Origin of the sequence: Streptomyces yunnanensis (assembly GCF_029011865.1) — a bacterium.
GTDB lineage: Bacteria > Actinomycetota > Actinomycetes > Streptomycetales > Streptomycetaceae > Streptomyces > Streptomyces yunnanensis.
In genome coordinates this window covers 5,708,944-6,165,593 of the sequence record NZ_CP095749.1, presented here as the reverse complement: position 1 = coordinate 6,165,593, position 456,650 = coordinate 5,708,944, and the positions used below count along the sequence as shown (strand labels likewise).

Genomic DNA, 456,650 nt, shown 5'->3' with positions numbered 1-456,650 from the left:
GCGAGGCGACGCTGGCGACCGGGGACAGCGACGTCTGAGCCGGGTCGGCGGAAACGATCACGCGAGCGTCAAGGTCGAACTCGTCCATGAATTCACAGCACCTTTCATTCCGTAAAACCAACCGCCCGCCGAGGAAACGAGGAAGGGATTCCAAAGGAGTTTCCGAGGCGGTCAGAGAATGAATGTAATGAGGCCGAGGACGCTCTTGAACCCGCCGACCTTCCAGTTCTTCCCCCACCATGTGGCGGGACGGTCCGCCCGGCCGTCCGGTGCCCGACCGTCAGCGACCCTGCAGGGCGTCCAGCCCAACTGCCATGCAGAGCGCGAGTGTCCGGTCCAACCCCGGATCCTGGATACGGATGACGTACCGGCCCCGGATCCCCCACTTCCGCTCGACCGCCAGGACGGGCCGCCCGTCCCGGACGAAGTCGAAGTGGTAGACGAACGGCACCGGCGGCACAGTGACGAGCGGCACGACGAGATCGACGACGTCCCACATGCGTCGCGCAAGCGCCACACCGACCCGCCGCTCCTTGCCGACGGCGGCGGCCTTCTCCCCCTGCGTCAGATGCCAAGTGGACCGCAGAAAAGACGCCTTGAAGTCCTTGCGGAAGCTGCCGACGAGATCCCCACCGGGCCCCGTCACGTCGTACGTGGCCCCGAGGTCGATCACCTCCCGCGCCGTGAATCCGCCGATTTCCCGGGAACGGCCCTCATCGGTCCACAAGGTCAGCTGCTCCTGCAACGCGAACCGCTTCTGCTCCGCGAAGGCGATGACCTCACCACTTTCCGGAAGCGTGAACACATACCGGTTCACGAGCGGGGCGATCTTCTGCGTCATGAGGATTTCGTCGGGCTGCCACATGCAGGAACCGTAAGCATCGACAGCACGCACACTCGTGCATCTCAAGGCGGAGCAGACCCCCTCCGACCGGAGGGGTGAGGAGGGCCGAGTGGCCACCTCTCTCCTGAATTCCCGCGTGAATCCCCCAGCCCCCAGCCATAAACCGCCCCGCCGACTCCCGAGGGCATCGCCGGGCCTGAGGGAGCCGGTGGCGCTCAACTGCCCTTCCGGCCCGACCCGATGGCGTCGTGGACGAGCGAGGGGTAGTCGTCGAGGGAGATGTCGGCGGAGATGTCGTGGCCCTCCTGGAGCATGGCCGTGAGGGCGGCCAGGTCGTTGAGCGCGGAGTTGCGGGCCGCTATCGCCTCCTGGGTGAGGGGCGCCAGGAACGCGCCCGTTCCCCGGCCGCCTTCCTGACAGCGCGAGACATACGGCCGCAGCTTCTGCTCGTACCGGGCGAAGGCTCGGCGGTGGTCGCCGGCCGCGAGGGCCAGTTCGCCGGCGAGGACATAGGCGCCGACGATCGCCGAGCCCGTGCCCATCCCGCCGACGGTGGCGCCATAGGCGGCGTCGCCGAGGAGCGCTATCCGCCCTCTCGACCACGTCGGTGCGTCGACGCGGCTTATGGCGTCGAAATAGAGGTCGTCGGCATCCCGGACGGTCTCGACGAGTTCCGTGGTGCGCCAGCCCGCGCCCTCGTACGCCTGGACGAGGGCCTCGCGCTGGGCCTGTGGGTCGCGGCGGTCGTGGCCCAGCCGCTCGGAGGCGAAGACGCAGAACGCCTCGCCCCCGTAGGAGGGGTCGTCGGCGCGGCGGGGCACGCGGCCGACCGTCACCAGTCGGCCGGGTTCGTTGTAACCGACGGCGTGGGCGGCTAGGTCCGGCGCCGCGCCGTGCGGGAGATCCCAGCCGGCGACGTAGTAGCCGAGGTGGCTGACGAAGTCCTCTTCGGGGCCGAAGGCGAGCCGGCGCACCGTGGAGTGCAGGCCGTCGGCCCCGATGACCAGGTCGAAGGTGCGGGGCGGGGCGTGCTCGAAGGTGACATGGACGCCGTCGGCGGTTTCGGTGAGAGAGGTGAGGGAGTCGCCGAAGAGGTATGCGGTGGTGGTGCCGGCGGCAGGGGCGGCGGTGTCGTCGTGAGGGATGGGAGTGGGGCAGCTGTGGTCGTAGAGGATGCGGGAGAGTTCCGAGCGGAGGATCTCCACGTCACCGCCGGCGAACTCGGGCGGGAGGGCCGCCACATGATTCCCCCGGGCGTCGATGAAGGTCAGGGAACTACCGCCGGTGCGGCGCCGCCCGATCTCCTCCAGGACGCCCATCTTCTGCAGTACCGCCAGGTGCGCCGCACCGCGGAAGTCGACCGCGAAGCCGCCGCCGCGGAGGGCCGGTGCCAACTCGACCACGGTGGGGCGGTAGCCATAGCGGGCGAGCCAATGGGCGAGGGCCGGGCCCGCGATGCTGGCGCCGGAGATGAGGACCGTGCGGGCCCGCGCGGCGGGGGTCGGCGTCGGTTCGCACCTTTCGCGCGTCCCGTGCGTCCCCCGCGTCTCACGTGCCTTGTCCGTGCGGTGCGGTGTCGTTGTGCGCGTCATCGGACGCTCCCCCCTGTGTCTGCGTGGCGTGGCGACACAACAACTGTATCCACCGGACACAGATCTGTATACCCCCGGACACAGTTTTAGGATGCGGAGGTGGCTGGAGACGAGAAGAGCAGTGCGTTCGGGGATCAGGCGGGCAGCGTCGAGCTGCTGTGGGGCGGGCGCGAACGGCCGAGCCGGGGCCCCAAGCCGGCGCTGAGCCTGGAGCGGATCACGCGGACGGCCATCGGCCTCGCCGACACCGGCGGGCTCGGCGCGGTCTCCATGCAACGGGTCGCGGCGGAGCTGGACTTCACGAAGATGTCCCTGTACCGGTACGTGCCCGGCAAGGCGGAGCTGGTCGCCCTGATGATCGACACGGCGATGGGCGAACCGCCGGAGCCGGCGGGCGCCACGGCCGACGACTGGCGGGGCGCGCTGCGGGACTGGGCGCAGCGGCTCGCGGCGGTCTTCGCCCAGCACCCATGGCTGCTGAGCGCTCTCGTCGGACCGCGGGTCATGGGCCCCAACGAACTCGGCTGGACGGAGCGCGCGCTGGCGGCGCTCGCGGGCACCGGGCTGACCGGCGGCGAGCAGCTGGACGCCGTGCTGGTGGTGAGCGGGCACGTCCGGGCCATCGCGCAGGTGTCGACGTCGATGGGGGTGGGCGGCGCCCCCGCGAAGGAGCCGGAGGCGGTGCTGAGCGCCGCGCTGAACGAGCTGCTCGTCGGGCGGTCCGAGCGGTTCCCCGCGCTGAGCGCCGCGCTGGCGGATGTCGCCGGGGGCCAATCCCGTGATCAGGCTTGGGAGTTCGGGCTGGAGCGGATCCTGGACGGGCTGGAGGCGTACGCAGGTCGGGGGTGAGAAGCCCGCTCGCCCTGCGTACGCCCCGCGGGGCCCCCGTCGTCGTGCTACGCGCGGGGCCCTCGTCGCCGGGCTACATCCCCAGTCGCACGTTCTTCCGCGGCTGTTCCTTGGCGCCGGTCAGGAGGCCGTGCAGGGTGGCGAACTCGTCGACGCACTTGGCGGTGCCGTTGACCACGCAGTCCAGGGGGGCGTCGGCGACCACGACCGGGACGCCCATCTCCTCGCGGAGGCGGCGGTCCAGCCCCCGGAGCAGGGCGCCGCCGCCGGTGAGGGCGATGCCGCGCTCGATGATGTCGCCGGAGAGCTCCGGCGGGCAGTCGTCCAGGGTGTTGTGGACGGCGCGGACGATGGCCTCGACGGGTTCGGCGAGGGCGGCGCGGATCTCTTCGGAGGTGATCTCCTGGAGGCGCGGGAGGCCGCTGAGGTGGTCCCGCCCGCGGACGGTGTAAGAGTGGGGGGAGGGGCGCGCCGCCCTGTCCGCGAGCGACTCGGCGTCGGACGCGGCGTCGGACGCGGGGTCGGATACGGAGTCGGAAGCGGCGCCCACGGTCAGACGGGTGGCGAGCGGGCGGGCGTCGTCCGGGGTCCAGACCGCCGAGCCGATGGCGATCTTGATGTCCTCGGCGGTGCGCTCGCCGATGGCCAGGCCGTGCTCCTTCTTGATGTACGTGGAGATGGCGGCGTCCATCGCGTCGCCGGCGACCCGCACGGACTGGGCGGTGACCAGGCCGCCCATGGAGACCACGGCGACCTCGGTGGTGCCGCCGCCGATGTCGACGACCATGCAGCCGACCGGTTCGGCCACCGGGAGGCCCGCGCCGATCGCGGCGGCCATCGGCTCCTCGATCAGGTGCACCTCGCGGGCGCCGGCGCCCCGTGCGGAGTCGATGACGGCGCGCCGTTCGACCCCGGTGATGCCGGAGGGCACGCAGATGACGACCCGGGGGCGGGAGAAGCGGCGGCTGGGCAGGGCCTTCTTCATCAGGGCGCGCAGCATCTGCTCGGCCGCGTCGAAGTCGGCGATGACGCCCTCCCGGAGCGGGCGCATCGCGGTGATCCCGGAGGGCGTGCGGCCGATGGTGCGTTTGGCCTCCGAACCGACGGCGACGACGTCGCCGGCGGCGTTGACGGCGACCACGGAGGGCTCGTTCAGCACCACGCCTTTGCCGCGCGCGTAGACGAGGGTGTTGGCGGTGCCGAGGTCGATGCCTATGTCGTACGTACCGGACGAAGTGCTGGACGCCATGGGGAGTTCGCTTGCTCTCTCTCGGGAGGACATTGCGCCGCAGAGAGCGTCATTGACGTGCCAATGACGGTAATTGCGGGCAATTATCTAGACTACTGGGGGTGCGGAATGGTTCCTGCGGGGGCGGATGCGCCCGGCTGCGGAAGCGGTCGGGGGCGGGTCGTCAGGGGTCGGGGGGCAGTGCCTCGGCGAGGTCGTCGAGGGCGTCCAGGAGCAGCTCGGTGGCGCGGACGGCGACGCCCTCGTGCTCGCCCTCGGCGCTCCACCGCTCCCAGGCGGCGTGCGGCTCGCCCCAGTCCATCGCCTCGCCGTCGCGGACGGCCCGGGCGGCGCGGTCCAGGGCGGGACGGAGGGCGGCGGCGAACGCGGCGGCGCCGGGCGAGGGCCGGGCGTCCCGGTCGGGCGGGTGCGCCTCCAGGATCATCGTGACCCGGCCCATGGTGGCGAGCGCGGCGCTGGCGGCGTGCGCCCCGCCGAGCGGGAGGCCGCGGTGCCGGACCGGCTCCTTCTCGGCGCGGGCCTCGGTCGCCTCCCAGGCGGCGCGGGCCGCGCGGGCGTCCAGCAGGGCCTCGCGGACCTGCCGGGGCCGGCGCTCGGCAGGCCGGGCGTAGCCGTCGACGACGGCGAGCGCGTAACGGCCGTTGGTGGTCAGCCAGTCGGCGAGGCGGTCGCGGAGCCGGGGCGTCTCCCAGGCGGGGAACAGCGCGTAGGACAGCATCGCGAGGACCCCGCCGACGAGGGTGAGCACGAGGCGTTCCTGGACGGTCTGTTCCCAGCCGGCGCCGACGATGCCGAGCAGGAAGACGACATAGGCCGCGATGCAGGCCGAGGTGACGGAGAAGCCGGTGCGCATCAGCAGGTACATCAGGAAGACGCAGAGCAGGGCCAGGGCGGCGCTGACGTAGGCGCCGGGGTGGGCCAGCGCCATCAGGGCGCCGGCCAGGGTCACGCCGACGACGGTCCCGGCGAAGCGGGCGACGCCGCGGGAGTAGGTCTGGGCGAAGTCGGGGCGCATCACCATGACGGAGGCGAGCGGGGCCCAGTAGCCGTGGCCGAAGTGGAGGGCGGCGCCGAGCAGGTAGCCGGCGGCGGCGACCGCGGCGACGCGGAGCGCGTGCCGCAGGACGTGCGAGGACCAGCGGGCCTCGCGGCGCAGGGCGCGCAGGGCGACCGGGACGAGCCGGGGGACGCTGGGACGCAGCAGGTGGCCGCGTTCGGCTTCGGTGGTGGGGCGGGTGGCCTCGACGGGCTCGTCGGTGAGTTCGACGGCGTCGGCGAGGAGGGAGATCAGGCGGTAGGCGGTGCGCCGGGCGGGCCCGCGGAGCATCGGGCCGCTGGCCGGTACTTCGAGGGCGGCCATCGCCTCCGGTGGCAGCCGGACCGGGCGGGCGTGCCGTACGGCGTGCGCGACGGCGTCCAGGACGGTGGCGGCGGCGCCCAGGAGTTCACGGGCGCGGTCGCGTTCGGGCCCCTCCAGGGGGGCGCCGACGACCGGGTCGGCCAGTGAGGCGAGGACCGGACGGACGCGTTCGGCGAGGCCGCGCGGGCCGTGCAGCTGTACGGGGCGGCGGCGGGCCTGGCGGGGTGTCACGGTGGCGGCGGCCCGGGCGTCCATCAGGGGCGCGGGGTCGAACGGGGCGACCGGGTCGTGCCGCAGCCGGCGGGCGTAGTCGGCCTCGGCGGCCAGCGCGTCGGCGAGGGTGTCGCGCTGGATGCCCCAGGGGCGCACCGGGAAGAGGACGATGAGGGCGGCCTGGACGAGGCCGCCGCAGGCGATCAGAGCGGCGTGTTCGAGGGCGCCCAGGACGGACGTCGGGAGGGTGACGGTGATCAGCATGATCGCCACGGTCTGGGTGCCGACGAGGCCGGAGACCGGCCCGATCGCCCAGGCCATGCCCGCCAGGAGGGTCCAGCCGGTGAGCAGCAGGACGAACCAGACGACGTGGGCGGCGGCCAGGTAGCCGAGGAAGGTGGAGATCGCCAGCGCGCCGGCGACGGCCAGCGCCAGGACGGGGCGGGGCCGCATGCTGCGCTGGAAGGTGACGATGCCGGCGGAGAAGGCACCGAAGGCGGAGGAGACCGCGAGGGCGGGGTTGCCGCGCCACAGGCACAGGCCGAGGACGACGGCCACGCCGACCGTGCCGCGGATCGCGATCAGCGGGGTGAGCTTGGCGCGTTCGATGGTCAGCCCGGAGCGGGTGGCTTCCTTCAGCGCACGCGACCAGGTCATAGCGAGAGAATACGGGCCGGGAGCAGGGGCGGCCGGGTGCCAGGCTGGGGGTGCCCCCGGCGGTAGCCGGGGGACGGTGCGGGAGGTCGAGCCGGACGCCTTCGCGACGGGTTCCCGAGGGGCCGCTGCGGACCCTCGCAAGGGCGTGCGGCGGGGTGCCGGAGGCGGCGGCCGGCGCCGGGGCGCGGACGCACGCCCGGTGTGCCGGAAGGGGGCGCGCGGAGGCCCATTGGCCGCCCGCGTTGCGCCTCCACCAGGAAAATCACGGTAAACCGGATCTCCGTTGCGCGTAAACACCACAGGTCAGAGGCGGTCGGCCAGTTTCGTTCCCGAGGGTGCGAGCAAGCAGACACCCCAGGAGGGAAACCTGTCCCGGCCCCGCCCCCTCTTGTTGGCCGGTCGGGACAACTCCCGGCCCGTTCGCCAAGGAGAAGGTCCCGTGCGCAAATCCCTTTTCAAACCGGTGATCGCCTTGATCGCCCTGACCGTACTCGGCACCACGGCCGGCTGTGGGACGAGCGACGACTCCCAGGGCGCGCCCGTACGGTTCAGCGGTCCGCGGTCGGGTGCCGCCATGCAGACCGCGCCGGCCGACAAGAACTCGCTGGTGCAGATGCCCACCCATCCGATCAACTTCCAGGAGACCAGCAAGGTCGGCGGGGCCGGTGGGAACACCCCGATAGCCGTGACCACCTACCACGGGAAGAAGTCCGGCTTCACGGGGAAGGTGTGGGTCTGGGCGCCGCCGGAGTACTACGAGAAGAAGAACGCGAACAAGGGCTTCCCGGTCATGGAGGCGCTGCCCGGCGCCTACGGCTACCCGGTCAACTACTGGATCGGCTCCGACCTCAAGCTGGAGGAGAGCCTCGCCACCTGGTCGAAGGCCGGCAAGAGCCTGCCGTTCATCGTGGTGATGCCGGTGCTCAACCCCAACGACAAGCAGTACTACGACGGCAGTGACATCCCGGGCCAGCCGAAGATCGGCACCTGGCTGAGCAAGGACGTCCCCGACCTCGTCCGGGAGAACTTCCGCACCCTGAAGACCCGCAACGCCTGGTGCATCATGGGCTCCTCCTCGGGCGGCTTCTCGGCGCTGAAGAACGTGCTGCAGAACCCCAACGACTTCAAGGTGGCGATCCCCAACGGGCCGGACATCGTCCCGGACTCGCCGCTGTGGCGGGGCCACCTCAAGGAGATGCGCGAGAACAACCCCGAGGTGCTGGCACGCCAGCTGAACGCCCACGGCGGACCCGACGTCTATCTGGCCTTCCAGGACGGCTCCAAGGAGTACACCGTGCTGCCGAAGGTGCGGAAGTTCCTCGCGCAGTACGGGCACGGGCACGTGAAGACGCGGCTGCAGATCGTGCCGAACGGCACGCACAGCGGCCAGACCTACGTCACGGGCCTGGGCATGGGCACGATGCAGTGGGTCAGCGCCCACATGCAGGGGCCGACCGGCTGAGGACGGGCCGACCGGTGGGCGGTCGCGGCGGACGCTTCGGTCCGCGGCGACCGCCCTCGTCGTAGGGCGGGGCGGGCGGTTCACTGCCCGCAGTCGACGTCCTGGAGCGTGATCGGGTGCGACTCCAGGCCGACGTAGGCGGTGAAGCTGCGGGTGGCGCCGCCGCCCCAGCCGGTGGTGACGGTGGCCCAACCGACGCCCGCGGACTGGGCGGTGGTGACCGGGCCGACGGTGATCGCCCGCGGGCTGTTCTGGGCGCAGAGCAGCAGGTCGTAGCCGTCGGTGTGGGCGGCGCGGTCCTTGAGGTAGTCGGAGACCTGGTGCGCGCGCTGGTGCGGGGTGGGGCCGTGCTGGCCGTAGAAGCCGGTCAGGAAGCGGTGGATCTCGGCGGCGGTGTGGCGGCCGTCGGGGTCGCTGCGGACGGTGGCGGCGGCGGGTGCGGTGGCGGCGAGGGTCAGGCCGAGGGCCGCGGCACAGGCGGCGACGGCGGTGACGGGACGCGATGCGGTACGGGACATGGCAGGTCCTCACCTTCAGGGCGTGTGACGGCGTAGACACACCTGTCCGGCGCATGGTTGCGGCGCCGGACGACCCGAAAGAAGGGGGACGGGTGTCCGCATCCGGCCGCGCCGCCCGGCGGCTCTGCGGCCCCTGCCCCCGCCCCGGTCAGGACACCACGTCCTTGCGGGCGAAGCCGCGGAAGGCCAGTGCGACGAGCACCAGCGCGTAGGACACCGACACCGAGGCGCCCTGGAGCATCCCGGACCATTCCAGCTGGGGTTGGAGGGCGTCCGCCCAGGAGTACTGCCAGTGCGCGGGCAGCACCGCGCGCCAGTCGCCGAGCGCGGTGACCTGGTCGAGGACGTTGCCGACGATGGTCAGTCCGACGGCGCCGCCGACCGCGCCGAGCGGCGCGTCGGTCACCGTGGACAGCCAGAACGCCAGCGCCGCGGTGACCAGTTGGCTGACGAAGACATAGCCGGTCACCAGCGCCAGCCGCAGCACCGCGTCGCCCGGGGCGAGCGCGCCCCCGGTGGGCAGTTGCAGCGGGCCCCAGCCGTACGCGGCGGTGCCCACCGCCAGCGCGACCAGCGGCAGCAGCAGCATCGCGGCGGCGCTGAACACCAGCCCCACGGTCAGCTTGCTCAGCAGCAGCCGGGCCCGCGGCACCGGCGCGGCCAACAGATAGCGCAGCGACGCCCAGCTCGCCTCCGAGGCCACGGTGTCCCCGCAGAACAGCGCGACCGGCACCACCAGCAGGAAGCCGGCGGAGACGAACAGCGCGGTGGCGGCGAAGTTGGCGCCGGAAGCGGTGGCGGTGGTCATCAGACCGATCCGGCCGGTGTTCCGGGTGCCGGGATCGCCGCCGATCGCGAACGCCGCGACCAGGACGAACGGCAGCAGCGTCAGGATCGCGCCGATCACCAGGGTGCGGCGGCGGCGCAGCTGGCGGCGGGCCTCGACGCGCAGCGGCAGGGTGCGACGGGCGCGGTAGCCGGGCGCCGCCGCCGGGGTGGTCGCGGTCATCGTCCGTCTCCTCCGATCAGGGTGAGGAAGGCGTCCTCCAGGCGGCGGTGCGGGCCGACGCGGTGCACCGGGACCTCCAGCCGGACGAGTTCGGCCAGCAGGTACGGGGTGCCGTCCGGCGCGGCCAGTCGGACCAGCAGGCCCTCGTCGGCGCGGACCGCCGAGACCACGCCGGGCAGCGCGTCGATCTTCTCCACCACCGCGTCGGGCAGCGGCGCGGCGGCGCCGACGTCGATCAGCACGGTGTCGCCCGAGCCCACGATCTCGCCGACCGGGCCGGCCTGGACCAGCCGGCCGCGATCCATCACGACCAGGTGGGTGCAGCTCTGCTCGACCTCGGACAGCAGATGGCTGGAGACGATAACGGTGCGCCCGGCCGCGGCGTAGCGGATCATCACCTCGCGCATCTCGCGGATCTGCGGCGGGTCCAGGCCGTTGGTCGGCTCGTCGAGGATCAGCAGGTCCGGCAGGCCCAGCATGGCCTGGGCCAGGGCCAGGCGCTGCCGCATGCCCTGCGAGTAGGTGCGCACCGCGCGCTCCAGGGCGTCGCCCAGGCCGGCGATCTCCAGCGCCTCCTCGGTGTGCGCGTCGGCGGCGGGCCGGCCGGTCGCCTGCCAGTACAGGTCGAGGTTGGCCCGGCCGGACAGGTGCGGCAGGAAGCCGGCGCCCTCGACGAACGCGCCGACCCGGGACAGCACCGGCGCGCCCGGCCGGACCGCCTGGCCGAACACCCGGACCTCCCCGCCGTCCGGGCGGATCAGCCCCATCAGCATCCGCAGGGTGGTGGTCTTGCCGGCGCCGTTGGGTCCCAGCAGGCCCAGCACCTGGCCGCGTTCGACCCGGAAGGTGAGGTCGCGGACCGCGTACCGGTCGGTGGACCTGGCGTAGCGCTTGCTCAGCTCGGTGATCTGCAGCGGGACGTCGGCCAGGGCCGGGTCGGGGGCGGGTGCCGCGGTCCGACGGCGGGCGGTGAGCAGCAGCAGCGCGGCCACCACCGCGGCGACCGCGGGCAGCGCCCAGGTCCAGGCGGGCAGCGGGGCGGCGGCGGTGCGCACCTCGGGCGCGGTGGGCACGCTCAGCTCGCCCGTCGTGGCGGCGGTGCCGCCCCCGCCGCCGGCCAGGGAGACGGTGTAGGTGGCGGGCTCGACGGGGGTGGCGTAGCCCAGGTCGGTGGCGGAGAGCACCAGGCGCAGCCGGTGCCCGGCCGCGAAGTCATGGTCGACGGCCGGGAGTTGGAGCCGCACGGTGCGACCCTCCCCGGCCCCTTCGATGCGGTACGGCGTGACCAGTTGGGACGGCAGCAGTTGGCGGCGGCCGTCCGGGGCGACGTCGTAGAGCTTGGCGAAGACCACCGCGTCCGGGGAGCTGGAGCGGATCCGCACGGTGGCGGTGGGGCTGCCGGTGAGGCGGACGGCGGTGCGCAGCGGCGCCGAGTCGAAGTGGGCGTACTGGCCGGGGAAGTCCAGGGAGAGGCCGCCGGCGCCGAGCGCGGAGAGGGTGCCGAGGGCGCCGGGGACCGCGGAGATCGCCGGCGGGGCGGCGCCGGCGGGGTTGGCGAAGCGCTGTTCCCGGCCGGTCAGCGGGATGTGGCGGGGGTCGTGGTCCAGGCCCGGGTAGTCGTCGGCGCCGGCGCCGCGCAGCCGGACGGTGCCGTCGGTGGAGTTCACTCCCCCGCTGCGGCTGATCCGGAACGCCGGCCCGGTGTCGGCGTGGGGGTCGCCCTTGAGGTAGCGGTCGAACCACGCCGACGTGCGGGCGGTGAGCCGGGCGGTCTCGCGGTCGCCGCCGTCGTGCCCGCCGGCGATCCAGTCGACGGCGACGGGCGCGCCGTTGTGGCGGAGGGCCCGCGCCGTGGCGTCGGCCTGGCCGAGCGGGAACAGCGAGTCGGTCTGGCCCTGCATGAGCAGGGCGGGCACCTTGATGCGGTCGGCGACGGCGGAGGGGCTGCGGGCCGCCAGCAGTTGGCGGGCCGCGGCGTCCGGTGTGCCGCTGACCGCGACCCTTTCGTACATCGCGCACAGGGCGGGTTGGAACCGTCCGCAGCCGCCGGACGCGGCGGACGGGTCGGACGGACCGGATGCGTCGGACGAGGCGGAAGGGGCCGAAGGGGCGGTCGGGGCGCCGGTGGCGGAACCGGCCGTGCCCGTGGTGAAGAAGATCCCGGCCCACAGCTTCTTGAACACCCCGTTGGGGAACAGGGCGTCGGCGAGGTTCCAGTAGGTGATCTGCGGGGCGATGGCGTCCACGCGCGGATCGTGCCCGGCGGCCAGCAACGCGATCGCGCCGCCGTACGAGGCGCCGGCGATGCCCACGCGCGGGTCGCCTGGCTTGTCGAGCCGCACCTCGGGACGCTCGGCGAGCCAGTCGATCAGCCGGCTGACGTCGGCGACCTCGCCGTTCGGGTCGTTCAGCCCGATCTTGCCGGTGGACTTGCCGAAGCCGCGCGCCGACCACGTCAGCACCGCGTAGCCGTCCCGGGCCAACTGCTCGGCCTCGGCGCGGACATCGGACTTGCTGCCGCCGAAGCCGTGGCCGAGGAGGACCGCGGGCCGGCGGCCGACGGCGCCACCGGCGGTGAAGAAGGAGGTGTCGATCCGCACCGTGCCCGGGCCGCCGGGCGTCTCGGGCATCGTCAGGAAGTGGTCCTCGCGGTGCACGGAAGGTGGGGCGTCCGAGGCGGCGGCCACCCAGGTGCCGCCTCCTATGAGGAGGGCCAGCGCGCCCACGGCGGCATGGAGCCGGCGCCCGCGCAGTCGAAGATCCATGGCTGAATCCTAGGTACCGGCCCGGGTGGGCGACCCGTCCCCGGGGCGGAACCGGGCGCCCTCCTGATGGAGTAGCGCCGTTCGGGCCCGTACCGCGTCCGTGGTACGGGCCCGAACGGCGCTGCGTCCCGCCGCGGTCAGTACTGCGGCGGGCCGAAACCGCTCTGCGGGGGGTGCGGGGGCTGCGGCACGCCGGGCGGCATGGGCGGGCCGCCGACCGGGGGCATCGGCGGCGGGCCGGGCTGCTGCCAGCCGGGCTGCTGCCAGCCGGCCTGCGGCGGGGCCACGGGGCCCGGGACGAACCCGGGGGCGACGAAGGCGAGGGCCGGGGACGGCGGCTGCCAGGCGGGCGCGACCGGCTCGCCGCGGACCGTCAGCGCGACCAGCGCCAGCGAACCGAACAGATCGAGCGCCAGCTGGACGTAGATGATGATGCTCAGGCCCGGCATCGTCTGGCTCATCTCCAGGAACGTGCCGGAGTTGAGGAACGAGACGACCGTCAGCACGGCGTTGGGCAGCAGGGCGATGGCCAGGCCGAGGGCGAGACCGCGGGCCGCGCAGCCGCGGGTCAGGCAGTTCAGGCCGGCGATCGCGGTCAGCAGGAAGAACACCACCGCGTACCAGCCGGGCGCGAGCGCCAGCAGCGAGGACAGCACGCCCTTGCCCAGGTAGAGCATGGTGAAGGTCGCGGAGCCGCCCTGCACCAGCATGTAGACCTGGTAGACGACGTAGCACAGCGCCATCGCGCCGAGCACCAGACCGCCGAGCACACCGCCGGCCTGGCCCGGGCGGGCCGGCGGCTCGCTGGGGGCCGGGCGCGGCCAGGAACGCATCCCGGCGAGCAGCACGACGCCGGCGACCAGGGTCAGCAGGAACAGCGGCAGGCTGCTGAGGAAGACCCCGTCGAAGGTGGCGGTGCCGGTCTGGGCGTTGCGGAACCAGCGCTCGTCGCTGGTGTGGTTGCCCACGCTGACCAGGGCCTGGAGGGCGGTGGCGAAGGTGACGGTGGTGGCCACGGCCAGCAGGCCGCCGGCCGACCGGCGGCCGGTGAACGCCGCGCAGGCGGCGGCCAGTTGGAGCAGTCCGAAGCCGAGTTGGACGGGATCGGTGACCTCGTTGACGCCCGGTCCGCGGGCACCGATCCAGCCGTCCCAGACGCCGGCCACGCCGAACGCGCCGATGTCGACGGCGAGCCAGTACGCCGTCCACAGGAAGAACAGCAGGCAGAGGATGCCCCCGGTGATCCGTGCGCCCTTGGCCAACGCCATGCCTTGTGCCATCTCATCCCCCGTCGTGTCGGTGCCGCGCCGCCGGCCTCCGGCGGCGCGAGGAGCACCGTAGCAACGCCCGTCCGCACGGTCTCCCCCTGGGCGGCGGCCCGTTGCCGGGGGCGGGGGACTCCCTGCCGGCGGGGGTCCGGCAGGGAGTCCGGACGGGAGCGCCCGTGAGGGGGGCGCCCCGCCGGCCGGGGTCCTGGGTGCCGCTCAGTGGTTGCGCGGGAAGCCCAGGTTGATGCCGCCGTCGGACGGGTCGGGCCAGCGGGTGGTGACGACCTTGCCGCGGGTGTAGAAGTGCACGCCGTCGTTGCCGTAGATGTGGTGGTCGCCGAAGAGCGAGTCCTTCCAGCCGCCGAAGGAGTGGTAGCCCACCGGGACCGGGATCGGCACGTTCACGCCGACCATGCCGGCCTCGACCTCCAGCTGGAAGCGGCGGGCCGCGCCGCCGTCCCGGGTGAAGATCGCGGTGCCGTTGCCCCACGGCGAGGAGTTCATCAGCTCGATGGCCTGCTCGTAGGTCTCGACGCGGACGACCGAGAGCACCGGGCCGAAGATCTCGTCGCGGTAGGCGTCCATCTCCGGCGTGACGTTGTCCAGCAGCGAGACGCCGATCCAGTGGCCGTCCTCGTAGCCCTCGACGGTGTAGCCGGTGCCGTCGATGACGACGTCGGCGCCCTGGGCGGCGGCGCCGGTGACATAGGAGGCGACCTTGTCGCGGTGGGCCTTGGTGATCAGCGGGCCCATCTCGGAGGCCGGGTCGTCGCCGGGGCCGATGCGCAGCTTGTCGGCGCGCTCCTTGATCTTGCCGATCAGCGGGTCGGCGGTGTCGCCGACGGCCACCACCACGGAGATCGCCATGCAGCGCTCGCCGGCCGAGCCGTACGCGGCGTTGATCGCGGAGTCGGCGGCCAGGTCGAGGTCGGCGTCCGGGAGGACCAGCATGTGGTTCTTGGCGCCGCCCAGCGCCTGCACGCGCTTGCCGTTGGCGGTGCCGGTGGTGTGGATGTAGCGGGCGATGGGGGTGGAGCCCACGAAGGAGACGGCGGCGACGTCCGGGTGCTCCAGGAGGGCGTCGACGGCCACCTTGTCACCGTTGACGATGTTCAGCACGCCGTCGGGCAGGCCCGCCTCGGCGGCCAGCTCGGCGAGCTTGAACGCGGCGCTGGGCACCTTCTCGCTCGGCTTCAGGACGAAGGTGTTGCCGCACGCGATGGCGATCGGGAACATCCACATCGGCACCATGGCCGGGAAGTTGAACGGCGTGATGCCGGCGACCACGCCCAGCGACTGCCGGATCGAGGCCACGTCCACCCGCGTCGAGACCTGGGTGGACAGCTCGCCCTTGAGCTTCTCCGGGATGCCGCAGGCCAGCTCGACGATCTCCAGGCCGCGGGCTACCTCGCCGAGCGCGTCGGAGTGCACCTTGCCGTGCTCCGCGGTGATCAGCTGGGCCAGCTCGTCGCGGTGCGCGTCCACCAGCTCGCGGTACTTGAACAGCACCGAGGTGCGCTTGGCCAGCGAGCTGGTGCCCCAGCTGCGGAACGCCTCCTTGGCGGTGCGGACCGCGGCGTCCACCTCCTCGACGGAGGCGAAGGCGACCTGCTTCTCCTGGGCGCCGGTGGCCGGGTTGTAGACCGGCCCGAAGTTGCCCGAGACGCCCTCGACGGGCTTCCCGCCGATCCAGTGGTTGATGGTCTTCATGCGAGGGGCCTTTCGTACGGTGCGGCAGAGCGGATGTCAGAGGTGGCGGCGGCGCGCGGCGGCGTGCTCGTCGTACGCCTTGCGGGCTGCGACCGCCGCCGGACGCGTCGCGGTCTCGGCAACGGGTACATCCCACCAGGCCTGTGCCGGCGGCGCGCCCGGCACAGTGTCAGTCGTTTTGGTCTCCACGTAGACACATGTGGGCGCTTTTGCGTCACGCGCCTCGGCGAGCGCGGTGCGCAGCTCGGCGACCGTCGTGGCACGCAGCACCCGCATGCCCAGCGAGGCGGCGTTGGCGGCGAGATCGACGGGCAGCGGAGCGCCGGTGTAGGTGCCGTCCGCGGCGCGGAAGCGGTAGTCCGTGCCGAAGCGCTCGCCGCCGGTCTCCTGGGAGAGACCGCCGATGGAGGCATAGCCGTGGTTCTGGATGAGGACGAGGGTGATGTTGATGCCCTCCTGGACCGCGGTGACGATTTCAGTGGGGTTCATCAGGTATGTACCGTCGCCGACGAGCGCCCACACCGGCCGGTCCGGAGCGGCCATCCGGACGCCGATCGCGGCCGGGATCTCATAGCCCATGCAGGAGTAGCCGTACTCCAGGTGGTACTGCCTGCGGGACCGGGCGCGCCAGAGTTTGTGCAGGTCGCCGGGGAGGGAACCGGCCGCGTTGAGGATGATGTCGGACGCGTCGACGACCGCGTCCAGCGCGCCGAGGACCTGGGTCTGCGACGGCTGCGCCGACGGGTCGGCGGCCTCGTAGGCGGCATCCACCCGCCGCTCCCAGTCCGCCTTCGCCGCGGCGTACTCCGCCTCGTAGGCCGCCGCGACCCGATGGCCGGCAAGGGCCCCGCGGAGCGCGTCGAGCCCGGCGCGGGCGTCGGCCACCAGGGCCAGGGCGCCGAGCTTGTGGGAGTCGAACGCGGCGATGTTGAGGTTGACGAAGCGGACCCCGGGTTCGGCGAAGAGGGTGGCCGAGGCGGTGGTGAAGTCGGTGTAGCGGGTGCCGACACCGATCACCAGGTCGGCCCGCCGGGCCAGCCCGTCGGAGGTGGCGGTGCCGGTGTGCCCGATGCCGCCGACGTCCGCCGGGTGGTCGTGGTCCAACGACCCCTTGCCCGCCTGGGTGGACGCCACGGGGATGCCGGTCGCCTCGACGAACGCCCGCAGCGCCTCCTCCGCCTCGCTGTGGTGGACGCCGCCGCCCGCGACGATCAGCGGTCGGCGGGCCGCCCGGACGGCCCGGACGGCGTCCGCCAGGGCGTCGGCGTCCGGCGCCGGGCGGGGCACCCGCCACACCCGGTCGGCGAAGAACTCCACCGGCCAGTCGTACGCCTCGGCCTGCACGTCCTGCGGCAGCGCGAGGGTGACCGCGCCGGTGTCGACCGGGTCGGCGAGCACCCGCATCGCCTGGAGGGCCGCCGGGATCAGCGCCTCGGGGCGGGTGATCCGGTCGAAGTAGCGGGAGACCGGGCGCAGCGCGTCGTTGACCGACACATCGCCCGCGAAGGGCACTTCGAGCTGCTGGAGCACCGGGTCGGCGGGCCGGGTGGCGAACACGTCGCCGGGCAGCAGGAGCACCGGGAGGCGGTTGACGGTGGCCAGCGCGGCACCGGTGACGAGGTTGGTGGCGCCGGGCCCGATGGAGGTCGTCACGGCCTGCGCGGAGAGCCGGTCGCACTGCCGGGAGTAACCCACCGCGGCGTGCACCATGGCCTGCTCGTTGCGCCCCTGGAGATACGGGAGTCGCGGCGGCGCGCCGGCCGCCCCCCGGGGCGCCGCGCTGCCGGACTCCAGCAGCGCCTGCCCGATACCGGCGACGTTGCCGTGCCCGAAGATGCCCCAGCAGGCGCTGATCAACCGGTGCCGGCGGCCGTCCCGCTCGGTGTACTGGTGGGCGAGGAACTCCACCAGCGCCTGCGCCACGGTGAGCCGCCGGGTGCCGCCGTCCGCCGCCGCGCCCTGTGCCGCGACGGCCGTCGGATCGCTCGTCGCACCATCGACGGGGACGGTGACCGGGGCGTTGCTCGGGGCGTGGGACGAGGCGTCGCCGGGGGCGTTGAGGGGGGCGGTCATCGCGGGTCTCCTGCCGGTGCTTGGTACAGAGGGAGTCGGGGGTCGACCGGCTGCTGCGGCCAGGTCGCGCGGATCCAGCCATGGTCGGGGTGGTCGCAGATCAGCCACTCCCGCTTCTCGCCGGGCCCCGCCATGACGTTGAGGTAATACATGTCGTGCCCGGGGGCGGCGATGGACGGGCCGTGCCACCCGTCCGGGATCAGCACCGCGTCCCCGTTGCGGACCTCGGCCAGGACGTCCGTACCGCGCCCGCGCCCGGAGGGCGTCACCCGCTGGTAGCCCAGCCCCTCCGTCCCGTGGGCGGCCGCGATCTCGAAGTAGTAGATCTCTTCGAGCTCGGACTCCTCCCCGGGGCGGCACTCGTCGTGCTTGTGCGGCGGATACGAGGACCAGTTGCCGCCGGGGGTGAGCACTTCCACCGCGATCAGCCGGTCGCACTCGAACACGCCGGCCGCGCCGAAGTTGTTGACCTGCCGCGAGCAGCTGCCGGTGCCGCGCAGCTCCACGGGCACGTCGGACGCGGCGCCGTAACGGGCGGGCAGCCGGCGCTCGCAGCGCGCCCCGGTGAGCGCGAACCGCCCGCCGGCCCGGCTCTCGATCCGGACCTGCGCGTCCCGCGGTACGTAGGCGAAGTCCGTCACCCCGCTGAACACGCTCTCCCGCCCGGCCAGTTCGAACGTCCCGCCGGCGGGGACGCCCGCGTCGCCGGCGCCGTCCGCGGAGGCGTCCGCGCGGACCGTGCAGCCGCCGGAGAGGGGCAGCACGATCCATTCGCTGTCGGCGGTGGCGAAGGTGTGCTGGCCGCCCGGCGGCAGTTCGAGGATCCGCAGCGAGGAGTAGCCCCAACCGGCCTTCTCGGGCGAGACGTCCAGCGCATACGGCCCGTCGGCGCCGCGGCCCGCGACCAGGTGGAACCCACCACCGGCTACGGGCGCGGGGGCGGCCACGCCTCCGCCGTCCACGGCACGCGCCGCATCCGTCCCGTCCCCCGTACCTGCCGTACCTGCCACACCTGTCCTCTCTGCCGTACCTGTCACATCTGCCGTATCCGCAAACTCAGCACTCATGACTGCAAGTCTCCTCCTCGCCACTGACAGTGAAGTCCTTCTTCGCGCGGCGCCGCGGCCGCAGTACGCCCACGGCTACGGAAGTCCCACGACTACAGAAGCCCCACGGCCGTATCGACCGCGGCGGCCACGTCGCCGTCCGCCGGGTAGAGCAGCGAGCGGCCGACGACCAGGCCGTGCACGGTCGGCAGCCGGAGCGCCTTGCGCCACTTCTCGTAGGCGGCCTCCTGCTCCGCCACGGTCCCGCCGACGTCGCCGCCGAGGAGAACGGCGGGCAGGGTGGACGTCTCGCAGACCCGGGCCATCGCCTCGGGGTCGTCGGTGACGGGGAGCTTCAACCAGGTGTAGGCGGAGGTGCCGCCGAGGCCGGAGGCGATGGCGACGGAACGGGTGACGGCCTCCGGGCTGAGGTCGTTGCGCACCACCCCGTCCACCCGTCGGGAGAGGAACGGTTCGACGAAGGTGGGGAGTTCTCGTTCCGCCATCGCGTCGATGGCCCGGGCGGTGGCCTCCAAAGTGGTCAGCGACCCGGGGTCGTCGTAGTCGATGCGCAGCAGGAGCTTGCCCGCGTCGAAGCGGAGCCGGGCGATGTCCTGGGGACGGTGGCCGGTGAAGCGGTCGTCCATCTCGAAGGAGGCGCCCGCGATGCCGCCCCGGTTCATGGAACCCATGACGACCTTGCCTTCGAGGGCACCGAGGAGGAGCAGGTCCTCCAGGATGTCGGCGGTGGCCAGCACCCCGTCCACACCGGGCCGGGACAGCGCCAGGACCAGCCGCTCCAGCAGGTCCAGGCGGTTGGCCATGGCCAGTTGGCGGTCGCCCACGGCGAGCGCACCCCGGGCCGGATGGTCGGCGGCGACGATCATCAGTCGGCCGTTGTCGCCGAGCAGCGGGCGCCGGGCGCGGCGGGCGGCGGCCTCCGCGACGGCTTCGGGATGCCGGGCCCGCAGCGTCGGGAGGTCACTGATCCGAGGAGTCAAGGCTCAACTCACCTTCTTGAGGACATGAGTGGGGGCGGGGCTTACGGAAGGGGCGGGAGAAGGGGTGGGTGGGACGAGCGAGCGCCCCGTTCACCGCCCGGCAAGGAACTCCTCGACCTCGCCGGCCGTCGGCATCGCGGACGAGCACGCCAACCGGGAGGCGACGATCGCCCCGGCGGCGTTGGCGTAACGCATCATCGGCGCCAACTCCCAACCGGCCAGCAGCCCATGGCACAGCGCCCCGCCGAACGCGTCACCGGCCCCGAGCCCGTTGACGACCTCGACGGGGGTGGGCGGCACCTCGGCGGTGCGTCCGTCCCGGTGGACGGCGAGCACCCCCTTCGGCCCCTGTTTGACGACGGCCAGTTCCACGCCCCTCTCCAGCAGCGCCTCGGCGCACGCCTTCGGGTCCCGGAGGCCGGTGGCGACCTCGGCCTCGTCGACGTTGCCGACCGCGACCGTCGCATGCTTCAGCGCGGCCTCGTAGTACGGGCGGGCGGCGGCCATCGCGGCGGCCCCGGTCGCCCCGCCGTCCCCGGAGGCGCCGCCCTCCCCGCCCCAGAACATCGGCCGCCAGTCGAGGTCGAAGACGGTGGTGCCACTGCGGCCCCGGGCCTCCAGCGCGGCCAGGGTGGCGCCGCGGCTCGGCTCCTCGCACAGGCCGGTGCCGGTGATCCAGAAGATCCCGGCCGCGGAGATCGCCTCCCGGTCCAGCTCCTCGGGGTGAATGACCAGGTCGGGGGCCTTGGGGCGACGGTAGAAGTAGAGCGGGAAGTCGTCCGGCGGAAAGATCTCGCAGAACGTCACGGGCGTGGGAAGGTCCGCCACCGGGGTCACCCAGCGGTCGTCGACGCCGAAGTCGCGCAGCGCCTGATGGACGTACTCCCCGAACGGGTCCTGTCCGGTGCGGCTGATGACGGCGCTATGACGCCCCAGCCGAGCGGCCGCCACCGCCACATTGGTGGCGGACCCGCCGAGGAACTTCCCGAACGTCTCCACCTGGGCGAGCGACACCCCGGTCTGCAACGGGTAGATGTCCACCCCGATGCGCCCCATGGTGATCAGGTCGTACGGCTCGGTCATAGACGCCCCTTCGGGTCGCCCGGCGCGGCGGTGGGGTTCCCCGCTCGGGCGGATCCGAGGGTTCGGGGGAGGCCGGCGCGACGGGTCGGTCGATCGGAACCGACTCTCCCCGCCGGTTCCAGCTCCGACCAAAGGTCTAACGGCCAGCCACAAACCCTGTCAACAGTTTGTCCTTACATTATGACGTCAGCCACCCCATCCCGGCCATCGAACCCGCCGCGCCGCCGGCACCAACAGGGCCACCTGGGGCACCTGGGCCCCGAGGGCCGCCCGGGGCACCAGGGCCGCCCGGGCCGCCCTCGTCCCGTCAAGTCCTTAAGTCCTTATGTCAGGACGAAGTCTTGACACTCCCCAGGGCGGCAGAGAGGCTGTGCCCCACAACCCACCCCAGTGCCTCCCGGTCATCGCCGACCGGCGAGAGGAGAGCCGCAGCATGTCCGCACCCCGTGCCGCCTCGCCCGTTCTGGACCGCCTCCGCATCGGTTCCGCCCCCGACTCCTGGGGCGTCTGGTTCCCCGACGACGAGCAGCAGGTCCCGTGGCAGCGCTTCCTGGACGAGGTCGCCGAGGCCGGCTACGAGTGGATCGAACTCGGCCCCTACGGATACCTGCCCATCGACCCCGCCGCCCTACGGGAGGAGACCTCCCGGCGCGGCCTCAAGGTCTCGGCCGGCACCATCTTCACGTCGATGCACCACGGCCCGTCCGTCTGGGACAAGACCTGGACCCACGTCTTTGAAGTCGCCTCGCTCACCCAGGCGATGGGCGCGAAGCACCTGGTCGTCATCCCCTCCTTCTGGCGGGACGACAAGACCGCCGAGATCATCGAGTCGCCCGAGCTGACCGTCGAGCAGTGGAAGCACCTGACCACCGGCATGGAGCGGCTGGGCAAGCGGGTCCGCGACGAGTTCGGCCTGGACATCGTCGTCCACCCGCACGCCGACACCCACATCGACACCGAGGAGCACGTCGAGCGCTTCCTCGACGTCACCGACTCCGACCTGGTCAACCTCTGCCTGGACACCGGCCACTACGCCTACTGCGGCGGCGACAGCGTCAAGCTGATCCGCACCTACGGAGAGCGCATCGGGTACCTCCACCTCAAGCAGGTGGACCCGGACATCCTCAGCGACGTCGTCGCCAAGGGCACCCCGTTCGGCCCGGCCGTCCAGCAGGGCGTGATGTGCGAGCCGCCGCTGGGCGTCCCGGCGCTGCCGCCCGTCCTGGAGGCCGCCCAGGAGCTGAACGTCGACCTCTTCGCCATCGTCGAGCAGGACATGTACCCCTGCCCGCCCGACCAGCCGTTCCCGATCGCCCAGCGGACGCGCCGCTTCCTGCGGTCCTGCGGGGCGTGAGCGACGCCCTGTGCTCCACCGCCCACGGGAGGCCCGTGGCGGACGAGGAGGACAGGGAGGCCGGGGAGAACGGGGAGAACGGGAGGACGGCAGGCGAGCCGCACCGAGCGCGCAGCGCACAAGAACGCGTGGCACATGACGACGCGTGGCGCAGGACCACGCGTGGCGCAGGACGACGCGTGGCACATGGACAGGGACGACGAGATCGACGAAGGGCGTGAGGGACGGATGGGCGAGATGGGCGAGACGGGTGCGCAGGGTTCGCGCGGGACGCTGGGCGTGGCGGTCATCGGGACCGGGCGCATGGGGGCCGACCATGTGCGACGCATCAATGACGTGATCAGTGGGGCCAGGGTGGCGGCCGTGGCCGACATCGACGCCGGCCGGGCGGAGCGGCTCGCGCACGGCATCGAGGGAGCCACCGCGTACGCCGAACCGGCCGCCGCCATGGACGATCCCGGCGTGGACGCCGTGCTGATCGCCTCGCCCGGCCCGGCCCACGAGGCGGCGCTGCTCGACGCCTTCGCCCGCGACCTGCCGGTGCTGTGCGAGAAGCCGCTGACCCCCGACGCCGCCTCCGCGCTGCGGGTCCTGGAGGCCGAGCAGAAGCTGGGCCACCGGCGGGTCCAGGTCGGGTTCATGCGCCGCTACGACGCCGGCTACCGCGCCCTCAAGTCCCTGCTGGACAAGGGCGCCTACGGCCGCCCGCTGATGCTGCACAACAAGCACCGCAACGTCGACACCCCGCCCGGCTTCACCAACGCGATGATGATCAACGACTCGGTGGTGCACGAGATCGACGTGACCCGCTGGCTGCTGGACGAGGAGATCACCGCCGTACGCGTACTGCGGCCGGCACCGACCGACAACGCGCCGGAGGGGCTGAGCGACCCGCAGCTGATCCTCTTCGAGACGGCGGGCGGCCAGGTCGTGGACACCGAGCTCTTCGTCAACTGCCGCTTCGGCTACCAGGTCAGCTGCGAGGCGGTCTGCGAGGCCGGCACCGCCCGGATCGGCGACGACCACGGGGTGTACGTCAACACCGCGGGCCACTGGGGCGGCACCATCACCCCCGGCTTCGTGGAGCGCTTCGAGGACGCCTACGACCGGCAGGTGCAGCACTGGGTGGACGCCACCCGGCGCGGCGAGGTCGAGGGCCCCAGCTGCTGGGACGGCTATGCGGCGGCCGCGGTGTGCGAGGCGGGAGTGCTGGCCCAGGCCACCGGCGACCGGGTCGTCGTCGAGCTGATCGAGCGGCCGGACCTCTATCGATGAGCGGGCGGCGCAACCGCGTCATGGCCGTGGCCGAACTGCGACCCGGAGGCGAAATGGGGCTCAAAACGAGGCTCGTCGACGAGTTATGAAGCGCGGCAGAGCCATGACCTCCGGAAAGGACTCCGGAAGGGACGCCGGAAAGGACTCCGGAAAGGACTCCCGAAGGGTCATGCGACCGTGAATGAATCGCCGCTACGGGCGAGTTACCCCTGTGGGCGGGCCGAGGCCGCCGGGAAAGGGGCTCCGTAGCGGAGCGGTTCGTACGGCTGGCGAGCGTGGTCCGACCGGCCCCGCTCGCCCCCCGTTGTGTGTTTCCCGTTCGCCGGCAATCAGTTGCCGCGCGCCGTCGGCGCTTTCTGCGTGGGCCGTCCGCTCCTCACGCGCGCCATCCGCGCCCACCCGACGCGCACAAACGAGCAAACAAGCCACCGAAAGGCCGCACCATGTCCACTGCGCACGGTCCATGCACGCCCGAAAGGGCAGGGCAGGACCACGGCCGCCCCGGCTCCCCATCCCCCGCCGCCAAGCGGTTCATCGTCGCCATCGCCGCCATCGCCGCGCTCGGCGGCGCCCTGTTCGGCTACGACACCGGGGTGGTCTCCGGTGCACTCCCCTTCATGGAGCAGCACTTCGGCCTCACATCCCTCAGCGAGGGCGTCATCACCAGCGCGCTCCTGATAGGCGCGGCGTTCGGCTCGCTGATCGGCGGCCGGATGTCCGACGGACTGGGACGGCGCAACTCGCTGCTGTGGGCCGGTGCGGTGTTCATCGGCGGGGCGGCGGCGGTCGCGGTGGCGCCGACCGTGCCGATCATGACCGTGGCGCGCTTCGTGCTGGGCCTCGCCGTCGGCAGCGCCTCCGTCATCACCCCGCTCTACCTCTCCGAGATCGCACCGTCGCACATCCGCGGCCGGCTGGTCTCGTTCAACTCCCTGATGATCGTCAGCGGTCAGCTGCTGGCGTACCTCGTCAACGCCGTACTGGCCCACTGGGAGGCGTGGCGCTGGATGCTGGGACTGGCCGCGCTGCCCGCGGTGGCGCTGTTCCTCGGCGTCCTCTTCCTGCCCGATACGCCGCGCTGGTACATCAGTCGCGGTCGGCAGGACGAGGCTGCCGCGGTGCTGCGCCGTACGCTGGCCGCCGACGACGTCCCGGACGAGCTCGCCCGTATCGCACAGGCCCGCGACCTGGAGACCGACACCCGGAGCGGCGCCTGGCGGGAACTGCAGCTCCCCTGGGTGCGACGACTGCTGCTGGTCGGCATGGGGCTGGCGATCGTCCAACAGATCACCGGCGTCAACGCGGTCATCTACTTCGCGCCCAAGATCCTGGCGACGACCGGCCTGGGCACCAACGCCGCGATCACCGCCACCATCGCGGTCGGCGCCGTCTCGGTCGTCGCCACCGCGATCGGCATGTCCCTGATCGACCGGGTGGGCCGGCGTCCCATGCTCCTGTGGGGACTGTCCGGGATGACGGTGTCGCTGGCCCTGCTGGGGGCGGCGTTCCACCTGCCGCACTCCACCGCCGTCAGCTACCTGGTCCTCGGTCTGATGGTCCTGTACATGGGCTTCATGCAGGCGACCCTCAACACCGGCGTCTGGCTGCTGCTCGCCGAGATGTTCCCGCTGAAGGTGCGTGGACTGGCCATGGGCGCGGCGGTGTTCGTGATGTGGCTGGTCAACTTCGCGGTCGCGCTGGTCTTCCCGGTGCTGCTCGACGCGGTCGGCGCCGGGGTCACGTTCTGGCTCTTCAGCGCGATGTGCGTGCTCTCGCTGATCTTCTGCAAGCGGTACGCCCCGGAGACGAAGGGGCTGGCGCTGGAGGACCTGGAACAGGAACTGCGCAGGACAGCGCAAGGAGCCGCCCCGGAGAACGCACCGGACAGCACCCCGGAGAACGCACCGCAAAGCGCCCCGGGCGCATCCCGCTGAACCACCCGACCGGACGACGGCACGACGACACGACGGCACGACGGCGCGACGGCACGGCATGAAGGGAGCGAGGTGAACGAAGGGAGCGCTGAGGTGGCGGAAGTGACGGAAGATCAGAATGAACGGAACTGACGGTTCCCGGGACACTTCCGGCCAATCCCTGCACCTTTCGGAACCACACTTCGTCCTCCCCGCGTGCAAAGGGGTGCGCTCACATCCAACGCATCCAACGGGGGGAAGCAATGGAATTCGTGAAAGCCAACACAACGGGCTTCAAGGAAGCCACTGACGAAGCCACAAGCAAAGCCACAAGCGAAGCCACCTGCAAAGCGGCAAGCAAAGCCGCAAGCGATGCCACGGGCGCCGCGACCGGCACGGGAGCCGTGCGGGGCGTCGGCCGGGTCCTTAGGCGTACGGGGACCCTCGCGGCGACTGCGGGGCTGTTGACCGCCGGACTGCTCACCGGCCCGGCGGTCGCCGCCGGCCCGGCCGGACGGGCCGACTCCACGCAACCCGCCACGTTTGCCGCCTGCGCGTTCTACAACGGGAACGCCCTGACCGTCTACGGCCAGCACGGCGACCGCGTCAGGCAGGCCCAGTGCCTGCTGGCGAACCGCCACTACCTGACCTGGACGGACGTGACCGGCAACTTCGGCGCGAAGACCCGGACCGCGGTGAAGAAGTTCCAGACCGCACACCATCTGGCCGCCGACGGCAAGGTCGGCACGGGGACGTGGCGGGCGCTGTACTCCTGATCGTTCCCGTCCGTCCCTGATTCCCGAGGCGTCCCTGACGCCGTACCACGAGGTGGCGGTCGGTCTCCCTGACGGGGATCGGCCGCCACCTCACCGCGTGGCGACCGACGTTCGAGCCGGCGGGCGGCGACGGCCCGTGCGGTTCGCCCCGTTCGCCCCGTTGTGATCTTTCCGTCCCACCCCTGTCACGGCTGTCACCGTTGCGCGGGCCTTCCGTCACAGCCCTTCAACAGCCCCTCGCCGAGGGTCACTCACCGTCGTTGTTCCGGCGCAGGGTGAGTGATCGCCCCGCCGTACGCAGCCCTCCGCCGGCTCGCCGGGCCGACCCTGCGTGCGGCGCCAAGGAGGTGCGCAGAGATGACCGATCGAAGGCTCTGGTCGTACAAGGAGATCGCCGCCCATATCCAGGTGCAGCCGGACACCGTGCGTTCCTACCGCAAGCACGGCTTGCTACCGGATCCAGATCTGGTGGAGGGCGGCAGACCGTACTGGTTCGCCGATACCGTCAGAGCCTGGGTGGCGCGGCGCCCGGGCCATCGCGGACGGCAGTGAGCGCCTGAGTCGGCGGGCACGGCCCGGCATCCGCCAGGACCGCCGGGCTGCGCCCGGGCCCGCCAGCCCGCACCCCGCCACCCGCTCCGTTACGGCGCCGCCCCGACGCCGTCCCACGGCGGCGCCGTCGAGCCCCTGATCTCCAGTTCCGGGGTGACGAGTTGATGGTCGGCGGGTGCGTCGGGGTGCGCCATCCGGTCCAGCAGGCAGCGTGCGGCGCGACGACCGACCTCATGGCTGGCGTTGTTGACGGAGTTCAGCCAGAGGTGGCGGATGCGGGAGAGGTAGGTGTTGTCGTAGCCGACGAGGGAGAGGTCGGCGGGCACATCGAGGCCCAGTTCCCCGGCGGCGGACAGCACGCCGATGCCGCAGAGGTCGTTGAACGCGAAGACGGCGGTGGGGCGGCGACCGCCACGGGCCGGGCTGAGCAGTCGTACGGCGGCGCGGTAACCGCCCTCCTCCGTCCCGTCGCCGCTCTCCACCACGGCGTTCGCGGCCAGCCCGTGATCGCGCATCGCGGCCTCGAAGCCGCGCCGGCGCAGCTCGCCGACCAGCCCCTGACCTGCGAGATGGGCGATTTTGCGGTGCCCGAGGCCGATCAGGTGCTCGGTGGCGAGGCGGGCGCCGCGCTCGTCGTCGTTGGCGACGATGTCGGCTCGCGGCAGCCGGGGTTCGTGGTTGCCGGCGATGACGGTCGGCAGCCGCTCGGCGACCTCGGCGAGTCCCGTGGTGTCCGGGAGGGTGCCGACGACGACCAGGCCGTCGACCCGGAGCTCCTGGAAGGCGCGGGCGAACTCCTGGCCGGTACGCCGGTCCAGCCGGCCGTCGGCCATCAGCATCCGCAGGCCGTGGGCGTGCAACAGGGAGTTGAGGCCGTCGAGGACATCCACGAACCACGGGTTGCGCATGTCGTTCAGCAGGACGCCGATGGTGTGCGTGCGCCGGGCGACCAGACTGCGGGCGGCGGCGTTGGGCCGGTAACCCAGTTCGTCGATGGCCTCCAGGACGGCCTGTCGCTTGGCTTCGCTGACCCGGGGTGAGCCCTGGAGGACGAGCGACACCAGCGATTTGGAGACACCGGCGCGCTCGGCGACACCACGGATCGTCGGAGGCCGGTCTACACCGGAGCGCTCCTTGGAAGGCTCGCCCGGCGAGTCATTGGACCGTTCCATGACTGGAAATCCTTCCACCGGGTCGAGCCGCCGTCAATGCGGGCACCTTCACCTTGAGCACCACCGTCACCACCGTCACCACTGGCGCAGCCACCTCCAGCGCTAGCGCCAGGCTCGGTGACGGTGCGCAGAGTTGGCTGCCGCCGAGGGGTTGACATCCGGACATACGGACATGCAGGGTGCCGGAGACGCAGCACTTGGACCGTTCCAACTCCTACGCCCGGATCCCGACCACCACGTTCGCTGCCCCACCCCTTCCGGAAGCCCGCCCGCCCCACCTGCGGCGCCCTCTCCGGACGCCGCCCCGGTCGGCCCCCTCAGCCCCGGCCCCCTCGGCCCTCCCTCTCCCCCTCACCCCTCTCCCCACCCCACCCGCCTCCCGCCACCCCTCCCCCGAAGGGAACCCCCATGAAGATCGGCCTCATCGGCACCGGGCGCATCGGTGCGTTCCATGCCGCGACCCTGCTGAAGGTCCCCGGTGTCACCGGGCTGGTGGTCGCCGACGCGGACGCCGCCCGGGCCACCGCACTCGCCGACAGCCTGGGCGTACGGGCCGCCGACAGCATCGAGGCGATGTACGCCGCGGGCGTGGACGCGGTGGTGATCACCGCCGCTACCAGCGCGCACGCCGCACTGATCCACCGGGCCCTGGACGCCGGTGTGCCGGTCTTCTGCGAGAAGCCGGTGGCGTTGGACGTGCCGGGCACCCGCGCCGTCGTGGAACGCGCCGAAGCCGGCACCGTGCCCGTGCAGATCGGCTTCCAGCGGCGGTTCGACGCCGGGTACCGCGCCGCCCGTGAGGCGTTGCGCTCCGGCGAACTGGGCTGGCTGCACACCCTGCGCGCCTGCACCAGCGACCAGTCGCCGCCGCCGGCGGCCTTCATCCCCACCTCCGGCGGGCTGTTCCGGGACTGCAGCATCCACGACTTCGACATCATGCGCTGGCTGACCGGCCGCGAGGTGGTCTCGGTCTACGCCCAGGGCGCCAACCGCGGCGCGGACTTCTTCGCCGAGGGCGACGACGTCGACACCTGCGCCGCGCTGCTGCGCTTCGACGACGACACCCTGGCCACGGTCACCGCGACCCGCTACAACGGCGCGGGCCATGACGTCCGGCTGGAGGTCTGCGGCTCCAAGGGCGCCCGGTTCGTCGGCCTGGACGACCGGGCACCGCTGCCGTCCGCGGAGACCAGGCTGTCCTGGCAGCGGGCGGACGCCCCGTACGCCACGTTCATGGAGCGGTTCCACGACGCGTACGTGACCGAGCTGGCGGTCTTCGTCGAGGTGGCCGCGGGCCGTGCGCCCAGCCCCTGCACCCCGGCCGAGGCGCTGGAGGCGCTGTACGTCGCGGAGGCGTGCGACCGCTCCCGGCGGACCGGTCGGCCGGTGGCCGTCGCGGACGTCCGGGCCCCTGAGGGCGGCGAGGCGGCGCCCGCGGCGTGACCGGCGCCGACGTCATGACGCAGCGGCTGGCGGCCGGCCCCGGGGCGGAGTGGGGCGTGCTGCCGTTCGTGGCGCTGGTGCTCGCCGCGCTGCTGGTGGGGGTCTCCAAGACCGCCGTCGGTGGCGTGGCGACGCTGAGCGTGGCCCTCTTCGCGGCCGTGCTCCCGGCCAGGGAGTCCACCGGTGTCCTCCTTCCGCTGCTGCTCGTGGGCGATGTGCTGGCCGTCCGTGCCTATCGCGGGCACGCCGACCGGGCCGTGCTGCTCCGGCTGCTGCCGTCGGTGGCTGCCGGGTTGGTGCTCGGGGTGGTGTTCGTCGCGCGGACCAGCGATGTGGTCATGCGGCGCACCATCGGCGTGCTGCTGTTGACGGTCGCGGTGCACCACGGGTGGCAGCGGGCCCGGACCCGGTTCCGCTCCCGGGCTCGGGCGCGCGAGCAGGGGCCGGAGCAGGGCCAGGACCGGCAGGACCGGGGGCGGCAAGGCGTCGCCGAGGACGCTCCGACGGTCCGTCAACATCGTGTGCGGACGGTGTTCTTCGGGCTGGTCGCCGGGTTCGCCACCATGGTCGCCAACGCCGGGGGGCCGGCGATGTCGCTGTACCTCCTCTCGTCCGGTTTCGGGGTGCTCGGGTTCCTGGGCACCGGTGCGTGGTTCTTCCTGATCGTCAATCTCGTCAAGGTGCCGTTCAGCGTGGGGCTGGGGTTGATCACGGCGGACGGGCTCGCGCTGGACGGGTTGCTGGCGCTCGCCGTGGTCGTCGGTGCGGGTGTCGGGCGAGCGCTGGTGCACCGCATCGACCAGGGCGTCTTCGAGCGGCTGGTGCTCGTCTTCACGGCCCTGGCCAGCGTCGACCTGCTGCGCTGAAGAGGGCGCGCGTCATACGGACGGGGCGATGTGTACGAGCAATGCGGACGAGCAACGAGGGCGAACGATGCGGGCGGGGCGATGCGGACCGGGCGACGCGGCGGCGGCTCGGTGCGGTGGCGTCAGCGCGCCGTGGCTCCGCCCGCCCCCTCCGGCAGCGCCGTCCGCCACTCGTTGGCCCGTATGACATGGCCCTTGGGGTACTCGACGTCGCACTCTCCTCCTAGGGTGAAGCCGGCCTTGCGGCACACCGCGTTCGACGCGGCGTTGGCCACGGAGGGGAAGGCGTGGACGGTGCGGTGCCGGCCTTCGGTGGCGGCCTCCGCGAGGACCTGCCGGACCGCGGCCACGGCGATGCCACGGCCCTGGAACCCGGGGAGCACGCCCCAACCCGCCTCGTAGACCGCCTCGCCCTGCCATTGCGTCTCCCAGAAGCCGACCGTGCCCACGGCCTCGCCCTCCGGCAGGAGCAGGACGCGGTACATCCGGCCCGGTCCTTCGCCGGCGAGGTAGCGGCGATGGCGCCGGGCGACCTGCTCCTCGGTCTCGGGGCCGCCCAAGTGCCGGGTCATCTCAGGGGCGTTGGCCCGGCGCAGCAGGTCGAGGCCGGCGTCCGTCCAGGGCTCGATCCGCACCTGCGGCGCGGCCTGCCGTGCGGCGTGCGGTGCTTGGGTCTTCCGTTCCGTCGTCATGACCCCAACGCTACGGGCGACCACTGACAGTCACACCGCTGCGGTGGATGACGCCTGGTCATCGCCCTCTTCCCGACCGACCTCACAGCCGACCTCGCGGCCGATTCCGCGGTCGGGGCACGGCGGTTCGCCGGGGACCCGGCGGCCGGCCCTGGTGCGCAACGCGCGGCGGTGGGCGCCCCATTGGACCGCGGCACCGGCGGCGGCGACGAGGACGGAGACCGAGAGGCCGATGCCGGCGGCGCAGAGGCGATTCCCGGCGGCGGCGCTGCCGAGGTAGCCGAGGCCGATCGAGTAGGCCGTCCACAGCGACTCGGCGAGACCGGCGCCGATCAGGTACTTGCGCAGCGGGTAGCGCAGCACTCCGGAGGCCAGCGCCCCGGCGATCCGCCCACTGGGCAGGAACCGCACGGCGACCACGAAGGGCGCCCCGTAACGCCGGATCCGCCGGGAGGTCCATTCGAGTGCCGCCCGACGGTGCGGGCGGCGCAGCATCCAGGCGCGGACGGGGCCGCCGAACCGTCGTGCGGCGAGGTACATCAGCACGTCGCCGAGGAAGGCGCTGCCGGCGACGATCGCCAGGACGAGCGGGAGGGAGGCGCGCCCGTCGGAGGCGAGGACGCCGGCGGAGACCAGCAGGCCGGAGTTGGGGACCAGTGGCGGCAGGGTGGTGAGCGCCAGCAGGCCGTAGAGGGCGAGTATGCCGTCCATCCGGCCGCCTCCTCGGATCCGCTCCCCGAGTCCGTATCCAGGCTGACGCGTGACGCGGTGGGCGGCAACGCGTGCGGTTCGGGACACCCGGGACTGGATCCATACCCCTAGGGGGTATAGAGTGACGAAAGTCGGAAGGACGACACCGGCCGCCATCGCGCCCCACGGGCCACTTGGGCACCACACTGAGCGCAACGGCCACATCGCCCACACCGGCGCATGTCGGCACATACGGCACCACAAGGAGAATCCCATGGCCGAGAACAGCTCCTGCTGCACCCCTGAAGGCTCCTGCAACACCGGCGGCGGCACCGCCGTCCAGGTCGGCGCGGTGACCGCCACCTACAAGGTCACCGGCATGACCTGCGGGCACTGCGAGGGCGCGGTGTCGTCCGAGATCGGCGAGATCGCCGGGGTGAGCTCGGTGCAGGCGGTCGCGGCGACCGGCCTGGTGACCGTCACCTCGCAGGCCCCGCTGGACGAGGCCGCGGTGCGCGCGGCAGTGGACGAGGCGGGCTACGAGCTGGTGGGTCGGGCCTGATTCCGGCCCGGCGGCTTTCGCGATACCTTCACGAGGCGCAGGACGCGCCCGCTCCGGCGGGACGACCTGCGCCTCGCGCGTTTCGAGGGGTGCAGCCGCCCCACCGCGGACACCGACGGTAATCGCCGCAGACCGGACGATCAGCGGCGAACGGTCACAACTTCGGGATGCGGCCACGAAACTTCACATCGCTTTTACAACTGACACAACACCCATACCTCAGGGCGCCGATCTGCAAAAGGAAGCCCTTGACCGCATTCGCCCCCATATGGCATGAGACTCAGATCACACTCTTCGGAACGTAACCATTGAGGGGGGTCGCGAGTCTAACCGGGCAGTGCAGGCACCCCGGCGGGGCTTGCACTGCGACAGCCGTGCAAGGTCTTGGGGGACCGCGCCCGGCTCCGCGTTGGCCGGGGCGACGCGCCCGGGGAGCTTTGAGCGGCCCTCCCGAATGTGCGCGTCCCGGCAGAGCGCGGTGCAACCCGGAACGCCCGGCCGGATCCCGTGGGGGGAATCCGCACCGGGACATGGGAAGCGCCCCGCACTCTGGACCCGTGGGGGGATCCGGAGGCGGGGCGCTTTCGTCTGCCCGCACACGCCGCGGCGCAGGTCGCACAGGACCCGGCGATGCGTTTACGCGATTATCGATCACCAGTGGGCAGCGGTCGGCGCTGATCCGGCCGCTGCGTGGTGGCCGGGGTCAGCGCTCCTGGACGGGCACGAAGTCGCGCTCGACGACGCCGGTGTAGACCTGCCGCGGACGGCCGATGCGGGAACCGGGCTCGGTGATCATCTCGTGCCACTGGGCGATCCAGCCGGGCAGCCGGCCGAGCGCGAAGAGCACGGTGAACATCTCGGTCGGGAAGCCCATGGCCCGGTAGATCAGGCCGGTGTAGAAGTCGACGTTCGGGTAGAGCTTGCGCTCGACGAAGTAGTCGTCGGCCAGCGCGTGCTCTTCCAGCTTCAGGGCGATGTCGAGGAGCTCGTCGCTCTTGCCGAGCGCCGAGAGGACGTCGTGCGCCGCCGCCTTGATGATCTTCGCCCGGGGGTCGAAGTTCTTGTAGACGCGGTGCCCGAAGCCCATGAGCTTCACGCCGTCTTCCTTGTTCTTCACCTTGCGGATGAAGGTGTCGACGTCGCCGCCGGCGTCCCGGATGCCCTCCAGCATCTCCAGCACCGACTGGTTGGCACCGCCGTGCAGGGGGCCCCAGAGGGCGTTGATGCCGGCCGAGATCGAGGCGAAGAGGTTCGCCTGCGAGGAGCCGACCAGGCGCACGGTGGAGGTCGAACAGTTCTGCTCGTGGTCCGCGTGCAGGATCAGCAGCTTGTCGAGCGCGCTGACCACGACCGGGTCCAGCTCGTACTCGGCGGCGGGGACCGAGAAGGTCATCCGCAGGAAGTTCTCGACATAGCCGAGGTCGTTGCTCGGGTATACGACCGGGTGGCCGACCGACTTCTTGTAGGCATAGGCCGCAATGGTCGGGAGCTTGGCCAGCAGGCGGATCGTGGAGATGTTCCGCTGCCGCTCGTCGAACGGGTTGTGGCTGTCCTGGTAGAACGTCGACAGCGCGCTGACCACGGACGACAGCATGGCCATCGGGTGGGCGTCCCGGGGGAAGCCGTCGTAGAAGCGCTTGACGTCCTCGTGGAGCAGGGTGTGGTAGGTGATGTCCTGCTTGAAGGTCGCCAGCTCGTCGACGGTGGGCAGCTCACCGTTGATGAGGAGGTACGCGGTCTCGACGAACGTGCTGCGCTCCGCGAGCTGCTCGATCGGATAGCCGCGGTAACGAAGGATGCCCTTTTCGCCGTCGAGATAAGTGACCGCGGATTTATATGCCGCGGTGTTGCCGTAACCGGAATCCAGGGTCACCAGACCGGTCTGGGCGCGCAGCTTCGAGATGTCGAAGCCCTTGTCGCCGACCGTGCTGTCGACGACCGGGTAGCTGTATTCGCCGTCCCCGTAACGCAGTACTACAGAGTTGTCGCTCACGTCATCCCTCACCGACGTTGTGCCTCTTCTTCGAGGTGCCCTGACTGCCTATACCTTCCCCCATTTGGACGTTGGATGTGCACTCGGGGTCGGCCATAGGGCCTCAACGCGGCACTCAGTGCCGCGTTGGAGTCCATCCTGCTCCCCTTCGCCCCGATTGGGAAAGAGGGGCGACCTCAGATCGCTCCGGCGAGCCGGTGATCCAACGCGGTGTGCCTCCGACCGGCGGATACCGTGCGTACGGCCTGTCCGAGGGCCCTGCGGGAGCCGACCAGCACCACCAGGCGTTTCGCCCGGGTCACGGCCGTATAGAGCAGGTTGCGCTGGAGCATCATCCAGGCGCTGGTGGTGACCGGAATCACCACCGCCGGATACTCGCTCCCCTGGGAGCGATGGATCGTCACCGCGTAGGCGTGGGCGAGTTCGTCCAGTTCGTCGAAGTCGTACGGCACCTCCTCGTCCTCGTCCGTGCGGACCGTCAGCCGCTGCTCGACGGTGTCCAGGGCGGTGACCACCCCCACCGTGCCGTTGAAGACGCCGTTGAGGCCCTTCTCGTAGTTGTTCCGGATCTGGGTGACCTTGTCGCCGACGCGGAACACCCGGCCGCCGAAGCGGCGCTCCGGCAGATCCGGGCGGGCCGGGGTCACCGCCTGCTGGAGCAGGCCGTTGAGCGCCCCCGCGCCGGCCGGGCCGCGGTGCATCGGGGCCAGCACCTGGACGTCCCGGCGCGGGTCGAGGTCGAACTTCGCCGGGATGCGGCGCGCGACCACGTCCACCGTCAGCCGGGCGGCCTCCTCCGCGTCCTCCTCGGGGAACAGGAAGAAATCCGCAAGACCGCTGGTCAGCGGGGGGACGCCGGAATTGATGCGGTGCGCGTTGGTGACCACGCCGGACTGCTGGGCCTGGCGGAAGATCTTGGTCAGCCGGACGGCCGGCACCCGGCCGCCCCGACCGGGCCCCGACTCGGCCAGCAGATCGCGCAACACCTCGCCGGCGCCCACCGACGGCAGCTGGTCCACGTCCCCCACCAGCAGCAGATGGGCGCCCGGCGGCACCGCCTTGACGAGCTTGTTCGCCAACAGCAGGTCGAGCATCGACGCCTCGTCGACCACCACCAGATCGGCGTCCAGCGGGCGGTCCGCGTCGTAGGCGGCGTCCCCGCCCGGTTTGAGCTCCAGCAGGCGGTGGACGGTGGAGGCGTCCGCCCCGGTCAGCTCCGCCAGCCGCTTGGCCGCCCGGCCCGTGGGCGCCGCCAGCACCACCGTGGCCTGCTTGGCGCGGGCCAGCTCGACCACAGAGCGGACGGTGAACGACTTGCCGCAGCCCGGGCCGCCCGTGAGCACCGCGACCTTGCTGGTCAGCGCCAGCCGGACGGCGGCCTGCTGCTCGGGGGCCAGCTGCGCCCCCGTGCGCCGCGCCAGCCACGCCAGCGCCTTGTCCCAGTCCACGTCCTGGAAGGCGGGCATCCGGTCCTCGTCGGTGCGCAACAACCGGGTCAGCCGCCCGGCCAGGGAGAGCTCGGCGCGGTGGAACGGCACCAGATAGACAGCGGTGACCGGAGCGCCGTCCTCCGGGCCGGGGACCTTCTCCCGCACCACGCCCTCCGGGTCCGCGGCCAGCTCGGCCAGGCAGTCGATGACCAGGCCGGTGTCCACCTGGAGCAACTTCACCGCGTCCGCGATCAGTTGCTCCTCGGGCAGGAAGCAGTGGCCCTGGTCCGTGGACTGCGACAGGGCGTACTGGAGGCCGGACTTGACCCGGTCCGGGCTGTCGTGCGGGATGCCCACCGACTGGGCGATGCGGTCGGCGGTCAGGAAGCCGATGCCCCAGACGTCGGCGGCCAGGCGGTAGGGCTGGTTCTTCACCACGGAGATCGACGCGTCGCCGTACTTCTTGTAGATCCGCACGGCGATGGAGGTGGACACGCCGACGCCCTGGAGGAAGACCATGACCTCCTTGATGGCCTTCTGCTCCTCCCACGCGGCGCCGATCAGCTTGGTGCGCTTGGGGCCCAACCCGGGCACCTCGATCAGCCGGCCGGGGTCGCTCTCGATCACGTCGAGGGTGTCGATGCCGAAGTGCTCGGTGATGCGGTCGGCGATCCGGGGGCCGATGCCCTTGATGAGGCCCGAGCCCAGATAGCGGCGGATGCCCTGGACGGTGGCGGGCAGCACGGTGGTGTAGTTGTCGACCGTGAACTGCTTGCCGTACTGGGGGTGGGAGCCCCAGCGCCCCTCCAACCGGAGCGACTCCCCCGGCTGCGCCCCCAACAGCGCGCCGACGACGGTCAGCAGCTCCCCGGAGCCACGGCCCGTGTCGACCCGCGCGACCGTGTAACCGTTGTCCTCGTTGGCATAGGTGATCCGCTCAAGGACCCCTTCCACCACGGCTGCGTTGACCATGCCCCGACGGTACCGCCGAGGGGTGACAGCGCGGCGGGCGCGGCGGGTGCCGTGCGGCGCGCGGCACGGGTCAGGCGACGTGGGCGGTGAAGCGGGCGATGACCTCCGTGAGGACCTCGGCGCCGTCGCGGGACCACAGGGACGGGTTGAAGATCTCCACCTCGATCGAGCCCCGGTAGCCGGCCGCGTCGACGCGCGCACGGAACCGGCGCAGGTCCACCGCGCCGTCGCCCAACTGCCCCCGCCCCAGCAGGACGCCCTCCGGGAGCGGCGTGATCCAGTCGGCGAGCTGGAAGGCGGCGATCCTGCCGGGCACGGCCTCCGCGCCCGTGGTGGGGCCCGGGCCGCCGGCCCGGGCGAGCTGGGCGTCGATGGTGTCGTCCCACCACAGGTGGTAGGTGTCCACCACCACGCCCACCTGGTCGGCGGGGAACCGCTCGGCCAGATCAAGGGCCTGGGCGAGGGTGGAGACCACGCACCGGTCCGCCGCGTACATCGGGTGCAGCGGTTCCAGGGCCAGCCGGACGCCCCGCTCGGCGGCGTACGGGGCCAGTTCGGCGAGCGCGTCGGCGACCCGCTCCCGGGCGCCGGGGAGGTCCCGGCTGCCGGGCGGCAGCCCGCCCGAGACCAGGACCAGGGTGCCGGTCCCGAGGGTCGCGGCCTCCTCCACGGCGGCCCGGTTGTCCGCCAGGGCCGCCCTGCGCTCCGCCGGGTCCTCGGCGGTGAAGAAGCCGCCCCGGCAGAGGCTGGTGACGGCCAGGCCGGCGTCCCGTACGAGGCGGGCGGCGGCCTCCGGCCCGTAGGCGCGCACCGGTGCCCGCCACAGGCCGACGCCCCGCAGGCCCGCCCGGGCGCAGCCGTCGGCCAGTTCGGGCAGTGACCACTGGCGGATGGTCTCCTGGTTGAGGCTCAGGCGGGCGAGGAGGGACGCCTCGCTGCTCGTCACGGGGTGCTCGCCTCCTCGGCGCCGTGGACGGCCAGCAGGGCGCGCATCCGCGCGGCGGCCAGGTCCGGGTCGGGGAACAGGCCGAGGGCGGCGGCGAGTTCGTGGGCGCGGTGCAGGTGGGGCAGGGAGCGGGCCGCCTGCAGGCCGCCGACCATGGTGAAGTGGGGCTGGTGCCCGGCCAACCAGGCGAGCAGCACCACGCCGGTCTTGTAGTAGCGGGTGGGGCGCTGGAAGAGGTGACGGGCCAGGGAGACGGTCGGGTCCAGGACGGCGCGGAAGCCGGCCGGGTCGTCGGCGTCCAGGCGGCGGACCGCCGCGGCGGCCAGCGGGGCGAGCGGGTCGAAGACGCCCAGCAGGGCGTCGCTGAAGCCGTGGGCGTCGCCGGCGATCAGTTCCGGGTAGTGGAAGTCGTCGCCCGTGTAGCAGCGCACTCCCCGGGGGAGCCGGCGGCGCAGCCGGACTTCCCGGGAGGCGTCCAGGAGGGAGACCTTGACGCCGTCCACCGCACCGGGGTTGTCGGCGATGATGCCGAGGAGCGTCTCGGTGGCGGCGTCGAGGTCCGGGCCGCCCCAGTAGCCGGCCAGCGCCGGGTCGAACATCGGGCCGAGCCAGTGCAGGATCACCGGGCGGGTGGTCTGGCGCAACAGGTGCCCGTAGAGGTCGCGGTAGGTGTCCGGGGCGGCGCCGAGCGCGGCGAGCTGGCGGGAGGCCAGCAGGACGGGCTGGGCCCCGGCGTCCTCGGCCAGGGCGAGCTGTTCCTCGTAGGCGGCCCGGACGTCGGCCAACGTGGCCCCGGTCGGCGGGAGTTGATCGGTACCGGTGCCGCAGGCCAGGCGACCGCCGACCGCGCGGGCCTCGGCGGCCGTGCGGCGGATCAGTTCGGCGGCGCACGGCCAGTCCAGGCCCATGCCGCGCTGCGCGGTGTCCATCGCCTCGGCCACGCCCAGTCCGTGCGCCCAGAGGTGGTGGCGGAAGGCGAGGGTGGCCTCCCAGTCGAGGGCGGCCGGGCCGTCCGGGGTGGTGTCGGCACGCGGGTCGGCGACCACGTGGGCGGCGGCGAAGACCCTGCGGGAGCGCGGCTGCGGGGGCCTCCCGGAGGGGGCCGGTGGGTTCGGGGGGTCCGGGACGGTCACCGGGTCAGCTCCGGTACGGGCAGCCGGCGGCCCTCCGCCGAGGAGCGCAGGCCCAGTTCGGCGAGTTGGACGCCGCGGGCGCCCGCCCAGAGGTCCCAGTGCCAGGGACCGTCGGCGACCACGTGCCGGAGGAAGAGCTCCCACTGCGCCTTGAAGGCGTTGTCGAACTCGGCGTTGTCGGGCACCTCCTGCCACTGGTCGCGGAACGGCTCGGTGGACGGCAGGTCGGGGTTCCAGACGGGTTTGGGGGTGGTGGCGCGGTGCTGGACGCGGCAGCGGCGCAGGCCGGCGACGGCGGAGCCCTCGGTGCCGTCGACCTGGAACTCCAGCAGTTCGTCGCGGTGCACCCGGACCGCCCAGGAGGAGTTGATCTGGGCGAGGACGCCGCCGTCGAGTTCGAAGAGGGCGTAGGCCGCGTCGTCGGCGGTGGCCTCGTAGGGGGCACCGGACTCGTCCCGGCGGCGCGGGAGGTGGGTGGTCACCCGGGCCTGGACGGCGCGGACCGGCCCGAACAGCTCGTGCAGCACGTACTCCCAGTGCGGGAACATGTCGGAGGCGATGCCGCCGCCGTCCTCGGCGCGGTAGTTCCAGGAGGGGCGCTGGGCCGGCTGCCAGTCGCCCTCGAAGACCCAGTAGCCGAACTCGCCCCGTACGGACAGGACCCGGCCGAAGAAGCCGCCGTCCAGGAGGCGGCGGAGCTTGCGCAGCCCGGGCAGGAAGAGCTTGTCCTGGACGACGCCGTGTTTGACGCCGGCCTCCTGGGCGAGCCGGGCGAGGGCCAGGGCTCCGGCCAGGCCGGTGGCGGTGGGCTTCTCCACGTAGAGGTGCTTCCCGGCGGCGATCGCTTTCCGCACCGCCGGCTCGCGGGCGGCGGTGACCTGGGCGTCGAAGTAGATCTCGACGTCGCCGTCGGCGAGGACGGCGTCCAGGTCGGTGCTCCAGGTGAGGCCGTGCCGGTCGGCCAGCGCCCGGACCCGCGGCGCGGAACGACCGACGAGCACCGGTTCCGGCCAGATCACCGTGCCGTCGTCCAGCGGGAGTCCGCCCTGGTCGCGCAGGGCCAGGAGGGAGCGGACCAGATGCTGGTGGTGGCCCATGCGCCCGGTCACGCCGTTCATGGCGATGCGTACGGTCCTGCGGGTCACGGCCCGACCTCTCTCGCGCTCGGCGGGTGGGATGGGTGCGGTGTGGCGGGTGGGGCAGGTGGGGCGGCTGCGGAACGCTGCGGGGGGCGTGCCGGGTGGTGCGGGGTAGTACGGGGGAGGGGTGTGCGGAGGGGGCCTGTGGACGGTGAGCGCTTTCTCCGAGAGGGGACGCTAGCCTGCGTGACAGGTCGCCAACAAGGGTGCCGCTCGGCGCTCGTTGAGGCGTTCGGGAGGGTGTGATGGCGGTGGCGGAGCCGGAGTACGTCGTCGGCGCCCCGATGGGGATGCGGCCGGCGTTCGCCACCCTCGGGGTGCCGGGGATGCCGGTGGGCGACGTGGTGCGGCTGGCCGTGGCGTGCGGCTATCAGGGGGTGGAGCTGCGGGCGCACCCCGAGGAGCCGGTGCATCCGCTGCTGGGCGTACGGGAACGGGCGGCGGCGCGCGGGCAGTTCGCCGACGCGGGTGTGGAGGTCCTGACCGTCGCCGGGTACGCGAAGGTCGCGGCGGAGTGTTCCGACGCCGCGGCGGAGGCGGAGCTGGCGCACGAGCTGGCCGAACTGGTGCTGCTGGCCGCCGATGTGGGGGCCCGGTACGTCCGGGTCTTCCCCGGTGGCGGCGGCCGTCCGGCGGCGCGGGCGGAGGCGGACGCGGTCCGGCGGCTGGCCGCGGTGGCGCCGCTGGCCGCGGAGCGCGGGGTGCGGGTGCTGCTGGAGACCCATGACTCGCACCGCACCGGTGTGGCGGCGGCCCGGATCCTGGAGGCGGTGGACGATCCGCACGTGGGGGCGGTGTGGGACGTGCTGCACAGCTGGCTCGGTGGGGAGGCGCCCGCGGTGACCCGGGCCGCGCTGGGCCGGCATCTGGGGTATGTGCAGGTCAAGGACGTGGCGTCGGCGGCGGATCTGACGCCGCTTCGGCTGGGGGCGGGGGTGCTGCCGCTGCCGGAGGTGGTGGCGGCGCTCGGGCCGGGGGCCGGCGGGTGGCTGTGCTGGGAGTACGAGAAGCGGTGGTATCCGCGGGCGGCGGAGCTCCCGGGACTGCTGGCGGCGGGCCGGGCGCATCTGGCGCGGCTGCTCGACGGGGCCGACGGGCGGGACGGGCACGGCAGCCGGGGCGGGGCCGGGGGCGCGGGCGGCGGCTGACCGGCCGGGCGCCTCTCCGGTGGACGTCCGGGGCCGCCGCGGGGGCCCGCACCACACCGCGGCCCGGCCCGCAATCGCTGGGCGGCGCCGTGCTGCGCCGTCGTTGACCGGCAGTTGTTTTCCGGCTATCCGTGTCTCCTTGGAAGTTTCCTTCACCTGTTCGAGGAAGCCCCCCGGAAGGAGCGCAGATGCACTCCAGACGTACCGTCCTGACCACCGCCGCCGCGGCGGCCGCGGCCGCCACCCTGGGCACCGGCGCCGCGCACGCCGCCCCCTCCCCCACCCCACCGCCCTCGCGCGCCACCCTGGACCGGCTGCGCCGGCTCATCTCCCGGATGACACCGGAGGAGAAGGCCGGGCAGCTCTTCGTGATGCGGGTCTACGGGCACTCCGCGACCGACCCCGACCCGGCCGACGCCGAGGCCAACCGCAAGGAGCTCGGCGTCTCCAACGCCGCCGAGCTGATCGCCGCGTACCACGTCGGCGGGATCATCTACTTCGGCTGGGCGCACAACACCCGCGACCCGTACCAGGTCGCCGAGCTGTCCAACGGCATCCAGGAGGCCGCCGCCGACCTGCGGGTCCCCGTCCCGGTGCTGATCTCCACGGACCAGGAGCACGGGATAGTGGCGCGGATCGGGGCGCCGGCGACGCTGCTGCCCGGGGCGATGGCGCTGGGCGCCGGCGGCTCCGTCGAGGACGCCCGCACGGCCGGGCGGATCTCCGGACAGGAGCTGCTCGCGATGGGCGTCCGGCAGGACTACGCGCCGGACGCCGACGTCAATGTGAACCCCGCCAACCCGGTCATCGGCGTACGGTCCTTCGGGGCCGACCCGCAGGCCGTGGCCCGTATGGTCACGGCCCAGGTGCACGGCTACCAGGGCGCGGGGGTGGCGGCCTGCGCCAAGCACTTCCCCGGGCACGGCGACACCGACACCGACAGCCACGTCGGGCTGCCGTACATCCACCACTCCGCCCAGGAGTGGGAGCGGCTGGACGCGCCGCCCTTCAAGGCGGCGATCGCCGCCGGGATCGACTCGGTGATGACGGCGCACATCGTGGTGCCGGCCCTCGACCCCAGTGGCGACCCGGCGACCCTCTCCCGTCCGATCGTCACCGGGATCCTGCGGGAGCGCCTCGGTTACGACGGGGTGGTGGTGACCGATTCGCTGGGCATGGAGGGCGTCCGGGTGAAATACGGGGACCACCGGGTGCCGGTGCTGGCGCTGAAGGCCGGGGTGGACCAGCTGCTGAACCCGCCGGACCTGTCCGTCGCGCACGGCGCGGTCGTCCGGGCGCTGCGGGACGGGGAGCTGAGCGAGCGGGAGATCGACGCCAAGCTGCTGCGGATCCTGCTGCTCAAGGAGCGCCGGGGGCTGTTCGCCGACCCGTACACCTCCCGGCAGCAGGTGGACCGGGTGGTGGGTGTGCGGGCCCACCGCGCCGCCGCGGACCGGATCGCGGACCGCACCACGACGTTGTTGCGCAACGACGACGGGCTGCTGCCGCTGTCCCGGCGGCGGACCGGCCGGCTGCTGGTGGTGGGGGTGGACCCGGATGCGCCGTCCGGCACCGGCGGCCCGCCCACCGGGGTGCTGGCCGAGGAGCTGACCCGGCTGGGCTTCGAGGCCACCGCGCTGTCCACCGGGACGGCGCCGTCCCGGGCGGTGATCGCCCGGGCGCGGCAGGCGCTGGCCGGGCGGGACGCGGTGGTGGTGGCCACGTACAACGTCACCGCGTCGTCGGCGCAACGGACGTTGGTCGCCGAGCTGTTGGCCACGGGGAAGCCGGTGGTGCAGCTGGCGGTCCGCAATCCGTACGACATCGCCCTGTTGGACGAGGTGCCGGCGGCGCTGGCGAGCTACTCGTGGACGGATGTGGAGCTGCGGGCGGCGGCCCGGGTGATCGCCGGGCGGCGGGCTCCGGTGGGCCGGCTGCCAGTGCCGATAATGCGCGCGGACGCGCCGCAGACCGCGCTGTACCAGATCGGGCACGGGCTGCGGTACTGAGCGGGTCGCCGGGGCATCGGGGCCCGGCGGGCGTGCGCCCTCCGCTCGGACGGAGGGCGCACGCCCCGGCGCGGCACGTCGCACACCCGATGCCCCGGATGCGACGCGGTACGGGCCTACGGCCGCAGGGTCATGTGCGGGGAGAGCTCGGGCCGGTCGAGGGCGTTGTTGTCCGGGGCCTGGGCGACGGCCCGGCCGCCCGCGGGCACCGGCAGGCCGGCCCAGCCGAGGAGTTCGGCGGTGGCCTTCGTGCGGTCGGCGTCCTTGAGCTTGGCGATGTTGGCGCTGTGGTTGCCGCCGGGGACGGTGAAGAGGTACGAGTCCCGGGCGCCGCGGCCGAGTTCGAAGTGCTTGGCGCTCCACGGGTCGAACTGCCCGTTGACGAACATCATCTGCGTGGCGTGGTGCCGGACCCAGCGGTCGACGTCCGGCATGGCGCGCCGGTCGAACCGCATCGGGATCTCGCGGGGCACGAAGCTGCGGGAGTTGTTGATGCCCGGGTAGCGCAACAGGCCGCGCAGGTTGGGGTAGTGGTACTTGGGCTCACCGAGCTGGGTGCCCGCCTGGTAGTAGTACGGCTGGAACTTCTCCATGCCCTGGTCGGTGTAGGAGTCAAAGCCGCCGACCTTGTCGATCCAGGTCCACAGGGCGTCGGTGGTGACGTCGGGCGCGGGCACCTCGGCGCAGGCGGTCTCGGCGGGCTGGTACTGCCAGAAGCCGAAGACCAGGTCGGTGACGAGGACTTCGTAGGCCCGGTCGGCGTTGCCGACGAGGGTGAAGGTGCGCTTGTTCTCGCCGGCCCACTTCTCGTAGCGGTTGACCATCTCGTCGCGGCGCAGCAGCGCCTCGCGCTCGACCTTCCCGACGGCGGCGCGGCACTCGGGGGTGCCGACGCCGGCGAAGAAGCGGTCGTAGGCGGCGGTGTCGTCGCGGTCGGTGTTGTCGGGGGCGACGTAGGCGACGGTGCCGTTCATGTCGTGCGGGAAGAAGCGGCGGTAGTAGGTGGCCGTCATGCCGCCCTTGCTGCCGCCGGTGGCGATCCAGTTCTTGGGGTAGAGCGTGTGCAGCGCCTGGAAGACGCGGTGCTGGTCGGTGGCGGCCTGCTGGATGTCCAGCTTCTTCCAGTCGGTGGGCACCGGGCGGGACGGGGTGAAGTAACGGTACTCCAGGGAGACCTGGTTACCGTCGATGATCTTGGTGGGCTCGCTGCGGGACGGTGTGGTGCTGACGTTGTAGCCGGAGGTGAAGAACACCGTGGGGCGGTCCACCGACTTGTGCAGCAGGGTCAGCCGCTGCTGGAAGGTGCCCTTCTCCGGGTGCCGGTGGTCGACCGGCTGGGTGTAGTCGAGGACGAAGTAGCGGTAGCCGTCGACCGGCTTCTCCTCGATCAGGCGCATCCCGGGGATCGCGAGGATCCGGTCCTTGATGTCCGGGCCGCCCGGTCCGGCGGCGGTGGCCGCCCCTGCCGGTGCACTGACGCTCGTCGCACATAACAGTACGGCGAGCGTCAGCAGTCTTCTCTTGCCCTTGCGCATGGGCCCTCCCCTGGGGATGTCAAAAGGTCGGGCCGAACCTATCTGCGCGGCGGGGCCGCCACCAGCCCCCATTGGGGCGCAGCGGATCATCCGCGGTCACGACGCCAGAAGGTTCTCCGCGGCCTCGCGCAGTGTCGCCCTGATGGCGCGCCCTCCGCCGCCGCACGGGGCCGCGGGCCCTCGCGGCGGCGGCGGAAAAGCCTTTCGGGCGGCCTCGCGGTGCCTGGTACGGTGACCGCGGCAGTGATCCTTCGTAGAGGAGTCCAGACATGGTGGGTGACGACGACATCTCCGGGTGAGACCCGGATCTGATCGACCACCGGCAGGCGCACCGTTGGCAGTGCGGCCGTTGTGGTCATCTCGCCGTCCCCTTTTTCCCTGTCTCCGGCGCAGTGCCCTTCGCGCGGTGTTTCCGTACCGCGGTGGTTTCCGTATCGCGGTGTTTCCGTACCGCGGTTGCCCCATGGAGCGCCCTGCCCGCTTTCCCCCATGAGGTCATCCCCATGTCCGACGCCTCCGTCATCTGCTCCCAGCTGACCTTCTCCTGGCCCGACGACACCCCGGTCTTCGCGGGCCTGTCCTTCACCGTGGGCGCCGGCCGTACGGGCCTGGTGGCGCCCAACGGCTCCGGCAAGAGCACCCTGCTGAAGCTGATCGCCGGTGAACTGCGCCCCGCGGCGGGGTCGTTGAGCGTGCACGGCACGATCGGCTACCTCCCGCAGACCCTCCCCCTGACCGGCGAACCGACGGTGGCCGAGGTCCTGGGCGTCGACGCGGTGATCCGCGCCATCGACGCCGTCGAGTCCGGCGACGTGCACGAGGAGCACTTCACCACCATCGGCGACGACTGGGACATCGAGGAGCGCACCCGCGCCCAGCTCGACCGGCTCGGCCTCGCCCACCTCGCCCTCGACCGGACCCTGGGCACGCTCAGCGGCGGCCAGGTCGTCAGCCTCGGCCTGGCGGCGCAACTGCTCAGGCGCCCCGACGTGCTGCTGCTGGACGAACCGACCAACAACCTCGACCTGGCGGCCCGCCACACGCTCTACGACGTGCTCTCGGAGTGGAACGGCACGCTGCTGCTCGTCAGCCACGACCGGGCCCTGCTGGACCGCATGGAGCGCATCGCCGAACTCGACCGCGGCGAACTGCGGCTGTACGGCGGCGACTTCACCCAGTACGAGCAGGCCGTACGGGCCGAGCAGGAGGTCGCGGAGAAGAACGTGCGCAACGCCGAGCAGGAGCTGAAGCGGGAGAAGCGCGAGCTGCAGCAGGCCCGCGAGCGGGCCGACCGCCGTGCGAGCAACGCCGCCCGCAACCTCAAGAACGCCGGCCTGCCGCGCATCTTCGCCGGGAACATGAAGCGCGGCGCCCAGGAGTCCGCCGGCCGGGCGGGCCAGATGCACGCCACCCGCGTCCACGAGGCACAGGCCCGGCTCGACGAGGCGGGGCGCGCCCTGCGGGACGAGCAGCGGCTCGTCCTGGAGCTGCCCGACACCGACGTCCCCGCCGGACGCACCGTCGTCCTGGGCGAGCGGATGCGGCTCCGCCGCGGCGGGCGGGAACTGTTCGCGGCGGACGGCGTGGACCTCACGATCCGCGGGCCCGAGCGGATCGCGCTCACCGGCCCCAACGGCGCGGGCAAGACGACCCTGTTGCGGCTGCTCTCCGGCGACCTCGCCCCGGACGGCGGGAACATCAGGCGCGCCGACGGGCGGATCGCCGTCCTGTCGCAGCGGCTGGACCTGCTCGACCCGGACCGCACCGTGGCCGAGAACTTCGCGGCGTCCGCCCCGCACCGGCCGGAGGCGGAGCGGATGAACCTGCTCGCGCGCTTCCTGTTCCGCGGCCCCCGGGCGCATCTGCCGGTGCGCGTGCTCTCCGGCGGCGAACGCCTGCGCGCCACGCTCGCCTGCGTCCTGTGCGCCGAACCTGCCCCGCAGCTGCTGCTGTTGGACGAGCCGACGAACAACCTCGACCTGGTCAGCGCCGGCCAGCTGGAGAGCGCCCTGGCGTGCTACCGCGGCGCGTTCGTGGTGGTCAGCCACGACGAGCCGTTCCTCGAACGGATCGGCGTCGACCGGTGGCTGCGGGTCGCCGACGGCGAGCTGACGGAGACCGGGGCACCGCACGCCTGAGCCGCCGCCGTGCCGCCCACGCCCACGCCTGAGGTTCGCACCCTCGGCACCCGCAGGGTCCTCGACGGCGTCGGCTGCGCCGGGCGGGCCGCGAGATCCGGTTGAGCGCCGCGGTGGGCGGGCCCGGCGGCCCCGACGGCGCTCCTTGCGAGCACCCGGGTCACCCGTCAAGATGGTGACGTGATTCTGGATCATGTCTTTGTGTGCGGCAACCCGGCGCTGGACTTCGCGGCCACGCTCCGGGCCCGCCGCACGGCGCGGTTCGAGATGTTCGCGACGCCGGACCGCCTGGACGCGTGGTACCTGGAGTCCGGCCTCGTCGACTCCGTCTCGCCCGCCCGGCGGGCCGACGTGGAACGGGCCACGACCGTCAGGGAGGCCGTCTACCAGCTGATCACGGCCCGGCGCCGCGGCACGGACTTCGACGACGAGGCGCTGGCCGTGGTCAACGACGCGGCCCACCGGGCCCCCGCGACGCCCCGGTTGACCCACTCCGGCCGCTGGACGGCGGCGACGCAGCGCGAGGCACTGTCCACCGTCGCCCGGCACGCGGTGGAACTGCTGAGCGGCCCGGACGTCCCGCTGCTCAAGGAGTGCGGCAACCCCGAGTGCACCCGCGTCTACATCGACCGCTCGCGCGGCAGCCGCCGCCAGTGGTGCGGCATGGAGTCCTGCGGCAACAAGATCAAGGCCGCCGCGTACCGCGCCCGCAGGAAGACCGCCGCCACCACGGGGTGACGGCGGTATCGGCGGTCCCGGACGCGACAGGCCCTAGGACACGGTGACCGGCTCTCCCCCGGCCTTCGGCGGGGGTGCCCCCGCCTCGCCGGTGAAGGTCCGCCACAGCTCGGCGTAGCGGCCGTCGCGGGCGAGGAGTTGGGCGTGCGTGCCGTCCTCGATGATCCGGCCGCGGTCGAGCACCACCACCCGGTCGGCGCGGGCGGCCGTGCTGAGGCGGTGGGCGACGATCAAGGTGGTGCGGGCGCCGGAGCCCGCCGTGGGGCGGTGGCCCGCGCGGCGGCCGGCGAGGCGGTCGGTGGCCTGGTTGACGACGGCCTCGGTGGCCAGGTCCAGGGCGGCGGTGGCCTCGTCGAGCAACAGCACGTCGGGGTCGGTGAGTTCGGCCCGGGCCAGGGCGAGCAGCTGGCGCTGGCCGGCGGAGAGGTTGCGGCCGCGCTCGGCGACCTCGTGGAGGTAGCCGCCGTCGAGGGTGGCGATCATGGCGTGCGCGCCGACGGCCCGGGCGGCGGCCTCCACCTCGGCGTCGGTGGCGTCCGGGCGGCCGTAGGCGATGGCGTCGCGGACCGTGCCGGGGAAGAGGTAGGACTCCTGGGGGACGACGCCGAGCCGGCGGCGGTAGCCGGTCAGGTCCAGCTCGCGCAGGTCGGTGCCGTCGATCCGGACCGCGCCGGAGGTCGGGTCGTAGAAGCGGGCGACGAGCTTGACGAGGGTGGACTTGCCGGCGCCGGTCTCGCCGACGAAGGCGACCGTCTGCCCGGCGGGAATGGTGAGGTCGATGGCGGCCAGGGCCTGCTCGTCGTGGTCGCCGTAGTGGAAGTGCACGTCGTCGAAGGCGAGGTCGCCGCGCAGCGCGGTGACCGGGCGGGGCTGCTCGGCGGCCGGCGTGGACGTGGGCTGGGCGAGGAGTTCGCGGATCCGGCCGAGCGAGACGGTTGCCTGCTGGTAGCCGTCGAAGACCTGGGAGAGCTGCTGGACGGGGGCGAAGAACAGGTCGATGTAGAGGAGGTAGGCGACCAGCGCGCCGACGGTGAGGGTGTGCCCGCCGATCCGGTCGGCGCCGACGACCAGGACCAGGGCGGACGCCACCGACGACAGCAGCTGGACGAACGGGAAGTAGACGGATATCAGGAACTGGCCGCGCACCCGGGCCTGTCGGTAGGCGTCGCTGTGCGCGGCGTACCGCTCGGCGCCGTGCCCCTCGCGGCGGAACGCCTGGACGATCCGCAGTCCGGCGACGCTCTCCTGGAGGTCGCCGTTGACGGTGCTGATCCGCTCGCGGGCCAGCTCGTACGCCCGGACGCTGCGCTTGCGGAAGACGTACGTGGCGAGGACCAGCGGGGGGAGGGTGGCGAAGACGACCAGGGCCAGCTGGACGTCGAGGGCGAGCAGGGCGAGCAGGATGCCGAAGAAGGTGAGCACCGAGACGACGGCGGTGACCAGGCCGGTCTGGAGGAACGTGGACAGCGCGTCCACGTCGGTGGTCATCCGGGTCATGATCTTGCCGGTCAGCTCGCGCTCGTAGTAGTCCAGGCCGAGGCGCTGGAGCTGGGCGAAGATCTTCAGGCGGAGGGAGTACAGGACCCGTTCGCCGGTGCGGCCGGTCATGCGGTTGGCGCCGATCTGGGCGACCCACTGGACGACGACCACGGCCAGCGCGAGCCCGGCGGCGGTCCAGACGCCGGCCAGGATGCCGCGCCGGACGCCGTCGTCGATGCCCTGCCGGATGAGGACCGGCAGCAGCAGCGAGGCGACCGCGTCCACGGCGACCAGCAGCAGGGCCAGGGCGAGCGGCCGGCCGAAGCCGTGCAGCAGCCGGCGCAGGCCGTAGGAGCGCTCGGCGCGGACGGCGGCGGCCTCGTCGACGTCCGGGGTGTCGGTGGCCGGCGGCAGCGCGGCGACCTGGGCGAGGAGTTCGGGGGTGGCCGGGCTGCCGGCCACCGCGGCGGCGATGCCGGGCCCGGCGGCGGTGGCGGTGCGGGCGGCGGTACTGGCCGCGCCCTGCTCGGCCTCCTGCTCGCGGCGGACCCACAGCTCGGGGGTGATGCCGCCGGTGGCGGCGGTGGCGAGGGTGGGGTCGACGGGCTCGTCCTGGTCGACGTCGACCAGGGCTTCGCGGCGGTGCGGGACGGTGGCGCCGGGGTGCGGCCGGTCGCCGACCGGGCCCGGCGTCAGCAGGCCGGTGGTCCCGGACGCGGCGTACTCGCCGTCGAAGTGCCCCGCGCTCTCGGCTCCTCCCCCACTCTCCGCTCCTCCCCCACTCTCAACTCCGTTCGAGCGGGGGGACCCCCCTGCGCGGGGGGCCTCCCCGGCGCGGGGGAGATCCCATCCGGCGAGTTCGCCCGCCGGGTCGTGCGGGACGCCGCCCAGCTCCTCCGGGTCGGTCAGCAGCCGGCGGTAGAGGGCGCAGCGCTCGGCCAGCTCCTCCTGGGTGCCGAGGTCCACCAGCCGGCCGCCGTCGAGGACGGCGACCCGGTCGGCGAGCGCCAGGGTGGAGGCGCGGTGCGCGATCAGGAGCGTGGTGCGGCCGGCCATGACGCCGCGCAGCGCCTCGTGGATCTCGTGCTCGACCCGGACGTCGACGGCGGAGGTGGCGTCGTCCAGGACCAGCAGCCGGGGGTCGGTGAGGATGGCGCGGGCCAGGGCGACGCGCTGGCGCTGGCCGCCGGAGAGGGTCAGGCCCTGTTCGCCGACCTTGGTGTCGTAGCCCTGGGGCAGCTCGGATATGAAGCGGTCGGCCTGGGCGGCGCGGGCGGCGGCGCGGATCTGCTCGTCGGTGGCCTCGGGGTGGCCGTAGGCGATGTTGTCCCGTATGGAGTCGGAGAACAGGAAGCTGCTCTCGGGGACCAGGCCGATGGCGGCGCGCAGCGATTCCAGGGTGAGGTCGCGGACGTCGTGGCCGCCGACCAGGACGCGGCCGGCGGTGACGTCGTAGAAGCGGGGCAGCAGCAGCGAGACGGTGGACTTGCCGCTGCCGGAGGTGCCGATCACGGCGACCGTCTCGCCGGCGTCGATGCGCAGCGAGAACGCGTCGAGCACGGGGCGGACCGGCCGGCGGGCGGGCTGCTCGTCCGGGGCGGCCTCGCCGGCCGCCTCGTCGCCGGCCGGGGTGTGGTGCGGGCCGTAGCCGAAGGTGACCCGGTCGAAGACGACGGTCGCCGGGGCGTCGGCGGGGAGGGCGTGCGCGTCCGGGCGCTCCTCTATGGTCGGCTCGGTGTCGATGAGCTCGTAGACCCGCTCGACGCCGGCGCGGGCCTGCTGGCCGACGGTGAGCATCACGGCCAGCATCCGGACCGGGCCGACCAGCTGCGCGAGGTAGGTGGAGAAGGCGACGAAGGTGCCGAGGGTGATGTGGCCCTGGGTGGCCATCCAGCCGCCGAGCGCCAGCATCGCGACCTGGCCGAGGGACGGGACGGCCTGGAGGGCGGGGGTGTAGCGGGAGTTCAGGCGGACCGTGCGCAGCCGGGCGGCGAACAGCCGGCGGCCGACCTCGCGGAGCTTGCCGGTCTCCTGCTCCTCCTGTCCGAAGCCCTTGACGACCCGGACGCCGGAGACCGCGCCGTCCACGACGGAGGCGACCTCGGCGGCCTGCCCCTGGGCGTACCAGGTGGCGGGGAAGAGGCGGGTGCGGCTGCGCCGGGCGATGAACCACAGGGCCGGGGCGACGGCCAGCACGATGACCGTCAGCAGCGGGGAGAGGATCGCCATCACGGCCAGCGAGATGACGAAGAGGAGGACGTTCCCGATCATCATCGGGAGCAGGAACAGCAGGCCCTGGATGAGCTGGAGGTCGCTGGTGGCGCGGCCGACGACCTGGCCGGTGCTCAGCTCGTCCTGCCGTCGTCCGTCGAGCCGGGCTATCGCGTCGAACATGCGGGTGCGCAGGTCGTGCTGGACGTCCAGGGCGAGCCGGCCGCCGTAGAAGCGCCGGAGGTAGGTGAGGGCGTAGACCACGACGGCGGCGACGATCAGGAGGGTCGCCCAGGGGGCGAGGGCCCGCTCGTGCCGGACGATCACGTCGTCGATGATCAGCTTGGGGATCAGCGGGACGAGGGCCAGGACGGCCATCCCGGCGAGCGAGGCGCCGAGTGCCAGCACCACGTCCTTGCGGTACCGCAAACAGTCCCGGATCAGTCGCCGGGCCCAACCCTGTCGTGCCGATTCCGTCCCCGCCACCCGATGCCTCCCATGCGTCGTCTGCCGCATGAACCAACACCGGGGGCGGCCGATTTCATCCCGCCGTAACAAATCGGCGGGACGCATCCGGCCGCCCCCGGTGCGGGACGGGGTCAGGGCGTCGCCCTGGTGACCTCCAGCTCGCTGAGGCCCGGACGGGGGGCGGGCTTGCCGCCGGGGGCCGGGCGGGTGTCGCCGTGGACGACGACGCGGACGTAGCGGGCGGGGCTGCGGCCCGCGCCGCCGGTGCCGGTCCAGTGCCGGCCGTCCCGGGAGACCTGGACGGCGTAGGACGCCGGGCGGGTGGCGGTCCAGTGCGGGGTGATCCGGCCGACGGTGACGGTGCGGCCGAGGTCGACGGTGAGGGTGCCGTCGGCGGCGTCGGGGACCCAGGCGGTGGTGGCGTTGCCGTCGACCGCGGCGCCGGCGTACAGGCCGGGCTCCTCGGAGGTGGCGGTGGCGGTGGCGCACCGGGCGACGTCGGTGGTCGCGGCGAGGTCGGGGCGGCGGGTCTTGAGGACGGCCGGGACGCCGCGGCTGACCAGCTTGTCGCCCTCGGGGGTGGCGAGCGGCAGGGCGGGGCCGGCGATGAGCCGCACCGTGGTCTGGTGGGCGCCGAGCGCGACGTCGAAGGTGCGGCCCTGCCAGTGCAGGCCGCGCAGGGTGACGCCGGCGGACAGCTGCGGCGGCAGCATCGGGTCCAGGCGGACCCGGTCCTCGGTCATCCGCAGGCCGGTCAGGCCGTGCGTGAAGACCTGGAGGAAGCCGCCCTTGCCGGTGAGGAAATCCTGGGCGGGGCGGCCGGCGTGCGGGTCGCCGGCGCCGGCCTTCGCGCCGCGGGCCTCGGAGAACTCGGCGAACGGCCCGCGGACGAACGGCCTGATGGCGCGCTGGAGGTAGGTGTACGTGGCGCAGCCGGGTTCGCCCAGGGCGGCGGCGTCGATGGCGTGCACCGAGTCGGTCATGGCCGGGCCGTCGGGGTCGGTGCGGGCCGCGTAGTAGTCGAGGGTGGCGCCCGCCTGCTGCCGGGTCATCGGCCACTGCAGGGGGTACATCAGCAGCACCGTGTCGGCCTGCTTGATGGTCGTCCCCTTGTACCCGGCGTACTGCTCGAAGATCTTGCGGTTGCCGTCGTAGGGGATCCGCAGCTTGTCGGCGACGGTCCGCCAGGCCGCGGGGACCGGTTCGCCCAGGAGGGTGGCGGCGCGGGAGGCGTCGCGCAGGGCGGTGGCGGCGCCGGCGTTGGTGAAGACCGCGTCGTCGACGCCGTTGCTGTACTCGTCCGGGCCGGCCACGTTCTTGATCGAGTAGCTGCCGTCGGCGTTGCGGGTGGCGCGGGAGGCCCAGAAGTCGGCGATGCCCGCGAGGACGGGCCAGCCGCGGGACTTCAGCCAGGCGGTGTCCTTGGTGGCGAGGTAGTACTGCCAGGCGGCCAGCGAGATGTCGCCCATGAGGTGGTTCTGGGTCTTGCAGTGCGGCGGGTCCCAGCTGTGGCACTCGGTCCACAGGTCGCCGCTGCCGCCGCTGGTCCAGGAGTAGAAGAGCCCCTGGTAGCCGAGGCGGCGGGCGTTGGCGCGGGCGGCGTCGCGGGTGCGGTAGCGGTAGTCGACGATCGACCGGGCGAGGTCGGGGTGGGTGGCCAGCAGCCCCGGGTACATCCACGTCTCGGCGTCCCAGAAGATCTCGCCGGCGTAGTTGTCGCTGGTCAGGCCGGTGGGGCCGATGCTGTTGGTGCTGCCGGGGCGGGTCGCGGCCAGCAGTCCGTACTCCGCGGAGCGGACCCAGGACTGGAGCTCGGGCTGCCCGGCCACCTCGATGTCGCTGCGCCACAGCTGCTGCCAGGCGGCGCGGTGCCGGGCGGACAGCGCGGACCAGCCGCGGTCGGCGGCCCGGCGGGAGGCGGTCTCGGCGGCGGCGCGGGGGCCGCGGGAGGTGAGCGCGGTGTCCACGCCGACGTACTTGGTCAGCTCGTAGGAGTGGCCGCGGCGGACCGGGAAGGTCAGCCGCTGGTGGGCGCTGAGGGACTCGGCGGCGGTGGCGGCGGAGCCGGTGGCCCCGGCGCGCGGCCGGGCGTCCGGTACGCCGGGCCCGGCGCGCAGGGTGGAGGCGACGGCGCCCGCGGTCCCGGTGCCGTCGGTGCGGAAGCCGACGGAGACCGTGCCGGGTCGCTCGGCGCGGGCGCCGGGGGCCGGGCCGTCGGGGCGCAGCCGGCGGGCGCCGCGGCCGTCGAGGGTGTCGGTGACGGTGCTCTCGCCGCTCCAGTGGGGCGTCATCCGCAGGCGGACCGCGGCGGTGTGCGCGTCGGCCCGGTCGGCGAGCACGTCGTAGACCAGGTCGGTGGCCCGGCCGTCGGCGGCGGTCCAGGTCAGCGAGGTGCGGACGAAGCCGCAGCGCAGCGAGAGGGTCTGCCGGTAGTGGCTGATCCGGCCCGGGGCGGTGGCCGAGGAGAACGTCTCGGCGTGCGGGCCGCCGGCGGTGACGTCGAGGGTGGTCCAGGTGGGGAGGGCGGCTATCGCCTGGCGGCCCTGGAGGTCGGCCGGGCCCTTGGCGTAGAGGCCGGAGACGAAGGAGCCGTCGTACTCGGGGGTCTTGAGGGGCCAGCCGGTGGTGCCGCCGGGGGCGGCGTAGCCCATGCCGTTGGGCGGGACCCGTTGGCCGAGGTAGCCGTTGCCGACGTAGGCGTGGTGGCTGTCCTGGGGGTCGATGGCGGTGGCGGTGGGGGCCCAGCCGTCGGCGGTGCAGGAGGGCTGCCGGGCGGCGTCCGGAGCGGGCCGGGCGTCCGCGGCGGTCGCGGTGGCCGGGGCCAGGGCCGCTATCAGCGTGCCGGCGAGCAGCGCGGCGAGCGGTCCGCGGGGGCGGCGGGCGCCGCCGGGGCCGTCGGGAGGGGCGGTGGGTGGGTCGTGGCGTTCCGCGCCGTCGTGTCGCGCGGCCCGCTGCGGCGTCCGCTCCGTGTGGTCCATGGCTGCTCCGTCCCCGCGCGGCCGGTACCGCGCTCCCAGGCACGGACCCAGCCTCGGCTCTGTCCAACGTCTGCGCACGCTACGGGCCGAAGATCCCCGCGTCACCGTTAAATGCACGATCCATCGATTTCCGGCCGCGGCCATCGGTTTCCGGCCCTCCGCAGGCCCCCGATTGGTCAATACGGCGCGCGTACGGCACACTTTTAGACTGACCAGTCAGATCAAAAGGAGGGCTTGTGGAGACCACCCGCCAGGGGGCGGCCGTCAACGCCCGGGGAATCGGAGTGAAGGGCCCACGTGGGTGGGCCTTCAGAGGCGTCGACATCGCCGCGGAACCGGGGTCGCTGATCGCGGTGGAGGGCCCGTCGGGCTCCGGCCGCACCTGCCTGCTGCTCGCGCTCACCGGACGGATGCGGATCACCGAGGGCCACGCCACGGTCGCCGGCCTCCCGCTGCCCAAGCGGATGGGATCGATCCGCGGCCGTACCGCGATCGCGCACGTGCCCGGCATCGCCGACCTCGAACCGGCCCTCACCGTCGCCGAGCACCTCCAGGAACAGGCCCTGTTGGGCCACCGCGGCACCCCGCTGTGGGGCCGCCGCCGCAAGGAGGCCACCCGGGCCCGGGTCGACGCCGCGCTGGCGGCCGCCGGACTCGACCCGGACACCCTGCCCAAGGGACTGCGGACCTGCGTCCGCGACCTGGAGCGACTGGAGGCGCTGCGACTGTCGGTGGCGCTCGCGGTGATGCACCAGCCGCACCTGCTGGCCGTCGACGACCTCGACCTCAAGCTGTCGGCCGACGAGCGGGCCGCGGCCTGGCAGATGCTGCGGGACGTGGCGCTGACCGGCACCACCGTGGCCGCGGTCGCCTCCGACGCCCCGGCGGACGCGCTGATCGTCTCCACCGCCGCGCCCGCCACCACCCCCCACACCCGCCAGCCCGAAACCCACGAGGAGGAAGCGGCGCATGCGTTCGCCGAAACTGGCCGCGCTTGAGCTCAGGCGCTTCGGCCGGGGGAAGCTCCCCCGGCTGGGCCTCGTCGCCCTGATGCTGATCCCGCTGCTGTACGGAGCGCTCTACCTCTGCTCCTTCTGGGACCCGTACAGCCGCCTGGACAAGATCCCGGTCGCGCTGGTCAACGAGGACCAGGGCGCCACCGCCGACGGCAAGAAGCTCACCGCCGGCGCCGACCTCGCCAGGAACGTCAAGGACAGCAAGACCTTCGACTGGGAGGAGGTCGGCGCCGCCGACGCCGCCAAGGGTCTGGAGAAGGGCGACTACTACCTCTCGCTGACCGTCCCCAAGGACTTCAGCCAGAAGATCGCCTCCAGCGGCGGTGACGACCCGCAGACCGGTGCCCTCCAGGTCCGCACCAACGACGCCAACAACTACATCGTCGGCTCGATCTCCAAGACCGTCTTCTCCGAGATCCGCGCCAAGACCTCGTCGAAGTCCACCCGGGCCTTCCTCGACAAGATCTTCGTGTCCTTCTCCGACCTGCACGACGAGACCGCCAAGGCGGCCGACGGCGCCGGCAAGGTCGACGACGGCCTGGGCACCGCCCGCGAGAAGACCGGCGAACTGGCCGATGGGCTCGGCAAGTTGAACGACGGGGCCGGCAAGCTCGACAAGGGGGCGGGGGAACTCGACAACGGGCTCGGCAAGCTCGGCAAGGGTGCCGGGGACCTCAACAACGGCGCGGGCCAACTCGGCAAGGGCGCCGGCCAGCTCCAGAACGGTGCCTCGCAGGCCGCCGCCAAGTCCAAGGAGCTGAGCGACGGGGCGCGCCGCGTCGCGGATGGCACCCAGCAGCTCGTCGACAAGGTCGACGGCCTCGCCAAGAAGGACCTGCCCTACCTCAAGCAGCACGGCCAGGAGATCGCCAAGGGCGCACAGGTCGTCGTCAACGTCACCGAAGTACTCGACGACATCCTCGGGAAGCTGACCGACGCCGACAACGCCGCGGCACAGGCGCAGAAGACCGCCGACAACAACCAGGCGCTCTACGAGAAGCGGTGCACGGGCGGCAGCACCGATGCCGACTGCGCGACCATGAAGGCGAACGCTGTCGGCGCCGCCAACAGCGCCGGCGAGACCAAGCAGCTCAAGAACGCCATCGCCCAGCTCGATCTGGGCCAACTGCGCACCAAGCTCCGTGAGGTGCACCAGGGCGCCCAGATGGTCGCCGACCAGGTGCCGGACCTCGTGAAGAACGCAGACGGCCAGCTCGCCCAGCTCAACGAGCTCAACGCCGGTGCGCACAAGGTCGCCCAGGGCGCCGGGCAGTTCGCCGGCGGCCTCGGGGCCCTCGCCAACGGCGCGGGCGACCTCGCCAACGGCGCGGGCCGGCTCCACAAGGGCGCCGGCGACCTTGAGAACGGCGCGGGCCGGCTGCAGAACGGCGCCGGCGACCTCGCCGACGGCATGGGCCAGCTCCACAACGGCCTCGGTACCGCCCACGACGGTGCCGAGAAGCTCAGCGGTGGTCTGTACAAGCTCAAGGACGGCGCCAACCAGCTGGCCACCGGGCTGCACAACGGCGTCGCCAAGATCCCCGACTACGACAAGAAGGACCGCGACGCCCGCACCGGAGTGATGGCCGACCCGGTCGCCCTGGCCGCCAAGTCGATGCACAAGGCGCCCAACTACGGCACCGGACTCGCCCCGTACTTCATCCCGCTCTCCCTCTGGGTCGGCGCGATGGTCGCGTTCATGCTGCTGGCGCCGCTCGGCAAGCGGGCGCTGGCCGCGGGTGCGCCCGGCTGGCGGATCGCGCTCGGCTCCTGGCTGCCGGCCTTCGCCATCGGTGTCGTCCAGGTGCTGGCCCTGATGGCCGTGCTGCACTGGGCGCTGGGTCTGGAGATGGAGCGCGCGGGCGCCACGATCGGGTTCCTGATGCTGGGCACCGCCTGCTTCACCGCCCTCATCCAGCTGCTGAGCGCCTTCTTCGGGCCGGCCGGCCGGGTGCTGACGCTGGTCGTCCTGATGCTCCAGCTGACGTCGGCGGGCGGCACCTACCCGGTGCAGACCAGTCCGGGATTCTTCTCCTGGATCCACCCGTTCCTGCCGATGAGCTACGTCGTCGACGGACTGCGCCGGCTGATCACCGGCGGTGACCTGGACGTCGTCTGGCAGGGCAGCGTGGTGCTCGCCGCGTTCACGCTGGGCGCGCTGGCCCTCACCGCCCTCGCGGCCCGCAGCCGCCAGGTCGTGCGGATGAAGGACCTGCACCCGGAGCTCAGCCTGTGAGCACCCGCTCCGGCAAGGGGGGCGGCGCCATCTCCGGCGCCGCCCCCCGCCGTACCTCCACCCGCCGCCGGCTCTTCGACGCCGCCGTCACGCTCATCGCCGAACAGGGCTTCTCCGCCACCACGGTCGAGGAGATCGCGGACCGCGCCGGCGTCGCCAAGGGCACCGTCTACTACAACTTCAGCAGCAAGAACGTCCTCTACGAGGAGCTCCTGCGGGACGGCGTCGACCTGCTCGCCGACTCCCTGCGCACCGCCGCCGACGACACCGTCGCCCGCGGCGGCACCCGGGTCGACGCGCTCGACGCGATGATCCGCGCCGGCCTGGACTTCATCGCCGGCTCCCCCGCCCTCACCCAGCTCTACGTCGCCGAGCTCTGGCGCACCAACCGCACCTGGCGCGCCACCCTCACCTCCGTACGGGGCCGCGCCCTGGCGGTCGTCGAGTCGGTGCTGCACGACGCCGTGCGCACCGGGGAGCTCAGCGACGAGCTCGACATCCCGCTCACCGCCTCGGCGCTGCTGGGGATGGTGCTGGTCGCCGCGCTGGACTGGCAGTCGTTCCAGCCGCAGCGGTCCGTCGAGGAGGTGCACGCCGCGCTGTCCCAGCTGGTGCAGGGACGGGTCGCGACGTGACCTGACGGGGTCGGTCCGCCAGGCGCCCGGGACCCGCGCTTCCCCCCCCCGGGTCCCCCTGCCCCCTTCGCAGGTGAACCAACTACGCTTCCCCGACGTCGGTGAAGTCGACCGGAACGCGCGGCCTCGGCCCGGCCGTGCCGCGGCTATGACGACACGCCAGAACGGCGGGCACGGCCCGGCGAAGCGACACGGAAGGGACCTCCATGACGGACTCCGCAGCCGGCCCCCCGAACGGGAACGCGGGCGCCGACCCGGGCGGCACCGCGGGCGCCCCGCAGGGGGCCACGGGCGGCCGACCGCCGCTGCCGCCGCCGTACCCGCCGAGCACCGTCCCCGGCCGGCAGCCCGGCGCCGACGCCCCGCCCAAGGTGGTCCCGACCTCCGCCGACCACGCCCTGGAGATCGGCCGCGCCTACTTCCCTCCGGTCGGCTCCCCGGGCGGCCCGGTCTCGCTCCTGGTCCACGAGTTCGACGAGGGGTACCTCGTCCACGCCGGCTGGCCCGCTCCCGAGGACCCCACCGCACCGCCGGCCAGCCCGGGCGGCACCAACATCGTGATCACCAAGAGCAACGGCGACGTGACCACGGTCCCCAACTTCCCACCGGAGTCCGCCATCGCGGTCTACCGGCAGTGGTACCGCCCCGGAACGGCCTGACGCACCGGGATCTCGCCCCTCGTCCCTCGCCCCTCGTCCGTCGCCGGGCGACGGGGGCCGGGACGCACAGCACGGCGATCACGACGTGCACATGGCGGACGCCGACCACGACGCCGACCACGACCGGCGTCCGCTGCCGGACGCGGAGGACCCGCACCACAAGCACCTGGACCTCGAACCGGACTCCGAGCAGCAGGCGCTGCGCGAGCACGCGCCCGTCCACCGCATCGAGCTGGACCACGTCCACGACCGGATGCGCGACTGGGCGGACCGCCGACCAGCCCCGCACACCATCGACCAGGCCACCGCCCACGTCCTGAACTGGTGGGACCGGGCCGCCGCCGGGGCGGTGGTGCGGGAGGTGCACCGGCGGGTTCCCGGCAGCGTGCTGCTCGACGCGGCCGGCGAGTCGGCGGAGGGCCTGCTTCGTGAACTGCTCGCCGAACTGGGCGTGTTGGAGAAGTGCCACTACTCCTTCGCCTGGGGCAGGAGATCAGGAGGCTGGGCCGGGACCACCTGGTGCTGATCGACCAAGCCCTCTCCGCCGGCCCCACCCGCCGTTCCGCCCAGCCCGGTCTGGTGGTGCAGCGCCTGGCCGAGCAGCTGCGGCTGACCACCGGCATCGGTGTGGTCCTCGCCGTGCCCCGGAGCACAAGGTGCGCAAGGGTCGGATCACGCTGCGCCTCGCCGCCCCGGCCGGGGCACAGGCACCGGCCTCCCCGAGTTCGACGACCAGGGCCTCGCCCTCCAGCCGTCCCACGAGGACCACCTCCAGGAGGTCCGGTGGCCGGAGGACCTCCCCGAACAACCCGACGAGGAAGGCCCGTTCCACCACCTCGGCAGGTGGATGGGCGGCTACGTCGTCCTCGACGGCCCGACCGGGCACGTCCTGCGCTGCCCCGTCGAGCACGACGACCCCACCGCGGAGAACGGCGTGCGGGTCGCCACCGACCTGGAGAACTTCCTGACGATGGCGGGGCTGTTCGTCACCGGACGCCGCATCCTGACGGAGATCCAGAACCGCGACGAGGCCCATCTGATGCGCCAGCACATCGACGACGCCCTGTTCGCCGTCGACTGGGAGTGCTCCGACGCGGGCGCCTGGCAGTACCCGCTCCACGAGGAGTGAGCGCCCCGGGAGACGGAACCGCCGGCGGGACCGGAAGAGGCCCCGCCGGCGGTTGGGTACCGTCCGCGGTCGATCAGCCGCGCGCGTCCGCGATCTGTCGGGACATGATCGTGGTCAGCTCGTAGGCGGTGTGCGAGGCCGCCACGGCCGTGATCTCGGCGTGGTCGTAGGCGGGGGCCACCTCCACGACGTCCGCGGACACCAGGTTGCAGGACGCCAGCCCGCGCAGGATCTCCAGCAGCTCGCGGGAGGTCATGCCGCCCGCCTCCGGCGTGCCGGTGCCCGGGGCGTGGGCCGGGTCGAGGCAGTCGATGTCGATGGAGACGTACAGCGGCCGGTCGCCGATGCGCTGGCGCAGCTGGTCGGCGACCTCGTCGGCGCCGCGCCGGTAGATGTCCGCCGAGGTGACGATGCCGAAGCCCATCTTCTCGTCGTCGGTGAGGTCCTTCTTGCCGTAGAGCGGACCGCGGGTGCCGACGTGGGAGAGGGCGGAGGTGTCGAGGATGCCCTCTTCGACGGCCCGGCGGAACGGGGTCCCGTGGGTGTACTCGGCGCCGAAGTAGGTGTCCCAGGTGTCCAGGTGCGCGTCGAAGTGCAGCAGCGCCACCGGGCCGTGCTTCTTGGCGACCGAGCGGAGCAGCGGCAGCGCGATGGTGTGGTCGCCGCCGAGGGTCATCATGCGGGCGCCGGTGCCGAGGATGTCGTCCGCGGCGGCCTCGATGGTCTCCACGGCCTCGTTGATGTTGAACGGGTTGGCCGCGATGTCCCCCGCGTCGGCGACCTGCGCCAGCGCGAACGGCGAGGCGTCCTGCGCCGGGTTGTAGGGCCGCAGCAGCCGCGACGCCTCGCGGATCGCGTTGCCGCCGAAGCGGGCGCCGGGGCGGTAGGAGACGCCGCTGTCGAAGGGGACGCCGACGACGGCGACATCGGTCCGGCCGCCGACCTCGTCGAGGCGGGGCAGCCGGGCGAAGGTCGCGGGCCCGGCGTAGCGCGGGATGCGGGAGGAGTCGACGGGGCCCACGGGCTCGTGCGATGCGGTGGTCATGGCGCCGAGAGTAGGGACCGACCGACCACCGGGACATGGACATTTGCGGACCTCGGAGCCTCCGCGTTCGACATTCCGTCCAATGCCCGCGGTGTCCGTCGCCCGGCGCCCGGCGCGGCCGGCCGGTGTCCGCGCCTCGGAACGCCCCGCCCCCGGAGATCCGTACGGGCACAATGTCGCTATGCCGATAGCCGCTGCAGCCCCCTCGCGTGCCGAACTCGTCGACCATCTGGTCCGGACCCGGATCGCGGGGAACGTCGCCACCCCCCGCGAGAACAACCTCCTCCACTACCGCAGGCTCGCGAACGGCGACCGCCACTACTGGTTCGGCCTGGAGCTGGGCGACCGCTGGACGGACGAGCAGGACGTGCTGGCCGTGATGGCGGAGCGCTGCGGCGTCAACGACGACCCGGACCACCGGCAGGGCCAGGACACCATCGACCCCGAGCTGACCGTGGACGCCCTGGACCGCGCCGCCGCGGTGCTGCGCAAGGCCGCCGCCGACCGCCAGCGGGTGCTGTTCGCCACCGGCCACCCGGGCGGCCTGCTGGACGTGCACCGCGCCACCGCCCAGGCCCTGCGCGAGCACGACTGCGAGATCATGGTCGTCCCGGACGGTCTGCAGGCCGACGACGGCATGGTCTTCCAGTTCGGGGACGTGGCGATGCTGGAGCGCGGGGCGACGCTGTGGCACACCCACTCCCCTGCGCCGATGGCCGCCGTCCTCGACGGCCTGGAGCGCGCCGGCCGCCCGCTGCCGGACCTGGTGATGGCCGACCACGGCTGGGCCGGCTGCGCGGGCCAGCGCGGCATCCCCACGATCGGCTTCGCCGACTGCAACGACCCGGCGCTCTTCCTCGCCGAGTCCGAGGGCACCGTCCAGGTCACCGTCCCGCTGGACGACCACGTACTGAGCCCGCGCCACTACGACCCGCTGACCGCTTACCTACTGGACGCGGCAAGGCTCGACTAAAGGCTCACTAGACTGAACGGCTCCCCTCGGTGGCGTCACGCTCAGCGCACCGTCCTGATCATCACGGTCAGGACCGGTGAGGCTGCTGAGGGCTGGCTCTGGCCGATGCCTTCGTATCCCCAGGCTTGGTAGAGGCGGTGCACCTTTCCGTCTCCGGCAGCGGGGTTGACCATGAGGGTGACGTACGGCTCGTCACATTCGGCGAGAAGGGCATCGTGGATGCGCCGAGCGGTGCCGGTACCGCGCCAGGGAATGCGCACACCGATTTCCTTCAGGGCCACGGCATGCCAGTCGGTGTATTCAGCCGACGGGGTGGGACTGACGCGCTTCCACCAACGGTCGTCGGAGTCAACGGTGTTGGCGTACGCATAGCCAATGGGATCGTCCTGATCGTAGGCGAGGACAGCCACCCAGCCGGGTTCCTTGGAGTGGCGGTCAAGGCGCTCGGCGAAGGCCGAGACGGCGTAGTTCGGAAGGTGCAGGAGGTCGGCGCGGACATCGGCGTACACATCCAGGAGATGTCGCCGGGCCGGTTCGAGCGAGTGGAACGTACGTAGCTCGATGGTGGACGTCATGCAGATTCCTTCCGGGTGGCGTGCGTGTACTGGCTCCACTTGCGGACGGCCGAGCTGTCCGGCGCCAGGGCGTGAATCTTGGCGTTGAAGCTGCGGAGCATCTGGGCGACCCGCGGGTGGTGGGCAGCGCTTTCTGCGGAGATCGACATGGCGGTCGAGACAGCCGGTTCCATGTCGCCTTGGCCAAGTTGGGCGCATGCCAGGCGAGTAGTGGCGATGGCCTTCGACCGTTGCATGTGCGGGCGGAGAGCCGCCAGACACCGGTGCGCATGCGCTTCGGCCATCTCGTATTCGCCGAGTGCCAGGTACCCGGTGAGCGCAAGGGAATCCAGCTCCGCCTGGTCGTAGAACGAGGTCATCCATACGGGACGATCGGCACTGGGATCGGCGCGCTCCATAGCGTCCTGGGCCTGACCGAAGCCGCGCCGGGTAGCCGTGCCATTTCCAGCTACGCCTTGAATGGCAGCCTGCCTGGCCAGAGCGAGGGAAGCGAACAATGGATCGCGACGCGTGATGGAGAGGCTTCGGGCAACGTCATTTGCAGCCAGAGCTTCGACTGGGCGCCCCATGTGCCGGTACAGCGTCCCGGCGTGCGACCAAATTCTGAACTTGATGGCCGGATCGGCAGCCAATTCGGCAAGGGCCTGCGCTTCCCGCATGTGAATGATCGCGTCTGCGTAACGCCGACCGTCGATGGCCGCCCACATCGCCGAGGAGCGGAATGCCGCCGCGCATCCGTAGACGTAAGCGCGGACCCGTTGACTCGCGCTCCCGGAATTCTGAAGGGCCAGGGCCTCATCGGCGAGCGTCACCGCTTTCCGCTCGATGCCGAGCCGGCCACCGTGGCGGTGGTCGCTCACGATGATCTCAGTAAAGCGCTGCTGGAGCCGGACGGCGTCGCTTGCTCCGATGCGGTGGCTGGAGGCGAACGCGGGTGCGACCGAGGCGGCGGCCAAGGCCGTCCCGGCTGTAAGGAAACGACGACGTTCCACGGCGCCCTCCGGCGGTGGTGCGGGCGCGGGCGACGGGGCACGGCCCCGCGGCACGAACCCTAAAGCGGTGGCAGGCAGGCCGGTGACCTTCTCCAGCGCGACCCGGGTCGCCGACTTGGGCCACCGTACCCGGCCCGCCTTCCAGTCACGGATCGACGAGCCGTCCAGCCCTCCGACCCTGCCGGTGAGGTCGCCGACCGCCGAATTCACTGCCTCGGCCAGCGAGTTGGAGCTGTAGCCATGCTCCTTCATCCAAGCCTCGAGCACCGCGTTCCGCGAGGTGTTCATGTACGCACGGTAGCCCCGTGATCACCAGTGCGTCAGCCAAAGGGCGAATCAAATCGCCCTAGGGCCGCGCCGAAAAAGTAGCCCAATCTCCCTAATCACATCGCCCCGGCACGGCGTTAGCTCGTCATAAGCCGACGGACCCGCATCAGCAGCGCTTGGAGGACGGAACCCCATGTCGACTTCATCAACCGCTCGCCGCGCCCTCACCAATGCCACACCGCCCCCTCGTTCGGAGCACGCCTTACGAACCGACACTAGCCCCCTGCCTCCCGAAGCCAACACACTCCGTCGTCAGCAGGGTGATCCCGTCGGTTGGAACGCCGTCCCGCCCCTGAACGTGTGGACGGTCGATGAGATCACGGGCAATGCGTGCCCGTGCTGCCACAGCGTCTACAGCCTGGCGCGGGAGAAGATCAACGGCGCTGATGGGCAGCATGCCTGCCGGTTGTGTGCCGCCCTGCTCGGCATCCCCACAAGCGCGGAGGCCACACTGTGAGTTCCGGGAAGCTCAAGAAACTGCCGGAAGTCGGAGATGAGGTCGAATACGCCCCAGGGCGGATGGCCATCGTGACCGACATCCGCGAAGGCATCCCATATCTGCGAAAGCCGGGAATCCGGGAATGGCGGGTGCAGGATCCGACATCTTTAACGGTGATGCGGACACGTGCCGAGCGGATCGCGGCCAACGACTTTTCATGAGGAAAGGAATGCTGCTGGCTCTGCCCGGTCAGGGCAGAGCCAGCAGCCGTAGGGGAACTGCACATCGCACCACGTGTAACCGGGTTCTGCGGTATCGCCGTCCTCAGTTGCGTCACATGGGTCCACAAGCAGTCCTCGGGGCGATCCGGCAGCCGAGGCTTGTGAGCGCACAAGACTTCATCGGCGAAGTCAGCTCAAGACTCCCAGCCCGCCTGATCAGGCGCCCTGCACGGGCCAATGCGGGGGTGGGTGGCGGGGTGCCATCCCCCATGGGCAATGACACCCCGGAGCCGTAGACCGTTCCCTACCTCCACGGCACCCGGACGACCCCCTCCTGGATCACCGACACCACCAGCTGGCCGTCGGCGGTGAAGATGCGGCCCTGGCCCAGGCCCCGCCCGGCCTGGGCGGTGGGCGACTCCTGGTCGTAGAGCAGCCACTCGTCGGCGCGCAGCGGGCGGTGGAACCACATCGCGTGGTCCAGGCTCGCGCCGACCACGTCGCCCACCGCCCAGCCGCCGCGGCCGTGCGCCAGCAGGATCGAGTCCAGCAGCGTCATGTCGGAGACGTAGGTGACCAGGCAGACGTCGAGCAGCGGGCGGGGGATCTCGCCGTCGTCGTCGAGCTTGCCGTGGGTGCGGAACCAGACCTGGGAGCGGGGCTCGCGCGGCTGCCCGACGGTGACGTAGGGCGGCTCGTCGACGTACCGCAGGTCGATCGCGGCCCGGGCCTCCAGCAGCCGCTCGGCGACCTCCGGCGAGAGGTACCGCTCGGCGTGCCGGGGCAGCATCTCGGCGGCGGTGGGCAGCTCCAGCGGATCCGGCGCGGCCGGCATCGGCTCCTGGTGCTCCAGCGCCGCCTCCTCCTGCGCGTGGAAGGACGCGGTGAGGTGGAAGATCGGCTTGCCGTGCTGGACGGCGACCACCCGCCGGGTGGTGAAGGACCGCCCGTCGCGGATCCGGTCGACGGTGTAGACGATGGGTGCGCCGGGGTCGCCGGGGCGCAGGAAGTAGGCGTGGAGGGAGTGGGGCGGACGGTCGGCGGGGACGGTGCGCCCGGCCGCGACCAGTGCCTGGGCCGCGACCTGGCCGCCGAAGACCCGGGGCACGACCGAGGCGCGGCTTTGGCCGCGGAAGATGTCCTGCTCGATCCGCTCCAGGGCGAGCAGATCGAGCAGCGACTGCAGTGCGTCGTTCACGTGCGTGCGGCCCTTGCGCCCTTACAGGCCCATGGACTTGGCGATGATGGACTTCATGACCTCGCTGGTGCCGCCGTAGATGCGGTTGACGCGGTTGTCGGCGTAGAGGCGGGCGATCGGATACTCGTTCATGAAGCCGTAGCCGCCGTGGAGTTGGAGGCAGCGGTCGATGACGCGGTGGGCGACCTCGGTGCAGAAGAGCTTGGCGGAGGCGGCCTCGGCCGCGGTCAGCTCACCGGCGTCCAGGGCCTCCAGGGCGCGGTCGGCGACGGCCTCGGCGGCGTCCACCTCGGCCTGGCAGGCGGCCAGTTCGAACTTGGTGTTCTGGAAGGAGGCGACGGTCTTGCCGAAGACGGTGCGCTCCTGCACGTACGCTTGCGCGAACCGGACGGCGGCCTTGGCCTGCGCGTACGCGCCGAAGGCGATGCCCCAGCGCTCGGAGGGCAGGTTCTGGCCGAGGTAGGAGAAGCCCTTGTTCTCCTCGCCGAGCAGGTCCTCGACGGGCACCTTGACGTCGACGAAGGCCAGCTCGGCGGTGTCGGAGACCTTCAGGCCGAGCTTGTCGAGCTTGCGGCCGATCGAGTAGCCCTCGGACTTCGTGTCGACGGCGAAGAGGGAGATGCCGAAGCGGCGGTCGTCCTCGCGCGGAGCGGACGTGCGGGCGCAGACGATGACGCGGTCGGCGTGCACGCCGCCGGTGATGAAGGTCTTGGCGCCGTTGAGGACGTAGTGGGTGCCGTCGGCGGAGAGCTTGGCGGTGGTCTTCATGCCGGCGACGTCGGAGCCGGTGCCCGGCTCGGTCATCGCCAGGGCCCACATCTCCTCGCCGGAGACGAACTTGGGCAGATAGCGCTTCTGCTGCTCCTCGGTGGCGAGCATCTGGAGGTACGGCAGGCCGAGCAGCACATGGACGCCGGAGCCGCCGAAGCTGACGCCGGCGCGGGCGGTCTCCTCGTACATCACGGCCTCGAACTTGTGCGAGTCGATGCCGGCGCCGCCGAACTCCTCGGGCACGCGGATGCCGAAGACGCCCAGCTCGGCGAGCTTGTAGTAGAAGTCGCGGGGCGCCTGGCCGGCGGCGCACCAGTCGTCGTAGACCGGTACGACCTCGGCCTCGATGAAGGCGCGTACGGTCTCCCGGAACGCCTCGTGATCCTCGTTGAACACCGTCCGGCGCATGCCCTCGGCCTCCTTCGCCACCCTACTTGGCTAAGCGTTTGCTCAGCGAAAGCTACCCGCCGGTCACCAAAGCTGTCCAGAGGTGGGACGGGCCCGCGGCCGACCGCGGAAGCGGTGGGCGACGGGCCCGGCGGGGCTTGCCGCTCAGCCCGCCCGGCGGGACGCCGCGACGCCCTCCACGACCACCGGCGCGACCGCGGCCCCGTCGGCGTCGACCGCGCCGAACGCCCCCAGCGCCAGCCGGTGCAGCAGCCGCGCCATCTCCGCGCGACCCGGGAGTGAGCCCGGGCGGCCCAGGTGCGGGGTGGAGTTCAGCAGCCCGAAGACCGCGTGCACGGCGGCCCGCACCTCGGACTCCGCCGACTCGGGATGGACCTGCCGGACGACCTCCACCCACAGCTCGACGTACTGCCGCTGGAGCTGCCGCACCCGCTTGCGGTCGGCCTCCCGCAGGCGGTCCAGCTCGCGGTCGTGCAGGGTGATCAGGGGCCGGTCGTCGAGCGCGAAGTCGATGTGCCCGTCGATCAGCGCGTCGAGCACCGCCGAGGGGGTCTCGCCGCCCTCCTCGATCCGCATCCGGCCGCCGGCCAGCAGCCGCTCGCTGATCCCGACGAGGAGTTCGGCGAGCATCGCGTCCTTGCCGGCGAAGTGCCGGTAGAGCCCGGGGCCGGAGATGCCCACGGCCGCCCCTATCTCGTCCACGCCGACGCCGTGGAAGCCGCGCTCCGCGAAGAGCCGGGCGGCCTCCTTGAGGATCTGCTCGCGGCGGCTGGTCGGGGCGGGGGCGTGCGCATTGCTCATGCCGTCGATTGTAGACAGCCGGGTTAGTGGTCGTTAACCTGAGGGAGAAGAGGTTAACGCCCATTAACCCGCCTGGCCCCGGACACACCCCGCGGCACCCGGCGGGCAGCCGACCGAGCGAGGGGGCCCATGGCGATGGAGGCCATCGAGCAGGCACCGGTACTGACCGGCACCGACGACCCGGCGTCCGACGCCTGGCGGGCCAACGAGGCCGCGCACCGCGAGCTGTCCGGGCAACTGCGCGAGAAGCTGGCCGCGGCCCGGCTGGGCGGCGGCGAGAAGGCCCGGGCCCGGCACACCGCCCGCGGCAAGCTGCTGCCCCGCGACCGGGTGGACGCGCTGCTGGACCCCGGCTCCCCGTTCCTGGAGCTGGCGCCGCTGGCGGCGGACGGGATGTACGACGGGGCCGCGCCGGCCGCCGGGGTGATCGCCGGCATCGGCCGGGTCAGCGGCCGGGAGACCCTGATCGTCGCCAACGACGCCACCGTCAAGGGCGGCACGTACTACCCGATGACGGTCAAGAAGCACCTGCGCGCCCAGGAGGTGGCGCTGGAGAACCGCCTCCCGTGCCTGTACCTCGTCGACTCCGGCGGCGCGTTCCTGCCGATGCAGGACGAGGTCTTCCCCGACCGCGAGCACTTCGGGCGGATCTTCTACAACCAGGCCCGGATGTCCGCCGCCCGCATCCCGCAGATCGCCGCGGTCCTCGGCTCCTGCACGGCCGGCGGCGCCTACGTCCCGGCGATGAGCGACGAGGCGGTGATCGTGCGGAACCAGGGCACGATCTTCCTCGGCGGCCCCCCGCTGGTGAAGGCCGCCACCGGCGAGGAGGTCACCGCCGAGGAACTGGGCGGCGGCGAGGTGCACTCCCGCACCTCCGGCGTCACCGACCACCTCGCGGAGGACGACGCGCACGCCCTGCGGATCGTCCGCACCATCGTCGCCACCCTCGGCGACCGCCCGCCGCTGCCCTGGTCCGTCCGGCCCGTCGAGGAGCCCAAGGCCGACCCCGCCGGGCTCTACGGCGCGGTGCCGGTGGACTCCCGCACGCCCTACGACGTCCGCGAGGTGATCGCCCGGATCGTCGACGGCTCCCGCTTCGCCGAGTTCAAGGCCGAGTACGGCACCACCCTGGTCACCGGCTTCGCCCACGTGCACGGCCACCCGGTGGGGATCATCGCCAACAACGGCATCCTGTTCTCCGAATCCGCCCAGAAGGGCGCCCACTTCATCGAGCTGTGCGACCAGCGCGGCATCCCGCTGCTGTTCCTCCAGAACATCTCCGGCTTCATGGTCGGCCGGGACTACGAGGCGGGCGGCATCGCCAAGCACGGCGCGAAGATGGTCACCGCGGTCGCCTGCGCCCGCGTCCCCAAGCTGACCGTCGTCATCGGCGGCTCCTACGGAGCGGGCAACTACTCGATGTGCGGCCGCGCCTACTCCCCCCGCTTCCTGTGGATGTGGCCCAACGCCAAGATCTCGGTGATGGGCGGCGAGCAGGCCGCGTCCGTGCTCGCCACCGTCAAGCGCGACCAGTTGGAGGCGCGCGGCGAGGAGTGGAGCGCGGCGGACGAGACCGCCTTCAAGGACCCGATCCGCGCCCAGTACGAGAACCAGGGCAACGCCTACTACGCGACCGCCCGGCTGTGGGACGACGGCGTCATCGACCCGCTGGAGACCCGCCAGGTGCTCGGCCTGGCGCTGACCGCCTGCGCCAACGCCCCCCTGCCCCAACGGGACGACGCAGCGCCGGCCTTCGGCGTCTTCCGGATGTGAGAGGACCTATGACCAGCTTCGACACCGGCCTGTTCGACACCGTCCTGGTCGCCAACCGCGGGGAGATCGCGGTCCGCGTCATCAGGACGCTGCGCGCGCTCGGCATCCGCTCGGTCGCGGTGTACAGCGACGCGGACGCCGACGCCCGGCACGTCCGCGAGGCGGACACCGCGGTCCGGATCGGCCCCGCCCCCGCCGCCGAGAGCTATCTGTCCGCCGCCCGCCTGCTGGACGCCGCCGCCCGCACCGGCGCCCAGGCCGTCCACCCCGGCTACGGCTTCCTCGCCGAGAACGCCGCCTTCGCCCGCGCCTGCACCGACGCCGGACTGGTCTTCATCGGCCCGCCCGCGGACGCCATCGACCTGATGGGCGACAAGATCCGGGCCAAGGAGACGGTCCGCGCGGCCGGCGTCCCGGTCGTCCCCGGCTCCTCCGGCAGCGGCCTGAGCGACGCGGAACTCGCCGCCGCGGCACGGGAGATCGGCATGCCGGTCCTCCTCAAGCCGTCGGCCGGCGGCGGCGGCAAGGGGATGCGCCTGGTCCGGGAGGCCGACCGGCTGGCCGACGAGATCGCCGCCGCCCGCCGCGAGGCCCGCTCGTCCTTCGGGGACGACACCCTGCTGGTGGAGCGGTGGATCGACCGGCCCCGACACATCGAGATCCAGGTACTGGCCGACGGCCACGGCAACGTCCTCCACCTCGGCGAGCGCGAATGCTCCCTCCAGCGCCGCCACCAGAAGATCATCGAGGAGGCGCCCTCGGTCCTGCTGGACGAGGCCACCCGGGCCGCGATGGGCGAGGCGGCCGTCCAGGCGGCCCGCTCCTGCGGCTACCGCGGCGCCGGCACCGTCGAGTTCATCGTCCCCGGCAAGGACCCGTCCGGCTACTGCTTCATGGAGATGAACACCCGCCTCCAGGTGGAGCACCCGGTCACCGAGATGACGGTGTCCTTCGACCCGACCGGCGCCGGCGGCGGGCTGGACCTCGTCGAATGGCAGCTGCGGATCGCCGCCGGGGAACACCTCCCCTACGCCCAGGAGCACCTCACCTTCACCGGGCACGCCATAGAGGCCCGGATCTGCGCCGAGGACCCCTCCCGCGACTTCCTGCCGACCGGCGGCACGGTGCTGACCCTGCGCGAGCCGAGCGGCGACGGCATGCGCACCGACTCCGGCCTCACCGAGGGCGCCGAGGTCGGCAGCCGCTACGACCCGATGCTCGCCAAGGTCATCGCACACGGCCCGGACCGGGCGAGCGCGCTGCGCAAGCTGCGGGCCGCGCTGGCCGCCACCGTCACCCTCGGCGTGCCCACCAACGCCGGCTTCCTGCGCCGCCTGCTGGCCCACCCGGACGTGGTCTCCGGCGAGTTGGACACCGGACTCGTCGAGCGGGTGGCGGCCGACCTGGTGGGCGACGCGGTGCCGGACGAGGTGTACGCGGCGGCCGCCGCGGTCCGGCAGGCGGCCCTGGAGCCGGCCGACGACGGCGGCTGGCGCGACCCGTTCGCCGCACCGACCGGCTTCCGGCTCGGCGGCGCGCCCGCCCCGGTGCGGCACTGGCTGCGCGTCCCCGGACAGGACCCGGTGGCCTACGATGTCCGGCCCGGCGTGGCCCCGGAACACTTCGAGGTCACCGCGGACGAGGTGCGGATCACCGTCGAGGGCATCCGGCACACCTTCCACCGCGGCGGCGACTGGCTGGGCCGGGACGGCGACGCCTGGCACGTCGGCGACCACGACCCGGTGGCCGAGGCGCTGCGCGAGGCCGCCCGCGGGCACGGCGTGGACACCCTCGCCGCCCCGATGCCCGGCACCGTCACCGTCGTCAAGGTGGCCGTCGGCGACGAGGTCACCGCCGGGCAGGGCCTGCTGGTGGTGGAGGCGATGAAGATGGAGCACGTGATCTCCGCGCCGCACGCCGGGACGGTCACCGCACTCGACGTCACCCCCGGCAGCACGGTCTCCATCGACCAGGTGCTGGCCGTCGTGGCCCCCCACGAGACCGCCGACGGCGACGCCCCCGACGACCCCGACACCCCCGGCACGGACGAGGAGGCGACGGCATGACCACCGACGGCGCACCGGCGACCGGACTGCCCATGGAGGTGGCCGCGGAGGGCCTGCCCACCCGCGTGCGGATCCACGAGGTCGGTCCGCGCGACGGCCTCCAGAACGAGCAGGCGGTGGTCCCCACCGAGGTCAAGGCGGAGTTCATCCACCGGCTGGCCGCCGCCGGCCTGCCGGTCGTCGAGGCCACCAGCTTCGTCCACCCCAAGTGGGTGCCCCAACTCGCCGACGCCGAGCAGCTGTTCCCGATGCTGGGCGACCTGGACCCGCGGCGGCTGCCGGTGCTGGTGCCCAACGAGCGGGGGCTGGAGCGCGCCCTGGCGCTGGGCGCCCGCCGGATCGCGGTGTTCGGCAGCGTCACCGAGTCGTTCGCCAAGGCCAACCTCAACCGCACCGTCGACGAGTCGCTGGCCATGTTCGAGCCGGTCGTCCGGCGGGCCCGGGACGAGAACATGCACGTCCGCGGCTACCTCTCGATGTGCTTCGGCGACCCCTGGGAGGGCCCGGTGCCGATCGCCCAGGTCGTCCGGGTCTGCCGGGCCCTCCTCGAACTGGGCTGCGACGAGTTGAGCCTGGGCGACACCATCGGCGCGGGCACCCCCGGCCACGTCCAGCACCTGCTCGCCGCGCTCAACGAAGCCGGGGTGCCCACCACCCGGCTGGGCGTACATTTCCACGACACTTACGGACAGGCTCTGGCCAATACCTTCGCCGCGCTCCAGCACGGCGTCACCACCGTCGACGCCTCGGCGGGCGGCCTGGGCGGCTGCCCGTACGCCAAGAGCGCCACCGGCAACCTCGCCACCGAAGACCTCGTGTGGATGTTGCACGGCCTCGGCATCGAGACCGGCATCGATCTGGGGCGGCTGACCGAGGCCAGCGCGTGGCTGGCCGGGTTCCTGGGCCGCCCCAGCCCTTCACGCACCGTCCGCGCCCTCTCCCACAAGGAGTGAGTGACCCATGTCCCTGGACCACCGCCTGCCCGAAGAGTTGGAAGAACTCCGGCGCACGGTCGAGGCGTTCGCACACGACGTCGTCGCCCCGGAGATCGGCGCGTACTACGAGCAGCACGCCTTCCCCTACGACATAGTCCGCCAGATGGGCCAGATGGGCCTGTTCGGCCTGCCGTTCCCCGAGGAGTACGGCGGGATGGGCGGCGACTACCTGGCGCTCGGCATCGCCCTGGAGGAACTGGCCCGGGTCGACTCCTCGGTGGCCATCACCCTGGAGGCCGGGGTCTCGCTGGGCGCCATGCCCGTCTACCGCTTCGGCACCGAGGAGCAGAAGCGGGAGTGGCTGCCGAAGCTGTGCAGCGGCGAGATGCTCGGCGCCTTCGGCCTCACCGAGCCGGACGGCGGCTCGGACGCCGGCGCCACCCGCACCACCGCGGTGCGCGAGGGCGACGACTGGGTGATCAACGGCAGCAAGTGCTTCATCACCAACTCCGGCACCGACATCACCGGCCTGGTGACGGTCACCGCGGTCACCGGCCGCAAGGACGACGGCTCCCCGCTGATCTCCGCCATCGTCGTGCCGTCCGGCACCCCCGGCTTCACGGTCGCCGCCCCGTACTCCAAGGTCGGCTGGAACGCCTCGGACACCCGTGAGCTGTCCTTCTCCGACGTCCGGGTCCCGGTCGGCAACCTCCTCGGCGAGGAGGGCCGGGGCTACGCACAGTTCCTGCGGACCCTCGACGAGGGCCGGGTCGCCATCGCCGCACTGGCCACCGGCCTGGCCCAGGGCTGCGTGGACGAGTCGGTGCGGTACGCCAAGGAGCGGCACGCCTTCGGCCGCCCGATCGGCGCCAACCAGGCCATCCAGTTCAAGCTGGCCGACATGGAGATGCGCGCCCACACCTCCCGGCTGGCCTGGCGCGACGCCGCCTCCCGGCTGGTGCACGGCGAACCGTTCAAGAAGGAGGCGGCGCTCGCCAAGCTCTACTCCTCCGAGATCGCGGTGGACAACGCCCGCGAGGCCACCCAGATCCACGGCGGCTACGGCTTCATGAACGAGTACCCGGTCGCCCGGATGTGGCGGGACGCCAAGATCCTGGAGATCGGCGAGGGCACCAGCGAGGTCCAACGCATGCTGATCGCACGGGAGTTGGGGTTCTAGCAGCGGTCCCCGCTCCCGAGCGGGGAACCCCTTGGGGGGCGGGCGAACAGATCCCCTAGGGGCCCACAACGCCCCCTGCGGGACCACAACGCGGCGAGCCCGGGAGGTTGTTCCCGGGCCCGCCGCGCGTGCGTCACCTCAACGGCGCCCACCACACGTTCACAGCGGCCAGTCGTTGGCAGGGTCGTCCAGCCATGCGCGTTGCCCATCGCGGGTGACGGTCAGGCCGAATCGGTCATGGCCGGGTCGGCCGGTCTCGTCCCACCAGCGGTAGGCGGTCTCCGCCTCGTCCCAGAGTCGCCGGCCGCCGTGCTGCCAGACCCGTGCCACCTCACCGTCGCGGAACTGAACGCAGGCCCACGATCGGTCGGCGAGGCCATACAGCCACACGGGCCGTGCTCCGTCCCGCTTCTCGGCCACGACTTGGAGGCAGTGCGGCACGCGCAGACCCAAGGCGAAGCGGTGGGCGCTGAACGGCTCGCCGACGAACTCCTCTTCCGTGAGGCTGGTGGAGGTTTCTTCACCGTCGGCCACGCTGCCGGGGACGTACTCCCGATGTATGACGGGTGGGAGCCGCTGGGAGCGGAGTTTCATGAACTCCACCGGTCCGGTGAACCGCCCCGCTGCGCTCGTGCCGTCGCGAGCGACTTCCAGGCGAGCCACGGCGTCGCCGTTGCTGTAGTGGGTGCCCCACGGGCTGACGATGACCCCGCCCGGTCGGCATTGCCGCACCCACGTGTAGGGGATGGATCGCAGACCGCACGTCACGGTGATCCGGTCGTACGGCGCTCCCTGCTCGTAGCCTGCGGTGCCGTCGCCATGCACGACGCCACCCCCCAGGCCGAACCGTTCCAACGCCTCTCTGGCGGCCGTGGACACCGCCTCGTCCACCTCGACCGTGACCACGTTCTCCGGGCCGACGCGGTGGGCCAGGAGGGCCGCGTTCCAACCTGTGCCCGTACCGATCTCCAAAACACGATGGCCACGGCGGAGGTCCAGGTCCCGCAGCATGCGGAACACCACGGACGGCATCGATGCGGAACTGGTGGAGACCCTTCCGGGTTCCGTGCCGGAGTGGCCGCCGTCGTCCCACTGCGTGACGATCGGGCAGTCCGCGTCGGCGTACGCCTGCCATGCCTCCGGATCGTCCGCACGGGAGATGGCCACGCTCTTCCCGGCCGCCATGCTCCACGGCCAGATGAGATCCGGCAGGAACGCGGAGCGGGGGACCGCTTCGAATGCCGGGGCCCAGTCGGCGGACAGGGCCCCGCCGACCATGAGGGCGCGCCCCAGTTCGGAGCGGCCGGGGCGTCCCTGGTGTGCGTCTGTCACGTTCAGTCGACCTTGGGCGGGTTGGGAACGCCGGGTCCCCCGTCGGGGGTCGGCGCCGGGTGGGGGCCAGGGTAGGGCTCGCCGGGAAGTTTGTCGCCGCCGCTGTTGCTGAGAACCATGAACACCGAAGTTCCTCCTTGTGGTGTGGTGCTTGACCGGCCGCCCGACTACCGCTGCCCTCCAACGCGACAGGCACCAGCCGATTACTCGCCTACTCATCTACTCGGCGATGCAGTCAGGGCAGTTCACAGGCCGAAGCCACTCGACCGCCTCGTCGCCCTGGCCGCCTTCGCCATATCGTGCCCGCTGCACCTCGCCGACCCAGACGAACTCATGGACGGTGATCACGTCGTCTCCGACGGTGCCCGCCATATGGTCATCGAGGCACAGGCGCCGCGACGGCACCTCCGCCGGCCCGTCGGCGCGAGCATGCCGGAGCTTCACCTCGTCCACGGTCACCAGCCGACCCTCGCGGTGTGGTGGGCGAGCAGCCACTGGCAGTCCCGCGCGCGCTGGTGCACTTCGGCACACGGAGGCAGGACACCCTGTCCGAAAGGGTGGGCCAACTGCTGCTCGATCTGATCCATCCGCTTCGTGAGGTGTTGCGTCTCGAAACTGTTCGGCATCCGGCACGCGGCGGTCCTTCGCATCACGTCGAGGAGCAGCGCAACGTGGCCGCGCAGTTCCTCGTCCGTGTCGGCCAGTTCTTCCCGGCTCGGCCGGCTCGCGCCGAAGCCGAGCGCCCGGCGGATCGTGTCGGCGATCGTGTTTGCGTCGATCGGTACGTCGAGTGTGGCGTTCGACGGCCTGTCCATTCCCTGCTCCGATCTGGTGGCGATGCATAGAGCGTGCTCTCAGCGCGACGATGCGGGAATGACCAGCAGGGGTTACCGAGGCGGTAATAGACTCGTTGCCGGTGCAGCATGACGATTGATCGTGCCTGGGATCGCTCTGGAAGAGGGCCCTATGGACACCCACGTAAACCCGCTCGACAACGACGTGTTGGGGCGTGACGACCTACGCCGAGCACTCGACGAGCATGACTTTGCAGCCGCGTTCACCCTGATCAAGAAATGGGCCGGCCTGAGCCAAAACAAGATCGCGACAGCATGCGATCTCACGCCAGGCAAGGTGTCCAACATCATCTCTGGGCAGCACCACGTCACATCAATCTCAGTTATCCGGCGCATTGCGGACGGCCTCAGAATCCCTGGTGCCATGCTCGGGCTCTCCCCTCGTCCCTGGGAGGGGCAGCCATCGGCACCGGCGCCACCCGTAAAGGATCGCTCACCCTCCGAGGACTCACTCTCCGAGGAGGTGCCGTGGCGTCCTGACGCCACCGTCGGCCTCGCCGACCACCTAACGAGGAGCGATCTCGTGCTCAACCGCCGCACAGCTACGCGCGCCCTATCCGCAGCGGCCATCACGGGTGCCGCATTGCTCGACTCGCTCGAAGGCTGGCTCCAACCCGCAGGTGCAACCCCTCGCGCCGCCCGCCGCGGCCGTCTCGGCGCACGGGACCTCGACGCGCTAGAGACCACCGCGCAAGCCTTTCGCGCGTGGGACCACCAGTACGGCGGAGGGCTGCGCCGAAAGGCTGTCCTCGGACAACTCAGCGAAGTGGCAGCCTCACTCGACGAGCACCAAGACGCCCGAATTGAACGGCGCCTGTACGGCGTCATGGCCCAACTCGCTGGCACGGCCGCAACGATGGCATGGGACTCCGGACTACAGCGCCGGGCGCAGGACTACTACCGTCTCGCACTACGCTCCGCGCATGCCGCTGGAGACACTCTGTACGGGGCCAACGTACTGGCCGGCATGGCACGACAGATGCTCTGTGCCGACCATCCCCAAGATGCCCTCGAACTAGTCCGCTTCGCCCAGGACGGTGTCCGCACCATGGCAGGGCCGAGACTGCGTGCGATGCTGCACACCCGCGAAGCATGGGCCTATGCAGCGATGGGGCGACGCGTGGCGTTCCAACGCGCGAGCGCGCGAGCAGGCGAAGCCCTGTCCTCTTCGGGCGCTGAGGAGCCTTACTGGATCAGCTACTTCGACGCCGCAGAACTCGCCGGCGTAACCGGCGGCCGGCTGCTCGAACTCGCCCGCATCGACCCCCACGGGCACGCGCCCACCGCAGCGCGGGATATCCGCACCGCGCTCGACCAGCGCGGCCCGGAAGCCAGCCGGAGCCACGCTCTCGACTGGATCGGCCTTGCCGAGTGCAGCTTTCTGCTGGGAGACGTCACCGGAGCAGCGGAGACCACACGCCATGCCGTCAGTGCCGCCGCGCATACCCAATCAGGACGAGTCCGTCATCAACTCGCACAGCTCTACCCGTATACGGTCGGCAGGCACGTCCCCGGACCACTGCGTGAGGCCCGGGACCAGATCCGCGATCTGCTGGCGACGTAGGGAGACACGGAGAGAATGACCACCATCGCCGTAACCGGCCACATGGACCTCACAGACGACACCGTGCCGCTGGTGCAAGAGGAACTGCGGAGCTTGCTGCGCGAGCACCGACGTGAGTTGGTGGGCGTCACCTGCCTCGCACGTGGCTCGGACACGCTGTTCGCCGAGGCCGTGGTTGAGGCCGGCGGTCGGCTGATCGTCATCCTGCCCTCGCAGGACTACCGGCAGGCCAAGGTCAAGCCCGACCACGCGCCCTCCTTCGACCGCCTCACTGCTGTGGCGGAAGTGGTGACCATGCCGTACGACACGGCCAACCGCGAGGCATACGAAGCAGCAAATGGAGAACTGCTCAAGCGCGCCGACCGCCTGGTAGCGGTCTGGGACGGCGCAGCCCCTTCCGGAAAGGGAGGAGGCACGGCGGACACCGTCGAGCAGGCACGCAGCGCCGGTGTGCCGGTGGACGTTGTCTGGCCGAGCGGCGCCCGGCGTGGGGCGTAGAGGAGGCCATTCCCGGGCCCGCCGCGCCGCCGCGACACGTCACCGCCCCCGCCACGCCCCCGCCGCTCTCACCGCCCGTCAGGCCACGGCACCTCCGGCGCCCGGTAGTAGTCGATGCCCAGGGCGTCCCAGCGGGGGCCCTGGGCGGCCAGCCGCGTCCGGTACGCGCCCCAGTCGTGCGTCCGGGCCGGCGACCAGCCCAGCTCGGCGATCCCGGGCAGCCGCGGGAACGCCAGGTACTCGATGTTCGACGAGGTCGTCAGGGTCTCCGACCACAGGGGCGCCTCGACGCCCGCGACCGCACCGGCGGGCGCGCCCTCCAGGTACCTCCCCGGGTCCCAGTCGTAGGCGCGCCGGACGTTCACATAGCCGGCCCAGTTCAGGCCGAGCGGGGTGTCCTTGTCGTACTTCATGTCGAGGTAGGCGCGGTCGGCGGGCGAGAGGATCAGCCCCGTGCCGTGCCGCGCGGCGTCGGCGACCTGCTGCCGCTCCTGCGCGCCCGTCTTGTCGTAGCCCCAGTACTGGGCGAGGGCGCCCCTGACCGGGTGCGCCCCGGTCAGCTGGTGCCAGCCGATCACGGTCTTGCCGTACTTGGCGACCACCGGCTGCACCCGGTCCATGAAGGCGACGTAGTCCGCGTGGCTGGTGGAGTGCGCCTCGTCGCCGCCGATGTGGAGGTAGCGGCCGGGGGTGAGCGCGGCGATCTCCCGGATCACGTCGTCGACGAAGTCGTAGGTGATCTTCTTGGGCACGCACAGCGAGCTGAAGCCGACCTTGGTGCCGGTGTAGAGCGGCGGCGCCTGGCCGTTGCAGTTGAGGTCGGCGTACGAGGCGAGCGCGGCGTTGGTGTGGCCGGGCATGTCGATCTCGGGGACGACGGTCAGATAGCGGCTGGCGGCGTAGCGGACGATCTCGCGGTAGTCGTCCTTGGTGTAGTGGCCGCCGCGGCCGCCGCCGACCTGGGTGCTGCCGCCGTAGGTCGCCAGCCGCGGCCAGGAGCTGATCGCGATCCGCCAGCCCTGGTCGTCGGAGAGGTGCAGATGCAGCTTGTTGATCTTGTACTGGGCGAGCTGGTCGATGTACCGCTTGACCTGCCCGACGGTGAAGAAGTGCCGGGAGACGTCCAGCATCGCGCCGCGGTAGGCGTAGCGCGGGGCGTCGGAGATCGTCCCGCCGGCGATCCGCCAGGGCCCGGGCTGCCGGGTCTCCTTCTCCACGGCCGCCGGCAGCAGCTGCCGGAGGGTCTGGACGCCGTGGAAGAGGCCGGCCGGGCGGGCGGCGCTGATGGTGACCGCGCGCCCGCCGGAGGTCAGCCTGTAGCCCTCCGCGCCGAGGCCGCGGGTGTCCCGGCCGCCGAGCCTGAGGACGATGCCGTCGGCGCCGCCACGGGTGGTGACCGGCAGCGAGAAGCCGGTGGCCGGCCGCAGCAGCCCCGCCAGGTAGCCGGCGATCCGCTGGGCCTCGCCGGAGTTGCCGGGCACCCGGATCCGGGTGCCCTCACCGATCGTGTACGCGTCACCGGCCGGGCGGACCGAGGCGGGCGCCGGGATCACCCGGTCCAGCGGGGTGACGGCACGGGCCGCGGCGCCCTGCGACGGCACGGCGGCGGTCGCCGTGCCGGCAGCCGCGACCAGCAGCAGCGAGGTCAGGAGTCTGCGTCGTCTCATGGACGGTCCCTTCGGCGAGCTTCGAGCGCGGCACGTCTCTGGCTGGGGCGTTGCGGACGGCGCGTTTCCCTGGGCGCACGTTCTGACTGGCGTGGAGCGACCGGACGGTGACCATGCGTACCGCGCGCCTGGTTACCGGTCAAGGTGTAGACCAGTTTCAAGGCGCGTTCTGGTATACGTGCCCGATATCGGGCAGATTTCTTGCGAATCTTGGCGAGGACCCGCAATATCGACGGGTGCTCGAACGCCGTCCGTCCCACGAGGACCTCATCGACCACCTGGTCCGCAGCACGCCGCTCCAGCGCGGCGAGGCGGCCCGGGTGGTGCTGGACGTGCTGGCGTACTTCGACGAGACCACGGAGGGCTTCGTCCGCCGCAGACACCGCGAGCTGCAGTCCCAGGGGCTGCGGAACGAGGCGATCTTCGAGCGGATCGCACACGAGCTGCCGCACCGCGCCGTGTCGCCCCCCGCGCTCTCGCTGCGCCAGCTGCGCCGCCTGGTCTACGGCTGACCGCCGGGACCGACCAGCGCCCGCCGGTGGACGGCCGGGCACCCATGAACGCCAACGAGAAGGGTCACCGTATGTGCGGGATCGTCGGATACATCGGCAAGCGCGATGTCGCGCCGCTGCTCCTTGAGGGCCTCCAGCGCCTGGAGTACCGCGGCTACGACTCGGCCGGTATCGCCATCCACGCCAAGGGCACCGGCAAGGCCGCGGGCGGTCTGAAGACCGCCAAGGCCAAGGGCCGGGTCCGGGAGCTGGAGTCCCGCCTGCCGAAGCGGTTCGCGGGCTCCACCGGCATCGCGCACACCCGCTGGGCCACCCACGGCGCCCCCACCGACGAGAACGCCCACCCGCACCTGGACACCGAGGGCAAGGTCGCGGTCGTCCACAACGGCATCATCGACAACGCCGCCGAGCTGCGCGCCCGGCTGACCGCCGACGGCGTGACCTTCGCCTCGGAGACCGACACCGAGGTCCTGGCCCACCTCATCGGCAGCTCCACCGCCGCCACGCTGGAGGAGAAGGTCCGCGAGGCGCTCCGCCACGTCGAGGGCACCTACGGCATCGCCGTCCTGCACGCCGACTTCGCCGACCGCATCGTGGTCGCCCGCAACGGCTCCCCGGTCGTCCTGGGCATCGGCGAGCACGAGATGTTCGTCTCCTCCGACGTCGCCGCGCTGGTCTCGCACACCCGCCAGGTCGTCACCCTCGACGACGGCGAGATGGCCACCCTGAAGGCCGACGACTACCGCACGTACACCACCGAGGGCTCCCGCACGACGGCGACGCCGGAGACCGTGGAGTACGCGGCCGAGTCGTACGACCTGGGCGGCCACGACACCTACATGCACAAGGAGATCTCCGAGCAGGCGGAGGCGGTGGACCGGGCGCTGCGCGGCCGGATCGACGACCGCTTCTCCACCGTCCACCTCGGCGGCCTCAACCTCGACGCCCGCGAGGCCCGCGCGGTGCGCCGGGTGAAGATCCTGGGCTGCGGCACCTCCTACCACGCCGGCCAGATCGGCGCCCAGATGATCGAGGAGCTGGCGCGCATCCCCTCGGACGCCGAGCCGGCCTCCGAGTTCCGCTACCGCAACCCGGTCGTGGACCCCGACACCCTCTACGTCGCCGTCTCCCAGTCCGGTGAGACCTACGACGTGCTGGCCGCCGTCCAGGAGCTCAAGCGCAAGGGCGCCCGGGTGCTGGGCCTGGTCAACGTGGTCGGTTCGGCGATCGCCCGGGAGACCGACGGCGGCATCTACGTGCACGCCGGCCCCGAGGTCTGCGTGGTCTCCACCAAGTGCTTCACCAACATGGTGGTCTCCTTCGCGCTGCTCGCCCTGCACCTGGGCCGGATCCGGGACCTGTCGGTCGCGGACGGCAAGCGGATCATCGAGGGCCTGCGGAAGCTGCCGGGCCAGATCGACGAGATCCTCAAGGGCGAGGACGACATCAAGAAGCTCTCGGCGCTCTACGCCGACGCCAAGTCGATGATGTTCATCGGCCGGGTGCGCGGCTACCCGGTGGCCCGCGAGGCGTCCCTGAAGCTCAAGGAGGTCTCGTACATCCACGCCGAGGCGTACCCGGCCTCCGAGCTCAAGCACGGCCCGCTGGCGCTCATCGAGCCGGCGATGCCGACGGTCGCGATCGTGCCGGACGACGACCTGCTGGAGAAGAACCGGGCCGCGCTGGAGGAGATCAAGGCCCGCAGCGGTCGGATCCTCGCCGTCGCCCACCAGGAGCAGGAGAAGGCCGACCACACCATCGTGGTGCCGAAGAACGAGCCCGAGCTGGACCCGATCCTGATGGGCATCCCGCTCCAACTCCTCGCCTACCACACGGCGTTGTCCCTGGGCCGGGACATCGACAAGCCGCGCAACCTGGCCAAGTCCGTGACGGTGGAGTAGTCCCCCGCGAGCGCTGGCTCCGCGTGCGTGCCACCATACGCACACGGAGCCGGCGCCTCCCCTTTTGCCGGCGTCGCCCATTACGCCGGCGGGATGCCGCCACCCCGGGATCCGTCACTTCCCGGCCGGCAGCACGTCGCTGTGACCGTTTTCTACCCGTCACCAGCGCACGAGCAACCTCCGGACGGCAACCGGACGCCCACTGCCCACAATCCCCATGACGCCCCCTCAACTGTGGACATACCGCGGAGAGCCGATCAACGGGGGGCGCACGCAAGGGAGTTCGCCCGCACTCCGGGCGGGGCGGCTGCGCGCCGGCGTCAGGGAATGACCATGACCGGGCGCTGCGCGCGGCGCGCCAGCCGGCCGGCCACCGAGCCGAAGATCCGGCCGACGAGGCCGTGCGTCGAGCCGACCACGATGGCGTCGGCCTCGTACTCCCGGCCGACCTCCTCCAGCTCGTGGCAGATGTCGCCGCCGCGCTCGACGAGGATCCAGGGGACCTCGGCGAGGTGGTCGGCGCAGGCCAGCTCCAGCCCGAGCACCTCGGTGCGGTGATCGGGGACGTCCACGAAGACCGGGGGCTCGCAGCCCGCCCACACCGTCGTCGGCAGCCGATTGGCCACGTGGACGATGATCAGGCCCGTGCCGTGGCGCCGCGCCATACCGATTGCATACGCCAACGCGCGTTCGCTCGACGTGGAGCCGTCGAAGCCGACCACGACGCCGTGCCGGAAGGCGGGATCGCAGGAGTGGTGCTTCTGTTCCGCCGCTTCGAGGTCCGCCATCGGATCGGCGACCTGCTTGCGGTCCGCGGGTTCAGGGGTTTCGTGACCGGCCATGGGTGTCTCGGCGAGAACGTCCTCTTGCGGAGGGGCGAACGGGGAACGGCGATTGACTTGATCCGGCAGTTGACCTGGGCGGCTCGATCAAGGAGCGGGAGCCATAGTTCAAAGAGGAACGATACGACTGGGAATCATCTTTCCAAGCCGATACCCCAAGAGTACGGCGCTACTCCTCCACTGCCCAGAACGCACACGGACCCCCGGGGAGCCCGCACGGGGCGCCCCGGGACCGCAAGCGTTCCCCGGAGCATGCCGGAGCGTGGCGCGGATGGCAATGCCCCGGCCTGCCCCCGTACGTACCCCCGGCGGCCCCTCGTGATCGCCGGCGGAACCGCCCCCGCCGACCGTCCGCGGCGATCTCCACGCCGCCGACGCCGTCCGGTAGATCACCCGACCCGGTGAGCGGCGGCGTACCCCGGGGCGCATCCGGATGCGCCCCGGCACCCGTCACCTTGATCGCGCGCGGGACCGCCGGGACGGATGCGGGCGGCGGTGCCGACGGCCCCGCGGCGGCGGCCGGCGCGCGGCGCGGGTCGTCAACGCGGCCCGGACGGACGGCCGCACGGCGGCCTGTCGCAGGCATCGATCACCAGGGGGACAAAAGTGAGCGTATATAGACAGAAAGGCAAGGGTGGAGGCGCGTTGAGAGGGGGCGTACATCGACCGTTAGAGGCGTTCGCAAGTCTGTGCACGACCGTTTTCAGCCAACTTCCGGCCTGGATCCTCACCTTGCCCCAGACCCCCCTCAACCCGGGTGTGAGCAGGGAGGAAAGGACCGCCGGGCATGGTTGTGCCCTACTGCGAACGGGCAGAGCCGAGACGCGCACTTCCCATGCAGGCCCGACGAGTGGAACGCTTCGTGATCGAATGCTTCGCGCCAAGTTGCCATATCGACATACCAGTGGGTGGTGAACTTGGCACTCCATCCTCACGGGACACAGTAGATTCGATCTTGGTCAGTGACGGCGGGGGAACTGTGCAGGACCGAGAGGGCGAGACGACCGAGGGGGGCTTAAGTGCCATGAGCCAGGACTCCGCTGCCGTACCAGATGCCGCACGCAAGCTCGCCGCCCGACGACGCCGCGAAATAGTCGCGGTGCTCCTCTTCAGCGGCGGCCCCATTTTCGAGAGCTCCATTCCGCTCTCGGTCTTCGGCATCGACCGCCAAGACGCCGGCGTTCCGAGGTACCGGCTGCTTGTGTGCGCCGGCGAAGATGCGCCTTTGCGCACGACCGGGGGGCTCGAACTATCTGCCCCCTACGGGCTGGAGGCGATCTCCCGTGCCGGGACGGTCGTCGTACCGGCCTGGCGTTCCATCACGCAGGCCCCGCCGCCCGCGGCGCTCGACGCGCTGCGCCGCGCGCACGAAGAAGGGGCCAGGATCGTCGGGCTGTGCACGGGGGCGTTCGTCCTCGCCGCGGCCGGACTGCTCGACGGCCGACCGGCCACCACCCACTGGATGTACGCGCCGACGCTCGCCAAGCGTTATCCGTCCGTCCATGTGGATCCGCGCGAGCTCTTCGTCGACGACGGCGACGTGCTCACCTCCGCCGGCACCGCCGCCGGAATCGACCTGTGCCTGCACATCGTGCGCACCGACCACGGCGCCGACGCGGCCAACGCGCTCGCCCGCCGACTGGTCGTCCCGCCCCGGCGGACCGCGTCCGACCTCGGGCACCAGCGCTACCTGGACAGGTCATTACCAGAGGAGATCGGCGCCGACCCGCTCGCCGAGGTCGTCGCCTGGGCGCTGGAGCACCTCCACGAGCAGTTCGACGTGGAGACGCTGGCGGCCCGCGCGTACATGAGCCGACGCACCTTCGACCGGCGGTTCCGCTCCCTCACGGGCAGCGCGCCGCTCCAGTGGCTGATCACCCAGCGGGTCCTCCAGGCCCAGCGGCTGCTGGAGACCTCCGACTATTCGGTGGACGAGGTCGCCGGCCGCTGCGGGTTCCGCTCGCCGGTCGCGCTGCGCGGCCACTTCCGGCGGCAGCTGGGCGCCTCGCCCGCGGCCTATCGGGCGGCCTACCGCGCCCGTCGGCCGCAGAGCGGTGCACCCGAGCCCGCGCTGCGTCCGGAGCGGGCCGAGCGTCCCGAGCGCGAGCGGGCGGCGCTGGGCGGCGAGCGGTTCTCGGCCGCCGCACTGGGCGGGCACGGTCTGGCCGCCGAGGTGGCGGACGCGACCAAGCCGCCGTCGGAGGGGTACGCCACCCGACTGCCGGAGACCCCGGTCGGCCGGGGGGCCGGTCGGCCCGTACTGCCCGGTCAGCGGGAGCGCCCCGTAGGGTGAGACGTATGAACGATCGCATGGTGTGGATCGACTGCGAGATGACCGGACTCTCGCTGGCGAGTGACGCGCTTATCGAGGTGGCCGCCCTGGTCACCGACTCGGAACTGAACGTGCTGGGTGACGGAGTGGATGTGGTGATCCGTCCCCCGGCCGAGGCGCTGACCACCATGCCGGAGGTGGTGCGACAGATGCACACCGCCTCCGGGCTGCTGGCCGAGCTGGACTCCGGAACGACGCTGGAGGCGGCCGAGGCACAGGTGCTTGACTACATCAAGCAGCATGTGCCGGAGCCGAGGAAGGCGCCGTTGTGCGGAAACTCCGTCGGTACCGACCGCGGCTTCCTGCTGCGCGACATGCCGACGCTGGAGAGCTACCTGCACTACCGGATCGTCGATGTGTCGTCCGTGAAGGAACTGGCCCGGCGCTGGTTCCCGCGGGCGTACTTCAACAGTCCGGACAAGAACGGCAACCACCGGGCGCTGGCCGACATCCGCGAATCCATCGCGGAGTTGCGCTACTACCGGGAGGCCGTGTTCGTGCCCCAGCCGGGGCCGGACTCGGAGACCGCGAAGGCCATCGCGGCCAAGCACAAGCTGCCTGCCGAACCGGAGTCGGCGGCACAGTGACGCAGCTCGCTCCCGGGGACGCGAAACCTGGGAGCGAGCACCCCTCCGGAACCTGTACACTTTTTCTCAGCCGGTGGGGAAAAGGAACCACACAGCACCGGTCTTGGTGGGTATAGCTCAGCTGGTAGAGCACCTGGTTGTGGTCCAGGATGTCGCGGGTTCGAGTCCCGTTACTCACCCCACTGTCGAGGCCCCCGATCTTCGGATCGGGGGCCTCGAGTGTTTCCGGGCGGATGCCGCCGCCGGCCGGGGTGGGCCGGCCGGGCCTCAGTAGCCGACGGTGAAGCGCTCGCCGAGGTGGGCGGGCTGCTCCAGCTCGTCGAGGAGCGCGACGGCGTAGTCCTCGGTGGAGATCCGGCTGCTGCCGTCCGCGGCGACCACCAGGTCCTCAAGGGCGGTGCGGTAGGTGCCGGTGCGCTCGCCGGGCTCGATGGTGCCGGCCGGGCTGAGGTTGGTCCACCGGACGTCGGAGACGGTGCGGTAGAAGTCCAGCGCGTCGCCGTGCGCGTGCATGATCTGCAGCAGCGGGATCGGGAGGCCCTCGGTGTCCCAGACCTGGACGCCGTCGGGCTTGCGGAGCGAGCCGGCGCCGCCGACCGCGACCAGTCGGGGCATCTCCCCGCCCAGCATGCGCAGGCCCTCGACCAGCGCCTCGGCGGCGGGCCGGATGGTGGCGATGTGGCCCGGGCCGTCGCCGCCGCCGACCGCGCTCACCACCACGTCCTGGCCCTTGGCGACCTCGGCGACGGATTCCGGATCGAGCACGTCGCCGTAGGTCACGGTGAGGGCGGGGTGGGTGATGGTGACCTTCGCGGGGTCGCGGACGGCCGCGGTGACCTGGTGGCCGCGGCGCAGCGCCTCGTCGAGGATGCGGCTGCCGATGGTGCCGGTGGCCCCGAAGAGAGCGATCTTGGACATGGTGGGTTCTCCCGGTGGTTCGGTGGGGGGCGAGGTGCGCCCGCGTGGACCGCGGTGTTCCGGCCTCCGCGGTGCGGCTGCCGTTTTCCGCCATCAGTCGTGCTGACGTCTCCTACGCTAGGGGTATCAACGGGAGATTTCGGGGTAGCGAGGCGACGGGTCATGGTGAAAAAGCGACAGGACCCCCGAGAGGACGCAGAGACGATCCGTGAGGTGCCGTTCTCCGCGCCGGCCGGGCGGCCCGCCGGCGTGGAGGTGCTGACCCTCGCCGAGCTGCGCGAGCGTGCGGACGCCTGTCGACTCTCCACCCCGCACCGGCCCGGATTCCACCATCTGCTGGTCCTGGACCGCGGGCGGCTGGTGCACTGCGTCGACTTCAAGGAGCACCGCCTCGCACCCGGGGACCTGCTGTGGTCGCGCCCCGGGCAGGTGCAGCACTTCGGGGACCTGACGGGCGCGGAGGGGCGGTTGGTGCTCTTCGAGTCCGGGTTCCTGGACCCGGCGACCGCCGCCGCGGCCCGGATCGAGGACTGGTACGGGCCGGCCGTGCTGCACCCCGAGGGCGCCGCGGCCCGGGCGCTGGACGAGGCGCTGGGGCAACTGCACCGGGAGTTCGGGGCGCTGGGCGGGCTGCCGCTGGAGGTGCACCTGGAGGTGCTGCGGCATCTGCTGGCCGTCCTGGTGCTGCGGGCCGCGCATCCGGCCGGGGAGGCGGACGGGGCGGCCGACGGGACGTGCGAGGCGGGCGAGACGTATCTACGGTTCCGGGACGCGGTGGAGCGGGGGTTCGCCCGCAGCCGCCGGGTGGCCGACTACGCCCGGGCGCTGGGCTATGCGCCGCGCACCCTCTCGCGGGCCACCGAGGCGGCGGCGGGGGTCGGCGCGAAGGAGTTCATCGACCGGCGGGTGGTGCTGGAGGCCAAGCGGCTGCTGGCGCACGGCGACCAGCCGGCCTCGCGGATCGCGGACCGGCTGGGCTTCGCGGACGCCACCAACTTCAGCAAGTTCTTCCAACGGCAGGCCGGGATCACGCCGATCGCGTTCCGGGCCGCCGTGCGGGGTGGCGACTGACCGGCCGCCGTCGGCCCCCGGGAGGGGTGGGGCGGGGCGCGGCGGGTGGGGGTGGGGCCGCCGCGCCCCGCATCAGGGGCAGTCCGGGGCGCGGAACGGGCCCGGACCGGTGGGGGGTCAGCCGGTGTAGGCGCCGAGTGCCTTGGTGAAGGCCAGTGGGGCCTGGTCGAGGGAACTGCACGTCGGCTGGGCGGAGTTGGTGGATCCACCGGGGCAGGGCCGGTCGCGGTTGGCGGACCACATGGCCAGCCAGGCCAGGTGCTTGCTCTGGGCGAACTTCACCAGGGCGGCGGCGTCGGCGGGCTTGAAGACCTCGCCCTGGACGTCGTTGACGCCGATCATCGGGGTGACCGCCACGGTCCTCCAGGCGTCCGCGTCGCCCAGGCCGAGGGCCTTCTTCAGCTGGGCCTGGGTGGCGGTGGCGGCCTGGGTGGCGTACGTGCCCATGTCGCCGTGGTAGGAGGAGCCGTAGTCCATCGCCATGATGTTGACCGCGGAGATCCGCGCGCCGTTCTGCTTGGCGTTGGCCAGGAGGTTGACGCCGTCCTGGGTGAGGCCCTCGGGCATCACCGGCAGGGTGAAGGAGACGTCGAGGCCCGGGTGCTGCTTCTGGAGCTGGGCGATGGCCTGGGCGCGGCGGGTGTTGGCGGCCGTGTCGGGCAGCGCGCCGCCCTCGATGTCGAAGTCCACCTTGGTGAGCTTGTACTGGTCGACGGCCTTGCCGTAGGCGGCGGCCAGTTGGGAAGCGGAGGAGCAGGCGGCGGCCAGCTCGGTGCCGTTGGCGCCGCCGAAGGAGACCCGGACGTCGCCGCCGGCCTTGCGCAGCGCCGGTATCTGCTTGGCCACCGCGTCGCCGCCGAGGTCGCCCGAGCCGCCCCACTTGGCGACGCAGCCGCCGCCGGAGGTGAGGAAGGCGAGGGTGAAGTGCTTGACCCCGGTCTGCCGCGCGGTGCCGGCCAGGTCGAAGGCCGGGGTGAGGGAGGTGTCGACGTACGGGGCGAAGCCGGCCTTGGCGCCGGCGGCGGGGGTGCCGGGCCGCGGGGCCTTGGTGGCCATCGCGGAGCCGGCGACGACGAACCCGCCGCCGACCGCCAGCGCGCCGGCCACCGCCGCGCCGATCACCACGGTCGTACGGCTCGTCCGGCGCCGGTGTGCCGAGGAACTCATCTCGTGCCTGCCTGTCGTCACATGGGGGGGTGGGGGCGCACCGAGGGGGAGGTGCGTCCTGCACGCTAGCGGCAGCGAAACGGACAAATGCCGGGTTCCGTATGGCGGTTGGCGGAATTATGGCCCCCTTAAGGAAGCGGAAGGGGGTGGTTAAGAGCCGGCGCCCCGGCCCGGGGAGCCGACGCCCGGTGCGGCGGTGCGGGCGGACCGCCGTCCGCGGGCGCCGAACACCCGGCCGCCGATCCGGCGCCGCAACCGGTGGCCGCGCCGGGCGCCGGCGGGGGCCCGCCGCCCGTCCAGGGCCAGCCAGACCCGGACCTCGGTGCCGCCCAGCACCGAGCGCCCGACCCGGACGTCGCCGCCGGTGGACTCCGCCAGCCGGCGGACGATGTCCAGGCCGAGCCCCGTGGAGCCGCCCCCGGCCGCCGCCGGACGGTCCTCCCGGCCGCCGCCCGACCAGCCGCGGCGCAGCGCGGCGGCCGGATCGGCGATGCCCGGCCCGGCGTCCGAGACCAGCACGATCACCGCGTCGTCGGCGTTGTGGACGTCGACGGCGAAGGCGGTGCCCTCGGGGGTGTGCCGGAAGACGTTGCCGAGCATGGCGTCCAGGGCCGCGGCGAGGTCGGGGCGGGCGACCGGCACCCGCACCGGGCGGTCCGCGCCGGCGACCCGGACGGTGCGGCCCTCGTCCTCGGCCAGCGCGGACCAGAAGTCCATCCGCGCGCGGATCACTTCGGCCGCGTCGCAGCCGGCCGCGGCGGCGGCCTGTGCGGTGTGCTCCCGCTGGGCGCGGGCGGTGCGGATGATCTGGTCCACCTCGTGCTCCAGTTGCTCGACGGCGGCCCGGGTCTGCTCGGCGGCCGGGCCGTCGCCGAGCGAGGCCGCGTTGAGCCGGAGCACGGTCAGCGGGGTGCGCAGCCGGTGCGAGAGGTCGGCGGCCAACTCGCGTTCGTTGGTGAGGAGTTGGACGACCTGGTCGGCCATGGAGTTGAAGGCGCTGGCCGCCGAGCGCAGCTCCTTCGGGCCGTCCTCCTGGACGCGGACGCCGAGGTCGCCGCGGCCCAGGTCGTGGGCGGCGGCGGACAGCCGCTCGGCGGGGCGCACCATCCGGGTGCCGAGCCGGTCGGCGACCGCGACCGACCCCAGGACCAGTGCCAGGCCGACGCCGGCCAGTACCGCCCAGGAGGTGGCCACGCCGTTGGTGAGCGCGCCGTCGGGGACGTACACCTCGACGACGGCGATGCCGGAGGCGACCGCGGTGGGCTGGAGCAGCGCGGTGCCGCCGGGGACCTCGGCGATGGAGGCCCGGCCGAGCCGGACGGCGGCGGCGACATCGGCGGGGGAGGCCCGGCGGACACCGACCTCGGTCGGGCTGCCGCCCTTGGCGGCCGCCGGGACGTGGATGCCGATCCCGCCGCCGGGGCCGGTCTCGGCGCTGGCCAGGGCCCGTTCCAACTGGGTGCGGTCGGTGGTGATGGCCAGGACGGGGCCGATGGCGGCGGCCTGCCGCTCGGCATTGGAGTAGGCGCGGTCGGAGGCCATCTCCTTGACCACCAGCCCCAACGGGACCGCGAAGGCGACCACGACCATCGTGGTGACCGCCAGGGCCACCTTGACCAGGGCCCACCTCACGGCGTCCCGCCTCTCCGCCCCTTCGGCGCGCCGCCCGCGAGGCGCGGCGGTGCGGCCGCCGCGGCCGCCGGGCGGGGCCGCCCCCGGCTCACCGGGGCGGCTCCAGCTTCACCCCGACACCGCGCAGGGTGTGCAGGTACCGGGGCCGGGCCGCGGTCTCGCCCAGTTTGCGGCGCAGCCAGGACAGGTGGACGTCGATGGTCTGGTCGTCGCCGTAGGACTGCTGCCAGACCTCGGCGAGGAGTTCCTTGCGGGGCACGACCACGCCGGGGCGCTCGGCGAGAAAGGCCAGCAGGTCGAACTCGCGGCGGGTGAGGTCCAGTGCGACGCCGTCGAGTTCGGCCTGGCGGCGCAGCGGGTCGATGGACAGCCCGCCGACCCGGGTCGCCCGTGAGGGCGGTTCGGCCCCCGGCGCCCCGCCCCGGGACCGGCGCAGTACGGCCGCCATCCGGGCCGAGAGGTGCTCGACCGAGAACGGCTTGGTGAGGTAGTCGTCGGCGCCGTCGTTGAGCAGCCGGACGATCTCGGCCTCGTCGTCCCGCGCGGTGGCGATGATCACCGGGACGTCGGTGATGCCGCGCAGCATCTTCAGCGCCTCGCCGCCGTCCAGATCGGGCAGACCGAGGTCGAGGACGACCAGGTCGAAGCCGACGTGCGCGACCTCGCGCAGCGCCTCCAGGGCGGTCCCGACGCTGCGCACCGCGTGCCCGGCCTCGGTCAGATGCCGGATGAGCGCGGAGCGTACGAACTGGTCGTCCTCGACCACGAGCACTCGTGCCATGGGCGGCACCGTACGCCATACGGGCGCGTTCCCCTGCGCACGGTTGACGACCGGACGGCGTCACCCCCGGTGGCGGGCGGGCGGATTCGCCCCCACCGGCGCCACGATGACGGCCTCCCGCGGCCCGTACGGGCCCGGCGCCCTAGGGCCTGTCGTCAAACTCCCGCCTGCCTCGCGACGCCTGGCACGCACGCTCTCCGCGTTGTCGGGCTCATCCCGGTACGCCCGGTACCGGGATGACCCTCCGCCTTGAGATCGCACGCACCAGACGCCGCGAGGCCCGCCCTCCGGGCGAACGACGGGAGTTTGACGACAGGCCCTAGCCGGGACCCACCATGTTGGTGTCGCCGACCTGCGGGTCGATGAGTCGGGGGCCGAACAGGCCGCTCCCCGAATGGTCCGGATCGGCGCTGGCCGGCGCGCTGAACACGGCCAGCGTGATGAGGGTTCCGACGATGAGGGCTGCGACACGGCGCATTGCACGAGCCTCCCGAGAAGTCGCTGATCTTTCGCTCACTCTGCCCGGGTTCCTCCACTTATACGCGCTAAATCCCTCTTGTGGCGGTTATATGACGCGGCGTCGGATCGGGAAAACCGAGGCGCCGCCCCGGCCCCGCACCGTCAAGCCCGCGTGGACGGGGTTGTTCTTTCCGCCGGCCGGCATGGTCCTATAGGGGGCATGGACAGAGGGAGTTCGGGGCGGGGCCTGGTGCACGCGGCGGCCTGGACGCTGGCGACCGGCGCCGCGGTCGCCCTGTCGTGGTTCGGCGTGCACACCGTGCTGTCCGGCACGGTGTACGACGCGCCGCGGGCGCTTCCGCTCTCCGACCAGGTGGCGTCCTCAGCCCTGCCGCAGGTCTCCTCCACTCATCGGCCGAAGCCGTCCGCCTCGCCGTCCGCGAGCCCCTCCTCCTCCCCCGCCGACGACCGGCCGCCGCGGACCGCGGCCCCGTCCCGCTCCCTGGACGCCCCCTCGTCCACCTCCTCGGCCCTGCCCGGCAGCGGCACCCCGGCGCCCACCGGCGACCGGATCCGCGGCTACGTCACCAACGGCGGCCGGGTGGTGCTCTCGCTGGGCGCCGACTCCGCCGAGCTGGTGTCCGCGACACCGAACGCGGGCTGGCAGATGCAGGTGTGGAAGCAGAACCAGTGGCTCCGGATCGACTTCACTGGCGGCGGCGCGCACACCTCGGTGATCTGCACCTGGAACGGCCATCCGCCACTGGTGGAGACCAGCAACCACGCGGCGTAGCACGGGAGTTGACGCGCCGCCGGACGTCCTTACGTGAAGACCCCGGCGGGCGGGGACGGCGAGGCGACCGCGGTGGCGTCGGTGACCGGGGCCGCGCCGCCGGTGAAGTCCAGCAGCGCCCGGCCGTGCTCGACCCGGCCGGCGTGCGGGTCACCGGCCGCCCGCCGGGTCAGCTCGGCGACCGGCAGCGACCGGTCCGCGGCGAGCAGCACCGCGTTGCCGAACCGCCTGCCGCGCAGCACGGCCGGCTCGGCGGTCAGGGCCAGCTCGGGGAAGACGGTGTGGACGGTGGCTATCTGGCCGCGCAGGAACGCCAGCGGCGGCCCGTCGGCGAGGTTGGCCGCGTAGTGGCCGCCGGGCCGCAGCGCCCGGCGCACCTCCGTCACGAACTCCACGCTGGTCAGGTGCGCGGGTGTGCGGGCGCCGGCGAAGACGTCGGCGATGACCAGGTCCGCCCAGCCGTCCGGGATCCTGGCCAGCCCGGCGCGGGCGTCCGCACCGCGCACCCGTATCCGCCAGGTGCTCTCCAGCGGCAGCCGCTCACGGACGAGCTGGACCAGTGGGGTGTCTATCTCCACGACCTGCTGGGTCGACCGCGGCCGGGTCGCGGCGATGTACCGGGCCAGGGTCAGGGCGCCGCCGCCGAGGTGGACGACGCGCAGCGGCGCACCGGGCGGGGCGACCAGGTCGGCTATGTGCCCCAGCCGCCGCTGGTAGGAGAACTCCAGGTACGCCGGGTCGTCGAGGTCCACGTGGGACTGCGGGGCGCCGTCTATCAACAGCGTCCAGCCGCGCGGCCGGTCCCGATCGGGTCGGAGTTCCGCGACCCCGCCGCCCACCGTTCCGGTGACGGACTCCGGGCCGCGCCCGCGCCTACTTCTCGCCATGCCTCCAGTATGGCGGTCCGCCGTGGCACGATATCCGCAGGTCAGGGTCGGTGCGAGAAGCCAGGCGGCGGACCGCCCGACGGCCGGAGCCGCGGGCAGCCCGCCTGGTGTGCCGCGACCCGAGCCGGTCCGATGTCCCTTCGGACCGGCTCCGGATCACTTGTTGACGCAGTGGTTACCGAACGCCGGGTTCAGCAGCGCGACGAGGACGTTGACGCTGTTGCCGCACACGTTGATCGGAATGTCGATCGGGATCTGGATGACGTTGCCGCTGAGGACGCCCGGCGAATGCTTGGCGATCCCCTTCGCGTGCGCGCCCCGGCCATGGTGACGGCCCTCCTTGAAACGGCCGTGGCTCTTGCCGTGGTGCCCGCCCTCGTAGGCGGTGGCGGCGCCCGCGCCGCTCAGCACCAGGGCTGAGGTGGCCGCGGCCATCGCGGCGGTCTTGACGAACCGCTTCATCCCATTCTCCTTTTCAGCTCGCGTATGGGGCATCGGACACAACGACCAATATGGGTTACGGATACGGCCGATACCACTTAAGCGGATTCATTAGGCTGACTGGCTGGCGGACGACCGGTGGAAAACGGGGGTGGGATCGCGGCGCGCCTGCCGCGATTTCCAACATGATTTCTGCCAGAGTGCTCTCCTGTTTGACTGATTGAAGTCGGAGAGGACCACATGCCGAAGTCGATGGACCGCACCAGGTGCGGCGCGGTATGCGCGCTCGCGACCCTGGCTTTGTCGGCCGCTCTGACTTCGGCTGTGGCCGCCCCGGCTCCCCCGGAATCCCCGCGCATTCCGTTCGCCGAGCGCTTCCACAGCACCGGGCACGGCGGTTTCGCGCGGGCCGCCGGCACCTCGGTGACCTGCCGGCCCGTGCCGCACCGGGCGGGGCCCGCCGGCCCGCCCTGTGCGGCGTCCCGGCGGGCCGGCCGCACCACCGTCGCCCGAACGGCGTACCTCGACAGCGACGACGACCCGCGCACCGTCGGCTCCAGCAGCGCCCGGCTACGGCTGCCGGCCGGCTCCCGGGTGCGCTACGCCCGGCTGTACTGGGGCGGCGACCTGCGTCCCGGCGGGCCCCGGGCGGCCCGGGACACCGGTCAGGTGCTGCTCGCCGGGCCCCGCGGCCGGTACGAGGAGGTGCGCGCGGACGGCCCGATCGGGCGCCGCAGCACCGCCCGGACCGACGCCTACCAGGCGTCCGCGGACGTCACCGCCCTGGTGGGGCGCGGCGGCCCGGGCACGTACACGGTGGCCCGGACGGCCACCGGGCACCGGGCGGCGCGGGCCGGGTCCTGGGGCGGCTGGGTGCTGGTGGCCGCCTACGAGAACCCGCGGGAGCCGCTGCGGCGGCTGACGCTGTGGGACGGATTCGAGGCGCTGGGCGGGAAGCGCCGGGCGCTCGCGGTGGAACTGCCCGGGCTGCGCATTCCGGCGCATTCCCGGGGACGGGCCGGGGTCGTGGCCTACCGCGGAACGCCCGGCACCCACGGAAAAATCTCCGCCCGGGCCGGTCGCATTACTCCGGTCGCGCTCCATGGTGCGGCCGATCCAGCGAATGTGGGGCCGCAATCGATGCGCCCGAATTCCGGTCGGCGGGCGCCGGGTAGGGGCACATACCACAACGCCCTCGGTTTTGATTCCGATGTCTTCGACCTGACGCCGGCGCTCCGGTCCGGAGGCGACCGGCTGGCATTCCGCTTCACCACCCGAAAGGCGGGTTATTTGCTCGGCGCGCTCTTCGTCCAGGCCGATCTCCGGCGCTGAGCGGCGGGCTTCGGCAATTCCCGCGGAGTTTTTGACAGCTCGGTAATCAGGGGAGCAGTGCGCGTGCCGCCACAAGACCCGCCGTCCCAGGAGCGGCTCACGGTCCTGCATGTGTCCCAGCCGGTCGACGGCGGGATCGCCCGGGTCGTCGCCGGCCTGGTCCGTTCCCAGGTGGCGGCCGGGCTGCGGGTGGTGGTGGCCGCGCCGCCCGGCGGCACCCTGCACGTGGAGGCCGCGGTCGCGGGCGCCGAGGTGGTGCTCTGGCCGGCCCGCGGCGCCCTCGGCACGGCGCTGTCCGCGTCGGCGCGGCTGGCCCGGCTCGTCCGGCGCACCGGCCCGCACCTCGTGCACACCCACGGTGCCCGGGCCGGGTACGCCGTCCGGCGGGCGGTGCGCGGGCGGATCCCCACCGTCCACCAGCCGCACTGCTGGCCGTTCGAGGATGGTGGGCCGGCGGGCCGCACGGCGCGGGTCTGGGAGCGGTACGCGGCCCGCTGGACGCACCGGATGCTGTGCGTGAGCGAGGCGCAGCGGGCGCGCGGGACGGCCGTGGGCGTGACCGGCCGCTGGGTGGTGATCCCCAACGGCGTGGACCTGCGGCGGTTCGCTCCCGCCGACGACGACGGCCGGGCGGCGCTGCGCACGTCCCTGCCCGCGCTGCGCGACGCGGTGCCGGCCGGGGCGCCGCTGGTGGTGTGCGTGGCGCAGCTGTTCCCGCAGAAGGGCCTGCCGACGCTGCTGCGGGCCTGGCCCCAGGTGACGGCGGCGGTCCCCGACGCGCGCCTGGCGCTGGTCGGCGACGGGCCGGACCGGGCGGCGCTGCACCGGGCCGCGCCGCCCGGAGTGCTCTTCACCGGCGCCGCCGACAGCGTCGCCCCCTGGTACCAGGCGGCAGACCTGGTCGTGGTGCCGTCCCGGTGGGAGGGCATGGCGCTGGTCCCCCTGGAGGCGATGGCGTGCGGCCGGGCCGTGGTGCTCAGCGACGTCGGCGGGGCCCGCGAGTGCCTGCCGGCCGACGCCGCGGACGGCTGCCTGGTGCCGCCGGGCGACCCGGCCGCGCTGGCCCGGGCCGTCATCACCCTGCTGGCCGACCCCGAACGGCGGACCGCGCTCGGCGAGCGGCTGCGGGACCACGTGCGGATGGCCCACGACGGGCAGCGGGCGGCCGGCGCGGTGCTGAACCTCTACCGCGAACTGCTGGCCGTGCCGCCCGTCCTGACCGTGCCGCGGGCCGAGCGATGACCGCCGAGCGCGCGGACGCTCCCCCGGCGCACGCGGGACGGCACGCCCGGCCGCCCGCCGGGGCACTGCCCCGCCCCGCCGCCCCGGCCGCCGCCCCGGTGGCACCGGCGCCCCCGGCCGGGCCGCGCCGCGCCGGGCCGTCCCCGTCCTGCTGGCGGCGGCCGACGCCCTGGCCACGGCCGGCGCGGCCCTCCTCGTCGACACCGACCCGGCACTGCTCGCGGGCCTGGTGCCGGTCCTGCTGCTGCTCAACTCCCGGGCCGGGCTCTACCGTCCCGGCCCGGCCCCGGCCGCGCTGGACGAGGTGGCACCGCTGCTGGGCCGGGCCGCCGCCGGCTGGTGCGCGGCGGGCGCGGCGCTGGCCGCGCTGCACCCCGGGCTCGCGCTGGGCCCGGTCGCCCTGCCCGCCGCGGTGGCCGCCCAGGCGGCGCTGGCCGGCACCGCCCGGGCCGTGGTGTACCGGGCGCGACGGGCCACCGCCCGGCGCCGGCCGCGGTCGACGCTGCTGGTCGGCCCCGAGCCGGTCGCCCGGCAACTGGCCGCGGCGCTGCTGGCGCACCCCGAGTACGGGCTGCGCCCGGTGGGCGTGGTGCCGACCGGGCCGGCCGCGCCGCAGGGCGCCCCGGCGGGCGCGGCGCCGCCGCTGCTCCGCTCGTCCGACGCGCTCACCCGCGCCGTCATCCGGTACACCGTCCGCGACGCGGTGTTCCTGGTGCCGCCGGAGAGCGACCCGTACGCCGCGGCGCTGCTGCGCCGGTTCCTCGGCCAGGGCACGGCCGTCTGGCTGGCCGGCGCCGCCGCGGCCCGCGACGGCCGGCCGCCGGGGCCCGGCGCCGGCCACCTGTGGGGCTTCGCCTGCCGGCCGTGGGAGGCCGGCCGCGCCCGGCCCGGCGGACCGGCCAAGCGGGCGCTGGACCTCGTCCTGGCGTCGGCGGCGCTGCTGCTGACGCTGCCGCTGCTGCTCGGTTGCGCGCTGGCGGTACGGCTGGTGGACGGGCCCGGGGTGTTCTGCCGGCTGCCCCGTCTGGGCCAGGACGGCCGCCGCTGCGCCCTGCTGCGGTTCCGCATCGCGCGCCCCGGCACCCCGCCCGGCGGCCTGGGCCGCTGGCTGCGGCGCACCTCGCTGGACGGGCTGCCGCAGCTGTGGAACGTGCTGCGCGGCGAGCTGAGCCTGGTCGGGCCGCGCCCCGAACGCCCGTCCCGGGCCGCCGAGTTCGCCCGCCGCCACCCCGGCTACGCCGCCCGTCACCGGATGCCGCCGGGCCTGACCGGCCTGGCCCAGGTGCACGGGCTGCGCGACGGCGCCCGTGCCGAGGAGCGGGCGCGCTTCGACAACCTCTACATCGACGGCTGGTCGCCGGGAGGGGACCTGCGGATCCTGCTGCGGGCCGCGGCCCGACCGCTGTTCCGGCGGGAGGACGGATGACCCCGACCGGCCGCCGCCCGCAGCCGCGGCACCGCCGCGCGCGGCCCCCCGACGAGGCCGACCCGGCCGCTGACCAGGCCACCCTGGCCGCTACCCCTGGAGGGATCCGGTGAAAGTCCTGCACGTCATCACCGGCCTCGAAGTGGGCGGCGCCGCGCAGCAGCTGCGGCTGCTGCTGCGGCGGCTGCCCGCCCACTGCGAGGTCGTCACCCTGACCCGACCCGGCCCGCTCGCCGAGGCCATCGAGGCGGACGGCACCCGCGTCACCCACCTCGACATGACCGGCAACCGCGACCTGTCGGTGCTCCCCCGCCTGGCCGGCCTGATCCGCGCCGCCGACCCCGACCTCGTCCACACCCATCTCTACCGGGCCTGCGTCTACGGCCGGATCGCCGCCCGGATGGCCGGCGTCCGGGCGGTGGTCGCCACCGAGCACTCGCTGGGCGACGCGGTCATCGAGGGCCGGCGGCTGACCCGCGGCGTCCGCACCCTGTACCGGGCCACCGAACGGCTGGGCTCGGCCACCGTCGCGGTCTCCGACACCGTCGCCGCCCGACTCCGCCGCTGGGGCGTCCCCGCGCGGCGGATCCACGTGGTGCCCAACGGCATCGAGGCGCACCGCTTCGCCTACGACCCGGCGGCCCGGGCCGCGCTCCGGGCCCGGCTCGGCCTGCCGCCCGACGCGTTCGTGGTCGGCGGCGCCGGCCGGCTGGTGCCCGGCAAACGGTTCGACGTCCTGGTCCGCGCGATCACCCAACTCCCCGGCATCCACCTGCTGCTGGCCGGCGACGGACCGGAGCGGGAGCTGCTGCAGCGGATGGCCGGGCAGTTCGGCTCCGGCGACCGGATCCACCTGCTCGGCGCCTACGGCGGCGCGGACGGCCCGGTGCCCGGCGACGGGCCGGACATCCCCAGGATGCTGTCGGCCATCGACGTCTTCGTCTCCCCTTCCCCCGACCAGGCGTTCGGCCTGGCGACGCTGGAGGCCCTGGCGTCCGGTCTGCACGTCCTCTACGGCAGCTGCCCGGCCGTCGACGACCTCCCCGACGACCAGGCCCCCGGCGCCCACCGCTTCGGCCACGGCGTCCACGAACTGGCCACCGCGCTACGGGAGTTGCGCCGCACCGAGCCCGGTCGGCTGCCCGTACCCCCGGTGGTGCGCCGCTACGACATCGACCGCAGCGCCCAGCAGTTGATGGTCGTCTACGAGGAGGCCCGCGACGCGGCGCGCCGGGCCCGCCCGGCGGCGAAGCTCACCGCGCCGCCCGTCGGCCCCCCGCCCCAGGGGCTGCCCCCGGGCTTCACCCTGCCCGACCCGTCGCCGGCCCCGGCCCCGGACGGGCACTCGCTCTCCAAGCGCTGACGGGCGACAGCGGCGGCACACGAAGCGGTGGAGGGCGGCACCGGCCGCCCCTCCACCGCTTTTTGTCGCCGGCCGCCTCACTGGCAGCGGTCGACCGCCTCGATCGTGCGGGCCGCCTCGCCCAACGCCGCCCGCAGCACCGCCGGGTCGGTGGCGTCGGCGTACGCGCCGTCCGGCGGCACCAGCCAGCCGGTGCCCTGCACCGGCGGCTCCGGTGCCGCGCCGCCCTCCGGCCCGCCCAGGGGGATGCCGCGCCCGGACGTCTGCGTACAGGCGCTGCCCGGCACGTCCCATCCGGCGGCCGTCCCCGGCGGGACCAGGAAACCGAGCGTGTCGCAGGCGCCGTCGTGCAGCACCGGGCCGACGCCGTCCCGCAGCCGCAGGATGTCCACCGCCTCCAGTCCCTGCCGGGCCGGCACCGTGACCAGGTCACAGGGCTGGGCGACGATCCCGGGGGCGATGCGCCCCTCACGGCCCGCGACCCGGCCCGCGGACTCCTTGCCGACCCTGCTGACGCCGGTCTCCCACACGGAGAACCCCTCCTCCTGCACGCGCCACACCCTTTACACCGTCTTCAACGGAGAAACGCGTCAACAGCTACGGCGGCGGAACGCTGCAAAGGATGGCACTTCATGGCGGATCGCGGGTGAGATATTCCGGTTTGTAGCCAAACACAGGGTGGCGGACCCGTCACAGCCGGTACCGTCGTCCCGCCGCACCGCCAGGACGCGGCAAGGTCACACGATGGCACGGAGGAGGGCCGGCCTGGTGGATCGGGGTCGGGCCCGGCCGTGATCCACCGGGCCGACCCTGGGGCACGGAGAGGTCCGCCATGGCGTCGCAAGCTCAACGTCCAGCGTCGTCCCGCACCGCACCCGCCCGCCCGAACACCGCCTTCCGACAGCTGCGCGGCCGGCTGTCGCCCGGCGAGTTCGCGGCGGCGGTCCGACGGTCCGCCCGTGAGATCGGCGAGCAGGTCTCGTGCGACGCCCGCTATGTGGGCCGCGTCGAGTCCGGGGAGATCCGGTGCCCGAACTACGCCTACGAACGGGTGTTCCGGCACATGTTCCCGGGGCTGACGCTGCCCGACATGGGGTTCGCGCCGCGGGAGACGGTACGCGGACGGCGGGCGCCGAAGGGGCGGGCGGCGTCGGGCGCCCCGGTGGAGCCGGTGCTCGCACCGGGGACCCCCGCGTCCCTGGCGACCGACCCCGACCACCGCGATACCCGTATCCAGAACTGCGAGGAGAGCGACGTGCTACGTCGCGCGTTCATCACCGGCGGCCCGGCGGCCGCCCTGGGCCTGGCCGGCCTCTGCCCGCCCGGCCCCCCGCCGCACGCATCGGTCCCCAGGCCGTCGAGCCCGCTCGACCAGGGCAGAGTGCCATCGCCCGACGGCTTCGCCGCGACCGTGCCCGGGCCCCGAACCGCCTCCGGCAGCCGGGCCGGCGCCGCCGAGGCCACCGCCGTCGAGGAGGCCGTCCGCCGGATCCGCCTACTGGACGACCGGCACGGCGCCGACGGCCTCTACCAGCGCGCCGCCCAACCCCTCCGCATCGCCTACGAGCTGCTCGACGCCGGCATCCAACGCCGCGCGGTCTACGACCGGTTGCACGCCGGCGCCGGCGAACTCGCCATCTCCGTCGGCTGGCTGGCGCACGACTCCGGCCGCTTCGAGGACGCCCGCTCGCACTACGCGGAAGCGCTGTCCACCGCCCGGGTCTGCGGCGACGCGGCCCTGGAGGCGCACGCGTTCTGCAACACCGCGTTCCTGGCCCGCGACGCCGGCCGGCCGCGCGAGGCGGTGCGGGCCGCGCAGGCCGCCCAGCAGGCCGCCAAGCGGCTCGGCTCGCCGCGGCTGCGGTCGCTGCTGGCGCTGCGCGAGGCCGGCGGCTGGGCCGGGCTCGGCGACCGCACCGGCTGCACGCAGGCGCTGGCCCGGGCCGAGCGGCTGTTCGCGGCCGGGCCGAGCGAACGCGACCCGGAGTGGATGACCTTCTACGGAGAGGCCGAACTGGCCGGCCTCACGGCGCAGTGCTGGTCCGCGCTGGGCGAGCGGGGGCGGGCGGCGGAGCTGGCCCGCCACGCGGTGGCACTGCAGGATCCGCACTTCACCCGCAACATCGCGCTGTTCACCGCGGAGCTGGCCGGCAACCTCGCGGCCAGCGGCGCCGCCGAGGAGGCCGCAGCGGCGGCCCTCCAGACGCTCGCCCTGCTGACGCAGGTCCGCTCGGCCCGGATCCGGGCGATGCTGGACGCCCTCGCCCGCGCGCTCCGCCCGTACCGCAGCTGCGCCCCGGTCGCCGCGTTCCTGGGGCGGTACCGGGCGGCCGGCGACGCCGCGCGGTGCCAGCCGTCCTGACCCCCCGGTGCAGGCACCGGCTCCACCGGTGCGGCCGACGCCGCGCCCCCAGCCGGGTGCCGGCTCAGTCGAGGTGGCCGGTGTCGTTCCAGCTCACCACGGCCGGCTCGCCGTAGGCCCAGCCGAGCACCGACAGGGACGTCGGCGCCAGCCGGAGCCGCGCCGCGAAGGAGACGTCCAGGCCCAGCCAGCGCGCGCCCAGCACCCGCAGGATGTGGCCGTGCGCGAAGACCAGCACGTCGCGGTCGGCCGAGCGCGCCCAGTCGACCACCGCGTCGGCCCGCGCGGAAACCTCGGCGAGCGTCTCGCCCGCCGGCACCCCGTCCCGCCAGATCAGCCAGTCCGGCCGGTCGGCCTTGATCTGCGCCGGGGTCAGCCCCTCGTACGCGCCGTAGTCGATCTCCAGCAGCGCGTCCCACTCCTGGGCCCGCGGCCCGAAGCCGGCCAGCTCGCAGGTCTCCTTGGCGCGCACCAGGGGGCTGGTGCGGACCTCGACGTCCGGCAGGCCGTCCCAGGGGGCGTGGTGCAGCCGCTCGCCCAGCAGCTTGGCGCCCCGGCGTCCCTCGTCGAGCAGGGGGATGTCGGTGCGTCCGGTGTGCCGGCCGGAGACGGACCACTCCGTCTGTCCGTGCCTGGCCAGGAGAATGCGCGGTGCCATGGGTCGTACCTCTCGCCGGATTCCCGGCTTGTCGTCGTGCTCGGCTGGGCGCGGGCGGCGCTGACCGCGGCCCTTCCATCATCGCGTACCCGCCGGGAAGCCGGCCGGGGGCCTCGGCCGAGGGCCCGGCGCCGGCCGATCCGCCGCGCCGGGGAGGATGCGCGAGCTTGGGGACCGGTGCCCGTACCGGGGGTGTGAGATGCCAGACTTCGGCGGGTGAACGTTTCCCGCGAAAGCCGACCGAGCCTGCGGAAGCAGTTGACCGAGCTGCGCGGACCCGGCGTGCGCCCCCGCTCGCTGGACGCCCGCGCGCTCGCCGCGCTCGCCGCCAACCCCGGCTGCCGGCGCCGGGCGCTGCTGGACGGCGCCGGCGTCGACAAGGGCGCGCTGGCCCGCGCGCTGGGCTCGCCCGCGGCGTACGGCCAGTCCCAGTTCGCCCTGGTCCGCGGCAACTCCTTCGAGGCCCGGGTGAAGGCCGACGGCGGCCTGGAGCTGTTGCGGCTGGTGTGCGAGCGGCTGGCGCCGGGCACGGCGGCACCGGAGGACGGCGCGGTCGCCCGGCCCGACCTGTCCGCGGCCGGTCCCGAGGGCCGGGCGGCGCGCACCGCGCTGGCGCTGCGCGAGGCGACCGCGGCCGGCGGCTGGGCGCTGCTGGACCACCCCCTGCTGGCCATGGAGGTCGCCGGCTCCCCCGCCTACGTGGAGCCGGACGCGGTGGTGGTGCACCCGGACGGCAGCTGGACGGTCGTCGAGATCAAGTCCTTCCCGATGATCGACGGGACCGCGGACGCCGCCAAGGTCGGCGCCGCGGCCCGGCAGGCCGCCGTCTACGTCCTCGCCCTGGAGGCGGTGGCGGAGCACACCGCGGCGCACACCGGCCGCCCCGCCCGGGTCCGCGACCGGGCGCTGCTGGTCTGCCCCAAGGACTTCTCCAACCTCCCGACGGCCGCCGCCGTCGACGTCCGCAAGCAACGCGCCACCACCCGGCGCCAGTTGGCCCGGCTCACCCGTGTCGAGGAGATCGCCGCCGCGCTGCCCACCGGGACCACCTTCGACCTGCGGCTGACCGACGACGGCCAGACCCCGACCCGCCCGGCCGCGGAACTGGCCGAGGCGGTGGACGCGGTCACCGCGGCCTACGCCCCGGAGTGCCTGGCCGCCTGCGAACTGGCCTTCCACTGCCGCCGGCGGTCCCGCCAGGACGGCGCGGTGGAGAGCCTGGGCCGCGGCCTGCGGGGCGAGTTGGGCGGACTGCGCACCATCGAGGAGGCGCTGGCGGCGGCCGGCGGCGCACCGGGGGCGGACCCCGACGACCCGGCCGTGCAGGCCCTCCGCACCGCCGCCGCACTGCGCGCCGCGGCGCTCTCCGGCCGCGCGCCCCGTCAGGGAGAGGACACATGTCGCTGATCGAGACGCTGGCCCGGATGGAGGCGGTGGCCGCGGGCCGCGCCCAGCCGCTGACCACGGTCCGCCACCGCCACCTCGCCGAACGCCCGCTGGTCCTGGTCCCGTTGACCACCGCTGGCGAGGCCGGCGCCCCGCTGGGCGCCCTGGTCGGCACGGACCGGGAGAAGCCCCTGCTGCTGACGGTCCCCCAGCCCCGCGACCGCGACCTGCGGTTCGGGTTCCTCGCCGACCTCGCCGAGGCGGTGCTGCCCTATGTGGACGGCTTCGCCGACGACGTCGAGTTCGAGGAGCGCAAAGAGACCGACGCGGAGACCGGCCAGAAGGTCCCGGTGCAGGTCGAACTGTGCACCGACGCGCCGCAGGTGATCGTGCCCAGCGCGGCCGGCATCGACTACGTCCGGCTGCTGGGCCGCTCCATGCGGTTCCGGCGGACGGCCGAGCAGGAGCCGGAGACGCCGCACCCCGCGCCGCCGCACGTTCCGCTGCTGGGCCGCTGGTTCACCCACCTCGGCGAGCGGGCCCGAGTGCCCGGCGCCGGTCTGCTGCTGTCCATGACGGGCCTGCTGACCCGCCACTGGGCGACCGGCCAGAGCGTCCTGGAGGACCAGCACCTGGGCGCGCTGCTCGCCTGGATCGCCCCTCCGCCCGGCGTACCGGCCCCGCAGGCGGCCGAGTACGCCGAGGCCGCGCGCGACGCGGACGGCCAACTGCGCTGCCCGCCGGCCGGTCCCGCCACCGACCCGGCGTTCGACAACCGGCTGCTGGCGCCCGCGATGGCCGGCTACGACGCCGGTCTGCCCGGCGCCGAGGAGGCCCTGCGCACCCTCGTCGAGAGCCAGCTGCGGCCCACCTGGGACGCCGTCTGGCAGGGCATCGACCTGCTCCGCGGCCTCCCCGAGGGCGCCCGGGTCGCCGACCGCTGGAAGCGCGACCGCTGGTCGTACACCGCCCACCGCGACCGGATCCGGGCCGGGGAGCCGCCGCAGCCCAAACAGGACGACGCGGTCACCGCCGCCCGGAAGCTCGCCGCCCGGGAGGCCGCGCAGGCCCAACTGGACGCCCAGGAAGCCCTGGACGACCCCCTGGTGATGGCCGCCCGGCGGCTGGCCGGCGAGGCGCTGTACGGCACGGTCACCGCCGTCGAGATGGCGTTCTCCGAGGGCCGGCGGCCGATGCCGCGCCCCCTGGTGACGCTGCACACCGACGACCGCCCCCAACTGTCCGAGGGCGTCAGGGTCCACCGCCCGCTGGCCGACGGCCGCACCCAGACCGCCGAGTTCGTCGGGTACGCCGCCGGCGGGGAGGGCGCGCCGGTGGTCCGGCTCACCGGCGGGATGGGCCGCGGCCGCACTCCCGAGCCGGGCTCGGTCCCGGAGCCCGGCGAGACGACCTGCTGGACGCTCTTCGAGCACGCCCCGCGCGGCGGCCCGGGCCTGCCGGAGCCGGAGGACACCCCGTGGACGCACGGCGGCCCGCCGTCCGGCCCCGGCGACGCGCCGCCCGCCGCGCCCGACCCGGTGACCCTTGAGGACTTCCTGTGACCGGATCGCCCCGCCGCCGTCGGCCTCCGGCGCCGCGCGGCCACCGCCCGACGCCCGCCCACTCCCCGGAGAGCGCCCCGGCATGACGCCCCCTCAGCCCCTGCCCGTCCCGCCGCCGGTCGACCCCGCCACTGCGGCGGCCGAGGCCACCGCAGCGATCCTCCACGACACCCTGCACAGCCCCCGGCGCGGCGTGGTCGTCGACTCCCCGCCGGGCGCCGGGAAGTCCACCCTGGTGGTCCGCGCCGCCCGCGAACTGGCCGCCGCGGGCCGCCGGTTGATGATCGTCGCGCAGACCAACGCCCAGGTCGACGACCTCGTGCTGCGGCTCGCCGCGAAGGACCCCGAACTCCCCGTCGGCCGCCTGCACAGCAGCGAGCCCGGCGCCTTCGACCCGGCCCTCGCGGACCTCCCCGCCGTCCGCACCTCCGCCAAGATCGCCGACCTCACCGCGCTGGACGTCGTCGTCTCCACCGCCGCCAAGTGGGCCTACACCAAGGTCGAGGAGCCCTGGCGGCACGCCATCGTGGACGAGGCGTACCAGATGCGCTCGGACGCGCTGCTGAGCGTCGCCGGCCTCTTCGAGCGGGCACTGTTCGTCGGCGACCCGGGCCAGCTGGACCCCTTCAGCGTCGTCGGCGCCGACCAGTGGGCCGGCCTCTCCTACGACCCCTCCGCCAGCGCCGTCGCCACCCTCCTCGCCCACAACCCCGACCTGCCGCAGCACCGGCTCCCGGTCTCCTGGCGGCTGCCGGCCTCCGCCGCGCCCCTGGTGTCCGGCGCGTTCTACCCGTACACGCCGTTCCGCAGCGGCACCGGCCCCGGCGACCGGCGGCTGGCGTTCGGCGTGCGCGGCGACGGCTCGGCCGTGGACCGCGTGCTGGACGAGGCCGCGGAGTCCGGCTGGGGCCTGCTGGAGCTGCCCGCCCGGCACACCCCGCGGACGGACCCGGAGGCGGTCCGCGCCGTCGCCGGGGTCGTCCGCCGGCTGCTGGACCGCGGCGGGGCCGCCACCAGCGAGCTCCCCCAGACTTCGTCCGGGGGGACCCCCATGCACCGGCCGGAGCCGCTGACGGCCGCCCGGATCGCGGTCGGCACCGCACACCGCGACCAGGCCGCGGCGGTCCGCGCCGCCCTCGCCGGGCTGGGCGTGACCGGTGTCACGGTGGACACCGCCAACCGCCTCCAGGGCCGCGAGTTCGACGTCACCGTCGTCCTCCACCCGCTCTCCGGCCGCCCCGACGCGACCGCCTTCCACCTGGAGACCGGCCGCCTGTGCGTGCTCGCCTCCCGACACCGGCACGCCTGCATCGTCGTCTGCCGCGCCGGCGTCACCGAGCTGCTGGACGAACACCCCGCCACGGAACCGGTCCAACTCGGCGTCACCGTGAAGTTCCCGGACGGCTGGGAGGCCAACCACGCCGTCCTCGCCCACCTCGCGGAACACCGGGTCGCCTGGCGCCCCTGACCGGACGGAGTCCGGCACGCCGCCGGAGGCGGCCCGGAGTTACGGCCCCGGACGGCTGGGAGGCCAACCACGCCGTCCTCGCCCACCTCGCGGAACACCGGGTGGTCCTGCAGGCGTGATCGTCCCGCGCACCACGGCTCCGGGCCCCCTTGCGCGGAGCGGGACAATGGAATGCGGCAGACAACGATGGAGGTAGGTACATGTCCGAGCCGCAGTCGGCTCCCGATCCCCGCGGTACGGCGCCCGCCCCCCGCCGCATGAAACCCGCGCAGCTGCTGTTCGAGCCGCCCGAGGCCACCGCCGATCCCGAGCACTTCTTCGGGCTGGAGTCGATGGAGGACCCCGGCGCTCTGCTCGGCCGCGCGACCGAGCTCACCATCGCCTTCCGGGCGGCGGCGGACCGCGCGACGGAGTTCCAGGCGATGGCCGCCGCGCAGCTGACCGACCCCCGTCGCTTCGACCGGCTGCCGCTCGCGGAGGTCGCCGAGCGGGCCGACTGGACCGAGGACTACGCGCAGAAGATGGTCGAGTTCGGCCAGAGCCTGATGCGCAGCGGCAGCACCGTGCCGCCCGACATCGACTGAGCGCCGGTGCCGGGCGTCGGCGGGTGGGCACGTGCGCGCCGCGGGGGCAAGGGGCCGGGCGGCCCGGGAGCCTTCGCGCATCGGCCGGCACCCCCGTCGATCGCCCCGGCCCCCGTCACATACGTCACATCCACCACAGGCGCCCCTCTCGGCTCAGGACCCAAGATCATGAGCCGCTGGCATATGCGGGGAGGGGAAGATACTCCCCGCCGCCCCGCCCTGTCCTGATTTCCGCCAATCGACTCGGCACGGGCGCGGGAAGTCGATAGAACCTGTCCCATGAGCGACTGGCTGCCTGAGACTCCCCGGAACCTGGCCTTCCCGACGACGGCGTATGTGACCCTCGCCGGGGCCGACTGGCTCGCCTCCGCCAGCCCACACCCGGAGGGGATGCACATGCTGTGGGCGGAGCGGCCCACGGCGCCGAGCGTGCTGCCGTGCGGGGCGGTCTTCGACGTGATCAACGCCCCGGCGCTCTTCGGCCGGCGCATGGTGGACCGCCTGTGGTCGGCCGGCCCCGGGTCGGGTCCGGTGGCCACGCACCGGGGCCGGATCCTGCTCTTCGCCTCCCCCGGCACCGCGCAGCGGCTGCCCGCGCTGCTGGCCTGGGAGGAGTGGGGCAGCGCGGTGCCGCACCTGCTGTGCCACGGCAGCGGGGACGCGGTGACGGTGCCGCCGCTGCACCCCCGTCCCCGTACCGCCCGCACGGGGACGGCGCGGGCCGCGGGCGCCGGGCGCGGGCGGGCGGTCGGGCACCCCGCCGAGGGTGCCGAGCCGGGCGATCCCGCGGCGTCCACCGGTTCGCGCTGGCTGGTGGCGCCGGACGTCCGCGACCCCTGGCTGCCGGGGCCCGACGTGCTGTTGTGGGCCTGTGTGCGGGCCGCCCGCGGCGGGCTCGGCGCGGACCAGGAGACCGCCCGCCCGCACCAGGAACCCGCCGTGCACACTGCGGACACCGCGCTCACGGGCGGCTGAGGACCATCGATTTTTGCCCTCCCCGGCCAGGATGCTAATGTTTTCCCCGTCAGCAGGCGCCGCTAGCTCAGTTGGTTAGAGCAGCTGACTCTTAATCAGCGGGTCCGGGGTTCGAGTCCCTGGCGGCGCACAGACGGTCGAAGGCCCCCACTCCGGTGGGGGCCTTCGGCGTGCCGGGGGTCATGCGGTGCTGCGGGTGACCTTGACCGCCCATTCGCCGTCGGTGGTGCGGCCCTCGACCTGGATGCGCACGCCGTCCTCGGTGTCGTTCATGCTCTCCCCGACGCCGAGCGGGGCGTCGGCGAGCGGCGGGTAGACGGAGGAGCCCCGGCAGGCGGAGGTGCCGGGGTGGCCGTCGAGCACCTGGACGGGGCCGGAGCCGGACGCGGTGGTGCTGCGGACGCGGTAGACGAGGACGCCCTCGGTGCACAGGGAACGGTCGTTGCCGCCCGCGACGCGGGCTTCCATGGCGAGTGCGCTGTCGGGGCCGGTGCGGACCACCAGGAGGCGGGGGCGGTGGCGGTCGTCGGGGTCGTCGGGGGCGGAGAGCGGGCGCAGCGCGTGCATCCGGGGGTGGTCCAGGCCGACGCAGTCGACCTGGGCGTCGGTGATCCAGCCCAGCCGCCACTTGTGCCAGCCGAAGGGGTCGGGGGCCAGCCCGAACTGGCTGCCCATGAGGTCCCAGTCGCCGACGTAGGTGTCCCAGTCGCCGTGGCCGTTCTCGGGGCGGTGGTAGAGGTCCGGCAGGTCGAAGACGTGGCCGGTCTCGTGGGCGAGGACGTTGCGATCGGGCGGGCTGTGCTCGAAGACGGTGACGAAGCGGCGGAGCTCGACGCCGTCGGCGTGCATGGGCTGGTCGAGGTTGACGACCTTGGTGGCGTCCGAGTCGACGCCGGGGGCGCCGGGGTCGGCGGTGAGGTAGACGAGGTCGTAGCGGCTGAAGTCGATGACCGGGTCGGCGGCGGCGACCGCGTCGCGGAGGTAGGCGGAGCGGCGGCCGGAGTCCCAGTCGCGTTGTATGCCGTACGAGGTGGAGGGGTGCGGCATGCGGACCCAGCGGTTGTGGACGTGGGTGCGCAGGCGGAACTTGCCGTACGAGGCGCGCTCGAAGAAGCGGGAGGTGGCGGGGAAGTAGTCGCCGGAGAGCTGCTGGGGGGAGGTGGTGGGCCTGGCGTCGGGGAAGGACAGGAAGATCATCACCGCGTCGAGGTGGCGGTCGGGGCGGGGGTAGGCGCTGTCCCAGCCGTCGACGCCTTCGGAGTGGTGGGCCTCGGTGCGTCCCAGGGCGCAGGAGAGGGCGGCTTCGGAGGCGGTGGCCGGGCCGGCGACGATCGAGGTCGCGATGAGCGCGCTCAAGGAGGTGGCGACGGCTGCGACGCGCCGCATGCGGCGGCTGTCCACCCCGTGGGGTGTCTGTACGCGCGGCACGTAGACCTCCAGGGGTGGATTCGGGACACCCACTTACCCTGTGGTGATTTCATGGTCTTCGTCCTGATATGGCAGCCCGAATGAGTGACCCGCGCGCCTCCCCCGCCTCGTAACGGAAAGTCACAAGCGACTAAAGGTGCAATAGGGGCGAACAGAGCCGTGCAGAATTGGCTGAACTTCCGTCATGCGTGCGGATGGTCACGGCTTCGTCGCTGGATCGGCCCTCGTGCCAGCCTCTATGATCGCCACACTTTCCAGCGCGAGGTCCCCCCTCCGTCACGAGACAAGCGCCACGCGGGAGCGAGCAGTGAGCGGACACCCCGACAGCACGGGCCGCATGCCCGGAGCGACACTGCCCTCGGTGACGGAGCGTGATGGTTCGACCAGAGGCCCCGATGCCCGGACCGCATCGCCGCCCTCCCCTGCCGCTGCGGACGGCGCGACCGGCCCGCCGTCGTGCGACGCCTCGGCGCGCTGCGACGGCACCGCCGCCTCGCTCGGCGACTACCGCGCCGCCTTCCACACCGCGAGCCTGCCGATGGCCGTCCTCAACCGCGACGGACTGGTGCTCGCCGCCAACCCCGCGCTCGGCGAACTGGTGGGCGCCGACCCGGACGAGCTGATCGCCGCCAACGCCGCCGACCTCACCGACCTGGGCGCCGACCCGAGGGTGTGGGCCGCCTACCGCGAGGTGCTGTGCGGCCGCAGCGAGCGGCTGCGCTGCACCCGGCGGCTGAAACGGTCCGACGGGGCGTCAGTGTGGGTGGAGGTGACGGTCGAGCCGGTCGCCGAGGGGCAGCCGGGCGGTGCCGAACGGGTGCTGCTGTCGGCCGCGGACATCAGCGACCGGCACGATCTGCTGGCCCGGGTGCGGCATCTGCAGATGCACGACCCGGTGACCCGACTGCCCAACCGCACGCTGTTCTTCGAGCGGCTCACCGCGGCGCTGGAGGCGGCCTCCTTCGAGCGGTCGGGCACCGGCCGGATCGGGCTGTGCTACTTGGACCTGGACGGCTTCAAGGCGGTCAACGACACCCTGGGACACCGGGTCGGCGACCGGCTGCTGAGCGCCGTGGCGCAGCGGCTGACCCGCTGCGCGGAGAGCGCAGCGGAGCGCGGGCCGGGCCGCGGCGGGCATCTGGTGGCGCGGCTGGGCGGCGACGAGTTCGCGCTGCTGGTCGAGAACTCCACCGGCACCGACCAGCTGGCGGAGCTGGCGCAGTCGCTGCTGGACGCGCTCCAGCGGCCGTTCGACCTGGCCGGGCAGCGGCTGTCGGTGTCGGCGAGCATCGGCGTCGTGGAGCGGGCCGCCGGCGGAACCACCGCGACCGGGCTGATGCAGGCCGCGGACACCACGCTGTACTGGGCCAAGGAGGACGGCAAGGCCCGTTGGACGCTCTTCGACCCGGAGCGCAACGCCCACCGGATGACCCGGCAGGCGCTGTCCAGCACGCTGCGGCCGGCGGTGGACCGGGGGGAGTTCACCCTGGAGTACCAGCCGCTGGTCGGGCTGGGCGACGGCCGGGCGCAGGGGGTGGAGGCGCTGGTGCGGTGGCGGCACCCGCAGTTCGGGGTACTGGCGCCGAATCGGTTCATCGCGCTGGCCGAGGAGAACGGCGCGATCGTGGAACTGGGCCGCTGGGTGCTGGAGCGGGCCTGCTATCAGGCGCGGGCCTGGCAGCTGGCGCACCCCGGGGGGCAGCCGCTGTTCGTCAGCGTGAATGTGGCCGTGCGTCAGGTGTGGGACTCCGACCTGGTCGCGGACGTCGCCGGGATCCTGGCGGAGACCGGGCTGCCGCCGGGGCTGCTCCAGCTGGAGCTGACCGAGTCGGCGGTGATGGGCTCGGCCGGCCGGCCGCTGCAGGCGCTGCAGGCGCTCAGCGACATGGGCGTGCGGATCGCCATCGACGACTTCGGCACCGGCTACTCCAACCTCGCCTACCTCAGCCGGCTGCCGGTGTCGGTGCTGAAGCTGGACGGGTCGTTCGTGCACGGCTTCCGCTCGCAGGAGCACCCCAATCCGGCGGACGAGATGATCGTGGAGGCGCTGGTCGCGCTCGCGCACCGGCTCGGGCTCACGGTGACCGCGGAGTGCGTGGAGAGCGCCGAGCAGGCCGAGCGGCTCCGCCGGATCGGCTGCGACACCGGCCAGGGCTGGCTCTACTCCCGGCCGGTGGCCCCGGACCGGGTGGAGGCGCTGTTGGACGCGGGGCGCGCCTGCGGCTGAGCCGCGCCCCGCGCGCCCGGTCAGCCCCGCGGGAAGTCGTAGGCGTCCGCGATCAGGTCGTAGGAGCGGCGGCGGACCTCGCCGGTGTGGGCGTTGGCGGTGATCATCAACTCGTCGGCGCCGGTGCGCTTGGCGAGGTCGTCGAGGCCCTGGCGGACGGCGTCCGGGGTGCCGTGGACGACGTTGCCGAGCCAGCTGTCGACGAAGTTCTGCTCGACCTCGGTGAAGCGGTGGGCGGCGGCCTCCTCGGGCGTGGGGACCAGGCCGGGGCGGCCGGTGCGCAGCCGGATCATGGCGAGCGCGCCGGTGCGGACCTGACGGAGCGCCTCCTGCTCGTCCTCGGCGGCCAGCGCGGAGACGCCGATCAGGGCGTAGGGCTCGGCGAGCGTCTCGGAGGGGCGGAACGAGGCGCGGTAGAGGTCAAGTGCGGGAAGGGTGTTGGCCGCGGAGAAGTGGTGGGCGAAGGCGAACGGCAGGCCGAGCGTGCCGGCCAGGCGGGCGCTGAAGCCGGAGGAGCCGAGCAGCCACAGCGGCGGGCGGTGCGGGGACTGGACGCCGCCGGGGGCGGCGGCCTGGACGGGGCCGGGGACGGCGTGGATCCGGGAGTACGGGTGGCCGTCGGGGAAGGAGTCGTCGAGGAAGCGGGTCAACTCGGCGAGCTGCTGCGGGAAATCTTCGGCGCCCTCATGGAGCCGTTCGGTGCGGCGGAGCGCGGCGGCGGTGGCGCCGTCGGTGCCGGGGGCGCGGCCCAGGCCCAGGTCGATGCGGCCGGGGGCCATCGCCTCCAGGGTGCCGAACTGTTCGGCGATCACCAGCGGGGCGTGGTTGGGCAGCATCACGCCGCCGGAGCCGAGTCGGATGCGGTCGGTGTGCGCGGCGAGATGGGCCAGGAGCACCGCCGGCGAGGAGGAGGCGACGCCGGGCATGGAGTGGTGCTCGGCGACCCAGTAGCGGTGGAAGCCGCGGCGCTCGGCGGTGCGGGCGATGTCGACGGCGGTGCGGACCGCGGCGCCGGCGGTGGAGCCGGCGCCGACCGTCACCAGGTCGAGCACGGACAGGGGGACGGGTGCGGTGCCCAGGGCGGTGCCGGGTATCCCGTCGCCCCCGGGCCGGTCGTCGGTGCTCGGGGTCTGCTGGTCTTCGCCGCTCACGGTGCGGGTCCTCCTCGCGTCGCGCGTGGTGACGTCGTCGGGGGTTCCGACGCCGGTGGTCTGCGAGCAGGACAACCGGAGCAATGCTCCGGTTATTCCCGGGCGGGGACGGGAATTCCGTGCGGGCGGGGCGGCGGGACCTACGCGCCGACCGCGCGGGAGAAGAGGGCGCCCAGCTCCGGGCGGGCGAGCGGCCGGTCGAGCAGCCGCAGCCCCTCCCAGACCGTCACCTGATTGGCGGTGAGGACCGGTTTGCCGAGCGCCGCTTCGAGGGCGGGCAGGTGGGCGGCGGTGTGCAGGGCGGTGTCCGGCAGCAGCACGGCCTCGGCGTCCGGGTGATCGCCGGCGCGGGCCAGGGCCAACACCTCGTCGCGGCCCCAGGTGCCGACCTCGGCGGCGGTGATGATGCCGCTGCCGCGGGTGGCGACGACCTCGGCGCCGGCGGCCTTGAGGAACGCGTGGAAGTACGCGGCGACGTCGGCGGGGTAGGTGGCGGCGATCGCGACCCGGTGGACGCCGAGCGCCTGGACGGCGTGCGCGAAGGCGAAGGAGGTGCTGGAGGCGGGCAGCCCGGCGATGGCCGACAGCTCCCGCACCTGCCGCTGGGCGCCGTCCCAGCCGAAGACGAAGCTGGCGCTCGTACAAGCCCAGACGACGGCCTCGGCGCCGCGGTCCCGCAGCGCGCCGACGCCGGCCGCGAGCCGGGCCGCGGAGCCCATCTCCAGCAGGGCGTCGACGCGGTGGGCGTCCTCGCCGATGTCGGTGTGGACGAGCGGCAGGCGGACCGCGCCGCCCAGGAGGGCCTCCAGGCGGGGGTAGTCGTCCTCGGCGGAGTGGCCGGGGTAGAGGAAGCCGACCGATGCCATGCAGTTCTCCTTCTCCGTTGACCGGGCTTCTCGGAGCGCCGTAGAGTTCCCTCGTCCCACAAGGGATCGGTCCGGGCTGGACCGCAACCCTCAGGGTTGGAAGCCCCCTCCCTGAGGAGGGGAGCGGAGTCACGCAGTTCTCCCTTGCGGATGAACTAGGGCCCGAGTTCATCGGGCAAGAAGGGCGGCGGATCGCCGCCGTCCACCACTTCCCCTTCGGGAGGTGCAGTGGTGCCGGCGAAGGCGGCCTCGGGCGTGGCCTGCGGCCCGCCTTCCGGTACGCCGGCAGACGGACAAGTCATGGCGGCCGGGCCACTGCGCGCCACCGGGTCGAGCAGCGCCTGGTACGGGCCGACGGCCTGCACGCCGATGGCGCGCAGCGCGGCCCACATCGTCACCTGATTGGCGGAGAGCACGGGCATCCGCAGCTCCGCCTCCAGTTGGGGGATGACGTCGTAGGTGGGGAGGTTGGTGCAGCTGATGAAGAGGGCGTCGGCGGCACCGACGACGGCCGCGCGGGCCATGTCGACGACGTCGCGGTAGGGGACCTTCCAGATGTGCCGGGTGAGTCCAAGGTAGGCGCGGCCGGTGACGGTGATGCCGGCCTCGCCCAGGTACTCCTCCAGGGAATCGGTGACCGATTTGGTGTACGGGGTGACGACGGCGATGCGTCGCGCCCCGATCTCCTGGAGCGCCGCGATCGCGGCGCCCGAGGTGGTGAGGGCGGGTACCTCCCCCGCCTGGGTCATGGCCGCGCACATCGCGCGTTCGCCGGCCATGCCGCCGACGAAGCTGCCGGACGTACATGCATAGGCGATGACCTGCGGCGATACCGCGCACAGCGCCCGGACGGCGGCGTCCAGGGTCTCGTGCTCGCTGACCAGACGGGCCAGGTCGAGGCTGACCTCGACGGGTACGAAGGGAGTTCGGGTCAGGTGGAGGGACACGTCGTCGGGGACCCAGCGCCACAGCTCGCGGTCGAGCGCGAAGTCGAAGGGCGCGACGACGCCCACGCCGAGCTGGGGCTGTGGGCCACCCAGGAAAGAGACGTCCATGAAGGCCCCTAGAAGGCACGAAGGGCTGGAATGGCAAGGCCAGTGGCCGGGGGGAGGTGATGCAGCCGGATAAGCCGGGACGTCGGGACAGAGCCGTTGTTGACACGGTAGATACGACTTCTTAGCGTGGTCAATCCTCGCATCTCAGGCATCTGTCGGCGCCCTGTTTCGTGAGACGGGGCACTCGTTTCAGAACGGTTTCTCTGGCCTATGTCCGATCGCACCGGAAGCACTGGCAGCACCCCCAGCACCCCCAGCACCGTCAGCACTGGCAGCACTGGCAGCACTGTCCTCGTGTTGGGTTCCGATCCGCTCCCACGGCTGGACCGGCTCACCGGACGGGCCGAGGTGGTCTTCGCCGACGAGCAGACCCTGGCCGGCCTACTCCCCACCGCCGATGTGCTGTTGGCCTGGGACTTCACCTCCGACGCGATCCGGGACAGCTGGCCCGGGCGCGGCCCGCGGCCCCGCTGGGTGCACACCGCGAGCGCCGGCGTGGACCGGCTGCTGTGCCCGGCGCTGATCGCCGACGACACCGTCGTCACCAACGCCCGCGGGGTCTTCGAGCAGCCGATCGCCGAGTACGTCGCCGGACTGGTGATCGCCATGGCCAAGGACTTCTACGGAAGTTGGGAGCTCCAGCGGCAGCGGCGCTGGCAGCACCGGGAGACGCTGCGGCTGGCCGGGACCCGCGCGGTGGTGGTGGGCGCGGGGCCGATCGGCCGGGCCGTCGGCGGCACCCTGCTGGCACTGGGTGTCCAGGTCGATCTGGTCGGCCGTCGGGAGCGGGACGGCGATCCGGAATTCGGCCGGGTGCACGCCGCCGGGGCCCTGAACGGGCTGTTGCCGCATGCCGATTGGGTGGTCTGCGCGGCGCCCCTGACGGAGGAGACCCGGGGGATGTTCGGGGCCGCGGCGTTCGCGCTGATGCCGCGCCGGGCCCGCTTCATCAACGTCGCGCGGGGGCCGCTGGTGGACGAGGAGGCGCTGGTCGCGGCGTTGCGGGAGTGGCGGATCGCGGCGGCGGCGCTGGACGTCTTCGCCCACGAGCCGCTGGGCGCGGACAGCCCGCTGTGGGACGTGCCGCACCTGATCGTCTCGCCGCACATGAGCGGCGACACCCTGGGCTGGCGGGACGTGCTCGCCGCGCAGTTCCAGGACAACTTCGACCGGTGGGCGGCCGGGGAACCGCTGCTCAACGTGGTCGACAAACACCTCGGATACGTACCGGTGCAGTGACCCCGCGGGCCGTCCGGGTCCGGCCCGCGGCGGTCCGTGCCCCGCCCGCCGTCCCGCCCGGGGCGGCCGACGCTCGGAGGACGCATGACCAACGGACCGACCCGCCTCGCCGACCTGACCGCCACCCGCCTGACGGCCGGCTACGCCGCCGGCGAGTTCTCCCCCGTGGAGGTGACCCGGGCCGTGCTGGCGCGCGCCGAGGCCGCCCAGGCCGCCGTCAACGCCTTCACCCGGATCGACGCGGAGCAGGCGCTGGCGCGGGCGGCCGAGTCGGCGGAGCGCTGGCGGCGCGGGGCGCCGGCCGGGCCGGTGGACGGGGTGCCGGTCACCGTCAAGGACGTGCTGCTGATGCGGGGCGCGCCGACGCTGCGCGGGTCGCGGACCGTCCGGGCGGAGGGCGCGACGTGGGACGAGGACGCGCCGGCGGTGGCCCGGCTGCGGGAGTCCGGGGCGGTGTTCGTCGGCAAGACCACCACCCCGGAGTTCGGCTGGAAGGGTGTCACCGACAGTCCGCGGCACGGGGTGACGGGCAATCCGTACGACCCGGGGCGGACCGCGGGCGGCTCCAGCGGGGGCGGTGCGGCGGCGGTGGCGCTGGGGGCCGGGCCGCTGAGCCTGGGGACGGACGGCGGCGGGTCGGTGCGGATCCCGGCGTCGTTCTGCGGGATCTTCGCGCTGAAGGCGACGTACGGGCGGGTGCCGGCGTATCCGGCGAGCCCGTTCGGGACGCTGGCGCACGTGGGGCCGATGACCCGGGACGCGGCGGACGCGGCGCTGATGATGGACGTGATCTGCGGCCCGGACTGGCGGGACTGGTCTCAGCTGGCCCCGCCGACCGGGTCGTTCCGGGAGGCGCTGGCCGGGAAGGTGGCGGGGCTGCGGGTGGCCTACAGCCCGTCGCTGGGCTGGGACGTGCCGGTGGCTCCGGAGGTGGCGTCGGCGGTCCGGCGGGCGGTGGACGCGCTGGCCGGGCTCGGCGCGGACGTCGAGGAGGTCGACCCGGGCGTGGCGGATCCGGTGGCGGCGTTCCACACGCTGTGGTTCAGCGGCGCGGCGCGGCTGGTGCAGCCGCTGGGGCCGGCCGACCGGGAGCTGCTGGACCCGGGGCTGCGGGAGATCTGCGAGCAGGGCGCCCGGTACGGCGCGCTGGACTATCTGGCGGCGGTGGACGTCCGGATGGCGTTGGGCCGGGCGATGGGCCGTTTCCACAGCGTCTACGACCTGCTGGTGACGCCGACCGAGCCGATCACCGCGTTCGCGGCCGGCGTGGAAGTGCCGCCCGGTTCCGGCCACGCCCGGTGGACGGGCTGGACGCCGTTCACCTATCCGTTCAACCTCACCCAGCAGCCCGCCGCGACCGTGCCGTGCGGGGTGGACGGCGACGGGCTGCCGATCGGGGTGCAGTTGGTGGGCGCGCGGCACGCGGACGCACTGGTGCTGCGCGCCGCGCACGCCCTCTACGAGGCGGGGGCGGCCGGGATCCCGGCGCCGGCGGTGCCGTAGGGGCGGGCCCCTACGGCGGGGGTGCCCTAGGACGGGGTCCCCTAGGGCGGGGGCGAACAGATCCCGTAGGGGGTGGGTACGCCCCCTACGGGGCCACAACGCGGCGGGGGCGGAGGGAATTCCGACACCCCCGGGCGCACGGAGCGCCCGCGCGCCGGGCCCCATGGTGGACGCGGCGCCGGGCCCCGCATCGGGCCCGGCGCCAGGACGGGCGTCAGGGCGGGCGTCAGGCCCGGCGGAAGGCGAGGGTCTCCCCCAGCGCCCCGGCGCGCCACAGGTCCTGGCAGGCGTCGGCCATCCGGTCCAGGCCCTCGACGACCGCGCCCCAGACGATGCCCGGCACCCAGCCCGCGTCACCGTTGATCAGCAGGTTGTTGCGTTCGTAGAAGAGCGCGAGGTCGACGACGGTGGCGCGGCCGCGGTGCTTGGCCGCGCTCTCGTAGCCGTAGGAGGCGGTGCCCAACTGGGTGTCGCTGAAGGTGAAGTAGCACAGGTCGCCGGGGATCGGGGTGACCGTGGGGTTCTCCAGCGGCGGCTCCTCGGGGGCGAACGGCGGGACCAGGGCGTAGATCTCGTTGCGGGCGTACTTGGCGTGGTAGACGTCGCCGCCGAGCGGCAGCGCGTCCCAGATGGCGGCGCACGTGAGCGGAGCGCGATCGTCGAGCAACTTGGCCGTGCAGCTGACGCCGCGCTTGTCCAGGGAGACTTCGATGAAGCGATCGGTCATATCCCGAGCGTAGGGGGCAATACCGGCGTACGGGAACATCTCCCGCGGCGGTGTGAAGGGCTCGAAACCATCGGCATAGGTGTGAACGGTTCGGGTAGCCGCGCGCCCATGGCTCCACCACAGAGCACAACCTCAGACAATCAGGGACCACATCCTCAAGGCCACACCCCCTGGAGACCCGAGATATCAGGACAACGGGCCAGCGGTCTCCGCCGCCGGTCGCTGCTCGCGGGGGTGGCGGCGCTCGGCGCGGCAGGTGCGATCGGCGCGGCCAGCGGCTGCAGCCGGGTCCCGACCGCGCAGGCGCAGGGCGGCGGGCGGCTGTTGGAGCGGCTGCGCGCCAAGGGCTCGGTGACGCTGGGGCTGGCCGGCGAGCAGCCGTACGGCTACATCGGCACCGACGGCAAGATGACCGGTTCGGCGCCCACCATCGCCCGGGTGATCTTCAAGCGGCTCGGCGTCCCGCGCGTCGAGCCCTTCCCGACCGACTTCGGCTCGCTGATCGTCGGCCTGAACTCCCAGCAGTTCGACGTGGTCGCGGCCGGGATGTACATCAACCCCGACCGCTGCGCGCAGGTCATCTTCGCCGATCCCGAGTACCAGATGCTGGACGCCTTCATCGTCCGCAAGGGCAATCCGCTGAAGCTGCGCACCTACAAGGACATCGCGCGGACCGGCGCGCGGATGGCCACCGGCGTCGGCTACGCCGAGATCGACTACGCCAAGGAAGCCGGGGTCACCCACATCACCACGCTGCCCGACCAGTTGGCGGGGCTGCTGGCGGTCGAGCAGGAACGGGTGGACGTCTTCGTCGGCACCGCGGTGACGGTCCGCAACGTGGTGAAGCAGTCGCGCACCACCAAGGCGGAGGCCACGCCCGAGGTCACCCCGTATGTGAAGGGGAAGCCGGTGATCGACGTCGGCGGGTTCGCGTTCCGCACCCCGGAGACCGACCTCCGTGACGCGTTCAACCGCGAGCTCCACAAGATGAAGCGGTCCGGGGAGCTCCTGGACCTCATGCGGCCCTTCGGCTTCACCGCGCAGCAGATGACGGAGATCACCGCCAAGGAGAAGTGCCGGCCATGAGCGACATCACCTGGGGTCTGTGGGAACTCCTCCTCAAGGGCGTGTGGATCACCGTCCAACTGACCGTCTACAGCGCGGCACTGGCCGCCGTCGCGGCCTTCGGCATCGGCCTGGCGCGCACCCACCGGCGGTGGATCGTGCGGTTCCTGTCCGGGGCCTACTTCGAGATCTTCCGCGGCACCTCCGCGCTGATCCTGATGTTCTGGATGTTCTTCGTGCTGCCGATGGGTTTCGGCTGGCAGCTGGCCCCGATGTGGGCCGCGGTGCTGACGTTGGGGCTGACCTACGGCGCGTACGGGTCCGAGGTCGTCCGGGGCGCGATCGCCGCGGTGCCGCCGGGGCAGCGCGAGGCCGGCGTGGCGCTCAGCTTCTCGCCCGCGCAGACGCTGCGGAAGATCGTCCTGCCGCAAGCCTGGCCGGGCATGGTCCCGCCGTTCAACAACCTGCTGATCGAGCTGCTCAAGGGCACCGCGCTGGTGTCGATCCTGGGCGTCGGCGACATCGCCTTCGGCGCCTCCCTGGTGCGCAACGCCACCGCGCAGAGCGCCCCCGTCTACACGATCATCCTGGTGATGTACTTCGTCCTGGCGTTCGCCCTGACCCGCGGGATGCGGGCGGTGGAGCGGCACGCCAAGGCCGGCATCGGGCAGGCGCCGGCCGGGCGGTCGCGACTGCGGCCCGCCACCGGCCCGACCGTCACCGGTGCCGCCGCTCCCGCGGAAGGTGAGGCCCGATGAAGTTCGACTGGTCCGCGGTCGGCGCCTTCCTGCCGACGTTCTGGAACGGCGTCCTGGTCACCCTCCAGGCCCTGGCGCTCGGGTCGCTGATCGCCTTCGGACTCGGCCTGGTCTGGGCGTTGGCGCAGCGCTCGTCCCTGAAGGTGGTGCGCTGGCCGGTGACCGCGCTCACCGAGTTCGTGCGCAACACCCCGCTGCTGGTGCAGCTGTTCTTCCTCTTCTACGTGATGCCCGAGTGGGGTGTCACGCTCAGCGCCCTGGCCACCGGCGTGATCGGGCTGGGGCTGCACTACTCGACGTACACCGCCGAGGTCTACCGCTCCGGTATCGACGGCGTCCCGGCCGGCCAGTGGGAGGCGGCGATCGCGCTCAGCCTGCCGCGCCGCCGCACCTGGACCGCGGTGATCCTGCCGCAGGCGATCCGCCGGGTGGCGCCGGCCCTGGGCAACTACGTCATCGCGATGCTGAAGGACTCGCCGATGCTCTTCGCCATCGGTGTGCTGGAGATGCTGGGCGAGGCCCGGCAGTTCTCGTCCCAGACCTTCCAGACCGTCGAGCCGTACACGGTCGTCGGGGTCGCCTTCATCGCCATCGCCTACCCCGCCTCCCTTCTCCTGCGAGCCCTGGAGCGCCGCCTTGTCCGCTGACCACAGCACCCCGAACACCCCGCCCGCCGACGGCACCGACGCCGCCTCCGCCTCCGGACAGACCGAGCTGATCCGCTTCGAGGCGGTCACCAAGCGGTTCGGCTCGCACACCGTCCTCGACGCGCTGGACATGAAGGTCTACCCCGGCAAGCACGTCACCCTGATCGGCCCGTCCGGCTCCGGCAAGACCACGATCCTGCGGCTGATGATGACGCTGCTGAAGCCGGACGAGGGGACCATCAAGCTGGGCGACCGGTACCTCACCCACGAGGACAAGGGCGGCAGACTCGTCCCGGCGAGCGACCGCTACAGCCGCGAGATCCGCAAGAACATCGGCATGGTCTTCCAGCAGTTCAACCTCTTCCCCAACATGAAGGTGCTGCGGAACATCACCGAGGCCCCCGTGCACGTCCTCGGCATGGACAAGGACGCGGCCGAGCAACGCGCCCGCGAGCTCCTGGACCTGGTCGGCCTCACGGCCCACCTCGACAAGTACCCCTCGCAGCTCTCCGGCGGCCAGCAGCAGCGGGTCGCCATCGCCCGGGCGCTGGCCATGCGCCCGCAGGTGCTGCTGCTGGACGAGGTGACCTCGGCCCTGGACCCGGAGTTGGTGGCCGGCGTCCTGGACCTGCTGCGGGACATCGCCCGCAGCACGGACATCACCATGCTCTGCGTGACGCACGAGATGAACTTCGCCCGGGACATCTCCGACTGCGTGATGATGTTCGACGCCGGTCGGGTCATCGAATTCGGCCCGCCGGAGCAGATCTTCACGGCTCCGGAGCACGAGCGGACCCGGGAGTTCCTGAGCGCGGTGCGGTAGGCGGCGCCGGCGGCGGTGCCCCGAAGGGCGCCGCCCGGGGGCGTGCGGAGGTACGGCACGTGGTGCGCGTCTCCGCACGCCCCGCCCGCGTCCCGTCGGCCCGGTGGGCAGGGTGCCGGGACCGCGCACCGCGCATTTTTGAGACATCCGTGACCATTGCGCCGCAGGTGACGGGTGAGGTGTATGAACATCAGACGGAAAGACGTACATCAGGTGGAAGGGCGGGGCGTGCGAGCCTCAGGCGAAAACCCGACACTCCGTCAACTCCGCACGTCACCACCGGCCGTCAACCCCGAACGTCAGCGGACCGGCCGGTCGGCTCCGGTCCGCCGTTGTCGCCGGTCCGCGGGGCATCCCACGCTCCGCTCATGACCTGGGCATATGCCAGAGTGTAGGGCGCCTGCACAGACGCGTGAACCAATCCGGTTTTCGGTCAAGACCCCCTCCATCCGGGCCCGTTGACCGCTATCGTGATACGAGCCCGTTGTCCGGAAGCGAACCGCGTTCCACGTGGTCGCACCCGCCGACAACGGTCACGACGCAAGCGGTACCAACCTCCTAGGGGGACACCGTGGCGCTGAAGCCCGAGCCGACCGCGCCGTTCCATTCGGTGCAGCACGCCCTACGCGTACTCGAAACGATCTCGCGGCACGCCGATGGCGTGACCGACGCGCAGATCGCTCGCGAGACCGGCCTGCCGGCAGCCCACCTCACACAGCTGTTGTCGATGCTGCGCCGCGAAGGCTACGCCCAACAGCTCGCCGACGGCGCGTATGTCGTCGGCGAGTCGTTGCTCCTGCTGGGCTCGGACTCCGACCGCAGCCGCGCCCTGCGCGACAAGCTCCAGCGCACGCTGGACCAGCTGCGCGATTCGGTCGGGGCGGCGGTCTACATCAGCCGGTACATCGACGGCGAGGTGAAGATCCTCCACTACGCCGACGGCCCGCTGGCCCCCAAGGTCAACGAGTGGGCCGAATTCCGCCGCACGGCACACGCCAGCGCGGTCGGCAAGTGCCTGCTGGCCCAGCTCGACCACGACGGGCGGATGGACCACCTCTCACGCCACAAGACCGCCCGGCTCACCTCCCGGACGATCACCAACGAGAAGGTGCTCTTCCACAAGCTCGACAGCCAGCCACCGACCGTCCCCGTCCTGGACCTCCAGGAGTACGCGGTCGGCACGGTCTGCGCCGCGGTGCCGATCACCGCCGGCAAGACGGTCGGCTGTCTGGCGCTGTCGATGCCGCTGGAGAACGCCCACCGCCTGCGGCAGGCCGCCGACACCCTCAACCGCAAGGCCGCGCCGGTCCTGCTGTCACTGGCGATCTGAGCACCGGTGCCGGCAGTGAGGACCCCGGCACAGGGCCCCTCCGGGCCCGATCACCAGGGTGGTCATGAGCACCCCTCTCGACCAGGTAGTATTTCTTTCGTCAGCAGGCGCCGCTAGCTCAGTTGGTTAGAGCAGCTGACTCTTAATCAGCGGGTCCGGGGTTCGAGTCCCTGGCGGCGCACAGCGAATAGGTCGCTGACCTGGGGCTTCTCGGTTCACCGAGAAGCCCCTTTCGCATGCCGTGATGACGCGCGCCCTGACTGTCGCGTGACGCAATCCGTCCGCGTACGTCCATATCTGTCCGCGTCCATCCGTATGGGTCAACGCTCCAGAAGATGCTCCCGGCCGTGATCGCGGTACTGCGACAGGAGGGCGGCACGGTCCTCGTCCGTGAAACGGCGGTAGCGCAACGGTGCGGAGCCGGGCCGTCCGGAGCCGGGCCGTTCGACGTGGCCGTCCGTGGCTCGCGTGCGAAGGCGCGTCGGGGGCTCGATCGGCCGCCACCAGACCGGGTCCGGGCAGGAGAAGCCGGCCCGCCGGAGCGCGACCCGATGGATCTTGTTGGTCGCGGTGACCGGCAGCGCGGCGACGGCCCGCACGAACCGGGGCGCCATCTTCGTACCGAGGTCGGGCTGGGCGGCGAGGAAGGTCGCGAAGTCGTCCAGGTCGAAGGCCGTGCCGTCGGGCAGCGCGAGCGCCGCCATGACCTGGTCGCCGGCGACCGGGTCGGGCACGGCGTAGACGGCGGCTCCGGTGGCCGGGGCGTAGCGGGCGAGGATGTTCTCGATCACCGCGGCGGCCAGGTTCTCGCTGTCCACCCGCAGCCGGTCGTCCGCCCGCCCGGCGAAGTGGAAGAACCCCTCGGCGTCCCGGAAGAACAGGTCACCGGTCCAGTACCAGCCCGCGCCGACGCCGTCCCCCGGCCGGCCCCGGGTGCGGGCGGCGGTGGCCTCCGGGTTGCGCCAGTAGCCCTCGAAGGCGCTGCGCCCCCGATTGACCAACTCCCCTATGGCCTGCGCGCCGTTGAGCAGCCGGCCGGCCGGGTCCAGGTGGGCGCGCGGCAGTTCGTCGCCGGTCTCCGGGTCGACGACGGCGAGGTCGTCCCCGGGGGCGGGGCGGCCGACGGCGCCGGCCGGGGTGTCCGGGGTGCGTTGCAGGGACGCGCCGCCCTCGGAGGAGCCGTACCCCTCGATCAGACGGACACCGAACCGGTCGGCGAAGCGGGCGACGTCCACGGCCCCCGCCTCCGTCCCGAACCCGGTGCGCAGCGGGTGGTCGCGGTCGTCGGGGGCGGGTGGGGTGGCGAGGAGGTACTGCACGGCCCGGCCGACGTAGGTGAAGTAGGTGGCCCCGTAGCGGCGTACGTCGGGGAGGAAGGCGGAGGCGGAGAAGCGGCGGCGCAGGGCGACGGCCGCGCCGCCGGCGAGCGCCGGGGACCAGCCGGCGATCACCGCGTTGCCGTGGAACATCGGCATGCACAGATAGTGGACGTCCTCCCTGCGCACCCCGAAGTAGGCGACCAGGGAATGGCCGGCGGCGGCGAGCCTGCCCTGGGTGCACAGCGCGGCCTTCGGCGCCCCGGTGGAGCCGGAGGTGAAGTAGAGGAGCATACGGGTGGCGGGGTCCGGCCCGCCGGCCCGGCCGTGCCCGGTGGCACGGAGCGCGGACCCGAGGACGTCCTCCGGCCGCGCGCCCTCGTAGGGGGCGAGCAACTCCCGGTAGGCCGGAGCGTCGGGGTCGCCGTCGGTGAGCAGGATGCGCTCGGGCGGCAGCGGCAGGTCGAGTCCGGCGAGCAGCGGCAGGTGGGCCCGTTCGGTGATCAGCAGCGCGCAGTCGGTGTGGGCGATGTCGCGGACCAGCTCCGGGCCGCGGCGGGTGGGGTTGATGCCGGCGACGGCGGCTCCGGCGAGCGCCGCCGCGCCCAACCACAGCGGGAACTCGGGGACGTTGTCGAGCAGCACCCCGATGTGCGGCTCCGCGCCGCGCGGCAGTACGTCCCCCAGCAGTGCGGCCCGCGCGGCGGCGGCGCCGGCGACCTGGTGATGGGTGAGCGCCGCGTCCTGGTACGTGAGGGCGATGCGGTGGTCGCCCCACTGCGCCTGGAGCAGCTCGGCGATGGTGCGGGCGCCGGGGCGGTCGGGGGCGGCCTCGGCGGGGCTGCCGGCCGCGTCACGGCCGGGCGGACGGCGATCGCGGGCATCGCGGGCGAGCGGGCTGTCGCTGCGGGAGCTGTCGGCCACCATGTCGGCGGAGCATAACTGACGTAGCGTCAGATGTGGAGGGCAAGGGCGGCCGGTCGTTCCTCCGTCGCGATCGTGCCTCCGTCGTGGTCGTGCCTCGGTTGGGTGGGCGGGGGTTGTCAGTGGTGTGTGTGAGAGTGGCGGGCATGCAGACGACACCTGATGGACGCCCCGTTCCTCCCCCGCATGCCGGGGAGCGCGAGAACCTGGAGAGCTGGTTGGACTTCCACCGCGCGACGCTGGAACTGAAGTGTGCGGGCCTCGACGACCGTCAGCTGCGGCTGGCCTCGGTGGCACCGTCGTCGATGACGTTGTTGGGGCTGGTTCAGCACCTGGCGGAGGTCGAACGCCATTGGTTCCAGCGGGTGTTCGCGGGTGAGGATGTGCCGCTGGTGTACGGGGAAGATTCGGGTGACGGCTTCGCGCTCTCCCCGGACCGGGGGATCGATGCGGCCCTGGACCTCTGGCGTGCGGAGGTCGCCCGGGGCAAGGAGCTGATCGCCGATGCGTCGCTGGAGGACTCGGGTGCGCTCCCGGAGCGGGAGGCCGGGTACGTCGGCGACCAGGGGGTGTCGCTGCGCTGGATCCTGGTCCACCTGATCGAGGAGTACGCGCGTCACAACGGGCACGCGGATCTGATCCGGGAAGGCATCGACGGCGCCACGGGCGCCTAAGGTCGACTGCCGGCCACCGGGTCGGCGCCGGCACTCACCGGGGCGGCGGGGCGGCACCACTCCCCGCCGCACACCGGATATCGGACACCAGGCACAGCACACCAGGCACCAGGCACCGCGAGTCTCAAGAATCGCGGGAGCGCCGGGTACCGCGTGAGTACCGTCGAGGTCGCGGGAGCGCCGGGTGTCGCGGTGGTGGGGCCAGGGGCCGGCCCCGACCCGTCGGGCGGGGGCCTAGGCCGCCTCGGGGAGGGGGCCGCCCGGTGTGGGGGCGGCGGCGGTTTGGACGAGGGCGGTGTAGGTGCGGCGCAGCGCGATGAGGGATTCCTGGGCCTCGCGGTAGACGGCGGCGTCGGGGCCGCCGCGGTGGGCGAGGGTGCGGACGGGCGCGCAGTGCCGGTCCATGGCGCTGAGCCAGGCGCGGTGCTGGGCCGGCAGGTGGCGGCGCAGGTGTTGGCGTCGGCCTTCGCCGGGGCGGCGTCCGCCGATGCCCAGGACGGCGTCGGCGGCCTGGAGGACCGGGGGTTCCAGGGCGCCCTGTTCGGCGAGCGCGGCGAGCACCGCGCGCTGCTGGTCGGTGGCCGGGGCCGCCGCCAACTCCGCTGCTTCGGAGTGGAGTTGGGCGCGCAGGGCGTGCTGGATGCGGACCAGGCGGCGCAGTGCCGTCGGTGTGGAGGAGTCGTCGGGGGCGCGGCCGGCCAGGGTGTCGGCGAGGCGGAAGAGCCAGATGCCGTGTGCCTCCAGGCGGGTCGCGGCGAGCATCAGCCGGTCCAGGCGGCTGAGCGGCTGGCCTTCCGGGGCCCAGCGCACGATCGGGACGAGTTGTTCGGTGCGGGCCAGCTGGTCGATGGGGATGTGGCGGCGTGGTTTGCGTTCGGGGGCCCAGTTGTGGAGCGCGAGGGTGGGCAGGGCGACGAACTGGTCGTGGTCGATGCGGTGGGCGATGGCGGCCCAGAGTTCCAGGAACGCCTCGTTGGCGACCTCGCGGGCGGCCGGTGCCTGCGGGTCGAGGGCGCCCCAGCCGCAGGACACGGCGATGACCGCGACGCGCATCGCGGCGGCCTCGGCGTTGCGCGGCGAGAGGCGGGAGACGCGCTGTCGCAGGGCGGTCAACTCGTCGGCGCGGTCGGCGCGGTCGACGATGTCGACGGCGGTCGCGCGGTCGGTTGCGACGGCGGCCTCGCGGGCCAGGGCGTCCAGTCGGGTCCAGGTGCCGATCATGGAGCGTACGGGGGGCCGCTCGGGGAGGAAGCCGTGTGCGCAGGGGTCGTGCGGGGCCGGGGCGCCGGTGGTGTCGCCGTCGGTGGGGGTGGTGTCGGCGGGGGTGGTGCAGCCGGTGCGGGTGCCGGGCGGGCCGGCCTGTGCCGGGATACGGACGGCCGGGTCGGCGCCGGTGACCGGGGGTGCGCCCGCTTCGGTGGCGGTGCTCGCGCGTATGGTGCGGCGGACGTCGGGGGTGGTCGTCATGGGAGTGGGAGTCATCAGCACTTCCCCGCTAGCAGGCGGGCCAGGTGGGCGTCGATATCGAGATGGCGGCCCTCGTGGCCGGGCGGGACGATGGCGGTGGTCTGTTCCAGCCAGGCGGTGAGTTCGGTCGTGCGCACCGCCAGCTCGCAGACGCTGTCGTCGGTGGCGAGTTCGATGTGCACGCGGTGGGCTCCGCCGGCGCGGTGGGTGGGCCAGACCCGCACGTCGCCGTGTCCGACCTCGTCGCGCAGTCCGTCGATCAGCAGGTCGCGGGCGAACAGCCAGGTGGCGACGGTCTCGCCGCGGCTGATGAAGGCGACCTCGACCTCGTAGGGGCGGTCGCTGCGGTAGCTGAACCGGCCGGCCACCGGAACCGTTTCGTCCGGCCCGAGGAGGAGCTGCATCTCAAGGGTGCGCTTGGCTGTCGACACCACGACGATCAACCTTTCCGAGGAGGGGCGAGTCCCGGGGCCCCGGGTCGGGGCTCGCGTCCTAGCAGACGTCGGCTCGCGGGATGGGGTTGCAGGCGAGGGCGGAGTAGTGATGGACGCCATGATCCGCGGGGGGCGGGTGGGCGCGGCCGGTGGTCCGGTGCCCGGGCCGGGTGGGGCGTGGTGGGTGCGGTGTGGTGGGCGGGGTGTTCGGGGGGCGTCATGTCCCTTCACCTCCGGGCCGACTGGTCGTGGGTTCCGCGTGCCCGGCCCGGTCCCGCCGTGCCCCGGCGCTGGCCTCAGCCTCTCAACTGGCGGGAGATACCGCATGTTGACGGGGCAACTGCGGCACTGCGGCCATGGATTCGATCTTCACAGAGCGAGGTGGGCGGCCTTGTAGGCGAAGGTCCTGATGTCGCGGGACTTTCGGCCCGGGCCGGAAGGGCGGGTGGTGCGGTAGGGGCGGGTGGGGTCGGCGGGGTGGGCGCGGGTGTGCGGGCGGGTCGGGTGGCGGGCGGGCGCGCGGGTGACGGGGATCACAGGGGTCGTGGGCGTGGGGGGCGGATGGGTGGGTACGGACCACCCCTGGAGTTCGTGTAGAGTTTTCTTCGTCAGCGCGCGCCGCTAGCTCAGTTGGTTAGAGCAGCTGACTCTTAATCAGCGGGTCCGGGGTTCGAGTCCCTGGCGGCGCACGTAGGACTGAGGCCCCTCGCATTGCGGGGGGCCTCAGTCGTGTTGTGGTGCGGTGTCATGGGCGTCCGGGGTCGCGGGGCGCGGCGGGGGTGCGTGGGTCGGGGGGCGGCCGACGGCGGCGGCGTCGCCGGTCGCGGGGAATCGCGCCGGGCCGCTGTCCGGCAGGCCGGGGTGGCCGCCGCAGAGCCAGCAGGTCAGCAGCAGGACGGTCCAGACGATGCCCGCCAGGAGGCGGGTGGTGGCGGCTGCGTCGCGCAGGGGTTCCTTCCCCGTGGCGGTCGCCGGGGCGGTCCTGTGCGGTGTGTCCGTCGGGGCGGCGGGCCGGTCGGGGCGGTTCGGGGCGGTGGTTTCCTCAATGTTCGTCGGCACTGCCGTTCCCCTGGCGTTCGCGGCGGAGGCGGAGTCGGAGGCGGAGCAGCTGGCCGGCGATGACCAGGGCCGCGCCGCCCGCGAGGACGAGGCCGACGGCGGAGGTGCTGCTCAGTTCGCGGTGGGCGGCGATCTGCCGGGGGTCGGGGCCGGCGGGGTGCGGGCCGACGGGAGGGGTGCAGGGCGGGGTGGTGGCGGCCGGGGCGACGGCGGTCGGCGCGGTGGCGGGGCCGTGTGCGGCGGAGGCGGCGTACGCGGGTGTCGTGGTCAACGCGCACGCCGCGATCGCGGCGCAGAGTGTGAGCTGCGGTGAGCGCATGGTGCACCTCCGGATACTTCCGAAGGTCCGCCGGTGTGCTGCCGGGCGCATCCGGGGCGGGGCCGGGCTGCGCCGTTCGGGTGGGCGGGGCCCGGCGGGGTGGGGTCAGACCAGGTCGACGAGGTCGGCGATGGAGTCGACGACGCGGGAGGGGCGGAACGGGTGGCGTTCGACGTCCTCGGGGCGGGTCAGGCCGGTGAGTACGAGGAAGGTTTCCATGCCTGCTTCCAGGCCGGCGACGACGTCGGTGTCCATCCGGTCGCCGATCATGGCGGAGCTCTCGGAGTGGGCGCCGATGGCGTTGAGGGCGTGGCGCATCATCAGCGGGTTGGGCTTGCCGACGAAGTACGGTTCGACGCCGGTGGCCTTGGTGATGAGGGCGGCGACGGAGCCGGTGGCGGGCAGTGGGCCTTCGGGTGAGGGGCCGGTCTCGTCGGGGTTGGTGGCGATGAAGCGGGCGCCGTTCTCGATGAGTCGGATGGCCTTGGTGAGCGCTTCGAAGCTGTAGGTGCGGGTTTCGCCGAGGACGACGTAGTCGGGGGCGTGGTCGGTGAGGATGTAGCCGATGTCGTGCAGGGCGGTGGTGAGGCCGGCTTCGCCGATGACGTAGGCGGTGCCGCCGGGGCGCTGCTCGTCGAGGAACTGCGCGGTGGCCAGCGCGGAGGTCCAGATGGATTCCCAGGGGACGTCCAGGCCGATGCGGTTGAGGCGGGCGTGGAGGTCGCGGGGGGTGTAGATGGAGTTGTTGGTCAGGACGAGGAAGGGCCTGCCGGACTCGCGCAGTCGCTTGATGAAGGCGTCCGCGCCGGGGACGGGGACGCCTTCGTGCATGAGGACGCCGTCCATGTCGGTGAGCCAGGACTCGATCGGCTTACGCTCTGCCACTGCCACTCCTGTGGTGCGTGTTGACCAGGGCTGGCCGGTTGGCCAGGGCGCCGGCCGGCCGGGTGGCGGCCGACGGCCCCAGCCTAAGTCAGCGGTGGGCCGCTGGTCCCGGTCGGTGGTGGTCAGCTTCCGGTTGCCGTCTTCCAGGCGTTGATGTAGGTGTCGAGGTTCTTGTCGATGTCGTTCCAGTCGGGTTCGAAGACGTCGACACCGTTCATGATCTTGGCGAGGGCGGCGGCGTTGGGGTCGGTGGCTTTGACGTCCTTGCGGGAGGTGAAGCCGCCGCCGACGGCGGAGACCTGTTGCTGGACGGGCTTGCTGATCAGGTAGTCGAGGAACTTGCGGGCGTTGGCAGCGTGCGGGGCGTCCTTGACCAGGCCGGCGGCGTAGGGGAGGGCGAAGGTGGTGGGTCGGGCGCCGGGCTTGGGGGCGGGGAAGAAGATGCCCTGGTGGGGCATGGACTTCATGTTGGCGTAGTTCATCTGGACGTCGCCGTTGGCGATCAGGAGTTCGCCCTTGTCGGTCTTGGGGGCGAGTTGGCCGGTGGAGGAGGACGGGCCGACGTTGTTGGCCTGGAGTTTCTTGAGGAAGTCCATGGCCGGGCCCTGGCCGCCGAAGTCGTGCAGGGCCTTGATGAGGACGGCGGTGCCGTCGCCGGCGACACCGGGGGTGGAGTACTGGAGCTTGCCGGCGAAGCGGTGGTCGGCGAGGTCCTGCCAGGTGGCCGGGGGTTGCGGGAGTTCCTTCCTGTTGTAGATGAAGCAGAAGTAGTTGTTGACGATGGAGACCCACTTGCCGCCCGGGTCCTTGTCGGCGGCGGCGACCTGTTCGGAGCCGTGCGGGCGGTAGATGTCCAGCAGGCCCTTGTCGTCGGCCTGTTGGATGAACGGGGGCAGGGTGACGAGGACGTCGGCCTTGGTGTTGGCGCGTTCGCGGGCCAGGCGCTGGACGGCGGCGCCGGAGCCGGACTCCACGTAGTTGACCTTGATGCCGGTCTGCTTCTCGAAGTCCTTGAAGACCTTGTCGTAGAAGCCGTCGCCCTGTTCGCTCTTGAGGCCGTCGGCGCTGTAGACGGTGATCTCCTTGGCCTGGGCGTCGGCGGCGGGGGTGCCGCAGGCGGTGACGGAGCCGGCGAGGGCGAGGACGGCGGCGCCGGCGGCGAGGGGGCGGTGCGGGCGGCTGGGCATGGTGGGTGCTCCTGGGGGACGGTGCGCGGGCGGGGCGGAGTCGGGGGGTGGCGTGGGGGTCAGCGGTAGGTGGCTCTGGTGCGGATGCGGGAGACGCCGAGGAGGACGAGGAGGGTGGTGGCCATGAGGGCCACGGCGAGGGCGGCGCCGGTGAAGAGGGCGCCGCGGTCGGTGGCGGCGAAGATCTGGACGGGCAGCGGCATCCAGTCCGGGGGGTAGAGCATCATCGTGGCGCTCAGTTCGCCCATGGACAGGGCGAAGCACAGGCCGGCCGCGGCGGTCAGGGACGGCAGCAGCAGGGGGAGTTTGACGCGCCACAGGACGTAGGCGGGTCGGGCGCCGAGGCCGGCGGCGCTCTGCTCGTAGGCGGGGTCGAGGCGGGCGAGCGCGGCGGTCACGGACTGGTAGGCGAAGGCGGTGACCAGCACGGTGTGGGCGATGATCACGATCTGCGGGGTGCCGTTGAGGAGGAACGGGGGTTGGGAGAAGGCGACGAGGAGGGCGAGGCCGACGACGACGGAGGGGACGGCGACCGGCAGGAGGAAGAGGGCGTCGAGGGTCCGGCGGGCGCGCCGGCCGAGCTTCTCGGCGGCCAGGGCGGCCCAGGTGCCGGTGGTCAGGGCGGCGAGGCTGGCGGCGAGGGCGGTGAGGACGCTGGTGGTCAGGGCGGTCAGGGCGTCGCCGTGCGCGATGTCCTGATAGTGCGTCAGGGTCGGGCCGGAGGGGAGGGCGCCGCTCCAGCCGTCGGCGAAGGAGGCGGCGGCGATGACCAGCAGGGGGAGGGCGAAGACGGGGACGAAGAGGAGGAGGAACACCGCCCAGATGGTCCGGCGGGCGGCTGCGCTATGGACGAGCACGGTCGGCGCCTCCGGTGGCGAGGGCGGGGACGGGGACGGGGGTGTTCGGTGCGGTGGTGTGGTGCGCAGCGGCCGGTTGCCGGGCGGCCTTGCGGCGGGTGGCGGTGCCTGCGGTGCGGGCCATGACCGTCCGGTAGAGGGCGTAGAGGGCGGCGGACAGTGCGATGTTGATGACCGCGACGACGCAGGCGCCGGTGTAGTCGCCGTCGAGGATCGCCTTGGTGTAGACGAGCATCGGCAGGGTGACGACGTTCTTGGCGCCGGTGAACAGCACGATCCCGAATTCGTTGAGGCACATGACGAGCACCAGGGCGCCGCCGGCGGCGAGCGAGGGCAGCGCCTCGGGCAGGATCACGGTCCGCACGATGCGTCCCGGGCGGGCGCCGAGCGAGCCGGCGACTTCCAGCTGTGCGGTCTCCACCTGCGCGAACGCGGCGAGCAGGGGGCGCATCACGAACGGGGTGAAGTAGGTGGCCTCGGCCAGCAGGACGCCCCATGGGGTGTGCAGGAAGTCCAGGGGGCCGTGGGTGGCGCCGGTGAGGTCCGTCCACAGGCCGTTGGCGATGCCGACGGTGCCGTAGAGGAACAGCAGGGCGAGGGTGATCAGGAAGGAGGGGAAGGCCAGGAAGATGTCGATGAAGCGGGCCAGTGCCCGGCCGCCGGGGAACGGGACGAAGGCGATGACCAGGGAGAGCAGCAGGCCGAGGAGGAGCGCGCCGAGGGTGGCGCCGGCCGCGATCAGCACGGTGTTGGTCAGCGCGTCCTGGAAGGAGGTGGCGGCGAGGACGGTGGTGTAGGGGGTGGTGGACGGCCCGCCGCCGCTCTCGGGGGTGAGGGACTGGCGGACCACCAGGGCGAGCGGGTAGAGGAACACCAGCGCGAGGGCGGCGACGGGTGGCAGGGCCCACAGGGCGGTGGTCCGGGTGCGGCGGGGCCCGGTGTCCGGTGTGGTGCGGTCAGGCATGGCGCGGTCCGCCGTCCGCCGGGTCGGTCGGGGTGTTCGCCGGGGTGCCGGCCGGGGCCGCGGGCTGGATGTCGGCGGGGATGAGGGCGGCGTCCTGGGGGGCGAAGTGCAGGGTGAGTTCGGTGCCCAGTGGTGGGGTCTCGCGCAGTTCCCGCAGGTCGGCCATGAGGCGGTGGCCGTCCACCGTGAGGTGGAGTCGGTGGGTGGCGCCGCGCCACTGGACCTCGGTGACGGTGCCGCGCAGGGTGTTGCCCTGTGGGTCGGGGGCGGTGCCGAGGCCGAGGAGGTGCGGGCGGACGCAGAGGGTGGCGGTGGCGCCGGGGGTCGCGTCCCCGGTGGGGACCGTCAGGTGGCGGCCGGCGAACTCGACGCCGTCGGCGCGCACGGTCACCGGCAGCAGGTTGGCGGTGCCGACGAAGGATGCGGTGAAGGCGGTGCGCGGGCTGCGGTAGAGCTGGTGCGGGGTGCCGCACTCGCGGAGCCGGGCCGATTCCAGGACGGCGATCCGGTCGGCGAGGGTGAGTGCCTCCACTTGGTCGTGGGTGACGTAGAGGAGGGAGACGTGCGGCAACTCGCGGTGTAGGCGGGCGAGTTCGGCGAGCATGTCGGAGCGCAGCTGGGCGTCGAGTGCGGACAGCGGCTCGTCGAGGAGGAGGACGCGGGGGCGGATGGCGAGGGCCCGGGCGATGGCGACGCGCTGCTGCTGGCCGCCGGACAGTTCCCGGGGGTGCCGGTCGGCGTAGCCGGCCATGCCGACCATGTCGAGGGCTTCGGCGACGCGGCCGGGGATCTCGGCGCGCGGGGCCCTTTGTGCTTTGAGGCCGAAGGCGACGTTCTCGGCGACCTTCATGTGCGGGAAGAGCGCGTACTGCTGGACGACCATGCCGATGCCGCGCTTGTAGGGCGGCAGGTCGGTGACGTCGTGGCCGCCGATCAGGACGCGGCCGGAGGTCGGGCGGACGAATCCGGCGACGGCGCGCAGGGCGGTGGTCTTGCCGGAGCCGGACGGGCCGAGCAGGGCCATCACCTCGCCCGGTTCGACGGTGAGGTCGAGGGAGTCCAGGGCGGTGGTGCGGCCGTGGGTGACGGTGACGCGGTCGAAGCGGATGCCGGAATCCGTGGCGGACACGGCCGACCCGGCCGCGGTGGCCGGCGCGGCGGGTCGGGCGGGGGCGTGACGGAAGGTGTCGCCGCGTAGCGGCGCCTTTGCGGGGTGGTGGCCGGGCGACGGGCGGGCAATGGGGGCGGGCATGTCACACCACTCCCAGCAGGGCGGGCAGTTCGGCGACCGAGTCCAGGACGTGGGTGGCGCCGGCGGCCTGGAGTTGCGCGGTGTCGTGGGCGCCGGTGCGTACTCCGGCGACCACCGCGGCGCCGCTGCGGCGTCCGGCGATCATGTCGTAGGAGGTGTCGCCGGCGACCGCGATCTGCCGGACGTCGTCGGCGGCGCCGGTGTGCAGCAGGGCGGTCAGCACCATGTCGGGGTAGGGGCGGCCGCGTCCGCCGGCGTCGGCCGGGCAGAGGGTGCGGGCGACGAGGTCGCGCCAGCCGAGGGCGTCGAGGATGGCGTCCTGGGTGACCCGGGCGAATCCGGTGGTGAGGACGACGGTGCGGCCGGCGGCCTGGAGGGCCTCGATGGCTTCGCGGGCGCCGGGGACGGGGGCGATGCGGCCGGCGTCGACGAGGGTGCCGTAGGCCGTCTCGAAGGCGTGGTTGGCGCGCTGGGCGGCTTCTTCGGTGGCCCGGGGGTCGCCGTCGGGGGCGGCGAACAGGTGCTGGAAGACGGAGATCTTGGATTCGCCCATGGTGGCGCGTACGTAGGCGAGTTGCTCGGCGTGCCGGGGGGTGCCGGGTTCGACGCCCATCCGGCGGGCGGCGGTGTCGAAGGCGCGCTCGACGAGGCCGTCGTCGGCGACGGTGGTGCCGGCCATGTCCAGGACGACGAGCCGGATGGCGTCGGTGTGCGGGGCGGGGTGTGTCAAGGGGGTCACCATCCCAGTGCGTTCGCGGTGGTTTCGGCGATGGCCGGGGAGCAGGTCATGCCGCGTCCGCCGGGTCCGGTGATCAGCCAGACGCCGTCGCGGACCTGCTGGCGGTGGACGACGCGGCTGGTGTCGGTGCACTGGGCGTAGACGCCGGCCCAGCGGTGGCGGATGCGGGGCAGCGGGCGGCCCAGGATCGTCTCGACGACTCCGGTGAGGTGCTCGTAGGGCTCCTCGACGGTGTCGAAGGCGAACGGGGTGTCGTATTCGTGGGTGTCGCCGATGGTCAGGCCGCCGTCGGCGCGCTGGACCATCAGCAGTTGCATTTTGTGGGCGGCGGCGGTGGGGGTCTGTGCCTGGTCGGCGTTGAGGGCGTCCAGGGCGTCGCCGCGGTAGGCGGGGTAGTAGCGGAAGCTGTCGGCGTCGGCGACGGAGGTGGTCAGCGGTTCGCCGAGCGGGTCGGTCTGCATCATCTGCAGGCGCACCCGGCGCACCGGCAGGTCGGGGACGAGTTCCCGGACCAGGCCGCCGAGCCAGGCTCCGGTGCACAGGATCACCGCGTCGCCGTGGTGGGTGGCGCCGTGGTCGTCGCGGACCGCGCGTTCGCCGACCACGTCGCGGACCTCGCGGCCGCCGAGGTAGGTGTAGCGGCCGGATGCCGACAGGGCTTCCTTGAGGGCGCGTTGGGCGACGCGGGGTTCGACGGCGGCGTCCCGTTCGCACCACAGGGCGGCGGTGAAGTCGCCGCGCAGTGCGGGGTTGAGGGCGCGGGCCCGGTCGGCGTCGAGGAGCCGGTAGCCGCGGGCGGTGGCGTCGGGGCGGCGGGTGGCGGCCTCGGCGACGGCGTGTTCGGTGTCGTTGCGGACGACGGTCAGTGAGCCGATGGCGCGGAAGCCGATGCCGGGGACGCGGGCGCCGATGCCCTCCCAGAGTTCGCGGGCGCGCAGGGCGGTGTCCAGTTCGGCGCCGCCGGCCCGGCCGCTGACCCAGATCTGTCCGAAGTTGCGGACCGAGGCGCCGCGGGCCTCGGCTTCCCGTTCGATGTGGAGGACTTCGTGGCCTCGTTCGACTGCGTGCCAGGCGTGCAGGGTTCCCAGCACGCCGGCTCCGACGACTATGACTCGCATGCCCCAGACGGTCGCGTCGGCGGGTGGCCCGCGGGGGACGATTTGCCGACGCGTTGGTTAACACGGGCTCAAACTTGGCCTAGACCCGTTATCTTCTCGTGACATAAAGAGCGGGATTTCGCCGTCGTCCGACCCGCCGCGGGGCCCGTCAGGAGTCCCGGGCGCCGCCCAGGTGCGTGGTGAACGAGAACCGGTCGCCCCGGTAGAGGGAGCGCACCCGTTCCAGCGGGCGGCCCTCGGTGTCCCGGGACAGCCGGTGGATGAGCAGCATCGGCAGCGCGCCGGGCGTCCCGATCAGCAGCGCCTCGCGCGGGGTGGCCAGGACCGTCTCCAGGCGTTCGTCGGCGTCCCCGAAGCCGATGCCGAGCCGCTCGTGGAGGTAGCCGTAGAAGGACGAGTCCGGCTCGAAGTCGGCGGCCAGGTCCGGGACTCGGGACACCGCGACATAGGTGCTCTCCAGGCCGACCCGCTCGTCGTCGGCGAGCAGCACCCGCTCCATGTGCCAGACCGCGTCGCCGGCGCCGAGGCCGAGGTCGCGGGCGAGCGCCGGCGGGCTGGGGAAGCGGTCCAGCGAGACCAGGTGCCGGCCGGGCGTGCGGCCCTGGCGGCGGACGCCCTCGGTGTAGCTGGCGAGGGAGAGCGGCTGCTCCATCTTGGGTCCGGCGACGACCGTGCCGCGGCCCATCCGGCGCAGTCGCCCCTCCAGCACCAGTTCCCGCAGGGCCTGGCGCAGCGTCTCGCGGGACACCTCGAACCGCAGCGCCAACTCGCGCTCGGTGGGCAGCGGTTCACCCTCGCCCAGCTCCTCCAGCAGGGCGGCGATGTCGACCTTCGCCGCGTAGTACTTGGGAATGCGTCCGTGCTCGGGAATGCCGGACCGGATGGGTGCGCCAGGATCCTGGCCGTACGGAAACTCCACCCGGCGATCTTCGCACCAGCGGCGGGCCGGGGGGCCGGCACCCTCGGCGTCCCTCTTCCGCGTGGCGGACACGGCCCGGGGCGCTGCCTAGGGCTGTCGTCAAACTCCCGTCGCGAGGCAGGCGGGAGTTTGACGACGGGCCCTAGCGGAACAGTCCGGTCAGCACCAGCTCCGCGGCGCCGTCCGCGACGGTCCGGGCCCCGCCGCGGGCCCGCGCCACCGGCACCGCGGGCGCCGCCCCGGGGTCGCTCCCGGGCGCCGGCGGCCGGCCGCGCAGGGCCGCGTGGTCGGCCAGCTCCCGGGCCACGCCGTCCCGGAACACCTCCGGGTGCGCCAGGACGGTGCGGCCGCCGAGCAACACCCGGTCGATGTCGAGGAGTTCGACGAGGTTGGCCGCGGCCACGCCCAGCACCCGGGCCGCCGCCGGCAGATCACCGCGGGCCACCGCCGCCAGGCACAGCGCCTCGACGCAGCCGCGCCGCCCGCAGTCGCACCGCGGCCCGTCCAGTTGCAGCACCTGGTGGCCGAACTCGCCGGCGCCGGTGTGCGGTCCGCGGTAGAGGCTGCCGCCGAGGACCAGCCCGGCGCCGAGCCCGGTCCCCAGGTGGAGGTAGGCGAACGAGGCGCCGCCGACCTCCTCCGGCGCCCGGCTGAGGCCGAGGGCCGCCGCGTTGGTGTCCTTGTCGAGGACGACGGGCAGGCCCAGGCGCGCGGCGAGCGCCTCCCGCAGGGGGAAGCCGTCCCACTGGGGGGCGCCGGTGACCTGGCGCAGGACGCCCGTGGCGTGGTCCAGCGGCCCGGGGCAGGCCACCCCCGCGCCGAGCACCGGTGGCCCGCCCGCCGCCTCCCGCAGCGCCGCGACCTCGCCGGCGGCGGTGGTCAGGACGGCCTCGGCGCCGGCGCCGAAGTCCAGCGGCGCGCGGCGGACCGCGGTCGGCCGGCCGGCGAGGTCGGCCAGCACGCAGACCATCTCGTCGCGGTCCAGGTGGACGCCGACGGCGTGCCGGGCGCCGGGGACCAGCCGCAGCACGGTGCGGGGCTTGCCGCCCGTGGAGGCCCGGCGGCCCGCCTCGACGACCAGGCCGTCGGCCCGCAGCCGCGCGGTGATCTTGCTGACCGCCTGCGGGGTGAGCCCGGTCCGCTCGGCCAGCTCCAGCCGGCTCGCGCCCTCCTCCCCCGCCGCGCGCAGCAGCCCCAGCAGCAGGGCGGCGTTGTGCCCGCGCAGGGCGAGGAGGTTGGCGCCGGGCGCGGCGGCGCCGTCCGGGCGGGCGCCGATGTCCGGGCGGTCGAGGTCGTGGTCGCTGCTCACCCCTCCATTCTCCGCACTGCTTGCACTTTGGCAACAGCGTTGCGAAAGTGGAGGGCATGAGCGACCCCGAAGCACGCACCGCCCCCCACCGCGTCGGCCTGATCGGCTACGGCCTGGCGGGCTCGGTCTTCCACGCCCCGCTGATCGCCGCCACCGACGGGCTGGTGCTCGACACCGTCTCGACCCGCAGCCCCGACCGGCAGGCGCAGGCCCGCGCCGAGCACCCGCAGGTCCGCACGGTGGCCACCGCCGAGGAGGTCCTGGACCGGGCCGCCGCCGGCGACCTCGACCTGATCGTGCTGGCGTCGCCGAACAAGACGCACGTCCCGCTCGCCACCGCCGCGCTGGAGGCCGGCGCCGCGGTCGTCGTCGACAAGCCGCTGGCCGCCACCGCCGCCGAGGCCGAGCGGCTCGCCGCGCTCGCCGACCGCCGCGGGCTGCTGCTCTCGGTCTTCCAGAACCGCCGCTGGGACAACGACTTCCGCACCGTGCGCAAGCTGCTCGCGGACGACGCACTGGGCGAGGTCCAGCGCTTCGAGTCGCGCTTCGAGCGCTGGCGGCCCCGGCCCAAGGGCGGCTGGCGCGAGTCCGGCGACCCGGCGGAGCTGGGCGGACTGCTCTACGACCTCGGCAGCCACCTCGTCGACCAGGCCCTGACCCTCTTCGGTCCCGCGGTCTCGGTCTACGCCGAGGCCGACATCCGCCGCCCGGGCGCCGAGGCCGACGACGACACCTTCCTCGCCGTCACCCACGCCGGCGGCGTCCGCTCCCACCTGTGGGCGAGCGCCACCACCGCCCAACTAGGGCCGCGCTTCCGGGTGTTGGGCAGTCGCGCGGGCTATGTGAAGTACGGCCTGGACCCGCAGGAGGCCGCCCTGCGGGCCGGCCGGCGCCCGGACACCGAGGGCGCCGCCTGGGGCGTGGAACCCGAGTCCGACTGGGGCCGGCTCGGCGCCGGACAATCCCCGGTGACCGGCGGCGGGCAGCCCGTCGCGACCCTGCCCGGCGCCTACCCGGCCTACTACGCGGCGATCGCGCGGGCCCTGCGCGAGGGCGGCGCGCCACCCGTGACCGCCACCGAGGCCGCGGCGGCGCTGCGCGTCCTGGAGGCCGCCAAACGCTCCGCCGCACAGGGCGTCACGGTCCGGATCGGAGCCGGCGCATGACGGCCCCCGGCACCGCCCACGGACCTGACGAGGTCCGCGAACTGACCGCCCAGGAGGAACGGCTGGTCCTGGACACCTTCGGCAACGACGAGGCGTGGGAACTGGGCTCCCTGCTGGTCGGACTGGCCCGGGAGCGCGGCGCCGCGGTGACGATCGGGATCCGGCGCGGCGCCCAACGGCTCTTCCACTGCGCGCTCCCGGGCACCTCCGCCGACAACGACGCCTGGATCGACCGCAAGTCCGCCGTCGTCGAACGGTACGGGGAGTCCTCCTACCTGGTCGGCGCCCGCTTCCGCGCCAAGGGCCGCACCTTCGAGGACTCCTCGCGCCTCGACCCCGACCGCTACGCCGCACACGGCGGTGCCTTCCCGATCCGCCTGCGCGGGACGGGTGTGATCGGCGTGGTCGCGGTGTCCGGCCTGCCCCAGGCCGACGACCACGCCCTGGTGGTCGAGGCCCTGGAGCGCTATCTGACAACGGGCTGACACCCGCACCGCCCCACTCGCACCAGCCCCCACCGGCCCGCTTCCCACCCCACAACGGGAGGTGACGGGCCGGAGGGGCAGGGGGTGTCCGGACGTCAAGCGCAGCAGTCCGGACACCCCCTGCCCCGCAGGCCCGTCACCGCACCCGACACCCCCCGCGCCGCAGGCGCAGAGCGAGCAACCCCCACGGCGGGGAGGCCGACAACGCACGGGGCAGCCGGCCGCAGGCCCACCGCGGGGGAGCCGACAACGCGCGGATCAAGCCGACCGCAACGCCTGCCGCTGACGCCCCAGCCCGTCGATCTCCAGCTCCACCACATCGCCCGCCCGCAGGTACGGCTTGGGCTCGGGCCGCCCCATCGCCACCCCCGCAGGGGTACCGGTGTTGATCACGTCGCCCGGGTACAGGGTCATGAACTGGCTGACGTAGCGGACCACTTCGGCCACCGGGAAGATCTGCTCGGCGGTGGTGCCGTCCTGCTTCAGCTCCCCGTTGACCCACAGCCGGATGCCCAGCGCCTGCGGGTCCGGTACCTCGTCGGCGGTCACCAGCCACGGGCCCAGCGGGTTGAACGTCTCGCAGTTCTTGCCCTTGTCCCACTGGCCGCCGCGCTCGATCTGGAAGGCCCGCTCGGACACGTCGTGCGCCACCGCGTAGCCGGCCACGGCCGCCAGCGCCTGCTCGTCGTCCGCCAGGTAGCGGGCGGTCCGGCCGATGACGACGGCCAGCTCCACCTCCCAGTCGGTCTTCACGCTGCCGCGCGGGATGAGGACCGTGTCGTCGGGGCCGACGACGGTGTCCGGCGCCTTCATGAAGATGATCGGTTCCTCGGGGGTGGCGGCCCCGGTCTCCCGCGCGTGGTCGTGGTAGTTCAGCCCGATGCACACGACCTTGCCGATCCGGGCGACCGGCGGGCCGATCCGCAGACCGGCGGTGTCCCGTACGGGCAGGTCGCCGGCGGTCGCGGCGGCCCGGACGGCGGCCAGCGCGGCGTCGTCCGCGAGCAGCGCGCCGTCGATGTCCGTGACCAGGCCCGACAGGTCGCGCAGCAGGCCGGACTCGTCGAGCAGCGCCGGGCGTTCGGCCCCCACCGGTCCGACACGCAGCAGCTTCATCGTCACAACTCCCGTGGTCGAAGGGTCGGCCCGGGAGGGTCCTCCCCGGCCGGCCGATGGGGGACGGCCATCGAGCGATTTGGCCGATCCTCCAAGAACGGGGTCCACTCCGCAAGACCCCGTTCACGGACTGGACCGTTACTGAGGGGTAGTAACGACCGGGTCGGTGCCGGCGTCGGCCGGACGGCGCTCGGCGTCGGCCTGCCGGGCCGATGCGCCCGCCCGCGCCGCGGTGTTGGCCCTGGCCCGCGCCGCCTTCTGCCGCGCGGCCCGGGTCCTGGGCCCGCCCCGCCGCACCGGTCGCCGGGACGGGGGCTGCGGTGCGCCGTCCACCGACGCCGCCGGACTCCCCGCAGGGGTCCGCTCCCCCTCCACCGCCGGCCCGCGGCCCTTCTCCGCCTTACGGTCCCCCGCCGGCTTCCCTTCCCCGGCCGCCTCGCGGTCGGCCGCCGGCTTGCGGTCGCGGTGCAGCAGGGCCCGCTCGCAGGCCGTCCAGGTGGTGGTCGTCACCATGTAGAGGCCGGCCGCCAGCGGCACCACGGCCACGGTGAGCAGCGTGCCGAAGGACAGCAGCGGCATCAGCTTGCCGAGGGCGCCCAGGCCCGGGGTCGCGGTGCCCGCGGCGGGCGCCGGGGCCGCGGCCGCCGCCGCCCGGGCGCGCCGGTAGTTCCAGGTGGCGACCGCGGCGATCAGGACGAACAGCGCGAGGTAGACCAGCCCCTGAGGCCCGGTCACGCCGCCGTCGGCGAGGGCCTGCCGCCACGTCCCGCCGAGCGGCGCGCCCAGCAGTGTGTGGCTCAGCAGGGTGTCGTTCCCGCTGGTGAACAGGTGGTACGTCACGAAGAAGACCGGGAGTTGGAGCAGGCTCGGCAGGCAGCCGGCCAGTGGCGAGGAGCCGGTCCTGGCGTAGAGGTCGCTGATCGCCTGCTGGAGCCGCTCCCGGTCGTTGCCGTACTTGCGCTGGAGGGCGGCGATCTGCGGGGCGAGGGCGGAGCGGGCCTTCTCGCCGCGGGCCGCGGCGCGGGCGAGCGGGTGCAGCGCGGCGCGGACGCCGAGGGTGAACAGGACGATGGCGGCGGCGGTGGCCGCGGTGCCGAAGAGCGGTTCGATGGCATGGGCACCGCGCGCCAGCGCGGCACCGAGGATGTCGAAAACGGACATGGGTGAGCCCTCCACGGGTCTCGTCGTGCCGGAATGGAGAGACGGCGTGACGAGCCGCGCGGGCACGCACCGGCGCAGCGGCAAGGCAGATCGGGTCGAGCCGCATCAGGTCACAGCTGATCGGCTCGGGTCACGTGCACGGTCGTCCCGGGCAAGTGCCGCAGGACGGTCGGACGTCGAGGGGAGTGCGCCGGAGCGGCTACGCGGCCGCCGGGAGGGCGCGGCCGGGTGCTCGCGGGCGCGGACGGCCGGCGGCGTCGGGGTCGCGCTGTGGCAGGAAGGCCGTGCGGCGCTCGCGGTCGCGGATGGCCGTGCGTATCCGGCCCGGGGGGACCGGGCGGGCGGCGACGGCCAGGGCGAGGGCGCTGCACAACAGCAGCAGCACCGCCGCGGTGGTCGCGGCGGCGGCCAGCGACGTCGTCAGACCGCTCTGTTCGAGCAGGAGCTCGGCGAGCAGGAAGAACAGTGCGCTGGTGTAGAGCCGCCAGGCATCGACGATGCGGTACATCCGGCGTCCCCCTCCCGCGCTCCCCCGCGCGTAGCCCTCGGTGCTCCCGGTCGTCGGTCCGACCGTCCGTTCCAGGGTAACCGCACCCCCGAGCCGCTGCGACAGCCAGTTCGAGAATTCACCCCCGCCGGTGAACGGTACGCCGTCGGCAACCGGGGGCGCACCAACGGTCGGTGGCTGCACACGGGGCCGGCCGCCGCGGCACACTGCCACGACGACCGGCCCGCAACGCGTGCCCGCCTCCGGGGGCCGCCCTCAGTCGCTGCCGGACGCGGCGGCCCCGGCCCGGGGGAACTCGTCCTCCAGCGCCAGGACTTCGGTGTCCGGCCGGTCGTCGCCGCGCTCCCGCGGGCCGAGCCAGGTCACCGCCAGGGCCACCGCCACGTTCACCGCCAGCCCGACGATCCCGGCGTTCACCCCCCACACCGGGTCGTGGCCGCCGAAGACCAGGACGCACACCAGGGCGAAGCCCGCCACCAGGCCGCTCACCGCCGCATACATCGTCAACCGCCGCCACACCAGCCCCAACAGCAGCATCGGCACCAGCTGCGCCATGCCCTCGTACGAGATCAGGGAGAGCCGGACGAGGGTGTTGGGCGCGACATAGGTGAGCACCAGCGCGAGCGCCCCGGCGACCACCACGACCAACTGCGACCAGAGCTTCTGACGGGACGCCAGCCGGGGTACCGCGCCCAGTACGCTGCGCCCCCACATCGTGCCGATGACCAGCATGAACACCGCCATCGGCACGATCGAGGAGAGCGCCGCGGCCACCCCGATCACCCCCACCGCCCAGGCCGGCAGGGAGTCCTCGACCATTGTGAACAGCGCCAGGTTGGACCCGGCGCCGGTCAGCCCCGGGACGACGAACAGCGCCGCCAGCCCCAGCAGCATCGGCACGAACAGCAGCACGTTGTAGAACGGCAGGTACATGGCGTTGCGGCGGAGCACGTCGGCGTTGCGGGCGCCCAGGTAGCCGGCCACGGTCGTCGGGAAGATCACCACGGTCAGGGAGTTGATCAGGGTGGTGGTGATGAACCACGACTGGCCCAGGCCGCCGGAGGCGTGGCCGGGGAAGGTCAGCCACTGCGGCTTCTCGGCGACGATCCGGTCCAGGAACGGGCCGTAGCCACCGAAGTAGTGCAGCGGGACGTAGACCGCGAGAAACCCGAGCGTGGCGATGACCAGCACGTCCTTGAGGACCGACACCCAGGCGCTGCCGCGCAGTCCGCTGACGACCACGAAGCCGGTGGTCACCGCGAAGCCGATGAAATAGGCCCAGTTGAGGCTGATCGTGCCGTAGGAGATGGTCGAGACGACCACGCCCATGCCGGTGATCTGGAGCTGGATGTAGGGCAGCAGGCAGACGGTGGCGAGGACAGCGACGGCGGCGCCGAGCCACGGCCGGCGGTAGCGGTGGGCGACGATGTCGGTGATGCCCACCAGGCCGTGCCGGCGGGCGTAGGCCCACAGCATCGGGCCGACGACGTAGCCGATGGCGTAGCCGCAGGACATGTAGGCCAGGACGTAGAGCACGGGGGCGCCGAAGTTGTAGCCCCAGCCGGCCGCGCCGAGGTAGCTGAAGCTGGTGTAGCTCTCGCCGGCCATCAGCACCCAGATGAAGACGGTGCCCAGGCTGCGGCCGCCCACCGACCACTCGGTGAGGCCCGCCCGTCGCCCACCACCGCCCTTCCCTGGAAGCCCTTCGGGCTGCCCCTCTGTGCCGGATCCCCGGCCGCGGACCGCGAGCAGTCCCAGGACGACGGTCAGCACCATGAACGCGGCGAAGATCGCGGTGGCGACGGTGGCGTTCACGCGCGCCCCCCGGTCAGTCCGTCGTCCCGGCCCTGGCCCCGCTTGTGGTCGCCGCGGCGTGCCAGCCACACCGACACCGGGGTCAGCAGGGTGGCGAGCGCCATCCAGAAGAAGAGGAACGGCAGGCCGAGGACGGTCGGGGTGACCCGGTTGACGAGCGGCAGCACCACCAGGAACAGCACATACGGCAGCAGCAGCCAGAGCAGCGCGGGGCGCTTTCGGGATCCCGGGGGCGGGCCGCCGGGGGACTGGTTTCGCACGTGGGAAGAGCCTATCCGCTGCGCCGGGCCGGCATCCCACGTTGTCGGCCTTCCCGCCGTGGGGGCTGCTGTTTTCCGCCTTCGGCGGAGGGGTTTGTCGGGCCGGGGACGCCTGGTGGGTGGTGGGGGCCGGGGGCGGTCCTGCGGGGGCGGGTTGCCGGACTGCTTCGCTTTACGTCCGGCAACCCGCCCCCTCCGGCCCCCTCCCGCTGATGTGGACGCCCCCGCCCGGTGGGGGTGAGGGACGGGGAAGGACCCGGCGGCTAGCCGCCCACTACCTGGGACACCGTGTAGATGCACAGCCCCGCGAGGGCGCCCACGACCGTGCCGTTGATGCGGATGAACTGCAGGTCGCGGCCGATGTGCGCCTCGATCTTCCTGGAGGTGTGCTCGGCGTCCCAGCTCGCGACGGTCTCGGTGATCAAGGCGGTGATCTCGCTCCGGTACGTCGTCACCACATAGACGGCGGCGCCCTCCAGCCAGCCGTCGACCTTGTCGCGCAGCCGCCCGTCGGCGGCCAGCCGGCCGCCCAGGGACAGCAGCGCCGCGCGCACCCGCAGCCGCAGTTCGCTGCGCTCGTCCTCGGCGGCGGCCACGATCATCGCGCGGACCGCGCCCCAGGCGGAGGCGATCAGGTCCTGCACCTCGCCGCGGCCCAGCACCTCGGACTTGAGCCGTTCGACCTTCTCCCGGGTGCCCGGGTCGGAGCGCAGGTCGGCGGCGAAGTCGGTCAGGAAGCGGTCCACCGCGCCGCGCGCCGGGTGCTCGGGCATGTCCCGCATCTCGGTGACGAAGCGGAGGAGCTCCTTGTAGACCCGGTCGCCCACCTTGCGGTCGACGAACCGGGGGGTCCATCCGGGGGCGCCGCCGGAGACCGCGGCGACCACCGAATCCCCGTGGTCGACCAGCCAGTCGTGGGCGCGGGCGCAGACCAGGTCGACCACCCGGGTGTGGCCGCCCTCGGCGACGATCTTCTCCAGCAGGGAGCCGATGCCGGGCGCGATCTCCTGGGCGTCGGCGCGCCGGGTGATGGCCTCGCCGACCACCGCCTGGACGTCGGAGTCGCGCAGCACGGTCAGCGCGCCGCGCAGCGCGGTGGACAGCTCGGCGGTGACCCGGTCGGCGTTCCGCGGCTCGGCGAGCCAGTGGCCGAGCCGGGCGGCGATGCCGACCGACCGCAGCCGGCGGCGAATCACCTCGCCGGAGAGGAAGTTCTCCCCCACGAAGTCGCCCAGGCTCCGCCCGAGTTGGTCCTTCTTGGAGGGGATGATCGCGGTGTGCGGGATCGGCAGGCCCATCGGCCGCTTGAACAGCGCGGTGACCGCGAACCAGTCGGCCAGCGCGCCGACCATGCCGGCCTCGGCGGCGGCCGCCACGAAGCCGGTCCAGCCGCCCGCACCGGCCGCGCCGGCCCACTTCGCCAGGACGTACACCGCGGCGACGGCCAGCAGCAGGCCGGTCGCCAGGGCCTTCATCCGGCGGACGCCCTGCCGCTTCTCCTCGTCGGCGGCGCTGTAGCGGAAGCCGCCGGGCGCCGTCCGGCCGCCCGGGGAGGGCACCGGCTGCGCGGCCCGCGTCCCCTCGCTCCCCTCCGTATGAGCGCGTTCCATCCGTTCCACCACTCCCACCGTCTCCCCCGTCCTGCGTACGCCGTCGGGTCCGCGGCGCCCGTGCCGTCGGGTTCCGTCCCTACCCGGCCGTACGCCCGTATGTGTCCCACAGTGCCCTACTCCCGGAACCCGGCACGAGTTCCCCGCGCCCGGGACACCCGGTGCGGAGCAGGGCACCGGGCGGCCTCCGGGGGGTACGTGGGATCATTGACCACCGGCCGGAACGCGACGGTGCCGCTGTTCACCGGGCGTCCTCGGCCCGCCGCCCCGCCCCCAGTCCGCCCGGAGCGTGCAGCTCCGCCAGCCCCCAGGAGACGCCTGCGGCATGACCAGACGTGTGGGTTACACCCTGCTCGCCGGCCTGGTGGCAGTGGTGGTGCTGATCTCGGCGGCGATATTCGTCGGCTTCGACGGCACCCCCGGCACCCGGGGCGGCGCCCCGCGCGAGCCGCAGACGTCGGCCGCACCGGCGGTTTCCGGCCAGTGGGTCGGCACCTGGTCGGCGGCCGTGGCCGCGGCCGAGCCCGGTACCCAGGACGGCTACGCGCAGATGTCGATCAGGAACGTCGTCCACACCAGCGTCAGCGGGTCCAGTGCCCGGATCCGGCTGTCCAACCTCTACGGCACCCGCCCGCTGCCGTTCAGCCATGCCTCGCTCGCCCTGTCGGCCGGCAGCGGCAGCCCGATGGCGACGGCCGGGAGCATGCGCCGGCTGACCTTCGACGGCAAGCCGTCGGTGACCATCCCGGTCGGCGGCGAGATCACCAGCGACCCGGTCCGCCTGGCCGTGCCCGGCAACGCCGACCTGCTGGTCACCATGTACTCCCCGGCCCCCTCGGGACCGGCGACCTACCACCCCTACGCCCGCCAGACGTCCTATCTGGCGCGCGGCGACCACACCGAGGACGCCCCCGGCACCGCCTACACCGAGCAGAGCCCCTACTGGCGCTATCTGACCGGCGTGGACGTGCTGAGCACCCGGGCGCGCGGCGCGGTGGTGGCGGTCGGCGACTCGATCACCGACGGCATCACCTCCACCCCGGGCGCCAACCACCGCTGGACCGACTTCCTCGCCGCCCGGCTACGCGACGAGCCGGGTGCCCCCCGCTACGGCGTCCTCAACACCGGCATCAGCGGCAACCGCCTGCTCACCGACAGCAACCGCCTCTCCCCCACCAACGGGCCGAGCCTGCTCTCCCGTCTGGACCGCGATGTGCTGTCCCGTACGGGGGTGCGGGCGGTGGTGGTCGAGATCGGCATCAACGACCTGTTCAAGACCCCGCGCCAGCTCGACCCGGAGAAGGTCGTCGCGGGCATGCGGGAGGTGGTGCAGCGGGCGCACGCCCACGGGCTGCGGGTCACCGGCAGCACCCTCACCCCGTTCGGTGGGCACCGCGGGTACTCCCACCAGCTCAACGCGGTACGCGAACGGGTCAACGACCTGATCCGCTCCGGCGGCGTCTACGACGAGGTCGTCGACTTCGACCGGGCGCTGCGCGACCCGGCGCACCCGCTGCGGCTGCTGCCGGCGTACGACTCGGGCGACCATCTGCACCCCAGCGACGCCGGTTACCGCGCGATGGCCGACGCGGTGGACGTCGACCAGCTCCGGCAGGCCGCGCCCGCCGCGCTCTGACCACCACGGACCGGACGGGCCGACGGGCCCGGTGGACCCGGTAGACCCGATGCCCCGGGTCGGTGCGGTGCCGTGCCGTGCCGTGCCGTACGGCGGAACCGGTCAGTCCAGTTCCCGGCGTCCCCGGCGCTCCTCCTTCAGCCGCCGCCGCTCCTCCTTGCGCTCGGCCTTCAGGCGCCGCTCCTCGTCCTTGGGCAGCTTGCGCTCCACCCCGACGCCGCCCATCAGGGCCACCCCCGAGACGATCACCCGGGGCGCCCCGGGGTGACCCGGGATCCCGTCCTCCTCGGAGTCGAAGCCGCCCATGATGCCCAGGCCGCGCATCTCGACCTCGACGCCCGGCGGCACGATGACATTGACCCCGCCCATCACCGCAAAGACGTCGATGTGGACCTCCGACCCGGCGAAGTCGGCCTCGCGCAGATCGAGTTCGCCGCCGCCCATCAGGCACAGCGCGGTGAACCGGCGCCCGATCGTCCACCGGCCCTTGCGCTCGAAGCCGCCCATGACCGCGATGCCCGTCGTGGAGCCCTTGGCGTCCTCGCGGATCCGCTCGGACCAGACCGTCACCGCTCCGCCGGACGCCGGTTCCTTGCGGAGCGACAGCGGCTGCGCGGGCTGTGCGGCCACCGGCAGGTCGGCCGTGATCTTCTCCAGCTCCCCGTACGTACGGGCCTGGTGGGTGGCGTCGAACCGCTCGTCGAACTCCGCCATGTCCAGCCGGCCCTCGGCGAGGGCGTCCCGCAGGATCTCGACTACCCGGTCGCGGTCGGCGTCGGAAGCACGAAGCTGAGGGAGCCGTTCGTCAGTCATACGGACAGATTAGGGCCTGTCCGGTGGATCAGGGCCGCAACGGGTCGGGCGCGGCCGGGCCCGCCCCGCCCGGATCGCGGCGGGCGGCGCCCCCGCCCGCGTACAACTCGGCGATCAGGGCCCCGATGTCCGGTTCGCGAACCGCCAGGTCCACCAGCGGATAGCGGGCGGCGATCGCCGTCACCAGGGGTGCCGCGCTCCGCTCGGCCGGGAACGCCAGCCACTGCCGCGGGCCCTCCACCTTCACCGTGCGGGCCCCGGGAACGCCCTCGATCGGCGGGAGTTCCTCGGCCAGGTCCACCACCAGGGTGCGCTCGCCGTCGGCGGCGGCGCGCAGCCCGGCCAGGTCCCCGTCGAAGACCAGCCGGCCGTGGTCGATGACCATCACCCGGCGGCACAACTGCTCGATGTCGGTGAGGTCGTGGGTGGTGAGCAGGACCGTGGTGCCCCGCTCGGCGTTGATCTCCCGCAGGAACGAGCGGACCTTGGCCTTGCTGACGACGTCCAGGCCGATGGTCGGCTCGTCGAGGTAGAGCACGTCGGGGTCGTGCAGCAGCGCCGCGGTGATGTCGCCGCGCATCCGCTGGCCGAGCGAGAGCTGACGGACCGGTACGTCCAACAGCGGCGCCAGGTCCAGGAGTTCGACGCAGCGGTCGAGGTTGGCGCGGAAGACGGCGGTCGGGACCCGGTACATCCGGCGGACCAGCTCGTAGGAGTCCTTCAGCGGCAGGTCCCACCACAGGGTGGTGCGCTGCCCGAAGACCACGCCGATCCGGCGGGCGAGGACGGTGCGTTGTCGGGAAGGGTCGATGCCGGCGACCCGCAGCCGGCCGCCGCTGGGCACCAGGATGCCGGTCAGCATCTTGATGGTGGTGGACTTCCCGGCGCCGTTGGGGCCGATGTACCCGACCATCTCGCCGCGCGACACCTCGAAGGTGAGGCCGTCGACGGCCCGCACCTCGTGCCGGGTGCGGCGCAGCCGGCCCGCCCGGCGGCGGACGGTGAAGACCTTCTCGACGCCGGCCAGCTCGATCAGCGGCTCAGCGGCCACCCCGTCCATCGCGACAACTCCCTTTCCTCTGCGCTTTGTTGATCCGGAACGTGATGTCCGGAATGTGATGCCCGGCATGTGGTGTCCGGCGTCTGGTGATCGGTGTTCGGTGTTCGGTGTTCGGTGTTCGGTGTTGGATATCCGGTGTCAGCTGCCGGTGCTGCGGTAGGCGCGGACGCCGCGCCGCCAGGCCAGCGCCGCGCCGGCGACCATCAGGGCGGCCACGGCGGGCCCCAGGAAGGCGGTCCAGGGCGGCAGCCCGAGCGGGTAGGGGCGGCCCAGCAGCCACAGTGCGGGCAGCCAGTTGACGAAGGCCAGCGGGACGATGAAGGTGACCCCGCGGACCAGGTCGCGGGCGAACACCGTCGGCGGGTACTGGAGCAGCGCGTTGCCGCCGTAGGTGAGGGAGTTCTGCAGCTCGGCGGCGTCCTGCGCCCAGAACTGGAAGGCCGCCCCGGCGGTGAAGACCGCACCGAAGATCACCGCGCCGCACACCACCATCAGCGGCACCATCAGGATCCGGCCGGGCGTCCAGTCCACCTCGATCCGGCCGGTCGACCAGAGCAGCACCAACAGCCCCTGGGAGGTACGGCCCAGACGGCGCAGCGCGAACCGGTCCGCGGCGATCTGGGCGTAGACCGGGGCGGGGCGCAGCAGCAGGGTGTCGAGGGTGCCGTCGCGGATCCGGGCGCCGAGCCGCTCGGCGTTGCCGACCGCCAGGTCCGCCAGGCCCAGCGAGAGGCTGCAGGTGCCGTAGAGGAAGGCGACCTCGGGGAGGGCGAAGCCGCCGAGCGCGTGGACGCGGGAGAACATCAGCAGCAGCGCGACGAAGTCCAGTGCGCTGGAGGCGAAGTTGCCGAGCGTCATCAAGGCGAACGACGTCCGGTAGGCGAGCGTGGAGCGCACCCACATCCAGGCGATCAGGCCGTAGACGCGGACCCCCTCCCCCAGGGCCCGCAGCAGGCCGCCCGCCGCCCCGTCGTGCCGCCTAGCCACCGTGGACCACCACCTTGCGGGTGGCGGCGGACTGCAGCAGCCGTCCCAGCGCCAGCAGCGCCACCGCCCAGGCCGCCTGGAACGCCAGCCCGCGCAGCAGCGCCCCGCCGGTCCGCGCGCCGATCAGGACGTCGGCCGGCACCTGCAGGAGCGCCGCCCACGGCAGCAGTTGGGCGAGGTCGGAGAGCCCGTCGGGGAAGACCCGCAGCGGCAGCACCATCCCGGAGAAGAACATGCAGGACAGGCCGCTGATCATGGCCAGTCCCGAGCTGTCCAGCAGCCAGAACGTCGACAGCGCGACGAGGTAGCGCAGCGCGAAGCTGACCACCACGCCCAGCAGCGCCGACAGCAGGAACCAGCCCCAGGTCAGCGGGTCGCCGGGGAGCGCCAGCGGGAAGGCCAGGGCGCCCACCGCCATCGGCACCACGCCGCGGCCGAACAGCTGGATGCCGGCCCGGCCCAGGTCGGCGGCGAGCCACCACAGCTGGAGGTCGGCCGGCCGGTAGAGGTCCACCGCGACGTCGCCGCTGCGGATCCGCTCCTGGAGTTCGGACAGGCCGCCGGTGGCGATCATGGCGACGGCCAGCAGCGCCTGCCCGGCCCAGACGAAGGTCAGCGCCTGCGCCGGGCCGTAGCCGCCCAGGTGCGGCCGCTGGTCCCACAGGGCGAGGTAGGCGTAGGCGATGATGAAGCCGAAGACGGTGTTGGTGACGATGCCCGCGGCGGTGGCGGCGCGATAGGTGGCGTACCGCCGGAAGCTGCCGGCCGCCACCGCCATGTACAACACGCCGTGCTCCCCGCGCTCTTGGTCGGTCCCGTCCGGGGACGTGCGGGCGGGGAAGCACCGGAGCCTAAGGTGCACCCGCGGCGGGCACCATCGATTTATCACTCGTTCGGGTGAGGCAGGGGCGCCATTCGGCCTGTCACCGGGCGGACGCGGGTGCGTGCCACCCCTGGCGACCGGGACACATGATGCGAAAGTTGCCTACCGGGCGTCAGTTGCCTTTTCCGGCATAGCGCATGGACCACCGCACACCGCACGGCATCCGCAACCGCACCGGTACGGCCGCACCCCGGTACGACGCCGGTCCCGACACCCCACCGGTCCTGACACGACACCGCTCCGCCGCGGTACAACCTCCGGCGGTGGCCGAGGAGTCACACAGACATGAGCGACGACGCGCGGCACGACGGCACGGGCAGCGAGCACGGCGAGACCGGCGAGACCGGCGAGGCAGCCGCCGACCGCCCCCGGCGCACGGGCTGGCGCCGGCTCCTGCCGACCTGGCGGATGGTGGTGGGGGGCGTGCTGCTCTTCCTGCTGCTGATCGTGGGCGGGCTGACCGCCGGCTACCTCCTCGTCGGCATCCCGCCCGCCAACAGCGCCGCGAAGGCGCAGAGCAACGTCTACCTCTACTCCGACGGCACGGAACTGGCCCGCGACGGCGACGTGAACCGCGAGAACGTCCCGCTAGGCCAGGTGCCCAGGACCGTCCAGCGGGCCGTACTGGCCGCCGAGGACCGGGACTTCTACTCCGAGTCCGCGGTCGACCCGGCCGCGATGCTGCGCGCCGCCTGGAACACCGTTACAGGCAAGGGGAAGCAGTCCGGCTCCACCATCACCCAGCAGTACGTCAAGAACTACTACCTCGGCCAGGAACAGACCCTCACCCGCAAGGCCAAGGAGTTCTTCATCGCCATCAAGCTGGACCGCGAGGAGAGCAAGGACGAGATCCTGCAGGGCTACCTCAACACCAGCTACTACGGCCGCAACGCCTACGGCATCCAGGCCGCCGCCCGGGCGTACTACGGCAAGGACGTCGGCGCGCTCACCACCGCCGAGGGCGCCTACCTCGCCGCCCTCCTCAACGCCCCCAGCGCCTACGACATCACCGCCCACCCCGAGAACCGACCGCGCGCCCTGGCCCGTTGGAACTACGTCCTGGACGGCATGGTCAAGCAGAAGTGGCTCGACCGCGCCGAACGCACCGCGATGGCCTTCCCCGCCCTCACCCGGGCCCCCGCCTCCGCCGGCCTCTCCGGCCAGCGCGGCTACCTCGTCGAAGCGGTCCGGGACTACCTCACCGGCCACGACATCCTCGACGACGGCACCCTGCGGGCCGGCGGCTACCGCATCACCACCACCATCGACCACAAGCGGCAGAACGCCTTCGTCAAGGCCGTCCGCACCCGGCTGATGGACCAACTCGACGGCCACCGCACGGTGGACGGCTACGTCCGGGCCGGCGGCGCCTCCATCGACCCCGCCACCGGCCGGGTCGTCGCCCTCTACGGCGGCATCGACTACGCCAAGCAGTTCGTCAACAGCGCCACCCGCCGCGACTACCAGGTCGGCTCCACCTTCAAGCCGCTCGTCTTCGCCTCCGCCGTCCAGAACGAATCCGTTACCCAGGACGGCTCCCCGATCACCCCCAACACCGTCTACGACGGCACCAACAAGCGGATGACCCTCAGCCACGGCCACCCCACCGGCTTCGCCCCCGGCAACGAGGACGACCACTCCTACGGCCCGATCACCGTCACCGAGGCCACCGACAAGTCCGTCAACGCGGTCTACGCGCAGATGGGCATCGACGTCGGCCCGGACACCGTCCGCAAGACCGCGGTGGCCCTCGGCATCCCCGCCGACACCCCCAGCCTCGCCACGTCCCAGGGCGCCATCTCCCTGGGCACCGCGACGCCCAGCGTGCTGGACATGACCCAGGTCTACGCGACCCTGGCGCACCACGGCCGGCAGCGCCCGTACACCCTGATCGACCACGTCACCAAGGCCGGAGAGGCCATCGACCTGCCGGAGCGCGAGGAGACCGCCGCCGTCGAGCGGGCCGCCGCCGACACCACCACCCAGATCCTGCGCAGCGTCGTCGAGGGCGGCACCGGCACCGCCGCACAGGCCGCCGGGCGCCCGGCGGCCGGCAAGACCGGCACCGCGGAGCAGGACAAGGCCGCCTGGTTCGCCGGCTACACCCCCGACCTGGCCACCGTCGTCGCCGTCCTGGGCCAGCACCCGGAGACCGCCGTCCAGGAACCGCTCTACGGAGCCGCCGGGCGGGACCGCCTCAACGGCGGCGACTTCCCCGCCCAGATCTGGGCCGACTACACCGCGGCGGCGCTGGCCGGCCGCCCCGCCCGCGACTTCGACCTCCGGCTCCAGGACGGCGCCGAGCCGAGCCCGTCCGCCGCGCCGTCCGCCGACGACTCCGAGTCGGCGAGCGATGCGGCCTCCCCGAGCACCGGCCCGACCGACGGCGCAACGCCCACCGGCAGCGGGGCGCCGACCGGCACCGGCGCCCCCACCGGCCCGACCGGCCGACCGACCCTCCCGCCGACCCCCACCGAGGTGCCGACCACCGCCGAACCCACCGAGGAGTTCCCGACCGTGGGCCCGCCGGACGCCGACGAGTACGCGCAGCGGTGGACCGGCGGCTAGCCGTCGGCGAGCCGGGCCGGCCGGTGAACCTCAGTGGCCGGACGTCGCCTTCAGGCCGACGACGGCGACCAACAGCAGACAGATGAAGAAGATCCGGGCGGCGGTCGCGGGCTCGCCGAGCACCAGCATCCCGACCACCGCCGCACCGGCCGCGCCGATGCCGACCCAGACGCCGTAGGCGGTGCCGATCGGCAGGGTCCGGGCCGCGTAGGAGAGCAGCACCATGCTGACGACGATGCCCGCGCCGGTGGCGACACTGGGCCACAGCCGGGTGAATCCGTCGGTGAACTTCATGCCGATCGACCAGCCGACCTCCAGCAGGCCGGCGACGACGAGCAGGATCCATGCCATGACGGCACCTCCGTGAAAGGACTTCAACAGGGGTGCGTCGTCTTGTCCTGACCCGGTACGGCGCGTCTCGTCGGGTTGCCACCGAGGCTAGCAAAGGGCTCCCCCGCAGGTGGTGACGGGGATCACCACCCGTGAGGGAGCCCCTCCGGCACAGCTGCGGCGCTACAGGTACAGGCCGGTCGAGTCCTCCGCGCCCTCCAGGCGCTCCGCGGCCACCGCGTGCAGATCGCGCTCGCGCATCAGCACGTACGCCACCCCGCGCACCTCGACCTCGGCCCGGTCCTCGGGGTCGTACAGCACCCGGTCGCCCACCTCGACGGTCCGTACGTTCTGCCCCACCGCGACCACCTCGGCCCAGGCCAGGCGACGGCCGACCGCCGCGGTCGCGGGAATGACGATGCCCCCGGACGAGCGCCGCTCGCCCTCGGGGATGTCCGTCCGGACCAGCACGCGGTCGTGCAGCATCCGGATCGGCAGCTTGTCGTGGGTGTCCTTGGTGTTATTCGGGCTCACGGCACGACCGTACCTGCCCGACGGCGACGATCATGCACCGCGGGCCGGATCCGAGGGGCCCGACGACCCCGCCCGACGACCCCGCGGGACGCTACTTGTGGCGCTTCTTGGAACCCAGCGCGAGCAGGCCCACCACGGCCACGCCGATCATGGCCACCGGAATGATGCGCTCCAGCCGCGGCGCCCCGTCCTCGGACACCAGCTGACCGCGTACGTCCGAGACCAGGCGGTTGACGGCCACGTAGGCCCGGCCCGCCGTGCGGTCCACGGCCGCCGACGCCTTCGTCTTCGCCTCGCCCATGATCGTCTTGGGATGGAGCCGGACGCCGATCTCGTCGAGCGTCACGGCGAGATCCTGCCGCCTGCGGACGATGTCCGCCTCGATCTGCGCAGGGGTCCTGGCTTCCGACACCGCGCCGCCTCCGTCATCTCGTGCCGATGCGTACAAGGGGCCGGACACGTTCCGGATCTGCCCCGTGCGGAACCGGCCACCCGATCATGTGCCGATTCGTGAAGGACAGTCTGTCAGCTCCCACCCGCGGGCGCCCCACAGCACCCCCGTTTCGCGCCGCCCCGACGCCCCCGACGCCGTTCCGACGCACCGAGTGGGCCTAATGTCGGGGGCGTACCACCGACCCATCCGCAGCACCCACCGCAAGGAGACGGAGACCCACCATGAGTGAGCGACTCCAGCCCGGCGACACCGCACCCGCCTTCACGCTCCCCGACGCCGACGGCAAGCAGGTCTCGCTCGCCGACCACAAGGGGCGCAAGGTCATCGTCTACTTCTACCCGGCCGCGCTGACCCCCGGCTGCACCAAGCAGGCGTGCGACTTCACCGACAACCTCGACTTCCTCGCCGGCCACGGCTACGACGTCATCGGCATCTCCCCCGACAAGCCGGAGAAGCTCGCGAAGTTCCGCGAGAAGGAGGACCTCAAGGTCACCCTGCTCGGCGACCCGGACAAGGAGGTGCTCACCGCCTACGGCGCCTTCGGCGAGAAGAAGCTCTACGGCAAGACGGTCACCGGGGTGATCCGCTCCACCGTCGTCGTCGACGAGGACGGCAAGGTCGAGCGCGCCCTGTACAACGTCAAGGCCACCGGCCACGTCGCCAAGATCATCAAGGATCTGGGGCTGTAACCGGGACCCGGGCCGGCGCGCCGCACGGCGGCAACGCCGCCGCACCGCCGCCGGCCCGGTCACGGCGGCCACCGGCTACGGCGCCGGCACCGCCTCCGGGACCGTCACCACGGTCCGGTCCGGCAGCTCCAACACCGCCTCGGCGCCGCCCCCCTCGGCCGCACCGAACTCCAACCGCGCCCCCAGCACCTCGGCCTGCCCGGCCGCGATCGTCAACCCCAGCCCGTGCCCCGTACCGCGCTCCGGCGCCGCCGTACGGAACCGCCGCGGCCCCTCCGCGCACAGCTCCGCCGGATACCCCGGCCCGTGGTCCCGCACCACGATCCGCGAACCGGCCACCACCACCTCGATCGGCGGCTCGCCGTGCTTGGCCGCGTTCGCCAGCAGGTTCACCAGGACCCGCTCCACCCGCCGCCGGTCCGTCTCCACGATCTCCGGCTCACCCTCGACCGTCACCGACACCGCGAGGTCGTCCACCCCGCGCTGCCGCGCCGCCCGCTGCACGATCCCGCGCACCAGCGACGGCAACTCACAGGCGTCCAGATCGGCCCGCTCCACCCCCGCGTCCAACCGCGAGACCTCCAGCAGGTCCTCCACCAGCCGCCGCATCGCCTGCGCCCGGTCCCGCACCAGCTCCACCGCCCGCGGCTCCGGCAACAGCTCCGCCGCCGCCACCAGCCCCGCCACCGGCGTGCGCAGCTCGTGCGCCACGTCCGCGGTGAACTCCCGCTCCGCCTCCACCCGCGCCGCCAACGACATCGCCATGTGGTGCACACTGCGGCCCAACTCGGCCACCTCGTCCCGGCCGTTGCTGGCCAGCGCGTCCGCGTCCGGCGGCTCCCCCGCCGCGATCCGCCGCGCCGCCGCCGCGCTCAGCCGCAGCCGCCGCGACAGCCGCTGCGACACGAACCACGACACCACCGCCATCAGCACGACCGTGCCGCACCCCGCGATCAGCAGCGCCCGATCCAGCGCCACCTGCGCCGGATCGTCCTCCGGATACGCCGCGGACACCGACAGCGAACGCGTCGGCCGGTCGCCCTCGCCGCCGACCCCGGTCGCCGCCCACACCCGCGGGTCGTCGCCCCCGCTGAGATACGTCCCCGAGCGGTTGTGGAACACCGCCGCCCGCAACGGCCGCGGCAACGTCGCGTCGTCCAGCTGGGCGCCCAGCGCCAACGTGCCGTCCCGCTCATAGATCTGCAGCGCCGAACTCAGCCGCTCGTCCTGATACGCCCGGGCCGACCGCTCCCGCTCGGCGTCGGCGATGTGGTGCACGGCAAAGCCGAGCACCACCACCGCAAGCGCCGTCATACCCGAAATGGCCAGGGCGATCCGGCCTCGAATGCCCATCACGCGAGGTTGTACATCTCCGTCGTGTCGCCGAGCGGCGTGGAACCCTCGTAGGTCACCTCCAGGCCCGTGAAGGCCCGCGCACCGTCGACCTCCTTCGCACCGTAGAGCCGGAACGTCGCCCGGTACCCGGCGTCCGTGCCCACCCCGGCCGCGGTCTTCTCGACCTGCACCACGCCACGGCCCTCGGCCTCGTCGGCGTCGTAGCGGTCCCAGGTGATCCCGGTCGCCACCATCCCGGCGTCCGCGCAGGTCAGCGTGATCACCTGGGGCCGGATCTCCGGCTCCCCGATCCCGCAGTCGCGCACGCCCGGGAGCCCGCCGGTGGGCCGGCCGTCCGACTTCACGTCCTGGACGGCCGAGGTCTTCGGGGCGGCGTCCACCGCGGACGCGGGCTGCGACGCCTGGCTGAACCACACCCCGCCGGCCGCCAGCGCGGTCACCACGAGAAAGGCCAGCAGGGCGGTGCGCCCGCGCCTCCAGCGGGCCCCTTCGCGGTCGGTCATCACACACTCCTCCCGGGGCACCTTCGCCCCGTCAACCCCACCAGCAAACAACGACCGCCACGGCGGCCCCGCACCGGCCCCGAGCCGGGCCACCGCACCGCGGCACCACACGACGGCCCACGGCCACCACTTCCCACGACGAAACGGCCCCCTTCGACGGGCCTGCGACGGAAAGGGGCAATTTCGTCACCGCCACTCTCCTCTCCCCCCGACACAGGCTGATTGCCCGAATGCTGCGGTGACCACTCGGCTGTGTACCAGTCCTGTAACAAGAGCCCCCGTCACGACAACCCTCCACCCCTGCGCCGCGCACCGTCCGGCCGACTCCGGGTGACATACCTCGCGACCACCGCCCACAGTGTTTCGACCCGCCGTCCAGCGTGCAGGCGCACCGGTCGTAGCCCCAACCCCCGCCCGCGCACCCCGTACCGCGCGCCGACCGACCGGGAGGACCGCCGCGTGCCGCACCTCAGTACCGAAACCAGCCACTCCACACCGGAACCGGACCGCGCCGCGCGCAGACGCCACCGGGTGCTCTTCCGCGCCATCGACCGGCGCCGCAACCCACGGCTCCGCCGCACCGACATCACGGTCACCGACGAACCGACCGTCCGACGCGCCGTGAAGGCCGCCGCCCTCGGCAACGCCATGGAGTGGTTCGACTTCGGGATCTACAGCTACCTGGCCCTCACCATCGGCAAGGTCTTCTTCCCCGGCGGCAGCCCCACCGCCAGCCTGCTGTCCTCCTTCGCCACCTTCGCCGTGGCCTTCCTCGTACGCCCCCTGGGCGGCGCCTACTTCGGCCCGCTCGGCGACCGCATCGGACGCAAGAAGGTCCTCGCCCTCACCATGATCATGATGGCGCTGGGCACCCTCGGCATCGGCCTCATCCCCTCCTACGCCAGCATCGGCCTGTGGTCCCCCGCCCTCCTCATCCTCTTCCGCCTCGTCCAGGGCTTCTCCACCGGAGGCGAATACGGCGGCGCCTCCACGTTCATCGCCGAATACGCCCCCGACAAGAAGCGCGGCTACTTCGGCAGCTTCCTGGAGATGGGCACCCTGATCGGCTACACGGGCGCCGCCGGCATCGTCCTCCTGCTCAACACCACACTCGGCCCGGACACCATGCTCGCCTGGGGCTGGCGCATCCCGTTCCTCGTCGCCGGCCCGCTCGGCCTGGTCGGCCTCTACCTCCGCCTCCGACTCGACGAGACCCCGGCCTTCCAGAAACTGGAGTCCACCCAGACCCACGCCCCCACCGACTCCCCCGCCCGGACCGAGGAGGACCCCTCCCACCCGTCCGCCCACGCCCCGAAGCGGAAGCTGGGCGAGATCCTCACCCGGCACTGGCCCACCCTCGTCCTGTGCATCGCCCTGGTCGGCGCCTACAACATCACCGACTACATGCTCCTCTCCTACATGCCGACCTACCTCACGGACACCCTGGACTACGACGAGACCCACGGCCTGCTGATCCTGCTGGCCACCATGGTCGTCCTCATCTGCCTGCTCCCCGCCGTCGGCAGACTCAACGACCGCTACGGCCGCAAGCCGCTCCTGACGGCCGGGATGCTCGGCTTCCTCGTCCTCGCCATCCCGGCGTTCCTGCTGGTCAAGCAGGGCTCCCTGCTCACCGTCGGCTGCGGCACGGCCCTCCTCGGCCTCTCCCTGCTCTGCCTCCTGGGCACCATGTCCGCCGCCCTGCCCGCCCTCTTCCCCACCAACGTCCGCTACGGCTCCCTGTCCATCGGCTACAACCTCGCGGTCTCCCTCTTCGGCGGCACCACCCCGCTGGTCATCACCGCCCTCATGGACACCTTCGACAAGAACGTGATGGTGCCCGCCTACTACACGATGGGCGCGGCCCTCGTCGGCGTCATCGCCGTCGCCTGCATGAAGGAGACCGCCCAACAACCCCTGGAGGGCTCCCCACCCTCGGTCTCCACCAAGGAAGAGGCCCTCGAACTGATCGCGTCCCAGACCCCGGAACCACGCTTCTGACCGCACTCGCGTAGCCAACCACTCACCCGCCGTGACCACCCCTGCGTTCGATCGTTGTTCAGTTCGAGCACCGAGAGCGCGCACGGGGTGGGCCTGGCGGCCTGGTGCGCCGACACCAAGGGGGAAGCATGCCGGTGAGTCCGTACACCCGGGAGCGCCTGGAGGCCGTGGCGTCGTCGTCGCGGACGTTGTCGGAGGCGTTGGTGAAGTTGGGGGTGGATCCGCGGAGTTCGAAGCGGAACTACCTCCGGGAGCGGATGAGAAGGCTGGGGGTGGACACCTCGCACTTCGAGCGGGAGGGGGCGAAGTGGACGAAGGAGATCCTTGAGCCCGTGGTCGCCTTGTCCACCAGCGTCAACGAGGTCGTACGACGGCTGGGGCTTGAGTGCGTAGGTGGCCACCAAACCAACATCGCCCGACGCATCAAGGCGTACGGAATCGACACCTCGCACTTCTCAACGGTGGTCCGTACGGAGAACATGAGGTACAACCAACGTCGCCGGACGGCCAGGGAGATCCTCGTCGAGGCCACGTCAGCGCACGCCACGCGCATTCCGAACAGCCGGCTCAAAAGGGCGATGTGCGAGCTGGGAGTAGCGGAGCGCTGCGCCCTGTGCGGAATCGAACCGGTCTGGCAGGGGGAGCCGCTCCCTCTGGAAGTCGACCACATCGACGGCAACTGGCGCGACAACCGGATCGAGAACCTTCGATTCCTCTGCCCCAACTGCCACGCGACGACAGACAATTACCGCGGTCGGGGCAAGGCCCGCACCAGGGGCGAGGCGGTATGAGCCACGGAGTGCAGTACACCCGCGAGCGGTTGGTCGAAGCCGCCACGCAATGCTCCGACATCGACGAGGTCATCGCGTTCTTCGGCACCCGGCCGTACGGCAAGCTCCGCCGGCATCTCTTCCGGCGGTTCGACCACTTCGGGATCGACGTCTCGCACATGCGCCGCCGGGTACGGGCCGATGGGGCACCCTCGAAACCGGCCACCGAGGAGCTGCGCCGCGCAGTCGAGGGGTCGACTTCCATCGCCGGCGCCCTCCGCGCACTCGGGAAGGAACCCTATAGCGGCCGGTTCCGCGCTCTGTTCCGCACGTGGGTGGCCCAGGACGGCCTCGACACCTCCCACTTCCTGGGGCAGGCACATCAGCGCGGCAAACCGGGCCCGGTGCGCATCAAGTGCCCCGCAGACATCCTGGTCCGGCACGAAGGCCAGCGCCGAACGCGAACCCATCTTCTCCGTCGCGCGCTCCGCGACGTCGGAGTGCCAGAGGAGTGCGCCGAGTGCGGCGTCGGCCCCGAATGCTCGGCAAGCCCATGACGCTGGAGGTCGATCACATCAGCGGGGACTGGAGCGACGACCGGCGGGAGAACCTGCGGTTGCTGTGCCCCAATTGTCACGCGACAACGGCTACTTGGTGCCGCGGCGGCCGCCCGGCCGGACGCGACCGCAGGGGCTGGTAGCCCGCACCCACCGCATCGACGGTAGGGCCGGTACGATGACTGAGGGCTAGCGGCCGTGGCGGAATTGGCCTACGCACAGCACTTAGGATGCTGCGGGAGAAATCCCTTGAGGGTTCGAGTCCCTCCGGCCGCACTCGCGAATGGCCTGCGAATCGAAGGTTCGATGCGCAGGCCATTGTGCTGTCCGGGTCAGCCCAACAACTCCCGCACCACCGGTGCCAGCGCGCGGAACGCCTTGCCGCGGTGGCTGATGGCGTTCTTCTCGGCGGGGGTCAGTTCGGCGCAGGTACGGGTCTCCCCCTCCGGCTGGAGGATGGGGTCGTAGCCGAAGCCGCCGGTGCCGGCGGGGGTGTGGCGGAGGGTTCCGTCGAGGGTGCCCTCGACGACGCGCTCGGTGCCGTCGGGGAGCGCGAGGGCCGCGGCGCAGGCGAAGTGGGCGGCGCGGTGTTCGTCGGCGATGTCGGAGAGCTGGGCGAGCAGCAGGTCGAGGTTGGCCTGGTCGTCGCCGTGCCGGCCGGCCCAGCGGGCGGAGAAGATGCCGGGGGCGCCGCCGAGGACCGCGACGCAGAGGCCGGAGTCGTCGGCGACGGCCGGGTGTCCGGTGGCCTGGGCGAGGGCGTGCGCCTTGAGGAGCGCGTTCTCGGCGAAGGTGACGCCGGTCTCCTTGACGTCGGGGACGTCGGGATAGGCGTCGGCGCCGACGAGTTCGACGTCGAGGTCGGCCGCGTCGAGGATGGCGCGGAGTTCGGCGATCTTGCCGTTGTTACGGGTGGCGAGGACGAGGCGGCGGTGGGCCGCCGGGCGGCCGCCGGTGGGTGACTCCATGGAGCGTGATTATTCCTTGTCGCCGGGGGTGCAGGCCGCGGTGATGTCGCTGGCCGCCTGGCCGATGGGGGTGAGGTCGGGGGCCTTGTGGTCGCGCAGGGCGGTGCGGGCGTCCTTGATGCCGCCGTTCATCTTGTCGATGGCCTTGGACAGCTCGGGGTCGTCGGTGGAGGCGCTGAGCTTGCGGAGGTCGGCGTCGAGGGCGTCGAGGGCCTTGTCGGCCCCTTGGGGGTCGTCGGCGGCCTTGTCGGCGGCGGTGCGGAGGGTGTCGACGCCGTCGACGAGGGCGGTGGCGGTGTGGGTGCAGTCCATGGCCTTCTGGACGGCACCGCAGGCGGACAGGAGCGGGAGCGCGAGGGCGGCGGCGGCCAGTGCGGCGAGCGCGGTGGCGGCGGGGCGGCGCGGGCGGAGCCGGCGGTGGGGACGGGCCATGGGGCGTTCCTTCCCTTGCGGTGTACGGAGGATGCGTACGGGTGCCGGGGCTGGGTCGGCTTCCGGCGGTGGTGTACGGCGGGCTCGGTACTGGGGGAAACGCGGGGCGGGGAAGGGGGGTTGCCCGGGCGGTGGGGGCGGGGGCCGTGGTGCGTCCCGCCCCTTTCCGGTGGCCGCGGTGGTCAGAGGGTGCGGGCCAGGGCTTCCTGCTGGGCGGCGTCGAGGGCGTGGCAGCCGGCGACGGCGAGGTCGAGCAGGGAGTCGAGTTCGGTGCGGTCGAAGGGGGTGGCCTCGGCGGTGCCCTGGACCTCGACGAAGCGGCCGTCGCCGGTGCAGACGACGTTCATGTCGGTCTCGGCGCGGACGTCCTCTTCGTAGCAGAGGTCCAGGAGCGGGACGCCGTCGACGATGCCGACGCTGACGGCGCTGACGGTGCCGGTGAGCGGGCGGCGGCCGTGCTTGATGAGCTTCTTGCCCTGGGCCCAGCCGATCGCGTCGGCGAGGGCGACGTAGGCGCCGGTGATGGCGGCGGTGCGGGTGCCGCCGTCGGCCTGGAGGACGTCGCAGTCCAGGACGATGGTGTTCTCGCCGAGGGCCTTGAAGTCGATGACGGCGCGCAGCGAGCGGCCGATGAGGCGGGAGATCTCGTGGGTGCGGCCGCCGATCTTGCCGCGGACGGATTCGCGGTCGCCGCGGGTGTTGGTGGAGCGGGGCAGCATCGCGTATTCGGCGGTGACCCAGCCTTCGCCGGTGCCCTTGCGCCAGCGCGGTACGCCTTCGGTGACCGAGGCGGTGCAGAAGACCTTGGTGTCGCCGAAGGAGACGAGGACGGAGCCTTCGGCGTGCTTGCTCCAGCCGCGTTCGATGGTGACGGGGCGGAGCTGTTCGGGGGTGCGGCCGTCGATGCGAGACATGGCTCAGACCCTATCGGCTGTGCCGAGGGCCCCGTTCCGGCGGCGGGGATGCCCCCTTGGCCGGGGACGGGGCCCTCGGGTGGCCGCGGGTGCGGGGCACCTCGCGTGCGCGTGTGCGCAGGTCATGCGCGTGTCATGAGTGGTGGCTCACATCATGTCTTCGATCTCGGCGGCGATCGGGTCGGCGTCGGTGCCGATGACGACCTGGATGGCGGTGCCCATCTTCACGACGCCGTGGGCGCCGGCGGCCTTGAGGGCGGCCTCGTCGACGAGGGAGGCGTCGTTGACCTCGGTGCGGAGTCGGGTGATGCAGCCCTCGACCTCTTCGATGTTGTCGAGTCCGCCGAGCCCGGCGACGATCTTCTCAGCCTTGGTGGCCATGTCCACTCCTGCTTGTCTCGGCCGTCGGCGGTTCCGCCGCTCGGTTTTCACACGTTAACGCACGTTCGGCCCACTTCAGCGGGCGTTTGACCGCAATCTGACGAAGGATGGCGATCGTCGGAGGGGGTGTCCGGAAGGCCCCCTCCGACAAATGGTCTACACCACCAGTATGCGGCAAGCGGCGGGCCGGGCGCCGCCGGGTCGGCGCCGGAAGCACGCGGAGGGCGCGGAGGGCGCGGATGAGTGCGGACGCAGCGGGCACGGCGCCGGGGAAGGGCCCGGCGAAGCCGGTCAAGATCCGGGCGGCGGGTCTCTTCCAGGGGTTGCAGAAGATGGGCCGCAGCCTGCAGTTGCCCATCGCGGTGCTGCCGGCGGCGGGCATCTTGAACCGGCTGGGTCAGCCGGACGTCTTCGGCGACAAGGGGCTGCGCTGGGGGAACGTCGCCAAGGTGTTCGCGGGGGCGGGCGGGGCGCTGCTGGATCCCGGGCTGGGGCTGCCGCTGCTGTTCAGCATCGGTGTGGCGATCGGGATGGCGAAGAAGGCGGACGGGTCGACGGCGCTGGCGGCGGTGACCGGTTTCCTCGTCTACTACTCGGTGCTGCACGCGTTCCCGGCGAGCTGCGCCGTCGGGCAGAAGTACACCCAGGCTGGCCAGTGGACCGGGGTGTGCGTGGACACGTCCGCGAAGGTGACCCAGGCGGCGTTCCAGAATCCGGGGGTCTTCGGCGGCATCGTGATGGGTTTCCTCTCGGCCTGGCTCTGGCAGCGTTTCCACCGGGTGAAGCTGGTGGCGTGGCTGGGGTTCTTCAACGGCCGCCGGCTGGTCCCGATCATCATGGCCTTCGTCGGGCTGGTCTTCGCGGTGCTGTGCCTGTTCGTCTGGCCGCCGATCGGTGACGGGCTGATGCGTTTCAGCGAGTGGCTGACGGCGCTGAGTGCGTGGGGTGCGGGGATCTTCGGGGTGGCGAACCGTGCGCTGCTGGTGGTGGGGCTGCACCAGTTCCTGAACATTCCGTTGTGGTTCCAGTTCGGGAGTTTCACCAAGCCGGACGGGTCGGTGGTGCACGGCGACATCAGCCGGTTCATGGCGGGCGATCCGACGGCGGGCCAGTTCACCACCGGTTTCTTCCCGATCATGATGTTCGCGCTGCCGGCCGCGGCGCTGGCGATCACGCACTGCGCGAAGCCGCATCGCCGCAAGGAGATCGCGGGGATGATGCTGTCGGTCGGCCTGACGTCGTTCGTCACCGGCATCACCGAGCCGATCGAGTACGCGTTCATGTTCGTGGCGCCGGCGCTGTATGTGATGCACGCGGTGCTGACGGGGGTGTCGATGGCGGTGAGCTGGGGGCTGGGGGTGCACGACGGCTTCAGCTTCTCGGCGGGTCTGATCGACTACGTCATCAACTGGGGGCTGGCGACGAAGCCCTGGTTGCTCATTCCGATCGGGCTGTGTTTCGCGGCGGTCTACTACGTCGTCTTCCGTTTCGTGATCACGAGGTTCGATCTTCAGACTCCGGGGCGGGAGCCGGACGAGGTGGGGGACGCGATGGAGCGGGAGAACGTGAAGTAGCGCTCACCGGGAAAGCGCGGGGCCGGTCGGCTCCACGGCATCCGGTGGGGGGAGGCCCGGCCGGTGCCCGATCACAGGTTCCTTGCGGTGCCTTCGCCGTGCTACAACAGGTCTACACCACCTCGGGTGTGGTGTAGACCTGCGGCCGGTCTGGCCGTGTCCCCCCGAGACGCCGCCGTCCCCCACCACTTCGTCCAGGCGGCGCCTTGTCCACTGGAGGAAGTTGTGTCCACGGCCACTGCCGTCCCCGCGGCCGAGAAGAAAAAGAAGGGTTCCGGCACGATGGCTGTCATGCAGCGCATCGGCCGCAGCCTGATGCTGCCGGTCGCCGTGCTGCCCGCAGCCGCGCTGCTCGTCCGCCTCGGCAACAACGACATGCTCGGCCGGGACTCGTTCCCGACCGTCATCACCAAGATCGCCGGCTATATGGCCGCCGGCGGCGGCGCGATCCTCGACAACATGCCGCTGCTGTTCGCCGTCGGCATCGCGATCGGCTACGCGAAGAAGTCGGACGGTTCGACGGCGCTGGCCGCGGTGACGGGTTACCTCGTCTTCCAGAAGGTGCTCGCCACCTTCACCGACAAGAACCTGCCGAAGGTCGCCGCCGTCGTGGACGGCAAGATCGTCATGAACGAGGCGCCGGTCAACGCCGGTGTGCTCGGCGGTGTCGTGATGGGCCTCGCCGTGGCGCTGCTCTACCAGCGCTTCTACCGCACCAAGCTGCCCGAGTGGCTGGGCTTCTTCGGCGGCCGCCGGCTGGTGCCGATCCTGTCGGCCTTCGCGGGCCTGGGCATAGGCATCGTCTTCGGTCTCATCTGGCCGGTGCTCGGCGCGGGTCTGCACAACTTCGGCGAATGGCTCGTCGGCTCGGGCGCCGCGGGCGCGGGCATCTTCGGTGTCGCCAACCGCGCGCTGATCCCCGTGGGCATGCACCACCTGCTGAACTCCTTCCCGTGGCTCCAGGCGGGCGACTACCACGGCAAGCACGGCGACATCGCGCGCTTCCTCGCCGGCGACCCGTCGGCCGGCCAGTTCATGACCGGCTTCTTCCCGATCATGATGTTCGCGCTGCCGGCCGCCTGCCTCGCGATCGTGCACTGCGCCCGCCCCGAGCGCCGCAAGGTCGTCGGCGGCATGATGCTCTCGCTCGCGCTCACCGCGTTCATCACCGGCGTGACCGAGCCGATCGAGTTCACGTTCATGTTCATCGCCCCGGTCCTGTACGCGATCCACGCGGTGCTCACCGGTGTCTCGATGGCCCTGACGTGGGCGCTGGGCATGAAGGACGGCTTCGGCTTCTCGGCCGGCGCGATCGACTTCCTGCTCAACCTGGGCATCGCCTCCAACCCGTGGGGCCTGGCCCTGGTGGGTCTGTGCTTCGCCGCGGTGTACTACGTGGTCTTCCGCTTCGCGATCACCAAATTCAACATCCCCACGCCGGGCCGCGAGTCCGACGAGGAGCTGGCGGAACTGCAGAAGGCCGAGTCCAAGTAACCGGTACTTTCCGCCCGTTCGTCGCCGGGTTCCCCTTCCGCACCGGAAGGGGAACCCGGTTTTTTTCATCCGCCGACACCTACGCCCAGTCGCTGAACCCGTTCGCCTGCGGCGGTTCGATGACCGACTGGTGGGGTGCGGGTCAGGGCCTGGCGGACGACGTCGGCCACCTGCGGCAGTTGCTGACCCGCCTCGATCCGGGCCCGGGTCAGATCTCGTAGACCGCGCCGGCCTTGGCGACCTCGACCGGCCCGTCGTAGACCTTCTGGGCGTCGCGGAGGCTGATGTCCGGGTCGGTCCACGGCGGGATGTGGGTGAGCACCAGTCGGCCGGCGCCGGCCCGCCGGGCGTGCTCGCCGGCCTCCCGCCCGTTGAGGTGGAGGTCGGGGATGTCCTCCTTGCCGTGGGTGAAGGACGCCTCGCACAGGAAGAGGTCGGCGCCCTCGGCGAGGCGCTCCAGCGCCGCGCAGGGGCCGGTGTCCCCGGAGTACGTCAGGGTGCGGCCGCCGTGTTCGATGCGGAAGCCGTACGCCTCGACGGGGTGGCTGACCAGTTCGGTGTGGACGGTGAACGGGCCGATGGTCATGGTGCCGGGGGTCAGCGTGCGGAAGTCGAAGACCTCGCTCATCGCCGCCTCGTGCGGCAGGTCGGCGTGCGCGACGGTCAGCCGGCGCTCGGTGCCGGCCGGCCCGTAGACGGGCATCGGCGCGCAGCGGCCGCCGTCCGGCCGGTAGTAGCGGACGACGAAGTAGCCGCACAGGTCGATGCAGTGATCGGCGTGCAGGTGCGACAGGAGCACGGCGTCCAGGTCGTAGAGACCGCAGTGGCGCTGCAACTCGCCGAGGGCGCCGTTGCCCATGTCGAGGAGCAGCCTGAAGCCGTCGGCCTCCAGGAGGTAGCTCGAACAGGCCGATTCCATGGAGGGGAACGACCCCGAGCATCCGACGACGGTGAGCTTCATGCGGGCGTGAACCTCCGTGGGCTGGGGGCACCTCCCAGCGGTAGCTGGGGGAGGGCGGCAGCCGGCGGCTCCCCTTGGGGGTGGTGGTCCCGGCGGTGCCGTGCCGGGCTGCTGCCGGGTCCTTGGCAGTCGGTGCGGTGCCCCCGAGCGTAAGGCGCGAAGGGGCGTGTGACGCCTTTGGTGGGGCGAGCTGTGGGCGGAATCACCAGTCCGGGTGGGGGTTCGGCGGGCGGCCGTGCACCGGGCTTCCGGTGGGCGGAAAGTCCGCCGTGCCCGCGCCGCGCGGGGCGTGTCCGGCGGCGGCCCGGCGATACGCGAAGGGGTGGCTCCGGCGGACGCCGGAAGCCACCCCTTCGGGGGTTGTCGGGCCTATGCCCAGAGCTGCCCGTGCAGCGTCGCGATCGCCGCCTCGGTCGACTCGGCGGTGTAGACGCCGGTGGAGAGGTACTTCCAACCGCCGTCGGCGACCACGAAGACGATGTCGGCCGACTCGCCGGCGCGGACCGCCTTCCGGGCGACGCCGAGGGCGGCGTGCAGCGCGGCGCCGGTGGAGATGCCTGCGAAGATGCCTTCCGTCGCGAGGAGTTCGCGGGTGCGGCGGACCGCGTCCTCGGAGCCGACGGAGAAGCGGGTGGTGAGGACGGACTCGTCGTAGAGCTCGGGGATGAAGCCCTCGTCGAGGTTGCGCAGGCCGTAGACGACGTCGTCGTAGCGGGGTTCGGCGGCGACGATCTGCACGCCGGGAACGTGCTCGCGCAGATAGCGTCCGACGCCCATCAGGGTGCCGGTGGTGCCCAGGCCCGCCACGAAGTGGGTGACCGAGGGCAGGTCGGCGAGGATCTCGGGGCCGGTGGTGGCGTAGTGGGCACCGGCGTTGTCGGGGTTCCCGTACTGGTAGAGCATCACCCAGTCGGGGTGCTCGGCGGCGAGCTCCTTGGCGACCCGCACGGCGGTGTTGGAGCCGCCCGCGGCCGGCGAGGAGATGATCTCGGCGCCCCACATGGCGAGCAGTTCGCGCCGTTCGGAGGAGGTGTTCTCGGGCATCACGCACACGATGCGGTAGCCCTTGAGCTTGGCCGCCATGGCGAGCGAGATGCCGGTGTTGCCGCTGGTGGGCTCCAGGATCGTGCAGCCGGGGGTGAGCCGGCCGTCCTTCTCGGCCTGCTCGATCATGTGGAGCGCGGGCCGGTCCTTGACGGAGCCCGTGGGGTTGCGGTCCTCCAGCTTCGCCCAGATGCGGACGTCCCCGGAGGGGGAGAGGCGCGGGAGGCGGACGAGAGGGGTGTTCCCGACCGCCGCCAGCGGGGAGTCGTACCGCACGTCAGATCTTTCCGCCGGCCACGGCGGGCAGGATCGTCACGCTGTCGCCGTCGGCGAGCTTGGTGGAGATGCCCTCCAGGAAGCGCACGTCCTCGTCGTTGAGGTAGACGTTGACGAAGCGGCGCAGCTGCTCGCCCTCGACCAGGCGCTCACGGATGCCGGTGTGCCGGCTCTCCAGGTCGCTGAAGAGATCGCCGAGGGTCTCGCCGCTGCCCTCGACGGCCTTCTGGCCGTCGGTGTAGCTGCGCAGGATGGTCGGGATGCGGACCTCGATGGCCATGGGAGTGCTCCTGTCGGAGTTCGGGGTGCGGTGGCGGGGCGATGTGCGGGCGGTGCGTCGGCGATGCGCCGCGGCGGCGCGGGATGTGGGGATGCGGGCGGTGCGGCGCGCCGGAACGGCGCGGGGCCCTGCGGGGTACGGCGTGGCGCCGCGGGCCGGCGACGGTCAGCGCGCGGCGCAGCGCGGACAGATGGCGCTGGAGAGGCGGCACAGATCGACGTGCAGTCGCGCGGCTCCGCCGCCGAAGGCGCCCAGGAGTGCGGAGGCGGAGCGGCGCGTGGCCAGCGGGGCGTGCGAGCGCATGCCCGGCCTCTGCTCGCTCACTCCGCACACGACACGGTCAACCATGCGGTCATCGTATCGATTCCCGGTCCGGGTTCTGGAACCCCGTCTCAGGATCCGGTCGGCCGCTGCACACCAGGTGGGACGGGGCACCGGCCCGGTCCGCCGCACATGCCGTGCCCGGGGGCGAATGCCCAGGTCACGGCCGCAGACCGGCTCCGGCATGAGGTCCGCCACGGGTCAGGCGTAGCTCTCGACTATCCGGACCTCTTCCTCGGTGACCTCGCCGTCCGCGATCCGGAACGAGCGGAACTGGAAGGGGCCGGCGTCGTCGGCGTCGGCGGTGGAGACCAGGACGTAGTGCGCGCCGGGCTCGTTGGCGTAGGAGATGTCGGTGCGCGAGGGGTACGCCTCGGTGGCGGTGTGCGAGTGGTAGATGATCACCGGTTCCTCGTCCCGGTCGTCCATCTCGCGGTAGAGCTTGAGCAGGTCGGCGGAGTCGAACTCGTAGAACGTGGGCGAGCGGGCGGCGTTGAGCATCGGGATGAACCGCTCGGGCCGGCCGCTGCCGGCCGGGCCCGCGACCACGCCGCAGGCTTCGTCGGGGTGGTCCTGGCGGGCGTGCGCGACGATCTGGTCGTGCAGGGCCTTGGTGAGGGTCAGCATGCGGCCAAGGATAAGGAGGCGCGTGCGGAGCACTCAGGCAAGGGTGGTGGCGGGAGACGGGTGGGCAGGCCCGCGCGTACCGAGGGGTGGTACGCGCGGGCCCGAATGCTGGACAGCCGGTGGTTTTCCGCCGGGCGTCCCGGGGATCAGACCTTCTCGGCCGGCTCCACGGGGGTCAGCTGCGCGCTGTCCCGGCGCTTGATCGCCAGGTAGCCCACGGCCATGATGAGCGCCCACAGGGGGGCCGCGTAGAGCGAGATCCGGGTGTCCGGGTCGATGCCCATCATCACGATCACCATGGCGATGAAGGCCAGCGCGAAGATCGAGGTGTAGGGGGCACCGGGGGCCTTGAACTCGGACTGCGGCAGCTCGCCGCGGTTCGCCTTGGCCCGGTAGCGCAGCTGGGAGAGCAGGATGACGATCCAGGCCCACATACCGGAGATGGTGGCGAAGGAGACGACGTAGTTGAACGCGTCACCGGGCCACTGGTAGTTGATGTAGACGCCGAACAGCATCAGGCCGACCGAGATGCCGGTGCCCCGGGTGGGCAGGCCGTTCTTGCTGAGCTTGGTGAAGAACTTCGGGCCCTGGCCGTTGAGCGCGAGGTCGCGCAGCATCCGGCCGGTGGAGTACATCCCGGAGTTGGCCGAGGAGAGCGCGGCGGTCAGCACGACGAAGTTGACGATGCCCGCGCCGGCCGGCAGGCCGATCTGCTGGAAGGCGGCGACGAAGGGGCTGACGCCCGGCTTGAAGACCGTCCAGCTGACGACGGACAGGATGATGATGAGCGCGCCGATGTAGAAGAGGCCGATCCGCCACGGCACGGTGTTGATCGCCTTGGGGAGGACCTTCTTCGGGTCGGTCGCCTCGCCCGCGGTGACGCCGACGAGTTCGACGGCGAGGAAGGCGAACATCACGATCTGGAGCGTCATCAGCGTGCCGCCGATGCCCTTGGGGAAGAAGCCGCCGTGGCTCCACAGGAGGCTGAACGACGCGGTGTCGCCGGCCTTGGAGAAGCCGAGGGTGATGACGCCGACGCCGATCAGGATCATGCCGATGATCGCGGTGACCTTGACCATCGAGAACCAGAATTCGAGTTCACCGAAGATCTTGACCGAGATGAGGTTGATGCCGAAGAGCGCGACGGTGAAGACCAGTGCGGACACCCATTGAGGTATGCCCTCGTTCCAGTACTGGACATAGGTGGCCGCGGCGGTCACTTCGGTGATGCCGGTGACGACCCAGAAGAGCCAGTACGTCCAGCCCGTGACGAATCCGATGAACGGGCCGAGGAATTCCCGGCCGTACTCGGAGAACGAGCCGGAGACGGGCCGGTACATGAGCAGTTCGCCCAGGGCCCGCATGATGAGGAAGATGACCAGACCGACGATGGCGTACGCCAGGATGATGCTCGGTCCGGCCTTGGAAATGGCCTTGCCTGCTCCGAGGAACAGACCGGTACCGATGGCGCCACCAATGGCGATCATCTGGATCTGGCGATTGCCCAGACCCCGCTGGTAGCCCTCTTCGGGGGCTTTGCCAGCGGCCTCGTTGCCGTCGTGATTCTTGTCGACCTGCACAGAGGTCATGAGTGGTGCGCCTTTCTCCATACCGACCCGGTTCTTTCCGGATCGGGTCCCGATCCCCCCGGATGGAGTTCCTGCACGCCGACGGTCGGCCGGCTCAGCGCTCCCGCAGCGACAGGGGTGGCGTCGCTGACGGCAGGTCGAGAACTTTTATCACGGCTTGACGGAGATCGACCAGGGACGGCGTGAGCCAACGCACAGGTAAATCAGGACAAAGGACGAAATCCGCAACACACCACACGGGTCCAGTAACGCGATCGTTATCCGGATTTGAGCATCCGCTGAGCGAACGCGGGGTAAAGGCCCGGCCCCCGCACCCCCGTTCGCGCCGGAGCCGCCGGGCGGCCCGGCGGTCAGCCCGTCAGCGCCTCGACGAGCGTCTCCTGGAGCCCGCCCAGCCAGAAGTAGGCCAGCACCATCGGCTTGCGCGGATCGCTGTCCGGCAGCCGCAGCAGTTCCCCGCCGTCGTCCTCGTCGGTGACCTCCAGCCGGGTGCCGATGGCCAGCCGGAGGTCGTTGAGCGCGCCGAGCCACTGCCGGCACTCGTCCGGCTTGAGCCGCAGCACCGCCCCGCCCCCCTCGGCCGACAGCGCGTTCAGCGCGTGGACCAGCGCGAGGGCGTCCGAGCGCTTGCGGTCCCGCAGGTCGTTCTCGGTGTAGCGGCGGAACTCGGCGGAGGCGGCGCGCACGTCGTCGTCCGGGACGAGGTCGGGGCCGCCGTAGGCGTCCGGGAAGAAGCGGGCGAGCACCGGATCGGACGGCGGCTCACTGGGGCCCTCGGCGAAGAGCGCGGCCAGCATGGCGTCCTCGTCGGTGCCGGCGGGCTCCTCGCCCGGGCCGATCAGCTCCAGGAGTTGGACGGCGAGGCTGCGCAGGATGGAGATCTCGGCCTCGTCGAGCGGGGCCGCCGCGCCGCCTCCGGGCAGCGGTTCGAACCGGCCGGTCATCCGCGGTCCTGCTGGAGGGTCGCCCACAGGCCGTAGCCGTGCATGGCCTGCACGTCGCGTTCCATTTCTTCTCGGGTGCCGCTGGAGACGACCGCGCGGCCTTTGTGATGGACGTCGAGCATCAGCCGGTGCGCCTTGTCCTTGGAGTAGCCGAAGTACGTCTGGAAGACGTAGGAGACATAGCTCATGAGATTCACGGGGTCGTTGTGAACGATCGTGACCCACGGGACGTCGGGCTCCGGCACCGCGAAGGGGGCCTCACTGGTCTCCGGACGTTCGATCTCGACCGGCACGCTGAGGGTGCCGTGGTGTGGCCGGAGGGTGCTCATGGGTGACGGGTGGGCGCTCACAGGGCCCATGCTGCCACCCGCGGAGGGCAGACGCACAAACGGCCCTGACGTGGGTCGCACCGGCGCGGCGCCGCGGGCCCCGGGGGCCGCCCGGACCCACTATCGTCAAAGTGACGAGTATTGGGGGTAGCATCTTCCTCATGAACACAGCAGACCTGGGGCTGCCGGTGGCCGTGCCGTCGACTGCGCTCTTCACCGACCAGTACGAACTCACCATGCTGCAGGCCGCGTTGCGGTCCGGCACCGCGGACCGGCGGTCGGTCTTCGAGGTCTTCACCCGGCGACTGCCCGAGGGCCGCCGCTACGGCGTGGTGGCCGGCACCGGGCGGGTGCTGGACGCGGTGGAGAACTTCCGCTTCGACGACACCATCCTGGGCTTCCTGCGGGAGCGCGGCATCCTCGACGGGCCGACGCTGGACTGGCTGGCCGACTACCGCTTCCGGGGCGACATCTGGGGCTACCCGGAGGGCGAGGTCTACTTCCCCGGTTCGCCGATCATGCGCGTCGAGGGCACCTTCGCCGAGGCGGTGGTGCTGGAGACGGTGATCCTGTCGATCCTCAACCACGACTCGGCGGTGGCCGCGGCCGCCTCCCGGATGGCGGTGGCGGCCGGCGACCGCCCGCTGATGGAGATGGGCGCCCGGCGCACCCACGAACTCTCCGCGGTGGCCGCGGCCCGCGCCGCGTACGTCGGCGGCTTCCACGTCACCTCCGACCTGGCGGCCGGCTTCCGCTACAACATCCCCACGGTCGGCACCAGCGCGCACGCCTTCACCCTGCTGCACGACAGCGAACGGGACGCCTTCACCGCGCAGGTGGAGACCCTGGGCAGCGGGACCACGCTGCTGGTGGACACCTTCGACGTCACCGAGGCGGTGCGCTCCGCCGTGGAGGTGGCAGGCCCGGGCCTGGGCGCGGTGCGGATCGACTCCGGCGACCTGCTGCTGATCGCGCACCGGGTGCGCCAGCAGCTGGACGAGCTGGGCGCGACCAAGACCAGGATCGTGGTCACCAGCGACCTGGACGAGTACGCCATCGCCTCGCTGGCCGCCGCGCCGGTGGACGCGTACGGGGTCGGCACCCAGCTGGTGACCGGCAGCGGGCACCCGACCTGCTCGATGGTCTACAAGCTGGTCGCGCGGGCGGACAGCGACGAGCCGGGCGCGCCGCTGCGGCCGGTGGCGAAGAAGTCGATGGGCGCCAAGTCCTCGGTCGGCGGCCGCAAGTGGGCGGCCCGCCGGCTGGACGAGGAGGGGGTGGCCGAGGCCGAGGTGGTCGGCACCGGCCCGGTGCCGGCCGGGTTGACCGACCAACTGCTCCAGGTGCCGCTGGTCAGCGGCGGCAAGGTGGTGGCCCGGGAGCCGCTGGACGCGGCCCGGAGCCGGCACATCGCGGCCCGCGCCGGGCTGCCGCTGTCGGCCACCCAGCTGTCCCGCGGCGAGCCGGTGCTGCCCACCGAGTTCGCCTGAGCGACCCGCGCGGGCGGCGGGCGGGTGCGGCGGGACCGCGCCCACCCCTCCCGCCGCGCGCCCGCAGTGGCTACCCTCGGTCACACCACGCCACGCGCCCCTTCGAACCCCAGCCGGAAGGCACGCACCATGCACCGGGCACTGATCGTCGTCGATGTACAGAACGACTTCTGCGAGGGCGGCAGCCTCGCGGTGGCGGGCGGCGCGGACGTCGCGGCGGCCATCACCGATCTGGTGGGCGCCGCGGCCGGCAGCGGCTACCGCCATGTCGTGGCCACCCGCGACCACCACGTCGATCCGGGCGACCACTTCTCCGACCGCCCCGACTACCGCGCGTCCTGGCCCGTGCACTGCGTGGCGGGCACCGAGGGCAGCGGCTTCCACCCGAACTTCGCGCCGACCATCGCCTCCGGCGCGATCGACGCGGTGTTCTCCAAGGGCGCCCACGCCGCCGCGTACAGCGGCTTCGAGGGCACGGACGAGCACGGCACCCCGCTCGCCCGCTGGCTGCGGGAGCGGGGCGTCACCGAGGTCGACGTGGTCGGGATCGCCACGGATCACTGCGTTCGGGCCACCGCGCTGGACGCCGTCCACGAGGGGTTCGCCACCCGGGTCCTGCTGGACCTGACCGCCGGGGTGGCGGCGGAGACCACCGAGCGGGCCCTGGCGGAGCTGCGCGCGGCGGGCGCGGAGCTGACCGGCAAGCCGGTGGTGGCCGGCGGCTGACGGGCTCGTATCGCGCCCTGGCGGCCGCTCGTCCTCACACGCCGGACGGGCTGTAATTCCCGGACGGGCTGGGAGTCCCCTGGCGCAGCAGGGCGCGTATCGGGTGCCAGGACTCGGTGTCGTCGTCGGGGGCCTCGCGCCAGACCAGGCCGTCGGGGTGGTGCAGCACCGCGGTGATCTCGTCGGGCGTCGGCGGCTCGGTGTTGCCGCGCAGGTAGACGGCCCGCAGTCCGAGGTTGCGCAGCCTGGTCAGGGCGCGCTGGCGGTTCACCGCGTGCACCAGGACCCGGATGCGGCAGCCGCCGTCGTACGGCCCGCAGAGCGGGCCGTGGTCCGGCCTGGGCAGCGAGAGGGCGACCACCACGCTTCCGCCCGGAAGCCTGATGAAGCCGCCTCTGGTCATCGTCATATCTCCCCCGTGAGACTCGGCGTCAACAAGGAACTGTAGGACGCATCTAAACGCCTATCGACCGCCGCCCGCTAGGGGGCGGCGGTCGATAACGCCGTGACCTGCGATTTTTACTTTCTACTTACTCGCGGGGCCCACCGTGAGGATCACCGTGGAGCCGTCGCCGGCCTCCTTGGCGATCGCGATCTTGGTGTTGGTGTCAGGAACGACCACCCCGCCGGTCGGGTTCGCCTTGTCGTAGTAGACGCCGTGGCGGTCGTCGAAGACCCGCACGCCGGGCTTGGCCGCGATCTTCACCGTGGCACCGTCCTTGTGGAGGGTGAGGGCGTCCGTCCGGGCGCCGGTGAAGGTCGCGTCGTAGGTCTGGAAGCGGTTGCGCATCAGCGTGCCGTCGGCCCAGCGCTCGGCCCGCGGGTGCGCGTCGACCGGGAGGATCCGTCCGACGCCGGGGTGCACGCCGACGTTGTTGTCCCGCTGCGAGGTGTCCCAGAGCCAGATCAGCACGCCGTTCTGGAACGGGAAGTGCTCGACCCAGCCCGGCCGGGTGGACTTCCAACCGAAGTTGTACGGGCCGGACTTGAGGGTCTTGTCGTAGGAGACGTACTGGCGGTTCTCGGCGAGGTAGTACTGCGGGTAGTCCTTGGTGAAGGACGCGCCGATCCGCGAGAAGCCCTTGCTGGTCCAGCCGTTGTCGCCGTGCTCGGCGTCGTCGGTGAACAGCGGGGCGCCGTCGGCGGTGAGGGTCAGGGCGTCGGCGGTGAAGCCCTTCTGCGCGACGCCGCCGTCGGTCTGGTAGCGGAAGCGCAGGCCGATCTTCTTGCCGGCGTAGGCGTCCAGCGGGAAGGCCAGGTCCTGCGGGGCGGTGACGGTGCCGGTCAGCGCGGGCTTGCCGGACGCGTCGCGCGGCAGGGCCGCGCCGTTCGCGGTGCCGTCCAGGGGCGTCCAGTTGGCGCCGCCGTCCGTGGAGACCTCGACATAGGCGTAGTCGTAGTCCTTCTCGGTGTCCCACCATCCCTTGAGGGTGAGCGCCGCGTGGGACTTGCCGGTGAGGTCCACCGTCCGGGTCAGGGTGTTGGAGAGGTCGTCGCCCATGCCGCTCCACCACTGCGTGGCGCCCTCGGCGGGCCTGACGATCTCGGTGGTGACCTTCTTCGCGGGCAGGTCGACGACGAGCGCCTGCTTGTTCCTGGTGTTGTACTCGGCGACGCCCAGGGTGTGCCGGGACGGCGTGGCGGCCTTGGCGGTGGCGTAGTTGAGCCAGCCCAGTTGGAGCTTGTCCCAGGCGCTCATGTCGCCGGGCAGGTCGCCGATGGCGTCCTTGCCGCGGCCGAGCCAGGAGCCGGCGGACATCAACGACCAGAAGTCCACCGAGGATTCGCCCTTGCCGGTGGTGTCGTACTCGTCCGGCAGGCCCAGGTCGTGGCCGTACTCGTGGGCGAAGACGCCGAGTCCGCCGTTCTCCGGCTGCATGGTGTAGTCGCCGACCCAGAAGCCGGTGTCGCCGATCTGGGTGCCGCCGGCCTTGTTGCCCGCGGGGCCCGTCTTGCCGGCGTCGGTGCCGTACGCGTACCAGCGGTGCGCCCAGATGGCGTCGGTCTTCTGGGCGCCGCCGCCGGCCGACTCGTCCTCACCGGCGTGCACGATCTGGAAGTGGTCGAGGTAGCCGTCCGGCTCGTTGAAGTTGCCGTTGTGGTTGTAGTCGTTGCGGTCCCACTGGTCGTACTGGGCGAGGTCCGCCTTGATCTGGGCGTCGGTGCGGCCCTTGGCCTTCTGGTCGGCGACCCACTGGTTGACCGCGTCGCGGATCAGGTCCCAGGCGCTGGGGCAGTTGGTGGAGCCGCAGTAGTTGGAGCCGTAGCGGGCCTCGTTCCACGGGACCCGGACCCAGTCGGAGACCTGGCCGTTCACGGAGTAGCGGCCCGAGGACTGCTTCTCGTAGTACTTGGCCAGCGACTCCTTCTTCTTGTCGTGCGAGAAGTAGAGGTCCTGGTAGTGCTGCCGGTTGAAGTCCGCCTGCCAGGCGGTGCTGTTGTCGTTGGCGCGGTCCGGCTTGGCTATCTGGTTGTGCGCCGGGCCGGGGGTGCCGCCGTACTTCTTGACCGGGGGCAGCGGGCCGTCGCCGTCCGGGTCGTACATCGTGGTGTCGTCGACCTTGTCGCCGAAGTCCACGAGGATGGTGAAGATCTTGTCGGTCTTCTCCCGGGCCAGTTCGACGTACTTGCCCTTGCCGAGCTTGACGACCTTGGAGCCGCCACGCTCGGTCGCCTTGGCGTCGCCGGATATGACCTGCTGGATCGCCTCGGTGCGCTGCGCCCGCTGGCGGTCGCTGAACGGGCCCTTGAGGTCGTGGGCGTCGGCCCGCTCGGGCGCCGGGTCCTGGCGGACGGCGGAGGCGGCCGAGCGGACGGACGGCGGGGTGTCGGCCGCGGCCGCCCCGGTCGAGAGAACGGCCGCCCCGGTCGCGGCGATTGCCGTGGCCAGGGCGGCCGTTCCGAACAGTCTTCGGTGCTGTCTCACGTGGCGAAGTCCTCCCCAGTAACTGGCCAATGCTGGAGGGCATTCGACCGGATGTGGGGAAGAAAAGACAGATCTTGACGTGTGTGTGCACGCCCAAGTACGTTATCCGGCTTGGTATTCACAGGTATCGGACAGCGGACTCATAGCTTCCGGATCGCCCGACGCCCCCGGGCCCCGCGCGGGTGGATATGCCCCAGGGGCATGCGCCCCCGCCGTCAGCAGGCCGGACGTCTCCCCGAGGCGCCTTGTCGGAAGGATCCACGACCGGCCCGTGCGCCCCCGTGCTCCGGACCGGTGGGTTAGGTCACGCTTACCCAGCGTTCCCCTCGGGCACAAGGGATCGTAGGCTCGTTCGGTGGCGCGCCGCCGATCGCCCGCTCCCCCTGCCGACCCTCCGAGGACGGATTCCGCCATGCCTCGTCCGACCGCCACCCAGCTCGTCTACGGTTCGGCAACCGTCTTTCTCTCCACCCTCGCGATGCTGTTGCTCTCGCAGACGCAGACCGGGATCGGGGTCGCGGTCATCGCCCTGGCCGGCCTCGGGCTCGGGTTGCTGGTCGCGATGACCGCGCCCATTCCGGGGATGTCGCGGGTGGTGCGGCGGGGCGGCGGGAGCCCCGTGGCCCCCGAGGCCCCCGCGCCGCTGCGGGCCGTGCCGACCCCGGCCGAGCAGCTGCCGCGGCAGCGGACCGGGGCCCGGGTCGGCGAGCACACCCGCTGACCCGCGGGCATCCGACCCTCCTCAACTCCCTTGCCGACTAGGGCCTGTCGTCAAACTCCCGTCGTTCGCCCGGAGGGCGGGCCTCGCGGCGTCTGGTGCGTGCGATCTCAAGGCGGAGGGTCATCCCGGTACCGGGCGTACCGGGATGAGCCCGACAACGCAGAGAGCGTGCGTGCCAGGCGTCGCGAGGCAGGCGGGAGTTTGACGACAGGCCCTAGGGGTGTCAGTCCGTGGCGACCACCACGGTCCGGGCCGCCTTGTCGTGCAGGCACTGTTGATAGGGCTTGTCCCAGGTGCACCACAACACGTTGACCAGCCAGAAGATGAAGCCGCAGCACGGGACGATCTCCGGCAGGGTGTAGACCGCGGCCCGGGTCCAACCGGCCTGCGCGGTCGGGATCGAGCCGTCGGAGAGCATCGCGACCCGGATCCGCATCGCCATCTTGCCGACCGTCTGCCCGCGGCTGGTCAGCATCAGCCCCTCGTAGATCAGATACGCCAGCATCGTCACGCCGGACACCGTCGCCTGCTTGCTGGTCTCCACGCTGCTGGTGCTGAAGTAGTCCACCCAGCCGACGATCGCGTTCATGATCAGGCCGACCGGGATGCCGATGAGGAGCGCGTCGATGATCCGGGCCAGCAGCCGCTTGCCGCGGTTGGCCAGCGGCGGCATCCCGGCCAGCGGGTCGGCGCCGTACTCCCCCGCGCCATAGGGACCGCCCGCCGCGGGCCCGCCGTACGGGCCGCCGCCGTAGAACGGCGGGGGCCCGGCACCCGGGGGCGGCGGGGGCGGAGGACCACCAGGGGGTGGCGGGCCGCCCGGTGGTGGGCCGCCCGGTGGCGGGCCGCCCGGTGGTGGGGTGCCGCCGGGGGGCGGGGCGCCCCCGCCCGGGCCGGCGCCGTACGGGGAGCCGTTGCGCGGAGCGCCACCCGCCGGGGGCTCCTGCGGCTGCTTCAGGAACGGGTCGTTCTCCGGCGGTTCACCGGGGCCGGGCCGGGGCTGGTCGGTACTCATGGCCCGAGTCGACCCCTTGCCGGCGGGCCCCGCATCCGGCGACGTCCGATCGGGGTACCCGGGCCGTCAGGGCGGGTGACGACCCGGGCAACGACCGGGTGACGGTCAGTCGGACGCCGCGTCCGAGGCGATGAAGGTGCGGGCCAGCTTGTCGTGCCAGCACTGCCGCCACGGCTTGTCGAACACGCACCACAGGGCGTTGACCACGCCGATCGCCAGGAATCCGAGCACGCTGTAGACCAGCCAGCGCTTGATGGCCTGCGCCGGCACCGGGGTGTCGTGGCTCTCGATGTCCAGCACCCGGACGCCGCAGAGCTTCTTGCCCAGCGTGCGGCCCCACTTGAGGGTCGGCAGCACCTCGTAGAGGCCGCCGCCGATCAGGACGACCGCCAGGATCGCGAGGAAGACCGGCGCGGTGGTGCCGTCGACCAGATACACCGTCACCTGGCGGCCGGACTGCTTGGCCGCCTCGACCTTGGCGTCGATGTGGCCGGTGACCGTGGACCACAGCGGCAGCGCCACCGCGAGGGTGATCACCGCCAGCGCCACGGTGTCGATCAGCCGGGCGGCCAACCGGCGGCCGAGCGGCGCCGGATGGCCCTGCGCGGCCTGCGCGGCGGCGAAGAAGACGTCGGAGGACGGCGGCTTCCAGGGGATGACGCCGTCGTCGCCGGCGGCACCGCCCTGCGGCGGAAAACCGGTCGCGGGCGCCGGGGCGGCCGGCTGCTGCTGCGCCACGGGCGGCTGCGGCGCGGCCGGCGGCTGGGCCGCCTGCGGAGCCGGCTGCTGCGCGGCCGGTGCCCCGGTGGCGGGCAGGGACTGGGGGGCGCCGCCGACCGGGCCGGACGTGGGTCGGTCGTCCGCCGGCAGCCGGAAGGCCATCGTCTCGTTCTTGGGGGCGGGGCGACCACCCTCACCGGCGTCCGGCCGGACGGCGCGGAAGGCGGTGGTGCCCTGGTCCCCGGCGGGCGCCTTCCCGGGCGGGTTCCCGGGCTGCACCGCGCGGATCGCGGTCGTCCCCTGATCGCCGGAGCCGCGGCGGCCCGCCGGGTTGACGGCGCGGATGGTGACCGTCCCGTCGGCCGGGGCGTCCGGCGCCGGGGCGGGCGCGTCACCGGCCGCGGCGGGGTCGCCCTCCGCGGCGCGCTGCGGCGGGAGGTTGGCCCAGGAGGCGCCGCCGGCCGGCGTGCCGGCGGGGGCCTGGCCGGGCGCGCCCCAGGAGATCCGGGCGTCCTCGCCGAAGCCGGACTGCCGGGAGGCGTCGGCGTGCCAGGACGTCGCCCCTTCCGGGCCGGCGCCGTGCAGCCGCGCCGGGTCGTCCCAACTCGCGCCGGGGGCCTGGCCGTCGCCGTGCGGGCGGACGGCCCGGGCCCCGGAGCCGGCCGGGTCCGCCTCATCCAGGAACACCGGGCCGGTCTCCTCGACGGCGGCGGGCGCGGGGGACGCCGAGGTCGTGCCGGGCGGCGGCGCCGGCATCGGCTCGCCCTCGGCGGGGGCCGGGCGGCTGGTGCCCGGCACCCACGCGGCACCGTTCCAGTACCGGATGTAGCCGGGGATGGACGGGTCCGGGTAGAAGCCTGGCGTGGGGCTGCCGCCGGCGGATCCTGAGGTAGGGGCGCTCATGTCCGAAGTCCCGTATCTGTTCGCGGCCTGGTGGGTGTCGGGGTGCAGTCTGCCGCAACGCGGCGTCCACATCTATCAGACCCCGGGTCGTAACCGTGTTCCTCCCCTGCCCCGGCAACCGCCGGGAACTCCCGGAAAAAAGTTCTCCGAAGTCGTGTAAGAGTCCGGCCGCCGGCCGCTCTCTCCCGGTGCGGGCCCGCGCAGGGTCGCGCGCAGGGAGCCGGAGAGAGGCGGAAAACGATGCACACCGTGGTGGAACGAGAGTTGGAACTGAACATGGTCCTGTCGCCGGAGCGAAGCATTCCGGTACCGGCCCGACTCACCTACCGGACGGATGACCCCTATGCCGTCCACGTCGCCTTCCACGTCGGGTCGGACGCCCCCGTCCACTGGACGTTCGCCCGCGAACTGCTCGTCGAGGGCGTGTTCCGGCCCTCCGGCGAGGGCGACGTACGGGTCTGGCCGACGAAGCTGGACGGCCGCAGCCTGGTCTGCATGGCGCTGAGCTCGCCGGACGGCGACGCGCTGCTGGAGGCGCCGGCCGCCGCGGTGTCGGCCTGGCTGGAGCGCACCCTGCGGATCGTGCCGCCGGGCTCGGAGAGCACGCACCTGGGCATCGACAAAGGGCTGAGCGCCCTGTTCGCGCTGGCCTCCCGGGACGACGCCGGGCCGAACGGCCCCTGGCCGGCGGACGAGTCCCCGGAGCCAGGGGCGTAGACGGTGGCGTCGTACTCCCCCCGGTACGCCTCCCGGTACGCCTCCGGGTACGCCTCCCGGTGCCGGCCCCGCCCGGCGGCCGGCAGCACGGGTCGACACGGCCTAGTCGCCGCGGTACGCCTCCAGCAGCCGCAGCCAGATCTCGCTGATCGTCGGATAGGCGGGGACCGCGTGCCAGAGGCGTTCGACGGGCACCTCCGCGGCGACCGCGACGGTGGCCGAGTGCAGCAGTTCGCCGACGCCCGGCCCGACGAAGGTGACGCCCAGCAGCACCTCGCGGTCCAGGTCGACGACCATCCGGGCGCGCCCGCGATAGCCGTCGGCGTACAGGGACGCACCGGCCACCGCGCCCAGGTCGTGGTCGACGACGCGGATCCGGTGCCCGGCCCGCTCGGCCTCGGCGGCGCTCAGGCCCACCGCCGCGGCCTCGGGGTCGCTGAAGACGACCTGGGGGACGGCGTGCCGGTCCGCGGAGGCGCTGTGCGCGCCCCAGCGGTCGGACTCCAGGATCGGCACCCCGCGGGCCCGGGCGGCGATCGCGGCGCCGGCGATCCGGGCCTGGTATTTGCCCTGATGGGTGAGGAGGGCACGGTGGTTGACGTCGCCGGCGCCGTAGAGCCAGCCGCCGGGCACGCCGGTGGCCCGCAGGGTGTCGTCCACCTCCAGCCAACCGCCCGGCGTCAGACCGACGGTCTCCAGTCCCAGGTCCTCGGTGCGCGGCGCGCGGCCCGTCGCGATCAGCAGCTCGTCGGCGACGATCTCGTCCCCGGGGCCCAGGACGACGGTGACCGGCCCGCCCGGCGCCTCCCGGCGCACCTCGCGCACCTCCGTCCCGGTCCGCAGGAACACCCCGGCCTCGGCCAGCGACTCGGCGACCAGGTGCCCGACGAACGGCTCCATCCGGGGCAGCAGCCCGTCGCCGCGCACCAGCAGCGTCACCGAGGCGCCCAGCGCGCGCCAGGCGGTCGCCATCTCGACGCCCACCACCCCGCCGCCGACGACCACCAGCCGGCCCGGCACGGTCTTGGAACTGGTGGCGTCGCGGCTGGTCCACGGCTTGGCCTCGGCCAGCCCGGGGACGTCCGGCAGCACCGGGCGGCTGCCGGTGCACACCGCGACCGCGTGCCGGGCGACCAGCGTCCGCCCGCCGTCGACGGTCACCCGCCGCGGCCCGTCGAGCCGTCCCCGGCCGCGTACGAGGTCGATCCCGGCGGAGTCCAGCCAGCGGACCTGCCCGTCGTCCTTCCAGTACGAGGCGAACGCGTCGCGGTGGGCGAGGACGGCGGGGGCGTCCAGCGGCCCGGCCACCGCGTCCTTCAGCCCCGGCACCCGGCTCGCCTCGGAGCGGGCGGTGACCGGGCGCAGCAGGGCCTTGCTGGGCATGCACGCCCAGTAGGAGCACTCCCCGCCGACGAGTTCGTGCTCCACCAGCACCGCGCTCAGGCCGGCGGCGTGCACCCGGTCGGCGAGGTTCTCACCGGTCGGCCCGCCGCCCAGCACGATGACGTCGTAGGTGTCGGGCGCGGCCCGGTCGCCGCCGGCCGGCCCCCCTCCGCCGGCCGTCTCCGTGCCGTCGGTCGCCCGGGTCGCTTCGCTCGCTCGGTTCGCTGACATCGACGCTCGCTCCCTGCCGCGCATGGGGGGCCGGGGTCCCACGGCCCTAACGGCCATCCTCTTCCCGGCGCGGGCTCACCGCATCCGGCGTTCGACCGCTTCCTTCGCCTCCGCCAGCCCCGCGCCGGTCACCTCGCGGTAGACCTTGATCGCGTGGACCGTCTTGCCCTTCGCCAGCAGGGCGTCGACCTCGGCCATCCGCGGGTCCTCCACTTCCTCCATCCCGAGGTGGGCCATCAGCCGGTCCATCTTCTGCTCCAGTCGCGCCATCCGTCGCTCCAGCGGCTTCGTACGGCGGTCGGTGGCGGAGGCGAGCACCGCGACGGCGAGCACGAAGACGGCGAGGGCGCTGAAAGTTGTGTCCATGCCAGGAAGCCTACGGTCCCTGACCTGGGCGAAGGACCACCCGCCTCTCCCCCGCCGCCGTCGCACCCCGACACCCGTGAAAATCAACGGACTTGGTGATCTAAGGTCGTTCCGCATCGATGTCCGAACGGGGGACCCAGGGATGGACGACCACACGACGCACGACGTCCGCACGACGGACCACGACCACGCCACGGACCACGACTACCTGGCGGGCAGACACGCCCCGGAGGGCTCGCCCGCCCACCGGCTCCACCTCTGGATCGCGCGCCTGCACGACGTCCTGACCCTCTTCTACGAGCAGTTCATGTACGAGGGCTGGGAGCACGAGTACACCGCCGGATCGCTGCCGGAGCTGGAGGCGGCGATGCTCGACTTCTGCTCGCACGACGACGGCAGGGACGACGGCAACGCGCTGTACGTCGAGGCCGTCGCGGCCTACCTGGGCGAGACGCTGCTGGAGGAGGCGGGCGGGCGCTGGGACTGGGACCCGACCGCGGGCACCGACGGGCTGCCCGTCGTCCGCCCGGACCCGGCCCTCGCCCTGCCGCCGGTCGTGCCGCTGCTCGTCGTCGGCCAGGCGCTGCGCGAGAAGTCGGGGCAGGTCCTGGCCACGGCGGTGCGCCTGCTGCGCGCGGCGGTCCGGGACCGGCAGCGGGAGCATCCGGCGTGGTGGCCGCGGCGGGTCCGCACCCCGTGGGTGAACACCGGGGCGATCATCTCGTCCTGCCACGCCGCGGAGCGCTGGCGCAACCAGCGCATGGTCGACTACCTGCACTGGTGGGCCGAGGAGGCCGGCGGCCGGGAGCACTGGCTCTTCGCCCCCGCGTCCCTGGACGCCCTTCAGGTGCTGCTGCGCAAGCACTTCCGGACGGTCGAGGACTACGACCGGGTCGCGGACGAACGGTTCTGGATCATGGCCGCCTGGTACGTGGGCCACTACGTCGTCGAGAAGAAGGACGCGCTGTGGCAGTACCGCGAGGTCGACCCCGACGCCCCGCCCGGCACACCGCACGCGGCGGACAGCCACTGGACCGGCAGCGCCTTCGTCAGCCAGCGGCTCCGCCTCGACGGCCACGCCGCACACCCCTGGGCGATGCTGCGCGAGGCCGTCGCCGGCAAGGACCTGCACGAGATCGTGGACCGCTTCCCCGATCCCCGCCCGCACGGCGAGTACGCCGAGGCACCGCCCTGGCCCGAGGCCCTGTGGCCGCAGGCCCGCCCGGAACACCTGGCGACGCCCGCCCTGCCGCCCCTCGCCGAGGCCGAACTGGCGGCACTGACCGCGGCCGACGACCTCGCGGGGCCGGACTGGTGCGACAACCACCGGCTCCACACCTGGCTGGCCGAGCGCCGCGCCGCCTTCCCCGCCTGGGCCGACGCGGCGGGCGGCGGAGCCGCGGCCTGGGACTTCTCCCCCGAGTCCCTGGACCGGCTGGAAGACCTGGTGCGCGGCCGCTTCGCCACCTACGAGGAGGCAGCGGCCGCGCGGAACGATCCCTTCCTGGTCGGCGCCGCCTGGTACTTCGGCGAGGTCCAGGTCAGGGAGTGCGGCGCCCTGTGGCGGTGTCGCCCACAGCCCCCCGAGGACCCCGACGACACCTACGACGTCCCGATGGTGCAGGCCCCCGAACCCGCCCCGGACGAGAACGAGGACTGGGAAGACGACGAGGACGACGGCGACGACGACGAGGACTACGTCCACATCTGCGACCCGACGGGCGAACTGCGCGCACTGCTACTGCGCGGCCCGGAGAACCACCTGCGGGCCGCGCTGGAGCACTACGCCTGACGACCCCTCAGGCCAGCGGCTGCGTGAACCGGATCCGGTTGCCGAACGGGTCACGCAGACCGCAGTCGGTCCCGTACGGACGCTCGGTGGGCTCCTCGGTGAACTCGACGCCCCGGCCCAGCAGCGTCTCGTAGGTCTTGCGGCAGTCGTCCGTGGTGAAGATGAGCCAGCCGCCCATCGCGCCCTTGGTCACCAACTCCCGAACCTGCTCCGCCGTTTCCTCGGACATCGCGGGAGCGCCGGGCTTCTCCAGCAGGATCTGGCGCTCCGGGTGCCCGGGGACGCTGACGGTCAGCCAGCGCATGAAGCCCAGCTCGACGTCGGCGGCGACCTCCAGGCCGAGCTTGCCGACGTAGAAGTCGAGGGCCTCGTCCTGGTCCAGGACGTATATCTGCGATTGCGTGATGGCGTTGAACATGAGGATCACGCTACTGACCACGCCGGACGAATACTTATCCAAAACTGCTCAGTCGCCGGACGGGTCAGGAGCTCGGCCGCATCCATGCCATCGCGAAGCAGGTGGGGACGCCCGTGGCCGGCGTCTCCTTGCGGTACGTCCGCGGCGACCGGCCCACGATGTCGCGGAACGTACGGCTGAAGGTCCCCGGACTGCCGAAGCCCACCTCGAAGCAGATGTCGGTCACGCTGCGGTCCGTCTCCCGCAGCAGGAACATCGCCCGCTCGACCCGGCGACGCTGGAGATAGCGGTGCGGCGTCTCGCCGAACGTGGCCCGGAAGGTGCGCGTGAAGTGCGCCTGAGACACATGCGCGATCCGCGCCAGGGCCGGCACGTCCAACGGCTGCGCATAGGCACGGTCCATGGCATCCCGCGCCCGCAGCATGCGGCGATTGCTGTCCTCTACGGCCCGACTCACGGCGTGATCACACCACAGCCGACCGCCGCCCCCGACAGCCGGGTACGCCCTGGAGCCTGCCCGACGGGGCGGTGGCAGCCGGGCTCCTGGTAGGTCAGGATTGCCGGGTGAACGATGACCTCACTCAGCCGACTCTGCTTCCGGTCCGGGGAGCGGCCCGCAGCGCCGTCGCCGCCTTCGTCCTCGTCGGCATCGCCTGGGTGGCCCGGGCCGTGTGGCAGGTCCGGCTTGCCGCGGCGGGGCTGCCGTCTTCCGGACTGCCGGACCAGGGCGAGGGCCGACACCGCACGCTGACCGGGCTGGAGAACGCCTACCACGTTGTCAGTGCCCTGGGGGATGCGGCCACGCTGCTGTGCGCGGTCGCCTTCCTCTTGTGGCTGACGCGCGTGCGGGAGAACGCGCGTGTCCTTTCGGGACAGGCACCGCGCTATGCCTGGCCGTGGATCTACGCAGGCTGGATCGTGCCCATCGCGAATCTGTGGGTGCCCCGCGGGATCATCGTGGACGCCCACCAGAAGAGCGCCCCGGGAGAGCGACTGCCGCGCGCCGTGAACTGGTGGTGGGGTCTGTGGCTGGCCGGGATGCTGAGCGGGGTGGGGCTGATGTACACCGGCTCCACGAACGACGTCATCGCGCGTGCCTACTCGGACGTACAGTTCCTGCTGCTGGCCGACGCTGCCGTCTTGGGCGCGGCCGTGGCCGGCATCCTCGTCATCCGTGAACTCACCGCCGTACAGCAGAAACACATCGAGCTCTCGAATTCGTAACCGAGCGCCCTCGTGGCCGCGCCTCCCCCTGCCCCTCTCAGACAGCGAACGCCCCACCCCTGACGGCCGCGAGGAACGCAACCCAACCCGCCTCCGGGAAGACCACCGCCGGGCCGTCCAGAACCTTGCTGTCACGAACGGGGACGACGCCGGGGAAACCGGGGGCCACCTCGATGCAGTTGCCGCCGTCGCGGTCGCTGTAGCTGCTCTTGATCCAGGTCGCCGCGCTCAGCTGGTGCTTGTCCATGCTGCCCGTACCTCTCCATCGCCTCACTGATCACAGCGGCGGACTCGCGGGCTGACGGAACGTCCGCCCTGAGCACATCATAGGCACGGCTGTGGCGCGCGTAGACGGCTGGATCGTCATTGAAATGGCCACTGTTCAGCGATTCCGAGTAGACCCACTCACCGCCGTCGGGCAGCGTGATCAGCGACATGGAAGTCTTGGGACGGACGAGCCCCACGCGGGCAGCCGGCGCGACCTGAATCCGGATGTTCGGGCGCCGCCCTACGGCCAGCAGGTGTGCGCACTGCTCGCGCATGACGGCTGCGTCCCCCACGACGTTGCGCAGACAACTCTCGTCCAACACCGCGATGTACAGGGGACCGTCGGCGGCACGGAAGCGTTGCTGTCGGCTCATCCGCGCCCTGACGCGCTCATCGACGTCTTCGCCGCTCGCGATGTCGGAGAACAGTGCACGTGCGTACCCCTCCGTCTGCAACAGCCCCGGCACAACCTGAGACTGGTATTCGCGCAGCGCAACCGCCACCGCATCCATGTCCGCCCGACGCTGGAACCAATCGGGATGCGCGACCTCGGGGTACCAGTCAATCCTGCCCCACAGCCTCTTCAACACCCCGCCCGTGCCCAGTAGTTCGTCGCACTTCTCGGCGGAGGTCTCGTGCGGGACCCGTGTTCCGCGCTCGACTCTCGCCACGTGCGACCGGTCGCACGGGATCTTCCGCGCCAGCTCCTCCTGGGTGAGTCCGGCCGCCTCCCGGAAGTGCTTCAACACCTCCCCGAAGACGGCGGCGTTGGTGGCTGCTGTTCCCCCCGTGGCGTTGCGTCGACTCACGCATCCCCCTTGTGACAGTTGGCGAGTGGCACGCGTCAGGCATTGCACCCCGGCACTCCGCAGAGCAACGCTGTACGCACCCAACGTAACGGGCCGGTGGCCGTTCGGCCCGCCCTTCGCACAAGACCCCCGCGACCGTGCGACCGGTCCGGGGGCGTGGCCATCAACTACAACGGAGTTGACGACATGATGCACCGTATCGCGAGCCTGTTCCTGCCGCTGCTGCGGCTGTTACTTCCGGGCGGGGGACGGCATCGGGCCGTCGCCCCGACGCCCGCCGCCGCGTACGGCGGGGCCGGGCCGGCGGCGGTCGCGCCGCTCCGGGGGCGCACCCGACCACCGCTGGTACCGCTGCGCGGCGAGGACGTGCACCTCGTCCGGCCGTACATCCTCAGCGAGGCGGAGTTCCAGGAGCGCCGGGAGCGGCGGGAGCGACGGCTGCGGCGCAGCCCCCGCCGCGCACTGTGGCTCGCGGCGCACGGCGTGGACGTCGGTCCGCGCGACCTCCGCGGGATGGCGGTGGCCGCATGACGGATCACGTGCACGCCGGGCCGCGGCTGCTGCCCTGGACGACCGCGGACGGCAACCCGTGCTTCCTGTTCCCCGGCGACGGGACCGGGTACGTCTCCCGTCTCGCCGACCGCATGGAGGCCGAGCAGCTCGGCTCGGCCGCCGTCCTCATCGAGGAGGCGGAGCGGGTCCTGTCCGGCCGGGCCTGGACCGCGGGGGAACTTCAGCTGCTCACCGTGCAGTTGAAGGACTCCCTCGTCGTCGTCCATCGCGTCGCGGAGAGCCGGGGCGCCCGGCTGCCCGTGCCCGACGACCCCGACAAGACCGGCGACCGGCCCACCCTGGGCGGCGCCCCCGAACCCTCTGGGTGGGCCCCCTAGGCGGCGGCCCGGCGCTTCCGTCGCCCGCGGCGTACGGCGATGGAAGCCAGCACCACCAGCGCGACCGCGGCGCCGCCCCCGAGCAGCCAGGGCAGGCGGCTGTGCGGGACGGGTGGGCCGGCCACGGTCACCTGCCGGGTGGTGGTCTCCTGCCCGTGGTGGCTGACGACCGTCATCGGGTACCTGCCCGCCGGTATGTCGTCCCGAACGGTGGTGTGCCCTCCATAGAGCGTGCTCCCGTCGTCGCACTTGCAGCCGGGGTCGTCCTCGCCTTTCCTGAGTGTCAACGGTCCGTCGAAGAGCGGGGACTTGACCGTCAGCGATGTCTCGCCCGCGGCGGGCTGCCCGTCGGTCAGGACCACGATGACGTCGCTGCCCGGACGCACGGCGCTTCGGTCCCCTTCGGCCGGCAAAGGGCGCTTCGCGTCACCGATGACGAACCGGCCTATCATCGCCGACCCCTCGGCGACGACTGGTATCCGGGCGGTGGCGACGGTGCGGCCGTGGCTGGTCGCGGTAACGGGGTACGTGCCCGGCGCGATGTCACCGCGGATGCGGTGCCGGGTTCCCGGCGCGTCGGTCTGGACGAACTCGACGGACCCTTTCCTCAGCGGGGTGAGCGGAACAGGTTCGACGAGGGCCGGCGAGGTGACGGTCACCTCGTCCGTCCCGGCGGGCATCCCGACGATGTCGAACGCGACCGGCCCGTTCACCTCGATCCTGGCCCCGGGCACGGCGCCGGCATACAACAGGTGAGGGCCTCCGGCCGCGGCTGCGCCCGGCGCCGCCGACAGGACGAGCGCACCGGCCGCGGCCAGGACCGGGACCCACCGGCGCAGGGACGGGGGAGAGAACACGGCGGGCTCCTTGCGGGGTCGGATCGCCAACCGGCGGTGACGGCGCGGCACGTGCCTCGTGCCGGTGGCGAACACGTTGACCCATGTCATCCTCGATGACGTTCGACCGCCCGCAAGGGTTGCCCGGCACGGCCCTGGTCCAGCGGACACCGCACCTGGCTGGGACCTGTCCGGTGAGTCTTCGTGGATCAGGCCACGACGTGCGGTGCCGTAGACCGCGAGGGGCTCGGCCTAGAACACCTTCCCGGGGTTGAGGATCCCCAGGGGGTCGAAGACCTGCTTGATGCCGCGGTGCAGGGCCACGCCGTCGGGGCCGAGTTCGCGGGCCAGCCAGTCCTTCTTCAGGACGCCGACGCCGTGTTCGCCGGTGATGGTGCCGCCCAGGTGGAGGCCGAGCGCCATGATCTCGTCGAAGGACTCGCGGGCGCGCCGCTCCTCGTCCGGGTCGGCCGGGTCGAAGCAGACCAGCGGGTGGGTGTTGCCGTCGCCGGCGTGCGCGCAGACGCCGATGGTCAGGTCGTACTTCTCGGCGATGGCGGCGGCGCCCGCCAGCATCGTGGCGAGCTGGGAGCGCGGCACGCAGACGTCGTCGATGAGCATCGCGGGCTTGATCCGCTCCAGGGCGGTGAAGGCCAACCGGCGGGCCTGGAGCAGGAGTTCGGACTCGGCGGCGTCGTCGGCGGGGACGACCTGGGTGGCGCCGGCCGCCTCGCACAGCGTGCCGACCGCGGCGAGGTCGGCGGCCGGGTCGGGGGTGTCGAAGGCGGCCAGCAGCAGCACCTCGGTGGTCTCCGGCAGGCCCATCTGGGCCATGGCGTTGACCGCGCGGACGCTGGTGCGGTCCATGAGCTCCAGGAGGGAGGGGGTGTGGCCGTCGGCCATGATCCGGCAGACCGCCTCGCCGGCCGCCGTCACCGAGTCGAACTCGGCGACCAGGGCGAGCTGTCGGGGCGGCGCGGGCTTCAGGGCCAGGGTGGCGCGGACGACGACGCCGAGGCTGCCCTCGGAGCCCACGAAGAGGCGGGTGAGGTCGTAGCCGGCGACGCCCTTGGCGGTGCGGCGGCCGGTCCTGATCAGCCGGCCGTCGGCGAGCACCACCTCCAGGCCGAGCACGTACTCGGCGGTGACGCCGTACTTCACGCAGCACAGGCCGCCGGCGGCGGTGCCGATGTTGCCGCCGATGGTGCACGACTCCCAACTGGAGGGGTCCGGCGGGTAGGAGAGGCCGTGCTCGTTGACGGCGCGGGAGAGGACGGCGTTGACGACGCCCGGCTCGACGACCGCGATCCGGTCGACGGGGTTGATTTCGAGGATGCGGTCCATCTTGACGAGGGAGAGCACTATGCAGCCGTCGACGGCGTTGGCGGCGCCGGAGACCCCGGTTCGCGCGCCCTGGGGGACGACCGGGACGCGCAGTTCGGTGGCCGTCCGCATCACGTGCTGGACCTGCTCGACGGTGCGCGGCAGGACGACCACGGCGGGGGCGCCCGCGTCGCAGAAGTTGGCCATGTCCCGGGCGTAGGAACCGGTGACGTCGGGGTCGGTGAGCAGCGCTTCCGCCGGGAGCCCGGCGCGCAGGCGTTCGATGAGGTCCATGTCCTCAGCCTCGCACCCGTGTGCCGTACACGGAAGATCGTGTACGGCACACGGGGGGAGGCCCGGGCCCGGCGGGACGGCGCCGGACGGGCAGCCAGCGCGCAGCGCTGTCTTCGGGGGGCGGAGGTCGGGTGACGGGCGGGCGGGTCAGAGGTTGCCGCGCCGGTCCTGCTCGCGCTCGATGGCCTCGAAGAGGGCCTTGAAGTTGCCCTTGCCGAAGCCGAGGGAGCCGTGTCGCTCGATCATCTCGAAGAAGACCGTCGGGCGGTCCTGGACCGGCTTGGTGAAGATCTGCAGCAGGTAGCCGTCCTCGTCGCGGTCGGCGAGGATCTTCAGCTCGCGCAGCTCGTCGATCGGGACCCGGGTCTCGCCGACCCACTCGCCGAGGGTGTCGTAGTACGAGCCGGGCACGTCGAGGAACTCCACGCCCGCGGCCCGCATCTGGCGCACCGACGCGACGATGTCGTTAGTGGCCAGCGCGATGTGCTGGACGCCGGGGCCGCCGTAGAACTCCAGGTACTCGTCGATCTGGGACTTCTTCTTGGCGATGGCCGGCTCGTTGAGCGGGAACTTCACCTTCTTGGTGCCGTCCGCGACGACCTTGGACATCAGCGCCGAGTACTCGGTGGCGATGTCGTCGCCGACGAACTCCTTCATGTTGGTGAAGCCCATGACGTTGTTGTAGAAGGCCACCCACTCGTCCATCTTGCCGAGTTCGACGTTGCCGACGCAGTGGTCGACGGCCTGGAAGAAACGTTTTTTCGGAGCGGCGACGAGCGGCTCGACGGCGACGAAGCCCGGCAGGTACGGACCGTCGTAGCCGGTGCGCTCCACCAGGGTGTGGCGGGTCTGGCCGTAGGTGGCGATGGCGGCCCGGACGACCGTGCCGTGCTCGTCCTTGGTCTCGTAGGGCTCCGTAAGGCCGGTCGCGCCGTGCTCGACGGCGTAGGCGTACGCCGCGCGGGCGTCCGGCACCTCGATGGCCAGGTCGACGACGCCGTCGCCGTGCGCGGCGACGTGGTCGGCGAGGAAGCGGCCCCACTCGCTGGTCGGCTTGACCACCGAGGTGAACACGAACCGGGCACCGCCGGAGGTGAGGACGTAACTGGCCGTCTCGCGACTGCCGGTCTCCGGGCCCTGGTAGGCGACGCGCTTCATGCCGAAGGCGGTGGAGTAGTAGTGCGCGGCCTGCTTGGCGTTGCCGACGGCGAAGACGACCGCGTCCATCCCCTTGACCGGGAAGGGGTCCGCCTGCCGGGCCGTGGCCGGGGTGGTGGGCTGGGTGTGCATCGTGGTGTCTGCCATGTCCGCAGAGTCCCGCCGATCCACAAGGTGCGCAATAGTTTGTGCGTTTACTGGGCATTCTGTATGGCGACTGACGGGTTATGCCGAGCGATCTGTACATGATGACCATCGAAATCGGAGGGCACGGCCATGGCGATCGATCATTTGGACGGGGCGTTGCTGGAACTGCTCGCCCGGGAGCCGCGGATCGGCGTGCTGGAGGCGTCCCGCCGGCTGGGCGTGGCCCGCGGGACGGTCCAGGCGCGCCTGGACCGGCTTCAGTCGAATGGAGTGATCAGGGGTTTCGGGCCGGACGTGGACCCGGCGGCGCTGGGCTATCCGGTGACCGCGTTCGCCACCCTGGAGATCAAGCAGGGCCAAGGCAGCGACGTGCGGGCCCACTTGGCGTCCGTACCGGAAGTACTGGAGCTGCATACAACGACCGGACACGGGGACATGCTCTGCAGGCTCGTCGCGCGGTCGAACGCCGATCTCCAGAGGGTGATCGACCGGGTCGTGGGCTTTGATGGCATCGTGCGGGCATCGACGGCGATCGTCATGGAAAATCCGGTTCCGCTGCGGATCATCCCGCTGGTGAAGCAGGCCGCGGGAGGCTGACGACGGCGGGCGGCTCCGGCCGCTTGCGGGGCGGCCGGGACCGGGCGACGGACGGCAGGAGGCGACGGGTGAGCTTCTGGGAGTACGTCGGCAGCCGGCACGCCCAGCTGCTGACCGACACGTTCCAGCACGCCAGCGCGGTCTTCCAGTGCATGGTGATCGCCACCGTCCTGGGCGTCGTCATCGCCGTCGCCACCTACCGCAGCGAATGGGCCGGCGCGCTCGCCACGACGACCACCGCGACGATCCTGACCATCCCGTCCCTGGCCATGATCGGCCTGCTGATCCCGGTCGTGGGCCTCGGCGTGGCACCGACCGTCGTCGCGCTGACCCTGTACGGGCTGCTGCCGGTGGTCCGCAACGCCATCGTGGGGCTGCGCGGGGTGGACCCGGCGCTGGTCGACGCGGCCAAGGGCATCGGGATGTCCCGGACCGCCCGGCTCTTCCGGGTCGAACTCCCGCTGGCCTGGCCGCCGATCCTCACCGGCATCCGGGTCGCCACCCAGATGCTGATGGGCATCGCGGCCATCGCCGCCTTCGCCTCGGGCCCCGGCCTCGGCAACGAGATCTTCCGCGGGATCGCCTCGCTGGGCAGCGCCAACGCGCTCAACCAGGTGCTCTCCGGGACCCTCGGGATCGTCGTCCTGGCCCTCCTCTTCGACGCCGCCTACGTCCTGATCGGACGCCTGACCATTCCCAGGGGGATCCGTGCCTGAGCCGTACGCGAGCGACACCGACGCCCCGCAGCCGGCCAGCGGGGCGGGCGCCGCCATCCGCCTGGAGCACCTGACGAAGATCTACCCGGGCAACCCCGCCCCGGCGGTGGACGACGTCAGCATGGAGATCAAGGCCGGCGAGACGGTGGTCTTCGTCGGGCCGTCCGGCTGCGGCAAGTCCACCACGCTCAAGATGATCAACCGGCTGATCGAGCCGACCTCGGGCCGGATCCGGATCGGCGACGAGGACGTCACCGCCATCGACCCGGTCGGGCTGCGCCGCAAGGTCGGCTACGCCATCCAGGCGTCCGGGCTCTTCCCGCACATGACGGTGGCGCAGAACATCGCGCTGGTGCCGCGGATGTCCGGCTGGTCGAAGGCGCGGACCCGGGCCCGGGTCGAGGAGATGCTCGACCTGGTCGGCCTGGACCCGGGCGAGTTCCACCACCGCTACCCCCGGCAGCTCTCCGGCGGCCAGCAGCAGCGGGTCGGGGTGGCCCGCGCGCTCGCCGCCGACCCGCCGGTGCTGCTGATGGACGAGCCGTTCGGCGCCGTGGACCCGATCACCCGCGACCACCTCCAGGACGAGCTGATCCGGCTCCAGCACGAGCTGCACAAGACGATCGTCTTCGTCACCCACGACTTCGACGAGGCGATCAAGCTCGGCGACCGGATCGCGGTGCTCCGCGAACGCTCGCACATCGCCCAGTTCGACACCCCGGAGGCCATCCTCACCAACCCGGCGGACGACTTCGTCTCCGGCTTCGTGGGCGCCGGGGCGGCGCTCAAGCGGCTGAACCTGACCCGGGTGCGGGACGTGGAGGTGGTGGACTTCCCCACCGCGCAGCTCGACGACCCGCTCCAGTCGATCTTCGACCTGCTGCGCGACGGCACCACCAACGAGGTGCTGCTGCTGGACCGCCACCGCCGCCCGTACAAGTGGCTGCGCCGCGGCGACCTCTCGCGCGCCAAGCAGTCGCTGGCCCGGGCCGGCACGCTGGTCACCGACACGGTGACCCGGGACGCGACGCTGCGGGACGCCCTGGAGGCGGTGCTGACCGACAGCGCGGGCCGGGTCCCGGTCACCGGCCGGCGCGGCGAGTTCCTCGGTGTGGTCGACATGGAGACGCTGATGAACAACGTCCACGAACTGCTGGAGGCGGACCGCCTGGAGGCCCTGGAGCACCAGCACGAGCTCCGGGCGCTGGGCGCCCACCGGACCCAGCTCGCCCAGGAGGGACTGGACGGCGCCGGCGGGCCCGAGGGCGGCGCGGGGGGCCGGGCGTGACGCCGGGCGCGTCCCCGGAGAGCGGGGGCCACCGCCGGCCGCCGGACGGCCCCGCCGGGGCGGCCCTCCCGGACGACGCGGAGACCGCGGAGCGGGAGCTGGCGGCCGGGACGGCGCCCACCACGTCCCTGGCCCCCGGCGGGCGCCGGATCAGCTGGCAGAAGTGGACGTGCATGCCGGCGTTCCTGGCCGCCGCGCTGCTGGCGACCTGGCTGTGGTTCCGGGGCGCCCGCCTGGACTCCATCGCCCACCAGGCGGTCGATCACGGCAAGGTGTGGCTGGCGCTGCGCCAGCACGTCCAACTGACCGCGATCTCCACCGTCTTCGTGCTGGTGATCGCGATCCCGCTGGGCATCGCGCTGACCCGGCCGTGGCTGCGCCGGGCCACCCCGGTCGCGATGGCCTTCGCCAACCTCGGGCAGGCCGTCCCGGCGCTGGGCCTGCTGGTGCTGCTGGTCATCTGGCTGGGCATCGGCGCCCGTTCGGCGATCGTCGGCATGGTGGTCTACGCCGTCCTGCCGGTGTTGGCCAACACCCTCGCCGGGCTGCGCGGCATCGACCCGACGCTGACCGAGGCGGCGCGCGGCATCGGCATGTCCCCCATGGGCGTGCTGGCCAAGGTCGAACTCCCGCTGGCCGTCCCGCTGATCCTGGCCGGGGTGCGCACCGCGCTGGTGCTGAACGTGGGCACCGCGACGCTGGCCACGTTCGGCGGGGGCGGCGGCCTCGGCGACCTGATCTCGGCGGGCATCATCACCCAGCGGATGCCGGTGCTGATCCTGGGCTCGGTGCTGACCGTGGCGCTGGCGCTGCTGGTGGAGTGGCTGGCCTCGCTGGCCGAACTGCTGCTGCGCCCGCGCGGGTTGGAGGTGGCGACGTGAGGGGGACGCGGGGGATGCGGCGGGCGTGCGGGGCGGCCGGCGCGGCGTTGCTGGCCGCCGCGCTGCTCGGTGGCTGCGGGCTGGTCAGCGGCAGCCCGATGTCCGACGACGTCAGGCCGGGGACGGTGGGCCGCGGGCTGCCCCTCAAGGGGGCCGACCTGACCGTCACGTCCAAGGAGTTCACCGAGAACATCGTCCTGGGCCAGATCATGGGGCTGATGTTCAAGGCGGCCGGCGCCACCGTCATCGACAAGACCAACATCCAGGGCACCATCGGCGCCCGCGAGGCGGTCCGCACCGGCACCGCGGACGGGATGTACGAGTACACCGGCACCGGCTGGATCACCCACCTCGGCCACGAGAAGCCGATCCCGGACCCGCACCGGCAGTGGGTGGCGGTGCGGGACGCCGACCTCCGCAACGGCATCGTCTGGCTGCCGCCGTCCCGCCTGAACAACACCTACGCGCTGGCGCTGAACGCCGGCAACGAGAAGAAGTACGGGGTGCGCACCCTCTCCGACGTCGCCGCGCTGCTGAAGAAGGACCCCGGCGCGGTCACCCTGTGTGTGGAGAACGAGTTCGCCACCCGCAACGACGGCCTGCCCGGGATGGCGAAGGCGTACGGCATGGACATCCCGCCGGGGAACGTGCGGCGGATGACCGGCGGCGTGGTCTACACCGAGACGGCGAAGGGGACGTCCTGCACGTTCGGCGAGGTGTTCACCACCGACGGCAGGATCAAGGCGATGGGGCTGACCGTCCTCGCCGACGACCGGCACTTCTTCCCGAACTACAACGCGGCGCCGGAGATCAACGCCGCTGCGCTGCGCCGCCACCCGCAGATCGCCGAGGTCCTCGCCCCGGTCACCGCCGCGCTGGACAACGACGTCGCCCGGAAGCTCAACGCCGAGGTCGACGTCGAGGGCCGGGATCCGCACCAGGTCGCCAAGGCGTGGCTGGTGAAGAAGGGGTTCATCAAGGAGGGCGGCGGCTGAGGCCCCGTCGGTCAAGGACGTGTGCGGAAAAGGCTCAGGCCCCCTCGCAAGATCACGTATGGTGTGCTCCACCTGAAAACGAACAAGTGTCGCAGTCGCCACCATCGTGACCGCGACAGGGGGAAGGAAGAACGCCATGAAGGCATCCCGCATCCGGCGCGGTGTCGCCGGTGTCGCCACCGTCGTCGCCCTGGCCGGGGCCGGCGTCCTGGCCACCGCGCCGATGGCCGCGGCCAAGGCCAACCTGATCGCCGTCAACAAGGTCGCGCTGGACGGGACGGGCCTGCGGGTGAACGTCACGTACTCCTGCGACCCCGGCATGAACCACCAGCTGGTCGCCAACGCCGAGGAGATCACCTCGTCCAAGCTCCAGGGGTACGGCGCGGGCACCATCAAGGTCGACAAGCTCGTCTGCGACTACGCCGACCACACCGCACAGGTCCGACTCAAGCCCGCCGCCACCCTGGGCTTCGAGAAGGGCGACAAGGTGAAGGTCACCGTCTTCTACTTCGACGAGGACGGCTTCCGCTACGCCGACACGACGGCCACCGCCACTGTCTGAGCGTGACGCCGACCGCCCTTGAGGCCCTGGACTCAGGCGCCGGTGCAACTGGGCACCGCACCACCGGAGTTGAGGGCCTTGAGGGCGTCCACCGCGCCGTCCAGGGTGGTGACGGGGATCAGCCGCATCCCCTTGGGGAGTTCGGCCCGGGCGTCGGTGCACTCCTTGCGCGGGACGAGGAAGACCGTCGCGCCGTCGCGGCGCGCGGCCTGGGTCTTGAGCGCCACCCCGCCGACCGCGCCGACCGCGCCGTCGGCGTCGATGGTGCCGGTCCCCGCGATGGTCCGGCCGCCGGTGAGGTCGTGTCCGGCGCCGTCGCCGTCCAGCTTGTCGACGATGCCCAGCGCGAACATCAGGCCGGCGCTGGGCCCGCCGATGTCCGCCAGGCTCAGGGTGACCTTGACGTCCTTGGCGGACTTGCCCAGTCGGTTCAGCGCGGCGTGGGTGGCGGTCTCCTGGGACTGCTTCATCTGCTCCGCGTTGTGCTCGGCGATCTCCTCGGTGTTGTTGCCCACCGGGTAGACCGAGTCCCGCGGCATCACCGCCTCGTCGGTGCGGAACCACGCCCGGACGACGTCCGGCAGGTGGACCGAGGCGTCCGGTCCGGTGGCGGTGATCGAGGTCATCCGCAGCTGACCGCTGGTGTCGCGGGTGCGGACACCGGAGACGGTGATCACCGGCTTGCCCTTGTCGTCACCGAGGACGTTGGCCGTCACACCCGGATACGCGACCGAGTACGGCAGCGGCGCCAGGGCCGCGGTCACGAGGACGGCGAGGACGAGGGCGGTGCAGACCAGCAGGGCACGGGCGCGTGAGGACACCCCGCCACCCTAAATGACCCCCACCCCATCCGCTCCGCGCGGCGCCCTGGGCACACGGCAGCGCCACAGGGTCACCACAGGGAATACGTGAGCGTCACCGGTCGCGGGCGGCCGACGGCCGCCGCGGCCTCAGCGCAGCGCCTCGGAGACCTCCCGGGCCGCGTCCACCACCCGCGGCCCGATCCGCTCCCCGACGTTGTCGGTGAGCAGCACCACGCCCACGCTGCCCTCGATCCCGCTGACGCCGAGCAGCGGCGCCGCGGCACCACTGGCCCCGGCCTCCAACTCCCCGTGCGTCAGGGCGAGTCCACCGTCCTGGAGGCGGCCCTGGCGGGCCTTGAGGATCGCCCGCCCGGCGGCCCCGCGGTCCAGCGGGTGACGGAAACCGGCCCGGTAGGCGACGTGGTAGTCGGTCCAGGTCGGCTCGACGACCGCGACCGCCAGCGCCTCGGCGCCGTCGACGAGGGTCAGGTGCGCGGTGGCGCCGACGTCCTCGGCCAGCGAGCGCAGGGCCGGCAGCGCGGCCTCCCTGACCAGCGGATGGACCTGGCGGCCCAGGCGCAGCACGCCCAGTCCCACCCGGGCCCGACCGCCGGCGTCCCGGCGCACCAGTGCGTGCTGCTCCAGCGTCGCCAGCAGGCGGTAGACCACGGTCCGGTTGACGCCGAGCTTGTGCGAGAGCTCGGTGACGGTCAGCCCGTGGTCGGTGTCGGCGAGCAGTTTGAGGACGCGCAGTCCCCGGTCGAGCGTCTGGGAGGTCTCTGCCGTCACGACGCCCCCTCCTGAGGTGAGTGGCGGCGTCCGTACACGGCGTGCTGTTCGTCCCGGAACAGCGCCCAAGAGCCGCCGGCCGCTTTGCACCGGCTGCGCTCCGCGGCGGCGCTGCCACGGGGCGTGTGTGTGACCGGGACAGTAGCGAGCCACTCCGGTCAGCGGAAGAGCGCGTCCAGAATCCGGGCTTTCACGCCCGGAATATCCAGGCTCGTCCGCACCGCGGTCCGTCTCCGTTGGGGCCATCTTGCGCCACCCCGCGGCGGGGTGGCAGTACGCCTCACCAGCCCCTACGGCGACACCGCGCCACGCACTCTCACCGCACCCTCACAGAACCCCCGCCGGGCCACCACGAAACAGCCCCCCTCAGCGCATCCGCGTGGCCCACTCCCGCACCTTCTTGATGCGCTCGCCCAGCTGCCCGGCCGTCGCCTCCGCGCTCGGCGGGCCGCCGCACACCCGGCGCAGCTCGGTGTGGATCACCCCGTGCGGCTTGCCGCTCTGGTGGACGTAGGCACCCACCAGCGTGTTGAGCTGCTTGCGCAGCTCCAGCATTTCCTTGTGCGAGACCACCGGCCGCCGCTCGGCCGGCAGTTCCAGCAGGTCCGCCTCGGAGTCCGGTTTCTTCCGGCTGTGCGCTATCTGTCGGGCCTGCCGCTTCTGGAGCAGCAGCTGCACCTGGTCGGGCTCCAGCAGCCCGGGAATGCCGAGGTAGTCCTGCTCCTCCTCGCTGCCCGCGTGCGCCTGCATGCCGAACTCGGCGCCGTCGTAGAGCACCCGGTCGAAGACCGCCTCCGACTCCAGCGCCTCGAACGAGAACTGCTCCTGCTCCCCTGTTTCTTCGTCCTGCTCCTTGTTCGCCTCGTCCATCTCCTTCTCGGACTCGGCGTACGGGTCCTCCTCGCCGTCCTTCTTCGGCTTGTCCAGGACGTGGTCGCGCTCGACCTCCATCTCATTGGCGAAGCCGAGCAGCATCGGGACGGTGGGCAGGAAGACGGACGCGGTCTCGCCTCGCTTGCGGGACCGGACGAAGCGGCCGACCGCCTGCGCGAAGAACAGCGGGGTGGAGATCGTGGTGGCGTAGACGCCGACCGCGAGCCGGGGCACGTCCACGCCCTCGGACACCATCCGGACCGCGACCATCCAGCGGTCGTCGGAGTGCGAGAAGTCGTCGATGCGCTGCGAGGCGCCCGCGTCGTCGGAGAGCACCAGGGTCGCGCCCTGCCCGGTGATCTCCCGGATCAGCTTGGCGTACGCCCGGGCCTGCTCCTGGTCGGAGGCGATGACCAGGGCGCCGGCGTCCGGGATGCCCTTGCGGACCTCGGTCAGCCGCCGGTCGGCGGCCCGCAGCACGTTCGGCATCCAGTCGCCGCGCGGGTCCAGCGCGGTGCGCCACGCCTGGGAGACGGCGTCCTTGGTCATCGGCTCGCCCAGCCGGGCCGCGATCTCGTCGCCGGCCTTGGTGCGCCAGCGCATGTTGCCGCTGTAGGAGAGGAAGATGACCGGCCGGACGACGCCGTCGGCCAGCGCGTTGCCGTAGCCGTAGGTGTAGTCGGCGGACGACCGGCGGATGCCGTCGTTGCCCTCCTCGTACGCCACGAACGGGATCGGGTTGGTGTCGGAGCGGAACGGGGTGCCGGTCAGCGCCAGCCGCCGGGTCGCCGGCTCGAACGCCTCCAGGCACGCCTCGCCCCACGACTTCGAGTCGCCGGCGTGGTGGATCTCGTCCAGGATCACCAGGGTCTTGCGCTGCTCGATGCGGTTGCGGTGCAGCATCGGGCGGACGCCGACGCCGGCGTAGGTGATCGCGATGCCGTGGTACTCGCGGCCCAGCGGGCCGGCGCTGTACTCCGGGTCGAGCTTGATCCCGATCCGGGCCGCGGCTTCCGCCCACTGCTTCTTCAGGTGCTCGGTCGGCGCGACCACCGTGACCTGCTGCACGACGTGGTGGTGCAGCAGCCACGAGGCGAGGGTGAGCGCGAAGGTGGTCTTGCCGGCGCCGGGCGTGGCCACGGCGAGGAAGTCCCTGGGCTGGGCCTGGATGTACCGGTCCATGGCCGCCTGCTGCCAGGCACGCAGCTTGTTCGCGGTACCCCACGGGGCCCGGCCCGGGAAGGCCGGGGACAGGTGATGGCTGTTGGTGGCGCTGGTGGTAGTCACGGTCTCCGTCGGCTGAGGTCGGCGATCGGCAACCGCGTCAGCCTACCGGTGCCCCGCTTGCCGCCCGGCGCGGAACGGCCACTCCCACCCGGGGGTGGGAGCGAGGTCACATCACGCGGTCGCCGGACGCCGGCCGGCCTTCGGGCGGAGCCGGCCGGCCACCACCGCACCGGCGGCCGCGACCACCGCCATCGCCGCGAAGACCGCCAGGAAGGCCGCGGGATGGCTCGTCGTCGCGGCGCCCGCGGCATCCGCGGCGCCGGCCGAAGCGGTACCGGCCGCGGCGATCGAACCGCCGCCGAACGCCGCGAACAGCACCCCGCTGACGCCGACGAAGGCCACGTTGCCGAGCGCGTCGGACATCTGGAGCGAGGAGGAGTTGCTGCCCGCCTCCTCCGGGCGGGAGAGCTTCAGCAACAGCACGCTGCCGCTGGAGATGTTCAGCCCCATCCCGAACCCGCCGACCGTCCACGCCACGGCCACCGTCCAGACCGGCACCCCGTCGATCAGCACCAGCGGCACCAGCACGATCGCCGTCGCCAGCAGCGCCATCCCCAGGCCCATCAGCCGCTCGCGGTGGGCGTCAAGGCGCGGGCGGCTCTGCACGTACGAGCCGAGCGCCCAGGTCAGGCCGCCGCCGGTGAGCGAGAGCCCGGCCAGCGTGGCGGACAGACCGCGCTGGGTGACCAACAGCAGCGGGATGAAGCTCTCGGCGGCCACCAGCGCCCCGGCCGCCAACCCGCGCATCAGCACCACCGTCGGCAGCCCGCGGCCCGCCCGGAACGTGCCCCGGGGCAGCAGCCGCACGATGGCCGGGGCCAGCAGCGCCAACCCGGCAGCGGCCGGCAGCAGCGCGAACCAGCTCGGGTGCTGGCCCGCGTACTGCAGCAGCGACGCCCCCACCGCGACCGCCAGGGCCAACAGGCTGCGGCGGCTGGCCAGGATGTGGCGGAGGCCGCCGTCCGGGCCGGGGGCGGTGCGCGGCAGCTTGCGCAGCGCCGGCAGCATCACCGCGAGCGGCAGGAGTATCAGCACGGGTATGGAGAGGAACACCCAGCGCCAGCCGAGGTGTTCGGTGACCGTCCCGGCGACCAGCGGGCCGACGATCACCGGCACCACCCAGGCCGCCGAGAACGACGCCATGACCGAGGGCCGCAGCCGTTCGGGATAGCCGCGGCCGACGACGACGTACAGCGACACCATCGCCAGGCCGCCGCCCAGGCCCTGGACGCCCCGCCCGGCGACGAACATGCCCATGCTCTGCGCCCCGCCGGCGATCACCAGCCCGGCGCCGAACGCCGCGATACCGCTGAACAGCGGTGCCAGCGGCCCGCGTCGATCGCTCCACACACCGGAGAGCGCCATCGCGAACAGGCTGGCCGTGAAGAAGGCCGAGAAGGCGAAGGCGTAGAGCCCGATGCCGTCGAGGGCCCGGGCGGCCACCGGCATGGCGGTGTTCACCGCGCTGGCCTCGAAGGCGATGAGGGAGACGACGGAGATGATGCCGAGGGTCAGGGCGCGGTAGTGCCGGCCGAGGACGCCGCCGGAGCCGTCCGGAGGCGGACCGACGAGCGAGTCGGCGGGCGGGTCGGCGGACGGGTCGGCGGACACGGCCCGGTCGCGGGCCTGGTGCGGGCCGCGCTCCGGGCCGGGCTCCGGGAGGTCCGTCCGTCGGGGGGTGGTGGCGGTGGGGGGTGCGGCGGTGCTGCCCGTCGCGACCTGGGCGGCCGCGTCCGCGGGGCTCGAAGGGTCAGCGGTCATCGGGCCAGCGTAAGGGCCGTAAGGCCGTTGCACCCCTGTCCGGAGGCGGGGATTCCCTACACCGTCCGTCCTACGCCACGGGTCCGCCCCGCCCCCGCGACAACGCCCCGCCGCACCACCGCGCACTCGGGCCAGCCGACTCATCGCCGCCACCTCTGGTGATCACCGGCGACCGAGGCCGCCGGGCCACCGCCCACCGCCCGTTCGTGAACTGCGCGTTGCAGCCTCGTGGCAGCCCGCCCGCCACCCTTGTCCGGCCCCCCACCCGGCGGCCTAGAGTCGGAAGCACACCGCACCCCGGCCGTGTGCCCGAGTGGTTTAGGGGCTCGCCTGCAAAGCGAGTTACGTGGGTTCGAATCCCGCCACGGCCTCTGACAGCCCCGCGACGCCGCGCCCTGTGCGCGCAACGCCGCGACCGGCAGCGCGCGGGCGCTGCGGCGCAGCCGCCCGACGGCGGCCCCGACGAGCGCGGGGACCGCCGGCCGGCGCACCCACGCCCTCCGGGCCGGCCCCGCTCCCGCGCTTGCGTCGCCCTCGCCTTTCCCCCCGCGCACCCCGACTCCCCCGCGCATTCCGCCCGCCCCCTCGCTCGGCAGCGTCCGCCGCCGGTCGGCCGTCCGCCGGTCACCGACCGGCGCCACGCACGAGATCGCGCGCTGGAAAAACCGTAAGTGACGGCACTGACAACGGCCGTGACGGAGAGTGAAGTCGCAGGTCGCGCGCGGGAAGGGCAGAGGTAGGAGCAGAGGCAGAGGAAGCCGCGGAGCAAGCGGGCAGCGGGCAGCGACAGGAGCAGGGACGGAAGGGCGCGCTCGTGCGCGTCGCGCGGACCGCCGCGGGTCCGCACGACGTGGCGGCACCGCGGCGTCGTCGCGGCCTCGCTACGGCGTCTGCACCGGCTGTGCCACCGCCGCCTGCGGCCGGATCGGCAGCCGGCCGATCGGGCGGCCGGTGGCGGCACGGACCGCCGACGCCACCGCGGCCGGCGAGGTCACCACCGGCACCGCGCTGGCCGCCTTGGCGCCGAACGGGGCGACCACATCGCGGTCCTCGACGAGCTTGACGATCCGGATGTCCGGCGCGTCCAACGCGGTCGGCAGCGCATACCCGGTCAGGTCGGGGTGGCGGACCTGACCGCGGGTGGTGCGGAGGTTCTCCATCAGCGCGGCGCCCAGGCCCTGGGTGACCCCGGCCTCGATCCGGGCCCGCAGCTGGCGCGGGTTGAGCACCCGCCCGACGTCCTGGGCCACGGTCATCTCCACCACCCGGACGGTGCCCAGCTCGATGTCGACGTCGGCGACGCAGCGGATGGCGCAGAACGCCAGGCCGACGAAGGCGTCGCCCTGCCCGGTCTCGTCCAGCGGTTCGGTGGGGTGCGGCCGGCACTGGGCGGTGGCCCACAGTTCCTTGCCGTCCAGCGCCTCGGCAACGGTGGTGCTGAGCACCCCGTCGTACGAGGTGATCTTGCCGTCGGCGATCTGCAGCAGCTCGGTGGACATCCCGAACTTGTGGGCCAGCGGCTGGAGGAGCTGGGTGCGGACCATCTTCGCGGCCCGCTCGACGGCGCCGCCGGAGACCCAGGTGTGCCGGCCGTGGCAGGCCCGGCCGGCCGGGGGCTGATCGGTGTCCACACCCGCGACGTGCACCTCGTCGACGCCCAGGGTCTCCTGGACGATCTGCCGGGCCAGCGTGGAGAAACCGGAACCGGTCTCGACCGCGGCGCAGATGACGGTGGCGACCGAGCCGCTGACCTTGACGGTCGCGGTGGACACCTCGTCGGCACCCTCCGCGCCGAGCATGTGCACCATGCCCAGGGCGTAGCCGACGCCGCGCCGGACCGCGCCCGGCTCGCCCGCGCCCTCGGGACCGCCCGGCAGCAGCCACTCCGCCTCGGGGGTGTCCTTGGGCAGCTCGGGCAGCGGCGCCTCGGTGACGGCGCGCAGGAGTTCGGCGACCGGGGCGGGGCAGGTGACGGTCTGCCCGGTGGGCAGCAGGTCGCCGGTGGCCATGACGTTGCGCCGGCGGATCTCGTCCGGCTCCAGGCCCAGGTGGGCGGCGAGCTTGTCCATCTGGCCCTCGTAGGCGGCGCAGACCTGGAGGGCGCCCTCGCCGCGCATGTGGCCGGACGGCGGGTTGTTGGTGCGCACCGCCCAGCCCTCGACGACGGCGTGCGGGACGACGTACGGGCCGCAGGCGAACGAGACCGCGGCGGCCAGTGCCTCGGCGGAGGTGTCCGCGTAGGCCCCGGCGTCCATCAGGATCTGCGCCTCCACCTTGACCAACTTGCCCTCGGCGTCGGCGTGGTGGCGGTAGCGCAGCAGGGTGGGGTGGCGGTGGGCGTGGGCGAGGAAGGACTCCTCCCGGGTGGCGGCCAGCTTCACCGGGCAGCCCGTACGGAGCGCCAGCAGCCCCAGCGACAACTGGATGCCGGGGTCCTCGCGGTCGGCGGTGGCGCCGGGCACGCCGGTCACCACGACCTTGACCTGCTCCGGTTCCAGGCCGAAGGAGGCGGCGGCCAGGTCGCGGTCGGTGTGCGGGTCGGTGGAGGCGGTGTAGATCTCCACCCCGCCGTCGGGGCGCGGCACCGCGAGGCCGGCCTCGGCCCCGATGGGCGCCGGGTCCTGGCGGCCGATCCGGTAGAAGCCCTCGACCATCACCTCGCCCATCGCCTCGGCGTCGCCGAAGCGGAGCGGGATGTGCCGGATGAGGTTGCCGTCGGGGTGCAACGGCTCCGCCTCGAAGGCGAGTTGGGGGTCGGTGACGGCCTCCAGGACCTCGTAGTCGACCACGATGGCGGCGGCGGCCAGCCGGGCCGTATCGGGGTGGTCGGCGGCCACCGCGGCGATCGGCTCACCGTGGTGGCGGACCTCGTCCATGGCGAACACCGGCCGGTCGGCGATGCCCCGGCCGTACCCCTTGTCGCCGGGCACGTCCTCGTGGGTGACGACGGCGCGCACGCCCGGCATCTCCGTGGCGTGCCGGGTGTCCACGGACCGGATCCGGGCCCGCGGGTGCGGGGAGCGCAGCACGGCCGCCCACAGCAGGCCCTCGGCCCACAGGTCGGCGGCGTACGGGAAGGTGCCCTCCGCCTTGGCCGCCGCGTCGGCGGACATCAGGGAGACGCCGAGCCCGTGCGACGACGGTTCCACGGGGGTCTGGACACCCGCCGCGGGCGTCGCGGTGACGGCACCGGCGCCGTCGGTCGTACCGCTCATGCCAAGACCTCGCTCCGCTCACCCTCGCATCCGCGAGGCCCGCACCTTGTGACGAATCGCTCGCTGCGCTTGCTCACCCAGCGCCTCCCGGCTGTGCGTCCGGGTGGTGCGGCGTCCCGTCCATCGGGTCGGCGGGACCCGCCTGGTGGGGAATGCGGGCGGTTTCGACCGGCGCCTCGTCGGCGACGGAGGCCTCGGCTACGTCGACCGGCTCGGCGCGGGACTTCACGACGTCGGCGACGGCCTCCAGGACACCGCGGTAGCCCGAGCAGCGGCAGAGGTTGCCGCAGAGCGCCTTGCGGGTCTCCAGCTCCGTGGGGGCGTGGTTGCCCTCCAGGAGGTCGTGCACGGTCATCGCCATGCCCGGTACGCAGAAGCCGCACTGCACGGCCCCGGAGGCGGCGAGCGCCTGCTGGACGTCGGAGGGCACACCGTTGCGCGCGAGCCCCTCGACGGTGCGGACCTCGCTGCCGGCCGCGGTGACGGCGGGCACCAGGCAGGAGGCGACCAGCCGCCCGTCCACCTGGACCGAGCAGGCCCCGCACTCCCCCTGGGAGCAGCCGTCCTTGGCGCCGGCCAGGCCGAGCCGTTCGCGCAGCACGTACAGCAGCGACTCGCCGATCCAGGCGTCCTTGACGGGCCGGTCGATGCCGTTGACGCACAGCATGTAGGACGCCGAGGGGTGTTCGTCGTGCCCGTCGAGGACCGCCGCGGCGTCCGGGACATCCGGGACGTCCGGAACATCCGGGGTCTCGGGAACGGCGGCGGCCTCAGGGGCGGCAGGAGCCTCGGGGGCGGCGGCGGGGACCGGCTCGGGCGCGGGGTGCGTCGGGGCGGCCGGCGCGTCGTCGGGCTCGTGCGCGGCCGCGGCCTCGGCGGGGACCTGCTCGGCGGCGGGCGCGCCGGCGTCCGTGACGGGCTCCATCGCAGGGCCGGCGTCCGCGGCGTCCTGTGCGGCGGGGGCGGCCGGCGCGAAGGCGTCGGCGGCGGGCGGAGGCGTCGGCACCGGGTGGGCGTCCAGGGCCTCGGCGGGGGCCTCGGGCGCCACGGGGGCACCGTGCCCGGTGAAGTCCTCGCCGACCGGCGTGCCGGGCGCGGCACCGGGGTCGACGAGCGCGCCGACGCCCGCACCATGGGCGACGTCGATCATGAACTCCCCCGTGGTGTCGGGCTGTTCGCCCTCCACCACCGGGACCGACCAGCCTTCGGCGCCGCTCGGGGCGGGCACCTCGGCGGCGGCTTCCCGGCCTGCGGCCCCGTCCTGCCGGTGGGCCGTCTGCCCGGCCGGCGGCCACTGGGCCAGTGCGTCGGCGGGCAGCGACCAGTGGCCGGTGGCACCGCCCGTACCGGCCGCCGCGGCGCCCTGCGCATACGGGTCCTCGACCGGCGCCGCGAACGGCTCCTCCGCGACGCCGCCCTCCCCGACACCGGTGGCGCCGGCAGCACCGGCGACACCGGCGGCATGGTCGGCGTCGACCGTCCCGGCGGTCCCGCCCGTGGCGTTGAGCCCGGCGGTGAAGTTCCAGTGGCCGGTGGCGCCGGTCTCCGCGGGGCCGCCCTGGCCCGCGGCCTGGCCGCCCTCGTAGGGCAGGCCGGAGTAGCCGCCGTCCTGGTAGGTCGGGGCGGCGCCGTGGCCGGTCGGCCGGCGGTCGTCGCCGACCAGGTACTCGCCGGACTCCTCCAGGGTGTCGTCGGCCGCCGGGACGGCCCACGTGCCGCCGGCCGCCTCCGGGCTGCCGGCGACCGGCCAGTGCACCTGTTCGCCGCCCCACGGCTGGGCGCCCTCGGGCGCGTTGGCCTGGTAGGCCGCGGCGGGGTCGTGGTGCGGTGCGGGCTCCTGCCGCCCCATGTGGTCGGCGTAGCCCGTCGCGGGGTCGGCGTAGCCGGTGGACGGGTCGGCGAACGGCATCGTCCACTGCCCGGTGGCCGCCGGGTCGGTGCCGGCGCCCGGTACCGGGGGCGCGGCGGAGTGCGCGGGGAACGAGGCCGGCGGGGTGTAGCCGTGGCCGGGGGCGGCCAGCGGGTCGGCGCCCGGCGCGCGGTAACCGGCGCCGTACGCGCCGGTGGTGAAGCCTTCGGGGAGCTGGACGAAGGCGGTGGCCTCCGACTCGTACTCGCCGCCCGGCGGCAGCGGCTGCCAGCCCTGCTCGGGGTGCGGCTGCTGCGAATGACGGTTGTCTGCGTTGCTCACGAGAGCGCCCTCCCAAGTGCGCGGCGGGCCAGGGCTGCCACCGTACGGCGCAGGTGCAGGGCGGCCGGCGGGAGGGCCGCCGGTTCGGAGCCGTCCTGCGGCGGCACCGGGTCGGGGATGCAGGCGGCGGCCACGTAGTCGCCGAAGGCGGCCAGCGCCTCGGGGACCAGGCCGCGTTCGCCGTCCCAGTCGATGAGCGAGGCCACCCACTGCTCGGCCTCCAGGGGGCGCAGCGGCATGGCGGCGACCGCGCCGACCGCGCAGCGCACCGAGCGCCGGGCAGGGTCCAGGACCAGCGCGACGGAGGCGGTGGCGCGGCCGGGGCCGGTGCGCCCGGTGGCCTTGAGGAAGGTCTGCGGGGCGTGCAGCAGCGGAACCCGTACGAAGCCGACGAGTTCCCCGGGGCTCAACATCTCGCGACCGGTGAGCAGATGGCTGACCGGGATCTCGCGGCGGGCGCCCCCGGGGCCGGCGATGATCACCGTGGCCTCCAGGGCGGCCAGCACCGGGAGGGTGTCACCCGTGGGGGCGCTGGTGACGATGTTGCCGCCGAGGGTCCCGGCGTTGCGGATCTGCGGCGGGCCGGCCGCGCGCGCGGCGGCGGCCAGACCCGGGATCAGGGCGGCGAAGTCGGGGCGCCCCATACGGGCGAGGGTGAGGCCGGCGCCGAGCAGCGCATGGCCGTCCAGGTACTGCCAGCCGCGGATCTCGCTGATCCGGCCGAGGCCCACCAGGCCCGCGGGTCTAAGGAGTCCGGCGTTGACCGCCGCCATGAGATCCGTGCCGCCCGCGACGGGCACGGCGGCGGGCATGGCGGTGAGTGCCGCCACCGCCTCGTCGAGCGAGGCCGGCAACGTCACCGATTGCGACGCGTGCGGTGCGTGCGTGGTCAACCCAGCTGCCCCTTCCCCGGTGTCCCGGCAGTTCCGCTCCGCCGTACGGTACGTGCTCACGGCCCGGACGTGGCAACTCTGGCACATCTTCGCGGACCCGGTACGCGCGAGGGCCCGCGAAGCGGTGTTCCGTCCTCGAAGAGGGCGCTGGTCCGGTTTCGTCCGCCGATTCCGGTGACCCTGCACCACCGTTCCAGGTCCGGCCGGACGGGCGCCCTCCTTGGGCGCGGGCTCACACGTTTGGGGGCGCCCCGTCGAAGGGGCGTCCGAGGATGCCGGGGCGCTGCTGCCAGGGAAGGGGGCCGCCGGGCGGGCGGTAGTCGACGCCGAGGGCGTCGAGGCGGGCGTAGTGGTCGGCCATCCGCCGGGTGAACTCCGGGTAGTCGCGGGCGGCCGGGGCGGACAACCGGGACCAGGCGACCTCGGCGAACGCGGCCAGCCGCGGGAAGACCTGGTAGTCCAGGCGCTGCCGGCTGTCCATCGCCTCGCTCCAGGCGTTGGCCTGGGTGCCGAGGATCCGCGCGGCCTGTTCGCCCGTCAGCTCCGGTGGCACCGGCTCGAAGCGGTAGACGTCCTCCAGGGTCCGCACGTAGCCGATCGGCACCGGTTCGTCGGCGGAGGCGTGCTGACGGTGGTCCAGATACACCTGCTGCTCGGGGCACATGACGACGTCGTGCCCGGCCTTGGCCGCGGCGACCCCGCCCGCGTACCCGCGCCAGGAGGAAACCGCGGCCCCTTCGGCCAGGCCCCCTTCGAGGATCTCGTCCCAGCCGATGAGCCGTCGGCCGCGGGCGGTGAGCCAGCGGTCGAAGTGCCGGATGAACCAGCTCTGGAGGCCGTCCTCGCCGTCCAGGGACAGCGCGGCGATCCGGGCCTGCGCGGCGGGCGAGGCCCGCCACTGGTCCTTGGGGCACTCGTCGCCGCCGAGGTGCACGAAGGACGACGGGAAGAGTGCGAGGACCTCCTCCAGTACGTGCTCGTAGAAGCGCAGGGTGGTGTCAGTGGGCGCCAGTACGTTGGGATTGACGCCCCAGGTGTCCCAGACCTTCAAGGAGGTGGTGTCGATGACGTCGGTGTTGCCGAGCTCCGGGTACGCCGCGATGGCGGCCTGCGAGTGCCCGGGGATATCGATCTCGGGGACGACGGTGATCTGCCGCGCGGCGGCGTAGGCGACGATCTCGCGGATGTCGTCCTGGGTGTAGTGGCCGCCGTGCGGGCGCGGGTCCCACAGCGGCGAGTCGCGGTGGCCGAGCTTGCTGCGCTCGCGCCAGGCACCGATCGCGGTCAGCTTCGGATAGCGGCGGATCTCCAGCCGCCAGCCCTGGTCGTCGGTGAGGTGGAGGTGCAGGACGTTCAGCTTGTGGGCGGCCATCAGGTCGAGGTAGCGCAACACCCCGTCCTTGGGCAGGAAGTGCCGGGCGACGTCCAGCATCAGGCCGCGCCAGCGGAAACGGGGGGCGTCCTCGACGGTCTGCTCCGGCAGGCCGGGCGTGCGCCCCGGGTCGCGCGGCGCGCTCCGGAAGGCGGCGGGGCCGAGGAGCTGACGGAGTGTCTGTGCGCCCCAGAAGACGCCGGCCGGGCCGCCTCCGGTGACGCGCACGCCCCAGCGGGCGTCGGCGTCGAGCCGATAGCCCTCCTCCGGGAGGGCCGCATCGAGGGCCAGCGTCAGGGTGTCCGGTGCGTCGGCGGGGCCGGGCGGCAGCGGCAGGGCGAAGGCGGCGCCGAGGGTGCTGCGCAGCCAGCGGGCGGTGTCCTCGGTGCCGGGGGCCGCGGCCAGCGCGGTCTGCGCACCGAGCCGCACGGTCCGGGGGCGGGCCCCGGCGTCGCCCAGGTCGCGGCTCAGCGGTGCCGGGATCAGACCCGTGTGGGGAACGGTCTCCAGAGCTGTCACGACGTCAGTCTTCACCGCGCCGCCGCGGGGAGAAACCCGCGCCTGCCGGCCCGTGCCGAAGAGCGCGCCGCCCGGGGACCGGGACGGCGGCAGCCGGGCCGGGCACGGCGACGGGCCCGGGCCCACGAGGGACCCGGGCCCGTGCAGGCCCTGGGCGCGGAGCGGCGGGCCGGGGCGCCGGGCCCAGCGGGCGGGCGCCGCGGCCGGCGGTTACTTCTTGCCGCCGTCCTTGTCCTTGTCGCCACCGGCGCCCATGGATTCGAAGATCTCCTTGCACAGCGGGCAGACCGGGTACTTCTTCGGGTCGCGACCCGGGACCCAGACCTTGCCGCAGAGCGCCACGACGGGGGTGCCGTCGAGCGCGCTCGCCATGATCTTGTCCTTCTGGACGTAGTGGGCGAAGCGCTCGTGGTCGCCGTCGCCGTGCGACACCTGCGGTGTCGGCTCTACGAGGGTCCCCGTACCTGCCCCGCGCTCGGGCTCAAGAGTGCTCATAACTGCCAAGGGTACTCACGCGCGGCGCGGGTCGGGAGCGTCGGCCCGCCACCAGATGCACCAACAGTCCCAGGGCCGCGACCCCGGCCGCCGCCCAGGGCAGCGCGGCCGGCGTCAGTCCCGCGGCCAGGGCCAGCCCGCCGAGCGCCGAGCCGACCGCGCTGCCCAGATAGAGCGCGGAATTGTTCAGCGCGAGGGCGACGGTGCCGCGCTGCGCGCTGGCCTGGAGCAGCCGGTGCTGCTGCGGCACCTGGAACGCCCAGCCCGCCGCGCCCCAAGCCAGCAGGGCGACCACCGCTCCGGGCAGCGCCACCGCCGCCAGCGTCGGCAACAGGGCCTGGGCCGCGGCGACCACCAGCAGAATCACGCCGGCCAGCAGCCGCACCCGTCCGGTCCGGTCCACCAGCGGCCCGGCCAGCACGCTCCCCAGGACACCACCGGCGCCCCAGGCCCACAGGTAGGGGGCGACCTCGTGGACGCCGCCGGCCGCGGCCAGCACCGGCGCGAGGTAGGTGTAGAGGCCGAGGCTGGCCACCGCGGCGAGGAAGGACACCGCGACCACGGGCGCCACCGCGCGGTCGGCGATGGCCGTCAGCCGGGCCCGTACCGGGACGGCGGGCCCCGCGGGCACCTGCGGCAGCAGCACCGCCAGCCCACCGAGCGCGACCGCGCCCAGCGCGGTGACCAGCCAGAGCGTGGCCCGCCAGCCGGTGTGCTCGGCCAGCAGCACCCCGATCGGCACGCCCAGCACGGTGCCCGCGCTCATCCCGCCCATGACGAGCGCCAGCGCCCGGCCGCGCTTCTCCTCCGGGACCAGCGCGGCGGCGGCCGCGGTGGACAGCGCGGAGTAGACGCCGGCGCCGGCGCCCGCGACGACCCGGGCGGCGAGCAGCGCGCCCAGCGACGGGGCCAGCGCGGTCAGGCCGTTGCCGACGGTGAAGACGGCCAGCGCCGCCAGGATGAGCAGCCGGGGCCGCACGCCGGAGAGCAGTCCGGCGACCAGCGGCGCGGAGATCGCGTAGGCCAGCGTGAAGACCGTCACCAGTTGGCCGGCGAGGGACACCCGGGTGCCGATGTCCGCGGCGAGGACCGGTAGCAGCCCCGCCATCACATAGGCGTCCAGGCCGAGGGTGAACGCCCCCAGCGTCAGCAGCCAGACCTTGCGCACCGCGCTCATCTCCCCTGGTGGTCCGGGAGGCGCCGGGGACCGTCCCCGGCCCCGGGACGGACCGACGCGGGGAAACGTAGGCAGTCTCCGGATGGCCGGGGAAATGCCCGGACGGAGCACTTATGCTGGGAGGACATGAATGGTGCCCGCGATATCCAGGACGACGCCGGTACCCAGGGCGGCGCCGACGGCCAGGAGGGCGCCGCGACGGGGCCGGCCTGCGACGACGTCCCCGACCCCACGTCCGACGTCACGTCCGTCGACGCCGACTGGCTCGCCGACCCGGCCCTCGACGGCGTCGAACTCCGGCACCTGCGGGGCTTCCTCGCCGTCGCCGAGGAGCGCAGCTTCACCCACGCCGCGGACCGGCTGCGGACCGGCCAGCCCACGCTGACCCGGGCCGTCCGGGCCCTGGAGACCACGCTCGGCGTCCGGCTGCTGGACCGGACGACCCGCCGGGTCGCCCTCACCGACGCCGGCCGCCGCCTCTACGCCGACCTCGCCCCGCTGCTCCCCCGGCTCGCCGTCGCGCTGCGCTCCCCCGCCGGGCCGGGGGTGCTGCGACTGGGCTTCACCTCGCTGCTGCCGGCCGCCTGCCGCACGCTGGTCACGGAGTTCAGGGCGGCGACCGGCGCCAAGGTCCGGCTCGTCCGACGGGACACCCCGCTGGCCGGGCTGGAGACCGGGGAGTCGGACATCGTGGTGCTCCGCGGCGAGGTGCCGCGGGACGCCGGGCTGCGCACCGCGCTGCTGTTGCAGGAACCGCGGGTGGCCGCCGTGCCGCGGGCCGCCGCCCCGGGGGGCCTGGCCCACCGGCGGGTGCTGGACTGGGCCGAGCTGGCGGAGCTGCCGCTGGTGGTCAACACCGTCACCGGCACCACCCGGCCCGAGCTGTGGCCCGCCGACCGGCGCCCCCAACTCGCCTGCACCGCGGACAACTTCGACGAGTGGCTGGAGGCGGTCGCGGCCGGGCACGGGGTCGGGGTGGCCCCGGAGAGCGTGGCCGAACGGCACCCGCACCCCCAGATCCGCTACGTCCGGCTGAAGAACGCCCCGCCGGTGCCCGTGCGCCTGGCCCTGCCGGCCCGCGACGCCCATCCGCTGGCCGAGCGCTTCTTCACCCTGGGCGGGCAGCACCGCCGCTGACGCCCGCAGGGGCGCTCCGGCGCGCGCCGGAGCGGCGCTACGACGCGACCGCCGGCACTGCGCCGCGGTCCCCGGTCAGCCCCAGGTCGGCGGCGAACGCCAACGCGGCCTCCGGGCGGACCTCGTACCAGCAGTCCGGGCCGCAGACCGCGTCCAGCAGCGCGGAGACGTCCGCCGCCCCGACCGTGCGGGCCGCGGCGGACGCGATGAAGGCGCGGACCGTCTCGGCGGGGTGGACGTCGGTCTCCGTGAGGGCCACCAGGTGCTCGGTGATCTCCCGCACCGCCGCGTCACCGGGCGCCGCCCAGCCCAGCGCCATCTCCAGGCCGTCGTCCGGCATCGTCGCGGGATACGGGGCGCGGGCCCAGACGCCGTCCTCGTACCAGTAGGCGAAGCCGAGGAGGTTGCCCTGGGCGTCGTCGCGCAGCTGCTCCCAGGGCAGCCATGCGGGGCCGCCGGCCAGGAAGTCGATCTGCTTGTCGCCGCTGTGCGTGTAACTCCCGTCGGAGTCCTGGCCGCAGAGCAGGGCCCGGCCGTCGTCGTACAGCTTCAGCCGCCACCAGTACGAGCCGCCGCAGTTCCAGCAGGCCAGCCCGCCCGGTCCCCAGGAGTACTCGTCCCCGTCGTTCATGGCCGCGGCCACCACCGCCAGCGTCGCGGCCCGTGCCCACAACTGCTCGGGATGGTCCAGGTCCTCGGGCACGCTCGGCCTGTGCATGGTGCTCTCCCCCGTCCGATCGGCGCGACCGCGCCCTTGCGCCCGCGCAGCGTTCCTGGCACTCCGAAACGATAGCGACGGGGTCTGACAATTCCCCATGACGAAGCCGTCACAAAATGCGCCCGTGAGCGCCCGGGCGCACTCCCCGGCGCACGAGGCCCCGGCACGCGCGGCGCGGCGACGCCCGGTGCGGTCCGGCGGCTCAGTTCAACGACGGGTCGTCGGGGTAGGTGGCCACCATCGCCAGCTCGTTGCGCTGCCGGCGCAGCACGGCCCGCCACAGCTGCTCCGGATCGGGCGAGGAGACATCGCCCGGCTCCGACTCGACGACGTACCAGGCCCCCTCCACCAGCTCGTCCTCCAACTGGCCGGGCCCCCACCCCGCGTACCCGGCGAAGATCCGCAGGCTGCCGAGGACCGCGGCGAGGAGCTCCGGCGGCGCCTCCAGGTCCACCAGGCCGATCGCGCCGTGCACCCGGCGCCAGCCCAGCGGCTCGTCCCCGGGCCCGGCGCCGTCCGCCGTGTCCGTGACCGGGGCGCCGGCCGTCCCGCCGTCCGCGCCGCCGGTGCGGGTACCGCTCCCCGGGGACGGGGCACCCTCGCCGGAGGGCCCGCCGCCGGGCACCACGGCCACCCCGAGCGCCGAGTCCAGCGAGACCGGGCCGCCCTGGAAGACCACCCCGGGCTCCCCTGCCAGCTCGGCCCAGGGGGCGAGGATGTCGGCGACGCCAACCGGGGTGGGGCGGTTGAGGATCACGCCGAGGGACCCCTCCTCGTCGTGGTCGAGGAGGAGCACCACCGCGCGGTCGAAGTTCGGGTCGGCGAGCGCGGGTGTGGCGACGAGCAGCCGCCCTGTGAGCGAGGACACCTCGGTCATGGCCACATGATCCCGCACTTCCGGCCCGAAGGGGGAGTCAACGCCCGAACCTGCTGGGAGAGCAGGGTGGGCGTACGGCGGCAGGCCCCGGCGCACGGACTTCGCACCGAATGGCCCATTCACGACATTTACCGCATTAGGCATAAAGAGTGATGACGAATCACAGGGGGACCGTAGCGGAGCGTGTTGTGACAAAGCCATTACATGCCCGGAGCAAGGGCGCCGCCACGGGCACCCCCTCTCGCGCCCTTACCATTTCTCGTGGCCCAGACCGACTCCAGGAACGCGAGATCCATGACCGTCTCTACTGACGACGTACTGCTTGTCCACGGCGGCACCCCGCTGGAGGGCGAGATCCGGGTTCGCGGCGCGAAGAACCTTGTGCCCAAGGCCATGGTCGCCGCCCTGCTGGGCAGTGGTCCGAGCCGGCTGCGCAACGTTCCCGACATCCGGGACGTCCGCGTGGTGCGTGGGCTGCTCCAGCTGCACGGCGTCACGGTGCGCCCGGGCGACGAGCCCGGCGAGCTGGTCCTCGACCCCTCGCACGTGGAGAGCGCCAACGTCGCGGACATCGACGCGCACGCCGGTTCCTCGCGCATTCCGATCCTGTTCTGCGGCCCGCTGCTGCACCGGCTGGGTCACGCCTTCATCCCCGGTCTGGGCGGCTGCGACATCGGCGGCCGGCCGGTGGACTTCCACTTCGACGTGCTCCGCCAGTTCGGCGCGAAGATCGAGAAGCGCGCCGACGGCCAGTACCTGGAGGCGCCGCAGCGGCTGCGCGGCACCAAGATCCGGCTGCCGTACCCGTCGGTCGGCTCGACCGAGCAGGTGCTGCTGACGGCCGTGCTGGCCGAGGGCGTCACCGAGCTGTCGAACGCCGCCGTGGAGCCGGAGATCGAGGACCTGATCTGCGTCCTGCAGAAGATGGGCGCGATCATCTCCATGGACACCGACCGGACGATCCGGATCACCGGTGTGGAGAAGCTCGACGGCTACACCCACCGCGCCCTCCCGGACCGCCTGGAGGCCGCCTCCTGGGCGTCCGCGGCGCTGGCCACCGAGGGCAACATCTACGTCCGCGGCGCGCACCAGCGCTCGATGATGACGTTCCTGAACACCTTCCGTAAGGTCGGCGGCGCCTTCGAGATCGACGACGAGGGCATCCGCTTCTGGCACCCGGGCGGCTCGCTCAACGCCATCGCCCTGGAGACCGACGTCCACCCCGGTTTCCAGACCGACTGGCAGCAGCCCCTGGTGGTCGCGCTGACCCAGGCGTCGGGCCTGTCGATCGTGCACGAGACGGTCTACGAGTCCCGGCTGGGCTTCACTGAAGCGCTCAACCAGATGGGCGCACACATCCAGCTCTACCGCGAGTGCCTGGGCGGCTCCGCCTGCCGCTTCGGCCAGCGCAACTTCCTGCACTCCGCGGTCGTCTCCGGCCCCACCAAGCTGCAGGGCGCCGACCTGGTCATCCCCGACCTGCGCGGCGGCTTCTCGTACCTGATCGCGGCGCTGGCGGCGCAGGGCACCTCCCGGGTGCACGGCATCGACCTGATCAACCGCGGCTACGAGAACTTCATGGAGAAGCTCGTGGAACTGGGCGCGAAGGTGGAGCTGCCGAACCACAACCCGCGCGGCTGATCCCCGCTCGTCCCCGAAGGCGCCGGACGGTCACGACGACCGTGCGGCGCCTTCGCCGTACCCGGGCAGCGCCACCGGAGGGCCGGGCCCCGGGCGGGCGGCCCCCCGAAGGCCCCTGGACAGGCCGTACGCGGGCATACGCAAAGGCGGCCACCCCCGGGGAGGGATGGCCGCCTTTCATGCCGTGGCAAGGGCCTTACTTGCCCTTGGCGGCTTCCTTGAGCTTCGAGCCCGCGGAGACCTTGACGCTGTAGCCGGCCGCGATCTGGATCGGCTCACCGGTCTGCGGGTTGCGCGCGGTGCGAGCGGCACGGTGGGTGCGCTCGAAGGTCAGGAAGCCGGGGATGGTGACCTTCTCGTCGCCCTTGGCGACGACCTCGCCGACGGTCTCGGCGAGCGCGGCCAGAACGGCGTCGGCGTCCTTGCGGGTCACCTCGGCGCGATCGGCCAGAGCGGCCACCAGCTCACTGCGGTTCATGTATGTACTCCCGTGTTCTTCTTGCCAATGCGGCGTGAGATCGAAGCCGATGCTGCCAGGGCCCTCGGACGGCCCACCGAACCGGGTCCGTCCTTCAGCTCCCTCGCGCCTGAGGTCCCCCTGGACATTGTCCTTGGGAGAGCATCCTGCCCCCACCTGCGGCGGTAAAGCCAATCCGGCACCCTGGAGGGTCACCCGCCACCCTATGGGTGGCCCGGTGAGGGCAGGTCCTGCGACGCGCCGTCTCAGACGCCCGTGGCGGCCGTCACAGCGTCGCCCGCGGCCTTCGCCGCGTCGCGCACCGCGCCGGCCACCGCGCCCGCGACCTTCTCGTTGAAGACGCTGGGGATGATGTAGTTCGCGTTGAGCTCGTCGTCCAGCACGACATCGGCGAGAGCGCGGGCCGCAGCCAGCATCATCTCGGTGTTCACGGTACGCGAGGCGGCGTCGAGCAGGCCGCGGAAGACCCCGGGGAACACCAGGACGTTGTTGATCTGGTTGGGGAAGTCCGAACGGCCGGTGGCGACGACGGCGGCGGTCTGCCGGGCGAGGGCCGGGTCGACCTCCGGGTCGGGGTTGGCGAGGGCGAACACGATCGCGCCGTCGGCCATCCGTGCCACGTCGTCACCGTCGAGGACGTTGGGGGCGGAGACGCCGATGAAGACGTCGGCGCCGACCACGGCCTCCTTGAGGGTGCCGGTGATGCCGTCGGGGTTGGTGTTGTCGGCGATCCAGCGCAGCGCCGAGTCGGGGTCGGCGTCGACCAGGTCGGCACGGCCGGCGTGCACCACGCCGTGGATGTCGGCGACCACCGCGTGCCCGACACCGGCGGCCAGCAGCAGCTTGAGGATGGCGGTACCGGCCGCGCCGGCGCCGGACATCACGACCCGGACGTCCTCGATCTTCTTGCCGACGACCCGCAGCGCGTTGGTGAGCGCGGCGAGCACCACGATGGCGGTGCCGTGCTGGTCGTCGTGGAAGACCGGGATGTCCAGGGCCTCGCGCAGCCGGGCCTCGATCTCGAAGCAGCGGGGCGCGGAGATGTCCTCCAGGTTGATGCCCGCGAAGCCGGGGGCGATGGCCTTGACGATCTCGACGATCGCGTCGGTGTCCTGGGTGTCCAGGCAGATCGGCCAGGCGTCGATGCCGGCGAAGCGCTTGAAGAGGGCCGCCTTGCCCTCCATGACGGGCAGGGCGGCCTTGGGGCCGATGTTGCCGAGGCCGAGGACCGCGGAGCCGTCGGTGACCACGGCGACGCTGTTGCGCTTGATGGTGAGCCGGCGGGCGTCCTCGGGGTTGTCGGCGATGGCCTGGCAGACCCGGGCGACGCCGGGGGTGTAGACCATGGACAGGTCGTCGCGGTTCCGGATGGGGTGCTTGGACGACATCTCGATCTTGCCACCGAGGTGCATCAGGAAGGTCCGGTCGGAGACCTTGCCGAGCGAGACGCCCTCGATGCCGCGCAGCTGGGAGACGATCTCCTGGGCGTGCGCGGTGGAGGTCGCGGCGATCGTGACGTCGATCCGGAGTTTCTCGTGGCCGGACGCGGTCACGTCGAGGCCGGTGACCGACCCGCCGGAGGACTCCACGGCCGTGGTGAGCTGGCTGACGGCGGTGCCGCTCGCTGGGACTTCCAGTCGCACCGTCATCGAATACGAGACGCTAGGCGCCGTTGCCATGGCCGACTTCCTCTGCTTTCCCTGGTTTGGCTCTAAGCGGCCCCGGGTCTCAGGGGTGCCCGAGCCGGAGCGCGTTGTTCGATCGTCCCACCTACCAGCCGGTACACGGTAACCAGCCACAAATTCCGGAAAGACTCTTCCACCATACGAGAGTTGGCCCGGAGAGCGGAACCCCCCTCGGTGTCGCGAACCAGCCACGGCGCGCCCCGGCACCGGCGCAGGGGAAAAGGGGTGGGGGCGAATCAGTCGGGAAGCCAAGGGGAGACCGGCGGGGGAACCCGGGGGGAATGCGGTGGGAGAACGACCGCGGGCGCCCCTCCCGGAGGAGAGGCGCCCGCGCCGTTGGTTCATGACACCGACCCGCCATGCTCGCCTCGCGGCAAGTGGTCGCTCGTAGCGACGATGGTTGGGCCCGGGGGCTTGGATCGAGCCGGTGCCGCCACCAAGGCTAACAAACCATCCCGGCAAGCGAATCCCGTCCCGCGCGACTGATTTCACAACCCCTCGGATGGCAGCACGCCCGCCGGTGCGGCGGTACACCCGCGCAGGGGCGCACCGCCGGGCCCGAACTAGTCGCGCAGCAGATCCGGTACGCCGTCGGCGTCCGGGTCGTCCGCGGCGGCGGAGAGCACGGTCAGCTGCTGGGTGGCGCGGGTCAGGGCGACGTAGAGCACCCGCAGACCGGCCGGGGACTCGTCGGCGATCTCGGCGGGCGAGACCACCAGGGTGGCGTCGTACTCCAGGCCCTTGGCCTCCAGGGAGCCCAGCGCCACCACGCGGTCGCCGAGCCCGGCCAGCCAGGCGCGGGCCTGCTCGCGGCGGTGCATCGCCACCACGACGCCGACCGTGCCCTCGACCTCGGCCAGCAGCCGTTCGGCCTCGGCGACCGTGGCGCGGGCCAGCGCCGCGTCGGCGGCACCCCGCGCGGCGGGCGCCCCGTCCACGACGCCGAAGCGCGGCTCCAGGCCGGTGGAGCGGACCGCCCTGGGCGACGGGGTGCCGGGCATGGCCAGCGCCAGCACCTTGGACGCCAGCTCCGCGATCTCGGCCGGGTTGCGGTAGTTCACGGTGAGCGTGAAGCGCCGGCGCGGGCGGGTGCCGAGCGCCTCGTCGCGGGCCTCGGCGGCCTCGTCCGGGTCCGACCACGAGGACTGCGCCGGGTCGCCGACCACGGTCCAGGTGGCGTGCCGGCCGCGGCGGCCCACCATCCGCCACTGCATCGGCGTCAGGTCCTGTGCCTCGTCGACGATGATGTGGGCGTAGTCGGTGCGCTCCTCCTCCAGCCGCTCGCGGCGGCCGGAGCGTCCGGCCGAGAACCGGTCCGCGTAGGTGGTGAGCTCCTCCAGGCCGGTCAGCTGGTCCAGCGGGTCGGCCTCGCGCGGGCGGGCCGGTCTGGCCGGGGCGCCCAGGATCTGCTGGAGCTCGTCCAGCAGCGCGACGTCGTGCACCGACAGCGGGCCCCGGCCGTCGCCGCCCAGCCGCCGCAGCGAGCGGGCGAGTTGACGCACCTCGCGGGGGTTGAGCAGACGGCGCGCCCAGCGGCCCAGGCGGCGCTCGTCGGCCATCGCTGCCAGCACCCCGCGCGGGGTGAGTTCCGGCCACCAGGCGTCCAGGAACTCCTGGAACTCCGGCTCGGTGACGAGGTCCTCGTCGAAGCCCTGGCGGACCTCGGCGGCCAGCTCCGGGTCCGAGTAGCGGCGGGCGGCGCCGGACTTGGCCCACAGGGCGTCCAGGATCAGCCGGCGGGCGCGCGGGCGCAGCAGGTTGACCGGGGCGGTGCCGCCCAGCGCGGACTGCCGGATGGCGCGCAGCTCGGCCTCGTCCAGTTCGAGCCGGGCGCCGAACGCGACGACCCGGAGGCGGGTCGGCGGGACCGGGGCGGTGGCCGGGGCGTCCGTCCCCGCGGCGAGGTCCTCCAGGGACAGCTGGGCGTCCTCCGCGGTGCGGGCGCGCGGCGGGGCGGTCGGGGCCGACGCCTCCAGCGCCCCGCGGGCGGCCCTGCGCAGCAGCTTCTGCATCCGCGCCGAGCCCTTGACGCGGGAGACCGCGGGCGGGTCGTAGGCGGTCGCCTCGGCGCCCTCGACGAGTGAGCCGAGGGCCCGGATGGCGACCTGCCCCTCCTCGCCGAGCGACGGCAGCACGCCCTCGGTGTAGGAGACCAGCAGCGGGGTCGGGGAGACGATCAGGATGCCGCCGGCGTAGCGGCGGCGGTCCTGGTAGAGGAGGTAGGCGGCGCGGTGCAGGGCGACCGCGGTCTTGCCGGTGCCCGGCCCGCCCTCGACCTCGGTGACGGAGGCGGCGGGGGCCCGGATCACCATGTCCTGTTCGGCCTGGATGGAGGCGACGATGTCCCGCATGGTGTGGCTGCGGGCCCGGCCCAGCGCGGCCATCAGCGCGCCGTCGCCGATCGCCGGCAGCTCCTCGCCGTTCAGGGTGGCGGTGACCTCCGGGCGCATCAGGTCGTCCTCTACGCCCAGCACCCGGCGGCCCTTGGAGCGGATCACCCGGCGGCGGACGACCCGGCCGGGGGCGACCGGGGTGGCGCGGTAGAAGGGCGCGGCGGCCGGCGCCCGCCAGTCGATGACCAGCGGCGAGTAGTCGGCGTCCAGGACCCCGAGGCGGCCGATGTGCAGCGTCTCGGCGATGGCGGCGCGACCGCCCTGGATCACGCCGTCGGCGGGCTCGACGGAGGTGTAGGCGCCGTCCGGGCCCTTCTTGCCGTCCTTGCCCAGGAGCAGGTCGATCCGGCCGAAGAGGAAGTCCTCGTACTCGGAATTGAGCCGGTGGAGATGAACGCCGGCCTGGAAGACCTGGGCGTCGCGTTCGGCGAGCGCGCCGGGCGTGCCGACCTGGCCGCGCTTGGCGGCGTCGTCCATCAGGAACTCCGCCTCGTGGATCTTCTCCTCAAGGCGCCGGTAGACGAGGTCGAGGTGCGTCTGCTCCGCCTCGATCTCGCGGTCGCGAACGGAATCCGGTGCGTGGTCCGGTGCGTGCGTGGCGTTGTGCGCGGCCACCCAAGCCCCCTTCTGCTGTGCGTAGGGCAGCCGTCAACCGTACGCGAACCCGGCACCGTGCGCACCTGGAGAGACGGACAAAACTGGACGGAGCCGGTCGGATGTTGCCTCAGAACACGGTTCGTACGGGCGGGTCCGGTCGCCCGGCCCGTCCGGTCCGCTGCCGGTGCCGGGCCACCCGGGCGCGGTTGCCGCAGACCTCGCTGGAGCACCAGCGGCGGCGCCGGCCGCGCGAGGTGTCCAGATAGACCAGCCCGCAGCCCTCGCCGGCGCATTGCCGCAGCTGCCCGCGCACCGCGGGGTCGGTGAGCAGCGCGACGGCGTCCCGGGCCACCACCGCCAACAGCCCGGCACAGTCGGGCGGACCGGCCAGGGCGCCGACCAGCGCACCGTCCGGGCCGCGGACGGCCTGCACGGCGGGCGGCGGGGCGGCCCCGGCCGCGGCGTTCAGCAGCACCAGGTCACCGGCGGCGGCCCGGCCACGCAGTTCGGCGCGGACGATCCGGCCCAGCACCTCGCGCAGCGCCCGGAAACGGGCGACCCAGCACGCATCGACGGCGTCCAGCGCGGCGCCGGACGGCACCACCCCCGCACCGGTCAGCCAGGCGGCCAACGACCCGGGTCCGGTGAGCCGTTCGACGGCGACCGGGGCGCCGGCGGCGGTGGCCACCAGGTCCAGGCAGATCCGCCCGCAGTCGAACCGGAGGCCGTAGAGGGCTGCCATGTGCCTGTCACTCCTCGGGAACGAGCACGGGGAACGTGGAGTACGCGGGAAAAGGGGCGGAGGGGGCGTACGGGAGCGCTCCCAGGGTGCCCGGCCGCGCCGCTCCCCGGAACCCCACGGACGACGCGCGGCCCCTCCGGGCCGGCCCGGGGGGGCGGGGCGGGACGGCGGGCACCGGTACCCACGCACACGGCCGCCGCGCGCGCCCCACGTACGCGACCTACGTACACACTCCATGTACACATCCCACGTAGACACCACATGTAGATATCGAGCGTATACATCTGCTGTATAGTCCGCCGCATGTCGCCCTCTCCGCTGCTCAAGAACCGCGCCAGCCTGACCCACAAGCTCGGTTACGCGGTCCGCAACCCCGCCCGGATCGCCCCGTACGTCAAGCGCACCGCCCGCGACACCTGGCTGCGCCTCAAGCACCCCGACCACGTCGCGTACTACCGCGCGGTGATGGCCTCCGACACCGGCCGCAACCCGGAGGCCGCGGTCGGCAGCCGCAGCCACCAGCGCTGGCTGGCGCTGGGCGAGATGCAGTTCGACTACCTGGTGGAGCACGGGCTGCGCCCCGGGCACCGGATGCTCGACATCGGCTGCGGCAACCTGCGCGCCGGCTGGCGCTTCATCGCCCACCTGGACGCCGGCAACTACTACGGCATCGACATCTCGCCCGACATCCTGATAGCCGCCAAGCAGACCCTGACGACCTACGAGCTCCAGGACAAGCTCCCGCACCTGACGATCACCCAGGACCTGAAGCTGGAGTTCCTGCCGTCCGCGCACTTCGACGTCGTCCACGCGCACAGCGTCTTCTCGCACTCGCCGATCCACGTCATCGACGAGTGCCTGGCGCACGTCGGCCGGATCCTGGCGCCCGGCGGGTTCTTCGACTTCACCTTCGACCGCACCGAGGGCACCGAACACCAGGTGCTGCGGGAGGACTTCTACTACCGGACCGAGACCCTGCTGCGGCTGGCCCGTCAGCACGGGCTCCAGGCCCGGTTCATGGAGGACTGGGAGTCCCGGCCGCACGGCCAGTCCAAGATCCGGGTGACCAACCCGGCCTGAGGGAGCCGGGCGGACGGCGGAACGGAGGACGGGACGGACGGCGGGAAGGTGACGACAGGTCCTCGCTAGGCCGTGCCGTCGCCGTACTTCTCGGTGTCCGCCGGGGCGTCCAGCGCCAGCCGGTAGCCGCGCTTGACCACAGTCTGGATCAGCCGGGGCTCGCCGAGCGCCGTCCGCAGCCGCGCCATCGCGGTCTCCACCGCGTGCTCGTCCCGGCCCGTGCCCGGCAGCGCCCGCAGCAGCTCGCCGCGGGCCACCACCCAGCCGGGGCGGCGGGCCAGAGCGCGCAGCAGCGCCATCCCGGCGGGCGGCACCGGCCGCAGCCCGCCGTCCACCACCGCGGCCCGGCCGCGGATCTCCAGCCGCCGCCCGGCGACCGGCAACGGCGGTACCCGGCCCGGGAGTTCCCGGCACAGCAGCTGCACCAGCGGCCCCAGCCGGAAGCGCTCCGGCTGCCGGGTGGGCACGTCCAGCGCCTCCAGCGGCAGCGCCGTCACCGGACCCACGCACGCCACCAGCACGTCCTGCCGGAGCGCGGCCAGCAGCTCCGGCTGGATGCCGCGCTCGGCGGCCCGGCGCAGCAGCGACGCGGCGGCCGGCGCGCTGGTGAAGGTCACCGCGTCCAGGCCGCGCGCCAGCACCGCGTCCAGCAGCCGGTCCACCGGCCCGAGGTCGACCGGCGGCATCCACCGGTACACCGGCACCCCGATCACCTCCGCGCCACCGGCCCGCAGCGCCTCGACGAACCCCGGCAGCGGCTCCCCGTGCAGCTGGACGGCGACCCGCCGCCCGGCGACGCCCTGCGCCAGCAACCGGTCGAGGACCTCGGCCATCGACTCCGAGGCCGGCGACCACTTCTCGGTCAGCCCGGCGGCCCGGATCGCGCCGCGCACCTTCGGGCCGCGGGCCAGCAGCTCCGCGCCGGTCAACCGGCCCAGCAGCGCCTCGCCCAGCCCCCAGCCCTCCGCCGCCTCGATCCAGCCGCGGAACCCGATGGCGGTGGTGGCCACCACCACGTCCGGCGGGTCCTCGGTCAGCGCACGGGTGACGTCGAGCAGTTCGGCGTCGTCCGGCAGCGGCACGATGCGCAGCGCCGGGGCGTGCACCACGTGGGCGCCCCGGCGCTCCAGCAACGCGCCCAGCTCCTCCGCCCGACGGGCCGCGGTCACCCCGACGGTGAAGCCGTCCAGCGGGCGCAGCGCCCGCTCCGGCTCCCCGGGCCGCTCCTGCCCGGCAGGCTCCAGCTGATCGTGCATCGGTCCGTTCCGCTCCGCCCCGAGTGGTCAGTTGCGCCGGGCGCGCCCGTCCGGGGAACGCCCGGGTGCCACGGCTCCGGCGCACCGCGCCAGGTTTCGAGCCTGCCAACGGCACATGACAGGCCCGGTGCGCCAGTATTTCCCCCCTGTTACGGACGCGCCTCCCGGGGCACGGCTTTCAGACGTCGGCGTACACGGGCCGGGGCGCCGCCCCGTCCACCTCCGCGCCGGCCGCCCCGTGCTGCGGCCGGCGCACGTACACCGCCCAGGTGACCGCCCCGCACACCACGTAGAACACCAGGAACGCGGCGAACGCCGCGGCCCCGGAGCCGGTGGCGGCGAACGCCTCCCGGAAGGCGAGGTTGATGCCCAGCCCGCCCAGTGCGCCCACCGCACCGATCAGCCCCATCGCAGCCCCCGACAGCCGCCGCCCGGCCGCCGCGGCCGCCTCGCCGACCAGTCCCCGGCGCGCCGCCCGGGCCAGGAAGATGCCCGGAATCATCTTGTAGGTGGCGCCGTTGCCCAGGCCCGTCAGCAGGAACAGCGCGGTGAACCCGGCGAGGAAGAGCGGCAGCGAGCGCACCGCCGAGGCCGCCAGCACCACCCCGGTGGCCAGGCCCATCGCCACGAAGTTCGCCAGGGTGATCCGCGCGCCGCCGTAGCGGTCCGCCAGCCACCCGCCGACCGGCCGGGCCAGCGACCCCAACAGCGGCCCGAGGAAGGTCAGCGACGCCGCCTGGAGGGGCGTGCGCGCGAACTGGCTCTGCAGGACGAGGCCGAAGGCGAAGCTGTAGCCGATGAACGACCCGAAGGTGCCGATGTAGAGCAGCGCCATCACCCAGGTGTGCCGCTCCCGGGCCGCCGCCACGGCCGCCCCGGTGTCGTTGGCCACCGGCGCGAGGTTGTCCATGAACCGCGCGGCCAGCACCGCCGCGAGCACGATCAGCGGCACGTACACGGCCAGCACGATCCGCGGCTGGGCGGCGCCCGCCGTGCCGATCACCAGCAGCCCCAGCAGTTGCACCACCGGCACCCCGAGGTTGCCGCCGCCGGCGTTCAGCCCCAGCGCCCAGCCCTTCTTCCGCAGCGGGTAGAAGGCGTTGATGTTGGTCATGGACGAGGCGAAGTTCCCGCCGCCGACGCCGGCCAGCGCGGCCACCGCCAGGAACACCCCGTAGGGCGTGCCCGGCACCATCACCACCGCCGCGGCGACCGTCGGCACCACCAGCAACAGCGCGCTGAAGACCGTCCAGTTGCGCCCGCCGAACCGCGCCACGGCGAAGGTGTACGGCACCCGCAGCACCGCGCCCACCGCCGTCGGGACCGCCACCAGGAAGAACTTCCCGGCCGGGTCGATCCCGTACTCCGGGCCCATGAACAGCACCATCACCGACCACAGGCTCCACACGGAGAAGCCGATGTGCTCGGTCAGCACCGACAGGACCAGGTTGCGCCGGGCGGTCCGCTCCCCGGACTCCCGCCAGAACGTCTCGTCCTCAGGGTCCCAGCGCTCGATCCAGCGCCGCCCCTTCCTCACCCGGCCACCCGTACTGCGGGTGCCGTCAGTCGCTGTCGCGGTCGCTGCCGCGGTCTCGGCCGTCATGGCGCCTCCAAGGGTCGGTTCGGTCCGCGGACCGGGTCCGCCCTCGACGCTAGGGACGGCGGGTTACCGCCCTGTGGCAGCACGTGACCTGCGCGAAACCTTGCGCTCACGCGGCGCGGATGCATGCGGTGAGCCGCCGCGGCACATCCGCGGCGTACGGCGCGGGGACGGTGCGCCGCCGTGCACCACGCGCCCCCGCCTTCACCCGAACGGGGTAATGGCACGTGCCGCCGAACACTGCCAGCCTTCTTATCGGACGCACGGAGTGATGAGCCCACCACGCACCGTCGCCGACCGCGGGAGGTGCCTCCCGCCCGACGACGGCCGTTCGCCCCTGCCAGGGCGCCACACCCACCCCCGCAGGGATGCCGGGCTCCCCAGGACAGCGGAAGGAAAGGGATGCCATGCACCGACCACCGCAGCGGATCACGGGCGGACGGCACGGTTCCTGACGTCCCCCGCCCGCCGCGCGATCCCCCTGCCGGGGCACCTCCCCGCCCCGGCAGCATCGAGGCCGGTCCGCCCGGCCGCGGCCGGGCGAGCCCGGGCTCGCCCCCCGACGACGCCCCGCGGCGGCACCGCCCTCCCGTCGCCCGACCCACCACCCCTCGACGACGCCACTACGCGGCGGCAGCGATCGTTGCGCCCCGAGGCCAAGGAACGGTAACCGCCCGTGGATTTCCTGGTGTTCCCCGACCACCCCGTCACCGACCGGCTCACCGCCCGCCTGCCCCGGACCTCCGCCACCCGCACCATCGCCCACCTCTCCGGCCGCCCCTGGATCGTCGGCCACTGGCGGCGCGAGGAGTTGGTGACCGCCCGGGTCGGCCCGCGCTGCGTGGTACTGCTCGGCACGACCTCGGCCACCCCGGACGCGCTGGCCCGGCTGCTGCCCCGGCTGCGCGGCCTCGACGACCTCGCGGAGCTCCGCCACGAACTCCCCGGCAGCTACTTCCTGTTGGCCTGTATGGGCGCCGAGGTGCGCGCCCAGGGCAGCCTCTCCGCGGTCCGCCGGCTGCACCGCACGGAGCTCGGCGGCCTCACCGTGCTGGGCAGCCGCCCCCAGGACCTGGCCGCGCTGGCCCACACGGCGGCCGCGGCCGGACTGCCCGGCGCGCCCCGCACGGGCACGGTCGACGAGGAGGCGCTCGCCGCCCATCTGCTCGCGCCCGGCGCCCCGTTACCCCTCGCACTGCGCACCTGCTGGCGCGCGGTGCACGCCGTACCGCCCGGCCACTGCGCCGCGCACGACCCGGCCGGCCGGTACCGCGAGGTCCGCTGGTGGCACCCGCCGGAGCCGGACCTCCCGCTTCCGGACGCCGTCGAGGCCGTACGGGAGGCCCTCAGCGCGGCCGTGCACGCCCGGACCCCCCGGGCCACGCTCAGCGCCGACCTCTCCGGCTGCCTGGACTCCACCAGCCTGTGTTTCCTGGCCGCCCGCGACGATACCGAGCTGATCACCACCACCTGGGAGGGCCGCGACCCGGCCGACGACGACCCCCTGTGGAGCGCGCACAGCGCCTACCGCCTCAGCCAGGTCCGCCAGGAGGGCCGCCACCTCTCCCTCCCGTATACCGACGCCCCCACCTGGTACACCCCGCCCGCGCAGCCCGCGCACACCGACCCGGCCGGCCCGCTGGCCGCCGTACGGGACGCGGCCCGGCTGCTGCACCAGGCGCGGCTGGTCGCCAGGCTCGGGTCCCGGATGCACCTGACCGGCATCGGCGGCGACGAGCTCTTCGCACCCCGGCCGGTGGCGCTCAACTCCCTCGCCCGCGGCGACTTCCGCGAGGCGTTACGACTGGCCCGCCGGGCCCGGCGGCTCGCCCCCTGGACGCTGCGGGCCACCGTGCGCACCCTGCTCGGCGGCCGCTGCTACCCCCGGTGGCTGGCCGCCGGCGCCGACCGGATCGTCCCCGGCGCCCGCCGCCGGCCCGACGGCACGGACTGGGAGGACGTCCCGGCGATGCCGCCCTGGGCCCATCCGGACGCGGTCGCCACGGTGCGCCGGCTGCTGCGCGAGGCCGCCGCCGCGGCACCCGAGCCGCTCGACCCGCTGCGCGCCCAGCACGAGGTGGCCGCCGCCGCGGTCCGGGCCGGCGAGCGGGTGCGCGGCATCGACGCCCTGACCTCGGCGCACGGTGTGGTCTACGAGGCGCCGTTCCTGGACGACGCGGTGATCGAGGCGGCGCTGGCCGTGCGGCTGGCGGACCGCGTGCCGGGCGGCGGCGAGCCCGTGCTGGCCGCGGCGATGCGCGGCCTGGTGCCCGGACCGGTCCTGGGCCGCGGCAGTCGGCGCGCACACAGCGCGGAGCTGCACGCCGGGCTGCGCCGGAACCGCCGGGCGCTGACCGCGCTGTGCGAGGACTCCCGGTTGGCGGCACTCGGCCTGATCCGGCCGGAGGCGCTGCGCCCGGTCCTGACGTCCCTCCAGCCGGACACCGGCGCGCTGCGGCCGCTGGATCCGACCCTGGCCGCCGAGTTCTGGCTGCGGGCGCGGCCGGCGGCGCCGGACCACGACGCCGCCCCGGCACCCGCCGCCCGGATCTCCGCCCCGGCAGCGGAAGGCGACTGACCCGACCCGGCGCGGGCCCGCCGGCGGTCGGCCCGACCGGTCCGCCCAGCCGCCGGACCCAGCCGACGGACCGGCCGATCGCCCCGGCCGAGTCACCCAGCCGGTCGGTTCAACCGATCCGTTCCACCGGTCCGTTCAGCCGTTCTGCTCGATGGGCGGGCCCATCCGGATCGTCTGCTCGCAGATGTTCATCCGGGTCTTCTTGCCCTTCTCGTCCCGGACCTTTATCAGCTTCTGGTGGCGATCACGGGGCGCGCCCACGATCGCCTCGTCGTTGCTCACCAGGCAGTCGGCGGGCGTCATACCGGGCCCGTGGTCCTTGTAGCGCAGGTGAGTGGTGACCATGCCACCGCGCCGGAGGTCTATCGGCATGGTGCGGCCCTGCCCCTTGCCGTACGACTCCGGCCCCTTGCCGACGTGGACCGCGAAGGTGGGGAAGCCGTCGAAGACGCACGGCTGTGACCCCTTGTTGACGACCAACAGCTTGGCCTCGCGATCGGCGCTGTGCGGCGCCGCCTTCAGGACGGTGACCTTCCAGCTCAGGCCCTTGGTCCTGCAGTTGGCGTGCAGCGCCGCCATCCGCCCCGAGCCGCAGCCGGTCACGGTCAGCCCGGCGGCGACGGTGAAGGCGAGCGCGGCCATCGTCGTCGCGAGTACGGAACGTCGCTGCACGACTCCCCCCTGTTCCATCCGTTTGTCCTGTTCGCACACATCGTTCGCACGCGATGTCCTTCCGTAAGGAAGGATTTTCGGCGCCGTTGGTTGCCTGCACCCGGACACGGATATGCATCGTGTTAAGAGACATCGATCACGTGACGGTCGCGCGGCCCGTCGTCCGCCCGGCACCCGGCACCCGGCACCCGGCACCCGGCACCCGGCGGGATCCTACGGCCCCTCAGCGCCCGCCGCGGCCACACCCCTCGCCGCGACGTCCGCCTCCGGCAGCCACCAGTCGCCCTCGGGGAGCGCCCGCCAGCGCTGCTGACGCCGCCGCTGCTGGCCGCCGCGTCCGGCGCCCTGGTGCTGCTCGCCGTCGCGCTGCTGGTCGCCGGGACGGCGACCGGCGGCCGGACCGCCGAGCACCTGCCGTTCCCCGCCGCCGGATACGCCGTACCGGCTGCGGCGGCCCTGTCCCTGGCGGTGACGGCGACGGCCACCGCCGCCCGCCGGTCCCGCCCGGCCTGACCGCCTGGCCCCGACCCCGGCCCCGGCCCCGGCCCCGGCCCCGGCCCGAAAAAAACGAAGGCCCTGGCGTTCCTTTCGGAACACCAGGGCCTTCGTTCACATGGGAATTGTGGAGATGGCGGGAATCGAACCCGCGTCCAACGGTGTGGAATCAGGGCTTCTCCGAGTGCAGTCCGCTGCGATTTTCTCGGCCCCGGAGATCACGCGGACAAGTCTCCGACGGGCTCAGTCACTGTTTGATTTCCCTCTTCACCCCGTGACCGGGATCAAGGTTTAGTCCCCTAGCTGATGCCAGGATCCGGGTCGGGAACAGCCCCGGGCTGACACTTCGCAAGTCGCTACTTAGGCAGCGAGGGCGAAGGAATCGCGCTTGGTGTTGGCGATTATTGGTTGCGACATATGGTTAACGAGATCATTGCCGCTTCCTCGACTCGCTTCCCCTGCTTCGACATCCGCTGTCGAAACCGATCATCCCCATGTTTTCTTTTCAAGGTGGTGCCACACCCTCGCGGGGTGTGTCCCCATCGTACGTGACCAACGCACGCGGGTGCCAGCATATTCCCGGCGGCCGTCGCGGACCCCGGCCCGGCCGCCGGTTTCTCAGGCCCGCTGCCGGCGTCGGGCCGCCGAGATCGCCCGATCAGTCTCACGGCGGTCCTGCTGCTCGCGCAGCGTCTGCCGCTTGTCCCACTCCTTCTTGCCCTTGGCCAGCGCGATCTCGACCTTGGCCCGGCCGCCCTTGAAGTACAGGGACAGCGGCACGATCGTGTGACCCGAGTCCTGGGACTTGACCTCCAACTTGTCGATCTCGACGCGGTGCAGCAGCAGCTTCCGCTTCCGCCGCGCGCTGTGATTCGTCCAGGTGCCCTGCGCGTATTCGGGGATATGGACGTTGTGCAGCCAGGCTTCCCCGCCGTCGATCTGGACAAATCCGTCCACGAGCGACGCCCGGCCCTGACGCAGCGACTTCACCTCGGTGCCGGTCAACACCAGACCGCACTCATAGGTGTCCAGAATGTGGTAGTCGTGCCGCGCCTTCTTGTGCTGCGCGACGAGCTTGCGCCCGTCGTTCTTGTCCTTGCCCTTGCCCTTGGTAGCCATAGTGCGGCCATTTTCGCACTACGCACCGGTGCCGAGGCCACTCAATACCGTGCGGGCCCGTTTCTCGGCATGGTCCTCGACGAGCAGATCCGGGGTGATGCCGGTGCCGTCCACGGCCCGGCCGGCCGGAGTGCGGTAGTGGCCGACGGTCAGCTCCGCGACCGAGCCGTCCGGCAGCTCGCTGGGCATCTGCACCGAACCCTTGCCGAACGTCGGGGAACCCACCACGACCGCCCGACCGCGGTCCTGGAGCGCGCCGGACAGCAGCTCCGCGGCGCTCATCGTGCCGCCGTCCACCAGCACGACCAGCGGGATCCGGGTGTCCCCGGCGCGCTCGGCGTACAGGGCGCGCTGGCTGCCGTCCACGTCGTAGGTGGCGACCAGGCCGCCGTCGAGGAAGACCGACGCGGTGGCGACCGCCTCGGTGACCAGGCCGCCGGTATTGCCGCGCAGGTCCAATAACAGCCCGCCCCGCCGGTCGGCGGCGCGCACCGCGCGGCGGACCGCGGCGCCGGTGCCCTTGGCGAATGCGGTGATCTTGATGCGGGTCGGGCCGTCGGCGCCGTACGGGCGGTCCACGGTGACGTTCCGGCTGTGCAGGCGGGTCCGGCGCAGGGTCACGCTCCAGTGGCGGGCGCCGCGCCCGAGGTCCAGCCGGACCGACGTGCCGGGGGCACCGGAGCCCGCGGGCCCGTCCCCGCGCAGCCGAGCCACGACGTCGGTGACCGGGCGCCCCCGGGCGGGCCGGCCGTCGACCGCGTCGAGGCGGTCGCCGACGGCGATGCCGGAGCGGGCGGCTGGCCCGCCGGGCCGCACCCGGGACACCGTTATCCGGCCACCGCCCTGCTCCCGCACCCACAGCCCGACGCCGACATACGTGCCGTCCAACTGGGCCTGGAAGTCCTCGAATTCGCCGGCGGTGTAGACCGTCGACCACCGGTCGCCGCTGCGGCTGACGACGTCCGCGGCGGCCTGCGCACCGGACTTGCCGTCCCCGGCGGCCTGCGCCGCGGCCCGTGCGGCCCGCTCGACGGCGGGCCGGCCGGCGGCCGTGTCCTCGGCGGGCCGGCCCGGGGCGGCGGGCTCCGCGGCGTCCCCGGCGTCGTCCCAGGTGCCGGTGGCCGCGCCCGCGGCGAGCACCCCGGCGAGGAACAACGTCAGGGCCGCCCCGCGGCGGATGCGGCGGGGCCGGCCGTACCAACACGGGCCCAGCATGCCGGTGAGTCTAGGCGACGAAAGGGCGCCGTACGGGGAGTTGACCGTACGGCGCCCTGGGCGAAGCTCACACCTTGAGGTACTTGCGCAGCGCGAAGAACGCGGCGAGCGCGGGCATCAGCAACCCGATGAGCAGGACCAGCGGAAGCACCGCCAGGACGGCGTCCCAGCCGATGAAGTTGACCACCTGGATCTGCTTCGCCAGCCACTGGTTGATCATGAAGTACTTGCCGCCGACGAGCAGGACGCAGGCGAACACGGCGCCGATGAGGCCGGCGATCGCGGCCTCCATGATGAACGGCAGCTGGATGTAGAAGCTGGAGGCGCCCACCAGCCGCATGATGCCGGTCTCCCGGCGGCGGCTGAACGCGGAGACCCGCACGGTGTTGACGATCAGCATCAGCGCCACCACCAGCATCAGGCCCATGACGCCCAGGGCCGCGTACCGCATGCCGTCCAGGAGGCGGAACAGCGGTTCGACGGTGTCCCGTTGGTCCTGAACCTGCTCGACGCCGGGGCGCTCGGAGAACGCCGACTTGATCACGTCGAACTTGGTCGGGTCCTTGAGCTTGACCCGGAAGGACTCCGGCAGCTGGTCGGGCGTGACCAGACCGGCCACGGGCGTGTCGCCGAACTGCTCCTTGTAGTGCTTGTACGCCTGATCGCTGGTCTCGTGCTCCACGTTCTGCACCAGCGGCAGCCGGTGCAGCTCGGCCAGGATGTCGTTCTTCTGCTGCTCGGTCGCCGCGCCCTTGGCGCAGTTGGCGGCCGTCTCGGCGTCGTTCTTGTTGCAGAAGAAGATGGAGACGTTGACCTTGTCGTACCAGTACCCCTTCATCGTGTTGACCTGGTCGCGCATCAACAGCGAGGCGCCGAACAGGCCGAGCGAGAGGGCTACCGAGACGATGACGGCGAAGGTCATCGTGAGATTTCGGCGGAGACCGACGCCGATCTCCGACAGGACGAACTGGGCGCGCATGGCGTCCTTTCAGTGCTGGTAGCCGTACACGCCGCGCGACTGGTCGCGTACGAGCCGGCCCTTCTCGAGTTCCATGACCCGCTTGCGCATCTGGTCGACGATCTGCTGGTCGTGGGTGGCCATGACCACCGTCGTCCCGGTGCGGTTGATCCGGTCCAGCAGCTTCATGATGCCGACGGAGGTCTGCGGGTCGAGGTTGCCGGTGGGCTCGTCGGCGATGAGCAGCAACGGGCGGTTGACGAAGGCCCGCGCGATGGCGACGCGCTGCTGCTCACCACCGGACAGCTCGCCCGGCATGCGGTCCTCCTTGCCGCCGAGGCCGACGAGTTCGAGGACTTCGGGCACCGTCTTGCGGATCTGTCCGCGCGGCCTGCCGATGACTTCCAGGGCGAAGGCGACGTTCTGCCCCACAGTCTTGTTGGGGAGCAACCGGAAGTCCTGGAAGACCGTGCCCACCTGGCGGCGCATCTGCGGCACCTTCCAGTTGGACAGCTTGGCCAGATCCTTCCCCAGTACGTGCACGGCGCCATGGCTGGCGCGCTCCTCGCGCAGGAGCAGCCGCAGGAAGGTGGACTTACCGGAGCCCGAGGAACCCACCAGGAAGACGAACTCGCCGCGCTCGATCTCCAGGGAGACGTCCCTGAGGGCGGGGCGGTTCTGCTTCGGGTAGGTCTTGGAGACGTTGTCGAATCGGATCACAGATGCACCACGGTCGACCTGGGTAGGGGCACGGGTTGCCGGTCACGGCTCCCGTCGGTGTGCGTGACCCTACGCGAACCTGATGTGGGGGCCCAGCCGGCGGGGGAGGTTGGTGTGGTTCTTCACGGTGCCTACGGGACAAAAAGCGCACAATTCCGGGCGGGTGGGCGGGAAGGGTACTGCCGGGTGGGAGGGAAGGGTGCGGCCGGGTCGGAAAGGGGGTAAACCCCGGGGCGCGCCGTCCGGCGGCGGAACTGGCACAGTGGTAGAGGGAACCAATGCGCCGCCCGGTGCGTTGATGCGGTAAGTAAGGAGGTCGCATGACGTACGACCGATTGGTGTGCGCCAACTGCGCGGCCCCTGTGAGCGAGGGCCGCTGCCCTGTGTGCCGGGCCAGCAGGGAACGGCTCCAGCGACAAGCGGGCTTTTTCGGCCAGCTCAATCCCGTGGTGCTGGCGGCCCTGCTGATCGCGCTGCTCGCGGTCGCGGTGCTGCTCCGCCAGGCCGTCTGAAACTCCCCGGGCCCGCCCCGCGGCGCCGCAGAGTGACGGCCCCGCCGCGCAGGGTGCCCGGACCACCGCCCATCATCGCCCGCGGACGCCCGAGGGGCCCGGGACGCATGCGTCCCGGGCCCCTCGTCGTGTGCCGCGTCAGCGTCAGGCAGCCGCCGCGCCGCCGCTCTTGTTGATCAGGCGCGGCAGGACCCGGAAGCCCACACCGCCGGCGATCATCGTGGCGGCACCGATCAGCAGGACGGTGGTGCCGGACGAACCGGTCTCCGCCAGCTGACCACCCTTGGCCTGCTGCTTGGCCTGGCCCGGGGTGTCGATGACCTGCTCCTTGCCCTGGCCGGGCTGCTCGATCGGCTTGGAGCCCTCGTTGTCGGTACCGGTACCGGTGCTGTCGCCGCCGGTGGTGGTGCCGCCCGTGCTGGTGCCACCGGAGTGGCTGCCGCCGGTGCTGCCACCGGAGTGACCACCGGTGCTGCTGCCGCCGGTCTGGCCGCCGGAGTTCTGGCCACCGGAAGTCTGGCCACCGGTGGACTGACCGCCGGAGTTCTGGCCGCCGGTGGTCTCGCCACCCGTGGTCTGACCACCCGAGGTCTGGCCGCCCGAGTTCTGGCCACCGGTGGTCTCGCCACCCGTGGTCTGACCACCCGAGGTCTGGCCACCGGAGTTCTGGCCACCAGTGGTCTCACCACCCGTGGTCTCGCCGCCGGTGGTCTGGCCACCCGTGGTCTGACCGCCGGAGTTCTGGCCGCCGGAGGTCTCGCCGCCGGTGCCGCCGATCTCGCCACCGGAGGTCTGGCCGCCGGAGTTCTGGCTGCCGATCTCACCGCCGGTGCTCTGGCCACCGGCGCTCTCGCCGCCGGTGCTCTCGCCGCCGGTCGTCTGGCCACCGGTGCTCTCGCCGCCGGTGCTGTCGCCGCCGCCGAAGATGCCACCGATAATGCCGCCGATGATGCCGTCACTCTGCTTCGCCGGCGTACCGTCCGTGCCGGCGGCGGATGCCGCACCGGCCGCGGTGAGCGACGCACCGGCCGCGATCACCGCACCGGCCGCAATGCGCGCCACGCGCAGCCGCGTCTTCTTCGTCATGTACTGCTACCCCCAGTAGCTGAACTCGTCATTGGAGCACCGCCGCACGGGGCAACGACCGATGGGGGTGTGCACACCACGGCCCGGCACTGCCGGCGGGCCGTTCGCCTCCCCGTTCCTACACGCGCCCCATGACACACGCATGCCGCGCTCAGCCTTCCCAGTTCTCGGAACATCGTCAAGGCCGAATAAAGGCTTGATGACCGAATTGTCATGAGTTGGGCGATACATGGACGTACGACTGTGACCTAACCGCCACCGCAAAAAACAACTGCCCCCCTTGGGGAGGCAGTTGTCCGAACCTTCTGAAGGCGTTTGTCCGCTTGCGTCCGCGGCTACTTCGCCTGCTGCTCCTGCTGCTTGCGCCAGCGGATGCCGGCCTCCAGGAAGCCGTCGATGTCCCCGTCCAGCACGGCCTGCGGGTTGCCGACCTCGAACTCCGTCCGCAGGTCCTTGACCATCTGGTACGGGTGCAGGACGTACGAACGCATCTGGTTGCCCCAGGAGTTGCCGCCGTCGCCCTTGAGGGCGTCCATCTTGGCCTGCTCCTCCTGGCGGCGCCGCTCCAGCAGCTTCGCCTGGAGGACGTTCATGGCGGAGGCCTTGTTCTGGATCTGCGAGCGCTCGTTCTGGCAGGAGACGACGATGCCGGTGGGGAGGTGCGTCAACCGGACCGCGGAGTCGGTGGTGTTGACGCCCTGGCCACCGGGGCCGGAGGAGCGGTAGACGTCCACCCGCAGATCGCTCTCGTCGATCTCGATGTGGTCGGTCTGCTCGACGACCGGCAGCACCTCGACGCCCGCGAAGGAGGTCTGACGGCGGCCCTGGTTGTCGAACGGCGAGATGCGCACCAGGCGGTGCGTGCCCTGCTCCACCGAGAGCGTGCCGTAGGCGTAGGGCACCTGGACGGCGAAGGTGGTCGACTTGATGCCGGCCTCTTCGGCGTACGAGGTCTCGTACAGCTCGGTCTTGTAGCCGTGCCGCTCGGCCCAGCGCAGGTACATCCGCTGGAGCTTCTCGGCGAAGTCCGCGGCGTCCACGCCGCCGGCCTCGGCACGGACGCTCACCAGGGCCTCGCGGGCGTCGTACTCGCCGGACAGCAGGGTGCGGACCTCCATCTCGTCCACCGCCTTGCGGACGTCGATCAGCTCCCGCTCGGCCTCGGCGCGGGTCTCCTCGTCGCCCTCGGCCTCGGCGAGCTCGAAGAGCACCTCAAGGTCGTCGACGCGACCGCGCAGCGCCTCGGCCCGACGCAGCTGGCCCTGGAGGTAGGACAGCTGGCTGGTGATCTTCTGCGCGTTCGCCGGGTCGTCCCACAGGGACGGCTCCGCGGCCTGCTCCTCAAGCACGGCGACATCGGCCCTCATCTTGTCGAGGTCCAGGACGGCCTCGATCGACCCCATGGTCGAGGAGAGGGACTTCAGCTCTTCGGATACATCGACGACTGCCACGCACCCAGCCTAACGGCTGCCACCGACAATCTGTCCCGGCGTGTCCCCGGCCCGTCCTGGCCGGACCGGATGAAAACGGGGCGCACGGGCCGCCCGCCGGGCCCGCGCCGAGGTGCCCGCGCCGACCCCGGCACCCTCAGGCCCAGGTCACAGGCCCTATCGCGGATGGTGCACGCCCGGCCGGGCACCGCCCGGCTCATCACCGCCGCCCGAGGCCAGCAGGCCGCCGACCGCGCCCGCCACCACGACCACGGCGGCCACCACGCCCACCTTGATCCGACGGCGGCGCACCGCCTCCGGGGAGGAGCGGTGCCGGGCCGAGCCCGCCCGGCGCTCCCCGGCGGCCCGCGGGGCGCGGGCCGTGCCGTGCGCGCCGCCGGCCAGCTCGTCCGGCCCGGGGACCCGCATGCTGGTGTGCGTCTCCCGGCTGGAGTCCGGCTTCGCCCCCTGGACGAGGGGGACCGCGCCGCGCGGCGGGCCCTCGGGTGCCGAAGCCGGGTAGCGGGCCTCCTGGCGGGACCCGGCGGGGGCGCCCTCCGGGTCGTCCGCCGGCTGCTCGTCGTCGGGCTCGTCGATGTCCAGCGGCGGGATGCCGGCCAGGCCGGGCAGGATCTCCCGCAGTCGGGCGGCCAGCTCCGGGGCGCGCAGCCGGGAGGCGGGCGCCTTGGCCAGGCACTGGAGCAGCAGCTGCCACAGCTCGTCCGGGATGCCGGGCAGCGGGGCGACGCTCTCGGTGACGTGGCGGCGCAGCACCGCACCGGGGTGGCCGCCCCCGAAGGGCGTGAAGCCGGCGAGCATCTCGTACAGGACCGTCGCCAGCGCGTAGACGTCCACGGAGGCGCGCGGCGGCAGGCCCTCGATGATCTCCGGGGCGAGGTAGTCGGGGGTGCCGATGACCTTCGCGGAGCGGAGCGAGAGGGTGGACCCCCCGCCCGGCGGCTGGGAGAGGGTCCTGCGGGGGGAGTCCACCAGGCGCGCGATGCCGAAGTCGGTGAGCAGCGCGGGGTGCGCGCCACCGGGGCCGAGCGGCCCCTGCATGTCCAGCAGGACGTTCTCCGGCTTGACGTCGCGGTGCACGATCCGCGCGGCGTGCGCGGCGACGAGGCCGTCGGCGACGTCGGCGGCGATGGCGACCGCGGCCTCCGGGGCGAGCCGCCGCTCGCGCTCCAGACGGGTGCGCAGGTCGGTGCCGCGGACCAGGTCCATGACGAGCGCGAGGTCGGCGCCGTCGACGACGAGGTCGCGGACTCCGACGACGCGCGGGTGCTCCAGACTCAGCAGTGCCGCCCGCTCCTGCACGAAGCGGCCGACGAGCTCCTGGTCGGAGGCGAGGTCCTCACGCAACAGCTTGATGGCCACGGCCCCTTCGGGGCCCTCGCCCAGCCATACCGTGCCGGCACTGCCGCGCCCCAGGATCTGGTGGGCGGTGTACCGGCTGCCGATCTTCCGTGCCAAGACTGCTCCGACGTGTCGGGCCCCCGGGTGTCCTCGGGGGCTGAGGTTGGCGTCAAAGCTACGCGGGCGCCAGAGGGTTCAGTGCCCCCAATGGCGGCAACCGTCACTTCTGTACGGGAATTCACCGGCCGGATGTCGACAAAGAGACGATGCCGTCGGCATCCGGTCCGTACGGACCGTCAGCCGCCGATCTTCTGTACGAAGTGCTGCACGCTGGCGAAGACGTCACCGATCTGCTGGAAGAAGCCCTTGGTCGTCCCGATCCACTCCTGGAGCGGGGTGAACTCCCAGATCAACCAGGCCGCCACGAACAGCAGCAGCACCGTGAAGAGGCAGCCCTTCAGGCAGCCCAGACCCGGGATCCGCATCGGGTTGGCGCTGCGCGGCCGCGGCTCGCGCCGGGGGCGGGGCTCCCGGGCGGGCGGCGGGGCCGGCTCGTAGCGCTGCGGCGGCGGCTCCTGGCGGCGCTGCGGGGCCGGCGGGCGCTGCGGGGCGTAGCCGGCCTGCTGGCCGCCGTACGGGGGCTGCTGCGGGGCCTGGGCGGGCGCCGGGCGGCGCTGCGGACGGCGGCGCAGCGGGTCGTCCTGGGGGTCCAGGTACTGCACCTGGGTCTGCTCGTTGCGGTCCCGGGCGGCCCGCAGCTGGGACTCCCACGGGTGCGGACCCTCGGGCTCCGGCGGACCGGCCATGGGCGCGGCGGCCGGCATCGGGGGCACCGGCGGCATGGCCCGCGTCGGGGCCGGCCCCTGCCCCGGGGCACCCGTGGACGGCAGCACGCTGGTCGGTGCGCCCGGGTCGTAGGGGGAGGCCGCGTTGGTCGGCAGCACCTGGGTGGGGGCCGCGGCGTCCGTCCCCTGGGAGCCCTCGGTGCCCGGGACCGTGGCCGGCTCCGGGTCGGGGGCGAGCAGCGCGGCGACGCCCAGTGCCGCCTCGGCCTGCTGCGGGGTGGCGTGCGCGCCGATGCCGGCGGCGACGGTGCGCAGCCCGCGCGCGAGGTTCTCGGCGCTGGGGCGCTCCTCGGGACGCTTGCGCAGGCAGCGCTCGACGACCGTCCACAGCGGCTCGGGAACCGAGGCGGGGCGCTGCGGCTCCTCGGCGAGGTGCCGGTGCAGCACCTCCAGGGCGGTCGCCCCGGCGAACGGCGGGCGGCCGGTGAGCAGCTCGTAGAGCAGGATGCCGGCGCCGTAGATGTCCACGGCGGAGGTCTGCGGACGGCCCTCGGCGGACTCCGGCGCCACATAGGCGGGGGTGCCGACGAACTCGTGCGTACGGGTCAGCCCCGGGGAGTCGGCGAGCCGGGCGATGCCGAAGTCGGTCAGCATCGGGTGCATCCGCTCGGCGCCGTCGGAGCCGGCGAGCAGGACGTTGGCGGGCTTGAGGTCGCGGTGGACGACGCCGTCGGCGTGGCTGGCGGCCAGCGCGTCGGCGATCTGCGCGGTGAGCAGCGCCGCCGCCACCGGGCTGAACGGGCCGTTGTCACGCAGGTAGCGGTGCAGGTCGGGGCCGTCGACCAGGTCCATGACGAGCGCCAGCAGGTCGCCCTCGACGACCAGGTCGCGGGTCCGGACGATGTTGGGGTGGGTCAGCCGCAGCAGGACCGAGCGCTCGCGCAGGAAGCGCATCACCACGTCCGCGTCGGACGCCAGCTCCTCCTTGAGGACCTTGATCGCGACCGTCTCGCCGGGCTCCCCGGCGACGGCCGCCTCGGCACCCGCCGTCTCCCTCTGGCGGGCACGCCAGACGGTGCCCGTGGCGCCGCGCCCCAGAGGCTCCTCAAGCAGGTACTTGCTGCCTACCGGCCGCACGTCATGCGCTCCCTGGTTCGTGGTGGATCCTTGCCTGGCCCGCTGGGTCAGCTCGCGGCCCGTCGCCCCACTGTAGTGCCGTCGCACAAACATTTCGGTGCGCCGGACGGGGCGGGGCTCCTCGGGAAGACGCGCGTTCCGAGCCGTTGGTTGCCCGGATTCCGGACGCCTCCGGGGCCGCTCCGCACAAGGGCAGGGGGCCTTCGCGTCAACACGACCGGAACCCGCGTCAGCGGTCCGGGTGCCGTCCGCCCCTGACCGCTTCCCCGGCACCCGTTGATCGAAAACGGCCGGTTCGGTGCGTGTAAGCAGGCAGTTTTCCGCCGGGCGCCGACCAATCAAGATCATTAATGGGCGGTCGGCGGGCGTGTTGTCAGCGGCAGGTGCGAGGATGCATCCCAGCACGCACGCGGTAGGGGCGCGCGGTCACTGTCGCGACGTGCATGGGACATGTCCGTGCCGACGTGCCCGGGGTGCGGTGGGGGAGCGAGCGGAGCCCCGGCCGGATACCCGGCAGAAGGGACCGTTGACGGCGATGCAGATCCGGCTGACCGTCCTCGGGCCGCGCAGCGGCCACACCACACGGGCCTGCGACGTCCTCGTGACGGCCCCCGCCGGGACCGCCCTGGCGACGGTCGCCGGCTCGCTCGCGGCGGCCGTGGCGGGCTCCGGCGCGGACATCGGCACCGGCGGCAGCAGCGCCCCCGTCGTGCTCTACGCCGGCACCGAACGGCTCGATCCGCAGCGCGCGGCGCTCGGCGAGCCGCCGCTGATCGACGGCGCGGTGCTCTCCCTCCAGGGCCCCGGCCCGGCCCCCGCGCACGGCCTGCCCCACGGCTCCGCCCGGCTCCGCGTCGTCTCCGGCCCCGACGCCGGCGGCGTCCACCTCCTGCACGGCGGCCAGGTCCGCATCGGCCGCTCCGCCGACGCCGACGTCCCCCTGGACGACCCGGACGTCTCCCGCCTGCACTGCGCCGTCACCGTCGAGCCCGACGGCTCCGTGTACATCGCCGACCTGCGCTCCACCAACGGCACCGTCGTCGACGGCACCGAGCTCGGCGACCTCGCCGTCCCCCTGCCGCCCGGCGCCCTGCTGCGCATCGGCGAATCGGCGCTCCGCCTCCAGTCCCCGCCGCGCACCCCGGACCCGGCCCTGAGCGCCACCCCCGACGGGGAGGGCCACCTCCGGGTCGCCTCCGGACGGATCGCCCCCGGAGCGACGGCCAGCGGAGCGACCACGTCCGGCGCCCTGTACGCCGGCCCGCCCCCCACCGCCGCGGGGGCCGACGGCACCCCGCCACCGGCCGTCCGGTGGACGCCCGGCGCGGAGGCCACGTCCGGCGACGGGCCCGGCCGCCGCCGGGACACCCCGCTGCGCGGCGTTCCCGCCCCGGCCACCGGGGCGCCCCACGGCACGGCGACCGGCCCCGAGGGAAACCCCGGCACGCCCGGAATCCCGCCCCGGAGCCCGGGCGGCCCGGCGACGGACGGCCTGTTCCCGCCCGCCGCCCCCGCCACGCCCTTCCCGGAGCCCACCCCCGACCCCACCGCCCACGGGCCGGGCACAACCGGCACCGCAGCACCCGACGCCGAGGCACCCGGCTCACTCCCCGGCCACCCCCCGCACACCGCACACACACCGGGACACCCCGGAGCGGAACACGCAGCGGAACACGGGGCCCGGGCCGCCGGCCACGACGCGACGACCGAGCACGGAGACGAAGCGCTGTCCGGCCACGGAGCCCCGCCCACGGGCGGGCAGACCCACGGCGGACAACGGTCCCTGGCCCCGGCCGAGTCGATGACCCGTAAGGCGGGCCGCCGCGGCGGCATCGGCGCCTGGGCGCGGCGGCTGGCCGGCGGACGCCCCGCGGTGGAGCCGTCGGACCCGACCCCGCACGACGCGTACGACACCCACGACGACGCCCCCGCCCCGGTCGACCGCGCGTCCCGCGCACCCGCCGGCAGCGCCCCCGCCGGCCCGGCCGCCGACGAACGCTGGCCGGACGCCGCCGCGGTCCTGCTCACCGCGCTCGGCCCGGGCCCCCGGCTCTGGGAGCGCGGCCCGGAGCACCCGGACGCGCTCACCGTCCGCCTGGGCACGGCCGAGCGGGACGGCGGCCGGTCCGTCGCGCCCGTCTCCGTCGAGCTGCGCCGGGCCGGCGCCCTCGGGCTGGCCGGGCCGCGCGGACGGCTCGTCGGGCTGGCCCGGTCCACCACCGCCCAGCTGGTCGCGCTGCACTCCCCCGGGACGCTGGAGGTCGTGCTGGTCAGCACCGACCGGGCGCACTCCCTGGAGGAGCGGGTGGCCGACTGGTCCTGGCTGGGCTGGCTGCCGCACGTCCGCCCGACCCGCGGCCAGGACTGCCGGCTGCTGCTCGCCTACGACAAGGAGCAGGCCGCGGCCCGTACGGCCGAGTTGGTGCGACGGCTGGACGACGGCCCCCTGGGCCCCGGCTGGCCCAGCGCCGAGCGCGCCGAGGTGGCCTCCGCCGCCGCCCGCCACCAGGGGCCGTACACCCTGCTGATCGTGGACGGCGACCCCGGCTCGTCCGCGCTGCGCGAGACCACCGCACGGCTCGCGGCGGGCGGCGCGGCGGCCGGCATCCACGTGCTCTGCCTGGCCGAGACCCCGGCCGCCTCCCCCGCCTTCCCGCTGGCCGCGACGCACGAGGCGGCGCGGGTCGCCTCGCCGGCGTTCGGCGAGTGCGGGGCGGTGGCGGTGCTCAGCGGCGATGTCGCCACGGCCCTGCGGGTGGTCCAGCCGGGCTCGGGGCCGAACGGCACGGTCGCGACCGTGGACGCCGTCTCGGTCGCCTGGGCGGAGCGTTTCGCCCGGGCGCTGGCGCCGCTGCGCGAGGTCGAGGCGGGCGGCGGCCCGGGGCCCGCGGCACCGCGCGCCGCCATACCGCTGCCGGAGTCGGCCCGCCTGCTGGACGAACTGGGGCTGGCCCGCGCCACCCCCGCGTCCCTGATGGCCCGTTGGGCGGCGGTGCAGGACACCGACCGGCCCAACGCCGCCGCGGTACTGGGCGCCGGGCCGCACGGCCCCGTGGTCGCCGATCTCGCGGCCGACGGCGCGCATCTGCTCGTCGAGGGCGCGGCGGCCACCGGCAAGACCGAGCTGCTGCGGTCCCTCGCCGCGTCGCTGGCCGCCGCCGACCGCCCGGACCGCCTGTCGCTGGTGCTGGTGGACGGCGCCGGCACCGAGCGCGGCGAGGGCCTGCGGGTCTGCACCGACCTGCCGCACGTCACGACGCACCTGGCCGCCTCCGACCCGCTGCGGATGCGGGAGTTCGCCCAGGCGCTCTCCTCCGAACTCAAACGGCGCGCCGAAATACTGGCCGGCACCCCCTTCTCCGAGTGGCGCACCAAGCACCTCCCGGCCCCGCGCATCATCGCCCCGCGCCGCTCCGCCGAAGGCACCCCCACGTCCTCCAGCACGTCCCACCCCTCCGGCACGTCCAGCGGTTCCCACCCCTCCAGCGCCTCTCACACCTCCCGTGCCGCCATGGCGTCCGGCGCCTCCCCCGCCACACCACCCCACCCCGACACCCCCTCCCCTCACACCCCCAACGCCCTCAACGCCCCAACCACCTCATCCGCCTCATCCGCCTCACCCCTCTCCTCCACCACCCCCACCCCACCCCCCACTTTCACAACGAGTAACGAATCCCAGGAACAAACTACTCTCAGTAATCGTTGCCGAAACAAGGAAGGAGGCAGCGGCACCCCGGCCGGCCCCGCGGACCACTCCCCCACGGGCACCCTGCGCCTACGCACCCGCCCCGGTGCCCCGCCCCAGGACCACATCCGCCCCGACGAGACGCCGACCCATCAGACGGCCCAGACGGCTCACCAGGCGGCCCACCAGGCAGGAGGAGCCCCGGCCCAGACAGGAGCCCCGGCGGCCGCCCCGATGCCGCGCCTCTTCATCCTGGTCGACGACTTCGACGCCCTGGTCTCCCCGGCCCTGGGCAGCACCGGCCGCCCGGCCGCCGGTTCCGTGGTGCGCGCCCTGGAGGCGGTGGCCCGGGACGGTGTGGCACTGGGCGTGCACCTGATAGCCGCCACCGGCCACCCGGACCGCACCGAAGGCACCGCCACCGCCGAACGGGCCGCCCTGCGGATCCAGTTGGGCACCGCCGCCGAGCCGACGCCGGCCGGCTCCGAGCCGGTGCCGCCCGGCCGCGGGTGGCTGCACCGCGCGGGGGACGGCGCGTCCACGCCGTTCCAGGCGGGCCGGGTGACCGGGCGGATACCCCGTACGTCCACGCTGCGGCCGACCGTGGTGCCCCTGGAGTGGTCACGGATGGGCGACCCGCCGGCCCGGCGCCCGCTGCGCGAACTGGGCAACGGCCCGACGGACCTGGCGCTGCTGGCCAGCGCGCTGCAACGGGCCGCCCAGTCCTCGGGCGCGCCGGCGGGGCCACCGTTGGTGTGAGCGTGAGCTGAGATGCGGGGGCCATCGCCACGGGGCGGGGCCCCCGCCGGCCTGAGGGCGCGATGTCGACGGGCCCGCCTGCCTGCGGCGGCCGTAGCCGTCGGCCTGCGGCGGCCGTAGCAAGCCCATGGCGGCAGTGGGCCCGTGGCGGCCGTAGCCCGTGGCGGCCGTAACGGGCCCATCACGAAAGGGGAGTTGGCGTGGGTGGCGGTATTGCGGAGCCGGTGGTGGGGGCGTAGGACTGTCGCACGTGCCGTGGCCACGGGGCGGGCGGAGCACCACCGCACCACCGCACCACCGCACCACCGCACCACCGCACCACCGCACCACCGCACCGGGATCATGCGAGGCACCGCCCCGCACCGGCACCAGGGCACGGCTTCAGCGCACCGGCACCAGGGCACCACGTACGGCAGCGGCGCATCGGCAGCAGCGCGCCCCGTACGGCACGCACGGCACTCGGCACGCAGCGACGCGGAACGGCGCCACAGCACGCACGTTCTCGGCACGGAAGTCACGTACTCGGTGTCACGTACCCGGCACGGCAGTACGGCAGTACGGCGCTCGACGGCAGTACGGCATGGCGGCGTGGCGTCGGCGTGTTCGGAAGGGGACGGCGCCGCGGCACCGGCGCACTCGCACGGAGGCGGCCCGCACGGGACGGGGACCGCTCGGCGGGCACGGGTTCATGGGGCCGCGGCAAGGGCTACGGAGGGGCTACGGGGATGCGCGGACGAGTCGACCGCATGGGGCGGACGGGCACCGACACCGGCACCGGCACCGGCGCCAGCACCGGAGGGGCGAGGGCGCGGCGGGGTGTGTGGGTGGTGGCCGGTGTCGCGGTGGTGGCACTGGGGATGGCGGGGTGCGGGAGTGGTGGTGGGAGCGGGAATGGTGGGAGGGGTGGGAGTGGGGGCACAGGAGGCGGGGGCGGGGGTGGGAGTACCGCGCCGACGGTGACCTTGCCGAAGCTGAGTGGGCAGCGGCTGCAGGTGACGGCGGTCTGGACGGGGGCCGAGCGGGACAACTTCACCAAGGTGCTGGCGGAGTTCGAGAAGCGCACCGGGGCGAAGGTCGACTTCGTGCCGAGCGGCGACGACATGGCCGGTTTCATCGGGTCCAAGATCGCCGGTGGCGGGCCGCCGGACGTGGCGCTGTTGCAGCAGGTCGGGGTGTTGAACGAGTTCGCGGAGAAGGGGTGGCTCAAGCCGCTCGGGGCGGACGCCAAGGCGCAGTTGGCGAAGAACTTCAGCAAGGGCTGGCGGGATCTCGGGGCGCACAAGGGCACCGAGTACGGGGTGTATTTCAAGGCCAGCAACAAGTCGTTGGTCTGGTACAACGCGAAGGTTTTCGAGAATGCCGGGGTGTCGGAGCCGAAGACGTGGCCGGAGTTCCTGAAGGCGGCGCAGACGGTTTCCGAGTCGGGTGTGGAGCCGGTGTCGGTGGGCGGGTCGGACGGGTGGACGCTGACCGACTGGTTCGAGAACGTGTATCTGTCGCAGGCCGGGCCGCAGAAGTACGACCAGTTGGCGAAGCACGACCTGAAGTGGACTGATCCGTCGGTGACGCGGGCGCTGACCACGTTGGGGCAGTTGTTCGGCCGCAAGGAGTTGTTGGCGGGCGGCAATGCGGGGGCGTTGCAGACGGATTTCCCGACGTCGGTGACGCAGACGTTCAGCGGGGGTGACACGCCGAAGGCGGCGATGGTGTCGTCGGCCGATTTCGCGGCGGCGAACATCGCCCAGACGAAGGCGAAGGTGGGGACGGACGCGAAGGTGTTCCCGTTCCCCGCGGTGGGGGCCAGGTCGCCGGTGGTGACCGGTGGGGACGTGGCGGTGGCGCTCAAGGACGGCAGGGCGGCGCAGGCGCTGCTGACGTTCCTGGCGTCGACGGACGCGGCGAAGATCTGGGCGCAGGCGGGCGGTTTCCTCTCGCCCAACAAGGAGCTGGACCAGGCGGCGTACGCGGACGACGTGATGCGGAAGATCGCCAAGGCGTTGGTCGCGGCGGGGGACGACTTCCGGTTCGACATGTCCGACCAGGCGCCGGCGTCGTTCGGGGGGAAGCCGGGGCAGGGCGAGTGGAAGGACCTGCAGGACTTCCTGAAGAACCCCAGGGACGTCGCGGGCGTCCAGCGGCGGCTGGAGCAGGACGCGGCCAAGGCGTTCAAGCACTGAGTGCGGGGCGTCGAGGTCCGGGTGCCGCGGCCCGGGCCCCGGTGCGGCCACGCGAGGGAGCCATGTCGATGCGATCGGGAGCGGGGGGATCGTCACGATGAGCGGTGCGGGCACGGGGGCGGGCGGGAGGGTCGGGGCGCGGCGGCGGTCGGTGGCCGGGTCGCGGTGGTGGGTCGCCGCGGTGTTCCTGTTGCCGGCGTTGGTGTTGCTGGGGGCGCTGGTGGTGTACCCCATCGGGTTCTCGGTGTACCGGAGTCTGTTCGATGCGTCGGGCAACGGCTTTGTGGGGCTGGGGAATTACGGGGCGCTGTTCTCGGACGAGGGCATCCGGACGGCGTTGAAGAACAACGTGGTGTGGGTCGTGGTGGCGCCGACGGTGTCCACCGCGCTGGGGTTGATCTTCGCGGTGCTGACCGAGCGGGTGCGGTGGGGTACCGCGTTCAAGTTGGTGGTCTTCATGCCGATGGCGATCTCGATGCTGGCGGCCGGGATCATCTTCCGGCTGGTCTACGACCAGGATCCGCAGCGCGGGGTGGCCGATGCGGTGTGGGTGGCGGTGCACGACACGTTCGCGGAGCCGGCGCCGTTCCCGGGGGCCAAGCCGCGGCCGAACGCGGATCTGCGGCCGTCGGGGGGCGGGGCGTTCACGACGCGGTCGGTGGTGCGGGCGGGGTCGTCGGTGGGGTTGCCGTTGGTGGCGGTGCAGCCGCGGGACGTGCAGAGGGCGGGTCCGGCGGTGGTCGCGCGGCCGCGGCCGGGGATGGTCACCGGTACGGCGTGGCTGGACTTCACGCGTGGGGGCGGGGGGCGGCCGGGTGTGATCGATCCGGGTGAGAGGGCGTTGGCCGGTCTGACGGTGGAGGCGGTCAGGGATGGCCGGGTGGTGGCGTCGGCGGTGACGGCGGCGGACGGGACGTTTGTGTTGCCGGCGGGGGCGGCGGGGGCGCGGCTGCGGTTGCCGGCGGCGAACTTCGCGGCGGCGTACAACGGGGTGGACTGGCTGGGGCCGGCGTTGGTCACGCCGGCCATCATCGGCAGTTATGTGTGGATGTGGGCTGGTTTCGCGATGGTGTTGATCGCGGCGGGGTTGGCGGGGGTGCCGCGGGAGCTGTTGGAGGCGGCGCGGGTGGACGGGGCCGGTGAGTGGCAGGTGTTCCGTCGGATCACGGTGCCGCTGCTCGCGCCGGTGCTGGTGGTGGTGCTGGTCACGCTGATGATCAACGTGCTGAAGATCTTCGACCTGGTGTACATCATCGCGCCGGGCTCCAGTCTGCGGTCGGCGAACGTGCTGGCGTTGCAGCTGTTCCAGTCGTCGTTCGGCACGGATGTGGACGAGGGGCTGGGGAGTGCGATCGCGGTGTTCTTGCTGGTGTTGGTGTTGCCGGTGATGTACGTGAATCTGCGCCGGATACGGAAGGAGCGCCGCCGATGACGTCGCCGATGTCGGCCGTGGAGGGGGCCGCGGTGCCGGCCGGACGTGGGGGGCGCGGGCGGGGGCGGCGGGCGGGCGGTGGGCCGTCGGTGGCCGCGCGGCTCGCGGCGCGCGCCGGGGGCGGTGCGGTGCGGGTCTTCCTGGTGCTGGTGGCGTTGTTCTGGCTGATGCCGTCGGTGGGGTTGCTGCTGTCGTCGCTGCGCGGTCCGGCGCAGATCGCCGAGTCGGGTTGGTGGCAGGTGTTCACCCGGCCCGCGCAGTTGACGTTCGACAATTACGGCCATCTGCTGTCGAACGGGAAGGTGATGGGGTCGCTGGTGACGACGGCGGCGATCACGGTGCCGTCGACGGTGCTGGTGGTGGTGATCGGGTCGCTGGCGGGTTATGCCTTCGCGTGGCTGGAGTTCCCGGGGCGGGACGCCTGGTTCATGGTGGTGGTGGGGCTGCTGGTGGTGCCGGTGCAGGTGGCGCTGATCCCGGTGGCGAAGCTGTTCGGTGCGGTGGGGTTGTTCGAGACGACGGCCGGGGTGGTGCTGTTCCACACGGCGTTCGGGCTGCCGTTCGCGGTGTTCCTGCTGCGGAACTTCTTCGCGGAGATCCCGCGGGAGCTGCTGGAGGCGGCGCGGCTGGACGGGGCGGGTGAGCTGCGGCTGTTCACGCGGGTGGTGATGCCGCTCGGCGGGCCGGCGATCGCGTCGCTGGGGATCTTCCAGTTCCTGTGGGTGTGGAACGACATGCTGATCGCGTTGATCTTCGCGGACAGCGGGCATCCGCCGATCACGGTGGCGTTGCAGCAGGAGGTGCGGCAGTTCGGCAACAACATCGATGTGCTGGCGCCGGGGGCGTTCCTGTCGATGGTGGTGCCGTTGGTGGTCTTCTTCGCCTTCCAGCGGCAGTTCGTGTCGGGCGTGATGGCGGGCGCGGTGAAGTGACCTCCCCCGGCAGGCCGGGAGGGACCCCCGGTCGGCGGGCGCGGGCGGCGGGGCGCGGTGGGGCGCCGGGTGGGAGCGGTGCGCGGGAGATGACCGGAGCGGGGGGTGGCGCTCACCTTCCGTTCATGTTGCTGCCCCACGATGGCGCCGCTCCGTGAAGCGCGTGGTGCGACGGGGGTGGTCGGCGGGCGTCCGCCGGACCCCGGTGGCGTGCCGCGCCCTCGTGTCGTATGTCGTCATCGATTCCCGACCGTCTGGAGACGGACCGCACATGACTGCCGTTACCGCAGACCAGAGTGCCGACCAGCTGCCGCGCCCGACCCGGCTGTCCGAGGTCAAGGGCTGGTTCTTCACCGCCGATCAGCTGCTCTTCGACTGGTTCCTGGAGCATCAGCAGGACCGGTCGGTGGCGGGTGACCTGCTGGAGCTGGGCGCCTACATGGGCAAGAGCGCGATCTTCCTGGGGGCGCGGCTGCGTCCGGGGGAGCGCTTCACGGTCTGCGACCTGTTCGACTCGCCGGCGGCGGACGACTCCAACTCCAAGGAGATGGCGAAGTCGTACGCGACCCTGACGCGCCGCGCGTTCGAGGCCAACTACCTGGCGTTCCACGACGAGTTGCCGGTCATCGTGCAGGGGTTGAGCGCGCTGGTGAGCGAGCACGTCGAGGCGGACAGCGTGCGGTTCGCGCACATCGACGCGTCGCATCTGTACGAGCACGTGCACGGCGACATCCTGGCGGTGCGGGAGCTGCTGTCCGACCGCGGGGTGGTGGTGATGGACGACTACCGTGCCGAGCACTGCCCGGGGGTGGCCGCGGCCACCTGGCAGGCGGTGACGAACCACGGGCTGCGGCCGATCTGTGTGACCGGCACCAAGTTCTACGGCACGTGGGGCGATCCGGAGCGGTATCAGGGTGCGTTGCGGGAGTGGCTGGCGGCGCGCGGTGACGTCTGGCACGAGGTGCAGGAGGTCAACGGTGCGCCGCTGATCCGGTTGAGCGCCAAGGGCGCGAAGGAGCCGGCGCATCCGGTGTCCCGTCACCGGGCGGAGCCGCAGCGGCCGGCTGAGCGGCAGCCGGAGGCGCGGCCGGCGGAGGCCGGGCCGGCGGCGGGGCGGCCGGCGCCGCGCCCGGCGGGCGGTGCGCTGCGCCGGGTGGCGCTGGACGTGCTGCCGCCGATCGTGACCCGGGCGATCGTGCGGGCCCGCAAGGGCTCCTCGGGGCGGTAGTTCGGGGAGGGGCGTCGGGCCGTGGGGCGGGCGGGCCGGCGCGGTGGTGCCGGGCCCGTCCGGTTCAGCCCCGGGGTACCTGTCCGACGAGCACGAAGGAGTTCGACCGCAGGACGCGGCCGGCGGTGCGGGGCAGGGGGTGGGAGTAGGTGCGTCGGACGGCCAGTCCGGCGGATTCCGCGAAGGCCCGCAGCAGGGGGAAGTCGGTGAAGCGGACGGGTTCGGGGCCGGCGCGGTGGCCGGCTTCCTGCGCGGTGATCAGCAGGACGCCGCCGCCGGGCCGGACGTAGCGGACGTAGGCGTGCAGCAGTTCCTCGGCCTGCTCGTCGTCGAGGTGTTGCAGGACGTGGGCGGTGAGCAGCGCGTCGAAGGCGCCGGTGCGGGCGTGCGGGCCGGCCAGGAAGGCGTCGGCGGTGTAGGCGGTCAGGCCGCGGGCGCGGCAGTGGGCGACGGAGCGCGGGTCGTGGTCGATGCCGACGCTGCCGGGGGCGCAGGCGGCGAGGGTGTCGCCGTCGCCGCAGCCGATCTCCAGGACGCGGCCGGGGCCGATCCGGCGCAGTTGCCGGGCGAAGGGGGGCCGGGCGGGCAGGAGCCGGGCCAGGCCGGCGCGTTCGCGGAGGGCGGGGAGGCGGACGGTGGAGGCGGCCGGGGCGGTGCCGGCGGGGTGGGGGGCGCGGGCGGCGGGGGTGCCGTGGGCGGGGGCCGCGGTGTCGGGGCGGTCGGTGGCGGCGGAGCTGTCGGTTCGGCCGGGCATCGCGGGACGGTCACCTTCCTGGGCTGCGGACGGTTGCCGGTGTCCGGCGCGTGGGGCACCGGGCACGCTGTCCCACGGTCTACGCCATCGCGCGGTCCGGGCCGTTCCGCCGCACCTTCGCCTCACCCTTTCAGCGCAGCGCCGGTGACCGGGCCGCCGATGGACGAGTTGAGGGACGAGTCGGCCGCATCGTCCCGTGTGTGTCCCGGGGTTGGCCCCGTGGTCCGCCAGTCCGGAAAGGCTCCTCCGCCCATGAAGCCTCGACTCACCGTCGTCGTCCCGGTCCCGCGCGGTGCGGGGTATGCGCGCCATGTGGAGGAGTGTCTGGAGTCGGTGGCGGCCCAGACGCTGCCGGAGCTGGATGTGGTGCTGGTGGACGACGGGCCGGCGGAGGAGGCGGACGGGCCGCCGGCGGGGCCGTGGCGGGGGCTGACGGAGCGGGATCCGCGGTTCCGGGTGGTGCACGACGGCGGCGGGGGGCGGGGCGGGGCGTGGAACGCGGGTGCCCGGCACGCCTTTCCGCACACCGAGTACGTGGCGTTCCTGGCGTCGGACGATGTGCTGCTGCCGCGGGCGTACGAGGACCTGACGGGGCTGTTGGACAAGTCGGGGGCGGATCTGGCGACCGGCAACGTCTACCGGCTGGGGGCGGCGGGCCGGAGCCAGTCGGTGGACCATCCGGCGGCGCGGGAGACGGTGTTGCGCACGCATGTCAGCGAGGATCCGGCGCTGCTCGGCGACCACTTCGTGCGGAACAAGGTGTTCCGGCGCTCTTTCTGGGACCGGCACGGCTTCGCCTTTCCCGACGGGGAGTGGTGCGACGGGGCGGCGGTGGCGCTGCCGGCGCACGTGCTGGCGGAGGCGGTGGACGTGCTGCACGAGCACGTCTGTTACTGGCGGCTGCCGGAGGGCGCCGGTCGGCATCGGCGGCCGTCCGCGCAGGGGGTGCGGGACCGGTTCGCGGCGGTGGCGCGGATGCGGGCGCTGCTGGCCGATCCGGCGCGTCCGGAGTGCGGCCGGCTGCGGGCGGACTACGACCGGGCGCAGTTGACCGGGGGGTTGGTGGACCTGGTGGCGGGGTTGCCGGGGGCGGCGCCGGAGGTGCGGACGGCGTTCCTGGACTGTGCCCGGGACTTTCTGTCGCGGACCGATCCGCGGTTGTTGCGGGCGCTGCCGGTGGAGCTGCGGATGCGGTGGTATCTGATCCGGGCCGGGCGGCTGACGGATCTGGTGGCGCTGTTGGCGCACGAGGCGCGCAGTCCGGGGGGTTTCGCGGTGGCCGGGCCGCCGCTGCGGCGGCGGGCGGTGCTGCCGGTGGCGCCGCCGGTCGCGTTGCCGGCGGGGGTGGCGCGGCTGGAGCGGGCGGACTTCCCGGTGCGGGCGGAGGTCCGGGAGGCGGTGTGGCGGGGCGGGGTGCTGCTGTTGCGGGGCTGGGCCTATGTGCGGAACCTGCCGGCCGGGACGCGGCACGGCTATCTGCGGACGGCGGTGCTGTCGTGCGGGCGGCGGCGGATCGTGCTGCCGCTGCGGACGGTGGCGATGCCGGAGGCGACCGCGGCGTCCGGGCAGGAGCTGCACTGCTACGACTGGTCGGGGTTCGAGCTGCGGCTGGATCCGGCGCGGCTGCGGCGCGGCGGGCGGCTGGTGCCGGGCGAGTGGCGGGTGGAGGTGCTGCTGGCGTCGGCGGGGGTGGTGCGGTCCGGGGAGTTGGGCGCGGCGGAGTGCGGTTCGGGGGCGGCGCCGGGGGCGTACGAGGGCACGGACGGGATGTGGGTGACGCCGCGGTATGTGGACGGGCGGCTGCGGATCGCGGTGGCCCGGCGGGCGCGGCGGCTGGCGGCGCCGCCGGTGGTGGCGGGCGGGGCGTTGGAGCTGGCGGTGACCGCGCCCGGTCCGGCGCCGGTGGCGCTGCGGCTGACGCACGAGGGGACGGGGACGGTGGTGTCGTTCCCGGTGGAGGGGGCTGACGGGGACGGCGACGGGACGGGCGGCGGGGCGCCGTCGGTGGACGGTGCCGCGCGGTGCGTCGTCCGGGTGCGGCTGGACGCGTGGGACGCGGCCCGGCCCGGGCGGGACGGTGCGCCGGCCGCGATCCCGCCGCCGCACACCGAGACGTGGCTGCCGGAGCTGGTGCTGCCCGGCGGCGGCGCCGATCCGGTGGGCGCTGCCCCGGAGATGGCGCCGGTGGTCCATCCGCTGTCGCACGGGCGGGAGTTGGTGGCGGCGGCGTCCCCGGCCGGGGAGCTGGTGCTGCACGACCGGGTGCCGCAGGCGTACGTGGACCGGGTGGTGTGGCGGACGGACGGGACGCTGCTGTTGGCGGGGGTGCTGCCGGATGTCGCGCCGCCCGTTCCGGAGCTGGTCCTCAAGCACGCCGCGCACGCGGCCGAGGTGGTCTTCCCGGCCGTGCACGACGACGGGCGGTTCCACTGCGCGTTGCCGCTGGCCGCGCTGCCGTCGTTGGCCGGACAGGTGCCGTTGCGGGAGGGCCGCTGGACGGTGCACCTGCGGGAGCAGGGGGCGGTGGGGTCGTCGTCGGACGCGCCGGTGCGGTGTGTGCCGTCGGTGTTCGACGGGTTGCCGGTGTCGCGGACGGTGCGCGGCAAGCCGTTCACGTTGGACCGGATGCGGCACGACGAGGTGTTCGTGGTGGCCGGGCCGGCGCTGCCGCCGGTGGATCGGGGCCCGTACCGGCGGCGGGTGCTGCGGGAGCAGCACTATCCGCTGCACCGGTCCCGGCCGCTGCGCGACACGGTGCTCTACAGCAGCTTCGGCGGCCGGGCGTACGGGGATTCGCCGCGGGCGGTGCACGAGGAGCTGGTGCGGCGGGGGATGGACGTGGAGCACCTGTGGGCGGTGCGGGACGCGCAGACCGCGGTGCCGCCGTCGGCCCGGCCGGTGGTGGTGGGCAGCGCGGCCTGGCACGGGGCGCTGGCGCACAGCCACTGGATCGTGACCAACACCCATCTGCCGCGCTGGTTCGTGCGGCGGGCCGGGCAGCGGGTGATCCAGACCTGGCACGGGACGCCGCTGAAACGGATCGGCGCGGACCTGGCGGGGACGCTGTGCGGGGGGCTGGTGCATCTGGCGCCGCGCCCGCGGCTGGGCCGGCAGTGGAGCGTGCTGCTCTCGCCGAACGCGGTGAGCACCCCGGTGCTGCGGTCGGCGCTCGGCTATGCGGGGAAGCTGCTGGAGACCGGGCTGCCGCGGACCGATGCGCTGCACGCCGCGAACCGGGACGAGGTGGCCGCCGCGGTCCGCGCCCACCTGGGCGTCCGGCCGGACCAGCGGGCGGTGTTGTACGCGCCGACGCCGCGCGACGACGTGGCGTACGACGCCTCGCACCACCGGCTGCACCTGCCGTTGGACCTGGCGGCGGCGCGGGCGGCGCTGGACGAGAGTCATGTGCTGCTGGTGCGCAGTCATCCGCAGGTGCCCGACCGGCTGCCGGCGCACCATGCGCCGTTCGCGGTGGACGTGTCGTCGTACCCGGACGCGACCGAGTTGCTGTTGGCCGCGGACGTGCTGGTGACCGACTACTCGTCGTTGGCGGTGGACTTCGCCAACACCGGTCGTCCGATGCTGTTCCTCACGCCTGATCTGGCGCACTACCGCGACACGTTGCGCGGTTTCAGCCTGGATTTCGAGGCGCGGGTGCCGGGTCCGTTGCTGTCGTCCACGGGCGAGTTGGTGGAGGCGCTGGGGGATCTGCCGGCGGTGGTGCGGGCGAGCGCGGAGGCGTATGCGGAGTTCCGGGGGGCGTTTTGCCATCTGGACGACGGTGGGGCGGCGGGGCGGGTCGCGGACCTGGTCATGGAGTGAGGGGGCGGGCCGCGGGGTGCGGGTGGCGGGCCCGGTCCGGTGGGGCGCGGGGCGGTCCGGTGCGCGGTGGCAGGATCGGCATCTCCCGGCGCCCGCGTCGTTACAGCATGTGCGGGCGCCCTAGCGGGGTGTCCGCGCGGGTTGGCCGACGGCCCCGTTGCGGGGGCCGGCTGGTCACGAGACGGCAATGAGGCGAAGAATGGCGGGCGGCCGGTGCAACCGCTCGACGGTTTTCGGCCTCTGACCCTGGAGAGGCAGGGGTCCGAACCCGCTCGCGCCAAGAGCTGCTGTCGACACGAAATGTAGATTTAGTGACTGTGAATGACGCCCTTGAGCCACAGCCTGGGCCTGCCCTCTCTTCCGCCGCGCAGGTCAGTGTCGTCGTCATCGCGTTCAACGACGCCCGGCACGTCGCCGACGCGGTGCGTTCGGCGCTGGCGCAGGGAGACCAGGGAGACGCCGTCGCCGAGGTGATCGCGGTGGACGACGCCTCCACCGACGGCACCGGCGCCGCCCTGGACGCCCTGGCCCGCACCGAGCCGCGGCTGCGGGTCCTGCACCGCGGCGAGAACAGCGGTGGCTGCGGGTCCCCGCGCAACGACGGGCTGCGGGCCGCCACCGGCCAGTACGTGATGTTCCTCGACAGCGACGACGTGCTGCCGCCGGGCGCGGTGCCGGCCCTGCTGGCCGCCGCGCAGCGGCACCGGGCGCCGGTCGCCGCGGGCGCCTGTGTGCGCCGGGAGCTGCCGGCCCGGCGCGACGTGCCCTGGCAGCCCGCCCTGTACCGCGAACCGGCCGTGTACGACAGTCCCGACATGGCGCCGCAGTTGGTCCGCGACACCCTCTGCGTGAACAAGCTCTACGCCCGGGAGTTCCTCACCGGCCACCGCATCGCCTTCCCCGAGGGCCGTTACCACTACGAGGACTTCGTCTTCACCGCTCGGGTGCTGGCCGCCGCGCCGAAGATCGTCACCGTCCCCGACACGGTCTACATCTGGCACGTCCGGCGCGCCGCCGCCCAGCAGTCGATCTCCCTGGACCGCAAGGACGTCGCCAACTGGCGGCAGCGCATCGAGGCGCACCGCACCGTGCTGCGGATCCTCGGCGACGCCGGGCGGAAGACGCTGGTGCAGGCCGCGGCCACCAAGTTCCTCGACCACGATCTGCGGATGTACGTGCGCGAGTTGCACACCCGCGGCATCGACTACCGCACCGAGTGGTGGCAGCTGACCCGGGACCACCTGGCGTCCTTCGAGGAGGCCGAGCTGCGCGCCGCGCACGCCCCGGCGCGCTGGCTGGCCCGCGTCGTCCTGGCCTCCTCCGCCCCCCGCGACCTGGACCGGCTGACGCAGCTGGCGGCCCGGCCCGGCCGGCTGCTGCCCCCGTATGCGACGGGTCCGGACGGTGCCCCGGTCTGGTCGGCGGACCTGCCCGAGGTACGGCTGGAGGGCCTGTCCCCGGGGGACACGGTGGACGCCGCCGACGAGGACGTGCCCGGTATCGGGGCCACCCCCGTGCTGCCGGTGACGATCGACGCCGATCCGGTGCTGGGCACCACCCGCGGGGTGCTCCGGCTCCGCGTCCACGACCTGTACGGCCGGCTGGCCGCGGCCGGCCCGGTCAGCGTCGACCTGACGCTGCAGCGCCGCCGCGACGAGCGGCCCGGCCCGGTGCTCACCGCGGCCCTGGCGCCCGCCACCGACGGCACCGCCTGGACGGGCACGGTGATGCTGGACCTCGCGCCGCTGACCGAGCTGCCCGGGTCCCGGCCCGACGAACCCGAGCCGTGGGACGTGACGGCCCGGGTGACCTGCGCGGACGGCACCGTCATCGGGGCCGGGCTGCGTGCCGTGGGCGCCGGGCTGCGGCGCCGGGTGCTGCCCAGCCGGCGCCGGCTGGTGCTGCTGGCCCAGCCCTACACGACCACCGGCGGTGCGCTGGCGTTCCGGGTGGCGTCCGGGCCGCGCAGTGTGTGGCGGATCGCCGCCCGGCGGCTGCGTCGCTGACCCGCACGCCCTCGTCCGTTTCTCCCTCTGCCTAGGATGGGCGCTATGTCTTACCTGATCACGGGTGGTGCCGGTTACATCGGCGCCCATGTCGTACGAGCCCTTCGGCAGGCCGGCGAGACGGTCGTCGTCCTCGATGATCTGACGACGGGCGTGCGCGCCCGGGTCCCCGAGGAGGTGCCGCTGGTCGTCGGCTCGACGCTGGACCGTGCGGTGCTGGACGCCACGATCGCCGAGCACGGCGTCACCGACGTCGTCCACCTGGCCGCCAAGAAGCAGGTCGGCGAGTCGGTGGAGATGCCGCTGCACTACTACCGCGAGAACGTCCACGGCCTGCAGACCCTCCTGGAGGCGATGGCCGCGGGCGGCGTCCCGCGCTTCGTCTTCTCCTCCTCCGCCGCCGTCTACGGCATGCCGGACGTGGACCTGGTCACCGAGGACACGCCCTGCGTCCCGATCAACCCGTACGGCGAGACCAAGCTCGTCGGCGAGTGGATGGCGCGCGCCGCGGGCAAGGCCCACGGCATCAGCACCGCCTGCCTGCGCTACTTCAACGTGGCCGGCACCGCCACCCCCGAGCTGGCCGACACCGGGGTCTTCAACATCGTCCCGATGGTCTTCGAGCGGCTCACCCAGGGCGCCGCGCCGCGCATCTTCGGTGACGACTACGACACCCCCGACGGCACCTGCATCCGCGACTACATCCACGTCGCGGACCTCGCGGACGCCCATGTCGCGGCGGCCCGCAAGCTGGCCGAGCCGGGTCCGGTGCGCGACCTGACCCTCAACATCGGCCGGGGCGAGGGCGTCTCGGTCCGCGAGATGGTCGATCTGATCGCCGAGATCACCGACCACCGGGGCGTGGTCCCCGAGGTCACCCCGCGCCGTGCCGGCGACCCGGCCCGGGTGGTGGCCGCCGCCGACCGCATCAGCAAGGAGCTGGGCTGGGAGGCCCGCCACGACGTCCGCGACATGATCACGTCGGCGTGGGCGGGCTGGCAGCACCACCACCCGGAGTCCCGCCAGGGCTGACGGCCCCGGCCGCGCGTGCTCCGTCCGGGCCGCCCGCTCCCCTTCGCCGGGGGCGGGCGGCCCGGCGTTTCAGCGCCCGGCGGTCGGGGGTTCCGCGGTCGCGGGCAGCTCCAGCGCCGACCCCGGGTGGAGTTCGACCCGTACGGGGCCGGCGCCGGCGTGGCCGGTCGGCGGCGCGTACCGCGGGAACGCGCCGCCGCTGATCTGTAGCCGCACCCGGTGCCCGGCGGCGAACCGGTGCGCCGCCGCGGTCATCGGCACCACCGCCACCACGGCCGTCGGCGTCCCCGTCGAGTCCGCCGCCCCGGCCCGCGGGATCACCCGCACCAGCCCGTCGCACACGTTCACCGACCGGCCCCGGGCGTCCACGTCGCACAGCCGCGCGAAGACGTCGAAGGGCCGGCCGGCGGGGGCGCCGTCCGCGCCGTCCGCCGTGACCCGCAGCCGCGCGGCGACCGGCCCCAGCACCTCCAGGGGCTCGGCCAGCACCGGCCCGGTGAAGGTCAGCACGTCCGCCCGGGCCTCCAGCGACCGGTTGTCGCGGCGCCCGGCGCCCGGGGAGAGCACCGGCCCGCCGAGGGACGGGGTGGGGTCGGCCGGGTCGTGGCGGAACTCCCCCACCGGCGCGGTGTCGGCCGGGGCCGCCGCGGCGGCGGGCGCCCGCGGCCCGAGCCGGCCGCCGGGGCCGAGGTACCAGCGGTCCGCCGCGCCCGCCGCCGGCGGCCACTGCGCGAGGTCCCGCCAGCCGCCGCCGTCGCCGGGGCCGTCCCCGCCGACGTGCACCCGCACGCGGGTGGGCGGCAGCCCGGCCCGATCGCCGCACAGGTGCGCCCGCAGCCAGGCCAGGCTCGTCGCGAACACCTCGGGCCAGCCCTCCTGGAGCGCCGCGTTGTGCGTCCAGGGCCCGACGAGCAGCGTGGTCTCGCACCCGGCCCGGCGTAGCCGCCGGTACTGCGCGAGGTTCTGGTCGAGGAAGACGTCCTGCCATCCGGCGATCAGGCAGGTGGGCACCGTCGGCAGTTCCGCGGCCACCGCCGGCGACGCGTCCCGCCAGTACGGGTCGGTGCGCTCCGGTCGCTCCAACGCCTCGGCCAGCCACGGCAGTTCGGCCGCCGGTCCGGACGTGTGCGGGGCCGGCTCGCGGTGCGCCCCGCGCAGCCACCGGCGCAGCCGCAGCGCCGCCCGCAGGAACGGCCGCCACCCCTGGTGCTGGTGGGCCATCCCGATGCCCGACACCAGCGCGTTCTCCAGATGGACCGCGCCGCCCGCGTGGAAGTAGGCGTGCGGGTCGTTGAACCCGACCTGGGTCACCATCGCCCGCAGCTCCGGCGGGGGGTCGGCGGCGAGCGCCCACTGGGTGTATCCCAGGTAGCTGGCTCCGATCGTCCCCAACGTCCCGTCGAACCACGGCTGTTGCCGCAGCCAGGCCACCGTGGCCCGGCCGTCCGCGGTCTCGTTGCGCCACAGGTGGAAGGCGCCGCCCGACCCGCCCGTGCCGCGGCAGCTCTGCACCACCACGTGGAACCCGTGCTCGGCGAAGAGGATGCCGTAGAGCGGCGCCCACGGCGCTCCTCGCCCGTACGGCGAGCGCACCAGCAGCGTCGGGAACTCCCCCGGCGCCCTCGTTCCGTCCGGTCGCGCCGCGCCCGCCCGGGACTCCCCTGCGGTCCGCGGGAAGTAGTGATCCGTCAGCAGGGGGGCGCCGTCCGCGCCCGGCACCACCAGCCCCGCCTCGCATCCGACCCGGTAGGGCCCCTTCGGCACCTTCCGCCAGGTCGCCCGCATCCATCGCGCGCCGCGCGCCGGCCGTCCCTCCGGTGCGGTCCACCCCTCCGCCATCGCCACCCCTCCCGCCTCGACCACATTCTCGTACGTCGTACGAGAATAGCGGATGCTTGGATGGTGTCCCCACGCCCCGCCCACCACCCACGTCCGCGAGAGGAGCGCCGCACCGTGCCCGCATCCCCCGGCGACCGGCCCGGCGCCCCGGGCGCCGACCCCCGGCAGCTCTGGCTGACCCCCGACCGCCCCCGCCGCGGTCGCCGCCCCGCCTTCAGCCGCGAGGCGATCACCGCCGCGGCCGTCGCCCTCGCCGACGCCGAGGGGCTCGACGCGGTCACCATGCGCGCGGTCGCCGCGCGGGTCGGCGCCGGCGTGATGTCCCTCTACAGCTACGCCCCCGACAAGGAGACGCTGCTGGAGCTGATGGTCGACCACGTCAGCGGCGAACTCCTGCCGCCCGCCCCGCTCTCCGGCGAGTGGCGCGCCGACCTCAAGTCCGTCGCCCGCCACCAGCGTGCCCTGATGCTCCGTCACCCCTGGCTGCCGGCCGCCCTGACCGCCCGCCGGACCCTCGGACCGCACACCCTGGCGTTCCTGGAGCACGCCCTCGCCGCGCTCCGCCCGCTCCCCCTGGACGGCGCCGCGAAGCTGGAGGTCTTCAGCCTCCTCACCGGCTTCGTGACCTCCCACGTCGGCCACGAGCTCGCCCGCGCCGCCACCGCCGACTCCGCCGACCGCGCCGCCGCCGAGGCGGACTACCTCGCCGCCGTCGCCGCCGACGGCCACCACCCCGAACTCGCCCGGGCGTTGGCCGCCCCCGGCCGCCCCCTCACCCCCGAGGCCACCTTCACGCGCTTCCTGGACCGGCTGGTGGACGGGCTGGACACCCGGCCGGAGGGGGCGGCGCGGCCGGGCGGGTGAGCGACGCGTCCGCCCCGCCGGACGGGATCCGGCGGGGCGGCGGGGCGCACGGGTCGGCGCGCCGAAGGGGCCTCAGTTCCCCGCGTCCTGGCGCCAGGGGCGGACGAACGCGTGCAGGGCCCGCCGCGCGGCCGGGGCGATCACCGCGTCGTCGGCCGGGGTCCCGGCGGGGTGCAGCAGGTGGTCGAGGCCGGGCAGGACCCGCAGCCCGGGGCCGGTGGTGCGGGCGGCGGCGAGGGCGGACAGCAGGGCCGGCGTGGTCCGGCACGGCACGTTGGTGTCCTCCGTGCCGCAGGTGACCAGGGTGCGGGTGCCGGGCGCGACGCCGCGGGCCACGGACGGCGGGTAGAGGGCGTCGTCGCTGCGCACGAAGTCCGCGTTGACCGGGCCGAACATGCCGTCGAGGGCGGCGGCGACGTCGGGCAGCAGCCCCGCGGTGTCCACCGGACGCCCGGCCCGGAAGTCCGCTATGGCCCTGGTCACGCCCCTCTTGTTCGACGCCGCCCGGGCGGCGTCGAGTTGTCCCGCCGCGACCGCCCGGTCCAGGGCGCCCGCCAGCTGGAAGTCGACCATGTCCAGCAGGTGCATGTCCTGCGGGGCGATGAGCGCGAGCCCGGCGGGCTTGACGGCCACCGCGCGGTCCACGAGCAGCGCCCGCAGGCCGCCCTCGCTGTGCCCGACCACCAGCAGCGCGCGGGGATCGGCTTCCGGCTGACGGCGCAGGGTGTCGTACGCGGCCACGGCCTGGCGGGTGTAGGCGGCCATGTCGGGGGCGCCGGGCCCGCCGCCCAGGCCCGTCCGCCCGGAGCCGTACTTGTCGAACCGCAGGCTCATCACGCCGTCCTCGCCGAGGGTGTCAGCGAAGAGGGAGAGGGTGTGCGGGGTGAACGTGGGCGGCACGTCGCCGTTGCGGTCGGTCGGGCCGCTGCCGGGGATCAGCAGCGCCGCGGCGAGCCTGCGGCCCGGCCGGTGGGCGGGGACGTGCACGGTGCCGCGGGCCGTGGTGCCGTCCACGGTGAACTGGACCTCGCGGTCCTGTGCGGGGACGACAGCGGCGGCCCGGGGGGCCGCGGACGCCCCGGCCGCGCCTAATACCGGCCCGGCGGCGACGGCGACCGCCGCCGCGAGCGCGGCGAGCGTCCTGCCACGCCGAGGGGTGCGCGAACGCATGGGATCTCCCTGTGGGTTGAGGCGGTGTGAGGAGACGGGGAGCGGTGGAGGACCGAGGACGGTCCACAGAGCCTCCCGTCGGATTGTTCTAGCTTTTATAGAACAACTTGGCACCGCGGGGCTACGGGAAATACGCCAAGAACGCGACAAGGAAGGGGGGTTGAGCACCCGGCGCCGAGAGCGCAGGGAACACGGGGAGCGCGGGGAGCGCAGGCAGCACCGGCAGCGCCGACAGGACTCGCTGCGCTGCCGGCGGCGGTCTCACGCGTCGAAGCCGTACTCCAACACGTACGACGCGGCGTCGAGCGTCATCTCGTTGAACTCCACGGGGCGCCCTTCGTCCGCGAAGGCCGTCCGGTGGATGAGGATCACCGGCGTGCCCGGGGAGATGCTCAGCTGCTCCGCCTCCTCCTTCGTGGGCATCCGGGAGCGGATCTCCTCGCGGAAGTGCACCGGCCTGGAACCGAGTTCGGCGAGCCGGGCGTACATGCCGCCCGGTCCGGTGTCCTCGTGGGCGATGGCCGATCCCGCGGCCAGCGACGCCGGGAGGTAGCTCGTCGCGAGCAGGACGGGCTTCTCCTCCAGCACGTAGCGGCGGCGGCGGACGCAGACGGTGTCCTCGCCGCCCAGGTCCAGGACCTTCCTGACCGCCTCCGGGGCGGCCTCCTCCGACACCGCCACCTGGTCCACGACCACCCGGCGGTTCTCGGCGTCGGCGGACCAGATCGAGCGGCCGGCGCCCCACTGCTCGCGCGCCAGCCGCTGGATGCCCTGACGCCGCAGCGGGCGGAAGGCCCGTACGAAGACGCCGGCGCCCTTGCGGGACTCGGCCAGCCCTTCGTTCTGGAGGACGCCCAGCGCCTGACGCGCGGTCATGCGCGCCACGCCGTGCGCGGTCATCAGGTCGTTCTCGCCCGGGAGCCGGTCGCCGGGGCCGTAGGTGCCCGCCCGGATCGCCTCGCGCAGCGAGTCCGCGATCCGCTGGTACTTCGGCCGGCGGTCGCCCTCGGTGCTGGCCATGCGGGAGCCCTCCTCTTCCTCTCTAGACACCCTAGACGAGTCTTTCCGAACACGTTTAGTGGTCGTAGGCGGTCAGTGAGCGGCTGACCGCCTGGCCGGTCTGGAAGTTGTGCCAGATCGCGGTGGCCAGCGCGAGGACGCGCTGCGCGACGCGCACGGCAACGCCTTCGCATGTGCGGCCGCCGTGTTGTTCCAGGTCAAGCTGGCCCTTGAGGGTGTCGTTCACCGACTCGATCAGCTGGCGGACCTTCTTGAGCATCGGCTCTCCGGGGCGGGCGGCCTCGCGTTTCATCGACGGCCGCAGCAGCGAAATGCCGTGCTCGGACAATGACCGCTCGAAGGCTCTGGACGCAAAGCCCTTGTCCGTGATCAGCAGCAGGCCGGGCCGCTCACGCACGAGCGGGGCATCGACCTCCAGCATGGCAGCCAGGACTTCGCGCTCGTCGATCTTCGGGCTGGCCAGGGCCCACAGGACTGGCATCCCGGTTGGGGTGCACACCAGGAACAGCCGCAGCCCCCAGTAGAACCGTGAGTGGGACGAGCAGTAGCCGTAGTTCGCCCAGCCCGCCACCTCCGACCGCTTCACCGTGGGCCGCGACGTGCCGCAGGGCACGGGGGTGGAGTCGCAGAGCCACACGGTGTCATGCCAGAAGTCTGTGTCCCTGGCCAGGACCCGGATGAGGCGTTTGACCTGCGGCAAGGCCGCCCGCAGGCGCTTGTTGTAGCCGGCGTCCTGCGGGATGTACGGGAACATGCCGCGGTAGTGGGCGCGTACGTGCCGCAGCCAGCGGGCCTCGCTGTGGAAGCCGAGCAGGGCCTGCATGACGGCCAGGCACAGCAACTCGGAGTGGCTCAGTTTCGGCGGCCTGCCTGGCAGTCGGGCGATCCCGGCCGAGTCATCGTCGATCTTCACGTACAGTGCGGTTACGAGGGTGGTCAAGTTCGTCGTCACAAACGGATCTTGAGCACCCTCGTCTCATGCCCGCAGGCATTCGGAAAGACTCGTCTAGGCCATGGGTGCGCCGCCAGCACCGTGCGTGCGATTGCAGAACTCGCCTCCCATCCTCTCTAGAGAGCACATTGACGTCTCTAGAGAGGAGCGCTCTAATAAATATGTCTAGAGATGTTGCATCGCGCCTGCTCCCCCGCGCGGAACCCAGCGAGCGAACCAGTGAACCGAGGTCCTGATGGCCGTCACCGTTCGTCCCACCGGACACCCTGAATACACCCAGACCCTGCCGTGCGCGGCCGAAAGTGCCGCCCCCGCCCGCATCCTGGTCCGCACGGCCCTGACCGCCTGGGGCCTGCACTCCGTCATGGACAGCGGAGCCCTGGTCGTCACCGAACTCGTCGCGAACGCCGCCCGGCACACCCGCGCCTGCGCCGTACGGGTCACCGTCACACGCCCCGCCGGGACGGTGGTCCGCATCGCGGTCGTGGACACCTCCCGGCGCATCCCCGAAGTCCGCGTGACGGGCATCGACGACGAGTACGGGCGGGGCCTGGCCCTGATCGACGCGCTCTCCCAGCGCTGGGGCTACGAACGGCTCCCCTGGGGCAAACGCGTCTGGGCCGAGCTGCGGCGCGAGAGCGACCCGCGCTGAACGACGGCGCCGCGCGGGGCGTCAGCGCCCCGGCGCCGGCACGGTGAGCGTCAACGGTCCCGCGCCGTCGGCGCTTCGGACCGGGAGTTCGCGCCGGAGGCCGCCCGCGGTGAGGCGGAGGGCGACCCGCCAGGTGCCCGGGGGGCCGCTGCACAGACGGGAGCGGGCGCGGTAGCGGTCGCCGGCGGCGCGTTCGACGGTGGTGCGCAGGGCCACGCAGCGGGTGGCGTCGCGCAGCACGAACTGGAGGTCGGCGTCGACGGGGCAGCCGGGGAGGGTGAGGCGGGCGGTGACCGTGGCGCGGCCGGCGCGGGTGCAGGCCGCCTCGCCCCACAGGTCGGCGCCGAGCGGGCGGCGGGCGCCGTCGTGGTCCAGGTCGAGGTGGAGGTGGCCATGCGGGGAGGAGAGGAAGAGCGCGGCGACGGTGGGGCCGTCGGGGCCGTGGCCGACGACGCGGGGGGCGGTGTCGGTGGCCGGCGCGCCGCCCTCGGGGACCAGCCAGACCTCCCGGCGGAGGGCGGCGGCCGGCTCGGCGGCCGTGGCATCCGCGCCGCCCGCCGCGACCGCGATCTTCAGGCCCCAGACGCCCTCCGCCAGCGGTGCGCCGTGGGCCGCGGCGGCCGGGTCGAGGGCGGCGTGCCAGGCGCCGTCGGGGCCGTACGCGGCGGGGACGCGGAGGTGGGCGCCACTGCGGTGCAGGACGAGATCCACCTGATCGGTGCCGACGTCGCCGGCGGCGCGGAGGGCCGCGGTGCCGTGGAGGTGGAGGACGCCGCCGACCCACTGGAGGTCGGTCAGGCGCTGGCGTACCGCGACGCGGTCGGTGAGGTCGTAGAGGGCGTCCGGCAGCGGGTGGTCCGGGTCGCGGAAGTGGGGGTAGGCGGCGTAGGCGCGGCCGTCCTCGACGAGGGGCGGGCCGGGTGCCGGGCCGGGGCCGGAGTCGGCCCGGACGACGGCGTCCAGTTCGGTGGCGAGGCCGGCGCGCAGGCAGTGGGCGCGGAGGCGGAGGCCGGGCGGGAGGGCGCCGAGCACCCGGTCGGTGAGGTGGCGGTCGACCAGGGGGCGGGCGGCCTCGCGCATCGCGCGGCGGCCGGCCTCGTCCCGGGCGAGATAGGAGGCCGCGAACGGCATGAGTATCTCGCCGTGGAAGTGGCGGACCATCAGCTTGTCGCGGTCCGGGCCGGGCGGGACCTCGGCGGCCAGGACGGCCAGGACGGTGTCGATGTAGGCGAGGTAGCCGGGCCAGTCCATGTCCTGGCGGGAGGCGTTGCTGTCGTCGTCGCGGCCGTGCAGGTAGTAGCAGTCGTAGTCGGCGAGGACGGAGACGGTCCCGGCGCGCAGCAGGGCGGTGATGCCGAAGGGGAGGTCCTCGCCGAGCAGGCGGCCCTCGACGAAGCGCAGGCGGTGGCGCTCGACGAAGGAGCGGCGGAAGAGCTTGTAGGCGGCGAGGGTCCAGTAGACGGGCGAGTCGAAGACCGAGACGCGGGGGCTGGTGGTGCGCAGGTCCACGGGGGCGCCGCGGCCGTCCACGCCGACGATGCGGCCGTAGACGATGTCGGAGTCGTGTTCCTGGGCCATCCCGACGAGGCGGGCCAGCGCCTCGGGGCCGAGATGGTCGTCGGAGTCGAGGAAGAAGACGTAGTCGCCGGTGGCGCGGTCCAGGCCGACGTTGCGGGGCCGGCCGGCGCCGCCGGAGGCGGGCTGGTGGACGACGGTGAGGCGGGGGTGGGCGGCGGCGGCCTCGTCGAGCCAGGCGCCGCTGCCGTCGGTGGAGCCGTCGTCGACGGCGATGATCTCGATCCGGTGCGGGTCGAGGGTCTGCGCGAAGACCGAGCCGAGGCTGCGGTCGAGGTAGCGGCGGGTGTTGTGGACCGGCACGATCACGGTGACGGTCGGGTCGGGGCGGGCCCGGTCGTCGCGGCCGTCGGCGCTTTCGAGGCCCGTGGGCTTCTCAGAGCGCTCGGGGTTCTCGGGGTGGTCGGGGTGGTCGGGATGAGCGAAGTTGCGGGACACGGGAACAGTGGCCTCCGTTCCTTCTCTGCGGGTCCTCGCCCTACCCCGCCCCCTCCGGGGTAAAACGGACTATCAAGACATCAAGCCATATAAATCGTTCGCTGCCTGTCTGCGCGCGGAGCACCGCGCCGACCTCAAAGGAGCGCCGGTGAGCCCGACACCTTCCGCACCGCAAGAGGGGGTGCGGGCCCGGGAGGTTGCCCGGACGCCGTCCGGCGCGGCGTGCGCCACATCCCCGGCCGGGATCCGGCGGTGGCCGGCCGCGCCCGGGCTCGCGGCGCTGCTGTCCATGGGCGCGTACTGCCTGGCGCTGGCCGTCCACGGCAGCTATCCGTTCGGGCCGCGGCCCCGTTCCGTGAACGATCTGGGCAACCAGTTCGTGCCCTTCCACGCCCGGCTGTGGGACCTGCTGCACGGCGGCGCCCACGGGGACCTGTTCTTCAACTGGGGCAGCGGGTACGGCGTCCCGTTCCTGGCGGACTTCGTCACGTATCTGATGAACCCGTTCTCGCTGCTGGTGGGGGTGTTCCCGCGGGCCCTGGTGGATCTGCCGGTGTTCCTGGTGACGCTGCTGAGCATCGGGCTGGGCGCGGCGCTGATGACCGTCCTGCTGGGGCGGCTGCGCCCCGGGCCGGGGGTGCTGCGGGCGCTGCTGGCGGTGGGGTACGGGCTGTGCGCCTGGGTGCTGAACGACGGGTACGCCGATCCGATGTGGATGTGGGGGCTGGTCTCGCTGCCGCTGCTCGGGATCGCGGCGGACTGGTGCCTGCGGCGGGTGCGCTGGGTGGCGGGGACGCTGCTGGTGGCGGTCGCCTTCGCCGGGAACTTCTACACCGCGGCGATGGCCACGTTGGCGACGGGGCTGGTGCTGGCGGTGCGGATGACGACCAACGCCGACGAGGGCGCCGACACCGGCGGGCGGCTGCGGGTGGTGGGCCGGGCGGCCGGTATGACGGCGGCCGGGGTCGCGCTGGCCGCCCCGGTGCTGACGGTGTCGCTGCGGGCCAGCCGGGTCGCCCAGCCGCCGCCCACGGCGGTGTACGGGGGCCGGCCGCCGCTGCTGGACCAGCTGGCGCAGTTGCTGCCGGGCGGGCACGGCGACGTGCCGGCGCCCAACGTCTTCGTCGGGGTGCCGGCGCTGCTGCTGGTGGCCGCCTTCCCGTTCGTCCGGGCGGTGCCGGCGCGGGTCCGGATCGGGTGGTCGCTGCTCGCGGCGGGGATCGGCGCCTCGTTCGTGTGGAAGCCGACGATCCTGCTGTGGCACGGGCTGGCGCTGCCCAACGGGAGCCCGTACCGGGCCGCCTTCGTGCTCAGCGGGGTGCTGGTGATGATCGCGTGGCTGGCGCTGGCACACCGCCCGCGGGCGCGCGAGCTGGCCGCGGGGGCGGCGCTGGTCGCGGTGCTGCTGGGCTGCTGCCGGCACCGGAGCGCGGTGGGCGGCGCCACCTGGCTCGTGGTGGCGGGCGGCGGGGCGGTGATCCTGGCGGCGCTGGTGGCCCTGGCCCGCCTCGGTGGGCGGCCCCGGGCGCGACTGGCGGCCACCGCGGTGCTGGCCGGCGCCGCCACGCTCACCGCGGCGTACACGGCGTTCTCGGTGGCGGCCGTCCGGGACGGGATCCCGTGGTTCCGGCCGAAGCTGACGATGACCGAGGGGTCGCTGGCCACCCGGCGGGGGCTGATCGCCCGCGACGACTGGCCGCGCTCCCGTACCGACCCGGGCCCGCACGAGTACGCGAACAACGATCCGCTGCTGCTCGGCGGCGAGGGCGGCGCGTACTACAGCAGCTATGTGCCCGTGGCGACCGCCCGGGCGCTGCACGGCCTGGGCGCCGGCTGGTACATCCGGGGCCGGCACACGCTCAGCTTCGAGGACCCGGTGGGCCGGGCGCTGATGGGGGTGAGCAGCGCGCAGTCGATGCCGCCGGCGGGCGGGCCGCGCGGCCGGTACACCGTGGTGCGCGACCGGCCGGCGCCGCTGGTGACCGTGCGGCGCGGGCCGCTGCCGGGCCCGGGCAGCGGCCCGGACACCGTCTTCGCCCGCCAGGAGCGGGTGCTGGGCGCCCGGGTCTACGAGGTGCCGCGGCTGGTGCCGGCCGCCGGCACGGCCCCCGGCCCGGCCCCGGAGCGCGCGCCCGGCGGCTGGCTGCTGCCGGACCGCCCGCTGCCCACCACGGACGCCGGGGCGCTGGCCGCGCCGAACGCCGGGACGGCCTTCACCGCGCGGTGCACCCCCGGCAGCGTGGCGCTCTGGTACGCGCCGTGGTTCGGGGGCGAGGTCGGCGGGCCGGGCGGGACCGCCCGGGCGGTGGGCCGGTGGGACGTCACCGCCAATCCGCTGGGGCGGCTGGGCACCGTACCGGCCGACGGGGTGGTGCGGGTGTGGTTCGCCGGGCAGGGCCGCCCGTACGTGCCGGAGCGGGCCGTCGGCTGTCTCTCCCCGGGGCGGCTGGACGCGGCGGTGCGGGCCCTGGAGGGGCCGGTCCGGCTCACCGCGGGCGGTCACGGGCTGACCGCGACGCTGCGCCCGGGGGCCGCGGGGACCGCGGTGCTCGCCCTGCCGGCGGTGCCCGGATGGGGCTGTTCGGTGGACGGCGGTCCGGACCGGGCGCCCGGCGCGTTCGGCGGGCTGCTGGCCGTTCCGCTGGCGCGCGGGGCGACCCGGCTGAGCTGTGCCTACACCCCTCCGGGCCTGGCCGCGGGGCTGGCGACGAGCGGGGCGGGGGTGCTGGTGGTGGGCGCGGTGGCCGGTGCGGCGCGCGTCCGCCGCGGCCGGCGGCGCCCCATTCCACCCCCCTTCTCAAATAGTGCATTTCGCCCAAATTCGTAGAATTGCCTTTCAGGGGACGGCCACGTCGACCGCCCCCCGAAACCCGGCGAACCCCCGGCGAAACGGCCCGCTCATGAAGCTCTCCATCGTCGTGCCCTGCTACAACGAAGAGGCCGTCATAGGCCGTTTCGACGAACAGCTGCGCGCGGTGCTCGACCCACTCGCGGTCGAGTACGAGCTGTGCTACGTGGACGACGGCAGCCACGACGGGACGCTGCCCCGGCTCCGCGCCCTGGCCCACCAGCACCGCGGCACCACCCGCTACCTCTCCTTCAGCCGCAACTTCGGCAAGGAGCCGGCGATGCTGGCCGGGCTGCGGACCGCCACCGGCGACGCGGTGATCATCATGGACGCCGACCTCCAGCACCCGCCGGAGCTGATCGAGAAGATGCTCGACCTCTACCAGCTCGGCCACGACCAGGTCATCGCCCGGCGCAGCCGGGACGGCGACCGGCGGCTGCGCACCGTCCTCAGCCGCCTGTACTACCGCGCCGTCAACACCTGGATCGACGTCGAACTGGTCGACGGCGCGGGCGACTTCCGGCTGCTGTCCCGCAAGGCGGTGGACGCGCTGGTCTCGCTGCCCGAGTACAACCGCTTCTCCAAGGGGCTGTTCTCCTGGATCGGCTTCGACACCGTCAGCTTCGACTACCGCAACGCCGCCCGGGAGGCCGGGGAGACCAAGTGGCGCTTCGGCTCGCTGGTCAACTACGGCATCGACGGGATGATCTCGTTCAACTGCCGTCCGCTGCGCGCCGCCATCTACACCGGGCTGGGCCTGGCGTCCCTCGCCACCCTCTACGCCCTGTGGGTCATCGGTGTGGCCGTCGTCGGCGGGGTCACCGCGCCCGGCTATGTGACGCTGGTGGCCATCATCGTGGGGCTGGGCGGCCTGCAGATGGTGATGCTCGGGCTGATCGGCGAGTACATCGGGCGGATCTACTACGAGACCAAGCGCCGGCCGCACTTCCTGGTCAAGGAGAGCGACGGCGCCACCCCCACGGCCGCCGCGGCGCGCGCGCCCACCCCCTCCGGGACCGCCGCCGTGGGCCCGCGGTCCCCCTGATGCGCGGCCCGGCCGCGGCGGTCCCCTGGGGGCAGGTGGCCCGGTTCACGGTGGTCGGCGGCGTCAACACCGCGACCTTCTACGCCTGTTACCTGCCGCTGCACCGGCTGCTGCCGTACTTCGCGGCCTACACGACCGGCTTCGTGCTCAGCCTGGTCGGCTCCTTCTTCCTCAACACCTACTTCACCTACCGCACCCGCCCCACCTGGAAGAAGTTCCTGCTCTTCCCGCTGACCCAGGTCACCAACTACGCGGTGCAGAGCGCCGGTCTGGTGGCGCTGGTGAGCTGGCTGGGGATGAACAGCGTGGCCGCGCCGCTGGCCGCGGCCCTGCTGGCACTGCCGGTCACCTTCGTCGTCTCCCGGCGGATCCTGCGGCCACCGCGCCGCCCGGACGGCGCCTGTGACCAGCCCGAGTCGCCGCCGGTGCGCTCCGGCCGACCGGCCTAGGTCGCGCCCGCAGCCCGCCAGGCCAGGAACGGCGCGGTCTGGCCGGCCTTCTGCTGGCGGGCCGCGTACAGCCGGCCGTCGTTGCCGAGGGCGACCAGCACCGCCCGCCCGGCCGTGTCCTGGGCCACCCCGGCCGCCGCCGAGTGCGCCAGTGCGCACCGCTGCCAGGGCTTGGGCGCGGCCTGCGCCATCGCCACCCGGACGTCGCCGGCGTCGTCCCGGGCGGCCAGCACCATCCGGTCGTCGCGGCCGGCCGGCGCCAGCGCCACCCGCCCGTAGCCGCCGGCCCGTTCGCACTGCCCGGCGACCCGCCAGGTGCCGAGCGCCCGCCGCCGCTCGGCGATCAGCACCCGGGCGGTCATCGACTGTCGGTAGGCGATCCGCACCATGCCGCCGGCCAGGGGGACGACGCTGACCGGACCGCCCGGCTCCGGCAGCCCGGTGGCCGCGCCGGGCCGGGGCTTCTCCCCCGGCTGCTTGGACACCCAGTGCTGCACCGTCCGGACGCTGGGCGCCACCAGGTGGATCAGCCCCCCGGTGTCCACACACGCGTCGATCCCGTCGACGACCTGCGGGGACGCCCTGAGGGTGCCGACCCCGGCCGGCCCCTCCAGCCGGTCCCAGGGCGACCACTGCGCACCGTCCGGCCCGCTGCGGTGGCCGATCCCGCCGTCCCAGGTCCGGACGAAGACGTGCACGGTGCCGTCCGGCGCCGCCACCGCGGCCGGGTAGCCGACCTCCAGCGACCGGACCGGGTCCGCTTCCGGGGACCCCAGCGACGCCCAGTCCCCGAAGGCGGGCACCCCGCCCCGGCCGGTGCCGGTCTGCCGCGCGGTGACCAGCTCGCGGTGGTGCTCGGTGTCCGGCCCCGGCAGGACCGTCCGGGACGCGAACAGCTGGAGCGTGCCGTCCGGGTGGCGCACCGCGTGGATCTGACTCTCCAGCGACTCCCCGCCGACGAGCGCCGGGGCGCCGAACCGGCCGCTGCCCGGCGCCGTCTCCGCCCAGCAGTACGCGGCCCCGCCGAGCACCGCGAAGGCGGTCAGCCGCCCGTCCCGGGCCGGCCGCACCCAGGCGTTGGAGCCGGGGGCGCGCAGCCGGGTGCTGCGGGTCCAGTTCCGCGGGCTGCCGTTGAGGGCGGTGTCGCCGACCTTGCGGTCGCCGCAGCCGGCCGGGTCGGCGCAGGGGCGGTGGTCGGCCCAGCCGTAGATGTTCAGCGTGCCGGCCTTGCGGCGGGCGGTGGACAGGTCGAGGTCGTTCGGCAGGACGCCGAGTTCGTAGCCGAGGTAGTTCTCCACGAGGGTCGGGGCGGGGGCGCCGCGTCCCCAGTGGCGGGCCAGCGCCGCCTGGGTGAAGTGGGCGGAGGCGGTGTGGTCCTGGTGGTCGAGGTAGCGCAGCCCGGCCAGCCGCGGGTCGCGGGTGGGCAGCGGCGGCTTGTCGGAGTGCACCGCGTTGGGGTCCAGGGTGCGCACGACGGTGGGCCGGACCCAGTCGAGGACCTCGGCCAGGGTGTCGGTGACCTGGTCGCGGGTGTAGCGGAACTGCCGCTGGACGGGGCTGCCCTCGGGGCGCAGCGTGGGCAGTGCGTCGATCACCCCGAGCCAGAGCCCGCGCAGGCTGGTGGCGCGCGGCAGGTAGACCGCGCGGGCCTCCACCAGCTCCACGAAGACCAGCTGGTGCTGGGGGGCGGCGCGCAGCGTCTGGACCTCCACCTGGAAGCCGGACAGCAGGGTGCGGGCCTCGGCGTCCCAGACGCTCTCCTCGTCGCCGGTGGCCATCTGGGCGTGCGCGGCGAGCAGACCGTTGGCCCGGGCCCGGGCGAAGGCCGACCGGTCGGGGGCCACATGGTCGTGCAGGGTGCTGCTGCGGGGCGCGTTCCGGCCGTCGGACTCACCGCCCGTCAGGCACACCGTGACGGTCCGCGCGCCGCTGCGGATGGCCTGCGCCAGGCCCGGGTTCATGAAGAACAGGCCGTCGTCGGGGTGCGCGATGACGTGCAGGAACACCTGCTCGGTCGGTTCCTCGACGGACTCCTGCGAACGGGCCGGCGGGGCCGGGCGGGTGCCGTCCGGGGACAGCCAGGCCCAGACGCCGGTGCCCGCGGTGCCCGCGAGAACGGCACCGCCGGTGGCCTGAAGCAACCGGCGGCGGGAGACGAGCGGTCCTGACCGGGGCACATCCTCAAGTATTTGCGGGCCCCGGCGATCCCGCGCGCCCGCGGTGCCCGCGGCGGCACCCCCGCGCAACGGACACCGGGGCTCACCCACCCCGCACGACAACCCTTTCGGGTGAACGCCCGTCAGTCGACCGACGGGCGCGGCGCCGGCGGGCCACCGCCGCGCGTCCCCGCGCCCCCGCCGACCCGGCCGGCGGACTGCCCGCGCCGGCCCCGGAGTTGGCGTCCTGGTCGTTCCGCCGGACAGGCGTACGGATAACATCCCCCGGTAGTTCTCGATCGGGGGGTGGCTCCACATCAGCACGCACGACGACGTCTTCAAACCCCTGCGCGCCGAGGATCCGCGGGAGGTGGCCGGCTACCGGCTGCTGGCGCGGCTCGGCGAGGGCGGCATGGGGTCGGTGTACCTCACCCGCACCCGCGGCAACCAGCCCGCCGCACTGAAGGTCATCCGCCGGGAGTTCGGCCAGGACCCGGACTTCCGCAGCCGCTTCGAGCAGGAGGTCAGGGCCGCCCGCCGGGTGCAGGGCTACCACATCGTGCCGGTCCTCGACCACGACACCGGCGGCGAACTCCCCTGGCTTGCCACGGCGTTCATCCCCGGCCTGCCGCTCGACGAGGCGCTGCGGGACGGCCCGCTGCCGCTGCCGGCGGTCTTCCAGCTGATCGGCGCGGCGGCCGGCGCGCTGGGCTCGGTGCACGCCGCCGGGGTCGTCCACCGCGACCTCAAGCCCAGCAACGTGCTGCTCGGCCCGCAGGGCCCCTACGTCATCGACTTCGGCATCGCCCGGGCCGCCGACGCCACCCAGCTCACCCGCAGCGGCGGCTTCATCGGCACCCCGCAGTACATGTCCCCCGAGCACGCGAACGGCGCGCAGGTCACGCCCGCCGCCGACGTCTTCTCGCTGGGCCTGATCGCGGCGGTCGCCGCCACCGGCCGGCACCCGTACGGGGACGGCGCGGCGATCACCGTCGCCGCCCGGATCGCCAACACCGCGCAGGTCGCCCCGGACCTCGACGGCTACCCGGACGCGCTGCGCCCGCTGCTGAACCGCTGCCTGTCCGCCGACGCCCGACTGCGGCCGACGCCGGCCGAGTTGGCGGAGCTGTGCCGGGCGGCGTCCGGGCGCGGGCCGCGGGACTTCGACGGCTGGCTGCCGGGCGCGGTGGCCGCCGAGATCGCCCGCCGGGAGCGCGCCGCCAAGGAGCTGCCGGAGCCGCCGCCGGCCGCTGCCCCGCCGCCGCCCGGCTACGCCCCGACCCAGGGCCCCGCCGGCCACACCCCCACCCGGGGCACGGGCCCGCACGCCGCCCCGACGCAGGACGGCACCGGCCCGGTGCCCTCGCCGCCGGGCGGCCCGCACGCGATGCCCACGGTCGGCCCCGGCGCGCCCGCGGCCGGCAAGCGGCGCAGCCCCGTGCTGCGGGCCGCGGTCGGCGCGGTGGCGCTGATCGCCGTGGCCGGCATCACCTGGACGGTGGCGCGCGCCGGCAGCTCGGGCGTGGACACCCCCGACCACCGGTCCACCGCCGCCCCGTCCACCACCCCGTCCTCCGACCGGCACAAGAAGGGCGGCGACACCTCCGGCCCCCCTGCCGACCAGAACGCCGGCTACCAGGTCGTCTTCAAGGACCGCCCGTTCGCGCTGCGCGCCCCGGCGGCGGCGGACTTCAACTACATCGACCTGGACGTCCCCAAGGCCGTCCCCGGCGCCCAGATCGACGAAGCCCCCTACGAGATCACCTACAACGGGGTGTCCGGGATCGGGCTGGAGTTCCACACCCCCATGGGCCGCAGCACCGGCCGCACCGCCCAGGCGTGCCTGGACGGGTCGCACACGGACGTCCTCCCGAAGCAGGTGCGCCGCGAGGAGCTGGACAAGGCGCAGACGATCCACGTGGGCACCCTGCTGTGTACGGAGACCACGGACCGAAACCTCGCGATGATCGAGATCACCGGCATGAGCCCGAACCACGAGAGCAACATGCCGGACTTCGCGACGAAGGTGACCCTCTGGAAGAAGGACTAGGGCGGTTCTGAAACGGGGCGGGGCGGCCGGAGGGGATCCGGCCACCCCGCCCGCACCCGCTCCGCCTACTCCGCGCCCAGCGCCGCCGTCACCGACCCGGCGAGTGCGTCGAGATACCCCGCGGGCACCTCGTCGCGGACCACCAGCAGCCGCCAGTACAGCGGCCCGGTCAGCAGGTCGAGCGCCAGCCGGGGATCCACGTCCGCCGGCAGCTCGCCGCGCTCCACCGCCCGCGCCACCACCGCCGCCGCGACACCCTCCTGGCTGTCGTGCAGGGCGGCCTTGAGCGCCTCGGCCAGCTCCGGGCTGCGCGCCGCCTCGGCGAGCAGGTCCGGGATGATCTGCGAGGCCATCGGGTGTCCCAGCGCCCGGGCCGCGACCTCCAGCACCATCCGCACATCGCCGCGGAGCGACCCGGTGTCCGGGGCCGGCAGCCCCGCCGCGGCGACCGCCGAGACCACGTCCAGGACCAGGTGCAGTTTGGAGCGCCAGCGCCGGTAGACGGCGGTCTTGCCGACCCCGGCCCGGCGGGCGATGCCCTCGATGGACATCCGGGCGAAGCCGACCGCGGCCAGCTCCTCGAAGACCGCCGCGCGGATCGCGGCGGTCTTGTCCTCCCGCAGCACGGCGGCGCCGGCCGGGGCCCGGCGCGCCCCGGATGCCGCCGGGCCTCTCTCGCTCTCGGTGCCGTTCTTTGCCATGCCTTGATCCTAGCGGCACGACGCTACGGTTGCGTTTCGACGTGACCTCGCTCTAGTCTCGGCGTCGCGACGATACGGACCCGTTCCGTCGTCGTCCGGATCCTGCCGTCCCCGCGACCGCACTCCGAAGCCCTCGTACGAAAGCGAATGGCCGCATGCCCCAGACCCTCGCGCCCCCGGCCCCCGAACCGGCCGCCGTCCGACCGTCCGGATCCGGCACCGCGCCCGACGCGGAGCTGAGCGCCCTGGCCGAACGCCACGGCCTCACGGTGAGCGGCGCCCGCCCCTCACTGGCCGCGTACACCCGCCAGCTGTGGCACCGACGGCACTTCATCACCTCGTTCGCCACCGCCAGGCTCACCGCGATGTACACCACCGCCAAGCTCGGCCAGCTGTGGCAGGTGATCACCCCGCTGCTCAACGCCGGCGTCTACTACTTGATCTTCGGTGTGCTGATCGGCACCCGGAAGGGCGTCCCGGACTACATCCCGTACCTGGTGACCGGCGTCTTCGTCTTCACCTTCCTGCAGAACTCGGTGATGGCCGGCACCCGGGCGATCTCCGGCAACCTCGGCCTGGTGCGCGCCCTGCACTTCCCGCGCGCCTGCCTGCCGATCTCGTTCTGCCTGGCACAGCTACAGCAACTGCTGTACTCCATGGGCGTGCTGATGGTCATCCTGCTGGCCTTCGGGCAGCTGCCGACCTGGTCCTGGCTGCTGGTCGTCCCGGCGCTGGCCCTCCAGTTCGTCTTCAACACCGGCCTGGCGATGGTCATGGCACGGCTCGGCGCGCGGACCCCGGACCTGGCGCAGCTGATGCCCTTCATCATGCGGACCTGGATGTACGCGTCCGGCGTGATGTTCAGCATCAGCGTGATCCTCAAGGGCAAGCACCTCCCGCAGATCGTGGTGGTGCTGCTGAACGGCAACCCCGCCGCGGTCTACATCGACCTGATGCGCTTCGCCCTGATCGACAGCTTCACCCGACACCAACTCCCGCCGCACGTATGGGCGTTCGCGGCCGGCTGGGCGCTGCTCGCGGGCGTCGTCGGCTATGTGTACTTCTGGAAGGCCGAGGAGCGGTACGGACGTGGCTGAGCACATGACGGAAGACCAGGGCGGCACCCGCCCGACGGCAGCGGACGAGGCCCGCATCCCGACCGTGATCGCGGACGATCTCCACATCGTCTACCGGGTCTACGGCACCGGTGCCGGCAAGGGCAGCGCGACCGCCGCGCTCAACCGCATCGTCCGGCGCCGCCCCTCGGTGGGCGTGCGCGAGGTGCACGCGGTCAAGGGCGTCTCCTTCACCGCCTACCGCGGCGAGTCGATCGGACTGATCGGTTCGAACGGCTCCGGCAAGTCGACCCTCCTCAAGGCCGTCGCCGGACTGCTGCCCGCCGAGCGCGGCAAGGTCTACACCCACGGCCAGCCCTCGCTGCTGGGCGTGAACGCCGCCCTGATGAACGACCTCACCGGCGAGAAGAACGTCCTCCTCGGCGGCCTGGCGATGGGCATGAGCCGCGAACAGGTCCGCGCCCGCTACGACGACATCGTCGACTTCTCCGGCATCAACGAGAAGGGCGACTTCATCTCCCTGCCGATGCGCACCTACTCCTCCGGCATGGCGGCCCGACTGCGGTTCTCCATCGCCGCCGCCAAGGACCACGACGTGCTGCTGATCGACGAGGCACTGGCCACCGGCGACCGGGCCTTCCAGAAGCGCTCCGAGGCCCGCATCCGCGAACTGCGCGAGGAGGCCGGCTCGGTCTTCCTCGTCAGCCACAACAACAACTCCATCCGCGAGACCTGCGACCGCGTCCTCTGGCTCGAAAGGGGCGTCCTCCGCATGGACGGCCCCACCGACGAAGTCCTCGCGGCCTACGAGGAATTCACCCACGCCTAGCAGCCCCCTCCCCCCTTCCCCCCCCGCACGAGCGCCGGACGGCCCCCACCCGACCGGCGCTCCCGCCATTCCCGGCCCACAACTCGGGCCCGCCCGGCCGGCTCTTCCCACCCCTGCCGCACACCGCGCACCCGGCAATTCCCAGCCGGCCCGCACCTCCCAGCCGGCCCGCAATTCCAGCCCGTCCGGCGTTTGAGGACGAGCGCAGCGATACCCCGGCCCGTACGGGCCCACCACCCGCACCCCCTACGGCCCCACGACCCACGGCCCCACCGCACCGGCACCCAACGCAAAGCGCCGGACGGGCATCACCAGCCCGTCCGGCGCTTGAGGACAAGGGGGGCAGGCGCCGCACGGCGCCGCCCCACCCGGCTCAGCTATGCGTACGCAGCAACGTACGCATCGTCCGCATGGCCACCGAAAGGTTCGCCAGATCGAACCCCTCGGACCCGTGGATCTCCTCCAGCGTGGCCCGGGCCCGCGTCAGGATCGCGACGTTGGTCTCCTCCCACGCCTTGAACCGCTCCTCCGGCGTCGCGGACCCGTTGCCCACCGCGAGCACGTCCGAGGTGAGCGCGGCGTGCGCGGCGAAGAGGTCCTCGCGGATCGAGGCGCGGGCCATCGACTGCCAGCGGTCGTTCCGCGGCAGCTCCAGGATGCGGTCCAGGAGTTGGTTGATCCGCAGCCGGTCGCCCAGGTCGTAGTAGACCTCGGCGACGGCCAGCGGCTCCTTGCCGGTCCGGTCCGCGATGGCGACGATGTCCAGCGTCGGGAAGACCGAGGAGAAGCCGGACACCTGGACGGCCAGCGGCTCGGGCACCCCGGCGTCGGTCAGCTCCTCCAGGATCGTCTGGTACCACTCCAGGTCGCCGCCCTGGAGCAGCTTGGGCAGCTCCGCCCAGACCTGCGCCACCCGCTCCGAGAAGAAGTCGATCGTCCCGGACAGCTCCAGCGGCTGGCGGCGGTTGTTGAGCAGCCAGCGGGTGCCGCGCTCGACCAGCCGGCGCGAGTGCAGCCGGATCCGGGTCTGGACGTCGGCCGCGACGGTGTTGTCCAGCGCCTCGACGTCGTCCCAGACCTGGTTGAGCCGGAAGATCGCGCGGGCCGCGGTGTGCGCCCGGACGACCTCCTCCAGCGACGCCCCGGTCTCCTCCCGCATCCGGTGCAGGAAGCTCGTGCCGCCGGTGTTGACGGTGTCGTTGACCATCACCGTGGTGACGATCTCGCGGCGCAGCGCGTGCCCGTCGACCTGCTCGGTGAACTTCTCCCGCAGCGCGGTCGGGAAGTAGGCGTGCAGCAGGTGCTGGAGGTAGGGGTCGTCCGGCAGTGCCGTCTGGATCAGCTCGTCGGCCACCGTGATCTTGGTGTAGGCGAGCAGGACCGCGGTCTCCGGCTGGGTCAGACCGCGCCCGGCGCTCAGCCGCTCCCGGATCTGCCGGTCGGTGGGCAGGAACTCCAGCGCCCGGTCCAGGTGTCCGTCGCGCACCAGGCGGCGCATGAAGCGCTGCTGGGCGTGGAGCATGCTGGAGGACTGGGCGAGGGCCAGCGCCAGCGCGGTGTTCTGCGCGTAGTTGTTGCGCAGCACCAGCGAGCCGACCTCGTCGGTCATCTGCGCCAGCAGCTTGTTGCGCTGCTTGACCGTCATGTCGCCGTTGGCGACGACGGAGTTGAGCAGGATCTTGATGTTGACCTCGTGGTCGGAGGTGTCCACACCGGCGCTGTTGTCGATCGCGTCGGTGTTGATCTTCCCGCCGGCCGAGGCGAACTCGATCCGGCCCAGCTGGGTCAGGCCGAGGTTGCCGCCCTCGCCGACGACCTTGACCCGCAGGTCCTCGCCGTTGACCCGGATCGCGTCGTTGGACTTGTCGCCCACGTCGGCGTGCGACTCCGTCGACGCCTTCACGTACGTGCCGATGCCGCCGTTCCACAGCAGGTCCACGGGGGCCCTGAGGATGGTCTGCATCAGGTCGGCCGGCGTCATCTTCTTCACGCCGGCCTCGATGCCGAGCGCGGCCCGCACCTGGGCGTTGATCGGGATGGACTTGGCCGACCGGGGGTGGATGCCGCCGCCCTGCGAGAGCAGTTCGGTGTTGTAGTCCGCCCACGAGGAGCGCGGCAGCTCGAACAGCCGGCGGCGCTCGGCGTACGAGGTCGCCGCGTCCGGCTTGGGGTCGAGGAAGATGTGCCGGTGGTCGAAGGCGGCGACCAGCCGGATGTGCTCGCTGAGCAGCATGCCGTTGCCGAAGACGTCACCGGACATGTCGCCGACGCCGACGACGGTGAAGTCCTCGGTCTGGGTGTCGTGGCCCAGCTCGCGGAAGTGCCGCTTGACCGACTCCCAGGCGCCGCGGGCGGTGATGCCCATGCCCTTGTGGTCGTAGCCGGCGCTGCCGCCGGAGGCGAACGCGTCGCCCAGCCAGAAGCCGTAGGACTCGGCGACCTCGTTGGCGATGTCGGAGAACGTCGCGGTGCCCTTGTCGGCGGCGACCACCAGGTAGGTGTCGTCCTCGTCGTGCCGGACGACGCCCTTGGGCGGCACGACCTCGCCGGCGACGAGGTTGTCGGTGATGTCCAGCAGACCCGAGATGAAGGTCTTGTAGCAGGCGATGCCCTCGGCCAGCCACGCGTCGCGGTCCAGCGACGGATCCGGCAGCTGCTTGCCGACGAAGCCGCCCTTGGCGCCGACCGGCACGATGACGGTGTTCTTGACCATCTGCGCCTTGACCAGGCCGAGGATCTCGGTGCGGAAGTCCTCCCGCCGGTCCGACCAGCGCAGACCACCGCGCGCCACCTTGCCGAACCGCAGGTGGACGCCCTCGACGCGGGGCGAGTACACCCAGATCTCGTAGGCCGGGCGGGGCGCCGGCAGATCGGGGATGGCCTGCGGGTCCAGCTTCATGGACAGGTAGGAGTGCGGCCGGCCCGTGCTGTCGCGCTGGTAGTGGTTGGTGCGCAGGGTCGCCTTGATGACGGTGAGGAAGGAGCGCAGGATGCGGTCCTCGTCGAGGGAGGCGACCTGGTCCAGGGCACCGTCCAGCTCCTCCAGCAGCCCGTCGATCAGCTCGGTGCCGGCGCTCTGCCGCTCCGGGGACATCCGCGCCTCGAAGAGCGAGACCAGCAGCCGGGTGGTGTGGACGTTGTTGGAGAGGGTGTCCTCCATGTACGTCTGGCTGAAGGTCGAGCCGGCCTGCCGCAGGTACTTGGCGTAGGCGCGGAGCACCATCGCCTGCCGCCAGTCGAGGCCGGCCCGCAGCACCAGCTGGTTGAAGTCGTCGCTCTCGGCGGCGCCCGTCCACACCGCGGTGAACGCCTCCTGGAAGCGCTCGCGGGCGTCGTCGCCCGAGACGTACGCGGGCATCCGCAGACCGAAGTCGTAGATCCAGGCGAGCGTGGAGTCCGCGCAGCGCAGCTCGTGCGGGCGCTCGTCGATCACCTCGACGCCCAGGCGGTTGAGGCCGGGCAGCACCTTCGACAGGGAGACCGGCTCGCCCCGGCGGTAGATCTTGAAGCGGCGCTCACCGGGGCCGGCGTTGACCGGCTCGTAGAGGCTGACCGCGAAGTCGTGGCCCGGCTCCTCGGTGAGCTTCTCCAGGTGCTGGAGGTCGGCGACCGCGCCGCGCGGGTTGTTCTCGGCCTTGTAGCCCTCGGGGAAGGCGTGGGCGTAGCGGCGCAGCAGCTCGGCGGCGCGCTCCTCGCCGACTTCGGCGGTCAGCGCCTCGGCGAAGCCGTCGGCCCAGGAGCGGGCGGCCTCCACCAGCCGGCTCTCGATGCGGTCCACGTCCGTGTCGGTGAGCTCGGACAGCGCGGTGCCGGGCTCGACGCGGATGAGGAAGTGCAGCCGGGAGAGCACCGATTCGGTGTTCCAGGCGGTGAAGTCGACGCTGGTGCCGCCCAGTTCCTCCTTGAGGATGTCGATCAGCCGCAGCCGGACGGCGGTGGTGTAGCGGTCCCGCGGGAGGTAGACGAGGGCGGAGTAGTAGCGGCCGTACTCGTCCTGGCGGAGGTAGAGCCGCAGGCGGCGGCGCTCTTGGAGGTAGAGCACGCTGGTCGCGATGGACCGCAGCTGGTCGGGCGGGGTCTGGAACAGCTCGTCGCGCGGGTAGGTCTCCAGGATCTGGAGCAGGTCGCGGCCGTCGTGGCTGTTCGGGCTGAAGCCGGCGCCCTCCAGGACCTCGGCGACCTTGCGGCGGATCACCGGCACCCGGCGGACGGACTCGGTGTACGCGGCCGAGGAGAACAGGCCCAGGAAGCGCCGCTCCCCGATGACGTTGCCCTCCTTGTCGAACTTCTTCACGCCGACGTAGTCGAGGTAGGAGGGCCGGTGGACGGTGGCGCGGCTGTTGGCCTTGGTCAGGATCAGCAGCTTGGGCTCGCGGGCCTTGGCGCGGGCGTCCGCGGGCAGCCGGTTGAAGGACGGCGAGACGGGGTGGCCGGCGTCGCTCTCGCGGTGCGCCGGGTCGGAGCGCAGGATGCCCAGGCCGGTGCCGGGGATCGCGGTGAGGACGTCCTCCTCGGAGCCGTCCTCGCAGGGCGCGGAGGCGAGCTCGTACTCGCGGTAGCCGAGGAAGGTGAAGTGGTCGTCGGAGAGCCAGCGGAGCAGCTCCCTGGCCTCCTCGACATCCTCCGCGCGGATGTCGTCGGCGATCGGCTCGGTGGGCAGGTCCTCGGCGATCCGCAGCGCGGCGGAACGCATCTTGTCCCAGTCCTCGACGGCCTCGCGGACGTCGGAGAGCACCCGCAGCAGATCCGCCGTGATCTGCTTGAGGTCCTCCTTGTCGGTCTCCCGGTCGGTCTCGACGTGGATCCAGGACTCGGTGACCGCGTCGTGCGGCAGCTCGGCGGCCCTGCCGCCGCCGTTGGCGCCGCGCCCGTCGCCGTTGGCGCCGAGGATCTCGATCAGCTTGCCGGTGACGTCCCGGCGGACGGTGACCTGCGGGTGGATCACGACATGGATGCCGCGCCCCTGCCGCGAGAGCTCGTTGGTGACCGAGTCGACCAGGAAGGGCATGTCGTCGGTGACCACCTCGACCACGGAGTGGCTGCACATCCAGCCGTTCTCCTCGACGGTCGGGGTGTGCACCCGCACATTCGCGGTGCCCTGGGGCCGGTGCTCGGCGAGGCGGAAGTGGGAGAGTGCGGCACCGAAGACGTCGACCGGGTCGCGGTCGGCGAGGTCCTCGGGGGCGGTGTGCAGGTAGTAGCGCTGGAGGTATCCCGCAAGGGTGTCCGGGTCCAGTCCGCGGACCGGGGACTTCCCCCCGGCCGGGCTGCTCTCACCTACCCGGGCGGCCCTCGCGAGCAGCTCGTTTTTGGCTTCGTCCAGCTTGGTCTGCATGTCCTCTGGCTCCTGTCGCGCGCCGTTGCGTGACGTTGTGGAAAAACGTGGGAAGGGCTGCTGAAGCCGCACAACGCCACCGCGACGCGAGGTGTCCTGTCGCTGTCGACGCTATGCCGCGATGGGGGGAGGCCGTGCCGTTGTCGACGAGTTGTGATGACGTCGACATGGATTGGCGGCCGCAACGGTCAGCGCTCGCCCGGTCACGGTGGTGTCCCGGGCGCACGGCGGGGGCCTTGCCACCCCCGCGGGCTATCGCGCTGATCACGGTGCAAGGCTATCTCTCCCGGCAAGTGCCCTGTTATGCGCCGTGCACGTAAAACCACACCCTTAACTTGGCCCTTCTGGACAATGGGGCGCCGGGGTGGCGTATGCGTGGCGGCTCGGGCGCCGGTCCCCGTCGCCTAGGCGGCGAGGTCCTCCGCGATCTGCACGGCCTCGGTGAGGCTGTCCACCACCGGCACCCCGGCGGCCGTCAGACTGCTCCGGCTGTGCGACCCGCCGGTGTACAGCACGGCGTGGGCTCCCGCGTCGCGGGCGGCCACCGCGTCGTCGACGGCGTCCCCGATCACTACCGTACGCCCCGGGTCGACACGCTCCAGGGCCGCCAGATGACGCACCATGTGCGCGCTCTTCGAACCCCCGGAAGGGCCCGTGCGGCCCTCGACCCGCACGAAGCGCGAGGCTATGCCGAGGCCCCGCACCAGGGGTATCAGCTCCTCGTGGCCGAACATGCTGAGGATCGACTGGCTCCGCCCGGCCGCCTGCCACGTCGCCAGCAGCCCGTCCGCGCCGTCGGCGAGGCCGCAGCCCGCCCGGTGCTCGGTGTAGTACCGGTGGAAGGTGGCGTCCATCAGCAGCCACTCGGCCTCGGTCGGCAGCCGCCCCATCAGCCGCTCGTAGAACCGCGGCACCGGCACGCAGTACAGCTCGCGGTACCGCTCCAGCGTGATCGGCTCCAGGCCGATCTCCGCGAAGGCGGAGTTGGTCGCCGCGATCACGGCGTCGGTGTCGTGGAACAGGGTGCCGTTCCAGTCCCACACGATGTGTGCGACGGGCTTCGTCATGTCGTCCCCCGGTCCTTCCCCCGTGCGGTTGCCATGGGGAAAACCGTACCCGCCGCCACTGACAACGGCGCCGAGCCGGCGGCCGGGCCACCGCGCCGGGGGCGTCACCCCAGCAGCTGCGGAATCTCCTGCACCCCGAACCACATCAGGTCGTGGTCCTCGGCGCCGTCCACCGTGAACTGGGCGTCGTCGTCGCCGAGATCGGCCGCGCCCAGCGCCGCCGCGGCCGCCGCCACGTCCTCCTCCGCGTCCGCGGAGTCCACATGCACCGCCGCCGCCTTCGACAGCGGCACCGGCCCGGTGATCCGCACCTCGCCCAGCGACGACGGGTCCAGCCCGCTGTCCGGGTCCACGGCCGCGCCACGGTCCGGCACGTCCACCGCCACCACGACCCGCCGCCGGGGCACCTCCGGGTGCCCGGCCAGCAGCCGCAGCGACGCCTGCGCCGCGCGGTTGAGCGCCGCGTACTCCAGCTCCTCGATGTCGTCCGAGACGTACCACTCCCGCAGCGCGGGCGTGACGGCGTACGCGAGCAGCGGGCCGGCCCCCAGCTCGCCGCCCTGGTGTGCCTCAGCGAGCCCGGAAAGCGTCAGGGGGACGTAGACACGCATAACAGCCGCTCTCGCTAGATCCAGAACAATGCCCAGCCAGCATACGGCCGTGCGTCCCCCTTCGTGCCGCCGCTGCGCCGCCCGGCCCACCGGCCTCCGGGGCGTCCGCCGCCCCGGCCCCGCCCCGTGATCCCGGGCCCGTGCCACGGACGGGTGAAAATCGTCCGCCCCGCCCGGGCCGGCCGGACGCCTTGCCGCCACCGGCGCCCCACCGACAAGATCCCGGACCACAAGCTACCGCCCGGTAAGGACGCCGGGCCCGGCCGAGGGGGCACTGCGATGACCGACACGACCAGCGACGACACCGCCGCGACCGGCGCCACGACGGGCGCCCGCCCGGCCCGGGCCACCCCGGCACCGCCGCGCCCGTGCCCCGACCGAACCGCACCCGACGCCGACGCCCCGGCACCCGTCCCGACCGTCCCCCGGCCCCGCAGCTCCCCCACCGACCGCACGCCCCACGGCGCCGACACCCCCGCCGAGCCGGCGCCGACGCCCGCCGCCCCGCGGCGCACCGCGCCCCCGGCCCACCGCGGCACCCGCCGCCCCACCGGCCCCGCGGGACGCGGCCCCGGCTCGTCCGGCAACCGCGGCCCCACCCGCACCCCACACCTCACCCGCACCACCGCGCAGCGCCGCCCCACCACCCACCCGGACACCCCGCTCCCCAGCCCCGGCGCCCGGCGCCGCGCCCAGGAGAACCACCCCCACCTCTGGTTCGCCCACCAGCTCCTGCTCACCCTGAGCGGCCAACGCCCCGTCCACGTCCTCCTCGGGCACGCCCTGCCCGCCGCCTACGACCGGCTCGCCGAGCTCGCCCCACTGTCGCCGCTGCGCCCCTACGTCGCCCCGGGCCTGCGCGCCCCCGTCCCGGCCCTGCACGAATGCGGCCTGTGCCGCCCCCGCGACGGCGTCATCGAGGCGTTCGCGCGCATCACCACCGGCGTCCGCCTGCGCGCCCTGGCGTTCCGCCTGGAACGGGGCGCCGACACCCGCTGGCGCTGCGCCGCCCTCGACGTCGGGCCGCTCCCCCAGGGCCCGCCCGGCGGACCGGCCCCGGGCCGACCCTGAAGACCGCACAGCGGGCCCGGACAACAGCGCAGGGCGCCCCGGCCGGCCATGGCCAGGGCGCCCTGCGCTGTCGTCTCCGCCGCGCGGCGGACCGCTCACCTCATGCGGCTCACCTCATGCGGCTCACTTCTTGCGGCTCACTTCTTGCGGCGCCGCCCGGCGCTCTTCTGCGCCTTGCGCCGCTCGGCGCGGGTCAGCCCGTCGGCCTCCGAACGGGCCGGGCCGTCGCCGTCCACGTCGCTGACGAAGTCGCCCTCGATGACGCTGCCGTCACCGTCGACCTTCGGCGCGGTGAAGTGCAGCCGGTCGGGCCGCTGCGGCGCCTCCAGGCCCTTGGCGTGGATCTCCGGACGCCCCGCGCCGGCCGCCGCCGGAACGGCCTCACCGCCACCCTGCTCCACCTGGGCGGCGTCCGCGGCCTGCTCCACCGGGACCTCCTCGACCTGCTGCTCCACCTGGACCTCCAGGTTGAACAGGTAGCCGACGGACTCCTCCTTGATGCCGTCCATCATCGCGGTGAACATGTCGAAGCCCTCGCGCTGGTACTCCACCAGCGGGTCCTTCTGGGCCATCGCCCGCAGACCGATGCCCTCCTGGAGGTAGTCCATCTCGTAGAGGTGCTCGCGCCACTTGCGGTCCAGGACGGACAGCACCACGCGGCGCTCCAGCTCCCGCATGATCTCCGAGCCCAGCTGCTCCTCGCGGGCGGCGTACTGCTCGTGGATGTCGTCCTTGATGGCGTCGGCGATGAACTCGGCGGTCAGGCCCGCGCGGTCGCCGACCTCCTCCTCCAGCTCGTCGATGGTCGCCTTGACCGGGTAGAGCTGCTTGAACGCGCCCCACAGGCGGTCCAGGTCCCACTCCTCGGCGAAGCCCTCGACGGTCTCCGCCTGGATGTAGGCGTCGATCGTGCCGTCCATGAAGTGCTTGATCTGCTCCTGGAGGTCCTCGCCCTCCAGGACGCGACGCCGCTCGCCGTAGATGACCTCGCGCTGGCGGTTGAGGACCTCGTCGTACTTCAGGACGTTCTTGCGGGTCTCGAAGTTCTGCTGCTCGACCTGCGACTGGGCGGAGGCGATCGCCCGCGTCACCATCTTGTTCTCGATCGGCACGTCGTCGGGCACATTGGCCATCGCCATGACCCGCTCGACCATCTGCGCCTTGAACAGCCGCATCAGGTCGTCGCCCAGGGAGAGGTAGAACCGCGACTCGCCCGGGTCGCCCTGACGGCCGGAACGACCGCGCAGCTGGTTGTCGATGCGCCGCGACTCGTGCCGCTCGGTGCCCAGGACGTAGAGCCCGCCGAGCTCCTTGACCTCCTCGAACTCCGCCTTGACGGCCGCCTCGGCGCGCTCCAGGGCGGCGGGCAGCGCGGCCGCCCACTCCTCCACGTGGTCGACCGGGTCCAGCCCCATCTGGCGCAGCTCGGTCTCGGCGAGGTCATCGGGGTTGCCACCGAGCTTGATGTCCGTACCGCGGCCGGCCATGTTGGTGGCGACCGTCACCGCGCCCTTGCGGCCGGCCTGGGCGACGATCGACGCCTCCCGCTCGTGCTGCTTGGCGTTGAGCACCTCGTGGGCGATACCGCGCTTGCGGAGCTGCTGCGAGAGGTACTCGGACTTCTCGACCGAGGTGGTGCCGACCAGGATCGGCTGACCCTTGTCGTGCTTGTCGGCGATGTCCTCGACGACCGCGTCGAACTTCGCGGGCTCGGTGCGGTAGATCAGGTCCGCCTGGTCCTTGCGGACCATCGGCCGGTTGGTGGGGATCGGGACCACGCCGAGCTTGTAGATCTGGTGGAACTCGGCGGCCTCGGTCATGGCCGTACCGGTCATGCCGGAGAGCTTGTCGTAGAGGCGGAAGAAGTTCTGCAGGGTGATCGTGGCGAGCGTCTGGTTCTCGTCCTTGATCTCCACGCCCTCCTTCGCCTCGATGGCCTGGTGCATGCCCTCGTTGTAGCGACGGCCGGCGAGGATACGGCCGGTGTGCTCGTCGACGATCATGACCTCGCCGTCGATGACGACGTAGTCCTTGTCGAGCTTGAAGAGCTCCTTGGCCTTGATCGCGTTGTTGAGGTACCCGACCAGCGGCGTGTTGACCGACTCGTAGAGGTTGTCGATGCCCAGCCAGTCCTCGACCTTGCCGACACCGGACTCGTGGATGCCGACGGTGCGCTTCTTCTCGTCGACGTCGTAGTCGCCGGTCTCGTCGACACCGCGCTGCGGGTTGGACGGCTCGCCCCGCTTGAGGCGCTGCACCAACTTGGCGAAGTCGCCGTACCACTTGGTGGCCGAGTCCGCCGGACCGGAGATGATCAGCGGCGTACGGGCCTCGTCCACCAGGATCGAGTCGACCTCGTCGACGATCGCGAAGTTGTGGCCGCGCTGGACCAGTTCGTCCTTCGACCACGCCATGTTGTCGCGCAGGTAGTCGAAGCCGAACTCGTTGTTGGTGCCGTAGGTGATGTCACAGCCGTACTGCTCGCGGCGCTGGGCCGGCGTCATGTCGGCCAGGATGCAGCCGACGGTCAGGCCCAGGAACTTGTGGACCCGGCCCATCATCTCGGAGTCGCGCTCGGCGAGGTAGTCGTTGACCGTGATCAGGTGGACGCCCTTGCCGGACAGCGCGTTCAGATACGCCGGGAGGGTACCCACCAGGGTCTTGCCCTCACCGGTCTTCATCTCCGCGACATAGCCGAGGTGCAGGGCCGCACCGCCCATCAGCTGGACGTCGTAGTGGCGCTGGCCGAGCACCCGCTTGGCGGCCTCGCGCACGGTGGCGAACGCCTCGGGCAGCAGGTCGTCGAGGCTCTCACCGTCGGCGTAGCGCTGCTTGTACTCGTCGGTGAGCGCCCGCAGCTCGGCGTCGGAGAGGGCCGCGAAGTCCTCTTCGACGGAGTTCACCTGGCCCGCGATGCGGTGCAGCTTGCGCAGGATCTTTCCTTCGCCTGCACGCATGATCTTCGTCAAGACGGACACTTGGGCTGGTCTCCTTGCCGGTCGGGCCTGCACGGTCGAGTGCGCGGGCGCGGCATGTTTCCAAGGGGGCAGGCCCCGCCGCAACGGCCATCGTAAAGGAGGACGCTGTCCGGCCGGGAGGTCCGCCGCAGTCGAGCCCGCAGACCCCTCGCCTCGTCAACGCACGAGCCCGCGAGAAGGTGCCGGAAAACTTTCCGCCGTACTGCCCGAACGGTTCCGGAAAGATCCGTCACACATTCCCCTGAACGTTCGGGCAAAGTTCCGGGAAACCACCCCGGCAACGGCCCCGCGGCCCGTACTCCGACGCTCCCGGCGCCCCGGCGAAAACGGCTCGCGGCCCACCGCGCGGCGCCGCAGACTCACCGCATGAAACCCGTCACCCTCACCACCGACCGCCTGCTGCTGCGCCCCTTCGAGCCCTCCGACGTGCCCGCCGTCCACACCGCTTGTCAGGACCCCGCCATTCCCCGCTGGACCGCCGTCCCCACGCCGTACGGCCTCGACGACGCGGAACGGTTCGTCGGCACGGCCGTCCCCGAGGGCTGGCGGAACGACACCGCCTACACCTTCGCCGTGGCCACCCGGGACGGGGGAACCCTCGTCGGCTCCATGGGCCTGGTCCGACTCGACCGGCTGCGCACCGTGGAGCGGCAGGCGGAGCTCGGCTACTGGACCGCGAAGGAACACCGCGGCAGGGGATACACCGCGGAAGCGGCCGGCGCGGTGGTGCGCTGGGCCTTCCGCGAGCTGGGCGTGGAGCGCATGGAGTGGCTCGCCGAGGCCGGCAACGAGGGCTCCTGGGCCGTCGCCCGCAAGGTCGGCTTCCGGCGGGAGGGCACCCTGCGCGCCAAGCTGGTGCACGGCGGCATCCGCCGGGACCTGTGGATCGGCTCCCTGCTCCCCTCCGACCTGCCCCGCGAGCCCGCCCCCGCCGGCTGCGCCACCGCCCCGGCCCAGGACCCCACGCCCTACCTCCCGCACCCACGCTGACCTGCGCAGACATCCGAAGTCCGGAGCGTTGTCAGTGGCCGCCCCTACGCTGTGCGACATGACCGCAGCCATGCAGCGACAGCCCGCCCCGCGCCCCGTGACCACCCTGTCCGCGGACGACGCCCGGCGGATGGCACTGCGGGCCCAGGGCCTGCTCGGCGCCCCGGCGCGAAGCGCCTCCGCTCGGGGTGGTGGCGGGGGACAAAGTGTCACAGCAGCGCGAAGCGCTTCCACCCGGGGTGGTGGCGGGGAGCGGGAGGGCGTCCGCGGGATGCTGCGCCGCCTCGGCGCGGTCCAGCTCGACACGATCTCCGTGCTCGCCCGCTCCCACGAGCTGGTCCCCTACGCCCGCCTCGGCGCGGTCGGCCGCTCCGCCGTCGAGTCCGCGTACTGGTCGTCGAGCCCCGAGGGCGAGAGCCCGGCCCGGCCGCACAGCTTCGAGTACTGGTCGCACGCGGCCTGCATCCTGCCCATCGAGGAGTGGCCGCACTTCGCCTTCCGCCGCCGCGCCCGGCGGGCCAAGGGCCACCGCTGGCACGTCATGAAGGACTCCGCGCGCTCCTGCGCCGCCGTCCTGGACCGCCTCAAGGCCGACGGCCCGCTCACCACCTCCCAGCTGGGCGGCGGTCGGAACGGCGGCGAGTGGTGGGACTGGTCCGAGACCAAGATCGCCGTGGAGTGGCTGCTGGACACCGGCGACGTGGTCTGCACGGAGCGCCGCGGCTGGAAGCGGATCTACGACCTCGCCGAGCGCGCCGTCCCCGAGCCGCTGCTGCACGACGACCTCGACGACGCGGAGTGCATCCGGCGCCTGGTCGCCCAGGCCGGCGCCGCGATGGGCGTGGCCACCCGAGCGGACCTCGCCGACTACCACCGCCTCAAGGGCGAGCAGGTGGACGCCGTCATCGAGGGCACCGGGCTGGTGCCGGTGACCGTCGAGGGCTGGGCCAAGCCCGCCTGGGCGGACCCCGAAGCGCTCGCCGCCCCGCCCCGCGGCCGGCACCGCACGACCCTGCTCTCCCCGTTCGACTCCCTCATCTGGGACCGCCCCCGCACGGAACGGATCTTCGACTTCACCCACCGCCTGGAGGCGTACGTCCCCAGGCCCAAGCGGATACACGGCTATTTCGCGATGCCGCTGCTGGCCGGCGGCAAACTGGTGGGCCGCGTCGACCCGGCCCGCGAGGGCCGCACCCTGGTCGCCCGCCAGCTCTCGCTCCAGGGCCCCAAGGCCGTCCGCCCCATGGCCCAGGCCCTCCGCGAGGCCGCGACATGGGTGGACTGCGACACCGTCCGCATCGAGCGCTGCGACGACGCACAGCTGGCCGCCGCCCTGCGCACCGAACTCACCCGAACCGACGAGGACGACACCCGCGCCGGCGAGGGCACCACGGACTGACCCACCCGGCCCGGCCCCGGCGGCACCCCGGGGGCTGGCCGCCCCCGACGTCACCGGATTTCGAGGATCTTCTCCCGCATCGCATAGACCACGGCTTCCATCCGGGAATGCAGCTGGAGCTTCTCCAGGATGTTGCGCACGTGGTTCTTGACGGTGTTCTCGGAGATGAACAACTCCTTGGCGATATCCCGGTTGTTCATGCCGGTGGCGACGAGTTTGAGGACCTCCAGCTCGCGGTCGGTGAGCCGGGGCGCCGGCACCAGACGACGTTCGTCGGTGCGCTGGATCATCGATTTGAACTCCGTCAGGAGCTTGGACGCCATCGACGGGCTGATCTGCGACTGGCCGTCGGCGACCGCCCGGATCGCGGTGGCCACCTCGTCGGTGGAGATCTCCTTGAGGAGGTACCCGGTGGCGCCCGCCTTGATCGCGTCGTAGAGATCGGCCTCTTCGTCACTGATCGTCAGCATGATGATCTTCGCGCTGGGCGCCACCTCCTTGATGGAGGTGCACGCCTCGATCCCACCGCGCCGGGGCATCCGCACGTCCATCAGCACGATGTCGGGCAGCAGGTCGGCGGCCTTGTCGACCGCCTCCGCGCCGTCGCCCGCCTCGCCGACGACCTGGATGTCCTCCTCCTGCGCCAGCACGATCTCCAGGCCACGACGGAACAGGGCATGATCATCCACGACGAGGACGCGGATCGGTTCCTTGCGCGGCACCCGCGCGGCCCCGTCCCCGTCGCCGGCCCCCACACCGCACGCGTCGCCGTCCGCATCATTCCGCGCGGGCCCGAAACTCTCCCCCATGGTTCCTCCCCGTCAACTACTCGGCCGAGGGCCAGAGCTTGGATATAAGGCTGGTTGACAACAGCCCTTTGCGGCCGGCCCGATCAATGCCATACGACCGTCTCCCCGGCATGTCGCCGTTTCGTGCCCGCATACTCCCCGGCTGGCACAAACACTATACGGCTTCAACTCCAGCCCTCCGCAGGCACGATGGTGCCCCCGGGCGTGCGCCGGGGGCACCGAACAGATGGGGGTCAGCCGCCCAGCGCGCCGCCTGCGCCGCCGGGCGATTCCTCTCCGAACGCGTCGGAATTCAAGTGGATGACGCCGTAGTCGTAAGCGTGCCGCCGATAAACGACACTCGGCTGCTTGGTCTCGGCGTCGACGAAGAGATAGAAGTCGTGTCCGACCAACTCCATCTCGTAGAGCGCCTGGTCGAGCGCCATCGGCGCGGCCGAATGGGTCTTCTCGCGGACGACCACGGGCCCTTCGCCCTGGATCTCCAGCGACCCCATCCGGGTGGTCGGCACCTTCTCCCGCTCCGCGGCCTCCTCGGCGGCCGTCAGGCCGTGGCCGTTCAGCCGTGCCGCGTCGGGGACGGTGATCGCGACTTCGCTCGCCGGGATGCGTCCGTTGCCGCGACGCGAGTGGCGCTTGTCGTTCTGTTTCCGCAGACGCGCCTCCAGCTTGGCTGTTGCCAGATCCAGCGCGGCATACGGGTCGGCTGCGGCCGCCTCGGCCCGGACCACCGGGCCACGGGAGCGGAGCGTGATCTCCACTCGGTCGGAACGGTCGGCCTGCCGCGGGTTGGGCTCCTTGGACACCTCGACGTCCAGGCTGATTGCCTTGCCATCGAGCTTCTGGACTTTGTCCAGCTTCAGCTTCTCGGCCACGTGCTTGCGGAACCGCTCGGGCACCTCTGTCTTGCGGCCCTTGACGACGATGTCCACGCAGAACTCCGTTCCCGGATCGCCCCGCTCAGCAAGCGGAGCAGCTCCTTCTTGCACCAGGCCCCGGTGGGTACCGGAGCCTCGGACTGGCGACTTTCACCTCCTCCTCCCCCAGGGACGAGATCTCCATTCCCACCTTTTCAGGATCGCCGAAAAACCCCGAAAAGCATGCAACACGACATCCGAGGCAAAGCGTCCGCCAAGTCCTCACAACCGAACATAGCTCTACTGGACGGGTGTCGGCACCCCCTCGCCACGACCAGCTCCGTTTGAGTGAAAATCGGCGCTCACTACCAGCAACGACGCCCCGTCTCAGCCAGTTCCCTTTACCCCTGACGCTCACCGAGAGTTTCCACGCCCGGCCGCGACACCCCTCCGGAACCACAACAGCCGGGCACACCCCCGACACACCCGCCCCTACTCCTGTCAGGTGACGCGGCCGGGGCCGCGACCGGCCCTGCCGGGGTCGGGCACGCCCCCGCCCCGCCTCCGCCTTCCCACTGCCCTGTGGCCCTGTGGCCCTGTGGCCCTGTGGCCCTGTGGCCCTCACTTTCCGTTGATGAGGAAAGAACTGCGGGGCGCGGCCACCACCGCGGCCCCCGTCACCTGCCCGCCGACGGCCCTGACCGCCCGTGCCGCCTCGGCCAGCGTGGCCCCCGTCGTCACCAGATCGTCCACCAGCACCACTGGCACCCCCGCCAGCAGCCTCCCGGCCACGCCCGGCGCCTCCAGTGCACCCGCGACGTTCGCCAACCGCTGCCGGGCGTCCAGCCCCGCCTGATCGATCATCGCGCGACGCTGCCGCAGCACCGCCAGCACCCGCGCGCCGACGCCCACCCGCCGCAGCTCCGTGGAGGCCGCCAACGCGATCCGGCGCACCGGATCATGGCCACGACCGGCCACCGCCTTCCGCGCGGACGGCACCGGCACCAGGAGGAGGGGGCCGCCCCCTCCCCCCACCCCCCGCACCGCCCCCGCCAGTACTGCCCCCAGTGGTGCGGCCAGCCGCAGTGCGCCGCGCTCCTTGTGGGCCAGCAACACCGCACGCACCTCGTCGGCGTACGGCGCCCCGGCCCAGACCCGCGGCAACCCCGCCGGCACCGGCCGGGGCCGCACCCGCCCGGCACCGCGTCCGCCCCGCCACAGCGCCCGCCGGCACGCCCCGCACAGCTCCGTACGCGGCCGGCCACACCCCGCACAGTCGACCGGCAGCACCAGGCCCGCCAGCTCTTGCCACACCCCCCGCATGACTCCACTGTCGCGGCCGGGGCGGCATCGCCACCACCCCTGTGGATAACTCCACCGAGGCGGACCGCCGACCACCTCCCGGCAAGGGCACCGGCAAGGGCACCGGCAACGGCACGTCGCCGATGCCCGGCACCGTCACCCCGGATAGACCGGCGCCGTGCCGTCCTTCGCCACCGTCTTCCAGTTCGCGTCCGGGGGCAGCCGCACTATGCCCTCGCTGGCGTCGGCGATCAGCGGGCGGGTTTCGTCCTCCGAGGCCGCCACCGCCTTGACGCCGTTGACGCCGGGCAGCGTCTGCGCGTCCGACGCCGAGCCGTCGGTCTCCATGTACTGCATCTGCTGCACCCCGCCGGCCTCCCGGCCGACGACCACCAACCGGCTGCCGCCCGCCCAGGACGCCGCCACCACGTCCTCCAACTGGGGCGCGATCGGCCGGAGTTCCTGCACCGACAGCGTCGGGTGCGCGGAGGTGCCGTCCCGCTCGACCCGGCCGAGTTGGAGCGTCGTACGCCCCTTGTCCTCCACCAGGATCGCGATCCGGATGCCGTCCGCGGCCACCTTGATCGCCTTGATCCGCCGCTGGCCGAGGCCGGGCACCGTGACCTCCTCCGGGTCGCCCTTCCCCTCGCGCATCCGCAGCAGCCGCGACCGGTGCGCGTCACGGTCGGCGATCCACAGGTCGCCCAGCCCGTCCCAACTCGGCGCGGTGAGCCCCTCGTCGGCGTTCTTCGCCGTACTGGCACTCGTCAACAGCGGCCCACCGCGTTCGCCGGCGCCCTCCAGGCCGGCCACGTACAGATACCGGCCGTCGCCCGACACCCCGGCCCCGGTGGTCTCCCCGCGGGAGATGGCGACCGAACGCAGCGGGGTCTTGCCGGTGCCGAACGGCCCGCGCACCGGCATCGGTTCGGTGGCCGAGTCCGACATCGTGACGACGCGGTGCTCGGCGTCGATGAAGTACTCCTGGCCGGGGTGTCCGGAATGGCCCGGTGCGGCGAAGTCCCGCTGGGCCTGATCCTGGGTCAGCGCGCACAGCGAGTTGCCGTTCGGGTCCTGGAGCTCCACCTCGCTGATCTTCGAAGCGCGCGTCATGTCCTGGACGGTGAAGAACAGCTGAGCCGCCATCCGCTTGCACTGGGCGGTGTCGGTGTTGACGGCCTGCTTGCTGAGCTTGACCTGGAGGGCGTTGGAGTCGTCGAGCGACAGGTCACGGGCGGCGAGCCGGGTGCCGGGCGGGAACGCCGACGTCGTCACCCGGTCCAGCCAGTCGGTGGGCCCACCGAGCAGCGCCTCCACACTGGACGTGATCGGCTTTATCCGCTGTCGCAGATAGACCGGGTCGGCGACGAGCACGTTCTTGCCCGCCTTGGGGTCGTCCGACTCGGACTTGTAGGACGCGAAGTAGTACTTGTTGACGGAGCGGTAGATGCGCTGGAAGTCGGACTGCCCCAGCACCAGTCCGTCGGGCAGCCGGTCGATGCGCCACTGGTCCCCCTCCTTGATGAGGTGGATCGTCTCGCGGTACGGCCGCTCCTCGGGGGTGTAGGCGTGGTTGGCGTCTACCGTGGCCACCTGGCTGCCGGCGAGCGTGACGGTGTAGCCGTCGGCGTCCTCCCGGCCGGGCTGGGCCTCCGGCTCGGACTTGGGCCGCTCCTGGAGCACGTTGGTGACCAGGAACGGCCGCCAGGTCTGCTTCGCCGACTTGGCCAGATACATCCGGGCCGTGCGGAAGTCCGCCTCGTCGCTGGTGGTCGCGTCGAGGAAGCTGCGCACGATGTTGGTGGGCTGGGCGCCGTCCTGCGGGGGCACGCCGTAGACCCGCACCTGGGAGTCCCCGTCGGCGCGCGGGGGCTGGTCGACCGCGGTGACGTCGCCGCTGTCCGGCATCGATGCGCAGCCGGCCAGCAGCGTCCCCGCGCAGCCCAGCAGGACGGCCTTCCGGCCCCTCCGCACGGCCCCGGTGCTCCGGAGCGCGCGCCCGCGGAACCGAGGGGTGCGCGTCGTGTGCTCGTTCTCGTGCTCAGTGCCCACGCCGTCCGCCTTCCCGCTCCACGTCGCGTCCGGTCTCCTGCCGCGTGCTGTCGGTGGCGGCCGCACCGCCGCGTGCCCCCGGACCGTCGGTCGTGACCGGGTCGCCGGTGGCCGCCGTGGCCGGCCGGGTGTCCTCGCCGGTGTCGTCGTCGCGGGCGCCGTCGCCCTTCCGTGCGGGGGTGTGCTGCGGCACCACGCGGGTGCTGCCGCCGGGAGGCAGCGCCGGCTGGGCCGCGACGGGCCGGGCCGCGGCGTGCTGTGCGCCGGGGCGCGGCTGCGCGGGGATGGTGGACGCGCCGCGGCCGGCGCCGGGGCGGGGGCGCCCCTGCTCGTCCAGGCCGCGGTTGCGCCGGGAGTCCTCCGGCTCCAGGGGGATCGGGGAGCCGCGCAGCTTCTCACCGGCCGTACGGGGCAGGGTCAGCCGGAACTGGGAGCCGCCGCCCGGCTCGCCCCACGCCTGCAGCCAGCCGCCGTGCAGCCGGGCGTCCTCGATGGCGATGGACAGGCCGAGTCCGGTGCCGCCGGTCGTACGGGCCCGGGCCGGGTCCGCGCGCCAGAAGCGGTTGAAGACCCGGGTCGCCTCTCCGGGTTTGAGGCCGACACCGTAGTCCCGGACGGCGACGGCCACCGCGCCGTCGCTGCGTCCGCCGGCGGAGGCGAGCCGCACCACGACGTTGCGGCCCTCGCCGTGCTCGACGGCGTTGACGACGAGGTTGCGCAGGATGCGCTCGACCCGCCGGGGGTCCGCCTCGGCCATGACGGGGTGCTCGGCGCCGCGCACCACGATGCGGCTGCCCTTGCGTTCGGCGAGCGGTTCGGCGCCCTCGATGACGCGGTTGACCACGTCGCGCAGGTCGACCGGTTCGGCTTCCAGGGCCGCCGCGCCCGCGTCGAACCGGCTGATCTCCAGCAGTTCGGCGAGCAGCGACTCGAAGCGGTCGAGCTGGCCGCGCAGCAGTTCCGCGGAGCGCGCGGTGGCCGGGTCGAACTCGTCCCGGACCTCGTGGATGACGTCGGCGGCCATCCGTACGGTCGTGAGCGGGGTGCGCAGCTCGTGCGAGACGTCGGAGACGAAGCGCCGCTGCATCCGGGACAGCTCCTCCAACTGCTGGATCTTGAGCTGGAGGTTCTGCGCCATCTTGTTGAAGGACTCGCCGAGCCGGGCGATGTCGTCCTCGCCGGTGACCTTCATCCGCTCCTGGAGGAGGCCGGCGGCCAGCCGCTCGGAGATCCCGGCGGCCATCCGCACGGGCGTGACGACCTGCCGTACGACCAGCCAGGCAATCGCGCCGAGCAGGATGACGACGAAGACGCCGGCGGTCGCCAGCGTCCCGGTGACGAGCTTGAGGGACTCCGCTTCCTGGCTGAACGGGAAGAGGTAGTAGAGCTGGTACTGGTTGCCGTTGACGTCGTTGAGGCGCTTGCCGATGATCAGCGCCGGCATCCCGTCGTTGGACCCGATGCGTTTGATCTGGGTGTACTGGCGGAACGTCCCGGACTTGCTGTCCAGCTTCCGTCGCAGTTCGACGGGCACGCTGCGCTCGGGGTCGACGTCGCCGGAGGCACGGGGTCCCCGGGTGCCGGGGGTGGAGTCGCCGAACGGCTCGTCGGAGTCGGAGCTCAGCGCGACGACCGAGAAGACGCCCTGGCCGCCGCTGGCGAGCTGCTCGACCAGGCTGGTCAGCCAGGTCGCGGAGTCCTGGGTGCCGCGGCTGGCGGTGCGGCTGTTGTCGTCGGAGTGGTTCTCGTCGCCGCCGTCGGCCAGTTTCCGGGCGACCTCGAAGCCGCCGACGGCCTGGCTCTGGGCGGCCTGTGCCTTGGCGGTGAGCAGGCCGTTGCGGACCTGTCCGACGACCACCACGCCGAGCAGCAGCACCACGGCCAGCGACATCAGCAGGGTGGTGGCGACGACCCGCAGCTGGATGTTGCGCCGCCACAGGCGCAGCGCGGGCAGCAGGGGCCGCCGCACCCACCGGCTGAAGAGCCGCAGCAGCGGGTGGACCGGGCCGCTCACCGCGCCGTCGGGCAGCAACTGCCCGCCGCGCAGCAACCGCGCCGCCAACCGATCAGAAAAGGACATATCGCCTGCCAGGTCGACGGTGCGCCCCCGCTGTCCCTCCGGGGTCGAACCGTCCCGGGTCATCTCAGCTGGGCCCGGCCTTGTAGCCGACGCCGCGCACGGTCACCACGATCTCCGGCCGCTCCGGGTCCCGCTCGACCTTGGAGCGCAGCCGCTGCACATGGACGTTGACGAGCCGGGTGTCCGCGGCGTGCCGGTAGCCCCAGACCTGCTCCAGCAGCACCTCGCGCGTGAACACCTGCCACGGCTTGCGCGCCAACGCCACCAGCAGATCGAACTCCAGCGGCGTCAGCGCGATCGACTGACCGTCCCGCTTCACGGAGTGCCCCGCCACGTCGATGACCAGGTCCCCGATGGCCAACTGCTCGGGCGCCGGCTCCTCCGAGCGCCGCAGCCGCGCCCGGATCCGGGCCACCAGCTCCTTGGGCTTGAACGGCTTGACGACGTAGTCGTCCGCACCCGATTCGAGTCCGACCACCACATCCACCGTGTCGCTCTTGGCGGTCAGCATGACGATCGGCACGCCCGACTCGGCCCGGATCAGCCGGCACACCTCGATGCCGTCCCGTCCGGGCAGCATCAGGTCGAGCAGCACAAGATCGGGCTTGGTCTCGCGGAACGCAGCGAGCGCCTTGTCGCCGTCCGACACGAACGACGGTTCAAAGCCCTCGCCACGCAGCACGATGCCGAGCATCTCTGCCAGTGCGGTGTCGTCGTCGACGACCAGGACGCGTCCCTTCATTCGGCCATCATCCCATTACCTGATCGTGACTTTCTCCATCGTGAGACGGAACACACGTCCGCCAGCCGCTCGCGGGTCACCGGCGACACCACCCCGGCCTCCGTCACGATCGCCGTGACCAGCTCGGCAGGCGTGACATCGAAGGCCGGGTTGTAGGCCAGCGCCCCCAGCGGCGCCACCGGAATCCCGGTGCCGCCCACCACCCCGCCGCCTTGGATGTGCGGCAGGGAGAACTCCGTCACTTCCTTGCCGGGCCGCTGCTCCACCTCGATGGCGGCTCCCTCCTTCGTCTCCAGATCCACCGTGCTGGTCGGCGCCACCACCACGAACGGAACGCGGTGGTGGCGGGCGAGCACCGCCAGCGGATAACTGCCGATCTTGTTGGCCACCGCGCCGTCGGCGGCGATCCGGTCGGCACCTATGAGCACCGCGTCCACCTCGCCGGCCGCGAACAGCGAGCCGGCGGCGCCATCGGCCAGCACCGTGTACGCCATCCCGGCACGCGCCGCCTCGTAGGCGGTCAACCGCGCCCCCTGCAGCAGCGGCCGTGTCTCGTCCACCCACAGCCGCCGCAGCTCGCCTGCCCGGTGCGCCGCCAACGCCACGGCCAGGGCGGTCCCCTCCCCACCGGAGACCAGGGCACCCGTGTTGCAGTGCGTGAGAATCCGGTGCCCGCCGCCCGGCAGCAGCTCGCCCAGCAGGTCCAGCCCGTGCTGCGCCATGCGCGCGCTCGCCTCGACGTCCTCCGCGTGGACGGCCCGCGCCTCGGCCAGCGCGGCCGCCGCCGCAGCCTCCGCACCATCACCGCCGGCCGCCGCCCGGCGGTACGCCGTGACCGCCCTCCGGACGCCGTACCCGAGATTGACCGCGGTCGGCCGGGCGGACGCCAGTGCCTGCGCCGCCTCCTCGACGTCGAATCCGCGCACCGCGGCCAACGCGACGCCGTACGCGCCCGCGATGCCCAGCAGCGGCGCCCCGCGCACAGCCAGCGTCTGGATCGCCTGCACCAGCGCCGGAACGTCCGTGCAGACCAGCTCGACCTCCTCCGCTGGCAGTCGCGTCTGGTCGAGCAGGACCACGGCCGGGCTCTCGGGGAACTCCTCCCAGCGCAACGACGGGATCGCGAGCGTCCCAGCGCCCGTCTCCGACACCTCGTATTGATCAGCCATTCCCTCAGTCTGCCGCCGATCCCGGGCCGAATAGAAGGTCCCCTTCCTCGAAGGGCCCGGGTACAGAGCGCCACCGGCCATGACACGATGACTGACACCGCGGACCCCGGACCCCGCCCGCCCCGGCGGACGGGCAGCAAGAAGGAGCGACGATGAACAACTCTCCGGGCTGGGCCTCGCCCGGATCTTCCCCCTCCGACGAGCCGGGCCGCGGCACCCCGGAGCAGCCCATCCAGCCGCCGGCTCCGGAAGACCGTTCCGACGCCGCCCAGCAGCCGACCCCACCGAACTGGTCCAGCAACCAGCCGCCTCCCGGCCAGTGGACGACCCCGGCCGGCATCCCCGGCCAGAGCGGACCCGGCGGCCGGAGCACCCACGGCGCCGAGGAACGCACCCGTGCCTCGTCCGGATCGGCCCAGGCCGGCTGGACCGCCCCACCGGGCCCCGGCGGCCAGGGCGCCTGGGGCGGCGGTCCCGGCTGGGGCGGTGGCTGGAGCGCGATGCCGCCCGTCGCCAAGCCGGGCGTGATCCCGCTGCGTCCGCTCGGCGTCGGCGAGATCCTCGACGGCGCGGTCGCCACCATGCGCGCCCACTGGCGCACCGTGCTCGGCATCTCGCTGATCGTCGCAGTCATCTCGCAGACCGCCGTCACGGTCGTCACCGGGCTGTGGTTCCCCAGTTCCGGTCTCGGCACCGTCCGCGACGACGGCACCCGGCCGCCGCTGCGGCAGGTCCTGAGCGAGATGGGCAACTCCCTCACCGGCTCCGCCATCAGCGCCCTCATCGGGCTGCTCGGCACGATCATCGCCACCGGGATGCTGACCATGGTCATCAGTCGGGCGGTCCTGGGCCGCCCGGTGACCGCCGGGGGTGCCTGGAGCGACGCCCGCGGCCAGCTCCCGCGCCTGCTCGGTCTGCTCGTCCTGCTGCCCCTGATCATCAGCGCCGTCTTCATGGCCGGGATGACCCCGGGCATCATCATCACCGGCTCCGGATCGCTCGGCCTCGGACTCGGACTCATGCTGCTCGGCCTGTTCGCCGCCGGCGTCGTGAGCATCTGGCTGTGGGTCCGCTTCAGCCTCGCCTCCCCGGCACTGATGCTGGAGAAGCAGGGCGTCATCGCTTCCATGCGCCGCTCCGCCAAGCTCGTCCGCGGCTCCTGGTGGCGGGTGCTGGGCGTCCAGCTCCTCGCCTACCTGTTGGTCTCCATCGTCCAGTTCATCATCCAGATCCCGGCCACCTTCGTCGCCTTCCTGATAGGCGGTGAGAGCCTCATGGACTGGGCGGACGGCACCAGCAACTCCACCGGCTGGCCGTTCCTGATCGCGCTGGGCATCGGCGCGATCATCAGCTCGGCGATCACCTTCCCGATCAGCGCCGGGGTCACCTCGCTTCTCTACGTCGACCAGCGCATCCGCCGTGAGGCACTCGACCTGGAACTCGCCCGCGCCGCGGGCCTGCCCGGCTACGGTCCCGAAGCCCCCGCCGCACCCCCGGCAACCGGCGACAGCCCGGCGCCCGGGACCGCGCCCGACGCAACGCCCGCCCCCCGACCCGCCGCTGAGGCCCCCTCCACCCGGCCGGCCGCCGAGCCGACCGACCCGACAGGCACTCAGCCAACGGACCGTCAACCGGCGAAGGTTCAACTGACGAAGACTCAGGCCGACGAGGCGGAGAACACGGCGCCGGAGAAGGCCGAGCCGGCCGCCGCCGAGACGCCCGACGCCCACGGCGCGCCCACGGATGCCTCCCCCGACATCCCCGGGCCGCGCACGACCGACACCGCTCCGGGAAGCTGATGCGGTGACCACAGGGGGGAAGATCGCCGCGCTCGCACACCTGGCCGCGCGACTCGACGACGACATACCGGTCCGGATCTCTCGCGTCCCCGCCCGTGAGGCGGCGGAACGCGAGCTGTCCGACCCCCGGTACCACCAGCACGACCCCAACCTGCTCCAACGCGCCCTGAATTGGCTCTCGGACCGCCTCGGCGAGCTCTTCAGCACGGCCGCCGGCGTCACTCCGGGCGGCTGGGTCGGACTCATCGCCATCGCCGTGTTCGTCCTGCTGCTGGTCATCGCCCTCCGGCTGCGGCTCGGTGCGGTACGCCGCACCCCGACCACAACCGGTGCCCTCTTCTCCGATACGCCCCGGACGGCTGCCGAGCACCGCACGACCGCCGACCGGCACGCGGCCGACGGGCGCTGGAACGAGGCGATCCAGGACCGCATGCGCGCCATCGTCCTCGCCCTCGAAGAGCGCGCCCTGCTCACCCCCGGTCCCGGCCGCACCGCCGACGAGGCCGCCACCGAAGCCGGCCTGGTCCTCCCCTCGTATGCCGGCCAACTCCACACCGCGGCCCGCACCTTCGACGACGTCGCATACGGCGGCCGCCCCGGCACGGAACGGGCACACACCCTCCTTGCCGAACTCGACAGCGAGCTGCAGCGCGCCAAGCCCCATCTGACCGCCGCACCGACCAGGAGCCGCGGATGACCACGGCCACCACCACCTCCGCTCCCGGTCGCACCGCGCACCGCCTGTGGACGCGCTCCCGGGGCGTGCTGCTCGGACTGCTGCTGCTCGTCATCGGAGGGCTGACCCTCGCCGCCCTGCAGTCCGGCGAACAGCACGGCCGGCTCGACCCCCGCTCCGCGGACCGGACCGGCAGCCGCGCACTCGCCCAGCTCCTCGCCTCCCACGGCGTCACCACCGATGTCGTGACCACCACCGAGGAGGCCGCCGCCGCGGCCGGCCCGGACTCCACGCTCCTCATCACCGCACCCGACGTCCTGACCTCCGGTCAGCTCGCCGACCTCCACACCGCGACACACCACACCCCCGGCCGCACCGTCCTGCTCGCCCCCGGCACCGCGCCCCTCCAGATCTTCGCGCCCGGTGTCCAGGCCGACCCCCGGATCGGCAACACCCAGCGTCCGCCCGGCTGTTCGCTCCCCGCCGCCCGCGACGCGGGCGACGTCCTCCTGGGCGGCATCCGCTACGCCACGTCCGTCACCACGGCCGACCGCTGCTACAACGCCGGCGGCTCCCCCACCCTGCTGCGTCTCCCGGCCACCGACGCCGCCCGCGACACCGTCCTCCTCGGCTCCGCCGACTTCCTCTACAACCACCACCTCGCCGAGCAGGGCAACGCCTCGCTGGCCCTCCAACTCCTCGGTGCGCACAAGCATCTGGTCTGGTACCTCCCCTCCATCAGCGATCCGACGTCCACCGCACCGGCCACCCAGCCCGGCCTCCTCGACCTCATCCCCTCCGGCTGGCGCTGGGCCCTGCTCCAACTCGCCCTCGCCGCCGTCTGTGCGGCCCTCTGGCGTGCCCGCCGGCTCGGCCCCCTGGTGCCCGAGCGGCTCCCGGTCACCGTGCCTGCCGCCGAAACCACCGAGGGCCACGCCCGCCTCTACGAACAGGCCCACGCCCGCGACCGCGCCTCAGCCGCCCTGCGCTCCGCGACCCGCACCCGGCTCGCCCCCCTCATCGGCGTGCCTCCCGCACACGCCCACACCTCCGACCTCCTGCTTCCGGCCATCCGCACCCACCTGGGCACCTCCGACCTGGCCTCGCCCGACCTGCAAGCCCTGCTCTTCGGCCCCGCCCCGGCCGACGACAAGGCCCTGGTGCACTTGGCCGACCAACTCGACACACTTGAAAACTCGATCGTTTCCCAAGAGAGGCACGCCCCCCGTGAGCACCCCGACCGCTGACAGCGCCCGAGCCTCACTTGAGGAGCTGCGCACCGAGATAGCCAAGGCCGTGGTAGGCCAGGACCCCGCCGTCACCGGTCTCGTCGTCGCGCTGCTCTGCCGCGGTCACGTGCTCCTCGAAGGCGTTCCCGGCGTCGCCAAGACCCTGCTCGTGCGCGCCCTGTCGACAGCCCTCGAACTCGACACCAAGCGCGTCCAGTTCACCCCCGATCTGATGCCCAGCGACGTCACCGGCTCGCTGGTCTACGACACCCGGAGCGCCGAGTTCTCCTTCCAGCCCGGCCCCGTCTTCACCAACCTCCTGCTCGCCGACGAAATCAACCGCACGCCGCCCAAGACCCAGGCGTCCCTGCTCGAAGCGATGGAAGAACGCCAGGTGACCGTCGACGGCATGCCGCGTCCGCTCCCCGAACCGTTCCTCGTCGCCGCGACGCAGAACCCCATGGAGTACGAGGGCACTTACCCTCTCCCCGAGGCCCAGCTCGACCGCTTCCTGCTCAAGCTCACGGTGTCGCTACCCGCCCGCCAGGACGAGATCGACATCCTCACCCGGCACGCGTCCGGCTTCAGCCCACGCGACCTCAATGCCGCAGGGCTCCGCCCCGTCGCCTCCGCCGCCGACCTCGAAGCCGCCCGCGACGCGGTCGCCAAGACCACCGTCTCGCCCGAAGTCACCGGCTACATCGTCGATATCTGCCGTGCCACTCGTGAATCCCCCTCGCTGTCGCTCGGCGTCTCCCCCCGGGGAGCCACCGCCCTGCTCTCCACCTCACGCGCCTGGGCTTGGCTGACCGGCCGCGACTACGTCACGCCCGATGACGTCAAGGCCCTGGCGCTCCCCACACTCCGGCACCGCGTGCACCTCCGGCCCGAGGCCGAGATGGAAGGAGTCACCGCCGACTCCGTGATCAACGCCGTGCTCGCTCATCTCCCCGTCCCCCGCTGAGGCGAGATCGTGGCCCTCACCGGACGCGCTGCTCTCCTCTCGGCGCTCGGAGCCCTGGTCGTGGGCTTCGTGCTCCCCAGCTGGCTCGGGATCCTGACTGTCCAACTCACCCTGCTGATAGCAATTTTGTGCGACCTCGCGCTCGCCGCGCCAGTGCGAAAGCTCCATTTCACCCGAACCGGTGATACAAACGTTCGCCTAACAGGTGAAGCCCACATCCACCTCACCATCACCAACCCGGACCGCCGCCCCCTGCGCGCCCAACTCCGCGACGCTTGGCCCCCGAGCTCGTTCCGCCCCGGCGACGACATCCCCGCGTCCCGACACACTCTCCGCATCCCCGGCGGCGAACGCCGCCGCCTGACCACCACGCTCCGCCCCACCCGCCGCGGAGACCACCACGCCGTCCGCGTCACGGTCCGCTCCTACGGCCCCCTCGGCCTGGCCGCCCGCCAGGGGAACCACCACATCCCCTGGACCCTCCGCGTCCTGCCCCCCTTCACCAGCCGCAAGCACCTTCCCGCCAAACTCGCCCGGCTCCGCGAACTCGACGGCCGCACCAGCATCCTGACCCGAGGCGAGGGCACCGAATTCGACAGCCTCCGCGACTACACCCCCGGCGACGACACCCGCTCCATCGACTGGCGCGCCACCGCTCGCCGGCAGACCGTCGCCGTCCGCACCTGGCGCCCCGAACGCGACCGCCGCATCCTGCTCGTCCTGGAAACCGGCCGCACCTCAGCCGGCCGCGTCGGCGACACCCCCCGCCTCGACGCCTCCATGGACGCCGCCCTGCTGCTCGCCGCTCTCGCCTCCCGCGCCGGCGACCACGTCGACCTGCTCGCCTACGACCGCCGGGTACGTGCCTCCGTACTGGGCCGCACCGCCCGCGATCTCCTCCCGGCGCTCACCGACGCCCTGGCCCCTCTCGAACCCGAACTCATCGAAGCGGATGCCCGCGGCCTGGCGGCGACCATCCACCGCCACACCCCACGCCGTTCGTTGATCGTGCTCTTCACCGGTCTCGACACGGCTCCCATGGAGGAGGCCCTGCTGCCCGTCCTCCCCACCCTCACCCAGCGCAACGAAGTGATCGTCGCGGCCGTCGCGGACCCCCGTATCGAAGAGATGGCCGCCGGCCGCCACACCCCACAGGCCGTCTACGCAGCCGCCGCCGCGGAACAGACCCGCGCCGCCCGCCGCCGCACCGCCGACCGCCTCCGCCGCCACGGCATCACCGTCATCGACTCCACCCCGACCCGCCTGGCCCCCGACCTCGCCGACGCCTACCTCTCCCTGAAGTCCGCCGGCCGTCTCTAAGCCCCCTCCGCCCCGCCCAGAAGCAAGACCCATTCCCCATCAACAGCCAGGCCCCATCTCCCCGCAAACAGACCCCACATGCCCAGCGAAGCCGACGCCCCCAAAGGCGTCGGCTTCGCTACACCCTCTCCCCACACTCAACAGCCAACGGCACAAGCACCCACCGTTCCCGAACCAGCCAAGACCCCACAGCACCAGAGCACCCCGGCAACGTCCACCCTCGTCCATCTCCACCGCCCCTTCCGCCTTGCCTATGGAGACAACCGGCCCCGATACCAAACAAAAAGGGCCCGTTCCCAAGTCAAAGCAAGGGCTGCTTTGACTTGGGAACGGGCCCAAAACAGATAGACCCCGTACCATCCCGGTACGGGGTCTATCTCAAATTTAGTTCGGCGGCGTCCTACTCTCCCACAGGGTCCCCCCTGCAGTACCATCGGCGCTGAAAGGCTTAGCTTCCGGGTTCGGAATGTAACCGGGCGTTTCCCTAACGCTATAACCACCGAAACACTATGAAACACTAAACAACCGTTGGTCTGTTCGTGGCTTCAGAACCAACACAGTGGACGCGAGCAACTGAGGACAAGCCCTCGGCCTATTAGTACCAGTCAACTCCACACCTTACGGCGCTTCCATATCTGGCCTATCAACCCAGTCATCTACTGGGAGCCTTACCCCATCAAGTGGGTGGGAGCCCTCATCTCGAAGCAGGCTTCCCGCTTAGATGCTTTCAGCGGTTATCCTTTCCGAACGTAGCCAACCAGCCATGCCCTTGGCAGAACAACTGGCACACCAGAGGTCCGTCCGTCCCGGTCCTCTCGTACTAGGGACAGCCCTTCTCAAGACTCCTACGCGCGCAGCGGATAGGGACCGAACTGTCTCACGACGTTCTAAACCCAGCTCGCGTACCGCTTTAATGGGCGAACAGCCCAACCCTTGGGACCGACTCCAGCCCCAGGATGCGACGAGCCGACATCGAGGTGCCAAACCATCCCGTCGATATGGACTCTTGGGGAAGATCAGCCTGTTATCCCCGGGGTACCTTTTATCCGTTGAGCGACGGCGCTTCCACAAGCCACCGCCGGATCACTAGTCCCTACTTTCGTACCTGCTCGACCCGTCAGTCTCACAGTCAAGCTCCCTTGTGCACTTACACTCAACACCTGATTACCAACCAGGCTGAGGGAACCTTTGGGCGCCTCCGTTACCCTTTAGGAGGCAACCGCCCCAGTTAAACTACCCACCAGACACTGTCCCTGATCCGGATCACGGACCCAGGTTAGACATCCAGCACGACCAGAGTGGTATTTCAACAACGACTCCACACCAACTGGCGTTGGCGCTTCAAAGTCTCCCACCTATCCTACACAAGCCGAACCGAACACCAATATCAAGCTATAGTAAAGGTCCCGGGGTCTTTCCGTCCTGCTGCGCGAAACGAGCATCTTTACTCGTAATGCAATTTCACCGGGCCTATGGTTGAGACAGTCGAGAAGTCGTTACGCCATTCGTGCAGGTCGGAACTTACCCGACAAGGAATTTCGCTACCTTAGGATGGTTATAGTTACCACCGCCGTTTACTGGCGCTTAAGTTCTCAGCTTCGCCCCACCGAAATGGAGCTAACCGGTCCCCTTAACGTTCCAGCACCGGGCAGGCGTCAGTCCGTATACATCGCCTTACGGCTTCGCACGGACCTGTGTTTTTAGTAAACAGTCGCTTCTCGCTGGTCTCTGCGGCCACCCCCAGCTCAGGAAGCAAGTTCCCTCACCGGAAATGGCCCCCCTTCTCCCGAAGTTACGGGGGCATTTTGCCGAGTTCCTTAACCATAGTTCACCCGAACGCCTCGGTATTCTCTACCTGACCACCTGAGTCGGTTTAGGGTACGGGCCGCCTTGAAACTCACTAGAGGCTTTTCTCGACAGCATAGGATCATCCACTTCACCACAATCGGCTCGGCATCAGGTCTCAGCCTTAACGCGTGACGGATTTACCTACCACACGGCCTACACCCTTACCCCGGGACAACCACCGCCCGGGCTGGACTACCTTCCTGCGTCACCCCATCGCTTACCTACTACAAGTCTGGTCCGTCGGCTCCACCACTCCCCTTCACCCGAAGGCTCCAGGGCGGCTTCACGGACTTAGCATCGCCTGATTCAGTATTGGGCGCTTCAAAGCGGGTACCGGAATATCAACCGGTTGTCCATCGACTACGCCTGTCGGCCTCGCCTTAGGTCCCGACTTACCCTGGGCAGATCAGCTTGACCCAGGAACCCTTAGTCAATCGGCGCAAGAGTTTCCCACTCTTGTATCGCTACTCATGCCTGCATTCTCACTCGTGAACCGTCCACAACTCGTTTCCACGGCTGCTTCACCCGGCACACGACGCTCCCCTACCCATCACAACAGGCGTTAGCCCTCATGCTGCAATGACACGACTTCGGCGGTGTACTTGAGCCCCGCTACATTGTCGGCGCGGAATCACTTGACCAGTGAGCTATTACGCACTCTTTCAAGGGTGGCTGCTTCTAAGCCAACCTCCTGGTTGTCTCTGCGACTCCACATCCTTTCCCACTTAGCACACGCTTAGGGGCCTTAGTCGATGCTCTGGGCTGTTTCCCTCTCGACCATGGAGCTTATCCCCCACAGTCTCACTGCCGCGCTCTCACTTACCGGCATTCGGAGTTTGGCTAAGGTCAGTAACCCGGTAGGGCCCATCGCCTATCCAGTGCTCTACCTCCGGCAAGAAACACACGACGCTGCACCTAAATGCATTTCGGGGAGAACCAGCTATCACGGAGTTTGATTGGCCTTTCACCCCTAACCACAGGTCATCCCCCAGGTTTTCAACCCTGGTGGGTTCGGTCCTCCACGAAGTCTTACCTCCGCTTCAACCTGCCCATGGCTAGATCACTCCGCTTCGGGTCTTGAGCATGCTACTCCAACGCCCTATTCGGACTCGCTTTCGCTACGGCTTCCCCACACGGGTTAACCTCGCAACATACCGCAAACTCGCAGGCTCATTCTTCAAAAGGCACGCAGTCACGACGCAAAGAACAAGTCTCTGCGCGACGCTCCCACGGCTTGTAGGCACACGGTTTCAGGTACTATTTCACTCCGCTCCCGCGGTACTTTTCACCATTCCCTCACGGTACTATCCGCTATCGGTCACCAGGGAATATTTAGGCTTAACGGGTGGTCCCGCCAGATTCACACGGGATTTCTCGGGCCCCGTGCTACTTGGGTGGCTCTCAAGCAAGCCGCTGACGTTTCAGCTACGGGGGTCTTACCCTCTACGCCGGACCTTTCGCATGTCCTTCGCCTACATCAACGGTTTCTGACTCACCGACCGGCCGGCAGACCGATCAAGAAAGCTCCCACAACCCCAACCACGCAACCCCTGCCGGGTATCACACGTGACTGGTTTAGCCTCATCCAGTTTCGCTCGCCACTACTCCCGGAATCACGGTTGTTTTCTCTTCCTGCGGGTACTGAGATGTTTCACTTCCCCGCGTTCCCTCCACACTGCCTATGTGTTCAGCAGCGGGTGACAGCCCATGACGACTGCCGGGTTTCCCCATTCGGACACCCCCGGATCAAAGCTCGGTTGACAGCTCCCCGGGGCCTATCGCGGCCTCCCACGTCCTTCATCGGTTCCTGGTGCCAAGGCATCCACCGTGCGCCCTTAAAAACTTGGCCACAGATGCTCGCGTCCACTGTGCAGTTCTCAAACAACGACCAGCCACCCGTCACACACCCACAAGAGGCGCTTCACCGGGGCCGGCATCGCGAAGGCTCAGACCATAGTCCGCACCCTCAGACACCCAACAGCGTGCCCGACACCCAGACCCGACCCGATCCGCGTTCCACGCCCAAAGGCAGTACTAGCGTCCCGATCGATCCCTGTGTGCCGAGTAGTCAACGTTCCACCCATGAGCTAACCACCGTCGAACACTCGCCGACGTAGTGGCTCTGGACAATCTTGCGACTGCCTAGATGCTCCTTAGAAAGGAGGTGATCCAGCCGCACCTTCCGGTACGGCTACCTTGTTACGACTTCGTCCCAATCGCCAGTCCCACCTTCGACGATTCCCTCCCACAAGGGGTTGGGCCACCGGCTTCGGGTGTTACCGACTTTCGTGACGTGACGGGCGGTGTGTACAAGGCCCGGGAACGTATTCACCGCAGCAATGCTGATCTGCGATTACTAGCAACTCCGACTTCATGGGGTCGAGTTGCAGACCCCAATCCGAACTGAGACCGGCTTTTTGAGATTCGCTCCACCTCGCGGTATCGCAGCTCATTGTACCGGCCATTGTAGCACGTGTGCAGCCCAAGACATAAGGGGCATGATGACTTGACGTCGTCCCCACCTTCCTCCGAGTTGACCCCGGCAGTCTCCTGTGAGTCCCCATCACCCCGAAAGGCATGCTGGCAACACAGAACAAGGGTTGCGCTCGTTGCGGGACTTAACCCAACATCTCACGACACGAGCTGACGACAGCCATGCACCACCTGTACACCGACCACAAGGGGGACCGTGTCTCCACGGTTTTCCGGTGTATGTCAAGCCTTGGTAAGGTTCTTCGCGTTGCGTCGAATTAAGCCACATGCTCCGCTGCTTGTGCGGGCCCCCGTCAATTCCTTTGAGTTTTAGCCTTGCGGCCGTACTCCCCAGGCGGGGAACTTAATGCGTTAGCTGCGGCACGGACGACGTGGAATGTCGCCCACACCTAGTTCCCAACGTTTACGGCGTGGACTACCAGGGTATCTAATCCTGTTCGCTCCCCACGCTTTCGCTCCTCAGCGTCAGTATCGGCCCAGAGATCCGCCTTCGCCACCGGTGTTCCTCCTGATATCTGCGCATTTCACCGCTACACCAGGAATTCCGATCTCCCCTACCGAACTCTAGCCTGCCCGTATCGAATGCAGACCCGGGGTTAAGCCCCGGGCTTTCACATCCGACGTGACAAGCCGCCTACGAGCTCTTTACGCCCAATAATTCCGGACAACGCTCGCGCCCTACGTATTACCGCGGCTGCTGGCACGTAGTTAGCCGGCGCTTCTTCTGCAGGTACCGTCACTCTCGCTTCTTCCCTGCTGAAAGAGGTTTACAACCCGAAGGCCGTCATCCCTCACGCGGCGTCGCTGCATCAGGCTTTCGCCCATTGTGCAATATTCCCCACTGCTGCCTCCCGTAGGAGTCTGGGCCGTGTCTCAGTCCCAGTGTGGCCGGTCGCCCTCTCAGGCCGGCTACCCGTCGTCGCCTTGGTGAGCCACTACCTCACCAACAAGCTGATAGGCCGCGGGCTCATCCTTCACCGCCGGAGCTTTCCACACGGAGATCATGCGACCCCGTGTCATATCCGGTATTAGACCCCGTTTCCAGGGCTTGTCCCAGAGTGAAGGGCAGATTGCCCACGTGTTACTCACCCGTTCGCCACTAATCCCCGACCGAAGCCGGTTCATCGTTCGACTTGCATGTGTTAAGCACGCCGCCAGCGTTCGTCCTGAGCCAGGATCAAACTCTCCGTGAATGCTTACCGGTAATCCGGTATCAACACTCGCGTTGAGCGGAACCACAAGGAGGAATAATCCTCGCGGTTCACAGCGTCCTCGCTGTGCGCCTCCCAAAGCTATTGGAAGGACTTTTCAAAGGAACCTCATCTCCATGATGGAGACGGGGTATCAACATATCTGGCGTTGACTTTTGGCACGCTGTTGAGTTCTCAAGGAACGGACGCTTCCTTCGGCCACCCTCTCGGGCTTCCTCCGGGCGCTTCCCTTCGGTCTTGCGTCTCCGACTCTATCAGATCCTTTCGGCTCCGATTTTCGCCGGTGCGATTCGGCCTTTCGGCTTCCTCGCGGTTCCAACCTTACCAGATCCGTTTCCGTCTCTGGCCCCCTGTTGGAGTGGGGTCCGGCCGCTTCGCTTTCGCTTTTCGGCCTTTCCGACTTTATCAGATCTTCTTTCCGTTCCGGCCCGCTTCTCAGTGAGTTGCGGTCGGTTCGAATTTCGTTCTGAATTACCCGTCGGAGGGGGATGCCTTTCGACTTTTCCGACTTTATCAGAAGGTATTCGATCCAAATGACGGAGCGAAAGCTTCTGATAAGTGATCGGTGCGCCCCGCCATTGCGAATGTGCGGCTGGAGCAGAGAGACTATCCGTCGCGATCGAACTTGTCCAGTTCGTTGCAACCGTTTGAATCTACCTCCCACTGCCACCCATGTCAACGGGTTTCTGGGGCGAAGAGGAGATTAGCAGGTCAGGAGGGGTGTACGCACATCAGGCGGCGGTGGGGAGGAGGGCGGCGCGGTCGGTGGCGGTGACGTCGCCGGTCTCGCCGGCGCGTGCGGCGCGTCCGCCCAGTACATAGACGTAGGTGAGGAATGCCAGCTCGGCGACGATGCCGATGGTGATGCGGGCCCAGGTGGGGAGGCCGGAGGGGGTGACGAAGCCTTCGAGGACGCCGGAGACGAAGAGGACGGCGGCCAGGCCGACGGCGACGCCCAGTGCGGTGCGGCCCTCCTCGGCCAGGGCGATGCGGCGGGTGCGGGGGCCGGGGTCGATGACGGTCCACCCCAGGCGGAGGCCGATGCCGGCGGCGACGAAGACGGCGGTCAGTTCGAGGAGTCCGTGTGGGAGGAGCAGGCCCAGGAAGGTGTCGAGGCGGCCCGCCGAGGACATCAGGCCCAGGCCGGCGCCCAGGTTGAGCATGTTCTCGAAGAGGACCCACAGGACGGGGACGCCGAGGAAGGCTCCGAGGACCAGGCACAGGGCCACGGCCTGGGCGTTGTTCGTCCATACCTGGGCGGCGAAGGCCGCGGCGGGGTGGTTGGAGTAGTAGGTCTCGTACTCGCCGCCGGGGCGGGTCATCTCCCGGAGGTCCTGGGGGGCGCCGAGGGTGGTCTGGACCTCCGGGTGGGCGGCTATCCACCAGGCCAGGAGGGCGGCGACGGTGAGGGAGAGCACCGCCGTGGGGATCCACCAGTGGCGCAGGCGGTAGACGGCGGCGGGGAACGAGGTGGTGAAGAAGCCGGCCGCGTCGCGCCAGGAGGACCTGCGGGCGCCGGTGACCTTGCTGCGGGCGCGGGCGACCAGGGAGGTGAGGCGGCCGGTCAGGGCCGGGTCGGGGGCGCTGGAGAGGAGGAGGGAGAGGTGGGTGGTGGTGCGTTGGTAGAGGGCGACGAGTTCGTCCGCCTCGGCGCCGGTGAGGCGGCGCTTGCGGCGCAGCAAGGTCTCCAGGCGGTCCCATTCGGCGCCGTGGGCCGTGACGAAGACATCGAGGTCCATACGGGGTCGCTCCTCGCAGCGCGGTGGGTGGGTGCCGGGCCAGCTTGGCAGACTGGCCGGGCGCGGGGCCCCGGACCTCCGGGGCGGAACCGCGGTGGGACGGGCGGCCGTGGTGGCGGGCCGGGTAACAGGGGTCGAGAGGGAGTGGGCGTGTGAGTCAGCTGGTGACGGGCGAGGCCGTGGTGCTGGGGCTGCGGCCGGCCAGGCTGGCGAGCCGGGGGCTGGCGGTCGTGGTCGATCTCGCGGTGGCCTGGGGGACGTACATCGCGGTGACGTTGGTGATGGTGAGCACCGCGTCCTCGTTGGACGGTGCGGTGCTGGCGGCCCTACAGGTGGCGACGCTGGTGCTGGTGCAGGTGGGGATACCGATCGCGGTGGAGACGCTGAGCCACGGGCGGTCGTTGGGGAAGCTGATCTGCGGGTTGCGGGTGGTGCGGGAGGACGGCGGGCCGATCCGGTTCCGGCATGCGCTGGTGCGGGGTGCCATGGGGGCCATCGAGATCGTGATGACGATGGGGGTGCTGGCGTCGATCGCGTCGCTGGTGTCGGCCCGGGGCCGGCGGCTGGGCGATGTGTTCGCCGGGACGCTGGTGATCCGGGAGCGGGTGCCCGAGGCGGAGGGCGGGGGCGTGGTGCTGCCGGCACCGCCTCCGTGGCTGGCCGGGGAGATCGGGGGGCTCGATCTGTCCCGGGTGCCGGACGGGTGGTGGCTAGCCGTGCGGCAGTACCTGGGGCGGCTGGGCGAGTTGGATCCGCAGGCGGGCGCGGCGATGGCCGGGCGGCTCGCCGGTGATCTGTGGGGCTTCACGGGGGCGGCGGTGCCGGCGGGCGTGGACCCGGCGGTGTATTTGGCCGCGGTGATGGGTGAGCGGCAGGAGCGGGAGTCCCGGCGGGCGTTCGGGGAGAGCGGTGCGGCGGGGGTGTATCCGGGGGCGGGGTCGGCCTCGGCTTCCGGGGCGGTGCCGGAGGAGTCCTCGGGTGGGGTTCCCGAGGGCGGTGCGACCGCTGCCGGTGGGGCGTGGGTGGTGCCCGGGGGTGCCGTGACGGCCGGGCCTGCGGCGGCGGGCGGTGCCCCTGGGGGCGGCGGTGCTGCCTGGACTGCGGGGACGGTGCCGGGGGCTCGGGACGGGGGCGGGCAGCCGGCCCGGCCGAGCACCGGGTTCGCGCCGCCCGTGTGAGGCGGGACGGGGGGCGAGCGGATCACGCCACGCGATCCCGGCCGCCCCTCTGCCGACGCACCCCTGCCAACGGGGGTTCGTCGGCGGTCAGTTGAAGGTCGAGGGCGGTGTGTCGAGGGATTCGAGTTCGATGCCGGGGGCGGCGAGGACGACGTCGCCGGCGAGGTGCACGGCGTGCTGTTCGCCGGTTTCGAGGTCGGTGACCTGGTACTCGTCGGCGACGAGCGGGGCGGTGTCAGTGGCGTGTGGTGTGCTGGAGAGCAGCGCCCAGGACTGGTCGAGGGTGCGGGGGGCGAGGACGGGGGGTGTGAAGGCGACGAGGCGGACGCGGGTCGCGCCGGCGCCGAGGACGGGGCGGAGCAGGCGCGCGGTGGCGACGAGGAAGGCCGGGGAGGCGCCGGTGAAGGCGTGGGCGGGGACGTTGCCCTCGGTGGCGTGGGTGCCGGTGGGGTCGGTGCGTACCCAGGTGACGCCGTCCAGGGCGGCGCCGCGCACCTGCCATGCGGCGGCGTGCAGTTCCAGGCGGATCGGGCGGCCGAGCTCGTCGAGGGTGAGGTCGACGGAGCCGGTGTGCTCGCCGGCGGTGTTGAGGGTCTGGGAGACGTAGCGCCAGCCGGAGGGGCCGGTGGCGCAGTGGAAGTGTTCCTCGCCGAGGGGGGTGCGGTCGTGCGGGTCGTACAGGGAGTAGTGGCCGCGGGGCATGGTGGTGCAGTCCTTGGGGGGTGGGGTGGTGCGCCGGGGGTGCGGGGTTTTCCGGGGATTCTGCGGGCCAGGCCCCCGCCGGGTGGGCGAGGGCCTGGTGCCAGCGGCTGCTGGGTGAGCGGGTGTCCGGTCCGCGGGCGGGCCGGGGGTGGCTCAGTAGCGGTAGTGGTCGGGCTTGAAGGGGCCCTCGACCTTGACGCCGATGTAGTCGGCCTGCTCCTGGCGCAGGGTGGTGAGTTTGACGCCCAGCGCGTCCAGGTGGAGGCGGGCGACCTTCTCGTCCAGGTGCTTGGGCAGGACGTACACGTCGGTGGGGTACTGCTCGGGCTTGGTGAACAGCTCGATCTGGGCCAGCGTCTGGTCCGCGAAGGAGTTGGACATCACGAACGAGGGGTGACCGGTGGCGTTGCCGAGGTTGAGCAGGCGGCCCTCGGAGAGCACGATCAGGACCTTGCCGTCCGGGTGGGTCCAGGTGTGGACCTGCGGCTTGACCTCGTCCTTGACGATGCCCGGCAGCTTCGCCAGACCGGCCATGTCGATCTCGTTGTCGAAGTGGCCGATGTTGCCGACGATCGCCTGGTGCTTCATCCGCGCCATGTCGGAGGCAAGGATGATGTCCTTGTTGCCGGTGGTGGTGATGAAGATGTCGGCGGTCTCCACGACGTCGTCGAGGGTGGTGACCTGGTAGCCGTCCATGGCCGCCTGGAGCGCGCAGATCGGGTCGATCTCGGTGATGATGACGCGGGCGCCCTGGCCGCGCAGGGATTCCGCGCAGCCCTTGCCGACGTCGCCGTAGCCGCAGACGACGGCGGTCTTGCCGCCGATCAGGACGTCGGTGGCGCGGTTGATGCCGTCGATGAGCGAGTGGCGGCAGCCGTACTTGTTGTCGAACTTGGACTTGGTCACCGCGTCGTTGACGTTGATCGCGGGGAAGAGCAGGTCGCCGTCGCGCTGCATCTCGTAGAGGCGGTGGACACCGGTGGTGGTCTCCTCCGTCACGCCGCGGATCTCGGACGCCAGCCGGGTCCACTTCTGCGGGTTCTCGGCGAGGGTGCGGTTGAGGAGCTCCAGGATGGCGCGGTGTTCCTCGTTCTCCGCGGTCTCCACCGCCGGGGCCTTGCCGGCCTTCTCGTACTCGACGCCCTTGTGGACGAGGAGGGTGGCGTCGCCACCGTCGTCGAGGATCATGTTCGGGCCGCCGGTGGGGGTGCCCGGCCAGGTCAGCGCCTGCTCCGTGCACCACCAGTACTCCTCCAGGGTCTCGCCCTTCCAGGCGAAGACCGGGACGCCCTGGGGGTCCTCGGGGGTGCCGGTGGGGCCGACGGCGATGGCCGCGGCGGCGTGGTCCTGGGTGGAGAAGATGTTGCAGGAGGCCCAGCGGACCTGCGCGCCCAGGGCGACCAGGGTCTCGATCAGCACGGCGGTCTGCACGGTCATGTGCAGCGAGCCGGTGACCCGCGCGCCTTTGAGGGGCTGCTGGGCGGCGTACTCCTTGCGGATCGCCATCAGGCCGGGCATCTCGTGCTCGGCGAGGGTGATCTCCTTGCGGCCGAAGGCGGCGAGGGACAGGTCGGCGACCTTGAAGTCCTGGCCGGTGGCTGCTGTCGTCATTACGGGCTGCTCCTCGGGTGTCGAGGTCGGTCGGGCAATTCGGGCAGTCTGCGGCGCGGGTCGGGGTCCCGGTGGTGACCGGGCGTACGCGAGCGTACGCGGAGGCCGTTACACCTCTCCCCTTGCCGCAGCGCAGTCCGTCGGAGGCCCTCTCTCCCTCGGCCGGTCCGCGGTGCGGGCCGCCCGACCGCCATCAGCAGCGACGTCTGGCACTTCCCCCGAATCTACACCGATCGGCTCTGCGGCCCCAGCCCGCATGGGCCCCTTCATTGGCTTGTTCTGTGCGCCGCGGGGGTGCGGCGGGCCGGTGGGCGGGGTGGCGGCATGCGAGGGCCCCGCCTTCCACGGAGGTGGCGGGGCCCGCGGTGGGTGGTCGGTCAGCTGCCGCTGGGGGCCTGGGCCGCGGCGGCCTTCTCGTCGTAGATGTCGGGTTCGAGGTAGATGACGCGGGCGATCGGGACGGCTTCCCGGATGCGGGCCTCGGCGGCGTCGATGGCGCGGGCGACCTCGGCGGCGGTGTCGTCGTGCTGGACGGCGATCTTGGCGGCGACGAGGAGTTCCTCGGGGCCGAGGTGGAGGGTGCGCATGTGGATGACGCGGGTGACGACGTCGCCGTCGACGAGGGCGGCGCGGATCTTGGCGACCTGGTCGGGGCCGGCGGCCTCGCCGAGCAGCAGGGACTTGGTCTCGGCGGCGAGGACGAGGGCGATCAGCACCAGCAGGGCGCCGATGGCCATGGTGCCGACGCCGTCCCAGACGCCGCTGCCGGTGGCGAGGGTGAGGCCGACGCCGACCAGGGCGAGGACCAGGCCGATCAGGGCGCCGAAGTCCTCCAGCAGGACGACGGGGAGTTCGGGGGCCTTGGCGCGACGGATGAACTGTATCCAGGACTGCTTGCCGCGCAGTTCGTTGGACTCCTTGACGGCGGTGCGGAAGGAGAAGCCCTCGGCGATGACGGCGAAGACCAGGACGCCGACCGGCCAGTACCAGTTGTCCAGGGGGTGCGGGTTCCGGATCTTCTCCCAACCCTCGTAGAGGGCGAAGACGCCGCCGATGGTGAACAGGACGATGGAGACCAGGAAGCCGTATATGTAGCGCTCGCGGCCGTAGCCGAAGGGGTGTTCGGCGGTGGCGGCGCGCTTGGCCTTCTTGCCGCCGAGCAGCAGCAGGCCCTGGTTGCCGGAGTCCGCGAGGGAGTGCACGCCTTCGGCCAGCATCGAGGACGAGCCGCTGAAGGCGAAGGCGACGAACTTGGCCACGGCGATCGCCAGGTTGGCGCCCAGCGCCGCAACGATCGCCTTGGTGCCGCCAGATGCGCTCATGAGTGCGCCACGTCCTTTCCGTAGACCGGCCCTTCCGTAGACCGGGCTTTACCGCCCCTTTAATGCCGTGCGGCGGTCATTGTTGCAGCCCGGCCCGGGGAAGGCGCGGGGTGGCCGGGTCGCGGACGGCGTCAGGCGACGACGGTGGCGCGGAAGAGGGTGCCGGCGCCGGCGAGGGTGAGGTGTTCGCCGGCGGGGACGAAGGCGGCGCCGCCGGGGGTGAGGGTGAGTTCCCCGGTGGTGCCGGCGTCGCTGGTCAGGTGCACGGTGCCGGCGGTGCAGAGCAGGATCTGCGGGGTGCGGGCGGGCAGCGGGCGGGGTGCGGAGCCGGGGGCCAGGACGAAGCGGGAGAGCCGGAACTCGTCGATGGGGGTGTCGTAGACCTCCTCGCCGTCGACCTCCTCGGGGCGCAGGACGCCGGCGTCGCGGGGCGTGAAGCGGACCACGCGCAGGAGTTCGGGGACGTCGACGTGCTTGGGGGTGAGGCCGCAGCGGAGCACGTTGTCGGAGTTGGCCATCAGCTCGACGCCGAGGCCGCTGAGGTAGGCGTGCGGTATGCCGGCGCCGAGGTAGAGCGCTTCGCCGGGCTGGAGGCGGACGTGGTTGAGGAGCATCGCGGCGAGGATGCCGGGGTCGCCCGGGTAGTGGTGGGCGAGGCCGGCGTAGGCGGCGTAGGCGTCGGCGTGCGGGCCTCCCTTGGGGGCGAGGTGGCCGGCGGCGGTGGCGGCGCGTTCGACGGTCTCGGCGATGGCGTGGGGTTCGGCGACGAGGACGGCGGTGAGCACCTCGCGCAGCGCGGACTCCTCGGGGCTGGCGCGCAGGATGTCGACGTACGGCTTGAGGTCGGCGACGTCCAGGCCCTCCAGGAGTTCGGCGGCCTCGGCGGGGTGCCGGAAGCCGCAGAGGCCCTCGAAGGGGGTGAGGGCGCAGATCAGTTCGGGCTTGTGGTTGGCGTCCTTGTAGTTGCGGTGCGGGGCGTCGAGGGGGATGCCGCGGGCCTCCTCGTCGGCGAAGCCCGCTGCGGCCTGGGCGCGGTCGGGGTGGACCTGGAGGGAGAGCGGGGCGCCGGCGGCGAGGACCTTGAACAGGAACGGCAGCCGGGGGCCGAAGGCGCGGACGGCGTCGGCGCCCAGTGCGGCCTCGGGGTCGGCGTCGATCACGTCGGCGAGGGAGACCGGGCCGTGGCCGCGGTCGAGGCGGGAGGGGGCCCCGGGGTGCGCGCCGAGCCATATCTCGGCCTGCGGTTCGCCGGTGGGCGGGACGCCGAGGAGGTCGGGGATGGCGGTGGTGGAGCCCCAGGCGTAGGGGCGCACGGCGTTGACGAGGCGGTCCATCGGGCGGCTGCTTCCTGACGTGGCGTGGGTGGTCCGGCGGGGCGCGGTGGCGACTGCCCCGAAGGCATGATCACTCGGTGCCGGCGAGCGCCAGGTAAACGGCGCCGAAATCGGCGATGGCAAGGAGTTCAGCGGCGCGTTCCAGGTCGCTGCCGGCGCCGGGGTGCAGTTCGCTGAGCGGGGTGTCGCGCTCGTCGGCGAGCTGCTGGGCGGCGCGGGTGGCGGAGAGCGGGCCGGCCTCGGCCTCGCGGAGCAGGATGATCCTGGCGTGCAGGGCGGCGGGCTGCTCGACGCGGTCGCGGAAGAAGTCGTCCGGGTCGGCGCCGGCGGCCAGTGCGCCGGCGAGCAGGGGGCGGTGGGTGGTGAGCGCCTCGGGGAGCTCGGCGGCGAGGCCGGGGCGGCCGGCCAGTCCGGCGAGTTCGGTGGCGAAGTGGCGGCCGACGGCGCCGGCGATCGGGCCCTCGGTCCAGATCAGCGGGAGCGCGTCGGCGAGGTCGGCGGCGAGGGTCTTGCCGGGGTTGGTGTAGGTGGGGATGGCCGGTCCGCAGCGTTCGGCGATCTGGTCCAGGCGGTCGGCGAGCTTGCCGACGGCGTCCGCGGGGGCGTTGATCAGGCCGATCCGGTCGGCGAGCACCAGCAGCGGGATGAGGACGGACCAGAGGGTGCCGGGGGCGGCGGGCGGGGCGCCCTCGACGTCGAATTCGGTGTCGTAGGCGGTGGTGGCCAGGGGGACGGGCAGGCCGCGGGCCTGGACGACGGCGTCGGCGAGCGGGCCGCCGGCGGGGGTGACGGCGACGACCGCGCAGCCGCGGCGGTAGGACTGTTCGACGAGTTCGGCGAGGCCGGGGTCGGCGGCGTCGGGGCCGGCGACGAGGAGGAGGTCGAGGGGGCCGGCCCAGCCGGGCAGGGTCCAGCGGAGCGCGCCGGGTACGGGGGCGACGCCGGTGGGTTGGATGAGGCTGACCGGGCAGCTGCCGCCGCTGAGGGCGCGCAGCAGGTCGGCGACGCCGGGCGCGGCCGGGCCGGGGCCGGCGACGAGGACGGCGCGCGGGCGCCCGTCGGGGGTCAGCTCGGGGATGCCGGATTCGGCGGCGCTGCGGGCGGCGGTGCGGACCCGCGCGCCGGATTCGGCGACGGCGCGCAGCAGGCCGAAGCGGTCGGCGCCGGCCAGCGCCTCGGGAGCGTCGAGCAGTGACTCGTCGAGCATGGTGGCGCGGCCTCCGATCGCCGGTACGGGCGGGGTGGTGCCAGGCTGTACCGGGACGGGCCCGGTGGGCCGGTCAGGCGGGGGTGGGGGTACCGCCCATGCCCTTCGGGCCATGGGGGAGGGCTTCGTCGACGAGGAGGACCGGGATGCCGTCCTTGACCGGGTAGGCCAGGCCGCAGTCGGCGGAGGTGCAGACCAGCGCGGCCGGGTCCGCCGCGGTGCGGTCCTCCAGCGAGGCGTGGCAGGCCGGGCAGGCGAGGATCTGGATCAGGCTGGCTTCGACCGGCATCGGGGTGCTCCTTCGGCGTGGTTACGGCGTGGCCAGCGTACCGCCGGTGTGGGGGACGGGGCCTGCCCGGAGGGGGTTTCGGCAGGTGGGAGGGGCGCTGTGGGCGGCCCTCCCCCGGCCTGCGGGCGATCAGCCGCGGATGATCTCCAGGACCTCGTCGCGGATCCGCTCGACGGTGGCCCGGTCGCGGGCCTCGGCGTTGAGGCGGAGCAGCGGCTCGGTGTTGGAGGGGCGGACGTTGAACCACCAGTCGGCGGCGGTGACGGTCAGGCCGTCGAGGTCGTCGAGGGTGATGCCGTCGCGGCTCTCGTAGGTGGCCTTGATGGCGGCGAGCCGGCCGGCCTGGTCGTCGACGGTGCTGTTGATCTCGCCGGAGGCGGCGTAGCGGTCGTACTGGGCGACGAGCCGGGAGAGCGGGCCGTCCTGTTCGCCGAGGGCGGCGAGGACGTGCAGGGCGGCGAGCATGCCGGTGTCGGCGTTCCAGAAGTCGCGGAAGTAGTAGTGGGCGGAGTGCTCGCCGCCGAAGATGGCGCCGGTGCGGGCCATTTCGGCCTTGATGAAGGAGTGGCCGACGCGGGTGCGGACGGGGGCGCCGCCGTGCTCCTTGACGACCTCCGGGACGGACCAGGAGGTGATGCAGTTGTGGATGACCGTGCCGCCGGGGTGCTTGGCCAGTTCGCGGGCGGCGACCAGGGCGGTGATCGCGGACGGGGAGACCGGGTCGCCGTTCTCGTCGACGACGAAGCAGCGGTCGGCGTCGCCGTCGAAGGCCAGGCCGAGGTCGGCGCCGACCTCGCGGACCCGTTGCTGGAGGTCGACGATGTTCTTCGGGTCGAGCGGGTTGGCCTCGTGGTGGGGGAAGGAGCCGTCGAGCTCGAAGTAGAGCGCGTCGAGGTCGAGCGGCAGGCCGTCGAAGACGGTGGGGACGGTGTGGCCGCCCATGCCGTTGCCGGCGTCCACCACGACCTTCAGGGGGCGGATGGTGCGGAGGTCCACGAGGGAGCGCAGGTGGGCGGCGTAGTCGTGGAGCACGTCGCGCCGGGTGACGGTGCCGGGGGTGGCGGCCGGTTCGGGGGCGCCGTCGGCGGTCCAGCGCTCGGCCAGGGCGCGGATGTCGGCGAGCCCGGTGTCCTGGCCCACGGGGGCGGCGCCGGCCCGGCACATCTTGATGCCGTTGTACTGGGCCGGGTTGTGCGAGGCGGTGAACATCGCGCCGGGCAGGTTCAGGGCGCCGCTGGCGTAGTAGAGCTCGTCGGTGGAGCAGAGGCCGATCTCGGTGACGTCGGCGCCGCGGGCGGCGGCGCCGCGGCCGAAGGCGCCGGCCAGGCCGGGCGAGGAGGGCCGCATGTCGTGCCCGATGACGATCGCGTCGGCGCCGGTGACCTCGACGAAGGCCGCGCCGAAGAGTTCGGCCAGGGTCTCGTCCCATTGGTCGGGGACCACGCCGCGCACGTCGTACGCCTTCACGATCTGCGCCAGATCAGTCACAGCCAGCCCTCCTGGAGTCGCTACGGGGCCACAAACCTACCCGTACGGTCCGTACGGGGGCCGTGAACCAGCCGTGAACGGCAGCGGGCCGGGCGGCGACGGGTCAGGAGTCGGGCGAGCGCAGGACCCGGAGGTGGCCGCGGCGGGCGACCTCCATGGGGTGGCCGTCGCGGCCGCTGGGCGCGGGGGTGCCGCCGCCGGCGGCGCGCTCCTGGGGGCGGGCAGCCTCGCGGACGGCGTTGGCCAGCGCTTCGAGGTCGTCGCCGCTGGGGCGGGCGGGACCGGGGTCGATGGCGAGGCGGACGACTTCCCAGCCGCGGGGTGCGGTCAGGCGCTCGGAGTGCTGGGCGCACAGGTCGTAGCAGTGCGGCTCGGCGTAGGTGGCGAGCGGTCCGAGCACGGCGGTCGAATCCGCATAGACGTACGTCAGCGTTGCGACGGCGGGGCGGCCGCACGCAGTGCGCGAACAGCGACGTACAGGGCTCACGACGTTGGACGGTACCGCACTCTTGAGCGGGCCGCGACGACTCTCCCTCGGCTCACCCAACCGTGTCGTCCCGCTTCGTCCGATGCGTCTGACCTGCGCCCGTCGGCCGGGACCGCTCGGGGGCGGGGTCGGCGGCGCCGCGCCGGGAGCGGAATCCCACCCTCAGGTGGGGCAATTCATGTCATTCTGCGGCGCCGGGCGGGAGCGGGGCGATCGAATGCGGGGCCGCAAACGAACCGAACCCGGGCCGGGCCGGTCACCCGACGACAAGTGGCGAGTTGTCGCACAACGCCGACCCGGGCGCGCCCGGAGGACTAGGCTCGATCCGATGGACAGCCCCGTACCTCCCCGTCCCGCGGAGCCGCGGCCCCGCCGCCGCGACCGCCACGGCCGTGGCATGCGCGGCCCGATCGCGCCTCCCCAGGTACCGCTGTCGGTGAGCCGCGCCGACGCGTTCACGGATCTCGTCTACGACTCCCGGGACCGGCTGGAGCGGCGCTGGCCGCAGCTGACGCAGGTCGATTTCCTGGTGCTGGAGGTGCCGGAGTTCGGGCCGGACGGCGATCCGGATCCGCTCGCGGAGGAGGAGAGCGTGCCGCTCGGCCGGGTGCTGCCCTCCGGCGGCGGATTTCGCGACCGGATCGTGATCTACCGCAGGCCGGTGGAGATCCGGACGAAGAACCGCGACGAGCGCGCGCTGCTGGTCCACGAGGTCGTCGTCGAGCAGGTCGCCGAGTTGCTGGGGCTCGCCCCGGAGTCGGTGGACCCGCGCTACGGCCAGGAGTGAGCCGGTAGCGCGGGTGTCGCCGGGCGGCGGCACCCGCGGTGGGCGTCAGCGGGTCAGCAGGGACAGGTCCTGGCCGGCGGTGGGCACGAGCACGGAGCCGCGGTCGTCGGGCAGCGGCTGGACGGTGAAGGCGGGCACCCCGCCCTGCGGCAGCGCCAGCATCCGGGCGGCGTGGACCGGGCCGCTGCCGGGCTCGGGCTCGACGGTCAGCGCGTAGGAACCCTTGAGGCCGGACGGCTGCGGCGGTTGGACGGCGAGGCTGGTGCCGCCCTTGACCGTGTACGTCTTCGAGACCGGGGTGCCGCCGCCGCTGCCGGCCGACGCGGTGATCTTGACCTTGGCGTCCTTGCCCTTCTGGGGGGCGACCAGGGTGAGGGTGCTGCCCTTGGCGCGGTTGTCGGCGACGGTGCCGCGGGCCTCGATCGGCCGGGTCGCCGGGATGAAGGCCATCTCCTGGTTGTCGCCCTTGCCGCGGACGACCCGCAGGGCCGCGGCGATCGGGGCGGTGGAGCCGGCGTCGCCGGGCGTGAGGACCAGCGAGCCGGGCTCGCCCTTGGTGATGTCCTTGAGGTCGACGGTGGCGGTCATCCCGCTCTTGACGTGCAGGGTGTCGAGTCCGGCCGGGGTGATCAGGCCGGTCGGGGTGGCCAGTTGGACCTTGAGGTCGGCGTCGGCGTCGCCGGGGGCGACCGCGACCAGCTGGACGTCGGTGGCGTCGGCCGGGATGCCCGGGAGGACGGCGCCGGGGGACGGGTCGGCGGCCGGCGGCAGCCAGTCGCCGCCGGTCTTGGCGTCGGCGGCCTGGACGGCCGCGCCGATCCGGCCGGAGCGGACGCTGACGTGCAGCGCGGCGCCGTCGGCGGGGCTGGTGGTGAGGGTGGAGAGCAGCACCGGGACGGTGGTGTGCGGCGGCACGGTGATGTCCTCGCCGCCGCCGCTGTCCGTCAACGCGCCGTCCTTGCCGCGCATTTCGAGGTCCACGACGGCCGGCACCGGGTCGGGGTTGGTGAGGTGGACGTAGTCGGTGCGGCCGGTGGCGGTGCTGACGCCGGGGAACCAGAACTGGGTGTCGGGGGCGGTGCAGCTCAGCCCCTGCAGACCGCGGCCCAGGCCGGCGGCGACGGCGGTGGTCTGCTGGATGGTCCAGCCGGGGGCCAGCACGCCGTCGGCGGAGCCGGTCAGGGCGGGCGCGTCGGCGCTGTCGGTGGTCCCGAGGACCGGCTTCCCGGCCTCCTGGAGGGGCACCACGGGCTTGGTGTCGGGCGGCGGGACGGTCTGCGTCCCGCCGGTGTCCGCGCCGCCCCTGTCCTTGGCGCCCTTGCCGTCCTTGCCCCCCTTGGCGTCCTTGCCGCCCTTGCCGGCGGGGTTGCCGTGGCTGTCGGCGACGGTGCCGGTGGGCAGGAGCTGGGCGGTGCCCTTCTTGGTGTCCGTACCGGCCGAGGCGCCCGGCGGCGCGAAGGCGGTGTAGGTGGTCTCGGCGACCTCCGACGAGCTGGGCGCCGGGCACACCAGGGTGGACCGCTGGACCGGCAGCCGGGTGGCGCTCGCGGGGGCCGTCGGGCCGGTGTCGCCGGGGGCGGCGACCGCGGCGACACCGGTGACCGCGGCCAGCGCGGCGGCCGCGGCGGTCAGGGACAAGATGGTGCGCTTCACTGCTGCTCGCTCCCGTCACGGCGCGGCTCGGGGAAGGCGCCGGGGTACGTCGTGCCGTCGTAGGGCTGCGGGTGCTGCGGGTGCTGCTGCGGGTGCTGGTCAGCCCCGGCATCGGGGTAGGGCTGCTGCTGCCCGCCGTAGCCGTACGGGTCGTAGGCGCCCGCCTGGTAGGGGTCGGTCGGGTAGCCGGCGGGCGGATAGGTGTCGGGCGCGTAGGTGCCCGGCGGGTAGCCGCCGTCCTGGTAGGGATCGACCGGCTGGTAGGGCTGCTGGTCGCCGTACTGGCCGGCCTGGTACGGGTCGGCGACCTGCGGGTAGGGCTGCTGGTCGGCTGCCGCCGGGGCGTGCGCGGCGGCCGGTTCCCCGGCGGCCTGCCAGTCCTCGTAGGAGGGCTGTGCGGGGACCGCGGCATACGGGTCGGCGACCGGGACGGGGTCCGGGGCCGGGGCGGCGGCCGGCGGCTCCTCGACGGTGCGGGCGTCCGGGACGGCGGCGCCGTCGCCGGCCGGGGCGGCGGCCTCGGCCTGGGCGCGCAGCCGGCGGGCCCGGCGGCCCTCGCCCGCGGGCTGCGCGGCGACGGCCGGCGCGGCCTCCTCGGGCAGGTCGTCGTCGATCTCCCGGCGGCGGCCGGGCAGCGCCATCACGACCAACACGAGGGCGAGCAGGCCCTGGGCCCACAGCCAGACGGTGTGGCCCACGGGGTTGTCGTGGGTGAGGTCGAGCCGGCCGCCGTCGGACGGGAGCTGGAAGCCCTGGGCCCAGCCGTCGACGGTGACGGGCTTGAGCGGGGTGCCGTCGAGGGTGGCGTGCCAGCCGTCGTCGGCGGCGTCGGCGAGCCGCAGGATCCGGCCGGCGGTGCCGGCGGGCACCTTGGCGCCGTGTGCCTCGACCGGGCCGGCCGCCACCGGGACGGGCGTCGCGGCGTCGCCGGTGCCGGTGCCCTCCTTGGCCTGGGCGGGCACGATCGTGATCCGGGAGACCCGCTGGTCGACGCGCCACAGGGCGCTGCCGTCCTCCTGGCTGAGCCGGGTCAGGCCCGGGGTGGCGTCCAGGACGCGGCCCATCTCGCGCGGGGCGCCCTTGCGGACCAGGACGTAGCGGACCGCGTAGCCGCCGAGCCGGTCGGTCTGGTCGGCGCCGGAGCCGGCGACGAGGTGGGCGACGACATCGTCCAGGCGGCTGTCCGGGCCGGCCTCGGCGGCCAGGTCGGCGTCCCCGAGCTGGGCCCCGGAACCGCGGACGAGGGAGTAGGTGACGTGGCCGGGGGTGCCGTCCAGGACGAGCGTGCGGGCCCGGTCGGTGGTGGTGGCCTCCTCGGCGACGAACGCCGGGACCTGGGTGGCGTCGCGCCGCTGGACCGGGCCGGCCGCGCCGGTGATCATCCAGCTGACCGCGGCGTACAGGGGGGCGATCAGAGCGGCCAGCGCGATCAGCACGGCGGCCGGCTGCTTCCAGCCGAAGCCGAGCGCGGTCATCCGGGTGCGGATGCCCTCGGCGCCGAGCGCGGCCGCGCACAGCAGCGCCAGGCCGTAGACGAGCATCGCCGGGCCGGTCCAGCCGGAGCCGTTGCCGAGCGCCGCGCACAGCAGTCCGATCAGGGCCACCACCCAGGCGGCGCGGATCGCGGTCTGCCGGGTGTCGCGCAGGGTCGCGCCGAGGGCGGCCAGGACGATACCGAGGAGCAGCAGCCCGCCGACGGCCTTGGGGCCGCCCGGGCTGAGCCCGACGAGGTCGAGGACGGAGGCCGAGCCGGCGCCGTAGTCCAGGCCGGCCTCGCGGAAGAACCGCGACGGGTGGCCGAGCAGCGACAGCGACCAGGGCGCCAGCACCACCAGCGGGGCGAGCGCCACGGCCAGGAAGCGCAGCACGTACGCCACGATCAGCCCACCGCTGCCGCCCCGCTTCGCTCCGCCGCCCGTTGCCGGGTCTGCGGACGCGGAGCCGAGCAGGCGCAGCACGAGCAGTGCCACGCCGAGCAGCACCGCGATCGGCCAGACGATCGGGGTGAAGGCGGTGGTGACGGTGACCAGCAGCGCGTACGCCCAGGCGGCGCGCCAGCTGGGCCGGGTGCCGGGCGCCAGCCGCAGTCCTCCGGCGGCGACCGCGGCGCGGGCCATCAGCGGCAGCAGGACGGCCAGTACGGCGGTGCCCAGGCGACCGCCGGCGAGCGCGCCGGTGGCGGCGGGCAGGAAGGCGTAGGCGATGCTGCCCCAGGCCCGCAGCAGCCGGGAGGCGACCAGCGGGCGGGAGGCGAAGTAGGCGGTGAGGCCGGCCAGCGGCACGGAGCAGACCAGCAGCAGGGTGAGGGTGAAGCCGGTGCTGCCGAGGAAGACCGTGGAGAGCGCGGCGAGCACCGCGAGGTAGGGCGGTGCGGCGGCGGTGTCGCCGACGCCGACCGGGTGCCAGCTGGTGGTGTACGACGACCACAGGGCGCCGAGGCCGTCGGGTGCGGGCAGCAGGGCGCCGCCGACGAGCGAGCCGCTGCCGAGCAGCCCGCGGCAGGCGATCAGCGAGACCAGCAGCAGGACGAGGAAGAGCACCGGTGCGGGGCGGCGGGCGATCCGCTTGAGCCGCGCGAACTGCTCGATCTCCAGGTAGTCGGCGTCGTCGCCGCCGGGTCCGGACTCCACGGCGCCGTGCCGACCGGAGGAGGCGACGTCGGGGGCGGCGCGGCCGGCGAGGTTGCCGGCGACCTGTTCGACGGTGGCCCGCACGGTGGCGCCGGGCGGCGGGAACAGGGCTCGCAGCTCGCTCGCGTCGGTCGTCGGCCTCCCCCGGCGTTTGCGGGCGGCGAGGATCTTGCCGGGGCGGAGCAGGGTGGCGAAGAGGCCGGCGAGTTCGTCCAGGGCCTGGCCGGGGACCTTGCCGACGAGGTAGGCGACGACCCGCAGCAGGGTGCCGATCAGCAGCCGCAGCAGGGTGTACGGGACCAGCGCGCCACGGGTGTTGGCGAGCAGGGTGTAGACGGCGCCGGCCTTGTCGACCCTGTGGGGGTTCGCCACCGACCTGCCGACGCAGTCGATGGGGCGGCGCTCGCGGGCGGATGCCTCGGCGTGCCGCAGGACGGCGTCGGGGGCGACCAGGACCTGGTGGCCGGCGGCCTGGGCGCGCCAGCACAGGTCGACGTCGTCGCGCATCAGCGGCAGCCGGCGGTCGAAGCCGCCCAGCTGCTCGTAGACGTCGCGGCGGATGAGCATGCCGGCGGTGGAGACGGACAGCACCGGGCGGACCTGGTCGTGCTGGCCCTGGTCCTGTTCGCGGCGGTCCAGGCCGGTCCAACGGCGTCCGCTGCGGGCGATGCTGACGCCGGCCTCAAGGAGTTGACGGCGGTCGTACCAGCTGCGGAGCTTGGGGCCGACGACGGCGGTGGACGGGCTGGCGTCGGCGACCCGCAGCAGTTCGGCGAGGGCGTCGGGGGCCGGCGCGCAGTCGTCGTGCAGCAGCCACAGCCACTGGACCGGTTCCCCGTGCGGGAGTTCCGGCATGTCGTACGCCTCGTCGTGCCAGGTGCGGCTGACCGGATCCCAGCCGCTGGGGCGGCGCAGATAGGCCAGGTCGTCGGGGCCGAGGACGGGGGCGGTGCGGACCGCCTCCTCGACGGCGGTGCCGAATCCGGAGCGGCGGGCGAGGTGGAGCACCCGGTCGTCGCCGATCGCCTCCGCGAGCAGCTGGGCGGAGTCGTCCGCGCTGCCGGTGTCGGCTCCGATGACGTTCTGCACCGGGCGCTCCTGGCCGAGCAGTCCGGCGAGGGCGTCGGGCAGCCAGCGGCCGCCGTCGTGCGAGACGATCACGGCCGTGACGACATGCCGCGGGAACTCCGGGGTGGCGGCTTCATACGAGGCGGCCTGGGCCGCCGACTGGCTGTGCACGGACATCGAGGTACGGGCCCTCCGGACCCGGGAGTTGGAGGGCCTGCGGCGAAGTCGCTCACGGCCCCCGCCCCCGGAAACACTGCGACGGACTACGAGGGACACGCGCACGCCGTAGCGGCGGTGCGGGCGTGTCTCGGACGGGGCCCCACACTAATGGTTCGCGCCGGGGCACCGATCGGCTCCGTACACAGCAGACCGCCTCCGGCGGGCAGTGCGCTGGAGGCGGTGCGTTCGCTATAGGGGGATATGGGGAGTTGGGGTGGTGCGGCGGCGCACTCGGTGCCACCACAGGGGGCTGGTGCGGGAGGCTGGCCGGTCACGGTCAGACAGCGGCCTTCTTGAGTCGGCGCCGCTCGCGTTCGGACAGACCGCCCCAAATACCGAAGCGCTCGTCGTTGGCGAGGGCGTATTCGAGGCACTCGGAGCGGACTTCGCAGGCGAGGCAGACCTTCTTGGCCTCGCGGGTGGAGCCACCCTTCTCCGGGAAGAAGGACTCGGGGTCGGTCTGGGCGCACAGTGCGCGCTCCTGCCAGCCGAGCTCCTCGTCCGCCTCCTCGACCAGCAATTCCTGGAACAGCTCGGTCATGTGCGCCCCTCGTCTGTCTTTACGTCCCCGTGATCAAGCCGTGATCGAATTCGGCTGAACGACACGAGTGAAATTACAAGTGTGCTGATCCGGGCCAGTCAAGCCGAGATCTGCTATTGGGCCTCTTATTCACTCTGCGGAACCAAGCGTATGCGGAAAGTGTTCAAATCATCCAAAACCAGGACACTTCCTCGGACCGTTGACCCGCGGCTCTGTTCTCAGTGAGTGAGACGTCAACTCATGGGTTGCGCGTTGCACCGCACGCACCGGAGCGGGGAAGATCACAACCGGATCACAGGACCGCAACGGCGGCCCCGGGTGCGACTGATGACCGCTTCTCCCCGCCGCGGTCTGCACAAACCTTTCTCCGGACGGGGTAACCGGATGAGGTGAACGACGCACGCCACATCGCTCCCCGTTTGACAGCGCACCGCCGCCCCGTGTCTCCTTGACCGCATGCCAGCGACCTCCGCGCACCGACTGACCCGTTCCTACGGGTCGCTCTGCGCTGTGCAGGCCCGCTGTCGCTGTTCCAGCTGTCGTAGCCACTGAGCTCCAGCCCTCCGCGCTCGCCGCATCCCGCCAGCGCTCCGCTCCACCGCGACCACCGCGCCGCGCCCCCACGAGGAACGGCCCGCGCCGTGCCGCACCCCGTTTCCCGGCCACCGCCGGGAGGGACCCCCAGCGCGCCACCCGCACTTCCGCCGAGGAAACCGCATGAACAGCGACGTCCAGATCGCCGGCGACCCGCTCGCCATCCCCCACCTGCTGCCGCCCGTCCCCGCCCACCCCACCACCGTCGCCGGCTTCGTCGGCCTGGCCCGCTCGATCGCCGCCGACCGCGCCGCCTGGGCCCCGCTGGTCCGCTACGACGCCACCACCCGCTGGTACCACCGCCTGCGCACCGGGCCCGGGTACGAGGTGTGGCTGTTGAGCTGGGTCCCCGGGCAGGGCAGCGGCCGGCACGACCACAGCCCGTCCTCGGGCGTACTGACCGTCCTGGAAGGCGAGTTGACCGAACACGCCGCGGGCGGGCCGCGCACCCTGGCCGCCGGCGCCCAGCGGGTGTTCGCCCCCGGCTACGCCCACGAGGTCGTCAACGACGCACTGGCGCCGGCCGTCAGCCTGCACGTGTACTTCCCCGGCCTGACCGAGATGCCGATGCTCCCGCAGGCCCAGCTGCTCGCCCACTCTCCGCTCCCTTCGAGCGAGGGGACGCCCGTGGCCGGGGCCGCCGCCCCCGTCGCACCGCACAGCGCCCGGTGCGCCGCACCCGTCCGGGAGACCGCACCGCACTGACCCCACCCGGCCACCGCCCCTCAAGGATCAGCCTTCGGCTGACAGCCCACCCGTCACCCGGCCACCGCCCCTCAAGGATCAGCCTTCGGCTGACAGACTGATGGGCATGCGCATTGTGGTTCTGGCCGGCGGTATCGGCGGCGCCCGCTTTCTGCGGGGACTGAAGGCAGCGGCTCCGGACGCGGACATCACCGTCATCGGCAACACCGGTGACGACATCCATCTGTTCGGGCTGAAGGTGTGTCCCGACCTCGACACCGTGATGTACACGCTCGGCGGCGGCATCAACGAGGACCAGGGCTGGGGCCGGACGGACGAGACGTTCCGGGTGAAGGAGGAACTGGCCGCGTACGGCGTCGGGCCGGAGTGGTTCGGACTGGGCGACCGGGACTTCGCCACCCACATCGTCCGGACCCAGATGCTGGGCGCCGGCTATCCCCTGAGCGCCGTCACCGAGGCGCTGTGCGACCGCTGGCAGCCCGGCGTGCGGCTGCTGCCGATGTCCGACGACCGGGTCGAGACGCACGTCGCCGTCGAGGACGAGAGCGGCGAGCGCAAGGCGGTGCACTTCCAGGAGTACTGGGTGCGGCTGCGGGCCTCGGTGCCGGCGCTGGCCGTGGTGCCGGTCGGCGCCGAGCAGGCCAAGCCGGCGCCCGGCGTGCTGGAGGCCCTCGCCGAGGCCGACGTGATCCTCTTCCCGCCGTCCAACCCGGTCGTCAGCGTCGGCACGATCCTGGCCGTGCCGGGCATCCGGGAGGCCGTCGCGGAGGCCGCGGCGCCGGTGGTCGGGCTCTCGCCGATCGTCGGGGACGCCCCGGTGCGCGGGATGGCCGACAAGGTGCTGGAGGCGGTCGGCGTGGAGTCCACCGCGGCGGCGGTGGCCCGGCACTACGGGGCGGGCCTGCTGGACGGCTGGCTGGTCGACGACGTGGACGCGGGCGCGGTGGCCGACGTCGAGGCGGCGGGGATCCGCTGCCGGGCGGTGCCGCTGATGATGACGGACGTGGACGCGACCGCGGCGATGGCCCGCGAGGCGCTGACGCTCGCCGAGGAGGTGCGGGCATGACCGGACCGACCGGGGCACCCGGGTACCGGGTGTGGGCGCTGCCGGGCATCCCCGAGGTGCGGCCCGGCGACGACCTCGTCAAGCTGATCGCCGCCGCGGCGACCGCCGACGGGGCACCCCAACTGGCCGACGGCGATGTGGTGTTGGTCACCTCGAAGATCGTCAGCAAGGCGGAGGGCCGGATCATCGAGGCGGCCGACCGCGAGGCGGCCATCGACACCGAGACGGTGCGGGTGGTGGCCCGCCGCGGCACCCTGCGGATCGTGGAGGACCACCGGGGCCTGGTGATGGCCGCGGCCGGCGTGGACGCCTCCAACACCCCCTCGGGCACGATCCTGTTGCTGCCCGAGGACCCGGACGCCTCGGCCCGCGCCCTGCGCGCCGGGCTGCGCGAGACGCTCGGCGTCGACGTCGGCGTCGTCATCAGCGACACCTTCGGGCGCCCGTGGCGCAGCGGCCTGACCGACGTCGCCATCGGGGCGGCCGGGGTGCGGGTGCTGGACGACCTGCGCGGCGGCACCGACGCGTACGGCAATCCGCTGGTCGCCACCGTCGTGGCCACCGCGGACGAACTCGCCGCCGCGGGCGACCTGGTGAAGGGCAAGGCGACCGGGCTGCCGGTGGCGGTGGTGCGCGGGCTGCCGCACGTCGTGACGTCCGCGTCCGCACAGGCGGGAGCCGACGGGCCCGGGAGCGGGGACGACGACCCGGACCCCGGGGCGCGGGCGCTGGTGCGGAACGCCGCGGACGACATGTTCCGGCTGGGCACCTCCGAGGCCGTGCGGGAGGCGGTGACGCTGCGGCGCACCGTCCGGGAGTTCACCGACGACCCGGTGGACCCGGGCGCGGTGCGGCGCGCGGTGGCCGCGGCGCTGACCGCGCCGGCGCCGCACCACACCACGCCGTGGCGGTTCGTCCTGCTGGAGTCGGCGCGGTCCCGGACCCGGTTGCTGGACGCGATGCGGGACGCCTGGGTGGCCGATCTGCGGGCGGACGGCAGGTCGGAGGAGGCCATCGCCAAGCGGGTGCGGCGCGGCGACGTGCTGCGCAACGCGCCGTATCTGGCGGTGCCGTGCATGGTGCTGGACGGCGCGCACGCCTACCCGGACGCCCGGCGGGCCGCCGCCGAGCGCGAGATGTTCGTCGTCGCGCACGGCGCGGGCATCGAGAACTTCCTGGTGGCGCTGGCCGGCGAGCGGCTGGGCTCGGCGTGGATCTCCTCGACGATGTTCTGCCGGGACGTGGTCCGCGAGGTGCTGGAACTGCCCGCGGAGTGGGAGCCGATGGGGGCGGTGGCCATCGGACGGCCGGCGTCGGCGCCGCGGGAGCGGCCGGCGCGAGCCGTGGACGACTTCGTCCGCGTCCGCTGACGGATCCCCGGTCGCGTCGTCGTCGGCCGACGCCCGCGGTGGGCGGCGCCGCCCGGTTCACAGCCGGGCGATGTCGCCCACCGGGAAGCGCGGGGCGCGGCGCGGCGGGACCAGGCCGGAGAGCAGGATCAGCCGGGCCGCGCGGTGCCGCTGCCCCGCGTAGGGCGCCAGGAGCTGGAGCATCTCCTCGTCGGTCGTGCCGCGCCGGCCGGTGAGCGCATAGCCGATGATCTTCGGCAGGTGCAGATCGCCGACGGTGAGCGCGTCGGGGGCGCCCAGGGCGCGCTGGAGGGTCTCGGCGGCCGTCCAGGGGCCGATGCCCGGGATCGCGGTCAGCCGGCGGGTGGCGTCGCCGAGGTCCATCCCCGCGGCCTCCTCCATCCGGGCCGCCGCCCGCACCGCGCGCAGGACCGTCGACGACCGCTTGGCGTCGACGCCGGCGCGGTGCCACTCCCAGGACGGGATCAGCGCCCAGCCGCGCGGCTCGGGCATCACCCGCAGCCGGTCCCAGGGGCCGGGCGCGGGCGTGCCGTGCCGCTGGAGCAGCAGCCGCCAGGCGCGGTACGCCTCGTCGCTGGTGACCTTCTGCTCCAGGATCGAGGGGATCAGCGACTCCAGGACGAGTCCGGTGCGGGCGAGCCGGACGCCGGGGTGGCGGCGGCGCGCCTCGTGGACGACGCGGTGCCGGGCGGTCAGCGCCGCCGGGTCGTCGGACTCCCCCAGCAGCTCCGGCAGCCGCTCCAGCAGCCACGGGGCGCCCGGGCCCCAGGCCGTCGCCGCGACGTGGCCCTCGGCGGCGCGGGCCGCCAGGCACAGGGTGCCGGGGCCCTCCGGCGTGCGGCAGGCCCGCCAGATCTCGTCGCCGCGCACCGCGAACGCCGGGTCGCCCGGACCGCGGCGCAGCACCCCGAGGGTGCGGTGCAGGTCGTAGGCGCCGGGCGGAACCCAGGTGCGGGCGGGCATGCGGCCAGGTTAGGCGATGCGGCCTGGCCGGAGGCGGGCGCGGCCGCGGGCCTGCGGGAGCGTCCCGCGGGCCCGGCCGCCGGCCGTCACTGGTCGGAGGAGAAGCGGACCGCGCCCGCGGGGATGTCGGCGCCGCACCAGATGCGGATGCCGCCGCGCAGTTCGTTGTCGGCGCCGACCACCGCGCCGTCGCCGATCACCGCGCCGTCCAGCACCGTGCGGGCCCCGATCCGGGCGCCGGCGCCGATCAGCGAGTCGCGGACCACGGCTCCGGGTTCGATCACCGCGCCGTCGAGGACCGTGCTGCCGTCCACCTGGGCGCCGGCGCCGACCCGGGCCCCGGGGCCGACGACGGTGCCGCCGCCGAGCTTGGCGTCCGGGGCGACCTCGGCGCCGTCCAGGACGAGGCGGTCGCCGCGGCGGCCGGGGACGGCCGGGGACGGGGCGCGGCCCTGGACCAGGTCGGCGGAGCCGCGGACGAACGCCTGCGGGGTGCCGAGGTCGAGCCAGTAGGTGGAGTCGACCATGCCCTGGAGGTGCGCGCCGTCGGCGAGCAGGCCGGGGAAGGTCTCGCGTTCGACGGAGACCGGGCGGCCGGCGGGGATGGTGTCGATGACCGACCGGTTGAAGACGTAGGCGCCGGCGTTGATCTGGTCGGTGACGATCTCCTCGGGGCTCTGCGGCTTCTCCAGGAAGGCGGTGACCCGGCCGGTGTCGTCGGTGGGGACGAGCCCGAAGGCACGCGGGTCCTCGACCCGGGTGAGGTGCAGCGAGACGTCGGCGCCGCTGGTGCGGTGGGTGTCGACCAGGGCGCGGATGTCCAGACCGGTGAGGATGTCGCCGTTGAAGATCAGCACCGGGTCGTCGGGGCCCGAGTGCAGCCGGGAGGCGACGTTGCGGATGGCTCCGCCGGTGCCCAGCGGCTCCACCTCGGTGACGTATTCCAGGTGCAGGCCGAGCGCGGAACCGTCGCCGAAGTACGGCTCGAAGACCTCTGCGAGGTAGGACGTGGCCAGGACGATGTGCTCGACGTCGGCGGCGCGGGCGCGGGCCAGCTGATGGGTCAGGAAGGGCACGCCGGCGGCCGGGACCATGGGCTTGGGCGTGTGCACCGTCAGCGGGCGCAGTCGGGTGCCCTTGCCGCCGACCAGGAGGATCGCTTCAGTCACTGTGTCCTCTGTGTTCGCTTCTCCGCCCCGCAGCACAGCGGCGCGGCCATCGTCGTCGACTGCGGCCCGGCGGCTGCACGTGCGACGCTCACGGGTCTTGTCTGCTTCCTGCTGGGGTCGGCCGGTCGGCGGACCAGTGTAGGCAGATGGTGCGTCGGTCTCCTTCGGTGGGACGCCGGGACGAAACGGGACGGGGTGGGTCTTGGTGACGGGGTGACGGGTGGTATCGCGGACTGTAGGACGTACGGAACTAGGGATCGGCTTAGTGTCCGGAGCGTCTGCCGCGCAACGGTGGGGTGAGATGTTTCACGGCGGCCTGCGGGGATCGGCTCAACGGCCCTGGAAGCGGGCCGCGGCCTGCCGCACCGCGGGCAGGTCGGCGTACAGGAGGGTGCCCGGGCATTCCGTCTTGAAGCCGTCGCGGTGGCCGGAGATGACGTGTTGTTGGACGGTCAGGCCCTTCCGGTAGAGGTTGCCGCCGGTGGAGATCATCGGGGTCCGGGCGCGTGGATCGGTGCCGGAGAGGCCGAGCTTCCAGGCCGCGAGGCGGCCCAGCGCCTGGACGGCGGGGCGCGACGGCGCGGCCTTGCCGAAGGAGCCGAGCAGGGCGATGCCGGTGCTGCCGTTGTTGAAGCCGAGGGTGTGGGCGCCGAGTACGGCTTTGGCGACGCCGCCGGCGCGGCCCTCGTAGATGGTGCCGCACTTGTCGATCAGGAAGTTGTAGCCGATGTCCCGCCAGTGGCTGCTCCTGACGTGGTAGCGGTACAGGCCGCGGATCACCGAAGGGGCCTGTGCGCACGTGTAGTTGTTGCCGGTGGCGCTGTGGTGGACGAAGACGGCGCGGACGGCGTGGGTGTAGACGAAGCGGTTCTCGCGCAGCCTCTCGTCGGCGCCCCAGCCGGCCCGGGTGACGATGCGCGGGCGGGCACCGATGTGCACCGCTGCGCCGGCGGGGCCGCCGGCGACGGAGACGTCGGCCTGGGTCGCGGCCTGGTCGGCGGCGGGGATCTCGGTGGCGCCGGCCGGCGCGAGGGGCGCGTTGGCGGCGGAGCTGGCGGCCTCGGGGGTGCCGGGCGGGCCGCCGCCGCGCACGGCGGGGGTCTCCGGGCCAGGGTCGACGAGTTCCAGGCGGAGGCCGTGCGGGAGCACGCTGGGGGCGCGGTGCGGGTCGGCGGGGGTCAGGCGCAGTTGGACGGCGTCGCTGGCGCCGACCCACAGGGGCGCCGTGCTGCCGCGTGCGGCGGCGCCGCGGCCCTCCCCGGCGCCGAGGTCGGGGGCGTCGTCGCTGTCGGTCTGGATGTCCTGCCAGCCGGACCACAGGCCGCTGCCGCGGGCCCGGGTGCGGATCTGGGCCCGGCCGCGGAAGGGGACCGCGGCGTCGTCCCAGACGACGCCGACGAGGGAGAACGGCCGGACCGTGCGGGGCGGCAGTTCGCGGACGGCCTGCGCCTGTGGCGGGGCGGTGTCCTGGACGGGGCCGCGCCGGGCGGTCGGGGCGAGGCCCTGCAGGGGCAGGGACTGGGTGGCGCCCGGCAGGTCGCGGGCGCTCGCCGTGCCGGGCCCGGCGGCCGGGGCCTGGGCGACGGGACGCGCGCCACCGGCGCTTGCCGCAAAGACCGGGGCGAGGGGCAGGGCGAGGGCGGCCGTGCACGCGGCACCGAGGCAGGTCGCGAGGAAGGGGCGCATGGGGAAATCCTGGACACGGCCGGGAGCGGCCCGCCAACGCTGGCCTGACGGGGCATCGGCCGAACCGGTGGCCGGCGCGGACCGTACCCGACTGACCGTCAGTGGCCCGCGCGCGTACCCTGGCCGCGATGAACGCCACCGATCGCACCCCCGCCGACCTGCTGGGTTCCGCGCTCGCCGCGGACCCGGGCCGCCCCCTGGTGACCTTCTACGACGACGCCACCGGCGAGCGCGTGGAACTCTCCGTCGCGACCTTCGCCAATTGGGTGGCGAAGACCGCCAACTACCTCCAGGGCGACCTGGCCGCCGAGCCCGGCGACCGGCTCGCGCTGCTGCTGCCCGCCCACTGGCAGACCGCCGTCTGGCTGGTGGCCTGCTCCTCGGTGGGCGTGGTCGCGGAGGTGGGCGGTGATCCGGCCGCGGCCGATCTCGTCGTCAGCGGCCCGGATTCCCTCGACGCGGCGCGGGCCTGCTCCGGGGAGCGGGTGGCGTTGGCGCTGCGCCCGTTGGGCGGCCGGTTCCCGCAGTCGCCGGCCGGCTTCGCGGACTACGCGGTCGAGGTGCCGGGCCAGGGCGACCGGTTTGCGCCGTTCGTCCCGGTGGATCCGGGCGCGCCGGCGCTGGCGGTCGGCGGCGAGGAGCTGACCGGCGCCGGGATCGGCGAGCGGGCGCTGGCGGATGCCGCGGCCGCCGGGCTGCCGCCGGCGCCGCGGGTGCTGTCGGGGCTCGGCTACGACACCTGGCGGGGCCTGTCGCTGGGGCTGTACGCGCCGCTGGCGGCGGGCGGCTCGGTGGTGCTGTGCCGGCATCAGGACCGGCTGGACGGAGACGCGCTGGCCGCCCGGGAGGCCACCGAGAAGGTCACGTTCACCGTGCCACGCTCCTGAGACGGCCGGGGTCCTGAGGAGGCCGGGACGGGCCCGGAGGGCGCCGGCTCCCCCGTCCGGCGGAGGGGGATTCCCGCCGGGCGGGCCGGTTCGCCGGCCCGGGGCCATGCTCGGTGTACGTACGCCGCCCGCGTACGGACTCCCCGGCGCGGGATCCGGTGGCCTTCTCCCCGCGGTGCCCGGCGCGGGGGCGTGCCGCCGACTCCGTGAGGGAGGTCGCCCACGTGACCGAGCGCCCCGACATCCCGCCCGACCGTCGACGCCCCTCCGGGGGCCGCGGGCGGGGGACGCCGGGCCGCGGTCGGCGGGCACGGTTCCGGGGCTGGCCGGAGCGGCCCGACGGGTTGCTGGCGACCGACCGGCCGGGGCCGCCGCGGACCCCGGCGCCGCGCCACCGCCGCTGGCTGCGGGCCGCGGCACTGGCGCTGACCGTCGCCGTGCTGGCGTCGGCGGGGTGGGGATGGGCCGTGTGGACCCGGCTCAACCACAACATCCGCTCGGACAGCGCCACCGAGCGGGAGCTGGAGAAGTACGAGTCGGAGCGCCCGCCGGCGGGCCCGCCGAACGCGCAGAACATCCTGTTGATCGGCTCCGACAACCGGGGCGGCGGCAACGAGGAGTACGGGGCGGACACCGGCACCCAGCGTTCGGACACCACGATCCTGCTGCACCTGGCGGCCGACCGGAGGAGCGCCACCGCGGTCAGCATCCCGCGCGACCTGATGGTGCAGGTGCCGCACTGCAAGCGCGCCGACGGGTCGGAGTCCGCGCCGCAGACGATGCAGTTCAACTGGGCGTTCGCGTTCGGCGGAGCGGCCTGTGCGATCCGCACGGTGGAGAAGATGAGCCGGATCCGGATCGACCACCACGTCATCGTGGACTTCATGGGCTTCAAGAACATGGTGGACGCGGTGCACGGCGTGCAGCTCTGCCTGGCCCGGCCGATCGAGGACGACGAGGCGCACGTGTCGCTGCCGGCCGGGTGGCAGACGTTGGACGGCGAGGCGGCGCTGGGTTACGTGCGGGCCCGCAAGAGCCTGGGCGACGGCAGCGACACCCAGCGGATGGCGCGCCAACAGCAGTTCCTGGGCGCTCTGGTGAAGAAAGTGCAGAGTAATGGTGTGCTGCTCAATCCGATGCGGCTGTATCCGGTGATGGATGCCGCGACGAGTTCGCTGACCACTGATGCCGGGCTGGCTTCGCTCCGGGGTTTGTACGAATTGGTCCGCAGTATGCGTGGCATTCCCACCGCACATGTGCAGTTCCTGACCGTGCCGCGTACCGAGTACCGCTACGACCCGAATCGCGATCAGCTGGTGCAGCCCGACGCGGACCGGCTCTTCGAGCGGCTGCGCAATGATCAGCCGGTGACGGTGGTGCCGCAGCCACCCGCCCGGGCCGCGGACGACAAGGCGGCCGGCGACCGGCGGGGCGGGTGGGCGGCGCCCACCGCGAGTTCGCCGCCGGCCTTTCCCGGGAGCACCGCGGAACACGGCGCCTGCCAATAAAAAAGCCGCAAAGGGCGCCGGCGCCCCGTGAAGGGAATGGGCGGATTGCCCAGTTGTAGGGAAGTGGAATTTGTCACGGGCGTCGCCCGACGTTGAACTGGGCGGATAGTGTGAGCGATCCGGTCCGCTCGACCAGCCGACCGATGACCCTTGTCCATTGACTGTTGACCAAGCACCGAACCAGCTAAGACACGATCGACCGACCGAGCGCCTTGAGGGGATGGCGCCGCGTGGTACCGACGGAGGACTCAAGGCACCGTGGACGCGCAAGGCCGTGGGCAGGCGGACGACAACAACGTCGATCCCGCCGATCAGTGGGTGTTCAATCCGGACACCGGCAACTACGAGTTGCGGCTTGACCCGGCGGGTCAGGGCCCGGCTCGGCCCGCCGACCGCAAGGCGCCCGGCAGACGCTCCGCGCGCAATCCCCGTGCGGGGGGCGGTGACACGGACACCCGTCCGCTGCCGGTCCAGCGTGGCCGGGGCGTGGATGACGCCGAACCCGCCGAACCCGCCGAACCCGCCGAGGGCGGCCGGGCGGCGCGCCGGGCGGCCGGCCGGGCCGGGACCGCGGCGGCGGCCGGGACCGCGGCGGCGGCCGGGACCGCGGCGGCGGCCGGGACCGCGGCGGCGGCCGGGGCCGCGGCGAGCCGCCGCAAGCCCAAGCCGAAGAAGTCGGGCAAGCGGAAGTTCCTGTACTGGACGGCCGGTGTGGTGGGCTTCGTCCTGGTGGCCGGCTGCGGCACCGCGTTCGTGATCTACCAGCAGCTGGACGGCAACATCAAGAAGGTCGACGTCGGTGAGGAGAACTCGGCGGTCACCGACGGCCCGGTGAACCTCCTGATCATCGGCACCGACGCGCGCACCGGCAAGGGCGACACCGGCTACGGCGACTCGGGCAGCCTCGGGCACGCGGACACCACGATCCTGATGCACGTGTCCAAGGACCGGACCAACGCCACCGCGCTGAGCATCCCGCGCGACCTGATCACCGACATCCCGGACTGCCCGACGAAGCAGCCGGACGGCTCGACGAAGGTCATCCCGGGCCAGCAGCACGTGCGGTTCAACACCAGCCTGGGCCAGGAGGGTCGGGACCCGGGCTGCACCTGGCGGACCGTCGAGAAGCTGACCGGGGTGAAGATCAACCACTTCATGATGGCGGACTTCAACGCCGTCAAGGACCTGTCCGACGCGGTGGACGGCGTCGAGGTGTGCGCGGCCAAGGACATCAACGACCCGAAGTCGCACCTGAAGCTGACGGCCGGCCGCCATGTCGTCAAGGGCGAGCAGGCGCTGGCGTTCGTCCGGACCCGGCACGCGGTGGGCACCGGCAGCGATCTGAGCCGGATTCAGCTCCAGCAGCAGTTCATCGGGTCGCTGATCCGCAAGCTGAAGTCCAGCGCGTTCGGCAGCCCGAGCAAGCTGCTGGACGTCGCGCAGGCGGCGACCAAGGCGCTGACGGTGGACACCGGTATCGGCACCGCGAGCAAGCTTTTGGACTTCGGCAACGACCTGAAGAAGGTCGATCTCAACAAGATCACCTTCGCCACCGTCCCGGTGTTGGACAACCCGCGGGACAAGGCCACCGTCGTCCTGGACACGGCCAAGGCGGACCCGCTGTTCAAGATGGTGCAGCAGGACCACACGCTGGCCAAGGGCGCCGGCAAGGACAAGAGCGGCAAGAGCGCGCCGGTCAAGAAGGCCCCGCCGGAGCTGGTCCGGGTCGATGTCACCAACGGGGGCGGGCCGTTCGGCGCGGCCCAGGAGACCGTCGACTGGCTGCAGAACACCAAGGGCGCCCGGCTGTCCACGAACGCCGGCAACGCCCCGGAGAAGCTGTCCGCGACCCGGCTGGAGTACGCGCCCAACCAGGCCGACCAGGCCGCCACGTTGGCCGAGTGGATGGGCCTGCCCAAGAGCGCGTTGAAGAAGACCGGCGCGGACGCCGGTCCGCGGGTCCCGATGAAGCTGGTGCTCGGCAAGGACTTCACCGCACCGGGTTCACCGATCGAGGCGCCGACCGAAACCCCGGAGGGGGTTCAGCACGTCAATGCAGATGACAAGAACATCTGCGCGAAGTAACCCGGCGGACCCCTCAACAGCGAACGCCAGCAGGCACACCAAGAGGGAACGCCAACAGGGGCACCAACAGGGGCGCCAACAGGGGCGCCAACGGGGGCGCGGCGCCAGCCGCTCCAGTGGAGCCGGTGCTTGCACCGGGCGCTCCAGTGGAGCCGGTGCTTGCACCGGGCGCCGAGCGCACCGGAACGGACACGGGGGGATTGCCGAATGCCGCAGAGCGGTGTGCGCGGTGACGGGCAGCGCCAGGAGCCGGAGCCGCAACGGCTGGGCTGGAAGGCCGGCGGCTTCGCGGACAAGGGGCTGCCGCCGGACGCGCCGGACTGGGCCGCCGACGGAGCCGTCGGCAGCCTCGCGTCCGACGCGGACGGCGGGCCGCCCGACGACGGACCGACCGGCGGCCGCGCCCGGCGCCGCAAGGCCAACAGGGCCGACAGGGCCGACAGGGCCGACAAGGGCGCCAAGGCCGACGGTTCCGGCAAGGGCGGCAAGGGCCGCCGGGTGCTGCGCTGGACGGCGCTGGGCCTGGGCGTGCTCCTGGTGGCCGGGGCAGCCGGCGGCTACCTCTACTACCAGCACCTGAACGCCAACCTCCGCAAAGAGGCGCTGGACCTCGGCCCGGGCGGGCTGAAGAAGCCGGAGCCCAACGCGTTCGGGCAGACGCCGATGAACATCCTGCTGCTGGGGTCGGACGGCCGGAACACCGAGAAGAACATCGAGCTGGGCGGGGCCCGCCAGGACGCGGACCGCAAACCGCTGGCCGACGTGCAGATGCTGGTGCACGTCAGCGCCGACCGCAGCAACATGTCGGTGATCTCCATACCCCGGGACACCCGGGTGGCGATCCCGCAGTGCACCGACCCCAAGGACGGCCACACCTACCCGGAGACCACCGCCCCCATCAACGAGTCGCTCCAGCACGGCGGTCCGGGCTGCACGGTCGCCACCTGGAAGGCGCTGACCGGGATCTACATCGACCACTTCATGATGGTCGACTTCTCCGGGGTGGTGGACATGGCCGACGCGGTCGGCGGGGTGCCGGTCTGCGTCGACCGGAACGTCTACTCGCACGACAGCAGGGGCCACGGCAGCGGGCTGAAGCTGACCCGGGGCACCCACTCCGTCCAGGGCGTCCAGGCGCTCCAGTGGCTGCGCACCCGGTACGGCTTCGAGGACAACACCGACATCGGCCGGGCCAAGGCCCAGCACATGTACATGAACTCGATGATCCGTCAGCTCAAGCAGGGCACCAAGCTCACCGACCCGGTGCAGCTGCGGGACCTGGCGGAGGCCGCGACCAGCGCGCTCACCGTCGACGAGGGGCTGGGCTCGGTCAAGAAGCTCTACGACCTGGGCGGCGACCTCCAGCGGGTGCCCACCAAGCGGATCACGATGATCACCATGCCCTGGCAGTACGGCCCCGGGGAGCGGTATGTCGTCCCCAAGCCCGGTGACGCGGAGGCCACCTTCGGGATGCTGCGCGGCGACGTGGCGCTGGACGGCAAGGACACCAAGAAGAAGCCGGAGCCGGCCCCCTCGCCGTCAACTCCCAAGGACAAGCTGGCCGTTGTCGTCCAGAACGGCACCGACGGTGCCCGCGGACCGGCCGGTGGCCGGGCGAACGACATCCAGGAGCGGCTGGTCGCGCTCGGCTACGCCGGTGCGCGCACCGACTCCCGGCTGACCAGTCAGGCCGACACCGCCCTGCTCTACAAGGGCGCCGCCCAGCGGGGCGACGCGCTGGCGCTCGCCAAGGCGCTGGGGCTGCCCGGCAGTTCGGTGCGGGAGTCGTCCTCGGTCAGCACGATGCGGCTGGTGGTCGGCGAGGACTGGCGGACCGGCACGGAGTTCCCCGCGGCGTCCGGCGCGGGCGGCGGGGCGTCCACGCACCAGGCCCCCAAGAGCGCGGACCCGCTGAACGCCGAGAAGGACTCCTCGGCCTGCATGAAGGTCAATCCGCAGTACACGTTCTGACCCGCCGGGACCTGCGGTACGGGGTGCGCGCCGCCGGGCGCGCACCCCGTGGCGACTACTCCGCTACCGGGGCCGGGGTCTGCACGGCCGGCCGCCGGCTGGCGATGACCTTGCGCGCGAGGGCGCGCGGGCTGGTGAGGAAGCCGACGCCCCACGACATGTGCATGGTCGCCAGGGCGACCGGGATCTGGGCGCGGGCCTTCAGCGGGAGCCCCTTGCCGGCCGGCAGCGAGCCCGCGGTGATCGCGGCCAGATAGCCGGCCGGGACGACCAGGCCCCAGGGGGTGACGGCCGCGCCGACGACCAGGCCCGCCGCGATGGCGCAGACCGCGGTCGGCGGGGCGAGGTAGCGCAGGTTGATCGACCCGGAGTGGTAGCGGGCGACGACGTGCCGCCACTTCCCGTAGTCCTTGTACTGCTTGGCCAGCGCCTTGATGCTGGGGCGCGGCCGGTACTGGACCTTCAGCTCCGGCGAGAACCAGACTCCGCCGCCGGCCTCCCGGATGCGGAAGTTCAGCTCCCAGTCCTGGGCGCGGATGAACTCCTCGTTGTAGCCGCCCTGCTGCTCCAGCACCTCGCGCCGGAAGACGCCGAGGTAGACCGTCTCGGCGGGGCCGGCCGCGCCGCCGGTGTGGAAGGCGGCGTTGCCCACGCCGATCTTGGAGGTCATGGCGGCGGCCACCGCGTCCTCCCAGGCGTTCTCGCCCTCGGCGTGCATGATGCCGCCGACGTTGGCCGCGCCGGTCTCCTCCAGGAGGCGCACGGCGGTGGCGATGTAGTTCGGCGAGAGCATGCCGTGGCCGTCGACGCGGACGACGACGGGGTGCCGGGACGCCTTGATGGCGGCGTTCAGCGCGGCGGGGGTGCGGCCGGTGGGGTTGGGCACGGTGTGCACCCGGGGGTCCTCGCGGACCAGTTCCGCGGCGATCTCGTCGGTGCGGTCCGTGGACGGGCCGAGGGCGATCACCACCTCCATCTCGCCGGCGTACTCCTGCGCCAGGATGTGCCGGACCGCATTGCGCAGGTGACGTTCCTCGTTGAGCACCGGCATGATCACGGAGACGGCCGGGAGCTGCTGCTGGGGCATGGTTCCTCGGGGGTACGGCCCGCGGCGAGCCGCCATGGGGAGGGCGGCAGCGCCCGCCGGGAGACTGCGGTATTCCGCCTCACGGTACCGCGAACGGGGGACGGCCTCGGACGGCAACCGGGTGGCCGGACAACATTCGCCCGGTGTGTGGCGTTTTGATGCAGATCGTATGGGCTTACGGTGACCCGGTCCGTTCCGTGACAGGCCCCGCGCCGCAGCCGTCGGGCACCGCCCGGGCCCGTCCCACCCGGCTCCGCCGCCCTGTCCCCGTCCACCGCGGAGGTGGCCTGTGACCGCGCCGTCCCCCTCCTCCCGCACCGTCCCGGGCCGGCGTCCCCGGCGGTCCCGGCGACGCCGGGAGCGCCGGCGTCGCCCGGGGCCGCGCTGGGGACTGCGGATCAGCGCCGCGGCGACCGCCCTGCTGCTGTCCGCGAGCGGTGTGGGGCACGCCATGGTCACCGACGTGGAGACCGGGATCGGCCGGGTGGACGCCTTCCAGGGGATCAGCGACCGGCCCGGGGGCGGCGCCGGGCTGACCTTCCTGGTCGTCGGCACCGACGGCCGGGAGAAGCTGACCGACGAGGAGAAGCAGCGGTACCACCTGGGCGGCGAGCCCTGCCACTGCACCGACACCCTGATGCTGGTGCACCTCTCCGCCGACCGGAGCCGGGCCAGCGTCGTCAGCCTCCCCCGCGACTCGTACGCCGAGGTGCCCGCCCACCAGGACACCGACGGCCGGCGCCACCCCCGGCACGCGCTCAAGCTGAACGCGGCCTACGCCGAGGGCGGCGCCAACCTCACCGTGCGCACCGTCGAGCACATGACCGGGGTACACGTCGACCACTACCTGGAGGTCGACTTCACCAGCTTCATGCGGACCGTGGACGCGGTCGGCGGGGTGGAGGTCTGCACGGTGCGCCCGCTCCGGGACCGCTACTCGGGGCTGGACCTGCCGGCCGGGACCTCGCGGCTCAACGGCGGCCAGGCGCTCCAGTACGTCCGCTCGCGGCACGTCGACGCCTCCGCCGACCTGGGCCGGATGCAGCGCCAGCAGCGGTTCCTGGCCGCGCTGCTGGACCGGATCACCTCGTCCGGGGTGCTGATGAACCCGGTCCGCTTCAAGGCGGTCGCGGACGCCATGCTCCGGTCCGTGCGGGCCGACGACGGCTTCGGCGCGGGCGATCTGGCCGATCTGGCGCAGGCGATGCGCGGCTTTGGCCCGGCGTCGTCGGAGTTCGCCTCGGTGCCGCTGCGGGGCGAGGCCGAGAACGTGCCGGGACTGGGCTCGACGGTGCGCTGGGACCCGGTCCAGGCGCCGAAGCTGTTCCGGGCGCTGCGCGAGGACCGGCCGTTCGCGGCCCGCCCGGAGCGCGCGGCGCCGCCCGCCACGCTCGTCGACGTCCCGCCCGAGCGGGTCCAGGTGCAGGTGAACGACGGCACCGGGCGGCACGGGCTGGCCGCCCGGGTCACCCGGGCGCTGCACGACACCGGCTTCGCCACCACCGGCGCGCCCGGCCACTCCACGCCGGGCGCGGTGCCGCACACGGTGATCGCCTACGACCCGCACTGGAACCGCTCGGCGCGCTCGCTGGCCGCCGCGCTGCCCGGTGCCCGGCTGCGCCCGGCGGCCGGACTCGGGCCGATGCTGCAGGTGACCGTCGGGGCGGACTTCCGGGCGGTGCGGCCGGTACGCGCCGAGGAGCCGACCCCGGCCCCCGGCACCCTCGCGGCGATCACCGGCGACCAGGCGGTGTGCCGATGACCGTGCCCGCGCCCCGCCGCACGGCCGCCCGGCCGCCGCCGGCCGGGCCGGACCGCCGGCTGCGCGCGGGCCGGACGGCGGCGGCGGTCGCGCTGCTGGCACTGCTCGCGGCGACCGCGGCGGCGGCCCCGGCGGCACCGACCGCGCCGGCCGGCTGCGGCGTCCTGGTCCGCGGCCGGCTGTGCCTGCGCGGCCCGGTCGGCGCGACCGGCCTCTACACCGCCGTCTACCAGCGGGACGAACCGATGCTCGGCGAGCTCACCATCCGGCTCGGCTACCAGCGCAAGAACTCCCGGATCACCGCGTTCCCCGGCTGGTTCGGCACCGGGCGGACGCACGGCGGCACGCTCCGGCTGAGCGGCCGGGTGGAGATGCTGCCGGACGAGTGCATCCGGGGCGTAATGGAGCACACCGCGACGGTCTTCGTCACCAAGTGGAGCTGCGACTGACGCCGGGCCGTCCGGCGTCCGGAGAGGTGCGTGCGGAGCATGTGGCAGATCGTCCTGGCCCTCACCCCGGCCGTGGTGGTGCTCTTCGTGCTCGGTTGGCTGGCGCTGGCCCTGGGGCTGGCGCTGTGGTCGCTGCGGGCTCCGCACCGGCACGCCCCGCGCACCGCGGCCCGGGTCCTGTTGGCGGCCTGGGTGCTGCTGATGCTGGTGGTGACCCTCACCCCCACCCAGCCGATCGGCTCCGCCGACGCGACGTTCTGGTGGCGTCCGGGCGGGGGGCTGCTGGAGCTGGGCGCGCAGCTGGAGCCCGGGGAGGTGGCGCTGCTGGTGCGGCGGCAGATCGCCGGCACCGCGCTGTTCCTGCCGGTTCCGCTGCTGCTGCGGTTCGCCGCGCCCCGGTGGTCGGCGGCCGGCGCGTTCCTGCTCGGGGTGGGCCTGAGCGTCGCCATCGAGGTGGCGCAGCTGCTGATGCGGGCGGGGCGGGTGGCCGACATCGACGATGTGCTGTGCGCGGCGGCCGGGACCGTCGTCGGGGCGGCGCTGGCGCTGCTGGCGAAGAGGGCGGCGATGGCGCTCCACCGCCGGGCGCGGTCCGGCCGGGCGGTCCGGGCCGCCGCGGCGCCCGCGCCCGAGGAGGCGTAGGGCCTGTCCGCCCTCCCCGGACCGGGCGGGCGACGCCTCAGGTGTCGTCGAGCCCCTCGGCGGCGCGCCGCTCCCGCAGCTCCTTGATGGCGCGGCGGCGGGCCAGCCGGTGCGTCCGGCGGATCTGGGCCTCCTGGTAGCGCCGCCTGTCGCGTTCGCTCTCGGGGACGACCGGCGGCACCGTGCGGGGCTTGCCGTGCTCGTCGACGGCGGCGAAGACGAGGTAGGCGGAGCCGACCTGCTGGGCGGGGGTGGACTCGTTCCAGCGCTCGGCCAGGACCCGGACGCCGATCTCCATGGAGGACCGGCCGGTCCAGTTGACCTGTGCCTTGACGTGGACGAGGTCGCCGACCCGGACCGGCTCCAGGAAGACCATCTCGTCCATGGACGCGGTCACCGCCGGGCCGCCGGAGTGCCGGCCCGCGACCGCCCCGGCGGCGTCGTCGACCAGTTTCATGATCACGCCGCCGTGCACCGTCCCGAGGAGGTTGGTGTCGCCTGCGGTCATGATGTGCGACAGCGTGGTGCGGGAGACGGAGGTGGGCTTGCCCGCAGGGGCGTCCTCCGGGGCGTGGGCGACGAGGTCGGTCATGCAGAACAGCGTAAGCCGGTGCCGTACGGGACCGTACGGCGCGGGCGGTGGGAGCGGGCCCGGGCGGTGTGACACGGGTCTCGGCGCCGGCGTGAGATGCCTCTCCCGCCCCCGCCGGAAACCATCCGGAATACCTGATTCCGCTGGTGGCGCCCGGAATCGTCGGGCCGTGCGCGGTATGGCCCGTTAGCGCTCCGTCGCTTTGCATCAGGTCTGCAACAGCCACGGCCCGATCCCGTACCCGCCCTATGGAGCTGCCCCCCGCGGCGTGCACACTTCCCCGTATGAATGAGTGGCCCCAAGGACGGTCCGGCGACCAGAGCGGCAACCGGTACGGACGCGGCAGCGGCAGCAGCGAGCCGGAGGGTGCGCGCGCCATGCCGCACGTACGGCGCGACGCAGGCCCCGGCTACGGACGGAACGAGCCCCCGCTCCCGCCGTCGCTCTCCCCGCGCCGCGGCGGGAGCGTGCCGCCGCAGCAGTCCCAGGGCTACGACGACCACTACGACAGCGGCTACAACACCGGGCAGGTCTACGGCGGGGGCGGCGGCCGGGGCCGCGGCGGCGGCGACGGGTACGGCGACGACGGCTACGCCCGGCCGCGCCCGCGCTGGGGCCGCCGCATCAAGTGGACGCTGATCACCGTGGTCGTGGTGGTGCTGGTCGCCTCGATCGGCACCTACTTCTGGGCGGACGGCAAGCTGCGCCGCGAGGTCGACCTGAGCAAGGTCATCGACCGCCCCGCGACCGGCGACGGCACCAACTACCTCATCGTCGGCACGGACAGCCGCGAAGGCATGACCGACGACATGAAGCAGAAGTTGCACACCGGCGGCCCCACCGACGGCGGGCGCACCGACTCGATGCTGATCCTGCACGACGGCAGCAACGGCCCGACGCTGATATCCCTGCCGCGCGACTCCAACGTCGAGATCCCCTCGTACGTCGGCTCGAAGTCCGGCAAGCAGTACCCGGCGCGCGGGCGGCACACCAAGCTGAACGCGACCTACGCCGAGGACGGCCCGGCCCTGCTGGTCCGCACCATCGAGTACAACACCCACCTGCACATCGACCACTACGTCGAGATCGGGTTCGCCGGCTTCGCCAACATCGTCGACGCGCTCGGCGGCGTGGAGATGGACATCCCCCAGGCGTTCAAGGACAAGGACTCCGGCGCCGACTTCAAGGCCGGCACCCAGACCCTCACCGGCGCGCAGGCGCTCGCCTTCGTCCGGACCCGGCACGCCTTCGCCTCGCAGGACCTCCAGCGCACCAAGAACCAGCAGAAGTTCCTGGCCGCCGTCGCCAAGCAGGCCGCCACGCCGGGCACCCTGCTCAACCCCTTCACGTTCTATCCGACGCTCGGCGCCGGCCTGGACACGCTGAAGGTGGACAAGGACATGAGCCTGTGGGACCTGGGCCAGATGTTCTTCGCGATGAAGGGCGTCACCGGCGGCGACGGCAAGTCGATGAACATGCCGATCTCCGGCAGCGTGGGCGGCAACCTGGTCTGGGACCAGGCCAAGCTCAAGCAGCTCGTCCAGCAGCTCAACAACGACGAGCCGGTCACCGTCTCCGGCAACTGACCGGACCGACGCCCTACGGGACGGGGCCCCGACCGCGGTGCGGTCGGGGCCCCGTCCTCGTGGGAGCGACCGGCCTTACGGCAGGTTCCGCGCCATGACGATCCGCTGCACCTGGTTGGTGCCCTCGTAGATCTGCGTGCTTTACAGGACATATGGCGTTGACCTGCACGAACGCACCCTTCAGAGGGTGCTCCCCCAGCATTTCCCCATGATCGCCAACAGTCTTCCCAGGCAGGACCTGCACCGGAGGCACCACCACCGACCGTGCAGTAGACGAGCTGGCTCTGCGGACGTTGCGCGGTTTCCCGTTCCGTCAACCGTGATCGCTTGACCGGTGCGCCCGACCCTCGGGAGCATCAACCCAGATGCGGGGGTACTGGCAGCGATATGGGAGAGGGGAACCCAGACCATGAAGGTCACCAAGCTGGTCAGCACGTGCGACATCAAGGACTGCCCAACGATCTATGCGACGGATCGCGGCACCTTCCTAGTACAGGGCGAGACGCCGACGGACCACGGGCTTCAGATTCCCGCGCACGAAACCCTGGTAGAGATCCCGATGGAACTGATCCAGAAGGCCATCCGTGACAACCTCATCTAAGACCCTCGGCGACCTCTTCGACTCGTTCGAGCGCGAGGCGTTCAGACTGGAAACGCTGGACGACTACAGCAAGTCCGGAAGCGTCGACGCCTACCAGGCATTCCTGGATGGGGAGCCACAGCCGGACGACTACAACGCGGGCTGGGTCGAGGAACTGCGCTCGCACACCGAGCAGGGGAAACGGGTCTACCGGGTCCACATTCTGTCACGCCCGCTCACGGACTATCTTAGGTTCGAACTCAGCTGGGGCTACCAGAAGAACATGACTGGGGGCGAAGAGTTCTTCATCCTCGACATCACCGGCAAGCCCAACCCCTTGGAGAACGCTCCGGATTTCTGGTTCTTCGATTCCGAATCCGCAGCCGTGATGAACTACGACGACAGCGGGAAATACTTGGGGTCGGAAGTGCTAGCGCCGGAACGAACGGCGGAATTCACGCGGTACCGTGACGCGGCACTCGCGCACGCGGAACCGTTCACCGATTGGTGGGCCAAGTTCGGGGCGTGAACAGAGCACAGCTTGGAGCCGCGCTGCGGGCGCTGCGAGTGGCATCCGGCAAGGAAGCCAAAGCGGTGGCCCGCAGCGCCCTCATGTCTCCGTCCAAGCTGTCCAAGATCGAGAATGCAAAGCTGGCACCCAGCGCGACGGACGTAGAGCGCATCCTGACCGCCATCGGCGTCTCGGACGAGGTCAAGGCGGAGTACGCGGAAGCCGCACGTGCGTCAGCGACAGAGGCGACGGCGTGGCGGCTGCTCAAGCGGATCGGGGTCCACAAAGGCCAGCAGGCCGCCAAGGCCCTGGAAGCCCAGATGTCTGTACTGCGGCTGTTTCAACCGGCGCTTGTTCCGGGCCTGCTCCAGACTCCCGAGTACATCCGGGCCATTCTGCAGCGCCACAACCTGAGTGAAGACGCACTTACACGAACGATCAACGGTCGGCTTGAACGGCAAGCGGTTCTCTACGACAACACGAAGTCGCTGCGGTTCATCATTACCGAACCTGTTCTCCACTGGCGCATCGTGCGTCCGCAGATGATGGCTGCTCAGCTTGATCGCATTGTGTCTATTTCACGGCTCTCCCACGTGGACATCCAGATAGTGCCCCTGCGGGTTCAGCAGCACGACATTGCAAATCATGCCTTCGTCATCCGTGACGACCGCATGGTGACTGTTGAAACCGTCCATGCTGAGGTCGTCGTTACGGACCCGCGGGATGTGGGTCTCTACGTTGATAAGTTCGAAGGATTCGAGCGAGTAGCCCTGGCCGGCGACGAAATGCGGGATCTGATCGAAGGTATCCGCGACGACTTTTTGCGGGAACAGGAAACAGGCTAGAGGCGCGATCGTGACCCTCCGATGATGGGGGCCATGGAGAGCGAAGAGAGAACGTCCGATCCTGCAACCGCAGCCACAGTAGGGACGTGCCTGTCGGAGCTGCCTCGCGAGCCATCGCCCGTGCCGGGCTGCCCCAACTGTCTTTCACTGTCGGTGGCCCGTGAGAACGCGCGATCCATAGGCGACTACAGCGGTGTCTCCGACGCCAACGTGAAGCTGCGGCATCACCAAGGCAAGGCGCACGCCTCGTGAGCAGGGAAACATACGCCCAGCTGTTCGCCAAGCATCCTCTGATGACGATGTGCGTTTCTCGCGATTCCGGGCAGAGCTGGGAACGCGAGCGGGCCGTGTTCTCCACGGACGATCTTCCGCCCCTGGCTACGTCTGAGTGGCCGCCGTGCCAGTGCTCGCGGTGCTCGGGGCCCGGCAAGCGCTCCGACCGCTGAAGCGTGGCCCATCCCCCTGAACTCCCGCCCGAACGGGCGGCGGCGGTCAGCCATGACCGCGATCAGTTGAGCAGGAAGGTGCAGTGATGCAGAACGGAACCGACCTGTACGCGCTCGACATCAACGGGGCCTCGTTCGTGCAAGCGTGCGGCGGCCCCTGCACCGAGGGGTGCGTGACTCTGGCCCGGATCGGTGAGGACGCCTGGGCCCTGGGCGACAGCAAGCGGCCCAACGCGGAGCCGCTGCGGTTCACCACGGAGGAGTTGGACGCGGCCGGTATCGATCCGGCGCGCTTCGGCCTGAACGTCTGATCCTCCCCCTCTGTCAGTCGGGCCGGGTCCATCCCCCGTCCCTGGGTCCGGCCCGGCTGGCACTCCTCGAAACGGAACGACTGGTGCACCACCACGGCTATCTATGGACCGGCCCGAAAGAGCGTTTCGACAATGAGGCTCTGCGGCGGCCTCCGCATCCTGAGCCACCCCCGGCCGGAAGCAAGCCAGAACTCATCCAGCGCTATCGGGAGGTCGCGGCGGAGTTCCCGACCGTCGACCTGCCGCCCCTTGAAACGGCGTACTGGCTCATCAAGCCCCGTTCGCTGGTTCGGGGCACGTGGGATGAGGCGAAGGAAGCGGCGTCATGGCTCGGTGAGCGGCTAGCGGAGCACTCACCCCGGTTCACCTCGGAGAGAGACCGGGACACCAGCCGCCTGGCCAGGCTGGTGGACGCTGCCGCTGAACAACTGCACTCAGGTGCGGATGTGTCGTACGGCTTCTACCTCGAACGCCCCTCGTATCTGTCGCTGGCAGTTGTGACCTGCTCCCCGAACCACTCACAGCCTGAACTGCCTTGCCCCATCGCGTAGTCGAACCAACAGAGAAGCCCCGGCCCGATTGGCCAGAGCTGTTCTGGTTGGTCAGAGCAGCGCGAGGAAGGGATTCAAGCCGCTGGACGGTTCCGACCGCTTCGGTTCCGGTGAGGGCTGGGGAGCCCACTTCGGCGCCGGACGGTAGGCGTTCAAGCTCACGACCGTTGCGCGGCTCTGCTCACGCTCCGGCTCGGCCGGCATCGGCTCCGCGACTGTTTCTGTCGACTCAGCGTTTTCAGACGTGCTGCCGCGCAGCGAGAAGACGGTGGCCGGTCGGCCGGTCTTCCCCGACCGCTCCACGGTCACCACGATTCCGGGCAGTGCCTTGACCTCTGCGGCCGTCGCTCCCACGTACGGCAGCACCTGTGAGGACGTAGCCCGGCCCCCGTGCATCTCGATCCGGGCCCGGACCTTCTCCGCGAGGCTGAGCGGCTGGCGCTTCACCTTGGGAGAGGTCGCCCCCTTGGTGATCCTGACAGCGTCCTGCACCGACCGGCGAACCAGAGTGAAGGCGGCCGACAGCGTCTCTTCCGTGATGTGCTCGGAGCACTCGGAGGCGGCCAGACAGGCCGCGACCCTGAGCGTCTGTTCCGCCGTCCGCTCGATGAATACGGCCTGTCCTTCTGGCAGGGTCTCACCCAGGATGCGGGCGTATCGGCGCACGATCCGCCACAGCGGCCGGGCATCCTCCGCAAGCGTGATCACACGAGGCCAGGCCGTGGCCCACCCGTAGGCGTCGGCAAGGTCCCGTCCGTCTACTTCCGGCAGGGGCACCCTGTCGTCGTCCAGCAGCGGCACCGACCCCAGCAGGAACGGCAGAATGCGGTTGTACGACCCCCCGGCCGCCTCCGACTCACCCACGTACTTGGACCAGTCGGAGGGCGTGACGTGGCAGTGCAGAACCATGGCAGGGTCGCGTACTTCCTCCGCATCGTCTTTTGTCGTGTTCCTTAGAGTCGCGCCGTCCCAAGCGGCGCGGAGTTTGGTGGTGAAGGAAGCGTCACGCTTGACTCTGCGGAGCACTTCCGACCATTCCTCTTCGACCACCAACGTCCGCACGTCCCGGCCGTGTTCGGTCTCCGCCGTGGCTTCCTGCTGCTCCCACAGGTGGTGCACCATGCTCGCCCCGGACGTAATCCCCGACGTGGTGTGCGTGGCCAGGAACCGGCCCAACGCCTTGTCCAGGACGTGATGCGCAGCCCGCAGCGCAGTTCCCTTCCCTCTGCCCGTTCCGGCCACCAGGGCCGACCACAGCAGCACCGGACGGGCGTTGCCACGGGATGACACCTTGACGGTGCCACCGATGGCAGCCGACCACATCGAGAGGGCGGCCACGTACACCCCCAAGGGGTCCGCTTCCAAGAAGGGGGCGATCCTGCGGACCGCACGACCGATCGGACCGTACAGAACGGGGGTGCTCATGCTGCCTCTATCTCGAAAAGGGATGGCTGGGCGGCCTGCGCCCGGCGCTGAGGGGGCGGCACTCAGGCCGCGATCGCTTTTCCCTCCGACGCATCCCGATGCGCCAGCTCGAACGCATGCCTCACGTTCATTGGGATGCGCCCCTTGGTAGGCACGGCGAAGCCGTTGGCACGGGCCCAGTTCCGAATCACAGCGTTGCGCTGCCGTTCGCTCATCCCGGAACGGTCCACCTTGGCAGGCTCCGGCAACGGGTCACCACCGACCATCACACCGGCCTGTACTGCCGACTTGAAGCGTCCAGGCTTGCGCACGTCCATCACAGAGATTGAGCGCTCTGCGGCATCGCGTAGCTTGGTGCCGTTCCGGTCGCCGCCATCCCCCAGGATCAAGAGACAGGTCGTGTCGTCCGCGCGCCCAACTACCGCATAGCCAAGGTTGCGCACCGCTTCCCGCGCGTCGTCCCACTCGTACCCCGGAACCTCACCGGCGATCATCACGGACGGCACGGGCTCAGGGTCGGACTCCATCACGGGTGCCGCTTCCGGCTCCGGCTCCGGCTCCGGCTCCGGCTCCGGCTCCGGCTCCGGCTCCGGGGCAGGCTCAACAGGAACGGACTCGGGCTCAGTCGGCGTTACCCCGTTCTCAGACGGAGCGCCCAACGCATCGCAGAGGTAGCGGCCGAACGAGACGTCATGCTCCAAGCACAGGTGCCATGTGTCCTTGCCCAGCTTCAGCGATGACGTGGCCTCCACCTCGGACCCGTCGCGCGCTATGTGGGCATCGCAGTACGTGTACTCGACAGGCACGAGAACGGTCTTACGCATGGCGCGGAATCCTTAGATGAGATCTGGACGAGTGAGCCTCAGGAGTTGGCCGGAGTGAGTCTCTGACGGCCGCCGCATTCGATCTTGCGGAACTCACTCCATCTTGCATGACTCCAACCCGAGAAACACACAAATCAGATTACGAAACCATAACTTTGATGAATTCAATAACGGGGGTAACAAGTAGTTAGGCAGTAAAAGGACCCACCGGGGGTGCCTTCCTCTGACCATGTACGGGTATGAAATTTTCAGGACGCCGGCCGCCTGGGGCCGCTTACAGTCTGCCGACCCTTCATCCTGACACCTTGAAAGCATGAAAAGTGGCTGATCAGGACCCGGACGCAGTGAATGAATAAACTGTAAGGCCACTCCGCAGTGGCCTCGGTCGCACTTTGAGCGGCTGGCGTGACGGATCTGCGCAGATAACAGGTACGTATTTAGTGCGGGGGGGGTATATATACCCCTGGCATCGGGATGCAAGTGGCCCCATCAGGACTGTCTTGTCGGTCCACCTATCGTCATGCGTTCGACTGATACCGACGGTAGGTGCAGGATCGGTTCCCCGTCACCCGATTGGGTGTAACCCCTGTGGCGTGGCACGGTTCTGCGTCGCGGCCTCTCCATGCTTGGCCATGAGCCGCTTGGCTCGCCGACCACTCGCATGGGCTCATCTAGCGCGATTCCGCCATCGCCCATGGCCAATGCGGGTACAGCATCCGAAGCCGTGTGGCCGACCATAGCGGCTACTCCGCGATCGACAAGGAGACGCCCTCGATGTCGCAGTACGAGATCAGGATGGATATCGCCGACATCCCTAACAAGACCGCCGGGGGCACTATCGAGGCCCAGTTCATCACCGCCGGTGGCGAATCAGACTGGTACAAGGTCAGCGACAACTTCAAAGCTGGCGACCATCCCGAGTCCACCATCGAGGTGCCGGAAAGCCTCGGTGAGTTCCAGGGCATCCGGCTTCGCGCGAGCAGCCCCGACGGCCTGACCCTTCAGAGAATGGTGATCGAAGGCCCACGAGACAAAGCATATGTGTTGCTGCCGGTCACCGATAAAGGCGTGAAATCTGCGGCTCTCGCGGTGACCGCCCGCAAGGAACTCGGAGAGTGGCTCTCCCGGTCCGAAATTCCGATCCTGCAAATCAAGGTGTTCTTCGCCGGTATCGACTTCCTACTGGGGAAGAAGTCGGCCGCCGAGATCCTACTAATGCTGGCAAGAGGGTATTGAACTTGGCCCCTGCCTCGCGGGTCCGATGGGTTCCGGTCGCGATGATGCACTGGGGCTCGTTGAGGGGGATCGGAATGTAAGCCGGCCGAGCTGCTCACACCTCGGTAGAGACCAATAAAGAGGCCCCTCACGAATGTTGAGGGGCCTCCGGGTTATTGAATTGAATCAGTGAGCCTTGGCGTACGCCTCGCGGACTTCACCCGGCACCCTGCCGCGGTGGCTCACCTGATGTTCCTGGGTCAGGCCGCAGTGTCCCATTCCACGGACGCCTTCACGATTCCCTTCGTCGACTTGGACTCATCAAAGGTATTGTCTGTCTTCTTCGTATCCAGCTCGGGATAACGCACGATCTTTCCCCCGTACAGGTGCAGGGTGTCGATGTAGTCGGCACGGTACTTCTCCGACTGCCCCTCGCGGAATCCCGTGAACTGGCTTGCGTAGGTAGCGAACTCCTTGTGCCCGGCCACGATGTCCGCCCCCTTGGGCATGGCCGTGGTGGACAAGACAGTGAAGCCAGCTAGGCGAGCAACGACGCCGTTGGCTGTTACGCCGCCCTCTCCATAAGCCGCAGAGTTAGCGACGGCTGGGTGCTCTACGAGATACCGCTTCACGCGGGGCGAGACGACCACGTAACGGCCTGCGGGAATGTCGTTGTCATCCAGGGCCAGCATCATGTCTAGGATCGCGCTGTAAAGCGCCTGCGGCGCATTCTCCGGTGTCGCCTTGACGGTCGGCAGGGCCGTGGCGCCCTTGGCGATGATGTTGCCCATGAACGTGTCGGCCTCACGTGCAAGGGACCGGATCATCTGCTGGTTGATCGGAGAGTTGAGGTTGCCGCTGGCGAGCTGGATACGCTCCGCGTCCTCCACGAGAACCTGAAGGTACTTGGCCTCGGTGATCGGGAGCTTCTGGTCAACGGTCTCCGGCCGCTGGGCGGTCATGCCGTCCGGGAGCTTGTAGTCACCTACAGACGGTCGCAGAAGCGAGTTGATGTGGACAACGTCGCCCTTCTTCCTGATCAGTCCCTCGTACTTGTTGTTAGAGACGATCGGGGAAGCCCAGACCAGCAGCGGATCAAACTGCGTCAGAAGGTCGGCATCCCAAATTTCCGGGACGAAGGTATGGCTAGCGGGGTTCTGGTAGGAAAAGTTCATGTGGATACTCCTGATTAGCGCTTACGGACATCGAGGGAGACACGACGAGCCGGTACACGGTCGCCACTGCGGTGAAAGCCTGCACCGACGAGCTGAGGGAACTTCGGCCCCTGAGCCGCCGCCAGCGGGGCCAGAGCATTGCCGATGGCCTCAGTCGATGGATTTCCGTCTTTACCAAGGAGCTTGGCAGTGTCCAGGTAATCGGTGAAGCCGTCGCCGAGCTTGATGCCGGACTCCGCAGCCTGTGCCTTGAGTTCAGCCATAGCGAGCTTGGCGGTGTACTCGCGCTGTACCTCGGCCCGGATGGCATCGGCAGGGTCGGCCGGCACTGCTTCTGAGGAATGGGAATCGGTCTGGTGGTCGCTCATGGGCGACACCTCCTCAAGATCTAATCGTTCGGTTTTAGGCGGCCTGGGAAGCGTCCTGCCGAAGGAGGGCGTCAACGGCTGTCGCCTTACGCCGCTGTTCGGTGTCGTCGTCGGTCAGCAGGGACAGCAGCGGCGTGCACAGATGCCGGGACGCCTGCACGAGCATCCGAAGGCTCGGGGTGGTCTCCCCGGACTCCCACCGGTAGACGGTGGAGGGAGCCACAACCATTTCGTCGGCCAGCTCCTCGACGGACAGGCCGAGGGTGATACGACGGGAAGCAAAAGCGTGACGGTCGAACATGAAGAACTCCAGGTAACTCAATGCAGTGATGCGAATATCGAGGGTGACCGCGCGCCAGACGCAGCCGCGCTCTGACGCGAGGAATTTCCCTCCCTCACCCCCGTCGGGGAGGGAAATACGCAGCGGCAGAGGAAGGCTGTGGACAACCGGTCATGCATCGACGGCCCAAGCCGGAGATCCGAATACCGCCGACAGGCGGAGAGTTCCGTTTCTTGAAATGACTAAGCGGGCACCCCTGAGAGTGCCCGCCCTGTCCAACTCTAAGAATCTAGAACTTCTCTGAGGCAGAACAAGCCGCCCCCCTCCGAAAGGGGGCGGCCTGAACTGGTCTCAACTTGTGACTCCGGTACTCGCATCCACTCGCCCCGGCGCCACACCTCCTATTTAAGAAGGGCCGTGGCCGTGGCCCTTGGAATCAAGCGGCCGAGAGCTCCGACCCGTTAACGCTCCGCACTGCCCGCAGCCTGACCGCCTGCGCCCACTCGCCCGAGGGGAATGCGGCACCACCCTTGGCGATGTTGTCGCACTCTGCCTCCCAGCGCCGCGCCTGCTCCGACGTCCTGAACATCCAATCGCCTTGGTCCCCGTCCCACGGAATGTTGTGCGCGTGCGTGGCGCACTCCTCCCTCGTCTTCGACGGGGCGTCCATCGCCGCCACCGTGGATGGGATGAGCAAGCAACGCGCCGAGGCGGACGGCGCAAGCAATCCCGCGTTGATCAGGTTGCATCGGGCCTGTCGGTAGCGGCTCTCGTGGTAAGGCTCCCCGTTCTCCTTGGTGAGGATCAGTTCCAACTCACCGGAGCCCAGCGGCGCGTGTCCGCCGCGCTGCACCCGGTCCAGAGCCAACAGCCACAGGCGCAAGTCCAAAGCAAGGCGTGGATTACCGATCGCCGGGTTGCTGCGCTCCGGACGGTAGACCTTCGCGAACCGGTAGCTCACTTCGCCCCCTGAGCATCCAGCCAGCGGTCAAGGTCACTGCGGCGGCATCGGAGCGACTGCCCCACTTTCCGGAACGGGATCTGCTCCCCACGCCAGTTGTCGTAGACCCAGCTGCGAGGCTTGCTCAGGAACTCTGCCACCTCTATAACCGTCATCAGCTTGACCAATATGACCTCCAGGAAATGGAAAACCCCCGAGGGGCCTCGGGGGCTGTGGACGTACGAAGTCGGGGGCGGCGCCTGTACGGCGAGTGCTAGCTGCCCTTGCCGGTTCTGGCGTCAAGGACGGCCTTGGCCTTGTCGGTCAGCTCCCCACCGGCCTTGCCCGCAATGGTGGTGAGGAAGCCGTCCCGGCGGGCCTGCTTCAAATGCCCCTTGACCGTCTCAGGGCTTCGTTTGATGCGCCGCGCGAGCCACTGGACGGGGGCAGCCTCGCCAGCGTCCGCAGCGTTCTTGTAGACGGCGGCCAGGACCGCCAGGTACGTCTCGGACACGCCTTCACTTTCGAGCAACGCGCCGGCCTTATCCCCGGCTTGCTGCATCGCTTCGGTGAGTTCCTGCATGACCTCTTGGCCCTTCGGGCCCATCCCGGCTGCCATCTTCACCGCGCCAGGGAGGTCGAGCCTCCGGAGAACGGTCGTGGAGATGCCGCGCGCCACGTCACGAGCTGGCGCACCCTTCGCGCCCTCAATGGTGATGCGCTGCGGCCCCCCGCTCACCGGGCCCGGGGGCCACCACATGCGGATCACCCAGGCGCCTTGCGCCTGGGTGATCTCGAATCCGCTCTCGTCTGCCTTCATAACCCTCACCGTACCACACAGGGTTGCCCACCCTGTGTTGACAACCCAGGGTGGGTCATGTGCATTCTGGAGGCAGAGGGGCTGGTCACACCGGGGGCGGGCCCACCAGAACGAGAAAGGCCAGCTCAGACATGGCAAGGGCATGGGTAGCGCGCTCCAAGGACGATCAGAAGAAGTGGACGACCTTCTGGTACGACCCGGACGGCAAGCAGCGGCAGAGGACGTTCGAGACCAAGAAGCGCGCCGACGACCACCGCAAGCGCAAGGAACAGGAACTCGACGCGGGCACCTACCTGGACGACAAGTTGGGCAAGCAGCCCGTGACTGCCGTCTGGGAGCAGTGGACGAATCAACGGAAGCTGGAGAACAGCACCAAGAAGCAGTACCGCTCGATCCAGAAGACGACGCTCGAACCATTCTTCAAGGCCCGCTCCATCGTGTCCCTGAAGGTTGCGGACATTGAGCAGTGGCTCTTGTGGATGGAGCAGGATCGCAAGCTGTCCGCTCGGACTCGCCGTCAGCGGTTCTCGTTCTTCTCCGGAATGATGGACTGGGCCGTCGTCAACGAGATCATCGGGCGCAATCCGTGCAAGAAGATCAAGCACGCCGGAAGTCGCGCCAAGGAGATCCGCGAGCACAAGAGCAAGGCCCGGCGCCTCACCACGCGGGAAGTGCTGGCCATGCTCGACGGCGCTCCGGCGCGGTACCGAGCATTGCTGTGGCTGATGGCCGGGTGCGGGCTCCGGCTCGGGGAAGCCATGGCCGTCTCACGGGATCAGACCGACTTCAAGGCCGAAGTCCTCCGCGTTGACTTCCAGATCGCGGAGGACGGCGAGACCGAGTCCGGCAAGAACAGCGCGCTACAGCGGCGGCACATCAAGGCCCGCGACGAGGAGGAGCCCGGCCGGGTGGTGCCGCTGCCGCCCAACGTGGCGTTCGAGCTGCGCAGGCACATCAAGAACCACGGCGTATGGGGGCCAGAGCGTCTGCTGTTCCCGAACGTGACCCGCACCGGGTACCTGTACGCCTCGTACTTCTACCGGCAGATCTGGCTCGTGGCGCTGACCAAGGGAGAGGTGGCGTACTGCAAGCCGCACTCCATGCGGCACTACTACGGATCACGGCTCCTGTACGCAGGCGTCCCCGAGAACGACGTAGCCGACTGGATGGGCCACAGCAGTACGGACGTGCTGCGCGAGCACTACCACTACATCTTCGAGGGAGCCGAGCAGCGCGGACGGGCGGCCATCGCAACGATGCTGACGCCCGGCGCGGACGACCCCACCGAAGGACAGGCGGAAGTCGCCTGACAGAGCCCATGCGAACGACCCCCGGCGCAGAGCCGGGGGTCGTTGTGTTTGTGCAGGTGAGGGGCGGTTTCCCGCCCAGCATCAGCCCAGGATTTCCCCAGCATGACGCCCATGATCAGCCCGAAACGGACCCGAACGGACCGGAAGCCGATCACTGCCCGCGAGCCATCGAAAATGGCCACTGACCTGCGGAAACCTTGCTACGGCAGGTTCCTCGCCATGACGATCCGCTGCACCTGATTCGTACCTTCATAAATCTGGGTGATCTTGGCGTCCCGCATCATCCGCTCCAGCGGGTAGTCGCGGGTGTAGCCGTAGCCGCCGAGCAGCTGGACGGCGTCGGTGGTGATCTCCATGGCCGCGTCCGAGGCGTAGCACTTGGCCGCCGCGCCGAAGAAGGTCAGGTCCTCGCCCTTGCTGCCGGCCGAGACGCGCTCGGAGCGGGCGGCGGCGGCGTAGGTGAGCTGGCGGGCCGCCTCCAGCTTCATCGCCATGTCGGCGAGCATGAACTGGACGCCCTGGAAGTCGCCGATCGGCTTGCCGAACTGCTTGCGCTCCTGGACGTAGCCCTTGGCGTAGTCCAGCGCGCCCTGGGCGATGCCGAGCGCCTGGGCCGCGATGGTGATGCGGGTGTGGTCCAGGGTCTTCATGGCGGTGGCGAAGCCGGTACCCTCCGCGCCGATCATGCGGTCGGCGGGGATGCGGACGTTGTCGAGGTAGACCTCGCGGGTCGGGGAGCCCTTGATGCCGAGCTTCTTCTCCGGCGCGCCGAAGGAGACGCCCTCGTCGCCCTTCTCGACGACGAACGCCGATATGCCCTTGGAGCGCTTCTCGGGGTCGGTGACGGCCATGACGGTGTAGTACTCCGACACCCCGGCGTTGGTGATCCACCGCTTCACGCCGTTGAGGACGTAGTGGTCGCCGTCGCGGACCGCCTTGGTCTTCATCCCCGCCGCGTCGGAACCGGCGTCCGGCTCGCTGAGGCAGTACGAGAACATCGCGTCGCCCTTGGCGAGCGGCGCCAGGTACTTCTTCTTCAGCTCCTCGCTGCCGGAGAGGATCACCGGGAGCGAGCCGAGCTTGTTGACCGCCGGGATCAGGGACGACGAGGCGCAGACCCGGGCGACCTCCTCGATGACGATCACGGTCGCCAGCGCGTCGGCGCCGGCGCCGCCGTAGGACTCCGGCACGTGGACGGCGTGCAGGTCGTTGGCGACCAGTGCGTCCAGCGCCTCCTGCGGGAAGCGGGCCTCCTCGTCCACCGCGGCGGCGAACGGCGCGATCTTCGCCTCGGCGAGCGAGCGCACCGACTCGCGGAGCATGTCGTGCTCCTCGGACGGCCGGTACAGATCGAAATCAGCGGTTCCCGCCAAGGTCTCTCACTCCCCAGAGGTGCCGGTAGTGCTAACTACCGTTAAGTAACCCTTACTGAGAAGGGATTCTAGGGCGATCCCGGAGCCTCGGGTAGGTGAGGTTGCCGACAGTCCCCCCATGGGGCGCACCGCGGCCGGGAAGGGGGCGTTCCACGCGCGGATATGCTCGGTCAGCACCACAATCCGCCAGACGTCTGGAGCCCTGCACATGGCCCTCAAGATCACCGTGATCGGCACCGGCTACCTCGGTGCCACCCACGCCGCCGCCATGGCCGAGCTGGGTTTCGAGGTGCTGGGCCTGGACGTGCAGCCGGAGAAGATCGAAATGCTCCGCCGGGGCGAGGTCCCGATGTACGAGCCGGGCCTGGAGGAGCTGCTGCGCCGCCATGTCGCCGGCATCGAGGGCTCCACCGGCCGGCTGCGCTTCACCACCTCCTACGAGGAGGTCGGGGCCTTCGGCGACGTCCACTTCGTCTGCGTGAACACCCCGCAGAAGCACGGCGAGTACGCCTGCGACATGTCCTACGTCGAGGCCGCCTTCGACGCGCTGGCACCGCACCTGACCCGGCCCGCGCTGGTGGTCGGCAAGTCGACGGTGCCGGTGGGCAGCGCGGCCCGGCTCGCGCAGCGGCTGACGGCCGCCGCCCCCGCCGGCGCCGACGCCGAGCTGGCCTGGAACCCGGAGTTCCTGCGCGAGGGCCTCGCCGTCCAGGACACCCTCCACCCGGACCGGATCGTGGTCGGCGTGGCCGGCGTGGGGGCACCTCCCAGCGATAGCTGGGGGAAGGCCGAGGCGCTGCTCCGCGAGGTGTACGCCACCCCGATCGCCGAGGGCTCCCCGTTCGTCGTGATGGACTACCCCACCGCCGAGCTGGTCAAGACCTCCGCCAACTCCTTCCTCGCCACCAAGATCTCGTTCATCAACGCCATGGCCGAGGTGTGCGAGGCCGCCGACGGCGACGTGGTGAAGCTGGCCGAGGCGATCGGCCACGACGAGCGGATCGGCAAGAAGTTCCTGCGGGCCGGCATCGGCTTCGGCGGCGGCTGCCTGCCCAAGGACATCCGGGCCTTCATGGCCCGCGCCGGCGAACTCGGCGCCGACCAGGCACTGACGTTCCTGCGCGAGGTCGACTCGATCAACATGCGGCGCCGCGGCCACATGGTCGAGCTGGCCCGGGACGCGGTCGGCGGCAGCTTCCTCGGCAAGCGGGTCGCCGTCCTCGGCGCGACCTTCAAGCCGGACTCCGACGACGTCCGCGACTCGCCCGCCCTCAACGTCGCCGGCCAGATCCACCTCCAGGGCGGCCAGGTCACCGTCTACGACCCCAAGGGCATGGCGAACGCCGAGCGCCTCTTCCCGACCCTGGGGTACGCGGAGAGCGCCCTGGAGGCGGTGCGCGGCGCGCATGTCGTCCTGCACCTGACGGAGTGGCGCGAGTTCCGCGAGCTGGACCCGGCGGTACTGGCCGAGGTCGCCACCGAACGCCGCGTGCTCGACGGCCGCAACGCCCTCGACCCGGCCCTGTGGCGCAAGGCCGGCTGGACGTACCGGGCCCTGGGCCGCCCGAACGCATAACCACCACGGCCGACCGACCACGCGGCCGGCCCCCCACCGGCCCGCTACCCACCCCACAACGGGAGGGACGGGCCGGAGGGGCGACCGGGAACGCGGAAAGTCCTAGGGCGCCATGTTCGACGGCCCCCGGCGGCCCTGCTCGTCCCGGGCGACGTCCTCCGCCCCGCGGAGCACCCGTACCGCGTTCTGCCACGTCAGCTTCGCCAGATCGGCCGCCGACCATTTGCGGTCCAGGAGTTCGGCGAGGAGATTCGGGTAGCTCGCGACGTCGGCCAGGTCGGAGGGGGTGAAGGCGGTGCCGTCGTAGTCCCCGCCGATGCCGATGTGGTCGATGCCGGCGACCTCGCGCATGTGGTCGAGGTGGTCGGCGACGGTGGCCGCGGTGGCCGTCGGCCGCGGGTTGGCGGCCTCGAAGGCGCGCTGGACGGCCATGCCCCGCTCGGTGGTGTCGAGGTGGTGCAGGCCGTGGGCGCGCATGTTCTCGTCGGCGCGCAGCGTCCACGCGACCGCGGCGGGCAGCACGAACTTCGGGACGAAGGTGGCCATGGCGACGCCGCCGTTGGCGGGCAGTTGGGCCAGCACGTCGTCGGGGATGTTGCGCGGGTGGTCGCAGACCGCGCGGGCCGAGGAGTGCGAGAAGAGCACCGGCGCGGTGCTGACCCGGAGGGCGTCGCGCATGGTGTCGGGCGAGACGTGCGAGAGGTCGACGAGCATCCCGCAGCGGTTCATCTCGCGGACGACCTCTTCGCCGAAGGCCGACAGGCCGTGGTGGCGCGGTGCGTCGGTCGCCGAGTCCGCCCAGTCGTTGTTGTCGTTGTGGGTGAGCGTCATGTAGCGGACGCCCAGGGCGTGGAAGGCCCGGAGGGTGGCCAGCGAGTTGTTGATCGAGTGGCCGCCCTCGGCCCCCATGAGGGAGGCGATGCGGCCCTCGGCGCGGGCCGCCTCCATGTCGTCGGCGGTGGCCGCCGGGCGCAGATCGGCTGCGTAGCGCGCGGTCAGCTGACGTACCGCGTCGATCTGTTCCAGGGTGGCGCTGACGGCGTGGTCGCCGGTGTAGTCGGAGCGTACGTACACCGACCAGAACTGTGCGCCGACGCCGCCGGCCCGCAGCCGGGGGATGTCGGTGTGCAGGTGGGCGCTCTGGTCGGTGGCGACGTCGCGCCGGTCGAGGTCGTAGCGGACCTGTTCGCGCAGTGCCCAGGGGAGGTCGTTGTGGCCGTCGACGACCGGCCAGCGGGCGAGCAGTTCCAGCGCGGCCTCCCGCGCGGTGGTCACCTGCCGCTCCCGAAGCCGAAGCCGGCGGACCCGGCGACCTTGTTGCGCAGCCGCTTGCCCTTCTCGGTGGCCTGGTCGTTGAGGTCCTGCTGGAACTCCCGCATGCGGGCGAGGAGTTCGGCGTCGTGGGCGGCGAGCATCCGGGCGGCGAGCAGTCCGGCGTTGCGGGCGCCGCCGACCGAGACCGTGGCGACCGGCACGCCGGCCGGCATCTGCACGATGGAGAGCAGGGAGTCCATGCCGTCCAGGTACTTCAGCGGGACCGGGACGCCGATGACCGGCAGCGGGGTGACGGAGGCCAGCATGCCGGGCAGGTGGGCGGCTCCCCCGGCGCCGGCGATGATCGCTTTCAGGCCGCGGCCGGCCGCCTGCTCGCCGTAGGCGATCATCTCGTGCGGCATGCGGTGGGCCGAGACCACGTCGACCTCGTAGCCGATCTCGAACTCGTCCAGGGCCTGGGCGGCGGCCTCCATGACGGGCCAGTCGGAGTCGGAGCCCATGACGATGCCGACCAGGCACGAGGGGCGCGCGTCAGCCCTCGTCGAGGGGATTGGGGTCTCCCCTGCTCGAACGGAGTTGAGAGCTTGGGGAAGGTCGGGCGACGGGCGGGCCGCGGGAGAGCTCATTCGGTGATCGTTCCTCGCAGATAGCCGGCGGCGTGCGCGGCGCGCTCACGCACATCCGCCAGGTCGTCGCCGTAGGTGTTGACGTGCCCGACCTTGCGGCCCGGCTTCACGTCCTTTCCGTACATGTGAATCTTCAACTGCGGATCGCGGGCCATGCAATGCAGGTACGCCGCATACATGTCGGGGTAGTCACCCCCGAGGACGTTGGCCATCACCGTCCAGCGGGCGCGCGGGCGGGGGTCGCCGAGCGGGAGGTCGAGGACGGCCCGGACGTGGTTGGCGAACTGCGAGGTGATCGCGCCGTCCTGGGTCCAGTGGCCGGAGTTGTGCGGACGCATGGCCAGCTCGTTGACGAGGACCGCGGGCGCGCCGTCGGCGTCCCGGACCTCGAACAGCTCGACCGCGAGGTGGCCGACGACGCCGAGTTCGTCGGCGATCCGCAGGGCGAGCTGCTGGGCGTGGGTGGAGAGCTCGTCGGAGAGGTCGGGGGCCGGCGCGATCACGGTGTCGCAGACGCCGTCGACCTGGACGGACTCCACGATCGGGTAGGCGACGGCCTGGCCGTGCGGGGAGCGGACCACGTTGGCGGCCAGCTCGCGGACGAAGGGGACCTTCTCCTCCGCCAGGACGGGCACACCGGCGAGGAACGGCTCCGCCGCCTCCTTGGAGGATCGCACGAGCCAGACGCCCTTGCCGTCATAGCCCCCGCGGACGGTCTTGAGGATCACGGGGAATCCGTCCGAGCCGTCGCCCCCGCCCTCGCCCGCGAAGCGCTCCACGTCGGCCGGGTCGGAGACGATGCGGTGCCGCGGGCAGGGCACGCCGATGGCGTCCAGCTTCGCCCGCATCGCCCCCTTGTCCTGGGCGTGCACCAGCGCGTCGGGGCCGGGCCGGACGGGAATGCCCTCGGCCTCCAACGCCCGCAAGTGCTCGGTGGGAACGTGCTCGTGATCGAAGGTGATCACATCGCAGCCACGGGCGAACGCGCGCAGGGTGTCCAGATCGCGGTAGTCGCCGATGACGACATCGCTGACCACCTGAGCCGCCGAGTCCTGCGGGGTGTCACTGAGGAGCTTGAACTTGATGCCGAGGGGGATACCCGCCTCGTGGGTCATACGGGCGAGCTGACCGCCACCGACCATGCCGACTACCGGGAACGTCACGCCCCCAGGGTAGCCGCCCGGTAGTCGTGCACCCGACCCCGGCTTGGAGGATCATCCGAGAGCCGGGGTTCGAGGTTGATCGGAAGAGTCCACAACCGCGGTGAGGTACCGGACCGGGCCGAGGGCCCTCCCGGCAGTGACCGGGAAGGCGCCCGGCCCCGGCCCGGCGATAGGGGGAGGCCGCATGGAGAGCGGCGACATAACGAGGAACTCCCGGGCGCTGGTGACCGTGATGGCCGTCCTCGCCCTGCTGATCGCCCTGTACTCGGTGATCGACCAACTGACCGGGCCGGAGGTGTACGGCCCCGGCGACACCGAGATCGTGGTGTCCGCCGGCGACCGCTTCACCATCGAGGTGCCCGACGACCCCGGCGACGGCCGCCACTGGATCATCGCCGCCCCGCGACCGGATCCGGCCGTTCTGCGGACCACCGGATGGGAGTCCCCTGACGCCCCCGGGGCGTCGGGGAACGCCGCCCCCGCCGCCGGCGGGCGCCTGACCCCCACCCGCGGCACCCGCGCGCTGGGCTTCGAGGCCGTCCGCCCGGGCCGTACCGACCTGCGGCTGCTGCACTGCCTGCGGTGCGCGACGGGGGCGGCGGACGAGCCGGGCGCCGGCGTCCTCAACTTCCGGATCACGGTCGGCTGACGGACGGCCGGGGCCCCGGCCCTGGCCGCTTTCGTGCGCGGTGGTGCGCGTTGGGCCGCCCGTACCCCGCCGTTCAACCGGCGTGGTTAGCATGAGGGGGCCTACCGGGTCGCCGGCCCGCCCATTGCCCACGACGGGGAGCTGAACGATCACCATGAGTGAACCGAGCGCGCTGCGGTCGCGACTGGAGGCGCTCACCCGGGAAATAGTGAAGTTCGGTGCCGTCGGCGGCGCCGGCGTCGTGGTGAACTTCGCGGTCTTCAACCTCGTCCGGCACCTGACCGAGCTCCCCGTCGTCCGGGCGAGCATCGTGGCGACGGTGGTCGCCACCGGCACCAACTACGTCGGCTACCGCTACTTCGCCTACCGGGACCGCGACAAGCACGGCCGGACCCGTGAGCTGACGCTGTTCCTGCTCTTCAGCGTGGTCGGCCTGGTCATCGAGAACGGCATCCTCTACGCGGCGACCTACGGGTTCGGCTGGGACAGCCCGCTCCAGAGCAACGTCTTCAAGTTCCTCGGCATCGGGATCGCCACGCTCTTCCGCTTCTGGTCGTACCGCACCTGGGTCTTCCGGGCACTGCCCGCCCGGGAGGCGGTGGAGACCGCCGAGTCGTTCCTGACGGACGACTCCCCCCTGCCGAGCGGCGCCTCCCGGAAGTAGGCCCCGCCGTCGCGAGCGGGCGTCGCGACAGGGACCCGGCTCACTCCTCGGTGGGCTCGCCCTCCCGGGCCAGGAAGAGCGCGAAGACCGGCGGGTGTTGCTGGAGGAGTTCCAGACGACCGCCGTCCGCCTCGGCCAGATCGCGGGCGACGGCGAGCCCCAGACCGGTGGAGTTGCGGCCGGAGACGGTCCGTTCGAAGACCCGCGAGCCGAGGTCCGTCGGAACACCGGGGCCGGCGTCGGTCACCTCGACGACCGCCTGATTGCCGGTGACGCGGGTGCGCAGCGCGACCGTGCCGTCGCCGTGCATCAGGGAGTTCTCGATCAGGGTGGCCAGCACCTGGGCGACCGCACCCGGGGTGCCGACGGCCCGCAGGCCCTTCTTGCCGGAGCGGACGATGGCCCGGCCGGCGCTGCGGTAGGCCGGGCGCCACTCCTCGATCTGCTGCTTGACGACCTCGTCCAGGTCGAAGGCGACCGCCGAGCCGGTGCGCGGGTCCCGGGAGTTGGTCAGCAGTCGCTGCACCACGTCGGTCAGCCGCTCCACCTGGGCCAGCGCGATGGTGGCCTCTTCCTTCACGGTGTCCGGGTCGTCGGTGAGGGTGATCTCCTCCAGCCGCATGGACAGCGCGGTCAGCGGGGTGCGCAACTGGTGGGAGGCGTCGGCGGCCAGCCGCCGCTCGGCGGTGAGCATCCGGGCGATCCGCTCGGCGCTGGCGTCCAGCACGTCGGCGACCCGGTCGAGCTCCTGGACGCCGTAGCGGCGGTGGCGGGGCCGGGGGTCGCCGGAGCCGAGCCGCTCGGCGGTCTCGGCGAGGTCGGTGAGGGGGGCGGTGAGCCGGCGGGCCTGCCGGATGGCGAGCACCACGGCGGCCAGGATGGCCAGCAGCGCGACGGCCAGGATCACCAGCAGGGTCCGGCCGATCTCCGCGCTGACCGTGGAGCGGGACTCCTGCACCCGGACCCGCTCGCCGCGGTCACCGTGCACCTCGGACTCGATCACGTCGCCGACCGGCCGCTGCCCGATCTCGATCTTCGGCTTGCCGGGCACCTTGATCTCGGCGTAGCGGTTCGCGGTGATCTGCTCCGAGAGGATCTCCGGGGTGATCTTCTCGCCGCTGCCCAGCCGGCTCTCCACTATCCCGACCAGCCGGACCGCCTCGGACGCCACGCTCTCCTGCGCGCCGGACTGGATCGTGCGGGTCTCGACGATCACCAGGGAGACGCCGAAGACGGCGATGACGACGAGCACCACGGCGAGCGTGGAGTTGATCAGTCGGCGGCGCACGGGCCCCTAGCTCTTTTCGAAGCGGAAGCCGACGCCGCGGACGGTGGCGATGTACCGGGGGTTGGCGGCGTCGTCGCCGAGCTTCTTGCGCAGCCAGGAGATGTGCATGTCCAGCGTCTTGGTGGAGGACCACCAGGTGGTGTCCCAGACCTCGCGCATCAGCTGGTCGCGGGTGACGACCCGGCCGGCGTCCCGCACCAGGACCCGCAGCAGGTCGAACTCCTTCGCGGTGAGCTGGAGTTCCTCGTCGCCCATCCAGGCGCGGTGCGACTCGACGTCGATCCGCACGCCGTGGGTGGCCGGCGGCTGCTGCGGCTCGGCGGTGGAGCCGCGGCGGAGCAGGGCCCGGACCCGGGCGAGCAGCTCGGCGAGCCGGAACGGCTTGGTGACGTAGTCGTCGGCGCCGGCGTCCAGGCCGACGACGGTGTCCACCTCGTCGGCGCGGGCGGTCAGCACCAGGATGGGGAAGGAATGGCCTTCGTTGCGCAGGCGACGGCAGACCTCCAGACCGTCCATACCGGGCAGCCCCAGGTCCAGGACCACGAGGTCGATGTTGCCCTGGAGACCGGCGTCGAGCGCCGTCGGGCCGTCCTCACGCACCTCGACGTCGTAACCCTCGCGGCGCAGGGCGCGGGCGAGCGGCTCCGAGATGGACGCGTCATCCTCGGCGAGCAGTACACGGGTCATGGGCCGATGGTAGTCCGATGTACCGACGGCGAGGGGCGGACCAGCACGGATGGGCGACAGTGGGTCCGTTCTGCGCCCGCTCACGCGCCTGAGCCGGGGGCGCGCGGGCGTGGGCGCGGTCGCACGGACGGCCTCAAACGGTTCCCTGCACGAGTGTGAGCGTTCTCTCACCACTCCCCCCGGGCCGTCAAGCGGACGTATGGTGTCCGGAACGTCCAGCGCACAACCACCGGGACGATGGCGCAGAACTCGAAGCCATCGGTCCTTGTTGTGTGTGGGGCTGGTATCCCCAGCCCCTGACACAGTGAAAGACCTGTCGACCGGGTCCGCCGGCCGCGCTATCGCGGCACGGGGGCGTGGATCCCGGTGTTCGGCCTCCCGTCGACCCTCCTCGTGTGGGACGAACCTCCCGGACGTGGGGGGCGGGCGGGCGGCGCCGGTGCCGGTCATCCCCACACGGGCGCGCACCGACTCTCGGACGCGTCCCGAGAAGCAAGGAACCACCATGGCGTCCAGCCTGACGAAGGACGCTGCCCAGCAGGGAACCCCTGCCAACGGCGGCAAGACCTTCTTCGGCCACCCCCGCGGCCTGGCCCCTCTCTTCATGACCGAGATGTGGGAGCGCTTCAGCTATTACGGCATGCGCTCCCTGCTCGTGATCTACCTGATCTCCGGTGGTCCGGACGCCGAAAAGGGCGCCCAGGCCGGCGGTCTGGCCATGAACGCGGCCACCGCCTCGGCCATCTACTCCATCTACGTGGCGATGGTCTACCTGCTGGCCATGCCCGGCGGCTGGATCGGCGACCGTATCTGGGGGCCGCGCAAGACCGTCGCCATCGCGGCGGGTGTCATCATGACCGGCCACCTGGTGCTGGCCGTGCCGGGGCAGGCCGGGTTCTTCGCGGGTCTGGCGCTGGTCGCCGTGGGCTCGGGCCTTCTGAAGGCCAACATCTCGACGATGGTCGGCCACCTCTACGACGGTCCCCAGGACCCGCGCCGGGACGGCGGCTTCACCCTCTTCTACATGGGCATCAACATCGGTGCCTTCGCGGCGCCGCTGGTGATCGGCACCGTCGGCCAGAGCATCAACTGGCACCTGGGCTTCGCGCTGGCCGCGGTCGGCATGGCCCTGGGCCTGGTGTCGTTCCTGGTCGGTACCCGCCACCTCAGCCCGCAGTCCAGCGTCGTGCCGACCCCGCTGCAGGCCGAGGAGCGCGCCATGTGGCTGCGCAAGGGCCTGATCTGGGTCGCCGCCGCCGCGGTCTTCTACGGCGTGGTCGGCTTCACCGGCCACTTCACCCTGGACTGGGCGCTGATCCCGCTCGCGCTGCTCGGCCTGATCATTCCGATCACGGTTCTGGGGCGCATCAAGCGCGACAAGGAACTGACCGACACCGAGCAGACCAAGGTCAGCGGCTACATCTGGTTCTTCGTGGCCGCCGCGGTGTTCTGGATGATCTTCGACCAGGCGGGCTCGACGATGTCCGTCTTCGCGGAGAAGAAGACGAACGGCCAGGTCTTCGGGATGGACTTCCCGTCGTCGTGGTTCCAGTCCGTGAACCCGCTGTGGGTCATGGCGCTCGCCCCGGTCATCGCCTGGCTGTGGATGTGGCTGGCGCGCCGCGACCGCGAGCCGAGCACCACGGTGAAGTTCTCGATGGCGATGTTCTTCATCGGCGCCTCGTTCGCCGTCTTCATCATCCCGATGATGATGGCCTCGGACGGCTCGAAGGTCAGCCCGATGTGGCTGCTGTCGATCTACATGATCCAGACCATCGGCGAGCTGTGCCTGTCCCCGGTCGGCCTGTCGGTGACCACCAAGATGGCGCCGCAGAAGTACGCCAGCCAGATGCTGGGCGTGTGGTTCCTCGCCGTCACCGCGGGCGACTGCATCACCAGCCTGCTCTCCACCGCCGGCGCGGACCTGAGCGGGCCCCCGGTGCTGGCCGCCGAGGCCGGGTTGGCGGTGCTGGCCGGTGTCGCGGTGTGGCTGAGCCGCAAGAAGATCGTCGCGCTCATGGGCGACGTCCGCTGATCGGTCCCCGACAAGGGGAGTCAGGGCCCGGCACGCTGGTTGCGTGCCGGGCCCTTCCCGTATGCCGGGCCCCTCGGTGTGCCGGGCCGTCGTGCCCCGGACCGCGGGGTCAGCGGCGCAGCCGCCGCGGGGTGAGGCTGAGTGCCGCGGCGCCGAGCAGGACGACGGTGCCGGCGAGCACGCCGAGGGCGGTCAGCGTGCCGTGGTCCGCCGCGCCGGTCTGGGCAAGGCCGCCGGCGCCGCCGCTGCCGCTGCCGCCGGACCCGCTGGCCGATCCGGCCGTGCCGCTCCCGGAGGACGCGCCGCCCCCGGAGGAGGCGCCGCCGGCCGAGCCTCCCGAGGTGCCGCCGGGCTGGGCGGCGGTGTCCAGGGCGAGCGAGACCCCGGGGTCCTTCTCGGGGGTGCAGGTCGTGGTCGTCCCCAGGGCGTTGACGGTGAGGACGCCCGGGGTGAGCGTGGCCCTACCGGTGGCGCCGGGCTTGTAGGTGCCCTTGAGGTCGGGGATCTCGATGGGCTGGCCGGCCTTGATGGGCCCGGCGTTGGTGGGGCCCTCGACCTTGACGGAACCCTTGTCGGCGCCGCCCACCTTCACGTCCATCGACGGTTTGACCGAGCCCTTGGGGATGTCCGCCGGGCTGTCCATGACGGACTTGGCGAAGTGCACCGTCAGGTCGTAGCCGCCGCCCTTCTTCACGCCGTCGATCTGGACCGGCGAGATCGCCTTCTTGTCGCCGATGGGCGTCTTGCAGGCGTAGGGGACCTGCACCTCCTTGCCCTTGTACGCGGTGCCGTCAGGGTCGCCGCCGGAGCCGCCGGAGGAGCCGCCCGCGGTACCGCCGGTGCCGCCGGTGCCGCCGGAGGTGCCCGCGCTGCTGCCGCCGGTGGTCGCGCCGCCGGAGCCGGTGCCCCCCGAACTGGTGCCCCCGGCGGTCGTCCCGCCGCTGTCCGAGCCGCCGCTGCTGGTCCCGCCGCTGCCCGTGGTGCCGCCGGAGGAGCCGCCGCCGGCCGTGACCTTGATGGTGGCCGCCGCCTTCACCGCCTCCTTGGGCGCGCACTTGGTGTCGGTGGAGATCGGCTTGCTGACGTTGATGTTGTAGGCACCGGGCGTCAGCGTGACCTCTCCGGGCGCGGTGAGTTTCAGCGTGCCCTTCATGGCGGACAGCTTCATCGGACTGTTCTTCGGTATCGGCGGGTTCTGCCGCGGGCCCTGCATCGCCAGGTCGGCGGTCTGCGCCCCGGCGACCTTGAGCGTGCCGGTCGGCTGGACGGTGTCCTTGTCCAGGTCGAGGATGCCGGGGTTCTGGGAGGCCGCCTGGACGGTCGTCCAGACCACCTCGACCGCGTCGCCGACCTTGGCGGTCGCGGGGGCGCTGATCTCGACCTTGGTGGTCCCCTCGACGGGTGGCAGCCCCGAGATCGGCGGCGGCTGGCACTCGGTCAGGTACGCCACCTCGGCGGCCTGGGCGGTCCCGGCGGTGGCGACCACCCCCGCCCCCGCGAGCATCAACGCGGCCGCCGCGGCGGTGGCCGCTCTTCTGCGCTGCCCGGTCGGCCTCGTGGGCCGGGTCAACCTCATCAACGTCATCACGCGGAACCTTTCGACGGGGGTCGTTCGGTTGCTGTGGTGGACGGTGCGGTGTCCGGGGTGAACCACGGCAGTGCGGCGGTGCCGTCCGGCGCGGCGCCGGTGCCGGGTCCCATGTCGTGTCGGTCCTTCTGCCGGCCCTTCGGCCGATCGTCACGCCGGTCGTCACGCCGGTCGCCGTGCCGGTCCCTGCCGGTGCGCCCGGGGCGCGGGCGGCGCGGGGCCCGCCCGGGGCGGGCGGCGGCTCCCGGGCGGGGCGGGCGGACGCGGTCGACGACCGCCATCCCGATCCGGAACACCACGGTCGGGACGACCACGCACAGCAGCACCCAGAAGAGCGTCACGCCCCACGGCCGGCCGACCTCCCACGGCTGCTCGACCAGCAGTCTGCCGCCGTACTTGAGGGAGACCAGGTAGTCCCCGTGCGCCCCGGCGGCGAGCTCGACCGGGAGCCTGACCTCGGTCCGCCGCCCGGCGGGGACGGTCCCCCGCCACTGCTGGTCCTCCCACTTCGGCGCGAAGACGCCGTGCGAGGTGCCGACCTGGAAGATCGGGTCCTTGGTCGGCGTCGAGCCCAAGTTGCCCACGGTGAAGGCCAGTTCGCGCTGCGGCGGGGCGCCGAACCAGGTGAGGAGTCCGCTACTGCCGATCAGCCGGGGCTGCGCCAGGACGGCCAGCCGGCCAGCGCTGACGTCCTGCGGCAGCGGCGCGACCGGGTGCCCGGCCACCTTGAACGCGGCGTCCGCGGCGGCCGCCGGGCCGGTCACGGTCGCCACGTGCACCACGCAGGGGCAGGGCTTGGGCGGTTCGGCGACCGGCAGCGGCCTGCTGAACGCGCCCCGGTCGTCCGTGGTGACGGCCCGCCCGTCGCCGTTGGCGCAGGAGTTGGTGCCGCCGATCATGTTCTGTCCGCAGATCAGCAGCGTCAGCAGGGTGTGCGGGCGCCAGCCCCGCCCGGTGACGGTGATGCTGCCGCCGGCGCCCGCCTCGTTCCGGGAGACCGCCGCCGAGGGCGGGTCGCCGGCCGACGCGGCGTGCGCCGCCGCGGGCAGGACGGGCGGCAGGACCGGGAGCAGGGCCAGGGCGAGGGCGGCGAGCAGGGCGGACGGGCGGTGCCGGCGCCCGGCCCGGCGGCCCGGCCCGACGCGCGCGCCGTTCCCGCCCGTCTCGTCCCGCACCCCGTGCCCGTCGCCCGCGCCCTGCTCGCCCGTCCCGCCGTGCTCGCCGCTCTCACCGTTCACCCGCGCACCCCTGATCCCGTCCTCGCGACCGTCGTGGTGTCCGTCGCCCTGCCCGACGCCGTCCCGCCCGTCGCTGTCCCGGGCGCCGTTTCGCCTGCCGGCGCCTTCGCCCGGTTCGCCTTCGCTCCGTTCGCCTTCGGCGCGTCCACTGCCGGCGCGTCCGCTGTCGACGCGTCTCCCTGTGTCCCCTGCGTTCCCTCTGTCCCCTCTGTTCCGCTCGTCGTCGTCGCGCTCGTCCGCCGTGTGCGGTCGGTCGACCGCGGTCCGGGACGGTCCGGCACGTCACCGCCCGCGCGTCCCCCGCGGCCGGCGCGTCTCCGGCGCCGCACCACCGCCCAGCCGCCCCCGCCCGCCGCCAGGAGGAGCAGCGCGACGCCCGCGCCCCGGGGGGCGGCGGTGTACCGGGCGGTGGCGGTGTCCCGCGCGCCGCCCGCGGCGGTCGCGGTGAGCCGGACGTCCACCGCGTCCAGGGCCGGCGGATCGGGCCAGGTCTCGGTCCGGTCGGCGCGGGCACCGGGCGGCAGGACGTCCGGCAGGGTGCGGGCGGGCCGGCGCAGCAGCGGCCCGAAGAGGCCGTCGGCACGGACCTCCAGCCGCGGCCGGAGCGCGGTGTTCCCGCGGTTGACCAGGGTGTAGTGGATCAGCGCCGCGCTCCCCCGACGGGTCACCGACACCTGCTCGACGGTGAGTGCGGACAGCGTGGGGCCGGTCACCCGCAGCCGTATCGGTATCCGGGTCCGCGCGCTGGGCGTCGTACCGGTGACGGTGAGCCCACCGGCACGGCCACCGGGGGCGGCGGTGTCCGGCACGGTCACGGTGAACGGCACGCTGGCCCGCGTCCGCGGCGGAACCGTCACCTCCGGGGTGCCGAAGGCGAGCCAACCGTCGACGCCGCCGTCACCGGCCAGGCGCACGGTGAGCGGCCGGCCGGTCGGGTTGCGGACGGCCAGCCGGTCGGTGAGGGCGGTGCCCGGCGGGCCCTCCAGGTAGAAGGCCGTCCGGGCGGCCCCGGTCGGTGCGGCGGACCAGCCCGGTGCGGCGGCGGTCGGCGGCGCGGCCCGTGCCGCGGTGGGCGGCCGGGCCTCGGCCGCCGCGGGGCACAGCAGGACCGCGGCGACCGCGAGGGCCGCGCCGGTGGCCGCGGTGCGGGGACGGAACGGCATCGGCGGCTCCCGTCGGCCGTCTCAGACGCGTTGCTGACGGCGGGTCAGCCAGAGCACTCCGGCCGCGCCGGCCAGCAGGACGGTGCCGCCGAGGGTGCCCAGCGCGAGGGCGGAGTCCGCCGGTCCGGTCTGCGGCAGTTGGCCGCCGCCGGTCGAACCGCCCGCCGCCGCGGAGCCCCCGCTGCCGCCCGAACCACCGCCGCCCTTGACGTCCAGGGTCAGCGAGGGCTTGGGGTGGTTGCTCGGTGTACAGGTGGTGGTGGTGCCCAGCGCCTTGATGGTGAGCGTGGAGGCGGTGAAGGTGACCTTCCCGCCGGCCTTCGGGGTGTACGTGCCACTCAGGTCGCTGATCTTTATCGGGGTGTTCGCGGGAATCGCCTGGTCGTTGGGCGCCCCGCTGACCTGCACGGTGCCGCTCTCCGCACCGCCCAGCTGGATCAGTGCGCTGGGCTTCATCGCGCCCTTGCCCAGTTCGACGGGGCTGGAGGAGACGCCTTTCTGGAACGACATCACCAGCTTGTACGCGCCCCCGCTGGGCGTTCCCTTGATGTCTATGGGCGAGACCGCGCCCTTGTTGCCGATCGGCGTCTTGCACTGGTAGTTCACGTCGACGACCTCGGCGTGCGCGGCGGACGCGGTGAACAGCACCGCCGATCCGGCCGCCGTCGCCGCGGCCACGGCCAGCCCGGCCGCCCGCCGCGGCCGCCTGCCGTGCTGTGCGTGGAAGCGGGCCACCTTGATTTCCCCTTCTTCGGGTTCGGCGCGCCGCCGGATATTACTGACGGCACATCAGATTGGGCGCTCAAGGTACGCCCGGGAGGTTGTCGAGGGAAGGCACCGCACAGCCCCGATGCGGGGCATCGGCCGGATCCCGTCCGGAAGGGGGCCCGCCCCTGCCCCGAACGGCCCCGGAAACGACACAGCGCGGGCCCGTGGGCCCGCGCTCTCCACCTCTCCCCGTTCGCCGCCCCTTCAGGAGGGCGCGGCCAGCTCCGCCCAGACGGTCTTGCCCGCACCGTCGGCGTTGCGCACCACGCCCCAGTCCAGGCACAGCCGCTGCACGATGAACATGCCGTGGCCGCCGGGGCGCCCCGGGCGGTGCGGGCTGCGCGGCGCCGGCGAGCCCGCGCCCAGGTCGCTGACCTCCAGGCGGAGGACCTTGGCCGCGCAGCGCAGCCGCAGCTCCTCCGGGCCCTCGGCGTGCAGGCAGGCGTTGGTCACCAGCTCGGAGACGACGAGCAGGACGTCCTCGGCCGCGGCCCGCTGATCGGCGGTCGCGGCCGGCAGCCAGCCCCAGTCGTGGAGCGCCTCCCGGGCGAAGTCGCGGGCCCGCGCCACGGCGCCCCGGGTGTCCGCCAGGCGCAGCCGGCGGATCTGCCCCGACGGGACGGCGGACGAGGCGCCGGCGGTGGGGGCACCACCCATGCCACTCAGGCTATGGGGGACCGGCTCCGGGCCGAGATCGCCCGGCGGGTACGGCCGGGTGGTGCTCATCAGCGCTTCACCTCACCGATTCGCCTGTTCACGGACAACAGATAACTGACTGATTCAACGGATTCAGGTGTCTCCTGCCCGACCGGACCGTGAGAACACCCACTTCTTGGGTACGGAAGTTGTGATACCGACTACGCGCCCGGAACGCATCCTTCCGGACGTCGCGGCCGGTCAGTCGGCCAGGGCCGCGTCGAGTGAGTCGTGCACCGTGAAAACCGCCTCCGCGCCGGTGATCTCGAACACCCGGGCCACCACCGGCTGCATGCCGGCCAGGTGGACACCGCCCCCCGCGGCCTCCGCTTTCAGTCGGGCGCCGAGCAGCACGTTCAGACCGGTGGAGTCCATGAATTCAAGGGGTGAGCAATCCACCACCAGGCGCGCGTATCCGTCGTCGACACAGCCTTCCAGCGATTCCCGCAGCAGATCCGCGGTGTGGTGATCCAACTCACCCGCGACGGTCACGACCGCGCTGGCGCCGTGATGGCGGATCTCGACATGAAGCCGACCCCGGCTTGCACTGCCGACCGTCCCGCGGTCCATGCGAGCGCACCCCTCTTGCTGCCTAGACGACTGTTTTCGTGACGACCTTGCTTACGACTGCGCTCGTCGAACCCTACGCCTTCCTGACGCCCGCCGGTAGCCACAGAAAGTGCATAGCGCTGAATTCCGGACATCACGCACTTGCCTTCTTCCGGCGAAGCCAGGTAGGCGTAGAAGGACACATTCGAAACGGCCGGCTTTGGAGGCGCCGCACACCGCAGCTTCACGCAGAGGCTTCGGCAGCCATATGCCGAGAACGATGGAGGAGACACATGTCACCCCGGCTCGACGAATTGCGTATCGAGGACGAGCAGAGCCCCGCATCGTCGACATCCCGGTCCGATGTGACCGGTCACATTCCTTCCCAGTCGCATGCCGCGGCCACCGAGCCGGTGGGCGTGCCCGACATCGACGGCCTGCCCGAGATCCCACCGTTCGACGAAGTAGGTCCGGTGGACGCGAGGGCCCTGTCGAAAACCCTCTTCGAGCGCCTGGAATCGCTGGAAGAAGGCACCCACGAATACGCGTACGTCCGCAACACCCTGGTCGAGCTGAACCTCGCCCTGGTGAAGTTCGCGGCCTCCCGGTTCCGCTCCCGCAGCGAGCCCATGGAGGACATCGTCCAGGTCGGCACCATCGGTCTGATCAAGGCGATCGACCGTTTCGAGTTGAGCCGCGGCGTGGAATTCCCGACGTTCGCGATGCCGACCATCGTCGGCGAGATCAAGCGTTTCTTCCGCGACACCAGCTGGTCGGTGCGGGTTCCCCGGCGCCTTCAGGAACTCCGCCTGGACCTGGCCAAAGCGGGCGACGAACTGGCGCAGAAGCTGGACCGGGCACCCACGGTCGGCGAACTCGCCGAACGCCTCGGCATCACCAAGGACGAGGTCGTCGAAGGGATGGCCGCGAGCAACGCCTACACCGCGAGCTCGCTGGACGCCCAGCCCGAGGAGGACGACAGCGAGGGCGCGCTGGCCGACCGTATCGGCTACGAGGACAACGGCCTCGAAGGCATCGAATACGTCGAGTCGCTGAAGCCGCTGATCGCCGAACTGCCCTCGCGGGACCGGAAGATCCTCTCGCTGAGATTCGTCGCCAATATGACGCAGTCCGAGATCGGCGAGGAGTTGGGCATTTCCCAGATGCACGTCTCCCGGCTGCTCTCCCGCACCCTCGTACGGCTCCGCAAGGGCCTGATGATCGAGGAATAGCCGCCGCGGTCGGCGCCGGCCCCCGCGGTCGGCGGACGCCCGTGCACACGAGGGCCCGCCCCGGAATCGTCCGGGACGGGCCCTCTGTGCGTCTGCCGGCGGGTGCGCCCGGCGCCGCGTGGCGCCGCCCTCAGAGGCGAACGCCCTTGTGCCAGACGTCCGTCACCAGCGGCACGCCCGGACGGTAGGCGAGGTGGACGTGGGACGGGGCGTCCAGCAGGAGCAGGTCGGCGCGGGCGCCGGGGGCGATCCGGCCGACGTCCTCGCGGCGCAGCGCCCGGGCGCCGCCCGCGGTCGCCGCCCACACCGCCTCGTCGGGCGTCATCCCCATGTCGCGGACGGCCAGCGCGATGCAGAACGGCATCGAACTGGTGAAGGACGAGCCCGGGTTGCAGTCCGTGGAGAGCGCGACGGTGGCGCCGGCGTCGAGCAGCGGGCGGGCGTCGGGCCACTTGGCGCGGGTGGAGAACTCGGCGCCCGGCAGGAGCGTGGCGACGGTGTCGGACTGGGCCAGCGCGTCGATGTCGGCGTAGGTGAGGTGGGTGCAGTGGTCGGCGGAGGCGGCGCCCAGTTCGACGGCGAGCTGGACGCCGGGGCCGTGGCCGAGCTGGTTGGCGTGCACCCGTGGCACCAGGCCCTTGGCCTGACCGGCGGTGAGGATGGCACGCGCCTGGTCGCCGTCGAAGGCGCCGCGCTCGCAGAACACGTCCACCCAACGGGCGTGCGGGGCGCAGGCGTCCAGCATCGGGCCGGTGACCAGCTCGACGTAGCCGGCCGGGTCGTCGGCGTAGTCGGGGGAGACGATGTGGGCGCCGAGGAAGGTGACCTCGTCGGTGTGGGCGGCGGCGATCCGCACCGCGCGGGCCTCGTCCTCGACGGTGAGGCCGTAACCGGACTTGATCTCCTGGGTGGTGGTGCCCTGGCGCAGGCCCTCGGCGAGGTAGCGGGCGACGTTGGCGTGCAGCGCGTCGTCCGCGGCGGCGCGGGTGGCCGCGACGGTGGTGCGGATGCCGCCCGCGGAGTAAGGGCGCCCGGACATCCGGGCGTTGAACTCCTCGGTGCGGTCGCCGGCGAAGACCAGGTGCGAATGGGAGTCGACGAAGCCGGGCAGGCCAGCCCGGCCGGCAGCGTCGACGGCGTTGTCGGTGGCGGGTGCTTTGCTTGAGGGACCGACCCAGGCGATGCGGTCGCCGTCGATGACGACCGCGGCGTCCTGGATCAGACCGAGGGGGCCTTCACCGAGGGAGGGGTCGTTGGTGACGAGCTGGGCGATGTGGGTGATGGCGGTGGTCGGCGCGGAGGTCGTCGTCATCGCGGGGGTGTTCTCCTTCGTCCGCGGGCGGCGCGGGCCGGGCGGCCTGGGGGCACCTTCCAGCGGTAGCTGGTGGAGGGTGGGGGTGGTCAGCCGCGCACGGCGGCGATGGCGTCGGCGAGGGCGGTGGGCACGTCGGGCACACGCGTGTGCGTCCCGTCACGGACGATCTGCCGACCACCCACGATGGTGTGTCGCACATCCGCCGCGGTGGCGGCGAATACGGCCGTCTCGGCGCCCAGTCGGGGCAGCGGTCCGGCGGTGCGTACGGAGTCCAGCCGGATCGTGGTGAGGTCGGCGAGCGCGCCCGGCGCAAGGGTGCCGGCGTCGTCCCAGCCCAGGGCGGCGTGGCCGTCGGCGGTGGCGGCGCGCAGCAGGGCGGCGGCGGTCCAGTGGCCCCGGGTGCGGGTGCGCAGCCGCTCGTTCAGCTCCATGGCGCGGGCCTCTTCGAGCAGGTCGATGACGGCGTGGCTGTCGCTGCCCAGGGAGAGCAGGCTGCCCTGTTCCTGGAGCGCCACGGCCGGGCCGATGCCGTCGGCGAGGTCCCGCTCGGTGGTCGGGCACATGCAGACGCCGGTGGCGCTGCCGCCGAGCAGGGCGATGTCCTCGTCGGTGAGGTGGGTGGCGTGCACGGCCGTGGTGCGCGGGCCCAGCACCCCGTGGTCGGCCAGCAGCTGGGTGGGGGTGCGGCCGTGCGCCGCCCGGCAGGCGTCGTTCTCGGCGGTCTGCTCGGAGAGGTGGACGTGCAGCGGTGCCTCCCGCCGCCGGGCCCAGTCGGCGACGGTGCCCAACTCCTCGGCGGGGACGGCGCGTACGGAGTGCACGGCGGCGCCGATCCGGGCGTGCTCGGCTCCCTTGAGGGCGTCGGCGCGCTCTGCCCAGGCGTCCGCGGTGCCGTCGGAGAAGCGCAGCTGGTGCTGGTTGGGGCGGTCGCCGAAGCCGGCGGAGAGGTAGGCGGTGTCCAGGAGGGTGATCCGGATGCCGGCGTCGTCGGCGGCGGCGAGCAGCGCCCGGCCCATCGCGTTGGGATCGTCGTAGCGGGTGCCGCCGGGCGCGTGGTGGAGGTAGTGGAATTCGCCGACGCAGGTGATGCCGGCGAGCGCCATCTCGGCGTAGGCGGCGCGGGCGAGGGCGTAGTAGCTGTCCGGGGTGAGCCGGTCGGCGACGCCGTACATGACCTCGCGCCAGGTCCAGAAGGTGCCGGAGCCGACCTGGACGGTGCCGCGCAGGGCGCGGTGGAAGGCGTGGCTGTGGGCGTTGGCGAGGCCCGGGAGGGTCAGCCCGTGGAGGGCCTCGGCTCCCGGTGGTGGTGCGGGCGTCCCGGTGCGGACGGCCGTGATCCGCCCGTCCGCCACCTCCACGGTCACGCCCGGCTCGACGTGCGTGCCGAGCCAGGCGTGTTCGAGCCAGTAGGTCGTCGGTGTTGCCTGTGGCGTCAGCGGCACGCCAGCCCCTCCAGTACGTCGGCGAGTGCGGTGACCCCGGCGACGCAGTCGTCCTCGGCGGCCGACTCGGCGGGCGAGTGCGAGACGCCGGTGGGGTTGCGGACGAACAGCATGGCCGTCGGGACGGTTGCGGACAAAATACCCGCGTCGTGTCCGGCTCCGGTGCCCAGGACCGGTACCGGCCGCTCGCTCTTCTTGCCGAGGAGGGCGCCCAGTTCGTCCCGCAGGGCGTGCTGGAACTCCACAACGGGGGTGAAGGACTCGCGGACGACGTCGAGGTCGACGCCGTCGCGGGCGGCCCGCTCGGCGGCGGCCCGCTCGATGCCGGTGATCACGGTGTCCAGGGTGTCCTGGCCGGCGGCGCGGGCGTCCAGCCAGCCGCGGACCAGCGAGGGGATGGCGTTGACGCCGTTCGGTTCGACGCTGATCTTCCCGAAGGTGGCCAGGGCGCCGGCCAGGCGGGCCTGCTCGCGGGCCGCGAGCACGGTCGCGGCGTAGGAGAGCATCGGGTCGCGGCGGTCTTCCAGGCGGGTGGTGCCGGCGTGGTTGGCCTCGCCGCGGAAGTCGAAGCGCCAGCGGCCGTGCGGCCAGATCGCCGAGGCGATGCCGACCGGGTCCCCGGAAAGGTCCAGGGCGCGGCCCTGCTCGACGTGGAGTTCGACGAACGCCCCGATGGTGGCGAGCCGTTCCGGGTCCGGGCCGATCGCCTCGGGGTCGTGGCCGGCGCGCTCCATGGCCTGCGGGAGGGTGACGCCGTCGCCGTCCCGCAGCCGGTGCGCGGCCTCGGCGGTCAGCGCGCCGGCGGACAGCCGGGAGCCGACGCAGGCCAGCCCGAAGCGGGCGCCCTCCTCGTCGCCGAAGTTGACGATCGCCAGCGGCCTGGTGGGCTCCGCTCCCCGCCCCCGGAGCTCGTCGAGCGCGGCGAAGGAGGAGACCACGCCCAGCGGGCCGTCGAAGGCGCCGCCGTCCGGGACGGAGTCCAGGTGCGAGCCGGTGACGACGGCCTCACCGGGGGCGACGTCCTGGTGGCCGGTCGCGCCGAGCCAGGCCCACTGGTTGCCGTTGCGGTCGAGTTCGTAGGCGAGTCCGCGGGCCTCGGCCTGGGCCCGGAACCACGCGCGGCAGTCGGTGTCCGCGCCGGTCCAGGCGAAGCGGCGGTAGCCCCCGGAGGAGGAGTCGCGGCCGAGCGGCCGCAACTCCTCCCACATCTCGTGGAACGAGGAGGTCACTCGCCCTCGCCCTCGCGCATCGGGATGCGGACGCCCCGCTCGGCGGCCACCTCGTCGGCGCGCTCGTAGCCGGCGTCGACGTGCCGGATGACGCCCATGCCGGGGTCGTTGGTGAGCACCCGGCGGATCTTCTCGCCGGCCAGCGCGGTGCCGTCGGCGACCGTGACCTGTCCGGCGTGGATGGAGCGGCCCATGCCGACGCCGCCGCCGTGGTGCAGGGAGACCCAGGAGGCGCCGGAGGCGACGTTGACCATGGCGTTGAGCAGCGGCCAGTCGGCGATCGCGTCGGAGCCGTCCTTCATGGCCTCGGTCTCGCGGTACGGGGAGGCGACGGAGCCGCAGTCGAGGTGGTCGCGGCCGATGGCCAGCGGCGCCTGGAGGGTGCCGTCGGCGACCATCTCGTTGAACCGCTCGCCGGCCTTGTCGCGCTCGCCGTAGCCGAGCCAGCAGATCCGGGCGGGCAGGCCCTGGAAGTGGACGCGTTCGCCGGCCATCTTGATCCAGCGGGCCAGCGACTCGTTCTCGGGGAAGAGGTCGAGGATCGCCTTGTCGGTGGCGGCGATGTCCCGCGGGTCGCCGGAGAGCGCCGCCCAGCGGAACGGCCCCTTGCCCTCGGCGAAGAGCGGCCGGATGTAGGCGGGGACGAAGCCGGGGAAGGCGAACGCCCGCTGGTATCCGGCGAGTTGGGCCTCGCCGCGGATGGAGTTGCCGTAGTCGAAGACCTCGGCGCCGGCGTCCATGAAGCCGACCATGGCCTCGACGTGCTTGGCCATGGACTCCCGCGCGCGCTGGGTGAAGTCGGCGGGCTTCTCGGCCGCGTAGGCCGCCATGTCGGCGAAGTCGATGCCGACGGGCAGGTAGGCGAGCGGGTCGTGGGCGCTGGTCTGGTCGGTGACGATGTCGATCGGGGCGCCGTCGGCGAGCATCTGCGGGAGGAGTTCCGCGGCGTTGCCGAGCAGGCCGATGGAGAGCGGCTTGCGCTGGTCGCGAGCCTCGACGGCGAGCTGCAGGGCGTGCTGGAGGTTGGCCGCCCTGACGTCGAGGTAGCGGTGCTCGATGCGGCGCTCGATGGCGCGCGGGTCGCAGTCGATGCAGATCGCGACGCCGTCGTTCATGGTGACGGCGAGCGGCTGGGCGCCACCCATGCCGCCGAGTCCGGCGGTGAGGGTGATGGTGCCGGCCAGCGTCCCACCAAACTTCTTGGCCGCGACCGCCGCGAAGGTCTCGTAGGTGCCCTGGAGGATGCCCTGGGTGCCGATGTAGATCCACGAACCGGCCGTCATCTGGCCGTACATGGTGAGGCCGAGGGCCTCCAGACGGCGGAACTCCTCCCAGTTGGCCCAGTCGCCGACGAGGTTGGAGTTGGCGATGAGCACCCGCGGGGCCCACTCGTGGGTCTGCATCACGCCGACCGGCTTGCCGGACTGGACGAGCATCGTCTCGTCCTGCTTGAGCGTGGTCAGGGTGCGCACCATCGCGTCGAAGGAGCGCCAGTCACGGGCGGCCTTGCCGGTGCCGCCGTAGACGACGAGCTTGTCCGGGTGCTCGGCCACCTCCGGATCGAGGTTGTTCTGCAGCATGCGCAGCGCGGCTTCCTGCTGCCATCCCCGTGCGCTCAGCTCCGTACCGCGCGGCGCCCGCACGGGTCGCGGTCCCGACATGGGCCGTGCCTCCCTGACTCGTGAATGGATTGACCTATTCACAGTCTTGCTCGACTGAATACCGCTAGTCAACAGGGCGCGGCGAGAGCTTTCCCCAACCGGTCACTTCGACTTGCCGGACGGGAAAGCCGAGTGCTAGCTTTCCCAGTGGGAAAGTTGAACGGGGGCGCCGCCGGCGATCCCCGCACCGTCCGTCCGACACGGACCGTCCGACACGTCTACGGGGAGGCGAAGGACATGACGACACCAGTGGATGCCGAGCAGGCCTGGCAGGATCTCCAGCGCATCCGGGTCCCTCAGGAGCGCGTGTACGACGAGGTCGAGCGCCGCGCGGAGGGGGACCAGCGGACGACCTACGTGACGGCCGCCATGATGTGGCTCTTCCTCGCCAGCTACGAGCTCAAGCTCCCCACCTGGGGCTCCCTCCTGATCTGCGCCGGCTACATCGGCGCCGTGAGCAGCCTGATCGTCTTCTACAGTCGCCGCTCCAGGGTGCGGCTGCACCGCTCGCGGTACAGCTGGCGCAGCTTCGCCACCTTCTTCGCGGGCGCCGTCGTCAGCGGCGGCACCATCATCCTGAGCGGCCTCCTGACCAGATGGCTGGCGCTGCCCTACGGCAACCTCATCCAGGCCACCGTCTCCGTCGCCGCCTTCCTGCTCTTCGTCGGCCCGGCCAACCGCTGGGCGGTCAGCCCGCTCCGCAGCCGTGCCCTGGGCGAACACCCCCAGAGAACCGTCCATGAGGAGGTACGCCGATGAGCACTCCCTCGGGATTCGACGAACTGATCCACCCGTCCACCCGGCTGTCCGTCGTGGCCCTGCTCGCCGCCACGGAATGGGCCGACTTCCCGTTCATCCGCGACAGCCTCTCGCTGAGCGACTCCGCGCTCTCCAAACAGCTGCACACGCTGGAGGAGGCCGGATACCTGGAGATCCGCAAGGAGGGCGGCGGCCGCAAGCGGCGCACCAAGGTGCGACTGACGGCCCGCGGCCGCACCGCCTTCGACGGCCATGTCGCCGCCCTCCGCGCCATCGTCGAGGGCGCGGGCCCCGCAGCGGCCCTCGCAACGCCCCAGCAGCACGCGGAGGCCGGCCGATGACCACGACCGCACGCCCGGAGACCAGCACGATGACCACCACACCCACCGCCCCGGCCGGCGCCGCGCCGGTCGTCGAGACCCGCGCCCTGCGGATGTCGTACGGCAGCGCCGACGTCCTCAAGGGCGTCGACCTGGACATCCGGCCGGGCGAGATCTTCGCCCTGCTCGGCCCGAACGGCGCCGGCAAGACCACCACCGTCGAGATCCTGGAAGGCTTCCGGCAGCGGTCCGCCGGCGAGGTGCGCGTCCTCGGGACCGACCCGGCGCGCGCCGACGACGCCTGGCGCGGCCGGATCGGACTGGTCCTGCAGTCCTGGCGCGACCACCGCCGCTGGCAGGTCGCGGAGTTGCTGACGCACTTCGCGATGTACTACCCGGACCCGCGCGACCCGGCCGAACTGCTCGACCTGGTCGGCCTCACCAAGCAGGCGGAGAAGCGCGTCGACCAGCTCTCCGGCGGTCAGCGCCGGCGCGTGGACGTCGCGCTCGGCATCGTCGGCCGCCCCGAACTCCTCTTCCTGGACGAGCCCACCACCGGCTTCGACCCCGAGGCGCGCCGCGACTTCCACGACCTGGTCGAGCGCCTGGCCCGTGAGGAGGGCGTCACGATCCTGCTCACCACCCACGACCTGGCCGAGGCCGAGCGGCTGGCCGACCGCATAGCGATGCTGGTGGACGGCCGGATCCGGGCCTGCGGCACCCCGGCCGAACTCGCCCGGCGGGCCGCCGCGCAGGCCGAGGTGCGCTGGACGGCGTCCGACGGCAGCCCGCGCCGCGAGTACACCGCGGACCCGTCCCGCCTGGTCTGGGAACTGCACCGCGAGGCGGCCGGACCGATCGCGGACCTGGAGGTGCGCCGCCCGACGCTGGAGGACACCTACCTGCACATGGTGCACCGGCAGAACTGGGACGACGAGCAGGAGACCGGCTTCCCGGCCGGCGACACGACGGGGGAGGCAACAGCAGCATGAGGGGGACGGACATGACGACGGCGACGGACAGCGGCCCGGCCACGACCGAGCGGGATCGCGGCACGGCGGGCGGCGGCCCGCGCCCGACCGGCGGGGTCACGACCCGGCCCGGCCGGTTCCGCCCCTGGCAGGCGGGGCTGCGGCGCGGCGGCATCGAACTGCGTCATCTGCTGCGCAACCGCAAGGAGTTGTTCGGCTATGTGACCAACATCGTGGTGGCCCTGGCGCTCGCCGGCTACATCAACGGCAAGGTGCCCGGCACCCAGATCCCGATGGCGCACCTGACGCTCGCCGGTTTCTCCGCGTATCTGCTGTTCCAGATCGGCCTGATCAGCCTCCCGCAGATCCTGGTGACCGAGCGCGAGGAGGGCACCCTGCTGCGGCTGCGGACCACTCCCGGCGGCATACCGGCGTACCTCATCGCCAAGTCGTTGCTGATCGTGGTCATGGCGCTGGCCACCCTGGTGGTCCTGCTGGGCGCCGCCGCCGTGCTGGTGAACGGGCCGCTGCCGCACAGTCCGGCCGGCTGGCTGACGCTGCTGTGGGTCACCGCCCTCGGTCTGCTCGCCGTCGTACCGCTGGGCGCGGCGATCGGCGCGGTGCTCCCCAATCCGCGCGAGGCACTGGCGATGATCATGCTGCCCGCGATGGCCCTGCTGATCACGTCGGGCGCGATGTTCCCGATATCCAAGATGCCGGCGGTGGTCCAGAACATCGCCTCGGTCTTCCCGCTGCGCTGGATGGCACAGGGCCTGCGTGCGGCGCTGCTGCCGGACTCCGCCCGCGCCGCGGAGCTGGCCGGCTCCTGGCAGCTGCCGACGGTCGCCCTGGTCCTGGCCGCCTGGGCCGTCGTGGGCTTCCTCCTGGCGGTCCCGCTGCTGCGCCGCGCCACCCGGCGGGAGTCCGGCTCCCGCCTGACCGCCCGCCAGGGCAAGGCCGAGCTGAGCGGCGCCCCCGTGGCGTAGCCCCACCGGGGGCCTCCCGCCTCACCCCGCCTCGCTTCTTCCCGCCCCGCTCCGCCCCGCGCACGTGCCGCGGGGTGGGGCGGGGGCGAGGCTCGTTGCGGGGGGCGCGAGCAGGGCCGGCCTCGGGGGCCACGGGGGTGCCGGCCACGGGGGGGGTGCCGGCACCCCCGGTCCGCCTCATGATCAACACTGCCATGGCTGGGACCGCCACGATCGGCACACAAGATCCGCACCGCCGAGATCGCCGCACAAGATCGACACAACATGGCCACCGGATGGGCTCCGACCACCCACGTCGGCCGTGGCGCGGGGCCCGGGCGGATGATGAAGTTGAGTCATGACCCTCACCGACCGAGACCGTGCCGTTCAGGCGGCCCTCGCCCAGGGGCTGGTCGGCCCCCGTCAGCCGGTGGCCGGGCTGCTCGACGTCGCCGGCATCCGCCGCTCGGCGGCCGAACTCCGCGCCGCCTTCGCGGAGTTCACCGCCCCCGGCGCCCAAGTGCTGCATGCGTTCGCGGTGAAGGCCGCCTCGCTCGTGCCCGTGCTGCGGCTGCTGGCCCAGGAGGGCATCGGCTGCGAGGTGGCCAGTCCCGGCGAGCTGGCGCTGGCCCGGGCCGCCGGGATCCCGGCCCGGCACACCGTCCTGGACTCCCCCGCCAAGACCCTCGCCGAGCTCCGCGAGGCGCTGGCCCTGGGCATCGCCGTCAACGTCGACAACCACGAGGAACTCTCCCGCATCGACCGGATGATGGCCTCGGCCCCGTCCACCGCGCCGATCGGACTGCGGGTCAACCCGCAGATCGGCGGCGGCAGCATCGGCGCGATGAGCACCGCCACCGACACCTCCAAGTTCGGTGTCCCGCTGCGCGACCCGGGCGCCCGCGAGTGGATCGTCCGGGCCTGCCTCGACCGCCCGTGGCTGACCCGGCTGCACGCCCACGTCGGTTCCCAGGGCATGCCGCTGGAGCGGATGGCGGAGGGCGTCCGGGCGCTCTACGACCTCGCCGAGGAGATCAACGAGCAGGCCGGCGGCCCCCGGATCACCACCCTCGACATCGGCGGCGGCCTGCCCGTCAACTTCTCCTCGGACGCGGTCACCCCCACCTACCGCGAGTACGTCGCGCTGCTCCGCTCGGCGGTCCCCGGGCTGTTCTCCGGCCGGTACGGCCTGGTCACCGAGTTCGGGCGGTCACTGCTGGCCAAGCACGGCATGGTGCTGGCCCGCGTCGAGTACGCGAAGTGGGCCGGCGGACGACCGATCGCCCTCACCCACGCCGGGGCGCAGGTCGCCACCCGCACGGTCTTCGCGCCCGCGTCGTGGCCGATCCGGGTGGCGGCGTACGACGACGCCGGTCGCCCCAAGACCGGGGCGCCGGTGCCGCAGGACATCGCCGGCCCGTGCTGCTTCGCCGGTGACCTGGTCGCCGAGAACCGCCCGCTGCCCCGCCTGGAATCCGGCGACCACGTCGCCCTGCTGGACACCGGCGCGTACTACTTCTCCACCCACTTCGCCTACAACTCCCTCCCCCGCCCCGGCGTCTACGGCTACGCGCCGGCCCCCGACGGCACGTTCGCCTTCGCCACCGTCCGCACCCCGCAGACGCTGGAGGAGCTCACCGCGGAGAGCGGCGCCGACCACGCCAACGCGCTGCGGAGCCTGGCGCTGGGCTGAGCAGCGCGGCCCGCGGCCGGCCCTCACTCCACGAACAGGCCGCGTTCCGCCGCCTTGGCGTCGAACTCCTCCAGGCGGGCCTGGGCGTCCGGGAGGTCGTCGCACATCGCCTCCAGCAGGACGCGGCCCAGCAGCATCGGGGCGCAGGCGGTGTCGAAGGCCAGGCCGGTGCCGACGGGGGCCGGCAGCAGCAGGTCGGTGTGGTGGGCGACCGGGGCGAAGACGCTGTCGGCGACGGTGACGACGGTGAGGCCGGCGGCGCGGGCGTAGGCGAGGGCGTCGATGACCTCGCGGGGGTGGCGGGGCAGGGCGAAGCACAGGAGGGCGCTGGCGCCGGCGTGGACCGCGGCGTCGACCCGGTCGGTGAGCATGGTGCCGCCCTCGTCCAGCAGGCGGACGTCGGGGTGCACCTTCCGTGCGAAGTACGCGAAGCCGGCGGCCTGGGCGGTGGCGGCGCGCAGGCCGAGGACCGGGAGCGGGCGGGAGGCGGCGAGGAGCCGGCCGGCCTCGGTCACCGGGCCGGCGTCGGCGAGGGCGTCGGCGAGGTGCCGCAGGTTGTCGATCTCCGCCTGGACGGCCTGTTGGTACTCGTTGTGCGCGCCGGCGGCGCCGGGCCTGCCGGCGGGCGCGACGTCCCGCAGGTGGCGGCGGAGCGCCGGGTAGCCGTCGAAGCCGAGCGCGACGGCGAAGCGGGTGACGGAGGGCTGGCTGACGCCGGCCAGCTCGGCCAGCTCGACGCTGGAGAGGAACGGCGCGTCGGCGGCCCGCCGCACCATGCAGTGGGCGATCCGCCGCTGGGTGGGCGTCAGCCGGTGCCCCTCGAAGAGCCGCTGGAGGCGGGCGGCGGTGCCGGTGGCGCCGACCGCCGTGCTCCCCGCCGCGCCCATCGCCGGCGGCTGCGTCCCGTCCGTGCGGACGCCGTTGTCCCCGTCCCCGCTCATGGCCTCTTCTTCCCGGCCCGGTCGGGGGCCTTGACGTCGGTCCACCGACTGTACGGAATTCCTGGCCGGCGTCGGCCCCGGGTGGGGCGGGAGGAGGCGTGGCGGCGCTCTCCGGCCACCCGCGGCGGGCCATGCCCGTCCGCGTCCCCCCGCGTCCCCGCGCCGCCTCGGGCGCGCCCCTGGGCCGGCGCCGTACGGCCCGCCGGGAGGACGGGCCCGGCCCTACGCCCCGTCCCGCGACGGCAGCCCGAAGAGCGGGAAGAGCCGCTCGGTGCCGGGGGCCGGACGCCCGCGAGCGGAGCGAACGACCGCCCACCTATTGACCTTCCATTCATCATCCCCCGATCCTGCATGAACTCATGCACGCAGCACGGCGGGAGAGGCGGCACCCATGGCAGGCGTGGTGGAACGACGCTCGATCGATGTCGTCCCCGACGACGAACGGCACGGCAGCGCGGTCAGCCAGTTCACCCTCTGGCTGGGCGCCAACCTCCAGATCACCGCCGTCGTCACCGGCGCGCTCGCCGTGGTCTTCGGGGCCAACGCCTTCTGGGCACTGATCGGGCTGCTGCTCGGCAACCTCGCGGGCGGGGCGGTGATGGCGCTGCACTCCGCGCAGGGGCCGCGGCTCGGACTGCCGCAGATGATCACCTCCCGGGCGCAGTTCGGGGTGCGCGGGGCGGTGGTGCCGCTGGCGCTGGTCATCGTGATGTACATCGGCTTCTTCGCCAGCGGCAGCGTGCTCGCCGGGCAGGCGGTGGGCGAGCTGACGCACCTCGGCGGGACGGTCGGGATCGTGCTGTTCGCCGCGGTCACCGCGCTCGCCGCGACCGTCGGCTACCGCCTCGTCCACCTGCTCGGCAAGGTCGCCGGCCTGGTCTGCGCGCTGACCTTCGTCTACCTCGGCGTCCGGCTGCTGCAGCGCGCCGACCTCGCCGCGCTGCTGCACGACCGCGGCTTCGGGGCGCCGGTGTTCCTGCTCGCGGTCTCGCTCTCGGCGTCCTGGCAGCTGGCGTTCGGCCCGTACGTGGCGGACTACTCGCGCTATCTGCCGCGGCACACCTCGACCCGGGCGACCTTCTGGTGGACGTTCGCCGGCTCCGTGCTGGGCGCGCAGTGGTCGATGGCCTTCGGGGCGCTGGCCGCCGCCGCGGCCCCGGGCGCGTTCGTGGGCCACGAGGTCGGCTATGTCGTCGGACTCGGCGGCAGCGGGCTGATCGCCTCGTTCCTCTACCTCGTCATCGCCCTCGGCAAGCTCACCATCAACATCCTCAACACCTACGGCGGCTTCATGTCGCTGGTCACCAGCGTCACCGGCTTCCGCGGGCCGGGGGCGCCGGGCGCCGAAGGCGGAGGACGGTCCCTCTCGCCGCGCGGCCGGGCCGCGTACATCGCCGGGATCATGGCGGCCGGCACCGCCGTCGCCCTACTGGGCAAGGACTCCTTCCTCGCCTCCTTCAAGGACTTCCTGCTCTTCCTGCTGACGTTCTTCACGCCCTGGTCGGCGATCAACCTGGTCGACTACTACCTGCTCTCCAAGGAGCGCTACGACGTCCCGGCGCTCAGCGACCCCACCGGCCGGTACGGCGCCTGGAACGTCCGGGCCCTGACCGTCTACGCCGTCGGCGTGCTCGCCCAACTCCCCTTCCTGGCCACGGCGTTCTACACCGGCCCGCTGGTCGCCCCGCTCGGCGGCGCCGACGTCTCCTGGCTGGTCGGCCTGACGGTGCCCGCCGCCCTGTACTGGCTCACCGCCCGCCGGGACACCGCACGCCTGGTGGAGCCGACGGTCCGGGAGGAGCGCGCCCCCGTCGGATCGGGGGGCTAGCCCTACCGCGCCGCCGCCGACCCGGCCGTAATCTCGACGCCATGGCGACACACGACCCTGAGCTGAAGAAGGAACTCGACGCGACCCTCCAGACGCGCAAGGAGCTGGGGCCGGAGTACGAGTCGGAGCTGGTGGAGTCCTTCCTGGAGAAGTTCGACGCCAACGTCGACCGGCGGGTGCGCCGGCAGTTGGCCGAGCAGCAGATGCAGGTGGCGCGCGGGACGCTGCCGCCCCGCCAGTCGGGCGTCAACCACGAGTTCTGGCAGCGGTTCGCGGTCGCCGTGGTCTCGTTGGTGCTGGCCATCCCGCTGTCCGCGATCGCCGTGGCCAACGCGGGGCTGATCGGCCTGGCGCTGTGCTGGGCCGGCATCGTCGGGGTCAACGCGGTGCACAGCCTGGGGCTGCGGACGGCGCTGCCGGGCAAGTCCGAGCGGCGCGAGGGCGACTGGGACTAAGAGGTCCTAACAGAAGTGGTTGATCATGTGACTGCTGGCCTATTTGCTCGTTGGTCTGGTCGTGGGGAAACGTCAGTCGCGGCCGTGGATCGTGTCGGATGAACTGTGGGCGTTGGTCGAGCCGTTGCTGCCCAAGCCGGGGCCGAAGCTGGTTGAGGGGCGGCCGAGGGTGCCGGACCGGCAGGCGTTGTGCGGGATCCTGTTCGTGCTGCACACCGGCATCCAGTGGGAGTACCTGCCGCAGGAGCTGGGCTTTGGTTCGGGTATGACCTGCTGGCGGCGGCTGGCCGCCTGGAATGCCGCCGGGGTGTGGGACCAGCTGCATGTGCTGCTGTTGAAGAAGCTGCGGTCGGCGAAGAAGCTGGACTGGTCCCGGGCGGTGATCGACTCTTCCCATGTGCGGGCGGCCCGTAGGGGCCCAAAGCGGTCCCAGTCCGGTCGATCGCGCACGGCCGGGCAGCAAGCACCACGTCGTCACCGACGCCCAAGGCATCCCGCTCGCGGTGTCGCTGACCGGCGGCAACCGCAACGACGTCACCCAGCTCCTGCCTCTGCTCGACAAGATCCCCCCTGTCGCCGGGGTTGTCGGCCGGCCCCGTCACCGGCCCGACGCACTGCTCGCCGACCGTGGCTACGACCACGACAAGTACCGGCGTCTGCTGTGGCAGCGCGGCATCCGTCCCGTGATCGCGCGGCGAGGCGAGCCACACGGCTCCGGCCTGGGCGTCTTCCGATATGTCGTCGAACGAACCATCGCCTGGCTGCACGGCTTCCGTCGCCTGCGCATCCGATGGGAGCGCCGGGACGACATCCATGAAGCCTTCCTCGGACTCGCTACATGTCTCATCACCTACAGACACGTCCAACGCCTTTGTTAGGACCTCTAAAGCCGGCCGGAGGCCCGGGGGCCGGGCACCCCGAAGTCCGGCCTCCGCAGGGCCGGGAGACGGGACTCGGGGCCCGGAAGAGAATTTCGCGGGGACCGCCGCACCCCGGCCGGAGCCGGGGGCGGGACGACGGCGGTCCCCGCACGAGACGCGAGCCGGGTCAGGGCCGGTCGTCGCATCCTGGCGATCGAGGAGGTCCGGGAGCCGCTCCGGAGGTCCGCATCGCCTGCACAACAATGTGCCGGAGAAGTGTTAAGTCCGTGCTGCGGACACGTGACGCATACGTACACCTTGCGCCGACGAACCGTTTCCTGACGGACACTTGACACCGCCCGGGCGCGACGCCCGGGCGGCGACGGACACCTGATGCCTACTTGGCGACCCCGCGCGCCAAGTACGCCAGCAGGTCCTGACGGCTCACCACGCCCTTGGGCTTGCCCTCGACGAGGACGATCGCCGCGTCGGCGCTCTCCAGCACCGCCATCAGGTCCGAGACCGGCTCGCCGGAGCCGACCTGCGGCAGCGGCGGGCACATGTGCTTCTCCAGCGGGTCGGAGAGCGAGGCGCGCTGGGTGAACAGCGCGTCCAGCAGCTCCCGTTCGACGACCGAGCCGACGACCTCGGCGGCCATCACGTCGGGGTGCCCGGCGCCCGGCTTGACGATCGGCATCTGCGAGACGCCGTACTCGCGCAGCACCTCGATCGCCTCGCCGACGGTCTCCTCCGGGTGCATGTGGACGAGGGAGGGCAGCGCGCCCTCCTTGTACTGGAGGACCTCGCCGACCCGGGCCGCGGTGCCGCCCTCCTCCAGGAAGCCGTAGTCGGCCATCCACTCGTCGTTGAAGATCTTGGAGAGGTAGCCGCGCCCGCTGTCCGGGAGCAGGATGACCATCACGTCGTCCGGCCCGAGCCGCTCGGCGACCCGCAGACCGGCCACCACGGCCATCCCGCAGGAGCCGCCGACCAGCAGGCCCTCCTCCTTGGCCAGCCGCCGGGTCATCTGGAAGGCGTCCTTGTCGGAGACCGCCACGATCTCGTCGGCGACCGTGCGGTCGTAGGCGGTCGGCCAGAAGTCCTCGCCGACGCCCTCGATCAGGTACGGCCGGCCGGAGCCGCCGCTGTAGACGGAGCCCTCCGGGTCGGCGCCGATGACCTTGACCTTGCCGTCACTGACGTCCTTCAGATAGCGGCCGGTGCCGCTGATGGTGCCGCCGGTGCCGACGCCCGCCACGAAGTGGCTGATCCGCCCGTCGGTCTGCTCCCACAGCTCCGGACCGGTGGTCTCGTAGTGCGAGCGCGGGTTGTTGGGGTTGCTGTACTGGTCGGGCTTCCAGGCACCGGGCGTCTCGCGCACCAGCCGGTCGGAGACGTTGTAGTACGAGTCGGGGTGCTCGGGGTCCACGGCCGTCGGGCACACCACCACCTCGGCGCCGTAGGCCCGCAGCACGTTGATCTTGTCCGTCGACACCTTGTCGGGGCAGACGAAGATGCACTTGTAGCCCTTCTGCTGGGCCACGATGGCGAGCCCCACCCCCGTGTTGCCGGAGGTCGGCTCCACGATGGTGCCGCCCGGCTGCAACTCGCCCGACTCCTCGGCGGCCTCGATCATCCGCACCGCGATCCGGTCCTTGACCGATCCGCCGGGGTTGAAGTACTCGACCTTCACCAGGACGGTTGCCTGGATCCCTTGAGTGACGTTGTTGAGTCGCACGAGCGGGGTGTTGCCGACGAGCTCAATCATCGAATCGTAAAACTGCACGGTGGTCTCCGCGGTCGGGGGCACGCTCTCCTGCGCCCGTGCCGCCAGCCTATTGCCCTGATGGACCAAGGGCCGTCCGGTCGATCAACCCCGGCTCCGATCCACCGGGGCCCCGGGCCCGCGAGCCCGTGCGCGGGGCTCCATCGGAGGTCCGCCGCGTTGCACGGCAGCCAGGAACGGGCACCTACCTGGTGTAAGAGTTCTTGCCCTTTCACGAGCGCGTCCGGCCCCACAGCCGCGGCGCGCCCGCGCTGCACGGGGAGGTGCCGGCCGATGGCGACGACGGTGACGACGGGTTCCAGGGCGAGAGTGGCACGGCGGATCGCGACCGCGGCCGCGTTCGGCGGCGGCGGGGTCGGGCTGCTGGGCGTGGCCGCCGTCGGGCTGCTGCTGACCGAGGTCCGGCTGGCACGGCGCACGGTCGGCGGCTCCAACGACATCCCGCCGTGCGCCGACGGCCGCTACGGCGCGGCCTTCGGCCACCGCACCGACCGCCCCCCGCTGCGCCTGGGCTTCCTCGGCGACTCCACCGCGGCCGGCCAGGGCGTCCACCGCCCCTCCCAGACGCCCGGCGCGCTGCTCGCCTCCGGCCTGGCCGCGCTCGCCGAACTCCCCGTCGACCTGCGCAACGTGGCGCTGCCCGGCGCCCGGTCCGACGACCTGCCCCGCCAGGTGGAGCTGTTGCTGGCGAGCGGCGAGGAGACCCCCGACGTCTGCGTCATCATGATCGGCGCCAACGACGTCACCCGCCGCCTGCCGCCCGCGGAGTCGGTGCGGCACCTGTCCGAGGCGGTGCGCGTGCTGCGCACGGCGGGCTGCGAGGTGATCGTCGGCACCTGCCCCGACCTGGGCACCATCGAGCCGGTCTACCAACCGCTGCGGTGGGTGGCCCGCCGGCTCTCCCGGCAGCTGGCCGCCGCCCAGACCATCGGCGTGGTCGAGAACGGCGGCCGGACGGTCTCGCTCGGCGCGCTGCTCGGCCCGGAGTTCGAGGCGCGCCCCCGGGAGCTGTTCGGCCCGGACAACTACCACCCCTCGGCGGAGGGGTACGCCACCGCCGCGATGGCGGTGTTCCCGACGCTGTGCGCGGCCCTCGGGCTGTGGCCCGAGGAGGAGCGGCCGGAGCCGGCCCGGCGCGAGGGCATCCTCCCCGTCGAGCAGGCCGCGGCCCGGGCCGCCTCCGAGGGCGGCACGGAGGTCACCGCCTCCCGCCGCGCCCCCTGGGCCCTGCTCAAGCACCGCCGGCGCCGTCAGCTTCCGGCGCCGGAGGAGGACCCGGCGGACCGGCCGTCGGTCACCGGATAGGCGGGTCCGCGCCGTCCCGTCGTCGGCCCGGTGCGGCGGGCGCGCGGGCCTGGGGCGCCTCCCGGCGTCGGTCGGGGGGAGCGACGAACGGCGGGCGGGGCGTGGCGGACCCGTCCTGGGCCCACCGGCGCACGTCAGGGGGCGCGGAGCGGCCTCCGGGCGCCCGCGCGGGAATAGCCGGCGTCCGTTCCCCCGTTCCCCATAAGCGCTCGCTTAGAAAAGAGGCCCGCATCACAGCGCGCACCCCGTGACCTCTTGCCGTACGTGCAGGTAACTTCCCTGACGGTCCGCCTTGTTCCGCCACCCACCGCCCGGCCCCGGTCGCACGGCGGGGCGTCGGACGCCGCACCTACACACCCTTGGAGCCGTGATGCCCGAAGCCGTGATCGTCTCAGCCGCCCGCTCCCCGATCGGCCGCGCCTTCAAGGGCTCCCTCAAGGACCTGCGCCCCGACGACCTCACCGCGAAGATCATCGAGACCGCCCTCGCCAAGGTCCCCGAGCTCGACCCGACCGACATCGACGACCTGATGCTCGGCTGCGGTCTGCCCGGCGGCGAGCAGGGCCACAACCTCGGCCGCATCGTGGCCGTCCAGATGGGGATGGACCACCTCCCGGGCTGCACCATCACCCGCTACTGCTCCTCCTCGCTCCAGACGACCCGGATGGCGCTGCACGCCATCAAGGCCGGCGAGGGCGACGTCTTCATCTCGGCGGGCGTCGAGATGGTCTCGCGCAGCGTCAAGGGCACCTCCGACGGTCTGCCCGACACCCACAACCCGCTCTTCGCGGACGCCGAGGCGCGCACCGCCGCCCGCGCCCAGCAGGAGGGCGCGGACTGGCACGACCCGCGCGAGGACGGCCTGGTCCCGGACGCGTACATCGCGATGGGCCAGACCGCGGAGAACCTCGCCCGCCTCAAGGGCGTCACCCGCCAGGACATGGACGAGTTCGGCGTCCGGTCCCAGAACCTCGCCGAGCAGGCGATCAAGAACGGCTTCTGGGAGCGGGAGATCACCCCGGTCGAGCTCCCGGACGGCACGGTCGTCTCCAAGGACGACGGCCCGCGCGCCGGTGTCTCGCTGGAGGGCGTCCAGGGCCTCAAGCCGGTCTTCCGCCCCGACGGCCTGGTCACCGCCGGCAACTGCTGCCCGCTGAACGACGGCGCCGCCGCGCTCGTGATCATGTCCGACACCAAGGCGCGCGAACTGGGCCTGACCCCGCTGGCCCGGATCGTCTCCACCGGCGTCTCCGGCCTCTCCCCCGAGATCATGGGGTACGGCCCGGTCGAGGCCAGCAAGCAGGCGCTCCGGCGCGCCGGCCTGTCGGTCTCCGACATCGACCTGGTCGAGATCAACGAGGCGTTCGCCGCCCAGGTGATCCCCTCCTACCGCGACCTGGGCATCGACCTGGACCGGCTGAACGTCAACGGCGGCGCGATCGCCGTCGGCCACCCCTTCGGCATGACCGGCGCCCGGATCACCACCACCCTGATCAACTCCCTCCAGTGGCACGACAAGCAGTTCGGCCTGGAGACCATGTGCGTCGGCGGCGGCCAGGGCATGGCGATGGTCATCGAGCGGCTGAGCTGAGTCGCAGCGGCGGGTGGGGCCGGGCGCGCCCGGCACCGCGCACCGCAGCGCACGCGCGTACCTGAAGGGTGCGCGGGGAAAACGGACCAACTCCCGTCCCCCGCGCACCCTTCGCTGCCGTTCGGACACGTTCCGCGACGGCGCGTGACCCAGGCCACTCGGTGACAAGATCGCGACCCAATCGCCCCCAGGATTGTGACCAACATCCCGGGGAAGCAGCGTTTTTGCAGCTCAGCCAGGGGGCACCCCACCGCAGGAGCCCCCAAGGGGGCACCATTTCAGGACATACCACCCTGCGAACAGTCGCCGACGTCCGTCACGCTGTTGTAGGAAGTCCGAGAACAATCTGCTAACGGGAGTACGCCGGTGACCGGTCCACGACAGTGTGGGCGTATGCCCGGAAGTGAGCGAACCACCGAAAGGTGCGCGCCTCGTGCATGCGAGGCCGAGCGAAGCGAGGTTTCGGCATGACTGTCACCACCCTCGTCCTGCTGCTGGCCGCGGCGGTCGCCGTGGTGCTGGGCGCCGTCGCCCTGTACACCGCCCGTGCGCTGCGCGGCCAGCTCACCGCGCTGCACGCCGAGCTGGTCGCCGCCCGCGCGGACGCGGCCACCCGCGCCGAGGCCGCGCAGGTGGCCGCCGCGGCGGTGCCCGCCGCCCGCGGGGTGCCGGCCGTCGAGACCCCGCTCGCGGACATACGCGCCGCCGTCGCGGACGCGCTGGCCGAGGAGCGGGAGCGGGAGCTGGCCGAGGCGCGCGCCTTCTGGGCCGCGCAGGAGGCCCGGGACTCCCTGAACGCGGCGGACGCCCCGTCGCTGTCCGGCCCGCTGTCCGCCCTCGGCGAGGACGGCCCGCTCGACGGCCGTGAGGGGCGCCGGGAGCCGTCCGAGCGGCTGGAGCTGGACCGGTTCGACAGCCAGCCGTTCGTGCCGCGCCAGGCGGACCTGGCCGGGCTGGAGTCGCTGCTGGGCCCGGACGCCCTGGAGCCGCTGCCGGCGCTGGAGCCCGTCGAGGCCCTGGAGTCGTTGGAGGCCCTGGAGTCCGTCGAGGCGCTGGAGGCACTGGACACGCCGGAGTTCGAGCGGGCGGAACCCACCGAGCCCGCCGAGTCCGCCGAGCTGGCCGCCGCCCGCCGGCGCCACCCCTCGCACCCGGACTTCTCCCCCGTCCCGGCCATCGGCGACCACGAGCGCACCGTGGCGCGCCTGACGGAGCTGGCCCGCGAGGGCACCCCGCTCGCCGACGTCCGCCCCGGCCCGCTGGGCACGCTCGACGTGTACGTCTTCACCGACGGCACCACGCTCTGTCTGACCCCCGGGCACCGGGAGACCGCCGAGAGCGTGGCCGCCGCGCTGCGCGACGGCCACGCCCCGGTGCTGCTGGGCGGCTCGGGCATCTCCGGCGCCTACGCGCTGACGTTCTCCTGGGGCGAGCGCCGCAACGAGAGCGTCTACATCCTCGCCGACCGGGTCATCGCCTCGCTCTGAGCCGCCTCCCGGACACGGCGCACGGCCTCCGCCAACTGCTCGGCGGGGGCCGCTTTCACGTCACCTTCCGCCGCGCCCCGCCCGTCGGCCGCGCCGCCCTCGGGCGCGCCGGCGGCGGCCCGCAGTGCCTCGACGAGGTCGTGTCCGGCCACGGCGAGTTGGTCGCCGACCGCGAACATCCCGGCGTCCGGGAGTTCCCTGGGCCGCTCCCCGGGGCGTTCGATCCGCTGCGCGCGGGCCGTCAACTCCCGCGCCAGCGCCAGCCCTTCGGCGGCGGCGCCGCGGCGCAGGGCGCTCTGCGGCAGCGCCCGGAGGCGGTCGGCGAGCGCGTCCACGGCGGTCTGCAAAGGCGTCACGTCAAGCACGGCGTGAGCCTAAGCGCAACTCCCGGGTGGTTGCCAATGCCGGAACGCTCAGGCACGGTGAGCGGAAGAACCAGCATCGACCGCGTCCGGAGGCGCCGATGTCTCAGTCCTTCTCCGAAGAGACCCACCAGAACATGCTCTCCCGCATCCCGCACTGCACCGGTCGGGATATCGCCGAATGGCTCCGCACCGTCGACGAAGGCCCCGCTCTCATCCGCTTCGACGAAAAGGTCAGCTGGCTGCGCGGCGCGCACAACCTCTCCCATGGCCACGCCAAGGCGATCGTCCATGAACACGATCTCCGGCGCGCCGCGCGCAAGTTCTGAAATCCGGGCCCGGGAGGAGTCCCGGTATGCGCGAGGGGCCCGTGGGCGGTCGCCCACGGGCCCCTCGTCCGCTCATGCGGGGTGTCAGTCGCGCAGGATCGAGATCAGCCGCAGCATCTCCCAGTAGATCCACACCAGGGTCGTGGTCAGGCCGAACGCGGCCAGCCAGGACTCCTCGCGCGGCGCGCCGTAGGCGACGCCGTCCTCGACCTGCTTGAAGTCCATGGCGAGGAAGAGCGCGCCGAGGACCACGCCCACGACGCCGAAGAGGATGCCCAGGCCGCCGCTGCGGAAGCCGAGGCCGTCACCCCCGCCGAACACCATGAACAGCAGGTTGACCAGCGACAGCATCAGGAAGCCCAGCGCCGCGATCATCACGAAGCGGGTGAACCGCGCGGTGACCCGGATGATCCGGGTCTTGTAGGCGACGAGCATGGCGACGAACACCGCCATCGTGCCCAGCACCGCCTGCATGGGGGCGCCGTTCAGCTTCGGCAGGTCGTTGATGAAGCCGCTGAGCGCGCCCAGGAAGACGCCCTCCAGTGCCGCGTAGCCGAGGATCAGCGCGGGGGACGGCTTGCGCTTGAAGGACTGGATGAAGCCCAGCACCGTGGCGGCCAGGCCGGCGCCGATCGCGAAGGCGAGCTGTCCGGTGAGGAACAGCCAGCCGACGGTGGCGCCGGCGATGACCGTGCCGAGCGTCAGGCCCGTGCGCGCGACGACGTCGTCCATCGTCATCGGGCGGGTCTGCGGGGTGTGCTGCGGTGTGTACTGCGGCGCCTCGGTGGCGTACGGATTGGCTCCGGCGTACGGGTTGGCTCCGGCGTACTGGGTGGCGGTGGGGCCCCCGGCCTGCGCGTTGAAGCCCGCGTAGCCGGTGCCTCGGCTGAACCCCCGTCGCGAGAAGACCGGGTTGCTGCTCCTCATCTCACTCCTCCATGGCCGCCCTGCGCGGCCTTGACGCAAGCGTAATGGCTTGGCAAAGACGCGTCTCTCGTTCCTGGGCAGGATCTTCCCTCGTCCCACGGATGACACGTCCTCTGCAGAGAGGACGTCCGAGAGCCCGCGGAGGTGCCCGGGCGGGCACGCCAACTACCGGATCGCGACGTGTTCGTCACATCTGCCGCTGTGTCATGTGCCACTCCGCGGGCCACCGGGCGGTCGGAGCGGGCCGTCAGATAGTCCGGACAAAATCCGGGTAATCGATCTTTTCCCGTCCCCGTCGAACGGGCATTTCCCCACACCGTCAACTCCGGGACCCCGGGGTCACCGGCATGATCCGAATCCGATAAATGTCTGATCACCGGAGGCCAGGGCAACCGATTGACCAGAGTCGTCGTCATACTGGCTAGCCGGTACCTGCCCTTCCACGGGCAGTACCCCGTCACCACGTGTAGCGGTCCGGGTGCGGGTGGTCGTAAACCCCGTGTGCAGATGGGGCTATTCTGGCCGGAAACAGCAGCGAAAGAGGGTTGAGGTGCCTGTGCCTGACGTCTCAGTAGTCGTCATTGTCTACAACGACGCCGACCGGTTGCCGACCGCGGTCCAGTCCGTGCTGGATCAGACACTGCGGGACGTCGAGGTGGTGATCGTCGACGACTGCAGCACCGACCGTTCTTTCGAGGTCGCGCAGGCGCTCGCGGCCACCCATCCCGAGCGGGTCAGAGCCTTCCAGCTGCCGGAGAACAGCGGTGCCGGCGGCGAGCCGCGGAACCTCGGCATTCAGCACACCCGGGGACAGTACGTCATGTTCCTGGACAGTGACGACGTCCTGGAACACAACGCCTGCCGCAATTTGCTGGAGGCCGCCGAGGAAACCGACTCGGACATCGTCTCCGGTCTGTGTGTCCGAATCCACAAGGACACCCGGAACCAGAAGCGTGACGAGTGGTACGCCTGGCTGTATTCCACGACTCGCACCTTTGAGTCCGTTACGGAATTGCCGGACCTTTTTGTGTGGGACACCCTCTCCACCAACAAGTGCTACCGCCGCGAATTCCTCATCGAGAACGATCTCCGCTTCCCCAAGGGGATGTTCTACGAGGACCTGATGTTTATCGCCGACGCCTACCTCGCGGCGAAGCGCATCACGCTGATTCCCAATCAGGTCTACTTCTGGAACGTCTTCGAGAAGGCCGCCGTGAAGTCGGTGACGAACCGACGGCACGAAATGACCAACTACATCCACCGGCTGGAGGTCCACCGGCGGATCGACGCCCTGCTGGCCGAGCGCGGCCTGAGCGAGATGAAGCTCGCCAAGGACGTCAAGTTCCTCAAGCACGACCTGGTGCTCCACCTGCGGGACCTGCCCTTCCGCGACGAGGCGTACCGCCAGGAGTTCGCCGCGCTCTCCCAGGAGTACCTCGCCGACCTCGCGCCCGAGGCGTACGAGCGGGTCCTGCCGATACAGGCCATCTGCGCCTACCTGCTCCAGAAGGGCGACTGGGACAACCTCATCCCGGCGGTCGACACCCTCATCAACCGCGACAAGCTCTCCTCGCCGCTGGCCCAGCACGACGGCCGGATCTACTGGTGCGACGGCCACGTCGACGACGCGTTCGGCCGCCAGGTGCTGGACGTGACCGACATCGGCTACCACGAGAAGCCGGTCAACCAGCTCTTCCTGCGCAACCAGCTCACCCGGTTCTCCGAGGCGGGCAACACCGTCTCGCTGGCCGGCCGGATCACCAACCCGCTCGGTGCGATCCCCGAGGGCGCCAAGCTCGCCGGCCAGCTGGAGTTCAGCGCCCGCCGCCGCAGCCTGCAGTCCTTCACCTTCCCGGTCACCACGCTGCGCCACGAGGGCGACACCGTCGCGTGGGAGACCACCGCGGACGTCACCGCGCGGCTGCGCCCGCTGGGCATCGTCGACACCATCTGGGACGTCCGGCTGCGCCTGACCGTCGACGGGGTGCACACCACGTCGCGGCTGACGGTGGCCGACACCGAGCTGGCCGGCGCGCCGCTGCCGATCCGGCCGCGGCTGACCCGGATGGTCGCCGACCACATCGAGCCGCACATCTCCTCCAAGGGCCACCTGGCGTTCCGCCTGATCAGCGAGGGCCAGAGCGCCGAGCGCGTGCAGGAGCTCATCTCCAGGAGCGTCCACGGCAAGCCGGGCGCGCTGGCCAAGTCCGGCTTCCGCAAGGCCAAGGCGCTGCGCAAGACGCTGACCTCCGGGGACACCAAGCTCCGGGCGTACCACGAGGTCTTCAGCCGGCTGCCGATCAAGAAGCGCACGGTGGTCTTCGAGAGCCACCTGGGCAAGCAGTACAGCGACAGCCCGCGCGCCATCTACGAGGAGATGCGCCGGCAGGGCCTGGAGTTCGAGGCGATCTGGGCCTACGCCGGGTCCCCGAAGGACTTCCCCAAGGACGCCACCCTGGTCAAGCGCTGGTCGCTGCCGTACCTCAAGGCGCTGGCGCAGGCGGAGTTCTGGGTGGACAACCAGAGCTACCCGCTGAAGCTGACCAAGCGCCCCGAGACCACCTACATCCAGACCTGGCACGGCTCGGCGCTGAAGAACATGGGCTTCGACCAGCCCTCGCTCAAGGCGCAGACCCGCCAGCAGCAGGCCGAGCAACAGGCCTCGCTGGACCGTTTCGACCGGTTCGTGTGCCGCACCGAGCACGACGCGCGGACGCTGGCCAAGGCGTTCCGCCTCAAGGAGAAGACCCTGCTGCGGGTCGGCTACCCGCGCAACGACGCCCTGGTCAAGGCCCGGCTGCGGGAGGCCGAACTGGGCCGCCGCGAGCGCGGCCCGCTGGCGGCGGAGCTGGGCATCCCCGCGGACAAGAAGGTGCTGCTGTACGCGCCGACGTTCCGCAAGGCGGGCGGCCGGCACGGCCGGTTCGCGCTCCCCTTCGACGTGGAGCGCTTCGCCGACCAGTTCGGCGACCGCTACGTCCTGCTCGTCCGCTCGCACTACCTCAACCACGTGGTGCTGCCGCCGACCGTGCAGGGCCGGGTGATCGACGTCTCGGCGCGCCACGACATCACCCCGATCCTGGAGCTGGCCGACGGCCTGGTCACGGACTATTCGTCGGTGATGTTCGACTACGCGCTGCTCGACCGGCCGCTGGTGTTCTTCACCTACGACTACGACGAATATGTGCACGAGGGCCGCGGAACGTACTTCGATCTGCTGGAACACGCACCAGGGCCGGTAGTGCGCACCGAGGAGGATTTCTTCGAGGCCGTGGCGTCTTTCGAGTCCCAGCAGCTGGAATACGCCAAGGACCGCAAGGAATTCGTCGCCAAGTTCGGGGAATACGACCAGGGCGACGCCGCACAGAGCATCGTCGACCAGTTCTTTGCGCAGTGGAGCCGTTGATGACCAAGTCGAACGCAGCCGAGCCGCGGGACATCTTCTTCGTCTCCAACAGCGTCAACGAGCTGGGTGGCATCACCAGTTGGTCGCACCAGATGGCGCGCCTGTTCGCCGAGCAGGGCCACCGGGTGCACGTCATCGGGATCGTGCCGCCGCCCGAGGGCCGGGTCCACGAGCTCGGTCCTGATCTGCCGTACCGGACCACCACGCTCTACGACGTGCACCCGCCGAGCGTGCGCCCGGTGCGCGGCCTGCGGGACAAGCTGAACGTCGTCGAGCAGCGCCGCCGGACCGCCCGCGAGGCCGGGATGCACGAGCAGGCCGCGAAGATGACCACGCTGTTCCGGGGCGCGCAGCCGGGCGGCGTGGTGATCGTGACCCAGGTGTGGGCGATGGAGTGGGTGGCGTTGGCCGACACCGCCGGGCTGGCGGTCATCGGAATGAGCCACGAGTCGTTCGAGACCTGCCGCCGGTCGTCCCGGTTCGCCCGCGTCAAGCGGTTTTACCAGGACGTCGACCGGATGTTGCCGCTCACTCGCGAGGACGCGGACAAGTGGATCCGCCAGCGGATGGACAACGTCGGCTTCATGCCGAACCCGCTGCCGTTCTTCCCCGACGTCCCCTCGGACCGGTCCCGGAAGGTCGTGGCGAGCATCGGCCGGCTGCACGAGGAGAAGGGCGTGGACCTGCTCCTGGAGGCGTGGGCGAAGGTCGCGCCGCAGCACCCGGACTGGACGCTGCGGATCTACGGCTCCGGTGAGGAGGCCGAGGCGCTGCGCAAGCAGGCGGCCGAGCTGGGGGTGACCGATTCGGTCGAGTGGATGGGGCGGACCAGCGATGTCGCCGGAGCGCTGCGGGAGAGCGCGGTGTTCGCGCTGAGCTCGCGCGGCGAGGGCTTCCCGCTGGCGCCGATGGAGGCGATGGCCACCGCGGTGCCGTGTGTGGCCTTCGACGTGGCGCCGGGCGTCCGCGAGATCATCACGGACGGCACGGACGGCTTCCTGGCCCCGCCCGGCAACATCACCGAATTCGCCCGGCACCTCGACACCCTGATGTCGGACCAGGAGCTGCGGGACCGGATGGGCGAGACGGCCCGGGAGAACATCCAGCGGTTCTCCACCGACGAGATTGTCGGCCGCTGGGAGGCGCTGTTCGCGCTCGTGGAGCGCTGAGCCGCCACCACGCAATACCGAGGCGGGGCCGCCGGGTTTTCCCGGCGGCCCCGCCTCGTGATACATGTTGAATATTCAGGTATTTACGGGTCTTTGTCCCGCTGCCCGCGGGAAGTGCCCGGAGCCGGACTTGAACCGGCACGGCCCGAAGGCCAGCGAGGTTTAAGCTCGCCGTGTCTGCATTCCACCATCCGGGCGCGGGGTCCCCCATGCCTCCTCACAGAAGGCAGCACGAGCGTAGCCCGCAGCGCACCAGGCGGATCGGCCGCTCATCCCGAGGTTGTCTTATTTTATTGGCAACTGAGGGTGCATCAGTGACCGACAGAGCCTCCGGCACATGCCTGGAGCCCATGTTCGCCGGTGGCCGCGAGAGCGAAATTCGACCCTGAATTGACGAAAATTCGACGCCTCTGCGACGGCGCCCCAACGCCCTCCGCGCGCCCTCCGGCAATGCCCGCCCGGCACCCCACCGGCCCCATCGGCCTCAGGGACGACCTCATACCCAGGGATGACGGAGCGCGGGGAGCTAATCCCTGGGGGTGGCCCAAGGACGGTCACACGGGTTGACGTCCGGGCACGATGCGCTGCCGGACGATGGAAACCGATGTTCCGCCACCCCGCCGCCGCGGTCACCGCGCCGTGCGGGGGCGGCCCGTTCCTCGTCCCGACAGGAGACCCTTCCCGTGACCACCACCCACTCCGGCGTCACCTTCGCCGGCCGCAGCACCGCGGTGGCCGCCCGCGCCACGGATCTCAGCAAGGTCTACGGACAGGGCGAGACCCAGGTGGTCGCCCTGGACGCGGTCTCCGTCGACTTCCGCCAGGCCCAGTTCACCGCGATCATGGGCCCCTCCGGCTCCGGCAAGTCCACGCTGATGCACTGCATGGCCGGCCTGGACGCGATCTCCGGCGGCTCGGCGAAGATCGGCGACATCGAGCTGACCGGGCTGAAGGACAAGAAGCTCACCCAGCTCCGGCGCGACAAGATCGGCTTCGTCTTCCAGGCGTTCAACCTCCTCCCGACCCTCACCGCCCTGGAGAACATCACCCTCCCCATGGACATCGCCGGCCGGAAGCCGGACCGCGCCTGGCTGGAGCGGGTCGTGGAGACCGTCGGCCTCTCCGGCCGGCTCAAGCACCGCCCGAGCCAGCTCTCCGGCGGCCAGCAGCAGCGCGTGGCGGTGGCCCGCGCCCTGGCCTCCCGGCCCGAGATCATCTTCGCCGACGAGCCCACCGGCAACCTCGACTCCCGCTCCGGCGCCGAGGTCCTGGGCTTCCTGCGCAACTCCGTGCGCGAACTGGGCCAGACGGTGGTGATGGTGACCCACGACCCGGTCGCCGCGTCGTACGCGGACCGCGTCATATTCCTCGCCGACGGCCGGATCGTCGACGACATGCCCGACCCCAGCGCCGACATGGTGCTGGAACGCATGCTGGGCTTTTCCGGGGGCGGTCACACCAGCGGCTCCGCCGCGCGGCCCCGCACCCCCGGCCCCGGCGCCACGGGCCGCGTCAGCTGACCGGCAGCAGCCACCTCCCGCACCCCGGACACCCCGGACCACTCCTCCAGGACTGACCCACCCATGTTCCGTACCGCCTTGCGCAATGTGCTCGCGCACAAGGCCCGGCTGCTGATGACCGTGCTCGCCGTGATGCTCGGCGTGGCCTTCGTCTCCGGCACCCTGGTCTTCACCTCCACCCTCTCCGACGCCCTCCAGAACACCGCCCGCAAGGGCTTCGACAACGTCGACGTGGCCATCCAGCGCGGCGGCGCCGAGCGCGCCGACGGCGCCCCCGGGGCCCGCCCCGCGCTCGACCAGAAGCTGCTGGAGACGGCCGCCCACCTGCCGGGCGCCGCCTCCGTCACCGGCACCGTCTCCGGCTTCACCGCCATCGCGGACAAGCACGGCACGATGATCGGCGACGGCTTCTCGACCCTCGGCGGCAACTACTTCCCCGGCCCGAACGGCACCGACGCCCGCTATCCGATGCGCAGCGGCGCCGCCCCCAAGGGCCCGCACGAGATCGCGCTGGACGCCCACACCGCCGACCGCGGCGGCTACAAGGTCGGCGACACCGTCCGGATATCCGTCGACGGCCCGGTCCGGGAGCAGAAGCTGACCGGCGTCTTCGCCACCGACGACGCCCGGGTCGGCGCCGGCGGCAGCCTCGCGCTGTTCGACACCGCCACCGCCCAGAAGCTGTTCGCGGCCCCCGGCCGGTTCGACGAGATCGACATCAAGGCCGCCCCGGGCACCTCCCAGGCGGCGCTGAAGGACGCGGTGGAGAAGGTGCTGCCGCAGGGCACCGAGGCCACCACCGGGCGTCAACTCGCCGACGAGCAGGCCAAGATGATCGCGCAGAGCATGGACGGGATGAAGACCGGCCTGCTCGGCTTCGCCGCCGTCGCGCTCTTCGTCGGCATCTTCATCATCGCCAACACCTTCACCATGCTGGTCGCCCAGCGCACCAAGGAGCTGGCGCTGCTGCGCGCGGTCGGCGCCAGTCGCCGCCAGATCACCCGCTCGGTGCTGACCGAGGCGTTCGTGGTCGGCGCGGTGGCCGCGGTGACGGGCCTGCTGGCCGGTATCGGCATCGGCGCCGCCCTGCGCTCGCTGATGAACGCCACCGGCGCGAAGGTGCCCGACGGCCCGCTGGTGATCTCGCCCAGCACGATCCTGATCGCCCTGGTGGTCGGCATCGTCGTCACGGTCCTGGCCGCCTGGCTGCCCGGCCGCCGGGCCGCGAAGATCCCGCCGGTCGCCGCGATGAACAGCGTGCACGCCACCGCCACCACCAAGTCGCTGGTGGTCCGCAACATCATCGGCGCGCTCTTCGCGGGCGCCGGCACGGCCGCGGTCCTGGTCGCCACCGGGATGTCCGACGGCAAGGTCACCATGGGCGTGGGCGCCGCGCTGCTGCTGATCGGCGTGTTCGTGCTGACGCCGCTGCTGTCCCGCCCGCTGATCGCGCTGGCCTCCCCGGTGCTGCGGCTCTTCGGGATATCCGGCACCCTCGCCCGGCAGAACGCCGTCCGCAACCCGCGCCGGACGGCCGCCACCGCCTCCGCGCTGATGATCGGGCTGACCCTGATCACCGGCCTGACGGTGATCGCCGGCAGCGTGCAGCAGGGCATCGACAAGATGGCCACCTCCGCCCTGAAGGCCGACTACGTCGTCTCCATGGCGACCCGGTCGCCGCTCTCCCCGGACGTGGCGAAGAAGCTCGCGGCCGTGGACGGGGTCACCGCGTCCAGCCCGCTGCGCAACTCCCCGGCCCGCATCGGCGCCGACACCGAGTACCTGACCGGCGTCAACGGCAAGGACTTCGGCCGGCTCACCCAGCTCGACTTCACCGAGGGCGCGCTCGGCACCCTCGACGGCGACCGGGCCGTCGTGGACACCTTCCTCGCCGAGAAGAAGGGCTGGCACGTCGGCTCCCGGCTGCCGGTGACCTTCGAGGACGGCAAGAAGGGCACGCTGGCCATCGGCGGGATCTACCAGGGCAACGAGGTGATCCGAGGCATCATCCTGGACAACGGCACGCTCGCGCCGCACCAGAAGCACGCCACCGACATGCAGGTGATGGTCAAGACCGCGCACGGCGCCACCCCCGAGGCCAAGGACTCCCTGGTCAAGGCGCTCGGCAAGAACCCGGCGATCACCGTCGCGGACAAGAAGGACGTCTCCAACGCCATCGCCCAGACCTTCACGCTGATGCTGAACATGGTCTACGGCCTGCTGGCCATGGCGGTGATCGTGGCGGTGCTCGGCGTCATCAACACCCTGGCGATGTCGGTCTTCGAGCGCTCCCAGGAGATCGGCATGCTGCGCGCCATCGGCCTGGACCGCCGCGGGATCAAGCGGATGGTGCGGCTGGAGTCGCTGGTGATCTCGCTCTTCGGCGGGGTGCTGGGCATCGGCCTGGGCGTGTTCCTCGGCTGGGCGGCCGGCGAGCTGATCAGCGGCTCGCTGCCGACCTACGAGCTGGTGATGCCGTGGGGCCGGATGACCGTCTTCCTCGCGGTGGCCGCGCTGGTGGGCGTCCTGGCCGCGCTGTGGCCGGCGCGCCGGGCGGCGAAGCTCAACATGCTCCAGGCCATCAAGGCGGAGTAGCCGGCAGCCCTCCCGGACGGCCCGAGGGCCCCGTTCCCCCGCCCTGGTGCGGGGGAACGGGGCCCTCGGCCGTGCTTGCCCGGTGGTTCAGCCCCGCCAGTCCCGGGCCCGCAGCGGCAGCGCGGGGGCGCCGGAGTCCGGCGTACGGACCGCCAGCACCTGGTTGACCCCTATGCGGTTGCGCTCGAACGACAGCGCCGAGGCGGCCATGTAGAGCCGCCAGACCCGGGCCCGGCCCGGGGACGTGAGCCGGACCGCCTCGCTCCAGTGGTCCTCCAGATTGGCCACCCACCGACGCAGCGTCAGCGCGTAGTGCTCCCGGATCGCCTCCACGTCCCGCACCTCGAAGCCGGCCTCCTCCAGCTGGCCGACGGTCTGCCCCACCGGGGCCAACTCCCCGTCGGGGAAGACATAGCGGTCGATGAACTCGTCGACGCGGTACGCCTCCTCGTCCGCCAGCGGTCGGCGCGCGATCTGGTGGTTGAGCAGCCGCCCGCCGGGCTTGAGCAGGGCGTACAGCAGTTCCGCGTACTCCGCGTACCGGGCCCGGCCGACGTGCTCGGCCATCCCGATCGAGGAGATCGCGTCGAACGGCCCGTCGGCGATCTCGCGGTAGTCCTGCACCCGGATCTCGACCCGGTCGGCGAGCCCGGCCTCGGCGATCCGCTTGCGGGCGTAGGTGGCCTGCTCCTCGGAGAGCGTGATGCCGACCGCCCGGACGCCGTACTCGCGGGCCGCGTGCAGCACCATCGAGCCCCAGCCGCAGCCTACGTCCAGCAGCCGCTGCCCCTCCGCCAGGCCGAGCTTGCGGCAGATCAGGTCGAGCTTGTCGCGCTGGGCGTCCTCCAGAGTCGCGTCCGGCGTCTCCCAGTAGGCGCAGGAGTAGACCATGGACGGGCCGAGCACCAGCGCGTAGAAGTCGTTGCCGACGTCGTAGTGGTGGCTGATCGCCTGCCGGTCGCGGAGCAGGGAGTGCAGCGCCCCGCGGCGCGGGCGGGCCTCCTCGACGGGCGGCGGGGGCGGGACCGGGAGGCCGGCCAGGGAGAGCAGTTCCCTGGCGGCGGCGCGGATCTCGGGGCGGGCCAGGGCGCGCAGCACGGCGGCGCGCGGCGCCTTCGGGCCGGCGCTGCCGCGCTCCCAGATCAGCCCGGCGAGCAGGTCCAGCGCCTCGTAGAGGTCGCCCTGGACGTCGATGTCACCTGCCACCCAGGCCCGGGCCAGGCCCAACTCACCTGGCTTGAACAGCAGTCGGCGCAGCGCCCGGCGATTGCGGATGACGAGCACCGGAGCATCCGGGGGGCCGGACTCGCTGCGGTCCCAGGCGCGGATCCGCACCGGGAGCGGGGCCCCCAGAACCTCCTCGGCAAGGTTGGTGAGCCGTCCAGCGGCACCGGCCATGTCGCACACCTCCGTCATGACGAGTCGGGCAAAGAAGTTTCACCCACCACCTAAACGCCAAGTGGGCGCCCATATAGTCCCGTTCGCCTGCAAGAGAACAACATGCCGCTCGTTTTCGGCCATACCCGGGCATGCCGAAGGGCGCCCGCCCCACGGATGGCGGACGCCCTTCGGGCTGGTCGGAGTACCCGACCGATGGTTCAGGAAGCCTTGGCCTTCGGCTTGCCTCCGTCGGCCGCGGCGGCCGGAGCGGGGGCCGGCTTGGCGGCCTCGTAGAACTCCTCGCGGGGGTTCTCCATGGCGCCCAGCGAGACCACCTCGCGCTTGAGGAAGGTGGCCAGCGTCCAGTCGGCGAAGACCCGGATCTTGCGGTTGAACGTCGGCATCGCCATGCCGTGGTACGCGCGGTGCATGTACCAGGCGAGACGGCCCTTGAGCTTGATCTTCATCTTGCCCATGACGATCATCGCGACGCCCTTGTGGAGGCCGAGGCCCGCCACCGCGCCCTTGTTGGCGTGGCTGTACTCCTTCTGCGGGAAGCCCCGCATGCCGGAGACCACGTTGTCGCCGAGGACCTTGGCCTGCCGCAGCGCGTGCTGCGCGTTCGGCGGGCACCAGGCGTTCTCGTTGCCGTTCTTGCGGCCGACCATGTCCGGGACCTGGGCGTTGTCGCCCGCGGCCCAGATGTAGTCGGTGCCCTGCACCTGGAGGGTGGCGGCGGTGTCGATGTGACCGCGCGGGCCCAGCGGCAGGCCGAAGCGGGACAGCGCCGGGTTCGGCTTGACGCCGGCGGTCCACACGATGGTGTTGGAGAGCACCTCAAGGCCGTTGTCGAGGACGACGTTGCCGTCGATGCAGGACTTCATGCCGGTCTTGAGGTAGACCTCGACGCCCCGGGACTCCAGGTGCTCCTTGCCGTAGGCGCCGAGCTTGGGACCGACCTCGGGGAGGATCTTGTCCGCGACGTCGACCAGCAGGAAGCGCATGTCCTCGCGCTTGACGTTCTTGTAGTACTTCGCAGCGTCGCGGGCCATGTCCTCGACCTCGCCGACGGTCTCCGCACCGGCGAAGCCACCGCCGATGAAGACGAAGGTCAGCGCCTTGCGGCGGACCTCCTCGTCGGTCGTGGAGTCGGCCTTGTCCAGCTGCTCCAGGACGTGGTTGCGCAGGCCGATGGCCTCCTCGATGCCCTTCATGCCGATGCCGTTCTCGGCCAGGCCGGGGATCGGGAAGGTACGGGAGACCGCGCCCATCGCGACGACCAGGTAGTCGAAGGGCAGCTCATACGCATCGCCCACGATCGGGGCGATGGTGGCGACCTTGCGGTCCTGATCGATGGTGGTCACCCGGCCGGTGAGGACCTCCGCCTTGGGCAGCACGCGCCGCAGCGGGACCACAACGTGACGGGGGGAGATGCTGCCGGCCGCAGCTTCAGGGAGGAAGGGCTGGTACGTCATGTACGAGCGCGGGTCGACGACCGTGACGGTCGCCTCGCCGTACCGCATCTTCTTCTGGATGCGGCGTGCCGCGTACAGGCCTACGTACCCACCGCCTACAACGAGGATCCTGGGACGCTCCGTGGTGCTCATGCAATCGAGTATCCACCCCCACATGGGGGGTCGCTCGTGAGCCCCTTCACAAGAATGACGAAGGCATCTGCTACACTCCGCCGGCTTCGTGACCGACGCCATAGCGCGTTCGGGGAACCACGGTATAACGCGACACGTTGGATACCCCTATTGATCAGGGCTTGTCCGTCTGTGAGCGGCTGGACCACGCCCCTCGGAAACACTCTTGTCACGCGGTGGAGACCCACCGTAGACCCCGCATTCTTCGGGCAGATGAGTCCTAGGACCTTCGAATGAGGGTCGGATGGCCCCATAGTTCGCCCGGGAGGCGGGTTTTTCATGTGAAGGATTTCACGAACCTTTTTTCCGGGCGCCCCTCGGGACCCCCTCCGGAGCCCCTGAAACCCGCTCAGACGGCGCCGCGTCCGCACGAAAAGCCCGATATGGGCAGCGGCTGCGGCGCCGTTCCGGACCCCGTGCGGGGACCGCTCGTCAGGCGAGGCTCCAGGCGATTCCGTCCAGAATGTCGTGTTCGCTGACCACGACCTCGTCGGCGTCGATGCGATCCATGATCGACAGCAGCACGAGGGCGCCGGCCGCGATGACGTCGACCCGACCGGGGTGCATGACGGGGATCGCCGCCCGCTCGGCGTGGGTGGAGGTCAGCAGGCGCTCGGTGACCTCGCGGACCGTGGCCCGGGAGATCCGGGAGTGGTGGATGGCCGCGGAGTCGTAGTGGTCCAGGCCCTGCGCGATGGCGGCGACGGTGGTCACCGAACCGGCCAGGCCGACCAGGGTGGCGGCCTCGGTCAGCGGGACGGTCTCCTCGACGCGGTCCAGGGCCGCGGCGATGTCCGCCTTGATGGCGGCGATCTGGGCGGCGGTGGGCGGGTCGGTGATCCGGCCGTCGTGGAGCAGATGGCGCTCGGTCATCCGCACGCAGCCGACGTCCACCGAGCGGGCGGCCCGGACCGTGTCACTGCCGAGCACGAACTCCGTCGAGCCGCCGCCGATGTCCACGACGAGGTAGGGGAGTTCGATGTGCGGGTGGCCGGTCAGCTCCTTGGTGGCGCCGGTGAAGGAGAACTCCGCCTCCTGGTCGCCGGTGATCACCTCGGGCTCCACGCCCAGGATGTCCACCACGCCGCGGACGAAGTCCGCGCGGTTCTCCGCGTCGCGGGAGGCCGAGGTCGCCACGAAGCGGACGTGCTCCGCGCCCAGGTCCTTGATCACCGCGGCGTACTCACGGCAGGCCGCGAAGGTCCGCTCCAGTGCCTCCGGCGCCAGCCGCCCGGTGCGGTCCACACCCTGGCCGAGCCGGACGATCTGCATCCGGCGGTCGAGCTCCTTCAGCTCGCCGGAGGCGCCGTCGGGCAGCGTCACGTCCGCGACCAGCAGGCGGATGGAGTTGGTACCGCAGTCGACAGCGGCGACACGCTTCACTCGGACGCTCCCTCGTCGGTCTCGACGGTCTCCCCGCACACGCTCACGCAGGGGCCCTTCTTCCACCACTCGGGCAGCATGGCCAGCGCCTCGTCGCCGAGCGGGTTGACGCCCGGGCCGGCGGCCAGCGAGTGGCCGACCAGCACGTGCAGGCACTTGACCCGGTCGGGCATGCCGCCCGCGCTCGGGAAGCCCTGGAGCACCTCGATGGCGTCCCGGCGGCGGATGTAGTCCTCGTGGGCCGCGCGGTAGGCGGCGGCCAGCTCCGGGTCGGTCGCCAGCCGTTCGGTCATCTCCTTCATCACGCCGTTGGCCTCCAGCGTGCCGATCGCCGAGGCGGCGCGCGGGCAGGTGAGGTAGTAGAGCGTGGGGAAGGGGGTGCCGTCCTCCAGGCGCGGTGCGGTCTCGACGACGTCCGGCTGGCCGCAGGGGCAGCGGTGGGCGATGGCCCGCAGGCCGCGCGGCGGACGGCCGAGCTGCTCCTTGAAGGCGGCGATGTCCGCGGCGGTGGGCTCGGTGGGCTCGGTCTGGGGCGGGGGCGTGTCCATGTGCGCTTTCGGTGAGGGCCGGTGGTGAGTGACGAACGGGCCGGGCGGAGGCACGGCGAGGGCGTGCCGTACGGCCGTGTGCGGGCCCGCCCGTACAGTCTCGCCGCTGCCCGCCGGTGCGGGCTACCGCTTGGTGACCGCGGGGGTGTCGGGGGCGTGGGCGGTGTCGGCGCGGTCGGCGCCGGCGGCGCGGTCCACGTCTTCCCAGAGCTTGTCGTACCAGGGGCGTTGGGCCGCCGCCGCTCCCTTGGGCGCGGCGCGGACCCCGGTCCCGTCCTGGACGATGTACCCGGTCTCGTCCGGCATGACGTAGTGCAGGTGCCGGCGGGCCTGTTGCCGGACGTAGGCCGGGTCCTGCCAGCGGGCCTTCTCGTCGCGCAGCCGGTCGAGCGCGGCGGCGGCGTCCTGGGCCTTGCGGCGCTGGTCGGCGATGTCCGAACGCTGGGAGATGTACTGCCTTATCGGGTACGCCAGGGCGACCACCAGCGAGCACATCACCAGCGCCAGCAGGGCGGCCCGGCCGGTGAGGCGGTTGCGGCGGGGCCGTCGCTTGGCGCGGTGGACGCGGGCTGCGGCCTGTTCGCCGAGCGCCTTGAGCCGGGTCGCGGTGGAGAACCGGTCCGCGGGCACGTCGTCTCGCCTCCCCTTCAGCTTCCGTCCTGACGTCGTCACGGCGGTCGTCATGACGTACGTCCCCGGCAACGGTACGGGACCGGCGCCGGGGACGCTGCGCTTCACCCCGGCTTTGCTCCGTTGTCGAGTCCTCGGGAGCTCAGCCGGACGGTGGTGTGGGGCGGGCCTCAGCCCTTGCCGTGCCTACTGGTTCGCAGAGCGCCGTGCCTACTGGTTCGCAGAGCGAAACCGCGGGAACGCGCTGCGGCCGGCGTACACCGCCGCGTCGTCGAGGATCTCCTCGATGCGCAGCAGCTGGTTGTACTTGGCGACGCGCTCGGAGCGGGCCGGGGCGCCGGTCTTGATCTGGCCGCAGTTGGTGGCGACGGCGAGGTCGGCGATGGTGACGTCCTCGGTCTCGCCGGAGCGGTGCGACATCATGCACTTGAAGCCGTTGCGCTGGGCCAGCTCGACGGCGTCCAGGGTCTCGGTCAGCGAGCCGATCTGGTTGACCTTCACCAGCAGCGCGTTGGCGGAGCCCTCCTCGATGCCGCGGGCGAGGCGCTCGGGGTTGGTGACGAAGAGGTCGTCGCCGACCAGCTGGACCTTGGCGCCGAGCTTGTCGGTGATGACCTTCCAGCCGGCCCAGTCGTCCTCGAACAGCGGGTCCTCGATGGAGACCAGCGGGTAGGCCGCCACCAGCTCCTCGTAGTACTCCGTCATCTCGGCGGCGGAGCGCTCCTTGCCCTCGAACTGGTACTTGCCGTCCTTGTAGAACTCGGAGGCGGCGACGTCCAGCGCGAGCGCGATGTCCTGGCCGGGGGCGTAGCCGGCTTCCTTGATGGCCTCCAGGATCAGGTCCAGGGCCTCGCGGTTGGAGCCGAGGTTGGGGGCGAAGCCGCCCTCGTCGCCCAGGCCGGTGGCCAGGCCCTTGGCCTTCAGCACCTTCTTGAGGGTGTGGTAGACCTCGGCGCCCCAGCGCAGCGCCTCGGAGAAGGACTCCGCGCCGATCGGGGCGATCATGAACTCCTGGATGTCCACGTTGGAGTCGGCGTGCGAGCCGCCGTTCAGGATGTTCATCATCGGGACGGGCAGCACGTGCGCGTTCGGGCCACCGAGGTAGCGGAACAGCGGCAGGTCGCTGGCCTCGGAGGCGGCGTGCGCGACGGCGAGGGAGACGCCGAGGATGGCGTTGGCGCCGAGCGAGCCCTTGTTGTCGGTGGCGTCCAGGTCGAACATCGCCTGGTCGATCAGCCGCTGCTCGGTCGCGTCGTAGCCGACGAGCTCCGGGCCGATCTGCTCGATGACGGCCAGGACGGCCTTCTCCACGCCCTTGCCGAGGTAGCGGTTGGGGTCACCGTCCCGCAGCTCGACGGCCTCGAAGGCGCCGGTCGAGGCGCCGGACGGGACGGCGGCACGGCCGGTGCTGCCGTCGTCGAGGCCGACCTCGACCTCGACCGTGGGATTACCTCGCGAGTCGAGAATTTCGCGGGCTACGACGACGTCGATGGACGGCACGTTGTCTCCTTCAGGGGTGTCTGGAGTTCTCGGCATGAGCCTAACGGCCCCGGGGGGATCCGCTCGCCCGTGGCCCGCTCCGTGGGACGAAAAAACCCAACAAGCAGAACGAAATCCCAGTTCACAGGAGGTTTCGGGGCATTGTTCGCTATGCGGGGAACGTCGTGCCGGGCCGCTCGGGGCGCCGGGGACGGCGCGCGCCGCGTCGGTGCCGGTGGGGACGGCCGGGCGGCCGGGTCCGGCAACGGAGAAGCCCCGCCACGGCGCGCTCGGGGGTACGCGCCGCGGCGGGGCAGCTCTCTCGGGCAGCCGGATCGGCTCAGATGCTGAGCTTCTGGCCCGGGAAGATCAGGTTGGGGTTGCCGCCGACGACGGACTTGTTGGCGGCGTAGAGCGCCTTCCAGTTGGTGCCGTGCGCCTTGGCGATCTTGGCGAGGGTGTCGCCCGACTTGACGGTGTAGGTGTCACCGGAGCGGTGCGCGTCCTGCGGGGCGGCCGGCTGGGCCTTCTCGGCCTTCTTCTCGGCCTTCTCGCGGACCGGGGCGGACTTCTTGGTGGAGCCCTCGGTCTGCTTGCGGGCCTCGGTGCCCTGGCTCTTCTTGACGGTGGAGCCGGAGGGGTTGACGGCGGCGGCCGGGCCACCGGAGGTCAGACCACCGGCAGCGGCGCAGCCCCAGGCACCCGGGCCCTGCATGGCGAGCAGCTTCTCGGCGACGGCGATCTGCTGGTCCTTGGTGGCCAGGTCGGCGCGGGCCGCGTACTTGGTGCCACCGGCGGCGGCCCAGCTGGAGTTCGAGAACTGCAGGCCACCGTAGTAGCCGTTACCGGTGTTGATCGACCAGTTGCCGCTGGACTCGCACTGGGCGACCTTCTCCCAGGTGGCGACCGAGGCGGCGGAAGCAGAGGTGGCGCCCATCAGCGGAACGGCGACGGCGGCGCCGGCGACACCGGCCAGGGTGGCGACGCGGACGGCCTTGGAGCTGCGGCGGTGCTTGCCCTTGTTGATCAGCATCGTGCGTTCGTTTCCTCACCGACGCCTACGAGGTGAGCTGTCGGGTTCGGGCCGTGTGAGCTGCCCGGCCGTGTGTGCTGCACACACGACTTCACCCCAAGCCGACTGACCCGCTCTCACGGGCGGGGTCGGCACTTACCTTGGGTCCCCCGCTCCTGCCTTCGGCGCTTGCGCGTCGTCGACTCCGACCGCCGGCAGGACTCGGCGTGCGATCGAAGGGCCCGCTTTGGCGAGCGGTCCTGACCGTAAGCAGTAACCCTGTTGGTGTTCAAACCCCATCTTCTGAACCAAGTTGACCGTTTTTGATCACCACGCGGGTCATTTCCGCAGGTAGGCCCCGGTATGGCAACGGGGGACAGGTCCGGACCCATCCCCCGCAACGAGAGCCATATCTCACTTTTACGAAACGCCGCGAAAGACGGCGAACTGCCGGTAACTACCCCTGTGTCCGCCCGAGATCGAGCACCTGACCGGGGTGGATCAGATCCGCGTCGGAGCCGATGACGTCCTGGTTGCGGTGGTAGAGCGCGGGCCAGCCGCCCGGCAGGTCATGACTGACGGCGATCTCTGACAGGTTGTCACCCGGGCGCACGCGGTAGCTGCCGGCCTCCGCCGGGGGCGTACGGGGCGCCTCGCCGCCGCGGGAGGCGTGCCGGCCGCGGCCGCCGTCCCGGCCGTCGCCGGCCTCCGTACCGTCGCCGGGCGTCCCGCGGTGCTTGCCGGTGGCGGGCGGCGTAGCGGGGTCGCCGGGCCGGTCCTGGCCGCCGGGCGCGGTGGAGTCGGACGGGGCGGGCGACGCCGGGTCGGCCGGGTCCGTCGAGCCCGACGGGCCGGACGGCGCGGACGGGTCTGCCGGGTCCGCCGGAGAGGTGGACGGGCTTCCCGACGGGGAGCCCGACGGGGAGTCGGTGGGTGCCCCGGAGTCGGACGGGGCGGGCGAGGCGGACGAGGAGCCCGACGGCTCCGGGGTCGCCGAGGGCGCGTGCGGGCCGTCCGCGCCGGCGTCGGAGCCGCTGCCGGCGTCCGGGCCGCGGTCCGTGCCGGAGTCACCGCCGGACGGCTCCGGCGTCCGGGTGGCCGGGTCCGGGTGGCCCTGGTCGCCGCCCGCCGTGTCGGAGTCGCCCCCCGCGTCGTCGGAGGCGCCGCCGCCGTTGTGGCCGTGCGTCGGCCGCGGCGAGGGGCGGGTGGTGGGGCCCGGGTCGACGCGGGGCTTGCGGCCGTCCTTGGTCAGTCCGGCGTTCACCGCGCAGCTGGGGAAGGCGTCCGGGCCGCGGTCGTCGAGTATCGCCTCGGCCACGGCTATCTGCTGGGCGCGACTGGCGAGGTCGGGGCGGGAGGCGTAGGCGGTGCCGCCGTAGTCGTTCCACATCTCCTGGGTGAGCTGGAGACCGCCGTAGAAGCCGTTGCCGGTGGCGGCGCTCCACACCCCGCCGCTCTCGCACTGCGCGACCTTGTCCCAGGTCGTCGTGTCGGCGGCGTGCGCGCCGCTCGCCGCGAACAGCGGCAGGGCCAGGCCCGCGCCGGTCACTCCTGCCGTGACAAAAATGGCCGGTGCTTGTCGGGGGCGACGATGCCGGCCGTTCCCGGAACGCATGCGGTTGCCTTTCGCGCGGCGGTTGAGTTGTCGGATCGGCGGCGGAAGGGGTGCCGTGCGGCAACCCGTGGCCGACCTCGATCGTCGGAGGAAAGGTAGCCGGGGTCACGGGCAGTCACAAGTCGGTGTAGCGGAGATCACGCAATGATTACGTAGCTGACGGAGCGTCAATTATGCGACTGTTCCTGGTCAGGGCCGCTCGGGCGTGAACTCCACCGGCAGGGTGCGCAGTCCGCGCATGATGAGCCCGCCGCGCCAGCGCAAATCATCAGGTTCCGCCGCAAGTCGGAGGTCCGGGAGTCGGGTCAACAGAGTGGCGAGCGCGGTCTGTCCTTCGAGGCGTGCCAGGGGTGCGCCGAGGCAGTAGTGGATGCCGTGCCCGTATCCCAGATGCGGGTTGTCACGCCGCGTGAGGTCGAGCACGTCGGGCTCGTCGAAGCGCGCCGGATCGCGGTCGGCGGCGGCCAGCACCACCAGGACCGGATCCCCCTCGGCGATCCGCGCGCCACCCAGCGTCAGGTCCCGGGTCGCGTACCGCCAGGTGGCCAGCTCCACCGGCCCGTCGTAGCGGAGCAGCTCCTCGACGGCGGTGGCGAGCAGCTCGGTGTCGTCGGCCGCGATCGACTTCTGGAGCAGTTCGCGCTGGGCGGGGTGGCGGAGCAGCGCATAGATGCCGTTGCCGATCAGATTGACCGTGGTCTCAAATCCGGCAAACAGCAACACAAAGCACATAGCGGCGGCCTCGTTCTCGGTGAGGTGCTCGCCGTGGTCGGAGGCCCGGATCAGGCCGGAGATCAGGTCGTCGCCGAGCGCGCCGCGCTTGCGGTGGATCAGCTCGGCCAGATAGGCCCGCATCTTCTTGACGGAGCGGGCGACCCCGCCGCGCGGCCCGCCGCCGTGCCGGATCATCATGCCCGCCCAGTCGCGGAAGTCGTCCTGGTCCTCGGGCGGGACGCCGAGCAGATCGCAGATCGCGTAGATCGGCAGCGGGAACGCGAACTCGTGGATGAGGTCCGCGCTCCCCCGCTCCGCGCCGTGCTGTTTTTCCATCATGGTGTCGATCAGGCGGTCGGTCAGCTCCTGTATGCGCGGCGCGAACGCGGCGACCCGGCGCGGGGTGAACGCCTTGGAGACCAGGCGGCGCAGCCGGGTGTGGTCCGGCGGGTCGATGTTCAGCAGGTGCGTCATCAGGTTGGCACTGCGTTCGCCCGGAATGCCCGTCTTGCCCTTTTGGTGGGCGGCCTCGGAGTGGTGCACCGGGTTCTTCGACAGCCGGGCGTCGGCCAGCGCCTGCCGGGCGTCCGGGTAACGGGTGACCAGCCACGCCTCGACGCCGCTGGGCAGCCGGGTCCGGTGCACCGGCGCGTGCTCGCGCAGCCAGGCGTACGCCGGATACGGGTCGGCGGCGAACTCCCAGGAGAAGAGTGCGGGGGTTGGGCCGGCGGCGGCCGGAGACGGGGCCACCGGGCAACCGGTGGGCGGGTCGCCCGCCGGACGGGTGTCGGACCGGGCCTCCGGGTGGGAGTCGGACCGGGTCTCCTGGCGGGCGTCGGGCGTCTGCTGCACATATCGACCGTAACCGGTGACACATCCGCCCCACCCACCCTCAGGGCCTCACCCCGTCTCCACGCCCAGCCCCGCCAGGAACGCCGCCGCGGCCGGCGACGGCCCCAGCCCGCTCCACACCACCCGCTCGGTCCGCTCCGGCGCCGGCCGCACCCGCACGGTCCGCAGCCCGGCCAGCCTGCCGGCGAACGCCTCCGGCACCATGCCGACGCCGAGTCCGGCCCGGACCAGCTCCGCCAGGAACTCCACGGTGGTCACCTCGAACGCCACCTCCGCCGTCAGCCCCGCCGCCCGGAACGCCTCCTCGCGCTGCCGGCGGGCCGCCGACCCCGCCGTGAAGTCCACCAGCGTCTCCCGGGCCACCCGCCCCAGCGTCGTCCACTCCCGCCCGGCCAACGGATGCTCCGGCGGCACCACCGCGACCAGTTCCCCGCGCGCCAGCACCTTCTCCCGGACCCCGACCGTGCGCGCCCCCGGCACCAGCCCGACGAACGCCACGTCCAGCGCGCCCTCCCGCACCCGCTCCAGCAGCGGATCGCTCATCTCCATCTGCAGGCTCACCCGGACCTTCGGGTACCTGGCGCGGAACGCCCCCAGCTCACGGGCGAGATCGATCGCCCCCACAGTGGAGATCGCCCCCACCGCCAGCCGCCCGCGCACCTCGCCGGTCACCGCCTCCACCTCCGCGCGGGCCCGCTCGGCGGCCTGGAGCGCCTGCCGGGCGACCGGAACGAAGGCTTCCCCGGCGGCCGTCAGCCGCACGCTCCGGCTCGTCCGGTGGAAGAGCCGCGCCCCCAACTCCTTCTCCAGACGGGCGATCTGATGACTCAGCGCGGACTGCACCACATGACAGCGCTCCGCGGCCCGGGTGAACCCACCGGTCTCGGCGACCGCGACGACATACCGCATCTGCTGGAGCTCCATGCGCGCGATGGTAGGCGCGCACCGCCCTCCACCATCCATCTCACTCCACGATCGATGCAATGAAAACTATGCGTTGGACCGATCGATGCCCCCGGCCCGACCCTTGACCCCATGAGAACCACCGCACACGAAGAGAGCGGCCCGCAAACCGGTCCGGACACCGCCCCGGACACGAGCCCCGGAGGCGCCGCGGGCCACCCGACGGCGGCGCCGCCCCGACTCGGCCGCGGCACCCTGCTCCTGATGTCCGTCGCCACCGGCCTCGCGGTCGCCGGCAACTACTTCGCCCAACCCCTCCTGGACGTCATAGGCCACGACCTCCACCTCTCCACCGGCACCGCCGCACTGGTCGTCACCGTCGCCCAGACCGGCTACGGGCTCGGCCTGCTCCTCCTCGTCCCCCTCGGCGACCTCCTGGAACGCCGCCGGCTCGCGGTCGTCCTGTGCACCCTGACCGCCGTCTTCCTCACCGTGACCGCGAGCGCCCCGAACGGCGCGCTGCTGCTCGTCGGCACCGCCCTGACCGGCCTCACCTCCGTCGCCGCCCAGGTCGTCATGCCGTTCGCGGCCACACTGTCCGCCCCCGCCGAACGCGGCCGGACCGTCGGCACCGTCATGACCGGCCTGCTGCTCGGCATCCTGCTCGCCCGCACCGCCGCCGGCCTGCTGGCCGAACTCGGCGGCTGGCGCACCGTCTACTGGGTCAACGCCGCCCTGATGCTGCTGATCGCGCTCCTGCTGCGGCTGCGCCTGCCGACCCTGCGCACCAGCGCCGGACTGCGCTACCCGGCCCTGCTCCGCTCGACGCTGGCGCTGTTCGCCCACGAGCCGGTGCTGCGCTGGCGGGCGGCGCTCGGCGCCCTGACCTTCGCCGCCTTCAGCGTGCTGTGGACCGCGGCGGCCTTCCTGCTGTCCGGCCCCGCCTACGGCTGGCAGGAGTCGACGATCGGCCTGCTGGGACTGGTCGGCGCGGCCGGTTCGCTCGCCGCCTCGGCGGCCGGCCGGCTGGCCGACCGGGGGCTGGCGCACCGCGTCAGCGGCGTCTGCGCGGTCCTGCTCCTGGGCTCCTGGGGCCTGCTCGCGGCCGGCGGCACCGGCGGCGGCTGGTCACTGGCCGCGCTGCTGGCCGGCGTGGTCGTGCTGGACCTCGCCGTCCAGGCCGTGCACGTCAGCAACCAGAACCTGATCTACGGCGTCCGCCCCGAGGCCCGCAACCGCCTCAACTCGGCCTACATGACCAGCTACTTCGCCGGCGGCGCGGCGGGCTCCGCACTGACGTCGATGCTCTGGGGCCCGGGCGGCTGGGCCGGCGTCTGCACCCTGGGAGCGGGGCTGTCGGCGGCCGCGGTGGGGGTGTGGACGGCGGAGCGAGTAGGCCGGACGCGGGGCGCCCGGGCGGCGGCCGGTTCCTCCGGTTCGCCGGCTTGAACACCCTGCGTTCCGCCCCCTGACGCCGGTCCGGCGTCACGCTTCGTTCAGCGGCATCCCGGCGACCACGGACTTCCCGCAGGGGCGCCGCGGCACCACCGCCCAAGCGGCAGAGACCGCATCCACGAGGACCAACCCTCGGCCACTGCAACCAGTGTTCGGGCCGGGCCCCATGATGGCCGGCTGACCGTCCCCCGCATCGGACACGGCCAGCCAGTAGTGCCCATCGGCAGGCCAGAGGAACAGCTCGACCAGTTGCTCCTCGTCATGCAACGCACCGTGCCGCACGGCATTGGTGACGAGCTCCGAGGCCAACAGGACGAGATCGTCTGCCAGTTGCTGGGCACAGTCGGTGGGCAGCGCCCCGGCTACGGCCCACCGGGCGCGGCGCACCGAGCCGACGGTGGCGGGGAACGTCCAACGGGAGGGGACAACGGGGACGCGAGTCTCGCTCACGGGCGGCGAAGGCGGTGCGGACTGCGACGGAAACGGGATGACGGGCATGGTGGAACCCCTCACTTGCGTCGGGTAGTTGGACGCGTGCATGTGACGCACGCGGTACATACGCGCTCCCGGCCGCGCCGGTGGCTTGCCTCCCTGGACGCGGGCACACCCACCCCAGGGCGGACGGGCATGCTCGCGCGGTGCGCTTCCGGCGGTTGCGGTGTGTATCTTGCGCAACACTGAACGTAGAGCAGCCGGTGGTAAATTTGCCACACTCCTCGGCAAATACACCACGGATTGGTGAACCCGCCTCCCTGGATCACAGGCTGAGGCGACGTTTCACGGAGAGGGATGGCATGCCGCCCAGGACGATCCCGACGGAACGACAGAAGCGCTTGGGAAGCGAACTGCGAAGGCTCCGCACCTCAGCAGGCATGTCCGCCGAACACGCAGCCGGCCTGCTGGGTGTGGACCGGGGCAAGATCTCCAATATGGAGTCGGGCGTGCGCGGCATCAGCGCCGAGCGCCTGCGCACCCTTGCGTGCAACTGCAGTTGCACCGACAGGAAGTACATCGAGGCGCTGGTCGCGATGGCGCAGCCGGGCAGCGACGGCTGGTGGGAGCGATATAGGGGCAGCCTGCCGCAAGGGCAACTCGACATTGCAGAGTTGGAGCACCAGGCAGTACGCATGCGCGTGGCCAACACGGCACACATCCCAGGGCTGCTCCAGACTCCCGACCATGCGCTGGCTGTATTCCGCGTCGCCGTGCCTGCCCTGCCTGAGCACGAAGTTGCGCTTCGCCTCGCTCACCGATCCGAGCGCCAACAAGTGATCACCCGCGGCGCCCCGGCCTCCTTCGTTGCCATCATTCACGAGGCGGCGCTGAGGATGCAGTTCGGTGGCCGCGCTGTCGCACGCAAGCAACTTGAGCACTTGCTCGCCATGTCGGAACGGCAGAACATCCTTCTCCTCGTCATCCCGTTCTCTCACGGCGCCTTCCCTGGGGCCGGACAGAACGCCGTGTACGCCGAAGGGCCCGTGCCACAGCTCGACACCGTCCAGGTGGACAGTACACATGGCCCCGATTTCCTCTACGCCGAGGGGCAGTTGGCGAAATACCGGACTCAACTCGACTGGTTGGAAGAGTTGGCTCTGCCGCCGGACCAATCGCGTGACTTCATCGGCGAGATCGCGCACCACCTATGAGGAGACGACCGTGACGCCCAAGATCACCTGGGAAGAGCCCTTCTGTGCGGAAGGCAACTCCTGCTTCCGCCTCGGCACCGACGCCGACGGCAACGCCTACATCGCCGTCAACGGCAACGAAGGCCACTACCTCACCGACTCCATAGAGGCCCTACGCACCCTCATCCGCGATGTGAAGGCGGGCAAGGCGGATCACCTGCTCTGATCGCCGGACCCGCCCGGCTCGGGCGCCCGGGCCTCCCCGAGGACACGCTTGGCCCCGGGGTGGCCCAGGGCCGCCGCCTTGCGGTACCAGGCCGCGGCCTCAGCGTCGTCGCCCGCGTTCCTGCACAGCTCGGCGAGGCGGAAGGCGCCGTAGGCGTCGCCTTGTTCGTAGCCCCTGAAATACCAGGTGTGGGCTTCAACCGAGCGATTGTGCTTTTCGAGGAGTACGCCAAGATTGGTGGCATGGAGACCACCCTCCTCTCTTGCTAGGTGCAAAAAGAACTCCATCTGGTCGTCTAGGCCCGCAGGGACACTGAGTTCCTCCTTGAGTTCCTCGACGGCTCGGTTGTCGCCCGCATCGGCCGCCCGACGCAACCAAACCTCGGCCAACTCCGCCTCATTCCAGATCCGGTACACGGACGCGATGCTTGCTGCGACCGGGGCATACTGTGCGTCGGCCGCCAGCGCGTAGCACTGATTCGCCGCTTCCGCTCCATGGCTACCCAGCCACAAGTCACCAAGCAGATGCGCAGCCTCACCGCTTCCACCCTCCATCCCCACCTCCATCCACCGTTCCGCCCGCTGCCGCAACAGCTTCCCCAGAAGCGTGGCTGCTTCCGCGTCGCCCGCTTCCGCGGCGGTCTCCAGGAAGGGCTCGGCCGCCTTGCCATCGCCACGCTCGGCGAGCAACCGGCCGAGCCGGCCAGCCGACTGCGGCTCCCCGGCCTCGGCCGCCCGGCAGAACCAACGTTCGGCTTCGTCCCTCTCCCCCAGCGAATCGGCGAGCAGCCCGAGGTTGTGAAGGGCCGAGGCGTCCCCGGCGTCGGCGGCACGCTGGAAGGCAGCCCTCGCCTTTGCCGCGACCTCGGCGTAGTCGTAAGCCGCGTCCGACCGAGCCGCCTCCAGGGCACAGCCCCATACCGGGCCGAGGACGTCTGGCAATTCCTGGGCTGGGGACACCGTCTCAACGTAAAAGGGCGCGGCTCGCCAGGTATCTCCCGTCACGCGGACGAGAAGCGGCAGCAGGCCGTGACGCCGCTCGACCGCCCAGGCGAGGGCGTCCTCGGCAGACTCCCGCTCCATGCCGGTCACGTCCGCGTACCCCTCGTGGACCTTGAGGAGGAGGTCCGTGGAGAGCGGGCCGGTGAGGCCGCAGCGGGCGAGGTCGAGGGCGGCGCGGACCAGGGCGTGGCCGCGCGGGTGGCGATCGGCGCGGCGGGCGCGCCACCACTCGTCCCAGAGGAGCGGGCCCAGGGCGAGGTACGCGGCGACGCCCTCCGGCCCGCTGGACGAGACGGCGCTTATCAGGCGCGGATCTCCGGTGCGTGCGGCCTCCCCCGCCAACCGCTCCCGCTCCGCCGGGCTCCACTCCCGGGCCAGTTCGACGATGTGGGCCAAGTCGAGGACCCGGCCACCGGGCTGGGCGCGGCAGGCGTCGTAGGCGTCCTCCCGCATGGTGGCGACCACGACGACCTTCAGGGCCGTCAACTGGGCGAGCAGGCGCGGCTCCAGTCCGCCGTCGCCGAGGTGCTCGTCGAGGTCGTCGAGCCAGATGAGGTAGCGCTCCGGGCGGCCTTGCAACAGGGCGGGTAGCCCGCGCAGGTCCGTGCCGCGGGGCGGCGCGAACACCCGGCGCCCGGCTGGCCCTCTGCCCATCGCCACCAGCGCCGTGCGCGACTTGCCGGTGAACGGCTCGCCAAGCAGCAGCACCAGGCCGCCGCCCACCCGTGCCTGTCCCAGCGCCGTGTCGAGTTCGTGATCGCGGTCGCGGAGGACATAGCGAGGAAGGGGTGCGTGCCCATGAACACGGTGGGCGGGCCGGACACCGAACGCGATCGGGTCCAGGTCCGCGGCGGTGGGCCAGCTCTCCGGGTCGGGGAGGGCGCCGGCGAAGCCGGAATGCGTGATGGTGATGCCGCTGATGGCGTCCGCCTGGATCACGGGGCCGTGGGTGGTGCCGCCGGAGACGATGTTGCGGACGGCGGCGGGGCGCCCGGTGGGGGCGTGCGGCTCGGCGCGGTCGGCCCGCCGGCCGGGTTCGCGAAATGCGCCGCCGCCCGTGCCACCAACTCCTCGTCCACCCAGGCCCTCCCCCTCAACTCCCACTCTCCCAACGGTACTAACCCGCGCTCCCTCAACCGCCACCACCGCGCCCCGACAAGCCGAGTCGCCGCGCGCAAGGCCGCCTCGAAGCGACTGCCACAGAGCCCGCACGAACGGTTAGAAGTTCGTGCAAGTCGATGGCACGCCGGGGTGTGCAAGGCGCATGCTCAAACACGTTGATCGTCACCCAAGGCAGGGGGAGGACACGATGGCTCTGCAACGGCTGGGCAAGGACCCGGAGAGCCCCAACAACGGCTCACCGACTGTGTACCTGGATGACGAGACCGGGAACTACATCCTGCAAGGATGGCGGGTGACGAACGCCGAGCTGCTTGGCCAGATGGACATCCCGGCCCATGAAACGGTGATCGAGTTTCCCAGGCGCATGATGCGGTTCTTCCCGGAGGTGAGCGGCGGTGACGGCGGAGCCGACATTTGAGGAGCTTTTCCGGTCTGCCCAGCACAGTGCATGGCACTTCGAAGGCAGGGACGCGTACGCGCTGGATGAGGACTACCGGGAGTGGACAGCGGGAAACCGCTTTGATCCCGCCGAGCGCTGGCCCTGGTGGGTCGACCTGGTTTCCGCCTCGGTGGCCCGTGGCGTGGACGTGCGGCGTGCGCGCATCGTCTCGGAACCCGTCTCCGGCTACATCCGGTACGAACACGCGCTCACCAGCGGACACAACGTCAAAGCCGGCGAGTCAGTGCGCTGGCTACCCCGTCGGCAGGCGTCTTCGCTGCTGCTGCCCGGTAACGACTGCTGGGTCTTCGACCGGTCGTCCGTGCTCTTCAACCACTTCAACGGTGACGGCGAGATGACCGGCGAAGAGCTGGTTACCGACCCCGCTGTGGTCAGCGCCTGCGTGACAGCTTTCGAAGCGGTCTGGGAACGGGCGACTCCGCACGAGGAGTACCGGCCGGCCTGACAGCACACACCCGGAACCCGGAACACCGGAACACTCGAACGTGACTGCATCGTCCAGCGTCCAGCAAGCCCGAGAGGCCCTGGGCAAGCGCCTGCGCGAGATCCGGAAGGACTCAGGTCTGACAGCGCGGGAGCTTGCCGCTCGGGCAGGCTGGCACGAGAGCAAGTGCAGCCGTATCGAGAACGGCCGTACCGGACCGTCCGACGATGATCTGCGGGTGTGGACGCTGCACTGCGGCGCGCAGGAGCAGACGGCCGATCTGATAGCTACCGCGCGCAACATCGACGGCGCGTATGTCGAGTGGCGACGCCTGGAACGGTCCGGTCTCCGGCGTGCACAGGAATCCGTCCTCCCGGTCTGGGAACGGACTCGGCACTTCCGAGCCTACTCATCGTGGCTGATCCCCGGCCCCCTCCAGACCCGCGCCTACATCGAGGCGCTGCTCAGGGCGATTCGCGACCGGCGCGCCCTGCCCGACGACCTGGACGAGGCCGTTCAAGTCCGGGTGGACAAGCAACGCATCCTCCACGAGGGGCCTCGCCGCTTCGCCGTCCTTTTGGAAGAGAGCGTCCTGCGGCACGGCATCGGCGGAGCAACGGCCATGGCCGGTCAACTCGGCCACCTCCTGTCCATAGCCACACTCCCCAACGTCAGCCTGGGAGTGATCCCGCTCGGCGCGGACCGCACCGCACTGTGGCCGGTAGAGGACTTCTGGATCTTTGACCACTCCCAGGTCAACGTGGAGCTGGTGTCTGCCTTCCTGACCATCACGCAGCCACACGAGATCGGCATGTACGCCCGGACCTTCGCCGACCTGGCGGACTTGGCTGTCTACGGTGCCCCGGCACGGGCGCTGATCACTGCAGCGATCGACTCCCTCGGGTGAGCAGGCGCAAGTCCGCGCAAGTTCGTTGAGGCCGACTCCCCGCCGTTTCTAGCGTTGTCGCCATGCAGACGACGTGAGAGGACGGCGAGGCCATGACCAGCCCGAATCGGGGGTACGGCGGCATGGCCCCTCACGAAAGAGGAGGTCAGTAATTGAGTGCTGCGAGTGTCGATACGTATGAGACGCGCACGCCCGACACCGAGGGATGGCGCGGTATCCCGTTCCGTCACCCCATCGACCTGGAAGCCGACGGTGGGAAACACGACGGTGGCCCCATGCCGCCCGAGGCTCCACGTGACCCGCAGCCGCAAGGAGGCGACGGCAAGTGACCCCGGTCCGCCTCCCCTTGGCGAGGTGACGCTTGGGCGATGAAGGCATAGCCACCGGCCCCGTCCATGCACTGCGGTGCATGGACGGGGCTGTGTGCTGTCCGGCCCCGCTCCCCAACGGTACTAACCCGCACTCCCCTCGGCCGCCACCACCGCATCCCGATAGGCGCGGGCCGCGGCGCGCAGGGCGGCCTCCGGGTCCACGCCCTCGGACTCGGCGCGGACGGCCAGGGTGAGGAGCTCGTAGCCGATGCCGGCGCCCGACGGGAGGGGGACGTCGAGGCCGGCCGTGCGGACCCGGGAGGCGAGCTTGGCGGCCAGCGCGAGGCCGGGCTGGGCCAGCGGGATGCCCTCGGTGACCGAGTCGCGCTGCTTCTCCTCGGCCTTGGTGCGGAGCCAGTGGGCCTTGACGTCCTCGGGGGTCTCGGCGAGCTCGTCGCCGAAGACGTGCGGGTGGCGGTGGAGCAGCTTCTCGACGAGGGTGCCGGCCACGTCGTCGACCGAGAACGGCTCGTCGGGGTCGTCCTGGGCGATCCGGGCGTGGAAGACGACCTGGAGGAGCACATCGCCGAGCTCCTCGCGAAGCGCCTCGCGGTCGCCCTCCTCGATGGCCTCGACCAGCTCGTACGCCTCCTCGATGCCGTACTTGGCGAGGTCGCGGTGGGTGCGGATGCCGCTCCAGGGGCACTCGGCGCGGATCTGGTCCATGACCTGGACGAGGTCGAGCAGGCGGGCGCCGGGGAGGTCGTAGGAGCCGGGCAGCAGCTCCAGGTCGGGCATGGTCTCGCGGCCGGAGCCGGCCAGCCGGGCCAGGCCGTCGGTGAGGGCGCTCTCGCCCTCGGCGGAGGTGAGGACGACGGCCGTGCGGGCATCCGATGGGGGTACCTCCCGTGCCGTTGAGGCTCCGGGGGAGCAGTAGTCGACCAACTCGCGGGCGGTGGGGGCGGCGGTCTCCACCGCGATGCCTGCCTCGCGGAGGTAGGGCAGCTGGGGGTGGTCGGGGTCGCCGCACAGGACGCGGTCGGCGGCGCGCAGGGTCTGCCAGGCGGGCCAGGACAGCAGGCCGGGGGCGACCCGGTGGCTGGTCGTGAGCAGGACCAGGCGGCCGGTGCCGGCGCCCTCGGGGCGGGCGGGGTCGGCGCCGGCAGCGGCGGGGGTGGCGTCAGCGGCGTCAGCGTTCACATGAACGAACGTAACGCACGCCACTGACAGTGACCGGGAGTCCCCCGGTCAGCGCCCCGGCCGCCCGCGTGCCGCCCCCGCCCGCCCCGAAGGGCCGAGGGCTACGCCTGCTCCTGGTGGGTGGTGGCCGGCACGATCCACGGGAGCTTGGTCTCGCCGAGGATCACCTGCTGGTCGTCCCACGTGCCGTAGCGCGGATTGACGTCGACGCTCATCGCGCGGGAGGTCTTGGCGAGCGCGTCGACCAGCCTGCGCTGGCCGTCGGGCCGGCCGCGGTCGGCGCGCAGGTGCTTGGCGAGGCCGTCGATCAGGAGCTGGTTGCGGACCACCTGGTCGATCTGGTCGGGGGCGATGCCCTGCTGGAGCCACATCGTCCGGAGCCGGGCGGCGCCGCCGGCCCGTTCCTCGGCCGTGGCCCGGGCGTCCTGGATGTCGGCGCGGGTGACGGTGACCCCGGCGTCCCGGGCGGCGCGGGCCAGCACCTCGTCGAAGATCATGCCGTTGAGGGTGGAGAGGTTGAGCCGGCCGGTGTTCATGATCAGCTGCTTGCCCTGCGGGGACGTGGCCTGGGCGACGCGGACGTCCTTCACCCGGGCCTGGAGCTGGGCGACGGTGATCCGCTTGCCGTCGACGACGGCGGCGGCACCGGGGTGGGCGTCGGTGCCGCAGGCGGCGAGCAACGGGGTCGCGGCCAGCAGAGCGGCGGCGGCAGAAACGGAGAGCGCTGTCCTACGGCGGAACACATGGCCTCCCGGCAGATCGGATCGTGCGACGGAGTGACGACCTCGTACGGCCCGCACGGCCCGTACGACGCGTACGGAATGACGACCTTGTTGCGACCTAGCTACGACCTCTTCCTGAGTGATCGATGCTAGGGAGTCGGCGTGGCACAGGCCACTGCTTCGGCCAACGAGCCGCGCGGGGGTCGGTTCCGGCGTGGGGGTACCACCCTGCTCGAACAGAGCTGAGAGCTTGGGGGCACACCCGGCCCGCCCGGCCGGCGCACCGCGGCGCCGTGGCGGCGCGGCACCGCCGGGGCATCACCCCTGCATCTGCCCCAGCCAGTACAGGGTCCGGCGGACCTCCGTGGGGAAGGCGTGGTGCGGGCCGTGCAGCCGCTCGGCGTCGTACAGGAGGCGGGAGAGGGTCTCCTTGGCGGCGCCGTGTTCGCCCTGGGCCAGCAGCAGATGGCCGATGGAGCGGCGGATCTCCAGGGGGCGAACGGGGTCGTCGGCGTAGTGCTCGAAGTACGGGAGGAGGGCGCGGTACTCCTCCAGGGCCTGTGCGACCTCGCCGAGTTGTTCCAGGCACTGGGCGGCGTCGTGGTGGAACTGGAGGGCCTGGCGGGTGGCGCCGGCGCCGGACTCCTTGCCGTACTCCTCGGCCAGGATGCGGAGTTCGGGCAGCGCGCGGCGGTATTGGCCGTCGTCCATGAGGGTGGCCGCGTACTGCTTGCGGAGGGTGCGGACGACCGGGGAGTGCGCGCCGTGGCGCTCGGCGGCGGCCGGGAGGATGCCGCCGAGGATGTCCACGGCGCGGGTGATGCGGCCCTGGTCGAGGAGGAGTTTGACCTCGTCGACGGCGGCGGCGACGTCCGGCCCGCCGGAGGCGGAGGTGCGCGGGTCGGCCGCGGGGCGGGACGCCGCCGGGGAGCCCAGGGAGCTCCAGGGGGCGTTGCCGGCGAGGGAGGCGCGCGGGTCCTGGACGGCCCGGGCGGGGGCCGCGGCCGGGTGGGACGTGCCGCCGCGCGGTGGCGGCGCCGGCGACGGGTGGGCGGGCTCGGGGACGCGCGGGACGGCCGGCGCGGTCGGGGTCGGTGCGGGGCCGGCCGAGCGCAGCGGCCAGGGGGCGTGCGGCTGGCGGAACGGGCGGGTGGGGTCCATGGGGGCCGGCGGGGAGTGCGGGGGGTGCGGGCCCGCTGCCGAGGTGGGCAGGAGGGGGGCGAGGGCCGCGTAGACCTCCTGGGCGTCGGCGGGGCGGGCCCGGGGGTCCTTGCGGAGCAGGTGCAGGACGAGCGCTTCGAGCGGCTCGGGGACGTCGGGGCGGAGCCGACGGACCGGCACCGGCTCCTCGTGGAGGTGGCGGTGGAGGACGCCGAGCGCGGTGGAGCCGGCGAACGGGACCTCGCCGCTGAGGAGTTCGTGCAGGAGCACCCCGAGGGCGTAGAGGTCGGTGTACGGGCCGACGGCGCCGCCCATGGCCTGTTCGGGCGCCATGTAGGCCGGGCTGCCGATGGGCGAGCCGGTGTGCGTGAGGCGGGTGGTGTCGGTGTCCAGGGCGGAGGCGATGCCCAGGTCCAGGACGATCAGCGAGCCGTCCGGCCGGATCATGACGTTGCGGGGCTTGAGGTCCCGGTGGACGATCGGCACCGCGTGCACCGCGGCCAGCACGGCGCACAGTTGGGCGGCGACGGAGACCGCCCACGGCCAGGGGTAGGGGTCGTGCTCGGCGAGGTGGTCGGAGAGGTCGGCGCCGTCGACGTACTGCATGACGAGGTAGAGGTCCTCGTCGTCGCTGCCGGCGTCGTGGACGGTGACCAGTCCGGGGTGGTCGACCTGCGCGGTGACCCGGCACTCGCGGACGAAGCGGCGGCGCATCTCCTCGCCGTCGGGGGTGCCGGCGACCCGGTCGGGGCGGAGCAGCTTGACGCCGACCCGGCGGTCCAGGCGGCGGTCGTAGCCGATCCAGACCTGGCCCATGCCGCCCTGGCCGAGCAGGACGGAGAGTTCGTAGCGGTCGGCGATGACCCGCCCGTTCACCGGCCCTCCTTGCGGAGGTAGTCACTGAGTTCGTCGAGTTCGGCGCGGACCTGGTCGATGCGCTGGGGCGGCGACGGGCGGTGCTCGGGCACGTGGGGAGCGGCGGGCGGGGGCATCGGGGGCCGGACGGTGCCGGTCGTGGCGTACGAGGGGAAGGGCTGGGTCTCCTGGACGTGCAGGGCCGGGTGCGGCGGCGCGTGGGGGTGGCCGGGCGCCGGCGGGGCGTAGGGGTGCGGGAACGCCCCGACCGGGTACGCCGCCGGAACCGGGCCCACGGCGCGCGTCCGCTCGGCGCGCAGGTCGACGGCGAGGTAGTACGCCACGACCGCGGCGATCTGGAGCAGCAGGAGGCCGACGCCCACGTTGGTGCGCCAGTCCGTCTCCGGGAAGCTGACGATCAGCACACAGGTGCCGACGAACAGCGCCAGGTCGGCGGCGAAGAGCCACCAGCCCAGCGGCCGGCGCAGCACGATCGCGGCCCGCAGCATCGCGGCCCAGGCCAGGAAGCCCAGGCTGAGCACCGTGGCGGCCACGAAGGCCACCCGCAGCGTGAGGACCGTCCCGCGTCCCGGGGGACGGTGCGGCGGCGGGGACGGGACGGGGCCGTACATCAACTGCTCCTGACGGATCGTTCGTGGCCGGGGCCGGGCCGGGTCTCCCTCGAACAGGGCGGTACCCCCTCGGTGGCCGTGCGCGCCGCGGCTCCGCCGGTGCGCACACGTGCTTGCGAGCGTATATACGACGCTGCGCGTGCGTGCAGGGTTGTAGGGATTGCCCCGGCTGATCCGCCGGTCCCCAGCTGATCCGCCGGTCCCTGGGGCTCCGTGCGCGCCCCGGGGTGGTCCGTCCGCCGCCCGGTTCCGCCGCTCAGTCCGGATCGACCGATCCGTCCGTCAGTCCGTCGTGGAGTCCCTGGACCAGCTGCTCGCCGAGTCGGGAGGCGAGCCGCAGGGCGCTTTCGAAGGCGGCCAGGTCGGCGAACCGGCGGCTGTAGCGGCGCTGTTCGACGAGCGGGAGCCGGGGCAGTTGGAGGCGGCGGACGTCGAGCCGGGTGGCGGTGGAGGCGTAGCTGCTGGCCTGGCGGTTGTTGGCGGTGCCGCGGAGGAAGCCGGCCAGGAACCACGGGTCGAGGGCGGTGGTGTCGGGGCGCAGCAGGGTGAGGTTGCGGCCGAGGGCGGCGCCGGCGGTGGCCTCGTCGACGACCCGGGCGGTGGCGCCGCCGCCGAGCACCGGGACGACCACGTCGCCCTCCTGGACGAGGACGGGTTCCTCGGGGGAGGCGCCGGTGGGGGTCTCGGGGAGGGTCCCGGAGGGGGCGAGGCCGCCGATGACGTCGTGGTCGGTGAGGACCGCGGGGGCTCCCCCACCGGGCCCGGCGGTGCCGGGGCCGCCGGCGCGCAGGACGAGGGCGCCGGAGCGGGCGAGTTCGCCGACGGTGGTCAGCGGCCAGCGGCCGGCGGGCGGCTGGGCGGCGGCGGTGTCCGTGCCGGGGTGCGGGGCGAGTTCGGCGGTGCGGGCCAGGGTCGCGGTGAGGCGGTCGTGGACGCGGGCGAGTTCGGCGGGACCGCCGGCCGCGGCGGGCGGCGGCAGGTGCCGGGCGGGGGCGAGGTCGACGTCGTCGCCGAGGAGGTCGATGGCGGCCAGGGAGCGGCACACGCCGGGAACTTCCTCGATCCCGCCGTCGCGGTCGAAGTCCCGCCAGGCGTCCACGGCGGTGGCCCGCACGGTCTGCCAGTCGAACTTGTCGCGGCCGGCGGACGCGGCGGTGTCGACGACGAGCAGGTGCGGGACGGTCGGGGAGCCATCGGGTTTGCGCAGCACCCACAGGTGCAGCGGGATGTTGTTGGGCGGGGCGGCGCCGGCGGGCAGCGCGATCACCGCGCGCAGGGCGCCGCGGCGCAGCAGGTCGGCGCGGATCCGGCGGCCGGAGCGGCGGGAGGCGGCGGCGGGCGGCATGAGGAGGACGGCGGTGCCGCCGGGCCGCAGCCGGGCCAGCGCGTGCTGGACCCAGGCCAGCTCGGATTCGTTGCGGGCCGGGAGGCCGTACTCCCAGCGGGGGTCGTAGGCGAGTTCGTCGTGGCCCCAGTTGCGTTCGTTGAACGGCGGGTGGACGAGGACGGCGTCGGCGGCGAGTTGCGGGAAGGCGTCGGCGCGCAGGGTGTCGGCGGCCCGGACCCGGACGTCCGCGCCGGGGGCCTCCAGGGCGAGCCGGAGCGCGGTGAGCGCGGCGAGGTCGGGGTCGCTCTCCTGGCCGTGCAGGGCGAGCGGGGCGACGTCTGCGGTACGGGCCGCGGCGAGGAGGCCGCCGGCCCCGCAGGCCGGGTCGAGGACGGTGCCGAACGGGCCGGCGGTCGCGGCGAGTTCGGCCATCAGGGCGGCCGGGCCGGGCGGGGTGAGGGTGTACTGGCGGGGGTTGGCGTCCAGGTGGCGGCCGAGCAGGAAGTCGTAGGCCGCGGCGGCGCCGTCGGCGGTGGCGAGGTCGCCGGCGGCGCGGACCAGGGCGGCGGAGGGGGCGAGGGCGGCGCGGGTCAGGCCGCGCACCGGGTGCTCGGGGCCGAGTCGGCCGGTGAGGACGGATTCCAGCATCGCGGGCAGTACGCCGGTCAGTTCGGCGTCGTCGGCGGCGGCGCGCAGCTGCCGCCAGGCGGCCGGTCGCTCCTGGACCAGCAGCAGGACGGCGCCGGCCTGGCGGAGTGCGGCGGCGGCCCCGGCGGGGTGGCCGACGAGCTGTTGCCAGACCCGTTCGCGGGCCGGGACCTCGGCGATCTTGCCCTGGTCGCGGAGCCATTGCTCGACGTCGCGGAGGGCGAAGGCGGGGCTGGTCTCGGTGCCGCCGACGGGCTTGGGGAAGTCGGCGTGGCGGCGCCGCCAGTTGCTGACCGCGGCCCGGCCGACGCCGGCGAGCCGGGCGATGCCGGCGGCGGTCACCTCGGTCGGGCGGTCGCCGCCACCCCGAGGGGAAGCCTCCCCGGACTCCGCCCGGGGGGACCCCCCTCGCGCCGCCGTGACGTCGCCGCTGCCCGCGCTGTCGTCCGTCGCCTTCTCCGGCACCTGTGTGGCTCCTGTCCCGATGACCCCGTGACCTTGTGTGACCTCTGTGTCGATGAGCATACCCATGCACTACAGGCGAACCCCTTCACGGCGTGAACGTCGGCGTTTCGCATACTCGTGTTGACTCGGTTCACAGCCTCTGCTGTTATTGACCCACCGATTCGACGGAACGATTCCAGCGCCCGGAAGGGGCCCCTTCGCATGTCCCAGCAGATGCACTACCAGCCCGTCCCGGAGGGGGCGCCCGGCATGCCGACCCCCGGCCACCACCAGGCGGCCCGCAACGGCCTCGGCGTCACCGCCCTGGTCCTCGGCATCATCGGTGCCCTCAGCGGCATCCCGATGGTCCTGTTCTGGCTGGCCGGGCCGCTCGGTCTGCTGTCGCTGATCTTCGGCTTCGTCGGCCTGAGCCGGGTCAAGAAGGGCCAGGCCACCAACAAGGGCGTGGCGATCACCGGCACGATCCTCGGCGGCCTCGCGATGATCCTGGCGATCATCGGGATCATCGTCACCGTGCTCGCCGTGAACAAGGCCGTCGACGAGATCAACAAGCAGGTCAACGGCTCGCAGGCGCAGCCCAAGGACGGCAGCAAGGGCAACAAGACCTACGGGCCGGGCGACACCGCGACCTACCCCGACAAGGGCCTTGAGGTGACCGTCCTCAAGGTCGCCCCGTACACGGTCGGCGACATCGCCTCCGGCCACACCGCGGGCAACAAGGCGTACAAGGTCACCGTGCAGATGAAGAACAAGGGCAAGGCCGCCTTCAACCCCGCCCTGACCCAGATCAAGGCCAAGACCGGCGCCGAGGGCCGCAAGGCGGAGCAGATCATCGACGGCAAGATCGGCATCGGCTTCGACGGCTCCATCGCCCCGGGCGCCACCGCCACCGTGGACGTCGCCTTCGACGCCCCGCCCACCGCCAAGGCACTCGACGTCGAGGTCGCCCCGGACATCGACATGCAGGGCGTCTACTGGAAGCTGCCGACCAGCTGACCCCGCGCGGCCCGGCACCCGGTGCCGGCGCCGCCCCGGAATCCCCGCACGACGGCCCCGGCCCGGATCGCACGCCCCGCGATCCGGGCCGGGGCCGTTCCCGCGCGGCGCGCGGCTACTTCGCCGTGAAGCGCGCCGGCGCCTCGGTCGGCGTCCCCCCGCCCGGCAGCGCCTGGCGCGGGCAGGAGTTGAGCACCTTCGCCATCGCGTCCTTCTCGGCCCGGGTCACCCACAGCCCGTACTTCTTCTTCACCGCCACCTGGCGCGCGACGTACGTACAGCGGTAACCGGCGTACGGGGGCAGCCAGTCCGCCGCGTCCCCGTCGCTCTTGCTGCGGTTGGCGGACGCCTCCACCGCGATCAGGTTCAGCGGATCGTTCGCCAACGCCACCCGCTTGCGGGCCGGCCACTGCCGCGCGCCGGTCTGCCAGGCGTCCGACAGCGCCACCACGTGGTCGATGTCGACGGTGCTGCGACCGCGCTGATAGCGCAGCGACTTCCCCGTGTACGGGTCCTTCGGCAGGTTCCCGGACACCACCACGCAACTCTTCGCGTCCCGGTACGCGGTGCCGCGCAGATCCCGCTTGAGGATGTCGTCGCGGGTGCCGCAGCCGTTGCCGTCGGTGTCCGCCCAGGCGGAACCGAAGCGGTCCCGGGCGTAACCGTCCTTCGTCCCCTGGCGCTTGACGGCCAGGGAGTCGAGCGTGCGCAGGGCACTGCCCGGCGCCCCCGACCGCCCGCCGCCGCCCGCGGGAGCCGACGGGCCCGCCCCCGCGTCCGAACCGCCGCCCCGACTGCCGTGACCGGAACAGCCGGTGACGGTCAGCAACGCGGCCAGGGCGGCGGCGCCGACCACGGCCGAGGCGCGCGACGAACGGCGCGGGGCGGCGGGGCGGGAGCGGGCGGACGGCGTCCGTATCACGTGGGGCATCCAATCCAGGAGCGCGGCAACAGGGTTGCGGGACAAGTGAACAAGGAGGCGGGCCGAGCCGGCCGACGCCGGACCTACCCACACCCCGATTCGGATATCTTTTCGGAAATCGAGAGTGAGGACGCCCATGGACACGGCCGCAGCAACGACGGCGGACGGCCGCACCGGGCACTCCCCCGACGCCGCCGTCGACCCCGCGCCCGGGCCCACCGCCGCGCCGGCACCGTCCCGCTTCGCCGCGCTCCGCGCCCCGCGCCTCGACCCGTACTGGACCGCCGGGTTCTTCTTCCTCGCGTTCGCCGTGCTCTCGTACTGGCGCTACCGCACCCTGTCCACGATCTCCTGGGACCTGGGCATCTTCGAGCAGGCGGTCCGCGGTTACGCCCACCTCCGGGCACCGATCGTCGACCTCAAGGGCCCCGGCACCAACATCCTCGGCGACCACTTCAGCCCCGTCCTGGTGCTGCTCGCCCCGCTCTACCGGCTCTTCCCCTCACCGCTGACCCTGCTCACCGCGCAGGCCGCGCTGTTCGCGCTCTCCGCGATACCCGTCACCCGCGCCGCCGCCCGCCACCTGGGCCGCCGGCGCGGGCTGGCCCTCGGCCTCGCCTACGGCCTGTCCTGGGGGATACAGCGGGCCGTCGACTTCGACTTCCACGAAATAGCCTTCGCGGTGCCGCTGATCGCCTTCGCCCTCGAAGCGGCGCTGCGCGGCCGCTGGAACACCGCCGTCTGCTGGGCCGCGCCGCTCGTCCTGGTCAAGGAGGACCTCGGCGTCACCGCCGCCGCCATCGGGGCGCTCTCGCTGATCCGCACCCGGCGCGCCGGTCCGCTGCCGATCGCCCTGGTCGCGTTCGGCATCACCGCCACCGCCGTCACCCTCGGCCTGCTGATACCCGCCTTCAACGGCTCCGGCTCCTACGACTACTGGAGCAAGATCGGCGGCCACGGCGACACCGCCCCCGGCCTCCCGATCGACGTCGCCCTGCGCACCCTGCTGTGGACCCTGCTGCCCACCACCGGCCTGCTCGCCCTGCGCTCCCCGCTCCTGCTGGTGGCCGCACCCACCCTCGGCTGGCGCTTCCTCTCCCACGACCCGCACTACTGGGGCACCGACTGGCACTACAGCGCCGTCCTGATGCCGGTCGTCTTCCTCGCCCTGATCGACGCGCTGCCGCGCGCGCTGGCCTCCGCCCGGCCCTGGCTGCGCTCCTACGCCCACCACCTGCCCGCCGCCGTCCTGGCCGCCGCCCTCGCGCTGACCACCACCCTGCCACTGGCCCGCCTGACCGAGGCCGACACCTACCGCACGCCGCCACAGGTGGCCGCCGTCGAGCGGCTGCTCGACCGCATACCCGACGGCGCGACGGTCGAGTCCGACGTCCGCCCGCTCAGCCGCCTCACCGGCCGCACCCGCGTCTTCTGGACCGGCGACACGGGTGGGCTGGCGCCCGGCTACGTCGCGGCGCAGCTCCATGACGGGCGCACGCCCGAACAGGCCCTGGCCGATGCGGAGGCCCGGCACGGCCGGGCCAGGTATGTCGTGCTGGGTGCGGCGGATGATGTGGTGGTGCTGCGCCGTACCGCCTGACGGCGGGTCGTCCCCACGATGCCGGCTGTCCCGCCGTGGTGGGGGTTCCGGCTTTGGCGGACCTGAAGTCCTTCACCCCCACCGGACGGGGGCCGCACGGCATACGGAAGGGGGCCTGTGGGGCGGGCCGGAGGGGGTGGTTGTCGGACGTAAAGCGCAGCAGTCCGACAACCACCCCCGCAGGCCCGCCCCACAGGCCCCCGAAACCCACCGCAAGCAACAGCGCCCCCGCCCACAAACCCTCCGCCACAGGCAGCGCTACCCACGGCGTCAGCTCAAGATCGTCGTGAGGAACTCGCCGACCCAGGCGAGCAACTCGCGCCCCACCAGCGGCTTGCCGCCGATGCGGCCGGTCGTCGGGCGGGGTACCAGGATCTGGCGGGTGGCCGGCTTGAGGACCGTGCGCGGGTGCAGCCGCTTGAGGCGGAGCTCCTGGGACTCCCGCAACTCCACCGGTCCGAAGCGGATGTTGGAGCCCTGGAGGGTGATGTCGGAGACGCCGCAGGAGCGGGCGAGCATCCGCAGGCCGGCGACCAGGAGGAGGTTCTCCACCGGCTCGGGGAGCTTGCCGTAGCGGTCGGTGATCTCCTCGCGGACCGCGGCGATGTCCTCCTCGGTGTTGGCCGAGGCGATCGCCCGGTACGCCTGGAGGCGCAGCCGCTCGCCCGGCGCGTAGTCGTGCGGGACGTGCGCGTCCACCGGGAGTTCGATCTTGACCTCCAGCGGGGGCTCCTCCACGCCGCCCTCCAGGGACGCCCGGTAGTCGGCCACCGCCTCGCCGACCATCCTGACGTACAGGTCGAAGCCGACGCCGGCGATGTGGCCGGACTGCTCGCCGCCGAGGAGGTTGCCCGCGCCGCGGATCTCCAGGTCCTTCATGGCCACGTACATGCCCGCGCCCATCTCGGTGTGCTGGGCGATGGTGGCGAGGCGTTCGTGCGCGGTCTCGGTGAGCGGCTTCTCCGGCGGGTAGAGGAAGTAGGCGTAGCCGCGCTCGCGGCCACGGCCGACGCGGCCGCGCAGCTGGTGCAGCTGCGAGAGGCCGAAGTTGTCGCCGCGCTCGACGATCAGGGTGTTGGCGTTGGAGATGTCGATGCCGGACTCCACGATCGTGGTGGAGACCAGGACGTCGAACTTCTTCTCCCAGAAGTCGACCACGACCTGCTCCAGTTGCGACTCGCCCATCTGCCCGTGGGCGGTCTGGATGCGCGCCTCGGGCACGATCTCCCGGAGCCGGGCCGCCGCGCGGTCGATGGACTCGACGCGGTTGTGGATGTAGAAGACCTGGCCCTCGCGCAGGAGTTCACGGCGGATGGCGGCGCCGATCTGCTTCTGCTCGTAGGGGCCGACGAAGGTCAGCACCGGGTGCCGCTCCTCGGGCGGCGTGGTGATCGTCGACATCTCCCGGATGCCGGTGACCGCCATTTCGAGGGTCCGGGGGATCGGCGTCGCGGACATCGTCAGGACGTCGACGTTGGCGCGGAGCTTCTTCAGCTGCTCCTTGTGCTCGACGCCGAAGCGCTGCTCCTCGTCGACGATGACCAGGCCGAGGTCCTTGAACTTGGTCTCGGAGGAGAACAGGCGGTGGGTGCCGATGACGATGTCGACCGCGCCGTCCCGAAGGCCCTCCAGGACCGCCTTGGCCTCGGTGTCCGTCTGGAACCGGGACAGCGCCCGGACGTTGACGGGGAATTGGCCGTAGCGCTCGCTGAAGGTGCCGTAGTGCTGCTGGACGAGCAGGGTCGTCGGCACCAGCACCGCCACCTGCTTGCCGTCCTGGACGGCCTTGAAGGCGGCGCGGACCGCGATCTCGGTCTTGCCGTAGCCGACGTCGCCGCAGATCAGCCGGTCCATCGGGACCGACTTCTCCATGTCCTCCTTGACCTCGGCGATCGTGGTGAGCTGGTCGGGCGTCTCCGCGTAAGGGAAGGCGTCCTCCAGCTCGCGCTGCCAGGGGGTGTCCGTGCCGAAGGCGTGGCCGGGCGCCGCCATCCGGGCCGAGTACAGCTTGATCAGGTCGGCGGCGATCTCCTTGACGGCCTTCTTGGCGCGCGCCTTGGTTTTCGTCCAGTCCGCGCCGCCGAGCCGGTGCAGCGTCGGCGCCTCGCCGCCCACGTACTTGGTGACCTGCTCCAGCTGGTCGGTGGGGATGTACAGCCGGTCGCCGGGCTGGCCGCGCTTGGCCGGCGCGTACTCCACCAGCAGATACTCGCGGGTGGCGCCCTGGACCGTGCGCTGCACCATTTCGATGTACCGGCCCACACCGTGCTGTTCGTGGACGATGAAGTCGCCGGCCTGAAGGGTCAGCGGGTCGATCTGCTTGCGACGGCGGGCCGGCATCCGGGCCGCGTCCTTGCCCGCGGCCTTCTGCCCGGACAGGTCCGTCTCCGTCAGCACCGCGATCTTCAGGCCGGGGTCGACGAAGCCGTTGTCGATCGAGCCGCAGGCCACATGCACGACGGACGGCGCGATCGCGCCGAGGTCGGCCTCCAGGCGGGCGGCGATGCCCTCGCCGCCCAGCACCTCGACCGTGCGGGCCGCCGGGCCGTGGCCCTCGGTGACGAACACCGTGCGCCAGCCGTCCGCCAGCCACTCCTTGGTGTCGGCCAGCGCCCGCTGGGTGTCCCCGCGGTACGTCTCCGGGGCGTGCATCCCCAGCTTGAGGGTGTCCCCGTCGGCCTCTTCCTCGTCGGCCGCGAACGGTGACACCGACCACCACATCATGCCCAGCTCACGGGCCCGGTCCCGGACGTCCGCGATACCCCACAGGGACGCCGCGCCCACGTCGATCGGGGCCGCTCCGCCGCCGGCGCTGGCCGCCCAGGACGCCTGGAGGAACTCCTGGCTCGTCGCCACCAGGTCGGCCGCCCGGGTCCGCACCCGCTCCGGGTCGCAGACCACCGCCATGCTGCCCTTCGGCAGCACGTCCAGCAGCAGCTCCATGTCGTCGACCAGCACCGGCGCCAGCGACTCCATGCCCTCGACGGCGATCCCCTCGGCGATCTTCCCCAGCAGCTCGCCCAGCTCCGGGTGCTGCTCGGCGAGCTCCGCGGCCCGCGCCCGCACCTCGTCGGTGAGCAGCAGCTCACGGCAGGGCGGCGCCCACAGCCCGTGCTCGGCCACCTCCAGGGAGCGCTGGTCGGCGACCTTGAAGTACCGGATCTCCTCGACGTCGTCGCCCCAGAACTCCACCCGCAGCGGGTGCTCCTCGGTGGGCGGGAAGACGTCCAGGATGCCGCCGCGGACCGCGAACTCGCCGCGCTTCTCGACGAGTTCGACGCGCGCGTACGCGGCCGCCGCCAGGCCGTCGACGACCTCTTCGAGATCGGCTGTCTGGCCCGTCCGCAGGCTCACCGGCTCCAGCTCGCCCAGCCCCTTGACCTGCGGCTGGAGCACGGAGCGGATCGGTGCGACGACGACCGACACCGGGCCGGCCGTCGGGTCGTCGGCGCTGGGGTGGGCCAGCCGGCGCAGCACCGCCAGGCGCCGGCCGACGGTGTCCGACCGCGGCGAGAGGCGCTCGTGCGGCAGCGTCTCCCAGGACGGGAACTCCACGACGGAGTTCTCCTCGCCGGCCGGCACCAGCGACCGCAGCGCGGCGGCCAGGTCCTCGGCCTCCCGGCCGGTGGCGGTCACCGCCAGCACCGGGCGGCCGGCCTGCCGGGCCAGCGCCGCCACCGCGAACGGGCGGGCGGCCGGCGGCCCGACCAGATCGACATGCGGCCGGTGCCCGTCGGCCGCGGCCTTGACCGCTTCGGCGAGCGCCGGGTCCCGTACGACGGCGTCGAGCAGACCACTCAGGCTCATGAAAAGGTTCCGTCCCAGCGAGGCGAACAACGCGACCGGTCCGACACCCCCTCGACAGCGCCGACGGGCGCAAACGGACCGGGGTTGACCACCTTACGCCGGACCACCGACAACCGACCGCCCCTACGGCCCGTCCGCAAAGTCCCGTCGTCCGCCCGCCGCCGTCCCACGCTGCGAGAAACCCCATTCCGCCCGGCCACCGCGCGTGCAAGGGTGTGCACGGAATCGTGCCGACTACACGTATACGCGTCGCGGTCGGCCACGCCGCCACACGGCAGGAGGGGGCCACGGTGAGCCGCACCACCCAGGGCAGTCACAGCGCGGACCGGAACGGTACCGGGAACCAGCCACCGGACGGCCCGGCCGCCTCCCGGCGCGGCCCGGTCGTCGCCGCGCTCATGCTCGGCATGGCCCTGGCCGCCCTCGACTCGACGATCATCGCCACCGCCGTCCCCCAGATCGTCGGCGACCTCGGCGGCTTCGCCGTCTTCTCCTGGCTCTTCTCCGGCTACCTCCTCGCCGTCACCGTCACCCTCCCCGTCTACGGCAAGCTCTCCGACACCTACGGCCGCAAGCCGATCCTGGTCACCGGCATCGCCCTGTTCCTCCTCGGCTCCCTGGCCTGCGCCGGCGCCTGGGACATGGGCTCGCTGATCGCCTTCCGGATCCTCCAGGGCCTGGGCGGCGGCGCCCTCCAGGGCACCGTCCAGACCATCGCCGCCGACCTCTACCCGATGAAGGAACGCCCCAAGATCCAGTCCAAGCTCTCCAGCGTCTGGGCCGCCTCCGCGGTCGCCGGCCCCGCACTGGGCGGCCTGCTCACCAGCTACGGCGACTGGCGCTGGATCTTCCTGGTCAACCTGCCCGTCGGCGCCCTCGCCCTGTGGCTGATCCTCCGGCACTTCCACGACGCCCGCCGCGACCGGCCGACCGCCGGGCGCCGCGCCCGCGTCGACTGGCCCGGCGCGCTCGCCGTCTTCGCCGCCGGCGGCCTGCTGCTCACCGCCCTCGTCCAGGGCGGCACCGCCTGGCCCTGGCTCTCCGCCCCGTCCCTGCTGCTGCTCGCCGGCAGCGCCCTGGCGGCCGTGGCCACCGTGCTGATCGAACGCCGCGCCGCCGAACCGATCATCCCCGGCTGGGTCTGGCGCCGCCGCACCATCTCCGCCGTCAACCTCGCCCTGGGCGCCCTGGGCCTGCTGATGGTCGCGCCGACCGTCTTCCTGCCCACCTACGCCCAGGCCGTCCTCGGCCTCGGCCCGATCGCCGCCGGCTTCGTGCTCTCCGTCATGACGCTGAGCTGGCCGATATCCGCCGCCCTCAGCAGCCGCGTCTACAACCGCATCGGCATCCGCAACTGCGCCCTCCTGGGCATCGGCGCCGCCGCCCTCGTCCTGCTCGCCTTCCCCCTGCTCCCCTACCCCGGCGCCGCCTGGCAGCCCGCCCTGCTGATGCTCGCCCTCGGTGCCACCCTCGGCCTCTTCCAACTCCCGCTGATCATCGGCGTCCAGTCCTCCGTCGGCTACGCCGAACGCGGCACCGCCACCGCCTCCATCCTCTTCTGCCGCCAGGTCGGCCAGTCCCTCGGCGCGGCCCTCTTCGGCGCCATCGCCAACGTCACCCTCAACGACCGCCTCACCCACGCCCCGGCGGCCATCCGCGCCGGCCTCCCGCACGACCTCGACGCCGTCTCCCGCGCCCTCCAGCACGCCGGCGCGCTCACCACCCGCGCCGCCGACTACCTCCGCCGCGCCGTCGACACCACCGTCGAACACGTCTACCTGGGCGCCGCGGCAGCCGCCGCCCTCGCCTTCCTCACCGTCCTCGTGCTCGCCCCCCGCCGCTTCCCCGTCCACACCGAGGCCCGCACGGTCACCACCGCCGACACCACGACGAACGAGGGCGTCGGCACCAACGACGGTGCCGACGCCCCTTCGACCGGATGACGGACGCGGACGGCCGGCCCGCTCCGCCGCCCGCGGCTAGCGCCGTCCCGGGCCGCCCCGCTCGCCCCGCGGCAGGCCCGTCTCCACGGTGTCCTCGCTGTCCGGGTCCCGTTCGGTGCCGGTGCCCTCGACGGCACCCGTACCGGCGCCTGCGGGGGCACCGGAGGCGGCCCCGGAGCCGGCCCCGGACAACTCCGCCGGGTCCTTCCCGGTCAGCGCCGCCAGGCTGTTGCGCACATGCGTCATGTGGATGCGGACCTCCTCCCGCGCCTCGTCGTGCTCCCGCACGACCCGCTCGGTGGCCCGCTCGATCCGCTCCGCCTCGACCCTGCCCTGCGCCAGCAGCTCCGCCGCCCGCGCCTCGGCGTCCTCCAGCCGGTGCCGCGCGGACTCCTCGACCTCCGCGGTCAGCCGCCGCCGCTCGGCAACCACCGCCTCCCCGTGCGCGTCCAGCTCGGCGACCCGCTGGTCCATCTCGGTCTCCAGGCGCGCCAGTTCCCGCTCCAGGGAGTCCCACTCCTCGGTGTGCCGGGCCTCCTGGTCCTTGCGCATCTTCCCGGACCGCCGCCGGGTCTCCGCCAGCTCCTCCGCCGCCTCCGCCCGCAGCTCCTCGGCCTCCTGGGCGGCCTCCGCCACCAGCTCGCCGGCCTCGTCGACCGCCGCCTTGTCCGTACGCCGCGCGTCCTCCGCCGCCTCCGCGCGCAGCCGCTGCGCCGCCTTGTCCGCCGCTCCGTGCAGCTTCTGCGCGTACTCGGCCGCGTCGTCGTGCAGCTGCTCCGCGGCCGACTCCGCCTCGGACCGCAGCCGCGCCGACTCGGACTCCGCCGTCGTCAGGATCGACCGGGCCTGCTGGCCGAGGGACTCGTAGGTCTGCTCCGGCAGCTGCGCCACGTAGGCGCGCAGTTCCGCGAGTTCGGCTTCCATCTCGTGGCACAGGACGGTCAGCCGGGCGGCCCGCTCCCAGCAGGAGTCACGGTCGATCGAGAGCCCCTCGACGCGCCGGTCCACGTCCTCCGGACGATAGCCACGCCCCCGTACGGTCTCGAACCCGTGAGGCGAAACCGAAGTACTCATCCCTCAAGCCCCTCTCCGCTGCGCACAGCAGTCGCGCGAACCCGCAAGCTTCCGCACAGTCCCGCGCACATCTTTCTGGATCGGCCCGAAGCGGCTCCATCACGACACTCCGCCCATTCCTTCCCACAAGGATGCGCCATTTGCCACCAGAAGCCTGAATTGGATCTTCGCCCGCGCGAGGGGTTTGCCCGCACCCCACGTTGCCGCGGCACCGGACGACGGCCGTCGGGGCCGGGCCGCGGCCGGTTCCGTCCGCCCACGGGGCATCGGAAAGGGCTGCCCCACCGGGTGCGGCGGGAGCGATCGGACGACGCCGGGGAGGCGTCGCCCCGCACCCGACCGGGCGACCGCACGGGGACGCGCCGCCAGGCGGTCCGTCACCGGGACGGCGGACACCCCGACGGCGGGGGACGGTCGCACCACCCCCCGCCGCCATGGCGAGCACTCCACCGGCGCCGGGGCCCGGCGGAATCAGAAACCGCCGCGCCCCGGCCCCGGGACGCCTACAACAACCCGTCCCACATCTGTTCCAGCAGCACCGACCACCAGGTCTCCGGCGACCCCAGCGCCGGCGGGTCCAACGCCACCAGCTGCGCCTGGAAGTCCACCGTCCAGCGGCCGGCCTGCTCGGGCGTCAGTCCGTACCGCAGGCGCCACATCCGCCCCAGCATCGCCAGGCACCGCACGAACTCCGGCAGCCCGGTGTTCACGAACTGCGGCGCGACGGCCTGCCCACCGGGCCCCCCGTCCAACGGGACGGCCACGATGTTGGCGGTCCCGTACTGGACGCACAGCTGACGGCCGAAGTCGTTGCCCATCACCAGATACGAACCCGCGTCCGGCGCCGGCTGCACCCGCCGCTCCGCCGCCAGCTCCGCCAGCGTCGGCACCGGACGCCCCGGCTGCGCCTGCGCCCAGAAGAACGGCCCGAAGTCGACCGGCAGTCCGGCCCACACCAGCGTCTGCGCGACGACGTCCGGCACGCCCTGCCGGGAGACCGCCCGCTGGTCGAAGCGGAAGATCCCCTGCGGCCCGAACGCCTGCTCCAGCTCCTGCCCGATCGCCTGCGGCGGCACCGGGGGCACCGGCTGCACCTGCGAGGGGTGCGGCAGCGGCGCCCGCACCGGCGCGGGCCGCGCCGGCCCGTCGGCGACCTGGTGCAACTCGCCCTGATGCTCGATCAGATGACGTACGCCCTGCTGGCGCGACGCATGGTCCCTGCCGTACGCGGCGGTGTGGCTGATCCGCACCTGCGGCCAGGTCTCCCGGACCATCCGGGCGCAGTAGCCGCCGGGCAGCTCGCAGCACTCCAGCTCGGTGTGCAGCTCCACCACCTGCTGCGGCGGCACGTTCATCGCCCGCAGCTCGTGCAGCAGTTGCCACTCCGGATGCGGGGTGCCGGGCGCCGAGCGGCGGACGATCTTCTGCTCGCTGCCGTCCGGCGCGCGGTAGCTCAGCACGGCCATGTAGCCGGGGCCCACGGTCGGCTGACCACTGGGCGCCTGCGGGTAGCCGTACGCGCCGGGGGCGCCCGGACCGCCGGGGCCCGGTACGCCGGGAGCCGGCACACCGGGCGGACCCGGCGGCGGGCCGGGCTGCGCCGGCGGGGCCATCGGCGGAGCCGGCGGCATGCCCGGACCGGCGGCCGGCGGCATGCCGGGACCACCGGGCAGCGCGGCACCGCCCGCGAGCATCGTGGCGGCGGCGTGCACCCCGCCCGTGGCACCCGCACCACCCGGCGGGGCGGGCGGCGGAGGCGGAGGCGGCCCGCCCTGGCCGCCGGGGCCGTGGCCGCCCGCGGGCGCACCGGGCCTGCCCGGCGCCCCGGGAGGCTTGGGCGCACCGAGCGGACCGGGGGGCGGCGGCGGGGGCAGGCCCGGACCGCCGGGGGCCCCGGGCCCGCCGGGACCACCGACGGCTCCGCCGGGACCGGGCGCCGCGGCCTGGAGGGCCGCACCGTCCGCGAACATCGTGGCGGCGGCGTGCACCCCGCCCGCGGCACCGGGACCCCCCGGGCCGCCGCCGGGCTGTTGCGCACCGGCCGCATCGCCGGGGTCCCCACCGGGCCCGTCCACGGCGCTCAAGTCCAGTTCGGAGGCGTCCAGTTGGGACACCAGCTGGGTCGGCACGTAACCGCCGGCCGGCGCACCGGACGCACCCGGGCCCGAGGGCGCCGGGCCGTCCCCGGGACGCGCGTCCGCCTTCTGTTCCCCCGTAGCCTCAACGGCACGGGAGGGACCCCCGTCGACGGCCGCGACCGACTCCGGGCCCGGCCGGCCGCCGTCCCGGCCCGCGCCGGGGATCCCGGGCGCGCCGGGCGGCGGCGGCACCACACCGGGCGGCGGCGGCACGTCCGCGATCGGCACCCCGGTGGGCGGCGGCAGGTCGCGCAGCCCGGCCGACGCCGCGGCCGGCGCGGGCGCCGCCGGCGGTGCGGCGGGCGGCGCGGGCGGCATCACCGGCGGCGCGGGCGGCATCGGCGGCAGCCCCATGGAGCCGCCCGCGCCCGACTGGCCGGGCACGTCGGCGACCGGCGGCGGCAGCGCGGGCGAGATCCGGGTACGCGGCAACTGGCTGCCGCCCTGGAGCAGTTCGGTCTTGGCGTCGGGCCGCACCCGCGGCGTCGCCGGGGTGTCCTCGTCGTCGGATCCGGCGAGCGGCGGCGCGAACACCGTCTGCGGCGGCGCCACCGAACGGTCCTCGCCGGCCCCGCCCGCGGTGGTGTCCGCGGCGGCCCACGGCGTGTCGTCGGCCGCACCGGAACCGGCGGCGGCGGCCGGAGCCGGATCGGGGACCGGAGCCGGATCGGCCCCGACGGGCGCCGGCCCGGCAGCGGAGTCTCCGGCGGAACCGGCCGCGGGTCCAACGGCGGGGCCTGCCGCGGAGTCAGCTGCGGACCCGCCCCTGCCGTCCGTCCCCTTGCGGCCGCCGAGCCCCATCGCGTCGGCCGCCTCCTGCAACCACTCCGGCGGCGTCAGCAGGAACGAGGTGGCCTCCAGGTCGATCCGCTGCGGCGGCTCCGCGGCCCCGTACCCGCCGTCCGCCGGCGCGCCGTACTCCTCCTCGAAACGGCGGATCACCTCGCCCACCGGCAGCCCCGGCCACAGCGTCGTCTCGCCGCTGTCGCGGGCGATCACCAGCCGGCTCCGGCCGCCCTCGCCGGCCGGTCCGCCCTCGCGGTCCTCGGCCCAGGCCACGAAGCCCAGCGCGAACTCCCGCACCCGCACCTCGCGGTGGAACTCCGACGGCGCCTCGCCGTTGACCCACTGCTCCGCGCGCTCCTGCGCCTGCGCGAACGTCACCACCGCGATCAGCCCTCCACCGGCACGGCGTAGGCGAAGCCGCCGTCCACCATCAGGTTCGCCACCGTCTCCAGCTCCGGCGGGTTGCCCGCCAGCCGCAGCAGGAAGTCGTCGAAATCCGCACCACACGGCAACATCAGCCGCTCCACCCGCTCCTGCACCGACCACCCGTCCTGATCGCGGGCGTCGTCGTACGGGCAGAACCACACCGACCCCAGCGCCTCGCCGCGCACCTTCACCGCTATCACCCCGCCCTGTACGAAGACCACGCCCAGGTAGTCCTTGGTGAAGTGATCGCGCAGGCACTTGTTCACATAGACGAGGTCGTTGACCGCGGCGTCGTCGCGCACCGTGAAGAACGGCTGGTCGACCAGGAGCCCCAGCTCCGCGTCGAGCGCCGCCCCCACCGGCGCGCATCCGCCGGCCGCCTTCAGGAACGACCGGTACGCGCCCGGCAGCCGGTAGCCCAGCGCCTCCTCGGCCTGCGCCACCTGCTCCTCGCTCACCGCCAGCTCCCGCCGCGGCAGCCCGAAGTGCACCGGGCGGGTCTCCTGCAGCGGGCGCGTCCCGCGCTTGTCGTGCGCCACCGCCGCCGTCGCCAGCCCCGCGTGGTGCCGCAGCAGCGCCTTCACCTCGACCGGGATCAGTTCCATCCGCCGGGTCCCCGCCACGTGGTGCCAGGTCCAGCCGTGCGGCGTGGCCACCGACGGCACGTCTATCCACAGCTCGTGGCCCTGCGCGTGCAGCGCCGCGTTGGCCGAGACGAAGTCCGTCAGCCGCAGCTCGTCGACGCCGAAGCCCTCCGGCGGCTCGGCGATCTCCGCCGCCGCCCGGGCGTAGGACGAGAAGTCCGGGAAACCGTCCGCGTCCATCCGCACCCCGGCCGGATACCGCGCGGCACGCACCGGATCGGGGAAATGTACGACCTGCCCGGCATAGGCCGAGTTCGGTGGCACGGGACGTCCTGCGGCATGGAGGCCGGAATGCGCCTCCAGCCCTTGCCGACCTGTCGTCATCGCGGTTGCCCCCTGGCTGAAGCTGGCTTTGGGGCACAGCCTATGCGGTGCCGCAACACCCTCCCGTCGCCCCCGCTGCCGGTCCGGCCCCCGCCCGTCCACGCCGTCCCGACCGCGCCGCGGCGCGGCACGACGGCAGCGCGCGCACGGTGCTCGTCAGCCCCACGACACTCCCGCGTCACCCCCCGCCCCGCGGCCCCCGCCGCCACCCGGGCACACGCCGCCCACCAGCCCCGTTACCGGACAACCGACGAACCGTCACACCTGCGTGACATCCCCGACAGCGCGCCCGACTACCGCAACACCCAGCACATTTGGCAATCTGACCTCCGCAACCGGGGGGATTGCAGGGAGGGAAGCACCACCATGAGCACCACCGCACACCACACGACCACCACTGGCGACCCCCGCGCCGGCGGAGACCCCCGCATCGGCTGGAGCGGCACCGCGGACGCCGACCGCGCCCCCGCTCTCCGCCACCGCCGCGACGGCATCCTTCCCACCATCGGCGCCGCCCTGTCGGTACGCGGACAAACCCTCACCTGCACGGCGAGCAAGGCGGAACAGCCCCCCGCCCTCCACCCGCTGGTCCAGGACTTCCTGGACACCCTGCCCACCGCGCAGCGCGACCGCTTCACCGGCCGATGTCCCGAAGCGGTCCTGCTCTCCCGGCACCTCACCGCGGTCGAGGCCAACCGCGGCAAGCGCGCCTCCCGCAAACCCCTCACCAACGGCGAAGCCCGCCGCTCCCTGAAACACTCCAAGATCACCGCACGCCACATCCGCGAGGACGGCGACCCCCAGCACGGCAGCTACGCACCGCCCTGCCGCTCCTGCGACGCCCTCCTCGCCCACTTCGGCGTCATGCCCATCGGGGCGACGACGCCCCAAGGGAGCTGATCGCCACCATGCCGACCACCCCCGCCCACGACGGGCCCGGATCCACCCGCTTCCCCGCAGCCGTCGACATCGCCCTGCACGACGCCGGCTGGCAACCGGGCCGCTGGGACATACAGCAGGCCGAGCACTGGGCCGACACCCTCCGCACCCACGCCTCCCCAGCCGGCCACCGCCACACGGTCTTCCCCGCCGCCGTCGAAGCCTGGGCCGAATTCGGCGGCCTGCGGATCGCCGGCCCCGGCCCCGGCCGGCACATCGCCCCCACGCCGTTCGTCATCGACCCGCTCCTCGGCCTGCACCTCGCCCGCACCCTCGGCGACCTCGGCCGCGCGCTGGACACCGAGATCGCCCCCCTCGGCCAGGAGCAGCTCCCCGACACCAAGGCCACCCGGGGCACCACCCACCCCCAGGCCACGCTCGCCATCGACACCGAGGGCAGGGTCTACAGCCTCGACCACACCGGCGA

The 456,650-nt window shown here is 72.6% G+C and carries 376 protein-coding genes, 7 tRNA genes, 3 rRNA genes, 1 other RNA gene, 2 pseudogenes and 2 riboswitches (2 of these 391 only partly in view); of the genes and pseudogenes, 165 read left to right on the top strand and 224 right to left on the bottom strand.

The window, feature by feature from the left end:
• The 3 genes from MOV08_RS26935 to MOV08_RS26925 all read right to left on the bottom strand — a co-directional run.
• Positions 1 to 88 carry the beginning of a hypothetical protein gene (locus tag MOV08_RS26935; RefSeq protein ID WP_159030887.1) on the bottom strand. The gene continues 95 nt to the left of window position 1, outside the view, so the window shows 88 of its 183 coding nt (coding positions 1–88); its start codon is at positions 86 to 88; its stop codon lies off the left edge, out of view.
• 192 nt (positions 89 to 280) lie between these two features.
• The gene (locus MOV08_RS26930; RefSeq protein ID WP_275309188.1) at positions 281 to 865 is read right to left on the bottom strand and encodes an LURP-one-related family protein; all 585 of its coding nucleotides are present in this window, start codon (positions 863 to 865) and stop codon (positions 281 to 283) included.
• Positions 866 to 1,059: 194 nt separating this feature from the next.
• Positions 1,060 to 2,436 (bottom strand): FAD-dependent monooxygenase, encoded by a 1,377-nt coding sequence (locus MOV08_RS26925; RefSeq protein WP_275309186.1) that lies wholly within the window; start codon positions 2,434 to 2,436, stop codon positions 1,060 to 1,062.
• Between the two features lie 99 nt (positions 2,437 to 2,535).
• Here MOV08_RS26925 and MOV08_RS26920 point away from each other — a divergent pair, with 99 nt between their 5' ends.
• A complete protein-coding gene (locus MOV08_RS26920; RefSeq protein WP_275309185.1) occupies positions 2,536 to 3,285 on the top strand; it encodes a TetR/AcrR family transcriptional regulator in 750 nt (249 codons plus the stop codon).
• A gap of 73 nt (positions 3,286 to 3,358) precedes the next feature.
• On the opposite strand, the gene mreB is transcribed toward MOV08_RS26920, so the two are convergent.
• Positions 3,359 to 4,534 (bottom strand): rod shape-determining protein, encoded by a 1,176-nt coding sequence (gene mreB / locus MOV08_RS26915; protein WP_275309184.1) that lies wholly within the window; start codon positions 4,532 to 4,534, stop codon positions 3,359 to 3,361.
• 163 nt (positions 4,535 to 4,697) lie between these two features.
• Entirely contained in the window at positions 4,698 to 6,764 is a 2,067-nt protein-coding gene (locus MOV08_RS26910; protein ID WP_275309183.1) for an FUSC family protein, read from the bottom strand.
• Positions 6,765 to 7,203: 439 nt separating this feature from the next.
• On the opposite strand from MOV08_RS26910, the gene MOV08_RS26905 reads away from it, so the two are divergent.
• A complete protein-coding gene (locus MOV08_RS26905; protein ID WP_039636301.1) occupies positions 7,204 to 8,226 on the top strand; it encodes an alpha/beta hydrolase in 1,023 nt (340 codons plus the stop codon).
• Between the two features lie 80 nt (positions 8,227 to 8,306).
• On the opposite strand, the gene MOV08_RS26900 is transcribed toward MOV08_RS26905, so the two are convergent.
• The 9 genes from MOV08_RS26900 to iolC all read right to left on the bottom strand — a co-directional run bounded on the left by MOV08_RS26900 (position 8,307) and on the right by iolC (position 20,699).
• A complete protein-coding gene (locus MOV08_RS26900) occupies positions 8,307 to 8,744 on the bottom strand; it encodes a hypothetical protein (protein ID WP_039636299.1) in 438 nt (145 codons plus the stop codon).
• 148 nt (positions 8,745 to 8,892) lie between these two features.
• Entirely contained in the window at positions 8,893 to 9,753 is an 861-nt protein-coding gene (locus tag MOV08_RS26895) for an ABC transporter permease (RefSeq protein WP_275309182.1), read from the bottom strand.
• The gene (locus MOV08_RS26890; protein WP_275309180.1) at positions 9,750 to 12,518 is read right to left on the bottom strand and encodes an alpha/beta fold hydrolase; all 2,769 of its coding nucleotides are present in this window, start codon (positions 12,516 to 12,518) and stop codon (positions 9,750 to 9,752) included. Before MOV08_RS26890 ends, MOV08_RS26895 begins: the two co-directional genes overlap by 4 nt.
• Positions 12,519 to 12,655: 137 nt before the next feature.
• A complete protein-coding gene (locus MOV08_RS26885) occupies positions 12,656 to 13,798 on the bottom strand; it encodes a hypothetical protein (protein ID WP_275309178.1) in 1,143 nt (380 codons plus the stop codon).
• Between the two features lie 204 nt (positions 13,799 to 14,002).
• A complete protein-coding gene (locus tag MOV08_RS26880) occupies positions 14,003 to 15,496 on the bottom strand; it encodes a CoA-acylating methylmalonate-semialdehyde dehydrogenase (RefSeq protein ID WP_039636289.1) in 1,494 nt (497 codons plus the stop codon).
• 36 nt (positions 15,497 to 15,532) lie between these two features.
• A complete protein-coding gene (gene iolD / locus MOV08_RS26875) occupies positions 15,533 to 17,569 on the bottom strand; it encodes a 3D-(3,5/4)-trihydroxycyclohexane-1,2-dione acylhydrolase (decyclizing) (RefSeq protein WP_275309176.1) in 2,037 nt (678 codons plus the stop codon).
• Positions 17,566 to 18,636 carry a 5-deoxy-glucuronate isomerase gene (iolB, locus tag MOV08_RS26870; protein WP_420834219.1) on the bottom strand — a complete coding sequence of 357 codons (1,071 nt, stop codon included), beginning with the start codon at positions 18,634 to 18,636 and terminating at the stop codon, positions 17,566 to 17,568. The genes iolD and iolB overlap by 4 nt, the downstream gene beginning before the upstream one ends.
• Before the next feature lie 92 nt (positions 18,637 to 18,728).
• Positions 18,729 to 19,616 carry a Cgl0159 family (beta/alpha)8-fold protein gene (locus tag MOV08_RS26865; protein ID WP_039636287.1) on the bottom strand — a complete coding sequence of 296 codons (888 nt, stop codon included), beginning with the start codon at positions 19,614 to 19,616 and terminating at the stop codon, positions 18,729 to 18,731.
• Between the two features lie 90 nt (positions 19,617 to 19,706).
• Positions 19,707 to 20,699 (bottom strand): 5-dehydro-2-deoxygluconokinase, encoded by a 993-nt coding sequence (gene iolC, locus MOV08_RS26860; protein WP_039636284.1) that lies wholly within the window; start codon positions 20,697 to 20,699, stop codon positions 19,707 to 19,709.
• Between the two features lie 433 nt (positions 20,700 to 21,132).
• On the opposite strand from iolC, the gene MOV08_RS26855 reads away from it, so the two are divergent.
• The 5 genes from MOV08_RS26855 to MOV08_RS26835 all read left to right on the top strand — a co-directional run bounded on the left by MOV08_RS26855 (position 21,133) and on the right by MOV08_RS26835 (position 26,569).
• Positions 21,133 to 22,053, top strand: a complete 921-nt coding sequence (locus MOV08_RS26855) for a sugar phosphate isomerase/epimerase family protein (RefSeq protein ID WP_039636282.1) — start codon at positions 21,133 to 21,135, stop codon at positions 22,051 to 22,053.
• 237 nt (positions 22,054 to 22,290) lie between these two features.
• Positions 22,291 to 23,328: a Gfo/Idh/MocA family protein gene (locus tag MOV08_RS26850; protein ID WP_275311905.1), complete on the top strand. Its 1,038-nt coding sequence runs from the start codon at positions 22,291 to 22,293 to the stop codon at positions 23,326 to 23,328.
• A gap of 443 nt (positions 23,329 to 23,771) precedes the next feature.
• Positions 23,772 to 25,262 (top strand): sugar porter family MFS transporter, encoded by a 1,491-nt coding sequence (locus MOV08_RS26845; RefSeq protein ID WP_275309174.1) that lies wholly within the window; start codon positions 23,772 to 23,774, stop codon positions 25,260 to 25,262.
• A 443-nt stretch (positions 25,263 to 25,705) separates the two neighbouring features.
• On the top strand, positions 25,706 to 26,017 hold the full coding sequence (locus MOV08_RS26840; protein WP_275309173.1) for a peptidoglycan-binding domain-containing protein: 312 nt from the start codon (positions 25,706 to 25,708) through the stop codon (positions 26,015 to 26,017).
• Between the two features lie 357 nt (positions 26,018 to 26,374).
• Positions 26,375 to 26,569 (top strand): MerR family transcriptional regulator, encoded by a 195-nt coding sequence (locus MOV08_RS26835; protein ID WP_039636278.1) that lies wholly within the window; start codon positions 26,375 to 26,377, stop codon positions 26,567 to 26,569.
• 89 nt (positions 26,570 to 26,658) lie between these two features.
• Here MOV08_RS26835 and MOV08_RS26830 read toward each other — a convergent pair whose 3' ends face one another.
• Positions 26,659 to 27,741, bottom strand: a complete 1,083-nt coding sequence (locus MOV08_RS26830) for a LacI family DNA-binding transcriptional regulator (protein ID WP_275309172.1) — start codon at positions 27,739 to 27,741, stop codon at positions 26,659 to 26,661.
• A gap of 408 nt (positions 27,742 to 28,149) precedes the next feature.
• Here MOV08_RS26830 and MOV08_RS26825 point away from each other — a divergent pair, with 408 nt between their 5' ends.
• Positions 28,150 to 29,184 (top strand): Gfo/Idh/MocA family protein, encoded by a 1,035-nt coding sequence (locus MOV08_RS26825; protein WP_275309171.1) that lies wholly within the window; start codon positions 28,150 to 28,152, stop codon positions 29,182 to 29,184.
• A 14-nt stretch (positions 29,185 to 29,198) separates the two neighbouring features.
• Complete coding sequence (locus MOV08_RS26820) at positions 29,199 to 30,050, top strand: sulfite exporter TauE/SafE family protein (RefSeq protein ID WP_275311904.1); 852 nt, start codon at positions 29,199 to 29,201, stop codon at positions 30,048 to 30,050.
• Between the two features lie 122 nt (positions 30,051 to 30,172).
• On the opposite strand, the gene MOV08_RS26815 is transcribed toward MOV08_RS26820, so the two are convergent.
• Positions 30,173 to 30,742, bottom strand: a complete 570-nt coding sequence (locus MOV08_RS26815) for a GNAT family N-acetyltransferase (protein WP_275309170.1) — start codon at positions 30,740 to 30,742, stop codon at positions 30,173 to 30,175.
• Between the two features lie 30 nt (positions 30,743 to 30,772).
• A complete protein-coding gene (locus MOV08_RS26810) occupies positions 30,773 to 31,453 on the bottom strand; it encodes a DedA family protein (RefSeq protein WP_275309168.1) in 681 nt (226 codons plus the stop codon).
• A gap of 253 nt (positions 31,454 to 31,706) precedes the next feature.
• Here MOV08_RS26810 and MOV08_RS26805 point away from each other — a divergent pair, with 253 nt between their 5' ends.
• Complete coding sequence (locus MOV08_RS26805) at positions 31,707 to 31,994, top strand: heavy-metal-associated domain-containing protein (protein WP_039636271.1); 288 nt, start codon at positions 31,707 to 31,709, stop codon at positions 31,992 to 31,994.
• Positions 31,995 to 32,697: 703 nt separating this feature from the next.
• Here MOV08_RS26805 and MOV08_RS26800 read toward each other — a convergent pair.
• The 5 genes from MOV08_RS26800 to MOV08_RS26780 all read right to left on the bottom strand — a co-directional run bounded on the left by MOV08_RS26800 (position 32,698) and on the right by MOV08_RS26780 (position 39,613).
• Positions 32,698 to 33,987 carry a citrate synthase gene (locus tag MOV08_RS26800; RefSeq protein ID WP_039636269.1) on the bottom strand — a complete coding sequence of 430 codons (1,290 nt, stop codon included), beginning with the start codon at positions 33,985 to 33,987 and terminating at the stop codon, positions 32,698 to 32,700.
• A gap of 176 nt (positions 33,988 to 34,163) precedes the next feature.
• Positions 34,164 to 36,389: an SF1B family DNA helicase RecD2 gene (gene recD2, locus MOV08_RS26795; protein WP_039636267.1), complete on the bottom strand. Its 2,226-nt coding sequence runs from the start codon at positions 36,387 to 36,389 to the stop codon at positions 34,164 to 34,166.
• A gap of 70 nt (positions 36,390 to 36,459) precedes the next feature.
• The gene (locus MOV08_RS26790; RefSeq protein WP_275309167.1) at positions 36,460 to 37,335 is read right to left on the bottom strand and encodes a sugar phosphate isomerase/epimerase family protein; all 876 of its coding nucleotides are present in this window, start codon (positions 37,333 to 37,335) and stop codon (positions 36,460 to 36,462) included.
• The gene (locus tag MOV08_RS26785) at positions 37,332 to 38,468 is read right to left on the bottom strand and encodes a dihydrodipicolinate synthase family protein (RefSeq protein ID WP_275309165.1); all 1,137 of its coding nucleotides are present in this window, start codon (positions 38,466 to 38,468) and stop codon (positions 37,332 to 37,334) included. The genes MOV08_RS26790 and MOV08_RS26785 overlap by 4 nt, the downstream gene beginning before the upstream one ends.
• A complete protein-coding gene (locus MOV08_RS26780; RefSeq protein WP_275309164.1) occupies positions 38,465 to 39,613 on the bottom strand; it encodes a Gfo/Idh/MocA family protein in 1,149 nt (382 codons plus the stop codon). Before MOV08_RS26780 ends, MOV08_RS26785 begins: the two co-directional genes overlap by 4 nt.
• 284 nt (positions 39,614 to 39,897) lie before the next feature.
• Here MOV08_RS26780 and MOV08_RS26775 point away from each other — a divergent pair, with 284 nt between their 5' ends.
• Both MOV08_RS26775 and MOV08_RS26770 read left to right on the top strand, forming a co-directional pair.
• The gene (locus MOV08_RS26775) at positions 39,898 to 40,755 is read left to right on the top strand and encodes a sugar phosphate isomerase/epimerase family protein (protein ID WP_052287525.1); all 858 of its coding nucleotides are present in this window, start codon (positions 39,898 to 39,900) and stop codon (positions 40,753 to 40,755) included.
• A 188-nt stretch (positions 40,756 to 40,943) separates the two neighbouring features.
• Positions 40,944 to 42,764, top strand: a complete 1,821-nt coding sequence (locus MOV08_RS26770) for a glycoside hydrolase family 3 protein (RefSeq protein ID WP_275309162.1) — start codon at positions 40,944 to 40,946, stop codon at positions 42,762 to 42,764.
• A 116-nt stretch (positions 42,765 to 42,880) separates the two neighbouring features.
• Here MOV08_RS26770 and MOV08_RS26765 read toward each other — a convergent pair whose 3' ends face one another.
• Positions 42,881 to 44,299 (bottom strand): S28 family serine protease, encoded by a 1,419-nt coding sequence (locus MOV08_RS26765; RefSeq protein WP_275309160.1) that lies wholly within the window; start codon positions 44,297 to 44,299, stop codon positions 42,881 to 42,883.
• 503 nt (positions 44,300 to 44,802) lie between these two features.
• On the opposite strand from MOV08_RS26765, the gene abc-f reads away from it, so the two are divergent.
• Positions 44,803 to 46,437 carry a ribosomal protection-like ABC-F family protein gene (gene abc-f / locus MOV08_RS26760; protein WP_039636257.1) on the top strand — a complete coding sequence of 545 codons (1,635 nt, stop codon included), beginning with the start codon at positions 44,803 to 44,805 and terminating at the stop codon, positions 46,435 to 46,437.
• Positions 46,438 to 46,617: 180 nt separating this feature from the next.
• The gene (locus MOV08_RS26755; RefSeq protein ID WP_275309159.1) at positions 46,618 to 47,175 is read left to right on the top strand and encodes a CGNR zinc finger domain-containing protein; all 558 of its coding nucleotides are present in this window, start codon (positions 46,618 to 46,620) and stop codon (positions 47,173 to 47,175) included.
• Positions 47,176 to 47,208: 33 nt separating this feature from the next.
• On the opposite strand, the gene MOV08_RS26750 is transcribed toward MOV08_RS26755, so the two are convergent.
• Entirely contained in the window at positions 47,209 to 51,381 is a 4,173-nt protein-coding gene (locus MOV08_RS26750) for an ABC transporter ATP-binding protein (RefSeq protein ID WP_275309157.1), read from the bottom strand.
• 83 nt (positions 51,382 to 51,464) lie between these two features.
• Entirely contained in the window at positions 51,465 to 54,311 is a 2,847-nt protein-coding gene (locus MOV08_RS26745; RefSeq protein WP_275309156.1) for a discoidin domain-containing protein, read from the bottom strand.
• A gap of 236 nt (positions 54,312 to 54,547) precedes the next feature.
• On the opposite strand from MOV08_RS26745, the gene MOV08_RS26740 reads away from it, so the two are divergent.
• From MOV08_RS26740 to MOV08_RS26715, 6 genes are all read left to right on the top strand, one after another.
• Positions 54,548 to 55,309, top strand: coding sequence for an ATP-binding cassette domain-containing protein (locus MOV08_RS26740; RefSeq protein WP_275309154.1), 762 nt, complete (start codon positions 54,548 to 54,550; stop codon positions 55,307 to 55,309).
• Positions 55,281 to 57,563: a YhgE/Pip domain-containing protein gene (locus MOV08_RS26735; RefSeq protein ID WP_275309152.1), complete on the top strand. Its 2,283-nt coding sequence runs from the start codon at positions 55,281 to 55,283 to the stop codon at positions 57,561 to 57,563. The genes MOV08_RS26740 and MOV08_RS26735 overlap by 29 nt, the downstream gene beginning before the upstream one ends.
• Positions 57,560 to 58,198 carry a TetR/AcrR family transcriptional regulator gene (locus MOV08_RS26730; protein WP_039636247.1) on the top strand — a complete coding sequence of 213 codons (639 nt, stop codon included), beginning with the start codon at positions 57,560 to 57,562 and terminating at the stop codon, positions 58,196 to 58,198. The genes MOV08_RS26735 and MOV08_RS26730 overlap by 4 nt, the downstream gene beginning before the upstream one ends.
• Positions 58,199 to 58,404: 206 nt before the next feature.
• Entirely contained in the window at positions 58,405 to 58,857 is a 453-nt protein-coding gene (locus MOV08_RS26725) for a hypothetical protein (RefSeq protein ID WP_275309150.1), read from the top strand.
• A gap of 91 nt (positions 58,858 to 58,948) precedes the next feature.
• Complete coding sequence (locus MOV08_RS26720) at positions 58,949 to 59,383, top strand: hypothetical protein (RefSeq protein ID WP_039636245.1); 435 nt, start codon at positions 58,949 to 58,951, stop codon at positions 59,381 to 59,383.
• A gap of 99 nt (positions 59,384 to 59,482) precedes the next feature.
• Positions 59,483 to 59,986, top strand: coding sequence for an SUKH-4 family immunity protein (locus tag MOV08_RS26715; protein WP_275309149.1), 504 nt, complete (start codon positions 59,483 to 59,485; stop codon positions 59,984 to 59,986).
• A gap of 73 nt (positions 59,987 to 60,059) precedes the next feature.
• Here the strand turns inward: MOV08_RS26715 and speB are convergent, their stop codons facing one another.
• Positions 60,060 to 61,031 carry an agmatinase gene (gene speB, locus MOV08_RS26710; RefSeq protein ID WP_275309148.1) on the bottom strand — a complete coding sequence of 324 codons (972 nt, stop codon included), beginning with the start codon at positions 61,029 to 61,031 and terminating at the stop codon, positions 60,060 to 60,062.
• A 181-nt stretch (positions 61,032 to 61,212) separates the two neighbouring features.
• On the opposite strand from speB, the gene MOV08_RS26705 reads away from it, so the two are divergent.
• Positions 61,213 to 62,004 carry a phosphatase gene (locus tag MOV08_RS26705; protein ID WP_275309147.1) on the top strand — a complete coding sequence of 264 codons (792 nt, stop codon included), beginning with the start codon at positions 61,213 to 61,215 and terminating at the stop codon, positions 62,002 to 62,004.
• Positions 62,005 to 62,045: 41 nt separating this feature from the next.
• On the opposite strand, the gene MOV08_RS26700 is transcribed toward MOV08_RS26705, so the two are convergent.
• Both MOV08_RS26700 and MOV08_RS26695 read right to left on the bottom strand, forming a co-directional pair.
• On the bottom strand, positions 62,046 to 62,579 hold the full coding sequence (locus tag MOV08_RS26700; RefSeq protein WP_275309145.1) for a GNAT family N-acetyltransferase: 534 nt from the start codon (positions 62,577 to 62,579) through the stop codon (positions 62,046 to 62,048).
• Positions 62,576 to 63,859, bottom strand: a complete 1,284-nt coding sequence (locus MOV08_RS26695) for an NsdA family TPR-like regulatory protein (protein ID WP_275309143.1) — start codon at positions 63,857 to 63,859, stop codon at positions 62,576 to 62,578. Before MOV08_RS26695 ends, MOV08_RS26700 begins: the two co-directional genes overlap by 4 nt.
• Positions 63,860 to 64,351: 492 nt before the next feature.
• On the opposite strand from MOV08_RS26695, the gene MOV08_RS26690 reads away from it, so the two are divergent.
• Positions 64,352 to 64,558 carry a hypothetical protein gene (locus MOV08_RS26690; protein WP_275309141.1) on the top strand — a complete coding sequence of 69 codons (207 nt, stop codon included), beginning with the start codon at positions 64,352 to 64,354 and terminating at the stop codon, positions 64,556 to 64,558.
• 304 nt (positions 64,559 to 64,862) lie between these two features.
• Here MOV08_RS26690 and MOV08_RS26685 read toward each other — a convergent pair whose 3' ends face one another.
• The 3 genes from MOV08_RS26685 to MOV08_RS26675 form a co-directional block, all read right to left on the bottom strand.
• Positions 64,863 to 65,756 carry an acyl-CoA thioesterase gene (locus MOV08_RS26685; RefSeq protein ID WP_275309139.1) on the bottom strand — a complete coding sequence of 298 codons (894 nt, stop codon included), beginning with the start codon at positions 65,754 to 65,756 and terminating at the stop codon, positions 64,863 to 64,865.
• Positions 65,757 to 65,777: 21 nt separating this feature from the next.
• Entirely contained in the window at positions 65,778 to 66,935 is a 1,158-nt protein-coding gene (locus MOV08_RS26680) for an acyl-CoA dehydrogenase family protein (protein ID WP_275309138.1), read from the bottom strand.
• Between the two features lie 144 nt (positions 66,936 to 67,079).
• A complete protein-coding gene (locus MOV08_RS26675; RefSeq protein ID WP_039636233.1) occupies positions 67,080 to 67,736 on the bottom strand; it encodes an SACE_7040 family transcriptional regulator in 657 nt (218 codons plus the stop codon).
• Between the two features lie 144 nt (positions 67,737 to 67,880).
• Here MOV08_RS26675 and MOV08_RS26670 point away from each other — a divergent pair, with 144 nt between their 5' ends.
• Genes MOV08_RS26670 through MOV08_RS26655 form a run of 4 tightly spaced genes read left to right on the top strand, consistent with a single transcriptional unit; the run spans position 67,881 to position 73,693 of the window.
• Positions 67,881 to 69,512, top strand: a complete 1,632-nt coding sequence (locus tag MOV08_RS26670; protein ID WP_039641589.1) for a carboxyl transferase domain-containing protein — start codon at positions 67,881 to 67,883, stop codon at positions 69,510 to 69,512.
• An 8-nt stretch (positions 69,513 to 69,520) separates the two neighbouring features.
• Positions 69,521 to 71,578 (top strand): ATP-binding protein, encoded by a 2,058-nt coding sequence (locus MOV08_RS26665; RefSeq protein WP_275309136.1) that lies wholly within the window; start codon positions 69,521 to 69,523, stop codon positions 71,576 to 71,578.
• Entirely contained in the window at positions 71,575 to 72,531 is a 957-nt protein-coding gene (locus tag MOV08_RS26660; protein ID WP_039636229.1) for a hydroxymethylglutaryl-CoA lyase, read from the top strand. The genes MOV08_RS26665 and MOV08_RS26660 overlap by 4 nt, the downstream gene beginning before the upstream one ends.
• Before the next feature lie 7 nt (positions 72,532 to 72,538).
• Positions 72,539 to 73,693, top strand: a complete 1,155-nt coding sequence (locus MOV08_RS26655) for an acyl-CoA dehydrogenase family protein (RefSeq protein WP_073442353.1) — start codon at positions 72,539 to 72,541, stop codon at positions 73,691 to 73,693.
• Between the two features lie 159 nt (positions 73,694 to 73,852).
• Here the strand turns inward: MOV08_RS26655 and MOV08_RS26650 are convergent, their stop codons facing one another.
• The 3 genes from MOV08_RS26650 to MOV08_RS26640 all read right to left on the bottom strand — a co-directional run bounded on the left by MOV08_RS26650 (position 73,853) and on the right by MOV08_RS26640 (position 75,840).
• On the bottom strand, positions 73,853 to 74,971 hold the full coding sequence (locus MOV08_RS26650; protein ID WP_275311903.1) for a methyltransferase domain-containing protein: 1,119 nt from the start codon (positions 74,969 to 74,971) through the stop codon (positions 73,853 to 73,855).
• Positions 74,972 to 75,244: 273 nt separating this feature from the next.
• On the bottom strand, positions 75,245 to 75,484 hold the full coding sequence (locus MOV08_RS26645; protein WP_275309134.1) for a hypothetical protein: 240 nt from the start codon (positions 75,482 to 75,484) through the stop codon (positions 75,245 to 75,247).
• The gene (locus MOV08_RS26640) at positions 75,481 to 75,840 is read right to left on the bottom strand and encodes a DUF6415 family natural product biosynthesis protein (RefSeq protein ID WP_275309133.1); all 360 of its coding nucleotides are present in this window, start codon (positions 75,838 to 75,840) and stop codon (positions 75,481 to 75,483) included. The genes MOV08_RS26645 and MOV08_RS26640 overlap by 4 nt, the downstream gene beginning before the upstream one ends.
• 151 nt (positions 75,841 to 75,991) lie before the next feature.
• Here MOV08_RS26640 and MOV08_RS26635 point away from each other — a divergent pair, with 151 nt between their 5' ends.
• On the top strand, positions 75,992 to 77,443 hold the full coding sequence (locus tag MOV08_RS26635) for a helix-turn-helix domain-containing protein (RefSeq protein WP_275309132.1): 1,452 nt from the start codon (positions 75,992 to 75,994) through the stop codon (positions 77,441 to 77,443).
• A 15-nt stretch (positions 77,444 to 77,458) separates the two neighbouring features.
• Positions 77,459 to 77,941 carry a hypothetical protein gene (locus MOV08_RS26630; RefSeq protein ID WP_275309131.1) on the top strand — a complete coding sequence of 161 codons (483 nt, stop codon included), beginning with the start codon at positions 77,459 to 77,461 and terminating at the stop codon, positions 77,939 to 77,941.
• 68 nt (positions 77,942 to 78,009) lie between these two features.
• On the opposite strand, the gene MOV08_RS26625 is transcribed toward MOV08_RS26630, so the two are convergent.
• Positions 78,010 to 79,608 carry a beta-N-acetylhexosaminidase gene (locus tag MOV08_RS26625; protein WP_275309130.1) on the bottom strand — a complete coding sequence of 533 codons (1,599 nt, stop codon included), beginning with the start codon at positions 79,606 to 79,608 and terminating at the stop codon, positions 78,010 to 78,012.
• A gap of 236 nt (positions 79,609 to 79,844) precedes the next feature.
• Here MOV08_RS26625 and MOV08_RS26620 point away from each other — a divergent pair, with 236 nt between their 5' ends.
• Positions 79,845 to 80,120: a hypothetical protein gene (locus MOV08_RS26620; RefSeq protein ID WP_039636211.1), complete on the top strand. Its 276-nt coding sequence runs from the start codon at positions 79,845 to 79,847 to the stop codon at positions 80,118 to 80,120.
• Between the two features lie 71 nt (positions 80,121 to 80,191).
• Complete coding sequence (gene glmS, locus MOV08_RS26615) at positions 80,192 to 82,021, top strand: glutamine--fructose-6-phosphate transaminase (isomerizing) (protein ID WP_275311901.1); 1,830 nt, start codon at positions 80,192 to 80,194, stop codon at positions 82,019 to 82,021.
• A 320-nt stretch (positions 82,022 to 82,341) separates the two neighbouring features.
• On the opposite strand, the gene MOV08_RS26610 is transcribed toward glmS, so the two are convergent.
• Complete coding sequence (locus MOV08_RS26610) at positions 82,342 to 82,863, bottom strand: universal stress protein (protein WP_039636209.1); 522 nt, start codon at positions 82,861 to 82,863, stop codon at positions 82,342 to 82,344.
• Positions 82,864 to 83,887: 1,024 nt separating this feature from the next.
• Between MOV08_RS26610 and MOV08_RS26605 the strand changes: the two genes are divergently transcribed.
• From MOV08_RS26605 to MOV08_RS26595, 3 genes are all read left to right on the top strand, one after another.
• Positions 83,888 to 85,156: a GlxA family transcriptional regulator gene (locus MOV08_RS26605; protein WP_039636206.1), complete on the top strand. Its 1,269-nt coding sequence runs from the start codon at positions 83,888 to 83,890 to the stop codon at positions 85,154 to 85,156.
• Between the two features lie 5 nt (positions 85,157 to 85,161).
• Positions 85,162 to 85,782, top strand: a complete 621-nt coding sequence (orn, locus tag MOV08_RS26600; RefSeq protein WP_039636204.1) for an oligoribonuclease — start codon at positions 85,162 to 85,164, stop codon at positions 85,780 to 85,782.
• Between the two features lie 106 nt (positions 85,783 to 85,888).
• Positions 85,889 to 85,964, top strand: a tRNA-His gene (locus tag MOV08_RS26595).
• A gap of 85 nt (positions 85,965 to 86,049) precedes the next feature.
• Here the strand turns inward: MOV08_RS26595 and MOV08_RS26590 are convergent.
• Positions 86,050 to 86,700, bottom strand: coding sequence for an NAD(P)-dependent oxidoreductase (locus MOV08_RS26590; protein ID WP_275309128.1), 651 nt, complete (start codon positions 86,698 to 86,700; stop codon positions 86,050 to 86,052).
• Between the two features lie 213 nt (positions 86,701 to 86,913).
• Between MOV08_RS26590 and MOV08_RS26585 the strand changes: the two genes are divergently transcribed.
• Positions 86,914 to 87,771, top strand: a complete 858-nt coding sequence (locus MOV08_RS26585; protein WP_275309127.1) for an AraC family transcriptional regulator — start codon at positions 86,914 to 86,916, stop codon at positions 87,769 to 87,771.
• 117 nt (positions 87,772 to 87,888) lie between these two features.
• On the opposite strand, the pseudogene MOV08_RS26580 reads toward MOV08_RS26585, so the two are convergent.
• From MOV08_RS26580 to MOV08_RS26565, 4 genes and pseudogenes are all read right to left on the bottom strand, one after another.
• A pseudogene (locus MOV08_RS26580) lies at positions 87,889 to 88,821 on the bottom strand (chitinase); the annotation flags it as partial.
• Between the two features lie 267 nt (positions 88,822 to 89,088).
• Entirely contained in the window at positions 89,089 to 90,570 is a 1,482-nt protein-coding gene (locus tag MOV08_RS26575) for a HAMP domain-containing sensor histidine kinase (RefSeq protein ID WP_275309125.1), read from the bottom strand.
• A gap of 88 nt (positions 90,571 to 90,658) precedes the next feature.
• Positions 90,659 to 91,351: a response regulator transcription factor gene (locus MOV08_RS26570; protein WP_039636196.1), complete on the bottom strand. Its 693-nt coding sequence runs from the start codon at positions 91,349 to 91,351 to the stop codon at positions 90,659 to 90,661.
• Positions 91,352 to 91,670: 319 nt separating this feature from the next.
• Positions 91,671 to 91,829, bottom strand: a complete 159-nt coding sequence (locus MOV08_RS26565) for a hypothetical protein (RefSeq protein WP_159030886.1) — start codon at positions 91,827 to 91,829, stop codon at positions 91,671 to 91,673.
• A 201-nt stretch (positions 91,830 to 92,030) separates the two neighbouring features.
• On the opposite strand from MOV08_RS26565, the gene MOV08_RS26560 reads away from it, so the two are divergent.
• Complete coding sequence (locus tag MOV08_RS26560; RefSeq protein ID WP_039636194.1) at positions 92,031 to 92,603, top strand: hypothetical protein; 573 nt, start codon at positions 92,031 to 92,033, stop codon at positions 92,601 to 92,603.
• Between the two features lie 29 nt (positions 92,604 to 92,632).
• Here the strand turns inward: MOV08_RS26560 and MOV08_RS26555 are convergent, their stop codons facing one another.
• Entirely contained in the window at positions 92,633 to 93,490 is an 858-nt protein-coding gene (locus MOV08_RS26555; protein WP_275309124.1) for a spermidine synthase, read from the bottom strand.
• Between the two features lie 156 nt (positions 93,491 to 93,646).
• Positions 93,647 to 93,952 carry a chaplin gene (locus tag MOV08_RS26550; RefSeq protein ID WP_039636190.1) on the bottom strand — a complete coding sequence of 102 codons (306 nt, stop codon included), beginning with the start codon at positions 93,950 to 93,952 and terminating at the stop codon, positions 93,647 to 93,649.
• Positions 93,953 to 94,255: 303 nt separating this feature from the next.
• On the opposite strand from MOV08_RS26550, the gene MOV08_RS26545 reads away from it, so the two are divergent.
• From MOV08_RS26545 to MOV08_RS26530, 4 genes are all read left to right on the top strand, one after another.
• Complete coding sequence (locus MOV08_RS26545; RefSeq protein ID WP_275309122.1) at positions 94,256 to 95,263, top strand: hypothetical protein; 1,008 nt, start codon at positions 94,256 to 94,258, stop codon at positions 95,261 to 95,263.
• Between the two features lie 63 nt (positions 95,264 to 95,326).
• Positions 95,327 to 96,505 carry a glycosyltransferase family 4 protein gene (locus tag MOV08_RS26540; RefSeq protein ID WP_275309120.1) on the top strand — a complete coding sequence of 393 codons (1,179 nt, stop codon included), beginning with the start codon at positions 95,327 to 95,329 and terminating at the stop codon, positions 96,503 to 96,505.
• 229 nt (positions 96,506 to 96,734) lie between these two features.
• Entirely contained in the window at positions 96,735 to 97,931 is a 1,197-nt protein-coding gene (locus MOV08_RS26535; RefSeq protein WP_275309119.1) for a sugar transferase, read from the top strand.
• A 109-nt stretch (positions 97,932 to 98,040) separates the two neighbouring features.
• Positions 98,041 to 99,294, top strand: coding sequence for a glycosyltransferase (locus MOV08_RS26530; protein WP_039636184.1), 1,254 nt, complete (start codon positions 98,041 to 98,043; stop codon positions 99,292 to 99,294).
• Positions 99,295 to 99,371: 77 nt separating this feature from the next.
• On the opposite strand, the gene MOV08_RS26525 is transcribed toward MOV08_RS26530, so the two are convergent.
• Positions 99,372 to 99,854, bottom strand: a complete 483-nt coding sequence (locus tag MOV08_RS26525) for a hypothetical protein (protein ID WP_420834218.1) — start codon at positions 99,852 to 99,854, stop codon at positions 99,372 to 99,374.
• 272 nt (positions 99,855 to 100,126) lie between these two features.
• Here MOV08_RS26525 and MOV08_RS26520 point away from each other — a divergent pair, with 272 nt between their 5' ends.
• Positions 100,127 to 101,656, top strand: coding sequence for an NsdA family TPR-like regulatory protein (locus MOV08_RS26520; RefSeq protein WP_275309117.1), 1,530 nt, complete (start codon positions 100,127 to 100,129; stop codon positions 101,654 to 101,656).
• 64 nt (positions 101,657 to 101,720) lie between these two features.
• Here the strand turns inward: MOV08_RS26520 and MOV08_RS26515 are convergent, their stop codons facing one another.
• The gene (locus tag MOV08_RS26515; RefSeq protein ID WP_039636178.1) at positions 101,721 to 102,314 is read right to left on the bottom strand and encodes a histidine phosphatase family protein; all 594 of its coding nucleotides are present in this window, start codon (positions 102,312 to 102,314) and stop codon (positions 101,721 to 101,723) included.
• A gap of 216 nt (positions 102,315 to 102,530) precedes the next feature.
• Between MOV08_RS26515 and MOV08_RS26510 the strand changes: the two genes are divergently transcribed.
• The 6 genes from MOV08_RS26510 (at position 102,531) to MOV08_RS26485 (ending at position 108,419) form a co-directional block, all read left to right on the top strand.
• A complete protein-coding gene (locus MOV08_RS26510; protein ID WP_275309116.1) occupies positions 102,531 to 103,721 on the top strand; it encodes a hypothetical protein in 1,191 nt (396 codons plus the stop codon).
• The gene (locus MOV08_RS26505; RefSeq protein WP_275309114.1) at positions 103,712 to 105,262 is read left to right on the top strand and encodes a hypothetical protein; all 1,551 of its coding nucleotides are present in this window, start codon (positions 103,712 to 103,714) and stop codon (positions 105,260 to 105,262) included. The genes MOV08_RS26510 and MOV08_RS26505 overlap by 10 nt, the downstream gene beginning before the upstream one ends.
• Before the next feature lie 82 nt (positions 105,263 to 105,344).
• On the top strand, positions 105,345 to 106,730 hold the full coding sequence (locus tag MOV08_RS26500; protein ID WP_275309113.1) for an AAA domain-containing protein: 1,386 nt from the start codon (positions 105,345 to 105,347) through the stop codon (positions 106,728 to 106,730).
• A 200-nt stretch (positions 106,731 to 106,930) separates the two neighbouring features.
• Positions 106,931 to 107,314: a hypothetical protein gene (locus tag MOV08_RS26495; RefSeq protein WP_180990174.1), complete on the top strand. Its 384-nt coding sequence runs from the start codon at positions 106,931 to 106,933 to the stop codon at positions 107,312 to 107,314.
• Between the two features lie 279 nt (positions 107,315 to 107,593).
• A complete protein-coding gene (locus tag MOV08_RS26490; RefSeq protein WP_275309111.1) occupies positions 107,594 to 108,289 on the top strand; it encodes a bifunctional DNA primase/polymerase in 696 nt (231 codons plus the stop codon).
• 56 nt (positions 108,290 to 108,345) lie between these two features.
• Positions 108,346 to 108,419: transfer RNA gene (locus MOV08_RS26485), tRNA-Lys, on the top strand.
• Positions 108,420 to 108,469: 50 nt separating this feature from the next.
• Here MOV08_RS26485 and MOV08_RS26480 read toward each other — a convergent pair.
• Positions 108,470 to 109,675, bottom strand: coding sequence for a M6 family metalloprotease domain-containing protein (locus tag MOV08_RS26480; protein ID WP_275309109.1), 1,206 nt, complete (start codon positions 109,673 to 109,675; stop codon positions 108,470 to 108,472).
• A 403-nt stretch (positions 109,676 to 110,078) separates the two neighbouring features.
• On the opposite strand from MOV08_RS26480, the gene MOV08_RS26475 reads away from it, so the two are divergent.
• Positions 110,079 to 111,944 carry a putative bifunctional diguanylate cyclase/phosphodiesterase gene (locus tag MOV08_RS26475; RefSeq protein ID WP_039636172.1) on the top strand — a complete coding sequence of 622 codons (1,866 nt, stop codon included), beginning with the start codon at positions 110,079 to 110,081 and terminating at the stop codon, positions 111,942 to 111,944.
• A gap of 20 nt (positions 111,945 to 111,964) precedes the next feature.
• On the opposite strand, the gene MOV08_RS26470 is transcribed toward MOV08_RS26475, so the two are convergent.
• The 3 genes from MOV08_RS26470 to MOV08_RS26460 all read right to left on the bottom strand — a co-directional run bounded on the left by MOV08_RS26470 (position 111,965) and on the right by MOV08_RS26460 (position 115,016).
• The gene (locus MOV08_RS26470; protein WP_052287521.1) at positions 111,965 to 113,095 is read right to left on the bottom strand and encodes an LLM class flavin-dependent oxidoreductase; all 1,131 of its coding nucleotides are present in this window, start codon (positions 113,093 to 113,095) and stop codon (positions 111,965 to 111,967) included.
• Between the two features lie 140 nt (positions 113,096 to 113,235).
• Positions 113,236 to 113,961 carry a maleate cis-trans isomerase family protein gene (locus tag MOV08_RS26465; protein WP_275309107.1) on the bottom strand — a complete coding sequence of 242 codons (726 nt, stop codon included), beginning with the start codon at positions 113,959 to 113,961 and terminating at the stop codon, positions 113,236 to 113,238.
• 155 nt (positions 113,962 to 114,116) lie between these two features.
• Positions 114,117 to 115,016, bottom strand: a complete 900-nt coding sequence (locus MOV08_RS26460) for a maleate cis-trans isomerase family protein (protein WP_039636168.1) — start codon at positions 115,014 to 115,016, stop codon at positions 114,117 to 114,119.
• A gap of 297 nt (positions 115,017 to 115,313) precedes the next feature.
• Between MOV08_RS26460 and MOV08_RS26455 the strand changes: the two genes are divergently transcribed.
• Both MOV08_RS26455 and MOV08_RS26450 read left to right on the top strand, forming a co-directional pair.
• Positions 115,314 to 116,255 (top strand): D-2-hydroxyacid dehydrogenase, encoded by a 942-nt coding sequence (locus MOV08_RS26455; RefSeq protein WP_338057193.1) that lies wholly within the window; start codon positions 115,314 to 115,316, stop codon positions 116,253 to 116,255.
• 84 nt (positions 116,256 to 116,339) lie between these two features.
• Positions 116,340 to 117,758, top strand: a complete 1,419-nt coding sequence (locus MOV08_RS26450; RefSeq protein WP_275309103.1) for an amidase — start codon at positions 116,340 to 116,342, stop codon at positions 117,756 to 117,758.
• Between the two features lie 226 nt (positions 117,759 to 117,984).
• On the opposite strand, the gene MOV08_RS26445 is transcribed toward MOV08_RS26450, so the two are convergent.
• Entirely contained in the window at positions 117,985 to 118,485 is a 501-nt protein-coding gene (locus tag MOV08_RS26445) for a DUF3830 family protein (RefSeq protein ID WP_039636164.1), read from the bottom strand.
• A gap of 108 nt (positions 118,486 to 118,593) precedes the next feature.
• On the opposite strand from MOV08_RS26445, the gene ehuB reads away from it, so the two are divergent.
• The 6 genes from ehuB (at position 118,594) to MOV08_RS26415 (ending at position 123,289) form a co-directional block, all read left to right on the top strand.
• Positions 118,594 to 119,571 carry an ectoine/hydroxyectoine ABC transporter substrate-binding protein EhuB gene (ehuB, locus tag MOV08_RS26440; protein ID WP_420834217.1) on the top strand — a complete coding sequence of 326 codons (978 nt, stop codon included), beginning with the start codon at positions 118,594 to 118,596 and terminating at the stop codon, positions 119,569 to 119,571.
• The gene (gene ehuC, locus MOV08_RS26435; protein ID WP_067358734.1) at positions 119,568 to 120,308 is read left to right on the top strand and encodes an ectoine/hydroxyectoine ABC transporter permease subunit EhuC; all 741 of its coding nucleotides are present in this window, start codon (positions 119,568 to 119,570) and stop codon (positions 120,306 to 120,308) included. Before ehuB ends, ehuC begins: the two co-directional genes overlap by 4 nt.
• Positions 120,305 to 120,955: an ectoine/hydroxyectoine ABC transporter permease subunit EhuD gene (gene ehuD, locus MOV08_RS26430; RefSeq protein WP_039636160.1), complete on the top strand. Its 651-nt coding sequence runs from the start codon at positions 120,305 to 120,307 to the stop codon at positions 120,953 to 120,955. The genes ehuC and ehuD overlap by 4 nt, the downstream gene beginning before the upstream one ends.
• Positions 120,945 to 121,778, top strand: a complete 834-nt coding sequence (gene ehuA / locus MOV08_RS26425) for an ectoine/hydroxyectoine ABC transporter ATP-binding protein EhuA (RefSeq protein WP_420834216.1) — start codon at positions 120,945 to 120,947, stop codon at positions 121,776 to 121,778. Before ehuD ends, ehuA begins: the two co-directional genes overlap by 11 nt.
• 571 nt (positions 121,779 to 122,349) lie before the next feature.
• Positions 122,350 to 123,108, top strand: a complete 759-nt coding sequence (locus tag MOV08_RS26420) for an IclR family transcriptional regulator (RefSeq protein WP_039636158.1) — start codon at positions 122,350 to 122,352, stop codon at positions 123,106 to 123,108.
• A gap of 107 nt (positions 123,109 to 123,215) precedes the next feature.
• Positions 123,216 to 123,289 (top strand) — tRNA-Lys (locus tag MOV08_RS26415).
• A 139-nt stretch (positions 123,290 to 123,428) separates the two neighbouring features.
• On the opposite strand, the gene MOV08_RS26410 is transcribed toward MOV08_RS26415, so the two are convergent.
• Positions 123,429 to 125,351: an AMP-binding protein gene (locus MOV08_RS26410; protein WP_275309100.1), complete on the bottom strand. Its 1,923-nt coding sequence runs from the start codon at positions 125,349 to 125,351 to the stop codon at positions 123,429 to 123,431.
• Between the two features lie 143 nt (positions 125,352 to 125,494).
• Between MOV08_RS26410 and MOV08_RS26405 the strand changes: the two genes are divergently transcribed.
• Complete coding sequence (locus tag MOV08_RS26405; protein ID WP_275309099.1) at positions 125,495 to 126,022, top strand: DinB family protein; 528 nt, start codon at positions 125,495 to 125,497, stop codon at positions 126,020 to 126,022.
• 234 nt (positions 126,023 to 126,256) lie between these two features.
• Here MOV08_RS26405 and MOV08_RS26400 read toward each other — a convergent pair whose 3' ends face one another.
• The 3 genes from MOV08_RS26400 to MOV08_RS26390 form a co-directional block, all read right to left on the bottom strand.
• Positions 126,257 to 127,504 carry a hypothetical protein gene (locus MOV08_RS26400; protein ID WP_078875889.1) on the bottom strand — a complete coding sequence of 416 codons (1,248 nt, stop codon included), beginning with the start codon at positions 127,502 to 127,504 and terminating at the stop codon, positions 126,257 to 126,259.
• Positions 127,504 to 127,920: an SsgA family sporulation/cell division regulator gene (locus MOV08_RS26395; protein ID WP_275309098.1), complete on the bottom strand. Its 417-nt coding sequence runs from the start codon at positions 127,918 to 127,920 to the stop codon at positions 127,504 to 127,506. Before MOV08_RS26395 ends, MOV08_RS26400 begins: the two co-directional genes overlap by 1 nt.
• A 372-nt stretch (positions 127,921 to 128,292) precedes the next feature.
• A complete protein-coding gene (locus MOV08_RS26390) occupies positions 128,293 to 128,460 on the bottom strand; it encodes a hypothetical protein (protein WP_159030885.1) in 168 nt (55 codons plus the stop codon).
• 78 nt (positions 128,461 to 128,538) lie between these two features.
• Between MOV08_RS26390 and MOV08_RS26385 the strand changes: the two genes are divergently transcribed.
• A tRNA-Lys gene (locus MOV08_RS26385) sits at positions 128,539 to 128,612 on the top strand.
• 34 nt (positions 128,613 to 128,646) lie between these two features.
• Here MOV08_RS26385 and MOV08_RS26380 read toward each other — a convergent pair.
• The 11 genes from MOV08_RS26380 to MOV08_RS26330 all read right to left on the bottom strand — a co-directional run bounded on the left by MOV08_RS26380 (position 128,647) and on the right by MOV08_RS26330 (position 138,498).
• Entirely contained in the window at positions 128,647 to 128,982 is a 336-nt protein-coding gene (locus tag MOV08_RS26380; protein ID WP_275309097.1) for a hypothetical protein, read from the bottom strand.
• Positions 128,966 to 129,301: a hypothetical protein gene (locus MOV08_RS26375; protein ID WP_275309095.1), complete on the bottom strand. Its 336-nt coding sequence runs from the start codon at positions 129,299 to 129,301 to the stop codon at positions 128,966 to 128,968. The genes MOV08_RS26380 and MOV08_RS26375 overlap by 17 nt, the downstream gene beginning before the upstream one ends.
• Positions 129,302 to 129,406: 105 nt before the next feature.
• Entirely contained in the window at positions 129,407 to 130,186 is a 780-nt protein-coding gene (locus tag MOV08_RS26370; protein ID WP_039636150.1) for an HAD-IIA family hydrolase, read from the bottom strand.
• 122 nt (positions 130,187 to 130,308) lie between these two features.
• On the bottom strand, positions 130,309 to 131,373 hold the full coding sequence (locus MOV08_RS26365; RefSeq protein WP_275309094.1) for a 2-aminoethylphosphonate ABC transporter substrate-binding protein: 1,065 nt from the start codon (positions 131,371 to 131,373) through the stop codon (positions 130,309 to 130,311).
• Between the two features lie 59 nt (positions 131,374 to 131,432).
• On the bottom strand, positions 131,433 to 132,230 hold the full coding sequence (locus MOV08_RS26360; RefSeq protein ID WP_039636146.1) for an ABC transporter permease: 798 nt from the start codon (positions 132,228 to 132,230) through the stop codon (positions 131,433 to 131,435).
• A complete protein-coding gene (locus tag MOV08_RS26355) occupies positions 132,217 to 133,194 on the bottom strand; it encodes a 2-aminoethylphosphonate ABC transporter permease subunit (protein ID WP_275309093.1) in 978 nt (325 codons plus the stop codon). Before MOV08_RS26355 ends, MOV08_RS26360 begins: the two co-directional genes overlap by 14 nt.
• Positions 133,187 to 134,446: an ABC transporter ATP-binding protein gene (locus MOV08_RS26350; protein ID WP_275309092.1), complete on the bottom strand. Its 1,260-nt coding sequence runs from the start codon at positions 134,444 to 134,446 to the stop codon at positions 133,187 to 133,189. Before MOV08_RS26350 ends, MOV08_RS26355 begins: the two co-directional genes overlap by 8 nt.
• A 1-nt stretch (position 134,447) precedes the next feature.
• Positions 134,448 to 135,188, bottom strand: a complete 741-nt coding sequence (locus MOV08_RS26345) for a phosphonatase-like hydrolase (RefSeq protein ID WP_275309090.1) — start codon at positions 135,186 to 135,188, stop codon at positions 134,448 to 134,450.
• The gene (locus MOV08_RS26340; RefSeq protein ID WP_275309088.1) at positions 135,182 to 136,303 is read right to left on the bottom strand and encodes a TIGR03364 family FAD-dependent oxidoreductase; all 1,122 of its coding nucleotides are present in this window, start codon (positions 136,301 to 136,303) and stop codon (positions 135,182 to 135,184) included. The genes MOV08_RS26345 and MOV08_RS26340 overlap by 7 nt, the downstream gene beginning before the upstream one ends.
• A gap of 148 nt (positions 136,304 to 136,451) precedes the next feature.
• Positions 136,452 to 137,222, bottom strand: coding sequence for a GntR family transcriptional regulator (locus MOV08_RS26335; RefSeq protein ID WP_039636140.1), 771 nt, complete (start codon positions 137,220 to 137,222; stop codon positions 136,452 to 136,454).
• 142 nt (positions 137,223 to 137,364) lie between these two features.
• Positions 137,365 to 138,498: an ROK family transcriptional regulator gene (locus tag MOV08_RS26330; protein ID WP_275311899.1), complete on the bottom strand. Its 1,134-nt coding sequence runs from the start codon at positions 138,496 to 138,498 to the stop codon at positions 137,365 to 137,367.
• A gap of 89 nt (positions 138,499 to 138,587) precedes the next feature.
• Here MOV08_RS26330 and MOV08_RS26325 point away from each other — a divergent pair, with 89 nt between their 5' ends.
• Positions 138,588 to 139,697, top strand: a complete 1,110-nt coding sequence (locus MOV08_RS26325) for a Gfo/Idh/MocA family oxidoreductase (protein WP_275309087.1) — start codon at positions 138,588 to 138,590, stop codon at positions 139,695 to 139,697.
• A complete protein-coding gene (locus MOV08_RS26320) occupies positions 139,694 to 140,182 on the top strand; it encodes a heme-degrading domain-containing protein (RefSeq protein ID WP_275309086.1) in 489 nt (162 codons plus the stop codon). The genes MOV08_RS26325 and MOV08_RS26320 overlap by 4 nt, the downstream gene beginning before the upstream one ends.
• 258 nt (positions 140,183 to 140,440) lie before the next feature.
• Here the strand turns inward: MOV08_RS26320 and MOV08_RS26315 are convergent, their stop codons facing one another.
• The 6 genes from MOV08_RS26315 to MOV08_RS26290 form a co-directional block, all read right to left on the bottom strand.
• Positions 140,441 to 141,298, bottom strand: coding sequence for a fumarylacetoacetate hydrolase family protein (locus tag MOV08_RS26315; protein ID WP_275309085.1), 858 nt, complete (start codon positions 141,296 to 141,298; stop codon positions 140,441 to 140,443).
• Between the two features lie 138 nt (positions 141,299 to 141,436).
• Entirely contained in the window at positions 141,437 to 142,459 is a 1,023-nt protein-coding gene (locus MOV08_RS26310; protein WP_275309083.1) for a YidC/Oxa1 family membrane protein insertase, read from the bottom strand.
• 199 nt (positions 142,460 to 142,658) lie between these two features.
• The gene (locus MOV08_RS26305) at positions 142,659 to 142,967 is read right to left on the bottom strand and encodes a DUF6412 domain-containing protein (RefSeq protein WP_039636132.1); all 309 of its coding nucleotides are present in this window, start codon (positions 142,965 to 142,967) and stop codon (positions 142,659 to 142,661) included.
• A 255-nt stretch (positions 142,968 to 143,222) separates the two neighbouring features.
• Positions 143,223 to 144,782, bottom strand: a complete 1,560-nt coding sequence (locus MOV08_RS26300; RefSeq protein ID WP_275309082.1) for a sodium:solute symporter family protein — start codon at positions 144,780 to 144,782, stop codon at positions 143,223 to 143,225.
• The gene (locus MOV08_RS26295; protein ID WP_078875887.1) at positions 144,779 to 145,042 is read right to left on the bottom strand and encodes a DUF3311 domain-containing protein; all 264 of its coding nucleotides are present in this window, start codon (positions 145,040 to 145,042) and stop codon (positions 144,779 to 144,781) included. Before MOV08_RS26295 ends, MOV08_RS26300 begins: the two co-directional genes overlap by 4 nt.
• A 263-nt stretch (positions 145,043 to 145,305) precedes the next feature.
• Positions 145,306 to 146,652, bottom strand: a complete 1,347-nt coding sequence (locus MOV08_RS26290) for a DUF445 domain-containing protein (protein ID WP_275309081.1) — start codon at positions 146,650 to 146,652, stop codon at positions 145,306 to 145,308.
• A 325-nt stretch (positions 146,653 to 146,977) separates the two neighbouring features.
• Between MOV08_RS26290 and MOV08_RS26285 the strand changes: the two genes are divergently transcribed.
• A complete protein-coding gene (locus MOV08_RS26285) occupies positions 146,978 to 148,288 on the top strand; it encodes an SGNH/GDSL hydrolase family protein (RefSeq protein WP_275309079.1) in 1,311 nt (436 codons plus the stop codon).
• Between the two features lie 102 nt (positions 148,289 to 148,390).
• Here the strand turns inward: MOV08_RS26285 and MOV08_RS26280 are convergent, their stop codons facing one another.
• The 4 genes from MOV08_RS26280 to MOV08_RS26265 form a co-directional block, all read right to left on the bottom strand.
• A complete protein-coding gene (locus MOV08_RS26280; protein ID WP_275309078.1) occupies positions 148,391 to 149,101 on the bottom strand; it encodes a DUF1707 SHOCT-like domain-containing protein in 711 nt (236 codons plus the stop codon).
• A gap of 28 nt (positions 149,102 to 149,129) precedes the next feature.
• Entirely contained in the window at positions 149,130 to 150,161 is a 1,032-nt protein-coding gene (locus MOV08_RS26275; RefSeq protein WP_275309077.1) for an ABC transporter ATP-binding protein, read from the bottom strand.
• A gap of 138 nt (positions 150,162 to 150,299) precedes the next feature.
• The gene (locus MOV08_RS26270) at positions 150,300 to 151,148 is read right to left on the bottom strand and encodes an ABC transporter permease (protein ID WP_275309075.1); all 849 of its coding nucleotides are present in this window, start codon (positions 151,146 to 151,148) and stop codon (positions 150,300 to 150,302) included.
• Complete coding sequence (locus MOV08_RS26265) at positions 151,141 to 151,935, bottom strand: ABC transporter permease (protein WP_039636122.1); 795 nt, start codon at positions 151,933 to 151,935, stop codon at positions 151,141 to 151,143. The genes MOV08_RS26270 and MOV08_RS26265 overlap by 8 nt, the downstream gene beginning before the upstream one ends.
• Positions 151,936 to 152,316: 381 nt before the next feature.
• Here MOV08_RS26265 and MOV08_RS26260 point away from each other — a divergent pair, with 381 nt between their 5' ends.
• On the top strand, positions 152,317 to 154,599 hold the full coding sequence (locus MOV08_RS26260; protein WP_275309073.1) for a transglycosylase domain-containing protein: 2,283 nt from the start codon (positions 152,317 to 152,319) through the stop codon (positions 154,597 to 154,599).
• Between the two features lie 30 nt (positions 154,600 to 154,629).
• Here the strand turns inward: MOV08_RS26260 and MOV08_RS26255 are convergent, their stop codons facing one another.
• The 3 genes from MOV08_RS26255 to MOV08_RS26245 form a co-directional block, all read right to left on the bottom strand.
• Positions 154,630 to 154,950 carry a DMT family transporter gene (locus MOV08_RS26255; protein WP_039636118.1) on the bottom strand — a complete coding sequence of 107 codons (321 nt, stop codon included), beginning with the start codon at positions 154,948 to 154,950 and terminating at the stop codon, positions 154,630 to 154,632.
• Positions 154,951 to 154,981: 31 nt separating this feature from the next.
• Positions 154,982 to 155,043, bottom strand: a riboswitch (guanidine-III (ykkC-III) riboswitch).
• A gap of 69 nt (positions 155,044 to 155,112) precedes the next feature.
• Positions 155,113 to 155,415: a GroES family chaperonin gene (locus tag MOV08_RS26250; RefSeq protein WP_052287519.1), complete on the bottom strand. Its 303-nt coding sequence runs from the start codon at positions 155,413 to 155,415 to the stop codon at positions 155,113 to 155,115.
• Positions 155,416 to 155,554: 139 nt separating this feature from the next.
• The gene (locus tag MOV08_RS26245; RefSeq protein ID WP_039636114.1) at positions 155,555 to 155,875 is read right to left on the bottom strand and encodes a DUF3618 domain-containing protein; all 321 of its coding nucleotides are present in this window, start codon (positions 155,873 to 155,875) and stop codon (positions 155,555 to 155,557) included.
• 263 nt (positions 155,876 to 156,138) lie between these two features.
• On the opposite strand from MOV08_RS26245, the gene bcp reads away from it, so the two are divergent.
• Positions 156,139 to 156,606, top strand: a complete 468-nt coding sequence (bcp, locus tag MOV08_RS26240) for a thioredoxin-dependent thiol peroxidase (RefSeq protein ID WP_039636112.1) — start codon at positions 156,139 to 156,141, stop codon at positions 156,604 to 156,606.
• 75 nt (positions 156,607 to 156,681) lie between these two features.
• Here bcp and MOV08_RS26235 read toward each other — a convergent pair whose 3' ends face one another.
• Positions 156,682 to 157,959: a sensor histidine kinase gene (locus MOV08_RS26235; protein ID WP_039641549.1), complete on the bottom strand. Its 1,278-nt coding sequence runs from the start codon at positions 157,957 to 157,959 to the stop codon at positions 156,682 to 156,684.
• Entirely contained in the window at positions 157,959 to 158,465 is a 507-nt protein-coding gene (locus MOV08_RS26230; RefSeq protein WP_039636109.1) for a hypothetical protein, read from the bottom strand. The genes MOV08_RS26235 and MOV08_RS26230 overlap by 1 nt, the downstream gene beginning before the upstream one ends.
• A 459-nt stretch (positions 158,466 to 158,924) precedes the next feature.
• On the opposite strand from MOV08_RS26230, the gene proP reads away from it, so the two are divergent.
• The 4 genes and pseudogenes from proP to MOV08_RS26210 all read left to right on the top strand — a co-directional run bounded on the left by proP (position 158,925) and on the right by MOV08_RS26210 (position 162,069).
• Positions 158,925 to 160,466: a glycine betaine/L-proline transporter ProP gene (gene proP / locus MOV08_RS26225; protein ID WP_275309072.1), complete on the top strand. Its 1,542-nt coding sequence runs from the start codon at positions 158,925 to 158,927 to the stop codon at positions 160,464 to 160,466.
• A 128-nt stretch (positions 160,467 to 160,594) separates the two neighbouring features.
• A complete protein-coding gene (locus tag MOV08_RS26220) occupies positions 160,595 to 161,257 on the top strand; it encodes an HNH endonuclease (protein WP_275309070.1) in 663 nt (220 codons plus the stop codon).
• Positions 161,254 to 161,936: pseudogene (locus tag MOV08_RS26215) on the top strand (HNH endonuclease). Before MOV08_RS26220 ends, MOV08_RS26215 begins: the two are co-directional and overlap by 4 nt.
• Before the next feature lie 49 nt (positions 161,937 to 161,985).
• Positions 161,986 to 162,069 (top strand) — tRNA-Leu (locus MOV08_RS26210).
• Between the two features lie 56 nt (positions 162,070 to 162,125).
• Here MOV08_RS26210 and rdgB read toward each other — a convergent pair.
• The 4 genes from rdgB to MOV08_RS26190 form a co-directional block, all read right to left on the bottom strand.
• Positions 162,126 to 162,761, bottom strand: coding sequence for an RdgB/HAM1 family non-canonical purine NTP pyrophosphatase (rdgB, locus tag MOV08_RS26205; RefSeq protein WP_039636102.1), 636 nt, complete (start codon positions 162,759 to 162,761; stop codon positions 162,126 to 162,128).
• A gap of 9 nt (positions 162,762 to 162,770) precedes the next feature.
• Positions 162,771 to 163,193, bottom strand: coding sequence for a hypothetical protein (locus tag MOV08_RS26200; RefSeq protein WP_275309068.1), 423 nt, complete (start codon positions 163,191 to 163,193; stop codon positions 162,771 to 162,773).
• A 182-nt stretch (positions 163,194 to 163,375) separates the two neighbouring features.
• A complete protein-coding gene (gene rph, locus MOV08_RS26195) occupies positions 163,376 to 164,107 on the bottom strand; it encodes a ribonuclease PH (RefSeq protein WP_039636098.1) in 732 nt (243 codons plus the stop codon).
• 147 nt (positions 164,108 to 164,254) lie between these two features.
• Positions 164,255 to 164,494, bottom strand: coding sequence for a PTS sugar transporter subunit IIB (locus tag MOV08_RS26190; RefSeq protein ID WP_078487387.1), 240 nt, complete (start codon positions 164,492 to 164,494; stop codon positions 164,255 to 164,257).
• Positions 164,495 to 164,727: 233 nt separating this feature from the next.
• On the opposite strand from MOV08_RS26190, the gene MOV08_RS26185 reads away from it, so the two are divergent.
• Both MOV08_RS26185 and MOV08_RS26180 read left to right on the top strand, forming a co-directional pair.
• Positions 164,728 to 166,062, top strand: a complete 1,335-nt coding sequence (locus tag MOV08_RS26185) for a PTS transporter subunit EIIC (RefSeq protein ID WP_275309066.1) — start codon at positions 164,728 to 164,730, stop codon at positions 166,060 to 166,062.
• Positions 166,063 to 166,344: 282 nt separating this feature from the next.
• Positions 166,345 to 167,556 (top strand): PTS transporter subunit EIIC, encoded by a 1,212-nt coding sequence (locus tag MOV08_RS26180; protein WP_272596647.1) that lies wholly within the window; start codon positions 166,345 to 166,347, stop codon positions 167,554 to 167,556.
• Between the two features lie 208 nt (positions 167,557 to 167,764).
• Here the strand turns inward: MOV08_RS26180 and MOV08_RS26175 are convergent, their stop codons facing one another.
• The 8 genes from MOV08_RS26175 to clpS form a co-directional block, all read right to left on the bottom strand.
• A complete protein-coding gene (locus MOV08_RS26175) occupies positions 167,765 to 168,517 on the bottom strand; it encodes an MBL fold metallo-hydrolase (RefSeq protein ID WP_073442412.1) in 753 nt (250 codons plus the stop codon).
• 369 nt (positions 168,518 to 168,886) lie between these two features.
• Positions 168,887 to 169,837 carry a PLP-dependent cysteine synthase family protein gene (locus MOV08_RS26170; protein ID WP_039636089.1) on the bottom strand — a complete coding sequence of 317 codons (951 nt, stop codon included), beginning with the start codon at positions 169,835 to 169,837 and terminating at the stop codon, positions 168,887 to 168,889.
• Position 169,838: 1 nt separating this feature from the next.
• Positions 169,839 to 170,117, bottom strand: coding sequence for a MoaD/ThiS family protein (locus MOV08_RS26165; protein WP_275309064.1), 279 nt, complete (start codon positions 170,115 to 170,117; stop codon positions 169,839 to 169,841).
• A 165-nt stretch (positions 170,118 to 170,282) separates the two neighbouring features.
• Complete coding sequence (locus MOV08_RS26160) at positions 170,283 to 170,465, bottom strand: putative leader peptide (RefSeq protein WP_275309062.1); 183 nt, start codon at positions 170,463 to 170,465, stop codon at positions 170,283 to 170,285.
• 174 nt (positions 170,466 to 170,639) lie between these two features.
• Entirely contained in the window at positions 170,640 to 171,065 is a 426-nt protein-coding gene (locus tag MOV08_RS26155; protein ID WP_039636084.1) for a M67 family metallopeptidase, read from the bottom strand.
• A 146-nt stretch (positions 171,066 to 171,211) separates the two neighbouring features.
• Positions 171,212 to 172,654 carry an amino acid permease gene (locus MOV08_RS26150; protein WP_039636082.1) on the bottom strand — a complete coding sequence of 481 codons (1,443 nt, stop codon included), beginning with the start codon at positions 172,652 to 172,654 and terminating at the stop codon, positions 171,212 to 171,214.
• Between the two features lie 350 nt (positions 172,655 to 173,004).
• Positions 173,005 to 173,598 carry a DUF2017 domain-containing protein gene (locus MOV08_RS26145; RefSeq protein WP_039636080.1) on the bottom strand — a complete coding sequence of 198 codons (594 nt, stop codon included), beginning with the start codon at positions 173,596 to 173,598 and terminating at the stop codon, positions 173,005 to 173,007.
• Positions 173,595 to 173,927: an ATP-dependent Clp protease adapter ClpS gene (gene clpS / locus MOV08_RS26140; protein ID WP_039636078.1), complete on the bottom strand. Its 333-nt coding sequence runs from the start codon at positions 173,925 to 173,927 to the stop codon at positions 173,595 to 173,597. The genes MOV08_RS26145 and clpS overlap by 4 nt, the downstream gene beginning before the upstream one ends.
• A gap of 161 nt (positions 173,928 to 174,088) precedes the next feature.
• Here clpS and MOV08_RS26135 point away from each other — a divergent pair, with 161 nt between their 5' ends.
• The gene (locus tag MOV08_RS26135) at positions 174,089 to 175,417 is read left to right on the top strand and encodes a nicotinate phosphoribosyltransferase (RefSeq protein WP_275309061.1); all 1,329 of its coding nucleotides are present in this window, start codon (positions 174,089 to 174,091) and stop codon (positions 175,415 to 175,417) included.
• Between the two features lie 129 nt (positions 175,418 to 175,546).
• Positions 175,547 to 176,143: an isochorismatase family protein gene (locus MOV08_RS26130; protein WP_039636075.1), complete on the top strand. Its 597-nt coding sequence runs from the start codon at positions 175,547 to 175,549 to the stop codon at positions 176,141 to 176,143.
• A gap of 34 nt (positions 176,144 to 176,177) precedes the next feature.
• Here the strand turns inward: MOV08_RS26130 and MOV08_RS26125 are convergent, their stop codons facing one another.
• The gene (locus tag MOV08_RS26125; protein ID WP_275311898.1) at positions 176,178 to 176,546 is read right to left on the bottom strand and encodes a hypothetical protein; all 369 of its coding nucleotides are present in this window, start codon (positions 176,544 to 176,546) and stop codon (positions 176,178 to 176,180) included.
• A gap of 123 nt (positions 176,547 to 176,669) precedes the next feature.
• Positions 176,670 to 179,069, bottom strand: a complete 2,400-nt coding sequence (locus MOV08_RS26120) for an immune inhibitor A domain-containing protein (protein WP_039636073.1) — start codon at positions 179,067 to 179,069, stop codon at positions 176,670 to 176,672.
• Positions 179,070 to 179,481: 412 nt separating this feature from the next.
• Here MOV08_RS26120 and MOV08_RS26115 point away from each other — a divergent pair, with 412 nt between their 5' ends.
• Entirely contained in the window at positions 179,482 to 179,790 is a 309-nt protein-coding gene (locus MOV08_RS26115; protein ID WP_205365275.1) for a hypothetical protein, read from the top strand.
• A gap of 223 nt (positions 179,791 to 180,013) precedes the next feature.
• Here the strand turns inward: MOV08_RS26115 and MOV08_RS26110 are convergent, their stop codons facing one another.
• Together MOV08_RS26110 and MOV08_RS26105 are read right to left on the bottom strand one after the other, a co-directional pair.
• On the bottom strand, positions 180,014 to 180,805 hold the full coding sequence (locus MOV08_RS26110; RefSeq protein ID WP_275309060.1) for an RDD family protein: 792 nt from the start codon (positions 180,803 to 180,805) through the stop codon (positions 180,014 to 180,016).
• Positions 180,806 to 180,910: 105 nt separating this feature from the next.
• Positions 180,911 to 182,428 (bottom strand): RDD family protein, encoded by a 1,518-nt coding sequence (locus MOV08_RS26105; RefSeq protein ID WP_275309059.1) that lies wholly within the window; start codon positions 182,426 to 182,428, stop codon positions 180,911 to 180,913.
• 240 nt (positions 182,429 to 182,668) lie between these two features.
• On the opposite strand from MOV08_RS26105, the gene MOV08_RS26100 reads away from it, so the two are divergent.
• The gene (locus tag MOV08_RS26100) at positions 182,669 to 183,145 is read left to right on the top strand and encodes an SsgA family sporulation/cell division regulator (protein WP_039636067.1); all 477 of its coding nucleotides are present in this window, start codon (positions 182,669 to 182,671) and stop codon (positions 183,143 to 183,145) included.
• A gap of 102 nt (positions 183,146 to 183,247) precedes the next feature.
• On the opposite strand, the gene MOV08_RS26095 is transcribed toward MOV08_RS26100, so the two are convergent.
• Together MOV08_RS26095 and MOV08_RS26090 are read right to left on the bottom strand one after the other, a co-directional pair.
• Entirely contained in the window at positions 183,248 to 184,759 is a 1,512-nt protein-coding gene (locus MOV08_RS26095) for a dihydrolipoyl dehydrogenase family protein (RefSeq protein ID WP_275309057.1), read from the bottom strand.
• Positions 184,760 to 184,834: 75 nt separating this feature from the next.
• Positions 184,835 to 185,125, bottom strand: a complete 291-nt coding sequence (locus MOV08_RS26090; protein ID WP_039636063.1) for a hypothetical protein — start codon at positions 185,123 to 185,125, stop codon at positions 184,835 to 184,837.
• A gap of 142 nt (positions 185,126 to 185,267) precedes the next feature.
• On the opposite strand from MOV08_RS26090, the gene MOV08_RS26085 reads away from it, so the two are divergent.
• Entirely contained in the window at positions 185,268 to 186,917 is a 1,650-nt protein-coding gene (locus MOV08_RS26085; protein ID WP_275309055.1) for a hypothetical protein, read from the top strand.
• Positions 186,918 to 186,924: 7 nt separating this feature from the next.
• Here MOV08_RS26085 and MOV08_RS26080 read toward each other — a convergent pair whose 3' ends face one another.
• Positions 186,925 to 187,335 (bottom strand): VOC family protein, encoded by a 411-nt coding sequence (locus MOV08_RS26080; RefSeq protein WP_039641541.1) that lies wholly within the window; start codon positions 187,333 to 187,335, stop codon positions 186,925 to 186,927.
• 64 nt (positions 187,336 to 187,399) lie between these two features.
• A complete protein-coding gene (locus MOV08_RS26075; RefSeq protein WP_203232574.1) occupies positions 187,400 to 187,792 on the bottom strand; it encodes a helix-turn-helix domain-containing protein in 393 nt (130 codons plus the stop codon).
• 107 nt (positions 187,793 to 187,899) lie between these two features.
• On the opposite strand from MOV08_RS26075, the gene MOV08_RS26070 reads away from it, so the two are divergent.
• A complete protein-coding gene (locus MOV08_RS26070) occupies positions 187,900 to 188,559 on the top strand; it encodes a DUF4328 domain-containing protein (protein ID WP_275309054.1) in 660 nt (219 codons plus the stop codon).
• A 37-nt stretch (positions 188,560 to 188,596) separates the two neighbouring features.
• On the opposite strand, the gene MOV08_RS26065 is transcribed toward MOV08_RS26070, so the two are convergent.
• Both MOV08_RS26065 and MOV08_RS26060 read right to left on the bottom strand, forming a co-directional pair.
• A complete protein-coding gene (locus tag MOV08_RS26065; RefSeq protein WP_338057189.1) occupies positions 188,597 to 188,728 on the bottom strand; it encodes a DUF397 domain-containing protein in 132 nt (43 codons plus the stop codon).
• Positions 188,691 to 189,635, bottom strand: coding sequence for a helix-turn-helix domain-containing protein (locus tag MOV08_RS26060; protein WP_275309052.1), 945 nt, complete (start codon positions 189,633 to 189,635; stop codon positions 188,691 to 188,693). The genes MOV08_RS26065 and MOV08_RS26060 overlap by 38 nt, the downstream gene beginning before the upstream one ends.
• 186 nt (positions 189,636 to 189,821) lie before the next feature.
• On the opposite strand from MOV08_RS26060, the gene MOV08_RS26055 reads away from it, so the two are divergent.
• Together MOV08_RS26055 and MOV08_RS26050 are read left to right on the top strand one after the other, a co-directional pair.
• Positions 189,822 to 190,166 (top strand): hypothetical protein, encoded by a 345-nt coding sequence (locus tag MOV08_RS26055; RefSeq protein ID WP_275309050.1) that lies wholly within the window; start codon positions 189,822 to 189,824, stop codon positions 190,164 to 190,166.
• Positions 190,163 to 190,525 (top strand): hypothetical protein, encoded by a 363-nt coding sequence (locus MOV08_RS26050; protein ID WP_052286877.1) that lies wholly within the window; start codon positions 190,163 to 190,165, stop codon positions 190,523 to 190,525. Before MOV08_RS26055 ends, MOV08_RS26050 begins: the two co-directional genes overlap by 4 nt.
• Here the strand turns inward: MOV08_RS26050 and MOV08_RS26045 are convergent.
• From MOV08_RS26045 to hppD, 3 genes are all read right to left on the bottom strand, one after another.
• A complete protein-coding gene (locus MOV08_RS26045) occupies positions 190,522 to 191,382 on the bottom strand; it encodes a hypothetical protein (protein WP_275309048.1) in 861 nt (286 codons plus the stop codon). The two genes, MOV08_RS26050 and MOV08_RS26045, sit on opposite strands and share 4 nt — an antisense overlap.
• A gap of 231 nt (positions 191,383 to 191,613) precedes the next feature.
• Complete coding sequence (locus MOV08_RS26040) at positions 191,614 to 192,978, bottom strand: FAD-binding oxidoreductase (RefSeq protein ID WP_039636054.1); 1,365 nt, start codon at positions 192,976 to 192,978, stop codon at positions 191,614 to 191,616.
• Between the two features lie 147 nt (positions 192,979 to 193,125).
• On the bottom strand, positions 193,126 to 194,283 hold the full coding sequence (gene hppD, locus MOV08_RS26035; RefSeq protein ID WP_420834215.1) for a 4-hydroxyphenylpyruvate dioxygenase: 1,158 nt from the start codon (positions 194,281 to 194,283) through the stop codon (positions 193,126 to 193,128).
• 129 nt (positions 194,284 to 194,412) lie between these two features.
• On the opposite strand from hppD, the gene MOV08_RS26030 reads away from it, so the two are divergent.
• From MOV08_RS26030 to MOV08_RS26005, 6 genes are all read left to right on the top strand, one after another.
• A complete protein-coding gene (locus tag MOV08_RS26030) occupies positions 194,413 to 194,880 on the top strand; it encodes an Lrp/AsnC family transcriptional regulator (RefSeq protein ID WP_039636050.1) in 468 nt (155 codons plus the stop codon).
• Between the two features lie 68 nt (positions 194,881 to 194,948).
• Complete coding sequence (locus MOV08_RS26025) at positions 194,949 to 195,596, top strand: ABC transporter permease (RefSeq protein WP_039636047.1); 648 nt, start codon at positions 194,949 to 194,951, stop codon at positions 195,594 to 195,596.
• Positions 195,589 to 196,884, top strand: a complete 1,296-nt coding sequence (locus MOV08_RS26020) for a betaine/proline/choline family ABC transporter ATP-binding protein (RefSeq protein WP_275309046.1) — start codon at positions 195,589 to 195,591, stop codon at positions 196,882 to 196,884. Before MOV08_RS26025 ends, MOV08_RS26020 begins: the two co-directional genes overlap by 8 nt.
• Entirely contained in the window at positions 196,881 to 197,765 is an 885-nt protein-coding gene (locus tag MOV08_RS26015) for an ABC transporter permease (protein WP_420834214.1), read from the top strand. The genes MOV08_RS26020 and MOV08_RS26015 overlap by 4 nt, the downstream gene beginning before the upstream one ends.
• Positions 197,766 to 197,779: 14 nt before the next feature.
• Positions 197,780 to 198,760: a glycine betaine ABC transporter substrate-binding protein gene (locus MOV08_RS26010; RefSeq protein WP_275311894.1), complete on the top strand. Its 981-nt coding sequence runs from the start codon at positions 197,780 to 197,782 to the stop codon at positions 198,758 to 198,760.
• A 136-nt stretch (positions 198,761 to 198,896) separates the two neighbouring features.
• Positions 198,897 to 199,322, top strand: coding sequence for a hypothetical protein (locus MOV08_RS26005; RefSeq protein ID WP_039636041.1), 426 nt, complete (start codon positions 198,897 to 198,899; stop codon positions 199,320 to 199,322).
• Positions 199,323 to 199,354: 32 nt separating this feature from the next.
• Here the strand turns inward: MOV08_RS26005 and MOV08_RS26000 are convergent, their stop codons facing one another.
• From MOV08_RS26000 to MOV08_RS25985, 4 genes are all read right to left on the bottom strand, one after another.
• The gene (locus tag MOV08_RS26000; RefSeq protein WP_275309045.1) at positions 199,355 to 200,143 is read right to left on the bottom strand and encodes a S16 family serine protease; all 789 of its coding nucleotides are present in this window, start codon (positions 200,141 to 200,143) and stop codon (positions 199,355 to 199,357) included.
• A gap of 129 nt (positions 200,144 to 200,272) precedes the next feature.
• Entirely contained in the window at positions 200,273 to 200,914 is a 642-nt protein-coding gene (locus MOV08_RS25995) for an IclR family transcriptional regulator (RefSeq protein ID WP_039636038.1), read from the bottom strand.
• Positions 200,915 to 201,280: 366 nt separating this feature from the next.
• Positions 201,281 to 203,074, bottom strand: a complete 1,794-nt coding sequence (locus MOV08_RS25990) for a DEAD/DEAH box helicase (protein ID WP_039636036.1) — start codon at positions 203,072 to 203,074, stop codon at positions 201,281 to 201,283.
• Positions 203,075 to 203,185: 111 nt separating this feature from the next.
• Positions 203,186 to 204,835, bottom strand: coding sequence for an MFS transporter (locus MOV08_RS25985; protein ID WP_275309044.1), 1,650 nt, complete (start codon positions 204,833 to 204,835; stop codon positions 203,186 to 203,188).
• A gap of 299 nt (positions 204,836 to 205,134) precedes the next feature.
• Between MOV08_RS25985 and MOV08_RS25980 the strand changes: the two genes are divergently transcribed.
• Positions 205,135 to 205,206, top strand: a tRNA-Cys gene (locus tag MOV08_RS25980).
• A gap of 510 nt (positions 205,207 to 205,716) precedes the next feature.
• On the opposite strand, the gene MOV08_RS25975 is transcribed toward MOV08_RS25980, so the two are convergent.
• The 6 genes from MOV08_RS25975 to MOV08_RS25950 form a co-directional block, all read right to left on the bottom strand.
• Positions 205,717 to 208,050 carry a xanthine dehydrogenase family protein molybdopterin-binding subunit gene (locus MOV08_RS25975; RefSeq protein ID WP_039636031.1) on the bottom strand — a complete coding sequence of 778 codons (2,334 nt, stop codon included), beginning with the start codon at positions 208,048 to 208,050 and terminating at the stop codon, positions 205,717 to 205,719.
• Positions 208,051 to 208,123: 73 nt separating this feature from the next.
• Positions 208,124 to 210,241 carry a (2Fe-2S)-binding protein gene (locus MOV08_RS25970; protein WP_275309043.1) on the bottom strand — a complete coding sequence of 706 codons (2,118 nt, stop codon included), beginning with the start codon at positions 210,239 to 210,241 and terminating at the stop codon, positions 208,124 to 208,126.
• Complete coding sequence (locus MOV08_RS25965; protein WP_039636027.1) at positions 210,238 to 211,134, bottom strand: FAD binding domain-containing protein; 897 nt, start codon at positions 211,132 to 211,134, stop codon at positions 210,238 to 210,240. The genes MOV08_RS25970 and MOV08_RS25965 overlap by 4 nt, the downstream gene beginning before the upstream one ends.
• Before the next feature lie 232 nt (positions 211,135 to 211,366).
• Positions 211,367 to 213,025, bottom strand: a complete 1,659-nt coding sequence (locus tag MOV08_RS25960) for a beta-N-acetylhexosaminidase (protein ID WP_275309041.1) — start codon at positions 213,023 to 213,025, stop codon at positions 211,367 to 211,369.
• A gap of 210 nt (positions 213,026 to 213,235) precedes the next feature.
• Entirely contained in the window at positions 213,236 to 213,520 is a 285-nt protein-coding gene (locus MOV08_RS25955; protein WP_026247947.1) for a DUF3039 domain-containing protein, read from the bottom strand.
• On the bottom strand, positions 213,507 to 214,697 hold the full coding sequence (locus MOV08_RS25950; RefSeq protein ID WP_039636023.1) for an MFS transporter: 1,191 nt from the start codon (positions 214,695 to 214,697) through the stop codon (positions 213,507 to 213,509). The genes MOV08_RS25955 and MOV08_RS25950 overlap by 14 nt, the downstream gene beginning before the upstream one ends.
• A 126-nt stretch (positions 214,698 to 214,823) precedes the next feature.
• On the opposite strand from MOV08_RS25950, the gene MOV08_RS25945 reads away from it, so the two are divergent.
• Entirely contained in the window at positions 214,824 to 215,834 is a 1,011-nt protein-coding gene (locus MOV08_RS25945; protein ID WP_275309040.1) for a LysR family transcriptional regulator, read from the top strand.
• 37 nt (positions 215,835 to 215,871) lie between these two features.
• Here MOV08_RS25945 and MOV08_RS25940 read toward each other — a convergent pair whose 3' ends face one another.
• Together MOV08_RS25940 and MOV08_RS25935 are read right to left on the bottom strand one after the other, a co-directional pair.
• Positions 215,872 to 216,552: a hypothetical protein gene (locus MOV08_RS25940; RefSeq protein WP_275309039.1), complete on the bottom strand. Its 681-nt coding sequence runs from the start codon at positions 216,550 to 216,552 to the stop codon at positions 215,872 to 215,874.
• Positions 216,553 to 216,754: 202 nt separating this feature from the next.
• Positions 216,755 to 217,429 carry a YqgE/AlgH family protein gene (locus tag MOV08_RS25935; protein ID WP_039636014.1) on the bottom strand — a complete coding sequence of 225 codons (675 nt, stop codon included), beginning with the start codon at positions 217,427 to 217,429 and terminating at the stop codon, positions 216,755 to 216,757.
• A 294-nt stretch (positions 217,430 to 217,723) separates the two neighbouring features.
• On the opposite strand from MOV08_RS25935, the gene murA reads away from it, so the two are divergent.
• Entirely contained in the window at positions 217,724 to 219,070 is a 1,347-nt protein-coding gene (gene murA, locus MOV08_RS25930) for a UDP-N-acetylglucosamine 1-carboxyvinyltransferase (RefSeq protein WP_189855872.1), read from the top strand.
• 196 nt (positions 219,071 to 219,266) lie between these two features.
• On the opposite strand, the gene MOV08_RS25925 is transcribed toward murA, so the two are convergent.
• The 4 genes from MOV08_RS25925 to MOV08_RS25910 all read right to left on the bottom strand — a co-directional run bounded on the left by MOV08_RS25925 (position 219,267) and on the right by MOV08_RS25910 (position 224,965).
• Positions 219,267 to 219,548: an HU family DNA-binding protein gene (locus MOV08_RS25925; RefSeq protein ID WP_004951951.1), complete on the bottom strand. Its 282-nt coding sequence runs from the start codon at positions 219,546 to 219,548 to the stop codon at positions 219,267 to 219,269.
• A 245-nt stretch (positions 219,549 to 219,793) separates the two neighbouring features.
• Positions 219,794 to 221,227, bottom strand: a complete 1,434-nt coding sequence (locus MOV08_RS25920) for an NAD-dependent malic enzyme (protein ID WP_039636006.1) — start codon at positions 221,225 to 221,227, stop codon at positions 219,794 to 219,796.
• Positions 221,228 to 221,796: 569 nt separating this feature from the next.
• Positions 221,797 to 224,241 (bottom strand): HelD family protein, encoded by a 2,445-nt coding sequence (locus MOV08_RS25915; RefSeq protein ID WP_052286875.1) that lies wholly within the window; start codon positions 224,239 to 224,241, stop codon positions 221,797 to 221,799.
• Positions 224,242 to 224,350: 109 nt separating this feature from the next.
• Positions 224,351 to 224,965, bottom strand: a complete 615-nt coding sequence (locus tag MOV08_RS25910; RefSeq protein ID WP_275309038.1) for a CGNR zinc finger domain-containing protein — start codon at positions 224,963 to 224,965, stop codon at positions 224,351 to 224,353.
• Positions 224,966 to 225,268: 303 nt separating this feature from the next.
• Here MOV08_RS25910 and MOV08_RS25905 point away from each other — a divergent pair, with 303 nt between their 5' ends.
• On the top strand, positions 225,269 to 226,045 hold the full coding sequence (locus tag MOV08_RS25905; RefSeq protein WP_039636002.1) for a class I SAM-dependent methyltransferase: 777 nt from the start codon (positions 225,269 to 225,271) through the stop codon (positions 226,043 to 226,045).
• A gap of 65 nt (positions 226,046 to 226,110) precedes the next feature.
• On the opposite strand, the gene MOV08_RS25900 is transcribed toward MOV08_RS25905, so the two are convergent.
• Positions 226,111 to 227,301 (bottom strand): uroporphyrinogen-III synthase, encoded by a 1,191-nt coding sequence (locus tag MOV08_RS25900; protein ID WP_039635994.1) that lies wholly within the window; start codon positions 227,299 to 227,301, stop codon positions 226,111 to 226,113.
• A gap of 178 nt (positions 227,302 to 227,479) precedes the next feature.
• Entirely contained in the window at positions 227,480 to 228,904 is a 1,425-nt protein-coding gene (locus MOV08_RS25895; RefSeq protein ID WP_052286874.1) for a nitrate/nitrite transporter, read from the bottom strand.
• Positions 228,905 to 229,577: 673 nt separating this feature from the next.
• Between MOV08_RS25895 and MOV08_RS25890 the strand changes: the two genes are divergently transcribed.
• A complete protein-coding gene (locus MOV08_RS25890; protein WP_275309037.1) occupies positions 229,578 to 231,479 on the top strand; it encodes an asparagine synthase-related protein in 1,902 nt (633 codons plus the stop codon).
• A gap of 135 nt (positions 231,480 to 231,614) precedes the next feature.
• Here the strand turns inward: MOV08_RS25890 and MOV08_RS25885 are convergent, their stop codons facing one another.
• Positions 231,615 to 232,151 carry a DUF4232 domain-containing protein gene (locus tag MOV08_RS25885; RefSeq protein ID WP_275309035.1) on the bottom strand — a complete coding sequence of 179 codons (537 nt, stop codon included), beginning with the start codon at positions 232,149 to 232,151 and terminating at the stop codon, positions 231,615 to 231,617.
• 348 nt (positions 232,152 to 232,499) lie between these two features.
• Between MOV08_RS25885 and MOV08_RS25880 the strand changes: the two genes are divergently transcribed.
• Positions 232,500 to 232,664 (top strand): hypothetical protein, encoded by a 165-nt coding sequence (locus MOV08_RS25880; protein ID WP_275309034.1) that lies wholly within the window; start codon positions 232,500 to 232,502, stop codon positions 232,662 to 232,664.
• A gap of 107 nt (positions 232,665 to 232,771) precedes the next feature.
• Here MOV08_RS25880 and ssrA read toward each other — a convergent pair.
• The 5 genes from ssrA to ftsE form a co-directional block, all read right to left on the bottom strand.
• Positions 232,772 to 233,140: a transfer-messenger RNA gene (ssrA, locus tag MOV08_RS25875) on the bottom strand.
• Between the two features lie 124 nt (positions 233,141 to 233,264).
• Positions 233,265 to 233,765 carry an SsrA-binding protein SmpB gene (gene smpB / locus MOV08_RS25870; RefSeq protein ID WP_073442454.1) on the bottom strand — a complete coding sequence of 167 codons (501 nt, stop codon included), beginning with the start codon at positions 233,763 to 233,765 and terminating at the stop codon, positions 233,265 to 233,267.
• 18 nt (positions 233,766 to 233,783) lie between these two features.
• A complete protein-coding gene (locus MOV08_RS25865) occupies positions 233,784 to 234,980 on the bottom strand; it encodes a S41 family peptidase (RefSeq protein WP_275309032.1) in 1,197 nt (398 codons plus the stop codon).
• Positions 234,981 to 235,047: 67 nt separating this feature from the next.
• Positions 235,048 to 235,959 (bottom strand): permease-like cell division protein FtsX, encoded by a 912-nt coding sequence (gene ftsX, locus MOV08_RS25860; protein WP_039635975.1) that lies wholly within the window; start codon positions 235,957 to 235,959, stop codon positions 235,048 to 235,050.
• 9 nt (positions 235,960 to 235,968) lie between these two features.
• Positions 235,969 to 236,658 carry a cell division ATP-binding protein FtsE gene (ftsE, locus tag MOV08_RS25855; RefSeq protein WP_039635973.1) on the bottom strand — a complete coding sequence of 230 codons (690 nt, stop codon included), beginning with the start codon at positions 236,656 to 236,658 and terminating at the stop codon, positions 235,969 to 235,971.
• Between the two features lie 320 nt (positions 236,659 to 236,978).
• Between ftsE and MOV08_RS25850 the strand changes: the two genes are divergently transcribed.
• A complete protein-coding gene (locus MOV08_RS25850; protein WP_039635971.1) occupies positions 236,979 to 237,170 on the top strand; it encodes a hypothetical protein in 192 nt (63 codons plus the stop codon).
• A gap of 144 nt (positions 237,171 to 237,314) precedes the next feature.
• Here MOV08_RS25850 and MOV08_RS25845 read toward each other — a convergent pair whose 3' ends face one another.
• The 4 genes from MOV08_RS25845 to MOV08_RS25830 form a co-directional block, all read right to left on the bottom strand.
• Positions 237,315 to 238,256 (bottom strand): hypothetical protein, encoded by a 942-nt coding sequence (locus MOV08_RS25845; RefSeq protein ID WP_275309030.1) that lies wholly within the window; start codon positions 238,254 to 238,256, stop codon positions 237,315 to 237,317.
• A 335-nt stretch (positions 238,257 to 238,591) separates the two neighbouring features.
• Positions 238,592 to 239,707, bottom strand: coding sequence for a peptide chain release factor 2 (gene prfB / locus MOV08_RS25840; RefSeq protein ID WP_275309028.1), 1,116 nt, complete (start codon positions 239,705 to 239,707; stop codon positions 238,592 to 238,594).
• A 156-nt stretch (positions 239,708 to 239,863) separates the two neighbouring features.
• Complete coding sequence (locus tag MOV08_RS25835; RefSeq protein ID WP_275309026.1) at positions 239,864 to 241,162, bottom strand: serine/threonine-protein kinase; 1,299 nt, start codon at positions 241,160 to 241,162, stop codon at positions 239,864 to 239,866.
• 179 nt (positions 241,163 to 241,341) lie between these two features.
• Complete coding sequence (locus tag MOV08_RS25830) at positions 241,342 to 242,967, bottom strand: serine/threonine-protein kinase (protein ID WP_275309024.1); 1,626 nt, start codon at positions 242,965 to 242,967, stop codon at positions 241,342 to 241,344.
• 535 nt (positions 242,968 to 243,502) lie between these two features.
• Between MOV08_RS25830 and MOV08_RS25825 the strand changes: the two genes are divergently transcribed.
• The 5 genes from MOV08_RS25825 (at position 243,503) to MOV08_RS25805 (ending at position 253,180) form a co-directional block, all read left to right on the top strand.
• Positions 243,503 to 247,411, top strand: a complete 3,909-nt coding sequence (locus tag MOV08_RS25825) for an FtsK/SpoIIIE domain-containing protein (protein WP_275311892.1) — start codon at positions 243,503 to 243,505, stop codon at positions 247,409 to 247,411.
• Positions 247,412 to 248,268: 857 nt separating this feature from the next.
• Complete coding sequence (locus tag MOV08_RS25820) at positions 248,269 to 249,588, top strand: ABC transporter substrate-binding protein (RefSeq protein ID WP_275311891.1); 1,320 nt, start codon at positions 248,269 to 248,271, stop codon at positions 249,586 to 249,588.
• Between the two features lie 97 nt (positions 249,589 to 249,685).
• Complete coding sequence (locus MOV08_RS25815; protein WP_275309022.1) at positions 249,686 to 251,020, top strand: carbohydrate ABC transporter permease; 1,335 nt, start codon at positions 249,686 to 249,688, stop codon at positions 251,018 to 251,020.
• Complete coding sequence (locus MOV08_RS25810) at positions 251,017 to 251,952, top strand: carbohydrate ABC transporter permease (RefSeq protein WP_403404425.1); 936 nt, start codon at positions 251,017 to 251,019, stop codon at positions 251,950 to 251,952. Before MOV08_RS25815 ends, MOV08_RS25810 begins: the two co-directional genes overlap by 4 nt.
• A 271-nt stretch (positions 251,953 to 252,223) precedes the next feature.
• The gene (locus MOV08_RS25805) at positions 252,224 to 253,180 is read left to right on the top strand and encodes a class I SAM-dependent methyltransferase (RefSeq protein ID WP_039635954.1); all 957 of its coding nucleotides are present in this window, start codon (positions 252,224 to 252,226) and stop codon (positions 253,178 to 253,180) included.
• 64 nt (positions 253,181 to 253,244) lie between these two features.
• Here the strand turns inward: MOV08_RS25805 and MOV08_RS25800 are convergent, their stop codons facing one another.
• On the bottom strand, positions 253,245 to 253,934 hold the full coding sequence (locus tag MOV08_RS25800; RefSeq protein ID WP_275309021.1) for a class I SAM-dependent methyltransferase: 690 nt from the start codon (positions 253,932 to 253,934) through the stop codon (positions 253,245 to 253,247).
• Positions 253,935 to 254,186: 252 nt separating this feature from the next.
• Between MOV08_RS25800 and MOV08_RS25795 the strand changes: the two genes are divergently transcribed.
• From MOV08_RS25795 to galE, 3 genes are all read left to right on the top strand, one after another.
• Positions 254,187 to 257,756, top strand: coding sequence for a bifunctional glycosyltransferase/CDP-glycerol:glycerophosphate glycerophosphotransferase (locus MOV08_RS25795; protein WP_275309020.1), 3,570 nt, complete (start codon positions 254,187 to 254,189; stop codon positions 257,754 to 257,756).
• 317 nt (positions 257,757 to 258,073) lie between these two features.
• Positions 258,074 to 259,762 (top strand): glycosyltransferase family 2 protein, encoded by a 1,689-nt coding sequence (locus tag MOV08_RS25790; RefSeq protein ID WP_275309018.1) that lies wholly within the window; start codon positions 258,074 to 258,076, stop codon positions 259,760 to 259,762.
• A gap of 45 nt (positions 259,763 to 259,807) precedes the next feature.
• A complete protein-coding gene (gene galE, locus MOV08_RS25785) occupies positions 259,808 to 260,794 on the top strand; it encodes a UDP-glucose 4-epimerase GalE (protein WP_039635951.1) in 987 nt (328 codons plus the stop codon).
• Positions 260,795 to 260,863: 69 nt separating this feature from the next.
• On the opposite strand, the gene MOV08_RS25780 is transcribed toward galE, so the two are convergent.
• Entirely contained in the window at positions 260,864 to 262,633 is a 1,770-nt protein-coding gene (locus MOV08_RS25780; protein ID WP_275309016.1) for a CocE/NonD family hydrolase, read from the bottom strand.
• 114 nt (positions 262,634 to 262,747) lie between these two features.
• Between MOV08_RS25780 and MOV08_RS25775 the strand changes: the two genes are divergently transcribed.
• Positions 262,748 to 263,497, top strand: a complete 750-nt coding sequence (locus MOV08_RS25775) for a TetR/AcrR family transcriptional regulator (protein ID WP_275309015.1) — start codon at positions 262,748 to 262,750, stop codon at positions 263,495 to 263,497.
• Between the two features lie 72 nt (positions 263,498 to 263,569).
• On the opposite strand, the gene MOV08_RS25770 is transcribed toward MOV08_RS25775, so the two are convergent.
• The 3 genes from MOV08_RS25770 to MOV08_RS25760 all read right to left on the bottom strand — a co-directional run bounded on the left by MOV08_RS25770 (position 263,570) and on the right by MOV08_RS25760 (position 266,639).
• Positions 263,570 to 264,667 carry a dienelactone hydrolase family protein gene (locus tag MOV08_RS25770; protein ID WP_275309014.1) on the bottom strand — a complete coding sequence of 366 codons (1,098 nt, stop codon included), beginning with the start codon at positions 264,665 to 264,667 and terminating at the stop codon, positions 263,570 to 263,572.
• A 261-nt stretch (positions 264,668 to 264,928) separates the two neighbouring features.
• A complete protein-coding gene (locus MOV08_RS25765) occupies positions 264,929 to 265,687 on the bottom strand; it encodes a GntR family transcriptional regulator (RefSeq protein ID WP_039635947.1) in 759 nt (252 codons plus the stop codon).
• A gap of 55 nt (positions 265,688 to 265,742) precedes the next feature.
• Entirely contained in the window at positions 265,743 to 266,639 is an 897-nt protein-coding gene (locus MOV08_RS25760) for an IS982 family transposase (RefSeq protein ID WP_275306313.1), read from the bottom strand.
• Between the two features lie 235 nt (positions 266,640 to 266,874).
• Here MOV08_RS25760 and MOV08_RS25755 point away from each other — a divergent pair, with 235 nt between their 5' ends.
• Entirely contained in the window at positions 266,875 to 267,291 is a 417-nt protein-coding gene (locus tag MOV08_RS25755; RefSeq protein WP_275309012.1) for an ATP-binding protein, read from the top strand.
• 21 nt (positions 267,292 to 267,312) lie between these two features.
• Here MOV08_RS25755 and MOV08_RS25750 read toward each other — a convergent pair whose 3' ends face one another.
• Positions 267,313 to 269,304: a glycosyltransferase family 2 protein gene (locus MOV08_RS25750; RefSeq protein ID WP_275309010.1), complete on the bottom strand. Its 1,992-nt coding sequence runs from the start codon at positions 269,302 to 269,304 to the stop codon at positions 267,313 to 267,315.
• Between the two features lie 148 nt (positions 269,305 to 269,452).
• Between MOV08_RS25750 and MOV08_RS25745 the strand changes: the two genes are divergently transcribed.
• The 3 genes from MOV08_RS25745 to MOV08_RS25735 all read left to right on the top strand — a co-directional run bounded on the left by MOV08_RS25745 (position 269,453) and on the right by MOV08_RS25735 (position 273,646).
• A complete protein-coding gene (locus MOV08_RS25745; RefSeq protein WP_275309008.1) occupies positions 269,453 to 272,131 on the top strand; it encodes a YfhO family protein in 2,679 nt (892 codons plus the stop codon).
• Between the two features lie 73 nt (positions 272,132 to 272,204).
• Positions 272,205 to 273,197 carry a glycosyltransferase family 2 protein gene (locus MOV08_RS25740; protein WP_275309006.1) on the top strand — a complete coding sequence of 331 codons (993 nt, stop codon included), beginning with the start codon at positions 272,205 to 272,207 and terminating at the stop codon, positions 273,195 to 273,197.
• Positions 273,197 to 273,646, top strand: coding sequence for a GtrA family protein (locus MOV08_RS25735; RefSeq protein ID WP_275309004.1), 450 nt, complete (start codon positions 273,197 to 273,199; stop codon positions 273,644 to 273,646). The genes MOV08_RS25740 and MOV08_RS25735 overlap by 1 nt, the downstream gene beginning before the upstream one ends.
• Here MOV08_RS25735 and MOV08_RS25730 read toward each other — a convergent pair.
• Positions 273,643 to 275,823, bottom strand: a complete 2,181-nt coding sequence (locus MOV08_RS25730) for a PIG-L family deacetylase (protein ID WP_275309002.1) — start codon at positions 275,821 to 275,823, stop codon at positions 273,643 to 273,645. The two genes, MOV08_RS25735 and MOV08_RS25730, sit on opposite strands and share 4 nt — an antisense overlap.
• Positions 275,824 to 276,172: 349 nt before the next feature.
• Between MOV08_RS25730 and MOV08_RS25725 the strand changes: the two genes are divergently transcribed.
• Positions 276,173 to 277,852, top strand: a complete 1,680-nt coding sequence (locus MOV08_RS25725; RefSeq protein ID WP_275309001.1) for a serine/threonine-protein kinase — start codon at positions 276,173 to 276,175, stop codon at positions 277,850 to 277,852.
• A gap of 65 nt (positions 277,853 to 277,917) precedes the next feature.
• On the opposite strand, the gene MOV08_RS25720 is transcribed toward MOV08_RS25725, so the two are convergent.
• Complete coding sequence (locus tag MOV08_RS25720; RefSeq protein ID WP_039635937.1) at positions 277,918 to 278,553, bottom strand: TetR/AcrR family transcriptional regulator; 636 nt, start codon at positions 278,551 to 278,553, stop codon at positions 277,918 to 277,920.
• A 155-nt stretch (positions 278,554 to 278,708) separates the two neighbouring features.
• Here MOV08_RS25720 and MOV08_RS25715 point away from each other — a divergent pair, with 155 nt between their 5' ends.
• Together MOV08_RS25715 and MOV08_RS25710 are read left to right on the top strand one after the other, a co-directional pair.
• Entirely contained in the window at positions 278,709 to 279,650 is a 942-nt protein-coding gene (locus tag MOV08_RS25715) for an ABC transporter permease (protein WP_275309000.1), read from the top strand.
• A gap of 4 nt (positions 279,651 to 279,654) precedes the next feature.
• Positions 279,655 to 280,458 (top strand): ABC transporter ATP-binding protein, encoded by an 804-nt coding sequence (locus MOV08_RS25710; protein ID WP_275311889.1) that lies wholly within the window; start codon positions 279,655 to 279,657, stop codon positions 280,456 to 280,458.
• Positions 280,459 to 280,831: 373 nt separating this feature from the next.
• On the opposite strand, the gene MOV08_RS25705 is transcribed toward MOV08_RS25710, so the two are convergent.
• From MOV08_RS25705 to MOV08_RS25695, 3 genes are all read right to left on the bottom strand, one after another.
• Positions 280,832 to 285,793: an NAD-glutamate dehydrogenase gene (locus MOV08_RS25705; RefSeq protein WP_275308999.1), complete on the bottom strand. Its 4,962-nt coding sequence runs from the start codon at positions 285,791 to 285,793 to the stop codon at positions 280,832 to 280,834.
• Between the two features lie 404 nt (positions 285,794 to 286,197).
• The gene (locus tag MOV08_RS25700) at positions 286,198 to 286,860 is read right to left on the bottom strand and encodes an HAD family hydrolase (RefSeq protein WP_039635928.1); all 663 of its coding nucleotides are present in this window, start codon (positions 286,858 to 286,860) and stop codon (positions 286,198 to 286,200) included.
• A 104-nt stretch (positions 286,861 to 286,964) separates the two neighbouring features.
• A complete protein-coding gene (locus tag MOV08_RS25695) occupies positions 286,965 to 287,471 on the bottom strand; it encodes a DUF6912 family protein (RefSeq protein ID WP_039635926.1) in 507 nt (168 codons plus the stop codon).
• A 279-nt stretch (positions 287,472 to 287,750) separates the two neighbouring features.
• Between MOV08_RS25695 and MOV08_RS25690 the strand changes: the two genes are divergently transcribed.
• Positions 287,751 to 288,542 carry an Rv3235 family protein gene (locus MOV08_RS25690; RefSeq protein WP_052286868.1) on the top strand — a complete coding sequence of 264 codons (792 nt, stop codon included), beginning with the start codon at positions 287,751 to 287,753 and terminating at the stop codon, positions 288,540 to 288,542.
• 137 nt (positions 288,543 to 288,679) lie between these two features.
• Here the strand turns inward: MOV08_RS25690 and secA are convergent, their stop codons facing one another.
• Positions 288,680 to 291,520 carry a preprotein translocase subunit SecA gene (secA, locus tag MOV08_RS25685; protein ID WP_275308997.1) on the bottom strand — a complete coding sequence of 947 codons (2,841 nt, stop codon included), beginning with the start codon at positions 291,518 to 291,520 and terminating at the stop codon, positions 288,680 to 288,682.
• A 366-nt stretch (positions 291,521 to 291,886) separates the two neighbouring features.
• On the opposite strand from secA, the gene MOV08_RS25680 reads away from it, so the two are divergent.
• Together MOV08_RS25680 and MOV08_RS25675 are read left to right on the top strand one after the other, a co-directional pair.
• Positions 291,887 to 292,510, top strand: a complete 624-nt coding sequence (locus MOV08_RS25680) for a GNAT family N-acetyltransferase (protein WP_275308995.1) — start codon at positions 291,887 to 291,889, stop codon at positions 292,508 to 292,510.
• Positions 292,511 to 292,568: 58 nt separating this feature from the next.
• Positions 292,569 to 293,909 (top strand): winged helix-turn-helix domain-containing protein, encoded by a 1,341-nt coding sequence (locus MOV08_RS25675; RefSeq protein WP_275308994.1) that lies wholly within the window; start codon positions 292,569 to 292,571, stop codon positions 293,907 to 293,909.
• A 50-nt stretch (positions 293,910 to 293,959) separates the two neighbouring features.
• On the opposite strand, the gene MOV08_RS25670 is transcribed toward MOV08_RS25675, so the two are convergent.
• From MOV08_RS25670 to mtnA, 7 genes are all read right to left on the bottom strand, one after another.
• Positions 293,960 to 294,718: a response regulator gene (locus tag MOV08_RS25670; RefSeq protein ID WP_073442484.1), complete on the bottom strand. Its 759-nt coding sequence runs from the start codon at positions 294,716 to 294,718 to the stop codon at positions 293,960 to 293,962.
• A 233-nt stretch (positions 294,719 to 294,951) separates the two neighbouring features.
• A complete protein-coding gene (gene hpf / locus MOV08_RS25665; RefSeq protein ID WP_039635918.1) occupies positions 294,952 to 295,647 on the bottom strand; it encodes a ribosome hibernation-promoting factor, HPF/YfiA family in 696 nt (231 codons plus the stop codon).
• 546 nt (positions 295,648 to 296,193) lie between these two features.
• Positions 296,194 to 296,895, bottom strand: coding sequence for a ComF family protein (locus tag MOV08_RS25660; RefSeq protein WP_275308993.1), 702 nt, complete (start codon positions 296,893 to 296,895; stop codon positions 296,194 to 296,196).
• Between the two features lie 135 nt (positions 296,896 to 297,030).
• Entirely contained in the window at positions 297,031 to 298,926 is a 1,896-nt protein-coding gene (locus MOV08_RS25655) for an LpqB family beta-propeller domain-containing protein (protein WP_275308992.1), read from the bottom strand.
• Positions 298,916 to 301,069: an MtrAB system histidine kinase MtrB gene (gene mtrB, locus MOV08_RS25650; RefSeq protein WP_420834213.1), complete on the bottom strand. Its 2,154-nt coding sequence runs from the start codon at positions 301,067 to 301,069 to the stop codon at positions 298,916 to 298,918. The genes MOV08_RS25655 and mtrB overlap by 11 nt, the downstream gene beginning before the upstream one ends.
• Position 301,070: 1 nt before the next feature.
• Positions 301,071 to 301,748 (bottom strand): two-component system response regulator MtrA, encoded by a 678-nt coding sequence (gene mtrA / locus MOV08_RS25645; protein WP_018542117.1) that lies wholly within the window; start codon positions 301,746 to 301,748, stop codon positions 301,071 to 301,073.
• Complete coding sequence (gene mtnA / locus MOV08_RS25640; RefSeq protein ID WP_275308990.1) at positions 301,745 to 302,917, bottom strand: S-methyl-5-thioribose-1-phosphate isomerase; 1,173 nt, start codon at positions 302,915 to 302,917, stop codon at positions 301,745 to 301,747. Before mtnA ends, mtrA begins: the two co-directional genes overlap by 4 nt.
• A gap of 152 nt (positions 302,918 to 303,069) precedes the next feature.
• Between mtnA and MOV08_RS25635 the strand changes: the two genes are divergently transcribed.
• Genes MOV08_RS25635 through MOV08_RS25615 form a run of 5 tightly spaced genes read left to right on the top strand, consistent with a single transcriptional unit; the run spans position 303,070 to position 308,905 of the window.
• Positions 303,070 to 304,716: a DUF7847 domain-containing protein gene (locus MOV08_RS25635; protein ID WP_039635913.1), complete on the top strand. Its 1,647-nt coding sequence runs from the start codon at positions 303,070 to 303,072 to the stop codon at positions 304,714 to 304,716.
• 4 nt (positions 304,717 to 304,720) lie between these two features.
• Complete coding sequence (locus MOV08_RS25630) at positions 304,721 to 305,413, top strand: DUF4129 domain-containing protein (protein ID WP_275308989.1); 693 nt, start codon at positions 304,721 to 304,723, stop codon at positions 305,411 to 305,413.
• On the top strand, positions 305,410 to 306,639 hold the full coding sequence (locus MOV08_RS25625) for a DUF4350 domain-containing protein (protein WP_275308988.1): 1,230 nt from the start codon (positions 305,410 to 305,412) through the stop codon (positions 306,637 to 306,639). The genes MOV08_RS25630 and MOV08_RS25625 overlap by 4 nt, the downstream gene beginning before the upstream one ends.
• Entirely contained in the window at positions 306,620 to 307,585 is a 966-nt protein-coding gene (locus tag MOV08_RS25620; protein WP_275308987.1) for an AAA family ATPase, read from the top strand. The genes MOV08_RS25625 and MOV08_RS25620 overlap by 20 nt, the downstream gene beginning before the upstream one ends.
• 9 nt (positions 307,586 to 307,594) lie before the next feature.
• Entirely contained in the window at positions 307,595 to 308,905 is a 1,311-nt protein-coding gene (locus MOV08_RS25615) for a DUF58 domain-containing protein (RefSeq protein ID WP_275308986.1), read from the top strand.
• 387 nt (positions 308,906 to 309,292) lie between these two features.
• Here MOV08_RS25615 and rrf read toward each other — a convergent pair.
• From rrf to MOV08_RS25595, 4 genes are all read right to left on the bottom strand, one after another.
• Positions 309,293 to 309,409, bottom strand: a 5S ribosomal RNA gene (gene rrf, locus MOV08_RS25610).
• Between the two features lie 71 nt (positions 309,410 to 309,480).
• Positions 309,481 to 312,602 (bottom strand): 23S ribosomal RNA (locus tag MOV08_RS25605).
• Positions 312,603 to 312,910: 308 nt separating this feature from the next.
• Positions 312,911 to 314,439 (bottom strand): 16S ribosomal RNA (locus MOV08_RS25600).
• The 16S, 23S and 5S rRNA genes sit together here, the layout of an rRNA operon.
• Positions 314,440 to 315,188: 749 nt before the next feature.
• Entirely contained in the window at positions 315,189 to 316,196 is a 1,008-nt protein-coding gene (locus MOV08_RS25595; protein WP_275308984.1) for a stage II sporulation protein M, read from the bottom strand.
• Between the two features lie 152 nt (positions 316,197 to 316,348).
• Here MOV08_RS25595 and MOV08_RS25590 point away from each other — a divergent pair, with 152 nt between their 5' ends.
• Positions 316,349 to 317,374 (top strand): RDD family protein, encoded by a 1,026-nt coding sequence (locus tag MOV08_RS25590; protein WP_275308982.1) that lies wholly within the window; start codon positions 316,349 to 316,351, stop codon positions 317,372 to 317,374.
• A gap of 87 nt (positions 317,375 to 317,461) precedes the next feature.
• Here the strand turns inward: MOV08_RS25590 and MOV08_RS25585 are convergent, their stop codons facing one another.
• The 8 genes from MOV08_RS25585 to MOV08_RS25550 form a co-directional block, all read right to left on the bottom strand.
• On the bottom strand, positions 317,462 to 318,076 hold the full coding sequence (locus tag MOV08_RS25585) for a hypothetical protein (RefSeq protein ID WP_039635901.1): 615 nt from the start codon (positions 318,074 to 318,076) through the stop codon (positions 317,462 to 317,464).
• A gap of 153 nt (positions 318,077 to 318,229) precedes the next feature.
• A complete protein-coding gene (ahcY, locus tag MOV08_RS25580; RefSeq protein WP_039635900.1) occupies positions 318,230 to 319,687 on the bottom strand; it encodes an adenosylhomocysteinase in 1,458 nt (485 codons plus the stop codon).
• A 377-nt stretch (positions 319,688 to 320,064) separates the two neighbouring features.
• Complete coding sequence (locus MOV08_RS25575; protein WP_275308980.1) at positions 320,065 to 321,009, bottom strand: cation diffusion facilitator family transporter; 945 nt, start codon at positions 321,007 to 321,009, stop codon at positions 320,065 to 320,067.
• A 131-nt stretch (positions 321,010 to 321,140) separates the two neighbouring features.
• Positions 321,141 to 322,343, bottom strand: a complete 1,203-nt coding sequence (gene manA / locus MOV08_RS25570; RefSeq protein WP_275308978.1) for a mannose-6-phosphate isomerase, class I — start codon at positions 322,341 to 322,343, stop codon at positions 321,141 to 321,143.
• Positions 322,344 to 322,413: 70 nt separating this feature from the next.
• Positions 322,414 to 323,550: an SIS domain-containing protein gene (locus tag MOV08_RS25565; protein ID WP_039635894.1), complete on the bottom strand. Its 1,137-nt coding sequence runs from the start codon at positions 323,548 to 323,550 to the stop codon at positions 322,414 to 322,416.
• Positions 323,551 to 323,623: 73 nt separating this feature from the next.
• Positions 323,624 to 323,839, bottom strand: a complete 216-nt coding sequence (locus tag MOV08_RS25560) for a Trm112 family protein (protein ID WP_039635892.1) — start codon at positions 323,837 to 323,839, stop codon at positions 323,624 to 323,626.
• A gap of 129 nt (positions 323,840 to 323,968) precedes the next feature.
• Positions 323,969 to 325,327, bottom strand: coding sequence for a phosphomannomutase/phosphoglucomutase (locus MOV08_RS25555; RefSeq protein WP_275308977.1), 1,359 nt, complete (start codon positions 325,325 to 325,327; stop codon positions 323,969 to 323,971).
• Between the two features lie 103 nt (positions 325,328 to 325,430).
• Positions 325,431 to 325,874 carry a DUF3499 domain-containing protein gene (locus MOV08_RS25550; RefSeq protein ID WP_078875880.1) on the bottom strand — a complete coding sequence of 148 codons (444 nt, stop codon included), beginning with the start codon at positions 325,872 to 325,874 and terminating at the stop codon, positions 325,431 to 325,433.
• 268 nt (positions 325,875 to 326,142) lie between these two features.
• On the opposite strand from MOV08_RS25550, the gene MOV08_RS25545 reads away from it, so the two are divergent.
• Complete coding sequence (locus MOV08_RS25545) at positions 326,143 to 326,601, top strand: metallopeptidase family protein (RefSeq protein WP_203232572.1); 459 nt, start codon at positions 326,143 to 326,145, stop codon at positions 326,599 to 326,601.
• A 45-nt stretch (positions 326,602 to 326,646) separates the two neighbouring features.
• Here MOV08_RS25545 and MOV08_RS25540 read toward each other — a convergent pair whose 3' ends face one another.
• From MOV08_RS25540 to MOV08_RS25530, 3 genes are all read right to left on the bottom strand, one after another.
• Positions 326,647 to 328,254, bottom strand: a complete 1,608-nt coding sequence (locus MOV08_RS25540) for a DUF5719 family protein (protein WP_275308976.1) — start codon at positions 328,252 to 328,254, stop codon at positions 326,647 to 326,649.
• Complete coding sequence (locus tag MOV08_RS25535) at positions 328,251 to 332,129, bottom strand: glycosyltransferase family 2 protein (RefSeq protein WP_275308974.1); 3,879 nt, start codon at positions 332,127 to 332,129, stop codon at positions 328,251 to 328,253. The genes MOV08_RS25540 and MOV08_RS25535 overlap by 4 nt, the downstream gene beginning before the upstream one ends.
• 319 nt (positions 332,130 to 332,448) lie before the next feature.
• Positions 332,449 to 332,712: a WhiB family transcriptional regulator gene (locus MOV08_RS25530; protein ID WP_003983763.1), complete on the bottom strand. Its 264-nt coding sequence runs from the start codon at positions 332,710 to 332,712 to the stop codon at positions 332,449 to 332,451.
• Between the two features lie 717 nt (positions 332,713 to 333,429).
• Here MOV08_RS25530 and MOV08_RS25525 point away from each other — a divergent pair.
• The 3 genes from MOV08_RS25525 to MOV08_RS25515 all read left to right on the top strand — a co-directional run bounded on the left by MOV08_RS25525 (position 333,430) and on the right by MOV08_RS25515 (position 336,447).
• On the top strand, positions 333,430 to 334,011 hold the full coding sequence (locus MOV08_RS25525; protein ID WP_275308973.1) for a cysteine dioxygenase: 582 nt from the start codon (positions 333,430 to 333,432) through the stop codon (positions 334,009 to 334,011).
• 106 nt (positions 334,012 to 334,117) lie between these two features.
• Positions 334,118 to 335,077, top strand: coding sequence for a 2-phospho-L-lactate transferase (gene cofD / locus MOV08_RS25520; RefSeq protein WP_275308971.1), 960 nt, complete (start codon positions 334,118 to 334,120; stop codon positions 335,075 to 335,077).
• Positions 335,074 to 336,447: a coenzyme F420-0:L-glutamate ligase gene (locus MOV08_RS25515; protein WP_275308969.1), complete on the top strand. Its 1,374-nt coding sequence runs from the start codon at positions 335,074 to 335,076 to the stop codon at positions 336,445 to 336,447. Before cofD ends, MOV08_RS25515 begins: the two co-directional genes overlap by 4 nt.
• Positions 336,448 to 336,504: 57 nt before the next feature.
• On the opposite strand, the gene MOV08_RS25510 is transcribed toward MOV08_RS25515, so the two are convergent.
• The 3 genes from MOV08_RS25510 to MOV08_RS25500 all read right to left on the bottom strand — a co-directional run bounded on the left by MOV08_RS25510 (position 336,505) and on the right by MOV08_RS25500 (position 340,265).
• A complete protein-coding gene (locus MOV08_RS25510) occupies positions 336,505 to 337,410 on the bottom strand; it encodes a DNA-3-methyladenine glycosylase family protein (RefSeq protein ID WP_275308967.1) in 906 nt (301 codons plus the stop codon).
• A gap of 86 nt (positions 337,411 to 337,496) precedes the next feature.
• Positions 337,497 to 338,579, bottom strand: coding sequence for a mannose-1-phosphate guanylyltransferase (gene manB, locus MOV08_RS25505; RefSeq protein WP_275308965.1), 1,083 nt, complete (start codon positions 338,577 to 338,579; stop codon positions 337,497 to 337,499).
• Between the two features lie 330 nt (positions 338,580 to 338,909).
• On the bottom strand, positions 338,910 to 340,265 hold the full coding sequence (locus MOV08_RS25500) for an N-acetylmuramoyl-L-alanine amidase (protein WP_275308963.1): 1,356 nt from the start codon (positions 340,263 to 340,265) through the stop codon (positions 338,910 to 338,912).
• 128 nt (positions 340,266 to 340,393) lie between these two features.
• On the opposite strand from MOV08_RS25500, the gene MOV08_RS25495 reads away from it, so the two are divergent.
• The 4 genes from MOV08_RS25495 to MOV08_RS25480 all read left to right on the top strand — a co-directional run bounded on the left by MOV08_RS25495 (position 340,394) and on the right by MOV08_RS25480 (position 346,716).
• The gene (locus MOV08_RS25495) at positions 340,394 to 341,152 is read left to right on the top strand and encodes a TIGR03089 family protein (RefSeq protein ID WP_039641495.1); all 759 of its coding nucleotides are present in this window, start codon (positions 340,394 to 340,396) and stop codon (positions 341,150 to 341,152) included.
• Positions 341,153 to 341,376: 224 nt separating this feature from the next.
• Positions 341,377 to 342,660, top strand: a complete 1,284-nt coding sequence (locus MOV08_RS25490; RefSeq protein WP_275308962.1) for an LCP family protein — start codon at positions 341,377 to 341,379, stop codon at positions 342,658 to 342,660.
• A gap of 258 nt (positions 342,661 to 342,918) precedes the next feature.
• Positions 342,919 to 344,745, top strand: a complete 1,827-nt coding sequence (locus MOV08_RS25485) for an LCP family protein (protein WP_275308960.1) — start codon at positions 342,919 to 342,921, stop codon at positions 344,743 to 344,745.
• Positions 344,746 to 344,952: 207 nt separating this feature from the next.
• The gene (locus MOV08_RS25480) at positions 344,953 to 346,716 is read left to right on the top strand and encodes an LCP family protein (protein WP_275308958.1); all 1,764 of its coding nucleotides are present in this window, start codon (positions 344,953 to 344,955) and stop codon (positions 346,714 to 346,716) included.
• 55 nt (positions 346,717 to 346,771) lie between these two features.
• Here MOV08_RS25480 and MOV08_RS25475 read toward each other — a convergent pair whose 3' ends face one another.
• The gene (locus tag MOV08_RS25475) at positions 346,772 to 347,803 is read right to left on the bottom strand and encodes a glycosyltransferase family 2 protein (protein WP_073443158.1); all 1,032 of its coding nucleotides are present in this window, start codon (positions 347,801 to 347,803) and stop codon (positions 346,772 to 346,774) included.
• Between the two features lie 289 nt (positions 347,804 to 348,092).
• On the opposite strand from MOV08_RS25475, the gene MOV08_RS25470 reads away from it, so the two are divergent.
• The 3 genes from MOV08_RS25470 to MOV08_RS25460 are packed head-to-tail and all read left to right on the top strand — an operon-like array spanning position 348,093 to position 350,656.
• Complete coding sequence (locus tag MOV08_RS25470; RefSeq protein ID WP_275308957.1) at positions 348,093 to 349,565, top strand: LCP family protein; 1,473 nt, start codon at positions 348,093 to 348,095, stop codon at positions 349,563 to 349,565.
• Positions 349,562 to 350,014, top strand: a complete 453-nt coding sequence (locus MOV08_RS25465; RefSeq protein WP_275308956.1) for a hypothetical protein — start codon at positions 349,562 to 349,564, stop codon at positions 350,012 to 350,014. Before MOV08_RS25470 ends, MOV08_RS25465 begins: the two co-directional genes overlap by 4 nt.
• Positions 350,015 to 350,053: 39 nt before the next feature.
• A complete protein-coding gene (locus tag MOV08_RS25460; RefSeq protein WP_039635859.1) occupies positions 350,054 to 350,656 on the top strand; it encodes a VanZ family protein in 603 nt (200 codons plus the stop codon).
• A gap of 37 nt (positions 350,657 to 350,693) precedes the next feature.
• Here the strand turns inward: MOV08_RS25460 and MOV08_RS25455 are convergent, their stop codons facing one another.
• On the bottom strand, positions 350,694 to 351,248 hold the full coding sequence (locus tag MOV08_RS25455; protein ID WP_275308955.1) for an acyl-CoA thioesterase: 555 nt from the start codon (positions 351,246 to 351,248) through the stop codon (positions 350,694 to 350,696).
• Between the two features lie 284 nt (positions 351,249 to 351,532).
• Here MOV08_RS25455 and MOV08_RS25450 point away from each other — a divergent pair, with 284 nt between their 5' ends.
• The 6 genes from MOV08_RS25450 to MOV08_RS25425 all read left to right on the top strand — a co-directional run bounded on the left by MOV08_RS25450 (position 351,533) and on the right by MOV08_RS25425 (position 356,078).
• Complete coding sequence (locus MOV08_RS25450; RefSeq protein ID WP_275308954.1) at positions 351,533 to 352,834, top strand: LCP family protein; 1,302 nt, start codon at positions 351,533 to 351,535, stop codon at positions 352,832 to 352,834.
• 409 nt (positions 352,835 to 353,243) lie between these two features.
• On the top strand, positions 353,244 to 353,435 hold the full coding sequence (locus tag MOV08_RS25445; RefSeq protein WP_030115393.1) for a hypothetical protein: 192 nt from the start codon (positions 353,244 to 353,246) through the stop codon (positions 353,433 to 353,435).
• Positions 353,419 to 353,943, top strand: a complete 525-nt coding sequence (locus tag MOV08_RS25440) for a DUF6879 family protein (RefSeq protein ID WP_275308952.1) — start codon at positions 353,419 to 353,421, stop codon at positions 353,941 to 353,943. Before MOV08_RS25445 ends, MOV08_RS25440 begins: the two co-directional genes overlap by 17 nt.
• Positions 353,940 to 354,770 (top strand): helix-turn-helix domain-containing protein, encoded by an 831-nt coding sequence (locus tag MOV08_RS25435; protein WP_275308951.1) that lies wholly within the window; start codon positions 353,940 to 353,942, stop codon positions 354,768 to 354,770. Before MOV08_RS25440 ends, MOV08_RS25435 begins: the two co-directional genes overlap by 4 nt.
• A gap of 532 nt (positions 354,771 to 355,302) precedes the next feature.
• Positions 355,303 to 355,527 carry a DUF397 domain-containing protein gene (locus tag MOV08_RS25430; protein ID WP_275308949.1) on the top strand — a complete coding sequence of 75 codons (225 nt, stop codon included), beginning with the start codon at positions 355,303 to 355,305 and terminating at the stop codon, positions 355,525 to 355,527.
• A gap of 83 nt (positions 355,528 to 355,610) precedes the next feature.
• Positions 355,611 to 356,078 carry a hypothetical protein gene (locus tag MOV08_RS25425; RefSeq protein ID WP_275308948.1) on the top strand — a complete coding sequence of 156 codons (468 nt, stop codon included), beginning with the start codon at positions 355,611 to 355,613 and terminating at the stop codon, positions 356,076 to 356,078.
• A gap of 51 nt (positions 356,079 to 356,129) precedes the next feature.
• Here the strand turns inward: MOV08_RS25425 and MOV08_RS25420 are convergent, their stop codons facing one another.
• Positions 356,130 to 357,503, bottom strand: coding sequence for a DUF3987 domain-containing protein (locus MOV08_RS25420; protein ID WP_275308947.1), 1,374 nt, complete (start codon positions 357,501 to 357,503; stop codon positions 356,130 to 356,132).
• Between the two features lie 62 nt (positions 357,504 to 357,565).
• The gene (locus MOV08_RS25415; protein ID WP_275308946.1) at positions 357,566 to 358,327 is read right to left on the bottom strand and encodes an Lsr2 family DNA-binding protein; all 762 of its coding nucleotides are present in this window, start codon (positions 358,325 to 358,327) and stop codon (positions 357,566 to 357,568) included.
• 774 nt (positions 358,328 to 359,101) lie between these two features.
• Here MOV08_RS25415 and MOV08_RS25410 point away from each other — a divergent pair.
• Positions 359,102 to 359,563, top strand: coding sequence for a hypothetical protein (locus MOV08_RS25410; protein WP_275308945.1), 462 nt, complete (start codon positions 359,102 to 359,104; stop codon positions 359,561 to 359,563).
• 165 nt (positions 359,564 to 359,728) lie between these two features.
• Here MOV08_RS25410 and MOV08_RS44210 read toward each other — a convergent pair whose 3' ends face one another.
• From MOV08_RS44210 to MOV08_RS25380, 7 genes are all read right to left on the bottom strand, one after another.
• Positions 359,729 to 359,821 (bottom strand): Lsr2 family DNA-binding protein, encoded by a 93-nt coding sequence (locus tag MOV08_RS44210; protein ID WP_420834212.1) that lies wholly within the window; start codon positions 359,819 to 359,821, stop codon positions 359,729 to 359,731.
• Positions 359,803 to 360,717, bottom strand: coding sequence for a phage major capsid protein (locus MOV08_RS25405; RefSeq protein WP_275308943.1), 915 nt, complete (start codon positions 360,715 to 360,717; stop codon positions 359,803 to 359,805). Before MOV08_RS25405 ends, MOV08_RS44210 begins: the two co-directional genes overlap by 19 nt.
• A gap of 14 nt (positions 360,718 to 360,731) precedes the next feature.
• Positions 360,732 to 361,085 (bottom strand): hypothetical protein, encoded by a 354-nt coding sequence (locus MOV08_RS25400; RefSeq protein WP_275308941.1) that lies wholly within the window; start codon positions 361,083 to 361,085, stop codon positions 360,732 to 360,734.
• Positions 361,086 to 361,119: 34 nt separating this feature from the next.
• A complete protein-coding gene (locus MOV08_RS25395; protein WP_275308939.1) occupies positions 361,120 to 361,386 on the bottom strand; it encodes a helix-turn-helix domain-containing protein in 267 nt (88 codons plus the stop codon).
• Positions 361,387 to 361,801: 415 nt separating this feature from the next.
• Positions 361,802 to 362,326 (bottom strand): hypothetical protein, encoded by a 525-nt coding sequence (locus MOV08_RS25390; RefSeq protein ID WP_275308937.1) that lies wholly within the window; start codon positions 362,324 to 362,326, stop codon positions 361,802 to 361,804.
• On the bottom strand, positions 362,323 to 362,481 hold the full coding sequence (locus tag MOV08_RS25385) for a helix-turn-helix domain-containing protein (protein WP_275311888.1): 159 nt from the start codon (positions 362,479 to 362,481) through the stop codon (positions 362,323 to 362,325). Before MOV08_RS25385 ends, MOV08_RS25390 begins: the two co-directional genes overlap by 4 nt.
• A gap of 98 nt (positions 362,482 to 362,579) precedes the next feature.
• Positions 362,580 to 363,125, bottom strand: a complete 546-nt coding sequence (locus tag MOV08_RS25380; protein WP_275308936.1) for a hypothetical protein — start codon at positions 363,123 to 363,125, stop codon at positions 362,580 to 362,582.
• Positions 363,126 to 363,256: 131 nt separating this feature from the next.
• Between MOV08_RS25380 and MOV08_RS25375 the strand changes: the two genes are divergently transcribed.
• Entirely contained in the window at positions 363,257 to 364,435 is a 1,179-nt protein-coding gene (locus MOV08_RS25375; RefSeq protein WP_275308935.1) for a tyrosine-type recombinase/integrase, read from the top strand.
• Between the two features lie 200 nt (positions 364,436 to 364,635).
• Here the strand turns inward: MOV08_RS25375 and MOV08_RS25370 are convergent, their stop codons facing one another.
• On the bottom strand, positions 364,636 to 365,808 hold the full coding sequence (locus tag MOV08_RS25370; protein ID WP_039635853.1) for an acyl-CoA dehydrogenase: 1,173 nt from the start codon (positions 365,806 to 365,808) through the stop codon (positions 364,636 to 364,638).
• A 208-nt stretch (positions 365,809 to 366,016) separates the two neighbouring features.
• Here MOV08_RS25370 and MOV08_RS25365 point away from each other — a divergent pair, with 208 nt between their 5' ends.
• Positions 366,017 to 367,384, top strand: coding sequence for a UDP-glucose dehydrogenase family protein (locus tag MOV08_RS25365; protein ID WP_275308934.1), 1,368 nt, complete (start codon positions 366,017 to 366,019; stop codon positions 367,382 to 367,384).
• 102 nt (positions 367,385 to 367,486) lie between these two features.
• Here MOV08_RS25365 and MOV08_RS25360 read toward each other — a convergent pair whose 3' ends face one another.
• From MOV08_RS25360 to MOV08_RS25350, 3 genes are all read right to left on the bottom strand, one after another.
• The gene (locus tag MOV08_RS25360; RefSeq protein ID WP_275308933.1) at positions 367,487 to 368,659 is read right to left on the bottom strand and encodes a dipeptidase; all 1,173 of its coding nucleotides are present in this window, start codon (positions 368,657 to 368,659) and stop codon (positions 367,487 to 367,489) included.
• A complete protein-coding gene (gene purE, locus MOV08_RS25355; protein WP_039635845.1) occupies positions 368,656 to 369,159 on the bottom strand; it encodes a 5-(carboxyamino)imidazole ribonucleotide mutase in 504 nt (167 codons plus the stop codon). The genes MOV08_RS25360 and purE overlap by 4 nt, the downstream gene beginning before the upstream one ends.
• 122 nt (positions 369,160 to 369,281) lie before the next feature.
• Entirely contained in the window at positions 369,282 to 370,448 is a 1,167-nt protein-coding gene (locus tag MOV08_RS25350; protein WP_275308931.1) for a 5-(carboxyamino)imidazole ribonucleotide synthase, read from the bottom strand.
• A 184-nt stretch (positions 370,449 to 370,632) separates the two neighbouring features.
• On the opposite strand from MOV08_RS25350, the gene MOV08_RS25345 reads away from it, so the two are divergent.
• Together MOV08_RS25345 and MOV08_RS25340 are read left to right on the top strand one after the other, a co-directional pair.
• Positions 370,633 to 371,097, top strand: a complete 465-nt coding sequence (locus MOV08_RS25345) for a protease inhibitor I42 family protein (RefSeq protein ID WP_275308930.1) — start codon at positions 370,633 to 370,635, stop codon at positions 371,095 to 371,097.
• A 154-nt stretch (positions 371,098 to 371,251) separates the two neighbouring features.
• Complete coding sequence (locus MOV08_RS25340) at positions 371,252 to 371,761, top strand: GtrA family protein (RefSeq protein WP_039635840.1); 510 nt, start codon at positions 371,252 to 371,254, stop codon at positions 371,759 to 371,761.
• 40 nt (positions 371,762 to 371,801) lie between these two features.
• Here the strand turns inward: MOV08_RS25340 and MOV08_RS25335 are convergent, their stop codons facing one another.
• Positions 371,802 to 373,049, bottom strand: coding sequence for an ATP-binding protein (locus MOV08_RS25335; RefSeq protein WP_039635839.1), 1,248 nt, complete (start codon positions 373,047 to 373,049; stop codon positions 371,802 to 371,804).
• A 6-nt stretch (positions 373,050 to 373,055) separates the two neighbouring features.
• On the bottom strand, positions 373,056 to 373,736 hold the full coding sequence (locus MOV08_RS25330; RefSeq protein WP_016575659.1) for a response regulator transcription factor: 681 nt from the start codon (positions 373,734 to 373,736) through the stop codon (positions 373,056 to 373,058).
• A gap of 505 nt (positions 373,737 to 374,241) precedes the next feature.
• Here MOV08_RS25330 and MOV08_RS25325 point away from each other — a divergent pair.
• On the top strand, positions 374,242 to 375,771 hold the full coding sequence (locus MOV08_RS25325; protein ID WP_039635838.1) for a peptide MFS transporter: 1,530 nt from the start codon (positions 374,242 to 374,244) through the stop codon (positions 375,769 to 375,771).
• 109 nt (positions 375,772 to 375,880) lie between these two features.
• Here the strand turns inward: MOV08_RS25325 and MOV08_RS25320 are convergent, their stop codons facing one another.
• The 6 genes from MOV08_RS25320 to MOV08_RS25295 form a co-directional block, all read right to left on the bottom strand.
• Positions 375,881 to 377,356: a hypothetical protein gene (locus tag MOV08_RS25320; protein ID WP_275308929.1), complete on the bottom strand. Its 1,476-nt coding sequence runs from the start codon at positions 377,354 to 377,356 to the stop codon at positions 375,881 to 375,883.
• Entirely contained in the window at positions 377,356 to 378,534 is a 1,179-nt protein-coding gene (locus tag MOV08_RS25315) for a hypothetical protein (RefSeq protein WP_420834304.1), read from the bottom strand. Before MOV08_RS25315 ends, MOV08_RS25320 begins: the two co-directional genes overlap by 1 nt.
• Before the next feature lie 59 nt (positions 378,535 to 378,593).
• Positions 378,594 to 379,760 (bottom strand): COG1470 family protein, encoded by a 1,167-nt coding sequence (locus MOV08_RS25310; RefSeq protein WP_275308928.1) that lies wholly within the window; start codon positions 379,758 to 379,760, stop codon positions 378,594 to 378,596.
• A gap of 21 nt (positions 379,761 to 379,781) precedes the next feature.
• Positions 379,782 to 380,495: an LPXTG cell wall anchor domain-containing protein gene (locus tag MOV08_RS25305; RefSeq protein WP_039635831.1), complete on the bottom strand. Its 714-nt coding sequence runs from the start codon at positions 380,493 to 380,495 to the stop codon at positions 379,782 to 379,784.
• Positions 380,496 to 380,732: 237 nt separating this feature from the next.
• On the bottom strand, positions 380,733 to 381,254 hold the full coding sequence (locus MOV08_RS25300; protein ID WP_039635826.1) for an ATP-binding protein: 522 nt from the start codon (positions 381,252 to 381,254) through the stop codon (positions 380,733 to 380,735).
• A gap of 171 nt (positions 381,255 to 381,425) precedes the next feature.
• Positions 381,426 to 381,794 carry an STAS domain-containing protein gene (locus tag MOV08_RS25295; protein WP_039635822.1) on the bottom strand — a complete coding sequence of 123 codons (369 nt, stop codon included), beginning with the start codon at positions 381,792 to 381,794 and terminating at the stop codon, positions 381,426 to 381,428.
• 272 nt (positions 381,795 to 382,066) lie between these two features.
• Here MOV08_RS25295 and MOV08_RS25290 point away from each other — a divergent pair, with 272 nt between their 5' ends.
• Positions 382,067 to 383,005 (top strand): RNA polymerase sigma factor SigF, encoded by a 939-nt coding sequence (locus tag MOV08_RS25290; RefSeq protein WP_275308927.1) that lies wholly within the window; start codon positions 382,067 to 382,069, stop codon positions 383,003 to 383,005.
• 130 nt (positions 383,006 to 383,135) lie between these two features.
• Here the strand turns inward: MOV08_RS25290 and hutI are convergent, their stop codons facing one another.
• The 4 genes from hutI to hutU all read right to left on the bottom strand — a co-directional run bounded on the left by hutI (position 383,136) and on the right by hutU (position 388,652).
• Positions 383,136 to 384,317, bottom strand: coding sequence for an imidazolonepropionase (gene hutI / locus MOV08_RS25285; protein WP_039635818.1), 1,182 nt, complete (start codon positions 384,315 to 384,317; stop codon positions 383,136 to 383,138).
• An 89-nt stretch (positions 384,318 to 384,406) separates the two neighbouring features.
• Complete coding sequence (locus tag MOV08_RS25280; RefSeq protein ID WP_275308926.1) at positions 384,407 to 385,762, bottom strand: formimidoylglutamate deiminase; 1,356 nt, start codon at positions 385,760 to 385,762, stop codon at positions 384,407 to 384,409.
• Entirely contained in the window at positions 385,753 to 386,970 is a 1,218-nt protein-coding gene (locus MOV08_RS25275; RefSeq protein ID WP_275311886.1) for an allantoate amidohydrolase, read from the bottom strand. Before MOV08_RS25275 ends, MOV08_RS25280 begins: the two co-directional genes overlap by 10 nt.
• Before the next feature lie 17 nt (positions 386,971 to 386,987).
• Complete coding sequence (gene hutU, locus MOV08_RS25270; RefSeq protein WP_275308925.1) at positions 386,988 to 388,652, bottom strand: urocanate hydratase; 1,665 nt, start codon at positions 388,650 to 388,652, stop codon at positions 386,988 to 386,990.
• A gap of 237 nt (positions 388,653 to 388,889) precedes the next feature.
• Between hutU and MOV08_RS25265 the strand changes: the two genes are divergently transcribed.
• The 5 genes from MOV08_RS25265 (at position 388,890) to MOV08_RS25245 (ending at position 393,360) form a co-directional block, all read left to right on the top strand.
• Positions 388,890 to 389,411 (top strand): hypothetical protein, encoded by a 522-nt coding sequence (locus tag MOV08_RS25265; RefSeq protein WP_052287513.1) that lies wholly within the window; start codon positions 388,890 to 388,892, stop codon positions 389,409 to 389,411.
• Positions 389,408 to 389,752 (top strand): transcriptional regulator, encoded by a 345-nt coding sequence (locus MOV08_RS25260; protein WP_039635804.1) that lies wholly within the window; start codon positions 389,408 to 389,410, stop codon positions 389,750 to 389,752. The genes MOV08_RS25265 and MOV08_RS25260 overlap by 4 nt, the downstream gene beginning before the upstream one ends.
• Positions 389,749 to 390,723 carry an ABC transporter ATP-binding protein gene (locus MOV08_RS25255; protein WP_420834211.1) on the top strand — a complete coding sequence of 325 codons (975 nt, stop codon included), beginning with the start codon at positions 389,749 to 389,751 and terminating at the stop codon, positions 390,721 to 390,723. Before MOV08_RS25260 ends, MOV08_RS25255 begins: the two co-directional genes overlap by 4 nt.
• An 11-nt stretch (positions 390,724 to 390,734) precedes the next feature.
• Positions 390,735 to 391,688: an ABC transporter permease gene (locus MOV08_RS25250; RefSeq protein ID WP_275308923.1), complete on the top strand. Its 954-nt coding sequence runs from the start codon at positions 390,735 to 390,737 to the stop codon at positions 391,686 to 391,688.
• Between the two features lie 337 nt (positions 391,689 to 392,025).
• Positions 392,026 to 393,360, top strand: coding sequence for a type III PLP-dependent enzyme domain-containing protein (locus MOV08_RS25245; RefSeq protein ID WP_275308921.1), 1,335 nt, complete (start codon positions 392,026 to 392,028; stop codon positions 393,358 to 393,360).
• Between the two features lie 23 nt (positions 393,361 to 393,383).
• Here the strand turns inward: MOV08_RS25245 and MOV08_RS25240 are convergent, their stop codons facing one another.
• On the bottom strand, positions 393,384 to 394,247 hold the full coding sequence (locus MOV08_RS25240) for a MurR/RpiR family transcriptional regulator (RefSeq protein WP_039641486.1): 864 nt from the start codon (positions 394,245 to 394,247) through the stop codon (positions 393,384 to 393,386).
• A 445-nt stretch (positions 394,248 to 394,692) separates the two neighbouring features.
• Here MOV08_RS25240 and MOV08_RS25235 point away from each other — a divergent pair, with 445 nt between their 5' ends.
• The 3 genes from MOV08_RS25235 (at position 394,693) to MOV08_RS25225 (ending at position 397,462) form a co-directional block, all read left to right on the top strand.
• Positions 394,693 to 396,129, top strand: coding sequence for a purine-cytosine permease family protein (locus tag MOV08_RS25235; RefSeq protein WP_275308920.1), 1,437 nt, complete (start codon positions 394,693 to 394,695; stop codon positions 396,127 to 396,129).
• Positions 396,130 to 396,170: 41 nt separating this feature from the next.
• Positions 396,171 to 396,584, top strand: a complete 414-nt coding sequence (locus MOV08_RS25230; protein ID WP_275308919.1) for a hypothetical protein — start codon at positions 396,171 to 396,173, stop codon at positions 396,582 to 396,584.
• Between the two features lie 61 nt (positions 396,585 to 396,645).
• A protein-coding gene (locus MOV08_RS25225) for an IS5 family transposase (protein WP_420834112.1) occupies positions 396,646 to 397,462 on the top strand; the annotation gives its coding sequence in 2 pieces (ribosomal slippage) (positions 396,646 to 397,007 and positions 397,006 to 397,462; 819 coding nt in all).
• A gap of 379 nt (positions 397,463 to 397,841) precedes the next feature.
• Here MOV08_RS25225 and MOV08_RS25220 read toward each other — a convergent pair.
• On the bottom strand, positions 397,842 to 399,230 hold the full coding sequence (locus MOV08_RS25220; RefSeq protein WP_205365371.1) for a cystathionine beta-synthase: 1,389 nt from the start codon (positions 399,228 to 399,230) through the stop codon (positions 397,842 to 397,844).
• Positions 399,231 to 399,503: 273 nt separating this feature from the next.
• Here MOV08_RS25220 and MOV08_RS25215 point away from each other — a divergent pair, with 273 nt between their 5' ends.
• The 3 genes from MOV08_RS25215 (at position 399,504) to MOV08_RS25205 (ending at position 403,613) form a co-directional block, all read left to right on the top strand.
• Positions 399,504 to 400,535, top strand: coding sequence for an SGNH/GDSL hydrolase family protein (locus MOV08_RS25215; RefSeq protein WP_078875877.1), 1,032 nt, complete (start codon positions 399,504 to 399,506; stop codon positions 400,533 to 400,535).
• Between the two features lie 370 nt (positions 400,536 to 400,905).
• Positions 400,906 to 402,126, top strand: coding sequence for an acetyl-CoA C-acetyltransferase (locus MOV08_RS25210; RefSeq protein ID WP_275308918.1), 1,221 nt, complete (start codon positions 400,906 to 400,908; stop codon positions 402,124 to 402,126).
• 467 nt (positions 402,127 to 402,593) lie between these two features.
• Entirely contained in the window at positions 402,594 to 403,613 is a 1,020-nt protein-coding gene (locus MOV08_RS25205; RefSeq protein ID WP_275308916.1) for a hypothetical protein, read from the top strand.
• Here the strand turns inward: MOV08_RS25205 and MOV08_RS25200 are convergent.
• On the bottom strand, positions 403,577 to 403,978 hold the full coding sequence (locus MOV08_RS25200) for a hypothetical protein (RefSeq protein ID WP_275308914.1): 402 nt from the start codon (positions 403,976 to 403,978) through the stop codon (positions 403,577 to 403,579). The genes MOV08_RS25205 and MOV08_RS25200 overlap by 37 nt on opposite strands.
• Before the next feature lie 98 nt (positions 403,979 to 404,076).
• Here MOV08_RS25200 and MOV08_RS25195 point away from each other — a divergent pair, with 98 nt between their 5' ends.
• On the top strand, positions 404,077 to 404,304 hold the full coding sequence (locus MOV08_RS25195; RefSeq protein WP_039635780.1) for a DUF4287 domain-containing protein: 228 nt from the start codon (positions 404,077 to 404,079) through the stop codon (positions 404,302 to 404,304).
• 84 nt (positions 404,305 to 404,388) lie between these two features.
• Here MOV08_RS25195 and MOV08_RS25190 read toward each other — a convergent pair whose 3' ends face one another.
• On the bottom strand, positions 404,389 to 405,231 hold the full coding sequence (locus tag MOV08_RS25190; RefSeq protein WP_275308912.1) for a Bax inhibitor-1/YccA family protein: 843 nt from the start codon (positions 405,229 to 405,231) through the stop codon (positions 404,389 to 404,391).
• Between the two features lie 556 nt (positions 405,232 to 405,787).
• Here MOV08_RS25190 and MOV08_RS25185 point away from each other — a divergent pair.
• Together MOV08_RS25185 and MOV08_RS25180 are read left to right on the top strand one after the other, a co-directional pair.
• Positions 405,788 to 408,637 carry a bifunctional glycosyltransferase/CDP-glycerol:glycerophosphate glycerophosphotransferase gene (locus MOV08_RS25185; protein WP_275311884.1) on the top strand — a complete coding sequence of 950 codons (2,850 nt, stop codon included), beginning with the start codon at positions 405,788 to 405,790 and terminating at the stop codon, positions 408,635 to 408,637.
• Complete coding sequence (locus MOV08_RS25180; protein ID WP_067350679.1) at positions 408,637 to 409,806, top strand: glycosyltransferase; 1,170 nt, start codon at positions 408,637 to 408,639, stop codon at positions 409,804 to 409,806. Before MOV08_RS25185 ends, MOV08_RS25180 begins: the two co-directional genes overlap by 1 nt.
• Positions 409,807 to 409,921: 115 nt before the next feature.
• Here the strand turns inward: MOV08_RS25180 and MOV08_RS25175 are convergent.
• Positions 409,922 to 410,003: transfer RNA gene (locus MOV08_RS25175), tRNA-Leu, on the bottom strand.
• 486 nt (positions 410,004 to 410,489) lie between these two features.
• Between MOV08_RS25175 and MOV08_RS25170 the strand changes: the two genes are divergently transcribed.
• Both MOV08_RS25170 and MOV08_RS25165 read left to right on the top strand, forming a co-directional pair.
• Positions 410,490 to 411,326 carry an ABC transporter ATP-binding protein gene (locus MOV08_RS25170; RefSeq protein ID WP_275308910.1) on the top strand — a complete coding sequence of 279 codons (837 nt, stop codon included), beginning with the start codon at positions 410,490 to 410,492 and terminating at the stop codon, positions 411,324 to 411,326.
• A 63-nt stretch (positions 411,327 to 411,389) separates the two neighbouring features.
• The gene (locus MOV08_RS25165; protein WP_275308908.1) at positions 411,390 to 413,921 is read left to right on the top strand and encodes an ABC transporter permease; all 2,532 of its coding nucleotides are present in this window, start codon (positions 411,390 to 411,392) and stop codon (positions 413,919 to 413,921) included.
• Positions 413,922 to 414,008: 87 nt separating this feature from the next.
• Here MOV08_RS25165 and MOV08_RS25160 read toward each other — a convergent pair whose 3' ends face one another.
• The 10 genes from MOV08_RS25160 to MOV08_RS25115 form a co-directional block, all read right to left on the bottom strand.
• Positions 414,009 to 415,319, bottom strand: coding sequence for a class I SAM-dependent methyltransferase (locus tag MOV08_RS25160; protein ID WP_275308907.1), 1,311 nt, complete (start codon positions 415,317 to 415,319; stop codon positions 414,009 to 414,011).
• Positions 415,320 to 415,519: 200 nt separating this feature from the next.
• Complete coding sequence (locus tag MOV08_RS25155; RefSeq protein WP_039635773.1) at positions 415,520 to 416,908, bottom strand: NAD(P)/FAD-dependent oxidoreductase; 1,389 nt, start codon at positions 416,906 to 416,908, stop codon at positions 415,520 to 415,522.
• 471 nt (positions 416,909 to 417,379) lie between these two features.
• A complete protein-coding gene (locus tag MOV08_RS25150) occupies positions 417,380 to 418,330 on the bottom strand; it encodes a Ppx/GppA phosphatase family protein (protein WP_039635772.1) in 951 nt (316 codons plus the stop codon).
• A complete protein-coding gene (locus MOV08_RS25145; protein ID WP_039635771.1) occupies positions 418,327 to 418,878 on the bottom strand; it encodes a DUF501 domain-containing protein in 552 nt (183 codons plus the stop codon). The genes MOV08_RS25150 and MOV08_RS25145 overlap by 4 nt, the downstream gene beginning before the upstream one ends.
• A gap of 123 nt (positions 418,879 to 419,001) precedes the next feature.
• A complete protein-coding gene (locus MOV08_RS25140; RefSeq protein ID WP_039635770.1) occupies positions 419,002 to 419,508 on the bottom strand; it encodes an FtsB family cell division protein in 507 nt (168 codons plus the stop codon).
• A 210-nt stretch (positions 419,509 to 419,718) separates the two neighbouring features.
• On the bottom strand, positions 419,719 to 421,044 hold the full coding sequence (gene eno / locus MOV08_RS25135) for a phosphopyruvate hydratase (RefSeq protein ID WP_275308905.1): 1,326 nt from the start codon (positions 421,042 to 421,044) through the stop codon (positions 419,719 to 419,721).
• A gap of 283 nt (positions 421,045 to 421,327) precedes the next feature.
• On the bottom strand, positions 421,328 to 422,020 hold the full coding sequence (locus tag MOV08_RS25130; RefSeq protein WP_039635768.1) for a transglycosylase family protein: 693 nt from the start codon (positions 422,018 to 422,020) through the stop codon (positions 421,328 to 421,330).
• 7 nt (positions 422,021 to 422,027) lie between these two features.
• Positions 422,028 to 422,197, bottom strand: a riboswitch (cyclic di-AMP (ydaO/yuaA leader).
• Positions 422,198 to 422,456: 259 nt separating this feature from the next.
• Complete coding sequence (locus tag MOV08_RS25125; protein ID WP_275308904.1) at positions 422,457 to 423,548, bottom strand: transglycosylase family protein; 1,092 nt, start codon at positions 423,546 to 423,548, stop codon at positions 422,457 to 422,459.
• 255 nt (positions 423,549 to 423,803) lie between these two features.
• Positions 423,804 to 425,078 carry a cytochrome P450 family protein gene (locus MOV08_RS25120; RefSeq protein WP_275311883.1) on the bottom strand — a complete coding sequence of 425 codons (1,275 nt, stop codon included), beginning with the start codon at positions 425,076 to 425,078 and terminating at the stop codon, positions 423,804 to 423,806.
• 150 nt (positions 425,079 to 425,228) lie between these two features.
• A complete protein-coding gene (locus MOV08_RS25115) occupies positions 425,229 to 426,104 on the bottom strand; it encodes a LysR family transcriptional regulator (RefSeq protein WP_039635766.1) in 876 nt (291 codons plus the stop codon).
• Between the two features lie 111 nt (positions 426,105 to 426,215).
• Between MOV08_RS25115 and MOV08_RS25110 the strand changes: the two genes are divergently transcribed.
• The gene (locus MOV08_RS25110; RefSeq protein WP_420834210.1) at positions 426,216 to 427,532 is read left to right on the top strand and encodes an MFS transporter; all 1,317 of its coding nucleotides are present in this window, start codon (positions 426,216 to 426,218) and stop codon (positions 427,530 to 427,532) included.
• 36 nt (positions 427,533 to 427,568) lie between these two features.
• On the opposite strand, the gene MOV08_RS25105 is transcribed toward MOV08_RS25110, so the two are convergent.
• Positions 427,569 to 427,988, bottom strand: coding sequence for an ATP-binding protein (locus MOV08_RS25105; protein WP_275308902.1), 420 nt, complete (start codon positions 427,986 to 427,988; stop codon positions 427,569 to 427,571).
• A 344-nt stretch (positions 427,989 to 428,332) separates the two neighbouring features.
• Here MOV08_RS25105 and MOV08_RS25100 point away from each other — a divergent pair, with 344 nt between their 5' ends.
• Both MOV08_RS25100 and MOV08_RS25095 read left to right on the top strand, forming a co-directional pair.
• Positions 428,333 to 429,184, top strand: coding sequence for a helix-turn-helix domain-containing protein (locus MOV08_RS25100; protein ID WP_275308901.1), 852 nt, complete (start codon positions 428,333 to 428,335; stop codon positions 429,182 to 429,184).
• Positions 429,185 to 429,194: 10 nt separating this feature from the next.
• Entirely contained in the window at positions 429,195 to 429,389 is a 195-nt protein-coding gene (locus MOV08_RS25095) for a hypothetical protein (protein WP_275308900.1), read from the top strand.
• Here MOV08_RS25095 and MOV08_RS25090 read toward each other — a convergent pair.
• Positions 429,377 to 431,329: a hypothetical protein gene (locus tag MOV08_RS25090; RefSeq protein WP_275308899.1), complete on the bottom strand. Its 1,953-nt coding sequence runs from the start codon at positions 431,327 to 431,329 to the stop codon at positions 429,377 to 429,379. The two genes, MOV08_RS25095 and MOV08_RS25090, sit on opposite strands and share 13 nt — an antisense overlap.
• A 370-nt stretch (positions 431,330 to 431,699) precedes the next feature.
• Between MOV08_RS25090 and MOV08_RS25085 the strand changes: the two genes are divergently transcribed.
• Genes MOV08_RS25085 through MOV08_RS25075 form a run of 3 tightly spaced genes read left to right on the top strand, consistent with a single transcriptional unit; the run spans position 431,700 to position 433,303 of the window.
• The gene (locus tag MOV08_RS25085; RefSeq protein ID WP_275308898.1) at positions 431,700 to 431,930 is read left to right on the top strand and encodes a hypothetical protein; all 231 of its coding nucleotides are present in this window, start codon (positions 431,700 to 431,702) and stop codon (positions 431,928 to 431,930) included.
• On the top strand, positions 431,908 to 432,417 hold the full coding sequence (locus MOV08_RS25080) for a DUF6879 family protein (protein ID WP_275308897.1): 510 nt from the start codon (positions 431,908 to 431,910) through the stop codon (positions 432,415 to 432,417). The genes MOV08_RS25085 and MOV08_RS25080 overlap by 23 nt, the downstream gene beginning before the upstream one ends.
• Positions 432,418 to 432,457: 40 nt before the next feature.
• On the top strand, positions 432,458 to 433,303 hold the full coding sequence (locus MOV08_RS25075) for a helix-turn-helix domain-containing protein (RefSeq protein WP_275308896.1): 846 nt from the start codon (positions 432,458 to 432,460) through the stop codon (positions 433,301 to 433,303).
• Between the two features lie 452 nt (positions 433,304 to 433,755).
• Here MOV08_RS25075 and MOV08_RS25070 read toward each other — a convergent pair whose 3' ends face one another.
• The 5 genes from MOV08_RS25070 to MOV08_RS25050 form a co-directional block, all read right to left on the bottom strand.
• On the bottom strand, positions 433,756 to 434,814 hold the full coding sequence (locus MOV08_RS25070) for a nucleoside triphosphate pyrophosphohydrolase (protein WP_275308895.1): 1,059 nt from the start codon (positions 434,812 to 434,814) through the stop codon (positions 433,756 to 433,758).
• Positions 434,815 to 434,915: 101 nt separating this feature from the next.
• A complete protein-coding gene (locus MOV08_RS25065; RefSeq protein ID WP_275308894.1) occupies positions 434,916 to 435,557 on the bottom strand; it encodes a SurA N-terminal domain-containing protein in 642 nt (213 codons plus the stop codon).
• Positions 435,558 to 435,854: 297 nt separating this feature from the next.
• Positions 435,855 to 437,573: a serine/threonine-protein kinase gene (locus tag MOV08_RS25060; RefSeq protein ID WP_039635759.1), complete on the bottom strand. Its 1,719-nt coding sequence runs from the start codon at positions 437,571 to 437,573 to the stop codon at positions 435,855 to 435,857.
• Complete coding sequence (locus MOV08_RS25055) at positions 437,570 to 438,184, bottom strand: hypothetical protein (protein ID WP_275308893.1); 615 nt, start codon at positions 438,182 to 438,184, stop codon at positions 437,570 to 437,572. Before MOV08_RS25055 ends, MOV08_RS25060 begins: the two co-directional genes overlap by 4 nt.
• A gap of 256 nt (positions 438,185 to 438,440) precedes the next feature.
• On the bottom strand, positions 438,441 to 440,501 hold the full coding sequence (locus MOV08_RS25050) for an N-6 DNA methylase (protein ID WP_275311881.1): 2,061 nt from the start codon (positions 440,499 to 440,501) through the stop codon (positions 438,441 to 438,443).
• 324 nt (positions 440,502 to 440,825) lie between these two features.
• On the opposite strand from MOV08_RS25050, the gene MOV08_RS25045 reads away from it, so the two are divergent.
• On the top strand, positions 440,826 to 441,620 hold the full coding sequence (locus MOV08_RS25045) for a DUF4190 domain-containing protein (RefSeq protein ID WP_275308892.1): 795 nt from the start codon (positions 440,826 to 440,828) through the stop codon (positions 441,618 to 441,620).
• Positions 441,621 to 441,735: 115 nt separating this feature from the next.
• Here the strand turns inward: MOV08_RS25045 and MOV08_RS25040 are convergent, their stop codons facing one another.
• On the bottom strand, positions 441,736 to 442,551 hold the full coding sequence (locus MOV08_RS25040; RefSeq protein WP_420834209.1) for an HNH endonuclease family protein: 816 nt from the start codon (positions 442,549 to 442,551) through the stop codon (positions 441,736 to 441,738).
• A gap of 127 nt (positions 442,552 to 442,678) precedes the next feature.
• Between MOV08_RS25040 and MOV08_RS25035 the strand changes: the two genes are divergently transcribed.
• Complete coding sequence (locus MOV08_RS25035) at positions 442,679 to 444,142, top strand: DUF2079 domain-containing protein (protein ID WP_039635756.1); 1,464 nt, start codon at positions 442,679 to 442,681, stop codon at positions 444,140 to 444,142.
• A 270-nt stretch (positions 444,143 to 444,412) separates the two neighbouring features.
• Here the strand turns inward: MOV08_RS25035 and mfd are convergent, their stop codons facing one another.
• Positions 444,413 to 447,949: a transcription-repair coupling factor gene (mfd, locus tag MOV08_RS25030; protein ID WP_275308891.1), complete on the bottom strand. Its 3,537-nt coding sequence runs from the start codon at positions 447,947 to 447,949 to the stop codon at positions 444,413 to 444,415.
• Between the two features lie 290 nt (positions 447,950 to 448,239).
• Here mfd and MOV08_RS25025 point away from each other — a divergent pair, with 290 nt between their 5' ends.
• Positions 448,240 to 449,892, top strand: a complete 1,653-nt coding sequence (locus MOV08_RS25025; protein WP_420834208.1) for an MFS transporter — start codon at positions 448,240 to 448,242, stop codon at positions 449,890 to 449,892.
• A 36-nt stretch (positions 449,893 to 449,928) separates the two neighbouring features.
• On the opposite strand, the gene MOV08_RS25020 is transcribed toward MOV08_RS25025, so the two are convergent.
• From MOV08_RS25020 to MOV08_RS25010, 3 genes are all read right to left on the bottom strand, one after another.
• Positions 449,929 to 450,966: a coiled-coil domain-containing protein gene (locus tag MOV08_RS25020; protein ID WP_338057188.1), complete on the bottom strand. Its 1,038-nt coding sequence runs from the start codon at positions 450,964 to 450,966 to the stop codon at positions 449,929 to 449,931.
• Positions 450,967 to 451,469: 503 nt separating this feature from the next.
• Positions 451,470 to 454,271, bottom strand: coding sequence for an SUKH-4 family immunity protein (locus tag MOV08_RS25015; protein ID WP_275308890.1), 2,802 nt, complete (start codon positions 454,269 to 454,271; stop codon positions 451,470 to 451,472).
• Between the two features lie 5 nt (positions 454,272 to 454,276).
• Positions 454,277 to 455,284 (bottom strand): HNH endonuclease, encoded by a 1,008-nt coding sequence (locus tag MOV08_RS25010; RefSeq protein WP_067350612.1) that lies wholly within the window; start codon positions 455,282 to 455,284, stop codon positions 454,277 to 454,279.
• A 366-nt stretch (positions 455,285 to 455,650) separates the two neighbouring features.
• On the opposite strand from MOV08_RS25010, the gene MOV08_RS25005 reads away from it, so the two are divergent.
• Together MOV08_RS25005 and MOV08_RS25000 are read left to right on the top strand one after the other, a co-directional pair.
• Positions 455,651 to 456,184 (top strand): YwqJ-related putative deaminase, encoded by a 534-nt coding sequence (locus tag MOV08_RS25005; RefSeq protein WP_039635748.1) that lies wholly within the window; start codon positions 455,651 to 455,653, stop codon positions 456,182 to 456,184.
• A gap of 8 nt (positions 456,185 to 456,192) precedes the next feature.
• On the top strand, positions 456,193 to 456,650 hold the 5' portion of the coding sequence (locus MOV08_RS25000; protein WP_039635746.1) for an SUKH-3 domain-containing protein. 88 nt of this gene lie beyond the right edge of the window; 458 of the gene's 546 nt are visible here — the first part of the coding sequence; the start codon lies at positions 456,193 to 456,195; its stop codon lies beyond the right edge, outside the window.

What these genes read in the sequence shown, in the direction of transcription:
- MOV08_RS26930 (WP_275309188.1), bottom strand. Translation starts at nt 865, where the DNA reads ATGTGGCAGCCCGACGAAATCCTCATGACGCAGAAGATCGCCCCGCTC.
- MOV08_RS26925 (WP_275309186.1), bottom strand. Translation starts at nt 2,436, where the DNA reads ATGACGCGCACAACGACACCGCACCGCACGGACAAGGCACGTGAGACG.
- mreB (WP_275309184.1), bottom strand. Translation starts at nt 4,534, where the DNA reads ATGGCGTCCAGCACTTCGTCCGGTACGTACGACATAGGCATCGACCTC.
- MOV08_RS26910 (WP_275309183.1), bottom strand. Translation starts at nt 6,764, where the DNA reads ATGACCTGGTCGCGTGCGCTGAAGGAAGCCACCCGCTCCGGGCTGACC.
- MOV08_RS26900 (WP_039636299.1), bottom strand. Translation starts at nt 8,744, where the DNA reads ATGTCCCGTACCGCATCGCGTCCCGTCACCGCCGTCGCCGCCTGTGCC.
- MOV08_RS26895 (WP_275309182.1), bottom strand. Translation starts at nt 9,753, where the DNA reads ATGACCGCGACCACCCCGGCGGCGGCGCCCGGCTACCGCGCCCGTCGC.
- MOV08_RS26890 (WP_275309180.1), bottom strand. Translation starts at nt 12,518, where the DNA reads ATGGATCTTCGACTGCGCGGGCGCCGGCTCCATGCCGCCGTGGGCGCG.
- MOV08_RS26885 (WP_275309178.1), bottom strand. Translation starts at nt 13,798, where the DNA reads ATGGCACAAGGCATGGCGTTGGCCAAGGGCGCACGGATCACCGGGGGC.
- MOV08_RS26880 (WP_039636289.1), bottom strand. Translation starts at nt 15,496, where the DNA reads ATGAAGACCATCAACCACTGGATCGGCGGGAAGCCCGTCGAGGGCGTC.
- iolD (WP_275309176.1), bottom strand. Translation starts at nt 17,569, where the DNA reads ATGACCGCCCCCCTCAACGCCCCCGGCGACGCCTCGTCCCACGCCCCG.
- iolB (WP_420834219.1), bottom strand. Translation starts at nt 18,636, where the DNA reads ATGAGTGCTGAGTTTGCGGATACGGCAGATGTGACAGGTACGGCAGAG.
- iolC (WP_039636284.1), bottom strand. Translation starts at nt 20,699, where the DNA reads ATGACCGAGCCGTACGACCTGATCACCATGGGGCGCATCGGGGTGGAC.
- MOV08_RS26855 (WP_039636282.1), top strand. Translation starts at nt 21,133, where the DNA reads ATGTCCGCACCCCGTGCCGCCTCGCCCGTTCTGGACCGCCTCCGCATC.
- MOV08_RS26850 (WP_275311905.1), top strand. Translation starts at nt 22,291, where the DNA reads ATGGGCGAGACGGGTGCGCAGGGTTCGCGCGGGACGCTGGGCGTGGCG.
- MOV08_RS26845 (WP_275309174.1), top strand. Translation starts at nt 23,772, where the DNA reads ATGTCCACTGCGCACGGTCCATGCACGCCCGAAAGGGCAGGGCAGGAC.
- MOV08_RS26835 (WP_039636278.1), top strand. Translation starts at nt 26,375, where the DNA reads ATGACCGATCGAAGGCTCTGGTCGTACAAGGAGATCGCCGCCCATATC.
- MOV08_RS26830 (WP_275309172.1), bottom strand. Translation starts at nt 27,741, where the DNA reads ATGGAACGGTCCAATGACTCGCCGGGCGAGCCTTCCAAGGAGCGCTCC.
- MOV08_RS26825 (WP_275309171.1), top strand. Translation starts at nt 28,150, where the DNA reads ATGAAGATCGGCCTCATCGGCACCGGGCGCATCGGTGCGTTCCATGCC.
- MOV08_RS26820 (WP_275311904.1), top strand. Translation starts at nt 29,199, where the DNA reads ATGACGCAGCGGCTGGCGGCCGGCCCCGGGGCGGAGTGGGGCGTGCTG.
- MOV08_RS26815 (WP_275309170.1), bottom strand. Translation starts at nt 30,742, where the DNA reads ATGACGACGGAACGGAAGACCCAAGCACCGCACGCCGCACGGCAGGCC.
- MOV08_RS26810 (WP_275309168.1), bottom strand. Translation starts at nt 31,453, where the DNA reads ATGGACGGCATACTCGCCCTCTACGGCCTGCTGGCGCTCACCACCCTG.
- MOV08_RS26805 (WP_039636271.1), top strand. Translation starts at nt 31,707, where the DNA reads ATGGCCGAGAACAGCTCCTGCTGCACCCCTGAAGGCTCCTGCAACACC.
- recD2 (WP_039636267.1), bottom strand. Translation starts at nt 36,389, where the DNA reads ATGGTCAACGCAGCCGTGGTGGAAGGGGTCCTTGAGCGGATCACCTAT.
- MOV08_RS26775 (WP_052287525.1), top strand. Translation starts at nt 39,898, where the DNA reads ATGCGGCCGGCGTTCGCCACCCTCGGGGTGCCGGGGATGCCGGTGGGC.
- MOV08_RS26770 (WP_275309162.1), top strand. Translation starts at nt 40,944, where the DNA reads ATGCACTCCAGACGTACCGTCCTGACCACCGCCGCCGCGGCGGCCGCG.
- MOV08_RS26765 (WP_275309160.1), bottom strand. Translation starts at nt 44,299, where the DNA reads ATGCGCAAGGGCAAGAGAAGACTGCTGACGCTCGCCGTACTGTTATGT.
- abc-f (WP_039636257.1), top strand. Translation starts at nt 44,803, where the DNA reads ATGTCCGACGCCTCCGTCATCTGCTCCCAGCTGACCTTCTCCTGGCCC.
- MOV08_RS26750 (WP_275309157.1), bottom strand. Translation starts at nt 51,381, where the DNA reads ATGCGGCAGACGACGCATGGGAGGCATCGGGTGGCGGGGACGGAATCG.
- MOV08_RS26745 (WP_275309156.1), bottom strand. Translation starts at nt 54,311, where the DNA reads ATGGACCACACGGAGCGGACGCCGCAGCGGGCCGCGCGACACGACGGC.
- MOV08_RS26735 (WP_275309152.1), top strand. Translation starts at nt 55,281, where the DNA reads ATGCGTTCGCCGAAACTGGCCGCGCTTGAGCTCAGGCGCTTCGGCCGG.
- MOV08_RS26725 (WP_275309150.1), top strand. Translation starts at nt 58,405, where the DNA reads ATGACGGACTCCGCAGCCGGCCCCCCGAACGGGAACGCGGGCGCCGAC.
- MOV08_RS26720 (WP_039636245.1), top strand. Translation starts at nt 58,949, where the DNA reads ATGGCGGACGCCGACCACGACGCCGACCACGACCGGCGTCCGCTGCCG.
- speB (WP_275309148.1), bottom strand. Translation starts at nt 61,031, where the DNA reads ATGACCACCGCATCGCACGAGCCCGTGGGCCCCGTCGACTCCTCCCGC.
- MOV08_RS26705 (WP_275309147.1), top strand. Translation starts at nt 61,213, where the DNA reads ATGCCGATAGCCGCTGCAGCCCCCTCGCGTGCCGAACTCGTCGACCAT.
- MOV08_RS26700 (WP_275309145.1), bottom strand. Translation starts at nt 62,579, where the DNA reads ATGACGTCCACCATCGAGCTACGTACGTTCCACTCGCTCGAACCGGCC.
- MOV08_RS26695 (WP_275309143.1), bottom strand. Translation starts at nt 63,859, where the DNA reads ATGAACACCTCGCGGAACGCGGTGCTCGAGGCTTGGATGAAGGAGCAT.
- MOV08_RS26680 (WP_275309138.1), bottom strand. Translation starts at nt 66,935, where the DNA reads ATGCGCCGGACGGTGTTCAACGAGGATCACGAGGCGTTCCGGGAGACC.
- MOV08_RS26675 (WP_039636233.1), bottom strand. Translation starts at nt 67,736, where the DNA reads ATGAGCAATGCGCACGCCCCCGCCCCGACCAGCCGCCGCGAGCAGATC.
- MOV08_RS26665 (WP_275309136.1), top strand. Translation starts at nt 69,521, where the DNA reads ATGACCAGCTTCGACACCGGCCTGTTCGACACCGTCCTGGTCGCCAAC.
- MOV08_RS26660 (WP_039636229.1), top strand. Translation starts at nt 71,575, where the DNA reads ATGACCACCGACGGCGCACCGGCGACCGGACTGCCCATGGAGGTGGCC.
- MOV08_RS26655 (WP_073442353.1), top strand. Translation starts at nt 72,539, where the DNA reads ATGTCCCTGGACCACCGCCTGCCCGAAGAGTTGGAAGAACTCCGGCGC.
- MOV08_RS26650 (WP_275311903.1), bottom strand. Translation starts at nt 74,971, where the DNA reads ATGGTCGGCGGGGCCCTGTCCGCCGACTGGGCCCCGGCATTCGAAGCG.
- MOV08_RS26640 (WP_275309133.1), bottom strand. Translation starts at nt 75,840, where the DNA reads ATGGACAGGCCGTCGAACGCCACACTCGACGTACCGATCGACGCAAAC.
- MOV08_RS26635 (WP_275309132.1), top strand. Translation starts at nt 75,992, where the DNA reads ATGGACACCCACGTAAACCCGCTCGACAACGACGTGTTGGGGCGTGAC.
- MOV08_RS26630 (WP_275309131.1), top strand. Translation starts at nt 77,459, where the DNA reads ATGACCACCATCGCCGTAACCGGCCACATGGACCTCACAGACGACACC.
- MOV08_RS26625 (WP_275309130.1), bottom strand. Translation starts at nt 79,608, where the DNA reads ATGAGACGACGCAGACTCCTGACCTCGCTGCTGCTGGTCGCGGCTGCC.
- glmS (WP_275311901.1), top strand. Translation starts at nt 80,192, where the DNA reads ATGTGCGGGATCGTCGGATACATCGGCAAGCGCGATGTCGCGCCGCTG.
- MOV08_RS26610 (WP_039636209.1), bottom strand. Translation starts at nt 82,863, where the DNA reads ATGGCCGGTCACGAAACCCCTGAACCCGCGGACCGCAAGCAGGTCGCC.
- MOV08_RS26605 (WP_039636206.1), top strand. Translation starts at nt 83,888, where the DNA reads ATGAGCCAGGACTCCGCTGCCGTACCAGATGCCGCACGCAAGCTCGCC.
- orn (WP_039636204.1), top strand. Translation starts at nt 85,162, where the DNA reads ATGAACGATCGCATGGTGTGGATCGACTGCGAGATGACCGGACTCTCG.
- MOV08_RS26590 (WP_275309128.1), bottom strand. Translation starts at nt 86,700, where the DNA reads ATGTCCAAGATCGCTCTCTTCGGGGCCACCGGCACCATCGGCAGCCGC.
- MOV08_RS26570 (WP_039636196.1), bottom strand. Translation starts at nt 91,351, where the DNA reads ATGGCACGAGTGCTCGTGGTCGAGGACGACCAGTTCGTACGCTCCGCG.
- MOV08_RS26565 (WP_159030886.1), bottom strand. Translation starts at nt 91,829, where the DNA reads ATGCGCCGTGTCGCAGCCCTCATCGTCGGAACCCTCATCACGCTGGCC.
- MOV08_RS26560 (WP_039636194.1), top strand. Translation starts at nt 92,031, where the DNA reads ATGGACAGAGGGAGTTCGGGGCGGGGCCTGGTGCACGCGGCGGCCTGG.
- MOV08_RS26555 (WP_275309124.1), bottom strand. Translation starts at nt 93,490, where the DNA reads ATGGCGAGAAGTAGGCGCGGGCGCGGCCCGGAGTCCGTCACCGGAACG.
- MOV08_RS26550 (WP_039636190.1), bottom strand. Translation starts at nt 93,952, where the DNA reads ATGAAGCGGTTCGTCAAGACCGCCGCGATGGCCGCGGCCACCTCAGCC.
- MOV08_RS26520 (WP_275309117.1), top strand. Translation starts at nt 100,127, where the DNA reads ATGGCGTCGCAAGCTCAACGTCCAGCGTCGTCCCGCACCGCACCCGCC.
- MOV08_RS26515 (WP_039636178.1), bottom strand. Translation starts at nt 102,314, where the DNA reads ATGGCACCGCGCATTCTCCTGGCCAGGCACGGACAGACGGAGTGGTCC.
- MOV08_RS26505 (WP_275309114.1), top strand. Translation starts at nt 103,712, where the DNA reads ATGTCGCTGATCGAGACGCTGGCCCGGATGGAGGCGGTGGCCGCGGGC.
- MOV08_RS26500 (WP_275309113.1), top strand. Translation starts at nt 105,345, where the DNA reads ATGACGCCCCCTCAGCCCCTGCCCGTCCCGCCGCCGGTCGACCCCGCC.
- MOV08_RS26495 (WP_180990174.1), top strand. Translation starts at nt 106,931, where the DNA reads ATGTCCGAGCCGCAGTCGGCTCCCGATCCCCGCGGTACGGCGCCCGCC.
- MOV08_RS26490 (WP_275309111.1), top strand. Translation starts at nt 107,594, where the DNA reads ATGAGCGACTGGCTGCCTGAGACTCCCCGGAACCTGGCCTTCCCGACG.
- MOV08_RS26480 (WP_275309109.1), bottom strand. Translation starts at nt 109,675, where the DNA reads ATGCGGCGCGTCGCAGCCGTCGCCACCTCCTTGAGCGCGCTCATCGCG.
- MOV08_RS26465 (WP_275309107.1), bottom strand. Translation starts at nt 113,961, where the DNA reads ATGGCATCGGTCGGCTTCCTCTACCCCGGCCACTCCGCCGAGGACGAC.
- MOV08_RS26460 (WP_039636168.1), bottom strand. Translation starts at nt 115,016, where the DNA reads ATGGACGTCTCTTTCCTGGGTGGCCCACAGCCCCAGCTCGGCGTGGGC.
- MOV08_RS26450 (WP_275309103.1), top strand. Translation starts at nt 116,340, where the DNA reads ATGACCAACGGACCGACCCGCCTCGCCGACCTGACCGCCACCCGCCTG.
- MOV08_RS26445 (WP_039636164.1), bottom strand. Translation starts at nt 118,485, where the DNA reads ATGACCGATCGCTTCATCGAAGTCTCCCTGGACAAGCGCGGCGTCAGC.
- ehuB (WP_420834217.1), top strand. Translation starts at nt 118,594, where the DNA reads ATGGCTCCACCACAGAGCACAACCTCAGACAATCAGGGACCACATCCT.
- ehuC (WP_067358734.1), top strand. Translation starts at nt 119,568, where the DNA reads ATGAGCGACATCACCTGGGGTCTGTGGGAACTCCTCCTCAAGGGCGTG.
- ehuD (WP_039636160.1), top strand. Translation starts at nt 120,305, where the DNA reads ATGAAGTTCGACTGGTCCGCGGTCGGCGCCTTCCTGCCGACGTTCTGG.
- MOV08_RS26410 (WP_275309100.1), bottom strand. Translation starts at nt 125,351, where the DNA reads ATGGTGGCCGACAGCTCCCGCAGCGACAGCCCGCTCGCCCGCGATGCC.
- MOV08_RS26405 (WP_275309099.1), top strand. Translation starts at nt 125,495, where the DNA reads ATGCAGACGACACCTGATGGACGCCCCGTTCCTCCCCCGCATGCCGGG.
- MOV08_RS26400 (WP_078875889.1), bottom strand. Translation starts at nt 127,504, where the DNA reads ATGACTCCCACTCCCATGACGACCACCCCCGACGTCCGCCGCACCATA.
- MOV08_RS26375 (WP_275309095.1), bottom strand. Translation starts at nt 129,301, where the DNA reads ATGCGCTCACCGCAGCTCACACTCTGCGCCGCGATCGCGGCGTGCGCG.
- MOV08_RS26365 (WP_275309094.1), bottom strand. Translation starts at nt 131,373, where the DNA reads ATGCCCAGCCGCCCGCACCGCCCCCTCGCCGCCGGCGCCGCCGTCCTC.
- MOV08_RS26355 (WP_275309093.1), bottom strand. Translation starts at nt 133,194, where the DNA reads ATGCCTGACCGCACCACACCGGACACCGGGCCCCGCCGCACCCGGACC.
- MOV08_RS26350 (WP_275309092.1), bottom strand. Translation starts at nt 134,446, where the DNA reads ATGCCCGCCCCCATTGCCCGCCCGTCGCCCGGCCACCACCCCGCAAAG.
- MOV08_RS26345 (WP_275309090.1), bottom strand. Translation starts at nt 135,188, where the DNA reads ATGGTGACCCCCTTGACACACCCCGCCCCGCACACCGACGCCATCCGG.
- MOV08_RS26340 (WP_275309088.1), bottom strand. Translation starts at nt 136,303, where the DNA reads ATGCGAGTCATAGTCGTCGGAGCCGGCGTGCTGGGAACCCTGCACGCC.
- MOV08_RS26325 (WP_275309087.1), top strand. Translation starts at nt 138,588, where the DNA reads ATGAGCGACCCCGAAGCACGCACCGCCCCCCACCGCGTCGGCCTGATC.
- MOV08_RS26320 (WP_275309086.1), top strand. Translation starts at nt 139,694, where the DNA reads ATGACGGCCCCCGGCACCGCCCACGGACCTGACGAGGTCCGCGAACTG.
- MOV08_RS26315 (WP_275309085.1), bottom strand. Translation starts at nt 141,298, where the DNA reads ATGAAGCTGCTGCGTGTCGGACCGGTGGGGGCCGAACGCCCGGCGCTG.
- MOV08_RS26310 (WP_275309083.1), bottom strand. Translation starts at nt 142,459, where the DNA reads ATGTCCGTTTTCGACATCCTCGGTGCCGCGCTGGCGCGCGGTGCCCAT.
- MOV08_RS26305 (WP_039636132.1), bottom strand. Translation starts at nt 142,967, where the DNA reads ATGTACCGCATCGTCGATGCCTGGCGGCTCTACACCAGCGCACTGTTC.
- MOV08_RS26290 (WP_275309081.1), bottom strand. Translation starts at nt 146,652, where the DNA reads ATGGAACGCGCTCATACGGAGGGGAGCGAGGGGACGCGGGCCGCGCAG.
- MOV08_RS26285 (WP_275309079.1), top strand. Translation starts at nt 146,978, where the DNA reads ATGACCAGACGTGTGGGTTACACCCTGCTCGCCGGCCTGGTGGCAGTG.
- MOV08_RS26280 (WP_275309078.1), bottom strand. Translation starts at nt 149,101, where the DNA reads ATGACTGACGAACGGCTCCCTCAGCTTCGTGCTTCCGACGCCGACCGC.
- MOV08_RS26275 (WP_275309077.1), bottom strand. Translation starts at nt 150,161, where the DNA reads ATGGACGGGGTGGCCGCTGAGCCGCTGATCGAGCTGGCCGGCGTCGAG.
- MOV08_RS26260 (WP_275309073.1), top strand. Translation starts at nt 152,317, where the DNA reads ATGAGCGACGACGCGCGGCACGACGGCACGGGCAGCGAGCACGGCGAG.
- MOV08_RS26255 (WP_039636118.1), bottom strand. Translation starts at nt 154,950, where the DNA reads ATGGCATGGATCCTGCTCGTCGTCGCCGGCCTGCTGGAGGTCGGCTGG.
- MOV08_RS26250 (WP_052287519.1), bottom strand. Translation starts at nt 155,415, where the DNA reads ATGCTGCACGACCGCGTGCTGGTCCGGACGGACATCCCCGAGGGCGAG.
- bcp (WP_039636112.1), top strand. Translation starts at nt 156,139, where the DNA reads ATGAGTGAGCGACTCCAGCCCGGCGACACCGCACCCGCCTTCACGCTC.
- MOV08_RS26235 (WP_039641549.1), bottom strand. Translation starts at nt 157,959, where the DNA reads ATGGGCATTCGAGGCCGGATCGCCCTGGCCATTTCGGGTATGACGGCG.
- MOV08_RS26230 (WP_039636109.1), bottom strand. Translation starts at nt 158,465, where the DNA reads ATGACCGACCGCGAAGGGGCCCGCTGGAGGCGCGGGCGCACCGCCCTG.
- MOV08_RS26220 (WP_275309070.1), top strand. Translation starts at nt 160,595, where the DNA reads ATGCCGGTGAGTCCGTACACCCGGGAGCGCCTGGAGGCCGTGGCGTCG.
- rdgB (WP_039636102.1), bottom strand. Translation starts at nt 162,761, where the DNA reads ATGGAGTCACCCACCGGCGGCCGCCCGGCGGCCCACCGCCGCCTCGTC.
- MOV08_RS26200 (WP_275309068.1), bottom strand. Translation starts at nt 163,193, where the DNA reads ATGGCCCGTCCCCACCGCCGGCTCCGCCCGCGCCGCCCCGCCGCCACC.
- rph (WP_039636098.1), bottom strand. Translation starts at nt 164,107, where the DNA reads ATGTCTCGCATCGACGGCCGCACCCCCGAACAGCTCCGCCCCGTCACC.
- MOV08_RS26185 (WP_275309066.1), top strand. Translation starts at nt 164,728, where the DNA reads ATGAGTGCGGACGCAGCGGGCACGGCGCCGGGGAAGGGCCCGGCGAAG.
- MOV08_RS26180 (WP_272596647.1), top strand. Translation starts at nt 166,345, where the DNA reads ATGGCTGTCATGCAGCGCATCGGCCGCAGCCTGATGCTGCCGGTCGCC.
- MOV08_RS26175 (WP_073442412.1), bottom strand. Translation starts at nt 168,517, where the DNA reads ATGAAGCTCACCGTCGTCGGATGCTCGGGGTCGTTCCCCTCCATGGAA.
- MOV08_RS26165 (WP_275309064.1), bottom strand. Translation starts at nt 170,117, where the DNA reads ATGGCCATCGAGGTCCGCATCCCGACCATCCTGCGCAGCTACACCGAC.
- MOV08_RS26160 (WP_275309062.1), bottom strand. Translation starts at nt 170,465, where the DNA reads ATGGTTGACCGTGTCGTGTGCGGAGTGAGCGAGCAGAGGCCGGGCATG.
- MOV08_RS26155 (WP_039636084.1), bottom strand. Translation starts at nt 171,065, where the DNA reads ATGCTGACCCTCACCAAGGCCCTGCACGACCAGATCGTCGCGCACGCC.
- MOV08_RS26150 (WP_039636082.1), bottom strand. Translation starts at nt 172,654, where the DNA reads ATGACCTCTGTGCAGGTCGACAAGAATCACGACGGCAACGAGGCCGCT.
- MOV08_RS26145 (WP_039636080.1), bottom strand. Translation starts at nt 173,598, where the DNA reads ATGACCGGCCGGTTCGAACCGCTGCCCGGAGGCGGCGCGGCGGCCCCG.
- clpS (WP_039636078.1), bottom strand. Translation starts at nt 173,927, where the DNA reads ATGAGCACCCTCCGGCCACACCACGGCACCCTCAGCGTGCCGGTCGAG.
- MOV08_RS26135 (WP_275309061.1), top strand. Translation starts at nt 174,089, where the DNA reads ATGAACACAGCAGACCTGGGGCTGCCGGTGGCCGTGCCGTCGACTGCG.
- MOV08_RS26130 (WP_039636075.1), top strand. Translation starts at nt 175,547, where the DNA reads ATGCACCGGGCACTGATCGTCGTCGATGTACAGAACGACTTCTGCGAG.
- MOV08_RS26125 (WP_275311898.1), bottom strand. Translation starts at nt 176,546, where the DNA reads ATGACCAGAGGCGGCTTCATCAGGCTTCCGGGCGGAAGCGTGGTGGTC.
- MOV08_RS26115 (WP_205365275.1), top strand. Translation starts at nt 179,482, where the DNA reads ATGCCTCGTCCGACCGCCACCCAGCTCGTCTACGGTTCGGCAACCGTC.
- MOV08_RS26110 (WP_275309060.1), bottom strand. Translation starts at nt 180,805, where the DNA reads ATGAGTACCGACCAGCCCCGGCCCGGCCCCGGTGAACCGCCGGAGAAC.
- MOV08_RS26105 (WP_275309059.1), bottom strand. Translation starts at nt 182,428, where the DNA reads ATGAGCGCCCCTACCTCAGGATCCGCCGGCGGCAGCCCCACGCCAGGC.
- MOV08_RS26100 (WP_039636067.1), top strand. Translation starts at nt 182,669, where the DNA reads ATGCACACCGTGGTGGAACGAGAGTTGGAACTGAACATGGTCCTGTCG.
- MOV08_RS26095 (WP_275309057.1), bottom strand. Translation starts at nt 184,759, where the DNA reads ATGTCAGCGAACCGAGCGAGCGAAGCGACCCGGGCGACCGACGGCACG.
- MOV08_RS26090 (WP_039636063.1), bottom strand. Translation starts at nt 185,125, where the DNA reads ATGGACACAACTTTCAGCGCCCTCGCCGTCTTCGTGCTCGCCGTCGCG.
- MOV08_RS26085 (WP_275309055.1), top strand. Translation starts at nt 185,268, where the DNA reads ATGGACGACCACACGACGCACGACGTCCGCACGACGGACCACGACCAC.
- MOV08_RS26080 (WP_039641541.1), bottom strand. Translation starts at nt 187,335, where the DNA reads ATGTTCAACGCCATCACGCAATCGCAGATATACGTCCTGGACCAGGAC.
- MOV08_RS26055 (WP_275309050.1), top strand. Translation starts at nt 189,822, where the DNA reads ATGATGCACCGTATCGCGAGCCTGTTCCTGCCGCTGCTGCGGCTGTTA.
- MOV08_RS26050 (WP_052286877.1), top strand. Translation starts at nt 190,163, where the DNA reads ATGACGGATCACGTGCACGCCGGGCCGCGGCTGCTGCCCTGGACGACC.
- MOV08_RS26040 (WP_039636054.1), bottom strand. Translation starts at nt 192,978, where the DNA reads ATGGACCTCATCGAACGCCTGCGCGCCGGGCTCCCGGCGGAAGCGCTG.
- hppD (WP_420834215.1), bottom strand. Translation starts at nt 194,283, where the DNA reads ATGGCAGACACCACGATGCACACCCAGCCCACCACCCCGGCCACGGCC.
- MOV08_RS26030 (WP_039636050.1), top strand. Translation starts at nt 194,413, where the DNA reads ATGGCGATCGATCATTTGGACGGGGCGTTGCTGGAACTGCTCGCCCGG.
- MOV08_RS26010 (WP_275311894.1), top strand. Translation starts at nt 197,780, where the DNA reads ATGCGGCGGGCGTGCGGGGCGGCCGGCGCGGCGTTGCTGGCCGCCGCG.
- MOV08_RS26005 (WP_039636041.1), top strand. Translation starts at nt 198,897, where the DNA reads ATGAAGGCATCCCGCATCCGGCGCGGTGTCGCCGGTGTCGCCACCGTC.
- MOV08_RS25985 (WP_275309044.1), bottom strand. Translation starts at nt 204,835, where the DNA reads ATGACCGCTGACCCTTCGAGCCCCGCGGACGCGGCCGCCCAGGTCGCG.
- MOV08_RS25975 (WP_039636031.1), bottom strand. Translation starts at nt 208,050, where the DNA reads ATGAGCGGTACGACCGACGGCGCCGGTGCCGTCACCGCGACGCCCGCG.
- MOV08_RS25955 (WP_026247947.1), bottom strand. Translation starts at nt 213,520, where the DNA reads ATGAGCACTCTTGAGCCCGAGCGCGGGGCAGGTACGGGGACCCTCGTA.
- MOV08_RS25950 (WP_039636023.1), bottom strand. Translation starts at nt 214,697, where the DNA reads ATGAGCGCGGTGCGCAAGGTCTGGCTGCTGACGCTGGGGGCGTTCACC.
- MOV08_RS25945 (WP_275309040.1), top strand. Translation starts at nt 214,824, where the DNA reads ATGAATGGTGCCCGCGATATCCAGGACGACGCCGGTACCCAGGGCGGC.
- MOV08_RS25940 (WP_275309039.1), bottom strand. Translation starts at nt 216,552, where the DNA reads ATGCACAGGCCGAGCGTGCCCGAGGACCTGGACCATCCCGAGCAGTTG.
- MOV08_RS25935 (WP_039636014.1), bottom strand. Translation starts at nt 217,429, where the DNA reads ATGACCGAGGTGTCCTCGCTCACAGGGCGGCTGCTCGTCGCCACACCC.
- murA (WP_189855872.1), top strand. Translation starts at nt 217,724, where the DNA reads ATGACCGTCTCTACTGACGACGTACTGCTTGTCCACGGCGGCACCCCG.
- MOV08_RS25925 (WP_004951951.1), bottom strand. Translation starts at nt 219,548, where the DNA reads ATGAACCGCAGTGAGCTGGTGGCCGCTCTGGCCGATCGCGCCGAGGTG.
- MOV08_RS25920 (WP_039636006.1), bottom strand. Translation starts at nt 221,227, where the DNA reads ATGGCAACGGCGCCTAGCGTCTCGTATTCGATGACGGTGCGACTGGAA.
- MOV08_RS25910 (WP_275309038.1), bottom strand. Translation starts at nt 224,965, where the DNA reads ATGGCAGCCCTCTACGGCCTCCGGTTCGACTGCGGGCGGATCTGCCTG.
- MOV08_RS25905 (WP_039636002.1), top strand. Translation starts at nt 225,269, where the DNA reads ATGTCGCCCTCTCCGCTGCTCAAGAACCGCGCCAGCCTGACCCACAAG.
- MOV08_RS25900 (WP_039635994.1), bottom strand. Translation starts at nt 227,301, where the DNA reads ATGCACGATCAGCTGGAGCCTGCCGGGCAGGAGCGGCCCGGGGAGCCG.
- MOV08_RS25895 (WP_052286874.1), bottom strand. Translation starts at nt 228,904, where the DNA reads ATGACGGCCGAGACCGCGGCAGCGACCGCGACAGCGACTGACGGCACC.
- smpB (WP_073442454.1), bottom strand. Translation starts at nt 233,765, where the DNA reads ATGGCTACCAAGGGCAAGGGCAAGGACAAGAACGACGGGCGCAAGCTC.
- MOV08_RS25865 (WP_275309032.1), bottom strand. Translation starts at nt 234,980, where the DNA reads ATGCTGGGCCCGTGTTGGTACGGCCGGCCCCGCCGCATCCGCCGCGGG.
- ftsX (WP_039635975.1), bottom strand. Translation starts at nt 235,959, where the DNA reads ATGCGCGCCCAGTTCGTCCTGTCGGAGATCGGCGTCGGTCTCCGCCGA.
- MOV08_RS25850 (WP_039635971.1), top strand. Translation starts at nt 236,979, where the DNA reads ATGACGTACGACCGATTGGTGTGCGCCAACTGCGCGGCCCCTGTGAGC.
- MOV08_RS25845 (WP_275309030.1), bottom strand. Translation starts at nt 238,256, where the DNA reads ATGACGAAGAAGACGCGGCTGCGCGTGGCGCGCATTGCGGCCGGTGCG.
- MOV08_RS25825 (WP_275311892.1), top strand. Translation starts at nt 243,503, where the DNA reads ATGCAGATCCGGCTGACCGTCCTCGGGCCGCGCAGCGGCCACACCACA.
- MOV08_RS25820 (WP_275311891.1), top strand. Translation starts at nt 248,269, where the DNA reads ATGGCGGGGTGCGGGAGTGGTGGTGGGAGCGGGAATGGTGGGAGGGGT.
- MOV08_RS25815 (WP_275309022.1), top strand. Translation starts at nt 249,686, where the DNA reads ATGAGCGGTGCGGGCACGGGGGCGGGCGGGAGGGTCGGGGCGCGGCGG.
- MOV08_RS25810 (WP_403404425.1), top strand. Translation starts at nt 251,017, where the DNA reads ATGACGTCGCCGATGTCGGCCGTGGAGGGGGCCGCGGTGCCGGCCGGA.
- MOV08_RS25805 (WP_039635954.1), top strand. Translation starts at nt 252,224, where the DNA reads ATGACTGCCGTTACCGCAGACCAGAGTGCCGACCAGCTGCCGCGCCCG.
- MOV08_RS25800 (WP_275309021.1), bottom strand. Translation starts at nt 253,934, where the DNA reads ATGCCCGGCCGAACCGACAGCTCCGCCGCCACCGACCGCCCCGACACC.
- MOV08_RS25795 (WP_275309020.1), top strand. Translation starts at nt 254,187, where the DNA reads ATGAAGCCTCGACTCACCGTCGTCGTCCCGGTCCCGCGCGGTGCGGGG.
- galE (WP_039635951.1), top strand. Translation starts at nt 259,808, where the DNA reads ATGTCTTACCTGATCACGGGTGGTGCCGGTTACATCGGCGCCCATGTC.
- MOV08_RS25780 (WP_275309016.1), bottom strand. Translation starts at nt 262,633, where the DNA reads ATGGCGGAGGGGTGGACCGCACCGGAGGGACGGCCGGCGCGCGGCGCG.
- MOV08_RS25770 (WP_275309014.1), bottom strand. Translation starts at nt 264,667, where the DNA reads ATGCGTTCGCGCACCCCTCGGCGTGGCAGGACGCTCGCCGCGCTCGCG.
- MOV08_RS25765 (WP_039635947.1), bottom strand. Translation starts at nt 265,687, where the DNA reads ATGGCCAGCACCGAGGGCGACCGCCGGCCGAAGTACCAGCGGATCGCG.
- MOV08_RS25755 (WP_275309012.1), top strand. Translation starts at nt 266,875, where the DNA reads ATGGCCGTCACCGTTCGTCCCACCGGACACCCTGAATACACCCAGACC.
- MOV08_RS25740 (WP_275309006.1), top strand. Translation starts at nt 272,205, where the DNA reads ATGAAGCTCTCCATCGTCGTGCCCTGCTACAACGAAGAGGCCGTCATA.
- MOV08_RS25735 (WP_275309004.1), top strand. Translation starts at nt 273,197, where the DNA reads ATGCGCGGCCCGGCCGCGGCGGTCCCCTGGGGGCAGGTGGCCCGGTTC.
- MOV08_RS25720 (WP_039635937.1), bottom strand. Translation starts at nt 278,553, where the DNA reads ATGGCAAAGAACGGCACCGAGAGCGAGAGAGGCCCGGCGGCATCCGGG.
- MOV08_RS25715 (WP_275309000.1), top strand. Translation starts at nt 278,709, where the DNA reads ATGCCCCAGACCCTCGCGCCCCCGGCCCCCGAACCGGCCGCCGTCCGA.
- MOV08_RS25710 (WP_275311889.1), top strand. Translation starts at nt 279,655, where the DNA reads ATGACGGAAGACCAGGGCGGCACCCGCCCGACGGCAGCGGACGAGGCC.
- MOV08_RS25705 (WP_275308999.1), bottom strand. Translation starts at nt 285,793, where the DNA reads ATGCAGACCAAGCTGGACGAAGCCAAAAACGAGCTGCTCGCGAGGGCC.
- MOV08_RS25700 (WP_039635928.1), bottom strand. Translation starts at nt 286,860, where the DNA reads ATGACGAAGCCCGTCGCACACATCGTGTGGGACTGGAACGGCACCCTG.
- MOV08_RS25695 (WP_039635926.1), bottom strand. Translation starts at nt 287,471, where the DNA reads ATGCGTGTCTACGTCCCCCTGACGCTTTCCGGGCTCGCTGAGGCACAC.
- MOV08_RS25690 (WP_052286868.1), top strand. Translation starts at nt 287,751, where the DNA reads ATGACCGACACGACCAGCGACGACACCGCCGCGACCGGCGCCACGACG.
- MOV08_RS25680 (WP_275308995.1), top strand. Translation starts at nt 291,887, where the DNA reads ATGAAACCCGTCACCCTCACCACCGACCGCCTGCTGCTGCGCCCCTTC.
- MOV08_RS25675 (WP_275308994.1), top strand. Translation starts at nt 292,569, where the DNA reads ATGACCGCAGCCATGCAGCGACAGCCCGCCCCGCGCCCCGTGACCACC.
- MOV08_RS25670 (WP_073442484.1), bottom strand. Translation starts at nt 294,718, where the DNA reads ATGGGGGAGAGTTTCGGGCCCGCGCGGAATGATGCGGACGGCGACGCG.
- MOV08_RS25660 (WP_275308993.1), bottom strand. Translation starts at nt 296,895, where the DNA reads ATGCGGGGGGTGTGGCAAGAGCTGGCGGGCCTGGTGCTGCCGGTCGAC.
- mtrB (WP_420834213.1), bottom strand. Translation starts at nt 301,069, where the DNA reads ATGACCCGGGACGGTTCGACCCCGGAGGGACAGCGGGGGCGCACCGTC.
- mtrA (WP_018542117.1), bottom strand. Translation starts at nt 301,748, where the DNA reads ATGAAGGGACGCGTCCTGGTCGTCGACGACGACACCGCACTGGCAGAG.
- mtnA (WP_275308990.1), bottom strand. Translation starts at nt 302,917, where the DNA reads ATGGCTGATCAATACGAGGTGTCGGAGACGGGCGCTGGGACGCTCGCG.
- MOV08_RS25635 (WP_039635913.1), top strand. Translation starts at nt 303,070, where the DNA reads ATGAACAACTCTCCGGGCTGGGCCTCGCCCGGATCTTCCCCCTCCGAC.
- MOV08_RS25625 (WP_275308988.1), top strand. Translation starts at nt 305,410, where the DNA reads ATGACCACGGCCACCACCACCTCCGCTCCCGGTCGCACCGCGCACCGC.
- MOV08_RS25595 (WP_275308984.1), bottom strand. Translation starts at nt 316,196, where the DNA reads ATGGACCTCGATGTCTTCGTCACGGCCCACGGCGCCGAATGGGACCGC.
- MOV08_RS25585 (WP_039635901.1), bottom strand. Translation starts at nt 318,076, where the DNA reads ATGCCCCGCGGCCACTACTCCCTGTACGACCCGCACGACCGCACCCCC.
- ahcY (WP_039635900.1), bottom strand. Translation starts at nt 319,687, where the DNA reads ATGACGACAGCAGCCACCGGCCAGGACTTCAAGGTCGCCGACCTGTCC.
- MOV08_RS25575 (WP_275308980.1), bottom strand. Translation starts at nt 321,009, where the DNA reads ATGAGCGCATCTGGCGGCACCAAGGCGATCGTTGCGGCGCTGGGCGCC.
- manA (WP_275308978.1), bottom strand. Translation starts at nt 322,343, where the DNA reads ATGGACCGCCTCGTCAACGCCGTGCGCCCCTACGCCTGGGGCTCCACC.
- MOV08_RS25565 (WP_039635894.1), bottom strand. Translation starts at nt 323,550, where the DNA reads ATGCTCGACGAGTCACTGCTCGACGCTCCCGAGGCGCTGGCCGGCGCC.
- MOV08_RS25560 (WP_039635892.1), bottom strand. Translation starts at nt 323,839, where the DNA reads ATGCCGGTCGAAGCCAGCCTGATCCAGATCCTCGCCTGCCCGGCCTGC.
- MOV08_RS25545 (WP_203232572.1), top strand. Translation starts at nt 326,143, where the DNA reads ATGGACAGCCCCGTACCTCCCCGTCCCGCGGAGCCGCGGCCCCGCCGC.
- MOV08_RS25535 (WP_275308974.1), bottom strand. Translation starts at nt 332,129, where the DNA reads ATGTCCGTGCACAGCCAGTCGGCGGCCCAGGCCGCCTCGTATGAAGCC.
- MOV08_RS25530 (WP_003983763.1), bottom strand. Translation starts at nt 332,712, where the DNA reads ATGACCGAGCTGTTCCAGGAATTGCTGGTCGAGGAGGCGGACGAGGAG.
- MOV08_RS25525 (WP_275308973.1), top strand. Translation starts at nt 333,430, where the DNA reads ATGAACAGCGACGTCCAGATCGCCGGCGACCCGCTCGCCATCCCCCAC.
- cofD (WP_275308971.1), top strand. Translation starts at nt 334,118, where the DNA reads ATGCGCATTGTGGTTCTGGCCGGCGGTATCGGCGGCGCCCGCTTTCTG.
- MOV08_RS25515 (WP_275308969.1), top strand. Translation starts at nt 335,074, where the DNA reads ATGACCGGACCGACCGGGGCACCCGGGTACCGGGTGTGGGCGCTGCCG.
- MOV08_RS25510 (WP_275308967.1), bottom strand. Translation starts at nt 337,410, where the DNA reads ATGCCCGCCCGCACCTGGGTTCCGCCCGGCGCCTACGACCTGCACCGC.
- MOV08_RS25500 (WP_275308963.1), bottom strand. Translation starts at nt 340,265, where the DNA reads ATGCGCCCCTTCCTCGCGACCTGCCTCGGTGCCGCGTGCACGGCCGCC.
- MOV08_RS25495 (WP_039641495.1), top strand. Translation starts at nt 340,394, where the DNA reads ATGAACGCCACCGATCGCACCCCCGCCGACCTGCTGGGTTCCGCGCTC.
- MOV08_RS25480 (WP_275308958.1), top strand. Translation starts at nt 344,953, where the DNA reads ATGCCGCAGAGCGGTGTGCGCGGTGACGGGCAGCGCCAGGAGCCGGAG.
- MOV08_RS25475 (WP_073443158.1), bottom strand. Translation starts at nt 347,803, where the DNA reads ATGCCCCAGCAGCAGCTCCCGGCCGTCTCCGTGATCATGCCGGTGCTC.
- MOV08_RS25465 (WP_275308956.1), top strand. Translation starts at nt 349,562, where the DNA reads ATGACCGTGCCCGCGCCCCGCCGCACGGCCGCCCGGCCGCCGCCGGCC.
- MOV08_RS25460 (WP_039635859.1), top strand. Translation starts at nt 350,054, where the DNA reads ATGTGGCAGATCGTCCTGGCCCTCACCCCGGCCGTGGTGGTGCTCTTC.
- MOV08_RS25455 (WP_275308955.1), bottom strand. Translation starts at nt 351,248, where the DNA reads ATGACCGACCTCGTCGCCCACGCCCCGGAGGACGCCCCTGCGGGCAAG.
- MOV08_RS25450 (WP_275308954.1), top strand. Translation starts at nt 351,533, where the DNA reads ATGAATGAGTGGCCCCAAGGACGGTCCGGCGACCAGAGCGGCAACCGG.
- MOV08_RS25445 (WP_030115393.1), top strand. Translation starts at nt 353,244, where the DNA reads ATGAAGGTCACCAAGCTGGTCAGCACGTGCGACATCAAGGACTGCCCA.
- MOV08_RS25430 (WP_275308949.1), top strand. Translation starts at nt 355,303, where the DNA reads ATGCAGAACGGAACCGACCTGTACGCGCTCGACATCAACGGGGCCTCG.
- MOV08_RS25420 (WP_275308947.1), bottom strand. Translation starts at nt 357,503, where the DNA reads ATGAGCACCCCCGTTCTGTACGGTCCGATCGGTCGTGCGGTCCGCAGG.
- MOV08_RS25415 (WP_275308946.1), bottom strand. Translation starts at nt 358,327, where the DNA reads ATGCGTAAGACCGTTCTCGTGCCTGTCGAGTACACGTACTGCGATGCC.
- MOV08_RS25410 (WP_275308945.1), top strand. Translation starts at nt 359,102, where the DNA reads ATGTCGCAGTACGAGATCAGGATGGATATCGCCGACATCCCTAACAAG.
- MOV08_RS44210 (WP_420834212.1), bottom strand. Translation starts at nt 359,821, where the DNA reads ATGGGACACTGCGGCCTGACCCAGGAACATCAGGTGAGCCACCGCGGC.
- MOV08_RS25405 (WP_275308943.1), bottom strand. Translation starts at nt 360,717, where the DNA reads ATGAACTTTTCCTACCAGAACCCCGCTAGCCATACCTTCGTCCCGGAA.
- MOV08_RS25400 (WP_275308941.1), bottom strand. Translation starts at nt 361,085, where the DNA reads ATGAGCGACCACCAGACCGATTCCCATTCCTCAGAAGCAGTGCCGGCC.
- MOV08_RS25395 (WP_275308939.1), bottom strand. Translation starts at nt 361,386, where the DNA reads ATGTTCGACCGTCACGCTTTTGCTTCCCGTCGTATCACCCTCGGCCTG.
- MOV08_RS25385 (WP_275311888.1), bottom strand. Translation starts at nt 362,481, where the DNA reads ATGACGGTTATAGAGGTGGCAGAGTTCCTGAGCAAGCCTCGCAGCTGG.
- MOV08_RS25380 (WP_275308936.1), bottom strand. Translation starts at nt 363,125, where the DNA reads ATGAAGGCAGACGAGAGCGGATTCGAGATCACCCAGGCGCAAGGCGCC.
- MOV08_RS25375 (WP_275308935.1), top strand. Translation starts at nt 363,257, where the DNA reads ATGGCAAGGGCATGGGTAGCGCGCTCCAAGGACGATCAGAAGAAGTGG.
- MOV08_RS25365 (WP_275308934.1), top strand. Translation starts at nt 366,017, where the DNA reads ATGGCCCTCAAGATCACCGTGATCGGCACCGGCTACCTCGGTGCCACC.
- purE (WP_039635845.1), bottom strand. Translation starts at nt 369,159, where the DNA reads ATGGGCTCCGACTCCGACTGGCCCGTCATGGAGGCCGCCGCCCAGGCC.
- MOV08_RS25345 (WP_275308930.1), top strand. Translation starts at nt 370,633, where the DNA reads ATGGAGAGCGGCGACATAACGAGGAACTCCCGGGCGCTGGTGACCGTG.
- MOV08_RS25340 (WP_039635840.1), top strand. Translation starts at nt 371,252, where the DNA reads ATGAGTGAACCGAGCGCGCTGCGGTCGCGACTGGAGGCGCTCACCCGG.
- MOV08_RS25330 (WP_016575659.1), bottom strand. Translation starts at nt 373,736, where the DNA reads ATGACCCGTGTACTGCTCGCCGAGGATGACGCGTCCATCTCGGAGCCG.
- MOV08_RS25325 (WP_039635838.1), top strand. Translation starts at nt 374,242, where the DNA reads ATGGCGTCCAGCCTGACGAAGGACGCTGCCCAGCAGGGAACCCCTGCC.
- MOV08_RS25320 (WP_275308929.1), bottom strand. Translation starts at nt 377,356, where the DNA reads ATGACGTTGATGAGGTTGACCCGGCCCACGAGGCCGACCGGGCAGCGC.
- MOV08_RS25310 (WP_275308928.1), bottom strand. Translation starts at nt 379,760, where the DNA reads ATGCCGTTCCGTCCCCGCACCGCGGCCACCGGCGCGGCCCTCGCGGTC.
- MOV08_RS25300 (WP_039635826.1), bottom strand. Translation starts at nt 381,254, where the DNA reads ATGAGCACCACCCGGCCGTACCCGCCGGGCGATCTCGGCCCGGAGCCG.
- MOV08_RS25295 (WP_039635822.1), bottom strand. Translation starts at nt 381,794, where the DNA reads ATGGACCGCGGGACGGTCGGCAGTGCAAGCCGGGGTCGGCTTCATGTC.
- MOV08_RS25290 (WP_275308927.1), top strand. Translation starts at nt 382,067, where the DNA reads ATGTCACCCCGGCTCGACGAATTGCGTATCGAGGACGAGCAGAGCCCC.
- hutI (WP_039635818.1), bottom strand. Translation starts at nt 384,317, where the DNA reads ATGACGACGACCTCCGCGCCGACCACCGCCATCACCCACATCGCCCAG.
- MOV08_RS25275 (WP_275311886.1), bottom strand. Translation starts at nt 386,970, where the DNA reads ATGTGGGAGGAGTTGCGGCCGCTCGGCCGCGACTCCTCCTCCGGGGGC.
- hutU (WP_275308925.1), bottom strand. Translation starts at nt 388,652, where the DNA reads ATGTCGGGACCGCGACCCGTGCGGGCGCCGCGCGGTACGGAGCTGAGC.
- MOV08_RS25265 (WP_052287513.1), top strand. Translation starts at nt 388,890, where the DNA reads ATGACGACACCAGTGGATGCCGAGCAGGCCTGGCAGGATCTCCAGCGC.
- MOV08_RS25260 (WP_039635804.1), top strand. Translation starts at nt 389,408, where the DNA reads ATGAGCACTCCCTCGGGATTCGACGAACTGATCCACCCGTCCACCCGG.
- MOV08_RS25255 (WP_420834211.1), top strand. Translation starts at nt 389,749, where the DNA reads ATGACCACGACCGCACGCCCGGAGACCAGCACGATGACCACCACACCC.
- MOV08_RS25250 (WP_275308923.1), top strand. Translation starts at nt 390,735, where the DNA reads ATGACGACGGCGACGGACAGCGGCCCGGCCACGACCGAGCGGGATCGC.
- MOV08_RS25245 (WP_275308921.1), top strand. Translation starts at nt 392,026, where the DNA reads ATGACCCTCACCGACCGAGACCGTGCCGTTCAGGCGGCCCTCGCCCAG.
- MOV08_RS25240 (WP_039641486.1), bottom strand. Translation starts at nt 394,247, where the DNA reads ATGGGCGCGGCGGGGAGCACGGCGGTCGGCGCCACCGGCACCGCCGCC.
- MOV08_RS25235 (WP_275308920.1), top strand. Translation starts at nt 394,693, where the DNA reads ATGGCAGGCGTGGTGGAACGACGCTCGATCGATGTCGTCCCCGACGAC.
- MOV08_RS25230 (WP_275308919.1), top strand. Translation starts at nt 396,171, where the DNA reads ATGGCGACACACGACCCTGAGCTGAAGAAGGAACTCGACGCGACCCTC.
- MOV08_RS25215 (WP_078875877.1), top strand. Translation starts at nt 399,504, where the DNA reads ATGGCGACGACGGTGACGACGGGTTCCAGGGCGAGAGTGGCACGGCGG.
- MOV08_RS25210 (WP_275308918.1), top strand. Translation starts at nt 400,906, where the DNA reads ATGCCCGAAGCCGTGATCGTCTCAGCCGCCCGCTCCCCGATCGGCCGC.
- MOV08_RS25205 (WP_275308916.1), top strand. Translation starts at nt 402,594, where the DNA reads ATGACTGTCACCACCCTCGTCCTGCTGCTGGCCGCGGCGGTCGCCGTG.
- MOV08_RS25195 (WP_039635780.1), top strand. Translation starts at nt 404,077, where the DNA reads ATGTCTCAGTCCTTCTCCGAAGAGACCCACCAGAACATGCTCTCCCGC.
- MOV08_RS25190 (WP_275308912.1), bottom strand. Translation starts at nt 405,231, where the DNA reads ATGAGGAGCAGCAACCCGGTCTTCTCGCGACGGGGGTTCAGCCGAGGC.
- MOV08_RS25180 (WP_067350679.1), top strand. Translation starts at nt 408,637, where the DNA reads ATGACCAAGTCGAACGCAGCCGAGCCGCGGGACATCTTCTTCGTCTCC.
- MOV08_RS25165 (WP_275308908.1), top strand. Translation starts at nt 411,390, where the DNA reads ATGTTCCGTACCGCCTTGCGCAATGTGCTCGCGCACAAGGCCCGGCTG.
- MOV08_RS25160 (WP_275308907.1), bottom strand. Translation starts at nt 415,319, where the DNA reads ATGGCCGGTGCCGCTGGACGGCTCACCAACCTTGCCGAGGAGGTTCTG.
- MOV08_RS25155 (WP_039635773.1), bottom strand. Translation starts at nt 416,908, where the DNA reads ATGAGCACCACGGAGCGTCCCAGGATCCTCGTTGTAGGCGGTGGGTAC.
- MOV08_RS25145 (WP_039635771.1), bottom strand. Translation starts at nt 418,878, where the DNA reads ATGGACACGCCCCCGCCCCAGACCGAGCCCACCGAGCCCACCGCCGCG.
- eno (WP_275308905.1), bottom strand. Translation starts at nt 421,044, where the DNA reads ATGCCGAGAACTCCAGACACCCCTGAAGGAGACAACGTGCCGTCCATC.
- MOV08_RS25130 (WP_039635768.1), bottom strand. Translation starts at nt 422,020, where the DNA reads ATGCTGATCAACAAGGGCAAGCACCGCCGCAGCTCCAAGGCCGTCCGC.
- MOV08_RS25115 (WP_039635766.1), bottom strand. Translation starts at nt 426,104, where the DNA reads ATGGAGCTCCAGCAGATGCGGTATGTCGTCGCGGTCGCCGAGACCGGT.
- MOV08_RS25110 (WP_420834210.1), top strand. Translation starts at nt 426,216, where the DNA reads ATGAGAACCACCGCACACGAAGAGAGCGGCCCGCAAACCGGTCCGGAC.
- MOV08_RS25100 (WP_275308901.1), top strand. Translation starts at nt 428,333, where the DNA reads ATGCCGCCCAGGACGATCCCGACGGAACGACAGAAGCGCTTGGGAAGC.
- MOV08_RS25085 (WP_275308898.1), top strand. Translation starts at nt 431,700, where the DNA reads ATGGCTCTGCAACGGCTGGGCAAGGACCCGGAGAGCCCCAACAACGGC.
- MOV08_RS25055 (WP_275308893.1), bottom strand. Translation starts at nt 438,184, where the DNA reads ATGTACGGCCCCGTCCCGTCCCCGCCGCCGCACCGTCCCCCGGGACGC.
- MOV08_RS25045 (WP_275308892.1), top strand. Translation starts at nt 440,826, where the DNA reads ATGTCCCAGCAGATGCACTACCAGCCCGTCCCGGAGGGGGCGCCCGGC.
- MOV08_RS25040 (WP_420834209.1), bottom strand. Translation starts at nt 442,551, where the DNA reads ATGCCCCACGTGATACGGACGCCGTCCGCCCGCTCCCGCCCCGCCGCC.
- MOV08_RS25035 (WP_039635756.1), top strand. Translation starts at nt 442,679, where the DNA reads ATGGACACGGCCGCAGCAACGACGGCGGACGGCCGCACCGGGCACTCC.
- mfd (WP_275308891.1), bottom strand. Translation starts at nt 447,949, where the DNA reads ATGAGCCTGAGTGGTCTGCTCGACGCCGTCGTACGGGACCCGGCGCTC.
- MOV08_RS25020 (WP_338057188.1), bottom strand. Translation starts at nt 450,966, where the DNA reads ATGAGTACTTCGGTTTCGCCTCACGGGTTCGAGACCGTACGGGGGCGT.
- MOV08_RS25010 (WP_067350612.1), bottom strand. Translation starts at nt 455,284, where the DNA reads ATGACGACAGGTCGGCAAGGGCTGGAGGCGCATTCCGGCCTCCATGCC.
- MOV08_RS25005 (WP_039635748.1), top strand. Translation starts at nt 455,651, where the DNA reads ATGAGCACCACCGCACACCACACGACCACCACTGGCGACCCCCGCGCC.